393 protein-coding genes, 1 tRNA gene and 3 pseudogenes are annotated in these 457817 nt (G+C 67.0%); 266 read left to right on the top strand and 131 right to left on the bottom strand.

Features of this window, described 5'->3' with window-relative positions; translation table 11 throughout:
• The first annotated feature begins 153 nt into the window (after window positions 1-153).
• The 17 genes from mraZ to FFI97_RS33700 all read left to right on the top strand — a co-directional run bounded on the left by mraZ (window position 154) and on the right by FFI97_RS33700 (window position 19757).
• Window positions 154-582, top strand: coding sequence for a division/cell wall cluster transcriptional repressor MraZ (gene mraZ, locus FFI97_RS26875; RefSeq protein WP_056576192.1), 429 nt, complete (start codon window positions 154-156; stop codon window positions 580-582).
• Between the two features lie 8 nt (window positions 583-590).
• Window positions 591-1514: a 16S rRNA (cytosine(1402)-N(4))-methyltransferase RsmH gene (rsmH, locus tag FFI97_RS26870; RefSeq protein ID WP_062474238.1), complete on the top strand. Its 924-nt coding sequence runs from the start codon at window positions 591-593 to the stop codon at window positions 1512-1514.
• A 2-nt stretch (window positions 1515-1516) separates the two neighbouring features.
• Window positions 1517-1858: a cell division protein FtsL gene (gene ftsL, locus FFI97_RS26865; RefSeq protein ID WP_062474236.1), complete on the top strand. Its 342-nt coding sequence runs from the start codon at window positions 1517-1519 to the stop codon at window positions 1856-1858.
• Window positions 1855-3609, top strand: a complete 1755-nt coding sequence (locus FFI97_RS26860) for a peptidoglycan D,D-transpeptidase FtsI family protein (RefSeq protein ID WP_062474234.1) — start codon at window positions 1855-1857, stop codon at window positions 3607-3609. The genes ftsL and FFI97_RS26860 overlap by 4 nt, the downstream gene beginning before the upstream one ends.
• A gap of 1 nt (window position 3610) precedes the next feature.
• Window positions 3611-5167, top strand: a complete 1557-nt coding sequence (locus FFI97_RS26855) for a UDP-N-acetylmuramoyl-L-alanyl-D-glutamate--2,6-diaminopimelate ligase (RefSeq protein WP_139702998.1) — start codon at window positions 3611-3613, stop codon at window positions 5165-5167.
• 5 nt (window positions 5168-5172) lie between these two features.
• Window positions 5173-6612 carry a UDP-N-acetylmuramoyl-tripeptide--D-alanyl-D-alanine ligase gene (murF, locus tag FFI97_RS26850; RefSeq protein ID WP_139703042.1) on the top strand — a complete coding sequence of 480 codons (1440 nt, stop codon included), beginning with the start codon at window positions 5173-5175 and terminating at the stop codon, window positions 6610-6612.
• 15 nt (window positions 6613-6627) lie between these two features.
• Window positions 6628-7806, top strand: a complete 1179-nt coding sequence (gene mraY, locus FFI97_RS26845; RefSeq protein ID WP_070060130.1) for a phospho-N-acetylmuramoyl-pentapeptide-transferase — start codon at window positions 6628-6630, stop codon at window positions 7804-7806.
• 10 nt (window positions 7807-7816) lie between these two features.
• The gene (gene murD / locus FFI97_RS26840) at window positions 7817-10096 is read left to right on the top strand and encodes a UDP-N-acetylmuramoyl-L-alanine--D-glutamate ligase (protein ID WP_139702999.1); all 2280 of its coding nucleotides are present in this window, start codon (window positions 7817-7819) and stop codon (window positions 10094-10096) included.
• On the top strand, window positions 10093-11388 hold the full coding sequence (gene ftsW, locus FFI97_RS26835) for a putative lipid II flippase FtsW (protein ID WP_062474228.1): 1296 nt from the start codon (window positions 10093-10095) through the stop codon (window positions 11386-11388). The genes murD and ftsW overlap by 4 nt, the downstream gene beginning before the upstream one ends.
• Entirely contained in the window at window positions 11385-12446 is a 1062-nt protein-coding gene (murG, locus tag FFI97_RS26830) for an undecaprenyldiphospho-muramoylpentapeptide beta-N-acetylglucosaminyltransferase (protein ID WP_139703000.1), read from the top strand. The genes ftsW and murG overlap by 4 nt, the downstream gene beginning before the upstream one ends.
• Window positions 12443-13906, top strand: coding sequence for a UDP-N-acetylmuramate--L-alanine ligase (murC, locus tag FFI97_RS26825; protein ID WP_139703001.1), 1464 nt, complete (start codon window positions 12443-12445; stop codon window positions 13904-13906). The genes murG and murC overlap by 4 nt, the downstream gene beginning before the upstream one ends.
• Window positions 13903-14874 carry a D-alanine--D-alanine ligase gene (locus FFI97_RS26820; protein WP_139703002.1) on the top strand — a complete coding sequence of 324 codons (972 nt, stop codon included), beginning with the start codon at window positions 13903-13905 and terminating at the stop codon, window positions 14872-14874. The genes murC and FFI97_RS26820 overlap by 4 nt, the downstream gene beginning before the upstream one ends.
• 3 nt (window positions 14875-14877) lie before the next feature.
• Window positions 14878-15666 (top strand): cell division protein FtsQ/DivIB, encoded by a 789-nt coding sequence (locus FFI97_RS26815; RefSeq protein WP_139703003.1) that lies wholly within the window; start codon window positions 14878-14880, stop codon window positions 15664-15666.
• Window positions 15667-15686: 20 nt separating this feature from the next.
• A complete protein-coding gene (gene ftsA / locus FFI97_RS26810; protein ID WP_056575685.1) occupies window positions 15687-16916 on the top strand; it encodes a cell division protein FtsA in 1230 nt (409 codons plus the stop codon).
• Between the two features lie 170 nt (window positions 16917-17086).
• Window positions 17087-18301, top strand: a complete 1215-nt coding sequence (gene ftsZ / locus FFI97_RS26805) for a cell division protein FtsZ (RefSeq protein ID WP_062474218.1) — start codon at window positions 17087-17089, stop codon at window positions 18299-18301.
• A gap of 330 nt (window positions 18302-18631) precedes the next feature.
• Window positions 18632-19555 (top strand): UDP-3-O-acyl-N-acetylglucosamine deacetylase, encoded by a 924-nt coding sequence (gene lpxC, locus FFI97_RS26800; RefSeq protein WP_056575680.1) that lies wholly within the window; start codon window positions 18632-18634, stop codon window positions 19553-19555.
• 25 nt (window positions 19556-19580) lie between these two features.
• Window positions 19581-19757 carry a hypothetical protein gene (locus FFI97_RS33700; protein ID WP_167394968.1) on the top strand — a complete coding sequence of 59 codons (177 nt, stop codon included), beginning with the start codon at window positions 19581-19583 and terminating at the stop codon, window positions 19755-19757.
• A 10-nt stretch (window positions 19758-19767) separates the two neighbouring features.
• Here the strand turns inward: FFI97_RS33700 and FFI97_RS26795 are convergent, their stop codons facing one another.
• Window positions 19768-20664, bottom strand: coding sequence for a LysR family transcriptional regulator (locus tag FFI97_RS26795; RefSeq protein ID WP_260685197.1), 897 nt, complete (start codon window positions 20662-20664; stop codon window positions 19768-19770).
• A gap of 159 nt (window positions 20665-20823) precedes the next feature.
• On the opposite strand from FFI97_RS26795, the gene glyA reads away from it, so the two are divergent.
• Window positions 20824-22146 (top strand): serine hydroxymethyltransferase, encoded by a 1323-nt coding sequence (gene glyA / locus FFI97_RS26790; protein WP_139703005.1) that lies wholly within the window; start codon window positions 20824-20826, stop codon window positions 22144-22146.
• Window positions 22147-22150: 4 nt separating this feature from the next.
• On the opposite strand, the gene ruvC is transcribed toward glyA, so the two are convergent.
• On the bottom strand, window positions 22151-22699 hold the full coding sequence (gene ruvC, locus FFI97_RS26785) for a crossover junction endodeoxyribonuclease RuvC (protein ID WP_062474210.1): 549 nt from the start codon (window positions 22697-22699) through the stop codon (window positions 22151-22153).
• Window positions 22700-22847: 148 nt separating this feature from the next.
• Here ruvC and FFI97_RS26780 point away from each other — a divergent pair, with 148 nt between their 5' ends.
• Window positions 22848-24932, top strand: coding sequence for a hypothetical protein (locus FFI97_RS26780; protein ID WP_139703006.1), 2085 nt, complete (start codon window positions 22848-22850; stop codon window positions 24930-24932).
• Between the two features lie 19 nt (window positions 24933-24951).
• Here the strand turns inward: FFI97_RS26780 and FFI97_RS26775 are convergent, their stop codons facing one another.
• Both FFI97_RS26775 and FFI97_RS26770 read right to left on the bottom strand, forming a co-directional pair.
• A complete protein-coding gene (locus FFI97_RS26775) occupies window positions 24952-25941 on the bottom strand; it encodes a phosphatidate cytidylyltransferase (protein WP_095948182.1) in 990 nt (329 codons plus the stop codon).
• A 4-nt stretch (window positions 25942-25945) separates the two neighbouring features.
• A complete protein-coding gene (locus tag FFI97_RS26770; protein ID WP_139703007.1) occupies window positions 25946-26815 on the bottom strand; it encodes a lysophospholipid acyltransferase family protein in 870 nt (289 codons plus the stop codon).
• A 9-nt stretch (window positions 26816-26824) separates the two neighbouring features.
• Here FFI97_RS26770 and FFI97_RS26765 point away from each other — a divergent pair, with 9 nt between their 5' ends.
• A complete protein-coding gene (locus tag FFI97_RS26765; RefSeq protein WP_139703008.1) occupies window positions 26825-27262 on the top strand; it encodes a DUF2809 domain-containing protein in 438 nt (145 codons plus the stop codon).
• Here FFI97_RS26765 and mtgA read toward each other — a convergent pair.
• Genes mtgA through FFI97_RS26740 form a run of 5 tightly spaced genes read right to left on the bottom strand, consistent with a single transcriptional unit; the run spans window position 27207 to window position 32455 of the window.
• On the bottom strand, window positions 27207-27950 hold the full coding sequence (mtgA, locus tag FFI97_RS26760) for a monofunctional biosynthetic peptidoglycan transglycosylase (protein WP_139703009.1): 744 nt from the start codon (window positions 27948-27950) through the stop codon (window positions 27207-27209). The two genes, FFI97_RS26765 and mtgA, sit on opposite strands and share 56 nt — an antisense overlap.
• On the bottom strand, window positions 27947-28804 hold the full coding sequence (gene aroE, locus FFI97_RS26755) for a shikimate dehydrogenase (protein ID WP_139703010.1): 858 nt from the start codon (window positions 28802-28804) through the stop codon (window positions 27947-27949). Before aroE ends, mtgA begins: the two co-directional genes overlap by 4 nt.
• A 34-nt stretch (window positions 28805-28838) precedes the next feature.
• Window positions 28839-29690: an energy transducer TonB gene (locus tag FFI97_RS26750; protein WP_139703011.1), complete on the bottom strand. Its 852-nt coding sequence runs from the start codon at window positions 29688-29690 to the stop codon at window positions 28839-28841.
• Between the two features lie 49 nt (window positions 29691-29739).
• Entirely contained in the window at window positions 29740-31809 is a 2070-nt protein-coding gene (locus tag FFI97_RS26745; protein ID WP_139703012.1) for a ribonuclease catalytic domain-containing protein, read from the bottom strand.
• A 52-nt stretch (window positions 31810-31861) separates the two neighbouring features.
• Window positions 31862-32455 carry a YqiA/YcfP family alpha/beta fold hydrolase gene (locus FFI97_RS26740; RefSeq protein WP_095743618.1) on the bottom strand — a complete coding sequence of 198 codons (594 nt, stop codon included), beginning with the start codon at window positions 32453-32455 and terminating at the stop codon, window positions 31862-31864.
• 290 nt (window positions 32456-32745) lie between these two features.
• On the opposite strand from FFI97_RS26740, the gene FFI97_RS26735 reads away from it, so the two are divergent.
• The 6 genes from FFI97_RS26735 (at window position 32746) to FFI97_RS26710 (ending at window position 40006) form a co-directional block, all read left to right on the top strand.
• Window positions 32746-33489 carry a response regulator transcription factor gene (locus tag FFI97_RS26735; protein ID WP_139703013.1) on the top strand — a complete coding sequence of 248 codons (744 nt, stop codon included), beginning with the start codon at window positions 32746-32748 and terminating at the stop codon, window positions 33487-33489.
• Between the two features lie 6 nt (window positions 33490-33495).
• A complete protein-coding gene (locus FFI97_RS26730) occupies window positions 33496-35331 on the top strand; it encodes an ATP-binding protein (RefSeq protein WP_139703014.1) in 1836 nt (611 codons plus the stop codon).
• 35 nt (window positions 35332-35366) lie between these two features.
• A complete protein-coding gene (gene rodA, locus FFI97_RS26725; protein ID WP_139703015.1) occupies window positions 35367-36521 on the top strand; it encodes a rod shape-determining protein RodA in 1155 nt (384 codons plus the stop codon).
• Between the two features lie 48 nt (window positions 36522-36569).
• A complete protein-coding gene (gene tldD / locus FFI97_RS26720) occupies window positions 36570-38030 on the top strand; it encodes a metalloprotease TldD (RefSeq protein WP_139703016.1) in 1461 nt (486 codons plus the stop codon).
• A gap of 82 nt (window positions 38031-38112) precedes the next feature.
• A complete protein-coding gene (locus FFI97_RS26715; RefSeq protein WP_139703017.1) occupies window positions 38113-38652 on the top strand; it encodes a hypothetical protein in 540 nt (179 codons plus the stop codon).
• Window positions 38653-38887: 235 nt separating this feature from the next.
• Window positions 38888-40006, top strand: a complete 1119-nt coding sequence (locus FFI97_RS26710) for a 3-deoxy-7-phosphoheptulonate synthase (protein ID WP_095948192.1) — start codon at window positions 38888-38890, stop codon at window positions 40004-40006.
• Window positions 40007-40017: 11 nt separating this feature from the next.
• Here FFI97_RS26710 and FFI97_RS26705 read toward each other — a convergent pair whose 3' ends face one another.
• Both FFI97_RS26705 and mpl read right to left on the bottom strand, forming a co-directional pair.
• Window positions 40018-40527, bottom strand: coding sequence for a cupin domain-containing protein (locus tag FFI97_RS26705; protein WP_139703018.1), 510 nt, complete (start codon window positions 40525-40527; stop codon window positions 40018-40020).
• Entirely contained in the window at window positions 40527-41936 is a 1410-nt protein-coding gene (mpl, locus tag FFI97_RS26700; protein WP_139703019.1) for a UDP-N-acetylmuramate:L-alanyl-gamma-D-glutamyl-meso-diaminopimelate ligase, read from the bottom strand. The genes FFI97_RS26705 and mpl overlap by 1 nt, the downstream gene beginning before the upstream one ends.
• Window positions 41937-42037: 101 nt before the next feature.
• Here mpl and FFI97_RS26695 point away from each other — a divergent pair, with 101 nt between their 5' ends.
• The 7 genes from FFI97_RS26695 to FFI97_RS26665 all read left to right on the top strand — a co-directional run bounded on the left by FFI97_RS26695 (window position 42038) and on the right by FFI97_RS26665 (window position 48452).
• Entirely contained in the window at window positions 42038-42634 is a 597-nt protein-coding gene (locus FFI97_RS26695; protein ID WP_062481235.1) for a hypothetical protein, read from the top strand.
• A complete protein-coding gene (locus tag FFI97_RS26690) occupies window positions 42634-43194 on the top strand; it encodes a TlpA family protein disulfide reductase (RefSeq protein ID WP_139703020.1) in 561 nt (186 codons plus the stop codon). Before FFI97_RS26695 ends, FFI97_RS26690 begins: the two co-directional genes overlap by 1 nt.
• A 101-nt stretch (window positions 43195-43295) precedes the next feature.
• Window positions 43296-43757, top strand: coding sequence for an acetyl-CoA carboxylase biotin carboxyl carrier protein (gene accB / locus FFI97_RS26685; RefSeq protein ID WP_139703021.1), 462 nt, complete (start codon window positions 43296-43298; stop codon window positions 43755-43757).
• Window positions 43758-43759: 2 nt separating this feature from the next.
• Window positions 43760-45109, top strand: coding sequence for an acetyl-CoA carboxylase biotin carboxylase subunit (gene accC / locus FFI97_RS26680; RefSeq protein WP_062480332.1), 1350 nt, complete (start codon window positions 43760-43762; stop codon window positions 45107-45109).
• Between the two features lie 20 nt (window positions 45110-45129).
• A complete protein-coding gene (gene prmA, locus FFI97_RS26675; protein WP_139703022.1) occupies window positions 45130-46020 on the top strand; it encodes a 50S ribosomal protein L11 methyltransferase in 891 nt (296 codons plus the stop codon).
• A gap of 82 nt (window positions 46021-46102) precedes the next feature.
• Window positions 46103-47491, top strand: a complete 1389-nt coding sequence (locus tag FFI97_RS26670; protein ID WP_139703023.1) for a zinc-ribbon and DUF3426 domain-containing protein — start codon at window positions 46103-46105, stop codon at window positions 47489-47491.
• A gap of 58 nt (window positions 47492-47549) precedes the next feature.
• Window positions 47550-48452, top strand: coding sequence for a carbohydrate kinase family protein (locus FFI97_RS26665; RefSeq protein WP_070060110.1), 903 nt, complete (start codon window positions 47550-47552; stop codon window positions 48450-48452).
• Window positions 48453-48569: 117 nt separating this feature from the next.
• Here the strand turns inward: FFI97_RS26665 and FFI97_RS26660 are convergent, their stop codons facing one another.
• The 8 genes from FFI97_RS26660 to FFI97_RS26625 all read right to left on the bottom strand — a co-directional run bounded on the left by FFI97_RS26660 (window position 48570) and on the right by FFI97_RS26625 (window position 58915).
• Complete coding sequence (locus FFI97_RS26660; RefSeq protein ID WP_056575601.1) at window positions 48570-49130, bottom strand: histone H1-like DNA-binding protein; 561 nt, start codon at window positions 49128-49130, stop codon at window positions 48570-48572.
• A gap of 199 nt (window positions 49131-49329) precedes the next feature.
• The gene (locus FFI97_RS26655) at window positions 49330-50520 is read right to left on the bottom strand and encodes a ribonucleotide-diphosphate reductase subunit beta (RefSeq protein ID WP_062480340.1); all 1191 of its coding nucleotides are present in this window, start codon (window positions 50518-50520) and stop codon (window positions 49330-49332) included.
• 212 nt (window positions 50521-50732) lie between these two features.
• Window positions 50733-53645 carry a ribonucleoside-diphosphate reductase subunit alpha gene (locus FFI97_RS26650; protein ID WP_062480342.1) on the bottom strand — a complete coding sequence of 971 codons (2913 nt, stop codon included), beginning with the start codon at window positions 53643-53645 and terminating at the stop codon, window positions 50733-50735.
• A 349-nt stretch (window positions 53646-53994) separates the two neighbouring features.
• Window positions 53995-54612: a 1,6-anhydro-N-acetylmuramyl-L-alanine amidase AmpD gene (gene ampD, locus FFI97_RS26645; RefSeq protein WP_139703024.1), complete on the bottom strand. Its 618-nt coding sequence runs from the start codon at window positions 54610-54612 to the stop codon at window positions 53995-53997.
• Complete coding sequence (locus tag FFI97_RS26640; protein WP_139703025.1) at window positions 54599-56149, bottom strand: sigma-54-dependent transcriptional regulator; 1551 nt, start codon at window positions 56147-56149, stop codon at window positions 54599-54601. The genes ampD and FFI97_RS26640 overlap by 14 nt, the downstream gene beginning before the upstream one ends.
• 5 nt (window positions 56150-56154) lie before the next feature.
• Window positions 56155-57852: a two-component system sensor histidine kinase NtrB gene (locus tag FFI97_RS26635; RefSeq protein ID WP_139703026.1), complete on the bottom strand. Its 1698-nt coding sequence runs from the start codon at window positions 57850-57852 to the stop codon at window positions 56155-56157.
• Entirely contained in the window at window positions 57849-58106 is a 258-nt protein-coding gene (locus tag FFI97_RS26630; RefSeq protein ID WP_139703027.1) for a PP0621 family protein, read from the bottom strand. The genes FFI97_RS26635 and FFI97_RS26630 overlap by 4 nt, the downstream gene beginning before the upstream one ends.
• Complete coding sequence (locus tag FFI97_RS26625) at window positions 58103-58915, bottom strand: inner membrane protein YpjD (RefSeq protein WP_056575582.1); 813 nt, start codon at window positions 58913-58915, stop codon at window positions 58103-58105. The genes FFI97_RS26630 and FFI97_RS26625 overlap by 4 nt, the downstream gene beginning before the upstream one ends.
• Window positions 58916-59076: 161 nt before the next feature.
• Between FFI97_RS26625 and ffh the strand changes: the two genes are divergently transcribed.
• Together ffh and FFI97_RS26615 are read left to right on the top strand one after the other, a co-directional pair.
• Window positions 59077-60471, top strand: a complete 1395-nt coding sequence (gene ffh / locus FFI97_RS26620; RefSeq protein ID WP_095743629.1) for a signal recognition particle protein — start codon at window positions 59077-59079, stop codon at window positions 60469-60471.
• Between the two features lie 47 nt (window positions 60472-60518).
• Entirely contained in the window at window positions 60519-60854 is a 336-nt protein-coding gene (locus FFI97_RS26615) for an ankyrin repeat domain-containing protein (protein WP_139703028.1), read from the top strand.
• 90 nt (window positions 60855-60944) lie between these two features.
• Here FFI97_RS26615 and mdoH read toward each other — a convergent pair whose 3' ends face one another.
• From mdoH to FFI97_RS26580, 7 genes are all read right to left on the bottom strand, one after another.
• The gene (gene mdoH / locus FFI97_RS26610) at window positions 60945-62963 is read right to left on the bottom strand and encodes a glucans biosynthesis glucosyltransferase MdoH (RefSeq protein WP_139703029.1); all 2019 of its coding nucleotides are present in this window, start codon (window positions 62961-62963) and stop codon (window positions 60945-60947) included.
• An 8-nt stretch (window positions 62964-62971) separates the two neighbouring features.
• Window positions 62972-63172, bottom strand: a complete 201-nt coding sequence (locus FFI97_RS33800) for a hypothetical protein (protein ID WP_082818265.1) — start codon at window positions 63170-63172, stop codon at window positions 62972-62974.
• Between the two features lie 193 nt (window positions 63173-63365).
• Entirely contained in the window at window positions 63366-64754 is a 1389-nt protein-coding gene (locus tag FFI97_RS26600) for a sigma 54-interacting transcriptional regulator (protein WP_139703030.1), read from the bottom strand.
• Window positions 64751-65359 (bottom strand): hypothetical protein, encoded by a 609-nt coding sequence (locus FFI97_RS26595; RefSeq protein ID WP_260685196.1) that lies wholly within the window; start codon window positions 65357-65359, stop codon window positions 64751-64753. The genes FFI97_RS26600 and FFI97_RS26595 overlap by 4 nt, the downstream gene beginning before the upstream one ends.
• An 84-nt stretch (window positions 65360-65443) precedes the next feature.
• The gene (locus FFI97_RS26590) at window positions 65444-66871 is read right to left on the bottom strand and encodes a sensor histidine kinase (protein ID WP_095743632.1); all 1428 of its coding nucleotides are present in this window, start codon (window positions 66869-66871) and stop codon (window positions 65444-65446) included.
• Window positions 66871-68229 carry a tRNA (N6-isopentenyl adenosine(37)-C2)-methylthiotransferase MiaB gene (miaB, locus tag FFI97_RS26585; RefSeq protein ID WP_139703032.1) on the bottom strand — a complete coding sequence of 453 codons (1359 nt, stop codon included), beginning with the start codon at window positions 68227-68229 and terminating at the stop codon, window positions 66871-66873. The genes FFI97_RS26590 and miaB overlap by 1 nt, the downstream gene beginning before the upstream one ends.
• Before the next feature lie 89 nt (window positions 68230-68318).
• Entirely contained in the window at window positions 68319-68777 is a 459-nt protein-coding gene (locus FFI97_RS26580; protein ID WP_070060097.1) for a hypothetical protein, read from the bottom strand.
• Window positions 68778-69030: 253 nt separating this feature from the next.
• Between FFI97_RS26580 and FFI97_RS26575 the strand changes: the two genes are divergently transcribed.
• Together FFI97_RS26575 and FFI97_RS26570 are read left to right on the top strand one after the other, a co-directional pair.
• The gene (locus FFI97_RS26575) at window positions 69031-70176 is read left to right on the top strand and encodes an efflux RND transporter periplasmic adaptor subunit (RefSeq protein ID WP_139703043.1); all 1146 of its coding nucleotides are present in this window, start codon (window positions 69031-69033) and stop codon (window positions 70174-70176) included.
• Window positions 70173-73334, top strand: a complete 3162-nt coding sequence (locus FFI97_RS26570) for an efflux RND transporter permease subunit (RefSeq protein WP_139703033.1) — start codon at window positions 70173-70175, stop codon at window positions 73332-73334. The genes FFI97_RS26575 and FFI97_RS26570 overlap by 4 nt, the downstream gene beginning before the upstream one ends.
• 240 nt (window positions 73335-73574) lie before the next feature.
• Here the strand turns inward: FFI97_RS26570 and FFI97_RS26565 are convergent, their stop codons facing one another.
• From FFI97_RS26565 to FFI97_RS26540, 6 genes are read right to left on the bottom strand one after another with little or no spacing between them, the layout of a single operon-like run.
• A complete protein-coding gene (locus FFI97_RS26565) occupies window positions 73575-74267 on the bottom strand; it encodes a Crp/Fnr family transcriptional regulator (protein WP_139703034.1) in 693 nt (230 codons plus the stop codon).
• A 45-nt stretch (window positions 74268-74312) separates the two neighbouring features.
• The gene (locus FFI97_RS26560; protein WP_139703035.1) at window positions 74313-74963 is read right to left on the bottom strand and encodes a histidine phosphatase family protein; all 651 of its coding nucleotides are present in this window, start codon (window positions 74961-74963) and stop codon (window positions 74313-74315) included.
• A gap of 22 nt (window positions 74964-74985) precedes the next feature.
• Window positions 74986-75609, bottom strand: a complete 624-nt coding sequence (locus FFI97_RS26555; protein ID WP_139703036.1) for a DUF4136 domain-containing protein — start codon at window positions 75607-75609, stop codon at window positions 74986-74988.
• A gap of 47 nt (window positions 75610-75656) precedes the next feature.
• Complete coding sequence (gene ttcA / locus FFI97_RS26550) at window positions 75657-76586, bottom strand: tRNA 2-thiocytidine(32) synthetase TtcA (protein ID WP_062477895.1); 930 nt, start codon at window positions 76584-76586, stop codon at window positions 75657-75659.
• Window positions 76587-76638: 52 nt separating this feature from the next.
• The gene (locus FFI97_RS26545) at window positions 76639-77016 is read right to left on the bottom strand and encodes a dihydroneopterin aldolase (RefSeq protein WP_056576172.1); all 378 of its coding nucleotides are present in this window, start codon (window positions 77014-77016) and stop codon (window positions 76639-76641) included.
• 14 nt (window positions 77017-77030) lie between these two features.
• Complete coding sequence (locus FFI97_RS26540; RefSeq protein WP_139703037.1) at window positions 77031-77816, bottom strand: SDR family oxidoreductase; 786 nt, start codon at window positions 77814-77816, stop codon at window positions 77031-77033.
• 42 nt (window positions 77817-77858) lie between these two features.
• Between FFI97_RS26540 and FFI97_RS26535 the strand changes: the two genes are divergently transcribed.
• From FFI97_RS26535 to FFI97_RS26495, 8 genes are all read left to right on the top strand, one after another.
• Window positions 77859-78971, top strand: a complete 1113-nt coding sequence (locus tag FFI97_RS26535) for a class I SAM-dependent methyltransferase (RefSeq protein ID WP_139703038.1) — start codon at window positions 77859-77861, stop codon at window positions 78969-78971.
• A 357-nt stretch (window positions 78972-79328) separates the two neighbouring features.
• Window positions 79329-80228, top strand: coding sequence for a TauD/TfdA dioxygenase family protein (locus FFI97_RS26525; protein ID WP_139705288.1), 900 nt, complete (start codon window positions 79329-79331; stop codon window positions 80226-80228).
• A gap of 31 nt (window positions 80229-80259) precedes the next feature.
• Window positions 80260-81270, top strand: coding sequence for an ABC transporter substrate-binding protein (locus FFI97_RS26520; RefSeq protein ID WP_139705290.1), 1011 nt, complete (start codon window positions 80260-80262; stop codon window positions 81268-81270).
• A gap of 106 nt (window positions 81271-81376) precedes the next feature.
• The gene (locus tag FFI97_RS26515) at window positions 81377-82174 is read left to right on the top strand and encodes an ABC transporter ATP-binding protein (protein ID WP_139705370.1); all 798 of its coding nucleotides are present in this window, start codon (window positions 81377-81379) and stop codon (window positions 82172-82174) included.
• Window positions 82171-83040 (top strand): ABC transporter permease, encoded by an 870-nt coding sequence (locus FFI97_RS26510; RefSeq protein WP_070060079.1) that lies wholly within the window; start codon window positions 82171-82173, stop codon window positions 83038-83040. Before FFI97_RS26515 ends, FFI97_RS26510 begins: the two co-directional genes overlap by 4 nt.
• A gap of 99 nt (window positions 83041-83139) precedes the next feature.
• Complete coding sequence (hisN, locus tag FFI97_RS26505; protein WP_139705293.1) at window positions 83140-83916, top strand: histidinol-phosphatase; 777 nt, start codon at window positions 83140-83142, stop codon at window positions 83914-83916.
• A gap of 9 nt (window positions 83917-83925) precedes the next feature.
• Window positions 83926-84120, top strand: coding sequence for a DUF2905 domain-containing protein (locus FFI97_RS26500; protein WP_056575522.1), 195 nt, complete (start codon window positions 83926-83928; stop codon window positions 84118-84120).
• Between the two features lie 40 nt (window positions 84121-84160).
• Window positions 84161-85087, top strand: a complete 927-nt coding sequence (locus tag FFI97_RS26495; RefSeq protein WP_062477915.1) for an ROK family protein — start codon at window positions 84161-84163, stop codon at window positions 85085-85087.
• Here the strand turns inward: FFI97_RS26495 and FFI97_RS26490 are convergent.
• Complete coding sequence (locus FFI97_RS26490) at window positions 85060-86574, bottom strand: PLP-dependent aminotransferase family protein (protein WP_062477918.1); 1515 nt, start codon at window positions 86572-86574, stop codon at window positions 85060-85062. The genes FFI97_RS26495 and FFI97_RS26490 overlap by 28 nt on opposite strands.
• A gap of 172 nt (window positions 86575-86746) precedes the next feature.
• Between FFI97_RS26490 and FFI97_RS26485 the strand changes: the two genes are divergently transcribed.
• Window positions 86747-87082 (top strand): hypothetical protein, encoded by a 336-nt coding sequence (locus FFI97_RS26485; protein WP_139705296.1) that lies wholly within the window; start codon window positions 86747-86749, stop codon window positions 87080-87082.
• A 46-nt stretch (window positions 87083-87128) separates the two neighbouring features.
• On the opposite strand, the gene glmU is transcribed toward FFI97_RS26485, so the two are convergent.
• Window positions 87129-88559, bottom strand: a complete 1431-nt coding sequence (gene glmU / locus FFI97_RS26480; RefSeq protein ID WP_139705299.1) for a bifunctional UDP-N-acetylglucosamine diphosphorylase/glucosamine-1-phosphate N-acetyltransferase GlmU — start codon at window positions 88557-88559, stop codon at window positions 87129-87131.
• On the opposite strand from glmU, the gene FFI97_RS26475 reads away from it, so the two are divergent.
• Window positions 88558-89457 carry a DUF6279 family lipoprotein gene (locus FFI97_RS26475; RefSeq protein ID WP_260685195.1) on the top strand — a complete coding sequence of 300 codons (900 nt, stop codon included), beginning with the start codon at window positions 88558-88560 and terminating at the stop codon, window positions 89455-89457. The genes glmU and FFI97_RS26475 overlap by 2 nt on opposite strands.
• Before the next feature lie 14 nt (window positions 89458-89471).
• Here the strand turns inward: FFI97_RS26475 and FFI97_RS26470 are convergent, their stop codons facing one another.
• On the bottom strand, window positions 89472-90242 hold the full coding sequence (locus tag FFI97_RS26470) for a Crp/Fnr family transcriptional regulator (RefSeq protein ID WP_139705300.1): 771 nt from the start codon (window positions 90240-90242) through the stop codon (window positions 89472-89474).
• Window positions 90243-90334: 92 nt separating this feature from the next.
• Between FFI97_RS26470 and FFI97_RS26465 the strand changes: the two genes are divergently transcribed.
• A complete protein-coding gene (locus tag FFI97_RS26465) occupies window positions 90335-90751 on the top strand; it encodes a BLUF domain-containing protein (RefSeq protein WP_139705304.1) in 417 nt (138 codons plus the stop codon).
• Between the two features lie 98 nt (window positions 90752-90849).
• Here FFI97_RS26465 and FFI97_RS26460 read toward each other — a convergent pair whose 3' ends face one another.
• On the bottom strand, window positions 90850-91167 hold the full coding sequence (locus FFI97_RS26460; protein WP_062477930.1) for a DUF2917 domain-containing protein: 318 nt from the start codon (window positions 91165-91167) through the stop codon (window positions 90850-90852).
• A gap of 175 nt (window positions 91168-91342) precedes the next feature.
• On the opposite strand from FFI97_RS26460, the gene FFI97_RS26455 reads away from it, so the two are divergent.
• Window positions 91343-92326 (top strand): LysR substrate-binding domain-containing protein, encoded by a 984-nt coding sequence (locus FFI97_RS26455; protein ID WP_062477933.1) that lies wholly within the window; start codon window positions 91343-91345, stop codon window positions 92324-92326.
• A gap of 6 nt (window positions 92327-92332) precedes the next feature.
• Here FFI97_RS26455 and FFI97_RS26450 read toward each other — a convergent pair whose 3' ends face one another.
• Complete coding sequence (locus FFI97_RS26450; protein WP_095743648.1) at window positions 92333-92950, bottom strand: 5-formyltetrahydrofolate cyclo-ligase; 618 nt, start codon at window positions 92948-92950, stop codon at window positions 92333-92335.
• A gap of 9 nt (window positions 92951-92959) precedes the next feature.
• Between FFI97_RS26450 and FFI97_RS26445 the strand changes: the two genes are divergently transcribed.
• The 3 genes from FFI97_RS26445 (at window position 92960) to FFI97_RS26435 (ending at window position 96345) form a co-directional block, all read left to right on the top strand.
• Window positions 92960-94990: a lytic transglycosylase domain-containing protein gene (locus tag FFI97_RS26445; protein WP_139705306.1), complete on the top strand. Its 2031-nt coding sequence runs from the start codon at window positions 92960-92962 to the stop codon at window positions 94988-94990.
• Between the two features lies 1 nt (window position 94991).
• Window positions 94992-95549, top strand: a complete 558-nt coding sequence (locus FFI97_RS26440) for an MgtC/SapB family protein (RefSeq protein WP_139705309.1) — start codon at window positions 94992-94994, stop codon at window positions 95547-95549.
• A gap of 109 nt (window positions 95550-95658) precedes the next feature.
• Entirely contained in the window at window positions 95659-96345 is a 687-nt protein-coding gene (locus FFI97_RS26435; protein WP_139705311.1) for a glutathione S-transferase family protein, read from the top strand.
• Window positions 96346-96361: 16 nt separating this feature from the next.
• On the opposite strand, the gene FFI97_RS26430 is transcribed toward FFI97_RS26435, so the two are convergent.
• Window positions 96362-97099 (bottom strand): OmpW/AlkL family protein, encoded by a 738-nt coding sequence (locus FFI97_RS26430; RefSeq protein ID WP_062477953.1) that lies wholly within the window; start codon window positions 97097-97099, stop codon window positions 96362-96364.
• Between the two features lie 165 nt (window positions 97100-97264).
• Here FFI97_RS26430 and FFI97_RS26425 point away from each other — a divergent pair, with 165 nt between their 5' ends.
• The 4 genes from FFI97_RS26425 (at window position 97265) to otsA (ending at window position 102702) form a co-directional block, all read left to right on the top strand.
• Window positions 97265-98536 (top strand): multifunctional CCA addition/repair protein, encoded by a 1272-nt coding sequence (locus FFI97_RS26425; RefSeq protein ID WP_139705314.1) that lies wholly within the window; start codon window positions 97265-97267, stop codon window positions 98534-98536.
• Between the two features lie 73 nt (window positions 98537-98609).
• Complete coding sequence (gene otsB / locus FFI97_RS26420) at window positions 98610-99401, top strand: trehalose-phosphatase (protein ID WP_139705317.1); 792 nt, start codon at window positions 98610-98612, stop codon at window positions 99399-99401.
• Window positions 99398-101320: a glycoside hydrolase family 15 protein gene (locus FFI97_RS26415; RefSeq protein ID WP_139705319.1), complete on the top strand. Its 1923-nt coding sequence runs from the start codon at window positions 99398-99400 to the stop codon at window positions 101318-101320. Before otsB ends, FFI97_RS26415 begins: the two co-directional genes overlap by 4 nt.
• On the top strand, window positions 101317-102702 hold the full coding sequence (otsA, locus tag FFI97_RS26410; RefSeq protein WP_062481194.1) for an alpha,alpha-trehalose-phosphate synthase (UDP-forming): 1386 nt from the start codon (window positions 101317-101319) through the stop codon (window positions 102700-102702). The genes FFI97_RS26415 and otsA overlap by 4 nt, the downstream gene beginning before the upstream one ends.
• 18 nt (window positions 102703-102720) lie before the next feature.
• Here the strand turns inward: otsA and FFI97_RS26405 are convergent, their stop codons facing one another.
• On the bottom strand, window positions 102721-103203 hold the full coding sequence (locus FFI97_RS26405) for an Lrp/AsnC family transcriptional regulator (protein WP_139705322.1): 483 nt from the start codon (window positions 103201-103203) through the stop codon (window positions 102721-102723).
• A gap of 141 nt (window positions 103204-103344) precedes the next feature.
• Here FFI97_RS26405 and glmS point away from each other — a divergent pair, with 141 nt between their 5' ends.
• The 6 genes from glmS (at window position 103345) to FFI97_RS26375 (ending at window position 110828) form a co-directional block, all read left to right on the top strand.
• Window positions 103345-105225, top strand: coding sequence for a glutamine--fructose-6-phosphate transaminase (isomerizing) (glmS, locus tag FFI97_RS26400; protein WP_070060065.1), 1881 nt, complete (start codon window positions 103345-103347; stop codon window positions 105223-105225).
• A 310-nt stretch (window positions 105226-105535) separates the two neighbouring features.
• Window positions 105536-106372 (top strand): alpha/beta fold hydrolase, encoded by an 837-nt coding sequence (locus FFI97_RS26395; RefSeq protein WP_139705325.1) that lies wholly within the window; start codon window positions 105536-105538, stop codon window positions 106370-106372.
• A gap of 230 nt (window positions 106373-106602) precedes the next feature.
• Entirely contained in the window at window positions 106603-107286 is a 684-nt protein-coding gene (locus tag FFI97_RS26390; protein WP_062481198.1) for a response regulator transcription factor, read from the top strand.
• Entirely contained in the window at window positions 107283-108656 is a 1374-nt protein-coding gene (locus FFI97_RS26385) for an ATP-binding protein (protein WP_139705326.1), read from the top strand. Before FFI97_RS26390 ends, FFI97_RS26385 begins: the two co-directional genes overlap by 4 nt.
• 138 nt (window positions 108657-108794) lie before the next feature.
• On the top strand, window positions 108795-109283 hold the full coding sequence (locus tag FFI97_RS26380) for a tripartite tricarboxylate transporter TctB family protein (protein ID WP_139705330.1): 489 nt from the start codon (window positions 108795-108797) through the stop codon (window positions 109281-109283).
• 33 nt (window positions 109284-109316) lie between these two features.
• Window positions 109317-110828, top strand: coding sequence for a tripartite tricarboxylate transporter permease (locus FFI97_RS26375; protein WP_070060062.1), 1512 nt, complete (start codon window positions 109317-109319; stop codon window positions 110826-110828).
• A gap of 9 nt (window positions 110829-110837) precedes the next feature.
• On the opposite strand, the gene FFI97_RS26370 is transcribed toward FFI97_RS26375, so the two are convergent.
• Window positions 110838-111350 (bottom strand): bacteriohemerythrin, encoded by a 513-nt coding sequence (locus FFI97_RS26370; protein WP_139705331.1) that lies wholly within the window; start codon window positions 111348-111350, stop codon window positions 110838-110840.
• Window positions 111351-111468: 118 nt separating this feature from the next.
• Between FFI97_RS26370 and FFI97_RS26365 the strand changes: the two genes are divergently transcribed.
• Entirely contained in the window at window positions 111469-111900 is a 432-nt protein-coding gene (locus tag FFI97_RS26365; RefSeq protein ID WP_409574651.1) for a YbaN family protein, read from the top strand.
• Here FFI97_RS26365 and FFI97_RS26360 read toward each other — a convergent pair whose 3' ends face one another.
• Window positions 111901-112308, bottom strand: coding sequence for an outer membrane protein assembly factor BamE (locus FFI97_RS26360; protein WP_260685193.1), 408 nt, complete (start codon window positions 112306-112308; stop codon window positions 111901-111903).
• Between the two features lie 53 nt (window positions 112309-112361).
• Window positions 112362-113831 (bottom strand): YadA family autotransporter adhesin, encoded by a 1470-nt coding sequence (locus tag FFI97_RS26355; RefSeq protein WP_144004533.1) that lies wholly within the window; start codon window positions 113829-113831, stop codon window positions 112362-112364.
• 166 nt (window positions 113832-113997) lie between these two features.
• Here FFI97_RS26355 and FFI97_RS26350 point away from each other — a divergent pair, with 166 nt between their 5' ends.
• Entirely contained in the window at window positions 113998-114390 is a 393-nt protein-coding gene (locus FFI97_RS26350; RefSeq protein ID WP_062481171.1) for a carboxymuconolactone decarboxylase family protein, read from the top strand.
• Between the two features lie 6 nt (window positions 114391-114396).
• On the opposite strand, the gene putA is transcribed toward FFI97_RS26350, so the two are convergent.
• The gene (gene putA, locus FFI97_RS26345; RefSeq protein WP_144004532.1) at window positions 114397-118137 is read right to left on the bottom strand and encodes a trifunctional transcriptional regulator/proline dehydrogenase/L-glutamate gamma-semialdehyde dehydrogenase; all 3741 of its coding nucleotides are present in this window, start codon (window positions 118135-118137) and stop codon (window positions 114397-114399) included.
• A 159-nt stretch (window positions 118138-118296) separates the two neighbouring features.
• Between putA and FFI97_RS26340 the strand changes: the two genes are divergently transcribed.
• Genes FFI97_RS26340 through FFI97_RS26330 form a run of 3 tightly spaced genes read left to right on the top strand, consistent with a single transcriptional unit; the run spans window position 118297 to window position 119868 of the window.
• Window positions 118297-118902: a helix-turn-helix domain-containing protein gene (locus FFI97_RS26340; protein WP_139700845.1), complete on the top strand. Its 606-nt coding sequence runs from the start codon at window positions 118297-118299 to the stop codon at window positions 118900-118902.
• Window positions 118899-119438: a GNAT family N-acetyltransferase gene (locus FFI97_RS26335; RefSeq protein WP_139700847.1), complete on the top strand. Its 540-nt coding sequence runs from the start codon at window positions 118899-118901 to the stop codon at window positions 119436-119438. Before FFI97_RS26340 ends, FFI97_RS26335 begins: the two co-directional genes overlap by 4 nt.
• Before the next feature lie 46 nt (window positions 119439-119484).
• Entirely contained in the window at window positions 119485-119868 is a 384-nt protein-coding gene (locus FFI97_RS26330) for a PaaI family thioesterase (RefSeq protein ID WP_095743667.1), read from the top strand.
• A gap of 7 nt (window positions 119869-119875) precedes the next feature.
• On the opposite strand, the gene FFI97_RS26325 is transcribed toward FFI97_RS26330, so the two are convergent.
• Window positions 119876-120850: a DMT family transporter gene (locus tag FFI97_RS26325; RefSeq protein ID WP_139700849.1), complete on the bottom strand. Its 975-nt coding sequence runs from the start codon at window positions 120848-120850 to the stop codon at window positions 119876-119878.
• A 143-nt stretch (window positions 120851-120993) separates the two neighbouring features.
• On the opposite strand from FFI97_RS26325, the gene FFI97_RS26320 reads away from it, so the two are divergent.
• From FFI97_RS26320 to FFI97_RS26305, 4 genes are all read left to right on the top strand, one after another.
• Window positions 120994-121872, top strand: coding sequence for a LysR family transcriptional regulator (locus FFI97_RS26320; RefSeq protein WP_139700850.1), 879 nt, complete (start codon window positions 120994-120996; stop codon window positions 121870-121872).
• Window positions 121873-121941: 69 nt separating this feature from the next.
• Window positions 121942-126729 carry a CapA family protein gene (locus FFI97_RS26315; RefSeq protein WP_139700852.1) on the top strand — a complete coding sequence of 1596 codons (4788 nt, stop codon included), beginning with the start codon at window positions 121942-121944 and terminating at the stop codon, window positions 126727-126729.
• On the top strand, window positions 126726-127676 hold the full coding sequence (locus tag FFI97_RS26310; protein WP_139700854.1) for an alpha/beta hydrolase family protein: 951 nt from the start codon (window positions 126726-126728) through the stop codon (window positions 127674-127676). The genes FFI97_RS26315 and FFI97_RS26310 overlap by 4 nt, the downstream gene beginning before the upstream one ends.
• Window positions 127673-128725: an aldose epimerase family protein gene (locus FFI97_RS26305; protein WP_139700857.1), complete on the top strand. Its 1053-nt coding sequence runs from the start codon at window positions 127673-127675 to the stop codon at window positions 128723-128725. The genes FFI97_RS26310 and FFI97_RS26305 overlap by 4 nt, the downstream gene beginning before the upstream one ends.
• A 7-nt stretch (window positions 128726-128732) precedes the next feature.
• Here the strand turns inward: FFI97_RS26305 and FFI97_RS26300 are convergent, their stop codons facing one another.
• Window positions 128733-128978 carry a DUF2798 domain-containing protein gene (locus tag FFI97_RS26300; RefSeq protein WP_185993724.1) on the bottom strand — a complete coding sequence of 82 codons (246 nt, stop codon included), beginning with the start codon at window positions 128976-128978 and terminating at the stop codon, window positions 128733-128735.
• Window positions 128975-129097, bottom strand: a complete 123-nt coding sequence (locus FFI97_RS34145; protein WP_260685189.1) for a hypothetical protein — start codon at window positions 129095-129097, stop codon at window positions 128975-128977. The genes FFI97_RS26300 and FFI97_RS34145 overlap by 4 nt, the downstream gene beginning before the upstream one ends.
• A 128-nt stretch (window positions 129098-129225) precedes the next feature.
• Between FFI97_RS34145 and FFI97_RS26295 the strand changes: the two genes are divergently transcribed.
• Window positions 129226-130131 (top strand): LysR family transcriptional regulator, encoded by a 906-nt coding sequence (locus FFI97_RS26295; RefSeq protein ID WP_139700859.1) that lies wholly within the window; start codon window positions 129226-129228, stop codon window positions 130129-130131.
• On the opposite strand, the gene FFI97_RS26290 is transcribed toward FFI97_RS26295, so the two are convergent.
• On the bottom strand, window positions 130128-131072 hold the full coding sequence (locus FFI97_RS26290; RefSeq protein ID WP_139700861.1) for an SMP-30/gluconolactonase/LRE family protein: 945 nt from the start codon (window positions 131070-131072) through the stop codon (window positions 130128-130130). The genes FFI97_RS26295 and FFI97_RS26290 overlap by 4 nt on opposite strands.
• Window positions 131073-131206: 134 nt before the next feature.
• Between FFI97_RS26290 and FFI97_RS26285 the strand changes: the two genes are divergently transcribed.
• Window positions 131207-131980, top strand: a complete 774-nt coding sequence (locus tag FFI97_RS26285; RefSeq protein WP_409574650.1) for an SDR family NAD(P)-dependent oxidoreductase — start codon at window positions 131207-131209, stop codon at window positions 131978-131980.
• Here the strand turns inward: FFI97_RS26285 and FFI97_RS26280 are convergent, their stop codons facing one another.
• Window positions 131981-132940, bottom strand: coding sequence for a LysR family transcriptional regulator (locus FFI97_RS26280; protein WP_062480583.1), 960 nt, complete (start codon window positions 132938-132940; stop codon window positions 131981-131983).
• A gap of 147 nt (window positions 132941-133087) precedes the next feature.
• Between FFI97_RS26280 and FFI97_RS26275 the strand changes: the two genes are divergently transcribed.
• From FFI97_RS26275 to FFI97_RS26230, 10 genes are read left to right on the top strand one after another with little or no spacing between them, the layout of a single operon-like run.
• A complete protein-coding gene (locus tag FFI97_RS26275) occupies window positions 133088-134542 on the top strand; it encodes an aldehyde dehydrogenase family protein (RefSeq protein ID WP_139700865.1) in 1455 nt (484 codons plus the stop codon).
• Between the two features lie 37 nt (window positions 134543-134579).
• Window positions 134580-135545, top strand: a complete 966-nt coding sequence (locus FFI97_RS26270) for an ABC transporter substrate-binding protein (RefSeq protein ID WP_139700867.1) — start codon at window positions 134580-134582, stop codon at window positions 135543-135545.
• Window positions 135546-135557: 12 nt separating this feature from the next.
• Window positions 135558-136628 carry a multiple monosaccharide ABC transporter substrate-binding protein gene (chvE, locus tag FFI97_RS26265; RefSeq protein WP_139700870.1) on the top strand — a complete coding sequence of 357 codons (1071 nt, stop codon included), beginning with the start codon at window positions 135558-135560 and terminating at the stop codon, window positions 136626-136628.
• 32 nt (window positions 136629-136660) lie between these two features.
• Entirely contained in the window at window positions 136661-138187 is a 1527-nt protein-coding gene (gene mmsA, locus FFI97_RS26260) for a multiple monosaccharide ABC transporter ATP-binding protein (RefSeq protein ID WP_139701147.1), read from the top strand.
• On the top strand, window positions 138174-139382 hold the full coding sequence (mmsB, locus tag FFI97_RS26255; RefSeq protein ID WP_139700872.1) for a multiple monosaccharide ABC transporter permease: 1209 nt from the start codon (window positions 138174-138176) through the stop codon (window positions 139380-139382). The genes mmsA and mmsB overlap by 14 nt, the downstream gene beginning before the upstream one ends.
• Window positions 139383-139386: 4 nt before the next feature.
• A complete protein-coding gene (locus FFI97_RS26250; protein ID WP_139700874.1) occupies window positions 139387-140907 on the top strand; it encodes a sugar ABC transporter ATP-binding protein in 1521 nt (506 codons plus the stop codon).
• Window positions 140904-141938 carry an ABC transporter permease gene (locus FFI97_RS26245; protein WP_139700875.1) on the top strand — a complete coding sequence of 345 codons (1035 nt, stop codon included), beginning with the start codon at window positions 140904-140906 and terminating at the stop codon, window positions 141936-141938. Before FFI97_RS26250 ends, FFI97_RS26245 begins: the two co-directional genes overlap by 4 nt.
• The gene (gene yjfF, locus FFI97_RS26240; protein ID WP_139700877.1) at window positions 141935-142957 is read left to right on the top strand and encodes a galactofuranose ABC transporter, permease protein YjfF; all 1023 of its coding nucleotides are present in this window, start codon (window positions 141935-141937) and stop codon (window positions 142955-142957) included. The genes FFI97_RS26245 and yjfF overlap by 4 nt, the downstream gene beginning before the upstream one ends.
• Before the next feature lie 10 nt (window positions 142958-142967).
• Window positions 142968-144704 carry an IlvD/Edd family dehydratase gene (locus tag FFI97_RS26235; protein ID WP_139700879.1) on the top strand — a complete coding sequence of 579 codons (1737 nt, stop codon included), beginning with the start codon at window positions 142968-142970 and terminating at the stop codon, window positions 144702-144704.
• Between the two features lie 7 nt (window positions 144705-144711).
• On the top strand, window positions 144712-145629 hold the full coding sequence (locus tag FFI97_RS26230) for a dihydrodipicolinate synthase family protein (RefSeq protein ID WP_139700881.1): 918 nt from the start codon (window positions 144712-144714) through the stop codon (window positions 145627-145629).
• 48 nt (window positions 145630-145677) lie between these two features.
• Here the strand turns inward: FFI97_RS26230 and FFI97_RS26225 are convergent, their stop codons facing one another.
• From FFI97_RS26225 to cphA (FFI97_RS26205), 5 genes are all read right to left on the bottom strand, one after another.
• The gene (locus tag FFI97_RS26225; protein WP_062480564.1) at window positions 145678-145947 is read right to left on the bottom strand and encodes a hypothetical protein; all 270 of its coding nucleotides are present in this window, start codon (window positions 145945-145947) and stop codon (window positions 145678-145680) included.
• A gap of 148 nt (window positions 145948-146095) precedes the next feature.
• Window positions 146096-146587, bottom strand: coding sequence for a hypothetical protein (locus tag FFI97_RS26220; protein ID WP_095747442.1), 492 nt, complete (start codon window positions 146585-146587; stop codon window positions 146096-146098).
• A 47-nt stretch (window positions 146588-146634) separates the two neighbouring features.
• Window positions 146635-147051 carry a hypothetical protein gene (locus FFI97_RS26215; protein WP_139700883.1) on the bottom strand — a complete coding sequence of 139 codons (417 nt, stop codon included), beginning with the start codon at window positions 147049-147051 and terminating at the stop codon, window positions 146635-146637.
• A 207-nt stretch (window positions 147052-147258) separates the two neighbouring features.
• Window positions 147259-149826 (bottom strand): cyanophycin synthetase, encoded by a 2568-nt coding sequence (cphA, locus tag FFI97_RS26210; protein WP_139700885.1) that lies wholly within the window; start codon window positions 149824-149826, stop codon window positions 147259-147261.
• A 119-nt stretch (window positions 149827-149945) separates the two neighbouring features.
• On the bottom strand, window positions 149946-152189 hold the full coding sequence (gene cphA, locus FFI97_RS26205) for a cyanophycin synthetase (protein ID WP_260685188.1): 2244 nt from the start codon (window positions 152187-152189) through the stop codon (window positions 149946-149948).
• A 139-nt stretch (window positions 152190-152328) separates the two neighbouring features.
• Here cphA (FFI97_RS26205) and FFI97_RS26200 point away from each other — a divergent pair, with 139 nt between their 5' ends.
• The 3 genes from FFI97_RS26200 (at window position 152329) to queC (ending at window position 155893) form a co-directional block, all read left to right on the top strand.
• Complete coding sequence (locus tag FFI97_RS26200) at window positions 152329-154617, top strand: ABC transporter ATP-binding protein (RefSeq protein ID WP_139700889.1); 2289 nt, start codon at window positions 152329-152331, stop codon at window positions 154615-154617.
• Complete coding sequence (locus tag FFI97_RS26195) at window positions 154617-155102, top strand: DUF1854 domain-containing protein (RefSeq protein WP_175497053.1); 486 nt, start codon at window positions 154617-154619, stop codon at window positions 155100-155102. The genes FFI97_RS26200 and FFI97_RS26195 overlap by 1 nt, the downstream gene beginning before the upstream one ends.
• Before the next feature lie 86 nt (window positions 155103-155188).
• A complete protein-coding gene (gene queC / locus FFI97_RS26190) occupies window positions 155189-155893 on the top strand; it encodes a 7-cyano-7-deazaguanine synthase QueC (RefSeq protein WP_062481313.1) in 705 nt (234 codons plus the stop codon).
• Here the strand turns inward: queC and FFI97_RS26185 are convergent.
• Window positions 155875-157686, bottom strand: coding sequence for an ABC transporter ATP-binding protein/permease (locus tag FFI97_RS26185; protein ID WP_144004531.1), 1812 nt, complete (start codon window positions 157684-157686; stop codon window positions 155875-155877). The genes queC and FFI97_RS26185 overlap by 19 nt on opposite strands.
• 113 nt (window positions 157687-157799) lie before the next feature.
• Complete coding sequence (locus FFI97_RS26180) at window positions 157800-158360, bottom strand: phosphonate degradation HD-domain oxygenase (RefSeq protein ID WP_062481317.1); 561 nt, start codon at window positions 158358-158360, stop codon at window positions 157800-157802.
• A gap of 206 nt (window positions 158361-158566) precedes the next feature.
• Here FFI97_RS26180 and FFI97_RS26175 point away from each other — a divergent pair, with 206 nt between their 5' ends.
• From FFI97_RS26175 to FFI97_RS33695, 6 genes are all read left to right on the top strand, one after another.
• Entirely contained in the window at window positions 158567-159601 is a 1035-nt protein-coding gene (locus FFI97_RS26175) for a putative 2-aminoethylphosphonate ABC transporter substrate-binding protein (protein WP_062481319.1), read from the top strand.
• A gap of 22 nt (window positions 159602-159623) precedes the next feature.
• Complete coding sequence (locus FFI97_RS26170; protein ID WP_139700893.1) at window positions 159624-160697, top strand: ABC transporter ATP-binding protein; 1074 nt, start codon at window positions 159624-159626, stop codon at window positions 160695-160697.
• A gap of 324 nt (window positions 160698-161021) precedes the next feature.
• Window positions 161022-162731, top strand: coding sequence for a putative 2-aminoethylphosphonate ABC transporter permease subunit (locus FFI97_RS26165; protein WP_139700895.1), 1710 nt, complete (start codon window positions 161022-161024; stop codon window positions 162729-162731).
• Window positions 162731-163864: a TIGR03364 family FAD-dependent oxidoreductase gene (locus tag FFI97_RS26160; RefSeq protein ID WP_260685187.1), complete on the top strand. Its 1134-nt coding sequence runs from the start codon at window positions 162731-162733 to the stop codon at window positions 163862-163864. Before FFI97_RS26165 ends, FFI97_RS26160 begins: the two co-directional genes overlap by 1 nt.
• 41 nt (window positions 163865-163905) lie before the next feature.
• Window positions 163906-164736 carry a phosphonoacetaldehyde hydrolase gene (phnX, locus tag FFI97_RS26155; protein WP_139700897.1) on the top strand — a complete coding sequence of 277 codons (831 nt, stop codon included), beginning with the start codon at window positions 163906-163908 and terminating at the stop codon, window positions 164734-164736.
• 87 nt (window positions 164737-164823) lie between these two features.
• Window positions 164824-164979 carry a hypothetical protein gene (locus FFI97_RS33695; protein ID WP_185993742.1) on the top strand — a complete coding sequence of 52 codons (156 nt, stop codon included), beginning with the start codon at window positions 164824-164826 and terminating at the stop codon, window positions 164977-164979.
• Between the two features lie 40 nt (window positions 164980-165019).
• Here the strand turns inward: FFI97_RS33695 and FFI97_RS26150 are convergent, their stop codons facing one another.
• Entirely contained in the window at window positions 165020-165472 is a 453-nt protein-coding gene (locus FFI97_RS26150; RefSeq protein WP_139700900.1) for a GNAT family N-acetyltransferase, read from the bottom strand.
• Window positions 165473-165570: 98 nt separating this feature from the next.
• On the opposite strand from FFI97_RS26150, the gene FFI97_RS26145 reads away from it, so the two are divergent.
• Window positions 165571-166842: an MFS transporter gene (locus FFI97_RS26145; RefSeq protein WP_139700902.1), complete on the top strand. Its 1272-nt coding sequence runs from the start codon at window positions 165571-165573 to the stop codon at window positions 166840-166842.
• Between the two features lie 21 nt (window positions 166843-166863).
• On the opposite strand, the gene FFI97_RS26140 is transcribed toward FFI97_RS26145, so the two are convergent.
• Window positions 166864-167247, bottom strand: a complete 384-nt coding sequence (locus tag FFI97_RS26140; RefSeq protein ID WP_139700903.1) for an Imm1 family immunity protein — start codon at window positions 167245-167247, stop codon at window positions 166864-166866.
• A 28-nt stretch (window positions 167248-167275) separates the two neighbouring features.
• A complete protein-coding gene (locus tag FFI97_RS26135; protein ID WP_139700905.1) occupies window positions 167276-167665 on the bottom strand; it encodes an energy transducer TonB in 390 nt (129 codons plus the stop codon).
• Between the two features lie 225 nt (window positions 167666-167890).
• Here FFI97_RS26135 and FFI97_RS26130 point away from each other — a divergent pair, with 225 nt between their 5' ends.
• Together FFI97_RS26130 and FFI97_RS26125 are read left to right on the top strand one after the other, a co-directional pair.
• Window positions 167891-168313, top strand: a complete 423-nt coding sequence (locus tag FFI97_RS26130) for a tripartite tricarboxylate transporter TctB family protein (RefSeq protein WP_354345540.1) — start codon at window positions 167891-167893, stop codon at window positions 168311-168313.
• Between the two features lie 10 nt (window positions 168314-168323).
• Window positions 168324-169847 carry a tripartite tricarboxylate transporter permease gene (locus FFI97_RS26125; protein WP_139700907.1) on the top strand — a complete coding sequence of 508 codons (1524 nt, stop codon included), beginning with the start codon at window positions 168324-168326 and terminating at the stop codon, window positions 169845-169847.
• A 47-nt stretch (window positions 169848-169894) separates the two neighbouring features.
• Here the strand turns inward: FFI97_RS26125 and FFI97_RS26120 are convergent, their stop codons facing one another.
• Window positions 169895-171313: a PLP-dependent aminotransferase family protein gene (locus FFI97_RS26120; protein WP_139700909.1), complete on the bottom strand. Its 1419-nt coding sequence runs from the start codon at window positions 171311-171313 to the stop codon at window positions 169895-169897.
• A gap of 99 nt (window positions 171314-171412) precedes the next feature.
• On the opposite strand from FFI97_RS26120, the gene FFI97_RS26115 reads away from it, so the two are divergent.
• The 3 genes from FFI97_RS26115 to FFI97_RS26105 are packed head-to-tail and all read left to right on the top strand — an operon-like array spanning window position 171413 to window position 173632.
• The gene (locus FFI97_RS26115) at window positions 171413-171601 is read left to right on the top strand and encodes a DUF2970 domain-containing protein (protein WP_056573062.1); all 189 of its coding nucleotides are present in this window, start codon (window positions 171413-171415) and stop codon (window positions 171599-171601) included.
• A complete protein-coding gene (locus FFI97_RS26110) occupies window positions 171601-172326 on the top strand; it encodes a c-type cytochrome (RefSeq protein ID WP_139700911.1) in 726 nt (241 codons plus the stop codon). The genes FFI97_RS26115 and FFI97_RS26110 overlap by 1 nt, the downstream gene beginning before the upstream one ends.
• Window positions 172327-172333: 7 nt before the next feature.
• Window positions 172334-173632, top strand: a complete 1299-nt coding sequence (locus FFI97_RS26105) for a c-type cytochrome (RefSeq protein ID WP_139700912.1) — start codon at window positions 172334-172336, stop codon at window positions 173630-173632.
• 21 nt (window positions 173633-173653) lie between these two features.
• Here the strand turns inward: FFI97_RS26105 and FFI97_RS26100 are convergent, their stop codons facing one another.
• The 19 genes from FFI97_RS26100 to gspG all read right to left on the bottom strand — a co-directional run bounded on the left by FFI97_RS26100 (window position 173654) and on the right by gspG (window position 196501).
• Window positions 173654-175090 carry an 8-oxoguanine deaminase gene (locus FFI97_RS26100; RefSeq protein WP_139700914.1) on the bottom strand — a complete coding sequence of 479 codons (1437 nt, stop codon included), beginning with the start codon at window positions 175088-175090 and terminating at the stop codon, window positions 173654-173656.
• Window positions 175087-176502 carry a nucleobase:cation symporter-2 family protein gene (locus FFI97_RS26095; RefSeq protein ID WP_139700916.1) on the bottom strand — a complete coding sequence of 472 codons (1416 nt, stop codon included), beginning with the start codon at window positions 176500-176502 and terminating at the stop codon, window positions 175087-175089. Before FFI97_RS26095 ends, FFI97_RS26100 begins: the two co-directional genes overlap by 4 nt.
• Before the next feature lie 118 nt (window positions 176503-176620).
• Entirely contained in the window at window positions 176621-177523 is a 903-nt protein-coding gene (locus FFI97_RS26090; RefSeq protein WP_139700918.1) for a LysR substrate-binding domain-containing protein, read from the bottom strand.
• Between the two features lie 48 nt (window positions 177524-177571).
• Complete coding sequence (locus FFI97_RS26085) at window positions 177572-179815, bottom strand: phosphocholine-specific phospholipase C (protein ID WP_139700920.1); 2244 nt, start codon at window positions 179813-179815, stop codon at window positions 177572-177574.
• Between the two features lie 15 nt (window positions 179816-179830).
• Window positions 179831-182050 (bottom strand): phosphocholine-specific phospholipase C, encoded by a 2220-nt coding sequence (locus FFI97_RS26080; RefSeq protein ID WP_139701149.1) that lies wholly within the window; start codon window positions 182048-182050, stop codon window positions 179831-179833.
• Window positions 182051-182082: 32 nt separating this feature from the next.
• Window positions 182083-182259, bottom strand: a complete 177-nt coding sequence (locus FFI97_RS33690) for a hypothetical protein (protein WP_185993741.1) — start codon at window positions 182257-182259, stop codon at window positions 182083-182085.
• Between the two features lie 50 nt (window positions 182260-182309).
• Complete coding sequence (locus FFI97_RS26075; protein ID WP_139700922.1) at window positions 182310-184367, bottom strand: LamG-like jellyroll fold domain-containing protein; 2058 nt, start codon at window positions 184365-184367, stop codon at window positions 182310-182312.
• Between the two features lie 467 nt (window positions 184368-184834).
• Window positions 184835-185734 (bottom strand): 5'-nucleotidase, encoded by a 900-nt coding sequence (locus FFI97_RS26070; protein WP_070060017.1) that lies wholly within the window; start codon window positions 185732-185734, stop codon window positions 184835-184837.
• Between the two features lie 22 nt (window positions 185735-185756).
• Window positions 185757-187001, bottom strand: coding sequence for a type II secretion system inner membrane protein GspF (gene gspF, locus FFI97_RS26065; RefSeq protein WP_144004530.1), 1245 nt, complete (start codon window positions 186999-187001; stop codon window positions 185757-185759).
• A 9-nt stretch (window positions 187002-187010) separates the two neighbouring features.
• A complete protein-coding gene (locus tag FFI97_RS26060) occupies window positions 187011-188402 on the bottom strand; it encodes a GspE/PulE family protein (RefSeq protein ID WP_139700924.1) in 1392 nt (463 codons plus the stop codon).
• A 27-nt stretch (window positions 188403-188429) separates the two neighbouring features.
• Complete coding sequence (gene gspD / locus FFI97_RS26055) at window positions 188430-190763, bottom strand: type II secretion system secretin GspD (protein ID WP_139700926.1); 2334 nt, start codon at window positions 190761-190763, stop codon at window positions 188430-188432.
• A gap of 7 nt (window positions 190764-190770) precedes the next feature.
• Entirely contained in the window at window positions 190771-191574 is an 804-nt protein-coding gene (gspN, locus tag FFI97_RS26050) for a type II secretion system protein N (RefSeq protein WP_062472613.1), read from the bottom strand.
• A gap of 23 nt (window positions 191575-191597) precedes the next feature.
• Complete coding sequence (gene gspM, locus FFI97_RS26045) at window positions 191598-192149, bottom strand: type II secretion system protein GspM (RefSeq protein WP_062472615.1); 552 nt, start codon at window positions 192147-192149, stop codon at window positions 191598-191600.
• Entirely contained in the window at window positions 192146-193357 is a 1212-nt protein-coding gene (gene gspL / locus FFI97_RS26040; RefSeq protein ID WP_139700928.1) for a type II secretion system protein GspL, read from the bottom strand. Before gspL ends, gspM begins: the two co-directional genes overlap by 4 nt.
• Before the next feature lie 131 nt (window positions 193358-193488).
• Window positions 193489-194526, bottom strand: a complete 1038-nt coding sequence (gene gspK, locus FFI97_RS26035) for a type II secretion system minor pseudopilin GspK (protein ID WP_139700930.1) — start codon at window positions 194524-194526, stop codon at window positions 193489-193491.
• Window positions 194523-195203: a type II secretion system protein J gene (locus FFI97_RS26030; RefSeq protein ID WP_139700932.1), complete on the bottom strand. Its 681-nt coding sequence runs from the start codon at window positions 195201-195203 to the stop codon at window positions 194523-194525. Before FFI97_RS26030 ends, gspK begins: the two co-directional genes overlap by 4 nt.
• Window positions 195203-195583 carry a type II secretion system minor pseudopilin GspI gene (gene gspI, locus FFI97_RS26025; RefSeq protein ID WP_070060011.1) on the bottom strand — a complete coding sequence of 127 codons (381 nt, stop codon included), beginning with the start codon at window positions 195581-195583 and terminating at the stop codon, window positions 195203-195205. Before gspI ends, FFI97_RS26030 begins: the two co-directional genes overlap by 1 nt.
• Window positions 195580-196086, bottom strand: coding sequence for a prepilin-type N-terminal cleavage/methylation domain-containing protein (locus FFI97_RS26020; RefSeq protein ID WP_139700934.1), 507 nt, complete (start codon window positions 196084-196086; stop codon window positions 195580-195582). The genes gspI and FFI97_RS26020 overlap by 4 nt, the downstream gene beginning before the upstream one ends.
• Window positions 196061-196501 carry a type II secretion system major pseudopilin GspG gene (gene gspG / locus FFI97_RS26015; protein WP_056573020.1) on the bottom strand — a complete coding sequence of 147 codons (441 nt, stop codon included), beginning with the start codon at window positions 196499-196501 and terminating at the stop codon, window positions 196061-196063. Before gspG ends, FFI97_RS26020 begins: the two co-directional genes overlap by 26 nt.
• Before the next feature lie 50 nt (window positions 196502-196551).
• Here gspG and FFI97_RS26010 point away from each other — a divergent pair, with 50 nt between their 5' ends.
• On the top strand, window positions 196552-197184 hold the full coding sequence (locus tag FFI97_RS26010; protein ID WP_139700936.1) for a type II secretion system protein N: 633 nt from the start codon (window positions 196552-196554) through the stop codon (window positions 197182-197184).
• 40 nt (window positions 197185-197224) lie between these two features.
• Here FFI97_RS26010 and ilvA read toward each other — a convergent pair whose 3' ends face one another.
• Window positions 197225-198790: a threonine ammonia-lyase, biosynthetic gene (ilvA, locus tag FFI97_RS26005; protein WP_240531311.1), complete on the bottom strand. Its 1566-nt coding sequence runs from the start codon at window positions 198788-198790 to the stop codon at window positions 197225-197227.
• Window positions 198791-198863: 73 nt separating this feature from the next.
• Between ilvA and FFI97_RS26000 the strand changes: the two genes are divergently transcribed.
• On the top strand, window positions 198864-199994 hold the full coding sequence (locus tag FFI97_RS26000; protein WP_139700938.1) for a hypothetical protein: 1131 nt from the start codon (window positions 198864-198866) through the stop codon (window positions 199992-199994).
• 94 nt (window positions 199995-200088) lie between these two features.
• Here FFI97_RS26000 and FFI97_RS25995 read toward each other — a convergent pair whose 3' ends face one another.
• The gene (locus tag FFI97_RS25995) at window positions 200089-201369 is read right to left on the bottom strand and encodes a porin (protein WP_260685211.1); all 1281 of its coding nucleotides are present in this window, start codon (window positions 201367-201369) and stop codon (window positions 200089-200091) included.
• Between the two features lie 272 nt (window positions 201370-201641).
• On the opposite strand from FFI97_RS25995, the gene FFI97_RS25990 reads away from it, so the two are divergent.
• Window positions 201642-202091, top strand: coding sequence for an OsmC family protein (locus FFI97_RS25990; protein WP_012746235.1), 450 nt, complete (start codon window positions 201642-201644; stop codon window positions 202089-202091).
• Window positions 202092-202119: 28 nt separating this feature from the next.
• Here FFI97_RS25990 and coq7 read toward each other — a convergent pair whose 3' ends face one another.
• On the bottom strand, window positions 202120-202749 hold the full coding sequence (gene coq7 / locus FFI97_RS25985; protein WP_139700940.1) for a 2-polyprenyl-3-methyl-6-methoxy-1,4-benzoquinone monooxygenase: 630 nt from the start codon (window positions 202747-202749) through the stop codon (window positions 202120-202122).
• 282 nt (window positions 202750-203031) lie between these two features.
• Between coq7 and FFI97_RS25980 the strand changes: the two genes are divergently transcribed.
• The 9 genes from FFI97_RS25980 (at window position 203032) to ygiD (ending at window position 214423) form a co-directional block, all read left to right on the top strand.
• Window positions 203032-204255, top strand: coding sequence for a porin (locus FFI97_RS25980; protein WP_070094987.1), 1224 nt, complete (start codon window positions 203032-203034; stop codon window positions 204253-204255).
• 184 nt (window positions 204256-204439) lie between these two features.
• A complete protein-coding gene (locus tag FFI97_RS25975) occupies window positions 204440-205420 on the top strand; it encodes an ABC transporter permease (RefSeq protein ID WP_056573001.1) in 981 nt (326 codons plus the stop codon).
• Between the two features lies 1 nt (window position 205421).
• Window positions 205422-206696 (top strand): M20 aminoacylase family protein, encoded by a 1275-nt coding sequence (locus tag FFI97_RS25970; protein WP_139700942.1) that lies wholly within the window; start codon window positions 205422-205424, stop codon window positions 206694-206696.
• A gap of 31 nt (window positions 206697-206727) precedes the next feature.
• The gene (locus FFI97_RS25965; protein ID WP_070060000.1) at window positions 206728-208308 is read left to right on the top strand and encodes an ABC transporter substrate-binding protein; all 1581 of its coding nucleotides are present in this window, start codon (window positions 206728-206730) and stop codon (window positions 208306-208308) included.
• Between the two features lie 104 nt (window positions 208309-208412).
• A complete protein-coding gene (locus FFI97_RS25960; RefSeq protein ID WP_095948286.1) occupies window positions 208413-209324 on the top strand; it encodes an ABC transporter permease in 912 nt (303 codons plus the stop codon).
• 21 nt (window positions 209325-209345) lie between these two features.
• Window positions 209346-210416, top strand: a complete 1071-nt coding sequence (locus FFI97_RS25955; protein ID WP_139700943.1) for an ABC transporter ATP-binding protein — start codon at window positions 209346-209348, stop codon at window positions 210414-210416.
• On the top strand, window positions 210413-211459 hold the full coding sequence (locus tag FFI97_RS25950) for an ABC transporter ATP-binding protein (protein ID WP_139700945.1): 1047 nt from the start codon (window positions 210413-210415) through the stop codon (window positions 211457-211459). Before FFI97_RS25955 ends, FFI97_RS25950 begins: the two co-directional genes overlap by 4 nt.
• Window positions 211456-213417: a glycosyltransferase family 2 protein gene (locus tag FFI97_RS25945; protein WP_139700947.1), complete on the top strand. Its 1962-nt coding sequence runs from the start codon at window positions 211456-211458 to the stop codon at window positions 213415-213417. The genes FFI97_RS25950 and FFI97_RS25945 overlap by 4 nt, the downstream gene beginning before the upstream one ends.
• 100 nt (window positions 213418-213517) lie before the next feature.
• Entirely contained in the window at window positions 213518-214423 is a 906-nt protein-coding gene (ygiD, locus tag FFI97_RS25940) for a 4,5-DOPA dioxygenase extradiol (protein ID WP_139700949.1), read from the top strand.
• Between the two features lie 22 nt (window positions 214424-214445).
• On the opposite strand, the gene zwf is transcribed toward ygiD, so the two are convergent.
• Window positions 214446-215918, bottom strand: coding sequence for a glucose-6-phosphate dehydrogenase (gene zwf / locus FFI97_RS25935; RefSeq protein WP_062472648.1), 1473 nt, complete (start codon window positions 215916-215918; stop codon window positions 214446-214448).
• Window positions 215919-216061: 143 nt separating this feature from the next.
• Between zwf and FFI97_RS25930 the strand changes: the two genes are divergently transcribed.
• From FFI97_RS25930 to FFI97_RS25915, 4 genes are read left to right on the top strand one after another with little or no spacing between them, the layout of a single operon-like run.
• Complete coding sequence (locus FFI97_RS25930) at window positions 216062-217072, top strand: ABC transporter substrate-binding protein (RefSeq protein ID WP_062472650.1); 1011 nt, start codon at window positions 216062-216064, stop codon at window positions 217070-217072.
• The gene (locus tag FFI97_RS25925; RefSeq protein WP_144004529.1) at window positions 217073-219346 is read left to right on the top strand and encodes an ABC transporter permease; all 2274 of its coding nucleotides are present in this window, start codon (window positions 217073-217075) and stop codon (window positions 219344-219346) included.
• Window positions 219343-220383, top strand: a complete 1041-nt coding sequence (locus FFI97_RS25920) for an ABC transporter ATP-binding protein (protein WP_139700951.1) — start codon at window positions 219343-219345, stop codon at window positions 220381-220383. The genes FFI97_RS25925 and FFI97_RS25920 overlap by 4 nt, the downstream gene beginning before the upstream one ends.
• Before the next feature lie 12 nt (window positions 220384-220395).
• The gene (locus FFI97_RS25915) at window positions 220396-221058 is read left to right on the top strand and encodes an HAD family hydrolase (protein WP_070059991.1); all 663 of its coding nucleotides are present in this window, start codon (window positions 220396-220398) and stop codon (window positions 221056-221058) included.
• On the opposite strand, the gene FFI97_RS25910 is transcribed toward FFI97_RS25915, so the two are convergent.
• Window positions 221004-221675, bottom strand: a complete 672-nt coding sequence (locus FFI97_RS25910) for a lipocalin family protein (RefSeq protein ID WP_139700953.1) — start codon at window positions 221673-221675, stop codon at window positions 221004-221006. The genes FFI97_RS25915 and FFI97_RS25910 overlap by 55 nt on opposite strands.
• A 242-nt stretch (window positions 221676-221917) precedes the next feature.
• On the opposite strand from FFI97_RS25910, the gene tal reads away from it, so the two are divergent.
• The 3 genes from tal to FFI97_RS25895 all read left to right on the top strand — a co-directional run bounded on the left by tal (window position 221918) and on the right by FFI97_RS25895 (window position 224936).
• Complete coding sequence (gene tal / locus FFI97_RS25905; RefSeq protein WP_139700955.1) at window positions 221918-222874, top strand: transaldolase; 957 nt, start codon at window positions 221918-221920, stop codon at window positions 222872-222874.
• Between the two features lie 2 nt (window positions 222875-222876).
• A complete protein-coding gene (pgi, locus tag FFI97_RS25900) occupies window positions 222877-224430 on the top strand; it encodes a glucose-6-phosphate isomerase (protein WP_139700956.1) in 1554 nt (517 codons plus the stop codon).
• A 173-nt stretch (window positions 224431-224603) separates the two neighbouring features.
• The gene (locus FFI97_RS25895; RefSeq protein WP_139700958.1) at window positions 224604-224936 is read left to right on the top strand and encodes a DUF805 domain-containing protein; all 333 of its coding nucleotides are present in this window, start codon (window positions 224604-224606) and stop codon (window positions 224934-224936) included.
• A 58-nt stretch (window positions 224937-224994) separates the two neighbouring features.
• Here FFI97_RS25895 and FFI97_RS25890 read toward each other — a convergent pair whose 3' ends face one another.
• Complete coding sequence (locus FFI97_RS25890; RefSeq protein ID WP_139700961.1) at window positions 224995-226059, bottom strand: 4-hydroxythreonine-4-phosphate dehydrogenase PdxA; 1065 nt, start codon at window positions 226057-226059, stop codon at window positions 224995-224997.
• 42 nt (window positions 226060-226101) lie between these two features.
• Window positions 226102-227082 (bottom strand): Bug family tripartite tricarboxylate transporter substrate binding protein, encoded by a 981-nt coding sequence (locus FFI97_RS25885; RefSeq protein WP_139700962.1) that lies wholly within the window; start codon window positions 227080-227082, stop codon window positions 226102-226104.
• Between the two features lie 93 nt (window positions 227083-227175).
• Between FFI97_RS25885 and FFI97_RS25880 the strand changes: the two genes are divergently transcribed.
• The 11 genes from FFI97_RS25880 to xylB all read left to right on the top strand — a co-directional run bounded on the left by FFI97_RS25880 (window position 227176) and on the right by xylB (window position 238823).
• Window positions 227176-228111 carry a LysR family transcriptional regulator gene (locus tag FFI97_RS25880; RefSeq protein WP_185993723.1) on the top strand — a complete coding sequence of 312 codons (936 nt, stop codon included), beginning with the start codon at window positions 227176-227178 and terminating at the stop codon, window positions 228109-228111.
• 183 nt (window positions 228112-228294) lie between these two features.
• Window positions 228295-229605, top strand: coding sequence for an ABC transporter substrate-binding protein (locus tag FFI97_RS25875; protein WP_062472668.1), 1311 nt, complete (start codon window positions 228295-228297; stop codon window positions 229603-229605).
• 58 nt (window positions 229606-229663) lie between these two features.
• The gene (locus FFI97_RS25870; protein WP_070059984.1) at window positions 229664-230521 is read left to right on the top strand and encodes a carbohydrate ABC transporter permease; all 858 of its coding nucleotides are present in this window, start codon (window positions 229664-229666) and stop codon (window positions 230519-230521) included.
• A 10-nt stretch (window positions 230522-230531) separates the two neighbouring features.
• Window positions 230532-231356, top strand: coding sequence for a carbohydrate ABC transporter permease (locus tag FFI97_RS25865; RefSeq protein ID WP_139700965.1), 825 nt, complete (start codon window positions 230532-230534; stop codon window positions 231354-231356).
• A gap of 17 nt (window positions 231357-231373) precedes the next feature.
• Entirely contained in the window at window positions 231374-232411 is a 1038-nt protein-coding gene (locus tag FFI97_RS25860) for an ABC transporter ATP-binding protein (RefSeq protein ID WP_139700967.1), read from the top strand.
• A 90-nt stretch (window positions 232412-232501) separates the two neighbouring features.
• On the top strand, window positions 232502-233881 hold the full coding sequence (gene dalD / locus FFI97_RS25855) for a D-arabinitol 4-dehydrogenase (protein WP_139701152.1): 1380 nt from the start codon (window positions 232502-232504) through the stop codon (window positions 233879-233881).
• Window positions 233878-234666, top strand: coding sequence for an L-iditol 2-dehydrogenase (locus FFI97_RS25850; protein WP_139700969.1), 789 nt, complete (start codon window positions 233878-233880; stop codon window positions 234664-234666). The genes dalD and FFI97_RS25850 overlap by 4 nt, the downstream gene beginning before the upstream one ends.
• 17 nt (window positions 234667-234683) lie before the next feature.
• On the top strand, window positions 234684-235355 hold the full coding sequence (locus tag FFI97_RS25845) for a transaldolase family protein (RefSeq protein WP_139700971.1): 672 nt from the start codon (window positions 234684-234686) through the stop codon (window positions 235353-235355).
• Between the two features lie 23 nt (window positions 235356-235378).
• Window positions 235379-236347 (top strand): carbohydrate kinase family protein, encoded by a 969-nt coding sequence (locus FFI97_RS25840; RefSeq protein ID WP_144004528.1) that lies wholly within the window; start codon window positions 235379-235381, stop codon window positions 236345-236347.
• Window positions 236348-236362: 15 nt separating this feature from the next.
• Window positions 236363-237304, top strand: a complete 942-nt coding sequence (locus FFI97_RS25835; RefSeq protein WP_062471853.1) for an AraC family transcriptional regulator — start codon at window positions 236363-236365, stop codon at window positions 237302-237304.
• Window positions 237305-237356: 52 nt separating this feature from the next.
• Window positions 237357-238823, top strand: coding sequence for a xylulokinase (gene xylB / locus FFI97_RS25830; protein WP_139700973.1), 1467 nt, complete (start codon window positions 237357-237359; stop codon window positions 238821-238823).
• 71 nt (window positions 238824-238894) lie between these two features.
• Here the strand turns inward: xylB and groL are convergent, their stop codons facing one another.
• The gene (groL, locus tag FFI97_RS25825; protein ID WP_042579049.1) at window positions 238895-240550 is read right to left on the bottom strand and encodes a chaperonin GroEL; all 1656 of its coding nucleotides are present in this window, start codon (window positions 240548-240550) and stop codon (window positions 238895-238897) included.
• Window positions 240551-240605: 55 nt separating this feature from the next.
• On the bottom strand, window positions 240606-240896 hold the full coding sequence (locus tag FFI97_RS25820; protein ID WP_056572926.1) for a co-chaperone GroES: 291 nt from the start codon (window positions 240894-240896) through the stop codon (window positions 240606-240608).
• 377 nt (window positions 240897-241273) lie between these two features.
• On the opposite strand from FFI97_RS25820, the gene FFI97_RS25815 reads away from it, so the two are divergent.
• Both FFI97_RS25815 and FFI97_RS25810 read left to right on the top strand, forming a co-directional pair.
• A complete protein-coding gene (locus FFI97_RS25815; protein WP_095743735.1) occupies window positions 241274-241765 on the top strand; it encodes a plastocyanin/azurin family copper-binding protein in 492 nt (163 codons plus the stop codon).
• Between the two features lie 155 nt (window positions 241766-241920).
• Complete coding sequence (locus tag FFI97_RS25810; protein WP_139700975.1) at window positions 241921-244143, top strand: copper-transporting P-type ATPase; 2223 nt, start codon at window positions 241921-241923, stop codon at window positions 244141-244143.
• Here FFI97_RS25810 and FFI97_RS25805 read toward each other — a convergent pair.
• A complete protein-coding gene (locus FFI97_RS25805; protein WP_139700977.1) occupies window positions 244124-245059 on the bottom strand; it encodes a LysR substrate-binding domain-containing protein in 936 nt (311 codons plus the stop codon). The two genes, FFI97_RS25810 and FFI97_RS25805, sit on opposite strands and share 20 nt — an antisense overlap.
• 97 nt (window positions 245060-245156) lie before the next feature.
• Here FFI97_RS25805 and FFI97_RS25800 point away from each other — a divergent pair, with 97 nt between their 5' ends.
• From FFI97_RS25800 to FFI97_RS25780, 5 genes are read left to right on the top strand one after another with little or no spacing between them, the layout of a single operon-like run.
• On the top strand, window positions 245157-245609 hold the full coding sequence (locus tag FFI97_RS25800) for a hypothetical protein (protein ID WP_139700979.1): 453 nt from the start codon (window positions 245157-245159) through the stop codon (window positions 245607-245609).
• Window positions 245610-245617: 8 nt separating this feature from the next.
• Window positions 245618-246790, top strand: a complete 1173-nt coding sequence (locus tag FFI97_RS25795) for a trans-sulfuration enzyme family protein (RefSeq protein WP_139700981.1) — start codon at window positions 245618-245620, stop codon at window positions 246788-246790.
• Between the two features lie 22 nt (window positions 246791-246812).
• A complete protein-coding gene (locus FFI97_RS25790) occupies window positions 246813-247739 on the top strand; it encodes a transporter substrate-binding domain-containing protein (RefSeq protein WP_139700983.1) in 927 nt (308 codons plus the stop codon).
• A gap of 55 nt (window positions 247740-247794) precedes the next feature.
• Window positions 247795-248532 carry an amino acid ABC transporter permease gene (locus FFI97_RS25785; protein WP_062471835.1) on the top strand — a complete coding sequence of 246 codons (738 nt, stop codon included), beginning with the start codon at window positions 247795-247797 and terminating at the stop codon, window positions 248530-248532.
• Window positions 248532-249221: an amino acid ABC transporter permease gene (locus FFI97_RS25780; protein WP_139700985.1), complete on the top strand. Its 690-nt coding sequence runs from the start codon at window positions 248532-248534 to the stop codon at window positions 249219-249221. The genes FFI97_RS25785 and FFI97_RS25780 overlap by 1 nt, the downstream gene beginning before the upstream one ends.
• A 7-nt stretch (window positions 249222-249228) precedes the next feature.
• On the opposite strand, the gene FFI97_RS25775 is transcribed toward FFI97_RS25780, so the two are convergent.
• Together FFI97_RS25775 and FFI97_RS25770 are read right to left on the bottom strand one after the other, a co-directional pair.
• Window positions 249229-251307 (bottom strand): TonB-dependent siderophore receptor, encoded by a 2079-nt coding sequence (locus FFI97_RS25775; RefSeq protein WP_260685210.1) that lies wholly within the window; start codon window positions 251305-251307, stop codon window positions 249229-249231.
• Between the two features lie 373 nt (window positions 251308-251680).
• Window positions 251681-253273: a phospholipase D family protein gene (locus FFI97_RS25770; RefSeq protein WP_070059963.1), complete on the bottom strand. Its 1593-nt coding sequence runs from the start codon at window positions 253271-253273 to the stop codon at window positions 251681-251683.
• A 174-nt stretch (window positions 253274-253447) separates the two neighbouring features.
• Between FFI97_RS25770 and FFI97_RS25765 the strand changes: the two genes are divergently transcribed.
• From FFI97_RS25765 to FFI97_RS25750, 4 genes are read left to right on the top strand one after another with little or no spacing between them, the layout of a single operon-like run.
• A complete protein-coding gene (locus tag FFI97_RS25765) occupies window positions 253448-255544 on the top strand; it encodes a TonB-dependent siderophore receptor (protein ID WP_139700987.1) in 2097 nt (698 codons plus the stop codon).
• Window positions 255545-255574: 30 nt separating this feature from the next.
• On the top strand, window positions 255575-256777 hold the full coding sequence (locus FFI97_RS25760) for a PepSY-associated TM helix domain-containing protein (protein WP_139700989.1): 1203 nt from the start codon (window positions 255575-255577) through the stop codon (window positions 256775-256777).
• Complete coding sequence (locus tag FFI97_RS25755) at window positions 256774-256986, top strand: hypothetical protein (protein WP_139700991.1); 213 nt, start codon at window positions 256774-256776, stop codon at window positions 256984-256986. Before FFI97_RS25760 ends, FFI97_RS25755 begins: the two co-directional genes overlap by 4 nt.
• A gap of 37 nt (window positions 256987-257023) precedes the next feature.
• A complete protein-coding gene (locus FFI97_RS25750; RefSeq protein WP_139700993.1) occupies window positions 257024-259150 on the top strand; it encodes a TonB-dependent receptor in 2127 nt (708 codons plus the stop codon).
• Window positions 259151-259225: 75 nt separating this feature from the next.
• Here FFI97_RS25750 and metK read toward each other — a convergent pair whose 3' ends face one another.
• Window positions 259226-260410, bottom strand: a complete 1185-nt coding sequence (metK, locus tag FFI97_RS25745) for a methionine adenosyltransferase (RefSeq protein WP_139700995.1) — start codon at window positions 260408-260410, stop codon at window positions 259226-259228.
• A gap of 232 nt (window positions 260411-260642) precedes the next feature.
• Here metK and FFI97_RS25740 point away from each other — a divergent pair, with 232 nt between their 5' ends.
• Window positions 260643-261542: a lysophospholipid acyltransferase family protein gene (locus tag FFI97_RS25740; protein ID WP_139700997.1), complete on the top strand. Its 900-nt coding sequence runs from the start codon at window positions 260643-260645 to the stop codon at window positions 261540-261542.
• Window positions 261539-262423 (top strand): lipid A biosynthesis acyltransferase, encoded by an 885-nt coding sequence (locus FFI97_RS25735; RefSeq protein WP_139700999.1) that lies wholly within the window; start codon window positions 261539-261541, stop codon window positions 262421-262423. Before FFI97_RS25740 ends, FFI97_RS25735 begins: the two co-directional genes overlap by 4 nt.
• Here FFI97_RS25735 and FFI97_RS25730 read toward each other — a convergent pair.
• On the bottom strand, window positions 262417-263331 hold the full coding sequence (locus FFI97_RS25730; protein ID WP_139701001.1) for an alpha/beta fold hydrolase: 915 nt from the start codon (window positions 263329-263331) through the stop codon (window positions 262417-262419). The genes FFI97_RS25735 and FFI97_RS25730 overlap by 7 nt on opposite strands.
• A 90-nt stretch (window positions 263332-263421) precedes the next feature.
• Entirely contained in the window at window positions 263422-264159 is a 738-nt protein-coding gene (yihA, locus tag FFI97_RS25725) for a ribosome biogenesis GTP-binding protein YihA/YsxC (RefSeq protein ID WP_139701003.1), read from the bottom strand.
• Window positions 264160-264230: 71 nt separating this feature from the next.
• On the opposite strand from yihA, the gene FFI97_RS25720 reads away from it, so the two are divergent.
• The 5 genes from FFI97_RS25720 (at window position 264231) to FFI97_RS25700 (ending at window position 270335) form a co-directional block, all read left to right on the top strand.
• Window positions 264231-264902 carry a c-type cytochrome gene (locus tag FFI97_RS25720; RefSeq protein WP_095743749.1) on the top strand — a complete coding sequence of 224 codons (672 nt, stop codon included), beginning with the start codon at window positions 264231-264233 and terminating at the stop codon, window positions 264900-264902.
• 121 nt (window positions 264903-265023) lie between these two features.
• Window positions 265024-267204: a cytochrome c biogenesis protein ResB gene (locus tag FFI97_RS25715; RefSeq protein WP_139701004.1), complete on the top strand. Its 2181-nt coding sequence runs from the start codon at window positions 265024-265026 to the stop codon at window positions 267202-267204.
• Window positions 267201-268520: a c-type cytochrome biogenesis protein CcsB gene (ccsB, locus tag FFI97_RS25710; protein ID WP_062471791.1), complete on the top strand. Its 1320-nt coding sequence runs from the start codon at window positions 267201-267203 to the stop codon at window positions 268518-268520. The genes FFI97_RS25715 and ccsB overlap by 4 nt, the downstream gene beginning before the upstream one ends.
• Before the next feature lie 116 nt (window positions 268521-268636).
• Window positions 268637-269650, top strand: a complete 1014-nt coding sequence (msrP, locus tag FFI97_RS25705) for a protein-methionine-sulfoxide reductase catalytic subunit MsrP (protein WP_062471788.1) — start codon at window positions 268637-268639, stop codon at window positions 269648-269650.
• Between the two features lie 31 nt (window positions 269651-269681).
• The gene (locus FFI97_RS25700) at window positions 269682-270335 is read left to right on the top strand and encodes a sulfite oxidase heme-binding subunit YedZ (RefSeq protein ID WP_062471862.1); all 654 of its coding nucleotides are present in this window, start codon (window positions 269682-269684) and stop codon (window positions 270333-270335) included.
• 7 nt (window positions 270336-270342) lie between these two features.
• On the opposite strand, the gene lysA is transcribed toward FFI97_RS25700, so the two are convergent.
• Entirely contained in the window at window positions 270343-271620 is a 1278-nt protein-coding gene (lysA, locus tag FFI97_RS25695; RefSeq protein ID WP_139701006.1) for a diaminopimelate decarboxylase, read from the bottom strand.
• A complete protein-coding gene (lptM, locus tag FFI97_RS25690; RefSeq protein WP_062471782.1) occupies window positions 271617-271868 on the bottom strand; it encodes an LPS translocon maturation chaperone LptM in 252 nt (83 codons plus the stop codon). The genes lysA and lptM overlap by 4 nt, the downstream gene beginning before the upstream one ends.
• A gap of 12 nt (window positions 271869-271880) precedes the next feature.
• On the opposite strand from lptM, the gene cyaY reads away from it, so the two are divergent.
• Window positions 271881-272213 (top strand): iron donor protein CyaY, encoded by a 333-nt coding sequence (gene cyaY, locus FFI97_RS25685; RefSeq protein ID WP_062471779.1) that lies wholly within the window; start codon window positions 271881-271883, stop codon window positions 272211-272213.
• Window positions 272214-272235: 22 nt separating this feature from the next.
• Here cyaY and FFI97_RS25680 read toward each other — a convergent pair whose 3' ends face one another.
• Complete coding sequence (locus FFI97_RS25680) at window positions 272236-274647, bottom strand: penicillin-binding protein 1A (RefSeq protein WP_169805026.1); 2412 nt, start codon at window positions 274645-274647, stop codon at window positions 272236-272238.
• Window positions 274648-274898: 251 nt separating this feature from the next.
• On the opposite strand from FFI97_RS25680, the gene FFI97_RS25675 reads away from it, so the two are divergent.
• The 20 genes from FFI97_RS25675 (at window position 274899) to FFI97_RS25580 (ending at window position 296872) form a co-directional block, all read left to right on the top strand.
• Complete coding sequence (locus FFI97_RS25675) at window positions 274899-275978, top strand: pilus assembly protein PilM (protein WP_062471776.1); 1080 nt, start codon at window positions 274899-274901, stop codon at window positions 275976-275978.
• Window positions 275975-276595: a PilN domain-containing protein gene (locus tag FFI97_RS25670; protein WP_070059948.1), complete on the top strand. Its 621-nt coding sequence runs from the start codon at window positions 275975-275977 to the stop codon at window positions 276593-276595. The genes FFI97_RS25675 and FFI97_RS25670 overlap by 4 nt, the downstream gene beginning before the upstream one ends.
• Before the next feature lie 6 nt (window positions 276596-276601).
• Entirely contained in the window at window positions 276602-277282 is a 681-nt protein-coding gene (locus FFI97_RS25665) for a type 4a pilus biogenesis protein PilO (RefSeq protein WP_070059947.1), read from the top strand.
• Complete coding sequence (locus FFI97_RS25660; protein ID WP_139701008.1) at window positions 277279-277821, top strand: pilus assembly protein PilP; 543 nt, start codon at window positions 277279-277281, stop codon at window positions 277819-277821. Before FFI97_RS25665 ends, FFI97_RS25660 begins: the two co-directional genes overlap by 4 nt.
• Entirely contained in the window at window positions 277818-279962 is a 2145-nt protein-coding gene (pilQ, locus tag FFI97_RS25655; RefSeq protein ID WP_139701010.1) for a type IV pilus secretin PilQ, read from the top strand. Before FFI97_RS25660 ends, pilQ begins: the two co-directional genes overlap by 4 nt.
• A gap of 23 nt (window positions 279963-279985) precedes the next feature.
• Complete coding sequence (locus tag FFI97_RS34140; RefSeq protein ID WP_119554249.1) at window positions 279986-280534, top strand: shikimate kinase; 549 nt, start codon at window positions 279986-279988, stop codon at window positions 280532-280534.
• Between the two features lie 33 nt (window positions 280535-280567).
• Window positions 280568-281692 (top strand): 3-dehydroquinate synthase, encoded by a 1125-nt coding sequence (gene aroB, locus FFI97_RS25645; protein WP_139701012.1) that lies wholly within the window; start codon window positions 280568-280570, stop codon window positions 281690-281692.
• Window positions 281693-281720: 28 nt separating this feature from the next.
• A complete protein-coding gene (locus FFI97_RS25640) occupies window positions 281721-282857 on the top strand; it encodes a deoxyguanosinetriphosphate triphosphohydrolase (protein WP_139701014.1) in 1137 nt (378 codons plus the stop codon).
• Window positions 282854-284134 (top strand): CynX/NimT family MFS transporter, encoded by a 1281-nt coding sequence (locus tag FFI97_RS25635; RefSeq protein ID WP_139701016.1) that lies wholly within the window; start codon window positions 282854-282856, stop codon window positions 284132-284134. The genes FFI97_RS25640 and FFI97_RS25635 overlap by 4 nt, the downstream gene beginning before the upstream one ends.
• Window positions 284131-284706 (top strand): DUF1415 domain-containing protein, encoded by a 576-nt coding sequence (locus FFI97_RS25630; protein WP_139701017.1) that lies wholly within the window; start codon window positions 284131-284133, stop codon window positions 284704-284706. Before FFI97_RS25635 ends, FFI97_RS25630 begins: the two co-directional genes overlap by 4 nt.
• A gap of 14 nt (window positions 284707-284720) precedes the next feature.
• Entirely contained in the window at window positions 284721-285602 is an 882-nt protein-coding gene (locus tag FFI97_RS25625; protein WP_139701154.1) for a class I SAM-dependent methyltransferase, read from the top strand.
• Between the two features lie 28 nt (window positions 285603-285630).
• Window positions 285631-286332, top strand: coding sequence for a transposase (locus tag FFI97_RS25620; protein ID WP_139701020.1), 702 nt, complete (start codon window positions 285631-285633; stop codon window positions 286330-286332).
• 178 nt (window positions 286333-286510) lie between these two features.
• Window positions 286511-291256, top strand: a complete 4746-nt coding sequence (locus FFI97_RS25615; protein ID WP_139701023.1) for a glutamate synthase-related protein — start codon at window positions 286511-286513, stop codon at window positions 291254-291256.
• Window positions 291257-291291: 35 nt separating this feature from the next.
• Complete coding sequence (locus tag FFI97_RS25610) at window positions 291292-292770, top strand: glutamate synthase subunit beta (protein ID WP_139701025.1); 1479 nt, start codon at window positions 291292-291294, stop codon at window positions 292768-292770.
• 66 nt (window positions 292771-292836) lie between these two features.
• Complete coding sequence (locus tag FFI97_RS25605; protein ID WP_139701027.1) at window positions 292837-293700, top strand: ABC transporter ATP-binding protein; 864 nt, start codon at window positions 292837-292839, stop codon at window positions 293698-293700.
• Window positions 293697-294479 (top strand): lipid asymmetry maintenance ABC transporter permease subunit MlaE, encoded by a 783-nt coding sequence (gene mlaE, locus FFI97_RS25600; protein ID WP_062471733.1) that lies wholly within the window; start codon window positions 293697-293699, stop codon window positions 294477-294479. Before FFI97_RS25605 ends, mlaE begins: the two co-directional genes overlap by 4 nt.
• 41 nt (window positions 294480-294520) lie before the next feature.
• A complete protein-coding gene (gene mlaD, locus FFI97_RS25595; protein WP_062471729.1) occupies window positions 294521-295009 on the top strand; it encodes an outer membrane lipid asymmetry maintenance protein MlaD in 489 nt (162 codons plus the stop codon).
• On the top strand, window positions 295006-295755 hold the full coding sequence (locus FFI97_RS25590) for a VacJ family lipoprotein (protein ID WP_070059937.1): 750 nt from the start codon (window positions 295006-295008) through the stop codon (window positions 295753-295755). Before mlaD ends, FFI97_RS25590 begins: the two co-directional genes overlap by 4 nt.
• Before the next feature lie 166 nt (window positions 295756-295921).
• Window positions 295922-296584 carry a phospholipid-binding protein MlaC gene (locus FFI97_RS25585; protein ID WP_070059936.1) on the top strand — a complete coding sequence of 221 codons (663 nt, stop codon included), beginning with the start codon at window positions 295922-295924 and terminating at the stop codon, window positions 296582-296584.
• 12 nt (window positions 296585-296596) lie between these two features.
• A complete protein-coding gene (locus FFI97_RS25580) occupies window positions 296597-296872 on the top strand; it encodes a lipid asymmetry maintenance protein MlaB (RefSeq protein WP_119554261.1) in 276 nt (91 codons plus the stop codon).
• A gap of 4 nt (window positions 296873-296876) precedes the next feature.
• Here FFI97_RS25580 and FFI97_RS25575 read toward each other — a convergent pair whose 3' ends face one another.
• Entirely contained in the window at window positions 296877-298487 is a 1611-nt protein-coding gene (locus tag FFI97_RS25575; RefSeq protein ID WP_139701029.1) for a serine hydrolase domain-containing protein, read from the bottom strand.
• A 152-nt stretch (window positions 298488-298639) separates the two neighbouring features.
• Here FFI97_RS25575 and FFI97_RS25570 point away from each other — a divergent pair, with 152 nt between their 5' ends.
• The 13 genes from FFI97_RS25570 to FFI97_RS25510 all read left to right on the top strand — a co-directional run bounded on the left by FFI97_RS25570 (window position 298640) and on the right by FFI97_RS25510 (window position 309568).
• Window positions 298640-299587, top strand: a complete 948-nt coding sequence (locus tag FFI97_RS25570) for an ABC transporter ATP-binding protein (RefSeq protein ID WP_070059934.1) — start codon at window positions 298640-298642, stop codon at window positions 299585-299587.
• The gene (locus tag FFI97_RS25565) at window positions 299584-300348 is read left to right on the top strand and encodes an ABC transporter permease (protein WP_070059933.1); all 765 of its coding nucleotides are present in this window, start codon (window positions 299584-299586) and stop codon (window positions 300346-300348) included. Before FFI97_RS25570 ends, FFI97_RS25565 begins: the two co-directional genes overlap by 4 nt.
• 19 nt (window positions 300349-300367) lie before the next feature.
• On the top strand, window positions 300368-300610 hold the full coding sequence (locus tag FFI97_RS25560) for a BolA family protein (protein ID WP_062471708.1): 243 nt from the start codon (window positions 300368-300370) through the stop codon (window positions 300608-300610).
• Between the two features lie 42 nt (window positions 300611-300652).
• Window positions 300653-301942 (top strand): UDP-N-acetylglucosamine 1-carboxyvinyltransferase, encoded by a 1290-nt coding sequence (gene murA, locus FFI97_RS25555; RefSeq protein WP_139701032.1) that lies wholly within the window; start codon window positions 300653-300655, stop codon window positions 301940-301942.
• Window positions 301939-302580 (top strand): ATP phosphoribosyltransferase, encoded by a 642-nt coding sequence (gene hisG, locus FFI97_RS25550; RefSeq protein ID WP_139701034.1) that lies wholly within the window; start codon window positions 301939-301941, stop codon window positions 302578-302580. The genes murA and hisG overlap by 4 nt, the downstream gene beginning before the upstream one ends.
• A gap of 11 nt (window positions 302581-302591) precedes the next feature.
• Window positions 302592-303914 (top strand): histidinol dehydrogenase, encoded by a 1323-nt coding sequence (gene hisD / locus FFI97_RS25545; RefSeq protein WP_139701035.1) that lies wholly within the window; start codon window positions 302592-302594, stop codon window positions 303912-303914.
• 37 nt (window positions 303915-303951) lie between these two features.
• Entirely contained in the window at window positions 303952-304782 is an 831-nt protein-coding gene (locus FFI97_RS25540) for a hypothetical protein (protein ID WP_139701037.1), read from the top strand.
• Window positions 304783-304794: 12 nt separating this feature from the next.
• Entirely contained in the window at window positions 304795-305175 is a 381-nt protein-coding gene (locus tag FFI97_RS25535) for a hypothetical protein (RefSeq protein ID WP_139701039.1), read from the top strand.
• A complete protein-coding gene (gene hisC, locus FFI97_RS25530) occupies window positions 305172-306275 on the top strand; it encodes a histidinol-phosphate transaminase (protein WP_139701041.1) in 1104 nt (367 codons plus the stop codon). The genes FFI97_RS25535 and hisC overlap by 4 nt, the downstream gene beginning before the upstream one ends.
• Window positions 306272-306889, top strand: a complete 618-nt coding sequence (hisB, locus tag FFI97_RS25525; protein WP_062471688.1) for an imidazoleglycerol-phosphate dehydratase HisB — start codon at window positions 306272-306274, stop codon at window positions 306887-306889. Before hisC ends, hisB begins: the two co-directional genes overlap by 4 nt.
• A gap of 19 nt (window positions 306890-306908) precedes the next feature.
• Window positions 306909-307568: an imidazole glycerol phosphate synthase subunit HisH gene (gene hisH, locus FFI97_RS25520; RefSeq protein WP_139701043.1), complete on the top strand. Its 660-nt coding sequence runs from the start codon at window positions 306909-306911 to the stop codon at window positions 307566-307568.
• Between the two features lie 63 nt (window positions 307569-307631).
• Window positions 307632-308375, top strand: coding sequence for a 1-(5-phosphoribosyl)-5-[(5-phosphoribosylamino)methylideneamino]imidazole-4-carboxamide isomerase (hisA, locus tag FFI97_RS25515; RefSeq protein ID WP_062471681.1), 744 nt, complete (start codon window positions 307632-307634; stop codon window positions 308373-308375).
• A 20-nt stretch (window positions 308376-308395) separates the two neighbouring features.
• Window positions 308396-309568, top strand: a complete 1173-nt coding sequence (locus FFI97_RS25510; protein ID WP_139701045.1) for an AAA family ATPase — start codon at window positions 308396-308398, stop codon at window positions 309566-309568.
• A 16-nt stretch (window positions 309569-309584) separates the two neighbouring features.
• Here the strand turns inward: FFI97_RS25510 and FFI97_RS25505 are convergent, their stop codons facing one another.
• Window positions 309585-310499, bottom strand: coding sequence for an amino acid ABC transporter substrate-binding protein (locus FFI97_RS25505; RefSeq protein ID WP_139701047.1), 915 nt, complete (start codon window positions 310497-310499; stop codon window positions 309585-309587).
• An 11-nt stretch (window positions 310500-310510) separates the two neighbouring features.
• A complete protein-coding gene (locus FFI97_RS25500) occupies window positions 310511-311818 on the bottom strand; it encodes a dicarboxylate/amino acid:cation symporter (RefSeq protein ID WP_062471672.1) in 1308 nt (435 codons plus the stop codon).
• A gap of 132 nt (window positions 311819-311950) precedes the next feature.
• Between FFI97_RS25500 and FFI97_RS25495 the strand changes: the two genes are divergently transcribed.
• The 12 genes from FFI97_RS25495 to FFI97_RS25440 all read left to right on the top strand — a co-directional run bounded on the left by FFI97_RS25495 (window position 311951) and on the right by FFI97_RS25440 (window position 328397).
• Complete coding sequence (locus tag FFI97_RS25495; RefSeq protein ID WP_139701049.1) at window positions 311951-312784, top strand: D-hexose-6-phosphate mutarotase; 834 nt, start codon at window positions 311951-311953, stop codon at window positions 312782-312784.
• Between the two features lie 29 nt (window positions 312785-312813).
• Window positions 312814-313599, top strand: coding sequence for an imidazole glycerol phosphate synthase subunit HisF (gene hisF / locus FFI97_RS25490; RefSeq protein ID WP_095743770.1), 786 nt, complete (start codon window positions 312814-312816; stop codon window positions 313597-313599).
• A 42-nt stretch (window positions 313600-313641) separates the two neighbouring features.
• A complete protein-coding gene (hisI, locus tag FFI97_RS25485; RefSeq protein WP_095743771.1) occupies window positions 313642-314031 on the top strand; it encodes a phosphoribosyl-AMP cyclohydrolase in 390 nt (129 codons plus the stop codon).
• Window positions 314028-314417 carry a phosphoribosyl-ATP diphosphatase gene (locus FFI97_RS25480; protein ID WP_139701050.1) on the top strand — a complete coding sequence of 130 codons (390 nt, stop codon included), beginning with the start codon at window positions 314028-314030 and terminating at the stop codon, window positions 314415-314417. Before hisI ends, FFI97_RS25480 begins: the two co-directional genes overlap by 4 nt.
• Window positions 314418-314442: 25 nt before the next feature.
• On the top strand, window positions 314443-314832 hold the full coding sequence (locus FFI97_RS25475; RefSeq protein WP_056572726.1) for a DUF4870 family protein: 390 nt from the start codon (window positions 314443-314445) through the stop codon (window positions 314830-314832).
• A complete protein-coding gene (locus FFI97_RS25470; RefSeq protein ID WP_062471658.1) occupies window positions 314822-315181 on the top strand; it encodes a histidine triad nucleotide-binding protein in 360 nt (119 codons plus the stop codon). Before FFI97_RS25475 ends, FFI97_RS25470 begins: the two co-directional genes overlap by 11 nt.
• A gap of 65 nt (window positions 315182-315246) precedes the next feature.
• Window positions 315247-315495 carry a Sec-independent protein translocase subunit TatA gene (tatA, locus tag FFI97_RS25465; RefSeq protein WP_070059921.1) on the top strand — a complete coding sequence of 83 codons (249 nt, stop codon included), beginning with the start codon at window positions 315247-315249 and terminating at the stop codon, window positions 315493-315495.
• A 19-nt stretch (window positions 315496-315514) separates the two neighbouring features.
• Complete coding sequence (gene tatB, locus FFI97_RS25460) at window positions 315515-315976, top strand: Sec-independent protein translocase protein TatB (protein ID WP_062471652.1); 462 nt, start codon at window positions 315515-315517, stop codon at window positions 315974-315976.
• Window positions 315977-316049: 73 nt separating this feature from the next.
• Window positions 316050-316868, top strand: a complete 819-nt coding sequence (gene tatC, locus FFI97_RS25455) for a twin-arginine translocase subunit TatC (RefSeq protein WP_062471649.1) — start codon at window positions 316050-316052, stop codon at window positions 316866-316868.
• A gap of 387 nt (window positions 316869-317255) precedes the next feature.
• Entirely contained in the window at window positions 317256-325283 is an 8028-nt protein-coding gene (locus tag FFI97_RS25450; protein WP_313906295.1) for a VCBS domain-containing protein, read from the top strand.
• Between the two features lie 52 nt (window positions 325284-325335).
• A complete protein-coding gene (locus FFI97_RS25445; RefSeq protein ID WP_139701055.1) occupies window positions 325336-327048 on the top strand; it encodes a type I secretion system permease/ATPase in 1713 nt (570 codons plus the stop codon).
• Window positions 327045-328397, top strand: a complete 1353-nt coding sequence (locus tag FFI97_RS25440) for an HlyD family type I secretion periplasmic adaptor subunit (protein ID WP_235944236.1) — start codon at window positions 327045-327047, stop codon at window positions 328395-328397. The genes FFI97_RS25445 and FFI97_RS25440 overlap by 4 nt, the downstream gene beginning before the upstream one ends.
• A gap of 81 nt (window positions 328398-328478) precedes the next feature.
• Here the strand turns inward: FFI97_RS25440 and FFI97_RS25435 are convergent, their stop codons facing one another.
• The gene (locus FFI97_RS25435) at window positions 328479-329639 is read right to left on the bottom strand and encodes a S1C family serine protease (protein WP_062473641.1); all 1161 of its coding nucleotides are present in this window, start codon (window positions 329637-329639) and stop codon (window positions 328479-328481) included.
• A gap of 291 nt (window positions 329640-329930) precedes the next feature.
• On the opposite strand from FFI97_RS25435, the gene FFI97_RS25430 reads away from it, so the two are divergent.
• From FFI97_RS25430 to pdxA, 3 genes are read left to right on the top strand one after another with little or no spacing between them, the layout of a single operon-like run.
• The gene (locus FFI97_RS25430; RefSeq protein WP_070059916.1) at window positions 329931-331283 is read left to right on the top strand and encodes an MFS transporter; all 1353 of its coding nucleotides are present in this window, start codon (window positions 329931-329933) and stop codon (window positions 331281-331283) included.
• Complete coding sequence (locus tag FFI97_RS25425; RefSeq protein ID WP_062473645.1) at window positions 331280-332053, top strand: Nif3-like dinuclear metal center hexameric protein; 774 nt, start codon at window positions 331280-331282, stop codon at window positions 332051-332053. Before FFI97_RS25430 ends, FFI97_RS25425 begins: the two co-directional genes overlap by 4 nt.
• Complete coding sequence (pdxA, locus tag FFI97_RS25420) at window positions 332050-333090, top strand: 4-hydroxythreonine-4-phosphate dehydrogenase PdxA (RefSeq protein WP_139701057.1); 1041 nt, start codon at window positions 332050-332052, stop codon at window positions 333088-333090. The genes FFI97_RS25425 and pdxA overlap by 4 nt, the downstream gene beginning before the upstream one ends.
• Before the next feature lie 22 nt (window positions 333091-333112).
• On the opposite strand, the gene mscL is transcribed toward pdxA, so the two are convergent.
• Window positions 333113-333544 (bottom strand): large conductance mechanosensitive channel protein MscL, encoded by a 432-nt coding sequence (gene mscL / locus FFI97_RS25415; RefSeq protein WP_139701059.1) that lies wholly within the window; start codon window positions 333542-333544, stop codon window positions 333113-333115.
• A 753-nt stretch (window positions 333545-334297) separates the two neighbouring features.
• Between mscL and FFI97_RS25410 the strand changes: the two genes are divergently transcribed.
• The 14 genes from FFI97_RS25410 to FFI97_RS25345 all read left to right on the top strand — a co-directional run bounded on the left by FFI97_RS25410 (window position 334298) and on the right by FFI97_RS25345 (window position 348804).
• Entirely contained in the window at window positions 334298-335371 is a 1074-nt protein-coding gene (locus FFI97_RS25410) for a polysaccharide biosynthesis/export family protein (protein ID WP_139701061.1), read from the top strand.
• A 140-nt stretch (window positions 335372-335511) separates the two neighbouring features.
• Window positions 335512-336795: a Vi polysaccharide biosynthesis UDP-N-acetylglucosamine C-6 dehydrogenase TviB gene (tviB, locus tag FFI97_RS25405; RefSeq protein WP_139701063.1), complete on the top strand. Its 1284-nt coding sequence runs from the start codon at window positions 335512-335514 to the stop codon at window positions 336793-336795.
• 11 nt (window positions 336796-336806) lie between these two features.
• Window positions 336807-337973, top strand: a complete 1167-nt coding sequence (locus tag FFI97_RS25400; protein ID WP_139701065.1) for an NAD-dependent epimerase/dehydratase family protein — start codon at window positions 336807-336809, stop codon at window positions 337971-337973.
• Between the two features lie 491 nt (window positions 337974-338464).
• The gene (locus tag FFI97_RS25395) at window positions 338465-339880 is read left to right on the top strand and encodes a lipopolysaccharide biosynthesis protein (protein ID WP_139701067.1); all 1416 of its coding nucleotides are present in this window, start codon (window positions 338465-338467) and stop codon (window positions 339878-339880) included.
• Window positions 339873-340403 (top strand): acyltransferase, encoded by a 531-nt coding sequence (locus FFI97_RS25390; protein WP_139701069.1) that lies wholly within the window; start codon window positions 339873-339875, stop codon window positions 340401-340403. The genes FFI97_RS25395 and FFI97_RS25390 overlap by 8 nt, the downstream gene beginning before the upstream one ends.
• On the top strand, window positions 340400-341302 hold the full coding sequence (locus tag FFI97_RS25385) for a glycosyltransferase (RefSeq protein ID WP_185993722.1): 903 nt from the start codon (window positions 340400-340402) through the stop codon (window positions 341300-341302). Before FFI97_RS25390 ends, FFI97_RS25385 begins: the two co-directional genes overlap by 4 nt.
• A 143-nt stretch (window positions 341303-341445) precedes the next feature.
• Window positions 341446-342666, top strand: a complete 1221-nt coding sequence (locus FFI97_RS25380; RefSeq protein ID WP_139701075.1) for an O-antigen polymerase — start codon at window positions 341446-341448, stop codon at window positions 342664-342666.
• A gap of 7 nt (window positions 342667-342673) precedes the next feature.
• Window positions 342674-343597 carry a glycosyltransferase family 2 protein gene (locus FFI97_RS25375; RefSeq protein ID WP_139701076.1) on the top strand — a complete coding sequence of 308 codons (924 nt, stop codon included), beginning with the start codon at window positions 342674-342676 and terminating at the stop codon, window positions 343595-343597.
• 5 nt (window positions 343598-343602) lie between these two features.
• A complete protein-coding gene (locus FFI97_RS25370; protein WP_139701156.1) occupies window positions 343603-344688 on the top strand; it encodes a glycosyltransferase family 4 protein in 1086 nt (361 codons plus the stop codon).
• Window positions 344689-344765: 77 nt separating this feature from the next.
• The gene (locus FFI97_RS25365; RefSeq protein WP_139701077.1) at window positions 344766-345884 is read left to right on the top strand and encodes a glycosyltransferase family 4 protein; all 1119 of its coding nucleotides are present in this window, start codon (window positions 344766-344768) and stop codon (window positions 345882-345884) included.
• Window positions 345885-345968: 84 nt separating this feature from the next.
• Window positions 345969-346574 carry a sugar transferase gene (locus tag FFI97_RS25360; RefSeq protein WP_139701078.1) on the top strand — a complete coding sequence of 202 codons (606 nt, stop codon included), beginning with the start codon at window positions 345969-345971 and terminating at the stop codon, window positions 346572-346574.
• Window positions 346571-347233 carry a NeuD/PglB/VioB family sugar acetyltransferase gene (locus FFI97_RS25355; protein WP_139701079.1) on the top strand — a complete coding sequence of 221 codons (663 nt, stop codon included), beginning with the start codon at window positions 346571-346573 and terminating at the stop codon, window positions 347231-347233. The genes FFI97_RS25360 and FFI97_RS25355 overlap by 4 nt, the downstream gene beginning before the upstream one ends.
• Window positions 347234-347239: 6 nt before the next feature.
• Window positions 347240-348427 carry a DegT/DnrJ/EryC1/StrS family aminotransferase gene (locus FFI97_RS25350; RefSeq protein WP_139701080.1) on the top strand — a complete coding sequence of 396 codons (1188 nt, stop codon included), beginning with the start codon at window positions 347240-347242 and terminating at the stop codon, window positions 348425-348427.
• 47 nt (window positions 348428-348474) lie between these two features.
• On the top strand, window positions 348475-348804 hold the full coding sequence (locus FFI97_RS25345; RefSeq protein ID WP_260685181.1) for a VanZ family protein: 330 nt from the start codon (window positions 348475-348477) through the stop codon (window positions 348802-348804).
• Window positions 348805-348923: 119 nt separating this feature from the next.
• Here FFI97_RS25345 and FFI97_RS25340 read toward each other — a convergent pair whose 3' ends face one another.
• Both FFI97_RS25340 and FFI97_RS25335 read right to left on the bottom strand, forming a co-directional pair.
• Window positions 348924-351179: a polysaccharide biosynthesis tyrosine autokinase gene (locus FFI97_RS25340; protein WP_139701081.1), complete on the bottom strand. Its 2256-nt coding sequence runs from the start codon at window positions 351177-351179 to the stop codon at window positions 348924-348926.
• Complete coding sequence (locus FFI97_RS25335) at window positions 351176-351610, bottom strand: low molecular weight protein-tyrosine-phosphatase (RefSeq protein ID WP_139701082.1); 435 nt, start codon at window positions 351608-351610, stop codon at window positions 351176-351178. The genes FFI97_RS25340 and FFI97_RS25335 overlap by 4 nt, the downstream gene beginning before the upstream one ends.
• 452 nt (window positions 351611-352062) lie before the next feature.
• Here FFI97_RS25335 and FFI97_RS25330 point away from each other — a divergent pair, with 452 nt between their 5' ends.
• A complete protein-coding gene (locus tag FFI97_RS25330; protein WP_139701083.1) occupies window positions 352063-354066 on the top strand; it encodes a polysaccharide biosynthesis protein in 2004 nt (667 codons plus the stop codon).
• A 101-nt stretch (window positions 354067-354167) separates the two neighbouring features.
• On the opposite strand, the gene FFI97_RS25325 is transcribed toward FFI97_RS25330, so the two are convergent.
• Both FFI97_RS25325 and FFI97_RS25320 read right to left on the bottom strand, forming a co-directional pair.
• Window positions 354168-357224 (bottom strand): YjbH domain-containing protein, encoded by a 3057-nt coding sequence (locus tag FFI97_RS25325; protein WP_139701084.1) that lies wholly within the window; start codon window positions 357222-357224, stop codon window positions 354168-354170.
• A complete protein-coding gene (locus FFI97_RS25320) occupies window positions 357221-357838 on the bottom strand; it encodes a YjbF family lipoprotein (RefSeq protein WP_185993720.1) in 618 nt (205 codons plus the stop codon). The genes FFI97_RS25325 and FFI97_RS25320 overlap by 4 nt, the downstream gene beginning before the upstream one ends.
• 924 nt (window positions 357839-358762) lie before the next feature.
• On the opposite strand from FFI97_RS25320, the gene FFI97_RS34130 reads away from it, so the two are divergent.
• The 9 genes from FFI97_RS34130 to FFI97_RS25280 all read left to right on the top strand — a co-directional run bounded on the left by FFI97_RS34130 (window position 358763) and on the right by FFI97_RS25280 (window position 364663).
• Window positions 358763-359248 carry a response regulator gene (locus FFI97_RS34130; RefSeq protein WP_260685179.1) on the top strand — a complete coding sequence of 162 codons (486 nt, stop codon included), beginning with the start codon at window positions 358763-358765 and terminating at the stop codon, window positions 359246-359248.
• On the top strand, window positions 359212-359523 hold the full coding sequence (locus tag FFI97_RS34125; protein ID WP_260685178.1) for a response regulator transcription factor: 312 nt from the start codon (window positions 359212-359214) through the stop codon (window positions 359521-359523). Before FFI97_RS34130 ends, FFI97_RS34125 begins: the two co-directional genes overlap by 37 nt.
• A gap of 160 nt (window positions 359524-359683) precedes the next feature.
• Window positions 359684-360301 carry a ubiquinol-cytochrome c reductase iron-sulfur subunit gene (gene petA / locus FFI97_RS25310; RefSeq protein ID WP_139701087.1) on the top strand — a complete coding sequence of 206 codons (618 nt, stop codon included), beginning with the start codon at window positions 359684-359686 and terminating at the stop codon, window positions 360299-360301.
• A 14-nt stretch (window positions 360302-360315) separates the two neighbouring features.
• Complete coding sequence (locus FFI97_RS25305; protein WP_062473679.1) at window positions 360316-361752, top strand: cytochrome b; 1437 nt, start codon at window positions 360316-360318, stop codon at window positions 361750-361752.
• A gap of 37 nt (window positions 361753-361789) precedes the next feature.
• Window positions 361790-362566, top strand: coding sequence for a cytochrome c1 (locus FFI97_RS25300; RefSeq protein ID WP_062473681.1), 777 nt, complete (start codon window positions 361790-361792; stop codon window positions 362564-362566).
• Window positions 362567-362661: 95 nt separating this feature from the next.
• The gene (locus tag FFI97_RS25295) at window positions 362662-363273 is read left to right on the top strand and encodes a glutathione S-transferase N-terminal domain-containing protein (RefSeq protein WP_139701088.1); all 612 of its coding nucleotides are present in this window, start codon (window positions 362662-362664) and stop codon (window positions 363271-363273) included.
• 41 nt (window positions 363274-363314) lie between these two features.
• Window positions 363315-363893 carry a ClpXP protease specificity-enhancing factor gene (locus tag FFI97_RS25290; RefSeq protein WP_139701089.1) on the top strand — a complete coding sequence of 193 codons (579 nt, stop codon included), beginning with the start codon at window positions 363315-363317 and terminating at the stop codon, window positions 363891-363893.
• 59 nt (window positions 363894-363952) lie between these two features.
• Window positions 363953-364028: transfer RNA gene (locus tag FFI97_RS25285), tRNA-Thr, on the top strand.
• 203 nt (window positions 364029-364231) lie between these two features.
• Window positions 364232-364663 carry a transposase gene (locus FFI97_RS25280; RefSeq protein WP_139701090.1) on the top strand — a complete coding sequence of 144 codons (432 nt, stop codon included), beginning with the start codon at window positions 364232-364234 and terminating at the stop codon, window positions 364661-364663.
• A 185-nt stretch (window positions 364664-364848) separates the two neighbouring features.
• On the opposite strand, the gene FFI97_RS25275 is transcribed toward FFI97_RS25280, so the two are convergent.
• From FFI97_RS25275 to FFI97_RS25265, 3 genes are all read right to left on the bottom strand, one after another.
• On the bottom strand, window positions 364849-365478 hold the full coding sequence (locus FFI97_RS25275; RefSeq protein WP_139701091.1) for a hypothetical protein: 630 nt from the start codon (window positions 365476-365478) through the stop codon (window positions 364849-364851).
• 609 nt (window positions 365479-366087) lie between these two features.
• The gene (locus FFI97_RS25270) at window positions 366088-367269 is read right to left on the bottom strand and encodes an inovirus-type Gp2 protein (protein WP_139701092.1); all 1182 of its coding nucleotides are present in this window, start codon (window positions 367267-367269) and stop codon (window positions 366088-366090) included.
• 69 nt (window positions 367270-367338) lie between these two features.
• Entirely contained in the window at window positions 367339-368796 is a 1458-nt protein-coding gene (locus FFI97_RS25265; protein WP_221937720.1) for a DUF3987 domain-containing protein, read from the bottom strand.
• A 594-nt stretch (window positions 368797-369390) separates the two neighbouring features.
• On the opposite strand from FFI97_RS25265, the gene FFI97_RS25260 reads away from it, so the two are divergent.
• The 10 genes from FFI97_RS25260 (at window position 369391) to FFI97_RS25210 (ending at window position 375459) form a co-directional block, all read left to right on the top strand.
• The gene (locus FFI97_RS25260; RefSeq protein ID WP_260685177.1) at window positions 369391-369744 is read left to right on the top strand and encodes a hypothetical protein; all 354 of its coding nucleotides are present in this window, start codon (window positions 369391-369393) and stop codon (window positions 369742-369744) included.
• Window positions 369745-369965: 221 nt separating this feature from the next.
• Window positions 369966-370985, top strand: a complete 1020-nt coding sequence (locus tag FFI97_RS25255; RefSeq protein WP_139701094.1) for a DUF932 domain-containing protein — start codon at window positions 369966-369968, stop codon at window positions 370983-370985.
• Between the two features lie 123 nt (window positions 370986-371108).
• Window positions 371109-371834 (top strand): YqaJ viral recombinase family protein, encoded by a 726-nt coding sequence (locus FFI97_RS25250; protein WP_139701095.1) that lies wholly within the window; start codon window positions 371109-371111, stop codon window positions 371832-371834.
• A gap of 140 nt (window positions 371835-371974) precedes the next feature.
• On the top strand, window positions 371975-372388 hold the full coding sequence (locus tag FFI97_RS25245) for a hypothetical protein (protein WP_260685176.1): 414 nt from the start codon (window positions 371975-371977) through the stop codon (window positions 372386-372388).
• A complete protein-coding gene (locus FFI97_RS25240; protein ID WP_139701097.1) occupies window positions 372385-372645 on the top strand; it encodes a hypothetical protein in 261 nt (86 codons plus the stop codon). The genes FFI97_RS25245 and FFI97_RS25240 overlap by 4 nt, the downstream gene beginning before the upstream one ends.
• Window positions 372642-373118: a hypothetical protein gene (locus tag FFI97_RS25235; protein ID WP_139701098.1), complete on the top strand. Its 477-nt coding sequence runs from the start codon at window positions 372642-372644 to the stop codon at window positions 373116-373118. Before FFI97_RS25240 ends, FFI97_RS25235 begins: the two co-directional genes overlap by 4 nt.
• A gap of 8 nt (window positions 373119-373126) precedes the next feature.
• Window positions 373127-373390 carry a hypothetical protein gene (locus FFI97_RS25230; protein ID WP_260685175.1) on the top strand — a complete coding sequence of 88 codons (264 nt, stop codon included), beginning with the start codon at window positions 373127-373129 and terminating at the stop codon, window positions 373388-373390.
• A 98-nt stretch (window positions 373391-373488) separates the two neighbouring features.
• Window positions 373489-374355, top strand: a complete 867-nt coding sequence (locus FFI97_RS25225) for a hypothetical protein (protein ID WP_260685174.1) — start codon at window positions 373489-373491, stop codon at window positions 374353-374355.
• Window positions 374352-374573, top strand: coding sequence for a hypothetical protein (locus tag FFI97_RS25220; RefSeq protein WP_139701100.1), 222 nt, complete (start codon window positions 374352-374354; stop codon window positions 374571-374573). Before FFI97_RS25225 ends, FFI97_RS25220 begins: the two co-directional genes overlap by 4 nt.
• Window positions 374574-375123: 550 nt before the next feature.
• A complete protein-coding gene (locus tag FFI97_RS25210) occupies window positions 375124-375459 on the top strand; it encodes a hypothetical protein (protein ID WP_139701102.1) in 336 nt (111 codons plus the stop codon).
• 26 nt (window positions 375460-375485) lie between these two features.
• On the opposite strand, the gene FFI97_RS25205 is transcribed toward FFI97_RS25210, so the two are convergent.
• On the bottom strand, window positions 375486-375839 hold the full coding sequence (locus FFI97_RS25205) for a helix-turn-helix domain-containing protein (RefSeq protein ID WP_139701103.1): 354 nt from the start codon (window positions 375837-375839) through the stop codon (window positions 375486-375488).
• Window positions 375840-375973: 134 nt separating this feature from the next.
• Here FFI97_RS25205 and FFI97_RS25200 point away from each other — a divergent pair, with 134 nt between their 5' ends.
• The 5 genes from FFI97_RS25200 to FFI97_RS25180 all read left to right on the top strand — a co-directional run bounded on the left by FFI97_RS25200 (window position 375974) and on the right by FFI97_RS25180 (window position 382692).
• On the top strand, window positions 375974-376306 hold the full coding sequence (locus FFI97_RS25200) for a hypothetical protein (RefSeq protein ID WP_139701104.1): 333 nt from the start codon (window positions 375974-375976) through the stop codon (window positions 376304-376306).
• Window positions 376307-376399: 93 nt separating this feature from the next.
• Complete coding sequence (locus FFI97_RS25195; protein WP_260685173.1) at window positions 376400-377752, top strand: hypothetical protein; 1353 nt, start codon at window positions 376400-376402, stop codon at window positions 377750-377752.
• A gap of 968 nt (window positions 377753-378720) precedes the next feature.
• The gene (locus FFI97_RS25190; RefSeq protein WP_139701105.1) at window positions 378721-379074 is read left to right on the top strand and encodes an H-NS family nucleoid-associated regulatory protein; all 354 of its coding nucleotides are present in this window, start codon (window positions 378721-378723) and stop codon (window positions 379072-379074) included.
• A 1035-nt stretch (window positions 379075-380109) separates the two neighbouring features.
• On the top strand, window positions 380110-381243 hold the full coding sequence (locus tag FFI97_RS25185) for a hypothetical protein (protein WP_260685172.1): 1134 nt from the start codon (window positions 380110-380112) through the stop codon (window positions 381241-381243).
• Between the two features lie 408 nt (window positions 381244-381651).
• Window positions 381652-382692, top strand: coding sequence for an AraC family transcriptional regulator (locus FFI97_RS25180; protein ID WP_260685171.1), 1041 nt, complete (start codon window positions 381652-381654; stop codon window positions 382690-382692).
• Between the two features lie 330 nt (window positions 382693-383022).
• Here FFI97_RS25180 and FFI97_RS25175 read toward each other — a convergent pair whose 3' ends face one another.
• The 8 genes from FFI97_RS25175 to FFI97_RS25140 all read right to left on the bottom strand — a co-directional run bounded on the left by FFI97_RS25175 (window position 383023) and on the right by FFI97_RS25140 (window position 392386).
• Window positions 383023-384798, bottom strand: coding sequence for an integrin (locus FFI97_RS25175; protein ID WP_185993719.1), 1776 nt, complete (start codon window positions 384796-384798; stop codon window positions 383023-383025).
• A gap of 380 nt (window positions 384799-385178) precedes the next feature.
• Window positions 385179-386339 carry an acyl-CoA dehydrogenase family protein gene (locus FFI97_RS25170; protein WP_139701108.1) on the bottom strand — a complete coding sequence of 387 codons (1161 nt, stop codon included), beginning with the start codon at window positions 386337-386339 and terminating at the stop codon, window positions 385179-385181.
• A gap of 133 nt (window positions 386340-386472) precedes the next feature.
• Window positions 386473-387840, bottom strand: coding sequence for an MmgE/PrpD family protein (locus FFI97_RS25165; protein ID WP_139701109.1), 1368 nt, complete (start codon window positions 387838-387840; stop codon window positions 386473-386475).
• Entirely contained in the window at window positions 387837-388772 is a 936-nt protein-coding gene (locus FFI97_RS25160) for a polysaccharide deacetylase family protein (protein WP_139701110.1), read from the bottom strand. The genes FFI97_RS25165 and FFI97_RS25160 overlap by 4 nt, the downstream gene beginning before the upstream one ends.
• A gap of 33 nt (window positions 388773-388805) precedes the next feature.
• Window positions 388806-389594 carry an enoyl-CoA hydratase gene (locus FFI97_RS25155; RefSeq protein WP_139701111.1) on the bottom strand — a complete coding sequence of 263 codons (789 nt, stop codon included), beginning with the start codon at window positions 389592-389594 and terminating at the stop codon, window positions 388806-388808.
• Window positions 389591-390787: a CaiB/BaiF CoA transferase family protein gene (locus FFI97_RS25150; protein WP_139701112.1), complete on the bottom strand. Its 1197-nt coding sequence runs from the start codon at window positions 390785-390787 to the stop codon at window positions 389591-389593. Before FFI97_RS25150 ends, FFI97_RS25155 begins: the two co-directional genes overlap by 4 nt.
• A 17-nt stretch (window positions 390788-390804) precedes the next feature.
• Window positions 390805-392199, bottom strand: coding sequence for an amidase (locus FFI97_RS25145; RefSeq protein WP_139701113.1), 1395 nt, complete (start codon window positions 392197-392199; stop codon window positions 390805-390807).
• Window positions 392192-392386, bottom strand: coding sequence for a hypothetical protein (locus tag FFI97_RS25140; protein WP_070061249.1), 195 nt, complete (start codon window positions 392384-392386; stop codon window positions 392192-392194). The genes FFI97_RS25145 and FFI97_RS25140 overlap by 8 nt, the downstream gene beginning before the upstream one ends.
• Before the next feature lie 126 nt (window positions 392387-392512).
• On the opposite strand from FFI97_RS25140, the gene FFI97_RS25135 reads away from it, so the two are divergent.
• A complete protein-coding gene (locus tag FFI97_RS25135; protein ID WP_062469590.1) occupies window positions 392513-393172 on the top strand; it encodes a GntR family transcriptional regulator in 660 nt (219 codons plus the stop codon).
• Here the strand turns inward: FFI97_RS25135 and FFI97_RS25130 are convergent.
• Together FFI97_RS25130 and FFI97_RS25125 are read right to left on the bottom strand one after the other, a co-directional pair.
• Complete coding sequence (locus FFI97_RS25130) at window positions 393138-394058, bottom strand: LysR family transcriptional regulator (RefSeq protein ID WP_139701114.1); 921 nt, start codon at window positions 394056-394058, stop codon at window positions 393138-393140. The two genes, FFI97_RS25135 and FFI97_RS25130, sit on opposite strands and share 35 nt — an antisense overlap.
• Window positions 394059-394107: 49 nt before the next feature.
• Window positions 394108-395112 (bottom strand): cyclase family protein, encoded by a 1005-nt coding sequence (locus FFI97_RS25125; protein ID WP_062469584.1) that lies wholly within the window; start codon window positions 395110-395112, stop codon window positions 394108-394110.
• A 337-nt stretch (window positions 395113-395449) separates the two neighbouring features.
• On the opposite strand from FFI97_RS25125, the gene FFI97_RS25120 reads away from it, so the two are divergent.
• Window positions 395450-396700, top strand: a complete 1251-nt coding sequence (locus tag FFI97_RS25120; RefSeq protein ID WP_139701115.1) for an MFS transporter — start codon at window positions 395450-395452, stop codon at window positions 396698-396700.
• A 54-nt stretch (window positions 396701-396754) separates the two neighbouring features.
• Here FFI97_RS25120 and FFI97_RS25115 read toward each other — a convergent pair whose 3' ends face one another.
• A complete protein-coding gene (locus FFI97_RS25115; RefSeq protein WP_185993718.1) occupies window positions 396755-397693 on the bottom strand; it encodes a LysR family transcriptional regulator in 939 nt (312 codons plus the stop codon).
• Window positions 397694-397818: 125 nt separating this feature from the next.
• On the opposite strand from FFI97_RS25115, the gene FFI97_RS25110 reads away from it, so the two are divergent.
• The 5 genes from FFI97_RS25110 (at window position 397819) to FFI97_RS25090 (ending at window position 402876) form a co-directional block, all read left to right on the top strand.
• Complete coding sequence (locus tag FFI97_RS25110; RefSeq protein WP_139701117.1) at window positions 397819-398793, top strand: Bug family tripartite tricarboxylate transporter substrate binding protein; 975 nt, start codon at window positions 397819-397821, stop codon at window positions 398791-398793.
• Window positions 398794-398812: 19 nt separating this feature from the next.
• Window positions 398813-399121: a muconolactone Delta-isomerase gene (locus FFI97_RS25105; protein ID WP_139701118.1), complete on the top strand. Its 309-nt coding sequence runs from the start codon at window positions 398813-398815 to the stop codon at window positions 399119-399121.
• Window positions 399118-399768 carry an isochorismatase family protein gene (locus FFI97_RS25100; RefSeq protein ID WP_139701119.1) on the top strand — a complete coding sequence of 217 codons (651 nt, stop codon included), beginning with the start codon at window positions 399118-399120 and terminating at the stop codon, window positions 399766-399768. The genes FFI97_RS25105 and FFI97_RS25100 overlap by 4 nt, the downstream gene beginning before the upstream one ends.
• A gap of 225 nt (window positions 399769-399993) precedes the next feature.
• Window positions 399994-401124 carry a helix-turn-helix domain-containing protein gene (locus tag FFI97_RS25095; RefSeq protein WP_185993717.1) on the top strand — a complete coding sequence of 377 codons (1131 nt, stop codon included), beginning with the start codon at window positions 399994-399996 and terminating at the stop codon, window positions 401122-401124.
• A 279-nt stretch (window positions 401125-401403) separates the two neighbouring features.
• Entirely contained in the window at window positions 401404-402876 is a 1473-nt protein-coding gene (locus FFI97_RS25090; RefSeq protein WP_139701121.1) for an NHL repeat-containing protein, read from the top strand.
• Window positions 402877-402937: 61 nt separating this feature from the next.
• Here FFI97_RS25090 and FFI97_RS34120 read toward each other — a convergent pair.
• Window positions 402938-403039: pseudogene (locus FFI97_RS34120) on the bottom strand (IS5/IS1182 family transposase); the annotation flags it as partial.
• Between the two features lie 1068 nt (window positions 403040-404107).
• Between FFI97_RS34120 and FFI97_RS25080 the strand changes: the two are divergent.
• From FFI97_RS25080 to FFI97_RS25060, 5 genes are all read left to right on the top strand, one after another.
• A complete protein-coding gene (locus FFI97_RS25080; protein WP_139701123.1) occupies window positions 404108-406201 on the top strand; it encodes a hypothetical protein in 2094 nt (697 codons plus the stop codon).
• A gap of 326 nt (window positions 406202-406527) precedes the next feature.
• Window positions 406528-408615: a hypothetical protein gene (locus FFI97_RS25075; protein ID WP_139701124.1), complete on the top strand. Its 2088-nt coding sequence runs from the start codon at window positions 406528-406530 to the stop codon at window positions 408613-408615.
• 51 nt (window positions 408616-408666) lie between these two features.
• A complete protein-coding gene (locus FFI97_RS25070; protein WP_221937719.1) occupies window positions 408667-410124 on the top strand; it encodes an NHL repeat-containing protein in 1458 nt (485 codons plus the stop codon).
• Window positions 410125-410187: 63 nt separating this feature from the next.
• Window positions 410188-410718: a hypothetical protein gene (locus tag FFI97_RS25065; protein WP_139701125.1), complete on the top strand. Its 531-nt coding sequence runs from the start codon at window positions 410188-410190 to the stop codon at window positions 410716-410718.
• Complete coding sequence (locus tag FFI97_RS25060; protein WP_260685170.1) at window positions 410711-412081, top strand: GAF domain-containing protein; 1371 nt, start codon at window positions 410711-410713, stop codon at window positions 412079-412081. Before FFI97_RS25065 ends, FFI97_RS25060 begins: the two co-directional genes overlap by 8 nt.
• Before the next feature lie 54 nt (window positions 412082-412135).
• Here FFI97_RS25060 and FFI97_RS25055 read toward each other — a convergent pair whose 3' ends face one another.
• Complete coding sequence (locus FFI97_RS25055) at window positions 412136-415807, bottom strand: glycosyltransferase (RefSeq protein WP_185993716.1); 3672 nt, start codon at window positions 415805-415807, stop codon at window positions 412136-412138.
• Between the two features lie 239 nt (window positions 415808-416046).
• Here FFI97_RS25055 and FFI97_RS25050 point away from each other — a divergent pair, with 239 nt between their 5' ends.
• The 4 genes and pseudogenes from FFI97_RS25050 to FFI97_RS25035 all read left to right on the top strand — a co-directional run.
• Window positions 416047-416751 (top strand): hypothetical protein, encoded by a 705-nt coding sequence (locus tag FFI97_RS25050; RefSeq protein WP_139701128.1) that lies wholly within the window; start codon window positions 416047-416049, stop codon window positions 416749-416751.
• Window positions 416748-417410, top strand: a complete 663-nt coding sequence (locus FFI97_RS34465) for a GNAT family N-acetyltransferase (protein ID WP_139701129.1) — start codon at window positions 416748-416750, stop codon at window positions 417408-417410. Before FFI97_RS25050 ends, FFI97_RS34465 begins: the two co-directional genes overlap by 4 nt.
• A gap of 499 nt (window positions 417411-417909) precedes the next feature.
• Window positions 417910-418143: a tautomerase family protein gene (locus tag FFI97_RS25040; protein ID WP_139701130.1), complete on the top strand. Its 234-nt coding sequence runs from the start codon at window positions 417910-417912 to the stop codon at window positions 418141-418143.
• Window positions 418144-418356: 213 nt separating this feature from the next.
• Window positions 418357-418614: pseudogene (locus tag FFI97_RS25035) on the top strand (helix-turn-helix domain-containing protein); the annotation flags it as partial.
• Window positions 418615-418875: 261 nt separating this feature from the next.
• Here FFI97_RS25035 and FFI97_RS25030 read toward each other — a convergent pair.
• Both FFI97_RS25030 and FFI97_RS25025 read right to left on the bottom strand, forming a co-directional pair.
• Window positions 418876-420372: a PLP-dependent aminotransferase family protein gene (locus tag FFI97_RS25030; RefSeq protein ID WP_139701131.1), complete on the bottom strand. Its 1497-nt coding sequence runs from the start codon at window positions 420370-420372 to the stop codon at window positions 418876-418878.
• A gap of 72 nt (window positions 420373-420444) precedes the next feature.
• Window positions 420445-420903: a GNAT family N-acetyltransferase gene (locus FFI97_RS25025; RefSeq protein WP_139701132.1), complete on the bottom strand. Its 459-nt coding sequence runs from the start codon at window positions 420901-420903 to the stop codon at window positions 420445-420447.
• Window positions 420904-421703: 800 nt separating this feature from the next.
• Between FFI97_RS25025 and FFI97_RS34355 the strand changes: the two genes are divergently transcribed.
• A complete protein-coding gene (locus FFI97_RS34355; protein ID WP_313906294.1) occupies window positions 421704-424475 on the top strand; it encodes an adhesin in 2772 nt (923 codons plus the stop codon).
• 56 nt (window positions 424476-424531) lie between these two features.
• On the opposite strand, the gene FFI97_RS25010 is transcribed toward FFI97_RS34355, so the two are convergent.
• Both FFI97_RS25010 and FFI97_RS25005 read right to left on the bottom strand, forming a co-directional pair.
• Complete coding sequence (locus FFI97_RS25010; protein WP_139701134.1) at window positions 424532-425347, bottom strand: class I SAM-dependent methyltransferase; 816 nt, start codon at window positions 425345-425347, stop codon at window positions 424532-424534.
• On the bottom strand, window positions 425344-425733 hold the full coding sequence (locus tag FFI97_RS25005) for a cupin domain-containing protein (protein WP_139701135.1): 390 nt from the start codon (window positions 425731-425733) through the stop codon (window positions 425344-425346). The genes FFI97_RS25010 and FFI97_RS25005 overlap by 4 nt, the downstream gene beginning before the upstream one ends.
• Window positions 425734-425874: 141 nt before the next feature.
• Here FFI97_RS25005 and FFI97_RS25000 point away from each other — a divergent pair, with 141 nt between their 5' ends.
• A complete protein-coding gene (locus tag FFI97_RS25000; RefSeq protein WP_139701136.1) occupies window positions 425875-429024 on the top strand; it encodes an ATP-binding protein in 3150 nt (1049 codons plus the stop codon).
• 67 nt (window positions 429025-429091) lie between these two features.
• On the opposite strand, the gene FFI97_RS24995 is transcribed toward FFI97_RS25000, so the two are convergent.
• The 4 genes from FFI97_RS24995 to FFI97_RS24980 all read right to left on the bottom strand — a co-directional run bounded on the left by FFI97_RS24995 (window position 429092) and on the right by FFI97_RS24980 (window position 432867).
• Complete coding sequence (locus FFI97_RS24995) at window positions 429092-429439, bottom strand: zinc ribbon domain-containing protein YjdM (protein WP_139701137.1); 348 nt, start codon at window positions 429437-429439, stop codon at window positions 429092-429094.
• An 89-nt stretch (window positions 429440-429528) separates the two neighbouring features.
• On the bottom strand, window positions 429529-430122 hold the full coding sequence (locus FFI97_RS24990; protein ID WP_062473695.1) for a hypothetical protein: 594 nt from the start codon (window positions 430120-430122) through the stop codon (window positions 429529-429531).
• A gap of 49 nt (window positions 430123-430171) precedes the next feature.
• Window positions 430172-431893 (bottom strand): single-stranded-DNA-specific exonuclease RecJ, encoded by a 1722-nt coding sequence (gene recJ / locus FFI97_RS24985; protein ID WP_062473697.1) that lies wholly within the window; start codon window positions 431891-431893, stop codon window positions 430172-430174.
• Window positions 431890-432867: a hypothetical protein gene (locus FFI97_RS24980; protein ID WP_139701138.1), complete on the bottom strand. Its 978-nt coding sequence runs from the start codon at window positions 432865-432867 to the stop codon at window positions 431890-431892. The genes recJ and FFI97_RS24980 overlap by 4 nt, the downstream gene beginning before the upstream one ends.
• Before the next feature lie 123 nt (window positions 432868-432990).
• On the opposite strand from FFI97_RS24980, the gene FFI97_RS24975 reads away from it, so the two are divergent.
• From FFI97_RS24975 to FFI97_RS24940, 8 genes are all read left to right on the top strand, one after another.
• Window positions 432991-434247, top strand: coding sequence for a lipoprotein-releasing ABC transporter permease subunit (locus tag FFI97_RS24975; RefSeq protein ID WP_062473701.1), 1257 nt, complete (start codon window positions 432991-432993; stop codon window positions 434245-434247).
• A complete protein-coding gene (lolD, locus tag FFI97_RS24970; protein ID WP_139701139.1) occupies window positions 434240-434917 on the top strand; it encodes a lipoprotein-releasing ABC transporter ATP-binding protein LolD in 678 nt (225 codons plus the stop codon). Before FFI97_RS24975 ends, lolD begins: the two co-directional genes overlap by 8 nt.
• Before the next feature lie 235 nt (window positions 434918-435152).
• Entirely contained in the window at window positions 435153-435911 is a 759-nt protein-coding gene (locus FFI97_RS24965; protein WP_139701140.1) for a TonB-dependent outer membrane receptor, read from the top strand.
• Window positions 435912-435918: 7 nt separating this feature from the next.
• Window positions 435919-436437 (top strand): RNA polymerase sigma factor, encoded by a 519-nt coding sequence (locus FFI97_RS24960; protein WP_139701141.1) that lies wholly within the window; start codon window positions 435919-435921, stop codon window positions 436435-436437.
• A 99-nt stretch (window positions 436438-436536) separates the two neighbouring features.
• Window positions 436537-437556, top strand: a complete 1020-nt coding sequence (locus tag FFI97_RS24955) for a FecR family protein (RefSeq protein WP_139701142.1) — start codon at window positions 436537-436539, stop codon at window positions 437554-437556.
• A 100-nt stretch (window positions 437557-437656) separates the two neighbouring features.
• Window positions 437657-449110 carry a filamentous haemagglutinin family protein gene (locus FFI97_RS24950; protein WP_139701143.1) on the top strand — a complete coding sequence of 3818 codons (11454 nt, stop codon included), beginning with the start codon at window positions 437657-437659 and terminating at the stop codon, window positions 449108-449110.
• Between the two features lie 20 nt (window positions 449111-449130).
• Entirely contained in the window at window positions 449131-449763 is a 633-nt protein-coding gene (locus tag FFI97_RS24945; RefSeq protein ID WP_139701144.1) for a sigma-70 family RNA polymerase sigma factor, read from the top strand.
• A gap of 107 nt (window positions 449764-449870) precedes the next feature.
• The gene (locus tag FFI97_RS24940) at window positions 449871-450491 is read left to right on the top strand and encodes an ATP-dependent Clp protease proteolytic subunit (protein ID WP_070059889.1); all 621 of its coding nucleotides are present in this window, start codon (window positions 449871-449873) and stop codon (window positions 450489-450491) included.
• Here the strand turns inward: FFI97_RS24940 and FFI97_RS24935 are convergent, their stop codons facing one another.
• A complete protein-coding gene (locus tag FFI97_RS24935; RefSeq protein WP_062473709.1) occupies window positions 450492-450881 on the bottom strand; it encodes a RidA family protein in 390 nt (129 codons plus the stop codon).
• 193 nt (window positions 450882-451074) lie between these two features.
• On the opposite strand from FFI97_RS24935, the gene FFI97_RS24930 reads away from it, so the two are divergent.
• From FFI97_RS24930 to FFI97_RS24905, 6 genes and pseudogenes are all read left to right on the top strand, one after another.
• On the top strand, window positions 451075-452649 hold the full coding sequence (locus FFI97_RS24930; RefSeq protein ID WP_139701145.1) for an ABC transporter substrate-binding protein: 1575 nt from the start codon (window positions 451075-451077) through the stop codon (window positions 452647-452649).
• A gap of 16 nt (window positions 452650-452665) precedes the next feature.
• Window positions 452666-453936 (top strand): annotated as a pseudogene (locus FFI97_RS24925) (lactonase family protein).
• A complete protein-coding gene (locus FFI97_RS24920; RefSeq protein WP_095743846.1) occupies window positions 453933-454889 on the top strand; it encodes an ABC transporter permease in 957 nt (318 codons plus the stop codon). Before FFI97_RS24925 ends, FFI97_RS24920 begins: the two are co-directional and overlap by 4 nt.
• A gap of 3 nt (window positions 454890-454892) precedes the next feature.
• Window positions 454893-455732 carry an ABC transporter permease gene (locus FFI97_RS24915; RefSeq protein WP_095951032.1) on the top strand — a complete coding sequence of 280 codons (840 nt, stop codon included), beginning with the start codon at window positions 454893-454895 and terminating at the stop codon, window positions 455730-455732.
• Window positions 455732-456769, top strand: coding sequence for an ABC transporter ATP-binding protein (locus FFI97_RS24910; RefSeq protein ID WP_139699995.1), 1038 nt, complete (start codon window positions 455732-455734; stop codon window positions 456767-456769). The genes FFI97_RS24915 and FFI97_RS24910 overlap by 1 nt, the downstream gene beginning before the upstream one ends.
• On the top strand, window positions 456769-457764 hold the full coding sequence (locus tag FFI97_RS24905) for an ABC transporter ATP-binding protein (RefSeq protein WP_144004526.1): 996 nt from the start codon (window positions 456769-456771) through the stop codon (window positions 457762-457764). The genes FFI97_RS24910 and FFI97_RS24905 overlap by 1 nt, the downstream gene beginning before the upstream one ends.
• Window positions 457765-457817: the final 53 nt, after the last annotated feature.

Genomic DNA, 457817 nt, shown 5'->3' with positions numbered 1-457817 from the left:
TCGTTGATTCCATTACAAAAAATACCCCCGAGCCCCAGTTGCGTCGCAAGTGTTTCCTGCTACAGTGGAAAAAAGTGCAGTTAAGTGGGAAAAAGTGCGGGCAACGCCCCTTCCGGGTGTCGCGGCACCTCCCACCACAGGGGTTTCGTGGTCGTGTTTCAAGGCGCTTCATCGCTCAGTCTGGATGCCAAGGGGCGGCTCTCCGTGCCGACCCGGCATCGCGACGTCCTGAGCGCCACGGCAGGCGGCCAGCTCACGATCACCAAGCATCCGCACGGATGCCTGATGGTGTTCCCCCGTCCCGAATGGGAAAAATTCCGCGAACGCATTGCTGCGCTGCCGATGTCGGCGCAGTGGTGGAAGCGCGTCTTCCTCGGTAACGCGATGGACGTCGAGATGGACGGCACCGGCCGCGTGCTGGTGTCGCCCGAGCTGCGCGCCGCCACCGGCATCAACCGCGAGACGCTGCTGCTGGGCATGGGCAACCACTTCGAACTCTGGGACAAGGCGACCTACGAGGCCAAGGAGGCCGAGGCCACCCAGGGCGAGATGCCGGATGTGTTTCAGGACTTCGCGTTCTGAGGAGCCCCGTGAACACCCCCCTGACCCACACGACCGTCTTGTTGAACGAGGCGGTGGAAGCCCTTCTTTCCGGCAGCGCGGCAGCCACGGGCACGTACGTGGACGCCACCTTCGGCCGCGGAGGACATGCGCGCGCCATCCTCGCGCGGCTGGCGCCGGAAGGCAGGCTCATCGCATTCGACAAGGATGCAGAAGCGGTGGCCGAAGCAGCGCGCATCTCGGATGCGCGTTTTTCTATCCGCCACCAGGGATTCCGCTCGCTGGGCGAATTGCCCGATGCCAGCGTCAACGGCTTGCTGATGGACCTGGGCGTGAGTTCGCCGCAGATCGACAACCCGGTGCGCGGTTTCAGTTTCCGTTTCGACGGTCCGCTCGACATGCGCATGGACACCACGCGCGGCGAGAGCGTGGCCGAATGGCTGGCAACGGCCGAACTTCAACAAATTGCAGAGGTGATCCGTGACTATGGCGAAGAACGGTTTGCTGTTCAGATTGCAAAGGCGATTGTTGCTCGCAGACAAGAACGGGGCGCAATTTCAACCACCACCGAACTGGCCGAGCTCGTGGCTGGCACGGTCAAAACCCGCGAGCAGGGCCAGAACCCTGCAACGCGCACATTTCAGGCTTTTCGGATTTTCATCAACGCCGAGCTTGAGGAGCTGCAACAAGCGCTAGAAGCCAGCCTGTCGGTGCTCGCGCCCGGCGGCCGGCTCGCGGTGATCAGCTTCCATTCGCTCGAAGACCGCATCGTCAAGCAGTTCATCGCCAAGCACTCGAAGGAGGTCTACGACCGCCGCGCACCCTTCGCCGCGCCCAAGGTGATGAAGCTGCACGCGCTGGAGCGCATCAAGCCGTCCGAAGAAGAAGTGCGCGGCAACCCGCGCTCGCGCAGCGCCATCCTTCGGGTGGCCGAACGCACGGAGGCCGGGTAGCCATGGCGCGCATCAACCTGCTTCTTCTGCTGGCCGTCATTGCGACGGCTTTGTACCTTGTGCACACCCAGTACCAGTCGCGCCAGCTCTACACGGAGTTCGACCGCGCGCTGCAGGAGACGCGCAAGCTCGAAACCGAGCATGACCGCCTGCAGGTCGAGAAGCGCGCCCAGGCCACGCCGCTGCGCGTGGAGAAGCTCGCCAAGGAACAGCTGCAGATGCGCACGGCCTCGCCGGCCATCACGCAGTACGTGCGCCCCGACGGCTCGGTGATCCCGGCCGTCGCGCCGCTGCCGCCGACCACGCCGCCCAAGCCCGGCACCACCGCGAGGCCCGCCCGATGAGCCGCGGCAACCGCAGCGTGCGCTACACCACCAGCCCCTTGCTCGCGAGCAAGACGCCGGTGTGGCGCAGCAAGTTCATCGTCGCCGGCATCGCCTTCGGCTTCGTCATGCTGGCGGGGCGGGCTGCGTACGTGCAGGTCTTCAACAACAGCTTCTTCCAGCGCCAGGGCGAGGTGCGCTTCGCCCGCACGCTGGAGCTGCCGGCCAACCGCGGCCGCATCCTCGACCGCAACGGGCTCATCCTGGCCTCGAGCGTGGTGGCGCCCAGCATCTGGGCCATTCCCGAGGACGTGGAGCGCGACGACCCCGAGGTGCGCGCCAAGCTCAAGCAGGTGGCCAAGCTGCTCGGCATGCCGCAGAAGGACTTCGACAAGAAGCTCGAAGACGAAGACAAGACCTTCGTCTGGATCAAGCGCCAGGTCGACGAGCCCATCGCCAAGCAGATCGCCGCGCTCAACCTCAAGGGCATCTACCAGCGCAAGGAATACAAGCGCCAGTACCCCGAGGGCGAGGCGGCCGCGCACGTGGTGGGCTTCACCAACGTGGAAGACAACGGCCAGGAAGGCATCGAGCTGGCGTTCAACAAGGAACTGGCCGGCAAGGCCGGTTCGCGCCGCGTCATCAAGGACCGGCTGGGCCGCGTGGTCGAGGGCGTGGGCGAGCAGGTGCCGCCGGTCGAGGGCCGCGACATCCAGCTCAGCGTCGACAGCAAGGTGCAGTTCTTCGCCTACCAGAAGCTGCGCGACGCCGTCACCGCACGCCGCGCCAAGGCCGGCAGTGTGGTGGTGCTCGACAGCACCACCGGCGAGGTGCTGGCGCTGGCCAACTACCCGAGCTACGTGCCCGATAAGCGCCAGAACCTTACCGGCGAGCAGCTGCGCAACCGCGCGCTCACCGACACCTTCGAGCCCGGCTCGACCATGAAGCCCATCACCGTGGCGATGGCGCTGGAGGCCGGCCGCGTGAAGCCCTCCACCATCATCGACACCGCGCCCGGGCGCTACCAGCTGGGCGGCTTCACCATCAGCGACACCCACAACTACGGGGCGCTGACGGTGGAGGGCGTGATCCAGAAATCGAGCAACGTGGGCGCGCTCAAGATCGCCCAGAAGATGACGCCCCACGAGATGTGGGACACCTACACCGCGCTGGGCTACGGCCAGAAGCCGCAGATCCAGTTCCCCGGCGCCGTGACGGGCCGGCTGCGTCCGTGGAAGACCTGGAAGCCGGTCGAGCAGGCCACCATGGCCTACGGCTACGGCCTGTCGGCCTCGCTGTTCCAGATGGCGCATTCGTACACCTCGTTCGCGCACGACGGCTCCATCATTCCGGTCACCATCCTGAAGAACACCGAGCCGCCGGTCGGCGTGCGGGTGTTTTCGCCGTCCAACGCGCTCGCGGTGCGCAAGATGCTGCAGATGGCCGCCGGCCCGGGCGGCACCGGCACGCGCGCGCAGACGGTGGGCTACTCGGTCGGCGGCAAGTCGGGCACGGCCCACAAGCAGGTCGGCAAGGGCTACGCCAGCAACAAGTACCGCGCCTGGTTCACCGGCATGGCGCCCATCGAGAAGCCGCGCATCATCGTCGCGGTGATGATCGACGAGCCGACCGACGGCCAGTATTTCGGCGGCCTCGCCGCGGCGCCGGTGTTCAGCGAAGTCGTGCAGCAGACCCTGCGCATGATGAACGTCCCGCCCGATCTGGCGGTCAAACCCCTCGTGCAGACGCAAGACGTCCCCGAGAGCTTCTGACATGCTGACACTCACTTCCCCCACCACCGCCGCGTTCTGGCTCAAGGAGCGCGTGCAGGGCGCGCTGCTCGCCGACAGCCGCGCGGTCGGCCCGGGCGATGCCTTCATCGCCTGGCCCGGTGCCGCCACCGACGGCCGCCAGCACGTGGCGGCCGCACTGGCGCAGGGCGCCGTGGCCTGCCTGGTCGAGCACGAGGGCGTGGACGCCTTCGGTTTCGACGGCGACGAGCGCATCGTGAGCTACCCCGGCCTGAAGGCCGCCACCGGCCCGATCGCCGCCGCCTTCTACGACAACCCCTCGGCCCAGCTCGACCTGCTGGCCGTGACCGGCACCAACGGCAAGACCTCCACCGCGTGGTGGCTGGCCCAATCGCTGTCCACGCTGCGCGCGGCCGGCGGCGTGCGCGCCATGCGCCCCGACGGCACCACCGAGCGCGGCGCCCCGTCGCCCTGCGCCGTGGTGGGTACCCTGGGCATCGGCGTGCCGCCCGAGCTCACCTACACCGGCCTGACCACGCCCGACCCCGTGATGCTGCAGCGCGCGCTGCGCGGCTTCGTCACCGAAGGCTTCGGCGCCTGCGCCATCGAGGCCTCGTCGATCGGCATTGCCGAGCGCCGGCTCGACGGTTGTCGCATCGCGGTCGCCGTGTTCACCAATTTCACGCAGGACCACCTCGACTACCACGGCAGCATGGACGCCTACTGGCAGGCCAAGGCCGAGCTGTTCCGCTGGCCCGGCCTGCGCGCTGCGGTGATCAACATCGACGACATGCACGGCGCCAGCCTGTGCGCCAACCTGCTGGACGCCGGCATCGGCGCGCTCGACGTCTGGACCGTCTCCGCCGCCAGCAAGCCCGCGCGGCTGGTGGCGCGCGACATCGGCTACGACGCGCAGGGCCTGCAGTTCACCGTGGCCGAGCACGGCAGCACGGCGCCGGCCGAACGGCTCGCGACCGGGCTCATCGGCCAGTACAACGTCGCCAACCTGCTCGGCGTGCTCGGCACCCTGCGCGCGCTGGGCCTGACGCTCGCCCAGGCCGTGGCCGCCTGCGCCCACCTCAGCAGCGTGCCGGGCCGCATGGACCGCGTGCAGCCGACCGAGGGCGCACCGCTGGCCGTGGTCGACTACGCCCACACGCCCGACGCGCTCGACAAGGCCCTCGCGGGCCTGCGCCCGCTGGCCAAGCAACGCGGCGGCGCGCTGTGGTGCGTGTTCGGCTGCGGCGGCAACCGCGACCCGATCAAGCGCCCGCTGATGGCCGCCGTCGCCGAGCGGCAGGCCGACCATGTGGTGCTCACCAGCGACAACCCGCGCAACGAGAACCCCGACGCGATCATCAGCCAGGCGCTGCGCGGCTTCACGCGCGTCGAGGCGGCCCGCGTGCAGGTCGACCGTGCGCGCGCCATCGCCGAAACCATCGCCCAGGCGGCACCGCAAGACGTGGTGCTGATCGCCGGCAAGGGCCACGAAGAGTGGCAGGAGATCGCCGGCCAGCGCCTGCCGTTCTCCGACAAGACCCACGCGCTCGACGCGCTCGCAAAGCGGGGTGCCGCATGACCGCCATGGCCACGCCCGTCTCTACACCGCTCAACCTCACGCTGGCACAGGCGCAGCAATGGGTGCCGGGTGCGCGCCTCGTGGGCGACCCGGCCACCGTGATCGCGCGCGTCCACACCGACACCCGCACCCTGGCCGCCGGCGACCTGTTCGTTGCGCTCAAGGGTGAGCGTTTCGACGCCAACGATTTCCTGGCTGACGCCAAGAGGCAGGGCGCCGTGGCCGCCATCGCCCACGGCGGCCTCGAAGCCGCGGGGCTCGCCGGCCTCGAGGTGCCCGATTCGCTCATCGCGCTCGGTGCGCTGGGTGCCGGCTGGCGCGCGCAGTTCAGCCTGCCGCTGATCGCCGTCACCGGCAGCAACGGCAAGACCACGGTCACGCAGATGATCGCGGCCGTGCTCGCCGCCTTCCGCGCCGACCGTGCGCTGGCCACGGCCGGCAACTTCAACAACGAGATCGGCGTGCCGCTCACGCTGATGCGCCTGCGCGCGCAGCACCAGCTGGCGGTGCTCGAACTGGGCATGAACCACCCGGGCGAGATCGCGCGGCTGGCCGCCATGTCGCGCCCGACCATCGCGCTGGTCAACAACGCGCAGCGCGAGCACCAGGAGTTCATGGCCAGCGTCGAGGCGGTCGCCATCGAGAACGCCGCCGTGTTCGCCGAACTGCCCGACGACGGCACGGCCGTGTTCCCCTACGGCGACACCTTCACCTCGCTGTGGACCGACCTGGCGCGCCAGAGCGGTTCGCGCCGCTGTCTGACCTTCGGCGAGCACGCCGATGCCGACATCTCGCTCGACAGCGCCGAATGGCAGCAGGGCGCCTGGCGCGTGCGCGTGCGCACGCCGCTGGGCGCCTTCGACGCGCGCCTGCACATCGCGGGCCGCCACAACGTGGGCAACGCGCTCGCCGCCACCGCCTGCGCGCTGGCGGCCGGCGTGTCGCTCGACACCATCGCCGCGGGCCTGTCGGCCTTCGAACCGGTCAAGGGCCGTTCGCGCGCCAGCGAGGTCGTGCTGCCCGGCGGGCACGCGCTCACGCTGGTCGACGACAGCTACAACGCCAACCCCGACTCGGTGATTGCCGCCATCGACGTGCTCACCGGCCTGCCTGCCCCGCGCCTGCTGGTGCTCGGCGAGATGGGCGAGGTCGGCGACCGCTCGCCGGAATTCCACGCCGAGGTCGGCGCCTGGGCGCGCCAACGCGGCCTCGACGCCGTCTACACGCTGGGCGGCGAGACCGTGCATGCGGCGACGGCTTTCAACAACAACGATGGTGTCGATGGACGCCATTTCGACGATTTCGACACGCTCCGCGCGGCCGTGCTCGCCCGCCTGCCGCAGCTGGGCAGCGTGCTGGTCAAGGGGTCGCGCTTCATGAAGATGGAGCGCGTGGTGCAGGCGATCGAAGCACAACAACAAAAGGAGGCCGGTCATGACGCATGAGCCGCGCAACACACCATGCTGATGTCCCTGGCCCAATGGCTGCAGACGCTGTCGCCCGAGTTCGGGTTCTTGCGCGTTTTCAACTACCTCACGTTCCGCGCCCTGATGGCCGCGCTGACCGCGCTCGTGGTCGGCCTGGTGGCCGGCCCGTACGTCATTCGCCGCCTTGCCGCGCTCAAGATCGGCCAGCCGATCCGCGGCTACGGCATGGAAACGCACCTGACCAAGAGCGGCACGCCCACCATGGGCGGCGTGCTGGTGTTGTTCGCCATCGCCTTCGCTACCTTGCTGTGGTTCGATCTCTCGAACCGCTTCGTGTGGATCGTGCTGTGGGTCACGATGGGCTTCGGCGCCATCGGCTGGGTGGACGACTGGCGCAAGGTGGTGCGCAAGGACCCCGAAGGCATGCGCTCGCGCGAAAAGTACTTCTGGCAATCGCTGGTCGGCCTACTCGCCGGCTTCTACCTGCTGTTCAGCATTTCCGAGAGCTCCAACTGGCGCGTGCTCGAGCTGTTCTACGCCTGGGTGCGCTCGGGCTTCGACCTCGACTTTCCGCCCAAGATCAACCTGCTGGTGCCTTTCTTCAAGGAAGTGAGCTACCCGCTGGGCGGCATCGGCTTCGTCATCCTCACGTACCTCGTGATCGTGGGCGCCAGCAACGCCGTCAACCTGACCGACGGCCTCGACGGCCTGGCGATCATGCCGGTGGTGATGGTGGGCTCGGCGCTGGGCGTGTTCGCCTACGTCACGGGCAGCGCGGTGTACTCCAAGTACCTGCTGTTCCCCAACATCCCCGGCTCGGGCGAGCTGCTGGTGTTCTGCTCGGCCATGGCCGGCGCGGGGCTCGCGTTCCTCTGGTTCAACACCCATCCGGCGCAGGTCTTCATGGGCGACGTGGGCGCGCTGGCGCTCGGCGGCGCGCTGGGCACCATCGCGGTCATCGTGCGCCAGGAGATCGTGTTCTTCATCATGGGCGGCATCTTCGTGGTCGAGGCGATCTCGGTGATGGCGCAGGTCATGTACTTCAAGTACACGAAGAAGCGCTACGGCGAGGGGCGCCGCGTGCTCAAGATGGCGCCGCTGCACCACCACTTCGAGAAGAGCGGCTGGCGCGAGACGCAGGTCGTGGTGCGCTTCTGGATCATCACGATGCTGCTGTGCCTCATCGGCCTGTCGACGCTGAAGCTGCGGTAACAACACAACCATGCGGCACCTGAAAGACCTCCCCGTTCTCATCCTCGGCCTCGGCGCGTCCGGGCTGGCGATGGCGCGCTGGTGCGCGCGCCACGGCGCGGTCGTGACCGTGGCCGACACGCGCGAGGCGCCGGCCTCGCTCGCGACGCTGCAGGCCGAGCTGCCCGACGCCACCTTCATCGGCGGGCCGTTCACGGCCGCGTTGGTCGAAGGCACGCCGATCCGCGCCGTGTACCGCTCGCCGGGCCTGTCGCCCGCGACGCTGGCGCCGGTCGTCGACGCCGCCAAGGCCGTGGGCCTCGTGGTCGGCGGCGAGCTGGACCTGTTCGCGCGCGCGCTGCTCGATCTGCAGACGGTCGAGGTGCCGGCGGTGGAAGCCGAAGCTGAAGTGCCGGTCGAAACCGCCGTGGCCGAGCCTGTCGTTGAAACGCCGGCCCAGGCCGAGCTGGCCTTGAGCGAAGAAGCCCCCGTGGCGGAGGCTGCGGTGGTCGAGACGCCGGAAGTGCCTGCGCCGGAGGCTGCTGCGGTTGTCGAAGGCGAGCCCGAAGCGGCCGCGCCCGTCGAAGCTGTTGAGGCGACCGAGGCGGTTGCACCCACGGAGGCCGTGGCCGCTGAGTCGACCGAAGCCGCACTGCCAGTCGATGCGCCTGCCGCAGAAGCCGAGCCTGTTCCCGTCGAACCGACCGAAGCCGCTGAAGCCACACCGCCCGCCATGGCCGAAGCCATGCCGCGCGATGCATCGCTGAGTGTGCCGGTGACGCCGCCCACCGAAGACGTCGTCGCCGAAGGCGCCACGACGGAAGACGCCACCACGGAAGACGCCGCAGCGCCAGCCGCCGCCGAAACGCCTGCCGTGTCGCCCGCACCCGCCGCCACCATCTCCCGCCTCCCGACCCCCGGCAAGCCCTACGTGCCCACCGCGGCGCGCGAGGCCGCCGAGTTCGTCGCCAAGATCGCCGAGCTGTCCGCCACCAACCCGGCGTCGGCCGCGGTCGAGGAAGAGGCCACGCCGCAGCTCGAACTCGTGCCCGAACCCGAGCCCGAAGCGCCCAAGGGCTACACGCCCGCCGTGCTCGCCATCACCGGCACCAACGGCAAGACCACCGTCACCTCGCTCACCGGCCAGTTGGTCGAGCGCGCGGGCAAGACCGTGGCCGTGGCCGGCAACATCGGCCCGACGCTGCTCGACACGCTGGCCGGGCACCTCGACGCCGGCACGCTGCCCGACGTGTGGGTGCTCGAACTCTCGAGCTTCCAGCTTGACGGCGTGCAGGGCTTCGAGCCCACGGCCGCGACCGTGCTCAACCTCACGCAGGATCACCTCGACTGGCATGGCGACATGCCGGCCTACGCGGCCGCCAAGGCGCGCATCTTCGGCGCCAAGGGCCTGATGATCCTGAACCGCGACGACGCCGGCGTGATGGCCATGCTGCCGCCGCCGGTCAAGGTGCGGCTGCAGCGTCCGCAGATCCGCACCCACGTCACCTTCGGCGGCGCGATGCCGCTGCGCCCCGGCGACTACGGCATCGAGCGCATCAACGGCGTGGCCTGGCTGGTGCGCGCGCTGGAAGCCGACGAAACGCAGAAGCGCAAGCGCGGCGCGGTGGTGGAAGAAGAGCTCTTCTTCCAGCGCCTCATGCCCGCCGACGCACTGCGCATCCGCGGCCGCCACAACGCCATGAACGCGCTGGCGGCGCTTGCGCTCGCCAGCGCCGCCGACTGCCCGCTGGGCCCGATGCTCTACGGCCTGCGCGAGTACCGCGGCGAGCCGCACCGCGTCGAGCCGATCGCCATCGTGGACGAGGTCGAGTTCTTCGACGACAGCAAGGGCACCAACGTCGGCGCCACCGTGGCCGCACTGAGCGGCCTCGGCGAGGAGCGCCGCGTGGTCGTGATCCTCGGCGGCGAAGGCAAGGGCCAGGACTTCGAGCCGCTGGCCGACCCGGTGCGCCAGTACGCGCGCGCCGTCGTGCTCATCGGCCGCGACGCCCCGTTGATCGAGGCCGCGCTGGCTTCCACCGGCGTCTCGCTGAAGCACGCGGGCTCGATGGAAGAGGCCGTGAAGTTCGCCGCCGCACGCGCCCACCCCGGCGATGCCGTGCTGTTGTCACCGGCCTGTGCGAGCTTCGACATGTTCAAGGACTACGCGCACCGCGCCGAGGTGTTCTGCGAGGCCGTCGAGGCCTACGCCGACAGCCCGCGCGAGGCCGTCGGTGGCGACGACGCGGTGGTGTCGTACGTGCCTGGCGCGTCGCTGTCCACCGCCGGATCGATGGAGGACCCGATTTGAACTCCGCAGCCGCAGGCCAGGAAACCAGCACCGGCAGCCGTTTCGGCGGCTGGTTCCGGCGCGCCCGCAGCGGCATGGATTCGCTGCCCGTGCACCTGCCCGTGCGGCTGGGCGGCGCCGGCGTCGCGCAGACCAAGGCCACGCCGATGCGCGTGCTGGGCTTCGACCAGGCGCTGGTCTGGGTCACGGTCGCGCTGATGACCTGGGGCCTGATCATGGTGTATTCGGCCTCGATCGCGCTGCCCGACAACCCGCGCTTTGCACGCGCCGGCTACAGCGCCTCGTACTTCCTCACGCGGCATGCGGCCTCGCTGGTCATCGCCTTCATCGCCGCGCTGCTGACCTTCCAGGTCCCGATGAAGACCTGGGAGCGCGCCGCGCCCTGGCTCTTCGTGGCCTCGCTGCTGCTGCTGGTGGCGGTGCTCATTCCGCACATCGGCATCAACGTGAACGGCGCGCGCCGCTGGCTGCCGATGGGCTTCATGCGCTTCCAGCCGTCGGAGCTGGCCAAGTTCGCGATGGTGCTCTATGCCGCCAGCTACATGGTGCGCAAGATGGAGATCAAGGAGCGGTTCTTCCGCGCCGTGCTGCCGATGGGCATCGCGGTGGTGGTGGTCGGCATGCTGGTGATGGCCGAGCCCGACATGGGCGCCTTCATGGTGATCGCCGTGATCGCCATGGGCATCCTGTTCCTGGGCGGCGTGAACGCGCGCATGTTCTTCGTGATCGCGACGCTGGTGGTGGTGGCATTCGGCTCCATCGTGGCGAGCAGCCCGTGGCGCCGCGAGCGCATCTTTGCGTACCTCGATCCGTGGAGCGAAGAGCACGCGCTGGGCAAGGGCTACCAGCTGTCGCACTCGCTGATCGCGATCGGGCGCGGCGAGGTCTTCGGCGTGGGCCTGGGCGGCAGCGTCGAGAAGCTGCACTGGCTGCCCGAGGCGCACACCGACTTCCTGCTGGCCGTGATCGGCGAGGAGTTCGGCCTCATCGGCGTGTTGCTGATCATCGGCCTGTTCCTGTGGCTCACGCGCCGCATCATGCACATCGGCCGCCAGGCGATCGCGCTGGACCGCGTGTTCTCGGGCCTCGTGGCCCAGGGCGTGGGCGTGTGGATCGGCTTCCAGGCCTTCATCAACATGGGCGTGAACCTGGGCGCACTGCCGACCAAGGGCCTGACCTTGCCGCTGATGAGCTTCGGTGGCTCGGCGATCCTGATGAACCTCGTGGCGTTGGCGGTGGTGCTGCGCATCGACTACGAGAACCGCGTGCTCATGCGGGGAGGTCGCGTATGACGCGCACTGCGCTGGTCATGGCAGGCGGCACGGGCGGCCACATCTTTCCGGGCCTGGCCGTGGCCGAGGCCCTGCGCGAGCGCGGCTGGCGCGTGCACTGGCTGGGCGCGCCCGGCAGCATGGAAGAAAAGCTCGTGCCCCCGCGTGGCTTCGCCTTCGAGCCGGTGCAGTTCGGCGGCGTGCGCGGCAAGGGCCCGCTCACCTTGTTCCTGCTGCCGCTGAAGCTGCTGCGTGCCTTCTGGCAGAGCCTGGCCGTGGTGCGCCGCGTGAAGCCCGACGTGCTGGTGGGCCTGGGCGGCTACATCACCTTCCCGGGCGGGATGATGGGCGTGCTGATGGGCAAGCCGCTGGTGCTGCACGAGCAGAACTCGGTCGCCGGCCTCGCCAACAAGGTGCTGGCGGGTGTGGCCGACCGCGTGTTCACGGCCTTCCCGAACGTGCTGAAGAAGGCGCAGTGGGTGGGCAATCCGCTGCGCGCGGCGTTCACGTCGCAGCCCGATCCGGCCACGCGCTTCGCGGGCCGCACGGGGCCGCTCAAGTTGCTGGTGGTCGGTGGCAGCCTGGGCGCGCGTGCGCTCAATGCCGTCGTGCCGCAGGCGCTGGCGCGCATCGCGCCCGACGCCCGCCCGCAGGTGCTGCACCAGAGCGGCACCAAGCAGATCGACGAGCTGCGCGCCAACTATGCGGCGGCCGGCGTCGAGGGCGAACTCACGCCCTTCATCGACGACACCGCGCAGGCGTACGCCGAGGCCGACCTCATCGTTGCGCGCGCGGGTGCCAGCACCGTCACCGAAATCGCGGCCGTCGGCGCAGCAGCGCTGTTCGTGCCTTTCCCCTCGGCGGTCGACGACCACCAGACCACCAACGCGCGCTTCCTCGTGGACGCGGGCGGCGGCTGGCTGGTGCAACAGACCGACCTCACCCCTGAATTGCTGGCTGATTTGCTACAGAAAACCGAACGCGCGACCTTGATCGACAAGGCCACCAAGGCCAAGACCCTGCAGAAGACCGAAGCAGTGGACGCGGTCGTCCGCGCCTGCGAGGAGCTTGCGAAATGAAGCACGCGATCCGTCACATCCACTTCGTCGGCGTCGGCGGCTCGGGCATGAGCGGCATCGCCGAGGTGCTGCTGAACCTGGGCTACAGGATCACCGGCTCCGACCTGTCCGACAGCGCCACGCTGCGCCGCCTCGCGGGCCTGGGCATCGGCACCTTCGTGGGCCATGCCGCCGCGCACATCGACGGCGCCGACGCAGTCGTCACCTCCACCGCCGTGCAGTCGGACAACCCCGAGGTGCTGGCCGCGCGCGAAAAGCGCATTCCGGTCGTGCCGCGCGCGCTCATGCTCGCGGAGCTGATGCGCCTGAAGCAGGGCATCGCCATCGCCGGCACGCACGGCAAGACCACCACCACCAGCCTGGCCGCCAGCGTGCTCGAAGCCGCCGGGCTCGACCCGACCTTCGTGATCGGCGGGCGCCTGAACAGCGCCGGCGCCAACGCGCAGCTGGGCAGCGGCGACTACATCGTGGTCGAGGCCGACGAGTCGGACGCCTCGTTCCTGAACCTGCTGCCCGTGATGGCGGTGGTCACGAACATCGACGCCGACCACATGGAGACCTACGGGCACGACTTCGCCAAGCTGAAGAAGGCCTTTGTCGATTTCCTGCACCGCATGCCGTTCTACGGCGTGGCCATCCTGTGCACCGACGATCCGGCGGTGCGCGAGATCGTGGCCGACGTGACCTGCCCGGTCACCAGCTACGGCTTCGGCGAGGACGCCCAGGTGCGCGCCATCGACGTGCGCGCCGTCGGCGGCCAGATGCATTTCACCGCGCAGCGCCGCAACGGCGTGACGCTGCCCGACCTGCCCATCGTGCTGAACCTGCCGGGCGAGCACAACGTGCGCAACGCGCTGTCGGTGATCGCCATGGCGGTCGAGCTCGGCATTGCCGACGAAGCGGTGCAGCGCGGCCTGGCCGGTTTCAAGGGCGTGGGCCGCCGCTTCCAGAGCTACGGCGACGTGGCCGTGCCGAACGACACGGCCGGCGGCACCTTCACCGTCATCGACGACTACGGGCATCACCCGGTCGAGATGGCGGCCACCATTTCCGCCGCGCGTGGCGCCTTCCCGGGGCGCCGGCTGGTGCTGGCCTTCCAGCCGCACCGCTACACCCGCACGCGCGACTGCTTCGAGGACTTCGTGAAGGTCATCGGCACGGCCGATTCGGTGCTGCTGGGCGAGGTCTATGCCGCGGGCGAGGCGCCCATCGTGGCCGCCGACGGCCGCACGCTGGCGCGCGCGCTGCGCGTGGCCGGCAAGGTCGAGCCGGTGTTCGTGGACGACATCGTCGCCATGCCGCAGGCCATCCTGGACAACGCCCGCGCGGGCGACGTGGTGCTGTGCATGGGCGCGGGCTCCATCGGCGCGGTGCCGGGCAAGGTGGTCGAACTCGGCACGCCGCCCGCACCCTCATCAACAACTTCAGAGCGCACTGCGCGCAAGGGGAGGGCCGCGTGAGCCTTCAGGATCCACAACTTTTCGGCAAGGTGGCCGTGCTGTTCGGCGGCAGTTCCGCCGAACGCGAGGTGTCGCTGATGTCCGGCGCCGGCGTGCTGCAGGCCCTGCGTTCGCGCGGCGTCGACGCGCATGCCTTCGACCCGTCGGAGCGCGAGCTGACCGACCTCAAGCGCGAAGGCTTCGCGCGCTGCTTCGTCGCGCTGCATGGCCGCCACGGCGAAGACGGCACCGTGCAGGGCGCGCTCGAGCTGCTCGGCATTCCCTACACCGGCTCGGGCGTGATGGCCTCGAGCGTGGCCATGGACAAGGTCATGACCAAGCGCATCTGGCAGGCCGACGGCCTGCCCACGCCCAAGTACGTGCGCCTGGCCTTCGACCAGCAAAGCCGCGAGCAGATCATGGTGGTGCCCGACGTGCTCGGCCTGCCGTTGATCGTGAAGCCGCCGCGCGAGGGCTCGTCCATCGGCGTGACCAAGGTCGAGGGCTACTCGCAGATGCAGGACGCGGTCGCGCTGTCGGCGAAGTTCGACGCCGACGTGCTGTGCGAGGAGTTCATCGACGGCGAGGAAGTCACCTGCGCCGTGCTCGGCCAGGGTCTCGATGCGCGCGCGCTGCCGGTGGTGCGCATCGCCGCGCCCGAGGGCGCCTACGACTACCAGAACAAGTACTTCACCGACGACGTGAAATACCAGTGCCCGAGCGGCCTGCCCGAGGCCGAGGAACGCGAGATCCAGCGCATCACGCTGGCGGCGTACCACACGCTCGGCTGCCGCGGCTGGGGCCGCGCCGACGTGATGATCCGCGCCAGCGACCGCAAGCCCTTCCTGCTCGAGATGAACACCTCGCCCGGCATGACCAGCCATTCGCTGGTGCCGATGTCGGCGCGCGCGGCGGGCATTCCCTACGAAGAGCTGTGCGTGCGCGTGCTGGCTTCGGCCGCACTCGATGCCAAGGGAGGCGCGAACTAAGCCATGGCCGACAGCATCCCCGCTCCCTTCGACGTCAAGCTGATGAACATCGTCGCGAACGTTGCGTTCGTGCTGGTGGCGCTCATGCTGCTGGCGGCGAGCGCGTGGTGGGTGCTGCGCCAGCCTTTCTTCCCGATCTCGGGCATCAAGGTGGACGGCGAGGTCACGCACAACAACGCGGTCACGCTGCGTGCCAACGTGGCGCCGCAGCTCAAGGGCAACTTCTTCACCATCGACCTGGCGCGTGCGCGCACCGCCTTCGAGACGGTGCCGTGGGTGCGCAGCGCGGTGGTGCGGCGCGAGTTCCCGAACAAGCTGCGCGTGACGCTGACCGAACAGGTGCCGGTGGCGGTGTGGGGCGACGAGGCCGGCTCCAAGCTGATCAATGGCTTCGGCGACGTGTTCGAGGCCAACGTGGCCGAGGTCGACGCCGACCTGCCGCGCCTGGACGGCCCGATCGAGCAGGCCGGGCAGGTGCTGGGCATGTACCGCGTGCTCGCGCCGATGTTCGAGCCCTACGACTTCGACATCGCCGAGCTGCGGCTGTCCAGCCGCGGCAGCTGGAAAGTGCTGCTCGACAACGGCGCCGAGATCGAACTCGGCCGCGGCCAGAGCGACGAGGTGTCGGCGCGCCTGCAGCGGTTCCTGAAGACCGTGACGCAGGTCGCGGGCCAGTACCGCCGCACGGTGGCCGACGTCGAACGCGCCGATCTGCGCCACAACGACGCGTATGCCCTGCGGCTGCGCGGCGTCACCACGGTCTCGCCCGAGGCCCCAAGAAAAATCAAGTAGCGAATACCGAGGACATCTACATGCCCAAAGAATACAAAGACCTGGTCGTAGGCCTGGACATCGGAACCGCCAAGGTGATGGTGGTCGTGGCCGAGGTGCTGCAAGGCGGCGAGCTCAAGCTGGCCGGCCTGGGCATCGCGCCCAGCAACGGCCTCAAGCGCGGCGTCGTGGTGAACATCGACGCCACCGTGCAGAGCATCCAGCAGGCGCTGAAAGAAGCCGAGCTGATGGCCGACTGCAAGATCAGCCGCGTCTACACCGGCATCACCGGCAGCCACATCCGCGGCATCAATTCGAGCGGCATGGTGGCGGTGAAGGACAAGGAAGTCACGCCCGCCGACGTGGCCCGCGTGGTCGAGACGGCGCGCGCCATCAACATCTCGAGCGACCAGCGCCTGCTGCTGGTGGAGCCGCAGGAGTTCGTGATCGACGGCCAGGACGTGAAGGAGCCGATCGGCATGAGCGGCATGCGCCTGGAGGCCAAGGTGCACATCGTGACTGGCGCGCAGAGCGCGGCCGAGAACATCATCAAGTGCGTGCGCCGCTGCGGCCTGGAGGTCGACCAGCTGATGCTGAACCCGCTGGCCTCCAGCCAGGCGGTGCTCACCGAAGACGAGCGCGAACTGGGCGTGGTGCTGGTCGACATCGGCGCGGGCACCACCGACGTGGCGATCTTCACCAACGGCGCGATCCGCCACACGGCTGTGATCCCGATCGCGGGCGACCTCATCACGAGCGACATCGCGATGGCCCTGCGCACGCCTACCAAGGACGCGGAGGACATCAAGGTCGAGCACGGCTACGCCAAGCAGCTGCTGGCCGACCCTGAATCGCAGGTCGAAGTCCCCGGCCTTGGCGATCGCGGCCCGCGCATGTTGAGCAAGCAGGCGCTCGCCGGCGTGATCGAGCCGCGCATCGAAGAAATCTTCTCGCTGGTGCAGCAGGTGGTGCGCGAGTCGGGCTACGAGGAAGTGCTGTCGTCGGGCGTGGTGCTCACGGGCGGCAGCGCCGTCATGCCCGGCATGGTCGAGCTGGGCGAAGACATCTTCCTCAAGCCCGTGCGCCGCGGCATCCCGAAGTACTCGAGCGCGCTCTCGGATATGGTGGCGCAGCCGCGCGCGGCCACCGTGATGGGCCTGCTCGAGGAGGCACGTTTTGCACGCATGCGTGGCTTCAAGGTCGCACAGAAGAACGGGTCCGTAAAGACTGCGTTCGGACGTTTCAAGGACTTCATCGTGGGGAACTTCTGACCATGAACCACTCCCCACTCTGGCTCGCACGCGCGGGCCCTCCGCTGCATTTCAACGAGCGATGGCGACGCACCGGTCCACCATCGCGACGGCGATCCCGTTGATCACGTCACGGCAAAAGAAATATTCATAGACACATAACGGCAACTGCAATATTCAAGGAGTTAGAAATGACCATCGAAATGATCGAAGTCGAAGAATTCAACCAGGGCACGCAGATCAAGGTGATCGGTGTCGGCGGCGGCGGTGGCAATGCGGTCGCCCACATGATGGAGCGTGGTGTGCAAGGCGTGCAGTTCGTTTGCGCCAACACCGACGCGCAAGCCCTGCAACGCAGCAACGCGCACAAGAACATCCAGCTGGGCATCAGCGGCCTGGGCGCCGGCAGCAAGCCCGAGAAGGGCCGTGACGCGGCCGAAGCCGCGGTGGACGACATCCGCGCCGCCATCGACGGCGCGCACATGCTGTTCATCACGGCCGGCATGGGCGGCGGCACCGGCACCGGCGCGGCGCCCGTGATCGCGCGCGTGGCCAAGGAAATGGGCATCCTGACGGTGGGCGTGGTGACCAAGCCCTTCGACTGGGAAGGCGGCCGTCGCATGACCAACGCCGACGCCGGCCTGGCCGAACTCGAAGCCAACGTCGACTCGCTGATCGTGGTGCTCAACGAGAAGCTGCTGGACGTGCTCGGTGAAGACATCACCCAGGACGAAGCCTTCGCGCACGCCAACGACGTGCTGAAGAACGCCGTGGGCGGCATCTCGGAAATCATCAACGAGTACGGCGGCGTGAACGTCGACTTCGAAGACGTGCGCACCGTGATGGGCGAACCCGGCAAGGCCATGATGGGCACGGCCGCGGCTGCAGGCCCGGATCGCGCGCGCATCGCCGCCGAACAGGCCGTGGCCTGCCCGCTGCTCGAAGGCATCGACCTCTCGGGTGCCAAGGGCGTGCTGGTGCTGGTGACGGCGTCGAAGGGTTCGCTGAAGCTGAACGAGTCGAAGCTCGCGATGAACACCATCCGCGCCTACGCCTCGCCGGACGCGCACGTGATCTACGGCGCCGCCTACGACGAAAGCCTGGGCGACCAGATGCGCGTCACGGTGGTGGCCACGGGTCTGTCGCGCGCCGACGCACGCCGCCAGGCCCCGACGCTCGAAGTGATCCGCACTGGCACCGACAACATCCCGTTCACCGTGCCGACGCTCGGCGGCGTGGGCCACGCGGGTGGTGGTTCGGGCAGCCAGCCCAACTACGACGGCATGGCCGTGCCCAGCGTGTGGCGCACCAACCGCACGATGGCCGCCGCCAAGGTCGATGCACTGTCGTCGGGTGGCATGGACGACTTCGAGATCCCCGCATTCCTGCGTCGTCAAGCCGACTAAATAGGCTCGCCCCCAGGCTACGCGCACTTCGTGTCGCTTCTCCAACCCCCTACCGGGGGCAACACCTGCGGCCCGGCAAAGCCGGTTCCGCGGTGTTTCGCGAAGTGACACGCCACCGAACGCAGAGGGCACGAGGGTTCGCAAGGGGACGGGGAAGACCTGAAAGGGACTGCCCCCCGGCTCTAGGCGCTGCGTCCACCTCGTGCCCCTTGCGTCCATCGCCGGGGGCTCCCGGCTTTTTGTTTTTTCTTGTCTGACCGGTCCATGTCTATCGCGGCCATAGCGAAGGGAATAGGGCGTCACGGTCGCCGCCCGCCTAAAATCTCGGGCGTGCTGCAACAACGAACCCTCAAGTCGATCAGCCGCGCCGTGGGCGTGGGGCTTCACAGCGGCCAGCGCGTGGAGCTGACCCTGCGACCGGCCCCGGCCGACACGGGCATCGTGTTCCGCCGCGTCGACCTGCCCGAGCCGGTCGAGATCCGCATGACCGCCGAATCGGTCACCGATACGCGCCTGGCGTCCACCGTCTCCACGGGCGGCGCCAAGGTGCAGACCGTCGAACACATCATGTCCGCCTGCGCGGGCCTGGGCATCGACAACCTCTACATCGACATCACGGCCGACGAAGTGCCGATCCTCGACGGGTCGGCCTCGTCCTTCGTGTTCCTGCTGCAAAGCGCGGGCATCGAACTTCAGAAGGCGCCGCGCCGCTTCATCCGCGTGCTGCGCAAGGTCGAGGTGCGCGAAGGCGAGGGCGCCAACGAGAAGTGGGCAAGCCTGGAGCCGTACCACGGCTTCAAGCTGAGCTTCGAGATCGACTTCGACCACCGCGTCGTCAACTCCACCGGCCAGCGGGTGGAGTTCGACCTGGGCACCGACTCGTACAGCCGCGACATCGCACGCGCACGCACCTTCGGCTTCACGAAAGAAGTCGAGTACATGCGCAGCAAGGGCCTGGCGCTCGGCGGTGGCCTGGACAACGCCATCGTCATGGACGACACCAAGGTGCTCAATGCCGGCGGCCTGCGCTACGACGACGAGTTCGTGAAGCACAAGATCCTCGACGCCATGGGCGACCTGTACATCATCGGCAAGCCGCTGCTGGCCGCGTACACCGCGTTCCGCTCGGGCCATGCGCTCAACAACAAGCTGCTGCGCGAGCTGCTCTCGCACAGCGACGCCTACGAGGTCGTGACCTTCGAGGACGAGAAGCGCGCACCGCGCGGCTTCGGCGAAGTGGCGCGGGCCTGGTAAGCCCGGCGCACGCCTTTTCTTTCCGATGCTTCTCTTTCGCTGGGCCATCCTGCTGCTTCTGCTGGTGGCGGGCGTGTCCTTCGCGTTCTATGCGGGGACGGGGCAGGTCAAGTACCGCCGCTTCGGGTGGATCGTGTTCAAGTGGACGGTGCTGGCGGCGCTCGGCTTCTTCGCCGTGCTGATCGCCGAGCGCGTCGCGTAGAGCCAGCCGTTCAGTCGACGAGGGCCTGCAAGGCCTGCACCTGCTGCGCAAGCAGCGGCCCCTTGCGGTGCGCGGGCACCAGCAGCATCAGCGTGTCTCCCAGCGCCTTCGGCCGTCCCCAGGGCGCGTCCAGTCGGCCTTTCTCGAGCAGCGGTGCCACCAGCCGCTCGCGACCCATCAGCACCCCTTCGCCGTCGAGCGCGGCCTGCAGTGCGAGGCTGTAGAGCGAGAAATCCGGGCCAGCGGCCAGCGCATCGGCCTCGGCTGCCGTGGTGTCGGGGCGCACGGCCTGCAGCCAGCGCGACCAGTCGTCGCGCCACACCGTGTCGTGCAGGCCGCCGCAGCGCGCGAGCACGTCGATAAGGTCGTCGAGCGGGCGCGGGCGTGCGCTCTCCAGTGATGCGCGCACGCGCGGGCTGCACACGGGCACGAGGCGGTCGCGTGCGAGCGCAATGCCCGTGGCGCCGACGGCAGCTTCGGCGCCGTAGAACAGCCCGAGGTCGAAGGGCTCGCGCCGGAAGTTCGGTGGCTGCTCCAGCGCCGTCACCGACACCTGCACGCCGGGCAGCGCGGCCTTCAGCCGCGAGAGCCGTGGCGACAGCCACAGCTGCGCCATGGCCGGCAGGGCCGCCACCTGCAGCGTGCTGCGGCGCGCGGCGGTCTGCGTTTCCTGGCGCAGCGCTTGCACCGCGAGGCCGAGCTGGTCGACCGCTGCACTGAGCGCAGGCAGTGCGCGCCGGCCGTGCGCGCTGAGCCGGATGCCCTGGCTGTGCCGCTCGAACAGCGCACCGCCGGCCCAGGTCTCGAGTGCCTTGATCTGCTGCGCGACGGCGGCGGGCGTCACGAACAGCTCCTCGGCCGCGCGTGCGAAGCTGCCGTGGCGCGCCGCGGCCTCGAAGGCACGCACGGCCGTGTGCGGCGGAAGGCGAGGGCGGGGTGGAGCAAGGGACATGCGCTGGAGGCCAAGTTTTTCTAGGGCTCAGACCCAGTTTATCCGTGTTGCCGGCGCAGGCGCAGGGCGCGACTATGCGGTCATTCCCTTCCACCACTCCCAGCGAGACACCGCATGCCCGCAGCCCTTCACCGCCGTTCCTGGGTTCCCGCCGCCAGCGAGGACCACGTGCTTGCCATCGCTGCCGACGCCGCCGCGCGCGACGCGGCGGGCGTGACCGCCGAGATCGAACGCCTCGTGGCCGACAGCCACCGCATCCACGACGTCGACGGGCTGAACCTCAACCCGGCCACCAACGTGATGAACCCCGCCGCCGAGGCGCTGCTCTCGCGTGGGCTGGGCTCGCGTCCGTCGCTGGGCTATCCGGGCGACAAGTACGAGATGGGGCTGGACGCCATCGAGCGCATCGAGGTCGTCGCCGCTGAGCTCGCGGCCGAGGTGTTCGGTGCGCGCTTCGCCGAGGTGCGCGTGAGCTCCGGCGCACTGTCGAACCTCTACGTGTTCATGGCGACCTGCCAGCCCGGCGACACGATCATCGCGCCGCCGCCCGCCATCGGCGGCCACGTGACGCACCACGCGGCGGGCGCGGCCGGGCTCTACGGCCTGAAGACCGTGCCGGCGCCGGTCGATGCCGACGGCTACTCGGTCGACGTCGTGGCGCTGGCCAAGCTGGCGCGCGAGGTGAAGCCGAAGCTCATCACCGTCGGCGGCAGCCTGAACCTGTTCCCGCACCCGGTGTCCGCCATCCGCGAGGTGGCCGACAGCGTGGGCGCGAAGCTGCTCTTCGATGCTGCGCACCTCTCGGGCATGGTGGCCGGCAAGGCCTGGCCGCAGCCGCTCGAAGAGGGCGCGCACGCGATCACCATGAGCACCTACAAGAGCCTGGGTGGCCCGGCCGGCGGGCTGATCGTGTCGAACGATGCGGCGCTGATGGAGCGCATCGACGCCATCGCCTACCCGGGGCTCACGGCCAACTCGGATGCGGGCCGCACGGCCGCGCTGGCCCGTGGACTGCTCGACTGGAAGGTGCATGGCGTGGCCTACGCGGCGGCGATGCGCGACACCGCGCAGGCGCTCGCACGCGCGCTCGATGCCGAAGGCCTGCCCGTGTTCGCCAAGGCGCGCGGCTTCACGCAGTCGCACCAGTTCGCGCTCGAGGCCGCGCGCTGGGGTGGCGGGCAACGTGCCGCGAAGCAGCTGGCCCAAGGCGGGTTGCTGGCCTGCGGCATCGGCCTGCCGATCGCGCCGGTCGACGGCGACATCAACGGCCTGCGCCTGGGCGTGCCCGAGATCGTGCGGCTGGGCTTCACGCCCGAGGACATGCCGCAGCTGGCCGGCTGGATCGCGCGGGCGCTGGCTGGCGACGCGGTGTCGGTGGCTGCCGAGGTGCGCGAGCGCCGCCGGCGCCTGGGCGACCTGCGCTACATCGTGCGCTGAAGCCTCAGCGCGAACGCCCTTGCCGGTAGGTGCCGGCGTGGGTCTTCGACAGCTCGGCCGCCTCCGCGAGCCGCGCCATCGAACGGCCGACCTGCGCGTGCGTGATCGCGATGCCCAGCGCGTCCGCCGCGTCGGCGCCCGGCAGGCCGGGCAGGTCGAGCAGGCGTTTCACCATCTCCTGCACCTGCGCCTTCGCGGCCTGGCCGTGGCCGGCCACGGCCTTCTTCATCTGCAGCGCCGTGTACTCGGCCACCGAGAGGTTGTGGCTCACCAGCGCCGTCACGCAGGCGCCGCGCGCCTGGCCCAGCAGCAGCGTTGACTGCGGGTTGACGTTGACGAAGATGATTTCGACCGCCGACGCCTCGGGTTGGTAGCGCGCCGTGATCTCGCCGATGCCGTCGAACAGCACCTTCAGGCGCGCCGGCAGGTTGCCGCTGCCCAGGTGCCGGGTGCTGATGGTGCCGCTGGCCACGTAGCGCAGCGCATGGCCGTCCGCATCGACCACGCCGAAGCCGGTGGTCTGCAAACCGGGGTCGATGCCGAGGATCCGCATGAAAAGGAAGCGTAAAGGCCTAAGCCTGGGTGAGGAAGATTGAAGAAGGTGCGAATTCGCGCGCGATGCGTGGGGGATCGCGGGCAGAATCCGCCGTTCTTGCATTCCGCCCCGCTCCGCGCGGGGCGCGCCACACAAGGAAGCGAAGGTGAATGTAGTCGAGTCCTCCGCGCAGCAGCAACCGAAGCCATCGAACGACGCCCCGGCCCTGCCCGCGCACCTGCAGCAATCTCCCGCCGAACGCGCCGCCGCGAGCTTCCGCCAGGCGGAGCTGCTCAGCGACCTCGGCCGCCGCCGCGAGGCGATCGCCGCCTGCAGCCGGCTGATCGCCGAGTTCGGCGCGCTGCCCGACGCCGCCGTGGTCGTGCCTTGTTGCCAGGCGCTGCGGCTGCTCGCGCACGTGCTGCGCCAGCTGCACCGCCCGGCCGACGCGCTGGCCACACTCGACCGCCTGGTGGCCGCGCACGGCGGGCGCAGCGAGCCCGAGATCCGCGCACACATCGCCCACGCGCTGTACCAGCGCACTTGGCTCATCGACGACGCGGCGGCGCGCTGCGAGGCCTGCGACTTCATGAGCGAGCAGCTCGACGCACAGGCCGATGCCGCGCTCGATGCATGGCGGCTCGACGCGCGCCTGCTGAAGGCCGAGATCGAACACCACCGCGGCCTGCCGCAGGACGCGTTGGCCACGCTCGAAGCGGCCATCGAACGCTTCGAGGGCGGCGCCGACGCCGGCGTGGTCCTGCGCGTGGCGCGGGCCCGGCTGGCCGCGGTGCTCAACCTGCGCGAGCTGGCGCAGCACACGCAGGCGCAGGTGCTGTGCCTGCAGGTGGCCGACCAGATCGAGACCGGCCTGGCCGAGGCTGCGCTCGAGCTGCGGCTGGAAGGCGTGCGCGCGCTGGCCCTGTTCTTCGACGGCCTCGGGCTCGACGAGGTCGCGCGCCGCGCCGAGCTGGTCGGCTGGCTGCTCGACCGCTACGGCCACGACGCCTCCGCGCAGGTGCGCCGCCTCGCGGCCGTGCGCGCCCACGAATGGGCCGTGGGGCTGCGCGACCAGGGCGACGGCGAGGCCGCGCTGGCTGCCTGCGAGCGCCTGCTCGGCACCTTCGCGCGCGACGGCGACGCCGTGGTGCAGCGCACCGTGGCCACCACCTTGCTGCACAAGGGCTTCGTGCTGCTCGATCTGCTGGGGCGGCCCGAGGCGGCGCTTGCGGTGTACGAGCCACTCGTGGCGGCGTCGCGCGACGGCGCCACGCCCGAACTGCGCGAGCTGCGCGTGAAGGCCATGGCCGGGCGCGAGGCCTGCCTGAAGCGGCTGCGCAAGACCGGCGGCCTCGAGGCCGGCGAGTTGCCGGCCGAGCTCTTCGATGCGGCGTGCGACACCGTTCGCGAAGGCCGCAAGCTCGGTGACGCGGGCGCATCGCGCGAGGCCATCGCGCTCTTCGACGAGGTGCTCGCGGCGCATGCCGCGTCGCCGCACCCGCTCATGCGCCGCCAGTGCGCCCGCGCTCTGTCGCACAAGACCTTCTGCCTGCTGGCGCTCGAGCACTTCGCCGAGGTCGTCGAGGCCGCCGACGCGATGGACGCGCGCTACGGCGCCGATGCCTCCACCGAGATGCAGTCGCAGGTGGCGCTGTGCCTGCAATACAAGAGCACCGCGCTCGACCGCCTCGCGCGGCCCGCGGACGAGATGCGCGTGCACGACGAAATCGTTGCGCGCTGGGGCAATTCCGAGCTGCCCGACCTGCGCGCGCGCGTGGCCGGTGCGCTGTTCCGCAAGGGCGCCGTGCTGCGCCGCGCGGGCCGCTTCGCCGAGGCCGTGGCCAGCTACGACGAGGTGATCGCGCGCACGGCGATGGCGCGGGACAGCGCCCTGCAGCTGTGGGCCGCCAAGTCGCTGATCAACAAGGCCAAGGCCTTCGACAAGATGGACGACCTGCCGGGCCAGGCCAAGGCCTACCGCGTGCTCATCGCGCGCTTCGGCGAGTCGGGCGACGCGGCCTTGCGCGAGCGCGTGGCCAATGCCTGCGAATGGCTGGCCGAGGCTGAAGGGCGGCAGGGTCGGGTGGCGGCGCAGCGCGAGGCGCTGGAGCTGGCACTCGGGCGTTTCGGCACAGCGCTCTCGGCCGAGCAGCGCACGCGGCTCAAGCGCGAGCTTCAGGCGCTGAAGACGAGGGCTCTAGGACGGCGCGCGAAGCAGGCCTTCGATCGGGTGGTGCGGCGCAAGGTCTGATCGCCCGCCGTCCGGTGCTTCAGACGTTGAAGTACCAGCGGATCGAGTGGAAGAAGATCGGCGCCGCGAAGCACAGCGCGTCGACGCGGTCGAGCAGGCCGTTGGCGCCGGTCACGCCCACGCCTTTCTGCCCCCAGTTCGGAATGCCGCGGTCGCGCTTGAGCGCCTTCATCACGAGGTGGCCCATCGAGCCCGCGACGCAGGCAATGATCGACACCGCGAGCGCCTGCCCGAACTTGAACGGCGTGATGAACGAGAACAGCGCGCCCACCAGGCTGGCCACGACGATGCCGACGCCCCAGCTGGTCCAGTTGAAGCTGCGGCTCACGTTCGGCGCGAACGGCGTGCGCTGCATGCGCCGCGAGATCAGGTGCTGCACCAGCACCGAGGTCTGCACCACGAACACCAGGAAGAACACGAGGAACGCGCTCTTGCCTTCGTAGCCGGGGAAGGTCAGCAGCAGCAGCGCGGGCACGTGGCTCATGCCGTAGACGCAGACCATGATGCCCCACTGCAGCTTGGCGTTGCGCTCGAGGAAATGGCTGGGGTCGTTCGCCAGCGCGCTCGCCACCGGAATGGCGAGGAAGACGTAGACCGGGATGAACACCGTGAACAGGTCGAAGCGCGCCGTGGCCACCAACCAGAACTGGATCGGCAGCACCACAAAGAACGCGAGGATCAGGCTGCGGTGGTCGCCGCGCCGCGTCGGCGAGAGCGTGATGAATTCGCGCAGCGCAAAAAACGCGATCAGCGCGAACAGCACCGTGGCCACCGTTTCGCCCAGCGCCCAGCCGATCCAGAACACGATCACCATGAACCAGGTGGTGCCCAGCAGCGCGCGGAAATGCGCCAGCTCGGCCTGCCACGACTCGTCGTGCACCGGGTTGCGCCGCTCCTTGAAGCTCAGGAAGAAGACGGCGGTGCTCACGATGAAGAGCAAGCCGAAGACGATCAGGAAAAGGGCCGCGACCTGCTGGGTCGGGCTGAGGCTGCGCAGGAACTGGTTCATACCTTCAGACGTCGCGCAATGCGATCACGGCGGCACGCGCACGGTCGAGGAAAGGGCGGCGCTCTTCGCCTGCTTCGACGCGGATCGGCGCGCCGAAGGTGACGGAGCACAGGATGGGCACGGGCACGATCTCGCCCTTGGGCATCACGCGCTGCACGTTGTCGATCCAGGCCGGCACGAGGACCACGTCGGGGAACATCGTCGCCAGCGCGTACAGGCCCGACTTGAATTTCTGCGGCTCGCCGGTGTGGCCGCGCGTGCCTTCGGGAAAGATGATGATCGAGTCGCCGCTGCGCAGCGCGTCGATGAGTGGCGCGAGCGGGTCGGCGGCGGGCGGCTCGAGCGCGGCGGCCGGTGCTTCGGGTTCGATGACCGGCGGCGGTGCGACCGGTGGTGGGGGCGGTGGGGGCGCGGGCAGGTCGAGCTGTCCCTGAATCTCCTGCGGGCCTTCGGCGGCCGGTGCGTGAGACACAGTTTCGATCGGCAGCAGCGGCTCCATCGACGGCTCGATGCGCTCGGCCGGGGCGATGGGCGCCGCGCGTGGCGGTGCCTGAGGCGGTGTTTCCGGCGGCGGCGCCACCGGTGCAGCCCCCGTGGCCGCCCGCTCCACATACACCGCGTTGAACACCTCCGTCGTGATCCAGCGCTTGACCGGCGTGTTGGCCCAGTAGTCGCGCGCCGCGATCGGCCGCGTGATGCTGCGCAGCTCTTCGGGCAGCGCGGCCCAGATCATCACGAGGTCCGCGTGGCTCTGGTGATTCGCGAAGTAGATGCGCTGCTCGGCCTTCGGTGGACAGCCGTACCAGCGCGCCTGCGCGCCGGTGAGCAATCGGACGATTCCCAGCAGCAACCAACCTGTGAGCTTTGCCAGCATATGGAGGCGATGATACGGGCCATGCGATGGCGATTCGATCTTCTTTCCCTGGCGTGGGCGGTGGCCCTCTTTGTGTTGCTCGTGCTGCTGGCCACCGTCGGCGCGCGCTGGGGCTGGGTGCGAAGCTTCTTCGGCGACGTGCTGGCCGTGGCGTGGGTGTACCTCGTGTTCAAGACCTTCGTCGCCGCGCGCGTGCTGCCGCTCGCACTGGCGGCCTTCGGCGTGGGGCTGCTGGTGGAGCTGGGGCAGTTCCTTGCGTCGACGTGGCACCTGCACATTCCGAACCGCGCGCTGCGCATCGTGCTCGGTGCCACCGCCGACTGGTGGGACGTGCTGGCCTACGCGATCGGCTTCGTCGCCGTGCTGGCGGTGGAAGGCGCGGTGCGCAAGCTCAGGGCAGGTCGACCGCCGGCATCCGCGCCACGATCGTCGATGCCCGTCCGTTGATGTACGACGAATTGGGCCGCCGCTCGAAGAACTTCGGGCTCGGCAGCATCACGGCCAGGCGCGCGGCCTCGTAGGAACTCAGGCGCGCGGCGGGCTTCCTGAAGTAGTACTGCGCCGCGGCCTCGGCGCCGAACACGCCTTCGCCCCATTCGACGTTGTTCAGGTAGATCTCGAGGATGCGCCGCTTGTCGAGCAGCACCTCGAGCAGCGTGGCGAGCACCAGCTCCTGGCCCTTGCGCAGCATGGTGCGTTCGCCCGACAGCAGCAGGTTCTTCGCGAGCTGCTGCGTGATGGTGGAGCCGCCGCGCAGCGGGGCCGGTTGCGCCGGCTTGCCGCGTGCCGCCGCGCGCGCCATGCGCTTGGCGGCCAGCTGTTCGGCGCGGGCGTTGCGCTGGCGCGCACGCTCGATGGCTTCCCACTCGACGCCGTTGTGGTCGACGAAGCCGGCGTCTTCGCTGGCGATCACGGCGCGCTTGAGGGTGTCGTTGATCTGCGAGTAGGGCACCCAGTCCTGGCGCCATCCTCCGTCGCGGCCCTGCGAGAGGGCGACGCGCCAGGCCTCGGAGCGCTGGAAGGCCGTGCTCTGCGGATCGATCACCGCCATGGCCGCGATGCGCACCACGAAGAACAGTTCGAGCGCCAGGCCCGCCACCACGAGGCAGGCGATCAGGCGCAGCAGGCCCTTCATGCGCCGGCGGCGAGCGAGGCGCGCAGCTCGGCCAGCACCTGCGCCGACGGCGGGCGCACGCCGCGCCAGAATTCGAAGGCCTCGGCGGCCTGTTCCACCAGCATGCCGAGGCCGTCGCGCGCGACCGCACCGTGCGCTTCGGCCCAGGCCATGAAGCCTGCGGCGGCGGGGCCGTACATCATGTCGACGGCCAGCGCGCCGGGACGCAGCACCTGCGCGCGCACGGGCACCGCGTCGCCCGCGAGGCTGGAGGCGGTGGCGTTGACCACCACGTCGAAGTCGCCCGGCACGTCGTCGAGCGCCCAGGCCTCGAGCGTGGCGCCGTGGCGCAGCGCGAGCGCGGCATGGCGCTGCACCAGCGCGATGGCCTTGTCGAGCGTGCGGTTGGCCACCACGACGTGCGCGGCGCCCGCGTCGAGCAGCGGCCCGAGCACGCCCGCCGCGGCGCCGCCGGCGCCGATCAGTAGCAGCGACCGGCCCGCCAGCGGCACGCCGGCGTTGCGCACGATGTCGTTGACCAGGCCGATGCCGTCGGTGTTGTCGGCATGGATGCTGCCGTCGGCCTCGAAGCGCAGCGTGTTCACCGCCTGCGCCAGCGTGGCGCGCTCGCTGGTGTGCTGCGCAAGCGCGGCGGCGTCGAACTTGAAGGGCACGGTGACGTTGCAGCCGCGTGCCGCATCGCCCTGCGCGGCCGCTTCGCTGCGGAAGGCGGCGATGCCTTCTGCGAAGGCGCCGATCGGCACCAGGCGCCGGCCGTAGGCCATGGGCTGGCCGCAGAGTTCGGCAAAGCGCGCGTGGATGCGGGGCGAGCGGCTGTGCTCGACGGGGTTGCCCATGACGCAGTACTGATCCATGGCCGATGCTCCGTGTTCTGCTGGGGTGCTGTTGCTATTGGGACGACAGCTCGATGGTCTCGTCGCGCGTGAACTTGAAGCGCGACTGCAGCACGATCTGGTCGGTCTGCTTGCGCATCGCGTCGGTGAATTTGCCGAAGTTGCCGACGCTGCGCACGATGGCCTGGGCACGGCGGTCCAGCGTGGTGTTCCCCGAGCTTTCGTCGACCACGGCGTCGAGCACGCGCCCGTCGTGGTTGATGGTGACGGTCATCTTGAGTTCGCCATAGAGCTTTTTGCCGGCCGCGGTCGGGAAGTTCTCGGTGCCCTTGACCTCGATGCGGCGGCGCAGCGTGTCGACGTACAGCGCGTAGGCGGCCTCGCGCGTGGCGGGGCTCAGGTAGCGCTTCTTGGGGCGCGCGTTTTCCTCGTTCACGCGGCGCTCGATCTCGGCGAGCAGCGCGACCATCTGGCGGCGCTTTTCCTCGCGCGCGGCGGCCTCGGTCGGGTCGCCGGCCTGGCGCGGATCGGGCACGGGCATGGCGGCCAGCTCGCGCTTGAGCTGCGCCAGCATCTGCATCTGCTGGGCCTGCATGGCCTCGACCTGGCGGCGCGACTCTTCGAACGAGTCGCCCATGGTGGTGAAGCTCGACGGCGGCAGCGGGCTGGTGGCCCGGCCCTTGTCGAGGTCGCCGCCGCCCGCGAGCGTGGTCTGCGCCATCACGCGGGCCGCGGGGTCGGGCTTGTCGTTGGTCTTGCTGTTGACCAGGATCACCTCGAGCGGGGTTTCGCTGAAGACCCGGTTGAGCGATTCGGGATCGACGAAGCGCACCGCGAGCAACGCGGCATGCGCGATGACCGACACGCCCAGAGCGATCTGCAGCGTGCTGAGGTCCTTGAGATTCATTCTCGAAACTCCTCCAGGGGTCGCGTGTCTCCGGTCGTTCGACCGGGGGTCATGCAGGCGTGGTCGTCGCCGGGTCGGGTGCGGCCTCGGTGTCGCTCAGGTCGACCGCGATGGCGATCGGGCCGGCGACTTCTTCCTCGTCGTCCTCGCCGCCGTCAGCGGCTGCGGCATCGGCCTGCGGCACGTCGAAGCGTTCGAGCACGGTGCCGCTCACGTCGAGCGCGATCTCATCGATCTCGCCGAGCTTCACGCGCACGCGCGCGCCGCGCTCCTGCTGGCCGGCCACCGGGAACACCAGCGGCAGCGTGTCGGCGCGCACCAGCGCACCGTTGGGAATGTCCTTGATGACCGTGGCCTCGAGCTCGGTGATGCCCTGCTGCTGCAGGTACTTCAGCGTCCAGAAGCGCTCCATGCCGCCCTGGTAGGCGTTGTACGTGGCGTAGGCCGCATCGAAGCCCGACAGGATCGAGAACAGGTCGGCGTCCTTCGGCTTGAAGGGCGCGGCCAGCGCGGCGGTCTTGCCGTGGCGCGCGGCCGCGATGATCTGCCACTGGTTCACGAGGTCGGTGTAGCGGCGCAGCGGCGAGGTGCTCCAGGCGTAGCTCTTCACGCCCAGGCCCGCGTGCGGCAGCGCGCGCGTGCCCATGCGCACCTTGATGCCGGGCGCCAGGCTGGCCTGGCTGCGGTACAGGCCCGGCACGCCGAGCTCGCCCAGCCAGCCGCCCCAGCTGCTGTTGGCCAGGATCATGGCCTCGGACACGATCAGGTCGAGTGGCGCGCCGCGCTGGCGCGTGCTGATCTGCACCTGCTCGTTGCCGGTAGGCTCCGCGCCGTCGTTGCCGACGAGGCGGAAGTTGTAGTCGGGCCGGCTGAAGTTCTCGGGCTTGCCGCGCACCACTTCGCGCTGCGCCTTCAGGTGCTTGGCCAGGCGGAACAGGAGGGAGAGCGGCGCGCGCAGCTTCGCGGCGGCGTCGGGGGTGTTGTCGGAGTTGAAGGTGGCGTCTTCGAGCCAGGGCTGCGTGACGACAGCGTCGAGCTGGTCGTGGCGCAGGTTGGCGACGATCGGCACGCGTTCGAGTTTCGTCTCGGTGCCCTGCAGCTCGAGCGTGGCTTCGTCGAAGCGCGCATAGAGCGACACGGCCGGGCGGTCGCCGCCTTCGAGCAGCGTGTAGGTGTCGACCACCTCGTCGGGCAGCATGGTGATCTTGTAGCCCGGCATGTACACGGTGGACATGCGCGCACGCGCCACGGCGTCGATGGCGCTGCCCGGCGTCAGCGCCAGGCCCGGTGCGGCGATGTGGATGCCGACCGTGATGGTGCCGCTGCCCATGCCCTGCACCGACAGCGCGTCGTCGATTTCGGTGGTCTGCGAGTCGTCGATCGAGAAGGCCCGCACGCCGTCGGCCAGCGGCAGGTCGTCGGCGACGGCCGGCGCCGCGAGCGCGGGAAAGCCGGTGCCCTTGGGGAAGTTCTCGAACAGGAAGCGCCGCCAGTGGAACTGGTAGGGCGAATCGATGGCGCCGGCGCGCTCCAGCAGGTCGAGCGGCGGGCGCTGCGTGGCGCGCGCGGCGTCGACCACGGCCTTGTACTCGGGCGCGTTCTTGTCGGGCTTGAACAGGATCTTGTAGAGCTGCTCGCGGATCGGCGGCGGGCACACGCCCTCGGCCAGCTGGCCCGCCCATTCGACGATCTGCGCCTGGATGGCCTTCTTCTTCTCGATGGCGGCCAGCGCCTGCTGCACGATCTCGGCCGGCGCCTTCTTGAAGCGCCCCTTGCCCGCGCGGCGGAAGTAGTGCGGCGCCTCGAACAGCGCGAACAGCGCGGCGGCCTGCTGGGCGAGCGAGGGCTTGTCGCTGAAATAGTCGGCGGCCAGGTCGGCAAAGCCGAACTCGCCTTCGGCTGCGAATTCCCAGGCGAGGTCGAGGTCCATGGCGGCGGCGAGCGTGCGCGCCTCGGCCATCAGCTCGGCCGGGGACGGCTTTTCGAAACGCAGAACGATGTTGGCGCCCTTGACCTTGACGCGCTTGCCGGTCTCGAGCTCGACCTGTGCCGAGGCTTCGGCTTCCGACAGGATGCGGCCGCCGAGGTATTTGCCGGCTTCTTCAAACAATACAAACATCCGGCGATTCTCCCACGCGGGATCGGACGCCCTTCCGGGCCCGGGGCGGACGCTAGACGGGGTTGATGAACGCCATCACGTCGTCGAGGTGCGCTTTTTCGAAATCGGACAGCGCATGGTCGCCGCCCTCGAGCAGCTTGATGCGGCTGTCGGGGTAGCGCGCCGACATCTCGTGCCAGTCGAGCGCCTCGTCGCCCTTGGCGATGATTGCGAACAGGCGCTCGGGCCGCGTGAGCGCGCCGATTTCCATGGCGCGCAGCTCCTGGATGAATTCGGGCTGGAAATAGAAGTGCTCGGCCGGATCGTGCCAGGCGGTCTGGCTGCCGATGTAGCGCGTGAGGTCGCGCGCCGGGTGCACCGCGGGGTTGAGCAGCACGGCGCGGCAGCGCGTCATGCCGGCGACGTAGGTGGCGTAGAAACCGCCCAGCGACGAACCGATCACCGCCATCGACTTGCGCGGCCAGTGCGCGATGCCCTTCATCACCATGTCGATCGCATCGTGCGGCGACGGCGGCAGCTGCGGGCACCACCACTCCAGGTTCGGGTGCTCGCGCGCCACGTGCTTCGCCACCAGCCGCGCCTTGGTCGAGCGGGGCGACGAACGGAAGCCGTGCAGATACAACAGATGGGTGGTTTGCGGTTCCATGGGAGGAGGTGACTGGGGTGCGCTGGTCGCGCCCCGTGGCCGGATTCAGACAATTTTGCATGAGGTCCGCACCGCTCACGGCGCGGTGACCCCACAAATCCCTGCGAATCGGCCCATGAGAAGGCCGCGAGGGCGTGGCTGGAATTCGAAAGTATTCACGGTGCGGCCGCGCAGGGGGCGGCGGTGCGGCGCAAGGGCGGAAAGAAGAGACAAGTTTCGTGACGCATCTGGCAGGGGGCATCCCATGAACGAGGGAGGCAGGCCCCGCGTGGCGGTGGGTGCCCAGGCTTATGCTTCATCCCATGAACACCGAGGTACAGGATGACGGGATGCCACGCCGCTGGGGCGTGCTCGTGGTCGAGGACGACAGCCGCGCACGCGCCTTCTTCGAGGCCAGCGTGCAGCGCAGCCCGCGCCTGTTCTGGCTGGGCAGCGCCGGCACCGTGCAGGAAGCGCGCAGCTGGCTGGCCGCAACCGCGACCATCCCCGACGTGCTGCTGGTCGACCTCGGCATGCCCGACGGCACCGGCCTGGACGTGATCCGCGATGCCGTCGCGCGCTTTCCCGGCTGCGAGCCGCTCGTGGTGTCGGTCTTCGGCGACGAGGAGAACGTGCTGGCCAGCATCGAGGCCGGCGCCGTCGGCTACATCCACAAGGACGCCGCACCGGAAGACATCGCGCAGACCATCGTCGAGATGAAGGCCGGCGCCTCGCCGATCTCGCCCATGATCGCGCGCCGCGTGCTCGCCAAGTACCGCAGCCTGCAGGCGGCCGTGCCGGGCACCACTGGCGCGGCGCTGGCGGAGACGGCGCTCGACGAGGCCGACCGCGGCCTGCTCTCGGCGCGCGAGCACGAGGTGCTGACGCTGATCGCGCGCGGCTTCTCGTACGCCGAGATCGCGCGCCTCAAGGGCCTGAGCGTGCACACGGTGCAGACCCACATCAAGAACCTCTACGGCAAGCTCGCGGTGCATTCCAAGAGCGAAGCGGTGTTCGAGGCCACGCGCCTCGGCCTGCTGTCCCACCCGGGCTGAGGGCGGATGCTGCGGCGGCTGGCGTTCCTGTGCCTGCTCGGGCTGGCGGCGCTGCTTGCCGCGGGGGGCGCCGCCGCAGGGGAGACGCAGGGTCCGATCGAGCTGCGCCACGCCAGGGTGACCACCACCATCGACGGTGTCGTGCAGACCGAAGCGGTCGACCTGTCCTACCACTGGGACCGCCGGCACCGCGGCCGCACCGGCTTCGCGAGCTTCGAGCTGCCGTTCCGGGTCGAGACCCTGCCCGAGGTGCCCTGGGGCGTCTTCATTCCCCGCGCCGGCAGCGTCTTCGAGGTGCAGCTCAACGGCGCGCTGCTGCAGTCCTATGGTGACCTCGGCCAGGGCAACCGCGCCGACTACGCCAAGGCCCCCGTCTACGTGCCGGTGCCCGGGCTGCTGCTGAAAGAGGGCGAGAACCTGCTGCAGATCCGCATCCGCGCCGACAGCGAACGGCGCGCCGGCCTGTCGCGCGTCACCATCGGGCCGGCGACGCCGGTGCGCACCGCGTTGTTCGAAGGCGCCTACGCCTGGCGCTTCACGGGGTCGGTGCTGCTGACGGCGTTCAGCCTGATCGTCGGCAGCATCGCGCTGGCGCTGTGGTTCACCCAGGTCGACACCGGCGCGACCGGCCGCCGCCAGCGCGACGCGCTCTACTTCTGGGCCGCGGTCGCCGAGTTCTGCTGGGCGCTGCGCGTGGCCGACGCCATGATTCCCGAGCCGCCGCTGCCGTGGCAGCTGTGGGGCGTGCTGATGGCCGGTTGCTACGCGGGCTGGGCCGCGTCCGCCATGATGTTCTGCTACCACCTTGCGGACTGGGCGCAGAGCCCGCGCACGCGCTGGGTGCGCTGGCCGACGGCGGCCGTGGTGGCCGGCACCGTGGTGTTCACCTGGCTGGCGCTGAACCGCGAGGAGCCGCGCTGGCTCACGGCCTGGCTGGCGGTCGAGATCACGATCGTCCTCGGCTTCGTGGCCGCCTTTGCCGTCGCCACGGTGCGCCGGCCCAGCGTCGAGCGGCTGCTGGTGGCCGGCGCTGCGCTGGTCACGGTGGCCTTCGGCACGCGCGACTGGCTGGTGATCCGCCTGAGCGACGCCTACGGCGAGACCACCTGGGTGCGCTATTCCTCGGTGATGTTCGGCGTGGCGCTGCTGCTCATCGTGCTGCGGCGCTTCCACTTCGCGAGCGTGCAGGCGCGCGGCTGGGTCAAGACGCTGGCCGACCGGGTGGCGCAGCGCGAACGCGAACTCGCTTCCACCTACGCCGAGCTGGAGGAGGTGGCCCGCGACCAGGCGCGCACCCACGAGCGCGAGCGCATCCTGCGCGACATGCACGACGGCGTGGGCTCGCACATCAGCTCGGCGATCCGCCAGCTGCAGTCGGGCCAGACCAGCCCCGAGGAACTGCTGCGCACCCTGCGCGACTCGCTCGACCAGCTCAAGCTGTCGATCGACTCCATCCACCTGCCGCCCGGCGACATCGGCGCGCTGCTGGCGGCGCTGCGCTACCGGCTGGAGCCTCGGCTGGCCGCCGCGGACATCGCCTTCGAGTGGGGCGTGGACGAGCTGCCCCCGGTGACGCAGCTTGACGCCCACGCCACGCGGCAGCTGCAGTTCCTGCTGTTCGAGGCCATCTCGAACGTGCTGCAGCATGCCCACGCCAGCGCGCTGCGCATCGAGGCCGACGCGCGCGACGGCGCCGTGCGCCTGCGGGTGATCGACAACGGCGTGGGCTTCGACGCCGCCGAGGTGCCGGAGGCGCTGTCCAAGCGCGCCGCCGCCATCGGAGCCCGGCTGGCGATCGAAAGCCGACCGGGGCGCACGGTCGTTCAGCTCGTTTTCGACTGAAGGGTCGGGCGGGGCGGGGATAATCCGCCCCCATCATGTCTGCCGTGTTCAACCAGCCCTCCCTGGCGCGTCGCATTGCGCCCATCTTCCAGGGCTTCGACGGCTTCCTGGCCTTTGCCGTGATGCTGCTCGCCTTTGCCGGGCTGCTCACCATGTATTCCTCCGGCTACGACCATGGCACGCGCTTTCTCGACCATGGCCGCAACATGCTGCTGGCCGGCGGCATCATGTTCGTGGTGGCGCAGGTGCCGCCGCAGCGGCTCATGGCGTTCGCCGTGCCGCTCTATGCGGCGGGGGTGGCGCTGCTGATTGCGGTGGCGCTGTTCGGCATCACCAAGAAGGGCGCCCAGCGCTGGATCAACGTGGGCGTGGTGATCCAGCCCAGCGAAATCCTCAAGATCGCCATGCCGCTGATGCTGGCCTGGTGGTTCCAGCGCCGCGAAGGCCAGTTGCGTCCGCTCGACTTCGTGGTGGCGACGCTGCTGCTGGCGGTGCCGGTCGGGCTCATCATGAAGCAGCCCGACCTGGGCACCTCGCTGCTGGTGCTGGCGGCCGGGCTGGCGGTGATCTTCTTTGCCGGGCTGCCGTGGAAGCTGATCGTGCCGCCAGTGGTGCTCGGCGCGGTGGCCATCACGCTGATCGTGGGTTTCGAGTCGCAGCTGTGCGTCGACGGCGTCGATTGGCGCGTGCTGCACGACTACCAGAAGCAGCGCGTGTGCACGCTGCTCGACCCCAGCAAGGACCCGCTGGGCAAGGGCTTCCACATCATCCAGGGGATGATCGCCATCGGCTCGGGCGGCGTGGGCGGCAAGGGCTTCATGCAGGGCACGCAGACGCACCTCGAATTCATTCCCGAGCGCACCACCGACTTCATCTTCGCGGCGTACTCCGAGGAATTCGGCCTGATCGGCAACCTGGCGCTGATCGCGGCCTTCATCCTGCTGATCTTCCGCGGGCTGACTATCGCGCTGAACGCGACCACGCTGTTCTCGCGCCTGCTGGCCGGGGCGGTGACCATGATCTTCTTCACCTACGCCTTCGTGAACATGGGCATGGTCAGCGGCATCCTGCCGGTGGTGGGCGTGCCGCTGCCGTTCATCAGCTACGGCGGCACCGCCATGGTCACGCTGGGGCTGGGGCTGGGCATCCTGATGTCGATCGCGCGGGCCCGCAAACTCGCCCAGAACTAGAGTCCCCCGGGGCGGCACGGACGGGGGCGGCTGCCTAGAATGACAGTCATGATCTCCCGCGAACCCACCATCGAGCGCCTCGCCACGGCGCAACAGCTCCTGCTCACGCCGTTCGGCTTGGACGAATCGCACCTGAGCAAGGCCCTGGCCGAGATCACCGCGCACCGCGTGGACGATGCCGACCTGTACTTCCAGTACACCCGCAGCGAGGGCTGGAGCCTCGAGGAAGGCATCGTCAAGACCGGCAGCTTCAGCATCGACCAGGGCGTCGGCGTGCGTGCCGTGAGCGGCGAGAAAACCGCCTTTGCCTATTCGGACGACATCTCCGAGGCCTCGCTGCTCGACGCGGCGCGCACGGTCCGCTCCATTTCCTCCGCCGGTCGCACCGCGCGCGTGAAGACCGTGCCGCGCAAGATCGCCTCCAGCCGCTCGCTCTACGGCGGCATCGACCCCATCGCCACGCTCGACAGCACGGCCAAGGTGAAGCTGCTCGAGAAGGTCGAGCAGCTCGCCCGCTCGCGCGACCCGCGCGTGGCGCAGGTCATGGCCGGCCTGGCCAGCGAATACGACGTGGTGATGGTGGCGCGCGCCGACGGCACGCTGGCGGCCGACGTGCGGCCGCTGGTGCGGCTGTCGGTCACCGTGATCGCCGAGCAGAACGGGCGCCGCGAGGTCGGCTCGGGCGGCGGCGGCGGGCGTTTCGGCCTGGCCTACTTCACCGACGAACAGATCGCCGAGTACGTCGACCACGCCGTGAAGGCCGCGCTGACCAACCTCGACGCCCGTCCGGCCCCGGCCGGCGAGATGACGGTGGTGCTCGGTTCGGGCTGGCCCGGCATCCTGCTGCACGAAGCCATCGGCCACGGCCTGGAGGGCGACTTCAACCGCAAGGGCTCGAGCGCGTTCTCGGGCCGCATCGGCCAGCGCGTGGCGGCCAAGGGCGTCACGGTGCTCGACGACGGCACCATCGCCGACCGCCGCGGCTCGCTCAACGTGGACGACGAAGGCCACGCCAGCCAGCGCAACGTGCTGATCGAGGACGGCATCCTCAAGGGCTACATCCAGGACTCGATGAACGCCCGCCTCATGAAGGTCAAGCCCACGGGCAACGGCCGCCGCGAGAGCTACGCCCACGTGCCGATGCCGCGCATGACCAACACCTACATGCTCGGCGGCGACAAGGACCCGCAGGAAATCGTCGCCAGCATCAAGAAGGGCCTGTACGCCACCAACTTCGGCGGTGGGCAGGTCGACATCACGAGCGGCAAGTTCGTGTTCTCGGCCAGCGAGGCCTTCTGGGTCGAGAACGGCAAGATCCAGTACCCGGTGAAGGGCGCGACCATCGTGGGCAACGGCCCCGACGCGCTCACCCGCGTGACCATGATCGGCAACGACATGGCGCTCGATTCGGGCGTCGGCACCTGCGGCAAGGAAGGCCAGAGCGTGCCCGTGGGCGTCGGCCAGCCGACCCTTCGCATCGACGGCCTGACGGTAGGTGGAACGGCTTAGGACTTTCGGCACTTGCCGGCCGTTTCATTCGGTTGCTAAGCTGCGCTCCTTTTTTGCGAACGACGAATCAAGGAGCATTTCAATGGGGAACAGGATCAATTCGCCCGCCGTGCTGTGGGCCGTGACCGCCGTGGTCGCGCTGGCCACAGCCGGTTGCGCATCGCGCGGCGGTTCGGGCAGCCAGCCCGCCGCCGCACCGGCACCCGCCCCGGCCGCTGCCGCGCCCGCGGCGCCCAGCGGCTCGAAGGCCGGTTTGGACGCACGCGGCAACGTGGTCGATTCCTCCAAGGTCGAGGCCGGCAGCGGCCGCACGGTCAAGGGCCTGAACGGTTTCGAGGGCGAGATCACCGGCAACCCGGCGCGCAACAGCAAGTTCACGCGCCTGCAGATCGGCATGAGCACCAAGCAGGTCACCGACCTCGCCGGCCAGCCCACCGACCAGGGCGCCTACATCACCGGCAAGGCCTGGATTCCGTTCTACTTCGGCAGCGATCGCCACCGCTTCGAGATGACCTACAAGGGCCAGGGCCGCCTGATCTTCGCGGGCGGCGGCATGGGCGATTTCAGCAGCGGCAACCTGATCTGGATCATCCATAACGCCAACGAATCCGGCTACAGGTAAAAACAACACCGACCCGGCCGCCTGGCCGGGTTTTTGTTTTCCGTGCTACATTCCGCCCACATGTCCGCCCTCCGCGCTTACTTTTTTGCCTACTTTTGGTTCCCGGTTTCCGGCGGACGAGAGGCGAGCGCGTAAAGCAAACGAACACCCTCCCAGAACCGCCGGTGGCTTCCAGCCCCCGGCGGTTTTTTTATGCCCTGACGATTTTTCATTCACACCAACAAGGAAGAGAACCATGAGCACGAACACCCCTCCCGCCGGCGACAGCTGGTATGCGAGCGTCGAAAAAACCAGCAAGACCGACGACGAACGCATCAAGGACATCAACGTGCTCCCCCCTCCCGAACATCTGATCCGCTTCTTCCCGATCCGCGGCACGCCGATCGAAACGCTGATCACCGGCACCCGCCGCGGCATCCACAACATCATGGCCGGCAAGGACGACCGGCTGCTGGTGATCATGGGCCCGTGTTCGATCCACGACCCGGCCGCGGCCCTCGAGTACGCCCGCCGCCTCAAGGCCGAGCGCGACAAGTACGCCGGCACGCTGGAGATCGTGATGCGCGTGTACTTCGAGAAGCCGCGCACCACGGTCGGCTGGAAGGGGCTCATCAACGACCCGTACCTGGACGAGAGCTACCGCATCGACGAAGGCCTGCGCATCGCGCGCCAGCTCTTGATCGACATCAACCGCCTGGGCCTGCCGGCGGGCAGCGAGTTCCTCGACGTGATCTCGCCGCAGTACATCGGTGACCTGATCGCCTGGGGCGCCATCGGCGCGCGCACCACCGAAAGCCAGGTGCACCGCGAGCTGGCCTCGGGCCTGTCGGCACCCATCGGCTTCAAGAACGGCACCGACGGCAACATCCGCATCGCCACCGACGCCATCCAGGCGGCGGCGCGCGGCCACCACTTCCTGTCGGTGCACAAGAACGGCCAGGTCGCGATCGTGCAGACCAACGGCAACCGCGACTGCCATGTGATCCTGCGCGGCGGCAAGACGCCGAACTACGACGCCGCCAGCGTCGAAGCGGCCTGCAAGGACCTCGAAGCCGCCAAGCTGCCGCCCACGCTCATGGTCGACTGCAGCCACGCCAACAGCTCCAAGCAGCACCAGAAGCAGATCGACGTGGCCAAGGACATCGCCGGCCAGATCGCCGGCGGTTCGAAGCGCGTGTTCGGCGTGATGATCGAAAGCCACCTGCAGCCGGGCGCCCAGAAGTTCACGCCGGGCAAGGACCAGCTCTCGGGCCTGGAGTACGGCAAGAGCATCACCGATGCGTGCATCGGCTGGGACGATTCGGTGCAGGTGCTCGAGACGCTGTCTCAAGCCGTCAAGCAGCGCCGGGGCTGAAGCGCTATCAGTTAGAGCATGCTGGCCAGGTCGGGCCAGTGGTGCCGCATCGACGCCGCCTCGTCGCTGCCCTGCGGCACCAGCGAGAAGTCCGCGAAGTCGAAGCCCGGCCCGACCATGCAGGCGACCAGCGTGTAGTCGCCGCTCGCGTGGCCCTGGATCGGGCGCGCGGCCTGCCACTGGCCGGCAGGCACCACGTGCTGCGGCCGGGTGCCGTGCACATCGACCGGGCCCAGCTTCACGTGGGCCGGCGCGGTCCGCATCGCAGCGTCGCAGGTCCACAGCGCCAGCGGCACGCCTTCCAGGTGCACCCAGACTTCGTCCGACAGCACCCGGTGCCAGCGCGAATGCTGGTGGGCTTCGAGCAGGAAATAGATGCTGGTCAGCGCGCTGCGCGGGGCGCGGCCGTCGGCGGGCGTCACGCTCGCGGCCGACCGGAACACCTCGCTGTACCAGCCGCCCTCGGGGTGGGGCTGGAGCTTCAGGGTGTCGATCAGTTCACGCGCGCGCATGCCGTTCATCATCCGTGGGCGGCGCGCAGGGCGTCCAGCAGTTTCTCGTGCACGCCGCCGAAGCCGCCGTTGCTCATGCAGACGATGTGATCGCCGGGCCGCGCCGCGGCCACGACCTGCTGCACCAGCGGCTCGATCGCGCCGGCGACCTGGGCGCGTGCGCCCATCGGTGCCAGCGCGGCGGCCGCGTCCCAGTCGAGGCCGGCCGTGTGGCAGAACGACAGGTCGGCCGATTCCAGGCTCCACGGCAGTTGCGCGGCCATCACGCCCAGCTTCATCGTGTTGCTGCGCGGCTCGAAGGCCGCGAGGATGCGCTCACTTTGCTTGCCGGCGTCGTCGAGCTTCTTGCGCAGCCCGTCGAGCGTGGTGCGGATCGCGGTGGGGTGGTGGGCGAAGTCGTCGTAGACGGTGATCGCGCCGCCTTGGCCCTCGACCGTGCCGCGCAATTCCATGCGGCGGCGCACGTTGCGAAAGCGCCCGAGTGCGCGGGCCGCATCGGCCGGCGGCACGCCCACGTGGTCGGCCGCCGCGATGGCGGCCAGCGCGTTCATCTGGTTGTGCAGGCCCGAGAGTTCCCACTCGACCCGGCCGACCACTTCGCCCCGGTGCAGCACGTCGAAGGCGTCGTGCGTGCCGCGCGCCTGCCATTCCGTGGCCGGGCCGCCGTCGCCGAAGCGGGCGAGTTCGCTCCAGCAGCCCTGGGCCAGCACGCGCTGCAGGCTCTCTTCGGTGGCGTTCACCACCAGGCGCCCGGTGCCGGGCACGGTGCGCACGAGGTGATGGAACTGGCGCTCGATGGCGGCCAGATCGTCGAAGATGTCGGCGTGATCGAACTCCAGGTTGTTCAGCACGGCGGTGCGCGGCCGGTAGTGAACGAACTTGCTGCGCTTGTCGAAGAAGGCGGTGTCGTACTCGTCGGCCTCGATCACGAAGGCCGGGCCGTCGCCGAGCCGGGCCGACACGCCGAAGTCCAGCGGCACGCCGCCGACCAGGAAGCCGGGCGCCTTGCCGCCCTGTTCGAGCACCCAGGCCAGCATCGAGGTGGTGGTCGTCTTGCCGTGCGTGCCGGCCACGGCCAGCACATGGCGGCCCTGCAGCACGTGTTCGGCCAGCCACTGCGGGCCGCTGGTGTAGGGCTTGCCGGCGTCGAGGATGGCTTCCATCAACGGAAACTTGGGGCTGCCGTCGGGCAGCCGGGCGCGCGAGACCACGTTGCCGACCACGAACATGTCGGGGGCGAGGGCCAGCTGGTCGGCGCCGAAGCCTTCGATGAGATCGATGCCGAGCGCGCGCAACTGGTCGCTCATCGGGGGGTACACGCCGGCGTCGCAGCCCGTGACCCGGTGGCCTGCTTCGCGTGCGAGGGCGGCCACACCACCCATGAACGTGCCGCAGATACCCAGAATATGAATGTGCATCGGCCAATTCTAGGGAGGCGCTGCGGGTGCCCCGGCGGCTTCGCCCCGGGCGCCGTACTGATGTTCATGTGAGGGACGTCCGCAGCGGGCAAAATGCCCCGATGGACACGTCCAAGCGTGAAATCGCCGCCGTTGCCGCCCGACTCGTCGTCGAGGAGGGGCTCGAGTACGGCCCGGCCAAGCGCCGGGCGCTGCGCGAACTCGGCCTCCCGACGCGCACCGCGCTGCCCAACAACGACGAGGTCGAGGCCGAGGTGCGCGACTACATCGCGGTCTTCTGCGCCGACACCCAGCCCCAGGAACTGCACGCACTGCGTCTGCTCGCGCTCGAGTGGATGGAGCGCATGGCCGTGTTCCGGCCGCATGTGGGCGGCGCCGTCTGGCACGGCACGGCCACACGTTTGTCAGACATTTATATTCAATTGTTCTGCGATGATTCCAAGTCGGCCGAAATCGCCCTGATCGATCACCACGTGGACTACGAGCCGCGCATGGTGACCGGCTTCCATGGCGAGCAGGTCGAAGCCCTCAGCGTCCACGCGCCGAGCCGGGCGCTGGGCGAGGAAATCGGGGTCCACCTGCTGGTGTACGACCTCGACGACCTGCGCGGCGCCCTCAAGCCCGACGCCCAGGGGCGCGCGCCGCGCGGCGACCTGAACGCGCTGCGCCGACGCATTGAACAAGAAAAGGACCAGTAATGACTTCAACGCCCACACGACGCGGCATGCTGTATGCCGGCGTGGCGGCAGTCGCTGCCGCGGCCGGCATTGCCGGCGCCTGGTGGCGTGAGCGCAATGACAGCGGCGTCGCGGCCACCGGCGGCGAAAAGCTCGATGCCGCCATGTTCTGGGACCAGCGCTTCGAGCGCCCCGAGGGCGGCGAGCTGGCCCTGTCGAGCCTGCGCGGCAAGCCCGTGCTGCTCAACTTCTGGGCCACGTGGTGCCCGCCCTGCGTCGAAGAAATGCCGATGATCGACGCCTTTTTCCGCGAACACAGCGCCAACGGCTGGCAAGTGGTGGGATTGGCCATCGACCAACCCAGTGCCGTGCGCAAGTTCCTGCAGCGCACGCCGGTCACCTACCCGACCGCGCTGGCCGGCTTGCAGGGCATGGAATTGGTGAAGAATCTGGGCAACACGGGGGGCGGCCTGCCGTTCACCTTGGTGCTCCATGCCGACGGTTCGGTGCTGGCTCGTAAAATGGGCAAGCTCGAAACGACCGACCTGGACGCTTGGCGACGCCAACTTGTTCACGGTTAGAATTTAAATACACAAGCTGGCGTTAGACGCCAAACGCCGAAAATCGACGGTTTTCGGTCAAGTTCTTTCCTAAAGACCGGCAAAGCTGGCACTGGAGTCCCATGGATCTGCGCAAACTCAAGACACTGATCGATCTGGTGTCCGAATCGAATATTTCCGAACTGGAAATCACCGAGACCGAAGGCAAGGTCCGCATCGTCAAGGGTGGCGGTGCCGCCCCCGTGCAGTACGTGCAGACCCTGGCCGCCGCGCCCGCCGTGGCAGCGCCCGCCGTGGCCGGTGCTGTTGCCCCGGCCGCCGCAGCCCCTGCCGTCGAAGCCGCACCGAGCGGCCATGCCGTGAAGTCGCCGATGGTCGGCACCTTCTACCGTTCGTCCAGCCCGGGCGCCGCGGCCTTCGTCGAAGTCGGCAGCAAGGTGAACGAGGGCGACACGCTCTGCATCATCGAGGCGATGAAGATCCTCAACGAAATCGAGGCCGACAAGGCCGGCACGGTCACGCAGATCCTCGGCGAAAACGGCCAGGCGGTCGAATACGGCCAGCCGCTGTTCATCATCGAGTAAGCATGTTCAAGAAGATTCTGGTTGCAAACCGGGGGGAGATCGCCCTTCGGATCCAGCGCGCTTGCAGCGAAATGGGCATCAAGGCCGTGATGGTCTATTCCGAAGCCGATCGCGAAGCCAAGTACGTCAAGCTGGCGCAGGAAGCCGTGTGCATCGGCCCGGCGCCTTCGGGCCTGAGCTACCTCAACATGCCGGCCATCATCTCGGCCGCCGAGGTGACCGACGCCGAAGCCATCCACCCCGGCTACGGTTTCCTGAGCGAGAACGCCAATTTCGCCGAACGCGTGGAGCAAAGCGGCTTCCAGTTCATCGGCCCGACGCCCGACAACATCCGCACGATGGGTGACAAGGTCTCGGCCAAGCAGGCCATGATCAAGGCCGGCGTGCCCTGCGTGCCCGGCTCGGAAGGCGAACTGTCGGACGACGCCGCCACCAACAAGCGCATCGCCCGTGCGATCGGCTACCCGGTGATCATCAAGGCGGCAGGCGGTGGCGGTGGCCGCGGCATGCGCGTGGTGCACACCGAGGCGGCGCTGGTCAACGCGATCCAGATGACCAAGGCGGAAGCCGCCGCGGCCTTCAACAATCCGGCCGTGTACATGGAGAAGTTTCTCCAGAACCCGCGCCACATCGAAATCCAGATCCTCGCGGACAAGCACAAGAACGCGGTCTACCTGGGCGAGCGCGACTGCTCCATGCAGCGCCGCCACCAGAAGGTGATCGAGGAATCGCCGGCCCCCGGCATTCCGCGCAAGCTGATCGAGAAGATCGGCGAGCGTTGCGCCACCGCCTGCAAGAAGATCGGCTACCGCGGTGCCGGCACCTTCGAGTTCCTGTACGAGAACGGCGAGTTCTACTTCATCGAGATGAACACGCGCGTGCAGGTGGAGCATCCGGTCACGGAGTTCACCACCGGCATCGACATCGTGAAGACGCAGATCATGGTCGCCGCCGGCGAGAAGCTGCCGTTCACGCAGCGCCAGATCGAGATGCGCGGCCACGCCATCGAGGTGCGCATCAACGCCGAAGACCCGTGGAAGTTCACGCCGTCGCCGGGCCGCATCACCATGTGGCACCCGCCGGGCGGCCCGGGCGTTCGCGTCGACTCGCACGTGTACACCAACTACTTCGTGCCCCCGAACTACGACTCGATGATCGGCAAGATCATCGTGTACGGCGACACCCGCGAACAGGCCATGGCGCGCATGCGCACGGCCCTGAACGAGACGGTGATCGAAGGCATCCAGACCAACATGCCGCTGCACCGCGAGCTGATGGTCGACGCCAAGTTCATGAGCGGCGGCACGAACATTCATTACCTCGAAGAGTGGCTCGCAGCGCACAAGCGCTGAGTCCACGCGCAACGCCCTGTATGTTTGAACTCCGCCTCATGGCGCCGGAAGACCGGGTCGAAATGCTCGGCGATGCGCTCGACGCCCTCGATGCGCTGAGCGTGTCGGTCGAAGACGCCGATGCGCAGACCGATGCCGAGCAGGCCCTGTTCGGCGAGCCCGGCATGCCGCCGCCCAAGGAGGGCTGGCAGCGCTCGCGCGTGATTGCGCTGTTCCCCGATGAGGATGCCGCCAACGAGGCCGCCTCGGTGCTCGCGTTGCAGGACTTCTTCGACGGCTGCGCGGTGCTCGGCGTGGCGCCGGTGCCTGATCAGGACTGGGTGCGGCTCACGCAATCGCAGTTCGCACCGGTCGAGATCACGCCCGAGTTCTGGATCGTGCCGACCTGGCACGAGCCGCCCGCGCAAGCCAGGCAGGTGATCCGGCTCGACCCGGGCCTGGCTTTCGGCACCGGCACGCACCCGACCACGCGCATGTGCCTGCGCTGGATCGCGACGCAAGGCGAGGGCGCTTTTGCCGACCAGCGCGTGCTCGACTACGGCTGCGGCTCCGGCATCCTGGCCATCGGCGCGGCCAAGTTCGGTGCGCGCAACATCGACGCCGTCGACATCGACGAAGCCGCGGTCTCCTCGACCCGGCTCAACGCCGAGGCCAACGGTGTGCAGCTGAACGCGGGCCTGCCCGAAGCAGCGAAGGGCGAGTACCAGACGGTGCTTGCCAACATCCTCGCGACGCCGCTCAAGGTGCTGGCGCCGCTGCTGCGCAGCCATGTGGCCGCCGGCGGCTCGCTGGTGCTGGCCGGCATCCTCGAGCGCCAGGCCGACGAGCTCAAGGCGGCCTACGCGCCGTACGCCGCGCTCGAAGTCAGCGACACCGAGGACGGCTGGATCCTCATGACCGCGCGCTGCTGAAGCGCGCGGCCGGGCGCTCGCACCGCGGGCGCCCCGGGCACCTGCCTGCACGGCGAGGGCCCAACCCTACAATCGCCCGGTCATGAGCCTCGTCACGCGTTGCCCCGCCTGCACCACCACCTTCAAGGTGGTGCGCGACCAGCTTCGCATCTCGGACGGCTGGGTGCGCTGCGGCCGCTGCAGCCACGTGTTCGATGCCACGCTCGACCTTCAGGAGGCGCCCGATGGTGCGGTGTCCGCGCCTGCCGCGCCGGCACCTGCACCCACGCCGGCAGCTTCGCCGATGTCGTCGATGGCCGCACTGGTGGCGTCTTTCGACGACGCGCGCCTCGACTTGGCGGCCGTGCGGCCGGCGGTCGAGGAGGCGGACTTTCTCGACGACGAGTCCGAGCCGCAGGCGCCACCGCCTGCCCCGCAAGACGAAGCCGGACTGTCGACCGCTGCCACCAACGTCGCGCCGGCTGCGTCCCCGCTGCCTTTCGAGCTGACGCTGCCCGCGCACGGCCTCGCCGCGGATGAGCCCTGGTCCGACCTCGACGCCACCGAGCCCGCATGGCGTCCGCCCGCGAGTTCGCTGCCGCCGTTTCCGAACATCGACCTGAACCTCGGCGCGCCGCCGCCCGCATCGCCGCCGCCTGCGCCGCCCTTGCCCGACCTGCCGCGCAGCTCAGCGCTGCGCGGGCTGGTTGCAGCGACCGGTGAGAACGACGACGGCGCGGCCGCGGAGCGCGAGCAGGAAGAGAAGGACCACGACCAGCTCCTGATCCAGAAGGCGCTGCGCCGTGCGCGCGCCAAGTCGGCCAAGATCGCGAACGCCAAGGCGCGTGACGCGCAGCACGAAGAGGCCGCCGCGCCGCTGCCGGGCCCCGGCGTGCGGGCCGAAGGCGAGCCGGATTTCTCGCTCTCCGCGACCTTCGAGGCGCCTGAAGACCATCCCTTCGCCGAAGAAGACGAGCCGGCTGACAAGTCTCCTGGCTTCTGGCAACGCAAGGGCATGCGTCGCCTGCTCGTGCTGCTGGCCGTGCTCGCAGCGTTGGTCCTCATCGTGCAGATCGTTCGCCACGAGCGCGACGGCATCGTGGCGCGCCAGCCGAACCTGCGGCCCGCCCTGTCGGCGCTGTGCCAATACACCGGTTGCGAGCTCGCGGCGCTGCGCCAGATCGGCGACATCGTGATCGAAGGCGCGGCCTTCGCGCGCGAGAAGAGCGGCGGCAACGACTACCGGCTGAGCTTCACCTTGCGCAATGCGGCGACCGTGCCGCTCGCCATGCCGGCCATCGAACTGTCGCTGCTCGACACGCAGGAACAAGCCGTCGTGCGGCGCGTGCTGACGCCGGCCGACTACGGCGCGCCGGGCGTGCTGGCCGCGCGTGCCGACCGCGAGGCCTCGCTGCCGCTGACCCTGTCGGTCAGCGAGGCGGCGGCACTGCCGCCGATCGCGGGCTACCGCGTCGAAGCTTTCTATCCCTGAGCGGAGCGCCGACACGCGCGCCGCTCGTTCCCTTTCTCATCCAACCTACGGTCCACCCATGGCAGCAGTGATTTGCGGTTCCCTCGCGTTCGACACCATCATGACTTTCGAAGGCCGGTTCGCCGACCAGATACTGCCGGACCAGCTGCACATCCTGAATGTGTCGTTCCTGGTGCCGGGCCTGCGCCGTGACTTCGGCGGCTGCGCCGGCAACATCGCCTACAGCCTCAACGCCCTGGGCGGCACGGCGCTGCCGATGGCCACGCTGGGCAGTGACGGCGCCGACTACGCCGAGCGCATGCGCACGCTGGGCATCAGCACGGAGTTCGTGCGTCAGCTCGACGACACCTTCACCGCGCAGGCGATGATCATGAACGACACGGACAACAACCAGATCACGGCGTTCCATCCCGGCGCGATGCAGCAGGCGCACATCACGAAGGTGGTGGCGCGCGAGGACATCAAGCTCGGCATCATCGCGCCCGACGGCCGCGAGGCGATGCTGCAGCACGCCGAGCAGTTCGCCGCCGCCGGCATTCCCTTCGTGTTCGATCCGGGCCAGGGCCTGCCGATGTTCGACGGCGACGCGCTGCGCCACTTCATCGAGCTCGCGAGCTGGGTGGTGGTCAACGACTACGAAGGCAAGATGCTGTCGCAGCGCACGGGCTGGAGCCTGGCCGAGATCTCGCAGCGCGTGCGTGGCCTCGTGGTCACGCTGGCGGCCGAGGGCTGCGAGGTGTGGACCGGTGGCGAGCGCGAGCACGTGCCTGGCGTGACGCCCACGGCCGTGGTCGAGCCCACGGGCTGCGGCGACGCGTGGCGCGGCGGCCTGCTGTACGGCCTGGAAAAGGAATGGCCGCTGGCGCGCTGCGCAGCGCTCGGCAACCGCATCGGTGCGCTCAAGATCGCGCAGCGCGGACCGCAGAACTACCAGATCGACCGCGCGACGCTCGACCTGTGATTCGCTGACGACCCGCCCGCATCGCTTCGGCGATTCAGCGGCGGCGGGCGCCCATGAAAAAAGCCCGGCACCTTGCGGTGCCGGGCTTCGTGCCTTTCAAGGCCGCTGAGAATTCACTCAGGGCTTGCTGGCCGTCGGAAACGGCCAGGCTGCCTGGGGATTCAGCGTCGTTTGCGCCGCAGGGGCAGGCGCTACGGCAGCCTTCGCAGGTGCGGCGGCCTTCTTGGCAGCAGGCTTCTTGGCAGCAGCGGCAGGCTTGGCAGCGGGCTTTTTCGCGGCTTTCTTGGCCGCGGCCTTCTTGGCAGGGGCCTTCTTGGCGGCAGCCTTCTTCGCAGGGGCCTTCTTGGCAGCAGCCTTCTTGGCAGGCGCCTTCTTCGCTACGGCCTTCTTGGCAGGCGCCTTCTTGGCGGCGGCCTTCTTTGCCGGAGCCTTCTTGGCAGCGGCCTTCTTCGCCGGTGCAGCCTTCTTCGCTACGACCTTCTTGGCTGCAACCTTCTTGGCCGCGACCTTCTTTGCCGGAGCCTTCTTCGCTACGACCTTCTTGGCGACAGCCTTCTTAGCCGGAGCCTTCTTGGCCGCGACCTTCTTGGCCGGAGCCTTCTTCGCGGCGACAGCCTTCTTAGCCGGAGCCTTCTTTGCAGCGGCCTTCTTGGCCGGCGCTTTCTTTGCAGTTGCCATTTCTATTTCTCCTTGATCAAGTTGAAAAAATCAACCTATTGAAGCACTCCACGCGCGTTGGGAGCGTGAAGCGATTCATGGCGTTGGAATCTGAGCCCCAGCACCATGAACACCTGAGCCCTCGTCCATGCCGCGCTCTTTGGCGCAGTCGGTGGCAAGGGCAATTCTTGAATTCATGAATTGTTGTGTATCGAAAAATTCAATCCCAGGAGAGCGCACCACCCGACTGGTACTCGATCACGCGGGTTTCGAAAAAGTTGCGCTCTTTCTTCAGGTCAATCATTTCGCTCATCCAGGGGAACGGGTTTTCCTCGTTCGGGAAGAGCGTTTCGAGGCCGATCTGCTGCGCGCGCCGGTTGGCGATGTAGCGCAGGTAGCCCTTGAACATGGAGGCGTTCATGCCGAGCACGCCACGCGGCATGGTGTCTTCGGCGTATTTGTATTCGAGCTCGACGGCCTTCATGAAGAGGTCCTTGATCTCGGCCTTGAACTCTGCGGTCCACAGGCCGGGATTCTCGAGCTTGAGCTGGTTGATCAGGTCGATGCCGAAATTGCAGTGCATCGACTCGTCGCGCAGGATGTACTGGTACTGCTCGGCGGCGCCGGTCATCTTGTTCTGGCGGCCCAGCGCAAGGATCTGCGTGAAGCCGACGTAGAAGAAGAGACCCTCCATCAGGCAGGCGAACACGATGAGCGACTTGAGCAGCGTCTGGTCGGTCTCGTGCGTGCCGGTCTTGAAGTTCGGGTCGCTGATGGCGTCGATGAACGGGATCAGGAACTGGTCCTTCTCGCGGATCGATGGCACTTCGTTGTAGGCGTTGAAGATCTCGCTCTCGTCCAGGCCGAGCGACTCGACGATGTACTGGTACGCGTGCGTGTGGATCGCTTCCTCGAAGGCCTGGCGCAGCAGGAACTGGCGGCACTCGGGAGCCGTGATGTGGCGGTAGGTGCCCAGCACGATGTTGTTGGCGGCCAGCGAGTCGGCGGTCACGAAGAAGCCGAGGTTGCGCTTGACGATGCGGCGCTCGTCTTCGGTCAGGCCGTTCGGGTCCTTCCACAACGCGATGTCGCGCGTCATGTTCACCTCTTGCGGCATCCAGTGGTTGGCGCAGGTGGCGAGGTACTTTTCCCAGGCCCACTTGTACTTGAACGGCACCAGCTGGTTGACGTCGGTCTGGCCGTTGATGATCCGCTTGTCGGAAGCCTTGACGCGCTGGCCTGCAGCGGCGGCCACCGGTGCGGTGGCAGTGGCGGGTTGTGCAAGCGACGAAGTCGGAGCGGCGACCGCGCGGCCAGCGGAAAGACCGCCGGTCGATGCGTGGTGCTGCTGCAATCCTTGTTGCATATCCTTTGGTAAGGAGGGCTTGACTTCTTCGTCCCAGGTCAACATAGAAAAATCCAATGCGCAATTATCGGAGCAACGATGTGAGTTGCAAAGTGCTCGTTCACATCGTGCGCCATTTATGGGGTTGTTATGTTGCTCGCATGCATCGCGCGACGTCAGTCAATGCCTTGATTGATTGAACGTCGCGCGCTTTTCACTTGTGCGAGCACCTCGCTGATCGATCGAAGCGTCTTGTGTGTTGACGCTTCACTTGCACATCACTGGCAGGCTTCGCAGGTCGGATCGTCGACACCGCAGAACGCGATGTCGGTGGCGGGCATTGCGCTCATCTGTGCCTTCGCTGCAGCAGCGGCGGCTTCGAGTGCGCTCATGCCCGAGGGTGCGTCGTTGCCCGACGACACCGCGTTGAGACGGCCCGATTGCACCGTCGACTTTTCAGCGTGCGTCGCGCTCTGCGTGCGCAGGTAGTAGGTGGTCTTCAGGCCGCGCAGCCAGGCGAGCTTGTAGGTGTCGTCGAGCTTCTTGCCCGAGGCGCCGGCCATGTAGATGTTCAGCGACTGCGCCTGGTCGATCCACTTCTGGCGACGCGCGGCGGCTTCCACCAGCCACGTCGTCTCGACTTCGAACGCGGTGGCGTACAGCGCCTTCACGTCCTGCGGCACGCGGTCGATGGGACGCAGCGAACCGTCGAAGTGCTTCAGGTCCATGACCATCACGTCGTCCCACAGGCCCAGGCGCTTCAGGTCGCGCACCAGGTAGTGGTTGATCACGGTGAACTCGCCCGAAAGGTTCGACTTGACCGACAGGTTGCCGAAGCAGGGTTCGATCGAGGCGTCCACGCCGATGATGTTCGAGATGGTCGCCGTGGGGGCGATGGCCACGCAGTTCGAATTGCGCATGCCGTCGGCCTTGATCTTGGCGCGCAGCGAATCCCAGTCGAGGGTGGCCGAGCGGTCCACTTCGACGTAGCCGCCGCGGGCCTTCTCGAGCAGGTCGAGCGAGTCGATCGGCAGGATGCCCTTGTCCCACAGCGAGCCCTTGTAGCTGGAGTACTTGCCGCGTTCCTTGGCCAGCTCGGTCGAGGCCCAGTAGGCGTGGTAGCAGATGGCTTCCATCGATTCGTCGGCGAACTGCACCGCTTCCTGCGAGGCGTAGGGAATACGCAGTTCGTACAGCGCGTCCTGGAAGCCCATCAGGCCCAGGCCGACCGGGCGGTGGCGCAGGTTCGAGTCGCGCGCCTTCTTCACGGCGTAGTAGTTGATGTCGATCACGTTGTCGAGCATGCGCATCGCGGTCGAGATGGTGCGCTTGAGCTTTTCCTGGTCGACCTTGCCGTCCTTCAGGTGCTGCAGCAGGTTCACGGAACCCAGGTTGCACACGGCGGTTTCGGTGTCGCTGGTGTTCAGCGTGATCTCGGTGCACAGGTTCGACGAGTGCACGACGCCGGCGTGCTGCTGCGGCGAGCGCACGTTGCAGGCGTCCTTGAACGTGATCCAGGGGTGGCCGGTCTCGAACAGCATCGTGAGCATCTTGCGCCACAGGTCCGAGGCCTGGAGGGTGCGCGCGGGCTTGATCTCGCCGCGGGCGGCCTTTTCTTCGTAGGCGACGTAGGCCTTCTCGAAGTCGGCGCCGAACAGGTCGTGCAGGTCAGGCACGTTGGAGGGCGAGAACAGCGTCCAGGTGCCCTTTTCCATCACGCGGCGCATGAACAGGTCGGGGATCCAGTTGGCGGTGTTCATGTCGTGCGTGCGGCGGCGGTCGTCGCCGGTGTTCTTGCGCAGCTCCAGGAACTCCTCGATGTCGAGGTGCCAGGTTTCCAGGTACGTGCAGACGGCGCCCTTGCGCTTGCCGCCCTGGTTCACGGCCACGGCCGTGTCGTTCACCACCTTCAGGAAGGGCACCACGCCCTGCGATTCGCCGTTGGTGCCCTTGATGTGGCTGCCCAGTGCGCGCACGCGGGTCCAGTCGTTGCCCAGGCCGCCGGCGAACTTCGACAGCAGCGCGTTTTCCTTGATCGACTCGTAGATGCCGTCCAGGTCGTCGGGCACGGTGGTCAGGTAGCAGCTGGACAGCTGCGAGCGCAGCGTGCCGGCGTTGAACAGGGTGGGCGTGCTCGACATGAAGTCGAACGACGACAGCACTTCGTAGAACTCGATGGCGCGGGCTTCGCGGTCGATTTCGTTCAGCGACAGGCCCATGGCCACGCGCATGAAGAACGCCTGCGGCAGCTCGATGCGGGTCTTGCGCACGTGCAGGAAGTAGCGGTCGTACAGCGTCTGCAGGCCCAGGTAGTCGAACTGGTTGTCGCGCTCGGCCTTCAGGGCGGCGCCCAGACGGGGCAGGTCGTACTGCAGCAGCTTCTCGTCGAGCAGCTCGTTCTCGACGCCCTTCTTGATGAACTGCGGGAAGTAGTCGGCGTAGGCGGTGGCGCGCTCGACCGGCATCACTTCGCGGCCGATGATTTCCTTGAAGATCGTGTGCAGCAGCAGGCGCGCGGTGGCGAAGGTGTAGTCGGGGTCCTTCTCGATCAGCGTGCGGGCGGCCAGGATGGAGGCCTTGTAGACCTCGTCCAGCGGCACGCCGTCGTACAGGTTGCGCATCGTCTCGGCGACGATGGGGGCGGCGGTGATGCTGTCGCCCAGGCCCTGGCAGGCCGATTCGATCAGGCCCTTGAGCTCGTTCAGGTCCAGGGCCACGCGCTCGCCGTTGTCGAGCACGTGCAGCGCCGGTGCGGCGGGCACGTCCTGCTCGCCCTGCTTGGAGCGTTCCTGGGTGCGGCGTTCGCGGTACAGCACGTAGGCGCGCGCGATTTCATGGTGGCCGCCGCGCATCAGGCCGAGCTCGACCTGGTCCTGCACGTCTTCGATGTGGAAGGTGCCGCCGCCCGGACGCGAGCGCACCATGGCGCGGATCACGCCTTGCGTCAGCGTGTCGACGGTTTCGCGCACGCTGGCGGAAGCCGCGCCCTGGGTGCCGTGCACCGCCAGGAAGGCCTTCATCATCGCGATGGCGATCTTGTTCGGTTCGAAGGGAACGACGGCGCCGTTGCGGCGGATGATCTGGTAGTGCGCGAGGTTCTGACCGGTGGGCGAGCCCGCAGTGTCTTGTTGCTGCTGCGGCGTCGCGGGGACGGCGCGGGGGGTCGACGGGGTGTTCAGTGCAGTTTGCATTCGCTTCCTCTCGGTTGTGCAATTCTTGTTGGTTGGCAAGGCCTCGCGGGCCTTGCGTCGGCGTTGTTGCCGAACGGGAAGACACTATATCTAGGGTGTCTGTGCCCTACAAGCCACTACAGGTAGTGTTTTCCTATGGACGCAACCCTTGCAGGAATTGCGCCGCATCCAGCGCATCGCCAGCGATGCCGCGTGAATACTGGCCCATGGTGGCGCAACCCGCACGGGGCGCGGCTTGCAAGGCGATTTGGGCCTGCAGGCCGCATGGTTGCTACGTCGCGTGCCTGCGCTTGCGAGATTGCTGCGCTGCGAGAGCGGCGCATCGCGGGCCACGGAGCGATTGAAAAAATTAGCGCGCGACCACCTGCTCGGGAAACATCTGTGGATTCCAGCCGAGCTGTTCGCGCAGCAGGCGCCAGTCGAAACCGGCGCCGGGGTCCTGCTTGCGGCCGGGCGCGATGTGCTCGTGGCCGGCGATGTGGGCGATGGCGTAGTGCTGCGCGAGCGCGGCGCACAGGCTGGCCAGCGTCTCGTACTGCGCCTCCTCGAAGCGCTCGCCCTCGAGGCCTTCGAGCTCGATGCCGACGGAGTCGTCGTTGCAGTTGGTGCGTCCGCGCCACGACGACACGCCGGCATGCCAGGCGCGGTCCTCGCAGCTCACGAACTGCCAGAGCTCGCCGTTGCGTCGCACATAGAAATGCGACGACACCTCGAGCCCGCGGATCGACTGGAAGTACGGGTGCGCGTCCCAGTCGAGCCGGTTGGTGAAGAGCTGCTGCACCGCGTCGCTGCCGTACTCGCCCGGCGGCAGGCTGATCGAGTGCAGCACGATCAGGTCGGTCTGCGCGCCGACGGGGCGCGGGCCGAAGTTGGGCGAGGGCAGGGCCTTGGCGAAGCGGTACCAGCCGGCGCGCCAGAGTCCGTCGTCACCGGCCGGTGGGGTGGTGAGGTCGTCAGTCGTCGGCATGCGCGGTGGCGCCGTCGTCGCCGTTGGGCGTGGAGATGCCCAGGCGCGCGATGCGGTAGCGGATCTGGCGCAGGCTCATGCCCAGCCGCGCGGCGGCGGCCGTGCGGTTGAAGCCGCTTTCGTGCAGCGCGCGCACGAGGATCTCGCGCTCCTGCTGGTCGAGCCAGGCTTGCAGGTCGGAGGGCAGTGGCGGCGGCGCGGGCTTGGGTTCGACCGCCGGTGTGGGGGGCGCAGCCACCGCAACGGCGGCTGGCGCTTCAGCGGATTCGCTGCGCGGCGCGGCCGGCATCGGCGTCATCGCGCCCATCAGGTCGATGTGCAGTTCGTCGCCGTCGTTCAGCGCCACGGCGCGGTGCAGCAGGTTCTCGAGCTCGCGCACGTTGCCGTCGAGCGGGTGCTGGGCCAGGCGCTGCAGCAGCGCGTCGGACAGGCGCGGCACGGGCAGGCCGCCATCTTGCGCGATGCGCGCGAGCAGCGCGGTGCACAGCGCGGGCAGGTCTTCGCGGCGCTCGCGCAGCGCGGGCACGGCGATCTCGATCACGTTGAGGCGGTAGAACAGGTCCTGCCGGAAGCGGCCGGCCAGCACCTCGGCGTGCAGGTCTTTATGGGTGGCGCTCACGATGCGCACGTCGACCGCGTCTTCCTGCGTCGAGCCGATGGCGCGCACGCTGCGCTCTTGAATAGCGCGCAGCAGCTTCGACTGCATGGCCAGCGGCAGGTCGCCGATTTCGTCCAGGAACAGCGTGCCGTCGCGCGCCGCCTGGAAGTAGCCGTCGCGGTCCTGCGAGGAGCCCGTGTACGAGCCCTTCTTGGCGCCGAAGAACTCGGCCTCGAGCAGGTTCTCGGGGATCGCGCCGCAGTTCACCGCGACGAAGGGGCCTTCGCTGCGCTGGCTGCAGCCGTGCACGGCGCGCGCGACGAGTTCCTTGCCGGTGCCCGATTCGCCGCGCACCAGCACCGGTGCCATGCCGCGCGCCACCTTGGCGATGCGCGACTTCACGAGGCGCATCGGGTCGGAGTCGCCGACCAGCCGGTCGAGCGCGGTGGCGCCGCTGCGCGTCACGGCCAGCACATCGGGGCGTTCGCCGCCGTGGCCGGCGGCCTGCGGTGCCGGCTTCTGCGGCACGACCACCGCGGCGCGGTTGGCCTGCACGGCCGACGCCACCACGGCGCGGAACTGCTTCAGGTCGACGGGTTTCGTGAGGTAGTCGAAGGCGCCGGCCTTCAGCGCCTCGACCGCGTTCTCGGCCGAGCCGTAGGCGGTCATGACCACGCAGCGCTCGCTGCGCTGGTCTTTCTGGATGCGGTGGATGATCTCCATGCCTTCGCCGTCGGGCAGCCGCATGTCGGTGATCACGGCGTCGAAGCGGCCGGCCTCCAGGTGCTGCCAGGCTTCGGACACGCTGCCCGCGGCTTCCACCCGGTAGCCTTCACGCAGCAGCGTGAGTTCGTACAGCGTGCGCAGGTCGGGTTCGTCGTCGATGACGAGGATCTGCGCGGGGCGCGGGGCGGCGGCGGAAGGCGGGAGGGAGCTCACGGCCGCTATTGTGTCAGCCGGTTTTCGCTCGGTGCGAAGCTGACGAAGAATTCATTGCCCTCGGGCCCGCCCGGCACCAGTGCGCGCCGTTCGTAGCCGATGGTGGCGCCGTGGCGCCGGCATAGCTCGCGGCACAGGAACAGGCCCAGGCCGCTGGAGCGGCTCTCGGACGAGAAGAAGGGTTCGAACAGGTGGCGCTGAACCGCCGGTTCCAGCGGCGCACCGTCGCTCCACACCAGCAGCGCGGGGCGCTGCACGCCGGCCCGCTGCAAGGTGGTGATGACCTGGATCGCGCCCTCGCGCTGGCTGGCGTAGCGCGCCGCGTTGTCCAGCAGGTTCACCAGCAGGCGGCGCAGGTGCTCGGCCTCGAAGCGCACCTCGCTGCCCGGCGCGTCGAGCGCCACGCGCACGCCCTTGCGTTGGGTCTGGCGTATCCATTCCTCGGCCAGGATCTGCGCGGCCGGGTCGAGCACCAGCTGTTCGCCCAGCGACAGCACGCGCTGCTGGCGCGCGCGCGAGACGTCGAGCACGTCGTCCACGATGCGTGCCAGGCGCTGCGCGTTGTGCTGCACCATGTCGGTCAGCTTGCGGTGTGCCGGGTCGGTCAGGTCTTCGCTGAGCAGCGCGCTGGCCTGCGCGATGGCGGCCAGCGGGTTGCGGATTTCATGCGCCACCGCGGCCGACATGCGGCCCATGGCAGCGAGCTTTTCGGTGCGGATGCGGGCTTCGAGCTCGCGCAGGTCCTGCAGGAACATCACGCACAGGCTGTCGGCACGGCGGTCGTCGGTGGGCGTGAGCCGGGTGCGCACGCGCACCTCGCGCGCCGCGCCGCGGGCCTGTGCCACCGGGATCTCTTCGGTCTGCGGCGCGCGGCGCGCGAAGGTCTGGCGCGCGAGCGCGGCCAGCGCGTGCCAGGCCGGCTGGGTGTGCAGCGGGAACGGCAACGCCAGTTGCGCCAGGCCCTGGCCGAGGATCGCGTCGGCCGCCGGGTTGGCTGCGTGCACCAGGCCGTCGGCGTCGATCACCAGCACGCCTTCGCTGAGGGTTTCGATCACCAGGTCGTTGACCTGCGCCTGCATCTGCGCGTGGCTGCGGCTGCGCTGCGCCACCGCTTCTTCGCGTGCCAGCCGGCGCGCGAGTTCGTGCGCGAGCAGCGCCACCACGAACAGGCCGGTGCCGGTGAGGGCGGCCTGCACGAAGCGCGCCGAAGGATCGCCGGGTTGCTGCAGCCAGTGCCAGCCGGCGTCGGCCAGCAGCAGCAGCGTCACGGTGGCCGTGGTGCCCAGGCCCACGAGCAGCGTGCCGAGCACCGCGCTCATCAGCACGGGCAGCGCGAACAGCGGCGTGTAGTTGACGCTGCCGCCCTGCAGCACCTGCAGGGCGCTGAAGATGCCCAGGTCGACCCCGATGGTCAGCAGCCAGAGGGTGGAGAAGCCGCGGATCGGTGGTTCGAAGTGCGCGTAGCGCATCTCCAGCCAGGCCAGCACGAGGTAGCCGCCCGACAGCACGATCGGCAGCGGTTGCACGGCCTGCCCGATGGCGAAGGCCACGCCCTGCAGCAGCACCAGCACCACCGCCACGAAGCAGCGCGCCGCCATGAAGCCGCGCCACAGCCGCAGCAGCGCGGTGCTGTCGCCGGCGCCCAGGTCGAGCACGTCCCAGTCGGTGGCCGGCTCGCCGCGCGACCGGCGCAACGAACTCATGAGGCGGTGCCGGCCTGGCGGTGCGCGGCGCTGCAGTACACCGCGCCGTCCGGCCCGGGGAGTGCGTCGGCCGCGGGCAGGTGCAGCCCGCAGTGGGCGCAGCGCACCATCGCCTGCGGCGGGCCGACGGCCGGCGTGCGTTGCTGTGCCTTCTTGGCGCGTTCCTGTTGCGCGTCGCGCATCTCTTCGCGCCGGTTCTTGCGCCAGAGCCAGATCGCGACCCACACCACCGCGAGGACGAGCAGGTACTTCATGCGGGCAGGCGGGTCAGCACGACTTCGAGCACGAAGCGCGAGCCTACGTAGGCCAGCAGCAGCAGCGCCGCGCCCGCGTAGAGCACGCGCCGCGCCGTGCGTCCGCGCCAACCGAAGCGCGCGCGGCCGGTCAGCAGGACCGCGAAGCTGAGCCAGGCGAGCACCGAGAAGATGGTCTTGTGGTCCCACTTCCAGGCGCGGCCGGCGGCGCCGTAGAGCTGTTCGCTGAACAGCAGGCCGGCCAGCAGCGTGGCCGACAGCAGCACGAAGCCCGCCGTGACGAAGCGGAAGGTGAGCCGTTCCAGCGTGAGCAGCGGCACGCCGGCCTGTGCATCGGCACTGGCCAGGCGGATCTGTTTTTCGGCCCGCGTGATCAGCCAGGCGTGCACCACGGCGGCGCCGAACAGGCCGTACGAGGCGATGCCCAGCGCCAGGTGCAGCGGCAGCCAGGGCGAGGCGCTGACATGCAGCGGCGTGCCCGGGAACAGCAGCGCCAGCAGCACGGCGGCCGCGCCCAGCCAGGCCAGCGCACGGCGTGCCTTCAGTTGCGGGTACAGGCGGCTTTCGACCGCGTAGACCGTGAGCACCAGCCACGCCGTGACCGACAGCGCCGGCGCAAAACCGAAGCGAGGGTCGCCGCCGATCAGCCCGTGGCCGAGCACCGCAGCGTGCAGCAGCCATGCGATGCCGAGCGCCCATTGGGTGGTCTGGCGGCTGAGCCGCGCACCGGCGGCAGCGGCAAAACCGTAGGCTGCCGCGGTGGCGATGCCCAGCGCCACGCCGAGTGGGGAGGGGATCGCTAAAATCATCGGTGGAGTGTATAGGCTCGCCCCCCGGCTTCGCGCACGTCGCGTCGCTTCGCCCACCCCCGCCGGGGGCCACCCCCGCGAGAGAGCGGGCCCACGTACCGCTTCCAGGTTTTCACGACTTTCCATCGGTCCGCTGCCGCGGACAACAAGGTATTTCCTTCATGGCCACCGCCCTCACCGAAAAGTTCTCCCGCCTCGTCAAGACGATGAGCGGCCAGGCGCGCATCACCGAAAGCAACGTGCAGGACATGCTGCGCGAGGTGCGCATGGCGCTGCTGGAGGCCGACGTGGCGTTGCCCGTGGTGCGCGACTTCGTCGCCCGCGTGAAGGAGAAGGCGCTCGGCCAGGAAGTGCTGGGCTCGCTCAAGCCGGGCCAGGCGCTGGTGGGCATCGTCAATCGCGAGCTCGCCGCCACCATGGGCGAGGGCGTGTCGGACATCAACCTCGCGGCCCAGCCGCCGGCGGTGATCCTCATGGCCGGCCTGCAGGGCGCCGGCAAGACCACCACCACCGCCAAGCTGGCCAAGCACCTGATCGAGAAGCGCAAGAAGAAGGTGCTCACCGTGTCGGGCGACGTGTACCGCCCGGCCGCCATCGAGCAGCTCAAGACCGTCACCAAGCAGGCCGGCGCCGAGTGGTTCCCGAGCACGCCCGACCAGAAGCCGCTGGACATCGCGCGCGCCGCGCTCGACCACGCCAGGCGCCACTACTTCGACGTGCTGCTGGTCGACACGGCCGGCCGCCTCGCGATCGACGAAGTGCTGATGACCGAAATCAAGCAGCTGCACGCCGAGCTCGACCCGGTCGAGACCCTGTTCGTGGTCGATGCCATGCAGGGCCAGGACGCGATCAACACCGCCAAGGCCTTCAAGGAAGCGCTGCCCCTCACCGGCATCATCCTGACCAAGACCGACGGCGATTCGCGCGGCGGTGCGGCGCTGTCGGTGCGCCAGGTGACGGGCGTGCCGATCAAGTTCGCCGGCGTGAGCGAGAAGATCGACGGCCTCGAGGTGTTCGACGCCGAGCGTCATGCGGGCCGCATCCTGGGCATGGGCGACATCGTCGCGCTGGTCGAGCAGGTCACGGCCGGCGTCGACGTGGCGGCGGCGCAGAAGCTGGCCGCCAAGGTCAAGAGCGGTGCGGGCTTCGACCTGAACGACTTCCTCGGCCAGCTGCAGCAGATGAAGCAGATGGGCGGCCTCTCCAGCCTGATGGACAAGCTGCCGCAGCAGATGGCCGCCAAGGCCACCGAGGCCGACATGACCCGCGCGGAGCGCGACATCCGCCGCAAGGAAGGCATCATCCAGAGCATGACGCCGCTGGAGCGCCGCAAGCCCGAGCTGCTCAAGGCCACGCGCAAGCGCCGCATCGCGGCCGGCGCCGGCGTGCAGGTTCAGGAAGTGAACCGCCTGCTCAACGAGTTCGAGCAGATGCAGGGCATGATGAAGAAGATGAAGGGCGGCGGCCTCATGAAGATGATGAAGAAGATGGGCGGCATGAAGGGCATGGGCGGGATGCCCGGCATGGGCGGAGGCGGCGGCAAGCTGCCGTTCTGACCCGGCCGCTCGACGCATACATATATAGAGAGGCGCGCAGCCCCGCGATGTCCGCAGGCGACTGGAAAGAGCTCTACCAGGGCGCACTGACCGGCGACCTCGAGCTGGTGCGCTATCACATCGGTGCGGGCGTGAATCCGAACTACCAGCACCCCGAGATCCTGTGCACGCCGCTGGTGGCCAGCTTGGTCCAGGGGCACGGCGAGATCGCCAGCTACCTGTTGGACCACGGCGCCGATCCGAACCTGCTGTCTGAATTCGACGGGCTCACGCCGCTGCAGGCCGCCCGCAAGCACGGCCGCGAGGCGCTCGTCGCGGCGCTGGTGGCGCGCGGCGCCCGCGCACCCCGTCCGCCGTTCTGGCGCCGCTGGCTGCCCTTCTGACATATCGATGCGCATCGCGCACCGCCCAGCAAAAAGCCCGCCGAAGCGGGCTTTTTCTTTGGAGCGATCAGCCGCAGGGCGGTGATCGCATCAGGCCGTGGCCAGCGCCGCCGGGCGCGCCAGGCGCAGCGCATGCATCCAGGCGCGGCGCAGCACGGCGGGCGAACGCGATTCCTCGGGAATCAGCAGGAAGCCGCGGTCGCGCAGCGTGGTGCCCAGCGCGATCTGGCTGGTCAGCACGGTCAGCGGAATCGCCAGCAGCAGCGGCAGGCCGACGGGCATGAGCCAGATCAGCGCGCTCGGGTCGATCATGGCGACGCCGACGGCCAGCATGGCGATCACCAGCGTCATGGGGGCCAGCTGCGAGGCAGCGACCTTCCACGGCACGGCGGCGGCTTCACGCGGGGGCGACTTCCAGTCGAGCTTGATGCCGGTGAGGGCGACGAGCACGAACAGCGAGTGGGCCAGCATGCGCACCGGGGCTTGCACGATGGCCAGGCCGGCTTCGAGCACCGAGCTCTTCACCAGGCCCCACACACCGCCGTACTGGCGTTGCTCGCCGCGCATCAGCACGGCAGCGATGCCCAGCACGCGCGGCAGGAACAGCAGGCACAGGGTCCAGACCCACAGGCCGGCCAGTTCGGCGGGCAGCACGTTCCAGCTCGACACGAGGCTCGAGCCGCTCAGCCACAGGGCGGTGCCCAGCGTCAGGAATGCGAGCCACAGCGGGGCCGACACATAAGCCATGGTGCCGGTCACGAACATCGCGCGGTGCACCGGGTGGATGCCGGGCTCGGCCATCAGGCGGGCGTTCTGCAGGTTGCCCTGGCACCAGCGGCGGTCGCGTTGCAGCTCGGCCAGCAGGTCCGGCGGTTGCTGTTCGTAGCTGCCGACCAGGTCGGACACCAGCCACACGTGGTAGCCGGCGCGGCGCATCAGCGCGGCTTCGACGAAGTCGTGCGACATGATGCCGCCCGACATGCCGCCGGTGCCCTTGATGGGGGCCAGCGCGCAGTGCTTCATGAAGGCTTCGACGCGGATGATCGCGTTGTGGCCCCAGTAGTGCGACTCGCCGAGCTGCCAGAACTGCATGCCCAGCGTGAACAGGCGACCGGTGACGCGCGAGGCGAATTGCTGGGCGCGGGCGTGCAGCGTGACGTGGCCGATGGCCTGCGTCGCGGTCTGGATGATGCCGGCGGTGGGGTTGGCTTCCATCAGCTTGACCATCGAGGCCAGGCAGTCGCCGCTCATCACGGAGTCGGCGTCGAGCACGACCATGTAGCGGTAGTCCTTGCCCCAGCGGCGGCAGAAGTCGGCCACGTTGCCGGCCTTGCGGTGCGTGCGGCGGGTGCGCAGGCGGTAGTACACCTCGACCTGCGGCTGGTTGGGGCTCTCGGCCAGCGCGGCGCGCAGGTCTTCCCAGGCGGCGCGCTCGGCGGCGGCGGTCTCGGGGTTGTAGCTGTCGGACAGCACGAACACGTCGAACTGCTTGGCGTGGCCCGTGGAGGCAACCGATTCGCAGGTGGCGCGCAGGCCGGCGAACACGGTGGCCACGTCCTCGTTGCAGATCGGCATGATGATCGCGGTGCGTGCCTCGGGGTTCATCGGGTGGTGGGCCACCTGTTTCGCCGAGAGGGCGTGCTTGTCACCGCGCACGGACACATAGAAGCCCATGAGCGCGGTCACGAAACCGGTGACGACCCAGCCCGAGAGCAGGCCGTACAGGCCGATCTGGCCGTATTCGAGCCAGACGTTGTCGTAGTCGGGTTGCACGCTGGCGAACAGCGACGACGCGATCACGGTGCTCAGCAGCGTGAGCAGCATGAAGGCGAGGCGGCGCTGGCCGGCGGCGCGTTCCCAGGCCTGCGGGGCCGGGGCGGCTTGCTTGGCGGCGGGGGCGCTGTCGGCATTGCGGCCGGCGCCCAGGCGCACGAGCAGCGCGGTGCCGAGGCTGTTCCAGAAACCACGCCAGGGGCGCGGTGCCATGGAACCGCGGTTCAGCGGCGGTGCGGTCACGGCGTTGGGGTGGCGTTCCTCGCGCAGCGCGCTGCGGCGTGCGAAATCGGATTCGGCGAGGACGTTGAGGTGGGAGAAGTCGTTCGGCTTCATCGGTTCATTCACCAACGTTGCTTGTCGAGGGGGGTGTCGCCAATGGCCGGAAGGCGCTTGAAGACGCAGTCCGTGGCGGCGCCGCCGACGCCGGAGAGCGCGGTCAGCGAATGGCCCGCGGCACGGGGCCGCGAGGAGGAAAACTGCTTTTGACGCAGGCCGTCGCGCTGCGGACGCAGTGCGAAAGATGGGCTGGTAAGTGCTGTCATGCCAGTACAGGGGCAAACCCTGTGCCAGCCTGGAAAAACGCTTTCAAATCAACGACTTGGCGCGATTCGAAACCGTTTTCCGTGGGGGAGGGGCCTGCCGGGCCCTCGAAACCCCCGTTTTTGTCGCCGAATCCCGACAAGCCGGGGAGGCCCTCGGGAAACAGCCTTTCAAATCAACGACTTAGGCCTGTCGCTACTCGGCGACAGGGTCGCCGCCGGGAGCGACAACGTCGGCCTTGAAGTTGCCCGGCGTGAGCTCGTGCTTCTGCAGCAGGCGGTAGAACTCGGTGCGGTTGCGGTCGGCCAGGCGGGCGGCGTCGGCCACATTGCCGTCGGTCAGCTTGAGCAGGCCGACGAGGTAGTCGCGCTCGAAACGCTGCTTGGCCTCGGCATAGGTGAGCACCTCCACGCTCGGCACGCGCAGCGCGCGCTGCACCAGCGCCAGCGGGATCAGCGGCGAGCCCGACAGCGCGCAGACCTGCTCCACCACGTTGTAGAGCTGGCGCACGTTGCCCGGCCACGCGGCGGTGGTGAGCGCCTTCAGCGCCTCGGGCGCGAAGCCCGACAGCCGCTTGCCGTACTTGGTCGACAGCTTCTGCAGGAAGTGGTTGGCCAAAAGCGGAATGTCCTCGCGCCGCGCCGACAGCGGCGGCAGCGTGAGCGTCACCACGTTCAGACGGTAATAGAGGTCTTCGCGGAACTGGCCGGCTTCCATCGCGGCGTCGAGGTCGCGGTGGGTGGCCGAGACGATGCGCACGTCGACCTCGATCGACTGGCTCGCGCCCAGCGGGCGCACCGCGCGCTCCTGCAGCACGCGCAGCAGCTTGACCTGCAGCGCGGGCGGCATGTCCCCGATTTCGTCGAGCAGCAGCGTGCCGCCGTCGGCCTGCTGGAACAGGCCCTTGTGGTTGGCGTGGGCGTCGGTGAAGGCGCCCTTCATGTGGCCGAACAGCTCGGACTCGAGCAGCGCCTCGGGAATGGCGCCGCAGTTGACCGCCACGAAGGGCTTGTCGGCGCGTGCGCTGGCCTTGTGGATGGCGCGCGCCAGCAGTTCCTTGCCGGCGCCGGAGTCGCCGCGCAGCAGCACGGAGGCGTCCGACTTGGCGACCATGCGCGCCTCGGCCAGCAGCTCGGCCATGCGGTTGCTGCGGCTCACGATTTCCGAACGCCAGCTGTCGTCGCCGGTCTTGCTCGGCGTGGCCGCCGGGGCACCGAGCGCCAATGCCTGCGCGATCTTTTCGAGCAGCTCGCGCGCGTCGTAGGGCTTGGTGAGGTAGGTGAACACGCCCCGCGCCGTGGCTTCGACCGCGTCGGGGATGGTGCCGTGCGCGGTCAGCAGGATCACCGGCAGCGTCGGGTGGCGCTTGCGGATCTCGTCGAACAGCTGCAGGCCGTCGCGCCCGGGCAGGCGCACGTCGCTGAGCACCAGCTGCGGGTGCTCGATCTCGAGCTGCGTGAGCGCGGTCTCGGCCGAGGTGACGGCCGTGACCTGGTAGCCCGCCGACACCAGCCGCATCGAGAGCAGCCGCAGCATGTCCGGGTCGTCGTCGACCACGAGGAGGCGGGCACCAGCTGTACTCATGGGTTGGATCTGCTTCCGTTGGAGGGCGTGGGGGCCGGCGTGTTCGGCCGGGCGAAGCTGCGCTCGATGGCGCGCAGCGCCTCGATGCGCTCGTTGAGCTGGTCGATGCGGCGCTGGCTGTCGCGCAGCTGCTGCACCTGCTTGTCGCGGTCGTCTTCGACGCGGCGCTGCTCCACATAGCGCGCCGCCAGCGCCCGCGCGAGCGGATGCAGCGGCTGCGCCTCGGGCGCCGGGTTGGCGATCACGCGCTGCAACAGGCCCAGCGCGCGCGCCAGGTCGGCCGGCACGCGCGTCTGCGCGAGCAGGAGCGCCAGCTGCATCTGCGCGGCGGGCGTTTCGCCCTGTTCGCCGACGCGCGCGATTTCCGCGCTCAGGTCGGCGCCGCCCAGCGGGCGCACCTTGTCGGCATAGGCCAGCATGGTCGAAACGGGGCCTTGAGTGAGCTGCGTGAAGAGCGAGGCCGGCTGCGTGGCCGGCGCGCGGGGCTCGGCTTCGACCGGCACCACGCGGGGGGCGGCCACGGGCGGCGGCAGCGCGTCGGCTTCGGCCGGCGGCTTGGGCTGGGAGGCGCAGGCCGCCAGCAGCAGGGCGCATGGCACGGCCATGGCCCCGGCGAAGGTGGATCTGCGGACGAACGAAAGGAACATGGGTCGAAAAGGCGCGGGGCGGTGTGGGTGGGGTGTCCGGGGTCAGGTCGTGCGCGGCAGTTCGATGCGAAAGCGTGCACCGGGGCCATCCGGCAGCAGGGCGATGCGGCCCCCATGGGCTGCAATGTACTCCTGCACGATGGAAAGTCCGATGCCGGTGCCTTTCACCGTGTGCTCGGGCTGGCGCTCGCCGCGGAAGAAGGGTTCGAAGATGCGGTCGCGGTCGTTCACGGCAATGCCGGGGCCGGCGTCGCACACGTCGATGTGCACCGCCTCGGGCGTGCCCGACACGGCCAGCGTGATCACGCCGCCGGCGGCCGAGAAGCGGATCGCGTTCGACAGCAGGTTGGCGATGGCGGTGCCGAGCTTGGTGCGATCGACCGTGAGGGCGATCGGCTCGCCCTCGGCGCGCACGCGCAGGCCATGCGCCTGCCACTGCAGGCGTTGGGCCTCGATCTGCTCCTCGATCAGCGGCAGCAGCTCGGTGCGCTCGCGGCGCAGCTCGCGCGCCTCGAAGGCGGCGGCGTTGAAGCGCAGCAGCGCCTCGATCTGGTTCTGCAGCGACACGGTGTTCTGCTGCAGGATCTGCGCGACCTCGAGCTGCGCCGGGTTCAGCGGACCGGTCACGCCGTCCTCGAGCAGCGACACGCCCTCGCGCAGCGCCGCCAGCGGCGTCTTCAGTTCGTGCGACACGTGGCGCAAAAAGCGCGCCTTGTCGGCGTCGAGTTCGGTCAGGCGCAGGCGCAGCCATTCGAGCTGCTGCGACACGCGCCGCACGTCGGCCGGGCCGCGGATGTCGATCGGTTCGTCGAGCCGGTTCTGGCCCAGGCCGACGATGGCGTTTTCGAGCCGCTTGAAGGGGCGCGCCAGCCAGATGCCGAAGGCCAGCGCCAGCGACACGGCCAGCACGCTGGCGGCCACCACCTCGCGCATCAGCCGGCGGCGCGCGTTCTCGATGCGCTTGGCCAGCGCGTCGTTCTGCGTTTCGATCAGGAACTGCGCCTGCTGGGCGATGTTGGTGTTCAGCGCGTCGAGTTCGCGAAACTGCATCGCCATCGTGCTTTCGCGCGCCAAGGCGCTGTCGGGGCTGCCGCCGAGCAGCCCTTCGATCACGCCGAGCTGGCTGCGCCACATGTCGATGCCGGCGGCCGGCAGGCCGTTGCGTTCCAGGCGCTCCAGCACCTGGTGGGCTTCGCGCGCCGCCTCGTCGAAGCGGCGGCGCAGCACGGCGTCATTGAGCACCAGCGACTGGCGCCCCGCGCGTTCCATGGCCGCGCTGCGCTCGGCCAGCGACTGCGAGGCGCCCGACAGGCGCAGCGCGCGCGCGGCGGCGTCGCGGCTTTGGGTGACGAGCGCGTCGTACTGCAGCACCGAGCGCAGCGCCACGCCCACCAGCAGCGCGGTGATCAGCAGGAAGGCAAACAGCAGGAGCTGCTGGAACGAGCCCCGGACGGACGGTCGCTTCGCCATCAGTGGGCGAGCGCCGTGCCGGCAGCCGGGGCCGATTCGCGCGTGACCACCTCGCCGCGCAGCGTGTAGGCCAGCGAGCGGGTGATGCGCAGGTCGGCCATCTGGCCCACGAGGCGGGCGTCGCCTTCGAAGTTGACGACGCGGTTGCAGGCGGTGCGGCCCATGAGTTCGTTCGCGTCCTTGCGCGAGGCGCCCTCGACCAGCACGCGCTGCGTGCTGCCCACCAGCGCATCGCCGAAGCGGCGCACGTTGCCGTCGATCACGCGCTGCAGCGTCTGCAGGCGCGCCAGCTTCACCTCGTGCGGCGTGTCGTCCTGCAGCGCGGCGGCGGGCGTGCCGGGGCGCGGGCTGAAGATGAAGCTGAAGCTGTTGTCGAACTGGCAGTCGTCGATGAGCTTCATCATCTTGTCGAAGTCGGCATCGGTCTCGCCGGGGAAGCCGACGATGAAGTCGCTGGACAGGGCCAGGTCAGGGCGGATGGCGCGCAGCTTGCGCACCGTGCTCTTGTATTCCATGGCCGTGTAGCCGCGCTTCATCGCCATGAGGATGCGGTCGCTGCCGTGCTGCACTGGCAGGTGCAAATGCGAGACGAGCTGCGGCACTTTGGCGTAGGCCTCGATGAGCCGGGGCGTGAACTCGTTCGGGTGGCTGGTGGTGTAGCGGATGCGCTCGATGCCGGGGATCTCGGCCACGTACTCGATGAGCAGCGCGAAGTCGGCGATTTCGGCCGTGTCGCCCATCTTGCCGCGGTAGGCGTTCACGTTCTGGCCCAGCAGCGTGATCTCGCGCACGCCCTGGTCGGCCAGGCCGGCGATCTCGACCAGCACGTCGTCCAGGGGGCGGTTCACTTCCTCGCCGCGGGTGTAGGGCACCACGCAGTAGCTGCAGTACTTGGAGCAGCCTTCCATGATCGACACGAAGGCCGTGGCGCCTTCGACGCGCGCGGGCGGCAGGTGGTCGAACTTCTCGATCTCGGGGAAGCTGATGTCCACCTGCGGGCGGTCCAGCCGCTCGCGGTCGTTCAGCATCTCGGGCAGGCGGTGTAGCGTCTGCGGGCCGAACACGATGTCGACGTACGGTGCGCGCGCGATGATGGCCTGGCCTTCCTGGCTCGCCACGCAGCCGCCCACGCCGATCTTCACGCCCTTGGCCTTCAGGTGCTTCACGCGGCCGAGGTCGGAGAACACCTTCTCCTGTGCCTTCTCGCGCACCGAGCAGGTGTTGAACAGGATGAGGTCGGCCTCGTCCACGTTCTGCGTGGGCTCGTAGCCCTGCGCGGCGTGGAGCACGTCGGCCATCTTGTCCGAGTCGTACTCGTTCATCTGGCAGCCGAAGGTCTTGATGAATACTTTTTTCATGGGGAGCTCTCTGTGCCCTTCGCAAAGAGGAAGGGCTGCGAGGCGCGCGTGGCGCCCGCGGATTTTTGCTTGCTTGCGGCCCGGCCGCGTTACTGCGTGTTCAGCGTGTCGTTCGAGACGAACGGCCAGATGTTCAGGAACGGCTTGTTCAGCGATTCGCGGCTGGCCATGGCCTCGTCGGGCGTCAGGATCCAGACCTCGCGCAGCAGCCCGGCGGCGTCGCGCGTGTAGTTCACGAGGTACTTCTGGCCGATGATGGCGCCGGGCATCACCAGCATGTTCTGCGGGCTGCGGATGCGCGCGCCGGCGCCCAGGCGGTCGGCCCGGCCGTCGAGCTCGACGTCGGGGGCGCTGGTCACCATGAACTTGCCGCGCAGCGTGCCGATGGGGAAGTTGCGCCCGCCGTTGAGCGACTCGTTCTGGGTCTGCGGACGGGGCACCTCGTCCTGGGCGCTGGCCTGGAGGGAGAAAAGACCGGCGGCGCCGGCAAGGGCGGCGCAGAAGGCAAGGGAAGTGAGCGTTTTCGTGGGTGTCTTGCAGCGGTTCATGGGGTATATCCAGAGGCTGTGGACCGGCGATTTTAGCGAGGGGGTGTTTTCCCTCATACCGGGTGCAGCGGGTGGTGCGGGGGCTTTGCGTCGGCCTGCTTTACATTTCTTTACGGCGCCCGTGAACACCGTGCGTCGGCCACTGCTCCAATAGCTGCTGTCAGCCCAAAGTGCACAAGAACCCATGAAGAAATCTGCCGCCTTCGCCCTCGCGGGCGTGTTGATCGTAGCCGTCGCAGGCGGCTGGTGGCGCATGTCGGGCGATCGGCCGACCGCGAAGGATGCCAAGTCCGCGAACGCCGGGCCTCCCGCCGCGCTGGTCACGCTGGCCACGGCCGAGAAGCAGGACGTGCCGGTCACGGTGCAGGTCAACGGCAGCGTGGTTTCGCTCAACAGCGTCGACCTGCGTCCGCAGGTCACCAACACCGTGAGCGCGGTGCACGTCAAGGAAGGCCAGTTCGTGAAAGCAGGGCAGCTGCTCTTCACGCTCGACGACCGCAACGACCAGGCCAACCTGGCCCGCGCCCGGGCCCAGCAGCAGAAGGACGAGGCCACCATGGCCGACCTGGAGCGCCAGTACAAGCGCAGCCAGGACCTGGTGGCACAGAACTTCATTGCCAAGAGCGCGGCCGACGCCACGCTGTCGCAACTCCAGGCGCAGCGCGCCGCCGTCGCGGCCGACCGCGCCGCCGTGCAGTCGGCGCAGGTGGCGCTGGGCTACGCCACGCTGCGCGCGCCCATCGCGGGGCGCATCGGCGCCGTCAACATCTACCCGGGCACGCTGGTGCAGCCTACGCTGTCGCTGGTCACCATCACCCAGCTCGACCCCATCGCCGTGAGCTTCCCCGTGCCCGAAGGCAACCTGCAGGACCTGCTGGCCGCGGCGCGCACGCGCGCCAAGGTCGAGGCGCTGGTCACGGGCCGCCGCGAGCCGCTGTTCGGCACGCTCGACTTCGTCGACAACACGGTCGACCCGCAGATCGGCACCGTGCGCGCCAAGGCCGTATTCGCCAACGCCGACCAGAGCCTGTGGCCCGGCCAGTTCGTCAACACGCGCATCACGGTGCGCATGCTCGACGGCGTCACCGTGGTGCCGGCCGCGGCGCTCATGATGCTGTCCGACGGCGCCACGCTGTACGTGGTCGATGCCGAGCGCAACGCGGCGCGCCGCCAGGTCAAGGTGCTGCACACCTTCGGCACCAAGGTGGCCGTGAGCGGCGTGACGCCCGGCGAGCAGGTCGTGATCGAAGGCAGCCAGAACGTGCGCCCGGGAGGCAAGGTGCGCATCGACGTGAAGGCGCCGGCCGGGCCGGGTGGTGCCCCCGCCAACGGCACCACGGGCGTCACGCCCGGCAGCGCGGCTTCGTCGGATGTTCAGCCGGCACGAGAACGCGCATGAACATTTCAGAGCTCTGCATCCGCCGTCCGGCGATGACGGTGCTGCTGTCGGCGGCCGTCGTGGTCATCGGCATCTTTGCGTACTTCAGCATCCCGGTCGCGGCGCTGCCGAGCTACAACACGCCGGTCATCAACGTCAACGCGCAGCTGCCGGGCGCCAGCCCCGACACCATGGCGAGTTCGGTCGCGCTGCCGCTCGAAAAGCAGTTCTCGACCATCCCCGGCCTGCAGACCATCAGCTCGGTGAACACCCAGGGCGTGAGCTCGCTCACGCTCGAATTCGTCAGCAGCCGCGACATCGACGCCGCCGCGGTCGACGTGCAGGCCGCGCTGCTGCGCGCCCAGCGCCAGCTGCCGCAAGAGCTGACGCAGCTGCCTTCGTACCGCAAGGTGAACCCGGCCGACGCGCCGGTGCTGTTCATCGCGCTGATCTCGCCGTCGATGAACCCGTCGGAGCTCAACGACTACGCCGAGAACCTCATTTCGCCCACGCTCTCGACCATCGACGGCGTGGCGCAGGTGGGCGTGTACGGGCGCAAGGCCTTCGCGGTGCGCATCAAGGCCAACGCCGACCTGCTCAACGCGCGCAACATCACGCTCGACGAGCTGGCCAAGGCGGTGAACTCGGCCAACGCCAACACGCCGGTCGGCACGCTCGACGGCCCGCGCCAGACGCTCACCATCCAGGCCAACCGCCAGCTCATGAAGGCGGCCGACTTCGCCAAGCTGATCATCGCGCAGCGCAACGGCGCGCCGGTGCGGCTGGACGAAGTGGCCACGCTCGAAGACAGCTTCGAGTCGGTCAAGACCGCCAGCAGCTTCAACGGGCAAGACTCCATCTCGCTGGCCGTGCAGCGCCAGCCCAATGCCAACACCGTGCAGGTGGTGGACGCGGTGCGCGCGCTCATCCCGCGCTTCAAGGCCGAGCTGCCGCAGTCGGTCGAGATCCAGATGGTCAATGACCGCTCGATCTCCATCCGCGAGGCGGTGCACGACGTGCAGCTCACGCTGCTGGGCACCATCGCGCTGGTGGTGCTGGTGATCTTCCTGTTCCTGCACCGGCTGGTGGCCACGCTGATCCCGGCGGCCACCATCCCGATCTCGCTGATCGGCGCCGTGGCGCTGCTGTACGCCTTCGGCTACAGCCTGGACAACGTCTCGCTGCTGGGCATCACGCTGGCCGTGGGCCTGGTGGTGGACGACGCCATCGTGGTGCTCGAAAACATCATGCGCTACGTCGAGAAGGGCATGGAGCCGATGGCCGCCGCCCTGCGCGGCGCGCGCGAGGTGGGCTTCACCATCGTGTCGATTTCCATCTCGCTGGTGGCCGTGTTCATCCCGATCTTCTTCATGCCGGGCGTGATCGGCCTCTTGTTCCACGAGTTCGCCGTGGTGGTGGCGCTGGCGGTGCTGGTGTCGGCCGTGGTGTCGCTCACGCTCGTGCCCATGCTCGCGAGCCGGCTGCTCAGGCACGTGCCGCGCAAGGCCGGCGCGCTCGACCACGAAGAGGAACACCCCGAGCCCGGCACGGCGATCGGCCGTGCCTTCGAGCGCGGCTACCGCGCCGTGCACGGCGGCTACATGCGCACGCTCGACTGGACGCTCGGGCACCGCGCGCTGATGCTGGTCATGGCGGGGCTGACCTTCGTGGTCACGGCCTGGCTCTTCGTCAGCATTCCCAAGGGCTTCTTCCCCGAGGAAGACATCGGCCAGATCCAGATCACCACCGAGGCGGCCGAAGACATCTCGTTCACCGCCATGAAGGCGCTGCAGGACCGCGTGGCCGCCGCGCTCAAGGCCGATCCGAGCGTGGACTACGTGAGCTCCTTCGTCGGCGTGGGCGGCCCGACCGCCACGCAGAACTCGGGCCGGCTGTTCGCGGTGCTCAAGCCGCGCAGCGAGCGCCCCAAGATGGCCAAGGTGCTCGAGTCGCTGCGCCAGCGCTTCCGCGAGATCCCGGGCATTGCCGTCTACATGCAGCCGGTGCAGAACCTGCGCCTGGGCGGGCGCCAGAGCAAGGCGCGCTTCCAGTACACGCTGCAGAGCGTGAACGCCGGCGAGATGGTGCCGTGGTCGACCAAACTCATGGAGCGCATGCGCGCCGACCCCGACTTCCGCGACGTGACCAGCGACTCGCAGAACCGCGGCCTGCAGGCCACGCTGGAGATCGACCGCGACAAGGCCGGCGTGCTCGGCGTGGCCGTGGGCGACCTGCGCACTGCGCTGTACAACGCGTACGGCGACCGCCAGATCGGCAGCATCTACGGCGCCAGCAACACCTACCAGGTCATCCTGTCGGCGGCCGACAGCGACCGCCAGTTCGAGGAAGACGTGGCGCGCTTGTCGGTGCGCAGCACCACCGGCAAGCTGGTGCCGCTGTCGGCCTTCTCGACCGTCAAGCGCACCGTGGGGCCGACCTCGGTCAACCACCAGGGCCAGCTGCAGGCGGTGACGGTGTCGTTCAACCTCGGCCCCGACGTGCCGCTGGGCAACGCGACCGCGAAGATCGACCGCTTCAAGGACGAGCTGAAGATGCCGCAGTCGATCATCACGACCTACGGCGGCGACGCGGCGGTGTTCCAGAGCTCGCAGGGCAGCCAGGCCGTGCTGCTGGTGCTCGCGGTGCTGGTCATCTACGTGCTGCTGGGCGTGCTGTACGAGAGCTACATCCACCCCCTCACCATCCTGGCGGGCCTGCCTTCGGCGGCGGTGGGGGCGCTCATCTCGCTGAAGCTCTTCGGCTTCGACCTCACGCTGATCGCGACCATCGGCATCCTGCTGCTGATCGGCATCGTGAAGAAGAACGCGATCATGATGATCGACTTCGCGCTCGACGCGCAGCGCACCGAGGGCATGAAGCCGGTCGATGCGATCCGCGAAGCCTGCCGGCTGCGCTTCCGCCCGATCCTGATGACCACGCTGGCTGCGCTGATGGGCGCGCTGCCGCTCGCGCTGGGCCTGGGCGCCGGCGCCGAACTGCGCCAGCCGCTGGGCGTGGCGGTGGTGGGCGGGCTGATCTTCTCGCAGGTGATCACGCTGTACATCACGCCCGCGATCTACCTGGCGCTCGACCGCTACAGCGGCAGCGGGCCGATGGTGGAGCTGCCGGGCGAGGCGAAGGCCGAGGCTGCGGCGGGGCACGCGGCCTCGCACGCCTGACGGCGATTCAAAAGATGCCGGATGGCCATGAGCGTGAGCCACCCGGCCAGGAAGGACTTGTGCAGTCCCGCGTTACGCCACACCCGGACCATCGCCCATTGAAGGCGCTCCGGCCTCTCTCCTCAACGGCTCTCTCCATTCCCTCCGCCGCTGCTCTTCCCATGTGTGTGACGGGATGAATGATCGCGAGGGGGTGAGGGTGTCGACGGTATCCAGCGATACAGGACGTGGGCTTTTTCCTTACGGTGTTGCATCACGGAAACAACGCAAGGCCGGCGCATCCGGGATGGTGACCTGCCGGGCCCGCGTTTCAATGAGCCCTTCTCTCGCCAGCGCATTCAACGTGCGCGTGACCGTGACGCGGCTCAAGGCCGTCATGGCGCCGATCTGCTCGTGCGTCAGATCCACGGTGAGTTGTTTCGGTGCCTGCGCCGATGGCGGGCGCGCCACCCGCAGCAGCAGGTCGATGACCCGCTCCTTGGGCGCCGCCGAGGCCACCCCGGCCAGCTTGGCGACGATCATGTGGTTCTTGAAGCCGAGCAGCTGGATCAACGAGGTCGCGAGTTCGGGCAGCGCCGAAAACTGCTGCGCGACATCCGCCGGTCGATAGCGGCTGAGAAGGGCCGGCGCGACCGCCCGGGTCGTCGTGGGCCGGGGGCTGTCGGCAAACGCCGGGCCTTCGCCAAAGATCGCGCCCGGCCCGAAGATCTCGAGCAGGAACTCCGCGCCGTTGCTTCGGTGGATCGTGGAATGCACGAAGCCCGATCGCAAGAGATAGAAGTAATCGTGCCGTTCGCCTTCGCGCGCAATGGTGTCGCCGGCCTCCAGGGTGACGAAACTTCCCAGGTGCGTGGCGTCGATCCACGGCGCGGACAGCGACTGGGAGGCATCCCAGCTGGCGTAGGCCGAAGGCGTGGGGTTCGTTCTTTTCATGGGAGCGTCTTGCCCGGGGCGAAGAGAGGCAAGCGGCCCATCGTGCTAGGTCGTGGTCTCGTCCAGCGGCGTGTCCGTCGCCAGGTGCGCGATGTCGCTCCAGCCGACGAGGCTGAAGCCCTCGGGCGTCCACAGCATGCGGTTGATGGCCGCGTTGCCGAGCTGCCAGGTGCGCGGCGCCTGCAGTTCCTGGCGCGTGGCGGCGCGGTAGAGCACGTCCATCACGCCGCCGTGGGCCACCAGCACCACCAGCTGGCCCGGGTGGCGCGCGGCGATGGCCGAGGCCGTGCCGGTCACGCGGTCGCGAAAGGTCAGCAGGCTCTCGCCGCCGCCTTCGGGCTCGAACTCGGGATCGCGCTCGCGCCAGCGGCGGGCGTCCTCGGGCAGCGTGGCTTCGATCTCGGCGAAGCTCATGCCCTCGAAGCGGCCGAAGGCGCGCTCGCGCAGGCCCAGGTCGGGCTGCACCTCGAGGCCGTGGGGCTCGGCGATGGCCTGGGCGGTCTGCCAGGCGCGCGAGAGGTCGCTGGCGTAGACCGCCGCGATCGGCTCGTCGGCCAGCGCCTGCCCGGCGCGCTGCGCCTGCCAGAGGCCGGTGGCATTGAGGCCGATGTCGAGGTGGCCCTGGATGCGGGTGTCGACGTTCCAGGCGGTTTCGCCGTGGCGCACGGCGATCAGGCGGGTGAGATTGGCTTCCATCCGTCCGAATTCTAGAAGTGCGTCATTTCTTGGCGGCCGGCGTGAGCTCGATGTTCACGCGGCGCTCGCCGGGCGGCGGGTTCGGAAAGCCCTGCAATGCGGCCTCGAACATCACCGGCAGGATCGCCGCGCTCGCGCTGTAGGGGCCGTCGTTGCGCGCGCGGGTCTCGTACACCACGCGGTGGCTGCCGCCCGCCTCGCGCAGCACGAGGCTCACCTCGCGCTGGTACCAGGGGTTGGCCGGCGGCGTGAACATCGGGCCGCCGTACCAGCCGCTGCCATACCAGCGGTGGCCGTAGTAGCCGCCGTAGCCGTAGCCCCACGGGCCGGGGCCGTACAGCCACGGATCGGCCCAGGGCGATAGCGCCGCCGTGACGCGCGCGCCGATCTGCGCCGTGTACTGCGGCCTTGCGTCGTCGCGGCGCAGGCCGACCTTGTCGAGCGCGGCCGCGGCCATGGCCTCCAGGCCTTCCTGGCGCGCCGTGTCGGCCTGCTGCGAAGGCAGGCGCTCGAAGCGGTAGGTGGCGCCGGGCGGCACGGTCGTGCCCGGCGTGGCAAAGCTCTTGACGTTGCTGTCGACCACCCAGGAGGTGGCGCAACCGCTCAGGGTTGCTACCAAAAATAGAGCTGAAAATGCACGATACATAAGGGTCTCCGGGCCTGCGGCCCTCAAAGTCCCCTGGGTTGCCCGAGTCAGCCTTGAACGATGCGCAAGGCGGAGGGTGCCTGGGAGAGCAGGTCGAAAGCGGGCGTGTCGAAGGCCTTGTCGCCGTTCTCGTCGGCCACGCCCGTCGCCTTCAGACCCTGGAAGTCGTGCAGCGTTCCGTCCAGCAGGTGCGAAGGCACGACGTTCTGCAGCGCGGTGAACATGTTTTCCACGCGGCCGGGGTACTTCTTGTCCCACTCGCGCAGCATCTCGCCGACCTGCTTGCGCTGCAGGTTTTCCTGGCTGCCGCACAGCGTGCAGGGAATGATCGGGAACTCGCGGTGCTGCGCCCAGCGCACCGTGTCCTTTTCGGCCACGTAGGCCAGCGGGCGGATCACGATGTGCTTGCCGTCGTCGCTCACCAGCTTGGGCGGCATGCTCTTGAGCTTGCCGCCGAAGAACATGTTGAGGAAGAAGGTCTGCAGCATGTCGTCGCGGTGGTGGCCCAGCGCGACCTTGGTGGCGCCCAGCTCGTCGGCCACGCGGTACAGGATGCCGCGGCGCAGCCGGCTGCACAGGCCGCAGGTGGTCTTGCCCTCGGGGATCACGCGCTTGACGATGCTGTAGGTGTCCTGGTTCTCGATGTGGAAGGCCACGCCGAGCTCGCTCAGGTACTTGGGCAGCACCTCTTCGGGGAAGCCGGGCTGCTTCTGGTCGAGGTTGACCGCGACAATGTCGAAGTGGATGGGCGCGCGCGCCTTCATCTTGAGCAGGATGTCGAGCAGCGCGTAGCTGTCCTTGCCGCCCGAGACGCACACCATGACCTTGTCGCCCTCTTCGATCATGTTGTAGTCGACGATGGCCTGGCCGACCTGGCGGCACAGGCGCTTCTCGAGCTTGTGCGTCTCGCGTTCGATCTTCAGCGAGTTGGAGGGCGCACCGGCTTCGGGCGTATCGTCGATCCAGACGGCGTTCATTGGGGGGCTACTTCGGGCAAATCGGGGGAAAGACCCCCGATTTTGCCTTGGATCACCATTCCCCGGCTTCGATGCGGATGGCGACTTCGCAGTCGTCGAAGATTTCGAGCTTGGCGATCTTCACGCGCACGCCCCGCACGCCGGGCAGTTGCAGCAGGCGCTGCGCGAGCTTGCCGATCAGGCTTTCGAGCAGGTTGACGTGCTCGGCGGTGCACTCGTCGATGATGATGCGGCGCACCTTGCGGTAGTCCAGCACGTGGAAGATGTCGTCGTCCTGCGGCAGCAGCGGCTGCGGGCCGAGGTTGAGTTCGGCGTCCACCAGGATCGGCTGCGGCGCGGTCTTTTCCTGCTCGAGGATGCCCAGGTTGGCGTCGAAGCGCAGGCCCTGGAGGGTGAGTGTCTGGTGGCCGTGCGGTGTGTTCGTGGACATGGTGGTGGTGCTCGTCACATGAGCGAGAAGTCGCGCTCGAATTTCATGAGGTGCTGGCCGCCGTCGACGAGCAGCGTGGTGCCGGTGATCGAGCTGTTCTCCAGCGCGAACTTCACGGTGGCGGCGACGTCTTCCGATGTGGACGAGCGGCCCAGCGGCGACAGCTTGTGCAGCTGCGCGAACTTGTCGTCATCGAGCATGTGGCTCGCCAGCGTGAGGCCGGGTGCCACGCCCACCACGCGCACGCGCGGCGCGAGCGCCAGCGCGAGCATGGGGGTGGCGGCTTCGAGCGCGGCCTTGGAGAGCGTGTAGCTCAGGAAGTCGGGGTTCGGGTTCCACAGCTTCTGGTCGAGCAGGTGCACCACGGCGCCGCCCTGCGCATCGCGCCGGGCCAGGTGGTCGTGCAGCGCCTGCGCCAGCAGGATGGCCGCGCCGGTGTTGCTGCGCGCGTGGCGCTCCATGAGCGCGTAGCTGAAGCTGGCGGCGTCGTCGTGCTCGAAGAGGGCGGCGCTGTGCACAACCGCGTCGACGGCACGAAAGCGCGCCGCCACGCGCGGCAGCAGGGCGCGGGTGGCCTGCTCATCGGCGAGGTCGGCCTCGAACAGCGCGGAGTCGCCCGAGCGCGCGGCGCAGTCGGCCACGGTCTGCTCGGCCTCGGCGCGCGAGCTGCGGTAGTGCACCGCCACCTGCCAGCCGCCCGCCGCGAGCGCCAGCGCGATCTCGCGGCCCAGCCGGCGGCCCGCGCCCGTGACGAGGACGGTGCGGCGGCGATCGGGGGAGGAGGGTGGGATGGCGCTCATTCGGAGGAGGAAGACAGAAGACAGGAAGAGGACAATGGCGCCGTGACGACGCCAACGACAAACAGTTTACCCATCGCCCTCGACCATCTGATTGCCCGCTCCGTCGAGCGCGCGGGCGGATGGATCGGCTTCGACCGCTTCATGGCCCTGGCCCTGTATGCGCCGGGGCTGGGCTACTACGCCAACACCTCGGCCAAGTTCGGCCACATGCCCTCGTCCGGCAGCGACTTCGTGACTGCGCCCGAGCTGACGCCGATGTTCGGCCACACGCTCGCGGTGCAGGTGCTCGAAGCGCTGGAGAAGACCGGCACCGACACGGTGTGGGAGTTCGGTGCGGGCTCGGGGGCGCTGGCGGTGCAGCTGCTGCATGCGTTGGGCGAGATGGGGCGCAGCGATGTGCGCTATCGCATCGTCGACCTGTCGGGCACCTTGCGTGAGCGGCAGCAGCAGGCGCTGGCGGGGTATGCGGGGCGGGTCGAATGGCTTGGGGAGCTGCCTGAATCCATGGCGGGCGTGGTGGTCGGCAATGAAGTGCTCGATGCGATGCCGGTGCAGTTGCTGGCGCGGGTGAAGGGGGCCTGGTTCGAGCGGGGGGTGGTGCGCAATCCGGCGGGGGATGGGTGGACGTGGGCGGACCGGGCTACCGAGTTGCGGCCGCCGGTCGAGGTGCCGGGGGTGCATGACTACCTCACGGAGGTGCATCCGCAGGCGCAGGCGTTCATTGCGACGCTGGCGGATCGGCTCGGGAAGGGGGCGGCTTTTCTCATCGACTACGGGTTTCCCGAGGGCGAGTACTACCACCCGCAACGGCACATGGGGACGGTGATGTGCCATCGGGGGCATCAGGCGGATGGCGATCCTCTGTCGGAGGTGGGGTACAAGGACATCACGGCGCATGTGGACTTCACGGGGATTGCTGTGGCGGGGCAGGAGGCGGGGCTTGCTGTTCTCGGCTATACGAGCCAGGCGAGGTTTCTTTTGAATTGCGGGATGTTGGGGTTGATGGAGCAAGGGACCGTGGCGCAGCGGGGGATGGCGGCTCGGTTGATTCATGAGCATGAGATGGGGGAGTTGTTCAAGGTGGTGGGGTTTGCTGTGGGTGAGCCTTGGGACGCTGTGGGTTTCTCTGAAGGGGATCGGAGTCACACCCTCTGAGGGTTTGCTTCCCGGGGCCGGGAGTTCCGCCCGGCGGCGGACTCACTTTCTTTTGCTTCGCCAAAAGAAAGTAAGCAAAGAAAAGGCGACCCCACTGTCTGCGTCCCTCCGCTTCGCTGCGGGCAACCTGCGGTGCTCGCGTTTCGCGGGGTCTCGCCCAAACTCGCTTCGCTCAAACAAGGGCGAGCCCTGATCCGCGAAACGCTGCGCTCCTCGGCGCAGCCAGAGGGGCTTGGATGCCGGGCGGGCCGTCGCTTCGCTCGGCCCGGGGCTTGTGCTTTCAACGAAAAGACTTGGTCATAAGCAAGCAACAAAGACTTCGTTGGGGAATGGAGGGCGCGCTTCTACATTCGCGGCATGACTGCCGTTCTTTCCCGCGCTACCCCTGCCGCAGAGGCGCCCGCGCAGCACTTCGAGGTGCGGCCTTTCGATGCGCCTGTCGGTGCGGAGGTCGTCGGGCTCGACATCGCTGAGCCGATCAACGCCGCCGACTTCCAACGCATCCACCGCGCGCACCTGGACCACCACGTGCTGGTCTTTCGCGACCAGCGCATCACGCCCGCAGAGCACATCGACTTCAGCCGCCGCTTCGGGCCGCTCGAGATCCACGTGCTGCACCAGTTCCAGCTGAAGAACCACCCCGAGATCCTGATCGTCTCGAACATCAAGGAGAACGGCGAACCGATCGGTCTTGGCGATGCGGGCGTGTACTGGCACTCCGACATTTCGTACAAGCCCACGCCCAGCCTGGGCTCGCTGCTGCACGCGCAAGAGCTGCCGAGTGAAGGCGGCGACACGCTGTTTGCCGACCAGCACCTGGCATGGGAGGCGCTGCCTGTCGAGCTGCAGCAGCGCATCCTGCCGCTGAAGGCGGAGCACAGCTACCTCGCGAAGTACGAGGAGCTGCGTGCGAAGAATCCATGGCGCCCCAAGCTTTCACAGGCGCAGATCGATCAGGTCGCACCCGCCGTGCAACCCGTGGTGCGCACGCACCCGGAGACGGGGCGCAAGGCGCTGTTCGTCAGCGAGCACTTCACGACGCGCATCGTCGGCCTGCCGCAAGGCGAGAGCGACGCGCTGCTGGCCGAGCTCTTCGCGCACAGCACGCGGCCGGAGTTCGTGTATCGCCACGCGTGGGCGCCGCACGACCTGGTGTTCTGGGACAACCGCTCGCTGATGCACCTCGCGGCAGGCACGCCCGACCACCTGCGCCGCCGGCTCAACCGCACCACCATCGTGGGCGACACGCCGTTCTGATTTCTTTTCTTTCTCTTTTCCGGACTTTCCAATGAACCGCTTCACCCGCCGCGCCGCCGCGCTCGTCACCGGCCTCGGCCTTCTCGCCGGCAGCCTGGCCGCGCACGCCGAAGGGCAGATCCGCATCGCCGAGCAGTTCGGCATCGTCTACCTGCTGCTCAACGTGGCGCAGGAACAGAAGCTGATCGAGAAGCACGCGAAGGCCGCGGGGGTCGATGCGAAGGTGGAGTGGGTCAAGCTCTCGGGCGGCTCGGCGGTGAACGACGCGCTGCTGTCGGGGAACATCGAGATCGCGGGTGCGGGCGTGGGGCCGCTGCTCACGCTGTGGGACCGCACCAAGGGCAAGCAGAACGTGAAGGGCGTGGCCTCGCTGGGCAACTTCCCGTACTACCTGGTGAGCAACAACCCGAACGTGAAGTCGATCGCCGACTTCACGGACAAGGACCGCATCGCGTTGCCCGCCGTGGGCGTGTCGGTGCAGTCGCGGGTGCTGCAGATCGCGTCGGCCAAGCTGTGGGGCGACAAGGAATTCAACCGGCTCGACAAGATCAGCGTGGCGCTGCCGCACCCCGACGCGGCGGCGGCGATCATCAAGGGCGGCACGGAGATCACGGGGCACTTCGGCAATCCGCCGTTCCAGGAGCAGGAACTCGCGGGCAATCCGAACGCGCGCATCGTGCTCAATTCGTACCAGGTGCTGGGCGGGCCGTCGTCGGCCACGGTGCTGTACGCCACGGAGAAATTCCGCAACGAGAACCCCAAGACCTACAAGGCCTTCGTCGACGCGCTCGACGAGGCGGCGAAGTTCGTCACGGCCAACCCCGAGAAGGCGGCCGACATCTACCTGAAGGTGAGCAACGCCAAGCTCGACCGCGAGCTGCTGCTGAAGATCATCAAGAACCCCGAGGTGCAGTTCAAGACCGCGCCGCAGAACACCTACGTGTTCGCGGAGTTCATGCACCGCGTGGGCGCGATCAAGAACAAGCCGGCGTCGGTGAAGGACTATTTCTTCGACGACGCACACACGGCCTCGGGGAACTGACGCGATGCTGTCCCGCCTCGAGCGCCTGGCAGGGCCGCCCGCCGCGGCCTTCCTTGGCGGCGCGGTGGCGCCGCAGCGGCCGGCCCGGCGGCGCGGCGTGGTGGCCATGGGCGACGCGGCACCGCCGTACGTGCACGAGGCGCTGTTGCAGGTCGACGGCGTCAGCCTCGAGTACCGCACGCCCGAGCGCGTGGTGCGCGCCACGCACCGCGTGAGCTTCGACGTGCATGCCGCCGACCGCTTCGTGCTGCTCGGGCCTTCGGGCTGCGGCAAGTCCACGCTGCTCAAGGCCGTGGCCGGGTTCATTCCGCCGGTCGAGGGCGAGATCCGGCTCGATGGCCGGCGCGTGACGCAGCCGGGCCCCGACCGCATCGTCGTGTTCCAGGAGTTCGACCAGCTGCCGCCGTGGAAGACGGTGAAGCAGAACGTGATGTTCCCGCTGCTCGCCTCGCGCACGCTGGGGCGCAAGGAAGCGGCCGAGCGCGCGCTGCATTACCTCAACAAGGTGGGCCTCTCGAAATTCGCCGACGTGCACCCGCACCAGCTCTCGGGCGGCATGAAGCAGCGCGTGGCGATCGCGCGGGCGCTGGCGATGCAGCCGCGCGTGCTGCTGATGGACGAGCCCTTCGCCGCGCTCGACGCGCTCACGCGCCGCCGCATGCAGCAGGAGCTGCTCGAGCTGTGGGACGAGGTGCGTTTCACGCTGCTGTTCGTCACGCACTCGATCGAGGAGGCGCTGGTCGTGGGCAACCGCGTGGCGCTGCTGTCACCGCATCCGGGGCGCATGCGCGCCGAACTCAACAGCCACGGTTACTCGCTGGACAGCCTGGGCGGTGCGGACTTCCAGGCGACTGCGCGGCGCATCCACGACATGCTCTTCGAGGAAGAACAGGGCACCCCATGAGCACCCTGACGCCACCCATCCGCCCCGAGTACGAACGCACGCTCGAGCCCTTCACCGAAGTGCCGGTGGAGCGCGCGCTGCCGCTGGCCACGCGCCTTGCCTCGCACACCTGGCTGCGCAAGGGCCTGATCCTTGCCGTCATCGCCGTGCTGTGGGAGCTGGCGGCGCGCTGGCAGGACAACGACCTGCTGCTGCCCACCTTCACCGCCACCGCCCGTGCATTGATCGAAGGGCTGGCCAGCGGCGAGCTGGTCGAGAAGGTGCGCATCTCGCTGGCCGTGCTGTTGCAGGGCTACCTCGCGGGCGTGCTGCTGGCTTTCGGGCTCACCACGCTGGCCGTGTCCACGCGCATCGGGCGCGACCTGCTGGACACGCTGACCTCGATGTTCAACCCGCTGCCCGCGATCGCGCTGCTGCCGCTGGCGCTGCTGTGGTTCGGGCTGGGCCGCGGCAGCCTGGTGTTCGTGCTGATCCATTCGGTGCTGTGGCCGCTGGCGCTCAACACCTATGCGGGCTTCCAGGGCGTGCCCGAGACGCTGCGCATGGCGGGGCGCAACTACGGGCTGAAGGGGCTGCGCTACGTGCTGCAGATCCTGGTGCCGGCCGCGCTGCCGTCGATCCTGTCGGGGCTGAAGATCGGCTGGGCCTTTGCGTGGCGCACGCTGATCGCGGCGGAGCTGGTGTTCGGCGCCTCGTCGGGCAAGGGCGGGCTGGGCTGGTACATCTTCCAGAACCGCAACGAGCTGTACACCGACCGCGTGTTCGCGGGCCTCGCGCTGGTGGTGCTGATCGGCCTGCTGGTGGAAAGCCTGGGCTTTCGCACGCTGGAGCGGCTCACGGTGCGGCGCTGGGGCCAGCAGCGCTAGCCTGCAGGTGAAGGAGCTGGGCGGACGAATGCCCCGGCGATGGCGCAAGGGCTGCGGGCTCGGGTCTAATCGCAGCTTTTGGCACGCGTTCTCCTTCCCATGAGCTCTTCCGCCCCCGACCTTTCCGCGATCGCCGGTGCGCTGGCCGATGCCGCCGCCGCCCAGTCGATGCGCTACTTCCGCACGCCGCTGGACATCATCACCAAGGCCGACGAAAGCCCGGTCACGCTGGCCGACCGCGCCGCCGAAACCGCCATGCGCGAGATCCTCGGCGCACGCGTGCCCACCGACGGCATCTTCGGCGAAGAGCACGGCCCCGAGCGGCTCGACGCCGACCGCATCTGGGTGCTCGACCCGATCGACGGCACGCGCAGCTTCATCACCGGCTCGCCGCTGTGGGGCACGCTCATCGGCGTGCTGCAGGGCGGTCGCGTGGTGTTCGGCATGGTCGACATGCCGGTGCTCAAGGAACGTTGGGTCGGCGAGGCCGGCAAGGGCGCGACCCGCGACGGCCAGCCCGTGCGCGTGAGCGGCTGCACCGAGATCGCCAAGGCCCGCATCGTGACCACCTCGCCCGACATCTTCTCGCCGGCCGACTGGAGCGCCTTCGACCGCCTGAGCCGCCAGTGCGCGATGCGCCGTTTCGGCGGCGACTGCTACGGCTACGCCCAGCTGGCGGGCGGCACCATCGACCTCGTGGTCGAGACCGGCCTGCAGCCCTACGACTTCCTGGGCCCGGCGGGCCTGATCGAAGCCGCGGGCGGTGTCGTCACCGACTGGGAAGGCCGGCCGCTGGGGCTGAACCCCGACCAGCGCGTGATCGCGGCGGCCACACCCGAACTTCACCGACAAGCCCTGGCCGTGCTCGCGGCCTAGACTGTCTGCATGTTCCGCTGGCTGATCGTCGTCGTCCTGGCGCTGGTGCTCATGAGCGGCCTGACCGCCTGGCTGCGCCGCTTCGGCTTCGGACGGCTGCCCGGCGATTTCGAGTTTCGCGCCTTCGGCCGCGACTGGCAGCTGCCGATCGCGAGCACGGTGGTGCTCAGCATGATCGCGGCGCTGGTCGCGCGGCTGCTCTGAGCACGGCGCGGCGACGACTGAGAAAGAAGAGAACCCCGCAATGAGAGCCTGCGTAGACATCGGCGGCACCAAGGTCGCCGTGAGCCTTTCCGCTTCGAGCGACGCGCCGCTGATCGGCCGCCGCAGCGAGCCCACCGCCAAGACCGGCAGCAACGACGCCGTGGCGGTGCAGATCCTGCGGCTCATCGACGAGGTGTGCGCGGAGCAGGGCATCGACCCGGCCAGCATCGACCGCGTGGGCGTGTCGTCGACCGGGCCCTTCGAGCTGCACGACGGCATGGTCGAGCTGGCCACGCCCAACATCTGCGGCGGCATCGCCGGCCCCTCGCGCGGGCTGCCCAACAACTGGATGACGGCCATCGTCGAGGCGCCGCTGGCGCGCCGCTTCGCCCGCGTGCGCGTCGAGAACGACGCCGTGGCCGCGCTCGAGGCCGAGCGCCACTGGGGCGCGCTGAAGGGGCTCGACAACTGTGCCTACGCCACCTGGAGCACGGGCGTGGGCGTGGGCCTGTGCGTGGACGGCAAGGCGCTGCGTGGCAAGAACGGCAACGCCGGCCATGCGGGCCACAGCTTCGTGGTCGACGACGACAGCGGCGCGCTGTGCGGCTGCGGCAACCTGGGCGACGTGGAAGCGCTGGCCGGCGGCAATTCGATCGCGCACCGCTTCGGCCAACCCGCGGCCGATCTGTTCACGGCCGCCGCGGCCGGTGACGCCGCCGCCCTCGAGAAGGCCGACGCGCTGTGCCGCGTGATCGGCCGCATGCTCTACAACCTGGTCATCACGCTCGACCTGCAGCGCATCAGCCTGGGCGGCAGCGTGTTCTGGCACCACCGCGACTTCGTGCTGCCGCGGCTGCAGGCGCAGGTCGACGGCAAGCTGCCGCCGCTCACGCGCGGCGTGTTGCTGGTGCCCGCCGGACTCGGCGACAAGGTGGGCGACTACGCGGCCCTGGCGCTGCTGGACTGAGCCGCGGCGCGCGGCGATCGCACCAGCGCGGCTGGCTGGTTCTTCTGCGCCGCGCAGCCTTCTTCGACGATCCGCCCGAGCCGGCGCAGCCCCGCGTCGACCGCTTCGCTGAAGGGCCAGCCGCAGTTGATGCGCAGGTAGTGGTCGAAGCGCGAGGCGTTCGAGAACTGCGCGCCCGGCGCCACCAGCATGTGCTCGCGCAGGGCCGCCTCGAACACCGCCACCGACGACAGCCGATCGGGCAGCTCCACCCACAGCTGGAAGCCGCCGCGCGGCAGGTTCAGCCGCGTGCCGGCCGGGAAGTAGCGGGCGATGGCGTCGGCCGTCTGGTCGCGCTGCGTGTGCAGGCGTTCGCGCAGCCGTCGCAGGTGGCGGTCGTAGCCGCCGCTGGCAATGATCTCGCCCGCGGCGATCTGCGCCAGTGCCTCGTTGTTGCGCGTCTGCGCGTACTTGAGCATCTCGACCTGCGCGTGCCAGCGCCCGGCCGTGATCCAGCCCAGCCGCAGGCCCGGCGCCAGCACCTTGTGCAGCGAGGCGCAGTACACCACGTTGCCCGTGCGGTCCCAGGACTTGATGGCGCGCGGCGGCACCTCGGTTTCCACCAGGTCGCTGTAGGTGTCGTCCTCGACCAGCGCGATGCCGTGGCTTTCGCACAGCTGCACCAGCCGCTGCTTGTGGGCGTCGGGCATCACGCTGCCGATGGGGTTCTGCAGGTGCGGCACCACCACCACGGCCTTGATGTCGTCGTAGGTGTGGATGGCCAGGTCGAGCGCCTCCAGCGAGATGCCGGTCTGCGGGCTGGTGGGAATCTCCAGCCCGCGCAGGCCCAGGCTCTCGAGCACCTGCAGCAGGCCGTAGAAGGTGGGCGATTCGACGGCCACGGTGTCGCCGGGCTTGGCGATGGCGCGCAGCGCGAGGTTCAGCGCCTCGATGCAGCCGTTGGTGACCAGCACGTCGTCGGGCGCCACCGTCATGCCCACGCGCAGGTTGCGCTGGGCCACCACCTGGCGGAACTGCTCGTGGCCTTTTTGCGAAGAGGCCGTGGTCAGCAGTTCGGGGCGCTGGCGCAGCGCGCGCGTCATCGCGTTGCGCAGCGCCTCGGCCGGGTAGAGCTCGGGGGCGGCGCGCGAGATCGCGAAGTTGAGCTTCACGTCGTTGAGGCGCCCGCGCGCCATGAAGTTGGCCATGCGCGTGCGCATGTTGACGAACTGCGCCGGGTCGGGCGGCAGGCCGGACACGGGCTCTTCCATCGCCGCGATGGCCAGCCGCTGCGGGCGGCGCACGAAGTAGCCGGAGCGGTCGCGCGCCTCGACCCAGCCTTCGCTTTCCATGGCGCGGCACACCTGCAGCGCGGTCGAGAGGCTGATGTCGTGCAGCCGCATCAGGCTGCGCAGCGAGGGGAGCTTGTCGCCGGCCTTGAGCGAACCGGCGTGGATCGCGTCGACGTAGTGCGCCGCGAGCTGGCGGTAGAGCGGTAGCGAGTCCATGGGTCGATGTTCCCCGCATCGGGCATCCGAAAACAGATGCAGTTGACTGGGAAAAAGACCATAACAGATGGCGCGACGGCCCGGCTGTTCCGGTCGCAATAGCCATCGGGTGTGCCTGTTTTTCGGGCGACGGAATTCCTACGATGAAGCCCACATCCACCCGAGGTCCGCCATGATCACCACCCTGTCCGAAGCCCCCGATTCCATCGTCCTCGAACCCGGCCAGTCGCTGCGCACCGCCGTCGATGCGGGCGCCTGGCTTCAGCTGACCGAGGGCCGCGCCCGCGTGGTGTCGCCGCCGGGCTGGCTGGGCGAGACGGTGTTCATGACCGAGACGCTGCTCGGCGAGGGCGACATGCACTGCGTGCCGCAGGGCGGGTGGATCGAGGTGTCGGCGGTGACGGCGGTGCACCTGCGGGTGCATGCTCCCCAGCGCACGGCCCGGGCCACGGCGCCGGTGGCGGCGCGGCCGGTGATGCGCTTCGTGCGCCTGCTGACGGGCTGGTGAGGTCCGGGGCAGGGCGCCTGCCCCGAACCAGAGCCCAAAGCCGCCGTCAGTTCTTCGGCAACTTCTGCGGCCGCTTCCAGTTCGCGAAGCTGACCTGCTTGCCCCGCGCCACGGTCAGCGCGCCGGGCTCGGTCGACTTGTTCACCGTCGAGCCGCCGCCGATGGTGCCGCCCGCGCCGATGGTCACGGGCGCCACGAGCACGCAGTTGCTGCCCACGTGCACGTCGGCCTCGATCACGGTGCGGTGCTTGTTGGCGCCGTCGTAGTTGGCCGTGATGCTGCCCGCGCCGTAGTTCACGCGCTCGCCCACCGTGGCGTCGCCCAGGTAGGCCAGGTGGTTGGCCTTGGCGCCCGCGGCCAGCGTGGAGTTCTTGACCTCGACGAAGTTGCCGATGTGCACCTCGGCGCCCAGCTGGGCACCGGGACGCAGCCGCGCAAAGGGCCCGACCAGTGCGCCCGCGCCCACCGTCACGCCGGCCTTCTCACCGTCGATGTGGGTGAAGGGGTGGATCACCGCGCCCGCCTCGATGCGCACGTTGGCAATGACGCAGTTGGCGCCGATGCGCACGCCTTCGCCCAGCGACACCGTGCCTTCGAACACGCAGTTGACGTCGATGTCGACGTCGGCGCCGCAGCTCAGCGTGCCGCGCAGGTCGAAGCGCGCCGGATCGGCCAGGCGCACGCCCTGTTCCATCAGCGCGTTGGCCTGGCGCAGCTGCCAGGCGCGCTCCAGCGCCGCGAGCTGGGCCGGGCTGTTGATGCCCGCCACCTGCAGCGCGTCGGTCGTGACATGCGCCACCACCGGCACGCGGTCGTCGGCCGCGAACTTCACGATGTCGGTCAGGTAGTACTCGCCCTGGGTGTTCTTGTTGTCCAGCCGCGCCAGCCAGCCCTTGAGCAGCCGTGCGGGCGCGGCCATCACGCCGCTGTTGATCTCGCGCACGGCGCGCTGCGCCTCGGTGGCGTCCTTGTGCTCGACGATGGCCGTCACTTCACCGCCCGCCGTGGTGCGGATGATGCGGCCGTAGCCCGTGGGGTCGTCAAGCTCGATGGTCAGCAGCGCGAGCCGCTCGCCGCCGCTGGCAGCGATGAGGGTGCGCAGCGTGTCTTCGGCGATCAGGGGCACGTCGCCCGACAGGATCACCACGGTGCCGTCGTCCGGCAGCTGCGGCGTGGCCTGCTGCACGGCGTGGCCGGTGCCCAGCTGGGGCTCCTGGCGCGCGAAACCGAGGGCGGCGGCGTTCACGGCGGTGGCCTTGATCGCGGTCTCGACCTGCTCGGCGCCGTGGCCCGTGACGACCACGACATGGCGCGCGCCGATGCGCGCGGCGGTGTCGGTCACGTGGGCCAGCAAGGCGCGGCCGGCCAAACGATGCAACACTTTGGGCAGCTTGCTCTTCATGCGCGTGCCCTTGCCGGCCGCCATGATGACGACGTCGACCGGTCCCTGGTTGCTCTGCTGCGGAGTCTGATTCATGCGCTTTTCTTCCCGGATTCGTTGTGCTGGACTGGCCCGAATTATCGGTGTGCTGCTGCTGGCCGCTGCCCTGGGGGCTTGCAGCGCGGTCAAGCTCGCCTACAACAACCTGCCCGAGCTGAGCTACTGGTGGCTCGACGGCTACTTCGACTTCGACGGCGCCCAGACCCCCAAGGTGCGCGACGAGCTCGCCCAGCTGCTGGCCTGGCACCGCCAGAACGAGCTGCCGCGCATCATCGGCCTGCTGCAGGAGGCCCAGGGCCTGGCGAGCGCCGAGGTGACGCCGGCCCAGGCCTGCCAGCTGGCCGATCGCGTCCGCGAGCGCCTGCTCGCCGTCACCGAGCGCGCCGAGGCCGCCAGCGCCGAGCTTGCGCTGAGCCTGAGCGACGCGCAGCTGCAGCAGCTCGAACGCAAGTACGCGAAGAACAACACCGAGTACCGCAAGGACTGGCTCGATCGCAGCCCCGCGCAGGTGCAAGAAAAGCGCTACGACCAGTTCCTCGAGCGCCAGGAAGACTTCTACGGCCGCCTCACGACCGAGCAGCGCGCGCTGCTGCGCCAGCAGGTGGCGCAGTCGGTGTTCAGCCCGAAGCTGGCGTACGAGGAGCGGCGCCAGCGCCAGCAGGAGGCGCTGGTGCTGCTGCGCGGCTTCCAGGGCAGCAACGGCGGCCCGCGCGCTTCGCCGGCCGAGGCTCGCGCCGCGCTGCATGCCTACATCCAGCGCATCGCCGATCCGCCGCCCGGCCCCTGGCGCGACCAGCAGCAGGCGCTGCTGCAGGAAGGCTGCCGCAACCTGGCGGCGCTGCACAACACCACCAGCGCCACGCAGCGCGAGCAGGCGGTGCGGCGGCTGCAGGCCTACCAGGGCGACCTGCGGCAGCTGGTGGCCGCGCGCTGAGGCGGGCGGCGCCTTCAGATCATCGGCACCGGCCGCAAGGGGCGCTCGAAGTAGTCGCCCAGCGTTTCGAGCGCATGCGGCTCCAGGATGCGCAGCCAGCCGCCGTCGAGCTTGTACAGGCCCAGGCGCTGCAGCCGCCGCATCGTCTTGTTGGTGTGCACCAGCGACAGCCCCAGCGCGTCGGCGATGTGCTGCTGGTTGAACGGAAACTCCACCCAGCCGTCGCGCACCATGCCCACGCGCTGGGCGCGCCGGTACAGGTGCATGAGCAGCATGGCCACGCGCTCGCCCGCGTTGCGGCGCCCGGCGGTGACGAGGTGGTCGTCCACCAGCTTTTCCTCGCGCGCGGCCAGCCAGGTGATGTCGTAACCGAGCCGGGGCTGGGTCTGGAACAGCGCCCACAGCCGTTCGCGCGCGAAGGCGCACAGCGTGGCGTCGGTCACGGCCTCGACGCCGTGGGTCTGGCCGTCGGCAAACTCGTCCTGCAGGCCGATGAAGTCGCCGGGCAGCAGAAAACCCAGGATCTGCCGCCGGCCGTCGCTCAAGGTCTTGTAGCGGAAGGCCCAGCCCGCGTAGAGCGTGAAAAGCTGCGGGCTGGCGCGGTGCTCGTCGACGATGGCGCCGTCCGCCTCGACGCGCCGGGTGCCGGTGCGAAAGGACTGGATCGCCTGCAGCTGCTGCGCCGTGACGGGCAGGAAGGCCTCGAGTCGGCGCAGCGCGCAGTTTTCGCAGGGGTTCGTGCCCTGCGGGGGAGAGGCGGCGACGGGGTAGTCCTCGAATTTCACGCCGCACTATAGGCCCGCGTTGCTATGTCTTTTGACATTTCGGGGCGTGCGGCGGGCCTCTAGACTCGAAGCGACTTCCCCTTTCGCACCGCATGACACAAGAACAAGCACCCGCAGAACCGTTGCACGAATTCCTCTATTGCAGCCTGCTCGCCCCCGACCTGCCGCCCGCCACCGTGGGCGCGATCGTCACCCAGGCCCGCGCGCGCAACGCCGAGGACGGCATTTCCGGCCTGCTGGTGTTCGACGGCCAGTGCTTCTGCCAGCATTTCGAGGGGCCGCGCGAGGCGGTACAGGGGCTGATGGCGCGGCTGCAGCGCGATCCGCGCCACGTGGCGCTCGTGGTGGTCCACGAAGGCCCGCTGGCCGCCCGGCGCTACACCGGTTTTGCCATGGGCCTGGCCGAATGCGAGGGGCCCGACCCGATCTCGGCCCTGCAGGCCCTGCGCGGGGAGGCCGCGCTGGCGCACTTCCTGGCATTGCGCGCCAGCTTCGACATCAGCGGCTGAACCCCGGGGCCCCGGCGGCGGGGCACGAAAACGACGGGCAAAGAAAAAGGCGGCCGAAGCCGCCTTTTTTCAGAAGAGCCGGGAGTGCAGGCGGTCGATCAGACCGGGTCCCACACGTAGGTGGCACCGTAGCCATCCCAGGCTTCCATGACGATGCGCTGGCCGGCGGCCACGGTGAGCGACTCGCCCGGGGCCAGCACGATGTCTTCGCTGGGGCCGTGGGCGGTGGCGTCGGGCGTGACCCACACGCGGCCCTGCTTGACGCGCAGCACGCTCGCCGACCGCGCCTTCAGGCTCATCGCCTCGCCGGGCGCAATCTGCCAGGCGCCACGGCGCACGGCCGGCGGAATGGCCGCGGTGCGGGTGGAACGGGACAGGGAAGCGAGCGATTCGTTGGTGCAGACGGCGGTGGACATGATGAGGACTCCTTGGCTGATCCGAAGCGCCTTTGACAGACAGAGAGGTTGGCGCAGTTCGGGAATGAATGATCGTTTTTGCGACCTTGGAGGTCCAATGAAAACGAGGTAGCCTACTGATGCGATTCCCGCATCAATCAACTGGGCGCCGGGAACGCACACCAAAGTCATACCCATGCAACATTCGCAAACCCACCTGCGCTCCCGGCCCATCTCGGCGGGGCACCTGCGGGCCTTCGAGGCGGTCGCGCGGCACCTCAATTTCCGCGCCGCGGCCGAGGAAATGGCGCTCACCCAGTCGGCCGTGAGCCGGCAGATCCAGTCGCTCGAGGAAGAGGTGGGCGTGTCGCTGTTCCTGCGCCACACGCGGGCCGTGGAGTTGACCAGCGCTGGGGCGCAGCTGCTGCTGTCGGTGCAGCAGGCGCTGCCGCGCATCGACATGGCGGTGCGGCAGATTCGCCAGAGCGCGGGGCGCAAGAGCGTGGCGCTCACCACGTTTGCCTCGTTCGCCTCGATGTGGCTGATTCCGCGGCTGGAGGCCTTCCAGCGCGACAACCCCGAGATCGACATCCGCATCGACGCCAGCGACATCGCGGTCGACCTCGACGTGGCCGACGTGGACATCGCGCTGCGCTACGGCCCGCCCGAAGGCATGCCGCCCGGCGCCGTGCGGCTGTTCGGCGAAACACTGACGCCGGTGGCGAGCCCGTGGCTCATCAAGAGCAACCCGCCGATCAAGACGCCGGCCGACATCGCCCGCTTCACGCTCATCGAGGCGGGCGATGCGCACCGCACGCACCTGGAATGGCTCACGTGGCGGCGCTGGTTCGAGGTCAATGGGCTGGAGCGCGCGCAGCCCAAGCGCTGGCTCTATTTCAACTATGCGTACCAGATGGTGCAGGCCGCGCTCACGGGCCAGGGCCTGGTGCTGGCGCGCAGTTCGCTCATTGCCGAAAGCCTGGCCAACGGCGACCTGATCGAGGTGCTGCCGCAGCACCGGCTGGATTCGCCGATGGCCTACTGGCTCATCTCGGGGCCGCGCAATGCGCTGCGGCCCGAGATCAAGGCCTTTTCCGACTGGCTGGAGGCGCAGGCCGTCACCACGCGCCAGACCATCGGCGAGGTGCCCGACCCCGACACGGTGGACAACCTCGACTGAGCCGGCTCAGGAGGTCGGCCAGACCACGCCGTTGTCGTTCAGGATGGCGTCCAGGGGCAGGTCGTGCGCCTCGGGCTCGAAGTCTTCCAGGAAACCGTTCGTGAAGCCCAGCCCCACGGTGAACGGCCGCGGCTCGAGCGCCGCCAGCGTGCGGTCGTAGAAGCCGCCGCCGTAGCCCAGCCGGTAGCCGCCGGCGCTGTAGCCCACGCAGGGCACGAACAGCAGGGTCGGCACGATCAGCTCGGTGTCCTTGGGCTTGGGAATGCCGTAGGCGTCTTCTTCCATCTGGCAGCCCGGGTACCAGGCATGGAAGGTGAGCGTCTTGTGAACTTTGTCGATCACCGGCAGTCCGATGCGGCGGCGCTGCGTTTCTTCCATGAGCTCGCCGTCTTCCTTCCAGCGATGCAGTGCGGGCAGCGGGTCGAACTCGCCCTTGATCGGCCAGTAGGCGCCGATCACGGTGTCGGGCCGGCCGACCAGCCAGATCCGCATCACCCGCTGCAACAGGTCGGCCCGCGCGAGGCGGTCGGGCAGCGCCAGACGCTGCTCGATGAGTGCCTTTCGCAGTTGACCCTTCAGAAAACTCGCCGTGGCCGAGGTGTCGGCATCCTTTGACTTGTCCATAATCCCCCGATGCAGTTCCCAAGCATTTTGGCATCCGCGCGCGCTCGTCAGCGTCGCGGCGCGCCCGCCCTGGTTTTTTCCGCCGTTCTCGCACTCGCCGCGCTGCTGTCGCAACAGCTCGCTGCCGCGCAGAACAACACCAACGACGACGTGCTGGTCCAGATGAAGCAGGCCTTCCAGCGCGGCGACAAGGCCCGTCTCACGGCCTTGCTGCCGCAGGCCCGCGGCCACGCGCTCGAACCCTGGGCCGCCTACTGGGAGCTCAAGGCCCGCCTGCAGGAGGCCGCGCCCAACGAGGTGCAGGACTTCTACGCGCGCTACCCCAACACCTACCAGGAAGACCGCCTGCGCAACGACTGGCTGCTGCTGCTCGGCCAGCGCCGCGACTGGGACGGCTTCGCCGCCAACATCGCCGGCTTCCGCATGGGCGACGACGCCCAGGTGCGCTGCTACGCGGTGCTGGTCGACACGCTGCGCACCGGCACGGCCACGCAGGCGCAGGCCGACGAGGTGCGCCGCAACTGGTTCGCGCAAAAGGACAGCGACGACGGCTGCCTCACCGCCGCCGACCGCATGGTCGCGGCCCGCCTGATGACGACCAACGACGCCTGGAAGAAGGCGCGCCTGGCCATCGAGGCCAACCGGCCCGCCGCCGCGCGCGGCGCCGTCACCATCGCCGCGCCCGATGCGCTGCCGCTGTTCGAAGAGGTCAACGCCAGCGCCGCCAAGTTCCTCACCGGCCGCGCCTTCGTGGCCGCCAAGTCGCGCAAGGAACTGGTGGTGCTCGCGCTCATCAAGATCGCGGTGGCCGACCCCGACCAGGGCGCCGCGCAGCTCGACGGCAAATGGGGCCCGATGCTCTCCGCCGAAGAGCGCAACTGGGTCTGGGGCACCATCGGCCGCGCGGCCGCGAACAAGCTCTCGCCGATGGCCGTGAGCTATTTCGGCAACGTCACGAAGAACAGCGACCTGTCCGACGACATGCTCGGCTGGCGCGTGCGCGCCGCATTGCGCGCCAGCCAGTGGAAGGACGTCGCGCCCGCCATCAATGCCATGAGCGACGCCGCCCAGCAAGACCCGACCTGGGTCTACTGGAAGGCCCGCGCGCTCAGCAGCGCCGGCGGCGACGAGCGCCGCGCCCAGGCCCGCGAGCTGTACACCAGCATCGCCGGCACGCGCGGCTTCTATGAAATGCTGGCGCTCGAAGAGCTGGGCCAGCGCGTCGTGGCGGCCACGCGGCCCGCGCCGCTCACGTCCGAAGAAAAGAACGCCGCGCGCACCAACCCGGGCTTGCAGCGCGGCCTGCAGGCCATCGGCATGGGCCTGCGCTCCGAAGGCACGCGCGAGTGGAACTACGCCACCAACCTGCACGACAAGGGCGGCATGGACGACCGCGCCCTGCTGGCCGCCGCCGACCTGGCCTGCCAGCGCGAGGTGTGGGACCGCTGCATCAACACCAGCGAGCGCACCAAGGGCGTGATCGACGTCGAGCAGCGCTTTCCCATGCCCTTCCACGACACGGTGCTGCGCAAGAGCCAGGACATCGGCCTGGACCCGGCCTACGTCTACGGCCTGATCCGCCAGGAAAGCCGCTTCATCATGGACGCGCGCTCGGGCGTCGGCGCCTCGGGCCTGATGCAGGTCATGCCCGCCACGGCGCGCTGGACCGCCCGCAAGATCGGCCTGACCGACTTCACGCCCGGCCAGATCAACGACCGCGAGACCAACATCACCATCGGCACCAACTACCTGAAGCTCGCGCTCGACGACTTCGACGGTTCGATGGCGCTGGCCGCCGCGGCCTACAACGCCGGCCCGGGCCGCCCGCGCAACTGGCGCAACGGCCCGGTGATCGACGCGGCCATCTGGGCCGAGAACGTGCCCTTCAACGAGACGCGCGACTACGTGAAGAAGGTGCTGGCCAACACCACCAACTACGCCGCCATCATCAGCGGCAAGCCGCAGTCGCTGAAGGAGCGCCTGGGCCGCGTGGGCCCGCGCAACGCCAACGAGCCCGAGCCCAACAAGGACCTCCCCTGACATGAGCTGGCGCGACGAGGTGCTCGACACCGTCGCGTCCGAATTCTCGGACGCGGGCGATGTCGCGCAACTCACGCGCATCTCGGTGCGGCTGCTCTTGGCGGCCGTGCTGGGTTTCCTGCTCGGCTTCGAGCGCGAGCAGCAGGGCAAGGCGGCCGGCGTGCGCACGCACATGCTGGTGGCGATCGGCTCGGCGCTCTTCGTGCTGATCCCGCAGCAGACCGGCATCGTGCCGGCCGACATGAGCCGCGTGATCCAGGGGCTGGTGGCCGGCGTCGGCTTCCTGTGCGCCGGCACCATCCTCAAGCAGGGCCGCGACGAATCCCACGTGCAGGGCCTCACCACCGCCGCGGGGCTGTGGATGACGGCCGCCATCGGCATGGCCTGCGGGCTCGGCCGCGAGGTCACGGCCGTGTTCAGCGCGCTGCTGGCGCTCGCTGTGCTGTCGCTGGTGCCGCGCCTCGTGGGCCTGATCGAACGCGTCGTGAAGCCATCCACGGACGCCTCCGGCCCGCGCGTGATCGTCCCGCCCGAATCCCGCCAGGACGGCGACCGCTGAAGCGGCCTGCATCAATTCGCGCCGCCTTCGTCATCAATCGCAGCCCGCCGCCCGGCTAGCATCGACGGCTTTGCCCCGCATTCCCGCACTGACCCGGAGACCCTGACAGATGTCCAAGCTCTACATCGGCAACAAGAATTACTCGTCGTGGTCCATGCGCCCCTGGGTGCTCATGACGCAGGCCGGCATTCCCTTCGAGGAGGTGATGGTGCGCTTCGATTCGTTCGACGCTACCTCGCAGTTCAAGCACGTGATCGGCGCCATCAACCCCGTGGCCAAGGTGCCGGTGCTGGTCGACGGTGACCTCGCCGTGTGGGACACGCTGGCCATTGCCGAGTACCTGGCCGAGCGCTTCCCCGAGAAGCAGCTGTGGCCCCAGGGCGTGGCCGAGCGGGCCCGCGCGCGCAGCATCTGCGCCGAAATGCACTCGGGTTTCACCAACCTGCGCGGCAACTGCCCGATGAACATCGAGGCCTCACTGCCCGAGGTGGGGGCGCGGCTCCTGGCCGAGCAGCCCGGCGTGCAGGAAGACCTCGACCGCATCGTGCAGATGTGGACCGAGCTGCTCGACCGCCACGGCGGCCCGATGCTGTTCGGCGCCTTCACCATCGCCGACGCCTTCTTCGCGCCGGTGGGCATGCGCATCCGCGGCTACGGCCTGCCGGTGCCGCCGGCCATCGACGCGTACATCGCGCGCGTGGCGGCCCTGCCGGGTGTCGCCGCGTGGATCGACGGCGCCCTGGCTGAAAAGACCTTCGTGGCTTTCGACGAGCCCTATCGCACTTCACGCGACTGAGGCCCGTCGGACTTCGTCAGAACCGGTACGTCGCCGCCAGGTAGGTGACGATCGGGTTCAGCTTCAGGCTCGCCTCGCTGCGCGCCACCGGCAGGCCGGTGATGCTGGTCGTGGTGAGCTTGGCCTTGGTCTTCAGCGGGATGTAGGACACCGAGAACGACACGCCCCAGTGCTTGTCGAACTGGTAGGCCACGCCGGCGTTGAGCACGGGCGCGAACGAGCTGTCGAGCTTGGCGGTGGTGTTCACCGAAGACGGACGCACGTGGAACTGGCTGGCCAGCGCGCCCTGCAGGTTCGACGTGAGCTTCACGTCGCTGTACCAGACGTAGGTGGCGCCCAGGCCCACGAACGGACGGAAGGCGTCGTTGCCTTCGTTGAAGTAGTACTTGGCCAGCACGGTCGGGCTCCACTGGCGGGCCTGGCCGAGTTCGCCCACGCGCGCCAGCGTGCCGCTGCCGTTGAGCTTGAACTTGGGCGGCACGCCGAGCACGCCCTCGACGGCCCAGTGGGGGTCGATGAAATACGCGACGTTCAGGCCCAGCGTGTCCGAGTTGGTGACGCTGGCGCCCGAGCCGGCCAGCACGCTGTGCACGGGCGAGGTCACGGTCAGCGGCTTGCTCGAATCCTGCGGCGACAGGTGGAACCAGCCGGTGCCGACGACCCAGTCGCCCGCGTTCTGCGCCAGGGCGCTGCCCGATGCCAGGACCCCGAGTGCCGCCAATGCCAACGATGCTGTTGTTGTGAGTTTCTTCATAGCTGTGAATGCTCCTTGGGTGTTGAAAACAGCCCCGCGCACGGGGGCACCGGCCAGCGACCGGTGCTTCGCGCGACACGAATTTGCGAACGGTCGTTCGCATCGCTCGGCGATTATCGAACGACCGTTCTTTTTGTGCAGGGAGAGTATCCCTACACTGCACTCATGAACATTTTTCTCGTCGGCGGTGCACTGCGCGACCGGCTGCTGGGCCGCCCCGTGTCCGACCATGACTGGCTGGTGGTGGGCGCCACGCCCGAGGCCATGGTGGCGCGCGGCTACCTGCCCGTGGGGCGCGACTTCCCCGTGTTTCTGCATCCGCGCACGCGCGAGGAATACGCGCTGGCCCGCACCGAGCGCAAGAGCGCGCCGGGCTACCGCGGCTTCGTCGTGCATGCGGCGCCCGACGTCACGCTGGAGCAGGACCTGGCCCGGCGCGACCTGACCGTCAACGCCATCGCGCTGCCCGCCGAGCACGTGGGCGCCGACGGCAGCTTCGAGGCGCGCCCCGAGACCCTGGCCGACCCCTTCCACGGCCAGCGCGACCTGCGCGACAAGGTGCTGCGCCACGTCACCGACGCCTTCCGCGAAGACCCGGTGCGCATCCTGCGCGTGGCGCGCTTTGCCGCGCGCTTCGACGACTTCACCGTCGCGCCCGAAACCATGGCGCTCATGCGCGAGATGGTCGCCGCCGGCGAGGTCGATGCGCTGGTGCCCGAGCGCGTGTGGCAGGAGCTCGCGCGCGGCCTGATGGAAACGCGCCCCTCGCGCATGTTCGAGGTGCTGCGCGACTGCGGCGCGCTCGCCGTGCTGCTGCCCGAGGTCGACCGGCTGTGGGGCGTGCCGCAGCCGGCGCAGCACCACCCCGAGATCGACACCGGCGTGCACCTGATGATGGTGCTCGACACCAGCGCGCGGCTGGGCGCCACGCTGCCCGTGCGATTCGCCTGCCTGATGCACGACCTCGGCAAGGGCACCACGCCCGCCGACATGCTGCCGCGCCACATCAACCACGAGCTGCGCAGCGTCGACCTGCTGCAGGCCGTGTGCGAACGCTGGCGCGTGCCGGTGGAGCTGCGCGAGCTGGCCGAGGTGGTGGCGCGCGAGCACGGCAACATCCACCGCAGCGGCGCGCTCGACGCGACGCCGCTGGTGCGCCTGCTGGAGCGCTGCGACGCCTTCCGCAAGCCGGCGCGCTTCGCCGAGGCGCTGCTGGCCTGCGAATGCGACGCGCGCGGCCGGCTCGGCTTCGAAGACACCGCCTACCCGCAGCGCCCACGCCTGCTCGCGGTGCTCGCGGCGGCCCAGGCCGTGGCCACCGACGTGGTGGCGCGCGAGGCGCAGCAGGCCGGTGCCGCGGGGCCGCGCATCGGCGAGGCGATCCACCGTGCGCGCATCGCGGCGGTGAAGGCCTCGTTGCCGGCCACGGCCGACTGAATCCTCGCCATCGGCGCACGCCGGGACTTTGGCCGACACGCGCCGCGTGCGAGCCGTGCTATGGTTTTTCCCAATGCCAAAGTCCTCCAGCAGCAACGCCCAGTTGCCACCTCCGCCGGGCCGGGACGCCGCCCTTTTTCTCGACTTCGACGGCACGCTGGTCGGCCTCGCCGCCACGCCTGAAGCCATCGAGGTGCCGCCCGCCCTCGTGCCCCTGCTGAGCGACCTGCGCGACCTGCTCGGTGGCGCGCTCGCCGTGGTGTCGGGCCGCCAGATCGATGCCATCGACCGCTTTCTCGCGCCGCTGCGGTTGCCCGCGGCCGGCGAGCACGGCGTGCAGCGCCGCGATGCCAAAGGCGGCATGCAGGAGCAGCGCCCGCCCGATCTCGTGCCCATCCTGGACGTGGCCAACGAGCTCGCGCGCATCCACGAAGGCCTGCTGGTCGAGCGCAAGCACGGCGCCATCGCGCTGCACTACCGGCTCGCGCCGCAGCTGGAGGCCGTGTGTCGCGACGCGATGGCGCGCGCCATCGAAGGCCGTCCGCAGCTCGAGCTCATGCACGGCAAGTTCGTGTTCGAGGTCAAGCCTTCGGGCGTCAACAAGGGCCTCGCGATCGAAGCCTTCATGACCGAAGCGCCGTTCGCGGGCCGCACGCCGGTCTTCGCGGGCGACGACACCACCGACGAGAGCGGCTTCGCCGTCGTGCAGCCGCGCGGCGGCGTCGCGATCAAGGTGGGCGCCGGGCCGAGCCTGGCGCTGCACCGGCTCGAATCGCCGCGCGCGGTCTACGAATGGCTGGTGCAGGCACGCGACCTGCTGGCCGCACCCGCTCCCCAGACACCATCACCGAGGAAGCCCGCATGAGCGAACACCAACTGCCGAAGGCTCCGGAGGACCGCGCGGGCAACGCCCTGGCCGGCGCGGCAGGCCCCGACGACCAGGCGCCCGTCGACGCCGCGAAGGTGGCTGCGGCCCCGCCGCGCGGCTTCGCGCCGCCGGCCGAGCCCTCGCTCAATGTCGGCGTGATCGGCAACTGCGCCTACAGCGCGCTCATCGATGCGCGCGCCCGCGCCGTCTGGTGCTGCCTGCCGCGTTTCGACGGCGACCCTGTGTTCAACGCGCTGCTGCACCCCGGCGAGGAGGCCGGCGCCTGGGCCATCGAGATCGAGGACTTCGCCTCCAGCAAGCAGTGGTACGAGCCCAACACCGCCGTGCTGCGCACGCAGCTGTTCGACAGCGCGGGGCAGGGCATCGAGATCACCGACTTCGCGCCACGCTTTCACAGCCGCTCGCGCTACTTCCGTCCGCTCATGATGGTGCGCCGCGTGCGCCCGATTGCCGGCGCGCCGCGCATCCGCGTGTCGCTCGACCCGCGCTTCCAGTGGGGTGCCTCGGCGCCGACCGAGGTCACGCGCGGCAGCAACCACATCCGCTATGTCGGGCCCGACGTGACCTTGCGGCTGAACACCGACGCGTCGATCTCGCACATCCTGTCGCGCCAGCCCTTCGTGATCTCGCGCGAGTACAACTTCATGTTCGGCGTGGACGAGACGCTGCTCGAAGGCATCGCCGACACCGCGCGCAAGTTCGAGCAGGAAACCATCGCCTACTGGCGCACCTGGAGCAAGCGCCTGGCCATTCCCTTCGAGTACCAGGACGCGGTGATCCGCGCGGCCATCACGCTCAAGCTCTCGCTGTACGAGGACACCGGCGCCATCGTCGCCGCCATGACCACAAGCATCCCCGAGGCGCCGGGCAGCCAGCGCAACTGGGACTACCGCTACTGCTGGTTGCGCGACGCCTTCTTCGTGGTGCGCGCGCTCAACTCGCTGAGCGAGGTGGGCACGATGGAAGACTATCTGCGCTGGCTCGGCAACGTGGTGATCGGCTCGCACGGCGAGCACATCCAGCCGCTGTACGGCATCGGGCTGGAGCGCGAGCTGCCCGAGTCCTTCGTCGAGGGCCTTCCGGGCTACCGCGGCATGGGCCCGGTGCGCGTGGGTAACCAGGCGCAGGAGCACTTCCAGCACGACGTGTACGGCAACATCGTGCTCGGCGCGGCGCAGGCTTTTCATGACCACCGGCTGCTGAGCCGCGCGGGCGTGGCGGAGTTTCCGCACCTGGAAGCCGTGGGAGAGCAGGCGGTGCGCGTGTACGGCACGCCCGACGCCGGCATGTGGGAGCTGCGCACGCGCGCCCGCGTGCACACCAGCTCGGCGCTCATGAGCTGGGCCGCTTGCGACCGGCTCGCCAAGATCGCGCGCACGCTGGAGCTGCCCGAACGCGCGGCCTACTGGCACGGCCATGCGGCACGCATGAAGGAAGAAATCCTGGCCAAGTCCTGGTGCGAAGAGCGCCAGGCCTTTGCCGAAAGCTTCGGCGGGCACGAGCTCGACGCGAGCATCCTGCTGATGGTCGAGGTGGGCCTGATCGACGCGCGCGACCCGCGCTTCATCTCCACCGTCGACGCGATGGAGAAGTCGCTGTGCGACGGCCCCTACATGCGCCGCTACGAAGCGGCCGACGACTTCGGCAAGCCCGAGACCGCCTTCAACATCTGCACCTTCTGGCGCATCGACGCGCTGGCCAAGATCGGCCGCAAGGCCGAGGCGCGGCAGATTTTTGAAACCATGCTCGCCGCGCGCAACCCGCTGGGCCTGCTGTCGGAAGACACGCACCCGGTCACGGGCGAGATGTGGGGCAACTTTCCGCAGACCTATTCGATGGTCGGCATCATCAATGCGGCCGTGCGCCTGTCCGCTCCCTGGGATTCGTGCATATGAGTCGTCTCGTCGTTGTTTCGAACCGCGTGGCCGATCCACGCAAGCCCGCCGCCGGCGGCCTGGCCGTGGCCCTGGGCGAGAGCCTGCAGCAAAGCGGCGGCCTGTGGTTCGGCTGGAGCGGGCAGATCGTCGAGGGCGGGCCCACGGGCGAAGGCGAGCTGCACAAGCAGCAGGCCGGCAAGGTGACGCTCGCCACGCTCGACCTGAGCCGCGACGACCACGACAGCTACTACCTGGGCTACAGCAACGACGTGCTCTGGCCGGTGTTTCACAACCGCCTGGACCTGGCGCATTTCGATGCTGGCTTCATCGGTGGCTACCGCCGCGTGAACCAGCTGTTCGCGCGCAAGCTGATGCCGCTGCTGAAGGACGACGACATCATCTGGATCCACGACTACCACCTGATGCCGCTGGCCGCCGAGCTGCGCGCCATGGGCTGCAAGCAGCGCATCGGTTTCTTTCTGCACATTCCGCTGCCGCCGCAGATCATCATCGCGGCCATTCCGCAGCACGAATGGCTGATGCGCTCGCTGTTCTCGTACGACCTGATCGGCTTCCAGGCGCAGCAGGACGTGCAGCACTTCGAGCACTACGTGCGCAACGAGGCCCACGGCGAGTACCTGGGCAACGACATGTACCGCGCCTACGGGCAAACGGTGCGCTGCAACGCCTTCCCCATCGGCATCGACGTGGACGAGTTCGCGGCGCTCACGCACGCCAAGGAATCGCGCGACATGTACGAGACCATGAAGCGCGAGTACTCGAGCCGCCGGCTGCTTCTGGGCATCGACCGGCTCGACTATTCGAAGGGCATCCCCCAGCGCGTGCGCTCGTTCCGCGAGCTGCTGGCCAACTACCCCGAGAACCGCCGCAGCGCCACGCTGATCCAGATCGCCTCGCCCACGCGCGAGACGGTCGATGCCTACGCCGACATCCGCAAGGAACTCGAATCGCTGTGCGGCGCCATCAACGGCGACTACGGCGAGCTCGACTGGATGCCGGTGCGCTACATCCACCGCATGGTGGCGCGCCGCCGCGTGCCCGGCCTGTGCCGCGCGGCGGCCGTGGGGTTGGTGACGCCACTGCGCGACGGCATGAACCTCGTGGCCAAGGAATACATCGCGGCACAGGACCCGGCCGACCCCGGCGTGCTGGTGCTGTCGCGCTTCGCCGGCGCGGCCGAGCAGCTGAAGGAAGCGCTGCTGGTGAATCCGTACGACACGCACGGCACGGCAGAGACGGTGCAGCAGGCGCTGCAGATGCCGCTGGAAGAGCGGCGTGAGCGGCACCAGAAGCTGCTGTCGCGCATCCGGGCGCAGGACATCCACTGGTGGCGGCGCACGTTCCTCGAAGCGTTGCGCGAGGCGGCGAGCGAGCGCTGATCGGGTCGGGAACCCGCATCAGCCCAGCGGCACGCGGGCCCCGAACTTTGCGCGCTTGAGGCTGAAGAACGCCTTCACGTTGCGCACGTTGGCGTCGGCCGTGAACAGCCGCTGCGTCAGCGCGCCGTAGCCGGGCATGTCGCGCGCCACCACCACCAGCACGAAATCGGGCCCCGGCGACACGCGCCAGCACTGCTGCACCGCGTCGTCCGCGATCACGCGGGCCTCGAAGGCGTCGAGCGCGGCGGCGTCCTGCCGGTCGAGCGAAATCTCCACCACCGCCTGCAGGCCGTGGCCCAGCACCGTGGCGAGGCGGTCGGGCGAGAGCAGGGCGACCTGGCGCTCGATGAGCCCTTCCTGGCGCAGCCGCTGCACGCGGCGCAGGCAGGTCGGCGGAGAGATGCCCACCTCGGCGGCCAGGCGCTGGTTGGTCTGCGAGGCGTCGTTCTGGAGCGCGTCGAGCAGCTTGAGGTCGATGGCGTCGAGGGAGATTGATTCCATATGAGTTGAAATTATGGAATAAAACTCCATCTATGGGTTTCGGTGAAATAAAAGTCCGAAACTGAGGAAATTTAGACGCCATATTTCTTGGGCGTCTCCCTACCATCGAGCCCTTCTGTTCTTCAAGACAAGGTACACCCCATGTGCGGCATCGTCGGCGCAGCCTCCCATCGCGACATCGTTCCGGTCCTGGTCCAGGGCCTTCAGCGGCTCGAATACCGCGGCTATGACTCCTGCGGCGTCGCGGTGCATGCCGGCGGCCTGAGCCGCGCACGCACCACCTCGCGCGTGGCCGACCTGCTGACGCAGGTGCGCGACGACAAGGTCGAAGGCCTCACCGGCATCGCCCACACGCGCTGGGCCACCCACGGCGCACCGGCCGTGCACAACGCCCACCCCCACTTCAGCCACGGCGTCGGCGCCGACGCGCCCGCCGCGCGCCCGGGCCGCATCGCGCTCGTGCACAACGGCATCATCGAGAACCACGAACCGCTGCGCGCCGCGCTCGAGGCCAAGGGCTACGTGTTCGAGAGCCAGACCGACACCGAGGTCATCGCCCACCTCGTCGACAGCCTCTACAACGGCGACCTGTTCGAAGCCGTCAAGGCCGCCGTGCTGCAGTTGCACGGCGCCTACGCCATCGCCGTCATCTGCCGCGACGAACCGCAGCGCGTGATCGGCGCGCGCGCCGGCTCGCCGCTGATCCTGGGCGCCGGCAAGGACGGCACCGAGAACTTCCTGGCCAGTGACGCGATGGCGCTGGCCGGCGTGACCGACCAGATCGTGTACCTCGAAGAAGGCGACGTGGTCGACCTGCAGCCCGGCAAGTACTGGATCGTCGACAAGAACCACAAGCCCGTCACCCGCACCGTGCGCACCGTGCACGCCCACAGCGGCGCGGCCGAGCTGGGCCCGTACCGCCACTACATGCAGAAGGAAATCTTCGAGCAGCCGCGCGCCATTGGCGACACGCTCGAAGGCGTCGAGGGCATCGTGCCCGAGCTGTTCGACGGCATCGGCCAGGACGGCGCCACCGGCGCGAGCGCGCACCGCGTGTTCCAGGACATCGACAAGATCCTCATCCTGGCCTGCGGCACCAGCTACTACAGCGGCTGCACCGCCAAGTACTGGCTCGAGAGCATCGCGAAGATCTCCACCCAGGTCGAGATCGCCAGCGAGTACCGCTACCGCGACTCCGTGCCCGACCCCAAGACGCTGGTCGTCACCATCAGCCAGTCGGGCGAAACCGCCGACACGCTGGCCGCACTCAAGCACGCGCGCTCGCTGGGCATGGAACAGACGCTGACCATCTGCAACGTCGCCACCAGCGCCATGGTGCGCGAGTGCAAGCTGGCCTACATCACGCGCGCCGGCGTCGAAATCGGCGTGGCCTCGACCAAGGCCTTCACCACCCAGCTCGCGGGCCTGTTCCTGCTCACGCTGGCCATCGCGCAGTCCAAGGACCGCCTGAGCGCGCTCGACGAAGCGCGCTACCTGAAGGAAATGCGCCACCTGCCCGTCGCGCTGCAGTCGGTGCTCGCGCTCGAGCCGCAGATCATCGGCTGGGCCGAAGACTTCGCGCGCAAGGACAACGCCCTGTTCCTGGGCCGCGGCCTGCACTACCCGATCGCGCTCGAAGGCGCGCTCAAGCTCAAGGAAGTGACCTACATCCACGCCGAGGCCTACGCCGCCGGCGAACTCAAGCACGGCCCGCTCGCGCTCGTCACCAGCGAAATGCCCGTGGTGGCCGTGGCGCCGAACGATGCGCTGCTCGAAAAGCTCAAGAGCAACCTGCAGGAAGTGCGCGCCCGCGGCGGCGTGCTCTACGTGCTGGCCGACGGCGACACGCAGATCGCCAGCGGCGAAGGCCTGCATGTGATCCGCATGCCCGAGCACTACGGCGCGCTGTCGCCGCTGCTGCACGTGGTGCCGCTGCAGCTGCTGGCGTATCACACGGCGTGTGCGCGCGGGACGGACGTGGACAAGCCGCGGAATCTGGCGAAGAGCGTGACGGTGGAGTGAGGGGGCGAGGGCTGCTCTTCGCCATCGGCTTCGCGCGCAGAGCACGCACCATGGTTGCTGACGACCGTGCCCGCGCGAAAACGGAGTGCCTTCTGTCTGCGCCCGGTCGCTGCCCCTGACGGCGCAAGGCGTATTGACACTGAAGCCCGGTTCAATCTTAAAGTCTGCTCCGAGCCGAGGGGCGTTCCCGCGAGGGGGTGCTCGGCCTCTCTCGCCGTCGGTGCCGCTGCCCCGTGCATCGCGGCCGACTTCACAGGGGGCGCGGCTCAAGCCCGTTCAACCTGCCATTGCACAGCAAGGAGTCAAGACCATGGCCTATGTGACGACCGAGGATGGGGTTCAGATCTTCTACAAGGATTGGGGGCCCCAGAGTGCGCAGCCTCTTGTCTTCCATCACGGCTGGCCCCTGAGCGCAGACGATTGGGACGCACAGCTGCTGTTTTTCCTGGCCCAGGGCTACCGCGTCGTCGCTCACGACCGCCGCGGGCATGGACGCTCGTCGCAGGTCAGCGATGGACACGACATGGACCACTACGCGGCGGATGCCTCCGCGGTGGTCGAGCATCTGGATCTGAAGAACGCCGTCCATATCGGTCATTCGACCGGCGGTGGCCAGGTGGCGCGCTACGTCGCCAGGCATGGCCAGCCGCAGGGCCGCGTCGCCAAGGCCGTCCTGATCAGTGCCGTCCCGCCGCTCATGGTGAAGACGGAGAGCCATCCGGGCGGCACCCCGGTCGAGGTGTTCGATGGCTTTCGCAAGGCGCTGGCCGACAACCGGGCGCAGTTCTTCCTCGACGTGCCTTCGGGACCGTTCTATGGCTACAACCGGCCCGGAGCGAGTGTTTCCCAGGGCGTCATCCAGAACTGGTGGCGCCAGGGAATGATGGGCAGCGCCAAGGCCCATTACGAAGGCATCAAGGCGTTCTCGCAGACCGACCAGACGGAAGACCTGAAAGCCATCAAGGTGCCGACGCTCATCATGGCGGGAGACGACGACCAGATCGTTCCCTACAAGGCGGGCGCGCTGCGTCAGGCCGAGCTGATCGAGAACAGCGAGCTCAAGGTCTATCCCGGCTTCTCGCACGGCATGTGCACCGTGAATGCGGAAGTCATCAACGCCGACTTGCTCGCGTTCATTCGCGCGTGATCTGAGCCGTTGGGTTGAGGAGGGGCCGCAGCGCCCTTCGCCCACGCGCGCCCACGCGCCTTACATGGACAAACGGTAATGAAGCGCAGGCTTTTCCCGCTTCCACCTGGGCTAGCATTTGCGTTGCAGGCCCCCGCATCCCAGGGGGCGCAACGTGAGCACAACCGCACCGCCATCCATGGGTATTTCTCGCAGTGGCCGCACCGACTGACGTGCTCGGCCCCACCGTCATCTGGAACTGCCTCATCGTCGAGGACGATGCCGACAACGCGCGCTACATCGCCGAAGGCTTCCGTTCGCTCGGCCATGTGGCGGTGATCAGCCGCGACGGCGCGGATGCGTTCGCGCGCGCGACGGGCGAGACGTGGGACCTCGTCATCCTCGACCGCATGCTGCCCAACGACGTGGACGGCCTGTCGATCCTCACCACGATGCGCGCCCTCGGCAAGAAGACGCCGGTGCTGGTGCTCAGCGCATTGAGCGCGCTCGACGAGCGCGTGCGCGGGCTCAAGGCCGGCGGCGACGACTACCTGGCCAAGCCCTTCGCCTTCTCCGAACTCGCGGCGCGCGCCGAGGCGCTGGTGCGCCGCTCGCGCACCGGGCCCGAGATCCGCACGCTGCAGCTGGCCGACCTCACGCTCGACCTGGCGCGCCGCCACGTGGAGCGCGGCGGCCGGCCGATCGCGCTGCAGCCGCGCGAGTTCAGGCTGCTGGCCTACCTCATGATGCATCCGGGCCAGGTGGTCACGCGCACCATGCTGCTCGAGGCCGTGTGGGACTACCAGTTCGACCCGCAGACCAACGTGATCGACGTGCAGGTGAGCCGCCTGCGCGGCAAGCTCGATGCGGGCGGCGCGCCGACGCTGATCCACACCGTGCGCGGCGTGGGCTACACGCTGGCCGCGCCGCAATGACCCGGGCCCTGCGCCAGCTGTGGCGCTCGGTCGGCTTCCGCCTGGCCTTCTACTACGGCCTGCTCGTGGCCATCACGATGCTGGCCGCGCTGGCCATCGTCTACATGCAGACCGTGGGCGTGCTGCAGCAGCGCATGGTGCGGCAGGTGGCCGCCAGCATGCAGCAGCTGGTGGTGCGCTACGAAGCGCGCGGCGTCGAGGGCGTGGCGGGCGAGATCGCCCATGCGCTCTCCGACGGCCGCAATTCCGACAACGAGATCTACCTGCTCACCGACCGCGACGGAAACAAGCGCGCGGGCAACCTCGACCAGATGCCCTCGCTGGCGCCCGATGCGGGCGACGGCGTGCACCGCCGCGTGGTGCGCGCGGGCCAGACCGTCATCGCCTACCTCGTGATGCGCCCGCTGCCCGACGGCGGCATGCTCGTGGTGGGGCACGACCTGCGCGACCAGGAGTCGATCGAATCGCTGGTGGCCAGCGCCAGCGCGGCGGCGGGCATCGTGGCGGTGCTGCTGCTCATCGGCGGCACCTTCGTCTTCCGCCAGGAGCTGGAGCGCAGCGTGGGCGCGGTGCGGCGCACGGCCGCGCGCATCGCGGCGGGCGAGCTGCAGGAGCGCGTGGCGCCTTCGGGCCAGGAGGACGAGTTCGCGCTGCTGGAGGGCGACATCAACGCGATGCTCGACCGCATCCAGTCGCTGATGGACGGCGTGCGCCATGTGTCCAACACCATCGCGCACGACCTGCGCACGCCGCTCACGCGCGTGCTGGTGCGCCTGCGTGCGGTGGAAGCGGGGCTCGGCGATGCCCACCATCCGCAGCGCGAGCCCGTGGCCACCGCCATCCGCGAGCTCGAGGAGCTGGCGGTGATGTTCGAGAAACTGCTGCAGATCGCCGAGGTCGAGGCCGGCGCGCGGCGCCAGCAGTTCGCGCCGGTGGCGCTGCATGTCATTGCCGACGACGTGGCGGAGCTGTACGAGGCGGTGGCCGAGGTGCGGGGCATCGCGCTGCTGCGCGAGCCGGCCGACCGCGCCATCGCGCTCGGTGACCGCGACCTGCTCGCGGGCGCGGCGGCCAACCTGCTCGACAACGCGCTGAAGTACGGCGGGGCCGGCGCCACCGTGCGCATCGGCACGCACACGGTCGACGGGCGTGCGCAGCTGTTCGTGCAGGACGACGGCCCCGGCATTCCGAGCGCCGAGTACGAGCGCCTGGGCGTGCGCTTCCATCGGCTGGACCACAGCACGCCGGGCCACGGCCTGGGGCTCGCGAGCGTGCAGGCGGTGGTGGCGCTGCATGGCGGTCGCCTGCAGTTCGGCGATGCCCGCCCGGGCCTGCGCGCCTGCATCGACCTGCCGGCGGCGGACGCCTGAGCGGCGCCTTCTTCGTCTCCTCGCGCCTCGAACATTGCCGAATGGCAATGCTTTGTTCATACACACCGCCGCGCTGAATTCCTAGGATCGCTGACGCACATCCTGTGCCGATCAACGCAGTTCCAGGAGACATCAACGGTGAGAATCAAGAGTCAGAGAGACTTCTGCTCGGGCGTGCTTTTCAGCGCCTTCGGCGTGGCCTTCGCATGGGGCGCCACGACCTACAACGTGGGCACCGGCGCCCGCATGGGCCCCGGCTACTTCCCGCTCATCGTGGGCATCCTCATCGCCTTCATGGGCGTGCTGATCACGTTCAAGGCCCTCACGGTCGAGACCGACGACGGCGAGCCCGTGGGCCGCATCGCATGGAAGCCGCTGCTGTTCATCATCGGCGCCAACCTGATCTTCGGCGTGCTGCTCGGCGGCCTGCCGAGCATCGGCCTGCCGTCGATGGGACTCATCGTCGCGATCTATGCGCTGACCTTCATCGCGAGCCTGGCGGGCGACAGCTTCGGTTGGAAGGGCGTGACCCTGCTGGCGACCGTGCTCGCGCTCGGCAGCTACCTGGCCTTCGTGGTGGCGCTGAAGCTGCAGTTCCAGGTGTGGCCCACCTTCATCGCCGGCTGACCCGCGCAGAACAACAAGAAATCCAAGAGAACAATGGACCTGATTACCAACCTCTCGATCGGCTTCGGCGTGGCCTTCACCGCGCAGAACCTTGTCTATGCTTTTGTCGGCTGCCTGCTGGGCACGCTGATCGGCGTGCTTCCGGGCATCGGCCCCGTGGCCACCATCGCGATGCTGCTGCCCGCCACCTACGCGTTGCCGCCCGTGTCGGCGCTGATCATGCTGGCCGGCATCTACTACGGCGCGCAGTACGGCGGCTCGACCACGGCCATTCTGGTCAACCTGCCAGGCGAATCGTCGTCGGTGGTGACCGTGATCGACGGCTACCAGATGGCGCGCAAGGGGAGGGCCGGGCCGGCGCTCGCTGCGGCGGGCCTGGGCTCGTTCTTTGCAGGCTGCGTCGGCACGCTCATCCTGGCCGCCTTCGCACCGCCGCTGACCGAGCTGGCCTTCAAGTTCGGCCCCGCCGAATACTTCTCGCTGATGATCCTGGGCCTGATCGGCGCCGTGGTGCTGGCCTCGGGCTCGTTGCTCAAGGCCATCACGATGATCCTGCTCGGGCTGGCGCTGGGCCTCGTGGGCACCGACGTCAACTCGGGCGTGGCGCGCTACAGCTTCGACATTCCCGAGCTGACCGACGGCATCGGCTTCATCGCGATTGCGATGGGCGTGTTCGGCTACGGCGAGATCATCGCCAACCTGGCCGTGCCCGAGCATGAGCGCGAGGTGTTCACCGCCAAGGTCAAGGGCCTGTGGCCCACCAAGGAAGACTTCCGACGCATGACGCCCGCCGTGCTGCGTGGCACGGCACTCGGTTCCGCACTGGGCATCCTGCCGGGCGGCGGCGCGCTGCTGTCGGCCTTCGCGGCCTACACCATCGAGAAGCGCATCAAGCTCAAGCAGGGCGAGGTGCCCTTCGGCAAGGGCAACATCCGCGGCGTGGCGGGGCCGGAGTCGGCCAACAACGCCGGCGCGCAGACCTCGTTCATTCCGCTGCTGACGCTGGGCATTCCGCCCAACGCCGTGATGGCGCTGATGGTGGGGGCGATGACGATCCACAACATCCAGCCGGGCCCGCAGGTGATGACCAGCAACCCCGAACTCTTCTGGGGCCTGATCGCCTCGATGTGGATCGGCAACCTGATGCTCATCGTGCTGAACCTGCCGATGATCGGCATCTGGATCAAGCTGCTGACCATTCCCTACAAGTGGCTCTTTCCGTCGATCGTGCTGTTCTGCGCGGTGGGCGTGTACTCCGAGAACAACAACACCTTCGACGTGTGGATGGTCGCGATCTTCGGCATCGTGGGCTACCTGTTCCTCAAGCTCAAGTGCGAGCCCGCGCCGCTGCTGCTGGGCTTCATCCTCGGGCCGATGATGGAAGAGAACCTGCGCCGCGCGCTGCTGCTGTCGCGCGGCGACTGGAGCGTGTTCGTCATGCGCCCGCTGTCGGCGGGGCTGCTGGCCGCCGCGGCGCTGCTGCTCATCGTGGTGCTGCTGCCTTCGGTGAAGGCCAAGCGCGAAGAAGCCTTCGTCGAGGAGTGACGCGGCGCGTCACCCGCCGAACAGCCGCCGCATCCAGCCCATCTTGACCTGCCCTGCGGCGCCGCCTTGCTGCACCGTTTTGCGCACCTGCGCATGCACCAACACCTCCGCCGACGAATCGGTCGTGTGCAGATGCGCTTTCACGGTCGGCACGTACGCGCCGTCTTCGTGGCGGATGTGATTGAACAGCCAGCGCGAGAGCATGTCGTGCAGCTCGGCCAGCACCTCTTCGCCGTGCTCGAAGCGCGTGCGGAATTCGGTGACGCGGCGCACGAAGATCTCGTGCACCTTCCGGTGCGGGCCGGTGAAGGGGTAGCCCGCGTCCTCGATCATGGCCTCCTCGAACGCGAAGTGCGAGGCGGTGTAGTCGATGGTCTCTTCGATGATCCGGCCCACGGCCTGGCGGTCGTTGGTGCGCCGGGCATCGTCCAGCGCATTGATGTACTGCACGATGCGCTGGTGCTGCGTGTCGATCTCATGGATCCCCGTATTGAGCTCGGTCTTCCATACAAGGTGGGCCATGGTCTTCAGAACTTTGCAGGTGGATGTAAAAGTCCAGTATCGGCAGCCGAAAGCGGCGCGCGGTTGATCTGAATCAAGCGCGTCGGTGCGGTGAAAGAGAAAGAAAGACAATCGGCCCGTGACGCCCGCCGAAGACCCCCCACAGAACCCGCCTGCTGTCGTGGAGCCCCGGCCGTTGCCGCTCGTCGTGCGCTGGCTGCTGATGGTCTTTGCCGGGCTGTGCCTGGTGCTGGCCGCCATCGGCGTGGTCGCGCCGGGCATGCCGACCACGGTCTTCGTGCTGATGGCCGCGTGGGCCGCGGCGCGCAGCTCGCCGCGGCTGCACCGCTGGCTGCTCAACCACCGGCTCTTCGGCCCGCTGCTGCGCAACTGGGAAAACGGCCGCACCGTGAGCCGCCGCGCCAAGTGGAGCGCCACCGCGGCGATGGCGTTCTGCGCGGTCGTCATCGGGTTCACCGCGCACAAGCCGTGGCTCGCGGGCATCGCCATCGGCTCGATGGCGGTCGTGCTGGCGTGGCTGTGGCGGCGGCCGGAGCCGCAGGGCGGCTGATCAGCCCTTGGCCAGCTCGGCGCAGATCGCCGGGTTCCAGTGGAAGCTGCGCGCCTTGTAGGCCGTGTCGAAGATCACCTTGTAGCGGCAGCTCGTCGCACCGCCGCCCGAGCGGAAGTGAAAGACGTAGTCCCACTCGCGCACGGCCGCCATGCCTTCGTCGAAGTGCGGGCGGCCGATCAGGGCGTACAGCTGGTCCTTGGTGGCGCCGGGGCCGATGGCGCGCAGGTTCTCGCGGTTCGGAAAGCTGCCTTCGGTCTGCCAGGTCTGCTGCTGGTCGGCGCCGGGCCAGACGAGTTCGGTGGCCTTGCCGTCGCTGTCGAGGCCGCGGCTCACGTACGAGGTGCAGCCGGCGAGGGTGAGCAGGGCCAGCAGCGCGGCGGTGGGCAGAAAAAAGGTGCGTGTCATGACGGGGGAATGCGTGGGGCCTGGAGCGATGGCGGTTCTGGGGTTCATGCGGCTCACCACTGGTAGCCCGCGCCGGCCGAGACGCCGACGTTGCCGCGCGAGTTGGCCGAGCCGGTGAACTTCATCACCCACTTGCCGTTGTCCGAGATGCTCGAGAAGCCGACCGCGAGCGCGCTCTGGCCCTCGTAGCCGGCGATGCCGGCCGCGATCATGTTCTTGCCCGGCATGTAGGCCTGCGGCATGCCGGCCATGGCCATCGCACCGGCGGTGCCGGCGTTGGCGTCGCGCTGGTTCACGCGGATGGCGTCGCGCCACTGCGCACTCTGTGCGTTCAGTTGGTTGACGTTCACGGCGTCGGTGCCGGCCACGCCGGGCGCCACGTTGGACACGGTGGTGCCGTTGGGCGCCTGTCCGTTGCCCAGCACGATCTGGTTGTGGTTCACGCTGCCATCGACGTTGGTCACGTAGTTGACCGCGCCGGCCTGCACGGCCTGCAGCTGGCGCACGTTGACCGCGTCGGTCGCCTGCGTGCCGCCCGCCACGTTCGTGATCTGCCGTTCGCCGCCCGCGCTGCCGACCGAGACCGCGCCCTGCGTGGAGCCCACGGCGACGCTCGAGAAGCGCTCTTGCTGGCCGTTCATGCCCGCGCGGTCGGCGGTGGCGCCGGCGCCCAGCGCCACGCCGTTGATGGCGCTCGCCGTCGCGCCCGTGCCGATGGCGACGGCCGAGGCGGCCGAGGCCGTGCTCTGGCGGCCCATGGCCACGGCCGATTCGGCGCCCGCGGTGGCGCGGTCGCCCACGGCCACGGCGCTGTCGGCCAGCGCCTGCGTGTTCGCGCCCAGCGCGGCGGCGTTGATGCCGTCGGCGATCGCCTTGTCGCCGGCCGCCAGGCTGCTCTTCTTGCGTGCCTGCGTGTTGGCGCCGAGCGCGGTCGAATTGATGTCGCTCGCGGTGGCGCGGTCGCCCACTGCGACGCTGCTGGTGGCCACGGCCGTGCTGTTGGCGCCGATGGCGGTGGCGTTGGTGCCGAAGGCCTGGGCCACGTTGCCCACGGCCGTGCTGCTGACGCCCGCGGCCACGGTGGTGGAACCGATGGCGGTGGCGTAGGTTTCGGTGGCGCGCGCGTCGGAGCCCGCCGCCACGCTGCCGAAGCCGGTGGCCTTGGCGGCCGTGCCGCCGAGCAGCAGCGCGTCGCCGCCAAGGTTGCCGCTCACCATGCCTTGCAAGGCCGCGGCATCGGGGCCGCCGTTCACGGGGTCGGTCGGCACGCCGGTGATGAGCGCGAAGCCGCCGCTGCCGTTGGGCACCTGGCAGGCCCATGTGGGACCGGCGCCGCCCGAGCTGCAGACCGCGCCCGAGCCGGTGGTGTAGCTGGTGCCGCCCAGGCTCACATCGGCCCAGGCCGACGGGCCTGCGAGGCCGGCGGCCAGTGCGAGCACGGCGCCCGCGATGCCTCGGGTTTTCTTCTTGCAGACGAATGCGGCGCGCGCACCGCCCCCCACGTGCTGTGTGACGTGTTCCATGGTTCTCTCTTCTCCCTGAGATGGCGCCTGATGGCGCGCTTGATGTGTGACGCTTCGACTGTATGAACCGCAGGGCGCGTGAACCTAGGACCTAATTCACAATAAATGTGAAGGTACCGAAAGCAAATGTTGCTTTCCATCGCGCATTCACACTTCAGGAGATCGCATGAAACCCCAGCCCATCGAGCACGCCGCCGCTTCCGACGAGGTCCGCGCGGTGTTCGACGACATCAAGGCGTCGCGCAACGTGCCCGACGTCAACAATTTCTGGAAGTACCTGGCCAACGACCCGGCCACGCTCAAGCGCACCTGGGCCAGCCTCAAGGAGGTGATGGCGCCGGGCGCGCTCGACCCGGTGGTCAAGGAAATGATCTACCTCGCGGTGAGCGTCACCAACAACTGCGGCTACTGCATCGCGAGCCACCACGCGGGCGCGGAAAAGGCCGGCATGACGCCGGCCATGTTCGCCGAGCTGATGGCCGTGGTCGGCATGGCGAACGAGACGAACCGGCTGGTGAACGGCTATCGCGTGCCGATCGACCCGGCGTTCGACAAATAAGCCTGCTCAACCGATCGTCATCAGGCTCGCATTGCCGCCGGCCGCGGCCGTGTTGACGCTCAGCGCGCGCTCCAGCACCAGGCTTTCGAGCGGGATGCCGGTGTCGCCCGGCGCGAAGCCGCGCACGCCGACGATGGGGCCGGGCCGCGCCGCCACCTGCTGCAGCACGCCGGCAAGGTGGCCGGCGTCGCCATGGTGCAGCACGGCATCGAAGACCACGGTGGGCGCGCGCCAGTCGTTGGCGAGCACGACCGCGTGGCGTGCCTCGTCGGGCAGCGCGGCCAGCAGTGCGTGCGCGCCGGGCGCATCGGCGGGCCAGATGGCGGTGCTGCCGACCGACAGCACGGCCGCCAGTTGCACGAGCCGGTCGGCTTGCGCATCGGCGAGGCACAGCACGGCCTCGCGCGGCTGCAGCGTGTAGACGTTGCGCTCGCCGGTCGGGCCGGCCAGCGTGCGTGCGCGGCCGACGTGGGCCAGGCCCGCGAAGCGGCGGCATTGCGCGGCCAGCGCGTCGCGGCCCGTGTCGCGCGCCCAGCCTTCGAGCGCCGCGAGGCCGGTCGACGGGGAGACGGGTGCGTCGTCCGCCACGGCGCGCGCCAGCACGTCGTCGGGCCGCGCCGACAGCAGGCGCGCCATGTACAGCGGCCCGCCGGCCTTCGGCCCCGTGCCCGACAGCCCTTCGCCGCCGAAGGGCTGCACGCCCACTACCGCGCCGACCATGTTGCGGTTCACGTAGACGTTGCCGGCCCGCGCCTGCGCCACCACCTGCGCAATGGTCTCGTCGATGCGCGTGTGCACGCCCAGCGTGAGGCCGTAGCCGCTGCCGTTGATCTGGCCGATGAGCGCGCCCAGGTCGCGGCGGCGGTAGCGCAGCAGGTGCAGCACGGGGCCGAACACCTCGCGCTGCAGCTCGCCCAGGTGTTCCAGCTCGACCAGCGTGGGCAGCACGAAGGTGCCGTGGCGCGTGTCGTGGCCGAACTCGCGGCCCTGGCGGAACACGCGCCGGCCGCGCCCGCGCATGCCGGCGATGTGGCGCTCGATGCCGTCGCGCGCCTCGTCGTCGATGACGGGGCCCACGTCCACCGCGAGCCGCGCGGGGTTGCCGATGCAGCTCTCGGCCATCGCGCCCTGCAGCATCGCCACGAGGCGGTCGGCCGCTTCTTCCTGCACGCACAGCACGCGCAGCGCCGAGCAGCGCTGGCCGGCGCTGTCGAAGGCCGAGGCCATCACGTCGGCCACCACCTGCTCCACGAGCGCGGACGAGTCGACGATCATCGCGTTCTGCCCGCCGGTCTCGGCGATCAGCGGCACCGGCGCACCGTGCGCACCGAGGCGCATCGACAACGTCTTCTGCAGCAGGCGCGCGACCTCGGTCGAGCCCGTGAACATCACGCCCTGCACGCGCGCGTCGCCGACCAGCGCGGCGCCGACGGTCTCGCCGCGCCCCGGCAGCAGCTGCACCGCCGCGCGCGGCACGCCGGCCTCCCACAGCACGCGCACCGCTTCGGCGGCGACCAGCGGCGTCTGCTCGGCCGGCTTGGCCAGCACCGGGTTGCCGGCCGCGAGCGCGGCGGCCACCTGGCCGGTGAAGATCGCCAGCGGAAAGTTCCACGGGCTGATGCACACCACCGGCCCGAGCGGGCGGTGCGTGGCGTTGGCGAAGTCGGTGCGCGCCTGCGCCGCGTAGTAGCGCAGGAAGTCGACCGCCTCGCGCACCTCGGCGATGGCGTTGGCGCCGCTCTTGCCGGCCTCGCGCATCAAGAGGCCGAGCAGGCGCGGCTGCTGCGCTTCGAGCGATGCGGCGGCGCGATCGAGGGCGGCGGCGCGCTCGGCGGGTGGCGTGGCGGCCCACGCCGCGGCGACGGCTTCGGCCTGCGCGATGGCCGAGGCCACGTCGCCCGGCACCGCGTCCTGCACCTGGCCGACGAGGTCGCGGCGGTCGGCGGGGTTGCGCACGTCGGCCCAGGTGCGACTGGCTTCGTCTTCGGCGCGTGGCGCAGCGAGCATCGGCGTCGCGCGCCACGGCTCGCTCGCGCTGGCCTGCAGCGTGGCGGCGAGCGCATGCAGCGTGGCTTCGCTCGCGAGGTCCAGGCCCTGCGAGTTCGCGCGCTGCGCGCCATAGAGTGCGGCCGGCAACGGAATGGCCGCGTGCGGCAGGCCCATCGCGCCTTCCTGCGCAGCCATGCGCTCGACGGTCGCGACCGGGTCTTCCACCAGCGTGTCGAGCGGAATCGACGCGTCGGCGATGCGGTTCACGAACGAGGTGTTGGCGCCGTTCTCCAGCAGCCGCCGCACCAGGTAGGCCAGCAGCGTCTCGTGCGTGCCCACCGGCGCGTAGATGCGGCAGGGCCGACCGAGCGGACCCACCACCTGCTCGTAAAGCGGCTCGCCCATGCCGTGCAGGCACTGGAACTCGTACTGGCCCGGCGTGTAGCGCGACGGGTCGGCCATCGTGTAGATCGCGGCCAGCGTGTGGGCGTTGTGTGTGGCGAACTGCGGGTACACCGCGTCGGGCGCGTCGAGCAGCCGGCGCGCGCAGGCCAGGTACGACACGTCGGTGTAAGCCTTGCGCGTGTAGACCGGATAGCCCGCCAGCCCGTCGAGCTGCGCGCGCTTGATCTCGCTGTCCCAGTAGGCGCCCTTCACGAGCCGCACCATGAGCCGGTGGCCGCTGCGGCGCGCGAGGTCGATCACCCAGTCGATCACCAAGGGGCAGCGCTTCTGGTAGCCCTGCACCACGAAGCCGATGCCCTGCCAGCCCGCCAGCGCGGGCTCGAAACACAGGCGCTCCAGCAGGTCGAGCGAGAGTTCGAGCCGGTCGGCTTCTTCCGCGTCGATGTTCAGGCCGATGTCGTAGTGCAGCGCCAGCAGCGCCAGGTCGCGCAGCACCGGGTACAGCTCGGCCATCACGCGCGTGTACTGCGCGCGGCTGTAGCGCGGGTGCAGCGCCGACAGCTTGATCGAGATGCCCGGCCCGCCGTACACGCCGCGCCCGCTCGAAGCGCGGCCGATGGCGTGGATGGCGTCTTCGTAGGCTGCGCGGTAGCGGCGCGCGTCGTCGGCCGTGAGCGCGGCCTCGCCCAGCATGTCGTACGAATAGCGAAAGCCCTGCGCCTCGAGCGTGCGCGCATGCGCCAGCGCCTGGGCGATGGTTTCGCCGGTGACGAACTGCTCGCCCATCATGCGCATCGCCATGTCCACGCCCTTGCGGATCAGCGGCTCGCCGCCCTTGCCGATCAGCCGCGTGAGCGTGGCCGACAGGCCCGTCTCGCTGTGCGTGGCCACCAGCCTGCCGGTGAGCAGCAGACCCCAGGTGGCGGCGTTGACGAACACCGACGGGCTGTGCCCCGCATGCGCCTGCCACTGGCCCTGCGCGATCTTGTCGCGGATGAGCGCGTCGCGCGTGTCGGCGTCGGGAATGCGCAGCAGCGCCTCGGCCAGGCACATCAGCGCCACGCCTTCCTGCGACGACAGCGCGTACTCCTGCAGCAGGCCCTGCACCAGGCCCGAACGGCCGCCGCCATTTTTGCGCTGGCGCAGCTGGTGGGCGATGCGGTGGGCGAGGGCGTGGGCTTCGGCGGCCTGGTCGGCCGGCAGCCGGGCCTGCGTGAGCAGCGGTGCCAGCGCCTCCGACTCGGGCGGCCGGCAGGCGGCCGTGATGCGGGTGCGCAGCGCGGACGGCGCGGCGGGGCCGTCGGCGAAGGTGGCAAACGTCGAGGGAAGGGGGGCGGGATCGTTGGCGCTCATGGTGCGTCGGTGGTGGTGATGTGTTGGATGATTTCAGCGAATGGCATGAATATTTCTCCAAAAAACAGTCACTTCGACGAGTAAGTCTCTGCGGACTGGACGATCAGCTTTCAGCCCGGGGTTGACTGAATTTCTATTTCATTGGATATTTCATCCAATATGAAAGAAGAATCAGCTTCGCCTCCCAGCCTCAACGACCGCATCGCCCAGCGCGTGCGCGCCCTGCGCGCCGCGCGCGATCTCTCGCTCGACGCCCTGGCCACGCACTGCGGCGTCAGCCGCTCCATGATCTCTCTGATCGAGCGCGGCGAGAGCAGTCCGACGGCCGTGCTGCTCGAAAAACTCGCGACCGGCCTGGGCGTGCCGCTGGCCTCGCTGTTCGAGTCCGACGCGCCGGCCGCCAGCCCGGTGTCGCGCCGCGCCGACCAGCTCGAATGGCGCGATCCGCATTCGGGTTACCTGCGCCGCAACGTCTCGGCCGGCGGCGACGCCTCGCCGATCCAGATCGTCGAGGTGCTGTTTCCGCCCGGCGCGCGCGTGGCCTACGAAACCGGCGCGCGCGAGCCGCGCATCCACCAGCAGGTGTGGGTGCTCGAAGGCTGCATCGAACTCGCGGTCGGCGACCAGCAGCACCGGCTCGAGGCCGGCGACTGCCTGGCGCTCGTGCTCGACCAGCCCACGAGCTACTTCAACCCCACCCGCGAGACGGCGCGCTATGCGGTCGTCATCACCAGCGCGCCCGCCCACGCATCCAACCGGAAATGACCATGACTGCTGCCGCCACCACCTCGCGCCTGCGCGCCCTTTCTTCCGTCACCGAGGCCGAGCTGAACGCTTTGGCCGACGTGCTCATCGACTGCGTCGACGGCGGCGCCTCGGTGAGCTTCATGCCGCCGCTCACGCCCGAGCGCGCACGGGCCTTCTGGCGCCACGTGGCCGACGGCGTGGCGCGCGGCGAGCGCGAGCTGCTCGTGGCCGAGGACAACGAGGGCATCGTCGGCACCGTGCAGCTGGTGCTGGCGCAGCCCGAGAACCAGCCGCACCGCGGCGAGGTCGCGAAGATGCTGGTGCACCGCCGCGCGCGGCGCCACGGCCTCGGCGCGCTGCTGATGAAGGGCGCCGAACAGCGCGCGCGCGACCACGGCAAGACCCTGCTGGTGCTCGACACCTCCAGCCCCGAGGCCGAGCGGCTGTACACCCGCTGCGGCTGGCTGCGCGTGGGCACCATCCCCGGCTACGCACTGCTGCCCGACGGCACGCCGTGCGGCACCACCTACTTCTACCGCGCGCTCGGCGACTGACGGCCGTGCGGTCTACAGTCGGCCGGTCCGTTCATTTCCCGTCGCCATGAAACACCCCTTCGCCGAACTGATCGACCTGCACTGCGAGCAAGCCACCGCCGGCGCCAGCACCATGACGCTGGTCGTCGCGCCGCAGCACCTGAACCCGCACGAGGTGGTGCACGGCGCCGTGCTGTATGCGCTGGCCGACACGGGCATGGGCACGGCGCTGTACCCCACGCTCGAGGCGGGCGAGATCTGCGCCACCATCGAGATCAAGATGAACTACTTCAAGCCCGTGTTCGAAGGCCAGGTCGTCTGCAGGACCACGCTGCTCAACCGCGGGCGCACTGTCGCCAACCTGGAGTCGCGGCTGTACGTGGGCGAGGTGCTCGTGGGGATGGCGAACGGGAACTACGCGATCTTCCGGCGCAGCCGCGCCGAGGGCTGAGCGCTGTTCATGGCGTGACGCCGCAGGTGCGCTGGCCTGGCGCCGGCACGCGAACCGGGGCCACCGGCGTCGCCGCCCGCTTCGCTGCCGCCACATGCAGCAGCAGCGCCACCACCACCATCGCCACGCCGGCGATCTCGTGCGTCGCGGGCGGCTTGCCCAGCGCCACGCCCATCAGCAAGGCCGACACCGGCACGAAGTTCAGGAGGGCCGTGCCCGTGACCGCGCCGAGCGCGCGCACGCCGTGGTTGAAGGCCAGCACCGCGAGTGCTGACGGCACCAGCCCCACGTACAGCAGCACCTGCCACGACAGGCGCAGCCCCTGCGCGTCGGGCGCGGGCGAGGCGCCCAGCGCGGTCATGCCCACCGCCACGGCCAGCAGCAGCGGCCACGAGGCCAGCACCGTGAGCGCGGTGTAGTCCACCGTGTCCAGTGTCGGAAAGCGCGCCGCGCCGCGTGTGTAGACGACCCAGCCCAGCGTGCCGACGAAGGCGATGGCATCGCCCAGCAGCGTGTCGTGCGACAGGCCTGCGCCGCCAGGCGACAGCAGCCCGGCCACCGTGGCCACGCCGGCCAGCGCCAGCGCGGCGGTCAGCAAGGTCGTGCGCGTCGGGCGCACGCCGTCGAGCCACCAGCGCAGCAGCTGCGTGGTGATCGGCGTGGTGGCGATCAGCACCGCGCCGTGCGAGGGCACCGAGTGCGAGAGCCCGACGAACAGCAGGATGCTGAACACGCCGAAGCCCGCAAAGCCATGCAGCGCCAGCGGCACCGCGTGCTGCCGCAGCTTGTGCCAGCCGCCGCTGCCGCGCAGGCCCAGCAGCGCGGCGAACACCAGCGCCGACAGGGTGTAGCGGATGAGCGTGAGCCACACCGGCGCCACGTGCTGCAGCACGCCCTTGCCGACGAGGAACAGGCTGCCCCAGCTGGCGGTGGCGAAGAGCAGGGCCGCAATGCCCGGCAGGCGTGAGGAAGGGGAGGACACGGGAAGGCCTTTCAAGAAAAAAGAGGGAGCGCGTGGCCTGAAGGATGGGGACGGGCCGCCGCGAAGGCCATTCGTTTCTTTGGACAGGGGCTTCCGAAAAAGCGAACGGACGACTGCGCCGCACGCGCTCACAATCCGCGGTCATGGAGCTGTACCAACTGAAGACCTTCGTCGCCATCGCGAAGGAGGGCAACCTGACCCGCGCCGCCGAACGCGTGTTCACCAGCGCCCCGGCCGCCAGCGCGCAGCTCAAGGCGCTCGAAGACGAACTCGGCGTGCGCCTGTTCGAGCGCACGCCGCGCGGCATGTCGCCCACCGCGGCCGGCCGGCGCCTGCTCGAGGAGGCCGAGCGCACGCTGGCCTCGGCGATGCGCATGCAGTCGGCCGCCGACCAGCTGCGCGGCGCGGCGCAGGGCGTGGTGCGCTTCGGCACGGTGGTCGATCCGGTGGCGCTGCGCCTGGGCAGCGTGCTGGTCACGCTGGCGCAGCAGCACCCGCAGGTCACGCTGCAGCTCAAGCAGGGGCTGTCGTACGAAACCCTGGCGGCCGTGCAGCGCGGCGAACTCGACTGCGCTTACGTGCTCAGCGATGCCGAGCGGCTCGAAGGCTTCGAGCTGCGGCGCCTGGGCGTGGTCGACCTGGCCGTGGGCCTGCCGCTGGCGGTGGCGCAGGCGCACCCCGATCTCACGCTCGAACAGCTCACCGACCTGACTTGGGTCGGCACGCCGCCCTCGTGCATCCTGCGCGCGCACCTCGAAAAGCTCTTCGCTTCGGCCGGGCGCGACTACCGCCAAGGCGTCACCGCCGACGGCGAGAGCGCCATCCGCAGCATGGTCGCCAGCGGCATGGGCGCGGGCCTGATGCGGCTGGACCAGGCCGAGCAAGGCGAGCGCCAGGGCGAACTGAAGATATGGAACGGTTGGCGCTCACACACGTGGCTGTGCTGGGTCGCGCCGGCCGGCGGCCAGCGCTCGGCGGCGGTCGAGGCCGTGCGCGGCGCGGTGTTCGACGCCTGGGCCTGACCCGGACCTGGTGCGCCCCGGATTTCCGCAGTGGCAGGCCGCGCCCTGGCCTGTCATCATTCGCGGCGCATGACTCACCAAGCTCCCGTCCCCCTCGCCGATCTGTTGAACCGCGCCAGGCAGGCCCTGGCCACCCCGGACGGGGCGCTGCCCCCGGCCCCGCCCGCCAACGACGAGGCCGGCTGCGTGGTGTTCCTCGCGATGGGCGAGGGCGAAAGCCGCGCCCGCGTCGTCATGGGCCGCGGCCCCGACACCGAGGCCGCGTGGCAGGCCGCCGCCGAGGCGCTGGCCGTGAAAGCGAAGCGCGCCGAACGACCGGCGCAGCGGCTGCGCGCGGAGATCGTCGAGCGCACCACGCCGATGACCTGGGGCGAACTGAAGGCGCGGCTGGCGCAGACCAAGCGCAACTACTTCAACGAAGGCATCGCGCTCGACGCGCGCTTCGAGACCGCGCTGCTCGCGCAGGAGATGCACGGCAGTGCCGTGCTCTACAACGGCACGGTCGACCACGCGGAGCCCAACAACGGCAACCTGCGCACGCACACCAAGCGCCGCTTCGGCGACGAGCGCGACTTTCCCACCGACGACGCCGCGCCCGTGTGGTGCTTCACCACGCGCGCCGTGTACGTCGATGCCGACGGCGCCTGGCCGCTCACGGCCGAAGGACAGGCCGCGGGCTTTCGCACGCTCACCGACTGGAACGCGGCGCAGGTGCGCGCGCTGGTCGATTCGGCGAGCGACTACCTGGCCGAGCAGGTCAAGCCCACGGGCGAGTTCCACTACGGCTGGTTCCCCTGCTTCGACCGCGCGATTCCCACCTACAACACGCTGCGCCACGCCAGCTCCACCTACGCCATGCTCGAAGGCTGGGAGCTCACGCGCAGCGACGTGCAGAAGGCCGCCATCGACCGCGCGCTGGCCTTCCTGAGCCAGCGGCTGATCCGCCGCGCCACGCTGGCCGACGGCACGCAGGCCGCGTTCCTGGTCGACATCGGCAACGAGATCAAGCTCGGCGGCAACGCCGTGTGCCTGCTGGCGCTGGTGAAGTACACCGAGCTCACCGGCGATGCGCAGTACCAGCCGCTGATGGAGCAGCTGGCGCTGGGCATCCGCTCCATGCAGGACCCCGAGACCGGGCGCTTCGTGCACGTGCTCAACCACCCGGGGCTTGATGTGAAGGAGCCCTACCGCGTCATCTACTACGACGGCGAGGCGGCCTTCGGGCTGATGCGGCTGTACGGCCTCACGCGCGACGCGCGCTGGCTCGCGGTGGTCGAGAAGGCCTTCGAGCACTTCATTGCCGCGGGCCACTGGCGCGCGCACGACCATTGGCTGAGCTACTGCGTCAACGAACTCACGCGCTTCAAGCCCGAGACGCGCTACTACCAGTTCGGCCTGCAGAACATGGCGGGCCACCTGGACTTCGTGCTGGAGCGCATCACCACCTTCCCCACGCTGCTCGAGTTGATGATGGCCGCGCGCGAGATGGTGTTGCGGCTGGAAGCCGACCCGGCGCTGCGCCCGCTGCTCGCAGGGCTCGATCGCCACAAGTTCGACCGCGCGTTGGAGCACCGCGCGCGCTACCTCGCCAACGGCCACTTCTGGCCCGAGCTGGCGATGTTCTTCCGCCACCCCGACCGCATCGCGGGCTCGTTCTTCATCAAGCACCACAGCTTCCGCGTGCGCATCGACGACGTGGAGCACTACCTGTCGGGCTACGTGGCCTACCACCGGCTGCTCGAGGCGCGCGAGGCGCAGCAGCAGAGCGCGCAGCTCACGCAGGCCACGGCCGAACCGGCTGCACCGCGCGGTGCCGAGGGCATCGTGCTGTGGGGCGGCGACGTCAACCTGGGCCGGCGCCAGCACTACCGCATGCACGACCTCGGCGGCCCGGCCCGCATGCTGGGCGACATCCCCGCGCTGCGCGAGGCCGACCTGCGCATCGTGAACCTCGAATGCGTGGTCGCCACCACGGGCGAGCAGGGCGTCGAGAAGGACGAGGGCTGCCCCTACTACTACCGCGCGCGGCCCGAGATGCTCGCGGCGCTGACCGAGGCCGGCATCGACATGGTCGCGACGGCCAACAACCACAGCGGCGACTACGGCCCCGAGGCGCTGCTGGAGCAGCACGGGTTGCTGAACGCCGCCGCCATCGCGTTCGCTGGCACCGGGCCTGATCTCGACTCTGCACTGAGCCCCGCCTTCCGCCAGGCCGGTGGGCTGCGCGTGGCGCTGTTCTCGCTCGACGCCACGCAGCCGCGCTTTGCCGCCACCGCGAAGCTTCCTGGCGCCGCCTGGCTGTCGCTCGACGACCCCGACGCCTGGCGCGCCACGCTCGCGCCGCGCATCGCCGCCGCACGCCACGAAGCCGACGTGGTGCTGGTGGCCGTGCACTGGGGCGAGAACCTGGAGACCGCGCCGTCGCGCGCCGAGATCGCCGTCGGCCATGCCATCGTCGAAGCCGGCGCCGACGCGGTGCTCGGCACCTCGGCCCACGTGCTGCAGGGCATCGAGGTCCACCAGGGCCGGCCGATCCTGCACGACGCGGGCGACCTGCTGTTCGATGCCGTCCGCAACGACCTCGCGGACTCCGGCGTGTTCTCGCTGCGCCTCGGGCCGCACGGCGTCGAAGAGGTGGTGTTCACGCCGGTGGGCGTGGGTTTCGGTTTCTCGCAGCAGCTCGCGGGCGAGGCGGCGCAGGCCGCGAGCGCGCGTTTTGCCGAGCTGTGCCGCGCGCTCGGCACCGAGATGACGGCGCGGCCCGACGGGCGCTGCGCGCTGCAGCTGTCGCCGCCCGAACGCACCGCGCCGGCCGGCCGTCCACCGCTGGCGCCGCTGTCGGCCTCGCGCCCGCCCGCGCTGGTCGGCCCCGTGCTCGCGCCCCGGCCCGAGTGGTCGGTCGATGCCGTGCCCGAGGACGCCAGGATTCGCCCGCTGCAGTTCGGCCCGCTGCGCCTCGTGGGCATCCGCCTCGCGCCGACGCAGATCATCGGGCGGCGCCTGCTGTGGGTCGAGTCGTTCTGGACCGCCGATGCGCCCGTGAGCGCCGACCTGCGCGTGCAGTTCCGCGCGTTGCCGATGCGCAGCACCACCATGCCGCCCTGGGGCGAGGCCATGGACCACGACCCGTGCGACTGGATGTGGCCCACCAGCCGCTGGACGCCGGGGCGCATCTACCGCGACCGCTACGGCCTGCGCGCGCCGCGCCTGGGCCTGCTCGAGAACGACGTGCTGCAGATCGAGGTGCGCGTGCGCGGCAGCATGCCCGACCTGCCGGGCGCGCGCCGGCTGCCCGTGTGGTGCGGCCTGCGCGTGCCGAAGTTTCCGACGCCGCTGCCCGAGCGCCCCGCGCCCGTGCTCGCGGCGCTGCGCCCCGGTGCCCCGCCGCAGCCGTCGCCCGTGTGGACCGCCGACGAGCTGCAGCGCGTCACCGGCGGGCAGTGGCTGGTGCCGCCGCCGCCGGGCTGGTTCGTCAACGCGGTGGTGCGCGGACCGACGCACATGGCGCGGCTGCCGAAGCCGGCGCTGTTCATCGCGTCCGACTACCGCACGCTCGCCAGGCACGAGAACTACAGCAAGCCGCGCGCCGACAACCCCGACCGCCACGAAGACGTGCCCGTGCTGCAGCACGCGCTCGCGGGCGCCGTGGTCGCGCACCCGGTGGACGGTCTCGACCCGTCGTTCCCGCTGCTGCAGGTGGACGACCCGATCCGCGCCATGATCGACCTGGGCGTGGCCGCGCGTGCGCGTTTCAAGGGGCGCGTGGTGGGCGTGACCGGCACGGTGGGCAAGTCGTCCACCATCGCCATGCTGCGCGACCTGCTGCCCGAGGCGGCGCGCGTGCACACCACCATCGACAACTACAACTCGCGTGTCGGCGTGCCGGCGATGCTGGCCAACCTCGCGGCCGACGCCGACGTCTGCGTGCTCGAGATGGCGCAGAGCGCGCTGTGGATGGACCGCGGCCCGATCTCGCTCGTGGCGCGCCCGCACGTGGCCATCCTCACCGAGATCGGCCTGTCGCAGACCCGCCAGACCGCCACGCTCGAGCAGACGGCCGAGTTCAAGTCACGCATCTTCCTGGGCCTGGAGCCCGGCGGCGTGGCCATCGTGCCCGACCACATCCCCTGCCTGATGCAGGTGGTGCGGGCGGCCGCGCGCACGGCGGGCGCCATCTGGGTGGTGGGCAGCAGCCCCGACGCCAACATCCGCATCGTCGACACGCGGCCCGAGCCCGACGGCGGCTGCCGCGTGCGCATCGCGCTGCCGGGGCGCACGGTCGAGTACCTGTTCCCGATCGCGAGCGCCGGGCTGGTGCGCAATTCGGCGCTGGCCTTTGCGGCGCTGCTGGCGCTGGGCTTCGATGCCGAGGCCGCGTGCGCGCGCATGCCCTTCGTGCGCCTGCCGGCCTCGGTGATGCAGCTGCGCCCGCTGCGCACGCAGGGCGGCGTGCAGGCGACGCTGATCGACGACAGCTGGAACGCCGAGGTCATGTCGATGCGCAACGCGATGGAGTTCGTGCGCACCTGCCAGCATGCGGCGCACGGGCCGGTGACGCGCAAGATCGGCGTGCTCGGGCGCATCATCAACCTCGACAAGGAAGCCGAAGCGATGCACCGCAGCCTCGCCGCGCCGCTGCTGGCCTCGGGCATCCAGCACCTCGTGACGCACGGCGCCGAGATGCGCTGGCTGCGCGAGGAGGTGCCGGCCGAACTGCTCGGCCCGCACTTCGAAGACGCCGCGCAGCTCACCGGCTACCTCGGCGACTTCTTGCGCGACGGCGACCTGGTGCTGGTGAAGGGCGACCGTCAGCAGTCCGACTTTGGCCTCATCTCCGAACTGCTGCAGAAGCTATGACCCCGCGCGCGCGCCTGGCCTGTGTGCTCCTTGCCCTCGTGCAGACGGCCTGCGCGCAACGTGCCGATGCGCCGAAGGCCGCAGCGCCGCGCGAGCCGGGGGCCTCCGCGTCGGCCGAGGGCGCGCTGCTGCACTGGAACCAGCCCGCCGTGCGCGCCAACTGCCCCGACCGCCCGGGCTTTCTCTGGGTGCAGGCGGTCGAGGGGCCGTCGTGCATCCGCTACTTCGCGAGCCGCGACATCGACGACGCGCGCATCGCCATCGTGCAGTTCTCGGGCGACCGCGACAGCGTGATGAACCTGTCGCCCACGCGCATCCCCGGCAACACCGAACCGCTGCGCACGCTCGACGCGCAGGCCGCGAGCGACCGCGCGGGCATGCCGTGGATCTTCATGGCGCGCCCCGGCACCTACGGCTCGTCAGGCGACCACCGCCAGCGGCGCGAGGCGGTGGAGTTCCATGCGCTCGACGCGGCGCTGGAGGCGCTGATGCAGCGCCACCGGCTGCAGCGCGTGGTGCTCTTCGGCCACAGCGGCGGCGCCACGGCCGGCGCCGCGCTGCTCACGCTCGGGCGCACGCGCGTGGCCTGCGCGGTGCTCACCTCGGGCGCCTTCGACCTGCTGGAGCGCGCGCGGCTGCTCGGCCGCTCGAAGAATGGGCGCACCGACACCACGGGCAGCGCGCAGGTCTACGACCCGCTGGACCATGTGGCCGGCATCCCGCGCGACCCGCAGCGGCGCATCGTGCTCATCGGCAATCCCGGCGACCGCAACACGCCGTTCGCGCTGCAGCAGCGCTTTGCCGACGCGGTGGGCAAGGCGGGCCACCGCGTCGAGGTGATGACGCACGACGCCGAGCCTCCGACCTTCCACGACCTGAAAGACCGCATCGGCCTGCGCACCGCATCGCAGTGCGCGCGCGAGGCGCTGCAGTCGCAAGCCCGATGATCGAACCCCTCACTTCGCGCCCCTTCGGCGCCATGCCCGACGGCCGGCCCGTCACCGAATACACGCTCGACAACGGCCACGGCCTGCGCCTGAGCGCCATCAACCTCGGCGGCATCGTCACCGCGCTGCACGTGCCCGACCGGCAGGGGCGCAGCGCCAACGTGGTGCTTGGGTTGCCCTCGCTCGATGACTACCTGAAGCCGCACCCGCACTTCGGCACCATCGTCGGCCGCTACGCGAACCGCATCGCGGCGGGCCGCTTCACGCTCGATGGCACCGCTCACCAGCTGGGCCTGAACGACGGCTTGAACACGCTGCATGGCGGCGCCACGGGCTTCGGCAAGCGCTACTGGGAGATCGTGCCGGTGCCGCATGAACTCGCGCTCGAGCTGCGCTACACCAGCGCCGACGGCGAAGAGGGCTACCCCGGCGAGGTGCAGCTGACGGTGCGCTACACCTTGAGTGCCACCGCCAACACCTGGCGCATCGACTACCGCGCCACCACCGACCGGGCCACGGTGATCAACCTGAGCCACCACGACTACTTCAACCTCGCCGGCAGCGGCTCGGTGATGGACCATGTGCTGACGCTGCCCGCGAGCCGCTACTGCCCGGTGGATGCCACGCTCATTCCGCTCGGGCTGGGCGAGGTGGCCGGCACGCCTTTCGATTTCCGCACGCCGACGCGCATCGGCGCGCGCATCCGCGAAGGGCACGAGCAGCTGCTGCGCGCGCATGGCTACGACCACAACTGGGTGCTCGATCGCAGCGGCACGGGCCTGGCGTTTGCGGCGCGCCTCGCCCACGAGGCCTCGGGCCGCGTGATGGACGTGCACACCACCGAGCCCGGCGTGCAGTTCTATTCGGGCAACTTCCTCGACGGCAGCCTGCTCGGCAGCGCGGGTGCGAGCCTGCGCCAGGGCGACGGCCTGTGCCTGGAGACGCAGCACTTTCCCGATGCGCCGAACCAGCCGGCGTTTGCGTCGACCGTGCTGCGCCCCGGCGAGGTGTTCGCCAGCACGACCGAGCACCGCTTCGGCATCGGCTGACCACGGATCAGCGCTGTGGGCTCTGCACCGTCGCCGCGACGATCCGGCGCACCACCGGCAGCACCACGAGCAGCGAGGGAAACGCGGCCAGCCACGACACGCCCCATGCGGTCATCCACATCTGGAAGAGGCCCGAGGCCAGCCCCACGCTCTTGAGCGTGGAGATGCCCGCCACGATGCACGACATGAAGATCGACAGCAGGAAGGGCATGGCGATGCCCGCATAACGGGCCGGCAGTTTTCGGGTGGTCATGATGGGGCAAGCTCCTGGATGTGGTTGTTCAAGGTGCGCGGACGAGGTTGCAGCCCACCTGCGCCGTCGGCACCGTCGGCGCCGACCACCCGCACGGTGGGTCTGTGTCGTTGTTTCATGGAATGATTCCTTCGCTTCGTTTGTGGCCATGCGGCCTGCGACCGCGAGGCCTCGAAGATACGAACGGCAGGCGCCATCGGGAAGCCATGCGCGCCGCCATAGACCTTCATCCAGACCGAGAGAATCCATGGACCAGATTCAGGACATCCGGGCCTTCGTGGCCATCGTCGACCACGGCAGCCAGAGCGCGGCGGCCCGGCACCTGGGGCGCTCGGTGCAGTCGATCAGCCGCTCGCTGAGCGTGCTCGAGCGCAGCCTCGGCGTGCAGCTCCTTCGCCGCACCACGCGGCAGTCGTCGGTCACCGAGGTGGGGCTGGCCTACCACCGCCGCGTGCAGGCCGCGCTGGCGGAGTTCGATGCGGCGGCCGTCGAGGCCAGCAGCCAGCTCGCCTCGCCGCGGGGCCTGCTGCGCGTGGCCGCGCCGGTGCAGTTCGCGCCGGCCTTCGTGGTGCCGCTGATCGGCGCGTTCATGCAGCGCTACCCGGACATGGAGGTCGAGCTCACGGCCTCCGACCGTTTCGTGGACCTGATCGAAGGCGAGCTGGACCTGGCCATCCGCATCGGCGAGCTGCCCGATTCCGAACTGGCGGCCAAGCCGCTCGGCGAGCTGCGGCTGGTGGTGTTCGGCTCGCCGGCGTACTTCGCGCGGCACGGGCGGCCGCAGCGGCCCGAAGACCTGGCCGACCACCAGTGCGTGGTGCGCACCACGCACGGCAGCGACGCGCACTGGCCCTTCACGGTCGACGGCACGCTGCAGCGCGTCAAGGTGGCGGGGCGCTTCCGGGCCGACAACACCGCCGCGATCTATGCGGCCGTGCTGAGCGGGCTGGGCCTGTTCTTCACGCCGCTGTGGCAGATCCGCGACCTGCTCGACAGCGGGCAGGCCGAACTGGTGCTGACCGAGTTCGAGTCGCCGAGGATTCCGGTCCACGCGGTGTGGCCCTCATCCCGTGGCAGCTTCGCGCGGGCCCGGCTGTTCGCCGATTTTGCGGCGGCGCACCTGCCGTCGCTGCAGCCGCGCGAGGGGGCCTAGCCCGCGAACAGCGTCGCCGGCACGCCCGGGCTGTCGATGCGCACCGAGAAGAGCCCACCGGCCAGCGGCTCGCTCTGCAGCTGTGCTTCGGTGCGGCCGTTGCGCGCCGTCGTGATGTAGAGCGTCTGCATGTCTGCACCGCCGAAGGCGCAGTCGGTCACGTTGCTCGCGGGCAGCGCGATGCGGCACAGCTCGGCGGCGCTCACCGGGTCGTGGCAGGTGACGCAGGCGCCGTCCCAGTGCGCGATCCACAGGCGGCCGGCCGCGTCGGTGGTCATGCCGTCGGGCAGGCCGTCGCCCTTCGGGAAGCGGTGCCACACGCGCTTGTTCGACACCGCGCCGGCGTCCATGTCGAAGTCGTAGGCGTACAGCTTGTTGATCGCCGTGTTGTTGAAGTACATGGTGCGGCCGTCGCCCGACCATGTCGGCCCATTGGTCACCTCGAAGCCGTCGTCGTGCCGCGTGCAGTGGCCGTCGGCGTCGAAGCGGTAGAGCGCGCCGGTGGGCGCCTTGCAGTCGAAGTCCATGCTGCCGGCCCAGAAGCGGCCGCGGCTGTCGCACTTGCCGTCGTTGAAGCGGTTGCCGGTGCGCTCGGGCTCGGGCTGGTGCAGGTAGCGCGGCTTCGTGGTGTCGCCGGGCGCGGTGGTGTCGAACAGCGCGAAGCCGCGGCGCAGCGTGAGGAACAGGCCCGGCGCCGACGCGCGCTCGGCGATGGCGGTGATCTCTTCGTCGAAGTGCCAGGTGCGCTGCGCGCCCGTGGCCGGGTCGTAGCGGAACAGGCGCGGCTGCAGGATGTCGATCCAGTACAGCGCCTGCTCGCGCACCGACCACAGCGTGCCTTCGCCGAGGTCGGCGGCTGCCGGCCAGAGGCATTCGGGCGTGCCGAGCACGCGGGGCGCTGCGAGCGGCGAAGAAGGGGCGCTTGTCTCTTGCATGTTCATTTGTTCTTTCTGAATGTCATGTCGCCTTGACGCGGCGGATCGTATCAAGGCATATTGATAATAGAAATTGAAAATAACTGCATCGATTGATATGTATTTTGCAATGTCATGAGATGCCCCTGGAGACCTTGTCCTTGAATTCCCCCCAGCTTTCCCTCCATCCCAGCCTGAAGGGCCGCACCGTGTTCGTCACCGGCGGCGGCAGCGGCATCGGTGCGGCCATCGTCGCCGCGTTCGCGGCGCAGGGTGCGCGCGTGGCCTTCGTTGATATCGCAGAAGGTGCCAGCGCAGCGCTCGCCGCGCAGATCGCCGGGGCCGGCCACGCCGCGCCGTGGTGGCGCGCCTGCGACGTGCGCGACATCGGCGCGCTGCAGCAGGCCATGGCCGACGCGGCCGCCGAGCTCGGCGACTTCGCGGTGCTGGTCAACAACGTGGCCAGCGACGACCGCCACACGCTCGCATCGGTCACGCCCGACTACTACGACAACCGCATGGCCATCAACGAACGGCCCGCGCTGTTCGCGATCCAGTCGGTGGTGCCGGGCATGAAGCGCCTGGGCTTCGGCTCGGTGATCAACCTCGGCTCCACGGGCTGGCAGACCAAGGGCTCGGGCTACCCCTGCTACGCGATCGCCAAGTCGTCGGTGAACGGCCTCACGCGCGGGCTCGCGGTGGAGCTGGGCCGCGATCGCATCCGCATCAACACCGTCTCGCCCGGCTGGGTGATGACCGAGCGGCAGGTGGCGCTGTGGCTCGACGAGGAGGGCGAGAAGGCGCTGCACCGCAACCAGTGCCTGCCCGACAAGCTGATGCCGGAAGACATCGCGCGCATGGTGCTGTTCCTCGCATCGGACGACGCGAAGATGTGCACCGCGCAGGAGTTCACCGTGGACGCGGGCTGGACCTGATCAGTCCATCTCGAGTTTGCGTCCGTAGACGCTCATGCTCGCCGTCTTCAGCGCCTTCATCATCACCTTCGCGGCGGGCGACAGCAGCCGGTCGGTGCGCGTGATGATGCCGAAGGCGTCCATGTGGCAGGGCATGTCCAGCGGCAGCAGCGACACGATGCCGTGCGCCGCGTAGTAGCGCGCCACGTCGGTCGCCAGCACCGCGACCATGTCGCTCTGCTGCAGCATGCGCGTGATGAACAGCAGCGCCGGGCTCTCGATGATGTTGCCCGGCGGCGCCAGGCCTTCCTCCTGGAACATCAGCTCGAAGCGGTGGCGCAGCACGCTGCCCGCGGGCGGCACGATCCAGCCGGCGCCCACCACGTCGCGCAGCGTGAGGCCGCTCACGCCCAGCAGCGGATGGCCGGGGCGCACCAGCGCGCACACGGGCTCCTCGGTGAGCGCCTCGTAGCGCAGCTGCGACTTGTCGTGCTCGGCGAACAGCCGCGCCACGAGGATGTCGAGCTTGCCCTGTTCGAGCCGCTCGAGCAGCACCGGGCTGGTCTCGATCTCCAGTGACACGCGCAGGTCGGGCTGCTCGCGCTTGACCATCGCCACGGCCGGCGGCATCAGCGTGAGGCCCGGCGCGGTGATGGCGCCCACGTTCACCTGGCCGAGGCGCCCGGCCTTCAGCGCGGTGAGCTCGTCGTGCGCCTGGTTCAGGCTGGCCAGTGCCACGCGGGCGTGGCGGATCATGGTCTCGCCGTACCAGGTGGGGCGCATGCCGCGCGGCAGCCGCTCGAACAGCGGCACCTCCAGCACGTCTTCCAGGTCCTTCAGCAATTTCGACGCGGCGGGCTGCGTCATGTTGAGCACCTGCGCCGCGCGGTGGATGTTGCCTTCCTCGGCCAGCGCCACCAGCAACAGCAGCTGGCGGGTCTTGAGGCGGGCGCGGATGAACCAGTGGTTGTAGGTGTTCATGAAGAGGCTGCGAACGAAGGTCTGACGGGGTTTTCCAGAATCCACCGATTGATATGCATTTTGTCTAAAAAACGATTGGATCGATATCGAAATCATTCCTAGACTTCCGCCCCAGTCCCATAACAACAGAGACAAGGCAACGCCACGGTGATCCACGGCGAGCTTCGGCAAAGCGTGCGCCAGTACATCAACGGCCGCTGGGAAACCAGCGCGACCACCGGTGTCAGCGTCAATCCATCGGACACCAGCGAAGTGGTGGCCGAGTACGCACGTGCCGACCGGCGCCAGGTCGAGCTGGCGATTCGCGCGGCCAGCGAAGCCTTCGTGCACTGGAGCCACAGCACGCCGCAGCGGCGCGCCGACGTGCTCGACCGCATCGGCGCCGAGCTGCTGGCCCGCAAGGACGAGCTGGGCCTGCTGCTGGCGCGCGAGGTCGGCAAGACGCTGCCCGAGGCCGTGGCCGAGGTGGCGCGCGCGGGCCAGATCTTCAAGTTCTTCGCGGGCGAGGCCCTGCGCGGCGGCGGTGGCGAGAACGTGGCCTCGGTGCGCGCCGGCGTGCAGGTCGACGTGACGCGCGAGCCGGTCGGCGTGGTGGGCCTCATCACGCCGTGGAACACGCCCTTCGCGGTGCCGGCCTCCAAGATCGCCGCGGCGCTGGCGCACGGCAACAGCGTGGTCTTCAAGCCGGCCGAGCTGGTGCCGGCCTGCGGCTGGGCGCTCACAGACATCATCGGCCGCGCCACGCTGCCGGCCGGCGTGTTCAACCTCGTGATGGGCAGCGGCCGCGAAGCGGGCCAGGCGCTGGTCGACAGCCCGCTGGTCGATGCGCTGAGCTTCACCGGCTCGGCCGCCAACGGTGAACGCGTGCTGCAGGCCGCCGCCGCACGGCGCGCCAAGGTGCAGCTGGAGATGGGCGGCAAGAACGCGCTCGTGGTGCTGGCCGATGCGGACCTCGACCGCGCCGTCGACTGCGCGGTGCAGGGCGCCTACTTTTCCAACGGCCAGCGCTGCACCGCATCGAGCCGCCTCATCGTCGAGGCCGCCGTGCACGACGCCTTCGTGGCGCAACTGCGCCAGCGCCTGAAGACGCTGAAGATCGGCCACGCGCTGGAACGCGGCATCGACATCGGCCCCGTGGCCGACGAAGAGCGGCTGGCGCAGAACCTCGCGTGGATCGACATCGCGCGCGAAGAGGGCGCGGAGCACGTGTGGGGCGGCGAAGCACTGCAGCGCGCCACCGCCGGCCACTACATGAGCCCCGCGCTCTTCCTGGCCCAACCCGGGCACCGCATCGCGCGCGAAGAGATCTTCGGGCCGCTGGCCTGCGTGTTGCGCGCCGCCGATTACGACGAAGCGCTCGCGCTGTGCAACGACACGCCCTTCGGCCTGTGCGCGGGCATCTGCACCAACTCGCTCAAGCACGCGATGCACTTCAGGCGCCATGCCGTGGTCGGCATGACGATGGTCAATCTGCCGACCGCGGGGGTGGACTTTCACGTGCCCTTCGGCGGCCGCAAGGGGTCGGGCTACGGGCCGCGCGAACAAGGGCGCCACGCCGCGGAGTTCTACACGACGGTGAAGACCGGCTACATGCTGGCCTGACCGAACACATCACAGACGCATCAAGAAGGAGACAACCATGACCATGAATCGCCGCACCCTCAACACCGCGCTCGCCGCCGCAGCCCTGGGCAGCATGCTGCCCATGTCCGCCCTCGCGCAGAAGAAACTCGTGCTCGGCTTCGCGCAGGTGGGCGCCGAGAGCGAATGGCGCACCGCCAACACCGAGTCGATCAAGTCCTCGGCCAAGGAGGCGGGCATCGAACTGAAGTTCTCCGATGCGCAGCAGAAGCAGGAAAACCAGATCAAGGCCATCCGCTCGTACATCGCGCAGAAGGTCGACGTGATCGCGTTCTCGCCCGTGGTCGAGTCGGGCTGGGAAACCGTGCTGCGCGAAGCCAAGGCCGCCAAGATCCCGGTGGTGCTGACCGACCGCTCCGTGAACACCAAGGACGACTCGCTCTACGTGACCTTCATGGGCTCCGACTTCACCGAGGAAGGCCGCAAGGCCGGCCGCTGGCTGGTCGAGAAGATGAAGGACCAGAAGGGCGAGGTGAACATCGTCGAGCTGCAGGGCACCGTGGGCTCGGCCCCGGCCATCGACCGCAAGAAGGGCTTCGAGGAAATCATCAAGGCCGACCCGAAGTTCAAGATCACCCGTTCGCAGACCGGCGACTTCACGCGCGCCAAGGGCAAGGAGGTGATGGAAGCCTTCCTCAAGGCCGAGGGCAAGAAGATCAACGTGCTCTACGCGCACAACGACGACATGGCCATCGGCGCCATCCAGGCGATCGAAGAGGCCGGCATGAAGCCCGCGAAGGACATCACCATCATCTCGATCGACGGGGTGAAGGGCGCCTTCGAAGCCATGATCGCCGGCAAGCTCAACGTGTCGGTGGAATGCAGCCCGCTGCTCGGGCCGCAGCTCATGAGCGCGGTGAAGGACATCAAGGCCGGCAAGACGCTGCCCAAGCGCATCGTGACCGAAGAAGGCATCTTCCCGATGGAAGTGGCTGCCAAAGAGTTTCCCAATCGCAAGTACTGAGGGCCGACCGACATGAAACGCAACTTCCTCAAGGCCTCGCTCGCGGGCCTGGCCCTCGCCGTCGTCGGCTTCACGCCGCTGGCCCACGCGCAGGACAAGGGCCTCATCGCCATCTCGATGCCCACCAAGTCGTCGGCGCGCTGGATCGCCGACGGCGCGAACATGGTCAAGTACTTCAAGGACAAGGGCTACAAGACCGACCTGCAGTACGCGGACGACGACATTCCCAATCAGCTTGCGCAGATCGAGAACATGGTGACGAAGGGCTCGAAGGTCTTGGTCATTGCCGCCATCGACGGCACCACGCTCTCCGACGTGCTGCAGAAGGCCGCTGACAAGGGCGTGAAGGTCATCGCCTACGACCGGCTCATCAAGGGCTCGAAGAACGTCGACTACTACGCCACCTTCGACAACTTCCAGGTCGGCGTGCTGCAGGCGCAGTCGATCGAGGCGGCGCTGGGCCTGAAGAGCGGCAAGGGCCCGTTCAACATCGAGCTGTTCGGCGGCTCGCCCGACGACAACAACGCCTTCTTCTTCTACAACGGCGCGATGTCGGTGCTCGATCCGTACATCAAGAGCGGCAAGCTCGTGGTGCGCAGCAAGCAGATGGGCATGGACAAGGTCGGCACGCTGCGCTGGGACGGCGCGGTGGCGCAGGCGCGCATGGACAACCTGCTGTCGGCCTTCTACACGAAGGACCGCGTCGATGCGGTGCTGTCGCCGTACGACGGCCTGTCGATCGGCATCCTGTCGTCGCTCAAGGGCGTGGGCTACGGCTCGGGTTCGCAGCCGATGCCGGTGGTGTCGGGGCAGGACGCGGAGATTCCCTCGGTCAAGTCGATCCTGCGCAAGGAGCAAAGCTCCACCGTGTTCAAGGACACGCGCGAGCTGGCGAAGGTGACGGTGGCGATGGTCGACGCCATGCTCTCGGGCAAGGCGCCCGAGGTGAACGACACCAAGACCTACAACAACGGCATCAAGGTCGTGCCCTCGTACCTGCTCAAGCCGGTGAGCGTGGACGGCTCCAACTGGAAGCAGGTGCTGGTGGACAGCGGCTACTACAAGGAAAGCCAGGTCAAGTGAGCCCGACCGGCGAAGCGCGCACGATCCTCGCGATGCGCGGGATCACCAAGACGTTCCCGGGCGTGAAGGCCCTGAGCAACGTCAACCTCGCCGTGCGCGCGGGGGAGATCCACGCGGTGGTCGGCGAGAACGGCGCGGGCAAGTCGACGCTCATGAAGGTGCTGAGCGGCGTCTACCCGTGCGACTCGTACACCGGCGAGATCCATTTCGAGGGCGAGCTGCGCCGCTTCAAGGGCATTGCCGACAGCGAGAAGCTGGGCATCATCATCATCCACCAGGAGCTGGCGCTGGTGCCGCTGCTCTCGATTGCCGAGAACATCTTCCTGGGCAACGAGATCGCGAGCGGCGGCGTGATCGACTGGTTCGCCGCCTATGCGAAGACGCGCGAGCTGCTGGCCAAGGTGGGCCTGAAGGAGCCGCCCACCACGCTGGTGACCGACCTGGGCGTGGGCAAGCAGCAGCTGGTGGAGATCGCCAAGGCGCTGGCGAAAGAGGTGAAGCTGCTGATCCTCGACGAGCCCACCGCGAGCCTGAACGAGAACGACAGCGATGCGCTGCTCGCGCTGCTGCTCGAACTGAAGCGCCAGGGCATCGCGTCGATCCTCATCTCGCACAAGCTCAACGAGATCGCCAAGGTGGCCGATTCGATCACCGTGCTGCGCGATGGCGCGACGGTGGAGACGATGGACTGCCGCAGCGCGCCGATCAGCGAAGACCGCATCATTCGCGGCATGGTGGGCCGCGACATGGAGCACCGCTACCCGCAGCGCTCGCCCAAGATCGGCGAGACGGTGCTGGAGGTGCGCGACTGGCGCGTGCACCACGCGCTGCATGCCGACCGCGAACAGATCAAGGGCGTGAACCTGCAGGTGCGCCAGGGCGAGATCGTGGGCATCGCGGGCCTCATGGGCGCGGGTCGCACCGAGCTCGCGATGAGCGTGTTCGGCAAGTCGTACGGCCAGCGCATCAGCGGCTCGGTGCTGATGCACGGCAAGCCGGTGGACGTGGGCACGGTGCGCAAGGCCATCGACCACGGCATCGCCTACGTCACCGAAGACCGCAAGGGCCTGGGGCTGGTGCTGGAGGAAGGCATCCGCAAGAACATCAGTCTCGCGAACCTCGATGCGATTTCCGAACGCGCGGTGATCGACGACGGCCGCGAGTTCAAGGTGGCCAATGACTTCAAGAAGGCATTGAACATCCGTTGCTCGGGCGTCGAGCAGCTGGTGGTCAATTTGTCGGGCGGCAACCAGCAGAAGGTGGTGCTTAGCAAGTGGCTCTTCACCAAGCCCGAGCTGCTGATATTGGACGAGCCCACGCGCGGCATCGACGTGGGCGCCAAGTACGAGATCTACACCATCATCGACCAGCTCGCGAGCGAGGGCAAAGGCATTCTCATGATTTCTTCCGAACTGCCCGAGCTGCTGGGCATGTGCGACCGCATCTACGTGATGAACGAGGGCCGCTTCGTGGCCGAGTTCACGGCGGCCGAGGCGTCGCAGGAACGCATCATGCATGCGATCGTGAGCGCAGGGAGTTCCGTTCATGTCCCTGCCTGAAGCCAACGCGGTGCAGGGCGCCGCACCTGCCGTCACCCCGAAGCTCCATGTAGGCTTCCTGAAGAACAACCTGCGCGAATACGGCATGCTGATCTCGCTGGTCGCGATCATGGTGCTGTTCCAGGTGCTGACCGACGGCACGCTGCTGCGCCCGCTCAACCTCACCAACCTGCTGCTGCAGAACAGCTACGTCGTCATCATGGCGCTGGGCATGCTGCTGGTGATCGTGGCGGGGCACATCGACCTGTCGGTGGGCTCGGTCTGCGGTTTCATCGGCGCGCTCGCGGCGGTGCTGATGGTGGAGTACGAATGGCACTTCGTGCCGACCGCGATCATCAGCATCGCGGCGGGTGCCGTCATCGGTGCGGCCCAAGGCTGGTTCGTCGCGTTCCGCAAGATCCCCTCGTTCATCGTCACGCTCGCGGGCATGCTGGTGTTCAAGGGGCTCACGCTGGCGCTGCTCGCGGGACAGTCGGTGGGGCCGTTTCCGGTCGAGTTCCAGCGCCTGAGTTCGGGCTTCATTCCCGATCCACTCGGCGGCGACACGGTGCGCACCACCTCGCTGATCGTGGGCGCGCTGGCGGCCGCGGCGCTGGTGTTCTTCAAGCTGCGCGGGCGCGCCAAGCTCAAGGCGCACGGCATGGAGCAGGAGCCCTACGCCTTCTTCCTCGTGAAGAACCTGTTCTTCGCGGCGATCATTCTTTTCTTCAGCTACCTGCTCTCGACCTACAAGGGCCTGCCCAACGTGCTGGTGGTGATGGCGGTGCTGATCGTGGTGTACGACTTCGTCACCAACCGCACCACCATCGGCCGGCGCATCTATGCGCTGGGCGGCAACGAGAAGGCCGCGCGGCTGTCGGGCGTGAAGACGCAGCGGCTCGCGTTCCTCACCTTCGTGAACATGGGCGCGCTGGCGGCGCTCGCGGGCCTCGTGTTCGCGGCGCGGCTCAACACGGCCACACCCAAGGCGGGCCTGGGCTTCGAACTCGACGTGATCGCGGCCTGCTTCATCGGCGGCGCCTCGGCCTCGGGTGGCGTGGGCCGGGTGATGGGCGCGGTGATCGGCGCCTTCATCATGGGCGTGATGAACAACGGCATGTCGATCCTCGGCATCGGCATCGACTACCAGCAGGTCATCAAGGGGCTGGTGCTGCTGGCGGCGGTGTTCATCGACGTCTACAACAAGAACAAGTGAAGGCATGACCGACAGCGGCGTCCCCCCCGTGCTGGAGTTGCGGGGCATCCACAAGCAGTTCGCCGGCATCCCGGTGCTCAACGGCGTGCAGCTCAAGCTCTACCCGGGCGAGATCCATGCGCTCATGGGGCAGAACGGCGCGGGCAAGTCCACGCTCATCAAGGTGCTCACGGGCGTGCTGCCTTCGAGCGGCGGCGAGATGTTCCTGGGTGGCGAGGCCATCCGTCCGGGCTCGCCGCTGGAGGCGCAGAAGCTGGGCATCAGCACGGTCTACCAGGAAGTGAACCTGTGCCCGAACCTCTCGGTGGCGGAGAACGTGTTCGCGGGGCGCTATCCGCGCTGCGGCGCGCTGCAGGGCTTTCGCATCGACTGGGCGGCGGTGAACCGCCGGGCCGCGGAGCTGCTGGCGCGCATCGGGCTCGACATCGACGTGACGCGGCTCCTGTCGAGCTATTCGGTCGCGGTGCAGCAGATGGTGGCGATCGCGCGGGCGCTCGGCGTGTCGTCGAAGGTGCTGATCCTCGATGAGCCGACATCGAGCCTCGATGACGACGAAGTGGAAAAGCTGTTCGAGGTGCTGCGGCGCTTGCGCGGCGAGGGCCTGGCCATCGTCTTCGTGACGCACTTCCTCAACCAGATGTACGCGGTGTCCGACCGCATCACCGTGCTGCGCAACGGCAACTGGGTGGGCGAGTGGAAGGCGGCGGACCTCGGCCCGCAAGCCTTGATCGCGGCGATGCTGGGTCGCGAGTTGGCTGCGCAGTCGGCACGACCTGCCGCGCTGCCCGCGTTCGACGAAGCAGCGCCCGCGCTGCTGCAATCCGAAGGGTTGGGGCAGGCCGGGCAGTTGCAGGCGACCGATCTGCGCGTGCGTGCCGGCGAGGTCGTCGGCATCGCCGGCCTGCTCGGCGCGGGCCGCACCGAATTGGCGCGCCTGCTGTTCGGCCTCGAATCGCCCGACCGTGGCGTGCTGAAGATCGACGGCCGCTCTGTCAGCTTTTCGAATCCGGCCGATGCAATCCGCGAAGGCCTCGCGCTGTGCCCCGAAGAGCGCAAGACCGATGGCATCGTGGCCGAGCTGTCGGTGCGCGAGAACATCGCGCTCGCGCTGCAGGCCCGGCTCGGCACGCGGAAATTTCTCTCGCACGCGGAGCAGACTGCGATGGCCGAGCGTTTCGTCGCCTCGCTGGGCATCAAGACCGCGAGTGTCGAGACCCCCATCGGCCTGCTCTCGGGCGGCAACCAGCAGAAGGCCATGATCGCGCGCTGGCTCGCGACCGAGCCGCGCCTGCTGATCCTGGACGAGCCCACGCGCGGCATCGACGTGGCGGCCAAGCAGGAAATCATGGAAGAGATCCTGCGGCTCGCGCGCGCGGGCATGGCGGTGATCTTCATCTCGTCGGAGATGAGCGAGGTGGTGCGCGTGGCGCACCGCATCGTGGTGCTGCGCGACCGGCAGAAGGTGGGAGAGCTGCCGGGCGGCTCCACGGAGGACGAGGTCTACGAAATGATCGCTGCCGCATGAACCGCCTCTCGTCCCTCATGAGCCACCGGCTCGCCTGGCCCGTCATCACGCTGCTGTTGCTGCTCGCGATCAACACCGCGTTCAACGCGAGCTTCCTGCACCTCGAATGGCGCGAGGGCCATCTCTACGGCAGCCTGATCGACATCGTGAACCGCGCGGCGCCGCTGGTGCTGGTCTCGCTCGGCATGACGCTGGTGATCGCCACGCGCGGCATCGACATCTCGGTGGGCGCGGTGGTGGCCATTGCGGCGGCGGTCGCGGCCTGGATGATCGGCGGCTCGGTGTCCAGCGACGTGAGCCGCTTCCCGATGCCGCTCGCGATCCTCGCGGCGCTCGGTGTCGCGCTGCTGTGTGGCCTGTGGAACGGGTTGCTGGTCGCCAAGGTCGGCATGCAGCCGATCATCGCGACGCTGATCCTCATGGTGGCGGGGCGCGGCATCGCGCAGCTGGTCGCGGACGGGCAGATCATCACGATCTACTACAAGCCCTTCTTCTTCCTCGGCAGCGGCTACCTGCTCGGGCTGCCGTTCTCGCTGTTCATCGTGGCGGCGGTGTTCGCGCTGCTGTACCTGGCGATCACGCGCACGGCGCTCGGCCTGTTCATCCAGGCGGTGGGCATCAACCCGACGGCCGCGCGCGTGGCGGGCATCCAGGCGCGGCGGCTGGTCGTCGGCGCGTATGCGTTCTGCGGCGTGTGCGCGGGCGTGGCGGGGTTGCTGATCAGCTCGAACGTGAAGAGCGCGGACGGCAACAACGCCGGCCAGCTGCTGGAGCTCGATGCGATCCTCGCGGTCACGCTCGGCGGCACGGCGCTCACGGGCGGGCGCTTCAGCCTCATGGGCAGCGTGATCGGCGCGCTCATCATCCAGACGCTGACCTACGCGATCTACTCGCTGGGCGTGCCGCCGGAGATCAACCTCGTGGTGAAGGCGGTGGTGGTGTTCGTGGTGATGCTGATGCAGTCGCCGGAGTTCAGGGCGGAGGTTCGCACGCTGGTGCAGCGGCCGGTGCATGACGGGAGCAGGGCATGAGCGCGGTGATCGAGGCGGCGCCCTCGGCCCCACCCGCTCCCGCGCGCGGGAGCAAGGCAAGGCTCAATCCGAAGTACCTGCCGCTCACCGCGACCATCTCGCTGTTCGTGCTGATGGCGACGCTGGGCTCGGTGTTCTACGACGGCTTCTTCTCGGCGCAGGTTTTCCTCAACCTGCTGATCGACAACGCCTTTCTCATCGTCGTCGCGGTCGGCATGACCTTCGTGATTCTCTCGGGTGGCATCGACCTCTCGGTGGGCTCGGTGATCGCGCTCACGACGATGGTGTCGGCCTCGCTGGTCGAGAAGCACGGGTGGAGCCCAGCCATCGTGATCCCGCTGGTGCTGGCGATGGGCACGGCCTTCGGCGCGTTCATGGGGCTGCTCATCGAGCGCTTCCGGCTGCAGCCCTTCATCGTCACGCTCGCGGGCATGTTCCTCGCGCGCGGGCTGTGCTACCTCATCAGCATCGACTCGATCAGCATCACCAACGATTTCTATTCGGAGGTCTCGCAGATCCGAATTCCCATCTGGGGCGAGGCCTCGGTGTCGGTCAGCGCGGTGATCGCCATCGCCGTACTGCTGGCCGCGGTGTTCATCGCGCATTGCACGCCGTTCGGGCGCGCGGTGTACGCCATCGGCGGCAGCGAGCATTCGGCGATGCTCATGGGCCTGCCGGTGCGCCGCACGCTCGTGGGCGTGTACACGCTCTCGGGTTTCTGCTCGGCGCTGGCCGGCGTGATCTTCACCTTCTACATGCTCTCGGGCTACGGCCTGCATGCGCTCGGGCTGGAGCTCGACGCCATCGCGGCGGTGGTGATCGGCGGCACGCTGCTCACGGGCGGCGTGGGCTACGTGGCGGGCACGCTCTTCGGCGTGCTGATGCTCGGGATCATCCAGACGCTGATTTCCTTCGACGGCACGCTGAGTTCGTGGTGGACGCGCATCGTGGTCGGTGCGCTGCTCTTCGTGTTCTGCCTGCTCCAACGTTTCTTCACCTCGCGCGCCCCGCGCCGCTGACCATTTCCCCATGACAAAGAAACTGCGCTCGACCGAATGGTTCGGCTCCGCCGACAAGAACGGCTTCATGTACCGCAGCTGGATGAAGAACCAGGGCATCCCCGACCACGAGTTCGACGGCCGCCCCATCGTCGGCATCTGCAACACCTGGTCGGAACTCACGCCCTGCAACGCGCACTTCCGCAAGATCGCCGAGCATGTGAAGCGCGGCATCTCGGAGGCGGGCGGTTTCCCGGTCGAGTTCCCGGTGTTCTCGAACGGCGAATCGAACCTGCGGCCCACCGCGATGCTCACGCGCAACCTCGCGAGCATGGACGTGGAAGAAGCCATTCGCGGCAACCCGGTCGATGCGGTGGTGCTGCTCACGGGCTGCGACAAGACCACGCCCGCGCTGCTGATGGGCGCGGCCAGCTGCGACATCCCGGCCATCGTGGTCACGGGCGGGCCGATGCTCAACGGCAAGCTCGACGGCAAGGACATCGGCTCGGGCACAGCCGTGTGGCAGCTGCACGAATCGCTGAAGGCGGGCGAGATCAACCTGCACCAGTTCCTCTCGGCCGAGGGCGGCATGTCGCGCTCGGCGGGCACCTGCAACACGATGGGCACGGCCTCCACCATGGCCTGCATGGCCGAGGCGCTGGGCACCTCGCTGCCGCACAACGCGGCGATTCCGGCGGTCGATGCGCGGCGCTACGTGCTGGCGCAGATGTCGGGTGCGCGCGCGGTGCAGATGGCCAAGGACGGGCTCACGCTGTCGAAGATCCTCACGCGCGAGGCCTTCGAGAACGCGATCCGCGTGAACGCGGCCATCGGCGGATCGACCAATGCGGTGATCCACCTGAAGGCGATCGCGGGGCGCATCGGCGTCGAGCTCGAACTGGAAGACTGGACGCGCATCGGCAGCCACACGCCGACCATCGTCGACCTCATGCCCTCGGGGCGCTTCCTCATGGAAGAGTTCTACTACGCGGGCGGCCTGCCCGCCGTGCTGCGCCGCCTCGGCGAGAACGGACTGCTGCCGCACCCCGGCGCGCTCACCGTGAACGGCCAGTCGCTCTGGGACAACGTGCGCGAGGCGCCGAGCCTCAACGACGAGGTGATCCGCCCGCTCGACAACCCGCTCATCGCCGACGGCGGCATCCGTATCCTGCGCGGCAACCTGTCGCCGCGCGGCGCGGTGCTCAAGCCCTCGGCGGCCACGCCCGAGCTGCTCAAGCACCGGGGCCGTGCCGTCGTGTTCGAGAACCTGGAGCACTACAAGGCGCGCATCGTCGATGAAGACCTCGACATCGACGCGAGCTGCGTGATGGTGCTGAAGAACTGCGGCCCCAAGGGCTACCCCGGCATGGCCGAGGTGGGCAACATGGGGCTGCCGCCGAAGCTGCTGCGCCAGGGCGTGAAGGACATGGTGCGCATCTCCGACGCGCGCATGAGCGGCACGGCGTATGGCACGGTGGTGCTGCATGTCGCGCCTGAAGCGGCCGACGGCGGGCCGCTCGCGGCGGTGCGCGATGGCGACTGGATCGAGCTCGACTGCGATGCGGGGCGGCTGCACCTCGACATCAGCGACGAGGAACTCGCGTCGCGCCTCGCGTCGTTGTCCGCCTCCGATGCGCAGCCGATGAGCACGCGCGGCGGCGGCTACCAGAAGCTCTACGTGAACCACGTGCTGCAGGCCGACGAAGGCTGCGACTTCGATTTCCTGGTCGGCTGCAGAGGCTCGGCCGTTCCCCGTCACTCCCACTGATCTCACCATGACCCCCCGATACCGCGGCATCTTCCCGGTGGTGCCCACCACCTTCACCGAACAGGGCGCGCTCGATCTCGAAAGCCAGAAGCGCTGCGTCGATTTCATGATCGACGCGGGCTCCGACGGGCTGTGCATCCTCGCGAATTTCTCCGAGCAGTTCGTGCTGTCCGATGACGAGCGCGAAGTGCTCACGCGCACGATCCTCGACCACGTGAAGGGCCGCGTGCCGGTGATCGTGACGACCACGCACTACAGCACCCAGGTCTGCGCCGAGCGCAGCCGCCGCGCGCAGGCGATGGGCGCGGCGATGCTGATGGTGATGCCGCCGTACCACGGCGCGACCTTCCGCGTGCCCGAGCCGCAGATCCACGAGTTCTACGCGCGGCTCTCGGATGCGGTCGCGATTCCGATCATGGTCCAGGACGCACCCGCCAGCGGCACGGTGCTGTCGGCGCCGTTCCTCGCGCGCATGGCGAAAGAGATCGAGCAGGTCGCGTACTTCAAGATCGAGACCGCCGGTGCCGCGTCGAAGCTGCGCGAGCTGATCCGTTTGGGGGGCGATGCCATCGAAGGCCCGTGGGATGGCGAAGAGGCCATCACGCTGATGTCCGACCTCGATGCCGGCGCGACCGGTGCGATGACCGGCGGCGGTTATCCGGACGGCATCCGCCCGATCATCGAGGCGCACCGTTCAGGCGACCGCGACCAGGCCTTCGCGCTGTACCAGCGGTGGCTGCCGCTCATCAACTGCGAGAACCGCCAGGCGGGCCTGCTGGCCTGCAAGGCGCTCATGAAGGAAGGCGGCGTGATCGCCTGCGAGGCGCCGCGGCATCCGCTGCCCGCGCTGCATCCCGAGACGCGCGCCGGCCTCATCGAGACCGCGCGGCGGCTCGATCCGTTGGTGTTGCGCTGGGGGAAATGAAAAAGGCGGGCCCGGGTACGCCAGGTACCGGACCGCCATGGGACGGGCTCAGGACGCGGCGCTGTTGCCCGCTTCGAGCTCGGTGACTTGCAGCGAGAGATCGAACAGCTTGGACTTGCTGGCGTAGTAGCGGTCCAGGCGCCACTCCTTCAGGATGTCCATCGCAAGCTGGAAGCTCTTGTAGTCGAGGCTGTAGAGCGTGATCAACTCGAAGCTGCGTTCGGCTTCGAGCGCCAGCACGAGTTGGGCAAGGATCTTGGCCGATTCGTTGGCCGGGTCCGTTTCAATGAATCGGCGAGCGACCTTGATGGCATTCATGGGAAAGTGTTCCTCGGTTGGCAGGGACCGGGAACTATAGCTAGCACATGCCTGTATTTTGTGACGATTTGATGACAAACGAGGGCATCGCCCGCGAACGTGTCGTCGGTGTTATCACCGAGGCGCATTCCGGGCGATGCGCACCGGGTCACTGCACCGGCACGGGGCGCGGCATGGGCATCGGCATCGGTTCCGCAGGCATCGGTGCCGGCATCGGCGCGGCCATCGGCGGCGGCAGCGTGGCGGCCGGTATGTTCACCACGCGGGTCGAGACTGATTCGCGGATCACGCCGCCACCCATCACGCTGCCATCGACATTGCTGCGGATGTTGCCCGCGCTGCCCAGCACGCGGGCTTCGCAGTCGGCACGTTCGGCCGGCGGCTGCAGGCCGCAGCGGGCCACGGCGTTGGCGCGGTAGTCGGGCGCGGAGGTGAGGCCGCCGCGCGCCGCGGCCTGGCGCGCGGCGCCGGCTTCGCGGATGCAGGCGGCACGGTCCTGCTGGTTGTGGCCGCAGACCGCAATCTCCTGCTGGTAGGTGCTGCCGCCGCCGTCGCCACGGGCGGCCGTGGCGATGGTGGTGGTGGCCAGCCCGCTGAGTGCGAGCAGTGCAAAGATCATCGAACGCGCATTGTTTGGCATGGTGTGCTCCTTGTTGGCGTATCGGGGTGAAAGCCGGCCTCGCGCGATCAGCGCACCGGCTGCACGGGCTGCGGCGGCAGCGGCGTGACGGTTTCGCGGATCACGCCGCCGCCCATCACGCTGCCTTCGGTCGAGGTGCGCGCACCACCGCGGATGCGGGCTTCGCAGTCCGGACGGTCGGCGACGGGTTGCTCGCGGCAGCGTGCGAGCGCGTTGGCGTCTTCGCGTCCCGCGCTCGGCGTGGTCAGGCCTTGGCGTCCCGCTTCCTGGCGCGCGGCGCCGGCTTCGCGCAGGCAGGCCGCGCGGTCCTGTTGCACGCCGTCGCAGGTGGCGCGCTCCTTCTGCATGCGGGCGTCGCTGCCGGGCGCCTGGGCCGAGGCCAGCGGCGCGCCGGCCATGAAGAAGCCACCGACGGCCACGAGGGCAGCGGTTGAAAGCGTGGAACGGAAGGTGTGGGTCGTCATCGGGGCTCCTGAAGGGGCGCGCCGTGCGAACAGAAAACAGAAAACAAAAGAACGCAGGGCGCGACCGGTGACCCAGTGTGGGCCGGCCGGTGGCGCGGGGCTGTGGGACAAGCCGCACGCCGTGGAGCGGGCCGGACGCGCCCCTGCGTGTGGGACACGTCCGTCAGCGCCAGGAGGGCGGGCCTCCTGCGCTGCGGGGCGGGCGGATCAGCCCTGCGCGATGCGCTGCGCGAGGTGGGCCAGCGCCTCTTCGACCTGGTCGACGAGGATGAGCGACAGGTCGCCCGGCTGCAGCCGCGCCAGCGCCGTGTCGATGGCGACGAACTCGCCGCGGATCTCGTCGATCTGGCGCGTGCGCGACGCGCCCTGCAGGCCCTGGCGCAGCAGCGCCATGACTTCGCCGTCGGCCCGGCCGCGCTGCGCCGCGTCCTGGTACAGGATCACGTCGTCGAAGGCCTGGCCGAGGATCGCGGTCTGGTCGCGGATGTCGGAGTCGCGCCGGTCGCCCGCGCCGCTGATGACCACCGAACGCTTGTTGGCGGGCATGGTGTCCACGGCAGACACCAGCGCCTTCATGGCGTCGGTGTTGTGGCCGTAGTCGGCGATCACGGTGGCGCCGCGGTAGTCCATGACGTTGAAGCGCCCGGGCACGCCGGCCGCGTCGTTCATGAAGCTCGACAGGCCGCTGCGGATGGTGTCCCAATCGAGGCCCACGGCCCACGCGGCGGCCACCGAGGCCATCACGTTGTCGACCTGGAAGCCGATGGTGCCGCCGCGCGTGATCGGCACGTCGCGCAGTGCGATGCGTTCGCGCCACGAGCCTTCGGCGGCCACCAGCGTGTCCTGGTCGACGTACACGGTGCGCTTGCCCTGCGCGCGGTGCGTGGCCATCACCGGGTGCATGCGGTCGGCGGTGAAGAAGATCACGTTGCCGGGGCAGCCGGCCGCCATGGCGGCGACGTTCACGTCGGCCGCGTTGAGCACCGCGTAGCCGTCGGCGGCCACGTTGCGCACGATCACGCGCTTGAGCACCGCCAGGTCTTCCACCGTGGTGATGTAGTTCAGGCCCAGGTGGTCGCCGCTGCCGATGTTGGTGACCACGGCCACTTCGCAGCGGTCGAAGCCCAGGCCTTCGCGCAGCACGCCGCCGCGGGCCACTTCGAACACGGCCGCGTCGACGTCGGGGTGCATCAGCACGTTGCGCGCGCTCTTGGGGCCGCTGCAGTCGCCGCTGTCGGTCTGGCGGCCGTTGACGTACACGCCGTCGGTGTTCGTCATGCCGGTGCGCAGGCCGCTGGAGGCAATGATGTGGTTGATCAGGCGCGCGGTGGTGGTCTTGCCGTTGGTGCCGGTGACGGCCACCACGGGAATGCGGCCGTCGTCGCCGGGCGCGAACAGCGTGTCCATCACGGCTTCGCCGACCGCGCGGCCGCGGCCGAACGAGGGCGAGATGTGCATGCGCAGGCCGGGCGCGGCGTTCACTTCGACCACGCCGCCGTGTTGTTCTTCGAGCGGGCGCAGCACGTTCTCGCAGACCATGTCGACGCCGCAGATGTGCAGGCCGACCATCTGCGCCGCATCGACGGCGCGCGCGGCCACTTCGGGGTGCACGGTGTCGGTGACGTCGGTGGCGGTGCCGCCGGTCGAGAGGTTGGCGTTGTTGCGCAGCACGACGCGCTGGCCCAGCTCGGGCACGCTCTCGGGCGTGAGGCCCTGCGACTCGAGCCGGCCGATGGCGATGTCGTCCAGGCGGATCTTGGTGAGCGAGGTGGCGTGGCCCTCGCCGCGGCGCGGGTCGAGGTTCACGGTGTCGACCAGCTGGCGCACGGTGGAGCTGCCGTCGCCGATGACCTGCGGCGGGTCGCGCCGCGCGGCGGCCACGAGGCGGTCGCCCACCACCAGCAGGCGGAAGTCGAAGCCGGGCAGGAATTTCTCGACCATCACCTCGCCGTACACGGCGGCCGAGTCGTAGGCCGAGGTCAGCTGCTCGCGCGTGGTGATGTTCACCGTGACGCCCTTGCCCTGGTTGCCGTCCTGCGGCTTGACCACGACCGGCAGGCCGATTTCTTCGGCGGCGGCCCAGCCGTCGTCGGCGCTGCTCACGGGGCGGCCCAGCGGCACCGGCACGCCGGCGGCGTTGAGCAGCTGCTTGGTGAGTTCCTTGTCCTGCGCGATCGATTCGGCCACGCCGCTGGTGCTGTCGATCTCGGCGGCCTGGATGCGGCGCTGCTTGGAGCCCCAGCCGAACTGCACCAGGCTGCCGCTGGTGAGGCGGCGGTACGGAATGCCGCGCGCCACGGCGGCGTCGACGATGGAGCCGGTGCTCGGGCCCAGGCGCTCCGATTCGTCGAGGTCGCGCAGCTCGGTGATGGCGGCGTCGGCGTCGAAGGCGGTGTCGGCCAGCGCGGCCTGGATCAGCGCTTCGGCCAGCGCGAGGGCGCGGCGGCCCACGTCTTCCTCGGTGTACTGCACGGTGACCTGGTAGACGCCTTCTTCGGTCGTGGGCGCGGTGTTGCCGAAGTTGACGGCGCAGCCGGCCTGGGCCTGCAGCGCCACGGCGGCGTTCTCGAGCACGTGGGCCAGCGCCAGCGGCTGGCCGAGCACCATCGGATGCAGCTCGCCGATGGTCGGGAAGCGGGCGCGCAGGCGGGCTTCGAACCCGTCGAGCTTGCCGACGGCGTTCTCGTCGCCTTCGCAGGCCACGACGGCCTCGATGGTGGTGTGGCGGCTCCAGAGATTGGGGCCGCGCAGGGCGCGGATGCGGGTGACTTTCATGGCACGAAGTTCTTATTCAAGGAACGCCGTGGAACCGGCTTTGCCGGGCCACTGGTGTTGCCCCCGGGAGGGGGTTGGCGAAGCGACACGAAGTGCGCGGAGCCTGGGGGCGGGCATTGTTAGGCCAGTTGTAGTTGGGGCGAAAGGGGCGAGGCCTGCGACAGCTGCAGCGAGGCCAGGGCCGCCTGCAGGTCGGCTTCGAAGGCCTCGACGCCGGCGCCGATCAGGTTGAGCGGAATGCCCATGGCCCAGGCGGCGGCCACGGCGGCCAGCAGGCTTTCGAGGCTCACGCCGACGTGGGTCGCGCGCCAGATGGTCAGTCGGCCCAGGCCGGGCAGGAACGATTCGCTCGTGCCGTTGGCCAGCACCACGCGGTCCTGGCGCACCAGCACGGCCTTGCCGCCCTCGGCCTGGTGCGCGGCGAGCGCGGCGGCCTGCGGGTCGGCCGCATAGAGGATGACGGCGCCATCGCACAGCGGCGCCAGCGCGGCGATGCGCGGCTCGTCGGCGTTCAGCACGGCCGTGCCTTCGCCCAGCACCACGTCGACCTGGGTGCGCAGCACCTTGACCATCTGGTCGCTCTCGGTGATGTCGTAGTCGGCCAGGGCTTCGCAGCCTTCGAGGTCGGTCACGATGCCGACCTCGCAGCGGTCGTAGGCCAGGCCGTCGCGCAGGATGGTCTCGGCGCCGTTCTCGATCACCACGGCCTCGACGGCGCGGTTCACGAGCAGGCGGTGGCCGGCGTCCCAGTTGGCGCTGTCGCGTGCGTCGACGCGGCGGCGTTCCAGGAACAGGCCGTCGCGGCAGGCCAGGCCGGTGTGGCGCCCGCCGAGGTTGATGAGCCAGGCCACCAGCCGCGCGAGCACGGCGGTGTCGCGCGAACCGGCCACGCCCACCACGGGGATGCGGCCGGGTGCGTCGTTCGGGAACAGGTGGTCGCAGATGGCGCGGCCCACGGGGCGCGGCGAGCCGATGGCCGGCTTCAGGTGCATCAGCAGGCCGGGGCCGGCGTTCACCTCGACGATCGCGCCGCCCTGCGGGCCCAGCGGCTTGGAAATGTCTTGCGCGACCATGTCGATGCCCGCGATGTCCAGGCCGACCACGCGGGCGGCGAGCACGGCGGCATGCGCCACCTCGGGGTGCACGAGGTCGGTGCAGTCGTAGGCCATGTTGCCGTTGCGCTGGATCGTGACCACGCGGCCGGCGGCGGGCACCGAGTTGCCGTCCAGTTCCTGGCGCTTGAGCTCCAGCTGCAGCTTGGCGTCGGTGGCCAGCACGATCACGTCGAGCGGGAATTCTTCTTCGGCGCCGCGGCGCGGGTCGCTGTTGAGTTGCTTGTCGATCAGCCCGGCCACGGTGCTGGTGCCGTCGCCGGTCACGGTGATGATCTCGCCGCGTGCGGCCGCCACCACCTCGCCGCCCACCACCAGCAGGCGGTGTTCGTGGCCGCGGATGAAGCGCTCGACCATCACGTCGCTGCCTTCGGGCTCGGCGACCGCGAAGGCGGCCATGACTTCCTCGCGCGTGGTCAGCTCGAGCGACACGCCGCGGCCATGGTTGGCGTCCGACGGCTTCACGACCACGGGCAGGCCGATGTCTTCGGCGGCTTCCCAGGCTTCTTCGGGCGACTCGACCACCTGGCCGTGCGGCACGGGCACGCCGCAGCTGGCGAGCAGCGACTTGGTCAGTTCCTTGTCGCTGGCGATCGATTCGCCGATGGCGCTGGTGTAGTCGGTTTCCGCGGTCCAGATGCGCTGCTGGTTGGCGCCGTAGCCCAGCTGCACCAGGTTGCCGCTGTTCAGTCGCATGTGCGGAATGCCGCGGTCGGTGGCGGCGGACACGATGGCCGCGGTGCTCGGGCCGAGGTAGCAGTCCTCGACCTTGGCCTTGACGGCCTCGACGGCGGTCTGCACGTCGGCGGCGGTGAACGGGTCGTTGTTGATGGCCGCCATCAGCAGGCGGTGGCCTTCGGTGAGTGCCACGCGGGCGACCTGCTCGTCACGCGCGCGGAACACCATGCGGTACACGCCATGCTCCGAGGTGCTGCGGGTTTGCCCGAAGCCGGTCGGCATGCCGGCCAGGTTCAGCAGTTCGATCACGACGTGTTCCAGCACGTGGCCCGACCAGGTGCCTTCGGTGAGGCGCTGGATGAACCCGCCGCGCTCGCCCACGCCGCAGTGGTGCTCGATGAGCGCCGGCAGCAGGGTGGTCAGCCGGTCGGTGAACCCGTCGATCTTGTTGGAGGGAAAGTCTTCCAGTTGGCCCAGGTCGAGCCAGACTTCGAGCACCGGACGGTAGGTCCAGAGGTTGGGACCGCGCAAATAGTTGATGCGCAGCAATTGGATGTCGTCGAAACGGGTCATGCAAACGTTCGATGTGCTTTGGCCGAGCACCACGGCGCCTTCAAGCGCACCCATGGCGATCGGTCAGAATCGGCGCCCGACCAAGGACGCCATGACGCGGTCCCAGCGGCCCGCGACGGGCAAGAGTCAAATAAACACAATGCAACATCACGATCCAGTCGGCGCCCAGGCGGGCGAAACGGAGGCGGTCTCAGGCGTGCTGAAAAGCCGACTCGCAGGCGCTGAAAACGTTTCGGTAACACTTGCGGTTGACCTCGACGACCAACTTCGCTTCGCCACGGGCCTCGTCGCCCTGACCGACCAGCGGCTCATCGCCCTGGAATCCGGTGGCGAGTGGTGTGAGTGGCCACTCACCGATCAGGCCTTGGAAATGCGTCTTTCCGACCACGCAGGCGTCGGAACCCTCGACCTCATCGGCCCTGCCGGACAGCTCGCCCGCTGGCGCTACACCCTGGCCGGCCAGCCGGCGGCGCTGAAGCTGCTCAAGCTGTTCGGCCAGCGCGCCGCGCCGGCTGTCGCGAAGGCGACAGAGGAGGTGCCCGAACTTCTCGACGTGGACGGCACCGACACCGAGCTGCAGACCCCGCCCTCGACCTGGGTGCTGCTGCGCCTGGGCCGCTTTGCCGGGCCGTACCGCAAGCAGCTGATCCTCGGGTTTGTCCTGACCCTGATTTCCACGGCCGCCACGCTGGTCCCGCCGTACCTGACCATCCCGCTGATGGACGACATCCTGATCCCGTTCCAGAACGGGCAGAAGATCGATTCCGGCCGGGTCGGCCTGTACCTGGGCGGCCTGCTGATCGCGGCGCTGGTCGGCTGGGGGCTGGGCTGGGCGCGCACCTACCTCTTGGCGCTGGTCTCGGAACGCATCGGCGCCGACCTGCGCACCACCACCTACGAGCACCTGCTGACCCTGCCGCTGGACTACTTCGGCGGCAAGCGCACCGGCGACCTCATGGCGCGCATCGGCTCGGAAACCGACCGCATCAACGTCTTCCTGTCGCTGCACGCGCTCGATTTCGCCAACGACGTGCTGATGATCGTCATGACGGCGGCCATCCTCATCTCGATCAACCCGCTGCTGGCCGTGGTCACGCTGGTGCCGCTGCCCTTCATCGCCTGGATGATCCACGTCGTGCGCGACCGCCTGCGCACAGGCTTCGAGAAGATCGACCGCGTCTGGTCCGAAGTGACCAACGTACTGGCCGACACCATCCCCGGCATCCGCGTGGTGAAGGCCTTTGCGCAGGAGCGCCGCGAGGCCGAGCGCTTCCGCGTTGCCAACGCCTACAACCTGCAGGTCAACGACAAGCTCAACCGCACCTGGTCGCTGTTCACGCCGACCGTGTCGCTGCTCACCGAAATCGGCCTGCTCGTGGTCTGGGCCTTCGGCATCTGGCAGGTGGCGCGCGGCAGCATCACGGTGGGTGTGCTCACCGCCTTCATCGCCTACATCGGCCGCTTCTACACGCGGCTCGACTCGATGAGCCGCATCGTCTCGGTCACGCAGAAGGCCGCCGCCGGCGCCAAGCGCATCTTCGACATCCTGGACCACGTGAGCAACGTGCCCGAGCCGGCCAATCCGGTGAAGGTGGAGCGCGTGCAGGGCCGCATCGAGATGAGCGGCCTCGGTTTCCGCTACGGCTCGCGCGCCGTGATCCACGACCTCGACCTGACCATCGAGCCCGGCGAGATGATCGGCCTCGTGGGCCACAGCGGCTCGGGCAAGAGCACGCTGGTCAACCTGATCTGCCGCTTCTACGACGTGACCGACGGCGCCATCAAGGTCGACGGCACCGACATCCGCCGCTTCGCCGTGGCCGACTACCGCCGCCACGTCGGGCTGGTGCTGCAGGAGCCGTTCCTGTTCTTCGGCACCATCGCGCAGAACATCGCCTACGGCAAGCCCGACGCCACGCGCGAAGAAGTCGTTGCGGCGGCCCGCGCGGCCCACGCGCACGACTTCATCCTGCGCCTGCCGCACGGCTACGACTCGCTGGTGGGCGAGCGCGGCCAGGGCCTATCGGGCGGCGAGCGCCAGCGCATCAGCATCGCGCGCGCACTGCTCATCGACCCGCGCATCCTGATCCTCGACGAGGCCACGTCGGCCGTGGACACCGAGACCGAAAAGGAAATCCAGAAGGCGCTCGACAACCTCGTGCAGGGCCGCACCACCATCGCCATCGCCCACCGTTTGTCTACGCTGCGCAAGGCCGACCGCCTCGTGGTCATGGACCGCGGCGAGGTGGTCGAGGTCGGGCCGCACGACGCGCTCATGGCCAAGCAGGGCGCCTACTGGCGCCTCTACCAGGCGCAGCTGCGCCAGGGCGACGAAGACGACGTGAGCGAGGGCGCCGCCGACGAGCGCGCCAACGCCCAGGCGCCGCTGGCCGTGAGCCACGCCGCCCATCCGGCAGGGGACGTGTGATGAGCAGCACCAATACCAACAACATGAGCTTTGAACTCGCCCGCGACACCTTCGGGCGCCTCGTGCTGACCGACGCACAGGGCGAGCACCACGTGGGCGTGACGCCCGTGCGCGCCTTTCCGCTGAGCGCGCCCAACGAGGGCGTGTCGCTCGTCGGCAGCGAAGGCCGCGAACTCGTGTGGGTCGACCGCGTCGACCAGCTGCCCGCGCCCACCCAGGCGCTGCTGACCGAAGAGCTCGCGGTGCGCGACTTCGCGCCCACCTTGCTGAAGCTGCACGGCGTGTCCAGCTTCGGCGTGCCCAGCACCTGGACCGTGAGCACCGACCGCGGCGACACCAGCTTCGTGCTCAAGGCCGAGGAAGACATCCGCCGGCTCGAGGGCGGCGCGCTGCTCATCGCGAGCGCGCACGGCGTGCAGTTCCGCATTCCCGACGCGAAGGCGCTGGATCGCGCGTCGCGCAAGCTGCTGGAGCGCTTTCTCTAGAAGCAGCGCAGAACAGGGCGGCCCGCAGCATCGATCGGCTGCGAAAATCGCGCATTTGCACTACAACGGCCCCGCCGTTGACGGACATGCCCCTGCACACCACCGCCCTAGTTCTCTTCTCCGGCGGCCAGGACTCGGCCACCTGCCTGGCCGAGGCCCTGTCCAAGTACCAGCGCGTCGAAACCCTGGGCTTCGACTACGGCCAGCGCCACCGCGTCGAACTCGACGTGCGCGGCACCGTGCTCGCCAAGATCCGCGAGCGCTTTCCCGAATGGGCGCCGCGCCTGGGCGAAGACCACGTGCTCACGCTGGCCGCGCTGGCGCAGCTCGGCGGCTCGTCGCTCACCGAAGAAGTCGCTTTCGCCATGCAGGCCGACGGCCTGCCCAACACCTTCGTGCCGGGGCGCAACCTGCTGTTCCTCACGCTGGCGGGCGCGCTGGCCTACCGGCGCGGGCTGCAGGTGATCGTCACCGGCGTGTGCGAAACCGACTTCTCGGGCTACCCCGACTGCCGCGACGACACCATGAAGGCCATGCAGCTGGCGCTGTCGCTCGGCCTGGAGCGCCGCCTCGTCATCGAGACGCCGCTCATGTGGATCGACAAGGCCGAGACCTGGGCGCTGGCCCACCGCCTTGGCGGCCAGCCGCTGGTCGACCTGATCGTGGAAGAAACCCACACCTGCTACCTCGGCGACCGCGAACACCGCCAGGCCTGGGGCTACGGCTGCGGCGAATGCCCGGCCTGCGATCTGCGCAAGAAGGGCTGGGAGCGTTACGTCGCTGCGGCCTGAGCCGCTGTAGAGGTATCGAGCCGGTAGCGCGCGCCGCCGGCTGCGCTTTCGTCCTGCGGCACCAGCGTCCACCGCTGGCCGTGGAAATCGCCCACCGCCGGCCGGTGCGCAATCGACACCATCGCACCGCCGCCCGCGCGCACCGTGTCGGCCAGCCGCTGGTAGAGCACGGCTTCGGCCGGTGCATCGAGCGCGCTGGTCACCTCGTCGGCGAAGAGCCACGCCGGCTTCTTCAACAACACCCGTGCGATCGCCAGCCGCTGCTGCTCGCCGCCCGAGAGCTTCTGGCTCCAGGCGTCGCTGTCGTCGAGCCGGTTCACCAGGTCGGGCAGCAGCGCATCGACCAGCGCCTGGCGCAGTTGGTCGTCGCTGAAGCCGGCGGCCGGGTGCGGGTAGGTCAGCGCCTCGCGCAGCTTGCCGTCGGGCAGATAGGGGCGTTGCGGCATGAAGACCGCGTCGGCCGGGGCCTGCACCTTGCCGCGTGCAAACGGCCAGATGCCCGCGAAGGCGCGGAACAGCGTCGACTTGCCGCTGCCCGAAGGGCCTTGCAGCAGCACGCTGTCGCCGGGGCGCACCGCCAGCGCGGCACCGGCCAGCAGCTGCGTGCCATTGGGCAGCGCGAGCGTGAGGTCGCTGGTGCCCAGCGCGGCGGCGCCTTCTTCGCGCTGCAGGGCGTCTTCGCGCGCGGCGTGGGCGCGCATCGCGTCGTCGAAGCTGATCAGGCGGTCGGTGGTGGCGCGCCAGACGGCCACGCGGTCGTAGTTGGCGACGAACCAGCTCAGCGACTCCTGCACCTTGTCGAAGGCCGATGAAATCTGGATCAGCGCGCCCAGCTGGATGGCGCCGCTGAAGAAACGCGGCGCCGACACGATGAACGGAAAGATCACCGACGCCTGCCCGAACATCGCGGTGAAGGTGACCAGGTTCTTCTGCTTCTTGATCAGCTGCAGGTAGTTGCGCAGCACGGCGCCGAAGCGCGTGTCGAGCTGGCCGCGCTCCACCGTCTCGCCGCGGTCGAGCGCGATGGCTTCGCTGTACTCGCGCACGCGCACCAGGTGGTGGCGAAAGTCGGCCTCGAAGCGCTGCTGGCGGAAGTTCAGGCCGATCAGCGGCCGGCCGATGAAGTGCGTGATGACCGTGCCGACCACGCAATAGACCAGCGCCAGCCACACCATCGAGCCGGCGACCTGGTAGGTGCTGCCGCCCAGCGACAGGTCGAAGGTGCCCGACAGGCCCCACAGGATGCCGATGAAGCTCAGCAGCGTGACCACCGCGTTCAGGATCTCCATCGACAGCGTCATGGTGGCATTGGTGAACATCTGCATGTCCTCCTGGATGCGCTGGTCGGGGTTGTCGGGCGTGGTGCCGTCGGCCTGCGCGTAGCGCGCCAGCTCCAGGTGATAGAAGGTGCGGTCGGCCATCCAGCGGCCGAGGTAGTGGCGGGTCATCCACGAGCGCCAGCGCAGCTGCAGCAGCTGCGTCAGGTAGAACTTCGCCACCTGGATCGCGATGTTGAAGAAGGCCAGCCAGGCGAACACGCGGATCTCGCGCCAGAAGACCACCGCGTCCTTGTTCTGCAGCCCGTCATAGAAGCGCCCGTACCACTGGTTGAAGAGCACCAGCGCGTACACGTACGCCAGGTTCAGTGCCACGATGCCCGCGAACATGAGGCGCGCCCGCCATTTTTCTTCGTCCGAACTGAAGTAGGGTGCCGCGAGCCGCAGCACGCGGCGCAGGACCTGGACGAACGCGCCGGCACGCGCCGCGATGGTGGGAGATGGAGCAGATGACATGCGGATTTCCTCGCAGGCGCAGGGGCGCCGGACCTCGTGAGGAAACCATCGTAGACAAATGTTTCTTAAACGGGGCTGAAAGTCGGCCCGCCGTCCCTTCGTCCCGCCGGCCCTCAGCGCAGCATCACGCGCGCCGCCGTCGCCAGGAAATGCGCGAGCGGCGGCGTTCGCAGCCCCTCGGCCTTGGCCGCTTCGTCCCACAGCCGCAGCCGCACCGCGTCGCCCGACCACGGCAGGCCGGCAAAGCGCTGCGCCGCGTCGTCGTCCATCACGCCGCCCTGCAGCGCCAGGCTGCGCACCGAATCGGGCGAGAGCATCGACACGTAGCCCGGGCGCGTCGCGCACAGGTAGCGCTTGGCGTCCACGTGCAGGCGGATCGGTTCGCGCACCGCCACGTCGAAGGCGCCGCGCAGCAGCGGCAGCGCGATGTACTGGTGGCGGTCGTCAATGCCCAGTTCGGTGGGCGAGAGCGACAGCGTCTGGTGCTCGGCGATCAGCAGGTGCCCCAGGTCGTGCAGCAATGCGGCCGTCACGAGCGTGTCGCCGGCGCCGGCCTGTTCGGCCAGCCAGGCGCATTGCAACGCGTGTTCGAGCTGCGACACCGGCTCGCCCGCGTACGCCAGCCCGCCGCGTTCGGCGAACAGGCGAGCGATCTCGGCGAGGTCGAGTGTCATGGAATTGCAAAAGAACGGGTGCGACAGCCTGTACAGGCTCGCGTCGCTCGATGACAGCCGTGTGACGAAAGTGCAAACGCCGCAGCGCGGGTACGGCCGTGTGACAAACCTTTGTCACATAGCGCTGCGAGCATCGCTGCGTTCACGGCCCCGGCCGTGTTTTCTTTTTGCGTACACCGCCTGTTCTTACCTCGAGGGAATCTCCCATGCTGCATCGTCGTCTGATGTGGGCCGCCGTGCCCGCCGCCTTGTTCTCGCTGGCTTTCGCCGCCTCGGCCCAGGGCCGCACCGAGCTGCTGGTCTACACCGCGCTCGAGGCCGACCAGGTGCAGGCCTACAAGGCCGCCTTCGAAAAGGAGAACCCGGCCATCGAGCTGAAGTTCGTGCGCGACTCCACCGGCATCGTCACCGCCAAGCTGCTGGCCGAAAAGGCCAACCCGCAGGCCGACGTGGTGTGGGGCCTGGCCGCCACCTCGCTGATGCTGCTGGACAAGGAAGGCATGCTCCAGCCCTACGCCCCCAAGGGCCTGGACGCCATCAAGCCCACCATGCGCGACACCGCCAACCCGCCCAAGTGGGTCGGCATGGACGTGTGGTCGTCGGCCATCTGCTTCAACACCGCCGAAGCCACGAAGAAGAACCTGCCCAAGCCCACCAGCTGGGCCGACCTGACCAACCCGGTCTACAAGGGCCAGATCACCATGCCCAACCCGGCGGCATCGGGCACCGGCTACCTCATGGTGTCGGGCTGGATCCAGATGATGGGCGAGGACAAGGCCTGGAAGTACATGGACGCGCTGCACCAGAACATCGGCGTGTACAGCCTCTCGGGCAGCAAGCCCTGCCGCCAGGCCGGCGCCGGCGAGTTCGCGCTCGGCATGTCGTTCGAATACCGCGCCAACAAGACCAAGCGCGACGGCGCCCCCATCGACATCGTGCTGCCCAAGGAAGGCCTGGGCTGGGACATGGAAGCCACCGGCATCATCAAGACCAGCAAGAAGCAGGACGCCGCCAAGGCCCTGGCCGACTGGGCCGTGACCAAGCAGGCCAACGAGCTGTACGCGAAGAACTTCGCCGTGCTCGCGCTGCCGGGCATCCAGGAAAAGCTCGAGTTCGTGCCGGGCGACGTCGAGAAGCTGCTGGCCAAGAACGACTTCAACTGGGCCGCTGCCAACCGCGACCGCATCTTGACGGAATGGTCGAAGCGCTACGACGCCAAGGCCGAGAAAAAGCCAATGTGATCGGGGTTCCGGGCAGCCGCACATGACCAGTTTTCTTTCTCTTCGCGGCATCGGCAAGTCCTTTGGCGCCACGCGCGTGCTCGACGGCATCGACCTTGACATCGAGCCCGGCGAGTTCGTCTGCCTGCTCGGTCCTTCGGGCTGCGGCAAGACCACGCTGCTGCGCATCGTGTGCGGCATCGAGCGCGCCGACAGCGGGCAAATCCTGCTCGGCGGCCAGGACATCGCGGGCCTGCCGCCCGCGGCGCGCGGCTTCGGCGTGGTGTTCCAGTCGTATGCGCTGTTCCCCAACCTCACGGCGGCGCAGAACATCGCCTACGGCCTGCACCCCACGGGCGCCCTGGCACGCGAGATGGCCAAGCGCTCGCGCGAGATGCTCGACCTCGTCGGGCTCACCGCGCATGCCGACAAGTACCCCGTGCAACTCTCGGGCGGCCAGCAGCAGCGCATCGCGCTGGCGCGCGCCCTGGCGCCCAACCCGCGCTTGCTGCTGCTCGACGAGCCGCTCTCCGCGCTCGACGCGCAGGTGCGCGCCACGCTGCGCAGCGAAATCCGCGCGCTGCAAAAGCGCCTGGGCATCGTCACCATCATGGTCACGCACGACCAGGAAGAAGCGCTCTCGATGGCCGACCGCGTGGTGCTGATGCACAACGGCCGCATCGAGCAGGCCGGCACGCCCGACGAGCTGTACCGCCAGCCGCGCACCCGCTTCGTGGCGGGCTTCGTGGGCCGCATGAACATGCTGCCCGCCACCGTGCTGGCCGACGGCAAGGTGCGCGTGCGCGACAGCGAACTGTTCTGCGCACCGGGCAACCTCAGCGTCGGTTCGCAAGCCACCGTGGGCATCCGGCCCGAGCATGTGGTGGTGAAGCGCTTCGGTTCCGAACTCGGCACCAACAGCTTCGCCGCGCGCCTGCTCGACACCGAGTTCTTCGGCAACCGCACCTCGGCCCGCCTGGCCTGCGAGCCGCTGGGCATCGAGATCGAGGCCGAGCTGCCCGCCGATGCGCGCAGCGGCGGCGAAGAGCCGCTGGTGCCCAGCAGCATGGTGCACATCCAGCTTCCCTTGAACGCGCTGTCGGTCCTGGCGCAATGACATGACGTCGCGTGTGCGAGGTCCTTGTCGCGTGGTGTGCTGCCATCCAGGGCGCGCTCCCGCCGACGGGGTACCTTGCTCCGCGAATGTCCCCCGCCCTTCGGGCTCCTCCTTGATTTCGCTGCGCAAGGCACCCCGTCGACGCGAGCGTTGTCAGCAGCGGTCGTTGATCGGCCGCGAATGCAGAGCGTGCCCTGGTGCGCAGGGCACTGGGTGCTCCCCGCAGCGAAATCAAGGAGGAGGCCGCAGGCCGGGGGACATTCGCGGAGGGGAGTACCCGGTGTCCTGTGCACGCGCCCCGAACAACGAAACAAGAAGAACAACATGAGCACTCCCTCCGAAGCCCTCGCCCCGATCACAATACCGCGCACGATGCACTTCGACCGCGAACGCTGGCTCACCGGCGCCGCCGTGCTGCTCGTCGTGCTGCTGCTCGTCGTGATCGTCGCGCTCCCCGTCGGCGCGCTCGTCGGCCAGAGCTTCTACGACCGCGCAGGCAGCTTCGTCGGCCTGACCAACTTCGCGCGCTACCTCGAGAGCCCCGCACTCGTGCAGTCGGCCTTCAACAGCGTGCTGCTCGCGGTGATCAGCGCCGTGCTGTGCACCGCCATCGCCTACGTGTACGCCTACGGCCTCACGCTCTCATGCATGCCCGCCAAGGGCCTGCTGCGCGCCGTGGCGCTCATGCCGCTGCTCGCGCCCTCGCTGCTGCCGGCCATCAGCCTGATCTACCTGTTCGGCAACCAGGGCCTGTTCAAGGGGCTGCTGGGCGACCTGTCGATCTACGGCCCGCTGGGCATCGTGCTCGGCTCGGTGTTCTGGACGCTGCCGCACGCGCTGCTGATCCTCACCACCGCCATGGCCACGTCCGACGGGCGTTTGTACGAAGCCGCGCAGACCCTGGGCGCCTCGCGCTGGCGCATCTTCCGCACCGTCACGTTGCCGTCGTCGCGCTACGGCCTCATCGTGGCCGCGATGGTCGTGTTCGTGCTGGTCATCACCGACTTCGGCGTGCCCAAGGTCGTGGGCGGCCAGACCGGCGTGCTCGCGACCGACATCTACAAGCAGGTGGTCGGCCAGCAGAACTTCCAGATGGGCGCGGTGGTCGGCCTCGTGCTGCTGATTCCGGCCGTGCTGTCGTTCCTCGTCGAGCGGCGCGTGCGCCGCAAGCAGGCCGCGGCGCTGTCGGCGCGCGCCACGCCCTACCAGCCCGAGCCGGTGAAATCGCGCGACCGCGCACTGCTCGTGTTCTGCACGCTCACCGCCATCGCCATCGTCGTGATGATCGGCATGGCCGTGTTCGCCTCGCTCGCCAGCTACTGGCCCTACAAGCTCACACCCTCGCTGAAGAACTACGATTTCAGCAACATGGACGGCGGCGGCTGGGGCAGCTACGGCAACTCGCTGCGCCTGGCGCTGTGCGCGGCCGTGGCAGGCGCGCTCGCCACCTTCGTGTCGGCCTACTTCGTGGAGAAGCCGCGCCACTTCGGCCTGCTGCGCGAGCTGCTGAACCTGCTGGCCAACCTGCCGCTCGCCGTGCCGGGGCTCGTGCTCGGCGTGGGCTACATCTTCTTCTTCAACTCGGCGGCGAACCCGCTGCACGGCCTGTACGGCGGCATGGCGATCCTCGTGATCTGTACCGTGGCGCACTTCTTCTCGGTGGCGCACCTCACCTCGCTCACCGCGCTGCGCCAGCTCGACCGCGAGTACGAGCTGGTGTCCGAGTCGATGGGCGTGCCGTTCTGGCGCACGCTGTGGCGCGTGCACCTGCCGGTGGCGCTGCCCACGGTGCTCAACGTGGCCGGCTACTTCTTCGTCAACGCGATGACCACCGTGTCGGCCGTCGTGTTCCTCTACTCGCCGCAGACCACGCTGGCCGCCATCGCCGTGCTCAACATGGACGATGCCGGCGACGTGGCACCTGCCGCCGCCATGGCCTCGCTCATCATGCTCACGGCCGCCGTCGGCCGCGGCCTGTTCGCGCTGGCCGGGTACTGGGCGCTGAAGCGCACGCAAGCCTGGAGACAACGTTGATGAACCCCAGCATGTCCGTCGACAGCTTCGATGTGATCGTGGTCGGCGCCGGCATCGTCGGCCTGGCCCATGCCTACACCGCCGCGCAGCGCGGCCTGCGCGTGTGCGTGGTCGAACGCGATGCTGCGTGCCTGGGCGCCTCGATCCGCAACTTCGGCTTCATCACCGTCACCGGCCAGGCGCCGGGCGACATGTGGCGCCGCGCCATGCATTCACGCGACGTGTGGCAGGCCATCGCGCCGCAGGCCGGCATCGACATCGTGCACCGCCACCTCTGGCTCGCGGCGTACCGGCCCGAGGCGCATGCCGTGCTCGAAGCCTTCCTGCGCACGCCGATGGCCGAGGCCTGCGCGCTCATCGACGCCGCCGACGCGCAGGAGCGCGCGCCCGGCCTCAACCTGGCGCAGGCGCGCTCGGTGCTGTTCAGCCCGCACGAGTTGCGCGTCGAGTCGCGCACCGCCGTCGGTCTGCTCGCGCGCTGGCTGGCCGAGGTGCACGGTGTCGTGTTCCGCTTCGGCGAAACCGTGCACGAGGTCGAAACCCCGCGCGTGCGCACCTCGCGCGGCACCCTGCGCGGCGAGCGCGTGGTGGTCTGCACCAACACCGAGCTGCACGGCTTGTTCGCCGGCCGCATCGCCGCGCACGACCTCACGCTGTGCCGCCTGCAGATGCTGCGCGTGCAGCCCGAGGCGGGTTTTCGCCTGCCAGGCGCGGTCATGACCGACCTGAGCCTGGTCCGCTACGAGGGCTACAGCAGCTTGCCCGAAGCGGTGGCGCTGCGCGAGCGGCTGATGCAGGAAGAGCGCGCCTCGCTCGACCACGGCATCCACCTCATCGTGGTGCAGAGCGCCGACGGCTCGCTGGTGGTCGGGGATTCGCACCACTACGGCGACGCGCCCGAACCCTTCGCCATCGAGGCGGTCGACCAGCTCATCCTGCGCCACCTGCACAGCACGCTCGACCTCGAGACCGCGCAGGTCACCGAACGCTGGACCGGCGTGTACCCGTCGTCCAAGACCACGCCCTGCGTGATCGACGCGCCCGACGACGCCACGCGCGTGGTGCTGGTCACCAGCGGCAGCGGCGCGAGCACGGGCTTTGGCATTGCCGCCGACGTGTTCGACGCGTGGTGAGCGTCGCCCCTTTTCTTCATCCTTTTTCTTTTTCCCTCGCCATGAACGCCCACTCCCATGCCAGGCTGCAGGCCGTCGTCTTCGACTGGGCCGGCACCATCCTCGACTTCGGTTCCTGCGCGCCCATGGGCGCCTTCGTGAAGCTGTTCGCACAGTTCGGCATCGACATCACCATCGACGAGGCGCGCGCCCCGATGGGCATGGCCAAGTGGGACCACATCAAGGCCCTGGGCACGCAGCCGCGCATCGCCGCGCAGTGGGCAGCGAAGCACGGCCATGCCTTCAGCGACGCCGACGTCGACCGCCTGTACGAGGTGTTCACGCCCATGAACGCGGCCAGCGTGCGCGACCACACCGACTTCATTCCGGGCGCGATCGAGGCCGTCAACGCGGCGCGCGAGCGCGGCCTGAAGATCGGCTCCACCACCGGCTACAACCGCCCGATCATGGACGTCGTGACGCCCATCGCCGCGGCCGGCGGCTATGCGCCCGACAACCTCGTGTGCGCGGGCGACCTCGCGGCGGGGCGTCCGTCGCCGCTCATGATGTACCGCTGCTTCGCCGACCTCGGCGTGTGGCCGCCGCACGCCGTCGTCAAGGTCGACGACACCGGCGTGGGCCTGCAGGAAGGCCTCAACGCCGGCACCTGGGCCGTCGGCGTGTCGGTCAGCGGCAACGTCAACGGCTTGACGCTGGCCGAGTGGCAGGCGCTCGACGCCGACAGCCAGCAGGCCCGCCGCGCCCGCGCCACCGCCGAGCTGCAGGCCGCCGGCGCGCACTACGTGATCGACAGCGTGGCCGACCTGCCGAACGTGCTGGAAGACATCGAGCGCCGCCTGCAGGCCGGCGAGCGGCCGGCGGCCGTGCGCTGACGAAGAAAAAAGTCCGCTTCACCGACGCCGGCTGGCGCCGCCGTCCGACTTGACGCACCGGGGTGCAGGCCTAGGATGCCTTGCATCATGCGAAGTCGCGTCGTGATCCTTCTTCTCTGCCTGGGCACGGCACTGCTGGCCGCGGGCTGCGACGGCAAGCGCAAGCCGGGTGGCATTCCGATGCCCAAGGCTGCCTGGTCGTCGAGCGTCGTGGTGACGGCACCTGCGCCGTTCGTGGGCTGAGGCTGCCGGCGCGTCCAGCGCACCGGCCGCGGCGAACGTCTCAGGACGGGACGTACGCCAGCACTTCATCGCCCGCCGCATCGAATTCGCCCGTGGGCTTCCAGCCCAGGTGCCGGTAGAACCCGTGCGAGCGCACCTGCGGGTCGGGCGAACAGCCCAGGAAGAGCCGCTGGAAGCCCAACCCCTTGAACTCTTCGACCATCAGTGCGAGCAACGCCTTGCCGATGCCCTGGCCTTCGTACGCAGGCAGCAGCGCCAGCACGCTGATCTCGCCGGTGTCGCGCTCGCCGAAGCAATAGCCCGCCAGCTCGCCGTCGACGAGCGCAACGTAGCCGGGCAGGGAGCCGTCGGCGATGCCGGCTTGCCAGCTCTCCAGGGTGATGCCGAGCGCCTCGAGCTCGGCGACGGAGAAGGCGTTCTCTCGCGTGCGGCCGCGCAGGTCGAGGCACGCGGGCGTGTCTTCGGGAATGGCTTGTCTGTAGGTGATGGGCATGCGTCGGGTGCTCGAGGGCACGCGCAGCAGGGGGCGCGGCCTTCCGCGAGAATGACACACGACGTGCGCCACCCGATGCACGCGTGGAGACAAGAAGAATGAAGACGACCCCAGAGACAACCATCGTCCACCAGCCCGACTCGCGCTACGCCATGGTGCGCCTGGCGCTCACGCTGCTGGTCATGACGGTCGGCAGCAGCGGCATGTACGTGGTGTCGGTCATGCTGCCCGCCGTGCAGGCCGAGTTCGGCGTGGCGCGCGCCGATGCCTCCATGCCCTACACGCTGCTCATGCTGGGCTTCGGTTTCGGCGGCGTGCTCATGGGCAAGCTGGCCGACCGCATCGGCGTGATGAAGCCGTTGCTGATGGGCTCGGTCTTCCTGGCCGCCGGCTACATCGCCACGGGCCTGTCGGAAGGCATCGTGTCCTTCACCGTGGCGCAGGCGCTGCTGGTCGGCCTGCTCGGCAGCTCGGTGGCCTTTGCGCCGCTGGTGGCCGACACCTCGCTGTGGTTCGTCAAGCGGCGCGGCATCGCGGTGGCGGTGTGCGCCAGCGGCAACTACCTCGCAGGCGCGGTGTGGCCGCCCATCGCGCAGCACTTCGTCGAGCAGGTGGGCTGGCGCCAGACCTACATCGGCATGGGCATCTTCTGCGGCGTGACGATGGCGCTGCTGGCGCTGTTCTTTCGCGCGCGCCCGCCGGCACTGGCCGAAGTGGCGCCGGTGTCGCACGCCTCGGGCGGCAGCACCCTGGTGCGCGACATGACGCGGCCCTTCGGCCTGAGCATGGGCACGGCGCAGGGCCTGCTGTGCGTGGCGGGCGTGGCCTGCTGCGTGGCGATGGCGATGCCGCAGGTGCACATCGTGGCCTACTGCGGCGACCTGGGCTACGGCCCGGCGCAGGGCGCGATGATGCTGTCGCTGATGCTGGGCTTCGGCATCGTGAGCCGGCTGGTGTCGGGCGCCATCTGCGACCGCATCGGCGGGCTGCGCACGCTGATGCTGGGCGGCGTGCTGCAGTGCGTGGCGCTGCTGCTGTTTTTGCCCTTCGACGGGCTGGTGCCGCTGTACGTGATCTCGGCGTTGTTCGGCCTGTTCCAGGGCGGCATCGTGCCCTCGTACGCGATCATCGTGCGCGAGCACTTCCCGCCCAAGGAAGCCGGCGCGCGCGTGGGCACGGTGCTGATGTTCACGCTGTTCGGCATGGCGCTGGGCGGCTGGATGTCAGGCAAGGTGTTCGACCTGACGGGCAGCTACCACGCGGCCTTCCTGAACGGCATCGGCTGGAACCTGGTGAACGTGAGCATCGCGGCGTTCCTGCTGTTCAGGGTGCGCCGGATGCGACGGGGTGGGGTGGCGGTGGCGGCCTGAGGCCGTGAAAGATCGCGCCGCCTAGCTTTCGCACCACGTGATCGATTCGGGCCGCGCGCCGTTGCGGTCGCGGAAATCGACGAGGGCCTGAAGGCACTGTGCAAGATCGATGCACCACGCGCGCGGGTACTCGTCGACCTGTCCGTTGCCCAGCGTGAAGACTTCCACGCCCGGCCGGTGCGTGTCGCCCACCGACCTGAAGCCGCTGTCGCCCGGTTCCCGCAGGTACATGAGCCAGGCGCTCTCGCCGTTGCGCAGCATGCACATCGAAGGGCCGTCCGGCACGCTGACCCACAACTCGAACCGGGAGGTCGACTGCATCAGATCGAGCGCACGGGCCCACGGGCCCGGCGCCGAAATGTCCAGCAAACGATCGTCGAGCGTCATCTGAATCACGTGCGGCATCTCGTGTCTTGCGTCCGGACGGGCGTTCCTAATTCATCGTCGGCTGCTGCGGCGGCGACGTGATGAAGAACCGGATCGGCACCTCGCGCCACACCACCGTGCCGTCATCCGGCGTCGGCTTGAAGCGCCATGTGCGGACGGTCTCGACGGCCGAGCGGTCCAGCCGTGCGTGGCCGCTCGATTCCTTCACCTCGACGCTCGCGGGCAGGCCGGCCGGCGTGGTGCGCACGCGAAGCAGCACCATGCCTTGCTCCCCGTTCATCCGCGATTCGGCGGGGTAGGGCGCGTTCGGGTTGGGGGGCTGCGGCGACCATTCGCCGGGCGCCGGCGGCGGCGGTGCCGCGCAGGCGGCGAGCAGCGCGGCGGTGGTGGCGCCCGCCAGGAGCGCGTGTCGGGGAGCGTGGCGTGGTGTCTTCATCGGTGTTCCGCAATCCTTCGAAAGGAGGCCCCGCGCATTGTGACCCGGGCGCGTTCGCCGCCTTCGCGCCCGGTACGTAGTTCCCCTCGCGCCCGCGTCAGATTCCGATCAGCTTGCAAAAAGAGCATCGATCCGTCCGGAACTTCCCTCCGGACGGAGACACGCCCGCACCGGTTTTGCTCGGTCGCGGGCGCATTCGAATCACATCACTCCGTGAGCGTATGAATGAAAAATAGAAACCTTGTCAGAGGTCTGTTCCTCATGGCGATCGCGCTGGCCTTCGGCCTGACCGCGCTGCGCTATCCCATCGGCGATTTCAGCCGGGCGGGGCCGGGCCTGTTCCCCGTGATGGTGAGCAGCCTGCTGCTGCTGATCGGCGTGGCCACGGTGGTCCGGTCGTTCGTGGTGGCGCCGGTGACGCTGGACCTGAACTTCAAGAACATCGGACTCATCCTGTCGAGCCTGTGCGGGTTCGCGCTGATCTCGATGTACGTGAACATGATCGCGGGCATCGTCTTCATGGTGTTCTGTTCGGCCTTCGCGGGCAGTTCCAACTCGTGGCTGCGCAACGTGAAGATCTCGGCGGGCCTGATCGCCATGGCGCTGGCGCTGCAGAAGCTGCTCGGTCTGAACCTGCCGCTTTTCTGAGGCCACGACCATGACGGAAGTTTTGAACAACCTGGCGTTCGGTTTCTCGCACGCCCTGACACTGCACAACCTGATGTACTGCGCCATCGGCTGCACGGTGGGCACGCTGGTCGGCCTGCTGCCGGGCCTGGGGCCGCTGGCCACCATCAGCCTGCTGCTGCCGCTGACGTACTCGATTCCCACCACCGGCGCGCTGATCATGCTGGCCGGCATCTACTACGGTGCGCAGTACGGCGACAGCGTGAGCGCGATCACGATGAAGATCCCGCACGCCAGCAGCATCGTGGCCTGCATCGACGGCTACGCGATGACGCTCAAGGGCAAGACGGGCCTGGCGCTGTTCACGGCGGGCTTCTCCAGCTTCATCGGCGGCACGGTCGCGATCCTGGTGCTGTCGTTCCTGGCGCCGACGCTGGGCGAGGTGGCCTTCCTGTTCGGCCCGGCCGACTACGTCGCGATGATGCTGGTGGGCTTCGTGTGCGTGAGCTTCGTGACCACGGGCAGCCTGCTGAACGGGCTGGCGATGTGCATGATCGGCGTGCTGCTGGGCACCATCGGCACCGACGTGAACAGCGGCATGGCGCGCTTCACGATGGACATGCCGTTCCTGACCGACGGCGTGGGCATCGTGAGCATTGCGTTGGGCTGCTTCGGCATCGCCGAGATCACCAAGAACCTCGACTCGCGCGAGGAGCGCTCGCCCTTCAACGGCAAGATCAACCTCATCCCGACCTGGGCGGAGTTCAAGCGGATCATTCCGAGCGCCTTGCGCGGCAGCGTGGTCGGCTCCATCCTGGGCATCCTGCCCGGCGGCGGCCCGACCATTGCGCAGTTCGCGGCGTACGCGCTGGACAAGAAGGTCAGCAAGTACAAGCACGAGATCGGCACCGGCTGCATCGAGGGCGTGGCCGGCCAGGCGGCGGCCGACGAAGCGGCGGCGCGCACGAGCTTCATTCCGCTCATGAGCATCGGCATTCCCGAGAACGCGGTCATGGCGCTGATGCTGGCGGCCTTCATCATCAAGGGCATCCAGCCGGGCCCGAACATGATCGCCAGCCACCCCGAGCTGTTCTGGGGCCTGGTGGCCAGCATGTGGATCGGCAACGTGTTCCTGCTGGTGCTGAACGTGCCGCTGGTGCGCTACTGGCTCTCGGTGTTCAAGATCCCGTACAGCGTGCTGTTCCCGTCGATTTTGTTCTTCTGCTGCATCGGCACCTACAGCGTGAACAACAACCTGCAGGACGTGTTCATCACCGCCGCGTTCGGCTTCATGGGCTACATGTTCATGCGGCTGGAGCTCGACGCCGCACCGCTCATGCTGGGCTTCATCCTCGGGCCGATGCTCGAGGAGAACTTCCGCCGCGCGATGCTGCTGAGTCGTGGCGGCTTCGGCACCTTCGTGTCGCGGCCCATCAGCGGCACGCTGCTGGGGCTGATCGCGGTCTTCGTGGTGTGGCAGCTGGTGGCGTTCGTGCTGCAGGCGCGCAAGAAGAACGGGGCGCCGGCGCCGGTCGCGCTGGAACCGCAGGAGTAGCTCGACAGGCCCGAACAACGCCCGCCCCTTCGGCGGGCGTTGTCGTTTCAGCTCGCTTGTGCCACCAGCCGTCCGAGCGTCTGCAAGGCCTGCTCGCTGTGCGCGTCCCACGCGTGGCCGTAGTTCAGCCGCAAGCAGTTCGAGAACGCGCGCGTGGCCGAGAAGATCGGCCCGGGCGCCACGCTGATGCCACGCTCCAGCGCCTGGCGATGGATCTCCAGCGCATCCACCTGCGGCGGCAGCTCGACCCACAGGAAGTACCCGCCCAGCGGCCGCGTGGCGCGCGTGCCCACCGGGAAGTAGTGCCCCACGGCCTGCGTGAAGCTGGCCTGCTGCATCGCCAGCGTCTGGCGCAGCTTGCGCAGGTGCTTGTCGAAGCCGCCCTTCTCGAGGTAGTCGGCCAGCGCCAGTTGCGCGGGCACCGAGGTGCTGAGCGTGGTCGTGAGCTTCTGGCGCGCCACCTTGCGCGCGAAGCGCCCGGCCGAGGCCCAGCCGATGCGGTAGCCGGGTGCGAGGCTTTTCGAGAACGACGAGCAGTGCAGCACCAGCCCCTGCGTGTCGAAGGCCTTGGCCGGCGGCGGGCGGCGCTCGCCGAAGTAGAGCTCGGCGTACACGTCGTCCTCGATCAGCGGCAGTTCGTGCCGCGCGAGCAGTTCGACCAGCGCCTTCTTCTTCGCGTCGGGCATGAGGCTGCCCAGCGGGTTCTGGAAAGTGGTCATGAGCCAGCAGGCGGTGGGCTTGTGCGCGGCGATGGCCTGCGCCAGCGCGTCGAGGTCGATGCCTTCGCCCGGGTGCGTCGGCACCTCGATGGCGCGCAGGCCCATGCGTTCGAGTGCCTGCAGCGCGGCATAGAAGGTGGGCGACTCGACGATCACCGCGTCGCCCGGCCGCGTGACGGCCGAGAGGCACAGGTTGAGCGCTTCGAGCGCGCCGTTGGTGACGACGATCTCCTCGGCCGGCACCGGCAGGCCGTCGGCCAGGTAGCGCAGCGCGATCTGCCGGCGCAGCGCCGCGCTGCCGGGCGTGAGGTCGTCCACGGTGCGCCACGGGTCGAGCGCCTTGGCGCTGGCCGCCATGAACTGGCCCAGCCGCGCCAGCGGAAACAGCAGCGGGCTCGGAAAGGCCGAGCCGAAGGGCACGACCTGGCGCGACATGCTGGCTTCGAGGATGTCGAACACCTGGTCGCTCACCTCGAGCGCGCGCGGGCCTTCGGCGGGGCGCGAGGTGAGGGTGGTCTCGGGCGGCGCGTCGCGCAGGCCGCCGCCGGCCACGTAGTAGCCCGAGCGGTCGCGCGCGCGCACCAGCCCGCGCGCCTCCAGCAGGTAGTAGGCTTGGAACACGGTGGAGGCGCTCACGCCGCGGCTGCTGCCCGTGTGGCGCACGGAGGGCAGGCGGTCGCCGGTCTTGAGGGTGCCGTTGCGGATCGAGGCCTCGATGTCCGAGGCCAGGGCTTCATAACGCTTCATCGATGGGCCGTTGTCATTCGCGGGGACTCTAATCTGATATGGTGAATCGAGCTGGATCTGCATCTGTTTTTTTTGACCCGTTTGCGCGACAGTGGACCCATGTTCAATCTGATGCGCGCGGTGCGCGCCGTACTCTGGAGCTTCATCGGGCTGGGCGGCCGCCGGGCCGACGCCGACAAGCGGACCGCCCAGCTGGGCATCCTGCCGCTGATCGGCGTGGGGCTGTGCATGGCCCTGCTGCTGATCGCGGGCCTGCTGGCCCTGGCGCATTTCGCGGCAGGCACGTGATGAAGGCCGTGCTCCAACGGGCCGCGCTGGCCCTGGCGCTGCTGTTGCCGCTTGCCCCGGTTGCGGCGCAGGCCGCCACCACCACCGTGCCCGACACCATCGAGCAGCGCGTGGCCGCCTGCATCGCCTGCCATGGGCGCGAGGGCGCCACCACCAACGCCGGTTTCTTCCCGCGCCTGGCGGGCAAGCCGGCGGGCTACCTGTTCAACCAGCTCGTGAGTTTTCGCGACGGGCGCCGCTTCAACAGCGACATGACCTACATGGTCCAGCACCTGTCGGACGACTACCTGCGCGAGATGGCCGAGTACTTCGCCAACCTGTCGCTGCCGTACGCGGCGGTCTCGCCGCAGAGCGACGCTTCGCCCGAGCAGCTGCGCCGTGGCCGCCAGCTGGCGCTCGAGGGCGATGCCGCGCGCCAGATCCCGGCCTGCGTGCAGTGCCACGGCGCCGCGCTCACGGGCGTGCAGCCGGCCATTCCGGGCCTGCTGGGCCTGCCGCGGCTGTATGTGTCGTCGCAGCTGGGCGCCTGGCTCACCAAGGAGCGCCATGCGCCCGCGCCCGACTGCATGGCGCAGATCGGCCAGCGCATGACCACCGCCGACATCAACGCCGTGGCCAGCTGGCTGGCCGTGCAGCCGATGCCGGCCGACACCCGCCCGGTGGCCTCGCTGCCCGCGCCGCTGCCCGTCACCTGCGGCGGCATGCCCACCGCGGCGAAACCCTGAGAACCCGATGACCGCGCGATTGAGACATTTCGGCTGGGCCCTGCTGGGCCTGGTCACCCTGGCGGCCGTGTTGGCCGGCGTCGTGCTGGCGCTGAACCTGCGCGGCGAAGACCCGCTGCCCGAAGGCGCCGAAGCCTTCGAGGCCACGCCGCAGCTGGTCGAGCGCGGGCGCTACCTCGCGCTGGCGGGCAACTGCGCCGGCTGCCACACCACGCGTGGCGGCCAGCCCTATGCGGGCGGCGTGCCGCTCGAAACGCCGTTCGGCACCATCTACGCGACCAACCTCACACCCGATGCGACGCACGGCATCGGCGGCTGGAGCAGCGCGCATTTCTGGCGCGCCATGCACAACGGCCGCAGCAAGGACGGGCGCCTGCTGTACCCGGCCTTCCCGTACCCGAACTTCACGCAGGTCACGCGCGAAGACTCCGACGCCCTGTACGCCTACCTGCGCAGCGTGGCGCCCGCCGCCACGGAAAACAAGGCGCACCGCCTGCGCTTCCCGTACGACACGCAGGCCGCGCTCGCGGTGTGGCGCGCGCTCTCGTTCAAGCCGCAGCCTTTCGTGGCGAACGCGAACAAGCCGGCCGAATGGAACCGCGGTGCCTACCTCGTGGGTGGGCTGGGCCACTGCATCGCCTGCCACGGCAGCCGCAACTCGCTGGGCGCGACCGAAACCAAGCTCGGGCTCTCGGGCGGCCTGATCGCGGTGGAGAACTGGTATGCGCCCTCGCTGGCCGATCCGCACGAAGCTGGCGTGGCCGACTGGCCCGCGGCCGATGTCGTGGCGCTGCTCAAGTCGGGCACCTCCCCGCGGGGCTCGGTGATGGGCCCGATGGCCGACGTCGTGTTCCGCAGCACGCAGTACCTGAGCGACGCCGACCTGGGCGCGATGGCGATCTACCTGAAGGACCTGCCCGAGGCCGTGAAGAAGGACGCACCCGAAGCAACCAAGGCCCCGGCCGCGCCGGTGCGGCGCGACGCCGGCGCGATGGTGCGCGGCGCGAAGATCTACGACCAGCGCTGCGCCTACTGCCACGGCGACCAGGGCCAGGGCGCGGCCGGCGCCTACCCGCCGCTCGCGGGCAACCGCGCGGTGACGATGGCGCGGCCCACCAACCTGATCCAGGTGGTTGCGCACGGCGGCTTCCTGCCCGCGACGGCCGGCAACCCGCGCCCCTACGGCATGCCGCCGTTCGGGCACGCGCTCGACGCCACCGAGGTGGCCGAGGTGCTCACCTACATCCGCGGGTCGTGGGGCAACAACGCCGCGCCGGTCACGCAGCTGGACACCATGCGTCGCTGACGCGCACGGCGCACCGCTTTTTCAGGCGGTGTGTGGATGCCGCGCGCTGTCGTACAGCGTGCGCGCCAGGTCGCGGTGCGTGGCCAGCAGCGGCGCCAGCTCGAAGCCCGTGAAGCGCCCGTCGCGGATGCGGACCACGCCGTCGATCACGCTCAGCGCCGCCGCCACCGGTGTGCAGAACACCAGCGCCGCGACCGGGTCGTGCCAGGCGCCCGCGTGGTCCACGCCGCGCATGTCGAAGGCCACGAGGTCGGCCGACATGCCCGGCGCCAGCGCGCCGATGTCGTCGCGCCCGAGCACGCGCGCGCCACCGACCGTGGCGATCTCCAGCGCCTCGCGCGCCGTCATGGCGGCGGGGCCGTAGCCCACGCGCTGCAGCAGCATGGCCTGGCGTGCCTCGCCCAGCATGTGCGCGCCGTCGTTCGACGCGCTGCCGTCCACGCCCAGGCCCACGGGCACGCCCGCGCGCCGCATGGCCCCGATGGGCGCGATGCCCGAGGCCAGCCGCATGTTCGAGCACGGGCAGTGCGCCACGCCGGTGCCGGTGCGCCCGAAGAGCGCGATGCCGGCGTCGTCGAGCTTCACGCAGTGCGCGTGCCACACGTCGTGGCCGACCCAGCCCAGGTCTTCGGCGTACTCGGCCGGCGTCATGCCGAACTTCTCGCGCGAGTAGGCCACGTCGTTGTCGTTCTCGGCCAGGTGCGTGTGCAGCGACACGCCGCGTTCGCGCGCCAGCTCGGCCGACAGCCGCATCAGGTCGCGCGACACCGAGAACGGCGAGCAGGGCGCCAGCACGATGCGGCGCATCGAATGGCGCGCGGGGTTGTGCCAGCGGTCGATGAGCCGTTCGCTGTCGCGCAGGATCGCGGCCTCGGTCTCCACCACCTCGTCGGGCGGCAGGCCGCCGGCGCTGCGGCCCACGCTCATGCTGCCGCGCGCCGCATGAAAGCGCATGCCCATGGCGTCGGCCGCCTCGATCGAGTCGTCGAGCCGCGAGCCGTTGGGGAACAGGTAGAGGTGGTCGCTGGTGGTGGTGCAGCCCGAGCGCATCAGCTCGGTCATGGCGGTCTGCGTCGACACGCGGATCATCTCGGGCGTGAGCCGCGCCCACAGCAGGTACAGGTTGGTGAGCCAGCCGAAAAGCTCGGCGTCCTGCGCCTCGGGCACGGCGCGCGTGAGGCTCTGGTACATGTGGTGGTGCGTGTTCACCAGCCCGGGCATCACGACATGGCCGTGCATGTCCATGGCCTCGGCCTGGCCGCTGCGCAGCGCGTCGAGGTAGGGCGCCGGCAGCTCGGCCGTGGCGCCCACCCAGGCGACGGCGGGGCCGTCCATCACCACGGCGCCGTCGGCGATCTCGCGCCGGGCGGCGTCCATGGTGACGAGCACGTCGGCGTGGCGCACGATCAGCAGCGGCGGGCGCTGCGGTGAAGAGGACGAAGGGTTCTGGAAAGTCATTCGGTACCGTGCGAAGTGCGCGCCGCCATCGCGAAGGAGCGTTCCTTCGACAGCACGCCGTTGTAGAAAAGATTGAGCAGCACCGCGGCCAGCGTGCCCAGCACGATGCCGCTGTGCGTCAGCGGATGGGTCCAGGCGGGGAAGTGCTGGAAGAAGTTCGGCGACAGCGTGGGCACCAGGCCCAGCCCGATGGAGATGGCGATCACGTACAGCGCGTGGCGGTTCTGCGCATAGTCGATCGCGCCCAGGATGCGCACGCCCGTGGCCGCCACCATGCCGAACATCACGATGCCCGCGCCGCCGAGCACGAACTGCGGCACCGAGGCCACGATGTGCGCGATCTTCGGAAAGAGTGCGAGCGCGATCAGCATCAGGCCACCGCCCGCCGCTACGTAGCGCGAGCGCACGCCCGTCACCGTGACCAGCCCCACGTTCTGCGAGAACGAGGTGTACGGAAAGGTGTTGAACACGCCGCCGATGACGGTGCCCAGCCCGTCGGCGCGCAGCCCGCGCGTGAGCGCGTCGGTCGTCACCTTGCGGCCGGTGATCTCGCCCAGCGCGAGGAACATGCCGGTCGATTCGACCAGCGTGATGAGCATCACGATGCACATCGAGGCGATGGCCGTGAGCTCGAAGCGCGGCATGCCGAAGTGGAAGGGCGTGGTCACGGCCATCCAGCTGGCTTCCTCGAGCCCGTCGAAGTGCATGCGCCCGAGCGCCAGCGACAGGCCCACGCCGAACACGATGCCCAGCAGCACCGCGATGTTGGCGATGAGGCCCTTGCCGAAGCGCGTGATCGCGATGATCACCGCCAGCACCGCCGCGGCAATCGCCAGGTTCACCGGCTCGCCGTAGGCCGGGTTGGCCACCGCGTGCGCCACGCCGTCGACCATGCGGGTCGCGGTGGGCTGGCCGCCCGCGGCCCAGTTGATGGCCACGCCCATGAGCGACACGCCGATCAGCGTGATGACCGTGCCCGTGACCAGCGGCGGAAACACGCCCAGCACGCGCCCCATGAGCGGCGCGACGAGCATGCCGAACACGCCCGCCACGATGGTCGCGCCGTAGATGGCGGGCAGCCCGAGCGAGGGGTCCATGCCGATGGCGATCATCGGCCCGACGGCCGCGAAGGTCACGCCCATCATCACCGGCATGCGGATGCCGAAGCGCCAGAAGCCGATGGCCTGCACCAGCGTGGCGATGCCGGCGGCAAACAGGTCGGCGTTGATGAGGAAGGCGATGTCGGCCTTCGAGAGGCCGAGCGCGCCGCCCACGATGAGCGGCACGGCCACCGTGCCCGCGTACATCACGAGCACGTGCTGCAGGCTCAGTGCGCCGCAGCGGGCGAGCGGAAGCTTCTGGTCGACCCCTTCGCCGTCTCCTGCGGGGGTCTTTTTATCGTTCGAGAACATGGGAACCTTTCCTGCCGATGAACCGGCGCGGCAGTCTAGGAGCGATGTCTTTGCACATGCAAAGTCAATAAATGACGTGCCCTGTGCACAAAAAGTGGACGGTCATCCAGGGTGCATGTCAGGGCGCCAGCAGGTCGTCCAGGCAGGCCACGACATGGTTCGCGAACAGCTCGGCCGCGGCGCTCGGCGCCTGCGCGGCGCGGGTCTCGAGCGTGAGCGTCTGGGCGCGCAGCGTGGTGTCGCGCAGCGGCACGAAGACGAGGGTGCCGTCGTTGCGCTCCTCGTCCACGTCCAGGCGATTGAGCAGCGTGATGCCGCCGCCGTCGCGCACCAGCCGGCGCATCAGCGCGGTGGACGTGGTCTCGACCACCGGCGACACGCGGATGGCCGAGCGCTCGAAGGCGGCGTCGAGGATCGGTCGGATCGACAGCGAAGGCGCGGGCAGGATCAGCGGGTAGCCCACGCACTCGGCCAGCAGCGCGGTCGCATGCGCCGTGAGCGGATGGCCCGGCGGCACCACCGCGCCGATCGGCCACTCGCTGCTGAACAGCGTGCGAAAGCCGGCCGTGCCGGGCACGTCGTAGGCCAGCGCCAGGTCGGCATCGCCTTCGGCCACGCTGCGCAGCACGGCCGCGATGGGCAGGCCCAGCAGTTTCAGCTGGATGCCCGGGTGCGCGGCGCGAAAGCGCTGCACCACGGCCGGCAGGAAGGCGTCGGCCAGGCCGGCGGTGGTGGCCAGCGTGACCTCGCCCTGGCGCAGGCCGCGCACGTCCTCGATGCGCTGGCGCACCAGGTCGAACTCGCGCAGCGTGCCGCGCGCATGCGCCAGCACGATCTCGCCCACGGGCGTGAGCTTGAGCGTGTTGTGGATGCGCTCGAACAGCGGCGCGCCCAGTTCTTCCTCGAGGTTGAGGATCTGGCGGTTGACGGCCGTGGGCACCACGTGCAGCTGCTCGGCCGCCTTGCGGATCGAGCCCGCGCGAACCACTTCGACGAAGTACCGGATGACCTTGGCGTGCATGAATTCCCCCGCGCCGCTGGCGGGCGCGGGGGGATCATGCCTACGTCTTCAGAGGTCGGGCAAGCCCATCGCCGGATCGCTGACCGTGTGCTTGCCGGTTTCCACGCGGCCGGCGAAGCGGCGGTAGAAGGCCGGGTCGCTGTCGCAGGTGACGGCGAAGTCGTACCACTGGCCGCTGGCGGCGAGTTCCCAGTGCTGCTCGGCCTGGGCCCCGCCATTCACCGTCGCGTTCCACGGGCCGTCGTCGCGGTAGGCCTTGGCGCGCACCGTGAACTTGCACCGGGCCTTGCCGTCGTTGCGCATCTGCAGGTAGACGTTGCCGTTGGCGATGTCGTAGCAGACACGCACCTCGGGCGCGGCCACGCCGCCGGCGCGCAGGCGGTTGAGGTCGCCCTTGAAGTGGCGGTGGTAGCCGTTGGGGCCGAGCACCCACAGGTCGTAGAAGCCGCTGTTGTCGATCGCAGCGGTCCAGCTGTCGTCGAGCGTCTTGCCGGCCTCGACCATGTAGCGACGCGGCAGGCGGTCGAGATTGAGCTTGTCGTACACGTGGAACACGGCCGCGGCCTTGCCGGTGTTCGAGAAGATCAGCTTCACAGTGCCGGCGAGGGTGTCGGCCTTGGCGCTCGTGTGCAGCTCGTAGGGCAGGGCGCGCGATGGGCGCGTGCCGGTGGCCTGGCGCGGCAGCTGCGGATCGGTCGGCAGCGGCACCAGCGGCAACGCCTGCTGGTCGTTGCGCACCTTGTCGGCGTCCGTCCTGCTCAGTTTGCCCGCGAGAGTGGGCAGGGCCTCGGTGTTCGGCGTGGCGAAGTTGAAGGCGCTCGTGAGGTCGCCGCACACCGCGCGTCGGAACGGCGAGATGTTGGGCTCCTTCACGCCGAAGCGCGTTTCGAGGAAGCGCAGCACCGAGGTGTGGTCGAAGGCCTGCGAGCTGACCCAGCCGCCGCGGCTCCAGGGCGAGATCACGTACAGCGGCACGCGCGGGCCGGGGCCGAAGACGCGGTTGTCGGGCTTCGGCTGCGAGGTGCTGCCGTCGGGTGCCGGCTGCGTGAAGTACTCGGGCTTCAGGGCGTCGGCGGCGAGCGTGGTCTTGCCGGCCGGCGTCTTGTCGGGATTGAGCGAGGGCGCCGACGGCGAGGGCATGTGGTCGAAGTAGCCGTCGTTCTCGTCGAAGTTGACCAGCAGCACGGTCTTGCTCCAGACCTCGGGCACGGCGGTGAGCGCATCGAGGATTTCCTGGAGGAACCATGCGCCCTGCACCGGGCTGGACGGGCCCGGGTGCTCGCAGTAGGCCGAGGGCGCGTTGATCCAGCTCACCTGCGGCAGGCGGCCGGCTTTGATGTCGCGCCGGAACGCGTCCAGGTAGTCCTCGGGCTTGTCGCCGGGCAGCGTGTTGGCGATGCCCTTGTACAGCGGGTTGCCCGGGTTGTCGCTGGCCGCGTCGTAGGCGTGGAAGGGAAGCTTCTGGCCCGTGTCGGAAAACGGCGCCTTGTAGTAGCCGCTGGTCACCGGGTAGGGCGACGCGCGGTTGGCGCGGCGGAACTGGCGGAACGCGCCCAGCATGTTGTCGCCCCATTCGTCGGGCATGTTCTGGTAGCAGATCCAGCTCACGCCGGCGTCTTCGAGGCGCTCGGCGTAGGTCTTCCACGTGTAGCCGGTGTCGACCTTGCTGGGGGTGGCGTCCAGCCAGTCCCACTCGTTGCTGACGAAGGCCACGTTCTGCGCGGTCGGGCCGTTGGTGCCGGTGATGTGGAACGAGCGGTTCGCGTCGGTGCCGGTGTGCATCGCGCAGTGGTACGCGTCGCACAGCGTGAAGGCATCGGCCAGCGCGAACTGGAACGGGATCTCGGCCTGCTTGTGGTAGCCCATGGCCTTGGGCGTCTTGTAGCGCGCCCATTCGTTCATGCGGCCGCCGCCCCAGGCCTGCTGGCTGTCGTCCCAGTCGTGCGGCGTGCCGCCGTCGCGCTGCGCGTTGCCCTTGCGGCTGTCGAAGTGGTACGGCAGCACCACGTTGCCGTTGGCATCGCTTTGCTGCCACACGTTGAGGCCCTTGGGCAGCGGAATGGGGAAGCGGTCGCCGAAGCCACGCACGCCGGCGAGCGTGCCGAAGTAGTGGTCGAACGAACGGTTCTCCTGCATCAGGATCACGACGTGCTCGACGTCCTTGATCGTGCCGGTCTTGTTGTTGGCCGGAATGGCCAGTGCGCGCCGGATGCTCGGCGGGAAGGCCGAGAGCGCGAGCGCGGCGGCACCGGTGGTGGCGGTGCCGGTGAGGAAGTGGCGGCGGGAGGTCATGGTGTCACCCTGGCCTCAGGCGGCGGCCGTGCCCATGGCCGGGTCGCTCACCGAATGCCGGCCGGTTTCCACGCGGCCCGCGAAGCGCCGGTAGTAGCTGGTGTCGGCGTCGCAGGTCACTTCGAAGTCGTACCAGGCGCCGCTCGCGGCCAGGTCCCAGTGCTGCTCGGCCGAGGTGCCGCCGGCCACGGTCGCGGTCCACGGGCCGTCGGTGCGGTAGGCTCGGGGGCGCACGGTGAACTTGCAGGCGTTGCGACCGCCGTTGAGCATCTGCAGGTAGACATTGCCGTTGGCGATGTCGTAGCACACGCGCACTTCGGGGTTGGGCGCATCGCCGGCGCGCAGGCTGTTCAGGTCACCGCGGAAATGGCGGTGGAAGCCGTTGGGGCCGAGCACCCACAGGTCGTAGAAGCCCGTGTTGTCGAGCATCGCGTTCCAGGTGTCGTCCAGCGTCTTGCCGGCCTCGACCATGTAGCGGCGCGGCAGGCGTTCCAGGTTGAGCTTGTCGTACACATGGAACACGGCGGCGGCCTTGCCGGTGTTGGCGAACAGCAGCCGCACCTTGCCGCTGGTGGCGTCGTTGCGCGCGCTCACGTGCAGTTCGTAGGGCAGGGCGCGCGAAGGGCGCGTGCCGGCGGCCTGGCGCGGCAGCTGCGGTGTGGAGGGCATCGGGACCTGCGCCTGGGCTTCCTGCGCCGCGCGCTTGTCGTTCGCCTGCGTGCGACTCGTGCGGCCGGCCAGCGTCGGCAGCACTTCGTTGTTGGGCGTGGCGAAGTTGAAGGCGCTCGTCAGGTCGCCGCACACCGCGCGACGGAACGGCGAGATGTTCGGCTCCTTCACGCCGAAGCGCGCCTCGATGAAGCGGATCACCGAGGTGTGGTCGAAGGCCTGCGAGTTCACCCAGCCGCCGCGGCTCCAGGGCGAGATCACGTACATCGGCACGCGCACGCCGGGGCCGTAGACGCGGCCGTCGGGCGCGGGCTGCTTGGTGGTGCCCGGCGGCTTGGGGTGCGTGAAGCGTTCGAAGGCGATGTCGGCCTCGGGCAGCGTCGTCTTGCCGGCGGGCGAGCCGTCGGGGTTGAGCGAGGGCGCGGCGGGCGACGGGTAGTGGTCGAAGTAGCCGTCGTTCTCGTCGAAGTTGATGAGCAGCACGGTCTTGCTCCACACCTCGGGCACGGCGGTGAGGGCATCGAGCGTTTCCTGGATGTACCAGCCGCCTTCCACCGGGCTCGACGGTCCGGGGTGCTCCGAGTAGGTGGCGGGCGCGATGATCCACGACACCTGCGGCAGCTTGCCGTTCTTCACGTCGTTGCGGAAGGCGTTCAGGTACTCGTCCACGTTGGCCCCGGGCATCGTGTTGGCGATGCCCTTGTACAGCGGGTTGCCGGCGTCGTCGCTGGCCGGGTCGTAGGCCGGCACCGGGCCGGTGTTCTTGATCGGCTTGCCCGAGGCCTCGCTGGCCTGGCGGTACTGCTTGAAGCCGACCAGCGGGTTGTCGCCGAAGTTGTCGCGCATGTTTTCATACACGATCCAGCTGACGCCGGCGGCCTGCAGGCGCTCGGGGAAGGTCTTCCACTCGTAGCCGGTGGTCGAGGGCGGCGTGTAGCTGTCGTCCCACTCGTTGGTGACCGAGGCCACGTTCGCACCCGTGGGGCCGTTGGTGCCGGTCCAGTGGAACATGCGGTTCGAGTTGGTGCCCGTGTGCATGCTGCAGTGGTAGCCGTCGCACAGCGTGAAGGCGTTGGCCAGCGCGAACTGGTACGGCAGCTCGGCCTGCTCGAGGTAGCCCATGGCCTGGGTGTACGGCGCGGTGCCGGTCTTCTTGTACCTGACCCACTGGTACGCACGGCCGCCGTCCCAGGCGTTCTGGCCGTCGTTCCAGTCGTGCGGCGTGCCGGCCACGCGCTGCGCGTTGCCCTTGGTCTGGTCCAGGTGGTAGGGCAGCACGGGCGCGCCCGTCTCGTCGGCCTGCTGCCACACGTTGCGACCGCCCGGCAGCGGAATGGTGAAGCGATCGCCGAAACCACGCACGCCCATGAGCGTGCCGAAGTAGTGGTCGAACGAACGGTTTTCCTGCATCAGGATGACGATGTGCTCGACGTCCTTGATGGTGCCGGTCTTGTTGTTGGCGGGAATGGCCAGTGCGCGGCGGATGCTCGGCGGGAAGGCCGAGAGGGCGAGGGCGGCCGCGCCGGTGGTGGCGGTGCCCGTGAGGAATTTGCGGCGTGAATTCATGGTCTTGTCGTGGGATGTCATGACGTCGCGGGTCACGGTGCGCAGCGCATTTCGGGCTTCACGCCGGGCTCGGGTTGGGGCTGCGGTTGCGGCGTGATGACGGGCGGAATGCCGCCGCCGCCGTTGTCGCTGCCGCCGCAGGCGGACAGCGTGCAGGCCAGGAGGAAGGCGGCCAGCAGGCGCGCGGGGAGGGAAGCTTGAAGCAGCATGGGGTGATCCTCTCTTGGTGATGTCGTGGAGATCGGGGTGATCGGAGTAATCAAGGCGCCAGTGCCGACAGCGGCTGGCCCGAGGTGTAGATGGCCGTGAGTTCTTCGGCGGTGAGCGCGCGGTTCCAGATCGCGAAGTCGTTGAAGTCCATCGCGCCGCGTGGCGAAGCCGACCAGCGCTGGTAGTACAGGCCGGTGGCGTCTTCGTTCAGGGCGATGCCCTTGCCCAGGCCGCCGAGTGCGGCGACCAGCGCATTCGAGAGCGCGACGCTGCCGGTCTGCGTGCCCTTCACGGGGTCGAACACATAGCCGCTCATGTTCTTGCCGGCCTTGTCGACGACCATCGCGACGTAGGCCCAGCGGCCCGCGCTCAGGAAGTGCTTGCCCTTGATCTCGCCGCGGCCGCTGCCGGTGCCGGTGTTGAAGCGCAGCTCGCAGTTGCTGAACAGGCCGAGCGCCAGGCCGGCGTTGTCGCCGGTGTCGTAGTTCTTGTTGGCGATGACCGAGGCGCCGTTGCTCACGCCCTGGCTGCAGGTGGCGTCGGTGCGCAGCCAGAAGCCGAAGGTGAAGGCGGCCACGGCGGGCGACGTGGTCACGTCGCGCGTCTGCAGCAGCTTGTAGCCGGCCATGCCGCTCGCGTTCTTGATGCGGCTGTCCACGCGCAGCGCCTGCACGCGGTAGGGCGGCAGGAAGTTGTCGTCGGCCACGAGCGAACCGCCATCGGCATCCGCGGCCATGGGCACGAGCGTCGCGGTCGCGTTGAGGTCCAGCGCGGGCAGCGCGTCGAGCGGGAAGAGGTTGACCAGGCCCACCTTCACGTAGGCGATCTGCGCGGAGACCGAGACGTTGGCGCCACCGGCCGCGACCGTGTACTGGAACGCGTAGAGGCCGTCGGTCGCGGCCTTGACGGGGTCGGTGTAGCGTGTGGCACCGGCCGGCAGCGTGGCGATGGGCTTGCCGTCGCGCAGCACCTGCACCGGGCCGCCGAGGTCGCCCGCGAGCGTCCACGAGAGTTCGATGCTGCTGCGGTCGGCGCTGGTGCGGGCCGCGAGCTGCTGCACGGCGGTGGTGGCCTGCAGGGCCTGGCCGTTGAGGTTGTAGGCCGCGGTCGCGGGCAGTGCGCCAAGGTGGCGCAGCACCGTGGGCGCGATGTCGGTCGCGGCGGCCGACTGGCGCAGCGCGGTGTCGTCGGCCGGCGAGGTGGCGCCGACGGCGGGCAGCGCGGGCAGGGTCTTGTTGCTGGCGATGAAGACGGTCTTGTTGTCGACGTCCTTCAGGCTGGTGACGCCGCCGAAGGCATCGAGGCCGTGGCCGGTCGTGAGGATCACGAGCCAGTCTTCCTTCGCGTCGTTGGCCGTGCGTTGCGCGATGCGCGCGAGCAGCTGGCCGACGGCCGTTGCGGTGTCGGAGACGGCGCGCTGGTAGCTGTCGCTGCGCAGGCCGTTGGCGGCCGCGGCGGCGGGCGCGCTGTACTGCGCCACGAGCAGGTCGTAGCCTGCGCCGATGAGGCGCGTGGTGTTGGCGGTCACGCAGGCGTCGGCGCCGGCGCAGTCGACGGCGGTGTCGAGCGTGCCGGTCTCTGCGAGCAGCAGGTTCGGATAGAGCGCGTTGGCGGTGACCGATGCAGTCAGGTAGCCCGCGTCCTTCTTCTGCTTCGCAAAGGCGAAGACCGAGGGCGCGAGCTTGGCGTCGATGCGCTGGTCCGCGGTGTCGGCGCGCACCGCATGGCGCGGCACCCAGGTGCCGGTCAGCAGCGTGGCCCAGCCGGGGCCGTCGGTGGCGGGCTGCTCGCTGAGTGCGCCGTCGGTGCCGCCGGTCCATGCGGGAGCCAGCTGCAGCGATTGCAGCGCGGCCGGCACCTTCTTCTGCGCGATGGCGTCGCGCAGGACGGCATGCGTGAGGCCGTCGATCTCGACGATCAGTGCCTTCGGGCCGCTCTTGCCTTCGTTGGGCGTGCTGCTCGGGGGCGGCGTCGGGGTGCCGCTGATCGGGGGAAAGGCAACGCCACCGCCGCCTCCACCGCCGCAGGCCGCGAGCGCGGCGGAAATCGCAAGGGGCAACAGCCAGCGCGTGAGAGGCGCGGCGTTCGTGAGGGGGTTCGGACGCATCGGAAAAGCCGTTCGGTTCTTGTTGTCTGTCGAAGGAGGTGAAAGGCCGGCGCGAAAAAAAAGTGCCACGAAGGCACTGCGCACCGGACAGGCGACAAGACTAGGGAGAACCCGTTACTTGGCAGTGAACGAGCGATGACAGTGGGACGAAACGCGTGTGACAACGCGCTGGTCTGCGGCTTCGTGGAGACCGCGAAAGAGGGGCTGGGGCGCGTGCACAGGACACCGGGTACTCCCCTCCGCGAATGTCCCCCGGGGCTGCGCCCCTCCTCCTTGATTTCGCTGCGGGGAGCACCCAGTGCCCTGCGCACGAGGCACGTTGCTGGTGTGCGGCCGATCAACGACTGCACTGCCCATCGATCACGTCGATGGGGTGCCTTGCGCAGCGAAATAAAGGGGGAGCCCGAAGGGCGGAGGACATTCGCGGAGCAAGGTGCCCCGTCGGCGTGATCGCGCCCTGAACGGCGTCAGGGCTCGTTGCTGATGCCGCTCGATACATGCCCCGCAGGCACATGCCGCGAGGCTGCGTCGACGTGACCGGTCTGGTCGTCGAAGAAGAAGTCGGGCTCGAACTCGCGCAGGAACTCGCCCTTGGGCAGGCCGCCGAGGAACATCGCTTCGTCGACGCGGATGTTCCACTTCATGAGCGTGCGGATCGCGCGCTCGTGTGCCGGCGCGCTGCGCGCCGTGACCAGTGCGGTGCGGATGCGCATCTGCGCATTGCCCGCCATCTGCAGACGGTGCAAGGCCATCAGCAGCGGCTTGAACGGGCCTTCGGGCAGGGGCAGGTCGGCCTTGCTGAGTTCGTGGGCCTGGAAGGCGTCGAGGCCCTCGGCCTGGAACACGCGCTCGGCCTCGTCGCTGAACAGCACGGCATCACCGTCGAAGGCGATGCGCACTTCGTTCGGCCACGCGTCGCTGGCTTTCACCGATTCGACCAGCACGCGCGCGGCGGGAAAGCCTGCGGCGAGCGCTTCGCGCACGTCTTGCGCGTTGACCGACAGGAACAGGTGCGCGCGCAGCGGGCGCAGGTAACCGAAGGGCGGGCGACCTTGGGTGAACACGCCGCGCTGCAGCTTGATGTCGGCCGCGGCGCTCGACTTGAAGATGCGCATGCCCGACACCGGGTCGTTGCGCGAAAGAATGACCACCTCGACGCGCTGCACGCCGTCTTCGTTGAAGCGCAGCAGCTTGCGGATCAGCGACGACGCGATGCCGGGCGCGGCCGGTTCATCGATGCGGTCGAGCTGCAGCTTCATGTAGCCCTCGTTGTCGCCGGCCTCGAAGATCTTGTTTTCTTCTTCGAGGTTGAACAGGGCCCGCGAGGAGATCGCGACCACGAGTTTGTCTTCGAGCGTTACGGGCATGTGAGGGGCTCCCCGTCCGTCGTCACTTGACGAACTGATTGAGCTGGATGATAGGCAGCATGACGGCCAGCACGATGAGCATGACCACGCCGCCCATGGCGACGATGAGCAGCGGCTCCAGGATGGTGGCCAGGTGCATGGCGCGGCGCTGCACTTCGGCGCCGAGCTGGTTGGCGGCGCGTTGCAGCATCACGGGCAGCGTGCCGGTCTGCTCGCCCAGGCGCGCGAACATCGACACCAGCCCCGGGAAGCGTTTCTTCTGCGCCAGCGCAGAGGCCAGCGGCGCGCCCTCGCGCACCAGCACCAGCGCGTCGAGCGCGTCGGCGCGCATGGCGCGGTTGCCCAGTGTTTCGGAGGCGGCCTGTAGCGCGCGCAGGATCGGCACGCCGGCCGTGGCCAGCATGGCGAGCGTGCTGGCGAAGCGCGCCGCGTTGTAGCCGCGCGCGAGCTTGCCGACCAGCGGCAGCTTGAGCCAGGCGGCGTCGAACTTGAGGCGGAAGGCTTCCTGTGCCAGCGCGACACGCACGCCGATGGCTGCGATCACGATGGCACCCAGCATCCACCAGCCGTAGTTGCGCACGGCCGCGCTCAGCGACAGCATCACGGTCGTGAGGAAGGGCAGCGAGCGCTTGGTGCCCGCGAACACCTGCGCCACCTGGGGCACCACGTAGCTCACGAGGAAGATCACGATCACGATCGCCACCAGCGTGACGATGGCCGGGTACAGCGCGGCGCCGATCAGCTTCTGCTGCAACACCTGGCGCTCTTCGAGGTCGTCGGCCAGGCGCTCGAGCACGAGCCCGAGGTTGCCGCTTTGCTCGCCGGCGCCGATCACGGCGGTGTAGATGGGCGAGAACTCGCGCGGGTGCGCCGACAGCGCGCGCGCGAAGGGCGAGCCCGCGTTGACCTCGGCGCGCAGCGAGGCGACGAGGTTGCGCTGCGGTTCCGATTCGGCTTCGTCGGTGAGGGCCGTGAGCGCGCGTTCCAGCGGCAGGCCGGCCGAGATGAGGCCGGCGAGCTGGCGTGTCCACACGGCGAGGTTCGTCGAATTGAAGACCCGCTTGCCGCCGCCAAGCCAGCGCGTGAGCGTGCTGCCGGCGCTGCCGCCACCGCCGGCCGCATCGCCGCCGCCGACCGGCTTGACCGACAGCGGAATGAGCGCCTGTGCCCGCAGCAGGCCGCGTGCGGCGCGCGCGGTGTCGGCCTCGAGCACGCCCTCGCGCGACTGGCCGCTGGCATCGATGGCTTCGAAGGAATAGGCGGGCATCGCGGGTCGCTACTCGCGGGTGACGCGCAGCAGTTCGGCGCGCGAGGTGATGCCGGCCTGCACCAGCCGTTCGCCGTCTTCGCGCATGGAGCGCAGGCCGCCGCGCGCGCCGGCCTCGAACAGCGCGCTCTCGGCGGCCTTGCCGTGGATGAGGGCCTGCACTTCGTCGTCGGCCACGAGCAGCTCGAAGATGCCGGTGCGGCCCTGGTAGCCGGTCTGGCCGCAGGCCTCGCAGCCCGGGCCGCCGCAGGCGGTGCAGACCTTGCGCACGAGGCGCTGCGCCAGCACGCCGAGCAGCGACGAGCTCAGCAGGAAGGGCTCCACGCCCATGTCGGTCAGGCGCGTGACGGCGCTCACCGAATCGTTGGTGTGCAGCGTGGCCAGCACGAGGTGGCCGGTGAGCGAGGCCTGGATGGCGATCTGCGCGGTTTCGAAGTCGCGGATTTCGCCGATCATGATCACGTCGGGGTCTTGCCGCAGGATGGCGCGCAGGGCCTTGGCGAAGGTGAGTTCGATCTTGGCGTTGATCTGCGTCTGGCCCACGCCCGGCAGCTCGTACTCGATGGGGTCTTCCACCGTCATGATGTTGCTGCGGCTCGCATCGAGCCGGGCCAGCGCGGCATACAGCGTGGTGGTCTTGCCCGAGCCGGTAGGGCCGGTCACGAGGATGATGCCGTGCGGCTGCGCAATGAGCTTTTCGAAGCGCGCCAGCGAGTCGCCCTGCATGCCGACCGATTCGAGCGTGAGCTTCGATTCGCTCTTGTCCAGGAGGCGCAGCACGGCGCGTTCGCCATGCGCGCTGGGCAGCGTCGACACCCGCACGTCGACCGCGCGCGTGCCGATGCGCAAGGAGATGCGCCCGTCCTGCGGCAGCCGCTTCTCGGAGATGTCGAGGTCGGCCATGATCTTCAGGCGCGAGATCAGCGCGGCGTGCAGTGCGCGGTTGGGTTGCACCACCTCGCGCAGCGTGCCGTCGATGCGAAAGCGCACCGACGACGTGCGCTCGTAGGGCTCGATGTGGATGTCGCTGGCGCCGTCGCGCGCGGCCTGCGTGAGCAGCGCGTTGAGCATGCGGATGATGGGCGCGTCGCCGGCGCTGGCCAGCAGGTCTTCGACCGCCGGCAGCTCCTGCATCATGCGCGAGAGGTCGGCGTCGTTCTGCACTTCGCTGACCACCGCGGCGGCGCTCGATTCGCCCTGCGCGTAGGCGGCGCTGATGCGCTGCGCGAGCGGGCCGTCGTCGAGCACCTCGAAGGCCTGCACGCCGTACTTGCGGGTCACTTCACCGACCGCGCTGCGTGCCGGGTGGGAAGACATCCACAACGTGTGGCGGCCGTCGTCCGTGGCTTCGAGCAGCAGTTGCTGGCTGCGTGCGAACGCGTAAGGCAGGGGATAGCGCATGGGTGGCGGGCGTGTGCGAAACGGGGCTCAGGGCAGCTCGCGCGAGCTGGTCGGGTCGGCGGTGGGCGGCAGCGCGCCGCGCAGCGGGCTGGGCGCGAGCCGGCGGTTGTCGGTGGCGGGGCGCGGCGGCGGGATCAGCTGCGTGCCTTCCATGCGGGTCTCGCTGTTCTTCTTGCCGCTGTCGTTGCTGTTGAGGCGGTTGATGCGCACCAGCGGCGCCTCGGGCAGCACGGGCGCCGAGTCGACACCGCGCAGCATGATGTTGTCGGTGTTGGGCTGCGTGCGCTGCTGCATGCCGCGGATCTCGTCGTAGCGGTCGTAGGCGAAGGCTTCGGTGGAGGCACCATCGCGCATCACGGCGGGGCGCAGGAACATCATGAGGTTGCTTTTGTCGCGCGTGCGCACCTCGTTCTTGAACAGGTTGCCGAGCACGGGGATGTCGCCGGCCACGGGCACCTTCTCGACGGTGTTGCCGTAGTTGTCCGACAGCAGGCCGCCGAGCATCACGAGGCCGCCGTCTTCCACCAGCACGCTGGACTCGATGGAGCGCTTGTTGGTGGTCGGACCGTTGGGGTCCTTGGCCGTGTTCTGGTCGACCGTGGAGGTCTCCTGGAAGATGGTCATCTTCACGGTGCCGTTCTCGTTGATGGTCGGTCGCACGCGCAGCGTGAGGCCCACGTCCTTGCGCTCCACCGTGGTGAACGGGTTGATGCCGACCGAGCCCGAGGTGCTGGCGTACTGGCCGGTCACGAAGGGCACGTTCTGGCCGATGACGATCTTGGCTTCTTCGTTGTCCAGCGTCAGCAGGTTGGGCGTGGACAGCACGTTGGCGTCGCCGTCGCTGTTGAAGAAGTTGGCGATGGCGCCCAGGATGTACTGGCCGCCGATCTTGCCGGCGATGCCCAGGTTCAGGCCGGTGGAGGGCCGCACGTTGGCCACGTCGCGCGTGGCCAGGGCCTGCGTCAGCGCCAGGATGTTGGCGCTGGCCAGGCTGGAGTTGGTGCCGATGACGGCGTTGTTGCCCAGCGCGCTCTGCCACTGCACGCCGAAGTTGGCGGCCTTCTTGGCGCTGACCTCGACGATGAGCGCCTCGATCATCACCTGCGCGCGGCGCCCGTCGAGCTTGTCGATCACGGCGCGCATCTGGCGGTACTGCGGCTCGGGCGCGGTGATGATGAGCGAGTTGGTGCTCGGGTCGGCCTGGATCTGGCCGCCGGTGGAGGGCTGGTTGGCGTTGTTCAGCGGCGCGTTGGCCGCGGCCGAACCGCCGCCCTGGCTGTTGTTGCCGCCGAAGCTGGCCTGCGTCATCGGCATGCTGGCCGGCGGCACCGACGAACCGGCGCTGCCCGCGGCGCCGGGCGCGCCCGGCACCTGCGACTGCTGCTGGCTCGCGGCCATGGCGGCGCGCAGCGTGGCGGCCAGGCGCACCGCGTCGGCGTTCTTCAGGTAGACCACGTAGATGTTGCCGGCCGCGCCGTTGCTGCTTTCGGCCGGTGCGCGGTCGAGCTTCTCGACCAGCGTGCGCACGAGCTGCGCGCGCGCGGGGTTGGCGGCGCGAAGGATCAGCGAGTTGCTGCGCGGGTCAGCCATCAGCGTGGTGCGGAACGACGCGTCGGCCCCGCCCGGTGCGGCGGCGCCCGGCGCACCCGCACCGCCGCCTTCGACCAGCCGCGTGACCAGCGGCACCATGTCGGTGGCCACCGAATGCTTGAGCTGGATGACTTCGATGTCGGACGCGTTGGGCACGTCGAGCGACGCGATGATGCGCGCCAGCCGGCGCATGTTGTCGGCGTAGTCGGTGATCACGAGCGAGTTGTTGCCCGGGTTCACGTTGATGGTGTTGTTCGGCGGGATCAGCGGGCGCAGCACCGGCAGCAGGCTGTTGGCCGACTCGTAGTTCAGGCGGAAGATCTGCGTGACGATCTGGTTGCCCGCGGCCGCGCTGGCGCCGCCGATGGAGGTGTTGACGGTGCTGGTCTGCAGCTTGGCGTCGGCCTCGGGCACCACCTTGTACAGGCCGTCGGCTTCCACCACCGCGAAGCCCTGCAGGCGCAGCGCGGCGGCAAACTGGTTGAAGGCGGCGGCCGGCGCCAGCGGGCGGTCGGTGACCAGGTTCATGGTGCCCTTGACGCGCGGGTCGACCACCACGTCGCGCCCCGTGACCACGGCCATGGTGCGGGCCACGGCCTCGATGTCGGCGGCGGCGAAGTTCAGCGTGATCGGTTCGCCGCGCCGCGGGGCGTCGCCGGTCTGCGCGTAGGCGGGCGGCAGCACCGGCACGAACGACGCCGCGATCAGCAGGCGTACCGCGAGCGCGACGAGGCCGGGGCGGGCGCCGGACGAGGACAGAGGCTTCTTCATGGTCGGATCAACCCAGGGTGATGATCGAGCGCGCACCGTCGCGCCGCCCGATGATGTTCAACAAATTGGAAAGTGCGTCTTCGCGGCCCGGTGCCGCGCTGGCTTCGCCGTTGAAGCGCAACGCGGTGCCGCTCCAGTCGCCGCTGCCGTTCAGTTCGAGGCTGCCTTCGCGCGTGCTCAGCAGCAGCGTGGGGCGCGTGCCGCCTTCGAGCGACAGGCGGTAGCTGCCCATCGGCCGCAAGGTCGACAGGGCGGATGACACATCGGTGGCGTCGAGCGTGGCCTGGCCTTCGATGCGCAAGGCGGGGCCGTCCCACTGCATGGCGAAGGCGCGGGTGTTGAGGTCGAGCGCGCCTTCGAGCTTGAGCGTGTTCCAGGGCGCGCCCAGGCCGGTGAGCAGCGTGGCGGGCCAGCGCGAGCGGGCGTCCTGCCAGGTGAGTTGCAGGCCGTTGGCGCGCGGGCTGGCCTGCAGGCCGAGGGGCTGCGCCGCGCAGCAGGACAGATCGAGGCGTGCCGAGAGGCCGCGCCAGTTCGGCCACATGCGCCAGTTCAGCAGGCCGGGCAGCGAGACGGCCTGCGTGCCGCCGGCGCCGCTGGCGAACACGACGGCAGCGGTGCCGTTCCAGACCGTGCCGCGCGGGTTGACCAGCAGCAGGCGGCCTTGTGTCCAGCCCGAGAGCGCCGAGGCGAGCCAGCGCGCCGGTGCGAACAGCACAACCGCGACCAGCATGCCGGTGGCGGCGCCGAGCACGGCCCAGCGCCAGCTGCCGCGGCGCGGCTGGAGGTCGGGGACCGGGGGACGTCTCGCCATGCCGTGTGGTGCGTGGGGCTGCTTCAGCGCGGGGCGGGCAGCGCCATCACGAGCGTGCCGTCCCAGCGGGGTTGCGGAGGTTGGTCAGGCGTGGCGGGCGCGGGCTTGGCGCCTGGCGGCGGCGGTGCGATGGGCGCGCGCGTCAGGTGCACTTCGCGCGGCACGGCGTGGGCATTGCCGCGCGCCTGTGCGAGCCATTGCGCCAGGTTCTGGGCGGGCGCGCCGCGCAACGTGACGGTGGCGGCGCCATCGCCACCGGCCGTCATGAGCTGGGCGTTCGTGACGCCCAGGCCGTCGCGCACCGAGCTTTCGAGCGCGCGCAGGGCGTCGTCGCGTGCCAGGCGCGGTTGCGACTGCAGCGCCTTCGCGCGGTTCTGCAAGGTGGCCATCTGCTGGAGCTGGGCGTCGAGCCGCGCGTGTTCGGCCGGGGCCGCGGCCAGCGTGCGCAGCGCGGGGGCGAGCGCGATCCACCAGAGCAAGGCCAGTGCCACCAGCGCGACGGCGCCGATGACGAGGCGGCGCTCGCGCATCCCGAGGACGGCCCAGCGGGCCTTGAGTTGTTCGCTGAAGTTCATCGGTTGGCCTCGGCCTGCACCAGCAGCAGGTCGCCTTCGGTGCGCACCTGGTAGCCGCGCGGCGACAGCGCGGCGGTGATCTGCGTGACCTCCTGCGGCTGCAGCCCGAGGCCACGCAGGCGCAGCTGGCCGGCGCTGAAATCGATCGCGCTCGGGGAGCGGCCGGACGGCAGGGCGGCGGCGATGGCGCCGACCATGGGTTCGAAATCGCTCGGTGCCACGTCGCCCACGGCCTGCTGCAGCGCGGCGACCTCGCGGCCCATCTGCAGCGGCGCGTCGACCACGATCTTCACCGAGGGAAAGGTCTGCGTCAGGATGGCGCGCGTGGCCTGGCGCTTGGACTCGAGCGCGTTGCGCTCCTTCCAGGCCCAGGCGTTCAGGCCGATCAATTGCGTCAGCAACAGCACCGCGACGCCCCAGCGTGCGGCGCGCCATTCGGGCGCGAAGCGAAGTGTTTGAAGCACCGACGCGAACTTCTTGCCGGCGCGCGCGCGGCCCGTCACGGCGAGGTCGAACTGCGCGAGCTCCCAGGGCGTGCGCGTGGCGTGCAGCCAGCGCTGCGGCGCCTGCACGATCGGCACGCGGCGCTGCAGCAGGTGCTCGGCGGCTTCGGCCACGGCGGGTTCGGTGGTGATGACGGCGGTGTCCAGCGGCAGGCCGTTCGACAGGGCCAGGCCCGCGCCGGCCAGTGGCAGCGAGACCACGCCGTCGCCGTCGCACACCGTGAGTTGCGCCGCCTCGGGCTCGCCCGTGACCTGCAGCAGCGGCGGCGCGTCGACCGGCTGCGGCGTGAATTCGGGAACGATGCGCACCACGCGCCGGCCGGCCGCTTCGAGCCCCTGCACGACGCTGCGCAGCCAGATGCGGTTGCAGGCCGCGACCCACACCGGCTCGCCGGCCTTGGCGTCGGGCGCGAGCGCGAAGTGCAGGGCTTCCGGGTCGTCGAGCAGGTGCTCTTCGAGCAGGCCGTCGAGCACGGCGCGCAGCTTCGAGGTGCTGCCCATGCTGCCTTTGGGCAGCGTGACGCGGTGCCACGACAGCGCCGCGGACGGGATGCCGAGCGTGACCTCGGGGCCCGACGGCAACAGCGTCAGCAGCGCGCGGCCCTGGTCGCGCAGGGCGATGCCGTCCTCACCGGCCTGGGCCCAGTCGTACTCGCCCGCGGCATCGGCCGGAGGGAGGGGGGCAAGGAGCAGCAGCGGGGTCATGTCGGGGGGTGTCGGAAAAGCCGGTGATTGTAGGAGGGTGGCTTACAAGTTGTTGCTATTGTTTGAATAGCATATCTTGCAGAGACTACGTGCGTTTGACGGTGTTTTGATCAGAGAAAAGGAAACCGGCCTCAGGGTTTTGCCGGGGGCATGGTGGCGCCCGCGCCACGGGTGCGCCAGACGGTGGTCACGGCCAGGCCCTTGCGAAAGAGCAGCGAGTGCTCCTCGACCCAGGTGCGGTCCAGCCGCAGCCGGCCGTACACCTCGAAATACTGGGTGCCCACGCCGTGCTGGGCCGCGTTGAAGCGGGAGCCGCCGCTGGGCAGGCCGGCATTGGCTTCCTCGATGTTCTTGAAGAAGGAGCGGGTGCGCCGCTCCACCAGCTGGCGTGCGCTGGCGATGCCCAGCGATTCGACGCTCGCGCTGATGGCCTCGGCGCTGGCCGTGTTGAGGTTGAGCGTGGTGCGCTCCGGCAGGATCGTCACGTAAGGCTCGAGCGCGGCGGCGGTGGCGGGCGAGAGGCCGAGCCACACCAGTTGCGCGACTTCCTGCGGCATCAGCGGGGCGGCGCCGGTGTCGGCGCTGGCATCGCCACCGCCGCTGCTGCCGCTACCGCCTGAGGCGGCGTCGGTGCTGCCGGTGTGCAGCGCGCTCGCGAGCCGCGCGGTCATCTGGGTCAGCTCGCCGGCCGGCAGGCCCAGCAGGTTGAAGAGGCGCGTGAAGGTGGCAACGCTGGCCGGCACCGGCTTGCCGGCGTCCACCAGCGACAGCACGTTCAGCTTGGACTGCGCATCGATGATGCGGCCCGACAGGAACGCGTCGGGCAGGCCTTCGAGGTTGTCGCTGGCCACGTTCTTTTCGGCCGACAGGAAGCTGGTGAGGCGGGCTTCCTCGAGCGGCACGGCCCACGGCTCGCCGAGGTGGTCGGGGCCGCCGGCGCGGCCGTCTTCGCCGAGGATCAGGCGCGACCAGTCGAGCGCGCCGATCAGCACCCAGGCCGCCTGCACGCGCGCGCGCTCGGCGCCTTCGACCTCGGCCGAGCGCCACTGCTGCCAGAGCGCGGCGGCGGAGAAGGTGGCGACCAGCATCACGGTCAGCATGGCGGCGAGCAGCGCGGCGCCGTGCTGGCGGCGTGTGCTGGCCACGCGATGGCGTTGCGGCGCGGTCATGAGCGCGGCCCCCCGAGCGTCGGTCGCACCCAATCGCGCGTGAGCGTGCCCGAGAGCCCGTCGCCGGGTGGCAGGGTCAGCACCAGCCGCACGCCGTCGGGCATGGCGATGAGCGCGCCGGCCGGGTTGGACGGGTTCGCCGCCGCCACGGGCAGCGGTTCCGCCGGCACCCAGGCGTTGTTGCGGAAGTACGCGAGCTGCCAGCTGTTGACCGGCATCAGCGCCACGTCGGTGGCGCCGCCGGTGGGCGCGGCGCCGTCCTGCGCCCACGCGGCCGCGAGGTTCCAGGCCTGCACCCATTCGCCGCGCGTGGCGAAGGGCGCCGACTGCCAGCGCCGCCAGCGCGTGCCGTCGGCGCCGGGGCGCAGCGTCCAGGCGACGACCTGCACGGTCGGCGTGCTGGTGTCGCTGCCGCGGCGCGTCATGCGCAGCACGCGGCCGTCCCAGTCGATCGGGCGGGTCTGCGCGAGCAGGGTGATGGCGTCGAGGTCGGCGCTCCACTGCGCGAGCGTGGCCTGCAGCGTGAGCACCGCGTCGGCGCGCTGCTGGTTCTGCGTGGTGGCGCGCGACATGCTGTCCAGGCCGCGCCAGCTCACGAGGGCGAGCAGCGCCATCACCGCGATGGCGACCAGCAGCTCGATCAACGTGAAGCCGTGTGCGCGCGAAGGCTTCGTCATCAGACGCGCCCCACCACGGTCGACACGCGCAGCAGCGGTGCGCTGCCTTCGTCGCGCACCTGCACGTCGACGCGCCGGAAATTCGGGTTGAGCGTGGGCACGGTCGTTGTCGTCACCAGGAAGGTGAGGCCGGCCTGCAGGCAGATCGAGCCCGAGTCGCCGACGGCCGGCATCTGCCGCGACAGGCGCGCCTTGGCGAGTTCGTTTTCGGCGCACAGGCCGGCCAGCACGAGGTCGGACTGGCGCTGCGCATTGCGCGTGAGCGACATCGTGGCCTGCGAGCCGGCCGCCAGCGCGAGTGCGACGATGCCCAGCGCGATCAGCACCTCGACCAGCGTGAAGCCGTGGCTGGAGCCGGCGCGCCGCAGCCGTTGCGTCATGGCACGGCGAACACGGTGAAGGGCCGCAGCCCGTCGGTTGCGACGCGCAGCACGCGCGCGGGCGGGCCGTCGCTGTGCAACATGACCTGCTGCGCCGGAATGATGGGGTCGGGCCCGAGCTGCAGCGCCGCCACCGGCGTGTCGCCGCCCAGCATGGGCTGGGCCGTGATGCCTGCGTGGGTCCAGCCGGTGGGCAGTGCGTCGGCGGGCAGGCCGTCGAAGACGAAGCCGCCGCCTTCGACGAGGCGCCAGCGCACCATGACGCCGCTGGCGCGCGACTGGGCACGCGCCGATTCGAGCAGGGCGGCGAGGCGGTCGGCTTCGCGGTCGAGCGCGGCGGCGTTGGTGTCGCGCATCGCGAAGCTCACGCTGGCGGTCGCGATGGCGATGATCGCGATCACCACGATCAGCTCCAGCAGCGTGAAGCCACGCGCTGCGCGAGGCGGTGGCAGCACCACGCGGCCGCGGGCGATGCGCTTACTGCCAGCTGCCGATGTCGGCATTCTTGCCCTCGCCGCCGCTCTGTCCGTCGGCGCCGAAGGAGAGCACGTCGATTTCGCCCTTGATGCCGGGGTTCATGTACTGGTACGGATGGCCCCAGGGGTCGTTGGGCAGCTTCTCGACGTAGGGCTTCCAGTTGGGCGCGGCCGGGCCCGCGGTGGGGCGGGTCAGCAGCGACTGCAGGCCCTGCTCGGCGGTCGGGTAGCGCTGGTTGTCGAGGCGGTAGAGCTTGAGCGCCTGCATCAGGTTGTTGATGTCGGTGCGGGCGGCGGTGACGCGGGCGTCGTCGGCGCGCTCGATCACGTTCGGCACGATCAGCGCAGCGAGCACGCCGATGATGACAAGCACCACCATGAGTTCGATCAGCGTGAAGCCGCGTTGTGCGGTGCGGGAGACGGAACGAAGGAGTTTGTTCATAGCTTGCGGGGACATGAGGCGGTAAGCGCGCTGCATGATAATCCGCGGCCATGACAAGTCCTTACTCCGCAGCCCGCTGGCATGCCCCACTTGCAACGACGGGGCTTTGGGCGTTGGCCGCGGGCGCCGCGGTGTTCTGGGCGCTGCGGCTGGCCTCGCCGGCCGACGCCGTGGCCGCTGCGGCCACGATGCCGCGCGCACCGGTCGCGGCCGATGCCGAGGCGGTGGCCCGGTTGCTGGGCGTGGTCACGGTGACCTCGAACGCCCCCGTGGCGCCGGAGGCCGCGAGCCGCTTCGCGCTGTCGGGCGTGGTGGCAGACCCGTCGAACCAGGGGGCGGCGCTGATCTCGATCGACGGCAAGCCGCCGCGCCCATTCCGCGTGGGTTCGAAGGTCGGCGAGAGCTATGTGCTGCAGTCGGTGGGCGTGCGCGCGGCGACGCTCGGTGCCCAGCGTGACGGGCCGGCGGCGTTCACGCTGCAGCTGCCGGTGCGTGCGCCGCTGAGCATGGGGCTTCCGACGCCGCCTGCCGGTCTGTCGTCGGTGCAGTCACCTGCGCCAGCCGGACCGTTGCCGGCCACGATGCCGACGATGGTGATGCCGCCGCCGCAGCAACAGCAACTTCCCGCCACGGCGGGCGCCGCGATGGAGCCGCCACCGCAGGCGCAGACCCCTGCGCAGTAAGCGCAGCGGTCTTTTTCTTTCTCTTTTCTTCTTCTTTTCTTCAGGCCTGGAGGAACAGGCGGTAGGCCGGGTTGGCCGTTTCCTCGACGCAGGGATAGCCCAGCGTTTCGAGGAAGCTGTCGAAAGCGGCCGACTCCTCGGCCGGCACCTGCAGGCCCACGAGGATGCGCCCGTAATCGGCGCCTTGGTTGCGGTAGTGGAACAGGCTGATGTTCCAGTTCGGCCGCATCAGGCTCAGGAACTTGAGCAGCGCACCGGGACGTTCGGGGAACACGAAACGCAGCAGGCGCTCGTCGTGCGCCAGCCCCGTGCGGCCACCCACCAGGTGGCGCAGGTGCTCCTTGGCGAGCTCGTCGTGCGTGAGGTCGAGCGCGTCGAAGCCGTGTTCGATGAAGACCTTCGCGATGGTGGCCGACTCGCCACGCGCCGAGGTCGTGAGGCCGACGAACACGTGGGCCTTGGCGGCATCGCTGATGCGGTAGTTGAACTCGGTCACGTTGCGCGGCGCGCCGCCGGCAGGCAGTTGGCTGATGAGTTCGCAAAAGCGACGGAAGCTGCCGCGCTCTTCGGGGATGGTCACGGCGAACAGCGCCTCGCGTTCCTCGCCGACCTCGGCCCGCTCGGCCACGAAGCGCAGCCGGTCGAAGTTCATGTTGGCGCCGCACAGGATCGCCGCGTAGGTCTCGCCTTGCCGGCCGTGCTCGGCCGCGTACTGCTTGATCGCCGCCACGGCCAGCGCGCCGGCCGGCTCGACGATGCTGCGCGTGTCGACGAACACGTCCTTGATGGCGGCGCACACGGCGTCGGTGTCGACCGAGATGTAGCCGTCGACCAGGTTCTGCGCGATGCGGAAGGTTTCTTCGCCGACCAGCTTGACGGCCGTGCCATCGGAGAACAGGCCGACGTCGGGCAGGTTCACGCGCTGGTGCGCGGCGACCGATTGCATCATCGCGTCGGAGTCGTTCATCTGGACGCCGATCACCTTGATCTCGGGCCGCACAGCCTTGATGTAGTTGGCCACGCCGGAGATGAGGCCGCCGCCGCCGATCGCCACGAACACCGCGTCGAGCGGACCTTGGTGCTGGCGCAGGATTTCCATCGCGATGGTGCCCTGGCCCGCGATGACGTCGGGATCGTCGAAGGGGTGGACGAAGGTCAGGTTCTGCTGCGTCTGCAATTCGAGCGCATGCAGGTAGGCGTCGGAATAGCTGTCGCCATGCAGCACGATCTCGCCGCCGAAACCACGCACTGCATCGATCTTCAATTGCGGCGTGGTCACGGGCATCACGATCACGGCGCGCGTGCCGAGCTTGCGCGCACCGAGCGCAACGCCTTGCGCGTGATTGCCGGCCGATGCGCAAATCACACCGCTCGCCAATTGCGCTTTGCTCAGGTGCGCCATCTTGTTATAGGCGCCGCGCAGTTTGAAACTGAATACGGGTTGCTGGTCCTCGCGCTTGAGCAACACGGTATTGCCAAGTCGCTCGCTGAGCGCGCGCGCCTTCTCCAACGCAGACTCGACGGCCACGTCGTAGACCCGCGCATTGAGGATTTTTCTGAGATAGTCGGCGGGCGTTAACGCCGCAGTAACGGGTGCATTGCGCAAGATCTTTTCCAGGGAGTTTTCATTTGCTAACCATCAATCATAAGAGGCATCGGTATTGCATGCGGGGAATGGCATGGACACAAATGTCATAAACCTATTCCGCAAGGCTCCTGCTGCAAATGATTCCGGTTTTTTTGCGCGCACCTATCCCGCGATTCATGCGCCCGCTAATTCACTAACAGTTGGGCAGAATTTGTTATCAGTTTCTGTCAGCGACCTTTCGAAGGGACTGATGCAGGCCGAGGCCGCGCGCGTGCAACGCGGCGAAATCGGACGGCCCACATGGCAGGTCATGGGCAACAGATTGCGTGCGCACATCGTTCCGTTGCTGGGCGATGTGCCGGTGGCTGTGTTCGCGACCGCAGACGTGCAGCGCCTGATCGATCACCTCGGCGAACAAGGCTTTACGAGCACGACGATCGCGCAGTACCTCGTGTTGCTGCGCAAGGTGGTCATGCATGGCGTGCACGGTGGTGCATTGCGCGAGGCCCCCGTGTTTCCGAAGGTCAAGGTGCGCAGCCAGCCGCGCGGCAGCTTCAGCGTGGCGGAGTACCGTGCGCTGATCGCGGCGGCGCGCAGCTTGCGCGGCCATTCGCACCCGGTGCTGGACCGGTTGACGGCCGGCGAACGTTTCTGGATTGCTCGCGAATTGCTCGTCATGCCCGACGAGCTGCCGTGGCTGATCCGCTGGATGGTCAACACCTTCGTGCGCCCCAGCGACATCAAGCTCATGAAGCACAAGCACATCGAGGTGGTGCGAGGCAAGCATGTCTATCTGCGGATGAACCTGCCGGAGACCAAGCGGCACAGCCAGCCCATCGTGAGCCTGCGACCTGCCGTTCGTGTCTATGAATGTCTGCTCGCGTACCGCGAGACGCATGGCTTCGGCGGGGCGGAAGACTACATCTTCATGCCGCACCTGAAGAACCGCGAGCACGCGCTGGCGGTTCTCAATTTCTTCTTTCACTGGGTGCTCGAAAAGACCGGTCTCGAGAAAGGACCGCTGGGTCAGTCGAGGACGCTGTATTGCTTGCGCCATACGGCCATCACGTTGCGGCTCTTGTATGGGCAGGGGATCGACATGCTGACGCTGGCGCGCAACGCGCGAACGAGTGTCAACATGGTCGAGCGTTTCTACGCATCGGTGCTGAGCGGAGAAATGAATGTGGGGCTGCTGCAGAGCAGGCGTGGCCGGATGAATTGAGAAAGGACAAAAAGCCGCCCGGCTTGAACCGGGCGGCTTGAGCGTTTGCAGATTCAAACTGGCGTGGGCCAGCATGTGAATCGACAGCGAACGATCAGAAGGCGTGACGGATGCCGAAGTCGTAGCCCGTCGAGGTCTTCGGCGTGAAACCGTTGCCGGTGCCTTGGAAGCTCGGGCCACCGACGGTCAGCGATGCGCCGTTCTTGTTGCTCACGCGAGCAACGGTGGCGTACAGGGCCGTGCGCTTCGACAGGTTGTGCACGTAGCCGATCGCCAGCTTGTTGGCCTTCTTGTCGGCGGGCAGCACTTCCCACGGGTTGCGGGCAACCAGGTTCTCGTCGTACTTGACGCTCGAGTACGAAGCGCGGATCAGGCCAGCACCGACCGGCACGGTCACACCCAGCAGGTAGCCGGTCAGGTCGATGTCGGGACGGCCGCCGAGGTACGGTTCGACTTCGTAGTCAACCTTGTTCTTGGCGCGCGACAGTTCACCGAACAGCTTCACGGGACCGAAGTCGTACGAAGCGCCCAGGTTCAGTGTGTTGACCTTGGTGGTCGTGCCGACGTAGAACTGATCGCCCACGGTGCTGCTGCCATAAGCCAGCGCCACGTCCAGGGGGCCGTTGGCGTAGCCGAAGCGACCGCCGACATAACGACCGGTGCGCGAGGCGTTTTCCGCGAGGGGCGTTGCGGTGCCGGGGCTGTACTTGGTCTTCTCGTGGAAGCCGTACATCACCTGGCCGTAGAAGCCGCCCAGGTTCGGCGGCAGGAAGTAGCCGATGCTGTTGCCGGCGCGAACGTAGTTGCTGCCACCGGCATCGGGGAGCTGTGGAACGTTCTTGAGGGCATCGGGAAGCTTCTTGCCGTCGGCATAGCCGGTGAAGCCGCCGAATGCGCCATTGGCTGTGTTGACCAGGTTGGAGCCGACGCCATTGGTGCCGAACGGGTCGAACACGGTGTCGTTCCAGAACGTCGGGGTGTAGTCGCGGCCGAGGCGGACTTCACCGAACCCGCCCGACAGGCTCACGGTCGAACGGCGCGTGAATGTCGAGACGCCCGTCTGGCCATCGTCGTTGCTGATCGGGGCTTCGAGCCAGAAGCTGGCGGCCAGGCCACCACCGAGGTCTTCCGTGCCACGGAAGCCCAGGCGGCTGGAGTTGTAGCCCGAGTGGGCCAGTTCGCGGCGGCTCGCCTTGATGCTGCCGCGGTTCAGGTAGAACGGGTTGTAGATGGGGAAGCCGAGCCTGTCGTACGTGACGCCATTGCCCAGGTCACGCGAGGTGGACGAGTAGCCGCTGATCGACGCGTCGACCACACCAAACAGCGTGACGGACGACTGAGCCGAGGCAACACCGGCAACAGCCAGGGCAGCCAGAGCAGCTGCCCTTCCGGGGCCGATGGCTAGAGTGGCGCGGCCATCGGGGCGCACAAAGAAAAAAGCCCCGAGTCTTGCGACTCGAGGCTAAATCCACCAATTGGAAGGGTGGAGGAGACAACTGGGTGCACACCATGAAGTGCGCAGCAATGAAATAGAGTATACCCACCCTTTGTTGCGATGCAACAAGCAGGCGATGCTTTTCCCACACACAAGTTGATGTTTGGTGCGCATTTTTCCGCACGAATTCATCCCAATTGGAGCTGAACACCATGGAATGCACAGTAAGTTGGACCGGTGACGCAGGCACCCGATCGGCCATGGGCTTCGTGGCCGAGACCGGCAGCGGCCATGTCCTGATGATGGACGGCGCCCCGGATGCGGCCAAGCCCGAGAACGGCGGCCAGAACCTGGCGGCGCGGCCGATGGAAACCGTGCTCGCGGGCACGGGCGGTTGCACCGCCTACGACGTGGTGCTCATATTGAAGAGAGGGCGCCATCGCGTCGAGCGCTGCAGCGTCAAGCTGACCAGCGAGCGCGCCGAGAAGGATCCCAAGGTCTTCACGAAGATCCACATGCACTTCACCGTGGCGGGCAAGGGCATTCCGGCCGCCGCCGTGGAGCGGGCGATCGCCCTCAGCCACGAAACCTACTGCTCCGCCAGCATCATGTTGGCGAAGACGGCGGAAATCACGACCAGCTTCGATCTGATCGAGACCTGAAAACCCCGTTGGATGGCGACCGAACGCCCTAGATTCGGTGGGCGACGGTCGTCATGACCCGCGATGCCAGGCGCATCAGGGCCTTGGCCGGGGCCGGCAGTTCCGCTGCGCCCGCGTCGACGGCCTGCGTGGCGTGGCGGGCCTCGTCGACTTTCATTTGCTCGACCACGGCGCGGGACGCGTGATCGGTCGGTGGCAGCCGGTCCAGGTGGCTTTCGAGGTGTGCCTCCACCTGCCGTTCGGTTTCGGCAACAAAGCCGAGGCTCAAGGGATCGCCCAGGCGTCCGGCAATCAGGCCGAGACCGAAGGCGCCTGCATACCAGAGTGGATTCAGCAGGGACGGGCGGGCGCCCAGGTCGTCCAGCCGTTGCCGGGTCCAGGCCAGGTGATCGGTTTCTTCATGCGCGGCTTCCAGGAAGTGCGCGCGCAACGCCGGGTCCCGCGCCACGGCGGCCTGGGCGGTGTACAGCGCCTGGGCACAGACTTCGCCGACATGGTTCACGCGCATCAGCGCACCGGCCTCGCGGCGCTCCGATTCGCTCAATTCACCTTGCGGCTGGATCGCGGGCGGAAGCGCCCGGGTGGCGTGAGATCGGGCAAAAAGCGTGCGCAAAGCCGCATCGGCGGCTGTGAGTGCGGGGTCGAGCAGGGCGGTCATGGGTCTATTTGAACGCACCTGTCCGGCGATGCAAGGACAGCACATTTCGTTTCATATCGTGGCAAAACCACCTGTCTAAGTCCTTTGTTGCACGACTGCAACGAAACACGCGGGGCTTCCAAGATTTAGGGCGATTTGTTTTGCCCTGCCGCAGCGGCTCTGGTGCAATAGCATCAACTTCCCAAAAGGAGGTTGGCCCGGGGTCCGGTGGGAGCACAAAAGTGCCAGTCACGGTGAGCCCTTCGCACCGGAGCCCTATGTTTAACCTTGGAGAAACTTGCAATGAAAAAATCTCTAGTTGCTCTGGCTGCCCTGGCTGTTGCCGGTGTTGCCTCGGCTCAGTCGTCCGTCACGCTGTTTGGTGTGGTCGACGCGTCGATCAGCGGCTACTCGTCCACCTCGCGTGACCTGAACGGCGCCACCTTCCTGAACCCGTTCTACCTGAACCGTGGCAGCGTCAAGGTCAGCCGCACGGCTCTGGCTAACTCGGGTTACAACTCCAGCCGTCTGGGCTTCCGTGGTACGGAAGACCTGGGTGGTGGCCTGGCAGCCAGCTTCTGGCTCGAAGCCCCGATCACCAACGACGACGGCGCAACTGGCGTTTCGACGTTCGCTCGTCGCTCGACCGTGAGCCTGTCGGGTGGTTTCGGTGAAGTTCGTCTGGGCCGTGATTACACCCCGACGTTCTGGAACGACACCGTGTTCGATCCGTTCGGCACCAACGGCGTTGGCACCAACCTGATCTCGACGGCCAGCGGTTTCAACACCACCGGCGGTTCGGGTGGCTTTGGTGGCAACCCGAACTACGTTCGCGCCAGCAACACCATCGGCTACTTCCTGCCCCCGAACCTGGGCGGCTTCTACGGCCAAGTGCAGTACGGCTTCCACGAGAAGGACAAGTTCAGCCCTGGTACCGCTACGCCTAACGTCGCGAACAACTCGCGCACCGGCCGTTACGTCGGTGGCCGCTTCGGCTACGCCAACGGTCCTCTGGACGTTGCGCTGGCCTATGGCAGCAGCACCTCGGGTGACCAGTTCTACGCTGGCGTGACCAACAAGGTCAACACGCTGAACCTGGGCGCTTCGTACGACTTCGGTCCCGTGAAGCTGTTCGGTGAAGTGTCGCGCGTCAAGAACAAGGTCGACTACGAAGTCACCCCCTTCGTCGGCGCTACGCCTGACACCGACCTGACCGGCTACCTGCTCGGCGTGACCGTGCCCGTCGGTGCTGGCCTGATCCGCGCTTCGTACTCGAGCGTCAAGTACGACCTGAACCAGCCGCAAGTGCTGTTCCAGCCGCGTATCGCTGACCCGAAGGCCAACAAGCTGGCTATCGGCTACGTGCACAACCTGTCGAAGCGCACGGCTCTGTACGCTACCGTTGCTCGCGTGAGCAACAAGAACGGTGCAGCCCTGACCGTTGGCGGCCCGGCCTTCATCAACAGCGGTGTCTTCACCCCGAAGAACTCGACCGGCTACGACTTCGGTATCCGTCACGCTTTCTAATTTGATGCTGGCGCAAGCCAGCTTCGAATCGAAAGACTGAAAGCCACCCGGCGCAAGCCGGGTGGCTTTTTCTTTTGGCGCGCACCTGTTCTCACTCGTAAAAATTGCGCCTCCACCCCCGGGGAACCCCCGTGCGGGCACGCTGCTTGCACTGCTAGCATGCCGCGATCACTCTTGTTGCTGAATGACTGCCTTTGTACTGCGCCGCCTGATCCAGGCCGTGATCGTGATGATCGCGGTTGCGTTCATTGCCTTCCTCCTCTTTCAATATGTCGGCGACCCGGTCGTGTTCCTGCTGGGGCAGGATGCCAAGCCCGACCAGATCCGTGAAATGCGCGCCGCATTGGGGCTCGACCGACCCTTCTTCGTGCAGTTCTGGCACTTCCTCGTCAACGCCGCGCAAGGCGAATTCGGACTGAGCCTGCGCCAGGGCGCCAAGGTGTCGCGCCTGATCGGCGAGCGCTTCCCGGCCACGCTCGAACTCGCGCTCGTGGCCGCGGCCCTGGCGTTGTTCGTCGGCATTCCGATGGGCGTGTACACCGCCCTGCGCCGTGGCACCTTCATGAGCCAGGTGTTCATGACCGTGTCGCTGCTCGGTGTGTCGCTGCCCACTTTCCTGATCGGCATCCTGCTGATCCTCGTCTTCGCCGTGACGCTGGGCTGGTTCCCGAGCTTCGGGCGTGGCGACACCGTGCAGTTCGGCTGGTGGACCAGCGGGCTCTTCAAGGCCGACGGCTGGCACCACATCATCCTGCCGGCGGTGACGCTGGCGATCTTCCAGCTCACGCTGATCATGCGGCTGGTGCGCGCCGAGATGCTCGAGGTGCTGCGCACCGACTACATCAAGTTCGCGCGCGCACGGGGCCTGTCGAACCGCGCGATCCATTTCGGCCACGCGCTCAAGAACACGCTGGTACCGGTCATGACCATCACCGGCCTGCAGCTCGGTGGCCTGATCGCCTTTGCCATCATCACGGAGTCGGTGTTCCAGTGGCCCGGCATGGGGCTGCTCTTCATCCAGGCCGTGACCTTCGCGGACATTCCGGTGATGGCCGCCTACCTGTGCCTGATCGCACTGATCTTCGTGGTGATCAACCTCGTGGTCGACCTGTTGTACTTCGTGGTCGATCCCCGGCTGCGCGTGGGCAAGGCGGGAGGCCATTGAGGTGAGTGTCGCAACCGCTGCCGCAACGCCGCGCCTGCAGGCCTCCGGCCGGGCCTTCGCGCACATCGCCAGCTTCTACCCCGAGATCACGGCCTTTCGCCGCGACCTGCATGCCCACCCCGAGCTCGGCTTCGAAGAGGTCTACACGGCGGGCCGCGTGCGCGAGGCGCTGCGCGCCTGTGGCGTGGACGAGATCCACGAGGGCATCGGCAAGACCGGTGTCGTCGGTGTCATCCGCGGCAAGTCGACCGCCAGCGGCCGCATGATCGGCCTGCGTGCCGACATGGACGCGCTGCCCATGCGCGAGGACAACGACTTCGGCTGGCGCTCTGCCAACGACGGTCTGATGCACGGCTGCGGCCACGACGGCCACACCGCCATGCTCGTCGGCGCCGCGCGCTACCTGGCCGAGACGCGCGACTTCGACGGCACCGCCGTGCTGATCTTCCAGCCCGGCGAAGAAGGCTTGGCCGGTGCGCGCGTGATGATCGAAGACGGCCTGTTCGACCGCTTCCCGGTGAACGCTGTCTATGCGATGCACAACTGGCCCGCGATGCCGGCCGGCACCGTCGGCATCAACCGCGGCGCGATGATGGCCGCGGCCGATCGCGTGACGATCGAGATCAAGGGCAAGGGCGGCCACGGCGCGCATGCCTACCAGACCATCGACCCCGTCGTGGTGGCTGCGCACATCATCACCGCGGCGCAGACCATCGTGTCGCGCAGCGTGCGCCCCATCGACGCGGCCGTCGTCAGCATCTGCGCCGTGCAGGCCGGCGACCTCGGCGCGATGAGCGTGATCCCGGGCGAGGCCACGCTGGTCGGCACCGTGCGCACCTTCAGCGCACGCGTGCAGGCGCAGGTCGAGCAGCGACTGAGCGAGCTGTGCACGGCCATTGCCACCGGCTTTGGCGCGACCGCGACGATCAAGTACGAACGCATCTACCCGGCCACCATCAACACCGCGCCCGAAGCGATGTTCGCGGCCGACGTGGCCGAATCGCTGGTCGGTGCGAAGAACGTCGACCGCAACATGGAGCCCAGCATGGGCGCCGAAGATTTTTCCTTCATGCTGCAGAAGAAGGCCGGTGCCTATCTGCGCATCGGCCAGGACGCCCGCAGCGGCGCCTTCCTGCACAACAGCCGCTACGACTTCAACGACGAGATCCTGCCGCTGGGCGCCGCATTGCATGCGGGCCTGATCGAGCAGGGCATGCCGCTTGCTGCTACCCGCAGCACGCAGCCAGGGAAAGCCGCCGCCACCGCGGCGCCGTGATGTGTCCGATTTCAACCCGAGGAGTGTTCCCATGAGTTTCAAGAAGCAAGCGGCTGCGGTCGCTGTCCTGTGCGCCCTGGGCGCCGTCAGCATGGTCGCCAGCGCGCAGACCATCCGCATCGCGAACCAGGGCGATGCCCTGTCGCTCGACCCGCACTCGCTCAACGAGTCGCTGCAGCTGAGCGTCACCGCCAACGTCTATGAAACTCTCGTGGGCCGCAACAAGGACCTGAGCCTGGCACCGCTGCTGGCCACGAGCTGGAAGCAGACCTCGCCGAACGTGTGGCGCTTCGAACTGCGCAAGGGCGTGGTGTTCCATGACGGCACGCCGTTCAGCGCCGACGACGTCGTGTTCAGCTTCGCGCGTGCGCAGGGCGACGGCTCCGACATGAAGGCCACGCTCAGCGAGATCAAGGCCGTGCGCAAGGTCGGCGACCTCGCCGTCGAAATCGAAACCAACGGCCCGTTCCCGATCCTGCCCGACGTGATCTCGCTCACCATGATCATGAGCAAGAAGTGGTGCGAGGAAAACCAGGCCACCAAGCCCGTCGACCGCCGCAAGGGCATCGAGAACACCGCCTCGTTCAAGGCCAACGGCACCGGCCCGTTCCGCGTGCGCGAGCGCCAGCCCAACGTGCGCACGGTGTTCACGCGCAACGGTACCTACTGGGGCAAGATCGACGGCAACGCGCAGGAGATCGTGTTCACGCCCATCGCCAACCCCGCGACCCGCGTGGCCGCGCTGGTCTCCGGCGAAGTCGACGTGATGGAGCCCGTGCCCGTGCAGGACATCGCGCGCATCAACGCCGCGCCCAACGCCCGCGTCATCACCGGCCCCGAGATGCGCACCATCTTCCTGGGCATGGACCAGAAGCGCGACGAGCTGCAGTACTCGAACGTGAAGGGCAAGAACCCCTTCAAGGACAAGCGCGTGCGCCAGGCCTTCTACCAGGCCATCGACATCGCCGGCATCCAGCGCACCGTGATGCGCGGCGCCTCCAAGCCCACCGCGCTGCTCGTCGGCCCGGGCATCAACGGCTGGACCGCCGACCAGGACAAACGCTTGCCTTTCGACGTCGATGCCGCCAAGAAGCTGCTGACCGAAGCCGGCTACCCCAACGGCTTCGAAGTCTCGATGAACTGCCCGAACGACCGCTACGTCAACGACGGCCAGATCTGTCAGAGCGTGGCCGCCAACCTGGCCAAGATCGGCGTCAAGATCAACCTCGTGGCCGAGACCAAGGGCACCTACTTCCCGAAGATCCTGCGCCGCGACACCAGCTTCTACATGCTGGGCTGGACCCCGACCACTTACGACTCGCACAACGCGCTGAGCTCGCTCACCTCGTGCCCCGACGACAAGGGCACGGGCCAGTTCAACCTGGGCGCCTACTGCAACCCGAAGCTGGACGAGCTGACCAAGAAGATCCAGTCCGAGTCGGACAAGGCCAAGCGCAACGAGATGATCAAGGAAGCCTTCAAGGTCCACACCGACGACATCGGCCACCTGCCGCTGCATCAGCAGTCGCTGGCCTGGGGCGTGAGCAAGAAGGTCGAGCTGGTGCAACTGGCCGACAACTTCATGTACTTCAAGTGGATGAGCATCAAGTAAGTCGACCGTGGGCCGCTGCCTGAGCGGCCCGACCATGGGCCCGCTTCTTGCGGGCCCATTCTTTTTTGCCTCACGATGAAAAATAACCCCCACGCGGCCCGGCGATGAAAAAAACCCTTGCTCGCTGGCTCGACAGCGATGTCGGCTACAGCTTCCGCACCTCGCCGGTGGCGATCGCCGCCGCCGTCATTGCGCTGGTGTGCGTCTTCTGTTCGGTGTTCGCCGGATGGGTGTCGCCGCACAACCCTTTCGACCTCGCCACCCTCGAACTTGGTGACGCCCGCCTGCCACCGGCGTGGAGCGCCGAAGGCTCCACCAAATACATCCTCGGCACCGACGACCAGGGCCGCGACATTCTTTCGGCCGTGATCTACGGCGCGCGCATCTCGCTGATCGTCGGCGTGGTGTCGGTGGTGCTGTCGGTGGTCGTCGGCGTGGTGCTCGGCCTGCTGGCCGGCTTCTTCGGCGGCTGGCTCGACTCCTTCCTCATGCGCGTGTGCGACGTGATGCTGTCGTTCCCGCCGATCCTCGTGGCGCTGCTCATCGCCGGCGTCGGCCGCGCGCTCTTTCCGGGCGCGCACGAGTCGCTGGCCTTCGGCGTGCTGATCATCTCGATCTCGCTCACGGGCTGGGTGCAGTACGCGCGCACCGTGCGCGGCTCCACGCTGGTGGAGCGCAACAAGGAATACGTGCAGGCCGCGCGCGTCACTGGCGTGGCGCCGCTGCGCATCATGCTGCGCCACGTGCTGCCCAACGTGATGGGGCCGGTGATGGTGCTGGCCACCATCCAGGTCGCGACCGCGATCATCACCGAGGCCACGCTCTCGTTCCTGGGCGTCGGCGTGCCGCCGACCTCGCCTTCGCTGGGCACGCTCATCAGCATTGGCAACCAGTACCTGTTCTCGGGTGAATGGTGGATCACGGTGTTCCCGGGCCTGATGCTGGTGCTCATCGCCCTCAGCGTGAACCTGCTCGGCGACTGGCTGCGCGACGCGCTCAATCCGCGCTTGCGCTGAACAGAAAAGGAGAACGCCCCCATGACGCTGCTCCAGGTCAAAGACCTCGTCGTCGAATTTCCGAACCGCCGCGGCACGCTGCGCGCGCTCGACCGCATTTCCTTCGACATCGCGCCCGGGGAAATCCTCGGCGTGGTGGGTGAGTCGGGTGCGGGCAAGTCGCTCACCGGCGCGGCCATCATCGGCCTGCTCGAACCGCCGGGCCGCGTGGCCAGCGGCGAGATCCTGCTCGAGGGCCAGCGCATCGACAACCTCGGTTTCGATGCGATGCGCCCCATCCGCGGCCGCAAGATCGGCGCGATCTTCCAAGATCCGCTGACCTCGCTGAACCCGCTGTACACGGTGGGCCGCCAGCTCATCGAGACCATCCGCACCCACTTGCCCGTGACCGAATCGGAAGCGCGCAAGCGCGCCATCGGCCTGCTGCAGGACACCGGCATTCCCGCCGCCGAACAGCGCATCGACCACTTCCCGCACCAGTTCTCGGGCGGCATGCGCCAGCGCGTGGTGATTGCCCTGGCGCTCGCGGCCGAGCCCAAGCTCATCGTGGCCGACGAGCCGACCACCGCGCTCGACGTGTCGATCCAGGCGCAGATCATCCAGCTGCTCAAGCAGGTCTGCAAGGAACGCGGCGCGGCGGTGATGCTCATCACGCACGACATGGGCGTGATCGCCGAAACCTGCGACCGCGTGGCCGTGATGTATGCGGGCCGCATCGCCGAGATCGGCCCGGTGCACGAGGTGATCCACCGGCCCGCGCACCCCTACACCTCGGGCCTGATGGCGTCGATCCCCGACATGACGAGCGACCGCGAACGGCTCAACCAGATCGACGGCGCCATGCCGCGGCTCAATGCCATCCCCACCGGCTGCGCCTACAACCCGCGCTGCCCGCGCACCTTCGCACGTTGCCTGACCGAACGGCCCGAGCTGATGCACGCGGGCGCCACGCGCGCCTCCTGCTGGCTGCACGACGCCACCGACCCGCACGCGGGCCAAGCCGAGATCGCCGCGCAGCACCACGACGCCCTGGCGGCCGGCGAGCGCGCCACGCCCGAGGCGGCCGAACCCCTGGCAGAGGTGACCCGATGAGCGCCGTGATCGAACCCCGCAAGGACGCCGCAGCGGCAAAGACCAAGACCGGTGAGCCGCTTGTGGTCGCGCACGACCTCGCGCGCACCTTCGACGTCTCGCCGCCCTGGCTCAACCGCGTGCTCGAACGCAAGCCGCGCGTGCTGCTGCATGCGGTCGACGGCGTGAGCTTTTCCATCGAGCGCGGCAAGACGCTCGCGCTGGTCGGCGAATCGGGCTGCGGCAAGAGCACCGTGGCGCGCCTGCTGGTGGGCCTGTATGCGCCCACGCGCGGCGGCCTGCAGTTCGACGGGCAGGACGCGCACGCCGCGTTCAAGACGCCCGAAGGCCGGCAGCTGCGCCGCCGCATCCAGATGATCTTCCAGGACCCCTACGCGAGCCTCAACCCGCGCTGGATCGTCGAGGACATCATCGGCGAGCCGCTGCGCGAGCACGGCATCCTGAGCGACAAGGACGCGCTGCGCCAGCGCGTGGGCGAGCTGCTGCAGTCGGTCGGCCTCTCGCCGCTGGACATGAGCAAGTACCCGCACCAGTTCTCGGGCGGCCAGCGCCAGCGCATCTCCATCGCGCGCGCGCTCGCCACGCAGCCCGAGTTCCTCGTGTGCGACGAGCCCACCTCGGCGCTCGACGTGAGCGTGCAGGCGCAGGTGCTCAACATCATGAAGGACCTGCAGCGCGAGCAGGGCCTGACCTACCTCTTCATCTCGCACAACCTCGCGGTGGTGCGTCACGTGGCCGACCAGGTCGGCGTGATGTACCTGGGCCGGCTGGTCGAGGTGGCCGACAAGCAGAAGCTCTTTGCCGAGCCGCAGCATCCGTACACCCGCATGCTGCTCGACGCGATCCCGCAGATGAAGCACACCGGTCGCGCGCGTACGCCGGTGCAGGGCGAAGTGCCGAACCCGCTGAACCCGCCGACCGGTTGTGCTTTTCATCCGCGCTGCCCGCATGCGAATGCGCGGTGTTCGACGGAGCGGCCGTCGCTGTTGAGTCTCAAGGGCGTGCAGGTGGCCTGCCATGCGGTGGAGGAAGGCCGTTTGTGAGTGAAGGCGGCAGCCCGCAGGGCTGGCCGGCGGACTTTCCGTACCGGCCGCACCTGCGCTTCTGCTCGCTGGGCAACGAGAACGTGCGGGAGGTGATGGAGGGCTTTCGCCTCGCCTGCGAACGCCTCGGCTACACCACGAGCATCGCGCCGGGCCCGGGTGTCGACAACGACGACATCAACCTCTTCTTCTTCGCGATGGGCCTGAGCCTGCCCTCGGACGACGAGCTGCCGCCGAACGCGATCGTCGTCAACTTCGAGCCGGCCCTGCCCGCGTTGCTCGCACAGATGCCCGGCTACCAACGGCTGCTGCAGCGCGCTCACGTGTGGGAGTACAGCCTCGAGAACATGGTACACCACCCGGCGCTGGGCATCTACCGGTCGGACTACGTGGGTCCGGGCTTCGAGCCGATGGCCACGCCGCTGCTGCCGGCGTCCGCGGTGCTGGACGACGCGCAGCAGGACATCGACGTCATCTTCTTCGGCGAGACGACGCCCCGGCGGCTGCAGGTGCTGGAGGCGCTGACGGCCGCGGGGCTGCGGGTGGCCTATCCCTTCGGCACCGCCTGGACGCCGGCGCAGCGTGACGCCTTGCTGCCGCGCGCCAAGGTCGGGCTGAACATGCGCAAGGCCGACCACTCCAGCACGGTGGAGCTGCCGCGCCTGTCGATCCTGCTGCGGCATCGCAAGGCCGTGGTGTCGGAGCTGTATCCGCATTCCGAGATTCCGCAGGTGCTGCGCGATGCGGTCGAAGGGTGCACGAAGGACGAGCTGGTCGACCGCGTGCGCGCGCTGGTGGCCGATGCGCCGCGGCGGCGCGCGCTGGAAATCGCCGGGCCGCGGGCGTTGCAATCCTTGCCGTCCCAGCATGAGGTGCTGGCGGGGGCGATGCAGCGCTACCTTGCGGCGGCCCGGCAGCGATGGGTGGGGCAGCAGGCACGGAATACGGCTGAGCTTGCCTCGCACGTGTCCGTCCTGATGGTGACTCGCGACGACGAGGCGAACATCGCGGAGGCTTTGGCATCGATCGCCGAGCAGAGCCTCGCACCGCACCAGATCATCGTGGTGGACGACGGCTCCACCGACGCCACCGTCGCCGTGGTTCGCGCGCGCATGGCCGCCGATCCGCGTCTGGCCGGGCTGCTGCTGTTGCAGGCGCCCGTCCCGATGGGCTGGGCGGCGGCCGCGCAATGGGGGTTGATGCAGGCGCGCGGCGACGCGCTGGCGCTGTGGGCACCGACCGTGCGCTGTGCGCCCGAGCGCCTGCAGGTGCAGTCCGCGTTCCTGCGCGCGTCGCCGGAGATCGGCGCGGTCGGTGCCTGGTTCGCCCGCGATGGCGACGCGGAACCACCGATGCAGCGCCTGCCGGAGATGCACGACCAGATCCTGGCCGCGTTGCTGGCGCATCTGCCGCACGAACAACCGCTGCTGATGGGCGGCCTGATGCTGTCGCTGCCGCGCATCCAGCAACGCGGGCTCGGCTTCGACGCCACGCTCGGCCGGTTCGCATGGCTCGGCCTGCTGCTGGAACTGGTGCGCGGCGGTGTGCGGCTCGCCAACCTCGGCATGAACCTGAGCCACCTGACGCGCCGCCACGCCGCGGGCCTCACGGAAACCGATGTGACGGCGCTGACCCGTGTGCGCGAACGCCTCCTGCCGCTGGTCTTCCCCGACATGCCGTCCGCCGATGCCCTGCGGCTGGCCCGGCTCTACGGCCAGCAGTGGGCGCCCGATGCCGACGATGCCACGGCGCTGCTGCGCGACATGGCGAGTGCCTGCGAGCGGCAGGGCAACGTCCACGCGACCACGGCGCTGCGCGGCGAGAGCCTGCGCGTGTTGGCGGTGTATGCGGAGAACGGTCGACTGGCCCCGGGCTACTTGGACACGCTGATGCGCGAGCCCTTGCTGCGCGATTTCCTGGCGCCGCTGGGCGAGCGCCTGCGTGCATTCGTGCCGTGAACCATGGCCCTTGCGCCGGGCGGTGTGCGTAAACGCACTGTCCCAGCTCCCACTTTGCTGCACAGTCCCGGGTTGGCCCCGAATCCACACCCCTGACACGATGACCTCCACCCCGATGACCCGCCTGCTCGGCCGCCGTGGCTTTCTCATGGGCTCGGCGCTGGGCGCGACCGCCGCGCTCGCGTCGATGACCGAGATCGCGCACGCGGCCGGCGCAGCACCGGCGCGCCGCATGCCGGTCATCTTCATCGGCCACGGCTCGCCGATGAATGCGCTGGCGGACAACGCCTTCACACGCCGCCTCGCCGCCTGGGGCCGCGAGCTGCCGCGCCCCACGGCGATCCTCAGCGTGTCGGCGCACTGGCTCAGCCGGGGCGCGACGGGGGTCACGGTGCAGACGCGGCCCAAGACGATCCACGACTTCGGCGGCTTTCCGCAGGCGCTGTTCGACATCGAGTACCCCGCGGCCGGTCATCCCGCACTGGCGCGCGAAACGATCGGCGCTGTCAAGCAGGCGCCGGTGATCGCCACCGAGCAGTGGGGGCTGGACCACGGCACCTGGACCGTGCTGAAGCACCTGTACCCGAAGGCCGACGTGCCGGTCTTCCAGCTCAGCATCGACTACGACAAGCCGGCGGCGTTCCACCATGCGGTGGGGCGCGACCTGGCGGCCTTGCGCGACCAGGGCGTGCTCGTGATGGGCAGCGGCAACGTGGTGCACAACCTGCGCGCCACCGACCGTGGCACGCCCGATGGGCTCAAGGCGAGCCGCCCGTGGGCGCAGTCGTTCGACGAGGCGGTCAAGGCCGCGTTGGCCGGCCGGGACGACCGCGCGCTGATCGGCTACGAAAAACTCGAAGGGGCGTCGACCGCCGTGGCCACGCCGGACCACTACTTTCCCTTCCTGTATGCCCTGGGCGCTGCGGCGCCGGGCGAGCGTGCGAAGACGGTCTACGAAGGCTTCCAGTCGGGCACGCTCAGCATGCGCTGCCTTCAGTTCGGCTGAAGGCGCGGCGCATTCGGCGGCTTTACTGCTCCTCGCCCCAGGCGAAGCCGTCGCGCGCGATCATGGCGCTCGACGCGCTGGGGCCCCAGGTGCCGGCCGCATAGGGGCGCGGACCGCCGTCGGACTCCCAGGAGTCGATGAGCGGCTCGACCCAGCGCCAGGCTTCTTCCTGCTCGTCGCTGCGCACGAACAGGTTGAGGCGCCCGTCGATCACGTCTAGCAGCAGGCGTTCGTAGGCACCCACGCGCTCGGCGCCGAAGCGCTTGTCGAAGTCGAGGTCGAGCTGCACCGGCGCCAGTTGCGCGGCGCTGGCGTGGCCGTTGCCGCCGCGCTGGCGGTTGTCCTGCGCCTGCGCGAGCATGTGCAGTTCCAGGCCGTCTTTCGGTTGCAGGTTGATCACCAGCTTGTTCACGTTGCCTGCGGGTGCGCGGTAGATGGCGTGCGGCGTGGGGCGGAAGTTGACCTCGATGCGTGCGTCGCGCGAGGCCAGCCGCTTGCCGGTGCGGATGTAGAAGGGCACGCCGGCCCAGCGCCAGTTGGCGATTTCAGTGCGTAGCGCCACGAAGGTTTCGGTGCGGCTGTCGGGGTTCACGCCCGGCTCGTCGCGGTAGCCCTGCACCCGCTCGCCGTAGGCCGTGCCGGCCGTGTACTGGCCGCGCACCGCGTGCAGGCCCAGGCTCTCGGGCGTCCAGGGCTTGAGGGCGCGCAGCACCTTGAGCTTTTCGTCGCGGATGGCGTCGGCGTGCGCGTTGATGGGCGGCTCCATGGCCACGGCGCACAGCAGCTGCAGCGCGTGGTTCTGCACCATGTCGCGCAGCGCGCCGGTCTGGTCGTAGAAGGCGCCGCGCTTTTCCACGCCCAGGTCCTCGGCCATGGTGATCTGGATGTTGGCGATGTGCTCGCGGCGCCAGATGGGCTCGAACAGGGCATTGCCGAAGCGCATCGCGAACAGGTTCTGCACCGAGGGCTTGCCCAGGTAGTGGTCGATGCGAAAGACCTGCTTCTCTTCGAGCACCTTGCCCACCGCGGCGTTGATGGCGCGGTTGGAGGCCAGGTCGTGGCCCAGCGGCTTCTCGAGCACGACGCGGGTGCGCGGGCCGTTGAGCCCGGCGGCGGCGATCTGCTCGACCACCTGCGTGAAGAGCGCGGGCGCCGTGGCCACGTACATCACGACCGTCTTGGCGTCGCGCTGCTTGAGCAGGTCGGCCAGGCTGGCGTAGTCGGCGGGTTTGGACAGGTCCATGCGCAGGTAGTGCAGCATGGACGCGAACTTCTTGAACTCCTCGGGGGAGGGGCGCTTGGCGCCTTCGACGGCGCTGAAGCGCGACTGGATCAGCTCGCGGTACTGGTCGTCCGACAGGTCGTCGCGTGCCACGCCGACGATGCGCCCGTCCTGCGGCAGGCTGCCGTGCCTGAAGGCCTGGAACAGCGCGGGCATCAGCTTGCGCCACGCAAGGTCGCCAGTACCGCCGAACAGAACGAGATCGAAGCTCATGAGAAAACTTTCCTTTGTCTGAATGCCGAGCAGGCAACGTGCCAGTCGCGATGGTACTTGTACCGATTCGGCACACCTGTACTAAAGCTACGCTGTCCCATGGCCGCGAGGCCTTTTTTTATTGCCGAGGCAGGGGAATACCAATGAAGAAGCTTTTCACGGCAGCCGCGCTGCTGGGTCTGTCGGCCGCCGCGTCGGCGCAGACCGTCAACGTCATCTGCTCGGTGCAGGCCGAGTGGTGCAACGTGATCTCCACCGTCTACGCCCGCACCACGGGCGTGCGCATCAACATGGCGCTCAAGGGTTCGGGCGAGGCGCTGGCCCAGCTCATCGCCGAGAAGGACAACCCCAAGACCGACGTCTGGTTCGGCGGCACGGGCGACCCGCACCTGCAGGCGGCCGAGCAGGGGCTCACGCTCGAATACAAGTCGCCCACGCTCACGCAGCTGCATCCCTGGGCCCAGCAGCAGGCCAAGCAGTCGGGCTACAAGACCGTGGGCATCTACTCGGGCCCGCTGGGCTTCGGCTACAACCCCGAGCTGCTGGCCAAGAAGAAGCTGCCCGTGCCCAAGACCTGGGCCGACCTGCTCAAGCCCGAGTACAAGGGCGACATCCAGGTGGCCAACCCCGCATCGAGCGGCACGGCCTACACCATGATCGCCACGCTGGTGCAGCTCATGGGCGAGGACAAGGCCTTCGACTACCTCAAGGCGCTGCACAAGAACGTGGGCCAGTACACGCGCTCGGGCACCGGCCCGATCAAGGCGGTGGCGCGCGGCGAAACCGCGATCTCCATCAGCTTCGTGCACGACGGCCCCGGCGAGAAGATGCAGGGCTTCCCCGTCGAAACCATCACGCCCAGCGACGGCACCGGCGCCGAGATCGGCTCCATGAGCGTCATCAAGGGCGCGCGCAACCTCGATGCGGCCAAGAAGTTCTACGAATGGGCGCTCACGCCCGCCGCGCAGGAGCTGGGCGCCGCCAACAAGCAGTTCCAGCTGCCCAGCAATGCGAGCGCCAAGCTCGATCCGCGCATTCCTGATTTCAAGAAGATCAAGTTCATCAACTACGACTACGCCAAGTACGGCGCCAGCGCCGAGCGTCGCCGCCTGATCGCGCGCTGGGAAAAAGACGTCAACTCGCTGCCGCGCTAAGTGCAGGCGCGTTCCAACGAAGGCGCGCCGGCCAACCCGGCGTCCCTGGCCGCCGCCCGGCGCGCGCGGCGATGGATCTGGGCCTGGGTCGCGCTGGGCCTGGCGGCCTACCTCGTGCTGCCCTGGTATGCGATCCAGGATGCGACCTGGTACGAAGCCGTTCCGCAGGTCTTCGGGCAGGCAGAGGGCGCCAACGGCCTGATGCAGGCCGCGACGCAGGGCCGCAGCTGGCTCTTCATCGGGCTGGCCGGGCTGCTGCTGTGCGCCGTCGGCGCGGCCTTGCCGGCCGGCAAGGCGCAGGGGCGCTGGCTGCTGGCGGGCGGCGCGATCGGCGCCATCGGCTTGGCCGTGGCGGGCTTCACCATCGGCGCGCGCGGCTGGAGCGTCGCGGCACTCAACACCCAGTTCGGCGAACTGGCGGTCAACCAGTTCGGCATCGGCGCGGGCGGCTTCGTGGCGCTCACGGCGCTGGTGCTGCTGGCGGCCTTCGGCATGGCGCGGCTCGGCCTGTTCAAGGGCGATCTGTTCGTCTCTGCCTCGGTGGTCGGCTGCGGCGTGCTGATGGCGCTGTTCATCGCCTACCCGGTGAGCCGGGCGCTGTCGGGCGCCTTCTTCAACGAAGACGGGCAGTGGTCGATCACGGCCTTCGCGGCGCGCGTGTTCACCGAGCGCATCTGGGGCCTGGGTTGCCTGGCGGGCGGCGTGCGCTGCGGCGTGGCCTGGAACACGCTGGTGCTGGCGCTGCTCACCGCGGCCGGCACCACCTTCCTGGGCACGCTGATGGCGCTGATGGCCGAGCGCGGCAGCCGGCGCGGGCAGGGCGCATTGCGCGTGCTGGCGCTGCTGCCGATCATCACGCCGCCGTTCGTGGTCGGCCTGGGCCTGATCCTGCTGTTCGGCCGTGCGGGCATCGTCAACCAGGTGCTGGAGAACGTGTTCGGCATCGAGCCCACGCGCTGGTTCTACGGCATGCCGGGCGTGCTGGTGGCGCAGCTGTTCGCCTTCACGCCCATCGCCTTCATGATCATGCGCGGCGTGGTGCAGGGCATCGCGCCGAGCCTGGAAGAGGCCGCGCAGATGCTGCGCGCCGACCGGCGCCGCGCGTTTTTCACCGTGACGCTGCCGCTGCTCAAGCCCGGGCTGGCCAACGCCTTCCTGGTCGGCTTCATCGAGAGCATTGCCGACTTCGGCAACCCGGTGGTGGTGGGCGGGCAGTTCTCGGTGCTGTCGACCGACATCTTCTTTGCCATCGTCGGCGCGCAGTACGACCAGGGCCGCGCCGCGTCGCTGGCCTGGGTGCTCACGCTGTTCGCGCTCGGCGTGTTCGCGCTGCAGCGCGGCCTGCTCGGCAAGCAGAACTACACGACCGTGAGCGGCAAGGGCGACGCCGGCATCGCGATGGCGCTGCCCGACGGCGTGCGCCGCACCATCCAGTGCATCGCGCTGCCGTGGATCGCCTTCACCGGCGTGGTCTACCTGTTCGCCTTCGCGGGCGGCTTCGTGCAGACCTGGGGACGCGACTACAGCTTCACGCTCAACCACTTCAAGAGCGCCTTCGCGCTGGAGTGGGGCCAGTTCGGGCTGGTGTGGGCCGGCACCGCGTGGAACTCGCTGATCACCACGCTGAAACTGGCCGGCATCTCGGCGCCGATCACCGCGGCGCTGGGCCTGCTGATCGCCTGGCTGCTGGCGCGCAACGAGTTCAAGGGGCAGGGCGCCTTCGAGTTCGGCGCGCTGCTGGCCTTTGCGATCCCGGGCACGGTGCTCGGCGTGAGCTACATCCTGGCCTTCAACGTGCCGCCGTTCGAGCTCACGGGCACCGGGCTCATCATCGTGCTGTGCTTCATGTTCCGCAATCTGCCGGTGGGCGTGCGCGCCGGCACGGCGGCCTTCAAGCAGCTCGACCGCTCGCTCGACGAGGCCTCACTGATGCTGCGCGCGTCCACCTCGCAGACGCTGTTCAAGGTGGTGCTGCCGCTGCTCAAGCCGGCGCTGGTGGCCGCGCTGGTCTATAGCTTCGTGCGCGCCATGACGACGGTGAGCGCCGTGATCTTCCTGGTCACGGCCGAGAACGAACTGGCCACCACCTACATCATCGGCCGCGTCGGCAATGGCGACTACGGCATCGCGCTCGCCTACTGCACGGTGCTCATGGTGCTGATGTCGCTGGCCATTGCGCTGGTGCAGTTCGTGGTCGGAGAGCGCAAGTTGGGAAGACGCGGGGCCACGCCCAATCACCAAGGGCATCACAAAATGGAAAGCCTCTCCGTATGAACGGTATCGAATTCCGCAACGTCACCAAGCGCTACGGCACGGACAAGAACGGCCCGATGGCCGTCAAGGGCATCAGCTTCGAGGTGCCCGTGGGCACGCTCACCACCATCCTCGGCCCCTCGGGCTGCGGCAAGACGACCACGCTGCGCATGATCGCGGGGCTCGAATCGCCGACCTCGGGCTCGATCTTCATGGGCGGGCGCGACGTCACCACGCTCGGGCCGGGCGAGCGCAACGTGAGCATGATGTTCCAGAGCTACGCGCTGTTCCCGCACATGAACGTGATCGAGAACGTGGGCTACGGCCTGCGCATGAGCGGCGTGAAGAGGGACGAGGCCACGGCGCGGGCGCGCGAGGCGCTCAGGGGCGTGGGCCTCGTCGGCTTCGACGAGCGCCTGCCCAGCGAGCTGTCGGGCGGCCAGCAGCAGCGCGTGGCCCTGGCGCGCGCGCTGGTGCTCGAACCGGCGGTGCTGCTGTTCGACGAGCCGCTGTCCAATCTCGATGCCCGCCTGCGGCGCGAGATGCGCGAGGAAATCCGCTCATTGCAGCAGCGCCTGAAGCTCACCGTGGCCTACGTGACGCACGACCAGAGCGAGGCGCTGGCCGTGAGCGACCAGATCATCGTCATGGACCACGGCGTGATCGCCCAGCGCGGCACGCCCGAGCAGCTCTACGGCCGGCCCGAGAGCGAGTTCGTCGCCGGCTTCATGGGCGAGGCGATGGTGTTCCCGGCCGTGGCGCAGGCCGACGGCAGCGTCACGCTCGGCCCGCTGCGGCTGCAGCCGCGCTACGCGGTGGCGCCCGGCACGGTGAAGGTGGCGGTGCGGCCCGAGGCCTGGGACATCGGCGCGCTCGACGGCCTGCCCGCCACGCTGCGCAAGTCGGCGTACCTGGGCAGCTTCTACGAATACGGCTTCGACACCCCGCTGGGGCCGGTCTTCGTGGTCTCGACCGACCTGTCGCGCCCGCTGGCGGCCGGCACGCAGACCACCCTGTCGCTCGGAACCCATGGCGTGAGCGTGGTGCCCGGCGCATGAAACAATGGCGCCATGAACGTGGTTTTCGATCTTGGCGCCGTGCTGTTCGCCTGGGAGCCGGCACGGCTGGTCCAGGCCCATCTCCCCTCTCACGCCCCCACTGACGCCGCCGCCGCGGCCCTGGGCCGGGCCCTTTTCCATCACGACGACTGGACCGGCTTCGACTGCGGCACCCGCACGCTGGACGATGCCATCGCCCGCATGTCGGCACGGCTGGCGCTGCCCGCCGAGTCGCTGCACGCCATGCTCGACGGGCTCGGGGAGCGGCTGGCGCCGATCGACGTCACGGTCGCGATGCTCGAAGAGCTGCTCGTGCAGCGCGATGCCGGCGAGCCGCTGCGGCTGTACTACCTGTCGAACATGCCCGTGCCGTTCGCCCGCGCCCTCGAGCGCCGGCACGCCTTCATGCGCCGCTTCGACGGCGGCGTGTTCTCGGGCGACGTGAAGTTTCTCAAGCCCGAGCGCGAGATCTACGAGCTGCTGGCCATGCGCCACGGCCTCGACCCCGAGCAGACGGTGTTCATCGACGACTCGGCCGCCAACGTCGAGATGGCGCGCGCCTTCGGCTGGCACGCCATCCACTGCACCGCGCCCGACAAGCTGCCGGCGCAACTGCAGCGCTACCTGCCGGTGAGCACCACCCTGTCGGTGTCGAACCCCAGGCTGCGGGCGTAGTCCAGCTCGGCCTGCAGCGCGTCGTCTTCGAGGCGCGGCGCGCGCGACAGCACCCAAAGGTACTCACGGTCGGGCGTGCCGACCAGCGCCACCTGGTAGTCGCGGTCGAGCTTCAGGATCCAGTAGTCGCCCCACACCAGCGGCAGCCAGCCCATCCAGGCGGGGGCGAAGCGCACCTGCAGCCGTCCCGCGCCGGGCTGGCCGGCCACGGGCACCACGCGCGCACTGCCGATGGCCTCGTCGAAGTTGCCGTCGTCGCGCACGCAGCGGTTGCGCACCTGCACGGTGCCGTCGGGCTGCGGGATGTACTCGGCGCTCACCGGGCCGGCGCACTGTTTCTGGAACCGGTTGGGCAGCCGCGCCTGTTCGTGCCAGACACCGGCGTAGCGGTGCAGGTCGACCGGCGCCACCACCTGCAGCGGCGCGCGCATCAGCGGGGCACCGTCGGCCGGGCCGGCGGGCCGGGCACGGGCCGTGCGTGCGGCGCCCAGCGCGTACCAGGTGGCCACGCCGCCCACGACGAACGCGGTGGCCATGGTGCCGATCGCGTGGCTGGTGCGGCGGTCGTCGAAGGCGCGGCCTGCGGCGGTCGCGGGGCGTGGGGGGCGAGGGGTCATGAGGGCTCCTGGGGAAAGTCGTTCTCGGCGTGGATGCCGCGTCCCGTTCAGGGTGCCCCGGGCCGCGGCCGGCTGCCGTCAGCCGGGGACCACAGCCCCTGTAGGGCAGGGCGGCCGACAACCCTTCGCGCTGCAGGCCGATGGAGCTTCGCGAAAACCCGTGCTACGGTTCGCATGAAAACATCGACCGCCGCGCAACTGCGTGCAGGACTTGTCACACCCCTCCCCGGATAATTGATTTCATGAACCAACTCGATGCACTCCGCCAGTGGACCACCGTGGTTGCCGACACCGGCGACTTCAAGCAGCTCAGCATTTCCAAGCCGCAGGACGCGACCACCAACCCGTCGCTGATCCTCAAGGCCGTGCAGAAGGCCGAGTACCGGCCGCTGCTCGACGCGACCGTGAAGGCCCACGCCGGCAAGCCGCTCGACGAGGTCATCGACCGCCTGCTGGTGCGCTTCGGCACCGAAATCCTCTCCATCATCCCGGGCCGCGTGTCCACCGAAGTCGACGCACGCCTCTCGTTCGACACCGCCGCCACCGTGGCCCGCGGCGAGCGCATCGTGGCGCTGTACAAGGCCGAAGGCATCGACACCGAGAAGCGCCTGCTGATCAAGGTCGCCTCCACCTGGGAAGGCATCGAGGCCGCGCGCCTGCTCGAGCAGAAGGGCATCCGCACCAACCTCACGCTGCTGTTCTCGTTCGCGCAGGCCGTGGCCTGCGGCGCGGCCGGCGTGCAGCTCATCTCGCCCTTCGTGGGCCGCATCTACGACTGGTACAAGAAGTCGGCCGGTGCGAAGTGGGACGAAGCCGCCAGCGCGGGCGCCAACGACCCCGGCGTGAAGTCGGTGCGTGAAATCTTCAACTACTACAAGCAGCAGGGCATCAAGACCGAGGTCATGGGCGCGAGCTTCCGCAACGTGGGGCAGATCCAGGCGCTCGCCGGCTGCGACCTGCTGACCATCAGCCCCGAGCTGCTGGCCGAACTGGCCGCGAGCAACGAGCCGCTCACGCACGCGCTCGACGCCAAGGCTGCCGCGAGTGGCACGGCCGAGAAGGTGCACTACGACGAAGCCGGCTTCCGCTTCGCGCTCAACGAAGACGCCATGGCCACCGAGAAGCTCGCCGAGGGCATCCGCGCCTTCGCGGCTGACGCCGTGAAGCTCGAAAAGCTCATGCAGGAAAGCGGCAAGTAAACATGACCATGACCCTGCGCTGTGACCGCGCGCCGGCCTGGGCGCAACTGCAGTCCAGCTTCGACACGGCCGGTCGCCAGTTCGACCTTCGCCATGCCTTCGTGGAGGACGCCGGGCGCTTCGCGCGCTTCAGCCAGGAGGCGCCGCACGTTTTCGCCGACCTGTCGAAGAACCTCATCGACGCGCGCACCGAGGCGCTGCTGTTCACGCTGGCGCGCGAATGCGGCCTCGAAGCCCACCGCGACGCCATGTTCGCGGGCGCGCACATCAACAACACCGAAGACCGCGCCGTGCTGCACACGCTGCTGCGCGCGCCGGCCGACGCGGCCACCGGCCGCCAGACGGCCCACGAGCTGCGCGAAGTGCACGCCACGCTCGACGCCATGCTGGCCTACGCCGAGAAGGTGCGCAGCGACCACACGATCACCGACGTGGTCAACATCGGCATCGGCGGCTCCGACCTCGGCCCGCAAATGGCGGTGCTGGCGCTCGCGGAGTTCGTGGCGCCGGGCAAGCGCTTTCACTTCGTCTCGAACGTCGACGGCCACGAACTGGCGGGCGTGCTCAAGGGCCTGGCGCCCGAGCACACGCTGTTCCTGGTCGCCTCCAAGACCTTCACCACGGCCGAGACGATGACGAACGCGCTCTCGGCCAAGCGCTGGTACGAGCAGTCGGGCGGCACCGACATCGCCGGCCATTTCGCCGCACTTACCACCAACGTCGAGGCCGCGAAGCAGTTCGGCATCGACACCACCTTCGGCTTCTGGGACTGGGTGGGCGGGCGTTACTCGCTGTGGTCGGCCATCGGCCTGCCGATCGCGCTGGCCATCGGCGCCGACGGCTTTCGCCGGCTGCTGGCGGGCGCGCACGCGATGGACGAGCACTTCCGAACCGCGCCGCTCGAGCAGAACCTGCCCGTGCGCCTGGGCCTGCTCGACGTCTGGTACCGCAACTTTCACCGCTTCACGAGCCGCAGCATCGCGCCGTACCACAGCGCCCTGAAGCGCGTGCCGGCCTACCTGCAGCAGCTCGAGATGGAGAGCAACGGCAAGCAGGTCGACGCGAGCGGCGCGCCGCTGGCCTTCGGCACTTCGCCCGTGCTCTGGGGCGAGCCCGGCACCAACGGCCAGCACGCCTACTTCCAGATGCTGCACCAGGGCACCGACGTGATCCCTCTCGAGTTCATGGCGGTGCGCGACGCCTCGCACGACCTCGACGGCCACCACCCCAAGCTGCTGGCCAACGCGCTCGCGCAGGCGCAGGCGCTGATGGTCGGCAAGCTCGACGAGGGCGGCCACAAGAACTTCCCGGGCAACCGGCCGAGCACCTTCTTCGTGTTCGAGAAACTCACGCCCGAAGCGCTGGGCGCCTTCCTCGCGATGTACGAGCACCGCGTGTTCACCAGCGGCGCGCTGTGGGGCATCAACAGCTTCGACCAGTGGGGCGTGGAGCTCGGCAAGGTGCTGGCGCGCGACATCGAACCGCGCCTGGCCTCGGGCGATGTCTCGGGGCTCGATGCCTCGACGGCCGGCCTGCTGCAGCGGCTGAGCACCTGACGGCACACGTCACCGCAAGGCTTGCGAGCCTTGGCCAAAGGCTCTATCCACTAGGCCTTTAGGCCATTGGTTTGCAGCGCGGTGGCCGGTTTGGCCGAGTTTGTCGTTGCACAGTGCGCCGATATGATGGCCCCGGGGAAATTTCCCTGGGATTCATCAAGAGGAGCGAGTCAATGGACTTTCAAACAGCGGTCAAGACGTGCATCGCCAAGTACACCGACTTCAGCGGTCGTGCGTCGCGTTCGGAGTTCTGGTGGTTTTTTCTGGCCCAGTTCGGGGTGCTCATCATCACCGGCCTGATCCATCAATACGTGTACGTCATCGCAGCGCTGGGCCTGCTTCTGCCCGCACTCGCCGTGGGCGCGCGCCGCCTGCACGACATCGGCAAGAGCGGCTGGTTCTTGCTGCTGTCGATCGTCCCGCTGATCAATCTCGTGCTGATCTATTTCTTCGTTCAGCCGACGCAGCCGGAGAGCAACGCCTACGGCGAACCGCCGAGCGCCTGAGCTTTTTTCCTTCGAAGGGCCGCACACGCGGCCCTTTTTCTTTGGGGCGCCAGGTGGCTCAGGCCAGCGCCGCCTCGATGGACGCAGGTGCAGCAGGCGCACCGCTTGCCATCCGCACGCACAGGTCGAAAGCCTGCTGCAGCCCTTCGATCTGCGCCACGCCCTGGCCGGCGATGTCGAAGGCGCTGCCGCTGGCCGAGGTGGCCACGGGCACGGGCAGGCCGCCGTGCAAGGTCACGCCCTGCTCGAAGCCCATGAGCTTCATCGCGATCTGGCCCTGGTCGTGGTACATCGACACCACCGCATCGACGTCGCCGCGCCGCGCGCCGATGAACACGGTGTCGGGCGAGAACGGGCCGCGCGCGTCGTGGCCTTCGGCGCGCAGTTGCTCGATGGCGGGCGCGATGATCTCGATCTCTTCCATGCCGATCGAGCCGCCGTCGCCCGCGTGCGGATTGAGCCCGGTCACGGCGATGCGCGGTTGCGCCACGCCGGCGCGGCGCAGTGCCGACGCGATGATCTTCACGGCGTCGCGCACGCCCTCCACTGTGATGTGCCGCGCCACGTCCTTCAGCGGAATGTGCGAGGTCACGCGCGAGGTCCACAGCGACCCGGTGAGGTTGAACTCGCAGACGAAGCCGGTGACCGCGAAGCGTTCCTGCATGTAGCGCAGCTCGTCCTCGTGCACGAGGCCGCCCAGGCGCAGCGAATGCTTGTTGAGCGGCGCGAAGAGGATCGCGTCGGCCTGGCCGTTCCGCACGGCCTGCGTCGCCAGCTCCAGCGCTTCGAACGAGGCCCGGCCCGAGCGCTCGTTCGATTCGCCGAGCACCGGCTCCTCGCCCGCCATCCAGTCGCGCACGAGGAGGCTCGGGCGGCCGTCCTCGAAGCGCAGGTCGTCCAGGGTGTTCACCTGCAAAGGGGCCAGCTTCGCGCCCGCCACGCGCTCGCCCGCGGCCAGCACGACGGGGTCGGCGATCAGCAGCACGCGCGCGGCGTCGAGGTTGCGCTGGCGCGCGAGCAGCTTCACGGCCATCTCGGGGCCGACGCCGCTGGGGTCGCCGAGCAACACGGCGATGCGGGGTTTGGCGGAGGTCACGCGCGGGGTTGTCGAGGGGGTAGACATGGTCGGCAATGGAGGTGGGGAAAAGAGAAAGAAGGGACGGCCTCACTCGGCCTTGACGCGCGCATCGCGCACGAGCCGGCCGTAGTGGTCGAACTCCTGCCGGTTCATCGCCGCGAAGGGTTCGCCGGTCAGCGTGCCGGGCTCGCCGCCCAGGGCCTTGATGCGCGACTGCACGTCCGCCAGGCCCATCGTGCGCGTGAGTTCGGCGCTCAGCCGTTCGACCACCGGGCGCGGCGTGCCGGCCGTCACGTACAGGCCGTACCAGGTCGACACGTCGGCGCCCTTGACGCCTTGCTCGGCGAGCGTCGGCACGTCGGGCAGCTCGGGCGAGCGCTGCGGCGCGCTCACGGCCAGCGCGCGGAACTTGCCGGCGCGGATCTGGCCCATGGCCGAGGAGGTGCTGTCGAACATCATCTCGACCTCGCCCGAGATGATGTCGATGTGCGCCTGCGAGCTGCCCTTGTAGGGCACGTGGATCGAGCTCATGCCCGTGGCCAGGTTGAAGGCTTCGCCGCCCACGTGCTGCGTGCTGCCGATGCCCGACGACGCGTACTTGAAGCCGCCGGGCTTCGCGGCCATCGCGGCCAGCAGGTCCTTCACCGACTTGTAGGGCGAGCTGGCCGACACCACCAGCACGTTGGGCATCACGGCCACGAGGCCGATGGGTTGCAGGTCTTTCAGCGGGTCGTACTTGAGCTTGAGGATGTGCGGCGCCACGGCCTGCGCCGTGTTGGTGGCCAGCAGCAGCGTGGCGCCGTCGGCCGGCGCGCGGGCCGTGAGTTCGCCGGCGATGGTGTTCGATGCGCCGGGGCGGTTCTCCACCGTCACGGGCTGCTTGAGCGCGGGCGCGAACTTGTCGGCCAGCACGCGCGCGAGGATGTCGGTGCCGCCGCCGGGCGAGGCGCCGACCAGGATGCGCAGCGGCTTGTCGGGGTAGGCCGGCTGCGCACCCGCGTTCAGGCAGGCGGCCAGCGCCAGCAGCGCCACCAGGCCGGCACCGCGGGCCAGGGGAAAGAGGGTCATCGCGTCGTCTCCTGCTTGTTGTGGGCCCGAGCCTACGGAGCTTCTGGCGCGCGATCCAATCGAAAAAGGCCGAAGCTCCATATACTTTTGTGCATGAAACCCGGCCTCACCGACGCCTCGCTGATGCTGCATGTGAGGCCGCGCCAGCTGCTGTTGCTGGCCCGGCTCGATGCGCACCGCCATCTTGGCCGAGCGGCCGAGGCCATGAACATCAGCCAGCCCGCGGCCACCAAGCTGCTGCAGCAGCTGGAGGAGTCGCTGGGCGAACAGCTCTTCGAGCGCCTGGCGCGCGGCATGGCCCCCACGCCCTACGGCGAGATCCTGATCCGCTACGCCCACCGCGTGCTCAGCGACTTCGGCACCGCGCGCGAGGAAATGCTCGCGCTGCGTTCCGGCCTGAGCGGCGCGCTGCGCGTGGGCAGCGTGCCGGGTGCGGTGCCCGAGCTGCTGGCGCCGGCGCTGGTCGCCTACCATCTGCGCCATCCGCAGGTGGCCGTGTCGGTGGTGGTCGAGACCAGCGACCTGATGCAGGCGCAGCTGGAGCAGGGCGACGTCGACCTCGTGCTGGGCCGCCTCACCGACGGCCACGACGAGGCCAAGTACGCGAGCGTGCCGCTGCTGGGCGAGTCGCAGGTGGTCGTGGTGCGCGCGGCGCACCCGGTGTTCGAGCGCGCGGCCACGGTCACGCTGGCCGAGATGGCGAGCTGGTCGTGGGTGCTGCAGCCGCCGGGCTCGCCGCAGCGCGGGCGCTTCGAGGCGGCGATGCGCGAGGCGGGCATCCAGGCGCGGCTGGACATCATCGAAACGGCATCGCCCATTGCCATCACGGCGCTGCTGGAGAACTCCGACATGGCCGCCGTCATGCCTGCCTCTCAGGCCAACCATTACGGCCGGCTGGGCGTGCTGCGCACCGTGCCGGTCGAGCTGCCGGTGCGCGTGCCGCCGATCTGCCTCATCACCCGCGAGGACCGCCCGCTGTCGCCGGCGGCGGCGCAGTTCCGGCGCCAGCTGCTGGGCGGGCACGCGTGACGGGCGAGAACTTCAGTCGGACGTTTTTCCATCCTGAATTGCGTTAACTAGGGATTTCACTAGCCAACTGGTGCAAGAGAGTACTGGTTGGGCCGCTCGAAATACCAAAATCGCAAGCGCGTTTCTCCAGAATCCGGGCACGGCGACCACGATACCGAGGCGTCGCTCACCCAAGGAGACACCATGAAGCGCTTTCTGAAAGCGGGCCTCGCCCTCGCACTCATCGGCACGGGCCTTGTGTCCCACGCCGCCACCGAACTCGTGATCGCGACCGTCAACAACGGCCACATGATCGAGATGCAGAAGCTCACGCCCTTCTTCGAAAAGGCCAACCCCGACATCAAGCTCAAGTGGGTCACGCTCGAGGAAGGCACGCTGCGCCAGCGCGTGACCACCGACATCGCCACCAAGGGCGGCCAGTTCGACGTGATGACCATCGGCCTGTACGAAGCGCCGATCTGGTCGAAGAAGGGCTGGCTGCAGCCCATCGCCACCGATGCCGCCTACGACGCCGACGACCTGCTGCCCGCCATCCGCGCCGGCCTGTCGCACGAAGGCAAGCTGTACGCGGCGCCCTTCTATGGCGAGAGCTCGATGCTCATGTACCGCAAGGACTTGGCCGACAAGGTCGGCTTCAAGATGCCCGAGCAGCCCACCTGGGCGCAGGTGAAGGAGCTGGCCGGCAAGATCCATGACCCCAAGGGCGGCCTGTACGGCATGTGCCTGCGCGGCAAGCCGGGCTGGGGCGACAACATGGCCTTCCTGACCACGCTGGTCAACACCAACGGCGGCCAGTGGTTCGACATGCAGTGGAAGCCGCAGATCGACACCAAGCCCTGGAAGGACGCGATCGGCTTCTACGTCGACCTGATGAAGGCCTACGGCCCGCCGGGCGCCTCGGCCAACAGCTTCAACGAGAACCTGGCGCTCTTCAACGAAGGCAAGTGCGGCATGTGGGTCGACGCGACCATCGCGGCCTCGTTCATCAGCGATCCCAAGCAGTCGAAGGTGGCCGACAAGGTGGCCTTCGCGCAAGCACCCGTCGCCGTGACGCCGAAGGGCGCGAACTGGCTGTGGACCTGGAACCTGGCCATTCCCGCCAGCTCGACCAAGGGCGCCGCCGCGCAGACCTTCGTGAAGTGGGCGACCTCCAAGGAGTACGTCAACCTCGTCGCCAAGGAACACGGCTGGGGCACGGTGCCCACCGGCACGCGCAAGTCGACCTACGCGAACCCCGAGTTCCAGAAGGTCGCCAAGTTTGCCGCCGCCGAGAAGAAGGCCATCGACAGCGCCAACCTCAGCGACAGCACCTTGCCCAAGTCGCCGTACGTCGGCGTGCAGTACGCGGCCATTCCCGAGTTCCAGGCCATCGGCGTGGCGGTGGGCCAGCAGATGAGCGCGGCGCTGTCGGGCAAGGTCACGGTCGACCAGGCGCTGAAGACTTCGCAGCTCGCAGCCGAGCGCGAGATGAAGAAAGCGGGCTACTACAAGTAAGCCGCGCTTCTTCCCCTCTCCCCGCGGGGAGAGGGCCGCAGCCTGAGAGGAACAGACCATGAAAAGACTCCTGCCCCGCGCCCTCATGGCGCCCGCCGTGCTCACGCTCTTCCTGTGGATGATCGTGCCGCTGCTGATGACGTTGTACTTCTCGTTCGTGAACTACAACCTCATGCAGCCCGGCGAACGCACGTTCGCGGGCATCGAGAACTTTCACTACTTCGTCACCGACCCCGACTTCTGGCCGGCCACGTGGAACACGCTGTTGCTCATCGGGAGCGTCATCGTCATCACCGTGGTGTTCGGCGTGCTGCTTGCGCTCCTGGTGAACGAGCCCTTCCCGGGCCGCGGCATCGTGCGCGTGCTGCTGATCTCGCCCTTCTTCGTCATGCCCGCAGTGAACGCGCTGCTGTGGAAGCACATGATGATGAACCCCATCTACGGCATCCTGGCCGACGTGTGGCGCTTCTTCGGCGCGCAGCCGGTCGACTGGCTCACCGACGTGCCGCTGTTCTCCGTGATCATCATGGTGGCCTGGCAATGGCTGCCCTTCGCCTGCCTGATCTTCATCACCTCGCTGCAGTCGCTGGACCGCGAACAGATGGAAGCCGCGCGCATGGACGGCGCGAGTTCGTTCCAGCGCTTCTTCTATCTCACCATTCCGCACCTGGGCCGCCCGATGGCCGTGGTGATCATGATCGAGATGATCTTCCTGCTCAGCGTGTTCGCCGAGATCGCCATCACCACCAATGGCGGCCCGGGCAACGAGAGCACGAACATGACCTACATGATCTTCAAGCAGTCGCTCATGAACTTCGACGTGGGCGTGGCGTCGGCCGGTGCGCTGTTCGCGGTGGTGCTGGCCAACATCGTCGCGGTGTTCCTGATCCGCATCATCGGCAAGAACCTGGACTGAAGGAACGACCATGCAACCCAGCAACTTCCTTCCCCAGCTGCTGCGCACCGTCGGTGCGTGGGCCGTGGCACTGCTTCTGTTCTTCCCGCTCGGCTGGCTGTTCCTCACGGCCTTCAAGACGGAGCTGCAGGCGATCCACGTGCCGCCGCTGTTCGTCTTCGAGCCCACGCTCGACAACTTCGGCGAAGTGCAGCGCCGCAGCGACTACCTGCTGTACGCACGCAACTCGCTCATCACGAGCCTGGGCTCGACCATCCTGGGCCTCTTGATCGCCGCGCCCGCCGCGTACTCGATGGCGTTCTTTCGCACGAAGAAGACGCGCGACATCCTCATGTGGATGCTCTCCACCAAGATGATGCCGGCCGTCGGTGCGCTGGTGCCGATCTACGTGCTCGCGCAGACCGCCGGCATGCTGGACTCGCTCACCGCGCTCACCATCGTGTTCACGCTGTCGAACCTGCCGATCATGGTGTGGATGCTCTACAGCGCCTACAAGGACATTCCGAACGAGATCCTCGAGGCCGCGCGCATGGACGGCGCGAGCCTGTGGACCGAGTTCCGCCATGTCGTGATGCCGCTGTCGGTCGGTGGGCTCGCATCGACCGGCCTCCTGTGCCTGGTGCTGAGCTGGAACGAAGCCTTCTGGGCGCTGAACCTCACCTCTGCCAAGGCCGGCACGCTGGCCACGCTCATCGCCTCGTACTCCAGCCCCGAGGGCCTGTTCTGGGCCAAGTTGTCGGCCGCCTCGCTGATGGCCATCGCGCCCATCGTCGTGTTCGGCTGGTTCAGCCAGAAGCAACTGGTGCAAGGCCTGACCTTCGGCGCCGTCAAGTAAAGAAAGGGAGACATCTCATGGCCTACCTCGAACTCAAGAACATCAAGAAGAGCTTTGGCGACGTCCACATCATCAAGGGCGTCGACCTCGAAATCCAGAAGGGCGAGTTCATCGTCTTCGTCGGGCCTTCGGGCTGCGGCAAGTCGACGCTGCTGCGGCTGATCGCGGGGCTCGAACCGATCACCAGCGGCAACCTGCTGCTCGACAGCAAGGACATCACCTGGACGCCGTCGGGCAAGCGCGACCTGGCGATGGTGTTCCAGAGCTACGCGCTGTACCCGCACATGAGCGTGTACGACAACATGTCCTTCGCGCTGAAGCTCGCGGGCGTGGCCAAGGACGAGATCAGGACCAAGGTCGAGTACGCGGCCAAGACGCTCAACCTCACGCAGTACCTGGACCGCACGCCGAAGGATTTGTCGGGTGGCCAGCGCCAGCGCGTGGCCATCGGGCGCGCGATCGTGCGTGCGCCCAAGGTGTTCCTCTTCGACGAGCCGCTGTCGAACCTCGATGCGGCGCTGCGCGGCAACACGCGCGTCGAGATCCACAAGCTGCACCGCGCGCTCGGCGCCACCACCATCTACGTCACGCACGACCAGGTCGAGGCCATGACGCTGGCCGACCGCGTGGTGGTGCTGAAAGACGGGCTCATCGAACAGGTCGGCACGCCGCTGGAGCTGTACGACCGCCCCGCCAACCAGTTCGTCGCGCAGTTCATCGGCATGCCGTCGATGAACATGGTGGCGGCGAGTGCCATTCCGAGTTTTTCCGCCGCCACCGGCGGGCGCCTGCCGAGCGACGGCTTCCTGGGCGTGCGCCCCGAAGGCCTGCGCGTGCATCCGAAGCAGGGCGCGGCCGCCGGCGTGCCGGGCCGTGTCGAGCTCATCGAGGCGCTGGGCGCCGACACGCTGATCCACGTGGACGTGGGCGGCGTGCCGCTCATCGCGCGCCAGAACGAACGCACGCCGCTGCAGGCCGGCGACGACGTGGCGGTCGAGCTCGACCCGTCCGTGCTGCACCTGTTCAGCCGCGAAGGCCGCGCCGTCGCCGCCTGATCCGACGACCCTTACTTTCAACGGACCTTCCCCGTGACCCTCGCAGCAGCGGGCCTCGTGCCCACCCCACCGGCGCCTTCGGAATTCACGGTGCTTCACCTCGGCCTCGGCTCGTTCCATCGCGCCCATCAGGCCGTCTACCTGCAGCGGCTGATCGATGCGGGCGACACCCGCTGGTCGCTGTCGGGCGCCAACATCCGGCCCGACATGGCCGAGGTGGTCGCGGCGTTGCAGGCCCAGGGCGGGCGCTACACGCTCGAGACGGTGTCGCCCGCGGGCGAGTACCGCTACGAGCAGATCGAGGGGATCCGCGAGGTGCTGCCCTACGAGCCCTCGCTGGCCCCGGTGATCGCACGCGGCGCCGCGCCGTCCACGCGCATCGTCTCCTTCACCGTGACCGAGGCCGGCTACTACCTCGACACCAAGGGCAAGCTCGACCTGTCGTTCGCCGATCTCGCGGCCGACATCGAACGCGCGCGGCGCGGCGAGGCCGGCGAGACGATCTACGGCGCGGTCTGCGCGATCCTGCGGGCACGGCGCGCCGCGCAGGCGGGCCCCGTGACGCTGCTGAACTGCGACAACCTGCGCCACAACGGCGACCGCTTTCGCGCGGGCCTGCTCGAGTTCATCGCGCTCGTCGGCGACGCGCCGCTGCAGGCCTGGGTCGATGCCAACACCCGCTGCCCGAACGCGATGGTCGACCGCATCACGCCGCGCCCGCCGCCCGAGCTGCGCGCGCGCGTGCGCGCCGCCACGGGCCGCGACGACGGCGCGGCGGTCACGGGCGAGAGCTTCATCCAGTGGGTGATCGAAGACGACTTCATCGCCGGCCGGCCCGACTGGGGGCGCGTGGGCGTCGAGCTGGTCGAGTCGGTGCAGCCTTACGAAGAGGCCAAGATCCGCATCCTCAACGCCACGCACAGCTGCATCGCCTGGGCCGGCACGCTGGCGGGGCTGGGCTTCATCCACGAAGGCACGCACGACGCGGCCATCCGCCGCATGGCCTTCGACTACGTGACCGACGACGTCATCCCGTGCCTGAGCCCCAGCCCCATCGACCTGGCGGCCTACCGCGACGTGGTGCTCGACCGCTTCGGCAACCCGGCGATCCGCGACACCAACCAGCGCGTGGCGGCCGACGGCTTCTCGAAGATCCCGGGCTTCATCGCGCCGACCGTGCGCGAGCGGCTGGCGGCCGGGCAGGGCATCGACAGCGTGGCGATGCTGCCCGCGCTGTTCCTGGCCTTCCTGCAGCGCTGGCACCGGGGCACGCTGCCCTATGCCTACCAGGACCAGAGCATGGACGACGCCGCCGCGCATGCCATCTGCGACGCGGCCGATCCGGTGGCGGCACTGTGCGCCGATGCCGGGCTGTGGGGCAGCCTCGCGGGCGACGCGCGGCTGGTCGATGCGGTGCGCCGTGCCGGTGCGCGCGTGGCGCGCTTCATCGAAGCGAAGGGCGCCTCATGAGCGGCCGCCTGCAAGACCGCCATGTGCTACTGACCGGTGCTGGCGGCGGCATCGGCCTGGCGGTCGCCGAGGCCTGCATCGCCGAGGGCGCGCGCTGCAGCGTGATCGACCGCGCGACCGCCGCGCCCGAGGCCGTGCGCGCGCTGCAGCAAGCCCACCCCGACACGCTCGCCTACATCGCGGCCGACGTGACCGACACGCAGGCCATCGCGCACATGCTGGCCGAGGCGCAGGTCGCCTTCGGTCCCGTCCACACGCTGTTCAACAACGCCGCCGTGTTCGACCTCGCGCCGCTGCTCGACAGCGACGAGGCCTCGTTCGACCGGCTCTTCGCGGTCAACGTGAAGGGCATGTTCTTCGTGATGCAGGCCGTGCTGCGCCACATGGTCGAGGCCGGCACGCCGGGCGCGTCGGTCATCAACATGGCCTCGCAGGCCGGGCGCCGCGGCGAGGCGCTGGTGTCGCACTACTGCGCGACCAAGGCGGCCGTCATCAGCTACACGCAGAGCGCCGCGCTGGCCATGGCGCCGCACGGCATCCGCGTCAACGGCATCGCCCCCGGTGTGGTCGACACGCCGATGTGGGACCATGTCGACAGCCTGTTCGCCAAGGCCGAAGGGCTGGCGCCGGGCGAGAAGAAGCGGCGTGTCGGCCTCGCCGTGCCGCTCGGGCGCATGGGCGTGCCGGGCGACATCGCCGGGGCGGCGGTGTTTCTCGCCAGCGACGAGGCGCGCTACATCACTGCGCAGACCCTCAATGTCGACGGCGGCAATGTCATGAGCTGAACCCACCTTCCTTTCGCATGAACGACGACTTCCACCTGTACCTCGACAGCGCCGACCTGGCCGAGCTGCAGGCCTGCCTGCCGCACCCGGTGGTGCACGGCGTGACGACCAACCCGACGCTGCTGCAACGCGCCGGCGTGGGGCGCGCCGATGTGCCCGGTCTGCTGAAGCGTTGCATCGACCTGGGCGCGCGCCAGGTGCAGGCCCAGGTGCATTCGAGCGAGGTCGACGGCATGCTGGAAGACGCCGCCGTCCTGCTGCCGCAGTTCGACCCCGGCCAGCTCGTCATCAAGATTCCCGCCACGCGCCAGGGCCTGGACGCCGGCGCGCGACTCATCGCCCAGGGCGTGCCTGTGACGTGGACCGCCGTGTACGCGCCCGAGCAGGCGCACTTCGCCGCGCAGCTGGGCGCGGCCTATGCGGCGCCGTACCTCGGGAGGCTCGAAGACGCCGGCATCGACGGGCTGGCGCTCATCGCGCAGATGCAGTCGCTGGTGGCGCAACGGCCTTCTTCGGGCACGCGGCTGCTGGTGGCGAGCATCCGTTCGCGCGCGGCCTACCTGGCGCTGCTGGGGCTGGGCGTGGGCGCCATCACCATCCCGCCGCGCCTCTTTGCCGAGCTGCTCGACCATCCCGCCACCCTGGCTGCCGAAGCGGGTTTCCTGGCCGACGCCCGCGCCTTGCCCTGACAGAAGAAGAAAATCCAAGCACCATGCGCATTGCACTCACGGGCGAGGCCCTGATCGATTTCACCGCCGCCGAAGGTGGCACCTTGGCGTTCCTCGGCCATGAAGGCGGCTCGCCGCTGAACACGGCCGTGGCCTGCGCGCGGCTGGGGCAGCCGACCGGCTTTCTCACGCAGCTGTCGACCGACCTGTTCGGCGAGCGGCTGGTGGCTTTTCTCGAACGCAACGGCGTCGACACCCGGCTCATCCTGCGCAGCGACGCGCCGTCGACGCTGGCCTTTGTCGAGCGCACGCCGCAAACCAACCGCTACGCCTTCTACACACGCGGCAGTGCCGACGCCACCTGGGCGCCCGAGCCGCTGCCGCAGCTGCCGGCGGAATGCCGCTTCCTGCACTTCGGCTCGATCTCGCTGCTGCAGGAGCCGGCGTCGTCGCGCATCGCCGACCTCGTGGCCGCCCACACGAGGCGCTGCGTGATCGTGTTCGATCCCAACGTGCGGCCCAGCCTGATCCCGGACATGGCCGCCTACCGCGCCCGCGTCAGCGAGTGGTTCGCCATGGCCGACCTGGTCAAGCTCAGTGACGAAGACGCCGCGCTGCTCGCCCCCGGACGGCCGGTCGATGCGCTCGCGGCCGAGTGCCTCACGGCCGGCGCGCGCGCCGTGATCGTCACGCGCGGCGGTGCCGGCGCCACGCTGTGGCGCACCGGCAGCGCGCCGCTCACCGTGGCCGCGCCGCGCGTCGAGGTGGTCGACACCATCGGTGCGGGCGACACCTTCACCGCCGGGCTGTCCGTGGCGCTGCTGGCGCATGGCGTCGAGCATCCGGCGCAACTGGCCGAACTCGGCGACGACGCCTGGCGCGCCGTGATGCGCTTTGCCGCCACCGCCGCGGCCCTGAACTGCACCCGCGAGGGCGCCGATCCACCGACGCTGGAAGCCGTTCGCACGGCGCTTTCGCAGGAAGACAACGAGGCCGTCGCTTCCCGGCCCTGATCGATCCGTGCCGCCATGACCACGACCACCCGCAAACGCGCGATCCCTCGTCAACGCCAACCCGAGCTGGAGCGCGATTTCGCGCGCTCCCCGTCGCTGGGCTACGAGGCCCCGGAAGAAACCGGCCTGGTGCGCTGCCTCGCGCACGGCTTTCCGAGCCCGCTGGTGCGATGGCACTTCCATGAAGACTATGAGCTGCACCTGATCACCGAGACCTCGGGCAAGGCCTTCATCGGCGACTGGATCGGCCCGTTCCAGCCCGGGCATCTCGTGCTGTGCGGGCCGCGCCTGCCGCACAACTGGATCTCGCTCGATGTGCCCGAGGAAGGCGCCGCCGGGCGCGACCGCGTGATCCAGTTCCGCCACGAGCCCATCGAGCGCGCGGCGGCCGAGATTCCCGAGCTGCGCGACGTGATGCCGCTGCTCGACCGCGCGCGCCACGGCATCGAGTTCTTCGGCATGTCGGCGCAGGCGCTGGCGCACTGGGACGCCATCAAGGCCGCGCGTGGCGTGCGCCGCCTGGGCCTGTTCTGCGAGTTCATGGCCGACCTGGCGCAGTGCACCGACTACCGGCTGCTGTCGAGCGTGCAGATGCAGGGCGTGCAGGGCAGCGACGGCGATGCGCAGGTCGACCAGATCAACGACATCGTGAACCGCATCACGAACAACATGACCGACTCGATCTCGATGTCGGACGTCGCCGCCGAGCTGGGCATGAGCGAGAGCCGCTTCAGCCGCTTCTTCCGCCGCTCGACCGGCAACAGCTTCACCGACTTCGTGAACCGCGTGCGCATCAACAGCGCCTGCCACCTGCTGATGCAGACCGACCACTACGTGACCGACATCTGCTACCAGGTGGGCTTCAACAACGTGGCGAACTTCAACCGGCGCTTTCTCGAAATCAAGGGCATGACGCCGAGCGAGTTCAGGCGCCAGGCCGACACGCGCTTCGGCTGACTTCTTTCAAGGCGAACGCGCCCGCTCCGAAGGCGCCATCAGGGAGACCATCTTGTATCTGGGACTCGACCTCGGCACGTCCGAGCTCAAGGCATTGCTGCTCGCGGACGATCACCGCATCGTCGGCGTGGCACGCGCGCCGCTCACGGTCGACCGGCCGCAGCCGCTGTGGTCCGAGCAGGCGCCCGCCCAATGGTGGCAGGCGCTCGAGGCGGTCATGGCCGAGCTGCGCACCACGCACGCCGAGGCGCTGCCGCAGGTGCGCGCCATCGGCTTGTCGGGCCAGATGCACGGCGCCACGCTGCTCGACGCGGTGGGCGAGGTGCTGCGCCCGGCCATCCTCTGGAACGACGGCCGCAGCGGTGCGCAGTGCGAGGCGCTCACGCGCGCCGTGCCGCGCCTGGGCGAGATCGCGGGCAACCTCGCGATGCCCGGCTTCACCGCGCCCAAGCTGCTGTGGGTGCGCGAGCACGAGCCCGAGGTCTTCGCCCGCATGGCGCGCGTGCTGCTGCCGAAGGACTGGCTGCGCTTCATGCTCAGCGGCGAGGCGGTCAGCGAGATGTCGGACGCGGCGGGCACGCTGTGGCTCGACGTGGGCGCGCGCGACTGGTCCGACGAACTGCTCGCCGCCACGGGGCTCACGCGCGCTCACATGCCGCGGCTGGTCGAAGGCAGTGAAGTCTCCGCGCTGCTCAAGCCGAAACTGGCGGCGCGCTGGGGGCTGCGCGAGGGCGTGAAGATCGCCGGCGGCGCGGGCGACAACGCCGCCAGCGCGGTCGGCATGGGGCTCGTGGAGCCGGGGCAGGGCTTCGTCTCGCTCGGCACCTCGGGCGTGGTGTTCGTCTCGACCGACCGCTTTTTGCCGAACCCCGCGCAGGCGATGCATGCCTTCTGCCATGCGCTGCCCAAGCGCTGGCACCAGATGTCGGTGATGCTCTCGGCCGCGAGTGCAGTGAGCTGGGCAGCGAAGACCTTCAAGTTCGTGGACGAGGCGGCGCTGCTCGAAGCCGCGGCCTCGGTTGCGCTGGCGGACCGGGGGCGTTGCCCGCTGTTCCTGCCGTACCTGTCGGGCGAGCGCTCGCCGCACAACAACCCGAATGCGCAAGGGGTGCTGTTCGGCCTGACGCATGCGCACGGCCCCGCGGAGATTGCCTACGCCGTGGTCGAGGGCGTGAGCTTCGGGCTGCGCGATGGCTTCGACACGCTGCGCCTGCCGGTCGACATGCCGCTGCGCGAAGTCGCGCTGGTGGGCGGCGGTGCGCGCAGCATCTGGTGGGGCCAGTTGCTGGCCGACATCTTCCAGGTGCCGTTGACGCTGTATGCGGGCAGCGAGACCGGCGGTGCGCTCGGTGCGGCGCGGTTGGCGTGGCTGGCCGATGGAGGTGCTGTGGCAGAGGTGTGCACGCTGCCGCCGGTGAAGCAGACGCTGACGCCTTCCTCCGAAGGCGCTGGCGCACACAAGACGCGTCATGCGCGATTCCAGGTGCTCTACATGGCGCTGCGCGACCAGTTCCGCTGAACCTTCCGCACAAAGAAAAAGGGCCGCTTTCGCGGCCCTTTTTACTTTGGTGAGCAGAGCTCAGCCGGGCATTACATGCCCATGCCGCCCATGCCGCCCATGCCACCCATGTCGGGCATGCCACCGCCGCCGGCGCCGGACTCGTCCTTGGGTGCGTCAGCAACCATGGCTTCGGTCGTCAGCAGCAGCGAGGACACCGAAGCGGCGTTCTGCAGTGCGGTGCGGGTGACCTTCGTCGGGTCCAGGATGCCCAGCTCGAGCATGTCGCCGTACGTGTCGTTCGCAGCGTTGAAGCCGTAGTTGCCCTTGCCGGCCAGCACAGCGTTCACCACCACCGAGGCTTCGCCGCCGGCGTTGTTCACGATTTCGCGCAGGGGCGCTTCGATGGCCTTCAGCACCAGCTTGATGCCGGCTTCTTGATCAGCGTTGTCGCCCTTGACCGACTCGCCCACGGCTTGCTTGGCACGCAGCAGAGCCACGCCGCCACCAGCCACAACGCCTTCTTCCACTGCAGCGCGGGTGGCGTGCAGGGCGTCTTCGACGCGAGCCTTCTTTTCCTTCATTTCGACTTCGGTGGCAGCGCCAACCTTGATCACTGCCACGCCGCCGGCCAGCTTGGCCACGCGCTCTTGCAGCTTTTCACGGTCGTAGTCGCTGGTCGCTTCTTCGATCTGAACGCGAACTTGCTTCACGCGGGCTTCGATGTCACCAGCAGCGCCAGCGCCGTCGATGATGATCGTGTTTTCCTTGCCCACTTCGATGCGCTTGGCTTGACCCAGGTCGGCCAGCGTCACCTTTTCGAGCGTCAGGCCCACTTCTTCAGCGATGACCTTGCCGCCCGTCAGGATGGCGATGTCTTCCAGCATGGCCTTGCGGCGGTCGCCGAAGCCAGGGGCCTTCACAGCCACGACCTTCAGGATGCCGCGGATCGTGTTCACGACCAAGGTAGCCAGGGCTTCGCCTTCGACTTCTTCGGCAATGATCAGCAGCGGACGGCCAGCCTTGGCGACTTGCTCCAGCACCGGCAGCAGGTCACGGATGTTGCTGATCTTCTTGTCGAACAGCAGCACGAAGGGGTTGTCCAACAGCGCCGATTGCTTCTCGGGGTTGTTGATGAAGTAGGGCGACAGGTAGCCGCGGTCGAACTGCATGCCTTCGACGACGTCGAGTTCGCTGTCCAGCGACTTGCCGTCTTCCACGGTGATCACGCCTTCCTTGCCGACCTTGTCCATCGCGTCAGCGATGAGCTTGCCGATGGTTTCGTCGCTGTTGGCCGAGATGGAGCCGACTTGCGCGATTTCCTTGGAGGTGGTGGTGGGCTTGGAAGCCTTCTTCAGCTCGGCGACCAGGGCCGTGACAGCCTTGTCGATGCCGCGCTTCAGGTCCATCGGGTTCATGCCGGCAGCCACCAGCTTGAAACCTTCGCGAACGATGGCTTGGGCCAGGACCGTGGCGGTCGTGGTGCCGTCACCAGCGTTGTCGCTGGTCTTGGAGGCCACTTCCTTCACGAGCTGGGCGCCCATGTTCTGCAGCTTGTCCTTGAGTTCGATTTCCTTGGCCACGGACACACCGTCCTTGGTCACGGTGGGGGCGCCGAACGAACGCTCGAGCACCACGTTGCGGCCCTTGGGGCCCAGGGTCACTTTGACTGCGTTGGCCAGGATGTTGACACCCTCGACCATGCGTGCGCGGGCTTCGCCGCCGAAGACTACGTCTTTTGCTGCCATGATGAATTAACTCCGAATGGATTGGATTGGATGGGATCGAAAGGGAGGAGAAGAATTACTTCTCGACGACTGCGAACAGGTCGTCTTCCTTCATCACGAGCAGTTCGTCGCCATCGACCTTGACGGTCTGGCCGCTGTACTTGCCGAACAGGACGCGGTCGCCGACCTTGACGGTCAGTGCGGCCAGTTCGCCCTTGTCGTTGCGCTTGCCCGGGCCCACGGCCAGGACTTCACCCTGATCGGGCTTTTCGGCGGCTGCGTCGGGGATGACGATGCCAGAGGCGGTCTTGGTTTCGCTGTCAACACGCTTGACGATCACGCGATCGGCCAAAGGACGAAGTTTCATTGCATCTCCTGGAAGGGTAAGAAACGGGTTTGTTTGTGGTCGGGCGCCGGAGAAACCGGCGACCTGTCGACTGGATGGGAGGGCTGTTAGCACTCGTCAGCAGCGAGTGCTAATCATAAGGGCATTCGATGACCTTTCAAGGGCGGCGCCCTTGCCGCCGTTTGGCACCGCCGTGCTTTTCCGGAGAAACACCGGGTGGCCGGGTGCCTTCGGCCGGGACGCTTTGGGATATTTTGCCCGGGCAAAATAAGGCGATGCCCATGTCGCCGACGCACGGAGGTCGCGCGCGCAGATTGCTTTTTTGTAATCCGGGTGATCGGTGGTGGACGGGCTTGGCTTCCTAGAGTCGCGGCATCCCGGCAACCTCCAAGGACACCATGACACACACCTTCCGCAACACCGTTTTCGCCGCAGGAGCCGCACTGGCCGCTGCCGGCGCCTTTGCCTCGGGCACCCATGCCGGTGGCCACGGCCACGATGCCGAAGCCGCCGTCGGCAAGCCCGGCGTGGCCGCCAAGGTGACGCGCACGGTCCAGGTCGACATGACGGACTCGATGCGCTTCACCCCGGCGGACATCAAGGTCAAGCAGGGGGAGACGGTGCGCTTCGTCGTCAAGAACTCCGGCGTCCTGAAGCACGAGCTCGTGCTCGGGACCGAGAAGGCGCTGCTGGCGCACTACGAGGCCATGAAGAAGAATCCCGAGATGGAGCACGCCGATCCGAACATGGTCACGCTGGCCGCGGGCAAGACCGGCGAGATCGTCTGGCAGTTCACCCAGGCCGGCAAGGTCGACTTCGGCTGCCTGCAGCCGGGCCACTACGACGCCGGAATGAAGGGCGCGGTGCTGGTGGGCAAGGCCGGCAAGTGAGCGCCATGCGTGCGCGTCTTTCACGCGCCGGCCGCCATGCCGGCGCTTTTTCTTCAAGGGTATCGCGCGACAGGGCTTGACCTTCACATCGTGTCAACCTGGACACTGATCGCTTCCCCCTCAAGGGCTTCCCCCTTTCCTGTCGGAGAACGCGAATGAACGACACGTCCACCAGGCACGCAGGACACCCCCACGGTCATCACGACCACCACGATCACCACGCATCGCACGGGCATGCGCCCGCGGGCCCTGCGCAGCCCGCTGCGGAGGGCACGGTCTACACCTGCCCCATGCACCCGGAGATCCGGCAGGGCCACCCGGGCAACTGCCCCAAGTGCGGCATGACGCTGGAGCCCGAGATGCCGACCCTCGACGAGGGCGAAGATCCCGAGCTGAAAGACTTCAAGCGGCGCTTCTTCTGGACGCTGCCGCTCAGCGTCGCCGTCACCGTGCTCGCCATGGCCGGCCACCGCCTGCAGTGGTTCGAGATGGGCACGCAAAGCTGGATCGAGCTCGTGCTCACTGTTCCCATCGTGCTGTGGGCCGGGTGGCCGTTCTTTGTGCGCGCGGTGCAGTCGGTGGCGAACCGCAGCCCGAACATGTGGACCCTGATCGGCCTGGGCACGGCCGCCGCCTTTGCCTACAGCGTCGTGGCCACGGTGGCGCCCGGCGTGTTCCCCGCGTCGTTCGTGTCGATGGGGCGCGTGTCGGTGTACTTCGAAGCGGCCGCGGTGATCATTTCGCTCACCTTGCTGGGCCAGATCCTCGAACTCAAGGCGCGCTCGCAAACCTCCGCGGCGATCAAGTCGCTGCTGGGGCTCGCGCCCAAGACGGCACGCCGGATCGGCGCCGACGGCACCGAGGAAGACGTGCCCATCGGCCACGTGCATGTCGGCGACAAGCTGCGCGTGCGCCCCGGAGAGAAGGTGCCGGTGGACGGTGTGGTGATCGAAGGCGGCAGTGCGGTCGACGAGTCGATGCTCACCGGCGAGCCCTTGCCCGTGACCAAGCGCGTAGGCGACAAGCTCATCGGTGCGACGCTCAACACCAACGGCGCCCTCGTCATGCAATCGGAAAAGGTCGGCTCGCAGACCGTGCTCGCGAGCATCGTGCAGATGGTCGCGCAGGCCCAGCGCTCGCGCGCGCCGATGCAGCGAATGGCCGACCAGGTCGCCGGCTACTTCGTGATGACGGTGATCGCCATCGCGGTGCTGACCTTTTTCGCCTGGGGCTTCTTCGGGCCGCAGCCCAGCTGGGTCTACGGCCTCATCAATGCCGTGGCGGTGCTCATCATTGCCTGCCCCTGTGCGCTCGGCCTCGCGACGCCGATGTCGATCATGGTCGCCACGGGCAAGGCGGCCACGCAGGGCGTGCTGTTCCGCGATGCCGCCGCGATCGAGAACTTCCGCAAGGTCGACACGCTCATCGTCGACAAGACAGGCACCCTGACCGAAGGCCGGCCGCAGTTCGAGCGCGCGGTGCCTGCGCCCGGCTTCACCGTCGACGAGGTGCTGCGCCTGGCCGCCAGCCTGGACCAGGGCAGCGAGCACCCGCTGGCCGACGCCATCGTGCGGGCGGCGCGCGAGCGCCAGCTGGTGCTGGACACGCCCGAGGGTTTCGAATCCAGCAGCGGCATCGGCGTGAGCGGCGGCGTTGACGGCCGGAAGCTGGCGCTGGGCAACACGGCGCTCATGGAGCAGCTGCGCGTGCAGGTCGAAGCGCTCAAGCCGCAGGCCGAGGCCCTGCGGGCCGAGGGCGCGAGTGTCATGTTCCTGGCGGTGGACGGCCAGGCCGCCGGCCTGCTCGCGGTGTCGGACCCGATCAAGCCCACCACGCTGGAGGCGCTGGCCGCGCTCAAGGCTTCGGGCCTGCGCGTCATCATGGCCACCGGCGACGGGCTGACCACCGCCCGCGCCGTCGCCGCGAAGCTGGGCATCGACGAGGTGCACGGCGAAGTGAAGCCGGCCGACAAGCTCGCGCTGGTCGACAAACTGCAGCGCGAGGGCCGCATCGTCGCGATGGCCGGCGACGGCATCAACGACGCGCCCGCGCTCGCCAAGGCCGACGTCGGCGTGGCGATGGGCACCGGCACCGATGTCGCGATGAACAGCGCCCAGGTGACGCTGGTCAAGGGCGACCTGCGCGGCATTGCACAGGCGCGCGTGATTTCCGAGCAGACCATCGCCAACATGAAGCAGAACCTGGGCTTCGCCTTCCTCTACAACGCGTTGGGCGTGCCGCTGGCCGCGGGCGTGCTGTTCCCGTTCACCGGCTGGCTGCTGTCGCCGATGATCGCGGCGCTGGCGATGAGCCTGAGCTCGGCGTCGGTGATCACCAATGCCTTGCGCCTGCGCGGCGCTACCTGGCGCGAGGCTTGAGAAGGCCCGCCAGGGCCTTCTGGTCTTCGGCCAGCTGGATGCGCATGAGCTGGAGCACGCGCACCGCCAGGCCGGACAGCGGCTGTCCCGGCGGCAGCACCAGCAGGCCCGCGAAGGACACCTCCAGCGACAGCGGGCGCACGGCCAGGCCGCGCTGCGCGTACTCCAGCGCGGTGACCGGGTTGACGACGCCGATGCCCATGCCGCTCAGGGCCATCTCGCACACGCTGGCCGCGTACGGGGTCTCGACCAGCACGCTCAAGGCGACGTTGCAGTCCGCCAGGGCCCGCTCCAGGCGCCGCCGGGACGCGTCTTCCGGGTTGAGCGCGAGGAAGGGCTCTTCGGCGAGTTGATGCGGCTGGATGGTCCTGGCGCGGGCCAGCCGGTGCTTCGCATGCATCACCACCACGCCCGGAAAGCGCGCGAATTCGGAGTGCTCCAGGCCGGTCGTCGGCATTTCGTCGGCCATCAGCCCGAAGTCGACCTGGCGCCCCAGCACGGCCTCGTGCACCTCCCGCGAACTGAGCACCTGCAGCGAAATCTGCGGACGGGCGTCGGCGTCGCCGCGCTCGGCCACCAGCCGCGACAGCACCCGCGGCACGAAGCTCAGGCCGAAGGCCGGGTACACCGCCATGCGCAGCGTGTTGACGCCGAAGCGCTTGAGGCTGCGCATGCGGTGCTCGATGCTGCTCAGGCCCACGAAGACGCGCTCGACCTCGGTCAGCAGCGCCTGCGCTTCGGGCGTGGGGTGCAGGCGGCCGCGCAGCCGGCGGAACAGGGGAAAGCCCGCGGCTTCCTCGAGCCTGCGCAGCGACTGGCTGATGGCCGGCTGCGTTACGCCCAGCAGCGCAGCCGCCTTGCTCGCGGAGCCCACGGACATCACGGAACGGAACACCTCGATCTCTCGGAGCAACATATAACAACCGCTTATGGAGAAAGAATTTCGGGCGCGATCCGGATTATCTCCAGCGTCCTAGAGTTGGTGTCTTCAGCCACTTCCCGAAAGACGCGAGATGAACCTTCGAACAGCGCTTGCAGTGACGGTCCTGGCGTGTGCGGCGCCCGCATGGGCGCACGACTTTTCCAGCGACGTCGCCAGGTTCCAGACCCTTGCGGCCACCCGCAAGCCCGACAGCCCGCAGGCGGTGGCCGCCAGGCTGGCGCTGGAGCGGGCGCAGGGCGAGATGGAACAGTCGGACGTGAAGATGCTGCTGCGCATCCGTTCGATGACCAACGCCGGCCTGCGTGCCCTCGGCGAACAGCCGGCCCTGCTCACCAGCGAGTACAAGCGCCTCGAGGCGGCACTGGCCAACCCCAAGACCCAGGACCCGGCCCGGATCGCCACCGCCCGCGAAACCTTCTCCCGCCTGGGCGTGGAGATGAAGGTCTACACCGATCTCGAAACCATGGCCGTCGAGCAGATGAAGCATGCGCTGCAGCTCATCGAATCGGCCCCCGCGAACTGACTTCCATCGTGAACCCATCCATTTCCCATCCCGGCACGTCCCCTGCGGACGCCGCCTTCGCCAGCCTGGCGCCGCCGGTGTGGCGCGCCTCCACGGTCGTCTTCGACTCGCTCGACGATTTCGTGCACCGCCGCACCCGCCTGCCGGACGGCTTCAGCTACGGCACGACGGGCACGCCGACGCAGCGCGCCCTCGAGGCGCGCATCGCCGAGTTGGACGGCGCCGCGCACGGCATCGTCTTTCCTTCCGGACAGGCGGCCATCTGCGGCGTGCTGCTCGCGCTGCTCCAGAAGGGCGACCACCTGTTGATGACCGATGCCGCCTACGGCCTGGCCAAGTCCTTCGCCGTCGAACGGCTGCAGGCGCTGGGCATCGAGGTCGAGTTCTATGCGCCGCGCATCGGCGCGGGCATCGAGCGCCTCGTGCGCCCGAACACGCGGCTCATCTGGCTGGAGTCGCCCGGCACGGTGACGATGGAAGTCGAGGACGTGCCGGCGATCACCGCCGTGGCGCGCGCCCGTGGCGTGCTGACCGCCATCGACAACACCTGGGCCAGCCCGCTGGGCTTTGCCGCGCTGGCGCACGGCGTCGACCTGTGCGTTCACGCATGCACCAAGTACATGGGCGGCCATTCGGACGTGCTGATGGGCAGCGTCACCACCCAGGACGAAGGCCTGTACCGGTCCTTGCGCGGCCTGCAGTCGCTGATGGGGCTGGCCGTGAGCCCGGAGGACTGCTTCCTGGTGGCCCGGGGCCTGGACACGATGCAGGTGCGCATGGAGCGCCAGGCCACCAGCGCGCGCCTGATCGCGGGGCAACTTGCGGCGCACCGCCTCGTGCGCCGGATGCTCTTTCCGGCGCTGCCCGGCGCGCCGGACCATGCGCTGTGGGCGCGCGATTTCGCGCAGCCCGGTTGCGTGATGTCGCTGCAGCTCGTGGACTGTCCCTACGACGCCTACCGGGCGCTGTTCGCCGGCCTGAAGCGCTTTGCCATCGGCGCCAGCTGGGGCGGCGTGCGCAGCATCGCGGCCTTCTACCCGGCGGAGGAACTCGCCAGGCGCAATTTCTGCGACGTCGAAGGTCCGGTCATCCGCCTGTCGATCGGCCTGGACGACCCCCAGGCCCTGCGCGACGAGCTGCTGGGCGCGCTGGACGCCTGCGCCACGCGTTTCGATCTCTGACCCCCGACACCTGGAGCCTGCGATGACTTTCAAGCCGACCCTTCACGCCGCGTTGATCCGTTCCTTCCTCGCCATGGCCGGCCTCGCGCTGTGCGCCGGCGTTGCCGCGCAGACCGCATCGCCGCTGGACGGCACGCTCAAGAAGATCAAGGACACCGGGGCGATCACCGTGGCCACGCGCGGCGCCTCGATCCCGTTCAACTACCTGGACGACCACAACAAGCAGGCCGGCTTCGCCTGGGAAATTTCGCAGCGCGTGGTCGCCCAGGTGAAGAAGGACCTGCAGCTCGCCCGGCTGGAGGTCAAGACCCTGGAAGTCACGCCGCAGACGCGCATTCCGCTGGTGGCCAACCAGACGGTCGACCTGGAGTGCAGCTCGACCACCAACAACGCCGAGCGGCAGAACCAGGTGTCGTTCTCGACGACCTTCTTCGTCGTGGGCGCGCGGCTGCTGGTGCGCAAGAACTCCGGCATCAAGCACTGGGCTGACCTCGTGGGCAAGAACGTCGTGGTCAGCGCGGGCACCACGGCGGAGCGCATGCTGCGGCAGCTCAACGAGAAGAACAAGTGGGGCATCCAGATCATCCTGGCCAAGGACATCAACGAGAACTTCCTGACCGTGGAGACGGGGCGCGCGGTGGCCGCGACGCAGGACGACATCATTCTGTTCAGCAACATCGCCCGCGCCAGGAACCCGGCGGACTGGGAGGTGGTCGGCGTGCCGCAGCAGAAGGAGGCCTATGGCTGCATGCTGCGCAAGGGCGACGCGGCGTTCAAGAAACTTGTCGACGGCGTGATCACCGGGATGATGCGATCGGGCGAGTTCACCGCGCTGTACGAGAAGTACTTCCTCAAGCCCATCGCGGTGAAGGGCAGCGTGACGGTCAACTTCCCGATGTCGCCCGACATGCAGGAGCTCGTGCGCCATCCGAGCGACCAGCCGCTGTAAGGCACGGGCGCGGCGACCCCTTCACGAACCGAACCGCCTGCCGGCACCTTTCGCGATGCACTACACCTGGGATTGGTTGATCTTCTTCAAACCCTCGGTCACGGGGGAGGGCCTGTACGGCCTGATGCTGGTGCGCGGGTTGCTGTGGACGGTCGCGCTGTCGCTGCTGGCCTGGACGCTGGCATTGGGCCTGGGCCTGATCGCCGGCGTGGCACGGACGCTGCCCCACCGGACGGCGCGCACGCTGTCGGCGGTGTACATCCACTGCTTTCGCAACACGCCGCTGCTGGTGCAGCTGTTTCTCTGGTACTTCGTGGTGCCCGAGCTGTTGCCGACCGCCTGGGGCCATGCGATCAAGCAGATGAACCCGACCGCGAACCAGTTCCTCACCGTGCTGGTGGGCCTCACGCTCTACACGGCGGCGAAGGCGGCCGAGCAGGTGCGCGCGGGCATCGAGTCGGTGCCGCGCAGCCAGAAGCAGGCGGCCATGGCGATGGGCCTGGGAACCGTGGCGGCTTACCGGTACGTGATCCTGCCGCAGGCCCTGCGCATCGTCATCCCGCCGCTGACCTCGGACTTCCTGAACGTGTTCAAGAACTCGGCCGTCGCGCTGACGATCGGGCTCATGGAGCTCACCGGGCAGACGCGCCAGCTCAGCGAGTTCAGCGCCCATCCCTTCGAGGCCTTCATCGTGGCGACGCTCATCTACATGGCGATCACCTACGGCGTGATCGTGCTGATGCGCCGCATCGAGCATCGGGTGCGCGTGCCCGGGCTGCTGGGCGCCGCGTGATGGGCTACGACTTCGATTGGGTCGCCCTGCAGCGCGCCTGGCCGTACCTGCTGCAGGGCCTGCAGATGACCGCCCTGCTGGTGGCGGCCTCCATGGCCGCCGGCATCGGCCTGGGGACCCTGCTGGCGATCACGCGGATCTTCGCGCCGCGGCCGGTGGCGGCGCTCGTGGCGGGGTACGTGAACCTGTTCCGCTCGATCCCGCTGATCCTCACGATCCTGTGGATCTACTTCCTGATGCCGGTGGTGCTGCGCGCCGTGACCGGCGACCCGAACCTCGGCGTCGGGCCGATCTACGCCGCGCTCGTGGCGTTCGTGCTCGCGGAGTCCGCGTACTACTGCGAGATCATCCGCGCCGGCATCGGCAGCGTGCGCGCCGGCCAGATGCAGGCGGCGCAGTCGCTGGGGATGTCGCCGGGGCAGGCCCTGCGGCACGTGATCCTGCCGCAGGCGTTTCGCAACATGACGCCCTCGCTCATCAACCAGACCATCGCGCTGCTCAAGGACACCTCGCTGGTCTACGTGATCAGCCTGAACGACTTTCTCGGCGCCGCCAGCAAGGTGGGACAACGCGACGGGCGCGTGGTCGAGGTCTACATCCTGGTCGCCGTCGTCTACCTGGTGCTGTGCACGGCGGGCGCCTGGTGGGTCACCTGGCTGCAGCGGCGCCGCACGGCGGCGGCGACCTGAGGCCTTCTCAGAACTTGGCGCGCAGCGTCAGCTGCACCTCGCGCCCCGGTCCCGGCAGGATCAGGTTGTCCACGCTGCCGTGGGCCGACACGTAGTACTTGCGGTTCGCGATGTTCTTCAGGTTCAGCGCGATCTCGTAGCGCTCGGTCTTGTAGTTGGCCGCGAGGTCGGCGGTCAGGTACGAGGGCAGCGTGACGAGGTTGCTCAGCGAGGCATAGCGCGCGCTGACGTAGTTCAGGCCGCCGCCGGCGCTGAAGCCGTGGCCCAGGTCCTTCATGGCCCACACGAAGGCCGAGTGGCGCGGCGTGAGCGCGGCGGTCTTGCCCTGCACCGGGATCGCGGCGCCCACGGGCAGCTGCAGCGAGCTCACGGTGGCGAGCGACTTGGTCATCTTCGCGTCGAGGTAGGCATAGCCCGCGCTCACGTCCCAGCGGCCCGGCAGGCGGCCGTTGAGCGCGAGCTCCAGGCCGTTGGTGCGCTGCGTGCCGACGTTGATCTGGCGGCGCGGGTTGTTCGGGTCGGTGTTCTTGATGCCCGAGCGTTCCAGGTTGAACAGCGCGGTCGTGAGGTTCAGGCCGCCGTCGAGCAGGTCGAACTTGGCGCCGATTTCCTTGTTGACGGTGATCTCGGGCGCGTTGTCGATGTTGCCGGTGGACAGCGCGAAGTTCTCGCCCGAGGGCTGGAACGAGCGGCTGTACGACACGTAGTACGACTGCACCGTGTCGGGCTGCCACACCACGCCGGCGCGCGGGCTGAACTTGCGGTCGGTGCGTTCCAGCGGCGCGAGCTTGCGCTCGAAGCTGGTGTCCTGCTTGAACACGTCGTAGCGTCCGCCGATCAGCGCCTTCCAGTGCGGTGCCAGCGTGATCTGGTCCTGGACGTACACGGCCGCGGTCTTGAACTCGCTGTTGCTCGGGATCGCGCCGTCGGCGAGGTAGGTGGCCAGCGGGATCGGCAGCGGGTCCGCCACCGGGCTGAACAGGTTCACGCGCTGCGCTCCTGTGGCGGAAGACACGCTGAAGAGGCGCTTGCGCTGCACGCCGAACTCGGCGCCGACCAGCCACTCCTGCTTGAAGCCGCCCAGGTCGTTGCGCCAGGTCAGGTCGGTCTGGTTGAACCAGCCGCTCTCGTCGCGGTCGACGATGCCGCGCGTGCGGCCCACCGTCAGGCGCACCGGGTCGGTAGTGCCGCTGGGCAGGGTGTTGTTGCGGTCCAGGTGGTAGCTCGAATAGCGCGTGGTGTTGCGCAGGCTCAGCGCGTCGCTGAAGCGGTGGTTCAGCGTGGCGGTGAAGGTCTGCACCTTGCTGGTCACGGTGTCGTCGCGCTTGCCGTGCGCCGAGCCGTAGTAGGCGCCGATGGGCACGTCGACCGGGCGGCCGTTGAGCGCCGGAATGCCGAAGTCGGTGAGGCGCTGGTCGCGCAGGTTGGTGTACTGCAGCAGCAGGTCGGTCTGCGGGCTGAACTTGATCGCCAGCGAGGGCGCGATGTTGTGGCGGTCGGTGAACTGCTGGTCGCGGTAGCTGTCCGACTGCTCGCCCGCCACGTTCAGGCGGAAGGCCATGTTCTCGCCGATGGGCGTGTTCAGGTCGATCGTGCTGCGCGTGTAGTGGTGGCTGCCCAGGCCCAGCGAGACCTCTCCGAAGCGGCGCTCGAACACGGGCTTCTTGGTCACGCGGTTGATCAGGCCGCCCGAGGAGCCGCGGCCGTAGAGCACGGCGGCCGGGCCCTTGAGCACCTCAATGCGCTCGGTGTCCGAGAGGTCGCGAAAGTACAGCGCGTCGTCGCGCACGCCATCGACGAACCAGTCGGAGATGCCGCTGAAGCCGCGGATCACGACCTGGTCGCGCTGGCCGTCGCCGTGGTTGAAGCTCACGCCCGGCACGTTGCGCAGGGCGTCCTGCATCGACACGGCGCCCTGGTCGCGCAGCAGCTGCTCCGGCAGCACGTTCACGGCCTGCGGCACGTCGCGCAGCGGCGCGCTGCCCTTGGTGGCGGTGCTGGTGGCGGCGGGGGCGTAGCCCTTGTCGTCCTCGGCGCTGACGGTGACTTCCTTCAGCGTCGTGGCGGCGGTCTGTGCCAGCGCCATGCCCGACAGCGACGCGAGGGCGGCGCCGGCCAGCAGCGAAAGGGGCCACAGCGGGCGCGAGGGGGTGGCGGTGCGGGTGGCTGTGCGGGAAGAGGGCTTCATGTTGTCCGGTTGTGCTTGTTCTTGGAGGGCGGCGCCGCGCAGGGGCAGCCGTACGCGACAACGCCCTTCGTCGCGAGAGACGAAGGGCGTTGTCGTGCCCTGCCTTGAACTGGAAATGTCTGGGTGAGGCAATGGTGCAGCGCGGACGGAAGAAGCTCCGTGGCGGGACGCCATGACGGCCGCTGGACGCGGCGGGCTGAATTCTAAAGAGCTAAATGCGAGGCGTTTGCATTTGTGGCAAGGATGCGACGCGGGGCCGCCCGCTCGCGGCTCACAGCTGGTCGGTCGGCACGAACCACGAGAACAGCAGCAGCTGCAGGCGCGTGAGCATGCTGGAGTCGGGCTCGCTGTCGAGCACCTCGTTGTGCACGTCGCCGGTGCCGATCCATTGCACGTTCTGGCCGTCGGGCTTGAGCACGACGCGGTACACGCCTTCCATGTCGTCCAGCTGGTAGGCGAAGAGCAGCGCCTGCGTCAGCTCGAAGCTGCGCACCCGCACGCCGAACTCGGTGTTCAGCAGGGCCGAGCGCGGGTCGAGGTTCATCGAGCCCAGCAGCACCCACTGGCGGTCGACCAGCGCCAGCTTGGCGTGCAGGCGCCCGCGCGCCTTCTTGAGCAGGCTGCGGAACTGGCCGCTGCGCTTGAGCTGCTGCGTGCTCACCTCGTACAGGTTCACGCCCAGCTTGAGCATGTCGACGCGGTAGCGGTTGTAGTTGATGTTCACCAGCGGCTCGTCGCTGTCGGCGAGCGAGTTGGTGACCACGGTGATGCTCAGGCCGTGGTCGCGGCCCATGCGGATGCGCTCCATGCCCTCGTCGCCGGGAATGAAGTAGGGCGAGATCACCACCACGTTCGACTTCGCGGCGCCCAGCATCTCGTGGAAGCGCTGCGCCAGCGACTCCTGCGGGCGCGCCATCGTGCCCAGGGCCTTGTTCGGGCTGTCGGCGGTGGCGGCGGCCTCGGCGCGGATCCAGCGCGTCTCGCCGATGTTGTCCAGCTGCGCGCCCAGCGGCAGGTCGCCCAACAGGTCGGTGGCGGCCAGCGGGTCGGGCAGGGGCGCAAAGGCGGGCGAGGTCGCGGCGTCGAAGGCGGCCTTGAGCTCGTCGGGCGTGAGCGTCGTGCCGGCCATGCGCTGCAGCGGGTAGACCACGTCGCTGTTCCAGTAGGTGTCGAAGATCCCGGCCGACTGCGGCACCACCGGGCCGGCCAGCAACAGCTCGAAGTCGATGAAGTTGGCGCTCTCGCTGCGCAAAAAATACTCGTCCGCCAAGTTGCGTCCGCCGGCGATGGCCATGGCGCCGTCGGCGATGAACAGCTTGTTGTGCATGCGGTGGTTGAGCCGCCGGAAATCGCCGAAGAACTCCAGCCAGCGCAGCGACGAATGGTCGCGCGCGTTCACGAAGGGGTTGAACAGTCGCACCTGGGCATTGGGCTCGGCGGCCAGCCCGAGCAGCAGGCGGTCCATGCCGGCGGTGTAGAAGTCGTCGAGCAGCAGGCGCACGCGCACGCCGCGCCGGGCGGCGTCGCGCAGTTCGCGCAGCAGCAGGCGGCCGGTCTTGTCGTTGCCGAGCTGGTAGGTCTGCACGTCGAGCGAGGCCCGGGCGCGGCGGATGAGCTCCAGCCGCGCATCGAGCGCGAACGAGGCCTCGATCAGCGGCCGCATGCTCGACAGCCCGTCGGGCGGCGAATCGAGGCTGGCGGCGGCATGGCCGAGCGGGGTGGCGGCCGAAGCGGGAATGGCGATCGAGGGCGGCCCATCGGGCAGGCGCGGCGGCAGGCCGGCGCAGCCGGTGAGCACCAGCACGACCAGCGCCAGCGCCGGGCCGCGCAGCGCGGGAAACAACGAGGCGAGGAGCTTGAGCATGGGGCCTGTCAGCGCACGCAAGGGCGTGCGGGCGGCATCGTAGCCCGGCGCGCGGCGGCGACCGCGGCGGTTTTGCAACGCTTCGCCCCCGTGTGCTGGAAAACCCGTGGACCGCGACTTTCTTGACAATAGAATGCGAATTGTTATCAATAGTGTTCAATGGGCAATAAAAACATGGCAAGAATGAGGGCGCGGCGCAGGGCCGCTTCGGTGCTGGTGGGCTGTCTGGCGATCTACGCGCAACAGCACGTTCTGGCGCAAACGGGCGGTACGGGCTCGCTGCCTGAAGTGCGCGTCGATGCGAACGCCGAAGCCGAGACCGCCACCTCGCCCGTGATCGGCTACCGCGCGAAGAACGCCGTCACCGCCACCAAGACCGACACGCCGCTGTCGGAAACGCCGCAGTCCGTCACCGTGATCACGCGCGACCAGATGGTCGACCAGGGCGCCAACAACCTGCAGGACGCCCTCAACTACGCGGCGGGCGTGCGCTCCGACGCCTACGGTGTCGATTCGCGCACCGACTCGATCCGCGTGCGCGGCGCCTACCCCGACATCTACCTCGATGGCCTGCGCCAGGCCTACGGCTACTACACCAGCACCACGCGCACCGAGCCCTACACGCTGGAGCGTCTCGAAGTGCTGCGCGGCCCCTCGGGCATGCTGTTCGGCGCGGGCACCGCGGCGGGCGTGGTCAACATGGTCAGCAAGCGGCCGCTGCAGGAGGCCCAGCGCGAGGTGGGCGTGCAGTTCGGCAGCTTCGGCCGCAAGCAGGTGCAGGCCGACCTGACCGGTCCGCTGAATGCCGACGGCTCGCTGTCGTACCGGCTGATCGCATTGCAGCGCAAGTCCGATTCGCAAGTGGACAACGTGCCCGACGACCGCAGCGTGATCGCGCCCTCGCTCACCTGGCGGCCCAACGCGGCGACCTCGCTGACGCTGCAGGGCCTGTGGCAGAAGGACAAGAGCGGCAGCAGCTCGCAGTTCCTGCCGTGGGAAGGCACCTTGCTGCCGAACCCGAACGGCCGCGTACCGGCCAGCCGCTTCATCGGCGAGGCCGGCGACTACTACAACAGCGAGCGCCAGACCTTCGGCTGGCAGTTCGAGCACAAGTTCAACGACAGCTGGACCGTGCGCCAGAACTTCCGCTACGCGAAGAACGAAAACGACAACCGCTACCACTACGGCGGCGCGTTCAGCGGCTTCGACAGCTGGTCGACCGACCCGATCTTCAAGCGCGTGTTCCCCCGCTACTTCGACAGCCAGCTGACCCGCAACCGCACGCAGACGCTGGACAACCACGTCGAGGGCCACTTCCAGACCGGCGCGCTCCAGCACACGCTGCTCGTGGGCGCGGACTTCGCGCGCCAGCGCGAGAACGTCTGGGGCGGCACAACGGCCGACACCATCGACATTTACGCGCCGGTGTACGGCCACGTGGACGAACCCGAGCGCGTGGCGCGACCGCGCACCCGCCAGCGCCAGACCGGCCTGTACCTGCAGGACCAGATCAAGCTCGACCACTGGATCTTCGTGGCCGGCCTGCGCCATGACCGCGCCGTGTCCAGCGCCGCCGGCAGCGACGAGCAAAAGAGCAGCGCCACCACCAAGCGCCTGGGCGTGATGTACGCCCATCCCTCGGGCTGGTCGCCGTACCTGAGCTACAGCGAGTCGTTCACGCCGCAGTCGCCGCGCGAAGGCCGCATCTTCTCGCCGCTGCGCGGCGAGCAGTGGGAAGTGGGCCTGAAGTACGAGCCGAAGAACCGCGCCATGGCCTTCAGCGCCGCGGTGTACGACCTGCGCGAGAAGAACCAGATCGTCGAAGAGCAGCCGAAGGTGTTCTCGCAGCGCGGCCTGACCAAGACCAAGGGTGTGGAGCTCGAAGCCAAGGGCTCGGTGGGCGCCAACCTCGACCTGATCGCCCACTACAACTACACCGACGCCGACGCGCAGATCGAAGGCCTGCCCAAGCACCAGGCCAGCTTCTGGGCCAAGTACAGGTTCTCGGTGGCCGGCATGAGCGGCTTCTCGGCCGGCGCCGGCGTGCGCGTGATGAGTTCGTTCCGCGACACCCAGTTCGGCACCGGCCCGCGCATCCCCGGTGTGGCGCTGGCCGACCTGGTGTTTGCTTACGATACGGCCCAGTGGCGCTATGCGCTCAACATCAACAACGTGACGGACAAGGTGTACTTCAGCACCTGCCTCTCGCGCGGCGACTGCTGGTACGGTGCGCGACGCAACATCGTGGCGAGCGCCACCTACCGCTTCTAGCCTTTTCCCCACCCAACGACGCACGACGACATGGACAGCCGAAAGATCAAGACCTGGGCCTGGGTGCACAAGTGGAGCAGCCTTGTCTGCACGGTGTTCATGCTGCTGCTGTGCATCACCGGCCTGCCGCTGATCTTCCACCACGAGATCGGCCACCTGCTGGGCACCGAGGTCGAGGCGCCGAAGATGCCGGCGAACACGCCGCGCATCAGCCTGGACAAGGTGGTCGAGATCGGCCGCGCCAAGCACCCCGACCGCGTGGTGCAGTTCGTCTCGCAGCCCGAGGACGACGACGGCCTGTGGTTCGTCACGCTCACGCCCACGCCCGAACCCACCGAAGACTTCAAGTCGGTGGCGGTCGATGCGCGCACCGGCGTCGTGCTGGCGCAGCCCGAGTTCAGCCAGGGCTTCATGTACATCATGTTCAAGCTGCACGTCGACCTGTTCGCCGGGCTGCCGGGCAAGCTGTTCCTGGGCTTCATGGGACTGCTGCTGCTGGTGGCCATCGTCTCGGGCGTGGTGCTGTATTCGCCGTTCATGCGCAAGCTCGACTTCGGTACCGTGCGGCGCGAGAAGCGTCCGCGCCTGAAGTGGCTCGACCTGCACAACCTGCTGGGCATCGTCACGCTGGTGTGGCTGTTCGTGGTGGGCTCTACCGGCATGATCAACACCTGGGCCGACCTGATCATCAAGTACTGGCAGTACGACCAGCTGAGCACGCTGCTCGCGCCCTACAAGAACGAGCCGGTGGTGCCGGTGGCCGAGCGCGGCTCGCTGCAGCGCTCGATGGAAGGCGCGATGCAGAAGGCGCCGGGCATGAAGCTGTCGTTCATCGCGTTCCCGGGCACCTCGTTCTCGAGCCCGCACCACACGACCTTCTTCCTGCGCGGCAACGAGCCCTTCACCTCGAAGCTGCTGCAGCCGGTGCTGGTCGATGCCAAGACAGCGGAGGTGACGGCGGCGCCGAAGATGCCGTGGTACCTCACGGGCCTGCTGGTGTCGCAGCCGCTGCACTTCGGCGACTACGGCGGCATGCCGATGCAGATCCTGTGGGCGCTGCTGGACATTGCGACCATCATCGTGCTGGGCAGCGGGCTGTACCTGTGGCTCAAGCGTGGCAACACCGTGTCGGCACGGACTGCCACGACTGCGGCGCCCGCCACGGAGCGCGCGCCGCCCTCGGCATCGGGCCCGCAGCCTGACCCGGCACCGGCCATGAAGGTGCAGGCATGACGACGCACCACAAGGCACCGCACCAGTCCTTCTGGCGCATGTGGGGCTGGCCCATCGCGCTGGGCGTGATGACCACGGTCGGCCTCATCACCGCGCTGTTCAGCGACGGCGGCCTCGGCGACATGGTGGCCTGGGTGGGCCTGGGCGTTCCGGTGCTTGTGTGCGCCTGGTACGGCTGGCGCCGCTCGCCGCGCACGGGTTCCCGCTAGGCGCAAGGGGCAGGGCACCGACGCAGAATCGGTGCCGATGAATGCCGCACTCTCCTACCCGCTTCGCCTGCTGATCCTGGGCGCTCCGCTGGCCGTGCATGGCCAGCAGCCCGCCACGTCGCCGGCCGGCACGCTGCGCGATGTCACCGTTTCCACGCCGCGCGGCACGCTGTCTCCGTTTCTCGTGCCCGGCTCGGTCGACCGCGTCGATGGCGACGAGATGCGCGACAGCCGGATGCAGGTCAACCTGTCCGAGAGCCTGGGCGCCGTGCCCGGCCTGCAGGTGCAGAACCGCATGAACTACGCGCAGGACCTGCAGCTGTCGGTGCGCGGCTTCGGCGCGCGCTCGACCTTCGGCGTGCGCGGCGTGCGCCTGTATGTCGACGGCATCCCGGCGACCTTGCCTGACGGGCAGGGGCAGACCTCGAACATCGACATCGGCTCGGTCGACCGCGTCGAGGTGCTGCGCGGGCCGTTCTCGGCGCTGTACGGCAACTCGTCGGGCGGCGTGGTGCAGGCGTTCACGGCCTCGGGGGAGGGCGCGCCGCGCCTGTCGTACTCGCTGGCGGGCGGCAGCTTCGGCAGCTGGCGCCAGTCGCTGCAGCTGAGCGGCTCGCAGGGCGCGGTCGACTACCTGCTCGGCGCGAGCCACTTTCGCACCGACGACTGGCGCGAGCAGAGTGCCGCGCGGCGCAACATCGCGAACGGCAAGCTGGGCATCGCGCTCGACAACGGCGACAAGCTCACGCTGGTGCTCAACAGCGTGCGCATCGAGGCGCAGGACCCGCTGGGCCTGACGGCCGAGCAGGTCGCGCAGGCACCGCACAAGGCGCCGCTCGCGCTGCAGTACGACACGCGCAAGACGGTCGAGCAGACGCAGGTCGGCCTGCGCTACGAGCGGCGCCTGAATGCCGAGCAGGCGCTGCAGTTCATGGTCTATGGCGGCGAGCGCAAGACCGTGCAGTTCCAGTCGATCCCGCCGTCGGCGCAGCAGAGTCCGCTGCATGCGGGCGGCGTGATCGACCTCACGCGCCAGTACGGCGGCGTCGACCTGCGCTGGACCGCCGCGCTGCAGCTGGCCGACCGGCCTTTCGACCTCGTGGCGGGCCTGGGTTACGACAGCCTGCGCGAGCGCCGCCGCGGCTACGAGAACTACCAGGGCCCGGTGGCCGCGCCCCTGCTGGGCGTGCAGGGGCGGCTGCGCCGCAACGAGCGCAACGAGGTCTGGAACCTCGACCCCTATGCGCAGGCCGCCTGGCGCTTCGCCGAGCGCTGGACGCTCGAGGCCGGCGTGCGCCGCAGCCGCGTGCACTTCGATTCGCACGACCTGTACATAGCCGGTGCCAACCGCAACGACAGCGGCAGCGCGAGCTACAGCAAGACCCTGCCCGTGGCCTCGCTGCGCTACCAGGCCACGCCCGATCTCGCGGTGTACGGCTCGGTGGGCCGGGGCTTCGAGACACCGACGCTCAACGAGCTGTCGTACCGCCCGGGCGGCGCCAGCGGGCTCAATTTCGGGCTGCGGCCTTCGGTGAACGACAGCCTCGAGGTGGGCGCGAAGGCGCGGCTGGGCGGCGGTCTGCTGACGGCGGCGCTGTTCCACACCCGCACGCGCGACGAGATCGTCACCGCCACCAACAGCGGCGGCCGCGCCACCTTCCAGAACGCGGGGCGCACGCGGCGCAACGGCTTCGAGCTTGGCTGGCAGCACGAGACGGCCGACCACTGGCGCACGCAGGTCGCCTACACGTGGCTGGACGCGACCTACCGCGATGCGTTCTGCTCGCCGTCGCCCTGCGCGGGCAGCAATGCCGTGAACGCGGGCAACCGCATCCCGGGCATCGCGCGCCAGTCGCTGTTCGCCTCGCTCGGCTGGGTGCCGCCCGAGGGCTGGCGCGCCGGCGTCGAGATGCGCGCGCTGAGCCGCATCCAGGCCAACGACCTGAACACCGCGAGCGCGCACGGCTACGCCGTGGCGGCGCTGTATGCCGGCTACCTGAAGAAGTGGGAGCGCTGGGACTTCAACGCCTTCGCGCGCGTCGACAACCTGTTCGACCGGCGCTACATGGGCTCGGTCATCGTCAACGAAGGCAATGCGCGCTTCTACGAGCCCGCGCCGGGCCGCAACTGGACGGTGGGCCTGAGCGGCGCGTATCGCTTCTGACTGAAGGCGCCATGAAAGGAAAAGGCCCGCCGCCCCGAGGGGACGGCGGGCCTTGAGACCCGGTATTCGCAGTGCTTACTTGAGGCCGGCTGCAGCGCGCAGTGCGGCCGCTTGCGTCGTGGCTTCCCAGGTGAACTCGGGCTCTTCGCGGCCGAAGTGGCCGTAGGCGGCGGTCTTCTGGTAGATCGGGCGCAGCAGATCGAGCATCTGGATGATGCCCTTCGGGCGCAGGTCGAAGTGCTCGCGCACGAGTTCGGCGATCTTCTCGTCGGGGATCATGCCGGTGCCTTCGGTGTAGACCGTGATGTTCATCGGCTGGGCCACGCCGATGGCGTACGCCACCTGGATCTGGCACTGGCGCGCCAGGCCGGCGGCCACGATGTTCTTGGCCACGTAGCGCGCGGCGTAGGCGGCCGAGCGGTCGACCTTCGACGGGTCCTTGCCGGAGAACGCGCCGCCGCCGTGCGGGCAGGCGCCGCCGTAGGTGTCGACGATGATCTTGCGGCCGGTGAGGCCGCAGTCGCCCTGCGGGCCGCCGATGACGAAGCGCCCGGTCGGGTTGATCAGGTAGCGCGTGTTCTGCAGCCATTCCTTGGGCAGCACGGGCTTGATGATCTCTTCGATGATGGCTTCGTTGAACGAGGCCTTCATCTTGGTCGGCGTTTCGCTCTGGTCGGGGCTGTGCTGCGTGGAGAGCACCACGGTGTCGATGCTGTGGGGCTTGCCGTCCACGTAGCGCATCGTGACCTGGCTCTTGGCATCAGGGCGCAGGAAGGGCAGGCGGCCGTCCTTGCGCAGCTGGGCCTGGCGCTCCACGAGGCGGTGCGCGTAGTAGATCGGCGCGGGCATCAGCTCGGGCGTCTCGTCGCAGGCGTAGCCGAACATCAGGCCCTGGTCGCCGGCGCCGGTGTTCAGGTGGTCGTCGGAGGCGTGGTCGACGCCCTGGGCGATGTCGTTGGACTGCTTGTCGTAGCAGACCATCACGGCGCAGCCCTTGTAGTCGATGCCGTACTCGGTGTTGTCGTAGCCGATGCGCTTGATGGTGTCGCGCGCGACCTGGATGTAGTCGACGTGCGCGTTGGTCGTGATCTCGCCGGCAAGCACCACGAGGCCGGTGTTGGTCAGCGTTTCGGCGGCGACGCGGCTGCGGGGGTCTTGTTCGAAGATCGCGTCGAGGATTGCGTCCGAGATCTGGTCCGCGACCTTGTCGGGATGGCCTTCGGAAACCGATTCGGAAGTAAAGAGAAAGTCGTTCGCCACTGTGGTCACTCCTTGAAGTTCAATTGGCGCGTTGCCAACTCTGCGGAGCCCTGGCGAACGCTTTAGCAGATGTCGATGAATCGACGGGACACAATCGCATTCGCGCTTGTGGGTGTCGCCCTGCAAGTTGTTCCGTAACTCGGCGACAATTTGCATTCTATTCGAGCCACGCAATACCATGCGCGCGCGTCCGCCTTTTGACCCTCCCTGACTCTCTCCCCCTCCCCATTCAATGATCACCCTGTTCCGCCTGCTTGCCCGTGTGCCGATGCCGCTGATGCATCGGCTCGGCGCCTTGCTGGGATGGTTGGTCTGGTGGTGCGCGCCGGACTACCGCCGCCGCTTCAAGGCCAACGCCGAGAGCGCCGGCTTCTCGCCCGCGCAGTACCGTCCCGCCATCGCCGCCGCCGGCCACATGGCGTCCGAGCTGCCCTGGCTGTGGCTGCGCCCGCAGGGCGAGAGCGTGCTGACGCGCGTGGTGCGCTGGGAAGGCGTCGAGGCCTTCGAGGCCGCGATGCGCGCGAAAAAGGGCGTGATCCTCGTGGCGCCGCACCTGGGCAGCTGGGAGATGTGCGGTCAGGCCATCGGCGAGCGCTTTCTCGCGGACTTCGGGCCGATCACCGCGCTGTTCCGTCCGGCGCGCAAGAAATGGATGGCCGACCTGATCGCCGCGGGTTCGCGCGACCGGCCCGGCCTGCAGACCCTGCCGACCAACAACACCGGCGTGCGCGGCCTGATCCGCACGCTGCGCAGCGGCGGCTACACCGGCATCCTGCCCGACCAGGTGCCGCCGCTGGGGCAGGGCGTGTGGGCGCCTTTCCTCGGCCGCCCCGCCTACACCATGACCCTGCTTCCCCGTTTGGCCCAACAGACCGGCGCCGCCTGCTTCCTCAGCGTGTGCGAGCGCCTGCCGCACGGCGCGGGCTACGTGATCCGCTTCGAGCCGATCGTCGGCACCGCGCTCACCGACCCCGATGCCTCCATCGAGGACGCCGCCGCCGCCATGAACGACGGCATCGGCCGCCTGATCCACAGCCTGCCCGGTCAGTACGTCTGGGACTACGCGCGCTACAAGGAGCCGCGCGGCGAACCGGCCGTGGTGGCCAACGCCGCTGGAGGGGCTGCGCCATGAGCCTCAGTTCCCGACTCGGCATCGGCTTCATGCGGGTGCTGGCCCCGCTGCCCCTGCCGCTGGTGCGCGGCTTCAGCAGGGTCCTCGGCCGCCTGCTGCACACCATCGCCGTGCCGCGGCGGCGCGTGGTCGACCGGAATCTGGCCCTGTGCTTCCCCGGGAAATCGGAGGCCGAGCGCCGCGCCATCGCGCGCGAGACCTTCGTCTTCGTCGCGCAGTCGTGGCTGGACCGCAGCTGGCTGTGGCATGCGCCCGAACAGGTGGTGAAGAGCCGGCTGAAGATCGTGGGCGCGGCCTCGGAAATCCGCGAGATCGCCGAGGGCGACGCGCCGATGATCCTGTTTGCGCCGCACTTCTACGGCCTTGACGCCGCGGCCACCGCGCTCACCATGCACACGGCACGCCCGTCGGCCACGATCTACACGACCCAGCGCGACCCGATGGTCGATGCCTGGATCCGCGAAGGCCGCACACGCTTCGGCGACGTGGCGGCGCTCAACCGGGTGGACGGCATCAAGCCCATCCTCGCGGGGCTGCGCAAGGGCGGCCTGCTGTACCTGCTGCCCGACATGGATTTCGGGCGCGACCAGACCATCTTCGTGCCCTTCTACGGCGTGCAGGCGGCCACCGTGCCGTCGCTCTCGCGCTTCGCGCGGCTGGGCAAGGCCAAGGTGGTGCCGGTGGTGGCGAAGCTCACGCCCGGTGGTTACGAGATCCAGGTGCTGTCGGCGTGGCAGAACTTCCCGACCGACGACGTCGAGGCCGACACGGCGCTCATGAACGAGCGCCTGCAGGGCTACATCGACACGATGCCGTCCCAGTACTACTGGGTGCATCGCAGGTTCAAGACCCGCCCCGAGGGCGAGCCGCCGATTTACTGATTGCGGGCCAGGAAGCCCTCGATCTCGCGCGCGACCAGCTGCGGCTGCTCGTGCACGATCCAGTGGGTGGCGTTCGGCACCTTCTTGACCTCGAGCTGGGGCACGTACTCTTCCAGCCCTTCGAGCAGGCCCGGCAGCAGCGCGGCGTCGTCGAGTGCCCAGAACACGAAGGTCGGCATGGTCACCGTGAGGCGTTCGCGCGGCAGCACCGGAATGCTGTCGATCGACTGGCCCGGCAGTGGCGGCTTCATCGGCGTCACGCGGTACAGGTTGCAGGCGCCCGTGAGGCCCGCGCTCCAGACTTCGCGGTACTGCTGCTTCACTTCTTCGGTGAGCCAGCCGAAGCCGTCCGGGCCGGCCTTCATCAAGAGGAAGAAGGGCCACATGCGCTTGAAGTCGTCGGCCGCGAGCAGGGCTTCGGCATCGGGGCGCGCCAGGAAGTGCATGTAGGCGCTGGCCTGCTGCTGCGCCGGGTTGTTGCGCAGCTCGCGCGTGAAGGTGCCCGGGTGCGGCGAATTGATGATGACCAGCTTGCCGACCTGCTGCGGGAAGGCGTTGGCGTAGCCCCAGGCGAAGGCGCCGCCCCAGTCGTGGGCCACCAGCGCGGCCATGGTGCCGTCGGCGCTCTCGGTGGCCACGAGCTGCTGGATGTCCTGGATCAGCAGGTGGGCCTTGTAGTCGGCCACTTCCGTGGGCGCGCTGGACTTCTCGAAGCCGCGCAGGTTCGGCGCCACGCAGCGGTAGCCGCCGTGGGCCGGGTCCGAGAAGTAGGCGAGCAGTTCGTCCCAGATGAACGCGGCTTCGGGGAAGCCGTGCAGGAACACCATCAGCGGCTGGCCCGGCTTGCCGGCGGCGCGGCAGCTCAGGGTGGTGCTGTTGGGCAGGCTGCGTTGGAAGGTCTCGATCATGCTTCGTGTCTCCTTGGGTTGACTGTCGCTATTGTTTTGATAGTGAACTTCGCAGGTGGGACGCTCGATGCAGCCGGTTCCTTTAGCGCATCAGGCGTCTTCGGCCGGTGGCGGCGTGGGCGTTGGCGCGGCGTCGTCGGGGTGCACCCAGCGCCACAGCAGCTCAGCCGCTTCGCCGACCCCTTGCTTCTTCAGGGCCGAGAACAGTTTGACCTCGCCGCCGCCGGCGTTCAGTCGCGTAATCGACAGCACCTTGGCGGCTTCGGTGCGGGTGAGCTTGTCGGACTTGGTCAGCAGCACGAGGAATTTGAGGCCTTGCTCGACGCGCGGGCGGATCACGTCGAGCAGGATCTCGTCGAGCTCGGTCATGCCGTGGCGCGGATCGCACATCAGGACAACCCCGCGCAGACTTTCGCGCGTCATGAGGTAGTTGCCCATCACGCGCTGCCAGCGCAGCTTGGCTTCCTTCGGCACGGCCGCGTAGCCGTAGCCGGGCAGGTCGGCCAGCACGGCGTCGTCGACCTTCTGCTTGCCGATGCCGAACAGGTTGATGTGCTGCGTGCGGCCGGGCGTCTTCGAGGCAAAAGCCAGGCGCGTCTGCTGCGTCAGGGTGTTGATGGCGGTCGATTTGCCGGCGTTCGAACGGCCGACAAAAGCGATCTCGGGCAGGTCGACCGGGGGCAGGTGCTCGAGTTGCGGAGCGCTGGTCAGGAAGTGGGCGGTGTGCAGCCAACCGAGGGCCACGCGCTCGCGTTCAGCGACCTGCGGGTCCACGGCAGGGGCCGCGCGGGGAGGATAAGCGGCGGACTTGGCGCGCGGGGAGGTCATCAATGGGCTTTCGGAACGGGGCGCCATTGTAGAATCGCGGGGTTTTGCGCCATAAATTCGAAGCCCCCGATATGAAGTTGTTTGCCAATATTCTGCTTGCAGCCCTCATGGGCGTCGCAGCCAGCGCGAGTTTTGCAGCCGATGAGCATGCAGCTGCCCCCGCAGCGGCAGCCGCCAAGCCGGCCAAGCCCGATCCCGCCAAGGGCGACACGCTGTTCAATGCGACGCCGGCCAACAGCCAAAGCTGCGCTTCGTGCCACAACGCGGACGGCAACTCGGCCATCGCAGCCAATCCCAAGCTGGCGCAACAACACCCCGAATACATCCTCAAGCAGCTGCAGGACTTCAAGTCCGGCAAGCGCAAGAGCGCCATCATGAAGCCGCTGGCCTCGGCGCTGTCCGAAGAAGACATGCGCAACATCGCCTGGTTCGTCGGCTCCAAGAAGATCAAGCCGGGCTTCTCGAAGGAGAAGGACACGGTCGCCCTCGGCGAGAAGATCTACCGCGGCGGCATCGGCGATCGCCAGATCCCCGCCTGCGCCGGCTGCCACAGCCCGAACGGTGCCGGCCTGCCGGCCCAGTACCCGCGCCTGGGCGGCCAGCACGCCGACTACACCGTGGCCCAGCTCGTGGCCTTCCGCGACAACGTCCGCCTGAACAGCTCGCCCATGAACGGCGTGGCCGCCAAGCTCAACGACCGCGAAATCAAGGCCGTGGCCGACTACATCGCCGGCCTGCGCTGATTTCCGCTGTCGCGCTGTCCAGCGTGAACTAACCGCCGATAAAAATCCCAAACAAAGGGCGGGCCGATCCAGGAGGATGGCCCGCCCTTTTGTTTTTTTCCTCTTTCCTGGTTTCCCTCCGATGACCGTTTCCACCCATGGCCTTCGCGTGCATCGCGGCCCGCAGCTGCTTCGCGCCGCGGTGGAACTGCTGTCGTCGATGCGCTTCGCGATCGCGCTGCTCACGGTCATCTGCATCGCCTCGATCATCGGCACCGTGCTCAAGCAGCATGAGCCGATCAACAACTACATCAACCAGTTCGGGCCTTTCTGGGCCGAGCTGTTCCGCACGGCGCGGCTCGACTCGGTCTACAGCGCCTGGTGGTTTCTGCTGATCCTGCTGTTCCTGGTGATCAGCACGTCGCTGTGCGTCGCGCGCAACACGCCGCGCATCCTGATCGACCTGCGCACCTTCAAGGAAGACATCCGCGCGCAGAGCCTGAAGGCCTTCGGCCAGCGCGCCGAGAACCGGCTGGCTGAAACGCCCGACATGGCGGCCAACCGCATCGGCCAGCTGCTCGTGAGCGGCGGCTGGAAGGTCAAGCTGCAGCAGCGCAACGCCAGCGCCGACGGCAAGGCCTCGGCCGGCTGGATGGTCGCGGCGCGCGCCGGCGGCGCCCACAAGCTGGGCTACATCGCCGCGCACAGCGCCATCGTGCTGGTGTGCATCGGCGGCCTGCTCGACGGCGACCTGGTGGTGCGCGCCCAGACCTGGTTCAACGGCAAGAGCGTGTTCACCGGCGGCGGCATGATCGCCGACGTGGCGCCCGAGCACCGCCTGTCGACCGCCAACCCGACCTTCCGCGGCAACATCCTCGTGCCCGAGGGCGGGCGGGGCAACGTGGCCATCCTGAACCAGGCCGACGGCGTGCTGCTGCAGGAGCTGCCGTTCACCATCGAGCTGAAGAAGTTCATCGTCGACTACTACTCGACCGGCATGCCCAAGCTGTTCGCCAGCGAGGTGGTGCTGCACGACCGCGAGAGCGGCGAGCAGGTGCCCGCGCGCATCGAGGTGAACCACCCGGCCAGCTACAAGGGCGTGGAGATCTACCAGTCGAGCTTCGACGACGGCGGCTCCACGGTGAAGCTCAAGGCGGTGCCGATGGCGGCCGCGGCCAAGCCCTTCGAGGTCGAGGGCATCATCGGCGGCCCGAGCACCGAGATCACCAACGGCACCGACAAGCTCACGCTCGAGTACGCCGCGCTGCGCGTGATCAACGTCGAGAACTTCGCCGACGGCGGCGCGATGGGCAGCGGCGCCGACGTGCGCAAGGTCGACCTGCGCCACGGCATCGAGTCGCGCCTGGGCGCCGCCAACAAGACCAACAAGCCCAAGGTGCTGCGCAACATCGGCCCCAGCATCGGCTACAAGCTGCGTGACGCGGCCGGCCAGGCGCGCGAGTACCAGAACTACATGGTGCCGGTCGACGCCGGCGACGGCCAGCCGGTGTTCCTGCTGGGCATGCGCGAGAAGCCCGAGGAGCCGTTCCGCTACCTGCGCGTGCCAGCCGACGAGCAGGGCTCGATGGACGGCTTCGTGCGCATGCGCACCGCGCTGGGCGACCCCGCCACGCGCGAGCGCGCCATCCAGCGCTACATCGCCAAGGCGACTGACCCCAAGCGCCCCGAAATGGCCGAGCAGCTGCGCGTGTCGGCCGCCCGCGCGCTGGCGCTGTTCTCGGGCGCCGAGCGCGCCAAGGCCGACGCCGCGTCGCAGGGCGGCTGGCAGGCGATTGCCGAATTCATGGAAGCCAACGTGCCCGAGGCCGAGCGCGAGCGCGCCGGCACGGTGCTGGTGCGCATCCTCAACGACGTGCTGTTCGAAGTGCTCAACCTGAGCCGCGAAGGCGCCGGCCTGGCCGCGCTGCCGAACGACGAGAAGTCGCAGGGCTACCTGACGCAGGCCGTGCTGGCCCTGAGCGACGCGCACTTCTATCCGGCGCCCGTCGCGATGATGATGACCGACTTCACCCAGGTGCAGGCCAGCGTGTTCCAGGTGGCGCGCGCCCCTGGCAAGAACATCGTCTATCTGGGGTGTCTGTTGCTGATCGTCGGTATTTTTGCCATGCTGTACGTGCGCGAGCGCCGCCTGTGGGTGTGGCTGACACCCGGCGGCGGCGCCTCTGGAGACAACGACGGCCGCGAAACGGTCGCCACGATGGCGTTCTCGGTCAACCGCAAGACCCTGGACAGCGATCGCGAATTCGAGCACCTGAAGTACAGGTTGCTCGCCCTGAAGAAAGAAGAACCGGCGTCACCATGAACACCACGACCCTCACGCTCCACGAAAGCTGGCTCTCCCGCCGCAACCTGTTCGACTGGGTGTTCGCGGCGCTGGTGCTGGCCGGCGGCGCGTTCGCCTTCATGCGCCACGCCGGCTCGATGGACAGCTACGAAAAGCCGATCCTCGTGGCGGCGCTGGTCTCGGTCATCGGCATCTGCTGGTTCTGGCGCCCGCTGCGGGTGCTGACGCTGGTGGTGGCCGCAGCCTCGCTGCTGGCCATCAGCTCCTACCAGGGCGACCTGGCGCGCGCCGACTCGGTGTTCTGGCTCAAGTACTTCCTGTCGAGCCAGTCGGCCATCCTCTGGATGAGCGTGCTGTTCTTCATGAGCACGCTGTTCTACTGGATCGGCTTCGCCGCCGGCAAGCAGCAGGCCGACACCTTCGACCTGATCGGCTCCCGCCTGGCCTGGGCGGCCGTGACGATGGCGCTGATCGGCACCATGGTGCGCTGGTACGAAAGCCATCAGCTCGGCCCGGACATCGGCCACATCCCGGTGAGCAACCTGTACGAAGTGTTCGTGCTGTTCTGCTGGCTGACGGCCGCGTTCTACCTGTACTTCGAAGAGCGCTACAACACGCGCGCACTGGGCGCCTTCGTGATGCTGGTGGTCAGCGCCGCGGTGGGCTTTTTGCTCTGGTACACGATTGTGCGCGAGGCGCATGAAATCCAGCCGCTGGTGCCTGCGCTGCAGAGCTGGTGGATGAAGCTGCACGTGCCCGCCAACTTCATCGGCTACGGCACCTTCGCGCTCGCGGCCATGGTGGCCTTCGCCTACCTCATCAAGGAACAGGCGAGCGAGACCCGCTGGTACAAGCTCACGCCGATCTGGTTGCTGGGCGTGGCGCTGTGCTTCGTGCCGGTGGCCTTCCGCCAGCGCGTGCAGGAAGCCGGCGGCAGCTACTGGGTGATCTACGCGGGCATCTCGGCGCTGATCGCCGCGGGCATCCTGCTGGGACGCAAGCGCATCGCGGCGCGCCTGCCGGCCAACGAGGTGCTCGACGACGTCATGTACAAGTCGATCACCGTCGGCTTCGCCTTCTTCACCATCGCGACCGTGCTCGGCGCCTTGTGGGCGGCCGACGCCTGGGGCGGCTACTGGAGCTGGGACCCGAAGGAAACCTGGGCGCTGATCGTCTGGCTCAACTACGCGGCCTGGCTGCACATGCGCCTCGTGAAGGGTCTGCGCGGCACCGTGGCGGCCTGGTGGGCGCTGGCCGGCCTGGCCGTGACCACCTTCGCCTTCCTGGGCGTGAACATGTTCCTGAGCGGGCTGCACAGCTACGGCACGCTGTAAGCGCAGGCCTGGCGCCTTTTGCGAAGAATTGAAACCACGCGCCGCCATGGCGCGTAACCAAACCGGGGCATGTCACGAACTACCCTGAGCACAACGATTCACGCGAAAGGCCTGCCATGTCGTTCCCTTCCCGTTCGCACCGTCGCGACACCCACGGTTTCAACCATCCGCTGTCGAGCGAGATCACGCCGCGCGCCGCCTACGAAGGCCGGCGCGACCTGCTCAAGCTGATGGCCGGCGGTGCCGCGGGTGCGGCGCTCGCCACCTTCGCCGGGCGCGAGGCCTTCGCCCAGGCGACCGGCCCGCACAAGCTGGCCCTGCTGCCGGGCGCCAAGTCGGCCGTGCCGGGCGCGCAGACGATGGAAAAGCTCACCGACTACAAGGACGCGAGCAGCTACAACAACTACTACGAGTTCGGCGTCGACAAGGGCGATCCGGTGAAGAACGCCGGCACGCTCAAGACGCGGCCGTGGACCGTGGAGGTCGAGGGGCTGGTCAAGAAGCCGGGCAAGTACGGCATCGAGGACCTGCTCAAGCTCAGCGCGCAGGAAGAGCGCATCTACCGCCTGCGCTGCGTCGAGGGCTGGTCGATGGTGATCCCGTGGGTGGGCTATTCGCTGGCCGAGCTCATCAAGAAGGTCGAGCCGCAGGGCAACGCCAAGTTCGTCGAGTTCGTGACGCTGGCTGACCCGAAGACCATGCCCTTCGTCGGCTCGCGCGTGCTCGACTGGCCCTACACCGAGGGCCTGCGCATGGACGAGGCGATGCACCCGCTCACGCTGCTGGCCTTCGGCATGTACGGCGAGGTGCTGCCCAACCAGAACGGCGCGCCGGTGCGGCTCGTGGTGCCATGGAAGTACGGTTTCAAGTCGGCCAAGTCGATCGTCAAGATCCGCTTCGTCGAGAAGGAGCCGAGCACGGCCTGGAACAAGGCGGCGGCGCAGGAGTACGGCTTCTATTCGAACGTGAACCCGAACGTCGACCACCCGCGCTGGAGCCAGGCGACCGAGCGCCGCATCGGCGACGGCGGCGGCCTGTTCGCGAAGCGGCGCAAGACCGAGATGTTCAACGGCTACGAGGCACAGGTCGGCCAGCTCTACGCCGGCATGGACCTGAAGAAGAACTACTGAGCGGGCGCGCCCGACCGGTCGTTGCGCCATGCTGAACAAGCTGCTCATGCACCCGGCGACCAAGCCGGTCGTCTTCCTGCTGTGCCTGCTGCCGTTCGCGCGGCTGGCCTTCGGTGCCTTCACCGACGGGCTGGGCGCGAACCCGGCCGAGTTCCTGATACGCGCGACGGGCGATTGGACCTTGCGCTTCATCTGCATCGTGCTGGCGGTGACGCCGCTGCGCGTGATTGCCAAGCTCAACGCGCTGGCGCGGCTGCGCCGCATGCTGGGCCTGTTCGCGTACTTCTACGTGGTGCTGCACCTGCTGTGCTACAGCTGGTTCGACATGGGCTTCGAGTGGGGCGAGATCGCCAAGGACATCGCCAAGCGGCCGTTCATCCTGGTGGGCTTCTCGGCCTTCGTGCTGCTGACGCCGCTGGCGGCCACGTCGTTCAATCGCGCGATCAAGGCGATGGGCGCCAAGCGCTGGCAGCTGCTGCACAAGCTGGTTTATGTGATCGCGGGGCTCGGGCTGCTGCACTTCTTCTGGATGCGCGCGGGCAAGAACAACTTCGCCGAAGTGTTCGTCTACGCCGCGATCGTCGGGGTGCTGCTGGCGTGGCGCGTCTGGAATTTCGCGCGCAAGCGCCAGGCCAGGCCCGCAGTGGCCGTGCGCGGCAGCGAGAAGCCGCTGCGCACCGGCTGAGACCGGATCAGCCGTCGATCTCGGCGCGCAGCTGGTCTTCCATCGTCTCGCGGCGGCGGATCAGCTTGGCGCTGGCGCCGCTCACCAGGACCTCGGCCGCACGGCCGCGCGTGTTGTAGTTGCTGGCCATGCTCATGCAGTACGCACCGGCCGACAGCACGGCCAGCAGGTCGCCGGCCACCACGTTGAGCGCACGGTCGCGGCCGATCCAGTCGCCGCTTTCGCAGACCGGGCCCACCACGTCGTAGGTCGGCGCGTCGCCGGCGCGCTCGCGCAGCGGCACGATCTTGTGGAAGGCCTGGTACATCGCGGGGCGCGGCAGGTCGTTCATGGCCGCGTCGACGATGCAGAAGTTCTTGTCTTCGCCGGGCTTGGTGTAGAGCACCTCGGTCACGCAGACGCCGGCATTGCCGACCAGTGAGCGGCCGGGTTCGATCACCAGCTTGCGCTGGCCGAAGCCGCGCGCGTCGAGCTTGGCGAGCAGCTGTTGCCACAGCGCATCGGCCTTGGGCGGCACTTCGCCGTTGTAGTCGATGCCCAGGCCGCCGCCGAAGTCCAGGTGATGGATCGGCACGCCGGCCGCCTCGATGGCCTCCACCAGGTCGAGCACGCGGTCGCAGGCGTCCAGGTAGGGCGAGGCTTCGGTGATCTGCGAGCCGATGTGGCAGTCGATGCCGACCACCTCGAGGCCCGGCAGCCGGGCGGCGTGCTGGTAGGCCTGCACCGCGCGGTCGTGCGCGATGCCGAACTTGTTGCCCTTCAGGCCGGTGGAAATGTACGGGTGCGTCTTCGGGTCGACGTTCGGATTGATGCGGATGCTGATCGGTGCGCGCACCTTCTCGGCCAGCGCCACCTCGTTGAGCACGTCGAGCTCGGCTTCGCTCTCGACGTTGAAGCAGGCGATGCCGGCCGCCAGGGCCTGGCGCATCTCGGCGCGCGTCTTGCCGACGCCCGAGAAGATGATCTTCTTCGGATCGGCGCCCACCGCCAGCACGCGCGACAGTTCGCCGCCTGAGACGATGTCGAAACCGCAGCCGGCCTCGGCGAACACGCGCAGCACGCCGAGGGAGGAATTGGCCTTCATCGCGTAGCAGATCAGCGCGTCGCGGCCCTCGAAGCCGCACTGGTAGGCGGCCAGGGCGTCGAGCATCCACTGCTTCGAATAGACGAACAGCGGCGTGCCGTGCACGCGCGCCAGCGCGTCGAGCGCGACACCCTCGACGTGCAGGGCGCCGTCGCGATGGGCGATGTGGGGGTGGCCGGGCAGGGGGGTGTTCGTCGTCATTTCTGGGGGGAGGCGGGGGCGCTGCTGGCTGCGGCGGGCTTGGGGGCCGCTTCGTTGTCGGAGGCTTTGGAGCCGCCGGGGGTGAGCAATTGGGGCAAGGTGGCGCGCTGGGCAGCCGCCGGATCGGTCGGCAGGTAGAGCGCGCCGCGCTGTCCGCACGCCGCAAGACCGGCCGCGCTGGCGGCAAGGCAGACCATGAGCGCGGTGCGGGCGCGAGCGCTCACTAGAATTTGGCGAACATTCAACATGCTGAAATTGTAATGACCGACACCGAGTACATGGACCGCGCCGAGGCGGCGCTTGCTGCCATCGAGCAGGGCTGCGACCGCATCAACGACGCGACCGACGCTGACATCGACAACCAGCGGGTCGGCGGGATGATCACGATGTCGTTTCGCAATGGCAGCCAGCTGATCGTGAACCTGCAGAAGCCGCTGCAGGAAATCTGGCTGGCGGCGCGCTCCGGCGGCTACCACTACCGGCACGACGGCCGGGTGTGGGTGGACACCAAGACCGGGGAAGAATTCTTCGGCAACCTGTCGCGCGAGGCGACCCTGCAGGCGGGGCAGCCGCTGGTGTTCGCGGCGGCCTGAGCCGCCGCTCCGTCTTTCTCGATCAGTTCCTGAACAGGTCGAGGATGCGGTTGCGCTCCTCGGGCGGTGCGGGCGCGCTGATCGCCGGGCCGCTCAGGGCTTCGGCGGGGGCCACCGGCGCGGAGGATTCCACGCCCAGGCTCGACACGCCGCGGCCCGGCGCGTAGTCGTCGTAGTACCACTCGCCGCCGACGCTCACGATGCCCGAAGGCGGCGTGGTCGACAGGTCGGTCACGGGCACGCCCTTGAGGGCGGTTTCCATGTAGTTGATCCAGATCGGCAGGCTCAGGCCGCCGCCGGTTTCGCGGTCGCCCAGGTTGCGCGGCGTGTCGTAGCCGATCCACGAGATCGCCGTCATGGTGGGCTGGAAGCCCGCGAACCAGGCGTCGAGCGAGTCGTTGGTGGTGCCGGTCTTGCCGTAGAGGTCGGGGCGCTTGAGCATCGCCTGCGCCTTCGCGGCCGTGCCGGCGCGCGTGATGGACTGCAGCAGCGTGTCCATGATGAAGGCGTTGCGCTGCGGGATGGCGCGCGAGGCTTCATTGAGCAATGGCGGCTGGACGTCGACCAGCACGCGGTCCTTGTGGTCGGTGACGCGGGTCACGAGGTACGGATTCACGCGGTAGCCGCCGTTGGCGAACACCGAATAGCCCACCGCCATCTGCATCGGCGTGACGGCACCGGCACCGAGCGCCATCGGGAGGTAGGCGGGGTGCTTGTCCTTGTCGAAGCCGAAGTTGGTGATCCAGTCTTGCGCGTAGCGCGTGCCGATGGATTGCAGGATGCGGATCGACACGAGGTTGCGCGACTTCATCAGCGCGGTGCGCATCGACATCGGGCCGTCGAAGCCGCCGCCGTAGTTCTTGGGCTCCCAGGGCTGGCCGCCAGTGGTGCCAGCGTCGAAGAACAGCGGGCCGTCGTTGATGACCGTGGCGGGGGTGAAGCCCTTTTCGAGCGCCGCCGAGTAGATGAAGGGCTTGAAGCTCGAGCCCGGCTGGCGCCACGCCTGCGTGACGTGGTTGAACTTGTTCTTGCCGAAGTCGAAGCCGCCGACCAGCGCCTTGATGGCGCCGTCGCGCGGGTCCATGGCCACGAACGCGCCCTCCACCTCGGGCAGCTGGGTGATTTCCCAGGTGTTCTTGGGCGTCTTCGCGACGCGAATCACGGCGCCGCGGCGGATCTTGATGTTGGGCGGTGCCTTGTCCGACAGGCCGGACTGCGCAGGCTTGAGGCCGTCGCCCGTGATCTGCACGGCGTCGCCGTTGGCCCGGATGGCCTGGATTTCCTTGGGCGTGGCCTTGAGCACCACGGCCGCCATCACATCGCCGTTGTCGGGGTGGTCGTTCAGCACGTCGTCCACCGCCTCGTCGAGTTCCTTGGGGTCGTTCGGCAGGTCGATGAACTTCTCGGGGCCGCGGTACACCTGACGGCGCTCGTAATCCATGATGCCCTTGCGCAGGGCCTTGTAGGCCGCGGCCTGGTCGGCGGCGACCAGCGAGGTGTAGACCTTGAGGCCGCGCGTGTAGGTGCTGTCGCCGTATTGGGCGTACATCAGCTGGCGCACGGTTTCGGCCACGTACTCGGCGTGCAGGCGGTTCGGGTCGGCGGCGTCGCGCAGATGCAGCTCTTCCTTCTTGGCCTCGGCCGCCTGCTCGGCGGTGATGAAGCCGGCCTCCTGCATGCGATCGATCACGTAGAACTGGCGCCCGCGTGCGCGCTGCGGGTTGTTGACCGGATTGTTCGCGCCGGGCGCCTTCGGCAGGCCGGCGAGCATGGCGGCCTGCGCGATCGTCATCTCGGACAGCGGCTTGCCGAAATAAGCCTCGGAAGCGGCCGCGAAGCCGTAGGCGCGGTTGCCCAGGTAGATCTGGTTCAGGTAGATCTCGAAGATCTGGTCCTTCGTGAGCAGGTGCTCCAGCTTGAAGGTCAGCAACACCTCGTAGATCTTGCGGGTCAGCGTCTTCTCGGAGCTCAGGTAGACGTTGCGGGCCACCTGCATCGTGATGGTGGAGGCGCCCTGGCTCTTCACGCGGTTCAGGTTGGCGAGGCCGGCGCGCACCAGCCCCTTGTAGTCGACGCCGCCGTGGTCATAGAAGCGCGCGTCTTCGGCGGCCAGGACGGCGTCCTTCACGACCTTGGGGATCGCGGCGATGGGGGTGAGGTTGCGCCGCTCTTCCCCGAACTCGCCGATCTGCGTTCCTTCGGCGGAGAACACGCGCAGTGGCAGCTTGGGTCGGTAGTCGGAGAGTTCCGAGATGTCCGGCAGGTTGGGATAGGCCACTGCCAGGGCCACGGCCACCACGCACAGGATGGAAAGCAGGCCCGCCGCAGCGATGCCCGCCCCCCAGAACACGAAACGCAACAGCCATTTCAGCCAGAAGGGGCGTTCGGGTGGAGGAGTCTTGGCGCGCCCTTTCGGGCTGGAAGTTTCTTGCATGGGGGCCCGGAGAGTCACCGGACATTATAAAAAGCCGCCCCCTCGGCGCCTCCGGATCTTTGTTACCTCGCGCATTCCCTCTCCAGGGGCTAAGCAGAAAGTTACAGAATGCGGCTTTGACGTCACGTTTTGACAACGGTTGTCGGTTCCGGGCTTTCTGCACGCTTGGTGGGCGCTGTGCCTGCTGCTAGCATGCAACCGAACGCATATTTTTCCATTGGTTACAAATAACAGGGGGAGAGGGACCTAACTTGGCTGCTCTTGGATCATTGTTTCGTCGTCAGAACGCCCCCCTGCTGGGACTGGACGTCAGTTCGTCCAGCGTGAAGCTGGTGGAGCTCGGCCGTGAGGCCAGCGGCAAGCTGGTTCTGGAGCGCTGCGCCATCGAACCGCTCGAACGCGGCTGGATCACCGACGGCAACGTCGAGAAATTCGACGAAGTCGCCGAAGCCGTGCGCCGCGTCGTGCGCAAGAGCGGCACCAAGACCCGCAACGTGGCGCTGGCGCTGCCGCCCTCGGCGGTCATCACCAAGAAGATCATTCTCCCGGGCGGCATGAGCGAGCAGGAGCTCGAGATCCAGGTCGAATCCGAAGCCAACCAGTACATCCCGTTCTCGCTCGATGAAGTGAGCCTCGACTTCTGCGTGACGGGACCGAGCACGACCTCCGTCGGCGACGTGGAAGTGCTGATCGCCGCCTCCCGCAAGGAGAAGGTGCAGGACCGCGAAGGCCTGGCGGAAGCCGCGGGCCTGAAGGCCATGATTCTCGACGTCGAGTCGTATGCCTCGCGCCTCGCAACCGCGCGCCTGATCGAGCAACTGCCGGGCAAGGGCGTGGACGCCATCGTGGCGCTGTTCGAAGTCGGCGCCTTCACGACCAGCATGCAGGTGCTGCGCAACCAGGAAGTGCTGTACGACCGCGACCAGGCCTTCGGCGGCGCTCAATTGAGCCAGCTGATCGTGCGCCAGTACGGTTTTTCCGCCGAGGAAGCCGAAGCCAAGAAGCGCAGCGGCGACCTGCCCGACGACTACGGCTCGGGCGTGCTCAAGCCCTTCGTCGAAAGCATCGCGCAGGAAATCGCGCGGGCGCTGCAGTTCTTCTTCACCAGCACGCCGCACAACCGCGTCGACTACGTGCTGCTGGCGGGCGGATCGTCGTCGCTGCCGGGGCTGACCAATGCCGTGACCCGCCAGACCTCTTTTGCCTGCTCGCTCGTGAATCCGTTCGACGGCATGGACTTCGGCCCCAGCATTCGCGAGAAGAAGGTCCGCCGTGAAGCGCCTTCCTATCTGACCTCCTGCGGCCTGGCCATGCGGAGGTTCCTGCAGTGATCCTGATCAATCTGCTTCCGCACCGCGAAGCCGCGCGCAAGCGCCGCCGCGAGGCTTTCTACGGCACCCTGGGTGGTGCCGCGCTGCTGGGCGCCCTGATCGCCGGCCTCGGTTACCTGTGGTTCGAGGCCCAGATTTCGGCTCAGCAATCGAAGAACGGTTTCCTTCAGGCCGAGATCAAGAAGCTCGAAGTCGAGATCAAGGAAATCTCGACACTGCAGGAAGAAATCGCAGCCTTGCGCGCGCGCCAGCTGGCCGTGGAAGACCTGCAAGGCGACCGCAACCTGCCCGTGCACCTGCTCAACGAACTCGTCCGGCAACTGCCCGACGGCGTCTATCTCACCAGCATGAAGCAGGAGAACCAGACCGTGACCCTGCAAGGCATGGCGCAGTCGAACGAGCGCGTGTCGGAGCTGCTGCGCAACCTCGGCAACAACAGCCCCTGGCTGGTGAAGCCCGAGTTGGTCGAAATCACCTCGGCCAATGTGAACCTGAGCCAGCGCGACCAGCGCCGCGTGGCGAACTTCACGATGCGCATCGGCCTCAAGCGGCCCACCGACGCCCAGAAGGCGGAGGCCGAGAAGGCCCTGGCCGCCAAGGCGCAGGCGAAGGGGTAATCGATCATGGCCATCAGCAACCGATCCCTCCCCAAAGTCGACGTCGCCACCGCACTGCGGAACTTCGGCGACCAGTTCCGCGGACTGAATCCGAACGATCCTTCCATGTGGCCGGCGGTGCCGCGCTACGCGCTGTGCCTGGCAGTGTCCGCGCTGGTGCTGGCGGGCCTGTGGTTTGTCTGGCTCACGAACTCCAACGACGAACTCGAAGCCGAGCGCGCCAAGGAAGTCACGCTCCGGACCGACTACCAGAAGAAAGTGGCGCAAGCCGCCAACCTCGACCTGCTGAAGAAGCAGCGCGAGCAGGTCCAGCAGTACGTGATCCTTCTCGAGAAGCAACTGCCCAGCAAGGCGGAAATGGACGCGCTTCTCTCGGACATCAACCAGGCCGGCCTCGGCCGCAGCCTGCAGTTCGAACTGTTCCGTCCGGGGCAGGTGTCGGTCAAGGATTACTACGCAGAGCTGCCGATCGCCGTGCGCGTCACGGGCCGCTACCACGACATGGGTGCCTTCGCGGCCGACGTGGCCAGCCTGTCGCGCATCGTGACGCTCAACAACGTGACCGTCACACCGCAGAAGGACAAGGACGTGCTGACGATGGACGCCACCGCGCGCACCTACCGCTACCTCGACGAAGACGAGCGGGCCGCCCAGAAACGCGCCACGGCGCCGAAGGCGAAGAAATGAAGCCGGTCGCCAAAGTCCTGTGGCTGGCATTGGCCACGCTGGGCCTGAGCGCCTGCGGCGATTCCGACCAGGAAGACCTGCAGCGCTGGATGGTCGAGCAGCGCGCCCAGATCAAGCCCTCGGTGCCGCCGATCTCCGAACCCAAGAAGTTCACGCCGCAGGCCTACACCGAGGCGTCGTCGTTCGAGCCCTTCAACATGCTGAAGCTGACCCAGGCGCTGCGCCGGGAGTCGAACCAGCCGAGCACCTCCGAGCTGATCGCGCCGGAACTGGCGCGCCGCAAGGAAGCCCTTGAGGCGTTCCCGCTCGACACGATGGCGATGGTCGGCAGCATGAACCGCAACGGCCAGCCGGTGGCGCTCGTGCGTGTGGACAAGCTGCTCTACAAGGTGCGCGTCGGCGAATACCTGGGGCTCAACTACGGGCGCATCACCCGTATCAACGAAACCGAAGTTGCCCTGCGCGAGGTCGTGCAGGACGCCGCGGGCGAATGGATCGAACGCGTAGCCACGCTGCAGTTGCAAGAGAGTGCGAAATGAACCATAAAAAATCAACGATGGCACAGTGGCTGCGCGCCGCCGGGCTGGGTCTGCTGGCTTTCGGTGCCCTGGCCGTCGCCCATGCGCAAAACGCGATCGAGTCGGTGACGAGCTCGACCCAGTCGGGCGCGGAAGTGATCCGCATCGACCTGGCGCAGCCGCTCACCGCCGTGCCCGCCGGGTTCTCGGTGCAGACGCCGGCGCGCATCGCGCTGGACTTCCCGGGTGTGACGAACGCCATCGGGCGTTCGGCCATCGAGGTGAACCAGGGCAACCTGCGCTCGGTCAATGTGGTGCAGGCCGGTGACCGCAGCCGCGTGGTGCTGAACCTGAAGCAGGCCACGGCGTACAAGGCCGAGATCCAGGGCAAGTCGCTGCTGGTGGTGCTCGAGCCGGTGGCTGGCACGGCACTCGCCGCTTCCGCGGCGACCACTTTCGCCGAGAACCGCAACCGCGACACGCTGCCGTTGCGCGACGTCGATTTCCGCCTGGGCGCCGACAACACCGGCCGCGTGCTGGTCGACCTGCCGAACAACCAGGTGGGCGTCGATGTGAAGCAGCAGGGCAAGAGCCTCGTGGTGGAGTTCACCAAGTCGACGCTGCCCGAGGGCCTGCGCCGCCGCCTCGACGTGGCCGACTTCGGCACGCCGGTGCAGCTGATCACCTCGCAGCAATCGGGCGACCGCGTGCGCATGACGATCGATGCCAAGGGCGACTGGGAGCACAGCGCCTACCAGAGCGAGAACCAGTTCGTGGTGGAAGTGCGCGCGCGCAAGGTCGATCCGAGCAAGCTCACACAAGGCGTCGGCTACAACGGCGAGAAGCTGTCGCTCAACTTCCAGAACATCGAGATCCGCTCGCTGCTGCAGGTGATCGCCGACTTCACGAACTTCAACATCGTGACCTCCGATTCGGTCAGCGGCGCACTGACGCTGCGGCTGAAGGACGTGCCCTGGGACCAGGCGCTCGACATCATCATGCAGGCGAAGAACCTGGGCATGCGCAAGAACGGCAGCGTGCTGTGGATCGCGCCCAAGGACGAGATCAACGCCAAGGAAAAGCTCGAGTTCGAAGCCAAGGCGGCGATCGAGAACCTGGAGCCGCTGCGCACGCAGTCGTTCCAGCTGAACTACACGAAGGCCATTGCCATTGCGCAGGGGCTGACGGGAACGGGTGCCTCCGCTGGCGGCGGTGGTGGCAGCGGTACCACCACACGCATCCTGAGCCCCCGCGGCAGCGTGATCGCCGAATCGCGGACCAACCAGCTGTTCGTGTCCGACATTCCCTCGCGCCTGGCCCAGGTCACCGACCTGATCCAGAAGCTGGACATTCCCGTGCGCCAGGTGCTGATCGAAGCGCGGATCGTGGAAGCCTCGGACACCTTCGGCAAGTCGCTCGGCGTGCGGATGGGTGGCGGTATCTCCCGCGAACGCGTCGCGTCGGCCAACGGCAATCCGGCCTACGGCACCTTCGGCGTCATGCCTGCCACCACCAACGCCGGCGGCGTCGGCGGCGCAGCAGCCACCTGGACCAACTCCAACTTCATCAACCTGCCCGCCGGCGACGCTGGCGGCACCGGCAACGCCGCAGGCACCTTCGCGATCTCGCTGTTCAACTCGAGCCTGTCGCGCATGCTGAACCTCGAAATCTCGGCCCTCGAAGCCGATGGCAAGGGCAAGCTGGTCTCCAGCCCCCGCGTCATCACGGCCGACCAGACCAAGGCGCTGATCGAGCAGGGCGAGGAAATCCCGTACCAGCAGGCCACCTCCAGCGGTGCGACCTCGATCTCGTTCCGCAAGGCGGTGCTGAAGCTCGAAGTCACGCCGCAGATCACGCCCGAGGGCAACATCATCCTGACGCTGGACGTGAGCAAGGACGCCCGCGGCGTCAACACCTCGGCAGGCCCGGCCATCAACACCAAGCACGTGCAGACCGAGGTGCTGGTCGAGAACGGCGGCACGGTCGTCATCGGTGGTATCTTCGAGCTCACCGAAACCAATGACGAATCGCGCGTGCCGGTGCTGGGTGAAATCCCCTACATGGGGGCATTGTTCCGCAAGCGCGAACGCGTTGCCAACAAGACCGAAATGCTCGTCTTTATCACCCCGAAGATGATTACCGACCGCAACGCCGCGCGCTGACGCGCGGGCGTAGCAGCCACCGCGTGGCGGTCGCACTTGTCGGGTTGCCCGGCGCCGGAAAGTCCGCAGTGGGCCGGCGGCTGGGCGCTCGGCTGAACACTCCCTTCATCGACACCGATCATGTGATCGAGCAGCGCATCGGCTGCACGATCCGTGATTTCTTCGACCGCGAGGGCGAAGCCGCCTTCCGCGACATCGAGCAGGCGGTCATCGCCGACCTGGCCGCCCACCCCCACGGCGTGCTGGCGACCGGCGGTGGCGCCGTGCTGCGCGAGGCCAACCGCCAGCAACTACGCGGCCATTTCCACGTCATCTACCTGCGTTCCTCGCCCGAAGACCTGTTCCGGCGCCTGCGTCACGACGTCAAGCGCCCGCTCCTGCAGGTGGCCGACCCGCTGGGCCGGCTGCGCGAACTGCACGACGCGCGCGACCCGTTCTACCGGGAAACGGCCCATGACGTGGTCGACACCGGCCGGCCGTCGATCGCGGTGCTGGTCAACCTCATCGTGATGCAGCTCGAACTGGCGGGCGTGGTCGAACCCGGCGCCCATCCGGAAGAGCCCTCGGACTGACCCCGGCAGGCCCGAGCGCCTAAACTCGCGGCCATGTCCCTGTCTGTTTCGCCTGCACTTTCCGCACCGCCAAAGCCCGAACGCGTCGAGATCCAGCTCGGTGAGCGCAGCTACCCGATCCTGATCGGCGGCGGCCTGCTGGAAGACCCTGCCAGCTTCGGTGTCGTTCCCGCGGCCGCGAGCGCGCTGATCGTCAGCAACACCACCGTGGCGCCGCTCTACGCGCAAGCCTTGCGGACCGTGCTGGCCAAGCGCTTTCGCACGGTTCACCTGCTCGAGTTGCCCGACGGCGAGGCATACAAGAACCTCGAGACCCTCAACCTGATCTTCGACGCCCTGCTGGGCCACGGCAGTGACCGCAAGACGGTGCTGTTCGCGCTCGGCGGCGGGGTGGTGGGCGACATGACCGGCTTCGCGGCCGCCAGCTACATGCGCGGCGTGCCTTTCGTGCAGGTGCCGACCACGCTGCTGGCGCAGGTCGACTCCTCGGTGGGTGGCAAGACGGCCATCAACCACCCGCTGGGCAAGAACATGATCGGCGCGTTCTACCAGCCGCAGCTCGTGCTGTGCGACCTGGACACGCTGCAGACGCTGCCCCCGCGCGAACTGAGTGCCGGCCTGGCCGAAGTCATCAAGTATGGCCCGATCTACGACATGGCTTTCTTCGACTGGATCGAGTCGAACATCGAAGCGCTGGTGGCGCGCGACCCGGCCGCGCTGGCCCATGCCGTGAAGCGCAGCTGCGAGATCAAGGCGCTGGTGGTCGGCCAGGACGAGCGCGAGACCGGCCTGCGCGCCATCCTCAATTTCGGCCACACCTTCGGCCATGCCATCGAGTCGGGCCTGGGCTACGGCGAATGGCTGCACGGCGAAGCAGTCGGCTGCGGCATGGTCATGGCGGCGCAGCTGTCGCAGCGGCTCGGCGGCGTCGACGCGGCCTTCGTCGCGCGGCTCACCCGCCTGATCGAGCGCGCCGGCCTGCCCACCGTGGGGCCGGCACTGGGGGCCGAGCGCTACCTCGAGCTGATGCGCGTCGACAAGAAATCGGAAGCCGGCGAGATCCGCTTCGTCGTGATCGACCGACCCGGCTCCGCCGTCGTGCGCAGCGCGCCCGACGCGATGGTGCGCGACGTGCTCGCGCAGTGCTGCGTGGCATGAGCGCAGCGCGACACGCGGAGATCCGGCCGTGAGCCTTGCGGCGTACGCCTGCCACCCCGCGCGCTCGCGCGGACGGCGCCACGCGGAGCCGCCCGCGCCCACGCGCGACGCCTTCCAGCGCGACCGCGACCGCATCGTCCATTCCACCGCCTTCCGCCGGCTGGTCTACAAGACCCAGGTGTTCCTGAACCACGAGGGCGACCTGTTCCGCACGCGGCTCACGCATTCGCTCGAAGTCGCGCAGCTGGGCCGTTCCATCGCGCGTGCGTTGCGCCTCAACGAAGACCTGGTCGAGGCGATCGCGCTGGCCCATGACCTGGGCCACACGCCCTTCGGCCACGCGGGCCAGGACGCGCTCAATGCCTGCATGGCCGAACACGGTGGCTTCGAACACAACCTGCAGAGCCTGCGCGTGGTCGATGCGCTGGAGCACCGTTACCCGCAGTACGACGGCCTGAACCTCAGCTTCGAGACCCGCGAGGGCATCCTCAAGCACTGCTCGCGCGCCAACGCCGAACGCCTCGAGGCGGCCGAGCCGCAGGGCGTGGCCCGCCGTTTTCTCGACCGCACGCAGCCGGGGCTGGAGGCACAGCTGTGCAACCTGGCCGACGCCATCGCCTACAACGCGCACGACATCGACGACGGTGTGCGCTCGGGCCTCATCAGCGTCGAGCAGCTGGCCGATGTGGAACTGTTCGAACGCTACCGCCGCGAAGCGCTGGCCGAGCATCCGCACCTGCAGGGCCAGGGCCGGCGCGTGCTCTATGAAACCATCCGCCGCATGCTCAGCGCGCAGGTCTACGACGTGATCGACACGACGCGCGCGGCCATCGAGGCGCTGGCGCCCGTGGATGCCGACGCCGTGCGCCAGGCGCCGCCGCTGGTGGCCTTCAGCGGCGTCATGCAGGCGCAGTCGGAGGCGCTCAAGCAGTTCCTGTTCCGCAACCTCTATCGCCACCCGCAGGTCACGCAGACCACCGACCAGGCGAGCGAGGTCGTGCGCGGGCTGTTCGGCGCCTACCTGGCGCGCGGCACCGAGATGCCCGCTTCGTACGCCGAGCGCCGCGATCGGCACCGCGCCGTGGCCGACTACATCGCCGGCATGACCGACCGCTTCGCCATGCGCGAGCACGAGCGGCTGACCGGCCGCCGGGGCATCGCATGACGGCGGCCGTGCGCTCGAGCAGTGCGTCGGCCCGCGTGCCGGCCGCGGCTTTCGCCGTCGTGTTGGGCGGCGTCAGCGCCGCGCTGCACCTGGGCAAGCTGCCGCCCGCCGTGCCGGCGCTGCAGGCGTCGCTCGGCATCGACCTGGTCGAGGCCGGCTTCCTTCTTTCGCTGGTCCAAGTCGCGAGCATGACGCTCGGGCTGCTGGCCGGGCTCGCGGCCGATTCCATCGGCCTGCGGCGCAGCATGCTGGTCGGGCTGGCGGTGCTGACGACGGCCAGCCTGCTCGGAGGTGCCGTCGGCGCCGGCCTGCTGGGCGGCTCGCATGCGGTGCTGTGGCTGTTCGTGCTGCGCGCGGCCGAAGGCATCGGCTTCCTGATGGCGGTGATGCCCGGCCCGGGACTCATCCGCGCACTGACACCGGCGGGCGCCGACAAGGCCGCGCTGGGCCTGTGGGGCGCTTACATGCCGCTCGGCGTGGCGCTGGCGCTGCTCATCGGCCCGGCCCTGATCGGTTGGGGCGGATGGGCCGACTGGTGGTGGACGCTGTCGCTGGTGTCGGCGGGAGCGGCACTCTGGGTGTGGCTGGCGGTGCCGCGCGACCGGCCCCGCGTCGTCGGCGCGAGCTTGCATCCCGCATCGTCCGGTTGGGCGTCGCGGCTGCGCGAGACGGTCGGCGCGCGCGCGCCGTGGCTGGTCGCGTTGACCTTCGCCGTGTACTCGTCTCAGTGGATGGCCGTGATCGGTTTCCTGCCCGCGATCTATGCCGACGCCAAGGTGCCGGCCGCCTGGAGCGCAGTGCTGACCGCGCTGGCCGCGGCGATGAACATCGTCGGCAACCTCATGGGCGGCCGCTGGCTACAGCGCGGCGTGGCTCCCGAGCGCCTGCTGCAATGGGGTTTCCTGACCATGGCGCTGGGTGGCGTCGCCGCCTTCGCACAGGTGGGGCAGGGGGCCGAGGCGCTGGGCCTGCCGCCCGCGATGCGCTATGCCGCGATCTGTGCCTTTTCGCTCGGCGGCGGCATGGTGCCGGCCACGCTGTTCCTGCTGGGCGTACGGCTGGCGCCGGGGCCGAGCACCGTGTCGACCACCGTCGGCCTGATGCAGCAGGCGTCGTCGCTCGGCCAGTTCCTGGCGCCGCCAGCGGTGGCCTGGCTCGCGCACCGCGTCGGCGGCTGGCACTGGACCTGGACCGCCACGCTGGCCTGTTCGCTTGCCGGCATGGCGGTCGCTGCGCGCCTCGGGCGCATTCGCCGACTGACGGAGGCCACGGCATGAGCGACCCGACGGTCACCGACGCCGCGCAGGCCGAAGCCGACACCCGGCGCTGGCTCGAGCGCGCCGTGATCGGCCTCAACCTGTGCCCCTTCGCCAAGGCGGTGCATGTGAAGGGCCAGATCCACTACGTCATCTACCTCGACACCCACGAAGGCCGTCTCATCGACGCGCTGCTGGCCGAGGCCCGCGCGCTCGTGGCGCTCGATGCCGAGGTGCGCGACACCACCTTGTTGATCGTCCCCCACGCGCTGGCGGACTTTCTCGACTTCAACGATTTCACCGAACGCGCCGAGCGCAAGCTCGCCCGCGCGGGCTTCGACGGCGTGCTGCAACTCGCCAGCTTCCATCCGCATTTCCAGTTCGCCGGCACCGAGGCCGACGACATCACCAACGCCACCAACCGCGCGCCGTACCCCACGCTGCACCTGCTGCGCGAAGACAGCGTGGACCGCGCGGTCGAGGCTTTTCCCGAGGCCGAGGCGATCTTCGAGCGCAACATCGAGACGCTCGAAGCCCTGGGCCCGGCCGGCTGGACCGCGCTCGATGTCGGCCCGGGAAGCGCCACGCCATGAACAACAAGAACACCATGCCCCGTCCCGCGAAAGCCCACCCCACCAACAAGGCTGCGAAGGCCGAGGCCGAGCTGGCCGAAGTCCTGCGGCCGGGCCAGTCCGTTGAGCTGCTCAAGGAGCTGCACATCCTCACGCGCGAAGGCCGGCTCAACCAGGATTCGCGGCGCAAGCTCAAGCAGGTCTATCACCTGTTCCAGTTCATCGAGCAGCTGCTGCGCGAGCTGCCGGGCGAGGGCTCCGAGGCCACGCTGGCCGACCACGGGGCGGGCAAGTCGTACCTCGGTTTCATCATCTACGACCTGTTCTTCCGCGCGCGGCAGGGCGGGCATGTCTACGGCATCGAGACGCGCAGCGAACTGGTCGAGCGCTCCCGCGCGCTGGCGCAGCAGCTGGGCTTCGGACGCATGTCGTTCCTGAACCTCACCGTGGCCGAGTCGGCGCAGGCGAGCGAGCTGCCGGCGCAGATCGACGTGGTCACCGCGCTGCACGCCTGCGACACCGCCACCGACGACGCCATCGCCTTCGGCCTGGCCAAGAAGGCGCGCTGCATGGTGCTCGTGCCCTGCTGCCAGGCCGAAGTGGCGGCCTGCCTGCGCGAGACCAAGGCGCTGGCCCTGTCGCGCACGCCGCTGGCCGAGCTGTGGCGCCATCCGCTGCACACGCGCGAGATCGGCAGCCAGCTCACCAACGTGCTGCGCTGCCTGTACCTGGAAGCCAACGGCTACAGCGTGACGGTCACCGAGCTGGTCGGCTGGGAGCACAGCATGAAGAACGAGCTGATCCTGGCGCGCTACACCGGCCAGCGCAAGGCGAGTGCGGCGACGCGGCTGCGCGAGCTGCTGGCGCAGTTCGGGCTCGACACGCTGGGCGACACGCGCTTCCGCCTGACAGACTGAGTATTCGGACGGCGTCGTCCACGTCCCCATGGCCCGTCTCCCCCGTCTCACGCTGGCCGGCATGCCGCACCACGTGATCCAGCGCGGTAACAACCGCCAGTCGATCTTCGTGGACCGTGCCGACCACGAGAAGCTGCTCGGCCTGCTGGCCGAGAATGCCGCGCGCTTCGGCATCGCGCTGCATGCCTACGTGCTGATGGACAACCATTTCCACCTGCTGGCCACGCCCGATAGCGCCACGGGCCTGCCGCAGTTCATGCAGTCGGTCGGGCGCAGCTACGTGCGCTACTTCAACGACCGCCATGGCCGCAGCGGCACCTTGTGGGAAGGGCGCTACAGATCGACCCTGATCCAGACCGAGCGCTACCTGCTGACCTGCATGGCCTACATCGACCTGAATCCGGTGCGCGCCGGCATGGTCACCGAAGCGCGCGACTTCCCGTGGTCCAGCCACGGCCACTACGCCGGCCTGCGGCAGGACCGGCTGCTGACGCCGCACCCGCTGTACTGGGAGCTCGGCAACACGCCCTTCGCGCGGGAGGCGGCGTATGCCGAACTGGTGCGTGGCGGGGTTCGCGCGGCCGATCAGCAGACCCTGACCGAGGCCACCTTGCGCGGCTGGGCGGCCGGCGACGACGGTTTTCTGGACACGTTGCAGAAGTCCACCGAGCGCCGCGTGATCAAGTCCAAGGCCGGCCGGCCGCCCGCGCCCGCCAAAGATTCGGACTGAAAGCGGCCAAAGGCCGCGCCCTTATTGGGTGTTGTGCTACTGTTTTCAATATGTCCCTAATTTAATTCTGACAAGAAAACTCAAGATTTAATAGGAATCTGACCCCCATTAAAGTGTTTGGCATTCTTTGTGCATCGCAATATGCTCCCTTTCCCTGCGAAAACTGAAGGAGCGCGCCATGACGACGGCTGCCGAGATTCAACACCTCCAAGAACACGGTCTGTATTCCGGTGCCGATGAGCACGACGCCTGCGGCGTCGGCTTCGTCGCCCACATCAAGGGCGAGAAGAGCCACGCCATCGTGCTGCAGGGCCTGAAGATCCTCGAGAACCTCGACCACCGCGGCGCCGTCGGCGCTGACAAGCTGATGGGCGACGGCGCCGGCATCCTGATCCAGCTGCCCGACCTGCTGTACCGCGAAGAAATGGCCAAGCAGGGCGTCACGCTGCCCCCGCCCGGCGAATACGGCGTCGGCATGATCTTCCTGCCGAAGGAACACGCCTCGCGTGAAGCCTGCGAACAGGAGATGGAACGCGCCATCAAGGCCGAAGGCCAGGTGCTGCTGGGTTGGCGCGATGTGCCGGTCAACCGCGACATGCCGATGTCGCCCACCGTGCGCGAAAAAGAACCGCTGCTGCGCCAGATCTTCATCGGCCGCGGCAACGACGTGATCGTGCAGGACGCGCTGGAGCGCAAGCTGTACGTGATCCGCAAGACCGCCAGCGCCAACATCCAGCGCCTGAAGCTCAAGCACAGCAAGGAATACTACGTTCCGAGCATGTCCAGCCGCACCGTGGTCTACAAGGGCCTGTTGCTGGCCGACCAGGTCGGTACCTACTACCTCGACCTGCAGGACAAGCGCTGCGTCTCGGCCCTGGGCCTGGTGCACCAGCGCTTCTCGACCAACACCTTCCCCGAATGGCCGCTGGCCCACCCGTACCGCTACGTCGCCCACAACGGCGAAATCAACACGGTCAAGGGCAACTACAACTGGATGAAGGCGCGCGAAGGCGTGATGTCGTCGCCCGTGCTCGGCGCCGACCTGCAGAAGCTCTACCCGATCAGCTTCGCCGGCCAGTCCGACACCGCCACCTTCGACAACTGCCTCGAGCTGCTGACGATGGCCGGCTACCCGATCAGCCAGGCCGTGATGATGATGATTCCCGAGCCCTGGGAACAGCACGCCACCATGGACACGCGCCGCCGCGCGTTCTATGAGTACCACGCAGCCATGCTCGAGCCGTGGGACGGCCCGGCCTCCATCGTGTTCACCGACGGCCGCCAGATCGGCGCCACGCTCGACCGCAACGGCCTGCGCCCCTCGCGCTACTGCGTGACCGACGACGACCTGGTCATCATGGCCTCCGAGTCGGGCGTGCTGCCCGTGCCCGAGCAGAAGATCGTTCGCAAGTGGCGCCTGCAGCCCGGCAAGATGTTCCTGATCGACCTGGAGCAGGGCCGCATGATCGACGACGAGGAGGTCAAGGCCACCCTCGCCAACAGCAAGCCCTACAAGCAGTGGATCGAGAACCTGCGCATCAAGCTCGACAGCGTCAAGGCCGAACCGGCCGCGATTCCCGTGAGCCAGGTCGCGCTGCTCGACCGCCAGCAGGCCTTCGGCTACACCCAGGAAGACATCAAGTTCCTGATGAGCCCGATGGCGCAGGCCGGCGAAGAAGGCATCGGCTCCATGGGCAACGACAGCCCGCTGGCCGTGCTCTCCAGCAAGAACAAGCCGCTGTACAACTACTTCAAGCAGCTGTTCGCGCAGGTGACCAACCCGCCGATCGACCCGATCCGCGAAGCGATCGTGATGTCGCTCGTGTCCTTCATCGGCCCCAAGCCGAACCTGCTGGACATCAACCAGGTCAACCCGCCGATGCGGCTCGAAGTGAGCCAGCCCATTCTCGACTTCGCCGACATGGCGAAGCTGCGCGACATCGGCCGCTACACGCAAGGCAAGTTCAAGAGCTACGTGCTCGACATCACCTACCCGCTGGGCTGGGGCGATGAAGGCGTCGAAGCCAAGCTGGCCTCGCTGTGCGCCGAAGCGGTCGATGCCATCAAGGGCGGCCACAACATCCTGATCGTGAGTGACCGCGGCGTGAGCCCCACGCAAGTGGCGATTCCCGCCGTGCTGGCCCTCTCGGCCGTGCATCAGTACCTGGTCCGTGAAGGCTTGCGCACCACCGCCGGCCTCGTGGTCGAAACCGGCTCGGCGCGCGAAGTGCATCACTTCGGCGTGCTCGCCGGCTACGGCGCGGAAGCCGTGCATCCGTACCTCGCGATGGAAACCCTGGCGGCCATGCACGCCGACCTGCCGGGCGACCTGAGCGCCGACAAGGCGGTCTACAACTACGTCAAGGCCATTGGCAAGGGCCTGTCGAAGATCATGTCGAAGATGGGTGTCAGCACCTACATGAGCTACTGCGGCGCGCAGCTCTTCGAAGCCATCGGCCTGAACACCGAGACGGTGAACAAGTACTTCACCGGCACGGCCAGCCGCGTGGAAGGCATCGGCGTCTTCGAGATCGCCGAGGAAGCCATCCGCATGCACAAGGCCGCGTTCAGCGACGACCCGGTGCTCGCCAACATGCTGGACGCCGGCGGCGAATACGCCTGGCGCACGCGCGGCGAAGAGCACATGTGGACGCCCGACGCCATCGCCAAGCTGCAGCACAGCACGCGCTCCAACAACTGGAACACGTACAAGGAATACGCGCAGCTCATCAACGACCAGAACCGCCGCCACCTCACGCTGCGCGGCCTGTTCGAGTTCAAGATCGATCCGGCCAAGGCCATTCCGGTGGACGAGGTCGAAGCGGCCGCCGACATCGTCAAGCGCTTCGCCACCGGTGCGATGTCGCTCGGCTCGATCAGCACCGAGGCGCACGCCACGCTCGCCATTGCCATGAACCGCATCGGCGGCAAGAGCAACACAGGCGAAGGTGGCGAAGACCCGGCGCGCTACCGCAACGAGCTCAAGGGCATCCCGATCAAGCAAGGCGACACGCTCAAGAGCGTGATCGGTGCGGCCAACGTCGAGGTCGACCTGCCGCTCAACGATGGCGACTCGCTGCGTTCGCGCATCAAGCAGGTCGCGTCGGGCCGCTTCGGCGTCACCGCCGAGTACCTGCACTCGGCCGACCAGATCCAGATCAAGATGGCGCAGGGCGCCAAGCCGGGCGAGGGCGGCCAGCTCCCGGGCGGCAAGGTCACCGAGTACATCGGCAAGCAGCGCTATGCGGTGCCGGGCGTGGGCCTCATCTCGCCGCCGCCGCACCACGACATCTACTCGATCGAAGACCTCGCGCAGCTCATCCACGACCTGAAGAACACCGCGCCGCACGCGAGCATCAGCGTGAAGCTGGTGAGCGAAATCGGTGTCGGCACCATCGCCGCGGGCGTGGCCAAGTGCAAGAGCGACCACGTCGTGATCGCCGGCCATGACGGCGGCACGGGCGCTTCACCCTGGTCGTCGATCAAGCACGCGGGCAGCCCGTGGGAAATCGGCCTGGCCGAAACGCAGCAGACGCTGGTGCTCAACCGCCTGCGCAGCCGCATCCGCGTGCAGGCCGACGGCCAGATGAAGACCGGCCGCGACGTCGCCATCGGCGCGCTGCTGGGCGCGGACGAGTTCGGCTTCGCCACCGCGCCGCTGGTGGTCGAAGGCTGCATCATGATGCGCAAGTGCCACCTGAACACCTGCCCGGTGGGCGTGGCCACGCAAGACCCGATCCTGCGCAAGAAGTTCTCGGGCAAGCCCGAGCACGTCGTCAACTACTTCTTCTTCGTTGCGGAAGAAGTGCGCCAGATCATGGCCCAGCTGGGCATCCGCAAGTTCGACGACCTGATCGGCCGCGCCGACCTGCTCGACATGCGCAAGGGCATCGAGCACTGGAAGGCCTCGGGCCTGGACTTCAGCCGCCTGTTCGCGCTGCCGACCGTGCCGGCCGACGTGCCGCGTTTCCATGTCGAGAACCAGGACCACGGCCTCGAGCGCGCGCTCGACGTGAAGCTCATCGAGAAGTCGCGTCCCGCCATCGACAAGGGCGAGAAGGTGCAGTTCATCGAAGTGGCACGCAACGTCAACCGTTCGGTGGGTGCGATGCTCTCGGGCGCGCTGACCAAGGTGCATCCTCAGGGCTTGCCCGACGACTCGATCCGCATCCAGCTCGAAGGCACGGGCGGCCAGTCGTTCGGCGCCTTCCTGGCACGCGGCATCACGCTGTACCTGATCGGCGACGCCAACGACTACACCGGCAAGGGCCTCTCGGGCGGCCGCGTGGTGGTGCGCCCCAGCCTGGACTTCCGCGGTGAAGCCGCGCGTAACACCATCGTCGGCAACACCGCGCTGTACGGCGCAACCACCGGCGAGGCCTACCTGTGCGGCGTGGCCGGCGAACGCTTCGCGGTGCGCCTGTCGGGCGCCACGGCGGTCATCGAAGGCACCGGCGACCACGGTTGCGAATACATGACCGGCGGCACGGTCGCCGTGCTCGGCAAGACGGGCCGCAACTTCGCGGCCGGCATGAGCGGCGGCGTCGCCTTCGTCTACGACGAAGACGGCCAGTTCGCCTCGCGCTGCAACCTCTCGATGGTGTCGCTCGACAAGGTGCTCACCTCGGCCGAGCAGACCGCCAGCGTGCATCGCAAGATCTGGCACGGCGGCGAGACCGACGAAGCGCAGCTGAAGAAGCTGCTCGAAGAGCACCACCGCTGGACCGGCAGCAAGCGCGCGCGCGAGCTGCTCGACAACTGGGCCGAGTCGCGCACCAAGTTCGTCAAGGTGTTCCCGAACGAGTACAAGCGCGCGCTGGCCGAACTGCACGACCGCCAGGTCGAGCTGGCCAGCAGCGGCAACAACGCCCACGTCGGCCTCGAGCCGCACGCACTGGCCGCGCCCGCCACGGCCGCTGTCTGAGCGCGCCATAGATACGAAGAACAGAGGAAAGCACGATGGGAAAAATCACCGGCTTCATGGAGCATGAGCGCATCGAAGAGGGCTACAAGCCTGTCGAAGAGCGCGTCAAGCACTACAAGGAATTCGTCGTCGGACTGAACACCGACCAGGCCAAGGTGCAGGGCGCACGTTGTATGGACTGCGGCACGCCGTTCTGCAACAGCGGCTGCCCGGTCAACAACATCATTCCGGACTTCAACGACCTCGTGTACCGCGACGACTGGCAGAACGCCTTCGCGGTGCTCGACTCGACCAACAACTTCCCCGAGTTCACCGGCCGCATCTGCCCCGCGCCCTGCGAGGCCGCCTGCGTGCTCAACGTGAACGACGACGCGGTCGGCATCAAGTCGCTGGAGCACGCGATCATCGACCGCGCCTGGGACGAAGGCTGGGTGGCGCCGCGCGTCGCCAAGCACAAGACCGGCAAGAAGGTCGCCGTGGTGGGCTCCGGCCCGGCCGGCATGGCCGCCGCGCAGCAACTGGCGCGCGCCGGCCACGACGTCACGCTGTTCGAGAAGAACGACCGTGTCGGCGGCCTGCTGCGCTACGGCATTCCCGACTTCAAGATGGAGAAGTCGCACATCGACCGCCGCGTCGAGCAGATGAAAGCCGAGGGCGTGACCTTCCGCACCGGCGTGATGGTCGGTGCCGCCAAAGACCCGCTGGGCAAGGGCTCCAAGGTCACCAACCTGGCCAAGGAAACCGTCACGCCCGAGCAGCTGCAGAAGGACTTCGACGCCGTGGTGCTCACCGGCGGCGCCGAGCAGTCGCGCGACCTGCCCGTGCCGGGCCGCGACCTCGACGGCATCCACTTCGCGATGGAGTTCCTGCCGCAGCAGAACCGCGTCAACGCGGGCGACAAGGTCAAGGGCCAGCTGCGCGCCGACGGCAAGCACGTCATCGTGATCGGCGGCGGCGACACCGGCTCCGACTGCGTGGGCACCAGCAACCGCCACGGCGCCGTGAACGTCACGCAGTTCGAACTGATGCCGCAGCCGCCGGAAGAAGAGAACCGTCCGCTGACCTGGCCCTACTGGCCGATCAAGCTGCGCACCAGCTCCAGCCACGAAGAAGGCTGCGAGCGCGAGTTCGCCATCTCGACCAAGGAATTCATCGGCGAGAAGGGCAAGGTCACCGGCCTGAAGACCGTGCGCGTCGAGTGGAAGGACGGCAAGATGCAGGAAGTGCCCGGCAGCGAGCAGGTCCTCAAGGCCGACCTGGTGCTGCTGGCCATGGGCTTCATCAGCCCCGTGGCCACCGTGCTCGACGCCTTCGGTGTCGAGAAGGACGCCCGCGGCAACGCGCGCGCCACGGTCGACTTCATCGGCGGCTATGCCACCAATGTGCCCAAGGTGTTCGCCGCAGGTGACATTCGCCGCGGCCAATCGCTGGTGGTGTGGGCAATTCGCGAGGGCCGTCAAGCGGCGCGTTCGGTCGACGAATTTTTGATGGGATTCAGCGACTTACCGCGCTGATTTTTGTTTCATTTGAAGCGGCGCCGTTCGCGGCCCCGTTATCATCCGCGGAAACCGCATGCCGGGATGCCTGAGAAGGCGCCCGGCTTTTTTATTGAGATGGACCCAGCCACACCCACGTCTTCCTCCTTCGTCGAATTCCGCGATGTCACGTTCGGCTACGGCGCGCGCGCGATCCTCGACGGCGTGTCGTTTTCCGTGCCACGCGGCAAGGTGACGGCGTTGATGGGGGCATCGGGTGGCGGCAAGACCACCGTGCTGCGCCTCATCGGCGGCCAGCAGCGCGCCCAGCGCGGCGAGGTGCTGTTCGACGGGAAGGATGTCGGTCACTTCGATGTCGCGACGCTGTATGCGGCGCGGCGCCGCATGGGCATGCTGTTCCAGTTCGGGGCGCTGTTCACCGACATCAGCGTGTTCGACAACGTGGCCTTTCCGTTGCGCGAGCACACGCAGCTGTCGGAAGCGCTGGTGCGCGACATCGTGCTCATGAAGCTGGACGCCGTCGGCCTGCGCGGCGCGCGCGACCTGATGCCCAGCGAGGTGTCGGGCGGCATGGCGCGGCGCGTGGCGCTGGCCCGCGCGATCGCGCTCGACCCCGACCTCGTGATGTACGACGAACCCTTCGCGGGGCTCGACCCGATCTCGCTCGGAACGGCCGCGCGGCTGATCCGCCAGCTCAACGACGCGCTCGGCCTCACCAGCATCATCGTGTCGCACGACCTCGAGGAAACCTTCCGCATCGCGGACCACGTGATCATCCTAGCCAACGGCGGCATCGCCGCGCAGGGGCGGCCCGATGAGGTGCGCGAGAGCGTCGATCCGCTGGTGCATCAGTTCGTCAATGCACTGCCTGACGGGCCGGTGCACTTCCATTACCCGGGCGTCAGCATCGAAGACGACTTCGGCAATGGCGAAGGAGGGCGCTCATGACCTGGTGGAAGCCCGCCGACGTCGGCTTTGCCGTGCGCAGCCAACTGGCCGACATGGGCCACGCGGCCAAGCTGTTCCTGCGCCTGCTCGGCCCGGGCGCGCAGATCATGCGCCGCTTCGGGCTGGTGCGTGACCAGATCCATTTCCTGGGCAACTACTCGCTCGCCATCATCGGCGTGTCGGGTCTGTTCGTGGGCTTCGTGCTCGGGCTGCAGATGTACTACGCGCTGCAGCGCTACGGCTCGTCCGAAGCGCTCGGCCTGCTGGTGGCGCTGAGCCTCGTGCGCGAACTCGGTCCCGTGGTGGCGGCCCTGCTGTTCACCGGCCGGGCCGGCACCTCGCTGACGGCCGAGATCGGCCTCATGAAAGCCAACGAGCAGTTGAGCGCCATGGAAATGATGGCGGTCGATCCGGTGCAGCGCATCCTCGCGCCGCGCTTCTGGGCCGGCGTCATCACCATGCCGCTGCTGGCGGCCGTGTTCAGTGCGGTCGGCATCATGGGCGGCTATGTCGTGGGCGTGCTGATGCTGGGCGTCGACCCGGGCGCGTTCTGGGGCCAGATGCAGGGCGGCGTCGATGTCTGGCGCGACGTCGGCAACGGCGTCATCAAGAGCATCGTGTTCGGTTTCACCGTGACCTTCGTCGCGCTGCTGCAGGGCTTCGAGGCCCAGCCGACGCCCGAGGGCGTGTCGCGCGCCACCACGCGCACCGTGGTGATGGCGTCGCTGGCGGTCTTGGGGCTCGATTTCTTGCTCACCGCCATGATGTTCAGTATCTAAAGGGGCCCCGGCTCCATCGTTCTAGACAGAGAGTGCAAACCATGCAACGTTCCACCAACGACATCTGGGTCGGCCTGTTCGTGCTGATCGGCGGCGCCGCCTTGCTGTTCCTGGCGCTGCAGTCGGCCAACCTGCTGAGCCTGAACTTCCAGAAGACCTACACGGTCACCGCGCGTTTCGACAACATCGGCGGGCTCAAGCCCCAGACCGCGGTCAAGAGCGCTGGCGTGGTGGTCGGTCGTGTGGAATCCATCGCGTTCAACGACAAGGCCTTTCAGGCCGATGTGACGCTGGCGCTGCAAAACCGTTACAGTTTTCCCAAGGACAGCTCGCTCAAGATCCTGACCAGTGGCCTGCTCGGCGAGCAGTACATCGGCATCGAGGCGGGCGCCGAGGAAAAGAACCTGCAAGCCGGCGACACCATCACCGCGACCCAATCGGCCGTGGTGCTGGAGAACCTGATCAGCCAGTTCCTGTACAGCAAGGCAGCCGAGGGGAATACGGCGCCGGGAACAGCCAACAAGAAATGACCACACGACTTTTTTCGTCGACTGCTATTAAAAGTGTAGCTAGCTCCGCCCGTTGGGCCACCGCCACCGTCGGTTTCGCCCTCGTGGCCGGATGCGCCACCGGATCCGGCGCAAGCCCGACCGACCCCTTCGAGCCGTACAACCGCGGCATGACACGCTTCAACGACACCGTCGACGAGGCCGTGCTGGAGCCCGTGGCCACTGCCTACCAGAACGTGGTGCCCTCGCTGGTGCGCCAGGGCGTGACCAACTTCTTCAGCAACCTCGGTGACATCTGGAGCCTGGCCAACAACGTGGCCCAGCTCAAGCTACAGAACAGCGCCGAGACCTTCATGCGGCTGAACGTCAACACCTTCTTCGGCCTGGGCGGCCTGCTCGACGTCGCTTCCGAGGCGCGCCTGCCGCGCCACGAGGAAGACTTCGGCCAGACGCTGGGCTACTGGGGCGTGGGCGCCGGTCCGTACGTCGTGCTGCCGTTGCTCGGCCCCTCGACGCTGCGCGACACGATCGCCCGGCCGCTCGACATGTACGGCGACGCGCAGGGCCATATCCACGACATCGCCTGGCGCAATTCGCTGGCAGGCCTGCGTGTCGTGGACACCCGCTCGCGCTACCTGGGTGCCACCCGCCTGCTCGACGAAGCCGCGCTCGACAAGTACTCGTTCACGCGCGATGCGTTCCTGCAGCGCCGCCGCAACCAGGTCTACGACGGCAACCCGCCGGACGACGACAACGCCGGCAAGTGACGGCAAAAGGGGGCGGACGGGGTGGTCCTGCTTGCATCCGGTTGCAAGGCTTCACCTCCGCTTCAGGAACCCGGTCGGCCTGGCGCCTGTCGAAACCGTTCCTGTCTCAGCACGGGGCCATTGGCTGCACCGTGCAGGGAAGACAATTCAACCTGAGGGACTCACCATGAACAACAAGATCTTGCTGCAACGACGCGACATGGGCCGCCTGGCATTGGCCGGCGCGCTGCTGTTCGGCGCTGCCACCGCCTTCGTGCATCAGAGCGCATTCGCGGCCGACGAAGCCCCCGACGCGCTCGTCAAGCGCCTGTCGACCGACGTGCTCGAGACCATCAAGGCCGATTCGTCGATCAAGGCCGGTGACATCAACAAGATCATGCTGCTGGTCGACAGCAAGATCATGCCCAACGTCAACTTCCAGCGCATGACCGCCTCGGCCGTCGGCCCGGCCTGGCGCCAAGCCACGCCCGAGCAGCAAAAGCGCCTGCAGGACGAGTTCAAGACCCTGCTCGTGCGCACCTACGCCGGCGCGCTCGACCAGGTGAGTGACCAGACCGTCACCATCCGCCCGTTCCGCGGCGCGCCCACCGACACCGACGTGCTCGTGCGCACCGAGGTCAAGGGCCGCGGCGATCCGGTGCAGCTGGACTACCGCCTCGAAAAGACGCCGGGGCAGGGCGCCGGCTGGAAGGTCTACAACCTGAATGTGCTGGGCGTGTGGCTGGTCGACACCTACCGCACCCAGTTCGCGCAGGAAATCAACAAGAGTGGCATCGATGGCCTGATTGCCGCGCTGGCCGCGCGCAACAAGGGCAACGGCAAGGGCTGACGGGCACACGCCATGCTGGTCCTTCCCTCCCGACTCACCCACGACGAGGCTCCTGCCTGCATGCGCATGCTGCAGCAGGGGCTCAAGGGCCAGACCGACTCGACCTCCACCGTGGTCGACGCCACGGCGCTGGCCCAGTTCGATTCCTCCGCGCTGGCGGTGCTGCTCGAGTGCCGGCGCGAATCCAGCGCGCTGGGCCGGGGGTTCTCGGTCAAGGGCCTGTCGCCGCGCCTGCGCGAGCTGGCCGCGCTGTACGGCATCGCGGGCCTTCTGCCCGCTGCGCCCTGACCCCCTAGCGCGTGCGTGGCACCGCTGCGGTCAGCAGCGAGAGCGCCTTGTTCAGGGTCGAGGTCGCGAATCGCTCTCCCTTGGAGTGGCCGATGCGCACGACCACAAGATCGTGCGACGGAATCACGAGCACGAACTGGCCCCCTGCGCCGAGCATGTAGTAGGCCGTCGTCGGCACCGCCAGCGCTCCCGTCCCATTGATCCAGAAGAATCCCCCGTAGATGGGGCGCTGGTCTGCGGCCCAGGCCGGTGCGGCCGTGCTCACGAAATTGACGAACCCCTCGGGAAGAATGCGCTCCCCGTTCCACACGCCGTCCTGCAGGTAGAGATTGGCCAGCCGGGCCCAATCGCGGGCCGACATGAAGTCGTAGCCTTGCGTGAGGAAGTTGCCGTAGGGATCGGTCTCGATCACCATGGAGCGGATGCCGATCTTGTCGAAGATGGCGCGCTGCGGGAACGAGAGGTACTCTTCGCCGCGCTTCTCGACCCCAAGGCGGACCAGGTAGTTGGCAAGCACCGGATCGGTGTTGCGGTAGCGGCCCACCGTGTTGGGCGGCCATTGCTGCGGTCGGGTCGCGGCGTAGTTGAAGGCGTTGATCCGGCCTGTGTAGTAGTAGATGTGATCGGGGTAGGTGCTGTTGGGGTCGAAGTCCGGATCGTCCGGGGCCTTGATGCGCAGCCCGCTGGACATGCGCAGGATGTCGGCAATGCGGATCTGCTGGCGGCCGTCGCCGGCACCTTGCCATTCGGGAATCGGTGCGGGCTGGTCGAGCTTGTACACACCCTGCTTGATCAGCACGCCCATCATCGTGGCCACGACGCTCTTGCCCATCGACCATGATTCGAGCGGCGTTGTCGCGCTGATGCCGCTCATGTAGCGCTCGCCGATGAGCCGCCCCTTGTGCGTGACCACGAAGGCCGCGGTGTAGGCCTCCGTGGTTTCGAAGGCGGCGCCGATGGCCTGGTTCACCTTGGCCATGTCGACGTCGGCGGGCGGCGGGTCGTTCGGCAGCACATCGCCCATGGGCCAGGGCACGGTCGTGGGGTCGGCCAGCGCGCTCTTGACATTGACGGGGGTGAAGAGAACGTCGTCCTTGCCGGGCGGCAGCGTGATGCAACCCTGCGAGCCGAAGTGGCGGGCCACCAGCGTCGGACCGCCGTTGGGCATCGTGATGCGGACCTCCTTCTTGGTGCGGTCGACCACCGGCGCTCCCACCTTCTTGCGCTGTTCGTACGGCCCCGTGAAGTACCCGATGGTTTCGGCGGCGACTGCAGGATCGAGTCCGGTGATGAAGACCGCCGAGCACATGGCCTTGGCATAGCCGGACGTGTTGTGCTCCAGCACATCGCCGGGTGGTGGCACGTAGGGCGTGTCCAGCTCCAGGCACTTGGCGCGCGCAATGAGTGCATCGCGGGCTGGCAGCTGGGCCGAACCGGCAGATGAAGTGCAAGGTTGGGCGGTGCCACCCCCTGCGCCAGCGCCTGCGCCGCCACCAACAAGGGCGATGCCGCCACCTCCGCCGCCACCTCCACCTCCTCCCCCGCAAGCAGTCAGCACCATCGCCAGGAGCAGGGCGGCAACGGTTGGGAAGGGGCTGCGGGTCAAACACTTCATTGGCGTTCCTCGCGATGGGCGGTTGCGGTGCGCAGAATCGGCACCGGCGGGATTGTGGGTGAACTTCGGGCCGATGCCTAGCGCGGCCGGCTTCCCGCGTTCACCCCTGGGCAGCGCCGAAAAACCCATCGCCCGTAAAATCGCGGGCTCCCATGCCCGCGATCTCATTCCAGTCGGTCTCCAAGACCTACCCTCCCTCCCGTCAGCAACGCGCCCAAGGCAAGCAGGGGCTGCGTGCGGTCGACGAGGTTTCCTTCCAGATCGAGCCGGGCGAGTTCTTCGGCCTGCTCGGGCCCAACGGCGCGGGCAAGACGACTCTCATCAGCATGCTGGCGGGCCTGTCGCGGCCCACGGCGGGGGCGATCAGCGTGCACGGTTTCGACGTGCAGCGCGACTACGCCGAAGCCCGGCGCCAGCTCGGCATCGTGCCGCAGGAGCTGGTGTTCGACCCCTTCTTCAACGTGCGCGAGTCGCTGCGCATCCAGTCGGGCTACTTCGGCATCAAGAACAACGAAGCCTGGATCGACGAGCTGCTGCAGAGCCTGGGCCTGGCCGACAAGGCCACGGCCAACATGCGCCAGCTCTCGGGCGGCATGAAGCGCCGTGTGCTGGTGGCACAGGCGCTGGTGCACAAGCCGCCGGTCATCGTGCTCGACGAGCCCACGGCCGGCGTCGACGTCGAGCTGCGCCAGACGCTCTGGCAGTTCGTGGCCAAGCTCAACAAGCAGGGCAGCACCGTGCTGCTGACCACCCATTACCTCGAAGAGGCCGAGGCCCTGTGCAGCCGCATCGCGATGCTCAAGCTCGGCAAGGTGATCGCCCTGGACCGCACCAGCGAGCTGCTGAAGTCGGCCGCGAGCAATGTGCTGCGCTTCAAGACCGATGCCATGCTGCCCTGGGCCATCGCCCAGCACGCGCGCATCACCGGGCGCATCGTGCAGCTGCCGGCGCAGAACGCGCATGAAGTCGAACAACTGCTGGCCGCGATCCGCGAAGCCGGCGTCGCGGTGGAAGACGTGGAAATGCGCAAGGCCGACCTGGAAGACGTGTTCATCGACCTGATGGCGGGCGAGCAGACGCCGCTGGAGGTGTCGCGATGATGGCTGTTACGGGCTGGCGCGCGCTTCTGTACAAGGAAACGCTGCGCTTCTGGAAGGTCGGCTTCCAGACCGTCGGCGCGCCGGTGCTTACCGCGCTGCTGTACCTCATGGTGTTCGGCCATGTGCTCGAAGGCCGCGTGACGGTCTACGGCACCGTGGGCTACACCGCTTTCCTGATCCCCGGCCTCGTGATGATGAGCGTGCTGCAGAACGCGTTCGCGAACAGCTCGTCCTCGATCATCCAGAGCAAGATCATGGGCAACCTCGTGTTCGTGCTGCTCACGCCGCTGTCGCACTGGGGCTGGTTCTTCGCCTACGTGGGCTCCTCGGTGATCCGCGGGCTGGCGGTGGGCGTGGGCGTGTTCGCCGTGACCGTCTTCTTCGCCGTGCCGAGCTTCGTGGCGCCGGTGTGGATACTGGTGTTCGCGCTGCTGGGCTCGGCCATGCTGGGCACGCTCGGCCTCATCGCCGGGCTCTGGGCCGAGAAGTTCGACCAGATGGCCGTGTTCCAGAATTTCCTGATCATGCCCATGACCTTCCTGTCGGGCGTGTTCTATTCGATCGGCTCGCTGCCGCCGTTCTGGCAGAGCGTGAGCCACCTGAACCCCTTCTTCTACATGATCGACGGCTTCCGCTACGGTTTCTTCGGGGTGAGCGACGCTTCGCCCTGGCTGAGCTTCGGCATCGTCGGTTCCGCCTGGCTGGTGGTGAGCGCCATCGCTGTTCACCTCCTGCGCATCGGCTACAAAATCCGCGGCTGACCGCGACTTCCAAGACCCCATGACCGCTGACGAACTCCAAGCCATCATCGCTGCCCATCTGCCGTGCGAGCACATCACGCTCGAGGGCGACGGCCGACATTGGTACGCGACCATCGTCTCGGCCGAATTCGAGGGCAAGCGCGCCATCCAGCGCCACCAGCGGGTCTACGCCACCCTCGGTGCGAAAATGCACACCGACGAGGTGCATGCGCTCTCGATGAAGACCTACACGCCGGCCGAATGGGCCGCCGTGGACAAATGACTTTCCGGCCCCTGCGGGCCTCCTGATTTCGCTGGATCCTTCATGGACAAACTTCTGATTCGCGGCGGGCGTGAGCTTCGCGGCGAAGTGCTCATTTCCGGCGCCAAGAACGCCGCGCTGCCCGAGCTGTGCGCGGCGCTGCTGACCGACCAGCCCGTGGTGCTGCACAACGTGCCGCGCCTGCAGGACGTGTCGACCATGCTCAAGCTGGTGCGCAACATGGGCGTGACGGCCGAGGCCGACGACAACGGCACCGTGCGCCTGAACGCCGGCGAGCTCGGCAACCCCGAGGCCCCCTACGAACTCGTGAAGACCATGCGCGCCTCGGTGCTGGCGCTGGGCCCGCTGCTGGCGCGCTTCGGCCACGCCAAGGTGTCGCTGCCGGGCGGCTGCGCCATCGGTTCGCGGCCGGTCGACCAGCACATCAAGGGCCTGCAGGCGATGGGCGCCGAAATCGTGGTCGAGCACGGCTACATGGTCGCGCGCCTGCCCGAGGGCCGCACGCGGCTGAAGGGCGCGCGCATCCTGACCGACATGGTCACCGTCACCGGCACCGAGAACTTCCTCATGGCCGCCGCGCTGGCCGAGGGCGAGACGCTGCTCGAGAACGCCGCGCAGGAGCCCGAGATCGTCGACCTGGCCGAGATGCTGATCCGCATGGGCGCGAAGATCGAAGGCCACGGCACCAGCCACATCCGCATCCAGGGCGTCGAGACGCTGCACGGCTGCGAACACGCCGTGGTGGCCGACCGCATCGAGGCCGGCACCTTCCTGTGCGCCGTGGCGGCCACCGGCGGCGAGGCCTTCCTGCGCCACGCGCGCGGCGACCACCTCGACGCCGTGATCGACAAGCTGCGCGACGCCGGCTGCTCCGTTGTGACGGAGCCCGACGGCATCCGCATCGGCTCGCAGGGCCCGGCCTACGACCACCTGAAGGCGCAGAGCTTCAGCACCACCGAATACCCCGGCTTCCCGACCGACATGCAGGCCCAGTTCATGGCCCTGAACGTGATCGCGCGCGGCGCCTCGATGGTCACCGAGACCATCTTCGAGAACCGCTTCATGCACGTGAACGAGATGGTGCGCCTGGGCGCGCGCATCCACGTCGAGGGCAAGGTCGCGATGGTCGAGGGCGTGCAGCAGCTCTCGGGCGCCACCGTGATGGCCACCGACCTGCGCGCGTCCGCCAGCCTCGTCATCGCCGGCCTCGTGGCCGAGGGCGAGACGCTGGTCGACCGCATCTACCACCTCGACCGGGGCTACGACCGCATGGAATCGAAACTGCGCGGCCTGGGCGCCGACATTGAACGCGTGACGGGAGCCGCCGCATGATCACCCTGGCTCTTTCCAAAGGCCGCATCTTCGAAGAGACGATGCCCCTGCTGGCCGCCGCCGGCATCGAGGTCACCGAAGACCCCGAGAAATCGCGCAAGCTCATCCTCGACACCACCCGCCCCGACGTGCGCGTGGTGCTGGTGCGCGCCTCCGACGTGCCCACCTACGTGCAGTACGGCGGCGCCGACCTCGGTGTGACCGGCCTGGACGTGCTGCTCGAGCACGGCAACCAGGGCCTGTACCAGCCGCTGGACCTGCGCATCGCCGCCTGCCGCCTCAGCGTGGCCGTGCGCGCCGACTACGACTACGCTTCGGCCGTGAAGCAGGGCTCGCGCCTGCGCGTGGCCACCAAGTACGTGGGCCTGGCGCGCGACTTCTTCTCCAGCAAGGGCGTGCACGTCGACCTGATCAAGCTCTACGGCAGCATGGAACTGGCACCGCTCACGGGCCTGGCCGACGCCATCGTCGACCTGGTCTCGACCGGCAACACGCTCAAGGCCAACCACCTCGTCGAGGTGGAGCGCATCATGGACATCAGCGCCCGGCTGGTCGTCAACCAGGCCGCGCTCAAGCTCAAGCGCGAACCCATCCGCCGCATCATCGACGCCTTCGCGTCCGCCATTCCCTCCGCCTGAACCTCAAACCCATGACTCTGCAAGCAGCCCCCGCCCGACTGTCCACGAACTCAGCCAGCTTCGACGCTGAATTCAAGGCGCGGCTGCATTGGTCCGCGGACGACGACGCGGCCATCGAGAAGGTGGTGGCCGACATCCTCGCCGACGTGCAAAAGCGCGGCGACGAGGCGGTGCTGGAATACACCAACCGCTTCGACAAGCTCGACGCCAAGACGCTGCCCGAGCTCGAACTCACGCAGGCCGAGCTGAAGGCCGCCTTCGAGGCGCTCCCCGCCGCGCAGCGCGACGCGCTCGAAGCCGCCGCGCGCCGCGTGCGCAGCTACCACGAGGCGCAGAAGAAGGCCTCCGGCGAAAGCTGGAGCTACCGCGACGCCGACGGCACGCTGCTCGGCCAGAAGGTCACGCCACTCGATCGCGTGGGCATCTACGTACCGGGCGGCAAGGCCGCGTACCCGTCGAGCGTGCTGATGAACGCCATTCCCGCGCACGTCGCGGGCGTGGGCGAGATCATCATGGTCGTGCCCACGCCGAAGGGCGAGAAGAACCAGCTCGTGCTCGCCGCCGCCTACGTGGCCGGCGTGACGCGCGGCTTCACCGTCGGCGGTGCGCAGGCCGTGGCCGCGCTGGCCTACGGCACGGCCACCATCCCGGCCTGCGACAAGATCACCGGCCCCGGCAACGCCTACGTGGCCGCCGCCAAGCGCCGCGTGTTCGGCACCGTGGGCATCGACATGATCGCGGGCCCGAGCGAAATCCTGGTGCTGGCCGACGGCTCCACGCCGCCCGACTGGGTGGCCATGGACCTGTTCAGCCAGGCCGAGCACGACGAGCTGGCCCAGAGCATCCTGCTGTGCCCCGACGCCGCCTACATCGACCGTGTGCAGGCCGAGATCGACCGCCTGCTGCCGACCATGCCGCGCGCCGAGATCATCGCCGCCTCGCTCAACGGCCGCGGCGCGCTGATCCACACGAAGAGCATGGAAGAGGCCTGCGAGATCAGCAACCGCATCGCGCCCGAACACTTGGAAGTCAGCAGCAGCGAGCCGCACCGCTGGGAACCGCTGCTGCGCCACGCCGGCGCGATCTTCCTGGGCAACTTCACCAGCGAGAGCCTGGGCGATTACTGCGCCGGCCCGAACCACGTGCTGCCGACCAGCGGCACGGCGCGCTTCTCGAGCCCGCTGGGTGTGTACGACTTCCAGAAGCGCTCCAGCCTCATCGAGGTGAGCGAGGCCGGCGCGCAGGTGCTGGGCCCGATCGCGGTCACGCTGGCCGAAGGCGAGGGCCTGCAGGCGCACGCCGAAGCCGCGCGCATGCGCCTGCGTAAGATCTGAGGCTCCAACAACCCCGCTTCAGGGAGGAGCACGCCAGATGATTCAACGCCTCTATCGCTCGCGATTTTTCCGTTTCGCCACCGGCCTCGTTGCCGGTGCCGCCTTGCTGGCCGCCTGCACCCAGATGCCGCAGAACCGCGCCGAGACGACCGCGATGGCGGCCACGTCCAGTGCTGCAAAGCCCGCACCGGCGCCGGCCCAGCTCGGCACGCAATGGGGCGAGGGCATCGAGTCGAAGACCCGCACCGTCGCCGCCAAGCGCCTGTCCGACCAGCCCGACGACGTGGCCTCGATCGGCTACAACGACGCGGCCAGCGTGCGCCGCGATGCGGGCAGCAACCCCGAGCGCCGGCTGAACCTGCAGCTGGCCCAGGGCGACATCGAATGGTCGGTGCTCGACGAGAACGACCGCCCGCTGCCGCTGCAGCGCGCACGCCGCAGCCACAGCGACGACCTGTTCCGCCTCGCCGGCGTCGAAGGTGCGCGCTACACGCTGCGCTTTCGCAACCTCAGCGACCGCAGCTACGAGGTGATCGCCACCGTCGACGGCCTGGACGTGCTCAACGGCAAGCCCGGCAGCCTGCGCAACGGCGGCTACGTGCTGCGCCCGCAGCAGACGCTCAACATCGAGGGCTTCCGCAAGAGCCAGAGCGAAGTGGCCGCCTTCCGTTTCGCCACGCCGGGCCGTGCCTACGCCGCGAACACCGAGGCCGGCGACGTGCGCAACATCGGCGTGATCGGCGCCGCGCTGTTCGAGCTCGAAGAGCCGAACGCCCCGCGCCGCACCCGCCGCGACGCCTCGCCGTCGCAGCCCAGCGCCTTCCCGGCCGACGGCGCGTACGCGCCGCCGCCGCGCTACCGCAAGTAAACCGGCGAGGCCATGCAACGCGCCGCCGTCCTGCTGTTGCCGCGCCTGCCGGCGCTGCTGCTCGCCCTGGCGACCGGTGCGATCGGTGCCGGCGCGCAGGCGATGAGCATCCGCGAGCTGCGCACGCTCGAAGCCAACGAGAAGGACGGCAAGGCCTACGCCAGCTACTACCTCGTCGGCGTGCTTGAAGGCCTGCGCGAGGGCGTCGAGTCGTCGCAGCGCAACGGCCAGGTGCCGCCGTTCTGCATCGAGGGCCGCCGCCTCGAACCCTCGATGGCCCGCTCGCTCTACCAGACCGAGCTGAGCCGCAACGCCGACAGCTACGAAGCCGACATGCCCGTGCAACTGGTCATGGCCGGCGCCCTCCGCAACAGCTACCGCTGCACCCGATGACCGTTTCCGATTCTTCCGCCTCCGACAACCGTCTGCCGCTCGCGCGCATCCGCGCCGATGTGCGCGCCATGCACGCCTACGCGGTGCAGGACGCGCGCGGCTTCCTCAAGCTCGACGCGATGGAGAACCCCTACGGCCTGCCGCCCGCGCTGCAGGCCGAGCTCGGTGCGCGCCTGGGCGCGCTGGCGCTCAACCGCTACCCCGGCGACCGCGGCGCCGACCTGCAGCGCGCGCTGGCCGTCCATGCGGGCCTGCCCGAAGGCTTCGGGCTGATGCTGGGCAACGGCTCGGACGAACTGATCTCGCTGCTGGGCATCGCCTGCGACCAGCCCGGCGCCGCCGTGCTGGCGCCCGTGCCCGGCTTCGTCATGTACGCGATGAGCGCCCAGCTGCAGGGCCTGCGCTTCGCGGGCGTGCCGCTCACGGCCGATTTCGAGCTCGACGAGGCCGCCATGCTGGCCGCCATCGCGCGCGAGAAGCCCGCCATCGTCTACCTCGCCTACCCGAACAACCCGACCGCCAACCTCTGGGACGACGCCGTCATCGAGAAGATCGTGCAGGCCCAGGGCGCGCAGGGCGGCCTGGTGGTGATCGACGAGGCCTACCAGCCCTTTGCCGCCCGCAGCTACATCGATCGGCTCGCGAACCACCGCCACGTGCTGCTGATGCGCACCCTGAGCAAGTTCGGCCTGGCCGGCATCCGCCTGGGCTACCTCATGGGCCCCGCCGCGCTGGTCGCCGAAATCGACAAGGTGCGCCCGCCGTACAACATCAGCGTGCTCAACTGCGAGGCTGCGCTGTTCGCGCTGGAGCACGCGGCCGTGTTCGAGGCCCAGGCGCGTCAGATCCGCGAAGGGCGCGACCAGCTCATGGCCGCGCTGGCCCGGCTGCCGGGCGTGAAGACCTGGCCCAGCGATGCCAACATGATCCTGCTGCGCGTGCCCGATGCCACCCGTACCTTCGAGGGCATGAAGGCCCGCGGGGTGCTGGTGAAGAACGTTTCTAAAATGCATGAACTGCTCGCCAACTGCCTGCGCCTCACCGTCGGAACGGCCGACGAGAACGCGCAGATGCTGGCGGCGCTCGAAGCCTCACTATGACCACCCCCACGACCCCGGGCAGCACCGATCGCATCGCGACGGTCACCCGCCACACCGCCGAGACGAAGATCACGGTCAGCGTCAACCTCGACGGCACCGGCAAGGCCAAGCTCTCCACGGGCATCGGCTTTTTCGATCACATGCTCGACCAGATCGCCCGCCACGGGCTGATCGACCTGGACATCGACTGCGAGGGCGACCTGCACATCGACGGCCACCACACGGTGGAAGACGTGGGCATCACGCTCGGCCAGGCCGTGGCCAAGGCCATCGGCGACAAAAAGGGCATCCGACGCTACGGCCATGCCTACGTGCCGCTCGACGAGGCATTGAGCCGCGTCGTCATCGATTTCTCGGGCCGCCCGGGCCTCGTGATGCACGTGCCCTTCACCAGCGGCATGATCGGCACCTTCGACAGCCAGCTCACCTACGAGTTCTTCCAGGGCTTCGTGAATCACGCCTTCGTCACGCTGCACATCGACAACCTGAAGGGCGTGAACGCGCACCACCAGTGCGAGACCGTGTTCAAGGCCTTCGCGCGCGCCATGCGCGGCGCGCTGGAGCTCGATCCGCGGTCCGTCGGCGTCATTCCCTCGACCAAAGGTTCGCTCTGAAACTCCCCGGCGAACAGCTATGAAATCTGTAGCAAAAAATTCCGTCGCGGTCGTCGACTACGGCATGGGCAACCTGCACTCCGTGTCGCAGGCCGTGCGCCATGCGGCCGACCAGGTGGGCGTGGAGGTGTTCGTCACCTCCGACCCGGACGTGGTGCGCCAGGCCACCCGCGTGGTGCTGCCGGGGCAGGGCGCCATGCCCGACTGCATGCGCGAGCTGCGCGACTCGGGCCTGCTCGAATCGGTGCTCGAGGCCGCGGCCAGCAAGCCGCTCTTCGGCGTGTGCGTGGGCATGCAGATGCTGCTGTCGCGCAGCGACGAGGGCCCGACCGACGGCCTGGGGCTCATTCCCGGCGAGGTCGTCAAGTTCGACCTGGCCGGTCGCCTGCAGCCCGACGGCAGCCGCTTCAAGGTGCCGCAGATGGGCTGGAACCAGGTGCGCCAGGCCCAGCCGCACGCGGTGTGGACGGGCATTCCCGACCAGAGCTACTTCTATTTCGTGCACAGCTTCTACGCGTGTCCGGCCGATGCCCGGCACAGCGTGGGCGAGGCCGATTACGGGGCATGCTTTACCGCGGCCATCGCACGCGATAACATTTTTGCCACCCAGTTCCACCCGGAGAAGAGTGCGGACCATGGGCTGCAGCTGTATCGCAACTTCCTCCATTGGAACCCCTGACCTTATATTCCCGCCCGGGCCGCACCGTTCGCGGCCCGGCTTTCGCACACTCGCGTCACTTCCATGCTCCTCATTCCCGCCATTGATCTCAAAGACGGCCACTGCGTTCGCCTCAAGCAGGGCGACATGGACCAGTCCACCATCTTCAGCGAAGACCCCGCCGCCATGGCCCGCAAATGGGTCGAGGCCGGCGCCCGTCGGCTGCACCTGGTCGATCTGAATGGCGCCTTCGCCGGCAAGCCGCAGAACCACGCGGCGATCAAGGCGATCCTGAAGGAAGTCGGCGACGACATCCCGGTGCAGTTGGGTGGCGGCATCCGCGACCTGGACACCATCGAGCGCTACATCGACGACGGCCTGCGCTACGTGATCATCGGCACCGCCGCGGTCAAGAACCCCGGCTTCCTGAAGGACGCCTGCAGCGCCTTCGGCGGCCACATCATCGTGGGCCTGGACGCCAAGGACGGCAAGGTCGCCACCGACGGCTGGAGCAAGCTCACGGGCCACGAGGTGGCCGACTTGGGCAAGAAGTTCGAGGACTACGGCGTCGAATCGATCATCTACACCGACATCGGCCGCGACGGCATGCTCTCGGGCATCAACATCGACGCCACCGTCAAGCTCGCGCAGGCGCTGACCATCCCGGTGATCGCCTCGGGCGGCCTGTCGAACATGGCCGACATCGACCAGCTCTGCGCGGTCGAGTCCGAAGGCGTCGAGGGCGTGATCTGCGGCCGCGCCATCTATTCGGGCGACCTCGACTTCGCCGCCGCCCAGGCGCGCGCGGACGAGCTGGCCGGCGCCTGACGCCTTTGCTGTAGCGGCGCGTGCTCTCCGCGCTCGCCATTGCCAACTACCGCTCGCTGCGCCAGCTGACGGTGCCGCTGGGCCGCCTCACGGTGGTCACGGGCGCCAACGGCAGCGGCAAGTCGAGCGTGTACCGCGCGATGCGGCTGCTGGCCGACATCGCCAACGGCGGCGTGATCCGCTCGCTGGTGCGCGAAGGCGGGCTGTCTTCCACGCTGTGGGCCGGGCCCGAGCGCTTTTCGGCGGCCATGCTGCGCGGCGAACAGCCGGTGCAGGGCACCACGCGCAGCGAGCCGGTGGCGCTGAAGCTGGGCTTCGCCGGCGCCGAGGCCGAGGATTTCGGCTACGCCATCGACATCGGCCTGCCGCCGCCGATCCCGTCCTCGGCCTTCTCGCACGACCCGCAGATCAAGCACGAGGCGATCTGGAGCGGCCCGCTGCTGCGCCCCTCCACGCACCTGGTCGACCGCAAGGGCGCCGCGCTGCGCCTGCGTGACGGCAAGGGCTGGCAGGCCGTCGGCCGGCCGATCCCGGCCTTCGCCAGCATGATGACCGAGCACGCCGACCCGCGTGACGCGCCCGAGATGCTCACGCTGCGCGAGCAGATGCGCTCCTGGCGCTTCTACGACCACTTCCGCTCGGACGCCGACGCCCCCGCGCGCCAGCCGCAGCTGGGCACCTACACGCCCGTGCTGGCGAACGATGGGGCCGATCTGGCCGCGGCCCTGCAGACCGTCCGCGAGATCGGCGACGGCGAGGCGCTCGACAGCGCCGTGGACGACGCCTTCCCGGGCGCCCGCATCGAGGTGCACGCGAACGGCGACCGCTTCGAGACGCTGATGCACCAGCACGGCCTGCTGCGGCCCCTGACGGCCGCCGAACTGTCGGATGGCACCCTGCGCTACCTGCTGTGGATCGCGGCGCTGCTGACGCCCCGTCCGCCCGCGCTGCTGGTGCTCAACGAGCCCGAGACCAGCCTGCACCCCGACCTGCTGCCCGCGCTGGGCCGCCTCATCGCGCAGGCCGCGCGGTCGTCGCAGGTGATCGTGGTGTCGCACGCGGCGCGCCTGATCGCCGCCCTGGACGACAGTGAGGGCCTGCAGCCGGTGGTGCTCGAAAAGCGCTTCGGCGAGACCCGCGTCGCGAACCTCGACATGAGCGAGATTCCGCGCTGGGAGTGGCCGGCGCGGTAGAGAAGGGCAGGCGGGCCTATTCGGCCTTCACCGCCATCGTCTGGATGATCGTTTCCAGCTGCGCGCTCATCGGCAAATTGAGGCTTTCCCCCGAAGGCAGCTTGCGCATGAACCAGCGCTTGTACTGCCGGTGGATCTCGCCGTCTTCCGCCAGCACCTGGAAGGTGTCGACCACCACCTTGTTGAGCTGCGGGTCGCCCTTGCGGTACATGACCGCGTACGGGTCGTAGGAGAGGAAGTCGCCCACCACCTCGTACTGCGCCTTGGCGGCGTCGCGGGCGATCAGGCCGTAGAGCAGCACGTCGTCGGTGGCGAAGGCGTCGGCCTGGCCTTCTTTCACGAGTGCGAACGACTCGGCATGGTCGCGCGCCACCTTCAGTTCGATGTTCAGCTTGAACTTCTGCGACAGGTCGCGCAGCGTCTTCTCGTTGGTGGTGCCGGCCGTCACCGCCACCTTCTTGCCGGCCAGGTCGCGAAACGACTGGATCGGCGCGCCCTTCTTCACCAGCACCTTGGTGCCCGAGACGAACATCGTCGGCGAGAAGGCCACGCGCTTCTGGCGCTCCAGGTTGCTGGTGGTGGAGCCGCACTCGAGGTCGACCTGGCCGCTGACGACCGCGTCGATGCGCGAGTCGGAGGTGACGGGCACCCACTTGATCGTGAGGCTCTTGTTGACCGTGTCCTCGATGGCCGTGACGAGCGCGCGGCACAGCTCGATGGAATAGCCGATCGGCTCCTTGCGCGCATTGAGGTACGAAAAGGGCACCGAGGCCTCGCGGTGGCCGATGGCGATGGTGCCGCTCTCGCGCACCTTGGCCAGCGTGCCGGTGAGGAGCTCCTGCGCCTGTGCCGGGCCGGCCGACAAGGCGAGGGCCACGCCCGCCAGCAGCCATGCGGCGACGGCGGAGGGCAGCGTGGCGATGCGCGTCATGGCGTGGCGCCTCACGCGTGCGCCGGGTGGGCGAGGGTGGCGGCGGCTTCCTCGTCGAGCACCTTGGCATTGGCCTCGGCATCGCTCTCGGACAGCAGCTCGCCCTCCCATTTGGCGACCACGGCCGTGGCGATGGAGTTGCCCACCGCGTTGGTGGCCGAGCGGCCCATGTCCAGGAAGGTGTCCACGCCCAGGATCAGCAGCAGGCCGGCCTCGGGAATGTCGAAGTGGTTCAGCGTGGCGGCGATCACCACCAGCGAGGCGCGCGGCACGCCGGCCATGCCCTTGGAGGTGAGCATCAGGATCAGCAGCATGGTGATCTGCGTGCTGATCGGCATGTGGATGTCGTAGGCCTGCGCGATGAACAGCACGGCGAAGGTGCAGTACATCATCGAGCCGTCGAGGTTGAACGAGTAGCCCATCGGCATCACGAAGCTGGAGATCTTGCGCTTCACGCCGAAACGGTCGAGCGCCTGCAGGATCTTCGGGTAGGCGGCTTCGGAGCTCGCGGTGGCGAACGACAGCAGGAACGCCTCCTTGATGAGCACCAGCAGCTTGAACACGCGCGGCCCCAGGAACAGCAGGCCGGCCATGATCAGCACGCCCCACAGCACGAACAGGCCCAGGTAGAAGTCGCGCATGAACACGGCGAACTTGATCAGGATGCCGAGGCCATTCACGGCCACGGTGGCGGCCATGGCGGCCAGCACCGCCAGCGGCGCGAGCTTCATGACGTAGCCCGTGATCTTGAGCATGGCGTGCGACAACTCCTCGATGGCGGCCACCAGCGTCTTGGCCTTGTCGCCGAGCGAGGCCAGCGCCACGCCGAAGAACATCGAGAACACCACGATCTGCAGGATCTCGTTGTTGGCCATCGCCTCCACGAACGACTTGGGCACCGTGTGGCTCACGAAGTCCTTGAAGGTGAACTTGTTGGTCGCCAGGTTGGCCGAGGCGCCGATGTCGGGCAGCGGCAGGCCCAGGTTCTCGCCGGGCTTGAGCAGGTTGGCCATGACGAGGCCGATCACCAGCGAGATCAGCGAGGCGGTGAGGAACCAGCCGATGGCCTTGCCGAACACGCGGCCCACCGACTTGGCGTCGCCCATGTGCGCGATGCCCACCACCAGCGTGGAGAACACCAGCGGGCCGATCAGCATCTTGATCAGGCGCAGGAAGACGTCGGAGACGATGGAGACGTAGTCCGCGATCTCCTTGGCGGCCTTCTTGTCGGGAAAGCTCGTGAAGATCATGTAACCGACGATGATGCCGAGCACCATGGCGATCAGGATCCAGGCGGCCATGGGCAGCTTTTTCTTCATGCGTATCCCCTTTGTCGTGTGAGAGTGGTTCTTTTCGAGTGCACGGGACCGACCCGGCACAGGGTATCCAAGAAAGGCGGATGCACGCAATGGCCTGCTGCCAGGATGCGGCGGCTGCCTACAATTCCTCACATGGATATCCGCTCGATCGAGTTTCGAGGCCAGCCGGCGTTGCACGCCGTGGCGGCCGATGGCAGCACGCTGACGGTGGCGCTGCATGGCGCCCAGGTGCTTTCCTGGGCCCCGGCCCGCGGTGGGGAGCGACTGTATCTGAGTCCGAAGGCCGTTTTTGACGGCCAAACCGCCATCCGCGGCGGCATTCCCCTGTGCTGCCCCCAGTTCAACCAGCGCGGCATGCTCCCCAAGCATGGCTTCATGCGCAATCTGCCTTGGATTCGCGAGGAATCGGGCGCGCCCGACACGCTGCGGCTGGTGCTGCGCGACGACGACGCCACCCGCCGGCTCTGGCCACATGCCTTCGAGGCGCGGATGGACGCCACGCTCGCCGCTGGCCGGCTGCGCACCGCGCTCACCCTGACCAACACCGGCGACGCACCCTGGCCGTTTTCGGCCGCGCTGCACACCTACCTGCGCGTGGACGACATCGCCGCCGTGCGCCTCGAAGGCCTGCAGGGCGCCGCCCGCTGGGACGCGGTGCGCGACGTGCGCCAGACCGAATCGGCCGCCGCGCTGCAGTTCGACGCCGAGTTCGACAGCGTCTACACCGCCCCGGCGCAGCCGCTGCGGCTGGTGCAGCCCGGCGGCACGCTCGAAATCACCCAGAGCGAAACCTGCACCGAAACCGTGGTCTGGAACCCCGGCGCCGCGCTCGGTGCGACACTCGCGGACATGCCCCCAGAGGGCTTCCGCCACATGCTCTGCGTCGAGGCGGCCCGCATCGACGAACCCGTCGTGCTGGCGCCCGGCGCCCAATGGCAGGGCTGGCAACAGCTTTGCGTTCTCTGACCGACTGATTTCTCCTGGTTCACCACCCCATGCTTGCCAAACGCATCATTCCCTGCCTCGACGTCACCGGCGGCCGCGTCGTCAAGGGCGTCAACTTCCTCGAGCTGCGCGATGCCGGCGACCCGGTCGAGATCGCGGCGCGCTACAACGCACAGGGCGCCGACGAACTCACCTTCCTGGACATCACGGCCACCAGCGACGGCCGCGACCTGATCCTGCCGATCATCGAGGCGGTGGCCTCGCAGGTCTTCATTCCGCTGACCGTGGGCGGCGGCGTGCGCACCGTGGCCGACGTGCGCCGGCTGCTCAACGCGGGCGCCGACAAGACCAGCTTCAACTCGGCCGCCATCGCCGACCCGCAGGTGATCAGCGACGCGGCCCAGAAGTACGGCTCGCAGTGCATCGTGGTCGCCATCGACGCCAAGCGCCGCAGCCCCGAAGACGCCGCCACGCGTGGCGCGGGCTGGGACGTCTACAGCCACGGCGGGCGCAAGAACACCGGCCTGGACGTGGTGCAGTGGGCGACCGAGATGGCGCGCCGCGGCGCGGGCGAGATCCTGCTCACCAGCATGGACCGCGACGGCACCAAGAGCGGCTTCGACCTGGCCCTGACGCGCGCCGTGAGCGACGCGGTCAACGTGCCCGTCATCGCCTCGGGCGGCGTCGGCAGCCTCGACGACCTGGCCGACGGCATCCAGAAGGGCGGCGCCGACGCGGTGCTGGCCGCGAGCATCTTCCACTACGGCGAGCACACCGTGGGCGAGGCCAAGGCGCGCATGGCCGAGCGCGGGATTCCCGTGCGCATCGACGCCTGAGCGGGACCGGAAGGGTCTTTTCCTATCCTCGACAATATCCCCATGAATTGGCTCGATGAAGTGAAGTGGGACGCGAACGGGTTGGTGCCCGTGATCGCCCAGGAACAAGGCACGAACGACGTGCTCATGTTCGCGTGGATGAACCGCGAGGCGCTCGAAAAGACCGCCGAGTTGGGCCGCGCGGTGTATTTCAGCCGCTCGCGCAGCAAGCTGTGGTTCAAGGGCGAGGAGTCGGGCCACGTGCAGACCGTGCACGAGATCCGCCTGGACTGCGACAACGACGTCGTGCTGCTCAAGGTGACGCAGCTCGGCCACGAGCCCGGCATCGCCTGCCACACCGGCCGTCACAGCTGCTTCTTCAGCAAGTACGAGAAGGGCCAGTGGACCGTGGTCGAACCGGTCTTGAAAGACCCGGAGTCGATCTACAAATGAGCGCCACAGTGAACGATTCGAACACCTCCGACGCGCTCGCCCGCCTGGCCGCGGTGCTCGAGAGCCGCCTGCCCGCGAACGGCGGCGACCCCGAGAAAAGCTACGTCGCCCGGCTGCTGCACAAGGGCCCCGACGCCTTCCTCAAGAAGATCGGCGAGGAAGCCACGGAGGTCGTGATGGCTGCCAAGGATGCCGATCACGGCGGCGACCGCTCGAAAATAGTGAACGAAGTGGCCGACCTGTGGTTCCACACCATGGTGGCACTGGCCCACTACGGTTTCTCGCCAGCCGACGTCGTCGCGGAGCTCGAGCGCCGCGAAGGCACCAGCGGCATCGAGGAAAAAGCCCTGCGCAAGGTGCAGGCCCGCGAAGCTTCCAACGACTGACTGATCGATTGAAAGGGCATCGACCATGGCCAATGACATCGTGAACGTGGAACCCGACGACTCCCTCAAGACCTGGGGCTGGGTCAGCTACGTGCTGCACCTGATCGTGGCCATCGGCGCGGTCGTGCCGGGCGCGCAGGCCTCCGTGCTGCTGCTGCTCATCGCCCTGCTGATCGATTTCGTGAAGCGCGACGACGCGGCCGGCACCTGGCAGGCCTCGCACTTCAGCTGGCGCATCCGCTCGGTGCTGTGGGCCGGCCTGCTGTACATCGTCACCTCGTGGCTCTGGCTGCTGCTGTTCGTGCCGGGCTGGATCGCCTGGAGCCTGATTTCGCTGTGGTTCCTCTACCGGATCGTGAAAGGCATGATCCGGATGAACGACGGCCGTCCCATGGAACCCAAAGATGTCATCTGATCCGAACTGCGTCTTCTGCAAAATCATCGAAGGCAAGATCCCCTCGCGCAAGGTCTACGAAGACGACGACCTGTTCGGTTTCCACGACATCGCCCCCTGGGCGCCGGTGCATTTCATGCTGGTGCCCAAGAAGCACATCGCCTCGATGGCGCAGCTCACGCCCGAGGATTCGGCGCTCATGGGCAAGATCATGACCCTGGCCCCCCAGCTGGCGCTGGAGCAGGGCTGCCGGCCCTATCCGGACGGCGGCTACCGGGTCGTCGTGAACACCGGCGCCGAGGGCGGGCAGGAGGTTCACCATCTCCATGTGCACGTCATGGGCGGCCCCCGGCCCTGGCTTCGCGGCTGAGCAGGGTTAAGCCAAACTGTCACATTCCCCCCGACTAAAATCGGACACATTCTTAGGAGTTCTCCATGGGTTCTTTTTCCATCTGGCACTGGCTGATCGTGCTGCTCGTCGTGGTCATGATCTTCGGCACCAAGAAGCTGCGGAACATGGGTTCGGATCTCGGTGGCGCCGTCAAGGGCTTCAAGGACGGCATGAAGGACGGCTCGGCCTCCCCTGACGCCTCCGCTGCACCGGCCCCCACGCAGCAAGTGACCGGCCAGCCGGCCAACAGCGACAAGTCGACGATCGACGTCGAAGCGCGCCAGAAGTCCTGAGCACCGCAGGCACACATCCGTGATCGACCTCGGCATTGAGAAGCTGGCGCTCATCGGCGTCGTGGCGCTGATCGTGATCGGGCCGGAGAAGCTGCCGCGCGTTGCACGCACGGTGGGCGCCCTGCTCGGCAAGGCGCAGCGCTATGTGAACGACGTCAAGGCCGAAGTCAACCGTTCGATGGAGCTCGACGAGCTCCGCAAGATGAAGACCACGGTCGAGGACGCGGCGCGCGACGTGGAGCACAGCATCCACACTGGCGCCAGCGAGTTCGAGAAGCAGTTTTCCGGCGCGTCCGGCGACACCCTGTCGGCACTGGCCGAGCCCGAGCAGGCGGTGCCCGAATACAGGCACCCCCGCAAGAACTGGCGCCTGAAGCAGGGCGCCACGCCGAATTGGTACAAGGCGCGCAACGGCGTGCGCACCAAGGCGCTGTCGGGCGCGGCGCGGGTCGCCCGCTTCCGCCCCCACAAGATCAACTGACGCACGCGCACGCCCCGCGGCGTTCCCGGGCGCCCAGTGCGCCTGTGTCTTCTCCCACGCTTTCTCCCCTCCCATGGCCGATTCCGACAACAAGAACAAAGAAGAAGACGAGCTGGCGGGCACCGAGCAGCCGTTCGTGCAGCACCTGGTCGAGCTTCGGGACCGGCTGCTGTACTGCGTCTACGGCCTGGTGGTCGCGGGCGTGCTGCTGGCGATCTGGCCCGGTCCGAGCGGGCTCATGGACATCATCGCCATGCCGATCCGCGCGCACATGCCGCCGGACGCCAAGCTGATCGCCATCGGCGTGTTCTCGCCGTTCTTCGTGCCGCTCAAGGTGCTGATGATGGCGGCCGTGCTGCTGGCGCTGCCCTGGCTCATGTACCAGGCCTGGATGTTCGTCGCGCCGGGCCTGTACAGCCACGAGAAGCGCTTTGCCCTGCCGCTGATCTTCTTCGGCAGCGTGCTGGCCTACGGCGGCATCGCCTTCGTGCAGCTGTTCGTGCTGGACAAGATGTTCGGCTTCATCCAGAAGTTCACGCCCGCGGCGGTGGCGGCCACGCCCGACATCTCGTCGTACGTCGAGGCCATCCTGTCGCTGTACATCGCCTTCGGCGTGGCCTTCCAGGTGCCGATCGTGGTGATGCTGCTGGTGCGCTTCGAGATGGTCACCATCGAGAAGCTGCGCTCGTTCCGCGGCTACTTCATCGTGATCGCCTTCGTGGTGGCCGCGGTGCTCACGCCGCCCGACGTGGTGTCGCAGCTGGCGCTGGCGGTGCCGATGTGCCTGCTGTACGAGGTGGGGATCATCGGGGCGCGCTACTTCGCAGGAACGGGCAAGGCGCCCGAGGGTGAGGAAGAGAGCGCGGGTTCGGGGTCTTCCGGCAGTTCCTGATCCCCCCGGATCGGTCGGCCTCGCACCAGCGGCGGGCCCAAAACGAAAGCGGCCCTCGGGCCGCTTTTTTGTTGCTGTCGGACCTGTCTGGCTGATGCACAGGACATTCCTCAATCAACGCAATCATTGAGCTCGCTTCGGCGAGCTCTTTTTTATCCGGCCGACGAAATAGGGGCCATGCCCGCGCGTGCGGAGGCTCAGACAGGACAGAAGTACCAGGCTTTTTCAGATCGTCCCGGTACTTATCGCTCAGGAAGGAAAGGGCATTTCTTCCATGTGCCCGCGTCGCTGGCGCGATCTAATTTGCAAACAAGAACAAAAACAAGAACACGAACTGCAGCGTGGGACAGGCATGCGCCGGCCTTTCGGCGCTCACCAAGGACGCACATGACCGCGATCACCGGCTCCAACGGCAACGACCTTCTCACCGGCACGGCCGGCAGCGACACCATCAACAGCGGCAACGGGGACGACAGCGTCTACGGCGGAGCCGGGAACGATTCATTGAATGGTGGCGCGGGAGACGACACGCTCGATGGCGGCAGCGGCAGCGACCAGCTCAACGGGGGATCGGGGAACGACACCCTGATCTACAACGTCAGCGAAAACATCGCGGCGGGCACCAAAGACGTGTACACGGGCGGGGCGGGTGTCGATACGCTCCAGCTCCTGTTCACGAGGGCGCAGTGGCTGGAGTCTTCCACCCAGACGCAGATCGCCGCCTACCTGGCCCATCTTGCGGCAGTGACCAACGCCAGGACCGGTGAGGTGTCCAACGGCTCGGCCAGCGATTTCGTTTTCAGCTTCGGGTCGTCCACGCTGACCGTCCAGATGACCGAAACCTTGAGAATCCTCGTGGACGGGGTCGAGGTGAATCCGGCCAACGAGGCGGTCAAGGCGTTGGGCGATGCGGTCGCGACGACCGAAGACGGCCCGGGGATCCAGATCCACGTACTGCAGAACGATCTGGTCCCCGACCTGGTCAAGAGCCTGGCGCTGGCCTCGGCGCCGGCCCACGGGACGGCGACGCTCGTTCAGCCGGCGATGGGCGATCCGTCGACCTGGTATTTCCAGTACCAGCCCCATGCAGCCGCTTTCCAGTACCTGGCAGCGGGCGAGAGCGCCACCGACACCTTCAGCTACGAGGTGAAGGACGCCGATGGCGGGACGGGCCTGGCCACGGTGACCATCACCATCACCGGCAGCAACGATGGTCCGGTGATCACAGCCCAGGACCTGGCGGGCGCGGTGAGCGAGCAGGCCGCGCCGGCGGGCACGCTGAGCGACAGCGGCATCATCGGCTTCAGCGACCTGGACCTGAGCGACGTGCACCTGGTGAGCGCCACCGGCACGCCGGTCGGCAGCGTGCTGGGCAGCTTGACGGCGGTCAAGAACGCCGACACCACGGGGACCGGCACGGGCGGCCAGCTCACCTGGACCTACACCGTGAACGCCACGGCCGTCGAATACCTGGCCGCGGGCCAGACCCGGGTCGAGAGCTTCACCATCACCGTGAACGACCAGCACGGCGGCATCGTCACCCGGCAGATCGACGTGACCATCACCGGCACCAACGATGCGCCGACGATCGGCGCGGCCGATGCCGCTGCGGCGGTGACCGAGGACGCGGCGACGCCGACCCTGAGCGACAGCGGCACGATCACCTTCGACGACGTGGACCTGAGCGATGCGCACGGCGTCAGCGTGGCTGCTGGTCCAGGCAACACCCTGGGCGGGGTGTTGACGGCGGGTGTCAGCGATGCGGCCACGGGCGCGGGCGACGGCACGGTGAGCTGGAACTACAGCGTCGCCAACGCGGCCACGCAGCATCTGGCCCAGGGCCAGACGGCGACGGAGACTTTTACCGTCAGCATCAACGATGGCCACGGCGGCACGGTCAATCAGCAGATCACTGTGACGGTGACCGGGACCAACGATGTGCCGGTGATCGGCGGTGTGGCCAGCGGTGCGGTGAGCGAGGATGCCTCGACGCCGAACCTGAGCACCAGTGGTGCGCTGACGATCGCTGATGTGGATGCGGGCCAGTCGAACTTCGCGCCTCAAGCCAGCACTGCTGGCAGCAATGGCCACGGCAGCTTCACGCTGGCGGCCAATGGCAACTGGAGCTACACGGCCAGCAATGGCCAGACGGCGATCCAACAGCTGGGCGCGGGTCAGTCGATCAGCGATAGCTTCACCGCTGTGTCTTCCGACGGGACAGCCAGCCAGGTGGTGACCGTGACGATTACCGGGACCAACGACGTGCCGGTGATTGGTGGCGTGGCCAGTGGTGCGGTGAGTGAGGATGCCTCGACGCCGAATTTGAGCACCAGTGGTGCGCTGACGATTGCTGATGTGGATGCGGGTCAGTCGAACTTCGCGCCTCAAGCCAGCACGGCAGGCAGCAATGGCCACGGCAGTTTCACGCTGGCGGCCAATGGCGCCTGGACCTACACGGCCAACAACAGCCAGGCGGCGATCCAGCAGCTGGGCGCGGGTCAGTCGCTCAGTGACAGCTTCACTGCAGTCTCGTCCGACGGGACCGCCAGCCAGGTGGTGACCGTGACCATCACCGGGACCAACGACGTGCCGGTGATTGGCGGCGTCGCCAGCGGCGCGGTGACCGAGGATGCCTCGACACCGAACCTGAGCACCAGCGGCGCGCTGACGATTGCCGATGTCGACACAGGCCAGTCCAGCTTCACGGCCCAGGCCGGCACCGCCGGCAGCAACGGCTACGGCAGCTTCGCGCTGGCGGCCAATGGCAACTGGACCTACACGGCCAACAACAGCCAGGCGGCGATCCAACAGCTGGCTGCGGGTCAATCGATCAACGACAGCTTCACGGCAGTGTCGTCCGACGGGACCGCCTGCCAGCTGGTGACGGTGACCATCACCGGGACCAACGATGTTCCGGTGATTGATGGTGCGGCCAGCGGCACGGTCAGCGAGGATGCCTCGACGCCGAACTTGAGCACCAGTGGTGCGCTGACGATCGCCGATGTGGATGCAGGACAGTCCAGCTTCACGGCCCAGCCCGGCACCGCCGGTAGCAACGGCCACGGCAACTTCACGCTGGCAGCCGACGGCAGCTGGAGCTACACGGCCAACAACAGCCAGGCGGCGATCCAGCAACTGGGTGCCGGTCAATCGATCAGCGATAGCTTCACCGCAGTTTCCTCCGACGGCACGGCCAGCCAGCTCGTGACGGTGACCATTACCGGGACCAACGATGTGCCCCTGATCGGTGGCGTGGCCAGCGGTGCGGTGCAAGAAGATCTTGCGGTGGCTGCTGGCAACCTTGCGACTGGTGGTGCGCTGACGATTGCCGATGTCGATGCAGGACAGTCCAGCTTCACAGCCCAGGCCGGCACCGCCGGCAGCAACGGCTACGGCAGCTTCACGCTCGCAGTCGATGGGAATTGGACCTACACCGCTGACAACAGCCAGAGCGCGATCCAGCAACTGGGTGCAGGTCAATCGATCATCGACAGCTTCACCGCCGTGTCCTCCGACGGCACGGCCAGCCAACTCGTGACCGTGACCATCACCGGGACCAACGATGTGCCAGTGATTGGCGGCGTCGCCACCGGCGCGGTGACCGAGGATGCCTCGACCCCGAACCTGAGCACTGGCGGTGCGCTGACGATCGCCGATGTCGACCAGGGCCAGTCGAATTTCGCACCACAGGCGAGCACCGGCGGCACCAACGGCTACGGCAACTTCACGCTGGCAGCCGATGGCACTTGGGCCTATACGGCCGACAACAGCCAAAGCGCGATCCAGCAGCTGGGCGCGGGCCAGTCGCTCAGCGACAGCTTTACTGCAGTCTCGTCCGACGGTACGGCCAGTCAGCTCGTGACGGTGACGATCACTGGCACCAACGACGTTCCGGTGATCGGCGGCATCGCTACCGGCGCGGTCAGCGAGGATGCCTCGACGCCGAACCTGAGCGCCAGTGGTGCGTTGACGATCGCCGATGTGGATGCGGGCCAGTCGAACTTTGTGCCGCAGGCGAGCACTGCCGGCAGCAACGGCCACGGCAACTTCACGCTGGCAGCCGACGGCAGCTGGACCTACATGACCAACAACGGCCAGGCGGCAATCCAACAGCTGGGCGCAGGCCAGTCGATCAGCGACAGCTTCACCGCCGTGTCGTCCGACGGCACGGCCAGCCAGATGGTGACCGTGACGATTACCGGAACCAACGACGTGCCGGTGATTGGTGGTGTGGCCAGCGGCGCGCTGAGCGAGGATGCTTCGACATCGAACCTGAGCACCGGCGGTGCGCTGACGATTGCTGATGTCGACCAAGGCCAGTCGAACTTCGCGCCTCAAGCGAGCACTGCCGGCAGCAATGGCTACGGCAGCTTCAGCTTGCTGGCCGATGGCAGCTGGAGCTACACGGCCGACAATGGCCAGGCGGCGATCCAACAGTTGGGCGCCGGCGAGTCGATCAGCGACAGCTTCACTGCTGTGTCTTCCGACGGGACAGCCAGCCAGGCGGTGACCGTGACTATTACCGGGACAAACGATATACCGGTGATCGGTGGCGTCGCTAGCGGTGCGGTGAGCGAGGACGCCTCGACACCCAACCTGAGTACCAGCGGTGCGCTGACGATTGCCGATGTTGACCAAGGCCAGTCGAACTTCGCGCCTCAAGCGAGCACTGCCGGCAGCAATGGCTACGGCAGCTTCAACTTGCTGGCCGACGGCAGCTGGAGCTACACGGCCGACAACAGCCAGGCAGCGATCCAGCAACTGGGCGCTGGGGAGTCGATCAGCGATAGCTTCACCGCTGTGTCGTCGGATGGCACCGCCAGCCAGGTGGTGACAGTGACGATCACAGGCACCAATGACGTTCCGGTGATTGGCGGCGTGGCCAGCGGCGCGGTGAGCGAGGATGTCTCGACCCCGAACCTGAGCACCGGCGGTGCACTGACGATTGCCGATGTTGACCAAGGCCAGTCGAACTTCGCGCCACAGGCGAGCACCGGCGGCAGCAATGGCTACGGCAACTTCAACTTGCTGGCTGATGGCAGCTGGAGCTACACGGCCGACAACAGCCAAAGCGCGATCCAGCAGCTGGGCGCCGGCGAGTCGATCAGCGACAGTTTCACGGCAGTGTCATCCGATGGGACGGCCAGCCAAGTGGTGACGGTGACCATTACCGGGACCAACGATGTGCCGGTCATCGGCGGCGTCGCCAGCGGCGCGGCGCAAGAAGATATTGCGGTGGCGGGGGGCAGCCTCGCGGCCAGCGGTGCGCTGACGATCGCGGATGTCGACCAAGGCCAGTCGAACTTCGCGCCACAGGCGAGCACCGGCGGCACCAACGGCTACGGCAACTTCACGCTGGCAGCCGACGGCAGCTGGAGCTACACGGCCAACAACAGCCAGGCGGCGATCCAGCAACTGGGCGCGGGGCAATCGATCAACGACAGCTTCACGGCCGTGTCGTCCGACGGAACGGCCAGCCAGGTGGTGACGGTAACGATCACTGGCACCAATGACGTGCCGGTGATCGGTGGTGTGGCCACCGGCGCGGTCAGCGAGGATGCCTCGACCCCGAACCTGAGCACCAGCGGTGCATTGACGATCGCCGATGTGGATGCGGGTCAGTCGAGCTTCGCGCCTCAAGCAAGCACCGGCGGTAGCAACGGCTACGGCAACTTCACGCTGGCAGCCAATGGCACCTGGACCTACACGGCCAACAACAGCCAGGCGGCGATCCAGCAACTGGGCGCTGGTCAATCAATCATCGACAGCTTCACCGCCGTGTCCTCCGACGGCACGGCCAGCCAGCTCGTGACGGTGACGATCACCGGTACCAATGACGTGCCGGTCATCGGCGGCGCCGCCAGCGGCGCGGCGCAAGAAGACGTTGCAGTGTCCGGTGGCAACCTCGCAACCAGCGGGACGCTGACGATCGCCGATGTGGATGCGGGTCAGTCGAACTTCGCGCCTCAAGCCAGCACTGCCGGCGGCAATGGCTACGGCAGCTTCACGCTGGCGGCCAATGGCGCCTGGACCTACACGGCCAACAACAGCCAGGCGGCGATCCAGCAGCTGGGCGCAGGTCAATCGATCAGCGACAGCTTCACGGCAGTCTCGTCCGACGGGACAGCCAGCCAGCTGGTGACCGTGACCATCACCGGGACCAACGACGTGCCGGTGATTGCTGGCGTCGCCAGCGGCGCGGTGACCGAAGATGCCTCGACACCGAACTTGAGCACAAGTGGTGCGCTGACGATCGTCGATGTCGATGCTGGACAGTCCAGCTTCACAGCCCAGGCCGGCACCGCCGGCAGCAACGGCTACGGCAGCTTCACGCTGGCGGCCAATGGCAACTGGACCTACACGGCCAACAACGGCCAGGCAGAGATCCAGCAGCTGGCCGCAGGTCAATCGATCAGCGACAGCTTCACGGCAGTCTCGTCCGACGGGACTGCCAGCCGGGTGGTGACCGTGACCATCGCCGGCACCAACGATGCACCCGTTCTGAGTGCTGCCGCGACACCCGCTCTGGCGTCGGTCAACGAGGATGCCGGCGCGCCGGTCGGGGCCGTCGGGACGCTCGTATCGAGCCTGGTGAATCTGAATCCGCCGGCCGGCGGTCTCGACAACGTGACCGATGCGGACAACGGCGCCATCACCGGCATCGCGTTGACGGGTGTGAATGCCACCAACGGAAGCTGGTGGTATTCCACCAACGGCGGCGCCAACTGGGCGGCGGTGGGTGCGGTGTCGGGCGCGTCCGCACTGCTGCTGGCCGCGGACGCGAACACGCGTGTCTACTTTCAGGCGAATTCAAACTTCAGCGGGACCGTCAGCGATGGCATCACCTTCCGCGCCTGGGATCAGACGAGCGGCGCGGCGGGCGCCACGGTGAGCACAGTCACGAACGGGAACAGCTCCGCGTTCTCGAGCGCGACCGACACGGCGAGCATCACCGTCATCGCGGTGAACGACAACCCGGTCGCCGTGGCCGACAGGATCATTGTGTCGAACAGCACGCTCGTCACGCTGTCGGTGAGCTCGCTGCTCGGCAACGACACCGACATCGACGGTCTCGCCTTGACGATCACCAGCGTCGGCGGCGCGGTCGGGATTTCCGGCCTGACCCTGGACGCCACCAACGGCACGATTAGCTTCACCAGCGGCAGCACGGCGGGCGCCACGGCCGGCAGCTTCCAGTACACCGTGTCGGACGGCGCCGGGGGCACGACCACGGCGACGGCGACGATCGACATCAGGGCCGTGTCCGGCGGCAACGGCGCCGACACGATCGATCTCGGCGCGACCGGCGCCTACCAGGCCTCCTTCATCGACGGCCGCGGCGGCGCCGACGACCTGACCGGCGGTGTGGGCGGCGACGTCTTCATCGGAGGAAGCGGCAACGGGGCCGACACGCTGCTCGGCGCTTCCGGCAACGACCTCCTGATCGGCGGCGACGGCAACGACACACTGTCGGGCGGCGCCGGCAACGATGTGTTGCGAGGCGGCCTGGGCAGCAACGACTCGATGGATGGCGGCGACGGCAGCGAGGACCTGCTCGACTTCTCGGATGGGTCGGTGGCGGTCAATTTCACGTTGGTCCAGAGTGCCGCACCGACCAGCATCGTCAACGGCACCGCCGGGCTCGGCAACAACGACACCTACCAGAACATCGAAGGCGTGATCGGAACGGGCCTGGCCGACACCCTCACCGGCAGCGCCTCGAACGACATCATCCGCGGCGGCGCCGGCAACGACACGCTCGATGGCGCAGGAGGCACCGGTGACCTGCTCGACTTCTCCGACGGCACGGCCGGGCTCACGTTCACGTTGACGCAGAGCAGCAGCACGACAAGCTTCAATGCCAGCGCCGCCGGGCTCGGCATCGACGGCTACAAGAACTTCGAGGGCGTCATCGGCACGGCCTTCGGCGACACGATCACCGGTTCGGCGTCGAACGACCAATTGCGCGGCGGCGGCGGCAACGATGTGATCAACGGCCTTGCGGGCGACGACCGCATCGTCGGCGGGACCGGCGCCGACCTGCTCACCGGCGGTGCGGACAACGACACCTTCGTTTTCGACTCGGCGCCCAACGCGGTGGATTCGGTCACCGACTTCAATGCTTCGGGATCGGCGGCGAGCGGCGACCTGATCGAGCTGTCGCGCGGCACGTTCACGGCCCTCACGACCGCGAGCGGCAGCACGCTGTCGGCGGCCGAGTTCGCGTCCTTGAACGGCGGCGGTGCCGGAGACACGGTGGGGGCGGGCGTGCATGTGATCTACGACAGTGCGACGGGCAACCTGTACTACGACGCCGACGGCCTCGGCGCCGCCAACCGCACGCTGGTGGCGACGTTGACGCTGAGCAACCCGGCCGACACCTTCGACAGCAACGACATCAAGGCCGGCGTGTGAGATCCCGCTTGCCGCCCGCGCAGGCGGGTGGCGGCACACGAGAGAAATCGACATGAAGCCTCTTCTGCAGCTTCTCGAGCGACCGCTTCTTTTTGTCGCGGGCTTCTCGTTCTTCGTGAACTTGCTGCTGCTCGCCCCCGCGCTCTTCATGCTGCAGGTCTTCGACCGCGTGCTGACGAGCCAGAGCCGGGAGACGCTGCTGGTGCTGCTGCTCGGCGTCGCCGTGGCGCTCGGCCTGATGCTGGTGCTGGACTACCTGCGCAGCCGGCTGCAGGGCGTCGCGGGCAACCTGATCGCCGATCAGCTGTCGCCGGTGGTGGCCAAGGTCATGCTGGCCCGCACGGCGCGCCGCGCCGAGCGCGCGCCCTGCGAAGGCTTGCGCGACGTCGCGGCGCTGCGCAACCTGTTTTCCTCCCAGGGGCTGCTGGCCCTGTTCGATGTGCCATGGACATTCGTCTATGTCGCGGTCATCTGGCTGGCGCATCCGATGCTGGGCATGGCCGCGGCCATCGCGTCGGTGCTGATGCTCGTTCTTGCCGTGGTGAACGACCGCATCACGCGCCGCGATATCGAAGCCCTGCAGAAGGAAGCCGCCAGGGCCACGCGCTACCTCGAAGCCTCGATGCAGAACGCGGAGCTGGCGCAGTCGCTCGGAATGGGAGAGGCGGTGATCGGGCGCTGGCGGAATCTCAACGCCGGCGTCGCCGCGCTGCAGGGGCCGACTGCGCGCAAGTCGGTGGCGATGGCTGCGCTCACGCGCACCACGCGCCAGGCGGTGCAGGTCCTGTTGCAGGCACTGGGCGCCTACCTCGTCATCACGGGCGAAGGCACGCCGGGCATCCTGGTGGCCTGCACCATCCTGCTCGGCCGGGCGCTGGCGCCGGTCGAACAGGTGGTGGGGAGCTGGCGCGTGCTGGCCGAGGGGCGCCTGGCCTTCGCGCGCCTGTCCGAAGTGCTGGGCGCCGCCGAGCGCCAGCCGCAACGCATGGCGCTGCCGGCGCCGAGCGGCCGGCTGTACGCGGAGAGCCTCGTGTTCCGGCCTGCGCAGGGCGAACGGATGATTCTTGCCGGCGTCTCGCTGAGCCTGGAGCCCGGCGAGTCGCTGGCCATCACCGGCCCCAGCGGTGCCGGCAAGTCGACCCTGGTGCGCCTGCTGACCGGCCTGTGGCGGCCCCACGCAGGTGTCGTGCGGCTGGACGACGTCGACCTCGCGCAATGGCCGCGCGAAGAACTTGGCCCCTGGCTCGGCTATGTGCCGCAGGATGTCGAGCTGTTCGCCGGCACCGTCGCCGACAACATCGCGCGGCTGGGCGAGGTCGACCCGGACAAGGTCGTGCAAGCGGCGCAGCGTGCCGGCGTGCATGCGCTGATCCTGACACTGCCCGAGGGCTACGACACCGTCGTCGACAACATGGGCGTGATGCTGTCGCCGGGCCAGCGCCAGCGCATCGCGCTGGCACGCGCGCTCTATGGCAACCCGAAGCTGCTGGTGCTGGACGAGCCCAACTCCAACCTGGACGGGGCGGGCGAACTGGCGCTGGGCGAGGCCTTGAGGGCGCTGCGCGGGCAGGTCACGGTGGTCGTCGTCACGCACCGCAGCGCGTTGGTGCAGCACATGGACAAGCTGCTGGTGCTGGAGGCCGGCCGTGTCAAGCAGTACGGACCGGTGGAGGAAGTGATGCAGACGATCCGGCGCTCGGGCCAGAACACGGGCGGCGCCCAGGTGGTGATGATGCCGCCGCGCCCTGCGGAGAAGGTGTCATGAATCCAGGTGCCATGAACCACGCGGCACACGCGATCGCGGCCAACGACCCGCTGGCGCTCCATGTGCGCGAAATGCGCCGCCTGACGCACTGGGGCCTGGCCGTGCTGGTCTGCGGACTGCTGCCGGCCGCTGCGTGGCTGAGCTTCGCGCCGCTGTCGTCCGCCGTGGTGGCGCAGGCCCACGTGAAGGTGGACCTGAACCGGCGCCCGGTGCAGCATGCCGAGGGCGGCATCGTGCGCGAGGTCCTGGTGCGCGACGGCCAGCATGTGCGGCAGGGGGAGCCCTTGCTGGTGCTGGGCGACGTCTCGGTCGATGCCGACAGCAACCGGCTGGACCACCGCGTCAAGACCGAGCGCGCCAGCCTCGCGCGGCTCGATGCGGAGCAGACCATGGCGCGCGCGATCGCCTTTCCTCCCGACGTGGTCGAGACCGCGGCAGCCGACCCGCGCCTGGCAGCGCAGCTGGACAAGGAGCGCGCACTGTTCGAGGCGCGGCGCGATGCGCTGGTGGGGCAGGTGCGGCTTTTGCGTTCGCAGCGCGAGAAGGTGGCGGAGGAAATCGTCGCGCTGCGCGCCCAGATCATGCGGGCGAGCGAGTCGATGAAGTTCCAGAAGAACGATCTGGAGACCAACCGCAAGCTGCTCAACGACGGCTTCGTCTCGGCCACGCGCATCGCGCAGCTCGAAGGCACCGTGGCCGACTACGGCGTGAAGATCGAGGAGCGGCGCGCGGAGTTGGCGCGCGCCGAGCAGCGCACGGTCGATGCCGATCTGCGCATCCGCTCGCTGGAGAGCGACTACCGCCAGCAGGCGAGCGACCAGCTCAAGGTCACGGCGGCCCGGCTGGCCGAGATCGAGCAGGAGCGGCGCAAGTCGGCCGACGCCTCGGCGCGCCAGGTGATCACGGCGCCGGCCAGCGGCGAGATCATCGATCTGAAGTATTCGACGCCCGGCGCAGTGATCCCGCCTCGCGAAACCATCGCCGACGTCGTGCCGGACGACAGCCGCCTGGTGACCGATGCGCGCGTGCGTCCCGAGGACATCGGCCGGATCCGGCGCGGGCAGCTGGCCGACATCCGCTTCACGGCATTCAAGTACCGCACCACGCAGCTGGTGCACGGCAAGGTGATCTATGTGTCGGGCGACCGCCTGATCGACCGTGCGACCAACGCGCCCTACTACTCGGTGCTGGTCGAGGCCGACAGGGCTGCGCTCGCGACCGCGGGAGACCTGAAGCTGCTTGCCGGCATGCCCGCCGAGATCTATCTGCAGGGGGAGGAGCGCACCGCACTCCAGTACCTGGTGGAGCCGATCACCCAGGTGCTGCGCCGCGCCGCGCGCGAGCGTTGATGCGCCGCGAGCGCTCAGCCGGGCCTGCCGTCCGCTTGCTGTCTGAGGTCTGCGGCCGGAGCCGCTTCCGGCGTCTCTCGCCTACTCGTTGTTGGGCAACTGCTGCCGGATCGGGCTCTTCGGCCGCAGTCCCGGCGTCACGTCCAGTTCCATCTTGTCGGTGCCGCGCTGCAGCGCGAAGCGTGCGGTGTCGCCCGGCTTGAGGCCGGCCACGGCGGTCAGCAGGGCCTGCACGCTGTCGGTCTTCTTCTCGCCCACCGAGGTGATCACGTCGCCCGGGCGGATGCCGGCCTTGGCGGCGGGGCCGTTCTGCAGCACGCCGGTGATGATCACGCCCGCGTCGGCCTTCACGCCGAAGGTCTCGGCCAGTTCGGGCGACAGGTCGCTCGGCTCGACGCCGATCCAGCCGCGGCGTACCTGGCCTTCCTTCACGATGCCCTCGAGCACGATCTTGGCCATCGACACCGGAATGGCGAAGCCGATGCCCATGCTGCCGCCCGAGCGCGAGTAGATCGCGGTGTTGATGCCCTGCAGGTTGCCGTTGACGTCGATCAGCGCGCCGCCCGAGTTGCCGGGGTTGATGGCCGCGTCGGTCTGGATGAAGTTCTCGAACTGGTTGATGCCCAGCTGGTTGCGGCCCAGCGCCGAGACGATGCCGCTGGTCACGGTCTGGCCCACGCCGAAGGGGTTGCCGATGGCCAGCACCTGGTCGCCCACCAGCAGCTCGTCGGAGTTGCCCAGCACGATCACCGGCAGCTTGTCGAGCTCGATCTTGAGCACGGCCAGGTCGGTGTCGGGGTCGGTGCCGATCACCTTGCCGCGCGCGTGGCGGCTGTCGTTCAGGGTGACTTCGATTTCGTCGGCGCCCTCGACCACGTGGTTGTTGGTGAGGATGTAGCCGTCGGTGCTCACGATCACGCCGCTGCCCAGGCCCACCTGGGGCTGGTCGGCCTGGTCGCCGAAGAAGAAGCGGAACCAGGGGTCGTTGCTGCGCGGGTGGCGCTGCGCGGCCTTGCTGGTGTTGATGCTCACGACCGCCGGCGAGGCCTTCTTGGCCGCCGCGCTCAGGCTGCCCGCGGCGGGCACGGCCGGCGCGCCGCTGGGCGCTTCCACGATCGACACCACGCCGCCCAGCGAGGTCGAGCGCTTGTGTATCCACTCGGGCTTGAGCGTCGCGACGACGAAGTAGGCCGCCAGCAGGACGGTCACGGCTTGGGCAAAGAGCAGCCAGGTGCGTTTCATGAAAGCTTGAAGAAAGAGCGTTGGAAAAGCGCTGAAAGACGGCGCCGGTTGCAATTGTCCCTCAACCGGCCTGGCGCCATAGACCGCGCGGCAGGGTCGAGATTGCGCGGCCTGCGGGGCGTGAATACGGGCTAACCCTTAGTATCGGCAGGCGATCCGACCCGGATCGCCCCCTCAGGCCTTCCGCGCCGCCCACCCGGCGGGCGTGGCCAGGCGATTCTTTCGTCGGCGTGCCACGCCCTGCCCCTATCCGGTTCAAGGCAGGCGAGCGGCCACGATACCCCTGCTGCCATGACCTCAGAAGCTACCTACACGGACGGCGCCACGCCCGCTCCGGCGCGCACGCTCGATGCGCGCGACTACAAGACCCTGGCCCTGTCCGCCCTCGGCGGCACGCTCGAGTTCTACGACTTCGTCATCTACGTCTTCTTCGCGACCGTGCTGGGCGCGCTGTTCTTCCCCGCCGACATGCCCGACTGGCTGCGCCAGCTGCAGACCTTCGGCATCTTCGCGGCGGGCTACCTCGCGCGGCCCGTGGGCGGCATCGTCATCGCGCACTTCGGCGACCTGCTGGGGCGCAAGCGCATGTTCACGCTGTCGATCTTCCTGATGGCGGCGCCCACGCTGGTGATCGGCCTCTTGCCCACCTACGCGAGCATCGGCGTCGCGGCGCCCCTGCTGCTGCTGGCCATGCGCGTGCTGCAGGGCGCGGCCATCGGCGGCGAGATGCCCGGCGCCTGGGTGTTCGTGGGCGAGCACGTGCCGGCCAAGCGCTACGGCTTCGGCATCGGCACGCTGACCTCGGGCATCACCGGCGGCATCCTGCTGGGCTCGCTGGTGGCCGTGGCCATCAACCGCCACTACTCGCCGGAGCAGGTGAACGACTTCGCCTGGCGCATTCCCTTCATCCTGGGCGGTGTGTTCGGGCTGTTCTCGGTCTACCTGCGCCGCTTTTTGCACGAGACGCCGGTCTTCAAGGAGCTGGCCGGTCGCAAGACGGTCGCCCGCGAGCTGCCGCTGCGCACCGTGCTGCGCGAACACCGCCTGGCGAGCGTGTACGTGGGGCTGCAGACCTGGGTGCTGTCGGCCGCCATCGTCGTGGTGGTGCTGTACACGCCCACCTACCTGCAGAAGGTGCACCACATTCCGGCGGCGCTGGCGCTCGAGGCCAACGCGCTCGCCACGCTGACCCTGACCATCGGCTGCGTGATCGTCGGCTGGGCCAGCGACCGCATCGGCACGCGTGCCGTGATGCTTATCGGCTGGGGCGGCCTCTTTGCCACCGCCTACCTGTTCTACACCGGGCTGCCCGGCACGCCGGCCACGCTGTTCTGGCACTACGGGCTGGTGGGTCTCTTCGTGGGCACCATCGCCACGGTGCCGATCGCGGGCGTGCGCGCCTTTCCGGCGCCGGTGCGCTTCACGGGGCTTTCGTTCGCCTACAACATGTCTTATGCCGTCTTCGGCGGCCTGACGCCGGTGATCCTCACGCTCTGGCTGCAGCACGACACCATGGCGCCGGCGCACTACGTCGCCGCGCTGGCGGCGCTGGGCTTCCTGCTGGCCCTGTGGCCCCTGGCCGCACGCGGCCACCCGATGCGCGATGGCGCGCCGGCCGCAGGGAGCGCGACAATGTCGCGATGAGCACCACACGCCACGAACTGCTTCACGCATTCGACCTGCTGCTGGCCCCCGGGCGCTTCAAGGACTACGGACCCAACGGCCTGCAGGTCGAGGGGCGCACCGTGGTCCGCAAGATCGTCTCGGGCGTGACCGCCAGCCGCGCGCTGATCGAGGCCGCGATCCACGCCGAGGCGGATGCCATCTTCGTCCACCACGGCCTGTTCTGGCGCGGCCAGGACGGCTGCGTCACCGGCTGGATGAAGCAGCGCCTGGGCCTGCTGCTGGGCGACGACGTCAACCTCTTCGCCTACCACCTGCCGCTCGACGCGCACCCCGAGCTGGGCAACAACGCGCAACTCGGCCTGCAGCTGGGGCTCGTGGCGCACCCGGGATCGGCCGGCCGTTTCGGCGAGCAGGAGCTGGGCTTCCTGGGCGCGCGCGAGAACGGCGAAAACTTCGCGAGCGCCAAGGCCCTGGCGACCCATGTCGAGAAGGTGCTGAAGCGGCCCGTCACGCTGGTCGACACGGCCCACCGCCCGATCAAGAACATCGCATGGTGCACGGGCGGCGCTCAGGGCTACTTCGAGGCTGCCATTGCGGCCGGCGCCGACGCCTTCATCACCGGCGAGATTTCCGAGCCGCAGGCGCACTACGCCCGCGAACTGGGCGTGGCCTTCCTGGCCTGCGGCCACCACGCCACCGAGCGCTACGGCGCGCAGGCCGTGGCCGCCCACGTGGCGGCCCAGCTCGGGCTGAAGCACGAATTCATCGACATCGACAACCCCGCATGAAGGCGCCGATCGCGATCACGCTCGGCGACCCGGCGGGCATCGGCCCCGAGATCATTGCCAAGGCCTTCCGCGACGCGCCCGACGCCGTGCGCGGGGCGTTCGTGGCCGGCGACGTCGGCACGCTGCGCCGTGCGTCGCAGGCGCTCGCGGCGCCGGGGCGACTGGCGTGGCCTGTCGTGGAGATCGCCAGCGTCGCTGAGGCGGCCACCGTGCCGCCGGGGTGCATCCCGGTGCTGCAGGTGATCGCGCCGCCGAAAGGCATCGTGCAGGGGCGCATCAGCGCCGAGGCCGGGCGCGCCGCTGGCGACTGCGTGGTGTGGGCCGCGCGTGCCGCGTTGCGCGGCGAGATCTCGGCCCTCGTCACCGCACCGCTGCACAAGGAGGCGCTGGCCGCGGCCGGCTTTCCGTACCCCGGCCACACCGAGCTGCTGCAGGCCGAGGCCGCCGCCCACCTGGGCCGCACCGTGGCCGACGTGCCCGTGCGCATGATGCTGGCCAACGACGAGTTGCGCACCGTGCTCGTGAGCATCCACATGTCGCTGCGCGACGCCATCGAGGCCGTGCGCTTCGACGGCGTGCTGGACACGCTGCGCATCACCCATCGCGCGCTGACCCACGCGCTCGGCCGGCCGCCGCGCATCGGCGTGGCGGGGCTCAACCCGCACGCGGGCGAGGGCGGCCTGTTCGGTTCGGAAGAGCGCACCGTCATCGCGCCGGCCATCGAGGCCGCACGCGCTGAGGGCATCGACGCCCAGGGGCCCCATGCGCCCGACACCGTCTTCATGCGCGCGCGCGCCAAGGCCGGCGTGCCGTCCAGCGGCGAGTTCGACGTGGTGATCGCGATGTACCACGACCAGGGCCTGATCCCGGTCAAGTACCTCGGGGTGGAGAAGGGCGTGAACGTGACGCTCGGGCTGCCGCTGGTGCGCACCAGCCCGGATCACGGCACGGCGTTCGACATCGCGGGCCAGGGCGTGGCCGATGCGTCGAGCCTTGTCGAGGCGTTGCGCATGGCGCGAACGCTGGCCGGCGCCTGAGCGCGCGGCCAGCAAGAAAAGCTCAGGGGCGCTTCAGGCTGTCGCGGATTTCGCGCAGCAGCGTGATGTCTTCCGGCGTGGCGGCCGGCGCTGCGGGGGCGGCCTCTTCGGTCTTGCGCAGCTTGTTGATCTGCTTGACCATGATGAAGATGATGAAGGCGAGGATCACGAAATTGACAGCAATCGTGATGAAGTTGCCATACGCCAGCACCGGCACGCCGGCCTTCTTCAGCTCCGCCAGCGTGTTCGCCACGCCCGGCGGCACCGTGCCCAGGATTACATAGAGGTTCGAGAAGTCGAGCTTCCCGAACACCATGCCCACGAGCGGCATGATGATGTCGGCCACGAGCGAGTCGACGATCTTGCCGAACGCCGCCCCGATGATCACGCCGACGGCGAGGTCGATGACGTTGCCCTTGACGGCAAACTCCTTGAATTCGCTGAGGATGCTCATGATTCAGAAAGGGTGCTGAAGACCTGCTGTTGAAAGGGGTGCCAGTATGCCTGTGGAAGCGGGGGGCCAAGACGGGCGGCGCGGCGGGTGATGCGGGGCCGCAACTCAGGAATGACCGCTGGCGGTTCCCTGCCTGGAACGGACGGAGGGTACCCAGTCTCCGTAGCTAACCGTTGCCGACTACGCTTTGGAACGTCTTGTTTCCAATTTCGCGGGATGGGTAGAACCGGTCGGATACGCCGTGTTTTGCTCTCGAAAAGAAGGCAAAACGGCGCCGTACGAGCATTCCGGAAGCATCCTGGAACGCAGGCAAAGCCCCATTGACAGTGCACTGCACTGGTACGATGAGAGGGGAGCAGTGGGGAGCGGCCGCGCGAAATCGACCTTCAAGACTTCTGTCTGTCGGAGCGCATTCGCCCTGGGTGCACCAGATTCTTGCGTGACCCCGCGATGAATTCTGCACCTTTGTTGCCTGAATTTGCCAGTTTCAGCGCGACTTTAGCTGTTCAAATTTTTACATAAATGGTGCCGCGTAGTGGCGGCGATCACAAGTGTTTGAAAAAGAAGCGCGATACAAGAGAGCGGATGTGCGAGCCTCGCATGCCTCCGGGAATTGCTGTTCTTTCGCCGCTTCGTTGTTGATACGACTGACTGACTTTCAAGGGACCTGAATTGAGAAGAGATGCGAAAGCCCTCGCGTGGGTAGCGCTTGCCGGCGCGGTATTGCTCCAAGGCTGTGCCGTGGTGCCCGGCATGGGTTCGGTGGAGCCTTACGAAGCGGGTGGCGAGCTGCCGTCACAGTTCCGCTACCTTCCCGATGAAGCGCCTGAAGGCGAAATCACGCCTATCTCGCTGGCGTTGGTGCGTACGCTGGCAGAGGTGTCGCCGAAGGGCGTGCCGCCTGAGGTGCAAGCGCTGTTTGGCAAGGGGGCTCGCTACACCATCGGGTCGGGTGACGTCGTGGGCGTCATCGTGTACGACCACCCTGAGCTGCTGCCCAATGCGGGTGCTGTGATTTCGCAGTCGGCCGACCCGACTGGTGTGCAGGTGGCGCCAGGCTTCATCGTCGATGCGGATGGTGAGATTGCCTTTCCCTACATAGGTCGCGTGCGCGTGGCAGGGCTGAGCGAAGGCGACGCTTCTGACCTGATCGGAAAGCTTCTGCGGCCGCACATTCGCGATCCCCAAGTGACGGTGCGCATCCAGTCCTTCCGAAGCCGCCGCGCCTATATTGAAGGTGAAATACGCAATCCGGGATCGCAGATCTTCACCGACGTGCCCATGACGCTGAACGAGGCGATAAACCGCGCCGGCGGCATGACGGCCAATGCCAATCGCTCGGCCGTCACCCTCATTCGCGATGGTCGGTCGGTCCCGATCGATATGACCCAGTTGCGTGAGGCCGGTTACGACGGGAACAACATTCCCCTGAAGAACGGTGACACCGTCCGCGTGGCGCACCGGGAAGACTCCAAGGTTTTCGTGATGGGCGAAATCATGGCGCCCGTTGCTCTGTCCATGCGCAGCAATGGCCGTTTGAGCTTGAGCGAGGCTCTGGGCGAGGCGGGTGGTCCGATGACGACCACTTCCAATGCCGGCCAGATCTATGTGATTCGCCAAGGCGTGACCGGCGCACCGGCCATCTTCCATCTGAACGCCAAGAATCCGGCGACGTTGGCGTTGGCAAGCCAGTTCCGGTTGCAGTCGCATGACGTCGTGTACGTCGATCCGGTGCCGCTGGTCAAGTGGAACCGTGTGGTCAGCTTGATCCTGCCGTCGGCACAGGTGGTCAACAACGCCAGCGAGGTTTACATCAGGCATCGCTAATCGAGTCTGGACCCGGACCGAGTTCTTGAGGTTCGCGTGACGGGTCTGACTGCTTTTGAAGTCAGCAGCCGCGAATGCGGTGTGGCGGCATGGCTCTTGACTGAGTCTGTCGCCAATTTTTCGTCTCCAGTGCTTTCAACATGCAAGTCATTCAATCAACTCAACCTATCGCGATCATCGGCCTCGGCTACGTGGGCCTTCCCCTCGCCGTGGAATTTGGCAAGAAGCGGCGGGTGGTCGGCTTCGACATCAATGCAAAACGCATCACAGAGCTGCAGGGTGGACACGATCACACACTCGAAACCACTAGCGAAGAGTTGAAGGCGGCGACCCAACTTGTGTTCACGTCGCATGCCGATGACTTGCGCGACTGTGCGGTCTTCATCGTGACTGTGCCTACCCCGATCGACAACGCGAACCGTCCCGATCTGACGCCGCTGGTCAAGGCCAGCGAAACCGTCGGCAAGGTCATGTCGAAGGGTGCAATCGTCATCTTCGAATCGACGGTCTATCCCGGTGCGACGGAAGAAGTGTGTGTGCCCGTGCTGGAAAAATTCAGCGGCAAGAAATTCAATGTTGATTTCTTCTGCGGCTACAGCCCGGAGCGAATCAACCCTGGCGATAAGGAGCACCGCCTGCCTAACATCAAGAAGGTGACCAGCGGCAGCACGCCGGAAGTCGCCGAGGTCGTCGACCAGTTGTATCGCCAGATCATCGTTGCTGGTACCCACAAGGCCAGCAGCATCAAAGTGGCTGAAGCTGCCAAGGTGATCGAAAACACGCAGCGCGATGTGAACATTGCGCTTATGAATGAGCTCAGTCTCATCTTTCATCGGCTCGGCATCGACACTCTTGAAGTGCTGCAAGCCGCGGGCACCAAGTGGAACTTCCTGCCTTTTCGCCCGGGACTTGTGGGCGGCCACTGCATTGGTGTGGATCCTTATTATCTGACGCACAAGGCGGTGGAAGTGGGTTATCACCCCGAGGTGATCCTGGCCGGGCGGCGCATCAACGACAACATGGCTTCGCATGTTGCCGATGAAGTCGTCAAGCTCATGCTGCGCAAGAATCTGCCCGTGCTGAACAGCAAGGTGCTAGTACTGGGGCTGACCTTCAAGGAAAACTGCCCCGATGTGCGCAACACCAAGGTGGTGGATATCGTGCGCACCTTGAAGGGCTACAACACGCAGGTCGATGTCTTTGACCCGTGGATCGACGTGGCGGAGGCTGAGCATGAATATGGGCTGCGGTGCTTGACGGAAATGCCCGCTATCGGCCAGTACGCTGCCATCGTATTGGCAGTGGGCCACCATCAATTCGTAGCCATGGGTGAAGCCGGCATCAAGGCGCTTGGTCAACCCGATGCTGTACTGTTCGATGTGAAGAGTCTGTTGCCTCTCGGCGCTGCAGACGGCCGGCTGTAAGCGTGGTCCTAATGAACCAACCAATGCCCAAGCCGGCGGCCTACGACAAGCTTCGCGCCCATTTGCGTATCGAACCCCACACGTGGCTCGTCACCGGCGTAGCAGGCTTCATCGGCAGCAATTTGTTGGAGGCCCTGCTAAAGCTCAATCAACGCGTGGTTGGCCTTGACAGTTTTGCCACCGGTCACTTGCGCAACTTGACCGAGGTCCGAGCCTTGGTAACGCCTGAGCAGTGGACTAACTTTCATTTCATTGAGGGCGATATCCGCGATGCCGATGTTTGCCAACGTGCCATGGTCTTTCCCCTCTCAGATGTCCCGTCGGGCGGTAGCGAAAGGCGCAATGAACCTGTGGAATACATCCTTCATCAAGCCGCTCTTGGCAGTGTTCCCCGTAGCTTGGCAGACCCTGTCAAAACCAATGACGTAAATATCGCCGGTTTCTTGAACATGCTAGTGGCTGCGCGCGATGCTGGTGTTAAAAGCTTTACGTATGCAGCAAGTAGCAGCACCTATGGGGACCATCCTGGGTTACCCAAAGTCGAGCACGTAATTGGTAAGCCCCTAAGTCCATACGCCGTAACAAAATACGTAAACGAACTGTATGCAGACGTGTTTTCTCGGTGCTATAGCTTTAATACGATTGGCTTGCGCTATTTCAACGTGTTTGGCCCGCGGCAGGACCCTGAAGGAGCCTACGCCGCCGTTATTCCCAAATGGATTGCAGGCTTGCTACAAGGCAAACCCGTTTACATTAACGGCGACGGGGAAACCAGCCGCGACTTCTGCTTTATCGCTAACGTAGTGCAAGCAAATTTGTTGGCTGCCACCGTGGTTGACTTCCCGTTGGTAGTAGAGCAATCCACACCTTCTCGAGTTCAAGGGGAAGCACATGAAGACTTCTCCCCCGTCAATCAGGTTTACAACATCGCCGTCGGAGATCGTACCACTCTAAACGATCTCTACGTTGAATTGCATCGCAATCTATCGCTGCGATATCCCCGCCTGCAGAATGTAACGCCTGTATATCGTGATTTTCGTTCGGGTGACGTGCGGCACAGCCTCGCCGATATAGGCAAGGCCGAGCGCATGTTGGGCTATACGCCCACTCACCGAATAAAAGAGGGATTAGAGCTAGCGATGCCTTGGTATATTGAGCAAGCTGAGCTAGGTCAGTAGTAATCTACAAATTAGCCGAGGCTTGTAAAGCGTATTGTCATGCTGGGTTGAATTTTTTTGGAAAGCTCTGCATGAGACCAAGTGGAATAGCACAGCACGCATACGACGGATCGATTCCGGCGGAGCATTGCATTATGTTATGACCTCTCCGTTCGCGCTAGAGGTATCAGGATTTAATCCTGCTCGAATCGAAACGCATTGTGAACTATTTCATCACGTTATTGATCGGGATTTCGGCAGAGGCAAGTGGCTTGTATCTACCTGGCCTTTGCCATGTGGTCCTGGTCCCCAATTCATCGCGTTATAAGTAGTCTGCCGCCTTGTGAATGTATGGAAGTATAAGGACGGCCGCCGTCATATCGACAAACAATCCATCGTGGTAATCCCTGAGGTATGTGTCTGAGTTAGATCCCTAGCTCAAGAAAACCAACACCTTAAAAATTACTTGTGAGAAAGAATTGAGCATAAAAGCCGTCTCCTTTCAAATTTTCGTGACATTGTTTGCTTTGGTAAAAGGCATTCTAAGCCTAAAGTTAATGACAAAATTGGGGCACGAAAATTACGCGATGCTTGCCCAATTTATGGTTTTTGCAACATTTGGCGTACAGCTCGCGGTCCTCAGTTTTGATGCCCCGCTCGTTTCTTCAATTGCGACAAAGAACAACCAGAAAATCGCCCGCATGTCTTTTTTGCTTTTGCTGGCTATAAATATTTCTTTATTGATATTGGCGGGGAGCTTTTTCTCGAAAGAGATTTCTTTGTCTGTATGGGGAGATGGAGGTTATGCTGAGTACGTTCGATATTTGATAATCTACATTTTTGCACTGACGCTTAATCATTTCTTCCTGGTAAATTATCAAGGGCAAAAGAGATTCAAGGCATATGGCACTGTGCAAATAACGCAGCAGTTGATGCAACTTTCAGCGATATCTATTGGCGTGGTGATGGGTAGTCCGATTGTGCTGATGGTGTCGCTCATAGTGGTGGAATTTGCACTTTGGGTGGTGCTGTGGTTCTTTTACGAAGGCCCATTTCTGACGCGGGTGAGTGTTAAGGAGCTAATGATTTGGCTCTCACGCAGCGCAAAAATTGCGACACCCTTGTTTGTTGCCTTTTTGCTGATATGGGCATTGACAAATGGGGCTAGATTGGCGTTGGTCCATTTTGGTGGGCTGGAAAAATTAGCGCCATTTGCTGCCACCTTTTCTCTTTGCGTACTGGCTGGCGTTGTAATAAATCCTATTTGCGCGATTTTTTTTCCGTATTTTAGCAAGCCAAGCGGTGAGTCAAAAAAAAATAAAGACGCACTAGTTTCTGCGCAGCTTGCATTGGCGTTTTTGACCACACTATCATCAATTTTCATCATAGTGGTGTGCGAAAAATTTCTGTCTTTTCTCGTGGGGGAAAAATTATATGCAGGAGATTTCTTTGTCTTTTGTATTTGCGGAGCGCAGGTGGCTTACGCACAAGCAAGAATCGCAATGCTATATCTTTCTGTGAACGACAAACCAAAACGAGGGGTGCTGTACTTTTTCATCGGAGTAGTCGTAATGCTTGGCATAGATTGGCTCGGAACTAAAAAATACGGAGTGAATGGGGTGGCACTTGGATATTTCGTTGGATGTTTGACGATCGCATTTCTATTTTTTAGAGATGCTTATTTTGACAATGAAAAAATTGGTGTCCTAAGCAGTATGCGAAAGTTGACATTCTTCTTTCTGATTGGCTTTGGGGTAATGATTGCGTGCGCTTCTGTCGCAATTGATTCATGGAAAAAAATGCTTGTGGCGCTGCTCATCTCTTTCTCTTTGTATTTGACTCTTTCCTTTTGGAATTTCTCTCGTGAAATATTCTTGCTCAAACTAAAAAGCAGAATAATTTCTCTTATAAGTGCTAAATATGCTTAAAATACTCGGGAAAATAATTTCAAGAATTAAAAAAATATCTAACGAAAGCAAGTTTTATCGATATAGATCTTTGCGAATAGGCGCTGGTACGCAGTTCGCTTTAGATAATCTTGACGGAATTGCGCCGCAGCTTATAAAAATAGGCCGGGACTGTGTACTGGCGCCAAAGTGTGTTGTGCTAACACATGATGCATGCTTGCTGCCAACCACTGGCAAATACATCTTTGATGGTGTGGAGATCGGTGATCGGGTGTTTGTCGGTTACGGGGCGGTGATTATGCCGGGGGTTAAAATCGGCGACGATGTAATAGTCGGGAGCAATGCGGTTGTCACCAAAGACATTCCTAATGGAGCTGTTGTGGTAGGTGCGCCGGCAAGAATTGTCGGAACCACGGCGGAGTTGGCTGTGGCCCGGGCCGGCAAATTACAGGAGCCGGTGTTCGACTGGCGCAAGGAAATTACACCCGAATGCATTGTGCGCCAGCAGGATGCTCTTCTAAAGCAATTTCAGCTAAACAGATGAATCCACGCGTAAGCATACTAGTTGCAGCATGGAACGCTGCTGCGTATATTGCGGAAACCATCCAGAGCGTTCAATCACAGAGCTTCGCGTCGTGGGAATTAATTCTAGTAGACGACGGATCTACAGACGAGACTGCCGAGATATCAAGAAAATACGCGACCTCCGATCAAAGAATAAAAATATACCAGCAGCCGAACCAAGGCGCGCATATTGCCAGAAATTACGCGTTTTCGAAAAGTAGTGGCGATTACGTCGTGATATTGGACGCGGATGACCGCATACTTCCAAAAAAAATTGAAACCCAAGTGAAAATATTGGATTCCAATTTGAATTACGATGTAGTGTATGGCGACACCTGGCATTGTGATCAGTTCATGAATAGGGTAGTGCTCGAGTCAAAAAAATATCCGGCGCAGCATATTTCAGGTGACATTTTCGACGAAATCATACTGGGAAATCGTTTCGCGGTTCATGCGGGAATGGTACGACGAGTCGTATTAGAGGACGTAGGATTGCATGATCCCAACCCTAATTTAATTGCTGATTGGGATTTCTGGGTGCGGGTGGCTGAAAAGTATAGATTCTTCTACGATAACCAAGTGGTCGCGGAATATAGAATCCACCCTGGTATGTCGGCGAATATTGATTCGGGAAAGAAACAATTTCATCAGCGCATGAACACTGTGGCGAATATCGAGAGATTGAGTCGGTACGCTTTAGTCTCTCGCTCAATCAAAAATAACATCATGTTTGCAAACGCTAGATTTGCTCAAAAATATGGACTGCATGCAGAGGCAATCGAGATTGCAAAAAAAATGATATTCGATCAGCCGTTGCGAATTAGAAATTATCTTTTATATGGGTATTCCTTGCTGAATAAATGCGGCGGCCGGGCCTGATTCGGCAACTTGCGGCACATTGCTTGGGTCGGCAAATCTCTTGAATGTGGCAGAAAATGCTATTTCAATTGCCATTTTGAAAAATGGAGCTTGAATAAAAGAGAAATTGCATAGCTATATCGCTTTTTGAGCTTGAGTTATGGATGCATATGCATGAGATTTTATTGGTCATAACGCTTGGGGGACTGATTTTGTCCTCGACGGGGCGCCTGGGGCTGGCAAATCCATTTCAAATTTACTTTTCCGTTTGGTCTTTTGTTTTTCTGGGGTATTATTTCTTCAGAGAAACATTTATTGATGTATCGGCGATTTTTTTGGCCACCATTGCCGTGGCGCAACTCAGCGCATTTGTGCTGTTGCTGGTGATTCACGGATCGACGAAGAGGAAAGAAATTAGGATCAATAAAGAACCAATCACTGTTAAGAATGGCGGATATGTCTTACTGGCACAGGTTGTCACCGTTTTGGTTATTCCGCTGGTCTACCTTAAGGCTGTTTCTTTGGCCGGCGGCGTTGATATTTTCTCTCCCGACGGTTATATGCGATTGCGCAGCGCAATGACGGAAGATGGGATGGGTTTTGGTGTATTGACTTATTTTTCCATCTTGTCTTATGTAGTGACATCGGTGTCGGTGTTTATGTATTTAAGTCAACAGATGGGAATTCGCCGCTTGCTGGCTTCAATCGGTCCTGGTTTGTTTTATGCATATATCGGTACTGCCCGGACAGGCGTGCTGTTGTTACTCATCTTGATCTCGGTTCCGCTGATTTTGAGGGGCACCTTAAAAATAAAAGGTCTTTTAGTAGTTTCGTCATTCATGCTGTTGATTTTCATGTTCATCGCTGCGATGACCTCTAAAGGCGTGTCCGTTGACGCAGGTTTTCTTGAAAATATTATTTCGTTTTCCAATAATATAAGAAGTTACACTATTGCGCCATTTTTGGCATTTTTTAAGCTGTTTGAAACAGGGTCTCCATTGGATTGGGGGCAGAATTCGTTTCGGATAATTTTCGCCATAGGGAATTTCTTCGGCCTCGATGCCAGCCCAACGAGTTCACTGGAAAGAGCGTATGCGTATGTGCCCGATCAAACCAATGTTTTCACGGTATATGAGGTCTATTTCAGAGATTTTTCATATATAGGACTGATTGCCCCGACCTTTTTTTTGACGATCCACTGGTGGCTCTATAAGAGGGCAAATAAGTTTGGCGGGATTTGGATTTTTTTATATGCAGCGTCTGTCTACCCTCTGGTGATGCAGTTTTTCCAAGATCAATATTTTTCATTGATTTCGATGTGGATCCAAATCGCCTTTTGGCTTTGGATCTTTTTTCGATCAAGGAAGTTTGCCATTTCTCGATAGGAAGAAAATGCTGGATGTAGTAGTGGTTAATTGGAATGCAGGTCCGCAACTGCGTGAATGTGTTGCCTCCATTGACAAGTACGGAGCTGGATTTGTCAAAAAAACTATCGTTGTTGATAATGGCTCTCAGGACGGCTCTGATGGGAGTCTAGATGACTTCGCAAATGTCACTGTAATTCGAGCAGGGTCTAACCTTGGATTCGGTAAAGCATGCAATTTGGGAGCGCGACATGCAACCAGCGAATATTTATTGTTTCTCAATCCTGACGCGGCCTTGTATCCAGATACTCTTTTCAAAGTCTTGGCTTATATGCAAGACCCTGAAAATTCCAAGACTGGCATTTGCGGGGTCCAGTTACTCGACGAGACAGGCCATATCGCTCGCAGTTGTGCACGTTTCCCTTCATTGACCGCTTCCTTGGCTCACTCAGCGGGGTTGGTTCGGTTTTTCCCTCGCCTCGGCTACGCAATGACGGAGTGGGACCATGGGCAAACGCGTAAAGTGGATCAGGTGATTGGCGCCTTTTTCTTGGTCCGACGAAAATTGTTTGAAACGCTAAACGGTTTTGATGAGCGGTTTTTTGTCTATTTTGAAGAGGTCGACTTTTCGTATCGCGCCCGTCAAGCTGATTGGGTAAGCGTCTATTTGGCTGATGCCCAAGCCTTTCATGCTGGAGGGGGTACCTCTAACCAGGTAAAGGCACATCGACTTTTTTATTCACTGCGCAGCCGTGTGTTGTACGCATTTAAGCACTTCTCGCTTTTGAGTGCGATTGGAGTGCTGTTGACTACTCTGCTAATAGAGCCGTTGTCGCGATCGGCACTTGCATTATTGCGTCGTTCTTTATCGAACTTGAAAGAAACCTGGGCTGCTTATAGGATGCTGTGGCACTGGTTGCCGCAGTGGGTATTGAAAGGAGTTACGCGTTGAGCGCGGTGAAGGTACTTGCGCTAACCAAGTACGGCCGCTTGGGGGCGTCGTCTCGGATGCGCTCTCTGCAATATGTGCCGACGCTTGAGCAGGCTGGATGCCAAATTACTGTTGAACCGTTACTTTCAGACGAATTGCTTCAGGCTCGCTATAAGCGAGGCGGCTATGGTATTTCGCTGTTGCGAGCTTATGGTCGCCGTGTACGAGCCTTAAAAGGTCGACGGAAATTTGATGTAGTCTGGATTGAAAAGGAAGCCTTGCCTTGGTGGCCTTTATGGTTGGAATTGTTTATGCTTCGCGGCGTGCCTTATGTATTGGACTACGACGATGCGATTTTCCATAATTACGACCAGCATGCTAGCTCTTGGGTTCGGCGTTTTTTTGGTTCTCGGCTCGATAAGCTGATGGCTAAATCAGCCTTAGTGATAGCTGGGAATCAGTATTTGGCGCAAAGAGCAATTAATGCAGGTGCTCGTTGGGTAGAGGTAGTTCCCACGGTAGTTGACCTAACCCGATATCCATATCCAACTTTTGAAACCCATAGTGAAAAGTCGCCCGCGATCGATAATTTACCTCGTATTGTTTGGATTGGCTCACCCTCCACGGTGCATTACCTTCAATTGCTTCGCAAGCCGTTGCAGGAGTTGGCTGCGCGGCAGCCCTTTGTGCTACGTGTGATTGGCGGAGGCCCATTGGATTTACCAGGCGTCCAAGTGGAAATTATCCCTTGGACCGAAGCCACGGAGGGCGAAAATATCAGAACCTGTCACATAGGAGTGATGCCGCTGCTCGATTCTCTTTGGGAACGTGGTAAATGCGGCTACAAACTAATCCAATACATGGCATGCGGACTGCCCGTTGTGGCATCTGGCGTCGGAGCCAATATTGAAATCGTGCGCCATCACAAGAACGGTTTTTTGGCTAATACCGCGAACGACTGGGTGGCTTCGCTGAGCAAGCTTTTGCAGTCGCCTTCTTTGCGCGAGCAAATGGGCGCGGCTGGACGGATCACAGTTGAGGAAAAATACTCCATTCAGAAGACAAGTCCTCAGATTTCGAATTTTCTTAAGTCAATTGCCGGAAAGCATTAGGCGAGCATGGGAGCTCTAAAAATTTGTTCAAAGGTTAATCTGATGCATTCAAGTGCTGAAGTCGGAGGGGGCGAGTAATGAAGTTTCTGCTGATTGCCGGCTTGGCAGATTCGCTCTTGAATTTTCGCGGCCCATTGATTGCCGCTTTGCAAGCACGCGGATTACAGGTGCATGTTGCTGCCCCGGACTTGATTGTGGATCATCCCATGCGCCGGCAAATGGAGTCACTGGGCTGGACTGTGCATACGGTCTCCATGCGACGCACCGGTACTAATCCGATTGCAGATTTGCGGACGCTTTGTGCTTTGTGGCGTGTTATGCGTCGGGTACGGCCCGAGTACATGATGGGTTACACGATCAAGCCCGTCATTTACGGTTCGCTTGCTGCTTGGCTTGCTGGCGTGCCCAGACGCTTTGCTTTAATCACTGGATTGGGTTACGCCTTTCAAGGTGAAGGCCAGCGTGGGCGATTGCAGGCATTCGTGCAACGTCTTTATGCAGTTGCACTGTCGCGGGTGGAAAAGGTTTTTTTTCAGAATCCGGATGATGAGGCGCTTTTTCGAGCACGCACCATTCTGACGATGAGTACTGCGTCTTGTGTGGTTAATGGTTCTGGAGTTGACGTGAGTAGTTTTAACTTTGCGCCGCTCCCGCCGGGGCCGCCGCGCTTTTTGCTTATAGCGCGCTTGTTGGGCGATAAGGGTGTACGTGAATACGTACAGGCGGCGCGGCGGATTCGGAAGATGCACCCCGATGTGCGTTGCACCTTAGTAGGCTGGATCGATACGAACCCCGACGCTATTACTCAGGCCGAGCTGGACGCATGGGTAAATGAGGGTAGTATCCAATTCGGCGGTCGGCTGTTAGATGTCCGTCCTGCTATAGCCGAAAGCAGTGTCTATGTGCTGCCGTCATATCGAGAGGGTACGCCGCGTACAGTACTTGAAGCTATGGCTATGGGTCGCGCCGTCATTACTACTGATGCACCCGGCTGTCGCGAAACAGTGACGGACGGTTACAACGGTTTTTTAGTGCCAGTTAGGTCGGTTGACATGCTGCAGCAGGCGATGCTGAAGTTCGTCAACGATCGTACTTTAGCTGAACGTATGGGCCGTTGCGCACGAAAGGTAGCTGAGGAAAAATACGACGTGCATAAGGTCAACGCGGTGATGTTGCAGGAAATGGGAATTCAATGAAGCACCGTGTTCTTGCATTTGAATTGGTTTTCATCATGTTTTTTTCCGCATTTGGCATTTCCTCGCAGTTATTTTTGAAGTCAGATGAAGCGTTTTTTTGACATCGTCGCTGCATCTGTTGGTTTGCTATTGCTATGTCTTCCGCTTGCTGTATTAACCTTCATGGTCCGCAGCAAATTGGGTCGTCCTGCACTTTTCCGTCAGCTGCGCCCCGGATTGTGGGGCAAACCGTTTGAAATAATAAAATTCCGCACCATGACGGATGCGCGGGCACCGGATGGTCAGTTGTTACCCGATGCCGAACGGCTTACGGCATTTGGGCGGTTCCTGCGAGCTAGCAGCTTGGACGAGTTGCCTGGGCTCTGGAGCGTCCTTAAGGGCGACATGAGCTTGGTCGGCCCACGTCCGTTGCTGATGGACTACTTGCCGCTGTACTCCGCCGAGCAATCCCGTCGCCATGAGGTGCGCCCGGGTATCACGGGCTGGGCGCAAATCAATGGGCGCAATGCGTTGAGCTGGGACGAGAAGTTCAAGCTCGATGTCTGGTACGTCGACAACCGTTCGCTCTGGCTCGACATCAAGATCTTGTGGCTGACGGTGCGCAAGGTGCTGGTGCGTGATGGCATCAACGCGGCGGGCGAGGCAACGATGCCCCGCTTTACCGGCTCGCGAATGGAGCACGAGCAATGACGTTGCCGCTCTTTGCCGTGTACGGCGCCAGTGGTTGTGGCCGCGGCGTGATGCCGTTGGCTCGCGCACAGCTGGCGCTCGAAGGTATTCCGGCGGCCCAGTTGGTGTTCATGGACGATCAGCCCGAAGCCGCAGAGGTCAACGGACATCGCGTGCTACGTTACGCGGAGTTCCTGTGTGCCGAGGCGAGCACAAGGCACGTCGTGATTGCCATTTCGAACAGCGCAGTCCGCCAGGTGCTGGCCGATCGTTGCGTGGCCGATGGCGTGCAGCCCTGGACAGTCCAGGCTGCCAATACAGTGGTCATGGACGATGTCTCGCTGGGCGAGGGTGCGGCCCTCAGTCCGTTCGTCACGCTTACCTCCAACATCCGTATTGGCAGGCATTTTCACGCCAACCTGTACAGCTATGTCGAACACGATTCCGTGATCGGAGACTTCGTCACCTTCGCACCCGGTGCCAAGTGCAATGGCAATGTGCACATCGAAGACCACGCCTACATCGGCGCTGGCGCTGTCATCAAGCAAGGCAAGCCGGGCAAGCCTCTGGTGATCGGTCGTGGCGCCGTGGTCGGCATGGGCGCGGTGGTCACGCGCGACGTGCCGCCTGGCATCACCGTGGTTGGAAACCCCGCTAAAGCATTTATCAAGAAAGGTTGAACTGTTGTGTTGAACACCCCCTTTTCCCCTTGGCCCAGCTTCACTGCCGAAGAAGCTGATGCCGTGCAACGCGTGCTCCTGTCCAACAAGGTCAATTATTGGACAGGGCAGGAATGCCGCCTGTTCGAAAAGGAATTCGCTGCGTGGGCAGGTACCGCGCATGCGCTCGCGCTGGCCAACGGCACGCTGGCGCTAGACGTGATCCTCCAGGGCATGAGCATCGGACCGGGTGACGAAGTCATCGTCACGCCACGCACCTTCATTGCGAGCGTGTCGTGCGTGGTGAATGCGGGGGCGACGCCTGTGTTTGCAGATGTCGATGCAGAAAGCGGCAACCTGTCGGCCGAGACCATTGCGCGGGTCGTCACACCGCGCACCAAGGCCGTCATCTGCGTGCATCTGGGGGGGTGGCCGTGTGACATGGATCCGATCATGGCACTTGCGACCAAGCATGATTTCAAGGTAATCGAAGACTGCGCTCAGGCGCATGGTGCCCGCTACAAGGGGCAATCCGTCGGCTCCATCGGTCATGCTGGCGCCTGGTCGTTTTGCCAGGACAAGATCATGACCACGGGCGGGGAGGGCGGCATGGTCACGACCAACGATGAAGCGTTGTGGCGCACCATGTGGCAGTACAAAGATCACGGGAAGAGCTACGAAGCCGTCTACGAGCGCGAGCATCCGCCGGGCTTTCGTTGGGTGCATGAAAGTTTCGGCACCAACTGGCGAATGCTGGAGTTGCAAGCGGTCATCGGCCGGGTCCAACTGCGGCGGATGAGCGACTGGACTTCTGCGCGTACGCGCCATGCACAGGCCCTGTGGAAGGCTGCCAGTCCTCACACGGCAGTGCGTGTGCCCACCTTTGTGGAGCAAGGTGCGGCGGGTAGTGCTCATGCGCACTACAAGTGCTACGTCTACGTGCAGCCGGAAAAGTTGGCGACAGGCTGGAGCCGCGATCGGATCATCGAGGCGATTCAGGCACACGGCATGCCCTGCTATCAGGGGTCCTGTTCCGAGGTTTACTTGGAGCGAGCGTTCGATGATACGGGCTGGCGACCGACTGAGCGCTTGCCCGTTGCGCGCGCACTGGGGGAAACAAGCCTGATGTTTCTTGTGCATCCGACACTCACCTCGATCGAGATGGACAAGAGCTGCCAGGTCATCGGGCAGGTGCTAGCAGAGGCGTCGGCTTGAGTGTGTTGTGGGCTCGCCTCGCGGCTCATGTGATCTTGTGGCGCTGGATGCTAGTCATCGCCATGCTGGCGTTGTTGGTGCTCAGCTTGATGCCTGCTTCTCTTCCGGTGCCGAGTACGGGCTGGGACAAGAGCAATCACGCGCTAGGCTTTGCGGTCCTGGCATTCCTCGCGTATTGGGCGTGGCCGGGGCACATCCACATCCCACTATCTCTATTGGGACTACTCGGCTACGGGGCCCTGATTGAAGTGCTGCAGTCGCTTACGCCTGATCGCATGGCTGAATGGAGCGATCTATGGGCAGATGGCATTGGCCTGCTGGTCGGCACTGTCGTTGCTTTGATGTTGCAGCGGTTGGCGATGATTCGACAGGTCTAAGACGACAGGCTCATCCTGGTTGCAGCCTTGGCAACTGCGAGACCGGTTTCGTCGAGGTTCGGCGCGAGGAGGAGGTGCTTTGACGCCCTCACCCCTCCGAATTGGCTCATTGCGAACGCTCAAGCCTCTTTGTATTTGTACTCGGTATATCGGTAGCCGCCGTATTTATAGCCGTAGCTGCCATAGTGCCGGCGAGAGAGGTCCATGCCGTTGAAGACCACCCCGTTGACTTGCTGGCCCGCATGCGCGAGGCGCTTGACGCTCTCGTTCAGCTCGCCGAGTTGGGTGAGGTTGTCACGAGCAACCAGCAGGACGGCGCCTGCGTGTGCTGCAACCGCCGCAGCGTCGGCAGCCACCAGCACCGGCGGGCTGTCGATCACAACGAGGTCGTAGCGCTCTGAGAAGTCGTTCAGCAGCTCGCCCAGCTTTGACGAAAGCATCATGTTGGCAGGATTGAATGGATAGTTTCCGGTCGTCAAAACATCTAGGTTGGGGATCACTTGCCCATGAATGGCCTGCTCGGGAGGCATATCACCTGCCAAGACGTCGGCTAAACCACCTTTGCGTGGAAGGCCAAATGCCTTTTGGAGGTGACCCTTGCGCAAGTCGGCGTCGATCAACAGCACGCGCTTGCCCGCTTGCGCCATGATGACGGCGAAGTTGCCCGAGACGAAGCTCTTGCCCACCCCAGGTGTGGCGCCTGTGATGAGCACGCGGTTGTTGCCACTCTCCATCAACGTCAGCTGCAAAGACACCCGCAGGTTACGCAGGCTCTCGATGGCAAGGCTTTCGGGAGAGGTGACGGCCAGCAGTTGCACGCCCTTCGCGCCGCCAGCAATGTGTTCCAGAATCGTTTCTTGCTCGAGTGCCAATGGAACGACGGAGTAGACGTTAAGGCCAAGCCGGTCTTCGATCTCTTGAGGATTGCGGATACCGCTCGACAACTTGGTGCGCAGGATTGCCAGCGCCACGCCTGCGAGAAGGCCGAGCACCAGCGAGAGCGCAACGATCAGAGGCTTTTGAGGTTTGACCGCGCTCTTGGGTTCGATGGCCGTGTCGAGCAGACGCACATTGCCGATCTTGCCTTCCTTGACTAGACGCAGTTGCAAAGAGCTATTGAGCAGCGACTTGTAGAGTTCGCCGTTGACGCGAACATCTCGCTCCAACCGCAAGGCGTCTCGCTGTATGGCGGGCATGGCACTCACTCGAGTTTCCAGGCCATTGATCTCATGGTTAATGGCCGCAATCTGGCCATCCACCATGCGGACCTTCGGGTTGGTTTCGGTAAAGCGCGCAAGCAGTTCGCGCCGCTGTTGCTGGGTCTCTAGCAGCTTGGTCTGCAGCTGCACCGACATTCCCAATACAGCCTTGGCTTCTTCGTCGAAGGCGACCGTACCGTTCTTGTTGCGGAAGCGGGCATAAATGTCTTCCGAATCTTCGAGTTGCCGTTTGAATTCGGGCAACTGTTGGTCGAGGAACTCAATGGTCTTCTCTGCCTCTGCAGCTTTGCGCTCGACGTTTTGGCGAACATACTGAGCGCCGATTTCGTTAAGCGTGCGCCGCAGCCGGCCACGGTCACTGCCTTCGAGGGTGACATTGATTACGTTCGATTGCTTACCTTGCTCGCTGAGTTGCACGCGTTTTTGCAAGCTCTCAGTCGTGGCGAGGGACGACGCCCGCGAGACAAGAAATTCGGCGCCGGGTTTCCCGTCGATTCGCGAAACCATCAGAGTGATGGTGCCGCCAGGCACCTGCTGACTGAGCATCTTGCCAGCGCTGCCTGTCAGCGGTTCAGGGAGGTCGGGGTGCGAGAGCGTGTATTGGCCGCCGGCCTGCGCAATGATCGTGAAAGGCTGCTGATCTTCGAGTGCAGAGGGCACATCGAACTTGGCAATATCGATAGCCTCATTGCCGGAAACGTAGCCACCCATGCCCAGAAAGCCGGGGTCCGAAAGTTCCTTTGAACGCCGCGAAAGCCACTCGCCAATGACGGGGGCATAGCGCGGCTGAGCGTTGATATACAGGCGCATGGCTTCCACCGCGCCCCCGATGACCATTCGTGAGCGAATAATCTGGATTTCGCCGGTGGCAGGGGTCTTAACATCGAAGAGGTTGGCCGTATCACCAAGAAAATTCTTGGAATCTGGCGCCGAGTCTTCCACCTGGATCAAGAGATTGGACTCATAGATTGGGGTGGCCAGAAGCGCATAGGCAACTCCAAGCCCAAGGGCCACTGCCGTGATACTTGCCACCAGCCATTTGCGGTCAAGCAGGATGTCGAAGTACTCGGACAAATTGATGACGTGGTCGTCATCGTCGCGTGGTCGTATCGTGTTGGATGCCAAGGGGGCCGATGTAGAGGCGGAAGGGGTCATGAGAGTTTGCGGATGCGTTCGGCCCAAGCGTGGGCACCGTCAGCAATGAGCTGCAGGGCGTGTTCGAAAGCGGGAAGGCCCAGGCGGTAGGGGTCGGGAATGTCGACACGTGCAACTTCGCCCAGGCGGAACAATTTGCCACGGGTCAGCGGATGACGTTGACCGATGTGGATTCGTTGCGCTTCGTCCATCGCAAGAATGAGATCGGCCTGCTGGCACATCTGTCCTGTGAGTTGGCGCGCGCGGTGAGCCTCGATGTCGATGCCGCGTGCGGCCATCAACTTGCGTGCGATCGGATCTGCGGGGTGGCCGACCAGAGCGCCCGTCCCGGCGGACGTGACTTGAACCTGCGGCAATGCTGCAGCGATCAGTGCTTCCCCCATGGGGCTGCGACAGATGTTGCCAATGCATACCACCAGAACGGATTTCATGAGACTTGGCTCCCTGCGTAGGCTTGTGCCTCTGTTGTCAGATTCAACGTATTGCGTGCCGTGTGCTTCATATCCAGCATGAATCACCTGTCATACAGAAATGCCCTCACCATTTGTTCTTCGTTAAGCGATTGGATCGCGCCATCTGAACCAGGGAGCCGAAGGATGGCTGGGCACGCCCTTGGCATTGTAGTCAGGGCCTTGGTGCCACTGCCTTGAGGATGTGGTCGAGCAACTGGCTTTTCTGGGCTCGGATCGGCCATGGCTACCAAGGGACAGCTGATCGTAGGAGTTGATCAACGGCGCTATGACCAAAGTCATGTCGATGCAAAAGATACAAAAAATGACATTGTTAGTGTCGCGAATCCCCTGAATTGGGGGGGAGGGGTGGGTACCCTTCACGGACAATTGTTGCAGCGCGGCGCACTCCAAACGCCGCAGGAGTTTTCAGTGTGATCAATCGTTTGGCTGCGCCCTTGCTTGCCTTGCCGCGCCCCGTGAAGCGCATGCTGGCTCTAGGGGTCGATGCAATGCTCTGCATCCTGTGTGTCTGGTTGGCATTCAGCTTTCGCTTCGAGCAATGGATGGCGCCGCGTGGCGTTCAGTGGTCAGCCGTCGCGGTGGCCGTTGCCCTTGCGCTTCCACTCTTTGTGGTTTTCGGGCTCTACAGAGCCATCTTTCGATATGCCGGAACCGCTGCAGTCATAGCCATCGTGCGCGCTTGCGTGCTCTTTGGCCTCGGCTATACGCTGATCTTTGCGGTGGTCGGTGTGCGAGGAGTGCCGCGCACGGTGGGTTTGCTGGTGCCGTTGCTCTTGTTCTTGGCCATCGCCGGTTCGCGCATGTTTGCGCGCTATTGGCTGGGCGGCCTCTACATGAGCGCTCTGCAGCGTAAGCAACTGCCTCAGGTTGTGATCTACGGTGCCGGTAGCGCGGGTTTGCAACTGGCTGCAGCGTTGGCCCAAAGTCGGGACATGGTCGTCCGCGCTTTCGTTGACGATGATTCGCATCTCCAAGGCAACACGATCAATGGTCTGCGCATTCAGTCCTCGGATTGGCTCAGCAGCAACGCCGCCAGTTTGGGAGTCACGGATGTGCTGTTGGCGATGCCTTCGGCTAGCCGCGGGCGCCGCGTCGAAATTCTGAACCAATTGTTGCCTTTGCATCTGCATGTACGCATGCTGCCGGGACTGCTAGATCTGGCCAACGGCAAGGTCCAAGTCAATGATCTGGTCGAAGTCGACATCGAAGACTTGCTAGGGCGTGATCCGGTGGAGCCGGTGGCAGATCTGCTGCAGAAGCACGTCCGTGGCCAGGTGGTGCTTGTCACTGGTGCTGGAGGCTCGATCGGTAGCGAGCTGTGCCGGCAGATCGTTCAGCTGTCGCCTTCCACGCTGCTGCTCGTGGAGTTGAGCGAGTACGCGCTCTATAGCATCCACCAGGAACTGGAGCAGTTGGCGCCGAGCGTACGTGTTGTCCCGCTGCTCGCTTCGGTGTGCGATGCGGCGCGGCTGCGCGAAGTGATGCGCGCTTGGCGTCCTGACACGGTCTACCACGCGGCGGCATACAAGCATGTGCCGCTCGTCGAGCACAACCCGGCAGAGGGCGTGCGAAACAACGCGATGGGCACGCTCACGACGGCGCGGATCGCCATGGAGTGCAAGGTCCCCAACTTTGTCCTGATCAGTACAGACAAAGCCGTGCGACCGACGAACATCATGGGGGCCAGCAAGCGGGTCGCCGAAATGGCGTTGCAGGGGCTGGCGCAGCAGAGCTCGGACACCTGCTTCTCGATGGTCCGCTTTGGTAACGTGCTGGGTTCCAGTGGCTCGGTGGTGCCGTTGTTTCGTAAGCAGATTGAGGCGGGTGGCCCGATCACGCTCACACATGCGGACATCACGCGCTATTTCATGACCATTCCTGAGGCCGCCCAGTTGGTGATTCAGGCGGGCGCGATGGCGCAGGGCGGTGACGTCTTTGTGCTCGACATGGGGGAGCCGGTGCGGATCATTGATCTCGCCCGCCGGCTGGTGGAGCTTTCAGGGCGCACGGTTCGCGACGAACATTCGCCGGATGGTGATATCGAGCTCCAGGTGACTGGGTTGCGGCCCGGCGAGAAGCTTTACGAAGAGCTTCTGATTGGTGACAGCGCGATGCCTACGGCCCATCCTCGTGTCATGAAGGCGCACGATCCCTGTCTGCCTTGGAACGAGCTCTGGCGTCAGTTTGAGACGCTGAATGCGGCACTCGAAAGCAGCGATGTGCCGATGCTGAAGCGGACGTTGACGCAGATGCTTCCCGGCTATCGGCCTCATGCCGAGGTTGTGGATTGGGTGCATATGGAGCGTCACCGTGTGCGTGACCGGGCTCTGCCGCTCGTAGCCGCAGTCGGTGCTGCGCAGGTGGGCGAGGCCGAACAGCCATCCGCGCCGAATCAGATTGCCGTGGCAATCTGATTCGATAGAACTGCTTCATTCATTTTCCCGCCCTGGCTCAGCGGGATGCTGCTGAGACCAAGAGCCCCGATCGGGGCTCTTTTGCCGCCCGCTGGCGTCGCCTACTGCGCCCGCTTGAAGTCGAGGATGTTGTCCCCCGCCTTGGGTGCTTTGTCATCGGGCGGCGAGAAGCTGAAAGCCTTCGGATCCCGTATCGACGTCATCTCGAACAGTGGGTTGATCCGTCCCAGCTTGGCGCCACCATCCCGTACCAGCGGAGCCCAGGCAAAGTTCGCAGTGAACTTGCTCGAGCGCGGCAGCAATGCATCGAAGGGAATGGAAACGTAGATGCCCTTGTCGAAGCTGCCTTCGCCGAACTGTGCGGCGGACACGTTGGTCTTGGTGGCCCACGCGCCGATCGTCACGCCGTTGTCGAAGCGGCGGCTGATGTCGAGGGTGACACCGCGATCACCCGCCAAGTATTGACCCGCGCTGATCCTGGCCTGGACCCCGTTCCAGCCGGTGTCCCAATAGAGCGTGGCGTGGCCGGTGTTGACCTTGTAGTCGCGCAGACCGAGGTCTTGGGCAAAGTCGCGCTGGCGTACGTGGTTGATGTCGATGCCGAACGCGAACCTGCTGCGCCACGGGCGGTAGAGCCATTCGGCACCCACGCCGGCGAACATCGATTCGAGCGCACCGCCGTAGACGCTGTAGTACTGGTCTTCGTTCAGGCGGCCCACGTGGGTTAGCTGAAACACCGGCATGGTCAGCCGCTTGGTCGTTGCGTACTCGCGCTGGTAGGTTCGCACGCGGGGAAGGTTGCTGGGCGCGGTGTAGGTGAACTTATCGAAGTTGTCGAGCAAGCGCCAGTTCAGCGCGGCGTTCACCCAGGTGCTGGGTGTGAAGCGGTACTCCGCAGTGGCTGAGACGCCGAGTTGGTAGAGGAGGAAGGCATCGGGGCCGCCTAGGATCTGCGAGAAGCTCGGAGTCAGGCCGAAGGTGAGTCTTTCCGTGCGCCGTTCCCATGGCGTCATGGTCGGCGTCTCGCCGGGCGATGCTATGGCGGCGGTTGTTGCCTCGGTGGGTGTGCGCTGCGGCGATGCCGGCACGTAGAGCCCGTCTTCGGTCCGGCCGCGCGGCGGGGCGTAGTCGCGCTGGTCTGTGGCGCGCAGTTCTGCGGGCGTCTGTGCCTGGTAGTGCGCAGTCACCCACTCGCTGCGATCGACAACCTGCGTGTGCAGTGCCAGTCCACGCTCGTTGTAATGGAGGACGAAGTGCTTGATCGATGCCGGAGCATCGCGATGCATGACGGCAATGACCTGCTGTACCCGGGCCTCGCGGTACACGGTGTGGCTTTCGGTGATCCAGACGTGCGCGCTGTCGCCCTGCGGTGCGATGCGCTGCACGGTCCATTCGGTGCGTGCCTGGATCTCCGCAGCAGTGGCGGCCCAGCCGGGTGGATTGGCCGGCGCCTCCGGCGTGAAGCGGGGCGGCGGCGGATCTGCGGGCTTGCTGGACCGCATGTTCGCCATGTTGGTGGACAGGGTCAGCCCCACCATCACTTTGTTGCCGCGCTCCAGACCGGCGGTGAAGGCGACGCCGGGTGAGTAGCGATATTCCAGGCCAACGTTGAAGGGCGAGCGCCGTACCTGGTTGTTCTGCTGGGGCTCGTTCTTGTAGTTGTTGCCTTCGTACTCGAGCTTGACTGTCAGCGGATCCCAGGGCGTGCGCCACTCGACGCCGCCGAACAAGGAGGCTGGACCTCGGAAGAAGGCTTTGAAGTTCGCTTCACCGCCCGTTGCGGAGCTCACCGTGCGCGTTCTGAAGCGATTGCTCAGGGCCAGCAAGGGATTGCGGATGTTTCCGCTGTTGCCCAAGTATCCCCATCCGATGCCGAGGCTGAAGTCGAGGTCGCCGTAGCGCTTGTTGGCGACCAAGTATTCGGCCGAAAAGAGGCCAGTACCGCCAAGGTCGCGAAAGCCCAGTGCAACCTGAGGCACATAGGCGGATTCGCGCAGCAGCCGCAGCTTCACGTCGATGCTCTTGTCCTTGTTGCTCTGGCCTGTGGTGCTGGCGGCGTACGCGCGGTTGCTGATGGAGGTGTAGCGAAAGCCCGCCTCCAGCCAGTCCAGTGGCTGGAACATCACGTTCAGTCGTGTATAGGGCGACACGTGGCTGATCGACGTGCGGAAATCACCGGCCTCGCCCATGCGTGCCGTCGGCGTCTGGAGCAGGCCGGTTTCGCCCCAGTCGTTGCTGCTTGTGCGAGGTGCTTTGTATTGCGGGGCCGATGCGTCGGGGCGCACGGAGATGACGCTTTCCGGCGGCACTGATGGCGGGATGGATGCATTGATCACCGCGGCCGGCTTGGCCACTGCAAGCGCGGCAGTGGTGGTGCCCAGCGCCGCTGCCTGAGGCGAAGGGCCCTGGGTCGCCAGGAACTTGATGATGCCTTCCGATGCGTCGACCAGTTCGGTCATGCCGCGCGGCGCTGCCCAGATCCATGCGCCGGGCGCCGGCTCATCGGAGGGGTGGCCATTCCAGGGGGCGATGCCTACGCGGGACGTCCGACCATCGGGTTGCGCCACCCATGCCCAATCGTGAGTCGTGTTGGGGGCGCAGGCGATGACGTAGTCCCAGGCGGTCCGGCCGGCTTCGTGCGCCACGTGACACAACTCGCCATTGGGGCGGACAACCGCGATGGTTTTCAATTGCGGGGAGGGCGCAACGAGCTGCTGGCCGGCCGACAGCACAGGGTCTTGGTCCGGGTGTGCCTGCAGCCAGCGGGGGTCCACGATGCCCAGCGCCACGCGGCCGGTGACCGGCAGGTTCTGCAGCCACGTGATGAGCTTCAGTCGATCGAGTTGCTCGGAGCGCGGTGCGCGCCTGCTGGCCGCCTCGAGGCGCACGAGCAGGGTGTTCTTCAGGAACTGCTGGGCCAGTCGCTCCTGCGGCACGCGCCATGCCAGCCCGGGCGCTGCAGTGCCTTCTGGCTGACGCAGCAACCAAGTGCTCAGTCGTTCGCCGGGTCGCACCTCGGCATCGCTTGCAGGTTCAACTGTCGCCGCGTTCTGCGACGGCTCCGCCGCGGCGCCAAGGCTTGCCATCAACGCGCAGGCAAGGGCCGTTCGACGGGGCCAATGCGGGGGGCTGATGGCGCGCAGGAAGAGGGGGCTCATGTACCAGCGCGCGCCGCGGTGCCGGCTGCTGGTGCGGGGGGTGTCCACTGTTCGAAGCTCATGCAGAGGTCGCGGGAAATACATTGCTCCGAATACACGACCTGAGGGGCGTCAGAAGCAAATGAAACGCCGAAGCGGGCGGGAGGAACAGAGGCTGTCGCAGGGCGGGACACGCTGCGTTCTTCATACCAGCGCAAGGCGCTTGCGGGCACGCCGGCGAGAGCGCTGTCAGTGGGCGGCGCGATCGATGTGCGCGCGATGTCGTCGCGAATGCCGAAGCGATAGCCCGGCATCAGGTCGCGTTCGCGCGCGTAGGTCTGCGTGGTGTTGGCAGTGTGGGCTTGCCAGGCGGGTGGGTTGGCGAGCCGAACGTCGCGCCAGTCGATGGACAGCCCGGTCGTGCCGACCAGTTGACCATTCAGAAGTCGGACGACTTCGCCCGTGCCGCTGTACCAGACCTCAACCGGCCCTTCGGCGCGCTGATCGATATAGCCGAGCACCATGTACAGGACGCGCCCATCGACGGTGGCCCGCAGGTACCGATAGCTGGGATTGAAATTGGGCTGGGTTGCTGCAGACTCGCCGCGATAGAGCAGTCGAGCTGAATCCAGCATGGCCGAAGTTCCGGAGGAGCAACCGCCAACGCCCAAGAAAAACGTTGCCCAAAGGCAACGTTCTAAGAGTCGCGTGGCGGAAGCAACGCGCGGACTTTTCAGCGAATGCCCTCCTTTCAGGAGGGCAACCAGCATTAACGCGTGCCGGTGGTGCCCGTGCCGGTGGTGCCCGTGCCAGGGACGAAGAAGCCGCCGCCGCCGTTGCCGTTGTTGCTGCTGCCGAGGGCCAGCATCAGAGCGCCGGTGCCTCCAACAGCGCCCCATTGAGCGGGGGTCAGGCCGCCAAGGCCACCAGCGGTTGCGGCCGGAGCGCCAGCAGGGCCCGGTGCAAATGCGCGATTGTTGTTGCTTGCAGGCGCAGGGGTAACCTGCGTTTGGGCAAAAGCCGACGAGATTGCCAGGGTGGCAAGGGCGACGGTAGCAACCAGTTTGTTCGTCTTCACAGTGATCCTCTCAAAGGGTTTTTATGCTCTTGACTTGAGGTTAGCAGCATCAGAAGTGTGCCGCAACTAATTTGGCCTGGAGGATGGGGCGTTTGCCACGGCCTCCTTGTAACCGTGTATTGCCTCGATTTTTGTGGAGGAGTGTGACGGGTGCATGTGTATCTCAATGCTACGTAACGTTCCGCCTGCGACGACCGTAACGGCGACGACTGGTGCGTACCTCTTATCCGCGGGGCAGCCGGTGTTGCCTCCGCATTTCTTCAATGAAATCAACGCACTCACCGAGCCATTGTTGTGATGGGCCGCCTGGCCGACTCCCAGGCATCGTTCCTGCAGTACCCCGAAACGAAAGTTGACATTCAAGATAGGCCGCGGGGCACAACAAGGGGATATGCGTGGTTCGATTGTCTGAAGGTGGGGTCGCGAAGGGTTTGCGAGTGCGCGGGCCCGTGGTCGGCGGCGTGATCGGAGGCGTCTGCTCATGATGAATCAGCTGTCTGCCAGCAGCGCACACTCGGCGCCGGCACTCACCGGCCGGTACGCCGCCTTGGGCTGTGCCTTCTTCGGTGCCCTGATCGTCGAGGGCGACCTGGCCCTGGCCGACCGCATGCGACGCCTTCTCTGCGATCTGGCTCCGGGTCGCCGCGTCGTGATCGCCTCCACGCACACGGAAGCGATCCGTCTGCTGGCCGCGTTGCCCTACGACTTGGTGCTGGTCGACATGCACCTAACTGATAACGGCGGCGTCGTGCTCCTGTCGCACCTGCGGCGTACCTACCCGCAGATCGACGCCATCGCCATGTCGAGGGGCGACGACCGCCTGCTGGTCGAAGCCGCGATCTCGTCAAGAGCCTCCGGCTATCTGCTGACGAGCGCCGACGATGCTGAACTTTTTTTTTGCTGCGCTCGATCGAGCGCGGCGGTTCGCCGATGGACGCGCGCGTCGCGCGCCGCGTCCTCGGCCTGATTGCTGCGTCCGCGAAACCGGAGGGTGTCGAGTCCGCGCTGCGCGACGGCGACACGGTCTCGCCCACGATGCCTGCTCCCGGGCTGCTGTCACCTCGGGAGCTCAATGTGCTGCGCCTGATCGCGCAAGGCTGGAGCAATCGGCAGATTGCCGAAGCGATCTGCCTCTCGATCAACACGGTCGAGTTCCACGCCAAGCGGATCTACCGCAAGCTGGCCGTCAAGTCGCGAACCCAGGCCGTCCGGCAGGCGACCCAGTACGGGCTGCTGAGCTGAGCGCCGAGGGCCGTCGCGTGCTGTCGCGCACGTGCTGCGGCGCCGTGCGCACGCGCGGCAATCATTGAAAAACCCTTTTGCGCCCCGCTACAATCTCGGGTTGACCTTGCTGTGGCAAAGGTCAGCCCCTGCTCCAGCGAAGAAGACTTAGAGGATCCCCATGAGTGACATGACCTCCGGCTCGCCCCGGATCGACACAAGCAAGCGGACGTGGTTGATCGCATCCAGCTGTGCCGGCGTAGCGGGCGGCGTGGCCACCGCAATCCCTTTTGTGAGCACATTCCAGCCGTCCGAAAAGGCCAAGGCCGCGGGCGCCGCGGTCGAAGTGGACATCTCGACCCTCAAGGTCGGCGAAAAGATCACCGTCGAATGGCGCGGCAAGCCGGTCTGGATCCTCAAGCGCAGCCCTGACCAGGTCGCCGAACTCGCCAAGCTCGATGGCCAGCTCGCCGATCCGCTCTCCAAGCGTCACCCCGACGAATTCACGCCCAAGTACGCACAGAACGGCCATCGTTCGATCAAGCCCGACGTGCTGGTCGTGGTCGGCATCTGCACCCACCTCGGCTGCTCGCCGGTTGATCGCCTGCAGGCCGGCCCGCAACCCTCGCTGCCGAACGACTGGGAAGGCGGCTTCCTCTGCCCTTGCCACGGTTCCACGTTCGACCTCGCCGGTCGCGTCTTCAAGAACAAGCCCGCGCCTGACAACCTCCCTGTGCCTCCGCACATGTACCTGTCCGACACGCGCCTGCTCATCGGCGACGACAGCAAGAAGGCCTGAGGGAGACCACGAACATGGCTGAATTTCACGAAGTTTCCCCCAACGCTCCCGCCGGCGAGAAGCTGCTCAACTGGGTCGACAACCGCTTCCCGCTGACCAAGCTCTGGAACGACCAGTGGGGCAAGTACTACGCGCCGAAGAATTTCAACTTCTGGTACATCTTCGGCTCGCTCGCGATGCTGGTCCTCGTGATCCAGATCGTGACCGGCATCTTCCTCGTCATGCACTACAAGCCCGACGCGAACCAGGCGTTCGCATCGGTCGAGTACATCATGCGCGACGTGCCCTGGGGCTGGCTCATCCGCTACATCCACTCGACGGGCGCCTCGGCGTTCTTCATCGTGGTGTACCTGCACATGTTCCGCGGCCTCATGTACGGCAGCTACCGCAAGCCGCGCGAGCTGATCTGGGTGTTCGGCTGCGCGATCTTCCTGTGCCTCATGGCCGAAGCCTTCATGGGCTACCTGCTGCCCTGGGGCCAGATGTCCTATTGGGGCGCCCAGGTGATCGTGAACCTGTTCGCCGCCATCCCGTTCATCGGCCCTGACCTGGCCCTGCTGATCCGCGGCGACTACGTCGTGAGCGACGCCACGCTGAACCGCTTCTTCAGCTTCCACGTCATCGCCGTGCCGCTGGTGCTGCTCGGCCTCGTGGTGGCCCACCTGATCGCGCTGCACGAAGTGGGTTCGAACAACCCCGACGGCATCGAGATCAAGGCCAAGCGCGGTCCTGACGGCCATCCGCTCGACGGCATCCCGTCGCACCCGTACTACACGGTGCACGACATCTTCGGCGTGGTGGTGTTCCTCACGATCTTCTCGGCCGTGATCTTCTTCGCGCCTGAAGCCGGTGGGTACTTCCTGGAGTACAACAACTTCATCCCGGCCGACTCGCTGAAGACGCCGAACCACATCGCTCCGGTCTGGTACTTCACGCCGTTCTATTCGATGCTGCGCGCCACCACCGACGACATGGTCAACGTGTTCGCGCTGATCATCGCGGCCGCTGCCGTTTGGAACTTCATCAAGGGCAAGTCGGGCATGGGTCTGAAGGTTGCCGCCGTGGTAGTGGCCGCCGTCGTTATCTTCCTGCTCAAGACCTTCGACGCCAAGTTCTGGGGCGTGGTCATCATGGGCGGCTCGGTCATCATCCTGTTCTTCCTGCCGTGGCTCGACCACAGCGAAGTCAAGTCGATCCGCTACCGTCCGAGCTGGCACAAGTATGTCTACGGCGTGTTCGTGTTCTTCTTCCTGATCCTGGGCTACCTGGGCATCCAGGCGCCTGGCGTCTGGGGCAACCTGGTCATCGGCTCGTTCGCCCTGGACATCGCCCAGACCATCTCGCAGATCGGCACGCTCTTCTACTTCGGCTTCTTCCTGCTGATGCCGTGGTGGAGCCGCAAGGGCGAATTCAAGACCGTGCCCGAGCGCGTGGTCTTCGCCGCCCATTGATGCGCGCACAAGTGCAAGAGAGCTTGAGAGAAACACGATGAAGAAAAGAATTTCCGGCTGGCTCGCTGTCATGGGTCTGGCACTGGGCCTGACCTTCTCCGCGGCCGCATCCGCCGAATCGGGCGGTCTGGCGTGGGACAAGTCGCCCAACAAGACCACCGACGTAGCGGCCCTGCAGAACGGCGCCAAGCTGTTCGTCAACTACTGCCTGAACTGCCACTCGGCCGCCTTCATGCGCTACAACCGCCTGCAGGACATCGGCATCAGCGAGCAGCAGATCAAGGACAACCTTCTGTTCACGACCGACAAGGTCGGCGAGACCATGAAGGCCAACATCGACGCGCGCCAGGCCAAGGAATGGTTCGGCACCACGCCGCCCGACCTGACGCTGGTCGCACGTTCGCGCGCCGGCCACGGCGGCACGGGCCCCGACTACCTGTACACCTTCCTGCGCAGCTTCTACCGCGACGACACCAAGGCCACCGGCTGGAACAACCTGCTGTTCCCGAGCGTCGCCATGCCGAACCCGCTGTGGGAGCTGCAGGGCGAGCGCCTGCCGGTGCACGCCAAGGTCGAGCAGCACGGTCATGCCACCGACGTGTTCACGGGCAAGTGGGAGCAAGTGACCCCCGGCACGCTGACCCCGGTGCAGTTCGACAGCGCAGTGGGCGACCTCGTCGGCTACCTGCAGTGGATGGCCGAGCCGGCACAGAACACCCGCGTGCGCATCGGCGTCTGGGTGCTGCTGTTTCTGGCCATGTCGGTGGTTTTCGTATGGCGACTGAACGCCTCGTACTGGAAAGACGTCAAGTAATTCCGTTCACGCCGACCGGGCGCCTCGTGCGTCCGGTCCCACAGAGTGGGTTGCCCAGGCGACCCACTCTTTTTGATTTTTAGGAGTCTCTCGCCATGATGGTCTTGTATTCAGGAACGACCTGCCCCTTCTCCCACCGCTGCCGCTTCGTGTTGTTCGAAAAGGGCATGGACTTCGAGATCCGCGACGTCGATCTCTACAACAAGCCCGAAGACATCAGCGTGATGAACCCGTACGGCCAGGTGCCGATCCTGGTCGAGCGCGACCTGATCCTGTACGAGTCGAACATCATCAATGAGTACATCGACGAGCGCTTCCCGCATCCGCAACTGATGCCCGGCGACCCGGTCGACCGCGCCCGCGTGCGTCTGTTCCTGCTCAACTTCGAGAAGGAACTGTTCGTGCACGTCGCCACGCTTGAAAATCGGAACACCAAAGGCAACGATAAGGCGCTCGAAAAGGCCCGTTCGCACATCCGTGACCGCCTCACGCAGCTCGCCCCCGTGTTCCTCAAGAACAAGTACATGCTGGGCGACAACTTCTCGATGCTCGACGTGGCCATCGCACCGCTGCTGTGGCGTCTCGACTACTACGGCATCGATCTCAGCAAGAACGCGGCACCGCTGCTGAAGTACGCCGAACGCATCTTCTCGCGTCCGGCCTACATCGAAGCACTGACGCCTTCCGAAAAGGTCATGCGAAAGTAAGTAAGCTGCGTGCTTGCTTCCTTCGTTTTTCGCCGTCCTTCATGATCAACGCGCTCGAGTCTTCTTCCACCCGCCCGTACCTTATCCGGGCGCTGTACGAGTGGTGCACCGACAACGGGTTCACGCCCTATGTCGCGGTGCTGGTCGACGACACCGTCCAGGTGCCGCGCGAGTACGTGAAGAACGGCGAGATCGTGCTGAACATCAGCTTCGACGCGACCAGCTCGCTGAAGCTGGGCAACGACTTCATCGAGTTCAAGGCCCGCTTCGCCGGCACGGCGCGCGAAATCAGCGTGCCGGTTGGCCGCGTGATCGCGATCTATGCGCGTGAAAACGGGCAGGGCATGGCGTTTCCGGCACCCGTGCCGGCGGCCACGTCGGGCGAGGGTGACGATGACGCTGCAACGGCCGCTTCTTCGCCGAACAGCGCGCCGCGCATGCCGCTGCGTGATGCCTCGCGCGGTACCGAAGGCGATGCCAGCAAGGTGTTCCACCTGGTGACGGGCGAAGACGGTGACGAGACGGTCGATGCCAGCTCAGAGCCTGCCGATCCGACCGACGAGCCGCCGCGCCCGCCGGCTGGTGGCGGCACCCGGCCCTCGCTCAAGCGTGTCAAGTGACGACGTGGTCGGTCCCAAAACCGGCCGCTTACAATCACCTTCAGCACTGCTTTCTTTCAGCCGCTTTAGCTCAATTGGTAGAGCACCCGCCTTGTAAGCGGAAGGTCGTCAGTTCGATTCCGACAAGCGGCACCAAAACAAAGCCCGGTAACGTCCAAGGACGGCCGGGCTTTTTCTTTTTTCGCTCGAAGGAGCCTCGTCTTGCCCGCTATGAATGCTCGAAGTCGTCCGAAAAAGTGTGCCTGAATCCGACGCATGTGGGGGCATGTTTGGGGGAGCGGAGTAAAAAAGTGGGCACAACGGGGGGGCGGACAAAAACTTGGACTGCCAGGAGGTTCATGTACTCATACGAAGACAGAATTCGAGCGGTTGAGCTGTACATCAAGCTCGGCAAACGCATCGGCGAGACCATTCGTCAATTGGGGTACCCGACCAAGAATGCATTGAAGGGATGGCGCCGTGAGTACGAGCGGCGGTTCGATCGACCAAAGAGCTATGCGCGTTCGACGCCAAAGTATTCTCTGGAGCAGAAGGGGGGAACTGTCAGGCACTTTCCGCGGGCAGGGCTTTACTGGATTCAAGCTATTGCGCCAATCGATCCGACAAAGAACCACGCCTTCATGGTCGAAATCCATTTCGTATCGAGTACTTGGCTCACGTCAACAAAGAGCGATGGCATCGACGCCTCATTACTGGCGGCCTATCTTCCAGTTCAGCACCTCCCCCGCTCTCGGCACCCGCACACGGTCGCACCTCGACACCTGTGCTGAGAGGCGAGACTGACTACGCCGATGGCTGTTTTTAGGCAGCCGCAGTAAATTGTCAAAAACCAATGAAATCTGTCTGCCCGCAAGGGGCAGGCAGATTCACTTATTTTTTGAAAACACGACTTGGTTGCGCACTGACTGAATCGACAGTGAGGCTGATGTCAACTGATCAGCCGTGGGGATATGCCTTAACGAAGGCGGTCAAAAAATCTCATGCCAAAGAGCTTGTCGTCCTCTGTCCGATTTCGCGGTACTTGGTTTGCCTTAGCCATGTAATTGGCGATGAACGCCTGCAACGACTCTCTCTTCGAGTTGTCATGGCGGTTGACTTGCCCTATGCCGACGCCCCAGCGTTTCAGTTTTTCTTTGTTGGCATTGGTATTCCAGTAGTCACCCCATCCGCGTGTCACCTCATTGACCCAATGCTCGCCAATCTCTTGGGCAACTATCACGTCAGACTTGCGTTGCGCCGAATAAAAGATTAAGAGGTGCAAATGCAATCCAGAGCGATCTCCTTCTTCTAATTTCCAGATGATTCCTCGAACCATCTGCAGCAAAGCAGTGGGGTACTCCTTTATGTGACGAAGAAACAGGTCTCGGTGATTTTGTATTGTACTAAGCGTCACGCCATTTCGATATTTTCTCTGATAGCTCGTGGTAATGTGCAATATCAGATGGCGAGAGCTGTTGATGAACATCTCTTCCTCGAAGCCCAGTCCACTGTGTCTATTTCTCCGCATCCTTGCTTGAGTTGTCCTGCGGCTCCTTAATTCATCGTCGTACTGTGAGTTTTCAGGGTATCCATTTTTATCGAACATGCTTGATCTCGTTGGTTATGCCAACGAATCAGTGGCCCAGATATTTTTTAATGAATGTGAATCTCAAATGCACTTCCATTGACCTTTGGTATCTGGTATGAGTTGAATCCTGTTCGTTGGCCGTCTTCTTATCTATTTCATAAGAAGCAATATAAGAGGTTGCTGAAATCATGTCGCACAAGACGAAAACCCCGACGACCTTCGATGTCGGTGTTGATAATTTTTGTCTTTCTTTAAGGGATTTTATGTCGCTGCTGCAAGAGATGATGCGCTAGGGTGCGTGGGAGATTCAAGCCGTAAATATCCGCCGAAGGCCAGCCCATCCTCTCCACTGATCGCCACTTAAATTTCCCAACCTGGACAATGCGATGGTTGCTGCCCAATTTGTGCTGCAACGCTGGTGGTTCCGTTCCCTTAGCGCGAGCAACACTGAGTCGTGAAACGCCTCCTGACTCTCCTGGCTACGCATGAGAAGTGCTAGAGCAAACGGAAAAATGCACATCCAAAATGGTTCTCATTCATTGAGAACCATTTTGGATGTGAAAAATTTTTCATGAACCTTAGATTTTTATGCCGTTGGTATCAACTTGTGCCCCATCGGGCGGGCATTCACGCCCTGGTACGCGGCCGCCCAGGGCGTCCAAACAACGGTCCCGGCAAATGCCCTGTCATGAAGGTCTTGGATTTCGGTGATGCCTTCACGCGAACGAACTGATCTTTCTTCGCCAAACACATCAGTTCGTGCATCAGATCGCGGCGCTTTTCTATGTCGTGATGGCTTATCAGGCCGGTCCCTGGGAACTTGGAGGCGTGGCGATTGCAGTTGTGGTAATAGCCACGTCCGCCTGTTAGCTCTACCCAGTATCCCCCGATCAATTCGCCAAGCCATTCATGCTGCATGATCTCTGAGCCGTCAAAGATCAATGCTGCATGCAAGTAGTGCCCTCCTGTGCTGGAGAATTCGACGGAGCAGGCGTAGCCGGCCAAGTTCCGGAATAGTGATGGCTTGCCACGCATATTGTCTTTGAGGTGACGCCAGTCTTCCGTCGCAGTAATAATATCTACGCGTGGTAAATCATCGCCGTAATCATCAAGCGCCTCTTCTTGGGATAACGCTGTACGCTCTCGAATATTTCGATCTCGAAGTATCGCGTTCCATTCCTTCGCCTGTACGATGTCCCGGCATGCCGCTTGTCGATATCTTAGGTCAAGGCGAATTACCGTCAGGTGCGCATAGCGATCATGCAAGGTATTGATATAAACTTTCAGCCGCTTGGAGTTTTCGCTGGAATTACGTCGCCAACTTTGCATCAAACGCTTGACGCCGCTACGCTTTCCCTCCGCTCGCAGCGCCACCACGAAGTCGTTGAAGATTTCTGCAGCCCCTCTGCCAATCAATTGCTCATATGCAGCACGAAATTGGCCGATGGCATGCATGGAGTAGACACGATGAAATAAGTCTAGGTCTGGTGACAAAGCCAAACCGTCAAAGACCAGCCGTTCGAATGCGGGTAGCAATTCTGCATACCTAGCCATTTCGCCTTCCACGATATCTATCGTGTCGTCGATATTACGCCTGATCTCGAAAGGCAGTTGATCTGTCTCGATCACGCACTGCATGAACTTGATTTGGAGAATGAGCATATTGACGCCTGCCCCGATCCGATAGGCTTTGCCGTTGAGGCCATAGGCAATGCCCATGTTTCGCTCTAGATTCCTCACTATTCCGCGAATTTCATCACTGCCATCGCTAATCAGGTCGAGGTCTTCATTATTTTTTCTGTTCACCATGGGTCATCTGCTCAAGGCTAGAAGAGAAATTGATTATTTTTTTAGAGTCGTCTTGCTCAATGAGCCCTCTCAATGTATGCCGCCACGGCTCAGGACATTGTCCAGTGCGTCAAACGGAGGGAGCACTTCGATGAAGTGCGTGCCCTTTATCGTCAAGAAACGAGCACGATCCTGGTTGAACAACTCCCCGATTGCGCTGCGTAGGCGGGGCTGCGTCATTCCCAATCTAATTGCAATCTCGTTGCGGTGCCGATAGTTGAATTGCCGTAGACCAATTCTCTGCAGCCACTGCGCCAGGGCGGCTGCATCACGCTCGCGCTGCAACTCTTGGTCAAGGGGGTTGTGAGTCCACTGATACGCTTCAAAGTGATACCAGCAAATTTGCTCCGCGCTTTCGATCAACTCGACCGATATATCTCCGTCACGTCCCAGGAACACGTGGTTCTTGGCAGCCATGCGGGCAATATGTCCTGTCATCTTCGCCAGAAAGTCACGGCAATGCGCAAGTTCGGGGTGCGACATCAAATCAAGATTCCGATCTTGAAGGTGACGCAGGCTTGTCTTCGCATTGCGGCCAAACGCAACGGAAGGAATTTCTTTCTTGCCGGAACGAATGCGGGTATTCAGGTCGTTCAACATCGCGGTCACGCGCTCGCCGTACTCGGCATGCGCGCGACCGATGAAGGCATCTTCCTGATGTTCCGAGCCGATCCATTCGTCGAGGACGATGTGGTACAGGAAACGAGCATCTAGGCCACTGGCCTTCAGTTCGTCGCCGCGCTTTTTGCAGAACGATTTAAAAAGCCCAGGCTGAACCATGAACAACATGGTCAGATAGCCTTGGATTTCCTTGCGCGGTTCGTCGACACGGCTGTGCCGGATCACCTTGCCGCCAAAGAGATTTGCCAGAGTTGGGAAGTCCTTGGTACGGAGCATGTTCAGCGCGATCATGCCTTCATCGACAATCCAGCCGGACACAGGCCAATGCTCCAGGCTGCGCAGTACCGCTTGCATGGAGGCATCGTCCTGCAGAAGAGTCGGAATAACAGCAGGACGAGGTTCCTGTTCCAGCATCTTGGCGAGCAGCGCTTCGATCTCGTCCGTTCCTTCGTCATTCACCAAGCGTTTTTGAATGTCCTTGTCGAACATTGCCACGCGCTTCTGCCACACCCGATGTGCGGCCTTCTGCTGGTATTGAGCTATGGGGGTCTGCTCAGAGTGCTTTGCGCACCATTGAGATATGGCCTCGGTTAGCGGCTCATGATGAAAACTTTTGCCCGCGCCCGAAGACGCCAGCAAGATGCCGAACGAAGTCAGTGGCGCGGTGCCGCCTCCTGGCTTGTCATAGACCGCCAGCCCCGATGAAACCAAGGAACTGACGGCTTCGAGTATGGACGCGCCGATGGCATCATCTTTGGGCGTCTTTGATCGTTCTTGCAGCACGCTGCCCAACAAGCCGGGCAAAGCCGTGTAAGGAAAATCCGGAACTTCCGAGGCATTTCCGATGGAGCCTTTCCCGTTTCTCATGTGATTTCTTTGGGCAAGTGACGACATGCATGTGCGTTTTTCACGGGGGCCTCCTCCTCGCTCTTTGCGGTGAATAAGATGGTTGAAAAAAGGGATTTGAGATATGGGGTACGCGTATCAGCGGAAGTTCGAGCACCCCGGTGCGCCACTTGCCGCACTGACGCCGCTGCCGACATGACATCGTTTGGCAATGCTTGCACGGCACCAAACCAGATCGACTTTTCCTTGGGCCGTACATCGCTTCTTTGAGGCGCCGCAGTGCACGCCAGGCTGGCGATTGTCGAGCCTTGGCCTTTATGGCAGTTCACGCCTCGACGGCCGGCGTGTCATATCCGCGGGTGTAGACCCATCAGAGAGTGCAGGGGGGCCTGCAATCGACAGTCGGCAAAATTTGGAAGCTTTACCTCGATGGGGCTGTGCCCATCGGTGCGCAAGTACGCGTGCCACGACAACTCCACGGCGTTGGCTCGGGCTGGTGCCCGGATTGAATGAGTTTCCAGAAATTTTCAGCGATATATGACATAGCTGAACAAACACCTGAATGTGTCCTTTTTGCATTTCTGTGCGACTTGGGGCACGGGTTGTCTGTTTTGCATGTTCATCACTGATTTTTCGATTCGACGAAAGGAATTCTCAACCATGTCCAAATGCCCTCAATGCCGGTCCGAGCGGATCGTGCAGCGTGACCTTGGAAAAAAAGTAGGTGCTGCACTGGGCACCGCAACCGGCGTGGCCCTGGGCGCCACATCTGCGCTGCGCGGTGCGCAAGGTGGTGCATTGGTCGGCGCTGTCTTAGGACCGGCGGGCGCCTTGCTGGGGGCCATTGCCGGCGCTGCGCTGGCGGGGTTGGTCAGCGGGGTGGCGGTCGGTGAGGCCGTGGACGTCAATATCCTGGACAACCACGAGTGCCTCGAGTGCGGCCATATCTTTGGCGCCAGGGCGCTTTGACGTGTCGGTTTCCGGCCTGCTGGTCTTTCGCGTAATTTCTGCCGCGAACTGAAACGCTCCCGCGTCTGCGGTCTTCGCGTTCACGCTTTCCCTTCCCCGCTCGCTCGTTTCACGGTTGCTCGCATAGGGCTGTTGCTGCTGCCTTGTCGCAGCGGCTTGACCGTGCGCGTCTGCAATCTACCGCTTCACTCAGCCGTCTATCCCTTCACAAGGAATCTCCCATGGCACACCTCATCGAACAAATGGCTTACGCAGGCGAAACACCCTGGCATCTGTTGGGCAACCCCCTGCCGCCCAAGCAACCCCTGGAGGTCTGGGCGCGCAAGGCCGGCATGGACTGGACCATTCGCGAAACCCCCGTGCGCTACATGGCACAGGACCTCCAGGCGCCCGAGGCCATTCAACCTTTTGAAAGCCTGGAGTCGTTTCGCGACCAGAAGGTGCTGTATCGCAGCGACACGCGTTTGCCCCTGTCCGTCGTGAGCCGCCGCTACCAGGTGGTCCAGCCCCGCGACGTTCTCGAGTTCTACCGGGATCTGACCGAGGTCTCGGGCTACGAGATGGAGACGGCCGGCGTTCTCAAGGCGGGCCGGAAATTCTGGGCCCTGGCGCGCACCGGCAAGCAGGCTGTGCTCAAGGGCACGGACGTCGTCAACGGCTATCTGCTGCTGGCCACCTCCTGCGACGGCACGCTGGCGACCACCGTCACGCCCACCACGGTGCGGGTGGTCTGCAACAACACCTTGTCCATCGCGCTGGACGGTGCGAGCGATGCTATCCGGGTGCCGCACCGCAGCAGCTTTGATGCCGACGCGGTCAAACGCCAACTGGGCATTGCGGTGTCGCAGTGGGATGGTTTCATGTACCGCATGAAGCTCTTGTCCGAGCGCAAGGTCAAGAACAAGGAGGCCGCGGATTATTTCCTCCAGGTGCTGTGCGGACCGACCGCCAGTGGGCGCGAGGGCAAGCAGGGGTTCGCCACTGTCATCCCCGAGATCAAGGTGCTGCCTCACGAGCGTGCGCTCAAGAAAATCCAATCTCTCTACGAGGGCCATGGCCGCGGCGCCGAGCTCGCTGCAGCCAAGGGAACGGCGTGGGGGCTGCTCAGCGCCATGACCGAATTCGTCGATCACGAGCGCCGAGCCCTCAGCCGCGAGTCCCGGCTCGACAGTGCCTGGTTCGGCCAAGGCGCGGCCTTGAAGCAACGAGCGCTGGACCGTGCGCTGGAGCTTGTGTCCTGAAGCCTCGCCCCACCTTACTCACCTTCCACCTCGCCCCAAGAAGCCCTGTCTCTCCATCAGGAGGACGGGGCTTTTTGCTGGGCACCAATGAACCTTCCATCAACCTTCCAAGGAGAACCAAACATGGTGAACACACGTGCAGAGCGGTTGCGCACGGTGCGAGCTTCGTCGAGAAGCCGCGCATCGCTGCAATTGGTAAAGCCGGCAGCGACGGTCGCTGCGATCGACGATCGACGCTTCGAGCGTCTTGCCTCGAGCGATACGGGCATCGCCAGTGCCGAAGCGGCCGCTGCCGTCGGCATGGATCCCTTCAAGTCGCCCGTGCGCCTGTGGATGGAAAAGACCGGCCGACAGGATCTGCTGCACCCGACGCAAGTGCGCGACGACAGGCTCACTGACTGGGGCCGGCAGCTCGAGCCGCTCATGGCGGCGCACTATGTCCGAAGGACCGGGCGCAGGGTCTTGCACCCGCCCGCAGCAATACCTGCAGTGCTGCAGCACCCGCACCACCCCTGGATGCTCGCGCCCGCCGGACGAGAAGTCGTCGGCGCAAGCGACGTCCAACTCCTCGAATGCGTGTCCGTCGGGATCCCTACCGTCCAGTTGTGGGACGGCGGCATCCCGACGTACCTGCGCCTGCAGGTGCTGCATCGGCTGGCCGTCACGGGCGCGCGAGCGGCCGATGTGGTGGTGCTGATGTGCGGCCACGAACTGCAGGTCTATCGCATCGAACGAGATGAAACGCTCATTGCCCGACTCATCGAGCAGGAGCGGGCGTTCTGGCGTTGCGTGGAACTGGACCAGGCGCCGCCCGCAGATGGTCGGCCGCTGGACGATGCGCTGTGCTGAGTTGACTAGACACAGGGCACCGCTCGATCAGTCGACCACCCGGCGTCACGAGCTTACTTGGCCATCCCCTCCGGCCGTCCTTGTTCCTTACCTCATCGCACCTTCTTCCCTTCCTCTTTTCTTCTTTTCTTCTGCTTCCCATGACCACTCACCCAGCCCGCTTCGTGCGGGCTTTTTTACGTCTGTTCAACCCGGCGCATCACGGTGTCGCCACCTCAGGAGGCTCATCCATGAACCCTCACATCAAAACCGGTGTCCGGCTGCACACCACCTTGCCCGCCTACACGCGCAACCCGTTGTCCAAGGACATGCTCAAGTGGTCGGCGCAGTTCGACGTCCCGCAGATTGGCCAGGACATCTTCATCCATATCAACGCCATCGGCCGCGCCAAGGTGGTCGGCTACGGCGCATTGGACGGCTACCTGGGTGTGATGACCGTGCCATCCGACCCGCCCGGCTGGTGGATTCGGCAGAACGGGCTGCCCGGCGCTGACAACGCCGCGCTGGCGTTCGGCGCGGAGATCTCGCTGGCTCCTGCAGGGGAGGGCGTATGAAAGAGCTGACTCGTGCGACGCTGGTGTTCACGGCCGAGATCACGGTGTACGACGAAGAGGCACTGCGTCGGGCGGCCCTCGCCCGTGCGCAGGAGGACGGCTTGAGCGAGCTGGAATGGGCGGCCATACGTCAGAACCCTGGTCAGAGCCAAGGCCAGGCGGTAGCCCACGACCTGGTGATGCTGCTGGACCCCGGCTTGATCGATGGCGCGGGCTTCGAGATCCTGCACTCCCAGTGCGAGGCGGTCGAACCATGAACGCGATCGTCGTTCCCGAGGCCGAGTACGCCTGGCTGCAAGCAGTGCACGGCGTGGATCTGCAGGAGGCCCGCGTTGTCATTCTCCATGGCAGCCAATTTACCCCCGAGAAGATCGAAGTGTTTGCGCACGACAGCCACCGTGCCAAGCCCATGCGGGTGTACTTCCCCGCAGCCTGCCCCGAGTACACGGTCACCGTCAGCCATCTGGGCCAGGTGTACCGAGGATCGAAGCGGCAGGAGGCCCTTCGGGCATTTCATCACTTCAGGTCGCGAGCGATCGCAAGGCGGTGTTCCCAGGACGAGGCGCAGAGCGAGAAGGGCGGCGCCGCCGGCGTCTGCGATCGCTCGGGCGACGGGCCGGTCACCTTGATGCGCGATCACGAGATCGAGCGTGCCTACAGGCCTGGACCCAGGGAGCCCAGGTCGACAAACGTTCCGTTAACCGGGACCGGACACAGGGGGGCCTCATGAGGGCACCCGTGAATCCACGCACGAACATCGAGTTCGTGAGCGACCTGATGACGTACTCGGCGCACGGCGCGTTGATCCAGGCGTTCGTGTTGCAGGCGCTGGAGCAGTACGCCAGGCGCGTGGCTGAAACGGATCCCGAAGCACTGGACACCCCCATGGTCAGTGGTCGTGCCTGGCATGGCTGCGCCGTGGAGGTGAGGGACAAGCTGGCGAGACGGCTTGGTCGCAACGAAGCAGGCCCAACTGCAGCTTCGCCCACGCAAGGGCATTGACTCTCGACGACCGCTGACTGCCTGCAGTGGCACCAACGTACCGCGCACAACCCACCGCCCCTGGTCTCTCTGGCCTGAGGCGTGGTGGATGCGTGCGCGTGGGTCTGGCCAGCCCTTCGGGACCGGCACTTCATGACGCTGCCGGCGACGGCGGCATTCACAACACAGAGGCTTCGACTTTGTCCATCTCAATCATGGCGCGGGCCCAAGCTCGCCCGAACCCCAACTGGTCGCTTCAACAGCGTCCGATTCACGCACTCGGAACTCACCCCGAGCAGGACGTCTGCACCTATCACCTGGTGCGCGTCAGCCGCAACCGCAAGACGGGGCCCATACCGGTGACGACCACGAGTGCGAACTCGTGTCCACCGACCTGTGGCTTCAAGGGCAACGGCTGCTACGCGCAAAGCGGACCCTTGGCGATTCATTGGAAGTGCGTCTCTGAGGGACGCCGAGGCTACTCCTTCGATGAACTGCTGCTGGAGATCTCCACACTGCGGCGCCATGCCTTGTGGCGTCACAACCAGGCGGGCGACCTGACGCCCGAGGCACCCGGCGTCATCGACGGTCGCAAGCTCACGAGGCTGGCCATGGCGAACCGGGGGCGTCGTGGATTCACGTACACCCACTACTTGCCGACGCCCGCCAATCGGATCGCGATCCGTCAGGCGAACCGGCTCGGTTTCACGGTGAACCTCAGCGCCGAGTCGCTTCGACAGGCCGATGAGTACTTGGATCACGGCGTGGCACCGGTCGTCGTCGTGCTGCCACCTAGCGCCGTGAAGGCCACGCGCACGCCAGCAGGACGTCACGTCATCGTGTGTCCGGCCAGTACCGGCAATGCCGACTGCTTGAACTGCGGTATCTGTCAGCAACGCGATCGCACGTCGATCGTGGGCTTCCCCGCCCACGGAAGCGGCGCCAAACGTGTCGAGGCGATCTTCTTCAAGGAGGTGCGCCCATGACAGCCGCGTGCAAGGGCATGTCCGCCGAAGGGCAGGGCGCCTCGATTGAGCTCGATGAGGCCTTCTTTCGGCGCGTGGACCACGCGGACCTGGCCCGCAAACAAGGCGACCCCTACCGTTTGGAGCAGGTGCATCGGGCGCTCGAGGAAGAGGCCTACCTGGCGAGCGTCAATGGCGCGATGTACCTGGATCGACCGCCCAGGCGAGATCCATTTTGACGAACGCCCCGTGCATCGAGGGACCCCGACTCACTCAACACCTTCATCTGACCGACATGACTCACCCTTCTGCTTGCCCCCGATGCAACTCTACCGAGATCGACGCTCACAACTACGCCCGCAAGATAGGCAGCACTGTAGGCACTGCCGCCGGGGCTGCCGGTAGTGCTGCTGCTGCACTCGGGGGCGCTGAAGCCGGTGCCGCCCTTGGCATGGTCGCCGGCCCAGCCGGTTCCCTCCTTGGCGGGTTGGCTGGCGCCCTCATGGGTGCCTTGTTCGGGGGCGCGGCCGGCTGTGCCGCCGGAGCCGCGGTTGGCGAAGCCATCGACACCAATGTGCTCGACAACTACGAGTGCCAAGCGTGCGGCCACAGCTTCGGCAGGCCAGGACGATCGCCCGACCTCTAGCCACCACGAGTTGGTCCTTCCTGCCGCAACACGTCAGAGAACCCCAAAGCAATCGCGATTTGCGCGACGCACATCTGCTGCTTTCTTCATCAATCCCCGCCCGGCAGCCTTTGGCTGGCCGGGCTTTCTTTTGGAGATTTCTCATGCCGCATTCCACCGTCGAACCCGAACGTTCCGCGCCGCGTCTTCAACTCGGCAAGGTAGTCATCACCGATGCCGCCTTGGCCGCCCTGGAAAGAGTCGGAACAGAGGGCGTCCTCTTGCTCGCCCGCCATCTGCATGGCAATTGGGGCGATGTCACCGAGCAGGACGCACTGCAAAACGAGTTGGCCTTGTTGCTGGGCCTGCGTGTGCTGTCCCGCTACGTCATCGCCGACAACGTTGTGATCTGGATCATGACCGAGCCCGGTCGGGCAAGCACCACGATCATGCTGGCGGATGGACACCCGAAGCGGGCAAGTGACCCGCCCGCCGACTAGAGCTGCGATGGCTGCGCGCTGGCGTATCAGGGGCGGCGTTGTTCCAGCCGGTGGGCCAACGTCTCGACGATGTCCACCACCATTGTTCGATCCGTGCTGCCGAGCTTGGACAACAGCCGCGCCAAGTGGCTCGCTTGGTCGGTGGCTCGCGAGCTGGTTTCCGTCAGCAGCTCGGCGATGTTGCACTCGAAGATCTCGGCCAACTCGCTCAGCCGGAGCACGGTAGGCAAGGCGACACCGCGCTCGATGCGCGACATCGCTTCCACGCCGATCCCCAGGCGCTCGGCCACCCGCTCTTGCGTGAGCTCGCTGGCGATGCGTCGCTTCGCGATGGCCCGGCCTACGGCAGTGGCCAATCGCTTCTCTTCCTCTTGCGGCATACGCCCTCCATTTCCAACTGGAATGGTTGGGTATCGCCCTACTAAGAGGAAGGACTTTTAAGGTCTGCAGTCAACCTAAAAGGTTGTTTATAGTCTCGGTTACATCCACCAACACTTTGACCCAGGAGAAAACGTTGAAACACCCATTCCGACAGCTTGCCTTGGCTGGCGCCATCGCCGTCGCCACTGCCGCTACCTCTCATGCAAGCGAAACCCCTTTTCAAGTTTCCGTCCAAGTCGTTCAAGGCGTCTCGGTCGTTCAACTCGAATCCGTAGCCAATCACGTCGTCCTCAAGGGCTTCGATGTGAATCGCGGCAACTGCAAGACCAAGTTGGGCGGCATCGACCCCTTGCCGTTGACGTTCAAGTTCGGCAACGGCGTCAAGCTCTTTGCCTACTCGTGCAGCGTGAAGGAAGTTTCCGTTGCCACCAACCAGGGCACGTTCACCTATTCCTTTGGCCGATAGGCCGGCCCCATGTCAAGAGCATGCGCAGTGCGCTGCTCCTGCATCTTTTCGCTTCCGGCTGCGCCCGGAATCAGTTTGGAAAAACGTCAATCAATGAAAAATCTCAAGAACACTATTCGAATGGCAGCAGCGTCTGCCGTGATTCCGGCTCTGGCCGCGTGCGGTGGCGGCGGTGGATCTGGTGGGGGTTCCGGTTTCCCGGTCGGGATAGTTCCCCCCACGACCACTCCTGAGCCAGCCGTGATATCCAGCGGCACCGCCGCTGTCGGCCTGCCAATCGTCGGTGGTCAGGTCACCATGAAATGCGCTTCCGGCACCACCACGACGGCGGTCACGGAAAACACCGGGGCCTGGCAGACGTCCGCCCGCAACAGCGACTACCCTTGTGTCATCCAGGTATCCGGCGGCATGGCCGGCGGCGTCGAACGCACGACGTCGCTGTACTCGGTCGCCAGCGGTCCTGGCGTTTCCAACATCACGCCGCTGACCGACCTGATCGTGGCCGCTCTGAGCGGGCAAGAGCCTGGGGCCTGGTTTGCCAGTGCCAGCAAAGGCGCGTTGAGTGGCGCAATCACGCCGGCAGGGCTCTCGGATGCGCTCGGCAAGATCAAGTCGGTCATCGCGACTTTGCCGGGCAAGCTGAGCCTGCCTGACGGGTTCGACCCGATCACCACCGGCTTCAACGCCACCAAGGGCGATGCAGTCGACGGTCTTCTCGAGGTCTACGGCGTTGCTCTGACGACAGCAGGGGTCACGCAAGCTGATGCAGGCAAGGCGGCTGCATCCGGTACCGCGCTGACGAAAGAAGCGTTCTCATTGACGGCGTACACCACGCCGAATTTGACCGCGATCAAGATGGGCACTTCCAAGAATCTGGATGACACCTTCGGCATCTCGATTCCCGATTTGAACCGAGGCAGCTACACAGCGAAGGCCAGTATCGATTCAGATGGCAATCTGAGTGCGTTGGGTGCGGGCAGTCCATTCAACGGGTATGTGTCGCTTCTGGGCAATCGGATCGGTCAGTTGTGTACGGCCAACAAGGGCGGCATGAATCCAAAAATGGCCAGCCAATACGTGTATGTGTCCTCGGAACTGACAGAAGTCACCGATGCCACTGAACTGTTCGGCAAGAACTTTGTGGAATACGAAGACTGCGCTTCCTACGGCACTTCGAAGATCCGAGCAGATGGCGCCTTCATCTTCACTGAAACCGCATCGGGAGACAGCAATGAGCCCGACTTGAGTTTTGCTCAAGCACTGACCGGCAATGGCCGTGTTGATGCGGCAAACGGCTCAGTGATTCGTGGCAAGGTTTACAAGTACGCCGTTGGCGGAGTCACCACGTATGTCTATCTGATCGTCAGCACCAAGCAAGGGACTTCAACACCTGTGCTGAACGGCGAGACTGACTATGTGGTGATGGGCGTCTCTCTGCAGCCTTGATGAAACGATGACCAACAAGACCATCTCCCCTTTGCGGGTCGGTGGATTTGTTGTCTCGTGAGTCGTTCAAACCACGGGCTTGATCGCCTGGCACACCGATCTGGCTCCCGAGACAATCCGGTGCGCAGGATCCATTTCGCTAGACAAAGAGCGCGCGTAGCGTGATCCACTTTCCGCCGGTGGTGCAGAGCAATTCTCCCAGAGTGGAGGATTGCTCTGAACGCCCCAAGCCCCGTCTATTTTTCTTTGTTCGACAAGGATTCATCAGCTGTCGTTGAGGTTGATGGCCCACTCTTGCGCCTTGGAGCGTTCCCGCTTCATTCGACTGAATTCCGGTCGTGCTCGGATCGTTGTCACGCCTCGGTGGATGCCGTTGAGCGATCTCGGTGCTTGACGGAGTGACCCGTTTCCGACGAGAACCCGTCCGTGCCAAATGAGGTTCCTCATACTTGGCCCCATGCATCAACTCCCCGTAGTTGATCGCCACCAACCATAAGAGCTAGACGCGGTGTTTCGCAAGACACGCGTCATCCGACGGCTCGAAGTGCAGCCAAGTGCTCACTTGAACATCAGCAGCTTTGCCTTGCTGATGATGCGACCCAAACAAAATTCATCAGTAACCGCATGACGCCGACTAGGGATCCAAATGCAGCTTCGTTTGGCTCGTCAAGCATCCCGTCAGGGTATCGGGTAGCTAAATTTCGCGACCTATCGCGCGACTTGCCCGCAGTCAGTCGAATCAGCAACATGGGCCATGTTCTTCAGACTTCGTGCCCGATCGCGGTGGCGAAATCGGCCGAATGGCAGTTCATGTCCCATGTGCCGTTGACCTGAGACGAGTGAGCAGGGCCGCGGCGGCAATTGGTGATTGCTTGACCCCACGGTTCCTGGATTTGTCGATGTGCGCTGACATGATCCAATGCACTTCGCATATATGCTCGCGCTTCTCTTTAATTTGAGGCGAACTTATGGCAAAGACCTTCCTGCAAGTGAAAAAACAGATCGAACAGTTGCAACGCGAGGCCGAACAACTGCGCAAGAAGGAGGCTGATGGCGTGCTCCTCCGCATCAAGGAGGCCATTGCTGTGTACGGCTTCACGGCTGCTGATCTCGGCGTTGGAGCGGCGGCGGGGCGTGCGTCGGTGGCTGTGAAGCGGGGGGGCAAGAAGATTCGTATGGGCAAGAAGCAGAACAGCGATGCGACCGCGCCGAAGTTCAAGGACGGCCAAGGGAATGTCTGGAGCGGACGCGGTCCACGTCCGGCATGGTTCAAGGCCGCACTTGAGGCGGGTAAGTCTGCCGACGAACTGCTCGCCAAGTAGCAAGACTGCTACGGACCCTGGAGGGGGCGAATATCGAGTCGTGCGCACTGCACGGCGATGCCGTCGGTGTGGCGGTTTCGGAGACCGTGATCGAGAAGGCCGAGACGTCGAGGTCGGTCGGTAAGTCCACAGTGGCGCTCATTGCTCCGATCCTTTCCCGTCAGGATCTGGAGCGTACTTCTCGTAGGCGACCAAGAGCGACGCGCAAACCCATGTCCCTGCGAGCAAGGCAAACGCAACTGCAGCGCCTCGGGCGTCTTCGAGCCAGTCGAGTCCCGGGACCGCTAGCATCAAGGGTGCTACGCAGGTACCCACAACCGCTAAGACCAGCAGGAAAAACACCAACCAACGCATCACCGAATCTCCGCGGCTTCGGACTTGTCGGTCGCGCCTGAGGTGTCGCCGTGATCGGCTTCGGGCTGGGCGAGGGGACTGCAGTTCTCTTGCTGCGCGGATCTCTGGCGTGACCAAGGCGCCAAGCGGGATGCCGGTGTATAAGGGCTGTGACGAGCAGGTCCAGGACAGATGCACGCATTGAGCGCGGAAGGTAAGCCCCGAGACCAAGGTGGTGATTGTTGAACGAGCAGGAGCTGGAGCACGTGGATCTTTGCTTCAGAAAAGCAGAGAAGAATAGGTGTGAACCGGGCACTCGGAATGCCTCTTGCGGGCATCATGAACGCCAAGCTCGAACTTCGAGCGTCAGGGCTGCGGCAGCGTTTGCTGCTTTAGAAAAATGGCGACCGAGAGGCCGCCATTTGCGTAGTTCAGTACTGGCGAGATGGCGCGAGCTTGCGAAGAATCGATGCCTGCCACAGCTCTCGGGAGGCATCGCCCACCGTCATGACGGGCAGGCCACGTCGCTTGCTGCCGTTCTCGGCCTGGTGCGGCGCAGCATTTCACACCCTCGGGAGTGATAGCCAGATGTTCGTAATTTCGCGGCATCCATCTCGGCTTGCTAGACGTGCTGATACGTTGCCAGTCAGTCACCCAAAACCACTGAGACCAATTAATCTTGTAATCTCAGGCTCCCTTGCTATGAACAGAGTAAAACGAGGGCAAGCCATCGACAAGGAGGCCATGGTTCCGCAACTTCCCGCGCACGCACGTACGGTTGTCGCCAAGCAGCAACTCTGGCACGAGCTGGATATGCTGTGCCGGCTCGGCGTGGGCCTTGCCCCAATTGCACCGGAAGTATGTGGCGCGCTGCGCACGCTCGTCGGCGCCGATGCGGCCGCGCTGTTCTGGATGGACGAGCAAGGCCTTCCCGCGGGTTTTTTTCATGAGGATTCGCCCGCATCGACGCAGAACCTGTTTCTCAACGAGTTCGAACGTTTGTTCGTCGGTGCACGGGAAACGAACGTGTTTGCTCTTGCCCGGCCCGACGGCCCGCGCGTGGGCCGTTTGCTCACGCCCGATGCGAGCTACTTTCGTTCCAATAGTTATAACTTGCTGGTTCGCGCCAGTGGTCACCACCACGTACTGGACATGCGGGTGGAGGTGCTTGGCCGCACGCGTGCTGTGGTCAGCCTGTTCCGGGCGCCGGGCGCGCGTGGCTTTGATGCAGACAATGCCGCTGTACTCGAACGCACCACGGCCCACCTTGCCCGCGCCTTTGCACGCGCACCCACACCCCCTTGGAACGATAGCATCGACAGTTTGGTGGGGCACGTCCTGCTCGATGCCGCCGACCGACGCCCCGTTCTGGTCGATGTACCCGCAAGACTGCTGCTGCAAACCGCCAACCTGCGGGGGGTGGGTCTCAAGGGCGGCTCGGATGCACCACTGCCCTCCGATATTGCCAGCCACTTGGGGTTGCGGTCGGATCTGACAGACCAGCCCATCCGCATTCCTGTACCTCACGGCGTGCTGGTCGTGAAAGCACACCTAATGCATCCGCCAACAGGTACGGCGGGCAGTTCCGCACAGCTGTTGCTCACTCTCCAACTGCAGCGCATGCGTCAGATCGACGTGGTGCGCCGAATACGGGAACTGCCTCTCAGTCCCCTTCAGCGCGAAATCGCGGCTTTGGCCGGGTTGGGGCACGCGCGCGCCGACTGCACCGCACTCACCGGGGTGGGCCAGGCGGCGCTCAAGAAGCATCTGCGCGTCATCCTTGACGTTGCGGGCGCGACCGATTGGGACAGCTTGGCCCGGGCTTTGCGCGCGTAAGGCGCGTACGTTCGCGAGATCGCTCTCATCGTACCCCTTGGGGGAATGGCGCGCGGCAGCGCTGAGTCCAACAATGCCGCCACGCATAGCTGCTCCTGTAGCTATCTCGACTCCGTCATTTTCCCCTCTCGACGACGTTGCCTTTGCTGTACGACTGCGCTCGTCGCGTGGCGCAGATCAAGGCATTGCCGTCGACGAGCGGTAGTCCTTGGCCCCTTCATGTTGGAGATCTGTCCGTGCCATCTTCCCTGTCTCACGTCCAATGGGACCTGTTGACTTCATCGCGTCCCAAATACTGGGGCTGGACCTGGCGATGGCACCTGCCTGTCAAACTTATATGTGGATGGCCTGCCGTGGTGGGCCGCGCCCATGGCCCCACATGCACCTCCGACCAGGGAGCTGGTACCCATGCATGAATGGCACTCGGACTTTCAGCTGATTGAAAGGCCAACGGGGCGACATGATGCCTTCGTCGGATGCTCCGCACAGGCGGCGACCACGGTGCTCAAGAGGCCCGCATCGCCCTCTGCGGAGGGGGTCCGAGAAACCATGGTCCAGAGCCTTCGCTTCGAGCCATTTCTCAACTTCCAGATTCGTTTTGGTCGTTCTTTCTGCGTGCACATCGACAGTCGCCGACGCGCACCAATCTATGTGATTGGTGGAGATGACTGCTGGCTGCAATTCGGCAATGAATCCGCCGTGGCGTTGAAGCACGGCGATGTCGTCTTCCTGCCGCGCGGTGGCAAGCACCGCGTTTTCTCCGATCCGGCTGCACCGCCTTCCAGCTTCGAGGATCTGATGGCGTGTCGACCGACGCGGCGCGGGTCGACGTATGACCTGCAAGTGGCCGGCAACGACAGTGTTTGGAGCGGGAGCTTCTACTGGAGTGCCAATCTGGCCTCTCATCCACTGGTAGCGTCCTTACCGTCGGTGCTGCATCTGCGTGCAGCGGACGCCACTTCCTGGCTGCCGTTCATGACTGACCTGGTGCGCTGGATGGCTGATGGGCACACAGGCGGAAAAGGCGTAGGCATGACAGAGACGGTCGGGGTTCTGATGCGGCACATGGTGCTGGACTGGCTGCGACGTACGGATACAGGCCAGTACGCCGACGGGTCATTGGCCGCGGACCTGGAGGACCCGCGGTTGCTCTCGGCGCTTGGAGCCATCCATGCTCAACCTGCGCATCCGTGGACTGCGGAGTCACTGGCTGAGCTCTGCCATATGAGCCGCAGCACGTTTTCCACTCGGTTCCAGGCGCAAATGCATCAATCACCCATGCGCTACCTCGCATGCTGGCGCATCCACCTGGCCGCTCGCCTGCTGCGCGAACAGCGAATTTCGCTCGACCAGGTGGCCGAGCGTGTGGGCTATTCGACTGGAGCTATCCTCGCTCGAGCCTACAAGCGTGTACTTGGAATTTCTCCACGAGGCAGTGAACGCAAATAGACCGACGCGTGTGCCTTTTCCCGGGCGCACGAAGTACATCGTGCAGCATGCGCTCCGATCCCACTGAAAGTGGACCTTTTTTCACGCTCGATCGAAGCAGCCAATCGTGATGGCGCTGTAAGACTCCCGAGTTCGTGGTGCTCAGCAAGCCCTGATTCAGCTCGTCGATGCTCGCGATGTGCCTGCAGAATCGATACAGTGATGGGGGCCCCCATGGGGGCTTTGAGGGCGGCGGCGATCCTAGATGCTTCGCACAAGTTGCTAGAGGATGGAACTTGCGTGCGGAGTGTACGTCGCCTACGAGTCCCATTGAATCCTCACGCCCGGCGTTCAATATACATAGACGCTGCCCGAACGATAAGCCGAATCGTTTGCAGCATCACCATTGATGCCTGTTGCGTTGCTGGCCTCTCCCAAGGCGCCTACGACCAGGTTTGCGCCGTCTTTCGTCACGGCCAGTGAGATGCCAAAACCGTCGTACTTTCCAGTATTTGTAGCTTTCACATAGGTCTGCTGCTTCCAGGATCCCCCCTTCTCGCGCGCGTACAAGTAGACAGCTCCTGCGTCATACATGGTCCCGGCAACTTGGTTGCCATTGAGGCCGATTTCACTGTTGGTCTCGTAGGGCGCACCGACCGCCATGAAGCGCCCATCCAGGGTTAGGGAAATAGATGCGCCGAAGGAGTGAGACGCACCTGTGTTCGAGGCTTTTATATAAGCCTGCTGTTCCCACGCTCCATCCGTACGGGAAAAGACGTAAACCGCACCGGAATATGCCGCGCTGTTGTCAAGTTGGTTTCCGTTGACACCCGTTGCACTACTGCTCTCTCCATTGGCTCCGACAGCCAGCGTATCTCCGTTCGCCGATAACGCGACGCTCAAGCCGAACTGGTCCGAACCATCAGTATTGGAAGCCTTCACATAGGCTTGCTGCGCCCATGCGGTATCGGTGTTCCGGGCGTACACATAGACAGCGCCTGCGCGGGTTGCACTGTTGTTTTTTTGGTCGCCATTGATGCCGGTAGCGTTGCTTCCTTCATTGATTGCACCCACTGCAAGCGTAAGTCCGTTTGCCGACAGTGCCAGGCTCGAACCGAACGAATCCGAGTCTTGGCTATTGGACGCTTTCACGTAGGTGTTCTGCAGCCAACTTTCCGCAGTTTTTTCGAACACATAGACCGCACCAGCAGAAGTGGCGCTGTTGTCGGCTTGATTGCCGTTGATGCCGGTGGCATTGCTATCCTCTCGCTCGGCAGACACGGCCAGAACGGTACCATCGCTTGACAGCGCTACCCTCGAGCCGAAGAGGTCGGAAGCGTCGGTATTCGAAGCCTTTACGTAAGCCTTCTGTGTCCATACGCCGTCCTGGCGAGAGAAGACATACACCGCACCGGAGTTTGGCGAAGCGCTGTTGGATTGGTCGCCCCCAACACCTGTTGCATTGCTCGACTCACCTTGAGCGCCAACAGCCATCGTGTTCCCGTTTCCAGACAACGCGACGCTATAGCCAAACTGACTGTACATTCTCGTGTTGGACGCTTTGACATACGCCTGTTGGACCCATTTCCCATCCAATCGCGTGAAGACATACACCGCGCCAGCTGCGTACGCGCTCCCGTCCGCCTGATCGCCGTTGATGCCGACGGCGTTGCTGTTCTCGAAGCTTGCCCCCACGGCCAGAGTTTCTCCATCGGCTGACAAGGCAACGGCTGCGCCGAAGGAGTCATATTCGAATGTGTTGGAGGCTTTGAAATAGCCGATGGCCTTGACTAGATCGGGGGTGACCGATTCGGAACTGGGGCCGCAACCTGCGCTGTTGCAGGCCCGCACTGCGTAAACGGCATTCACACGCGAATGCAGCGACACAAGGTATTTGTATTCGGTGCTGCTGGCTTGGCCCTCGAGTGGCACAGGTGCTGCAGGGCCGGCGCCGTCGAGGTCTTCCAGAATTTCATAGTGGGTCGCGCCCTCTACGGGCTCCCAGCGAAAGTCATAGCGTTGAGGAGCGTAGTTCAGGCTCAGGTTGGCGGGAGACGCCGCTGGCGCATCAACCGGTGCCCGATCGTCGCCACCTGAGGACGGTGGCGGGCCTTGAAAGAACGGCATTCCATTTCCTCCTCCGCTGCCGCCGCCGCAACCACTCGCAAGAGAAATCAGAAGTCCGCTAGCGAGTATGGATGCGAAGTGGCGAAAGCCAGCGAGGGGGCGTCCTTTGTTGCGCAGGGTTGAGAATGGGAGCATGTTGGGTCGCTTTCGATGAGTAAGTGCAATGCGAAAGCGGCGCAGGATAGATGCGGTGAGGTTGGTTCTGAGTCCAGCTTTGGTGCTTAGAGTCGCCTGACAGCGAGATCGAGCGGTTGAGCTGTCCGCTGTCGCGATCTGAGTCAGCCGGAGCTGGATCTCCAAAAGTCCATGGATGGAAATGCAATCCTTCTGGATGCCAACGAATTCCATCCTTTGCCTGTTCGATGGCCAATCTGGTTGTTTCAGAAGGAGCGTGGCAGGTCGAGCAAGTGTTCCGCGACGTAAGCGAGGATCAGGTTGGTCGAGATCGGCGCCACCTGGTAGAGCCGGGTCTCCCGGAATTTGCGTTCGACGTCGTACTCGTTGGCAAAGCCGAAACCGCCATGAAACTGCAGGCACGCATTGGCGGCCTCCCAGCTGGCTTTGGCGGCCAGGTACTTCGCCATGTTCGCTTCCGCGCCGCAAGGCTGCCGGGCGTCGAAAAGCTCGCAGGCACGCCAGCGCATGAGGTCGGCGGCTTCCACCTCGATGTGGCTCTCGGCAATCGGAAACTGCACACCCTGGTTCTGACCGATCGGGCGGCCGAACACGACACGGTCCTTCACATACCCGGTCACGCGGTCAATGAACCACTTGCCGTCGCCGATGCATTCCGCGGCAATCAGTGTGCGCTCTGCGTTAAGACCGTCGAGGATGTAGCGGAAGCCCTGGCCTTCCTCGCCGATCAGGTGGTCTGCCGGAATCTCCAGGTTTTCGATGAACAGCTCATTGGTCTCGTGGTTCACCATGTTCGCGATCGGCTGTACGGTCAGGCCGTTGCCGATGGCCTGGTGCAGGTCGACCAGAAAGATCGACATGCCTTCGGATTTCTTCTTCACCTCGGCCAGCGGCGTGGTGCGCGCCAAGAGGATCATCAGGTCGGAGTGCTGCACGCGCGAGATCCACACCTTCTGCCCGTTGACGACATAGGTGTCGCCCTTGCGCACGGCGGTGGTCTTGATCTTCGTGGTGTCGGTGCCGGTGGTGGGCTCGGTCACGCCCATCGACTGAAGCCGCAGCTCGCCGCTGGCGATCCTTGGCAGGTAGCGGCTTTTCTGCGCCTCGCTGCCGTGGCGCAGCAGCGTGCCCATGTTGTACATCTGGCCGTGGCAGGCGCCGGAGTTGCCGCCGCAGCGGTTGATCTCCTCCATGATCACCGAGGCTTCCGCGAGCCCGAGGCCGGAGCCGCCGTAGGACTGCGGGATCAGTGCTGCCAGCCAGCCCGCGGCAGTCAGTGCATCGACAAAGGCTTCGGGGTAAGCGCGTTGCTCGTCGATCTTGCGGTGGTATTCGTCGGGAAACTCGGCGCACAGCGCGCGCACGGCGTCACGGATGTCCTGGTAGTTGTCGGAAGAACGGTTCATGGTGTATCTCGCTGGCAGGGTGAGTGGGGCATCGGCCGCGCGAGCGCGCGCATTCCTTGCGGCCACGAGGGCGCAATGAACGATCGATGCAGGGAACGGAAAGAAGCGAAGGGGGCCGGGCGGCCCCGGGGTGTCAGGCGGGCGCCGTCATCAGTGGGATGAGTTCGCGCACGTCAGGCAGCTCCTCGAGCCGGCGCAGTGCCGAATCCAGTGTTTCGGCCTGTGACGGCGGCAGCCGCGGCTTGATCGAGGCGCAGCAGGCCATGAACTTGGCCTGCTGATCCGGCGCGGGCAGCGGCCGGCCAGGGCTGCCGAGAAAGTGCGGCACGGCCAGCCGCAGCGTGTCGCCCCGTTTGAGCACCACTTCGACCACTTGCGGACCCAGGGCGTTCGGGTTGGGGTTGCCGTCGTCCAGCACCTCGACCCGGCGTGCCAGTTCGAAGGTGCGCGCGTCGTTCAACGCGGGCGGGTCGAAGGCCTCGATGCCCACCCGACCCTTGCGCAGCGCCGTGGCCACCACGTAGCCCATGCTGAGCTTGGCGCTGGCAGAGTCCATGCCAGGCTGCGCCGGCCGCCCCACGAGCCGTGCGATCAGCGCCGAGGCATGCACGCGCACGGTTTCCACGTCGTCCGCTCCGAAGCCATGCGCGGCCATGAGATCGACGACCGCATCGACGCCCGCGTGGGTCGCGCGGCCGGTGGGGTAGGGCTTGTGGCTCATGCGCGCGATCTGGAAGACCTGGCCGACGTCGTTCGCCACGTCGGCCCAGCGCGACTGGCCGAAGTCATAGAGCGCGAAGTAGCCGAACGGGCCCTCCAGGATGTCTCGCGGTCCCGGGAAGCCGGCACGCGCCAGTTCGAAGGCGGTGACGGCTGCGCGTGCGTTCAGGCCCACCTGCAGGCCGACCGCGGGCGAGCCCTCGGCATGGGCCTGCATGGTGCCGGAGAGGTGGCTGTACATGAGGCCGAGTGCGTTGTGCATCGTGTCGGCGTCCATGCCGGCGAGCTTGCACAGTGCGGCCGTGGCGCCGAGGCCGCCGCACATGGCAGGGCGGAAGAAGCGCATCGGCGCACGCTGCGCCAGCGCGACGTAGATGGCCACGTCGAGTCCCAGCGTCACGGCCGTGATCAACGCCTTGCCCGAGACGCCGCCTTCGCGTTGTGCATAGCCGAATGCGGCCGGCACGATGCAGGCGAAGGCGTGGACCACGGCGACGTCGTGCACCGCATCGAATTCCTGGTTGAACACCTGGTAGGCGTTGAGCATCACGGCCGACGGGAATGGCAGCTTCTCGCCGCTGCCCCAGACCGTGACGGCGTCGCCGTCGCCCAGGGACTGCGCTGCCTGCTTGAGTGCCGGCATGCGCGGATGGCGCGAGCCGGAGATGCCGACGCCGATGGTGTCGTAGATGAACATCCGCGCCGCATTCACCGCTTCGGGTGGCAGGGAGCCGAAATCGCGCGAGCGCACGTGGGCGATGAGGGTGTCGATGGCGTTCATTGAGGCATCGGGACAAAGGGGACGTCGCCGGACCGGGCAACGAGCGGCGCCGGCGCGGGGACCTGCGCGGCGTACCAGTCATGGAGGGACGAACCCGTGACCACCCGCACCATCGGGTGCGCGAGCAGCAGGTCCAGCATGGCTTCGAAATCGCCGAAGCGGTGGGGCACGCCCATCAGGTGCGGATGCAGCCCGATGGCCAGCACCCGGGGTTGGCCCAGGCGGGCGACTTCGCGCGCAAAGACCTCCAGGGTGCGTTCGAGCCGCAGCTTCATTTCGGGCGAGGAGTGCTTCTCGACCGCATAGATCACCGAATCATTGACCTCCAGCATGTAGGGCAGAGCCATCAGCGGACGGTGCTCGGTTTGCATCCAGCACGGCAAGTCGTCCAGGCACCAGTCGAACACATGATCGATGCCGGCGGCGGCGAGGATGTCGGGTGTGTCCGCCGCTTCGCGCAGGCCGGGCGAGAGCCAGCCGCGCGGACGAACGCCGGTGAAGGCGGCGATGCGGTCGAGCGACTTCACGATGGCTTCCGCCTGGGCGTGCCCGTCGAGTTGCGCCAGCGATTGCTGCTGCACCCCGTGGCCGATGAATTCCCAGCCGGCCTCCAGGATGGCCTGCGCGGCGCTCGGGTGAGAGTCGATCACCGAGGCGTTGAGGCTGGCGGACGCGCGCAAGCCGCGACTGCGCAGCGCCTCGATCATGCGTGGCAGCCCGCAGCGCAGGCCGTACTCGGCCCAGCTGAAGTTCGGCACGTCGGGCACCGTCTCCTTGCCGTGCGGCGGCGTCAGCAGCGTGCGCGGCATGGGGCGGTCGAAAGGCCAGTGCTCCACGTTCACGACGATGTGCGCGAGGATGTGGCCGCCGTCCAGCGGCATCAACGGCGGGCGCTCGGACGAGAGTTGAAAGGGGACGCGTGGATTGCTCATGAGGGGTTCTCTTGCAGGGTGGCGGTCATCGGTTCAGCTCCCTTCGAAACGCGGCGCGCGCCGCTCGGCAAATGCAGCCTGGCCCTCGGCGTAGTCCCGGCTGGCGAAGCATTGGCGCACCATCGCGTCGATCGCTTCCCGGGCCTGCGCTGTCGGGGGCTCCAGCGTAGCGAGAATCGCGGCCTTTGCGGCCCGCAAGGCCAGCGGCGCGTTCTGGGCGATCAGTGCCGCGCGTGACGTCACTTCGGCGTCGAAGATCTCGGCGTCGATGCAGTCGTTGACCAGGCCCAGGCGCATCGCCTCGGGGGCGTGGAGGCTGCGCGCCGTGTAGAACAGGTCGAAGGTGGCCGGTGCGCCCAGCAATCTCACCAGCCGCTGCATGCCCTCGAACGCGTAGCCCAGGCCGATGCGCGCGGCCGGCATGCGAAAGCGCGCGTTGGATGCGGCGAAGCGAAGGTCGCAGGCGAGGGCGATGCCCATGCCGCCGCCCATGCAGATGCCCTGGATGCGCGCCACTGTCGGCTTGGCGCATTCGGCCAGCACGCGCTGAGCGGTCGCCACCGCGTGGTCGTAGGCGGTCACGGCGTCGGTGCCGCTGCGCTGTTGCGCAAACTCGCTGATGTCGGCGCCCGAGACGAAAGCGGCGTCGCCTTCACCGGTGACGACAATCACGCGCACGGCGCGGTCGTCGGCCAGCGCCTGTACGGCTTCGGCGAGTTGCTGCCACATGGCCAGCGTCATCGCGTTGTGTTTGCGCGCATGGCTGATCACCAGGGTTCCGACCCCCGCTGCGGTCTCGGTCCGGATGTGTCCTTCGCTCATACCGCGGCCTTCGCTTGCAGCTGTTCGATGTCGGAGGGCGTGTAGCCGATCTCGGTCAGCATCTCGGTGGTGTGCTCGCCCCAGGCCGGGGCGGCGTGCGCGATGCGCGCTGGCGTGCGCGCCAGCGTGATGGGCTGCGACACCAGCCGGTAGCGCCGGCCATTGCCCGCTTCCACATCCTGCGCGATGCCCAGATGGTTCACCTGGGCGTCCTCGAAGACTTGTGGAATCGAATAGACAGGGCCCGCGGGCACGCCGGCGCGGTTCAGCAGTTCGACCCAGTGAGCAACCGTCTGGCTCTTGAAGACCTCGGCCAGGGCCTCGTTGAGTGCCAGCCGGTGTTCGACTCGCAGCTTCTCGGTGGCGAATTCGGGCACCGCCCTCAACTGCGGCGTCTGCAGGCATTCGCACAACCGCACCCAGTTGCCTTCGCCGGACGCGCCGAGATTGAACACACCGTCGCTGGCCTGGAAGAGGCCCATCGGGCTGCTCGTCGGGTGGTCGTTGCCTGCCTGGGCGGGCACGTCGCCGTCGTTGAGATAGCGCGCGGCCTGGAAGTCCATCAGCGCCACCTGCGTGTGCAGCAGCGAGCCGTGCACCCATTGCCCCTGCCCGGAACGCTCGCGCTCCAGCAGCGCGATCAGGATGCCCGCTGCCGCATAGACGCCGGTGCCCGAATCGGCCACCGCGAGGCCGGCGCGCACGGGGCCCTGTGCCGGGAAGCCCGTGACCGACATCAACCCGCCCATGCCCTGGATGATCTGGTCGAAGCCCGGGCGCCAGGCATAGGGACCGTCCTGGCCGAAGCCCGAGATGCTCGCGAGGATGATCCGGGGATTGACCGCGCGCAGCGCCTCGTAGTCGATGCCCAGTCGCGCCTTGACGTCGGGGCGCCAGTTTTCCACCACCACGTCGGCTGTTTCCACTAGCCGCATGAACGCCTCGAGCCCTTCCGGCTTCTTGAGGTTCAGCGTCATCGATCGCTTGTTGCGGTTGAGGTTCTGGAAGTCGCCGCCCCAGCGGTCGGCTGCGAACATCGCCTCGTTCGGGTCGACACCCGCCGGGGGCTCGATGCGGATCACGTCGGCGCCGAAATCCGCAAGGATGCGCACGCACGTGGGGCCGGCGCGAACGCGGGACAGGTCGAGCACGCGAAAGCGTGCGAGGGCAGGGGAGGCGTTGATCTTGGGCATGGTTTCTCCGAGGGAAGTCAATGAAGCGGGGTGCTGGCGCGCTGGGCGGTGCGCGCCGCGGGAACGGAAGGAGCGCCCGTCGGCGCGGCGAACTGGTGCCCGAAGGCCAGCAGCTCGGCCTCGGCGCCCGGCGCACCGATGGCCTGGATGCAAACCGGCCGGCCGCGCGCATCGGTGCCGATCGGGAACGACAACGAAGGGAGCCCGAGGTAGTTCACAAAGGCGTGGTACCGGTGCAGTGCGACCAGTTCGCGCGGGTCGAAGCGGTCGGAGGTGGTGGTCACCGTTTGCGCGTCGGGCACGCCGCGCGGCAGCGAAGGCAACAGCAGCACGTCGGCTTGCGCAAGGTGCCTGGTGACGAAGGCGTCTCGCCAGTCCGCGCGGGCTTCGCAGGCGTGTCGGTACCAGGCGGCCGGGACGGCCCAGCCCGGCAGGAGGATCGACTGCGTGATCGGCGCCAGCGAGCCGAGTGCGTGGCGCACGCTGTGCGCATGCGTGGCCGCGGCCTCGACGTGCAGCACGATCTGGGCAAGACACGACAGTTCGTCGAGCCCGTGCAAGGGCGCGCGGTGCCATGCCACCGCGTGCGAGGTGGCGCGAGATTCGAATGCCCCGAGCCGGCTTGCAACGTCGTCGCGCAGGTCGGGCTGGTCCAGTGCCGACGCCACGCGCCAGCGGCGGTGGCGCGACAGGTCTTCCTCGATGCCTTCCAGGCTGAGCAGACGCTGCGCCATCGGCGCTTCGTCGGGCAGCAGCGCCGCGAACACATGGGCCGCATCCGACACCGAGCGCGCCACCACGCCGACGGTGTCCAGCGACGGCGCCAGCTGCGACACGCCACCCGCGTCGATCACGTCGGCGCCGGGCTTGAATCCGACCACGCCGCAGGTGGATGCGGGAATGCGCACCGACCCCGCGGTGTCCGTCCCCAGCGAGGCCCGGCACAAGCCGGCAGCCACCGCCACGGCCGAGCCGCTGGACGACCCGCCGACCGCCGCCGCCGGGTCCAGCGGATTCAGCGGTGCGGGAAAGTGCGGGTTCTCCGCGGTGGCGCCGCAAGCGTACTCCGCCATCACAAGGGCGCCGAGGTAGGTCGCGCCATGCTCGGAGAGGCGTCGCAAGGGGGCAGAGGGAGTGCTGATCAACGCATCGGTCGCAGCGCCTTCCGGTCGTCCTTGCCCTGCGGCGCGCAGCCCTGTGCCGAACACGTCCTTGTGCGCCATCGCGATGCCGGAGAGCGGCGCATGCGCGACCGGCCGGCTGTCCGTAGCGCGCTCGACCACGCAGCGATGGACCGCAGCGCCGCGCTCGAAGGCGTCGCGCTGCAAGGCCAGCGCTTCGTCGGCCGAGCTGGCACCCGTGGCAATCGACCGGCGCAGCGCGGCGATGGAGGGCGTGCCCGCATCACTCATGCGCGTGCTCCACGGGGCGGATGTCGAACGGCGGTGTGGTGCCGGCGGCCAGACGGCTCGCCATGGGCGCCAGCCGTGCCAGCGTGCGCGCCGCGCGGACCTGAAGTCCGGGTGCGGCATCGATGCCATGCAACTGCAGGCTCAGCGTGACCCATGTCTTCCATGGCTCGAGGGTGGGGTCGGTCAAAGCGGTCTCCTGGCACCGTGCGCGCTCTCTGGAGCAGGTAAAATTAAAAGATGGATGAGGTCTATAAATATATTTATAACTCACAAAAATGTTTTATTCAATCGTTGTTTTACGGGAGCTCGCCCCATGAAAACCGCTGAACGCATCCGCCTTGCGGTCGAGGAGTCCATCCGCGACGGCACGCTCTTGCCCGGAGACACGGTGGACGAACAGGCGCTGATGACGGCCTACGAGGTTTCGCGCACGCCGGTGCGCGAGGCGCTGCTTCAGCTGCAGGCCCAGGGCCTGGTGGAAAGCCTGCCGCGTGGCGGCATGGTCGTCGCGAAGATGGACATGACCCAGCTGCTGGCCATGTGGGAGCTGCTGGCTGAGCTCGAGGGCCTGTGCGTGCGGCTGGCCTGTGAGCGCATGACACCCGAAGAGCGGCTGGATCTCGCCAAGTCGCACGAGCGCGCCGCCGCCGCGGTCAAGAAAGAAGACGTCAAGGCCTGGCAGGAGCACAACCGGCGCTTCCACGAGGCGCTCTACCAGGGGGCACGCAACCCCTACCTGCGCCAGGAAATCCTGCGGATGCGTTCGCAGACCGGCGCCTACAGGCGCCACGCCTTTGCCGCGTTCGGGCGCCTCAAGTCGTCATGGGAGCAGCATTCCAAGCTGCTCGACGCGATTCAGCGGCGCGATGCCAGGGCGGCGGCCGAACTGATGGTCGAGCACATGAGCCCCGGCCAGGGCTCGACCAACTTCGCATCGTTCATGGCGGCGCTGCCGAAGGAACTGATGGGGTGAGCGGCGGCAACTGCTGCTTCAGGAAGGTGACCAGCGCGTGCACCTTCAGCATCAGGTGGTCGCGCGTCGGGTAGACCGCAAAGAGGCGCCGAGGCGGCGCCACGTAGGCGTCGAGCGCGGTCTGCAACGAGCCATCGGCCAGTGCATCCTTCACCATCACCGACGGCACCAGGCCCAGCCCGACGCCCCGGCGCATCGCGTCGATCAGCAGCAGGCTGTTGTCGGCGCGGAACGTGCCGCTGACCCGCACACGCGCGCGCCCGTCCGGTCCGTCGAACACCCATTCATCGCGGTCGTCGCCCAACAGGTACTGCAGGCAGTTGTGGCCCGACAGGTCGGCGGGTGTCGAGGGCCGGCCGTGGCGCTCCCAATAGGCGGGTGCGGCGCACACCACGCGGGCCAGGTCCATCAGCGGCATCGCGACCAGGCTCGAGTCTTCCAGCCGTGCCTGGCCGCGCAGCGCGACGTCGATGCCTTCGCGCACCAGATCGACCGGCCGGTCGTTCAGCCGCATCTCGAGTTCGATGCCCGGGTGTTGCGCCTGGAACGCATGCAGATGCACGTGCAGATGCGACAGCGTGAGCGACACCGGCGCCGCCACGACCAGCCGCCCGGTCAACCCGCGGCTCACCGAGCGGACATCGGTCAGCGTGCGCTCGGTGTCTGCCAGCGTTCGCTGGCAGAAGCTGTAGAAGCGTTCGCCGGCTTCGGTGAGCTGCATGCTGCGCGTGGTTCGCGCGAGCAGGCGGCAATCGGTCCAGGCTTCCAGCGACTGGATGGCCTTCGTGACGACCGAGTTCGAGAGGTTCAGCGCGCGGGCGCCGGCGGCCAGGCTGCCCTGCTCGACGACGCGGCAAAAGTACTGCATGGCAGCGTAGCGATCCATGGCGCCGAGCGTACCAGCCGACGAGGCCAACGCAGCACGCGCGAGCGTCTCAGCGCCGCAGCGGGATGGCGATGGGGCGCATCGGTGCGGCGTCGCCGCCACGCAGCTTGAGCGACGCACCGATGAACGCGAACTCGTAGACGCGGTCCTTGGCGAGCGCTTCCAGGTTGACCAGCTCGATGATCGGCGCGCCCTGCTGCGCGAGCAGGTAGGTGTGCACCGGCACGTAGTTGTCGTCGGCGTCGGGCGGGAAAGTCTCGAAGCTCAGGTTGTCGGCACCCACGACCATCGCGCCACCCGACTCCACGAGAAAGCGCGCGGCATCCACGCTCATGCCCGGCGGCGAATCCATGTAGGCGTCGGCCTTGTCGTAGAGCTTCATGCGGCCGGTGCGGATCAGGACCACGTCGCCTGTCTCCAGCTTCACGCGCTGCTTGTCGAGCGTCTCCTGCAGATCGGCCCGGGTGACGCGGTAGCCGGGCGCCAGCATCTCGACGCCCTTGGCGGCCGCAACGTCGATCAGGACGCCGCGGGCCACGATCGGCGGGATGGTCTCGGCGCCGGTCTTCTTCCAGCCGCGGTCGCCCAGGTGTTCGCGCGCCTCGAAGCCGTTCCAGATCTTGCCGTCGAGGCCGAAATGGTTGAGCGCGTCGATGTGCGTGCCCATGTGGGTGTACATCGAGATGGCTGCGCCGGTGTAGCTCACGTGCTTGTTCTGCGTGTGGCCGACGCCCATCGGGTCATCGACCACGGTGCCGTGCGGCGTGTGCGTCATCCAGATCTGGTAGCGCGGATCGCCGATGCCGTGCCAGCTCGGCATGCCGACGAAGTACTCGACCGACAGGTCGTACACACGCGCACCGTCCGCGCGGGAAAGCACCTGGGCCTTGGTGCTCGCGGTCATGAGGTTGAGTCGGCCGAGTTCGTCGTTCGGGCCCCACGGGCTCTTGCCCACGACGGGGGCTGCGAAGGCGAGGGTGACGCTCATTGCGCCCCACACAGACGCCGCGGCGCCGATCCTGCGTATCCATTGCGACATTGAAAACTGCTCCATTTCGTTCGGTTGCTTGGTTGGCTTGGCACGCACTGCGCAGTGCCAGGTGCTGACCTTAGGAGGAACGAAGTCGCGCGGAAACCGTGCCGACGGCAAAGGTCCTTTCTCGATCCGAGAACGATGAAATCGGCGGAGGAAGCCCACGGAGGGTAACTACTAATGTGCATAGACTCATCTATAAATATATTTATAGACATTATGCGTACATCATGAAAGACTGGCGCATTCCTGAAGTTCTGTCATTGAAGGAAAAAAGGAAACTGCTGTGGACGCTACCTCTGTCTCATCCCTTGCGCGGCCTTTGGCCGACGCCCATGTCCCCTCGGACCACGACCGCATGCACCGCAAGATCGCCTGGCGGCTGGTGCCGTTCCTGGTGTTCTTGTTCCTGCTGGCGTGGATCGACCGCGTCAACGTGGGCTTCGCCAAGTTGCAGATGCTGCAAGACCTTCAGTTCAGCGAGGCGGTCTACGGGCTGGGCGCCGGCATCTTCTTCATCGGCTACTTCCTGTTCGAGGTGCCGAGCAACCTGCTGCTGCAGAAGATCGGCGCGCGCAAGACGCTCGCGCGCATCACGATCCTCTGGGGCCTCACGTCGATGGCGATGATCTACGTGGAAACGCCCACGTCCTTCTATGTGCTGCGCTTCCTGCTCGGCGCATTCGAGGCCGGATTTTTCCCGGGCGTGATGCTGTACCTGACGTACTGGGTGCCGGCGCATCGTCGCGGCAAGATCAACGGGCTCTTCATGACCTCGTTCGCCATCGCGGGCGTTGTCGGCGGGCCGCTCGCGGGGCTGATCATGAGCGGCATGGAAGGGGTCGCGCCGTTTCGAAACTGGCAATGGCTCTTTCTGCTCGAAGGCTCTCCTTCCGTGCTCGCCGGCTTCGCGGTGCTGGCCTGGTTGCCGGATCGCCCACAAACCGCACGCTGGCTGACCGAGACCGAGAAGCACGCGCTGGTTACCGAGCTGCAAAAGGAGAACATCGATGCTCCCAAGCAATCGAACTTCGGCCTGGCATTACGCAACCCCATGCTGTGGCTGTGCACTGCCGCCTACTTCTGCATCGTGAGCGGCAACGCCACCATTGCGTTCTGGACACCCTCGATCGTCAAGGAACTGGGCGTGAAGGGCACGTTGAACATCGGCCTGCTGTCGGCCATTCCGTTCATTCTCGGAACGGTCGCGATGGTGCTCAATGGCATGCATTCGGACGCCACCGGTGAGCGCCGCCGGCACTGCGCCTATGCGACGCTGATTGCCGGAATCGGTCTTGCAGCAACGGGTGTGTTGATCAAGCAACCCGTGCTCGCCATGGCTGCGCTGAGTTTCGCGACCATCGGCATCCTCGCTGCTTTTCCTGTGTTTTGGTCGATCCCGGCTTCTTTCCTCACGGGCACTGCGGCAGCCGGCGGCATCGCTTTCATCAACTCGGTTGGCAACCTGGCGGGTTTCGCCGCACCCTTCACGATGGGGTGGTTCAAGACGTCAACGGGCAGTGTGGCCGCTGGCCTCTACGCCGTTGCGGGACTCGAAATCATCGCGACGCTTGTGCTGCTGTATGCCATGCGAAACCGCGCGCGCTAGATGTTCTCGGGGGCATCGAATTCCCGATGATGGTGCCCACGCCTCTGCGATGCGCTACGCATGGCCCCGGCTCTCCCAGGTGCCACAGAGGGCTCGCACGAAGTCGATGAAGGCGTTCGCGGCGGGCGAGATGTAGTGACGGTGGGGAACGATGGCGTACACCCCACCTGGGTTCGCCCGATACGGTCGAAGCACTTCCACCAGCCTACCGGCTTCCAGGTCTTTGGCGACATGGAATGTGTAGAACCCTCCCAGTCCCAGACCTTCGAGGCAGCAGAAGCGCAATGCATCGCCGTTGTCCGAGGCAAACGCCTTGCGGATCGGATAGCGTTTGATCTGGCGCCCCATCAGGAACGGCCACTCTTCGGCGTAGGGTGAGCCGTGGCCCAGCAACCCCGCGTGGCGCTTCAGATCCGCGGGCGATTCCGGGATGCCGTGTCGATCGAGGTAGGCCGGGGAAGCACACACGACGCAGTTGTTGCGTGCAAGCTTGATCGACGGCGCCTTGTTTCTTTGAGGCAATTCAAGCGTCATCCAGATATCGACACCCTCGCGAATCAGGTCCACGTGCGCGGAGCCCACGCGAAGGTCGATCGCAAGCTGAGGGTGGGTGGCCATGAACGTTGGCAACGCGGGCAGGAGAACGCTCGCAGTAAAGGACGGCGAGGCGACGACGCGGAGTTCGCCTTTGAGGGTGGTCAAAGGCTCCGCGAGGAGGCTTGCCTGATCCACTTCTTGAAGGATCGCCTTGCAGCGCTCATAGAAGCGGTTGCCGGACTGCGTGACTTCGAGGCGGCGTGTGGTGCGATGAATCAATGCCACTCGCAACCCACTCTCCAACGCACCAATGTGCTTGCTCATCGTCGAAGAGGCGAGCCCCAGTTGCTTGGCCGCAGGAGAGAAGCCGCCGCACTCGACGACCGCGGCAAAACTTCGCAGAACCGCGATGCTTGCGAAATCCAGTGAATGAGCTTTGTTCATGGTGATGGCCAAGACATTCCGTCCAAGATGGAACAAGTGTCCTTCATTCATGCCCCATTGTGAAATTTAGACGGCAAGCAAAGAATTCGCCTCACCGGACGCAGCCCGCTTCCGGGTCCAAAAAAAGGAGTCTTTCCATGCCCAGAGTTTCCGAACATCGACTGATGCGTAGTGCACTGGGTCTGTTGCTAGGCATTGGCGCCACTTTGGCGCAGGCCGAAGTTTTTCCAAGCAAGGCTGTTCGCATCATCATTCCGGCCGCGCCCGGTGGGAGCGCCGACAAGAACGCCAGAGCCATTGCGGACAAGCTCAGTGAGCTGTGGAAGCAACCGGTCATCGTCGACCTCAAACCAGGCGCGAACACGCTGATCGGTACGGACTACGTCGCGAAGAGCGCCCCGGACGGCTATACGCTGCTCATGAATTCAGCGGCGATCGTTGTCAATCCCAGCGTGTACGCCAAGCTGCCCTACGACACGCTCAACGACCTGGTTCCTGTCGCATTGGTCAGTACCGCACCTTTCGCGGTCGTGGTTCATCCTTCGGTACCTGCCAGATCGATCAAGGAGTTCATTGCGCTTGCCCGCACCAACCCCCAGCTGCTTTCCTTTGGGACGGCAGAGTCGAGGGCAATGCTCGCAGGACATCAATTCAACCTGCTGGCCAGGACGCAGCTCCAGAGCATTCCCTACAAGGGGGCGGGGCCGTTGATGAACGATCTGGTGGCGGGTCATGTGCCCGTCTCTTTCTCTGCATTGAGCTCGGTGCAGGCACAGGTTCAAGCGGGCCGCCTGAGGCTTCTGGGCGTGGCGTCGAGCCAGCGTTCGAGCCTGTCACCAGAGGCCGAGCCCATCGCGGCGAACGAGTTGCCGGGGTTTGAAGCGGCCTCATGGTTCGGGCTCTTTGCACCCAAGGGAACGCCCAAGTCGTTGGCCAGCAAGATCCATCAGGATGTGGCCGAGGTACTGAGAGACCCGGTCGTGGCAAAGCGGTTTGCAGATATGGGCGCGCAGCCGAGCGGCGAGGGACCGGAGCCGTTCGCCCTGCGGATGCGTGCCGAGGTCGAGAGCTCTGCCAAGGTTGCCAGGGCCGCCAATATCCAACCCGAGTGAAGCAACGCGAGCACCAGCCATGCAATTCATGCTGAACATCGACCTGACGCTGCCCTCGAATTTCACCAAGGAAGACGCTGCGGAATTGAGAGCGCGAGAGAACGCGCACGCGCTTGCACTCATGGAGCGAAAGATCTTGCTGGGCATATGGCGTGTGGTGGGGCGAACCTCCAACTTCAGTCTGTGGGAAGCGTCCACCCTGGAGCAACTCCATGCCACGTTGTCCGACCTGCCGATGTTTCCCTTCATGAAAATTCAGGTAACACCTTTGATCGAGCACCCGGTAGCCGCAGCTTTTGCACAACGCGAAGATCGGGAACACACGTGACACCCTCGGAAGAATTCGCTGAACTGGAACAACGTGGCTTCGGTCGTCGTGTGGGCTTCGGCCGCTCCCCGGCGTTGCTCGTCGTCGACTTTCTGCAAGCCTTCACTGACCCGGAATCAGCACTCGGTGCTGCGGTGGACAACGAGATATCGGCGGTCAATCGCCTGTTGGATTCCGCTCACCAGGCCTCGGTGCCCGTGTTCTTCTCGAGCATCAGCTACAGCGAAGTCGACCTCGGCGACGCGGGCGTCTGGTTGCGAAAAATTGGCGGACTTGCCGCGCTGCGTGAGAACACGCCGGAAGTCGCGCAGGACCCCCGATTGCATGTGAACGCCGGCGACGGGCTGATCGTCAAGAAGTATGCGAGCTGCTTCTTCGGAACCGATCTGCAGTCGCGCCTGCAGTTTCGCCGTATCGACACCCTGGTGGTCGCCGGCTGCTCCACCAGCGGATGTGTGCGCGCGACCGTGGTGGATGCGTGCCAGCTGGGGTTGCATGCCATCGTTGCACGCGAGGCCGTGGCCGACCGATCGGACCGGGCCCATCGACAAAGCCTCATCGACATCGAGATGAAGTACGGCGATGTGCGTTCCGTAGCGCAGATCGCGGCGTACTTCGCGCAAGGAAGCCAGCGAATTTCAGAATGAGAAGCGCCAAAAAAACGGGGAGGCGCTGTGCGTTTGCACCATCGAGGCGGGACGGGCCTTTTCGAGAAATCTAAGGTGTTCTTAAGATTTGAGTAGGCTCTTCTTAGCAATCCTCATTGCGCACTTTTCCTAGACTGGCACTGAACTTTGAGTCGCTCGATCCGGGGCGAAAAAGTCCAATGAACTTTGGCTGGCGCTGCATGCGCTGTTGGAATGGGATCTGCGATGAGCTCTGACGTTTTGAATGGCGAATCGGTATCGAGAAAAGATTCGTGGCGGCTGCCGATGGCCCCTTCTGAATTCCATAAGGGAGTTCGAAAGGCGCTGTGCGCGCTGATGACCGACGCGCTCCTCTCGCTGGGCCGCATGGATGAAAACGAGAGGGAAGAAGTCGCTCAGAGCTGTCAGCGTGTCGAGGAGTTGCTGGATTTCTGTGCGGCATGCGCGGCGAACGAAGGCCTGTTTCCGCTGGCCTCCACCGCGGCCTCCAGCTACGAGCGGCGCACGCAAGACATCGCACGGTTGCGGGCGCTGAATCGATCTCTGCGCGATGCAGTGGAAGATCTGCGCGCAAAGGCTGCGGTCGACCTGTACCGTCAGATGTCTCTTTTCATCGCGGACTACGTCATGTGCATGCATGACCATGGCTCGGCGTGCAAGCCGCTGGGAACCAACGATGCATCAGCCGTAAGCCATGTGAGTCTGGCGCAGTCCATCGCGCCCGAGGCACTGACGTACATCTTGCGCCGGTTGGTGCCGTTCATGAATCCGGTGGAGCGCTTGGCCGTCATGGTGGGCGTTCGTTCGAGCGCACCCGTTCAGGTGTTCGATGCCGCGCTGGAGATGGTGCGCGCCCGCTTGAGTTGTACCGAATGGAGCAAGTTGGTGAAGGGGCTGAAATTGCATGAAGGGCATGAAGCCGGCCAGGAGCGAAGGGAGAGGGCAGTGGCCCCGTCGCTGCTGATGCTCGACGCTCGCATCCACACCGCCATTCAGGCGATCCATGCGAGCCCGGAGCAGGCGTGGTCCGTGTCCTCGTTGGCGGCACTCAGCCATCTGAGTCGGGCTGCCTTCACGACCCGCTTTCGTCAACAGACGATGCGCTCCCCCATGGACTATCTTGCGAACTGCCGGGTTGCGCTCGCTGCCAGATTCATCCGGGAAGAGAAGCTCTCGCTGGACCAGGTGGCGGCACGAGTCGGCTACTCCAGTGGGGCGATTCTGGCGCGGGCGTACAAGCGAATCCTGGGCAAGTCCCCGCGGGAGACTCCTGGTGTCCCTCGGGCAATCGGAGCGGGCTTCCCTCGCTTGCCGTCGAACAAGACCCAGGGCGCATCCCTGCGAATGTGGCAATAGCGCCGGTCGCCGGTCGGGCTCTTCCTCGGTGTCCGTTTCCAGTTCAAGCAGTTTCGTGGAGTGACGATTCGAGCCGACGCTGGAGAGCCTCGGGTGACTGTAGCGTTCCACTGGCACCGTCTCCCGATGCAGGCACTCGTTGCCGGCGTCCCGAGCCTCGTCTGACATGACGGGCCGGCCCCTGCTGCTCGGTTTCGGGTGTTCGTCCTGTACGAGGCCAATGCTCGCCTTTCAAGAGGGCAGGGCAGCCCTTTGTTTCATGTATCTCGTGAGAAGCCTATGAAAATCTACTTTCTCAAATCTGACAATATTCACTGCAAAAGGTCCCTGGTGCCGCCATTTTTCTCAAGCAGGCCAGTGCGTCCGTGGGCATCCTTGCTCCAGCGCATCGCAGGTAGCACTTTCTTGGGAGGCATCGTGATCGTCTTGGCTTCCTGCGGCGGTGGCGGGTCAGGCGGAGGGGCCGCTCTTCCGAGCTTCCCAGTTGCCTCGCAGCAGCAGCAGCAGGCGCCTGCAAACTACAAGATCAGCGGTGTTGTGAGCGGGCTGGATGGAGAAAGTATCGTTCTGAAGAATAGCGGCGGGGACGATTTGGTCGTTGCTTCCGACGGGCGCTTCAGTTTCAACACTCCGATCGTCGAAGGCGGTGACTACGCCGTGTCCGTGGGTGCTCGTCCATTGTGGAAGCTCTGCGCTGTGAGCAATGCCGTCGGGAAGGCTGTATCGGAGGTGAGCAATGTGGCGATCACATGCTCGGTGGCGTTGGCACAAGTCACGACACTGGCAGGCACTGGAGGGCCGGGCTCAGGCAATGGGAACGGCGCCTCCGCATCGTTCAAATTTCCATACGGGGTGGCGTTCGATTCGGGTGGAAATCTCTATGTAAGCGACTTGGGAAACAGCTTGATTCGAAAGATCACGCCAGATAGAGATGTCACGACATTCGCGGGGTCTGGCCAAAGAGGTGCAGACAATGGTCCAAGTCCTTTGGCAACGTTCAGCAACCCGTATAGCACCGCTGTAGACAGCGTCGGCAATGTCTATGTTGCCGACTACTACAACCATCAGATCCGGAAGATATCGCCTGCGAATGACGTTACAACGTTGGCCGGCTCGATGGTGGCAGGATCGACCGACGGGAAGGGAAGTGCAGCTTCTTTCCGTTACCCAACAGGAGTGGCAGTGGATGCGAAAGACAACGTCTATGTAGCCGACTACGAGAACAACCTGGTCCGAAAGATCACTTCGGCGGGCGAAGTCACAACGCTGGCTGGGTCCGGTGCAATGGGGTCGAAGGATGGGGTGGGGAAAGACGCGACGTTCAACCGCCCCGTCAGCGTGGCAGTAGATGTCGGTGGCAATGTCTATGTGGGTGACTACGACAACTACATGATTCGAAAGATCACGCCAACAGGCTCTGTGACGACGTTGGCCGGTTCCGGAACACCTGGATCGGCCGATGGGATTGGCCGTTCGGCTTCGTTCAGCAATCCGGCTGGGGTGACGGTAGATGCCAATGGAAGCGTCTATGTGGCAGATTCGGACAATCAACTGATCCGCAGGATTGGGCCGACGGGCGTCGTCACGACTTTGGCGGGCTCCGTGGGAAAGTATGGCGCTGTGGATGGCATCGGGGGCGTCGCCCTATTCAAAACACCGTTCTCTCTGGCGATTGACGGAAGTGGAACAATCTATGTGGCTGATACGTTCAATCATCTGATCCGAAAGATCACACCGATGCCGACGCCTTAGGGTTGAAGGTTGAGAAATCGCAGAGGAAAACGCTTGCGACGCAGCGAAGCGCAATCGACGGCTTCGCTCGCTTGTGCATGCTCTGATAGCCCGAGTTGCCGAAGGCCGCATGCGCCTCGCCGTGCAGCAGCGCGCCAGCTGCATGGATGTCGCTCAGATCGGCGAAATAGTCCCCTCGAGGCCGGTGATGAAAGTAGGGTGGTTCGTGGCGTGACGTCTGTAACGTGTTGAGGCAGAGCGAGCGTCACGCGCCACGCACGGCCGTTGCAGTGAACAGTGACTGTGCGCTGGTTGATCCGAACGATTTCTCCCACCTGAGGCTACAGGCTTGGGTCGGTGATCTGCTCTTGCGGGGAGAGCCGTTGGCGGCATTGGCAGCGCGATCGTGTTGGTGCTGCTCAGAATCAAAAACCACCGCTTCAGCGCTGTCAGGTCGCCTGGCTGGATGGTCTACCTCCCTCCTCGGTACCGCAGGTAGAGCTCCATCACGCGTTCATCAAGGTTGGTCAACCTGGTTCGACGCCTTGCCATCCAAGCCAGGAGATCTCCGATCACATTGAGGCAGCGCCAAGTGCCCTGGCCTGCGAGCCTGACTTCGAGAAGAGGTGTCACGAAAAGCGCGACGAGCTCTCCGTGAACGCCGCTCTTGAGGCGCCGGAACAGCCGGCTCACGTTGCACTTGCTGGATTACATGGCCGGCCGGCGCTCATCCGCTGCAGGCCGTTGGCGCGCAGGTGAAGTTGCGCTTTCCATCGGCAATCTTCCCATCGCGCACCGCGAAATCGAAACGGATTGGGCTGTGTGTCGGAGCTTGGAGAGTTCGTGGACCTTTGCCTTCTTGACGGCTGGTTGCCTGGTTGCCTGCTGCTCGCGGCGATGCTGACGGCGCGTAGGAAACTCTGGAACGCGCATAGCAGAAGGGCGAGGCCTAGCGGGCGGCCTAGCCCTTCCCGACCGCCCGCGCTATAGCGGGGATGGCCCTAGCTTGTCCGCGAATCCCCTTCTCCGACGTACAGGACAAGAGAGCGGTGCGTTCCAGCTCCGGGGTGGTCTGGCCGCACTGACGGGGGTCCCCTGCAGGCTGCGCGCACCACGGCGCGGACGTCTGGCTGCGTTTTTGAGCGCATCGGCTCTGGCTTGCGCCAAGAGTCCCGCGAAGAATTGCCCACTCTCGCTTGCCGGCATTGAAGACCGCGAGTGACGGGTCATTTTTCTATTCCAACGGAGTCTTATGCAAGTGCTTTGTAGTTTGCGGCGGCATGGGTTCGCCGCGTTTCTGGGCATTGCCTTGGCCCTGGGAGGCTGCGGCGGCGGAGGTGGTGGCGGCGCAGGCTCCGTGTTCGGGTGGAACCCTGTAGGGGGTGGGCAGGAGCCGCCGCCGGCCGAAGAAGTGGTCGACAGCGATGCGCGTTTCGCGGCGATGGACCGCGTGGACCTGCAGTTCGAGAAGATCACCGGCGGCAGGCAAACCGCGACGTCCGCTGAATGGGAGCAGCTGCGCGACTGGGCACGGGCACAGCCCGAATTCGCCGACGCCGGCGTGGGCGACGCCAGCTTCTGGGCGCGCTTCAAAGACGGGCGCCACTACCTCTTGACGGACAACTGGCGCGTGCCGGCGGGGGTGGTGCCTGAATCCTTGCCTGAGTCACCGAAGAAGAAAGCGGGTCTCGCGAACACCGCCCTCGACGAGCCCACGGGATCGGTCATCAAGTCCGTGCCCGCCAGCGCGAAGGCAGCCCTTTTCATTCACTCCGGTCCGCCCGCCCCCCAAGACAACGAGTTCGAGCTCGGCGCCCCTGTGCTGCGCTATATGAAGGATGCACTCACCGAGCGCGGCTATACAGTGACCCGGAATGCCTTGAATGTGGAGAACCTCAAGCAGATGGGAGAGGTAGGTTTCCTCTACTTCAACTCGCACTCGGCGATGTACGGGCCGGACGACAACGTCAAGGAGTTCGCGGTCATGCTCGACGACCTCGCCACCCCGTACAACGATGTGATCTACGGCGACGATCTGAAGGCGGGAAACCTCATCTACCACCGCAAGCGAACCCTGGCGCAGACCCATGGCTTCGGCAACCCGCCCAAGCTGGCCTTTACCTCGAAGTTCGTCACGCAGTACCTGAAATTTGCGCAGAACTCCTTGGTCATCACGTTCTCGTGCAACAGCGGCAACGCACAGTCGACGGTGTTTCGCGGGGCCCTGAAGGCAAAGGGTGCCGGCACCATCGTGGGCTGGGACGGCTTGTCCAGCCCCAATGGATATCCGGCTATTGAACTTCTTGTGGATCGAATGGCCGGCGTCAACAAGTTTGAGCCGGTCGCCATGCCGAATCGCTCGTTTGTTTTTGCCGACGTGATGAAGTACCTTGGGCAGCGCGGCCTGCTGACCTCGCCCGGCGTCGCGGACGATCACGGCCACATCACTCCGAATGCGTTCCTCCGGACAGATGGGAGCGGCTTTACTAAGCTGGCGCCGGTGATCACCCACCTGGAAATGAAAGCAGACAACATGCTCGCGGTGCATGGTGATTTCGGTGACGAGCCGGGCGAAGTCAGCGTGGGCGGTGTGCCGGTCAATGCGGTGTGGGGCCCGACGGAGGTCAAGGCCCTGCTTGCCAACGCAACCCACGGCGACGTGGTGGTCACCGCCAGAAATCTTAAGAGCAATCCGCGGCAGCTCGGCTCCTGGCAGGGGCGGGTCACGTACCAGAGCAAGCGCGTGGACCCGAGCTGCGCCGGCGCGACGTTCATCGCCGACGTGGATGTGGATCTGCACCTGCGCGCCGACATGCAGGCTCGGCGCACGGAAGTTGATGGGCCCCTGAAGAACAACCACTCGGTCATCGTCCCCGCCAACGACACCAAGGGCCAATGGGCCGCGAGCGGCAAATGCATTGAGGGCGGCAGGGTCGTGCAAGGGCACTCCGGCTCGGGAGCGCTGTCCCTGCTGCCCTTCGTCGACTACAAGGACGTGGCACCGTTCTCGGACATCGTCTACGCCCGCCTGAATGCCGTCGAGAAGCGGTTCCATGTGGGGAGCACATTCGGCAAGTCCCAGATGACACTCCAGACAGACGACACGTCCGTGCTGGCGCGGTTGCAGATCTGGTACCAGCTCTCCGACTACTTCTACGACGGCAGCCCCAGCTGGCCTCAGGATGAGCGCTTTCCCCATGCGTTCTACCTGCCGCTCGATGCCAAGTTGAATGCCGGGCAAGGCCAGACCGACAACCAGGATCCTTCGAGCAGCGGCATGAGCTTGAAGTTCCAGTGGGGCGCCATGCAGGTCTCGCCCGAACTCAAGGACACGGTCGGGCACTGAGCGCCCGAGAGTGGGCCTGGACGTGCGTCAGTGCGTCCGCCCACCCGCCGGTCCCTGCAGGAAGGCGGGTCCCCGAAGGCGCACCGGGGGCTGATCGGTTGGCGGCGTTACCGCTTCATTGCGACATCGTCCGGGCCGCGACCTACGGTCGGATTGTGATGAATCGATCCTTTTCCTGAAGGATCGGCGGCCGCCACTTGGCGGCGCTGCACCTGCGGCATCCCATGCCGCTAATCCGACATCGGTGATCACGTATCGAACCGCGAGGCATGGCCGATCTCGCGTTGCAAGGACGGGGCTTTTGGCTACCCCTCAGAGGACAACACATGGAATTTCAGAAAAAGACAAGGCGCTCGTTCATGGCGCTGTCGGTCGCCGCCTTAACTGCTTGCGGCGGCGGAAGTGGAGGGGGAGGTTTGGGCTTCGGTGGTCTTGGCGGGCATGACCCGCAAGGTGGAGATGGCGACGGGCAAACGTCGGCATTCACGGCGCAAGAGCGCTCTGAGGCCACATTGCGTATTCACGACAAGTACGAGGAGCTACTCTTGGCAAAGGTGTCTGAGCCCTTCGAAGCGTTGAAGGCGTGGGCCTTGACCCAGCCGGAGTACGACGACGCGGGAACGGGCGACCTGACCTTGTGGACGCGTTTCAAGGACGGGCGGTACTTCGTCTACACCGACAACCGCGAACAGTTGAACTTGCCGGAGCCGACGCGCGCTGCGCTCAGTCTTCGCGCCGACGAAAGAGTTGCGAGCCTGGGTGCTTCGGGAAAGCCGGAGATCGCCGAAAGCGACCTGGCAGTCATCCTCTGTGCGGATGATTCGGGCAAATTCGTATGGACGAACAACTCGCAGCAACGCGTCGCAAAGACTTTGAAGGACAGCGGATGGAATATCCATCCGCAAAGGTCTTTCACGATCGATGCACTCATGGGATTGCAAGGAAAGAGCATCGGGCTGCTCTACATCGCGTCTCATGGGGCCATCCTCGGCCCCACGGGGAGAAAGCAATACGGACTCTTTTCGGAGACCCGGGCGACTGAGGAGAACGAGAAGAAATACAAGGCGGAGTTCGATGACGGCGTGCTCATCTACCACCGCGATCGCGATCGCACAAAGGAGCAGCGCGGCGAGCAGTTGCCCCCGGTGTACGGCGTGACTGCGCAATTCGCATTCAAGTACCTCCAGTTCTCGGACGCTTCTCTCGTCGTCATGTTGGCCTGCATGTCGGGATCTCCGGAAGCCCTGGTCTTTCGAGATGCCTTGCAGCTGAGACAGGCCGGAACGATCGTCGCATGGGCTGGCAACAGCAACGACCACGGCGCCGAGTCGATGGAGTACATGTTCGACAGGCTCGCCGGTGCCAACAAAGTCGATCCTGGAACGCCCAACAACCGGGCCTTCAACATGGACGCCGTCTGGGAGTACATGGGCACAAAATCCACCGCCGAAATCAAGCCCAACCTTCTGGTCACACCGGCAGTCGAAGACGACAAGGCCGACGCATTCATCAAGCGATTCGGCAACGGGTTCGATCTGAGCAACCCCGTGATCTCGGAGCTGGAAGTGGATTGGAAGGACAAGCTGATCGTTCACGGCAACTTTGGTACCGAGGCCGGAGAGGTCACGGTCGGAGGTGCCAAGGTCGACGTTTCGTCCTGGGCTGACGACAAGCTCGAGCTGACGCTTCCGACCGACAAGGCGGATCCCCCGGGTTCCTTCGGCGAGGTTCGTGTGACGGCGCGCAAGCGCAAGAGCAATCCGCGCGTGCTGACCTCGTGGCGCGGAACGGTGGAATACACGTTCGAAACGCTGCCTCAACCTGGAAGCACGGGCATGCTGTCCAACGTCATCACCGTGGACCTGCATGTGCGTGGCGATGCCCACGAACTGCGGCGAAAGGTGGACGGCTCGCTCGTGCGCAGCACGCGCCCGCTCGTGCCGGCCTCCGATACAGAGGTCAAGTACGAGGCCAAGGGGAAGAACGACGCGGGCCTGCTCAAGACAGCGTGGAGCGGAAGTGGATCGCTGCCGTTCACGGGTAACGGATTCGAAGGCGGGAACTCGCTCGTGATGTTCGCGAGTCTCGACACCGTCGAGCGCGTCCTCAAGCTCAGCCCCGCCGTAGTGAGCCAGGACGTGGTGACCGTCACGACCACCACGTCGACGGGCGTGCCGACGACCAGGAAGTCATCGCTCAGCCTCTGGACGAACGCCCTGGGATTCACGGACCCGTATGGCGGCGATCTGGTGTCATTCGGAACGGCGCTGCCTTTCGGTTTCGGCAGGCCGGACGTGGCGCCCTACGACAAGCAGTTGCCCGTGCCGACGCTGCCCGCCAATTCTGGCTGGATGCGAGTGAAGACGACCGGTCTCACGGCATCACCACCGTTCGACGACACGATCGGCCGCTGACGAATTCAAGCGGAATGCGCAGTAGCTCGCTGCCGCGTGGCGGACGGTGAGTTGCTGCCGATCTCCCTACAAAAGAAAAAAAGGAAAAAGATATTCATGAAACAAGATTCAAGCGGTCGCGCTGGAGCCATCGGGTTCGCGCGCAAGGGATGCATCGCGGCCTTCACCGGCCTGGTTGCCTTGCTGGCTTCCTGTGGGGGCGGCGGCTCCGGCGGTGGGAGCGTCTTCCCGATAGGCCAGTTGCAGCAGCAGACACCGCCGCCGCCACCACCGCCCAACTACAAGGTCGGCGGCACCGTGACGGGCCTGGCCGGCAAGCTGATCCTTCAGAACAACGCAGACAACGAGCTCGCCGTCAACGAAGATGGAAGCTTCACCTTTGCGTCGCCTGTGGCGGAAGGTGCGGACTATGCCGTCACGATCCGCGCCCAACCGCTGTGGCAGTTCTGCTCCGTGAGCAACGGCAGCGGCAAAGCCACTTCCGAGGTCATCTCCGTGACGGTCGCGTGTTCGGCGGCGCTTGCAAAGGTCACGACGTTTGCGGGCTCCGGACAACCCGGATCCGGCAACGGCACTGGCGCCGCGGCATCCTTCGATCTGCCGTTCGGATTGACCATCGATGCCGAAAACAATCTCTATGTCGGGGACCTGAGGAACAATTTGATCCGGAAGGTGACACCGGCGAGTGATGTCAGCACGCTGGCAGGCTCTGGCCATTCAGGCTCGTCCAATGGAACTGGCACTGCCGCATCGTTCCGTGGCCCCTATGGTGTGGCGGCAGATGTCCATGGCAACCTGCATGTCGCCGATTTTGAAAACAACCTGATCCGCAAGGTCACGCCCGCCGGTGTGGTCTCGACAACGGCAGGTTCCGGCGCGAGAGGTTCTGCCGATGGCACCGGTGCAGCCGCAACCTTCTACAAACCAGCGGGCGCTGCCGTCGACGGCAGCGGCAACATCTATGTCGCTGACTTCGAGAACCACCTGATCCGCAAGATCACGCCGACGGGAGAGGTGACCACACTGGCTGGTTCCGGGGTGGCCGGATCAGCTGACGGCACCGGCACTTCCGCATCGTTCAATGCCCCCCTCGCAGTGGCGCTGGATCTGCAAGGCAACATCTACGTGAGCGACTTTCGCAACAACCTGATCCGCAAGATCACGCCCACAGGCGTTGTTACGACACTGGCGGGCTCCGGGGAAATGGGGGCCGAGGATGGCACGGGATCGGCAGCATCTTTCAGGTACGTCGGTGGATTGGTCGTTGATGGCAGCGGTAACGTCTTTGTGGCTGACAGTGGGAACCATCTGATCCGGAAGATCACGTCAACGGGTGTCGTGACCACGTTGGCTGGCTCGCGGGGAGAGCCGGGCACCGATGACGGGGTGGGTGCCGCAGCGTCGTTCGCCGATCCTTATGGCATCGCGGTAGACGCTGCAGGCCATCTCTACGTGGCGGACACCAGCAACCATCTGATTCGCAAGATCACCCCGATACCCGCGAACTGAATCGTTGCATCCGGCGTACAGCAAGGTCCGGCACCCGAAGACCGGATATATGAAGGCTCGGAAATGAACAATGATCCTCCTGTGCCCGGTCCGCGAGGCGCTTCAATCCCGGGCGATCTGCGCGCCCTGATGGAAAAGGGTGTTTCCGCGATCGTCAGCAGCAGCGGGCTCGCACTGTTGCCCAGTGTCATGCGCGCCGTTGCGACGGCGCTGTGCGCCGACGGTGTCACCGTCTACCTGTCACGCCCGCAGTCGATGCAGCTGCTGCAGGACATCTCCAGCACGGGTCGCATCGCCGTGGTGTTCTCTGAGCCGATCTCTCATCGCACCGTGCAAGTCAAGGGAGCGGATGCGCGCATCCGGTCCATCCGCCCGGGCGACCTGAAAAAAATTGAGCGCTATCTCGCCTCGATGGAGATCGAAATACAGCAGGTCGGGTTTGATTCAGCATTCACTCATGCGATGCTCGCGCATCGGATGGATGACCTGGTTGCGGTCGCTTTTGTACCAACGCAGGCGTTCGACCAGACACCCGGCGCCAAAGCCGGGGCTTCGTTTTCATCGATCGAAGAACGGGAGGCGCGGGGTGCCTAGATCTTCTCGCCCATCGCTTGCCGACATTCGTCCTTGCTTGGAGGGCGCCATACCGGCCGCTATGGCAACGTGCGGTGTGGATGGCACGCCCAACGTCACCTTCATCTCACAGGTGTTCTATGTGGATGAGCGCCACGTGGCGCTGTCCTTTCAGTTCTTCAACAAGACACGCCAGAACATCCTGTCCAATCCTCACGCGACGGCGGTGGTCTTGCATCCTTCGACTGCAGAGTCCTACCGGCTCCAGCTTCGCTACTTGAGAACCGAGACGCAGGGCGCCATCTACGAGGGAATGAAGGCGCAGCTCGCGGGCATTGCATCTCACAGCGGCATGACGGAGGTGTTCGCGCTGCGCGGCTCCGACATCTACTGCGTGGAAGCTATCGAGAGCATCGAGAGTGTCGGCTCGCGTGCATCGATGGCTCCGCCACGCACCAGTCCGCTCAGTGCCGTGCGCCGCGGCGGCGAGCGGCTGTCGCGTTGCACCGGGTTGGCGGATGCATTGAATGCAACGCTGTCGACCCTCAATGAATTTCTCGGTGTCCGCTACGCGATCGTCCTGCTGCTGGACCGTCAGATGGGGCGCCTGTACACCGTCGCCACCTGCGGCTACGTGGCCTCTGGAGTCGGCTCCGAGATCGCGATCGGCGAGGGCGTGATCGGAGTGGCCGCGAGGGAATGCACACCGGTTCGCATCGTTCACATGAGCCTGGCCTACAGCTACCACCATGCCATTCGAACCAGTCTGCTACCCGGCAGTCCGGTGCCGGCACATGAGATAGAAACCATCCCCTTTCCCGGCCTGGTGGAGCCGCACAGCCAGATGGCAGCGCCCATCATGTCAGGGGGCGTGTTGCTGGGCGTGCTGTTCGCCGAAAGTCCGGTCGATGCGCGATTCGATTATCAGGACGAAGATGCGCTGGTGGCACTGGCATCGCACCTGGGCACTGCGATCGATCTCGCACAGTGCACGGCCGACGCCGGCGAACATTCTGTGTCGAATGCCTCGTCTGCTGCACTGCGATTGAATCAAAGGCCGGTGCTGAAAGTTAGGCATTTCCATGCCAACGACAGCATTTTTCTGGATGACGCCTACCTGATCAAAGGTGTCGCCGGCGCCATCTTCTGGAAATTGGTCCGCGATTTCCGTGATGCAGGCCGCACGGAATTCACTAACCGTGAATTGCGCCTGGACCCGAGCCTTGGACTGCCAGACGTGACTGACAACCTGGAAGCCCGATTGCTGATGCTACAGCGACGTTTGGATGAACACGGCACCGACGTGCGCGTCGAGAAGACGGGGAGGGGGCGCTTTCGTCTGGTAGTCCAGCGACCCCTGGAACTGCTGAACATGGCGCACTGAGGTTGAGCAGGTCGTTCGCCTCCCCGCTGACTAGTCGCTCTCCCTCGAACGCGCTCAAGCGATTCGCATCTGACTGTTCTGCGACTCGATGTCCTCGACGTCCACACAAGCGCTCCGAGGTGCCTCCCCGGCATTCTGAGGAGAAGCCGATGGCTTGAAAGATCTCGGGTACAAGACCGAAACGGTGCGCTGATTGGGCAGTTCCACTCCCGATGTCCCGCCGCGATGCGCTGTTACAACCCTCTCCAGAAGCTGCTTCAGCTCGACGGCTTGCGCGCGGTAGTCTCGAATTCCTCGGGTGACCGTATGTGAAGGTGCGCCATGCTTGTCAGGGTCGCTCAGTGCCTGAAGAACAGCATCTCGAAATGCGTTCTGATCGTTGCTACCGACGATTCGTCCATTGACGCCGTCGACAATGTCCTCGACCACGCCACCTGAGGCGGTCGCGATCACCCAAATACCGCGCGCGAGGGCTTCGCGGACCGAAAGACCAAAGCTCTCTTTTGCTTGCGAAGGGACGAGCAGTACATCGACCGTATCGAAAAAATCGTCCATTTCCGTCTGTTTGTATGGCGGAAGAACTTCGATTTGCCCATTGACGTTCCACTCGCTCGCCTGGATGGACGGCGGTCCCATCTGCATGGCAATGTCGGGAATCTTGAGGACATAGCCATCTTCCGGCAAGGACTCGAAGAGATCCTTGAGCCAGAAGTATCCCTTATGGGCTGCACGCCCGCCCAGGTAGGCGAAGCGAACGCGTGCGTTCGGGGCGCGGGCAGGGCGAGGTCGGTCGGGGAGGAGCACGCCGTTCTTGTTGACGACGACGCGGTGCGGTGCCAAGCCGTTGGCGATATAAAGCTGGCGCTGGAACTCGCTGGGTGCAAGCAGCAGCGCAGCGCCTTCGAGCGATTTGCGCAAGTGAAAGCTGCGCTTGAAAGCGTGGCCACTGTCGGCGACGCACTTCGAGCAGGTCCCCAGGTCGACGGTCTTTTGACCGCAGTACCGGCCATCTTCACGCACCATGAACTGCCGTTCGCACAACCACCAAGCGTCATGCAGCGTGATTGCATAGGGAATGTTCTCCTGCGCGCATGCCTCGATCAAGGACGAACTCAGCATCTGGATGGAATGCAGGTGCACGACATTGGGCTTCACCGCACGGATCGCCTGCACGAAGATTTCTTTCATTGCGGGATCGTTGTATTCCAGTGTTGGATCCCCATTGTTGGGAAGTTGAACCGCAATGACCGGCAGGCCTAACGCCTCGTAGCGAACGACTTGGTAGTTCGGGAGATGCGATGCTGTGATGCCTGTGAACACAGAAATTCCGCAACCGTCGGCGGCGAGCTGGCGCGCCAGTTGTTCGGCCACAATCGTCGCGCCACCAAAGCTGTGAGGCGAGAAAAGCACGTTGGCGATTAGAACCTTCAGGCCTTGCGGTTTCGGCGATGGACGCAGATGGTCGAGGATTGGTTGTAAAGGACCTGCAGCCATCGCCGTGGGGCGGTATCGGCTCATGGCTGAGCGGTACGCTTCGTTTCCCATCCGATGACGAAGCGGTCTGTCCGTGATGAGCAGCGTCAAGGCCTGCTCCCACTCCTCGGAGTTTCGGGCCAGCATACCGTTCAGCCCATGTGTGATTACCGCACTGAACGGACCCGTTGCAGAGCAGATGCTTGGGATTCGGAATGCAGCAGCTTCGATAAACTTGATGTTGCTCTTGGCGTGATTGAAGGTGGTGTTCTCGAGTGGAGCGATGCTGATATGCCATGACGACAGTGCGAGCAGGTAGTCATCTGCTTCGAGAAACGGAACGCTGAAAATTCGATCTGCGTGCTGAGCGAGCGAAGGGGGGACCTTCAACGGACCGTGCACAACCAGACGCACGTTTGCATGCCGTTGCATGACTCTGGCCAATGCGTCGGCTGCGACGATAAAGTCCGCATCATGTGTTCGTGAGCCGCTTCCATAGCCAATCGTGACAACATCGATGGATGTTGCTTCGGAAGAAGGTGCTGCCCTCTCTGCTATCCGCAAGATTTGATCGTCGAGACCGTTCTCGAGAATATGGACTTCGCCCGCAACATGCCCTTTCATATGGCGCGCGATGGTCGGCGTGCTTGCGATGCCGTGAAGGCAGAGGCGAAGCATCTCGCGATACTGGCGTGCGCCGTCAAGAGCGGCCTCTCTCATTTCCGATGGCAAGCCCAATGCCTCGAGGTTCTCTCGGTACTCATCGACCTCAAAAACAAGATCATCCACATCAAAGAAGGTCGGGACGAGAAGTCGTCGCGCTTCTTCGGCGAGTTTCACGGTTTCCGTAGAGGCCGGAACACGATAGAAGATGACGAGACCATGGAACTGCATCGCCCTCATGCATCTAGCATGGTCGCGCCAATCTATAGCGCTCGCTTCGTATCCAACGATATTGAACATCGCGAGCTTTTGATCCACGCGATATCGCTTGCAAGCCGGTAGCGAGAGCTCGGCGACGATCAATATCCGTTGCCCCCGGCTTTCTCGGCTGACCGTCGTCAGCCCATGCTGCCAAGGAAAAGAGGAATTCGGGGCGCCTAGGCGATTTGTAGAACCCTGGAGCTTGGTGGACGCATGGCGTGTCGGTCTATGCCTTGGCTTCGCGTCCACGTGCATGAAGAGGTCTCGATGCTTTTCATAGAGGAGGCCCCGCCGGGTTCCCAATGGAAACCAGCGCGCGCGCAGTCTCCAGTAGCGCTGCACGAATGCCCAGCCCACGCTCTCGTGGATTGTGGAAAGCTCAGTAGTCTGCCGTGAGATAGTAGATAGAAGCTCGTTGAGGTGAGATTTGTTTTGCGCAATATCTCTGTTGAGGGCGCGGACATCTTCTTCCAGCTGACTTACGACCGCGTCCCGGTTACGTAGTTCTAGTTCCCAGTGTCGGTTGCGCTCATGCGACGCCCCGAGCTTGTGCGAGAGCTGCTCTTCGATAGACGTCGAAACAAGCAATCTCTCGCGAATTTTCTGGTGTTCCAGGACGGACTGTGCCAAGGCGAGTCGCAGATCTGTCGTCCGAAGCTTCTCGCTGAGGCGGGAGCCCAGTGCAGAAAAGGTGAGTTTGAGGGCCTTCGAGTCCTCGTCGCGAGAGTCCCAGAAGGCGTTGAGAACTTCCGGTGGTTCGGAGCCAACAAGCAATACGCCAAGCCCGCTGTCATGATGGAACTGAAAGCAGCAAAACTTGGTACGGAGTAGTGCCCAAGCATGGCGATCTTCATTCCCGAGATCGGCGGATTCGATGCCGCGAACGATGATGAGGCCGGACCGGCTCATTTTCGGGTGCCAATGCCGAATCTGGTCTTCTAGACGTATGAGTGGATGGCTTGCGTCGATGTGAAGGATGTCGATGCTTCCGAGGTCGAAGGACTGCGAGGCATCCGCCGGCGTTGTCGGGATCAGAGCAGAAAAGTGGCCGTACAGCGGATCGTGATGTTGCCGAAGAGCGGCAATCCCCGAGGCATCCGTTCGTGTGTCTGGATCAAAAATCGCCATGGCAAAGCACTGCGTGGAGAGCTCGAGACTCGCTACCGTCTGGCAACTGGCGAGATAGACATTCCCGCCGCGGGTGCCCAACTCGACCAATCGCTGGGGTCGTACTGCGCTGACGAGCCACATCGCGAATGGAACGTGCTCGATCGAAGCGTCGGCGGAGAGGAGGCGATCAGGGTTGGAGAGGCAGACCGGATGGTCCATCGGGTTCAGGGCAGGAGGCATCGAGGAATTGTTCCGTTCGCAGCGTTCCCCGTACACAGCCCAATGACGCGATCTGACAGCCCTGTGGCTTCATCTCAGTTCTCAGTGGTCGATGAAGTTCAAAGGGATGAAAAAACTTTCGTTCCAAAACGTTCGGCTGTGCCTGCAAGTGTTTTGACTGTGGTCTGTTGGCAAGGGAAGGTGAACACTCGAGATTTTGAGAATGGAATCGATTGTTCATGCCTAACGTTGTGAAACCCCCGCGTTTCGACCTCTACGGAGGAATTCACAAGGCGTTGCGTGCGCTGATGACGGATACCCTGATCTCCCTCGGGCGAATGGATGGTGACGATCCGGATGAATATGCCGAGATGACGCAACGTGTCTTGACACTGCTGGAGTTCTGCCGTTCACACGCAGACCACGAGAGCCGGTTTATTCATGCCGCGTTGGAGGCTCGCGCAGAAGGATCGACCCGATTTGTCGAGGAAGACCATGAAGCCCATGAGCGAGAGATCGAGAAGCTGGTTGAGGCCACAATCAAGCTGCAGAAATGCGCTCCTGAGCACCGCTCTGCTGATACGAATGTTCTCTACAGATCGCTAGCCTTGTTCATTGCTCGAAACTTCGAGCACCTTCACATCGAGGAAGTCGTTCACAACGCGATACTGTGGAAGCACTACTCAGACGTCGAAATTGGCGCAATGCACGACGCCATTCTCCGCTCCCTCACTCCTCAAGAGGCTGGTTTCATCCTCCGTTGGTTGATTCCATTCTTGAGTCCTTCGGAGCGCTCACTGGCGATGTCGAAGATGAAATCAACTTCACCTCCCGCTGCGTTCGTCGCCGCACTGGAGGCCGTGAAGCCACATCTGGGAGAGCGGGAATGGTTGAAGCTTTTGACCAGCTTGGAGATGCTCGACGAGGAATATGAGCGGGCATGAGCGACGGCACTTTTCCTCGGCGCTATCCGACCGAGTTTATTGAGATATGGAAACTTCGGAACGGGTCTCGTTTTCTTTTACGTCCCGTGCTTCCGCAAGACGAAACCTTGATCGCTGAGATGGTGAGGAGGCTCTCGCCTACTGCTCGTGGTTATCGATTTCACGGTGGATTGCGGGAGCTCTCGCAGGCGCAGTGTAGAAAAATGAGCTGCGTGGATTTTGAGAGCCATGTCGCTGTCGTGGTGACTTGTCGGGATCAGGGTGGAGAGATAGTTGTCGCTGAGGCTAGGTATGCGGTCAACAGGGATGCCGGTGACCGCTCAGCCGAATTTGCGCTTGTGGTGGAGGACTACTGGCAACGTCGTGGCCTGGGATTTCTGATCATGAATACGCTAATCCTCAGCGCTAGAAATTCAGGCCTGCAATGGCTATATGGCGACGTCCTGGTGAGAAATGAGCCCATGCTCAAACTGATGCGGCGCTGTGGGTTCTGCTGTTCTCCCGATCGTGAAGACCCATACCTGGTTCGAGCCGAGCTCGCTCTTGCTGGTGCGGGAACGTGGACCCGCCACAACAGTGGATTTCCTTCACATTGGAGGAGGTGGTGGCGACGGCTGTTCTGCGTGTCAAAAGTTGGGGACAGGTATCGCACAAGGTAGCGGCATATGAAAAATCAGCCCAGAGAGGATGAAATGAAACCACATCGGTCGACCTCGATTGAGGACGCTGAGATTCGGTCTGCCCTGCGCGCAATCGCTGTAGTCACGCGCATGCATCTTTGCTTGCGAGAGATCAGTGAAGAACTGCTTGCACTTTTCCCCGATGTCCTTCCCCCGGACTCATCCGAGATGTCTCGCCAGGATTGCACCGCAAAAGATAGTAGACCGTGAATCCCTCCGCGTAGTGCTGACGCCGTCGGCATACAACTCGACCTCAGCCCGCACGAAACATCATGGACATCCCAAGTGCAAGAGTGAAAGATCCCTCTCAAAAAGGACTCGCAACAGTGAGGAGCCGCGCGATTCCTCTAGCTCCTCACTGTAGAGGGCGTGCCGACCGAGTTTTCCGCACAACCAGGCGCATGAGAGTGCACCGCTGATTTGCTCGGCTATTCGAGAAAAAAATGTCAGACGGCCAGCTCAAGGACGATTCTTTCGCATGCCCTTAGTAACCATTTGCCTCGCGCGTCGTGAACCAGCGACCTCGAAAGAACAAAAGGCCGCGCTGATCGCTGGCGCTACTAAGCTGTTGCACGACGTGCTGGGCAAGCGGCCGGAAGACGTGACTGTTCTGATCGAAGAGGTCGATCCAGACAACTGGGGCCAGGGCGGGGAAAGCGCGGCGGCATTGCGGCGGCGCAGACATTCGGTCGGGGAACAATCGAGTTCCTAGCATGCACGACGCATCGTCCAATCCCACGCGAAGTTTCAGTCGGTGCCAGAGCGGCCAACGCCCATCAATGACAATCGGCCAACTTGTACCCCTTCCAGAATGGGCTGTGTTGATTGCCGCCGAAAATTGACCCTCTAAAGCCAGTAATTTCCGTCTAAGACTGACCCACGTAAAACTCTACCCTGCTCATTCTTAAAGCAGGGGATCCTAGGAGTGATAGACGTGGCGACATTGAGTGTCATCAGACGCTGGGCCCTGCGCGAGCAGATGTCCATTCGCGAGATAGCCAGGCGTACAGGCCTGTCTCGCAACACCGTAAAGAAGTACCTGCGAGCCGGCGATGAAGAGCCGCGCTACGCCAAGCGGATGAGTTCAAGCAAGCTCGATCCCTATGCCGAGAAGCTCGGGACCTGGCTCGCGATCGAGGCCACCAAATCGCGGAAACAGCGGCGCAATCTGCGGCAGATCCACACACACCAAGCACTTATCCACACCGTGAAGCCTTCAGGCTCACAAAGCGGGTGGGTCAGTATTCGATGGAAATCTAGGGTCAGAGATCGGCGGAATCCAACAGTCGGCGGGTTGCAGTCGTGGAGTGGTTCGGCTCACGCGGGGCGCTCCTTCTCTTCTCGATGGAATGGCATGGAAGAGGGCGAGCTTAGGCTTCAGCCGGACTGCCTATTCAGTCCAATTTCTTCTCTACGGGCAGACCACATTCCCGAAGTCTCGCGTCTATGCAAGCGCCTCGGCCAGCCGCTGGATGGCTGTCTCGATCTCATGCGGCGTGAGCGCCGCGAACCCCAGCAACCACCCGCCTCTGCTTGGCGGCCTGGCATACAGGCGGCTGAGCCCGGGCAGTTCGATGCCGACTCGCGCGGCCTGCCTGATCGTGTCCAGCTCCGACCGGCCTTCGGTCAGCAGGCAAGGCATCTGCAAGCCGCCTGGAGGAAGATGCGCCGTCACGATGCCTGAAAGGTGCCGCTGCACGGCGTGGGCCATCGCCTCCCGACGCGCTGCATAGATCTTGCGCATCGACCGGATGTGCGCGCCGAAGTGGCCAGCCTCCATGAAGCGGGCCAGCGTCAGCTGGGCGATTTGCGGGGTGTGGCCGTCGAGGATGCTGCGCGCATGGCTCATGGGTTTGACCAGCTCGTGCGGCAGCACCATGTAACCCATCCGCAAACCGGGATACAGCGACTTGCTGAAGGTCCCGAGGTAGATGGTCCGCTGGAAGGTGTCCAGGCCCTGCACGCAGGCCGTGGGCAGGCCTTCGTAGTGGAACTGGCTGTCGTAGTCGTCCTCGATGATCCAGCCCTGGCGCTGCGCCGCCCAGGCCGTCAGTTCAAGGCGCCGCTCCAGGGCCATCGTGACGCCCGTGGGATATTGGTGCGAGGGTGTGACGTAGATGGTGTTGGCGCCGCTCCTGTCCACGCGCAGCCGGTCGGTGCGCACACCTTTTTCGTCTACGGGGACCGGCACGATCTGGAGTTGGGCCATCTCGAAGGCCTTGCGTGCACCGAAGTAACCCGGGTCTTCCATCAGGATCGGCTGGCCGGCATCGACGAGGACTTGGGCGCACATGAAGAGCGCCTGCCGGGTGCTGGTCAGCACCAGCACCTGATCGGCCGTCGCCTTGGCTCCGCGCTCCAGATTCAGGTAGTCCGCAATGGCCTGCCTCAAGGGCTCGGCGCCTTGCGGGTCGCCGTGCAGCAACACGCTGGCGCGATGGTCCTTCGAGGCTTGGCGCTGCAGGCGCTCCCAGACGGCCATGGGGAAGGTGCGCGTTTCGGGAAGCCCGGTCGCGAAGGCCTTGACGACCTGCTGGTCGCAGACGCCGCCACCGGCGAGGAGGTCGGCGCCCCTCGAACTCAGTGCCGCCGGGGCGCGGGCCCGCGGCCGCAACGGTGCCGCCGGCAGGTTGCTTTTTCTGCCGCGCGTTCCGAGAAGGCTCGGTCCTATCTTGTCGGAGACAAAACTGCCCGAGCCTTTGCGCCGTTGGATGTAGCCGTCGAGTTGCAACTGGGCGTAGGCCGTTTCCACCGTGTCGCGCGACAGGCCCAACGACTGCGAGAGCGTACGCGTGGCGGGCAGCCGATAGCCCGGTGCCAGCATGCCATCCAGGATCAGCTGGCGCAGTGCGCGCTGCACACGGACCCGCAACTCCAGCGATGCCAACCTGGGATCGGCGATGTGGATCTTGAGCGTGTCCAGCGCGAGATTGCGTGCCATGTGGTCTGTCGACAGCCGGAGGCTGCGAGTTTCGAACAGTCCATTTTGCGCGACGGTGTCCGCCGGTCTTGTCTACAGACTCATCCGGTACTCGATAAACCCCGAGTTCTGTGCAACCCAGTTGTACAGCTTCTGCGCGCGCTTATTGGTTTCATGCGTGTGCCAATAAAGCCGTGCACATTGACGCTGCTGCGCGAGGGCCTGCACCGACTCGATCAGCAGTTTCCCGATTCCACCACTCCGAACAGTAGGCGAAACATACAGGTCTTCGAGATAGCAGAAATCGGCCGTCGACCATGTGGAGTGGTGCACGACCGAATTCACGAAGCCGATCAAGCGATCGCCTTGCGTGGCGACGGTAGAGAACACAGGCTCGTCGGGATCCAAGAATCGATCGAAGGTGGTGCGCGTGACTTCTGCAGGCAGCTTCACTTCGTAGAAGGCCTGGTAGTCCAGCCAGAGCTGGCGCCATGCTTCGTAGTCGTTTTCTTCGATGGGCCGTGCGAGCGGTGGTGCTTGATTGCTGTTCATCTGATCCTGCGTTTCTGATGATTGAAGGGAGTGGGTGTTTCATCCTTCCCGGATTCGCCAAATGGTAGGCGCCCCGATCAGTCCGAACCCGACCAATTCGGGCCGCAAGAGCAGGCCAATTTCAAGGATTGACGCCCTGAACTGCTGAACGGACTTCGAGGCGAAGCACTTCGCCACTTCCCGCAAAGGGGCGCCATCTGACATGTTTCAGGCGCTGCTGGTATGGCGGCCACGACACGGCGTATCAGGCGTACCAGGAACTCCACGCTTCGGCGGGGTCGAGACCCAGCTCATCGACCGAGTGTCCGAGGATACGGGCGTACTGACGGGTGCCCAGGGACGGAACTGCGTACAGATCGCGAGGGAGTTTCGCTCTCTGAAAATCCCCTCGCTGCTGCAGCCCAGGACTTGATGGGAGTGGCGCCCCGCTGTTGGCAGGGCGTTCGGAAAACACGAATGGACTTGAGTCCGAGCGGTTTTGATTGGTGGAACGCCCCTTTGGGGAAGTGAGGCCGCATGCGGCACACCAAGGTCGCTGCCAAGAGGTAGCCCGCCCCTGGGAGGCGCCGAAGTGGACGATGTTGCCAAGCGGGTGCAGGTGTTCTGGCTCTCGGGCAACGGGGGGAGCACATCGTGCCCCTCGCCACTCCTCGGCGAGCGGCCACGACAGTAAATGGTTCGTGTGACTTGTTTACCTGTTTTAGGTGATTGTTTACAAAAGTTTCAATCACTACGATTGGTTAGATCGGGTGAATGAACTCGATTCAATTTCTTATCCAAGTCGCCCGCAGGAACCCCCCATGTCCAAAATCAGTCAACCTTTCGTCGCATCGGTCGTTGCCCAGAACGCCTTCTCTGACCAGAGAGGGCCGGAGAACGGCGGGGGCTGCGCTCGAGCAGCAAGTGTTGGCAGCCATGCAACTCACAGCAAGCACGAGGCGGGAATGCGGGTACACCGAGGGCTGGCACCGTCCTCGCTGACACGTGCGCTGCTGGCGGCGGGCTGCGTACTGGGCGCTGCGCTGGCTCCGGTGGGCGGCGTGGCTTGGGCGCAGGGCGTGCAGATCGGCAGCGGGGGGGATGGAGCAGCGGGTGGGCTGGGCTTCGCGGGCACAGCCGGCCAGGGTGGTGCGGTGGGCCAGTCAGGTGGCAATGGCAGCCAACCCTACCCGGGCACCGGCGGGACGCCGGGTGCAGGCGGTGGAGGTGGCGCGCTCGCAAATGGCGGCGGCGGCGGCGGCTCTACGGCTGCCAACGGCGCCGTCGCCATCGGCAGCGGCGCCAACGGTTCCAATCTGAATCCCTATTCCGTTCCGGCAGCCAACGGGCTGGGAACAGGAGGCTCCGGCGGTGGCGGTGCTTCGGCCAGCATTGCGGGCGCAACCGCCATCGGCGGCGGCGGCGGCGGAGGCTCGGGAAAGATCATGGGTGTTGGTGCTTATTCCGCCGGCGCAGGTGGCGCAGGAGCATCCGCCTCGAATACAGGCACTACCGCAATAGGCAGCGGTGGCAGCGGTGGCGCCGGTGGTGTTGAAGGCGGTGCTGGCGGCAACGGCGCCATCGCCAGCGGCATTGGCAGTACAGCCATCGGCAGCGGTGCTAAGGGAGGGGACAACCCCAACGGTAACGGCCAAGCCGGCGGCGCCGGCGCCGTAGCCAGTGGCAACTACACCACCGCCATCGGTGGCAGCAACGCCGGCATGCAAGCGGCCCAGGCCTTGGCCGACAACGCCACCGCCCTGGGCAACGGCGCGGTGGTCGGCAGCGGCGGCACCAACTCCGTTGCTCTGGGCCAAGGTTCGGTCGCCAACGCCGCCAATACCGTCTCCATCGGCGGCAACGGCACCACTCGAACCCTAACGAACCTGACTGCCGGCAGCATTGCTGTCGGCAGCACCGATGGCGTCAACGGCGGCCAGCTCTACACCGTCTCCACCAGTCTGAGCACCCTGACCACCAGCGTCAGCACCCTCTCGGGCAACCTGAGCACCGTGGCCGGCACTGTGAGCAGCCTGTCCACCGGCCTGAATACCACGAACGCCAACCTGGCCACCACCAACAGCAACCTCAGCACTCTGTCCACCAGCACCGCTGGACAAGTCAGCAGCCTGTCCACTGGCCTGAACACCACCAACACCAACCTGGCCGCTACCAACAGTAGCCTCAGCTCCCTGTCCGCCAGCACCGCCGGGCAAGTCAGCAGCCTGTCCACCGGCCTGAATACCACGAACGCCAACTTGGCCACCACCAACAGCAACCTCAGCACTCTGTCCACCAGCACCGCCGGGCAAGTCAGCAGCCTGTCCACTGGCCTGAACACCACGAACACCAACCTGGCCGCTACCAACAGCAGTCTCAGCTCCCTGTCCGCCAGCACCGCCGGGCAAGTCAGCAGCCTGTCCACCGGCCTGAATACCACGAACGCCAACCTGGCCACCACCAACAGCAACCTCAGCACTCTGTCCACCAGCACTGCCGGGCAAGTCAGCAGCCTGTCCACTGGTCTGAACACGACCAATGCCAATCTAGCCACAACAAACAACAACCTCAGTAGTCTGTCCAGCAGCACCGCCGGGCAGGTCAGCAGCCTGTCCACCGGCGTCTCCACCGCCCAGGGCACCGCCAACCAGGCGCTCACCATAGCTAACAACTCGGCCCAATACGCCAACAGCGGCCAGACCCTGCAACTCAACGGCAACGGCGGCCAAGGCACCACCATCGGCAACGTGGCCGCCGGGCAGGCCAGCACCGACGCGGTGAACGTGGGGCAATTGCAGCAGACGGCGCAGGGCACGCTGAGCAGCGCCAACGGCTTCACTACCCAGCAGGTGATGGCCCTGCAAACGCTGATGAACCAAGCCTTCCAGAACGGGCTGTGCAACTTCAGCGGCGGCAACGTCACCTGCGGCCCCGGCGCGACAGCGCAAGGCACCGGTGCCACCGCCCTGGGCCAGGGCGCCCAAGCCAATGGCGACAACACCACCGCGCTGGGTACCGGGGCGCAGGCCAACTACGCCGGCTCTGTGGCCATCGGCGCCGGCGCGCGCGCGTTGGCAGATCCGACCACGGCAGTGGGCAACAACGCCGTGGCCGCAGGCAACAACAGCGTGGCACTGGGCGCCAATACGCTGGCGACCGGTAGCAACTCGGTGGCCCTGGGCCAAGGCTCGGTGGCCGTCCGTGACAACATCGTCTCGGTCGGCAATGGCGCGGCCGGCCTGACGCGCCAGATTACCGACGTGGCCGCGGGCGTGATGCCCACCGACGCGGTGAACCTCTTCCAGATGCAGCAAGCGGTGGGCGCGGCGCAGAACACGGCCATCCAATACGCCTCGCGCGGGGTGGCCGCCGCCATGGCCATGCCGCAGATGCCCATGCTGTCGGCGGGCAAGCAGTGGGTGGGAGCGGCCGTGGGCAACTACGGCGGTGCCAGTGCGCTGGGCGTGGCTTGGGGCTATCAGGTCAACGAGAGTCTGAACCTGGGCGTGGGCCTGTCCAGCGCCACCAGCGGCGGGGGCGACAGCGGTGGGCGCAAACTTGGGGCGCGAGTGCAGGTGGGCTACGCTTGGTAGGGCGGGCGAAGCCTTCACGCCGCGGCTGACCGCAGAAGCCGACGGAACGCCGCGGATCAGCCCACCTCCACCGTCACCCGCAGGAACGTCGCAGCGATCAGGCAGGTGTTGGGGTACTGGCTCTGGTTCTGGCTCTGGAACAGCGTCAGCAGCTCCGTGCGCAGTTCGTCGGTGCGCCCCGCCTGGGCTGCCGCGTCGAATGCGTTCATGGTCGGGCCATAGAACTGCCGGAACGTGTCGACGAATTCCTCCGCTGAGCCTTTGAAGTCGAAGATGTAGCTGTCGCGTTCCCAGCTGATCGCCTCCGAGGCAATGCCCACCGCGCCAAAGCGCTCGAGGATGTTCGGGGTCGAGCCCCAGCCCATCGGGCTCACGAAACCCTCGGGCGGCGGGGGCGCATACGACGAACTGATCTTCAGGATCTGCGCCACCAGCGTCGGGTCGTTCGGGATCCAGTTGCCCATGAGGATGCGGCCGCCCGGGCGCGTGACACGCACCATCTCCCGTGCCACGTCGAAGGGCCTGGGCGCGAACATGGCGCCGAACATGCTGATGACGAGGTCGAAGGACTTGTTCTCGAGTCGCAGCTCGCAGGCGTCCCCTTCCTCGAACCTGCAGCTGGCCGACAGCCCGGCCTGGGCCGCCCGCCGGTTGCCCGCGGCGACCAGGTTGGCGGCGATGTCCACGCCCAGCACCTGCGCGCCGAGTTTCGCGGCCGGGATGGCGGTGTTGCCGTCGCCACAGCCGAGGTCCAGCACCTTCATGCCGGGCGTGATGCGGGCGTGCCGCACGACGTCTTCACCGCTCTCGCGCATGCTCTCGGCGATGCGGGTGAAGTCGCCTTTTTCCCAGAGGGCCTTGTTCGGGTTCATGACTTCACCTTCTCGATCATGTGGTCGATCACGTGCGTGTGCTCGTGTTGCGGGCTGAACATCACGATCTCCGCGTCGGCGTCGACCTTGACGTTGTGGCCAGGCGGCCAATAGAACAGGTCGTTGGTTTGGACGGTCTCCTGCTCCCCGGCGTCGTCGGTGGTGGTGATCTGGCCCTTGATCACGAACCCCCAGTGCGGGCACTGGCAGGAGTTGTGGTTGTTCAGGCCCTGGAAGAGCGGCGTCGTGTCGACGCCCGCCGACAGCGTGAAGTACTCGCCGCTGATCTTGCTGTAGCCGGTCGCGTCGCCGAAGTTCAAACGCTGCCGGATCAGGGCACCGGGAATTTCCATCTTCACGTCGACTTCGTCTTTTGCGATATGCATGAGGTACTCCTTGAGGGTCCGCGGGCGCGAGGGTGGTGCGTCTATTCGTTGCACCCGCCAGGTTCGATAGACGGCATACTCATCCTCCACGCTTGGCATTCCTGAAACGTTCCCGGCCCGTGCCGGGGGAAAGGAATCGCGATGTCGCCCCCACCGACTCTGCCGTCCGAAGCCGTGTCCATCCGGCTGCTGGGCCCGTTCCACCTGAGCGTGGCCGGCGACGACCCGCAGATTCCACCAGTGCCGCTGACCCGGCGCGCCGCCGAGCTGCTGCAGCTGCTGGCCCTGCAGCCCGGACGCAGCCTGGCGAACGAGCAGGTGGTGGACGCCCTGTGGCCGCACCTGGACCCCGACGCCGGCAGCGCCAACCTGCGCAAGGCCGCACACCACGCGCGCCAGTTCATCGGCCAGCCCGACGCCCTGGTGCTGCGAAGCGGCCGCGTTTTCCTGCTGCCCGACCGTGCGGTGGCGTGCGACGCCGAGCAGTTCGAGCGCGCAGCGGACGAGGCCCTGCGCAGCGGCGATCCGCAGACCTGCAAGGCGGCCGCACAGCTCTACGGTGGCGACCTCCTGCCGGACGCCCGCTACGAAGCCTGGACCGAGGCGCCGCGCCAGCGGTTGCGCGACAAGTTCCTGCGGTTGCTGCGCCAGACCGGCGACCTGGAACGGCTGGTGCGCGAAGACCCCACCGACGAGGCAGCCCATATCCAGCTGATGCGCGAGGAACTGGCGGCCGGGCGGCGCTCTTCGGCGCTGCGCTGGTACGGCCACCTGCGCGACCATCTGCAGCAGACCCTGGACATGCGTCCCGGCCCGTCGGCCGAAGCGCTGTACCGCGAATGCGTGGCGGGCCTGGAAGGCGCCGCGCCGCGTTTCGTCGGCCGTGCCATGGAACTGGTGCGTGTCCTGGGGTGGCTGCGCGCCAGCCTCGCGGGCCGTCCGGGGGGCGCGATGGTGCGCGCGCCGGCGGGAATGGGCAAGACCGCGTTCTGCCGCCGTGTCGCCGAAGAAGCGCGGGGCCTGGGTTGGCAGGTGCGCTCGTTGCAGGCCGGCGACTGGACCCGGCCCTACGGCATCGCGGCCGACCTAGTGGAGCCCCTGCTCGGCGAACTGCCCGACGCGGCGCAGGCCATCGGTGCGCACGCCCAGGCCGTGCTGGCGCAGATGACCGCCTCGGGCGACGTGAAACCGCTGGCCCTGCCGCTCGGGCGCCACCAGATGGTGGGCGCGGTGCGCCGGCTGCTGCTGGCCACGGCCGCGCACAAGCCGGTGCTGCTCATCGTCGACGATGCGCACGCGGCGGACGACGCGAGCGCCCAGGCGCTGACGCAGCTGGCGGCAAGCGGCCCCCCGGTGTTCGTGCTGCTCGCGTGCCGTCATGCGCTGCCGCCGCTGCTGGATCGGAACACTTCGCGCTTGCAGCGTGCCGGCCAGCTGGAGGCGCTTGAACTGGGGCCGCTGTCCGAGGAAGAAGCGGCGCTGCTCGCGGCCCGTTCGGCCGACGCACCGATGGCGGCCGAGGCCGCCACCGCCATCGCGCGTCGTGCCGAAGGCCTGCCGTTTGCCGTGGTCGAGCTCGCGCGCGGTGCGGCCACCTCAGACGGCGCCATGGCGGTGATGTCCCGCAGCCTGTCGTCGGCCCTGGCCGAACGCCTGTGCGACCTGGACCCCGGCGCGACGGAGGCCCTGCGCCGGTTGGCCCTGTCGGCCGAAGATTTCGACGTGGCCACGGCCGTGGCGCTGGCCGCCGATGAAGGCCACGACGCGTTGGCGCGGCTCGACCAGGCGTTGGCCGCGGGCGTGCTGGTGGTGGCCGATGGCCGCTACCGCTTCCGCCACGCCCTCGTGCGGGACGCGCTGGCCGAAGGCATCCCGCCGCATCGGCGTGTGCTGTGGCATCGCGACGTGGCGGCGCGGCTCGCGCAAGGCGGTGCGGCACCGGGCCTGGTGGGCCATCACTGGCTCGCCGCGGGCGACGCCGAGCAGGCGATGCCGTGTGCGCTGGCGGCTGCGCGCCAGGCCTTTCGCCTCGGCGCCTACGAGGACGTGTTGCGCCATGTCGAGCCGCTGCTCGCGCACCGGGCGACGCAGCCGGAAGCCCTGGCGCTGCGTGCCGAGTCCCTGGACGCCCTGGGCCGGCCGGGCACGCTGGCCGCCTACGATGCGGCCGCCGCCGTCGCGCCGGACGCGCTGTCCCACGAACTGCGCGCCAAGCGGGCCTTGGCGCAAGTGAAGATGAGCGACCCGCCCGGCGCCCTGCAGTATCTGAAGGATGTGCATCCCACCACGGTGGCGGGGCGCCTCGCCGAAGCGCTGGCCTACAGCGGCGCGGCGGCCCTGGGCTTCGGGGACCCCGCCGAAGGCACGCGCCGGTCGGCCGAAGTGCGTCGGATTGCCTTGGAGACCGGCGACGAAGGCACGCTCGTGATCGCCTCCTGGTCGCAGGCCGCGGCGGCGCACGCGCGCGGCGACCTGCATGGCAGCGTGTGGGCCGACCTCCAGGAGACGAGCCACCTGCCGCAGCTGGCGGTGCGCGTGTTCGACGGCCACCTGTGCATCACGCAGCGCTTCCTGTACGGCTCGCGGCCGTATGCCGAGGTCATCGCGTTCGCCGATGCGCTGGCCACGGAAGCGCAGCGTCTGGGCGCAGCGCGCGGGCATGCGTTCGCGGTCACGCTGCGCGGCGAGGCCTGGCTGCTCAGCGGCCAGCTCGACGCCGCCGAGCAGGACCTGGTGGCGGGCGGGCGCATGCACCGCGCGATCGGCGGCGCGACCGGCGAAGCGCTGTCGCTGCAGCGCCGCTCCGAACTGGCGATCTACCGCGGGCAGATGGACCGGGCGCGCGGCCTGCTCGATGAAGCGCTCGACGTCGCGCGCCAGTCCGACGTCGGCTTCCACCTGCTGGACCGCATCTACGGCACCCGCATCGCAATGGCCACGCAGCCCGATGCCGCGCTGGGCGTGCTGGAGGAGGCCGAGGCCAACGTGCGCGGCCCGCTGGAAAGCTGCCCCGGCTGCCGCATCACCTTCGCCATCCCGGCCACCATTGCGGCCGCGAGAGCGCACGAACTGGACCTGGCGGCCAGCCACCAGCAGCAGTCCGAATACCTGGCCAACGTGGTGATGAAACTGCCGGCCTGGTACGCGTCGCTGCACGAGGCGCAGGCCCACATCGAACGGGCCACCGGCCGTGTCGCTGCCGCACGCGAAGGCTTCGCCGCGGCGGCGCGGGAGTTCCATGCCTGCGGCCATGCGCTGGACGCCGCGCGCTGCCGGGAGTTGGCCAGCTAGGAAGTCCGCGCGGCACCGGCGTGACGAGCGGACAGCAAGACGCTGCGCCGCCTGCGCCAGGCCGGTCTCACGCCTTGCGCACGAATTCCGACTTCAGCTTCATCGCGCCAATGCCATCGATCTTGCAATCGATGTCGTGATCGCCCTCGATCAGGCGGATGTTCTTCGCCTTGGTGCCGACCTTCACGACCAGCGACGAGCCCTTGACCTTGAGGTCCTTGATGACGGTGACGGTGTCGCCGTCGTTCAGGACGTTGCCGACCGAATCCTTGATGACCCGGCCCTCATCGGCCGTGCTTTCGGCGGCAGCGCCCGAGGCGGACCATTCGTGAGCGCATTCGGGGCAGACAAGGTTAAGGCCGTCTTCGTAGGTGAATTCCGAATGGCATTGGGGGCAAGGGGGCAGGGTGCTCACGGCGGTAGGTAGGGTCCGTATCGGTTGAAGGACGTGGATACTAGCCTGCCCTCATGGACGCAGGTCCTGTTCCTGTTGGCCGCAGCGGCTCAATCCAAGGTGTCGAAGAGCCGGAAGATCCACGACAGCTGGTAAGCCAGCGTGCCCGCGACGAAGGCCGTGTGAAAGCGCGGGTTGGCCGACCGGGCTGCCGCGATGCACAGGCCCACGAGGATGGGCGTGCGGATGAGGTACTCCATCGCAAAGCGGGCGAAGTGCGCTTCGCCCTTGATCAGCGTGTCGACCACGTCGAGCAGGTAGGTGGCGGCCAGCAAGCCGAAGAACCACGCGCGGCGGGCGTAGAAGTAGTCGCGGTAGCTCGCGTAGTCCTGCATGCTGTCCGGAAAGAGCAGCGCGCACAGCAAGAAGAGCAGGATCGCGTAGCTGACGATGAAGGCGTAGGTGCCGAAGGTCCAGCTGTCGATCTGGTACAGGCCGAACTCCCACCACCAGAAATGCACCAGGGCCAGCAGCACCGAGGCGACCCAGGCCAGGTGCACGGCATAAAGCCGGTACTGCGTCGGGTGCTGCACGATGCGCGCCACGCCCGACAGCAGCCGGGTCACGCCCAGGCCGATGACCATGCCCATCACGACACGGATGTGCGGAAAGATGTCGTGGGCCGAGATGGCTTCTTGCTGCATTCGAGAGTGCCCGGTCGAATGGATGGGCCTCCAGTCTAGGCCGCCCGCGTCACACCTCCGCGCCTTCGACCAGAAAGCGCAACCGGCGCACCCCTTGCCACTCGTCCGCATCCAGCCGGAACGCCAGCTTCACGCGCGGCGGCAGCGGCTCGGTGTGGCTGAACCAGATCGCATCGATGGGCTGGCCCTGGTGCTTGAGCTTGAGCGCCAGGTGCTTCTCGCCCACCAGCCGCTGCGACACCACCTCGACCTCTTCGCTGAAGGTGGGCGGCGCAAAGCCCTGGCCCCAGACCTCGCGGTGCAGCGTGTCGACGAGGTCGATGCGCATGTACTCGCGCGCGATGGGCCCGTCGGTCTCGATCTGGCGCGTCAGCGCGGCCTCCGCCAGCCATTCGCCGGCCACCTGGGCCAGCGCGCGCTCGAAGACGGGAAAGTGCTCGCGCGCCACGGTGCAGCCCGCGGCCATCGCGTGGCCGCCGAAGCGCAGCAGCACGCCGGGGTGGCGCTTGGCCACGAGGTCGAGCGCATCGCGCAGGTGAAAGCCCGGAATCGATCGGCCCGAGCCCTTCAGCTCCTGCTCCTTGCCCGGCGCCGCGCTGGCCGCGAACACGAAGGTCGGGCGATGGAAGCGGTCCTTGATGCGCGAGGCCACGATGCCCACCACGCCTTCGTGGAAGTCCGCGCCGAACACGCTGATGGCCGGCGGCGGCGCTTCCACGCCTTCGCCATCGGCCGCGAACAGCGACTCGGCCAGCAGCAGCGCCTGGTCGCGCATGCCGCCCTCGATGTCGCGTCGCTCGCGGTTGATGCCGTCGAGCATGCGCGCGAGTTCGTCGGCGCGACCCGCGTCGTCGGTCAGCAGGCACTCGATGCCCAGCGTCATGTCGGCCAGCCGCCCGGCCGCGTTGATGCGCGGGCCGAGGGCAAAGCCGAAATCGAAGGTGGTCGCGGCCGAGGCGGTGCGCCCCGCCGCCTTGAACAGCGCCGCCACGCCGGCGGGCATCGCGCCCGCGCGGATGCGGCGCAGGCCCTGCGCCACGAGGCGGCGGTTGTTGGCGTCGAGCTTCACCACGTCGGCCACGGTGCCCAGCGCCACCAGCGGCAGCAGCGCATCGAGCTTGGGTTGCGTGGCGGTGTCGAACACGCCGCGCGTGCGCAGTTCGGAGCGCAACGCAAGCAGTACGTAGAACATCACGCCGACACCGGCGATGCTCTTGCTTTCGAACTCGCAGCCGGGCTGGTTCGGGTTCACCATCACGTCGGCCAGGGGCAGCTCGGGGCCGGGCAGGTGGTGGTCGGTCACCAGCACCTGCAGGCCGCGCGCCTTGGCGGCGGCCACGCCTTCGACGCTGGCGATGCCGTTGTCGACGGTGATCAGCATGTCAGCGCCGGCCGCGGCCACGCGCTCGGCAATCGGCGGCGTCAGGCCGTAGCCGTCCACCACGCGGTCGGGCACGAGGTAGCTCACGTGCTTGCCGCCCAGCAGGCGCAGGCCGCGCACGCCGACCGCGCAGGCGGTGGCGCCGTCGCAGTCGTAGTCGGCCACGATGCACAGGCGCTTGTCCTGTGCGATGGCATCGGCCAGCAGCACGGCGGCTTCGCGCGTGCCGCGCAGCGTGTCGGGCGGCAGCAGGCGCGCAAGGCCATCGTCGAGCTCGTCCTTGCCGCGCACGCCGCGCGCGGCAAAGAGGCGCGCCAGCAGCGGGTGCACGCCGGCCTGTTCCAGCGCCCAGACGGTGCGCGGCGGGATGTCCCGGGCAATGATCTTCATAGGGACTCCAGCACCTGCGTGGCGCGGTTGCGGTCGAACAGGCCCTTGGCCCAGCGGGTGAGGCCGCGCGGCTGCACGGTGAAAAGCTGTGCGCCCCGGTCGCCGCACAGCGAGAGCGCCACGTCGGCGCCGCGCGTGAGGTCGGCGAGCAGGCCGGCGACGGTGCCAGCGTCCAGCGCCTGCCAGGCGGCGGCCCAGGCCAGGCCGTCGTCGCGCAGCGCGGCGTCGCGCAGCGCGAGGTCGACGACCGGCGTGCGCGTGGCGGGTGGCGAGGGCAGGTCGCCGTCCTTCAGGACGCCGGTGCCGCTGAGCCAGAACGAATTGATCGGCGGCACGCCGCGCGCGGTGCGCTCGTCGTTCACGCGCTGCGTGTACAGCAGCATCTGCATCTCGTTCTGCAGCCGGCGCAGCGGCCGCGAGACATCGCCCAGCGGCGACCACTGCGAAATGGGGTACCCCACCGCGCGGTCGATGGAGGCCGTGGCCAGCCCGTCGAAGATGGGCGCGCGCGCGAGCCAGCGGCCTGGCGTGTCGGAGGGGTACAGCGCGATGCCGTCTTCCTCGAAGAACGGGTCTGCAACGGCCAGCAGGGCCATCGATTCGGCGGCGTCGATCTCGATGCCGCTCGGGTCGCCCAGCGCCACGTCGTCGATGCCGACCTGCCAGTTGCACAGCGTCACCAGGCCCCAGGCCTCGTGGTCGCCGGGCGCGGCCAGGCCGGTCTTGCGGGCTTCGAGCGCGGCCCAGGGAATGCAGCCGTCGTCGGCGGGAGGCAGGCCCAGCGCGCGGGCCAGGGCGCGTTCGTGCGGCGGGGAGCGGGTGCTGTCGTCCTGCGTGTCGGTGTCGGCGAGCGTCAGGCGCAGCAGCAGGGTTTCGAGGTTCGGCAGCCGCAGGGTCGCGAGCGCCGCGCGGCAAGCCGGGGAACCGCGGCCGGCAAAGGGAATCAACAGATGACGTGGGAGAGGTTCGGCCATTTCCCTATTGTCCGGGATGCCACAATTCCACCGTATGACCTACCCCCTCGCTCCTCACCCCGAGTATTTGCCGCCCCCCGCGGGTGCGCCCATGCCCCTTGAGGCCACGGGGCGAGGCCGCTGATGCGATTCCCCTACGAACTGCAGCTCGGCTGGCGCTACACGCGCGCAGGCCGTGCCACGCGACGCAACGGCTTCATCTCCTTCATCTCCGGCGTGTCGATGCTCGGCATCGCCCTGGGCGTGGCGGCGCTGATCATCGTGCTCAGTGTGATGAACGGCTTCCAGAAGGAAGTGCGCGACCGCATGCTCAGCGTGGTCTCGCACATCGAGATCTTCTCGCGCGACGGCCAGGCCCTGCAGGACATCGACGCCATCATGGCCGACGCCCGCAAGAACCCCGAGGTGATCGGCGCGGCGCCGTTCATCAACACGCAGGCGCTGATCGCGCGCGGCGAAGACATGAAGGGCGCGATCGTGCGCGGCATCGACCCCGCGCTCGAGCCCGAGGTCACCGACACCGGCGGCATCGCCAAGGGCGGCACCTTCGACAAGCTGGTGCCGGGCGAGTTCGGCATCGTGCTGGGCATCGAGCTGGCACGCTCCATGTTCGTGCAGCCCGGCGACCAGGTCACGCTGGTGGCGCCGGGCGGGCAGGTCACGCCGGCCGGCGTGGTGCCGCGCCTGAAGCAGTTCACCGTGGTCGGCGTGTTCGACTCGGGCCACTACGAGTACGACTCGGCGCTGGCGATGGTGCACGAGAAAGACGCCGCCAAGGTGTTCCGCCTCGAAGGCCCGACCGGCATCCGCCTCAAGCTGAAAGACCTGCACGAAGCGCGCGAGGTGGCCGACCAGCTCGCCGTCACGCTGCCGGGCCAGTTCCTCATCCGCGACTGGACGCGCCAGAACAAGACCTGGTTCGCGGCCGTGCAGGTCGAGAAACGCATGATGTTCATCATCCTCACGCTGATCGTCGCGGTGGCGGCGTTCAACCTCGTGTCGACGCTGGTGATGACCGTGACCGACAAGCGCGCCGACATCGCCATCCTGCGCACGCTGGGCAGCTCGCCGCGCAGCATCATGGCCATCTTCGTGGTGCAGGGCGCCATGGTGGGCGTGATCGGCACCGTGGGCGGCCTGCTGCTGGGCCTGGGCATCGCCTACAACATCGACGTGATCGTGCCCTTCCTCGAGCAGCTCTTCCACGCCAGCTTCCTGCCCAAGGACATCTACCTGATCAGCAAGATGCCGAGCGACCCGCAGCAAAGCGACATCATGCCGATCGCGATCATTTCCCTCATCCTGGCCTTCCTGGCCACGCTGTATCCGAGCTGGCGCGCCAGCCGCGTCAATCCTGCCGAGGCCCTGCGCTATGAGTGATGTCGTCCTGAAGGCCCGCGGCCTCACCAAGCGCTTCCATGAAGGCCGCATCGACCTCACCGTGCTGCACGGTGTCGACCTCGACGTGCACGCCGGCGAAACGCTGGCCATCGTCGGCGCGTCCGGCTCCGGCAAGAGCACGCTGCTGCACCTGATGGGCGGGCTCGACGCACCCACCGCGGGCAAGGTCGAACTGCTCGGCAAGGACATCGCGCATGCCGACCCCGCCGAGCAGGGCCGGCTGCGCAACCAGCACCTGGGCTTCGTCTACCAGTTCCATCACCTGCTGCCCGAGTTCAGCGCGCTCGACAACGTCGCGATGCCGCTGAAGATCCGCCGCGTCGAGGCCGGCGAAGCGTCGCAGGCCGCGGCCAAGATCCTCGCCAGCGTGGGCCTGGGCGAGCGCCTGCACCACCGGCCGGCCGAGCTGTCGGGCGGCGAGCGCCAGCGTGTGGCCATTGCGCGTGCGCTGGTCACGAAGCCCGCCTGCGTGCTGGCCGACGAGCCCACCGGCAACCTCGACCGCAGCACGGCCGACGCCGTGTTCGCGCTGATGCTCGACCTCGCGCACCGGCACCGCACGGCCTTCGTGATGGTCACGCACGACCAGGACCTGGCCAAGCGCTGCGACCGCGTGCTGCAGCTGGTGGCGGGGCGGCTGGCGGGCTGAGCGTCGGTCGGCCGCTCGAGGGGCGTCCTCGGGCTTCCTGCGGCACACGGGACGCGCGCCACGCGCTGGGGTGCAGGAAGGTCTGACGTTGCAACGAGACCGTCACACGCCGGTGACAGCATGCAAGTTTCCCGACTGGCGTGCGCTCCTTGCCGACTCGACTTTTCTCCCTGCCATGGCTTTCGCATCCTCACGGCGGGCGTGACGATGCGCGCGGCATCGTTGCGCCGCGAGGGTGAGCGAGGTGCACCCTGGGTTCGCGGGCTCGGCAGGCCGCAGCGTCGCACTCTGCGCGCTCGCGCTGTCGTGGCTGGCCGGCACGGCCTGGGCGAGCGATGGGCCTGCATCACCGCTGCGTGAGGGCGAGGCCCCGGCCGGCGCGGTTCCAGGCGCGGGTGACGCCGCACTGGCGTTCGACATTCCCTCGCTTCCCCTGGCCGATGCGCTCAAGCGCTATGCCGCCGTCACGCGGCAGCCTGCACTCTTTCGCAGCGAAATCCTGGCCGGGCTGATGTCCTCCGCGGTGCGCGGGCTTTACGCCCCCGACACCGCGCTTGAACTGTTGCTGGAAGGCACGGGCCTGGTGGCCGAAAAGGTCCGCACGGGTTCGGCCGTCACGCTCGCGCTGAGGCCGGCGCAGGCCCGGGTGGAGGCCCCGCGCGCGGCCAGCCTGGGAAGCCTGGCGGGCTACCCCAGCCTGCTGCAGGCGCAGGTCTGGGAGGCGTTGTGCGGCAATGTGCGCACGCGGCCGGGAACGTACCGGTCCTTGCTGCGCTTCGAGGTGGACGAGGGGGGCCAGCTTCGCCGGCCGCGCCTGCTCGGCCTGACCGGCGACGCGGCCCGCGACGCCGAGATGCTGGAGGTTCTGCGGGGCGTGCGCCTCGCGCATGCGCCGCCGCCGGACCTGCCGCAGCCCTTGACGCTGCTCATCCTGCCCACCGATGCGCGCGGCGGAACGCGCTGCCGCGCGGCGGCCGGCCGCTCGCCGTCCTGACCTGTCCATGGCCGAAGACGTCCGCCCCGTGCTCATGGACTACCTGTCCAGGCACTACGACGCCCTCAAGCGCCAGCTGGGCCGCGCGTTGCGCAATGCAGACCTGGCTGAGGACGCGCTGCACGACACCTGGCTGCGCGTGAACGACCAGGACGGAAGCGACGCAGGGCCGATCCAGCGGCCGGGCGGCTATCTCGTGCGCATGGCGTTCAACATTGCGCTGGACATCCAGCGTCGCCAGAGCCGCAACCTGCCTTTCGAAGAAATCGATGCGCTGATGGAACTGGCCGACACGGCGCCGGGACCCGCGCGGATCGCCGAGGCGCGTTCGCAGCTGGACGCCGTGATCAAGTTGCTGGACCGCATGCCGGCGCGGCGGCGCGAGGTCGTCGTGCTCGTGCACATGGAGGGACTGACGCAGCCCGAAGTGGCCCGGCGCCTGGGCATTTCCCTGCGCACCGTCGAATACGAACTCAAGCATGCGCACGATTACCTGAGTGCCCGGATGGCCCATGACAAAAAATAGTTGCGGGATCGGCGCGGCCCGTTCGTCGTACGGAGTGAAGAATCGAATCATCCTGGCGCTCGCAGCGGGCCGAGGCCCAGAAGAAGGGCGGCGGCCGTGATGCACGACCCCCTGACCGCACCGGTCGACGATCCCGCCCTCGCGGCCGACACGACGCGGCACGAGGCCTGGGAGTGGCTGCGGCTGCTTCATTCGGGTGCCGTCAAGCCGCAGGACGCCCAGCGCTTCAAGCACTGGCTGGCGCGCAGCCCGGCGCACGCGGCGGTCTTCAAGGAGGCCAGGGCGCAATGGGCCGTGCTCGGCCGGGCCTCTGCCGGCGTGCTTCGCACCAATGCCGATGCGGCGGCGTTTCATGCGCGCCACCGGCCCCGGCCGGTGCTCGCGCGCCGCGCTTTCCTCGGTGCGGCAGCGGGCGCGGCGGCCATGGCCGGTGTCGCGGGCGTGGCGGTGTTCCATCCGTCCGCGGGCTTGTGGCCCGCGCCGGCGGGATCGGGTGCCGACTACCGCACCGCCACCGGCGAGCAGCTGGAGGTGGGCCTCACCGACCGGGTGCAGGTCACCCTGAACACCCAGACCCGCATCCGGCGCCGCACGGTGGACGGCCGGACGACCGGCGTCGACCTGCTCGAGGGCGAGGCCGCGTTCGATCTGTCGTCGGCCAGTGGCGCACGGCCCTTCGGCGTCGTGGCCGGGGTCGGCCGCAGCCTGGCCGAGTCGGGGCGTTTCGAGGTCCGCTACCTGGACGCCAAGGTGTGCGTGACCTGCATCGAAGGCGCGGTGCGCGTGGAGCATCCCGCGGGCGCGCGTGAGCTGCGCGCGCGCCAGCAGACGGTGTACGACGGCACGTCGGTGAGCAGCGTGGCGCTGGTCGGCGCCGCCAACCTGTCGGCCTGGCGCAAGGGCGAGCTGGTGTTCACGCAGGCCCGGTTGTCCGACGTGCTCGACGAGATCAACCGCTACCGGCGCGGCCGTGTGGTGCTGATGAACTCGGCCGCGCGCAGCCGCCTGGTCACCGGGAGCTTCTACATCGCATCGCTCGACCTGGCGCTGGTGCAGCTGCAGCATGCCTTCGATCTCGACGCCCGTTCGTTGCCGGGCGGGTTGACCGTTCTCAGCTGAATCGGACGGCCGTGGTGCGCGGCCTGAAAAATAAGTTGCGGGGTCGTGGGGCGCCCGTTCGTCGTAGTGCATCGACTCAACTTTCCGGCGGAAACGACTCATGAGCACACGCGGGCCCCTCACACCGATCCACGCAACGAAGGCGCGCAACCGGCGGCAGGCGCGGCGCTTTCGCATGGCGCCGATCGCACGCGCCATTGCCATGACGCTGGCGGCCAACGGCGCCCTGGTGCTCGATGCCCAGGCCCAGCAGGCCTTCAGCGGCGCCTGGTTCGCCAACAAGAGCGCGGTGCAGAACACCGCCTCGGCGACGGGCCGCCTGCCCAACGGCATGCCGGCATCGATGCTGACCAACCCGCTGGAGCAGCGCAAGGCCGGCGAACAGTTGCAGCGCTCCATGGGCAACCTGAACATGGCGGCGCGTTCCATTGCCGCGCAACAGGCGGCGCAGGCGGCCGCACGCGAGGCCGCATCGAACGGGGGCTCGGACATCCCCGACGGCCTGGCCGACGGCGGGCTCAAGGTCGATACGAACAGCCTCACCGCAGGCTGGCTCAATGCCAGGGCGCCGGTGCAGACCGCGGCGGGCGGCCGCACCGTGGTCGGCATCGAGCAGACCGACGACAAGGCGATCCTGAACTGGGAGAGCTTCAACGTCGGGAAGCACACCACGGTGCAGTTCGACCAGAAGGGCGGCGCCAAGCCCGACGGCACCAACGCATGGATCGCGCTGAACCGCATCAACGACCCGAGCGGCCGACCCAGCCAGATCGCGGGGCAGATCAAGGCCGACGGCTCGGTGTACCTCATCAACCGCAACGGCATCGTCTTCACCGGCTCCAGCCAGGTGGACACGCGCTCGCTGGTCGCGTCCAGCCTTGCGCTGTCGGACAAGCAGTTCAAGCTGGGCATCAACAACCCGCAGGTGCTCTCCAACCAGGGCAACGATTTCCCGATTCCGCAGTTCGGCGAATTCACCTCCGCACGGCCCGAGATCTATGGCGACAACGGCTTCAAGGCCGGCACCGGCGGCGCGCCCGACCGCATGGGCAACGTGGACCGCTTCGATCCCGGCGCGGCACCCGGCGCGGTGCGGGTCGACGCCGGCGCGCAGCTGTCGGCGAGCAGCGGCGGCAAGGTCATGCTGTTCGCGCCCAAGGTGCAGAACGCGGGCCGCATCTCGGCGCCCGACGGCCAGGTCATCCTGGCGGCCGGCGAAAACATCTACCTGAAGACGCCGTCCGCGCAGGACCCGAACGCGCCCCGCGGCCTGGATGTGAGCGCGTCGGCCGTGCCCGGCTGGGCCTTCACCGGCGGCCAGGTGCTGGGCGCACTCAACCTGTCGCCGGTCTATGCCGACGCCAACTTCGTTGCCGGTCTGCGCGATGTCGTCATGCCCGAGATGGCCGCGCGCGCCAAGGCCGTCGGTTACGAGGTGGTCAACACCGGCACCGTGCAGGCTGAGCGCGGCAATATCACGCTGCAGGCGCAGGACGTGCGCCAGTCCGGCGTGCTGAACGCCACGACGGCGTTGAACAACCGCAATGGCTCGATCCTGATGCGCGCGTGGGGCCTGGGTACCCACATGTACGCGGACGGCGTGAACGATTTCATCAACTGGTCGGCCGGCACGCTGACGCTGGGCGAAGGCAGCATCTCGCAGGTCCTGCCCGACGCCTCGGACACCAGCGAGATCGAGGCCTCTGCGCTCGCCACGCGCTACCAGCCCGGCCGGGTGAGCCTGTACGGGCAACTGATCGACGTGCGGGCGAGGGCCGGCGTGCTGGTGCCGGCGGGAACGATCAAGGTCGAATCGGCGGTCAACCCGCTGTTCACGCAGCTTCAGTTTTACAAGCCCGGCAGCCGGGGCGACGCGAGCCGCATCTACGTGGACGGCGAGGCGTTCCTGAGCGTGGCCGGCCTGCAGGGCATGCGCGTGGACATGTCGCGCAACTTCATCGAGGCCGAGATGCGCATCAACGAACTGCGCGACTCGCCGCTGCAGCTCGACGCCTGGATTCGCGGCAAGAAAGTGATCGTCGACCGGCGCGTGAACGGCGTGTTCAGGGACGGTCCGATGGCGGGCGTGCAGTGGGTGCTCGGCCCCGACGGCGTCACCTACATTCCCGGCGCCTGGGTGGGAACGCCGCTGGGCGACGTGACCGGCTGGGTCGGCGTGGGCAAGACCGACCTGCGCGAACTCTCGGCCGACGCGGGCCGCATCGAACTGCGCGCCGGGGGCTCGGTGATCACGCGCGCCGGCTCGATGCTCGACGTGTCCGGCGGCTCGGTGCGCTACACCGACGGCATGAACACGGCGACCAAGCTCATGGGCGCCGACGGCCGCATCCACACGATGGACCGGGCTATGTCCGACACCGGCTACACCGGCATCGCCGGCGAGTTCACGAAAGAGCATCTGCGCTGGGGCGTGAAGACCACCTGGCGCACGCCGCTCATCGGCGCCGACTACAAGGAAGCAGGCTATACCGAAGGGCGTAAGGCCGGCGCGGTGCAGATCCATGCGGGCGACGCCATGGTGCTCGAGGGCGACATGCTGGGCGGCGTGGTGGTGGGCGAGCGCCAGTCGCAGAACCCGGGTGGGAACAAGGGCGGGCGACTGGAGTTGGGCGAGAACACGCCGGACGGCCGGCCTTGGTCGCCGGGCACCATCGTCGTCACGCACGACCCGAAGCGCCTCGCGCAGGACTTCGAAGCCAGGACCAAACTCGGCGACGACTTCTACGTGCAGCTCAAGCCCGACGAACAGAAGTCGCGCAAGCTCACTTTCCTTTCGGACGACATGCTCAGCGATTCGGGCATGGGCACCATCGTGCTGAACACCATCAACGGCGACTTCGAGCTGGCAGGCGGCGCCGCAGTCACCCTGTCGCCGGGCGCGTCGCTGTTCGTGGCGGGCACCGAAGGCTCGACGAACGACATCCGCATCCACGGCCAGATCCGCGCCCCCGGCGGGCAGATCAGCCTGTCCTCGGCCAACGGCTTGCTCGAAGTGGGCGAGCACGGCCGCCTGGACGCCAGCGGGCAGTGGATCAACACCTGGCGCGACGGCGCGTTGCGCGGCGCCTGGGCCGTGGATGGCGGTGCCATCACGGTCAATGTCGGAAAGATCTCGGCCCACAAGGCGGCCGTGTTCGATGTGTCGGGTGGCGGCCGTACGGACCTCGGCAAGAAGGGTTTGCCGACGCTGCGCGTGGGCGATGCGGGCGCGATCTCGCTGACCGGCGTGACACCCGACCTGGACCTGGGCGCGCTGAACCTGCGCGCCCACGCCGCGGGCTCGGCGGGCAGCCTGTCGCTGGCAACCGCTTCATCCGTGCAGGTCGGCGGCGTTGCGCCCGCAGTGCAGCCGGGCGATACCGCCGCATCAGCGGATGCAGCAGCAGCTGCTGCTGCTGTCGTGCTGCCCGCCACGCTCTTCGGAGAGCGCGGCTTCGGCAAGGTCTCGGTCTCGGTGCGCGGCGAAGGCAAGGGCATCACGCTGCCTGAGGACGCAGCGGTGTCGCAGCAGGCCACCAGCATTGACCTGGGCAGCTTCGCCTGGCGCGATCTGCCCAGCGGGCGCAACCTGGCCGACGTGGCGCCGCTGGTCGTGCTGCGACCCGAAGAGCGTGCGGCGCGAGACCCCGCATCGCTGCGGCTCGGCACGGAAAACGGTCCGATCCGGATGGCGCGCGGCGCCACGGTGCGCACCGACACCGGCGGCAGCCTGTCGCTCAGCGCCGGCGGCGACCTGGGCGTGCTCACGGTGGCGGGCCGACTCGACGCGCCGGCCGGGCGCATCGGCCTGAACGGCCGCACGGTCGCCCTCGAAGCCGGCGGCGAACTGCTGGCGCGCGGCGTGCCGCTGATCCACGTCGACAGCACCGGCCGCCGCGTGGGCGAGGTGCGTGACGGCGGCACGGTGACGGTCCAGGCGGGCGAACTGCGGCTCGAGAAAGACGGACTCATCGACGTCTCGGGCGCCACCGGCACGATCGACGATGTCGCCGATGCCGGCCCTTCGGGCACCCGCGTGCCCCGGCCCGCGCAGGCGATCCAGCTGGACAGCAACGGCGGCCTGATCGAGATCACGGGCGCAGGCCTGATCGAAAGCACGATGCGGGGCACGGCCGGCGGACCCGGCGGCATCGGCGGGCGCATCCGCCTGAACATGACCGCGTCGTCCGGCCTGAACGGCTCGCCGCTAGAGCAGCTCGCGCGCGCACTGCCCGACCCCGATTGCTACGGCTTCCGCGTGGACGGCGCGTGCAGCGACTGGAAGCAGGGCCTGGACTTCGACTGGGCGCCCGGCCTTCGCGAATGGGGCTACGACATCGCCGGCCCGATGGTGCTGCCGTCGTCGCTGGCCGCGGCGCTGGCGGACACCAAGGAACTGGTGGTGTCCGACCGGTTGCCATTGCCATTGCCCGGCCCCTCCAGCCCGCTCGATCCGGCGCAGTTCGGACTGTCCGCGCAAACGCTGGACAACTTCCGCGACATCTTCTTTTCGGGCGGCGAGCTGCTGCGCGACCTGCTCGACAAGCCCGGCCGCCAGTTCGCGCTGACGGTGCGTCCGCAGGCGTTCAAGGACGGCGGCTTTGCCGACCTCTCGCTGGTGAATGCAACGCAAGGTGCGATCCGGCTGGACAACGCGCACTTCGCGCTCGGTCGCTCGATCTCGCTGCAGGGGCCGATCGTCGGGCACGCGGCCTCGTCGTCGTCGCTGCGCGCGCCGCACATCGTGCTGTCGGCCGTGCCCGAGGCGTTGCGCGCTCCGTCGGCAGCATCCGCCGCGGCGACGGGCCAGCTCACCCTGGCCGGTTCGCTGATCGACATCACGACCTCGGAGAACGAGGGGCAGTTCCAGACCGGCGCCGTGCGCATCGGCGGCTTCGGCCGCACGGTGCTCGAAGCCGGCGAGATCCGCATCGGTGGCGCGCTGCCCACGCAGATCACCGAAGAAACGAAGCTGCAGGTCAACCTGGACGTCGACGGCCACCTCGTGCTGCGGGCCGGCCAGGTCTACCCGACGACCGCGATGGCCGGCGTGGTCCGCGCGGGCGATTCGATCACCGTCGAGCGCGAAGGCGATGCCGGCGGCGCGCCGTTGTCGGCCGGCGGCAGCCTGCGCCTGCAAGCGCCGGTGATCGCGCAGAACGGCGTGCTGCGCGCGCCCTTCGGCCAGATCGAACTGGATGCGGGCGAACGCCTGTCGCTGGGCGCGGGCAGCCTCACGTCGGTGTCGGGCGCCGGGGTCACCGTGCCCTTCGGCACGTTGTCCAACAACGAACATTGGCACGACCCGACCCAGGGCGTCGACGTCGCCAATCCGTCGCGCGGCTCCCTGGTTGCGCCGCCCGAGAAGCGCATCACCATGAAGTCGCCCGACGTGGCACTGGCACGCGGCGCGGTGGTGGACATCGCGGGCGGCGGCGACCTGCATGCCTCCGAATTCGTGCCGGGCCCGGGCGGCTCGCACGACGTGCTGGCCATGCCGGGCATGTACGCGATCCTGCCCGGCCAAGCCGGTGCGGCACCTGTGGCTGCCGGCGCGGGCGCTGGCGCGGCGGGGCAGCGCGTCTGGCTCGCCGGCGGCCCCGGGCTGGCGGCCGGCTGGTACCAGTTGTTGCCCGCGCGCTTTGCGCTGCTGCCCGGCGCCTTCGCGGTGCAGGCGACGGGCAAGGCATGGGGCGGCGCACGTGCGCCGGCCACCCGCGCGCCGGACGGCAGCCTGGTCATGCAGGGCCGGGCCGGCGACACCCATGGCGGCCGCCAGGACGCGCGGACCACGGCCTGGCGCGTGATGTCCGGCGGCACGCTGCGCCGCTATTCCGAATACAACGAGGCCACGGCCAACGACTTCTTTTCGTCCGAAGCCTTCAAGCTCACGCAGTACCGTCTCACTGGCCAGGACGTCGTCACGCCCCGCCTGCCGCGCGACGGCGGCGCGGTCGTGTTCGACGCGCAGCGACGCCTGGTGCTGGACGGCACGCTGCGCTCGGCACCCGATGCGGGCGGGCGCGGCGGGCTGGTCGACATCGCCGGCAAGAAAATTGCCATCGTCGGCAGCGGGCAGGACACCGCCAGCCTGCAGGCCGACGGCTACCTCGTCATCGATTCGGCGAGCCTGTCGAACTTCGGCGCGGGCAGCCTGCTGGTGGGCGGCAAGCGCCAGGGCAATGCGCTCGGCCTGGAGCTGGACGTGACCGCGACCGACATCGTCGTGCGCAACAACGAAGGCTCCGAACTCTTCGGTCCCGAAATCATCCTGGCGGCCAGCGATCAGGTCGCCATCGAGGGCGCAAGCCGCGTCAGCGCACGGGGCGCCGGCGGCCGGGGCTCGGGCAACCTGGTCATGAAGCCGAGAGTGGCGGCGGTCTACACCGACCCGGACGGCAACCTGGACGACAACTCCGACGGCGTGATCGACGCCAAGGACGCCGTGGACGATGTGCTTACCACGCCCGCCAAAGACTGGGGCGCGCTGGTCCGCGTGACCACCGGCGATGCGGCCAAGGTCATCCGCCAGGGCGTGGACACCTCGCGCGGCGGGCTGGTCTCGATCGGTGCCGGTGCCGTCGTCGACGGCGGCGCGGCCTTGCTCATCGACGCGACGCGCACGACGGAGCTGGCCGCCTCGGCGCAGATCGCCGGCACCGACCTGTCGGTGGCGGCCGGCCGCATCGGCTTCGGCGGCGGCACCGAAGGCATGGTGCTGGACAGCGGTGCGCTCGCGCAGCTGGCCCATTCGACGCGGCTGACGCTGCGCAGCTACACCGGCTTCGACTTCTACGGCTCGCTCGACCTGGGCGCGGCCGGCCTCAAGGCGCTGACCTTCGATGGCGCCGCGTTCGTCGGGCGAGGCGCGGGCGATGTGGTCATCAAGGGCGAGAGCATCGCGCTCATCAACAGCGGCGGCGGCGCGAACGTGCCGGCCGGCGCGGGTGCGGGTGGCTTCACCCTCGACGCCGCCACGCTCGTGCTGGGCGCGGGCCAGAAGACGTTCTCGGGCTTCGGCGCCGTGACGCTGGCCGGCCGCGATGCCATCGTCGGCGAAGGCGCGGGCGGCATCGACACCGGCGCCGCGCCGCTCACGCTGCGCACGCCGCTGCTCACCGGCCGCGGTGGCGCGGCGCAGTCCATTGCCACGGGCGGTGCCTTGCAGGTCATGGCATCGCCGGAAGGCACGGCCGCACCGTTCGACCTACAGGAAAGCCTGGGCCTGCGGCTGGACCTCACTGGCCGCAGCATCGCCTTCGGCGGCCGGGCGGTCGCGCGGGGCGGCAGCATCGACATGACGGCCACCGGCGGCAGCCTGGTCGTGACGCAGGGCGCGCTGATCGACGTGGGCGGCTCGGCCCAGCAGTTCTTCGACGTGGCCGAGCACGCGGATGCGGGGCGCATCACCTTGTCTGCGGCGGGCGGCGACGTGCGGCTGGACGCCGGCAGCCGGCTTCATCTGGCCGCGCACCCGGACGGCGGCGACGCCGGCACGCTGAGCCTGGCGGCATCGCAGGGCGGCACGGTGGTGCTCGACGGCCTGATCGCTGCGCAGGCCAGCCGCACCGGTGGCAAGGCCGGCAGTTTCTCGCTCGACATCGAGGCGCTGCCCGACTTCGCCGGCTTCAGCCAACGGCTGAACGACGCGGGCTTCAACGGGTCGCGCCAGTTCCGCATCCGCCAGGGCGACGTGGCGCTGGGCGGCTTCACGCAGGTGGAAGACTTCGGCCTCACGGCGGACCGGGGCCGCATCGACATCACCGGCACGGTGGATGCGCGCTCGGCCTACGGCGGCGCCATCCGCATCACGGCCGGCAACGGCGTGGCGATGCAGCCCGGCGCGCAGCTGCTCGCCGGTGCGACCGGCCGCCTCGGCAACGGCCGCGTCACGCTCGAAGCGGCCGGCGGGCAGCTGAACCTCGTGGGTGGCCTGATCGACGTGGCCGGCAACGAAGGCGGCAAGGTGCGCCTGCGCGCGCAACAGAACGCGGCGCATGACGACCTCGCGGTGACCGCACTGCGCACCACCGTCACCGGCGCGCGCTCGGCGGTGCTCGAGGGCGTCAGCACCTACGACGTGAAGGACTACGACGGTGCCACGGTCGATTCGGTCAAGGCCGACGCCATCGCGCATGCCGCGCGTTTTCGCGGTGCATCGGGCGCGGTGGCCGCACGGCTGGGCACGGCCCTGGACGTCATGCCGGGCATCGAGATCCGCAGCGCGGGCGATCTTGCGCTGAACAGCGACTGGAACCTGTACAGCGATTTCCCGAATGCGCGCGAAGGCACATTGACCTTGCGCGCGGGCGGCAACCTGGCCATCAACGGCCACCTGAGCGACGGCTTCGACGCGGCGGACCGCAGCGGCCTGTTGCAGGCGGGCCCTTCGTGGAACCTGCGGCTGGTGGCGGGCGGGGAGCTGGCCTCGGCCGATGCCATGGCGCTGCGGCCCCTCGTCGCGCAGACTACGGGCAAGGGCTCGATCACCGTGGGCACGGCCAACACCGCCGTCCCGACGGACGACGACCCGGCGCCCGACAACGGCGCAGGCAAGCTCGTGCGCACCGGCACGGGCGATCTCGAGGTGCGCGCGGGCCGCGACCTTCGCCTGGCGCACAAGGAATCGGTGATCTACACCGCCGGGCGCAAGGACACGACGATGTGGAGCGACTTCTCCACCGCCAACCGCAACGCGAGCTACGGCGTGGAAGGCGGCAACCTCGTCATCGGTGCACTGGGCAGCATCGAGGCCATGCCCTCGGGCCAGCATTTCACCGAATGGCTCAACCGCCAGGGCACGCTCAACGCCGAGCGCTTCTTCGGCGAGTACACCAACGGCGAGAACGCCATGCATCCGGACGGCACCTACGGCCCTGTCATCCACGCGCCGGAGCAATCGAGCTGGTGGATCGACTACGCGCGCTTCCAGCAGGGCGTGGGCGCGCTGGGCGGCGGCAACGTCACCGTGGACGCGGGCGGCGACCTGCGCAACCTGCTGGTCGCCTTGCCGACCCACATGCGCATGCGCGGCGGCCGTTCCGCCAGCGAGGCGATGACCATGGAAATGCGCAATGGCGGTGCCATGACGGTGCAGGCCGGCGGTGCGATCCGCGGCGGCCAGTACTACGTGGCGCGCGGCGCCGGCGACATCCGTGCCGGCGAGACGGCGGTCGGCCACACGGTCGTGCTGACCCGCGACGACAGTGCCGGCGGCTTCACGAAGACGAACTACACCGTGGCCCCGGTGCTCGCGCTGGGCGATGCCACGCTGAGCCTGCGCACGGCGGGCGACCTGCGCCTGCAGACCGTGATCGATCCGCTGCTGGTGACGTACGGCGAAGGCCTGCGCAACGACGGCCAGGTGCTGAACTACGGCGCCTACATGAGCGGCTACACCGATCGCAGCGCGCTGCGGCTGGTGTCGACCGGCGGCAACATCACCTTCGTGAACCGCGCGACGTTCATCTTCCGCGACCTGCTGCTCAACAGCTTCGACACCGACACGCTGGTGGGCTTCGGCGGCAACCGCTATCCGGCGCGGTTCTCGGCGGCCGCTTTGAACGGAGGCATCGCCATCGACGGGCCGCTGCACGTGCTGCCGGGCACCACCAACGACGTGAGGCTGGTGGCGAAGAGCGACATCCGCTTCGACGCGCCGCTGCTCATGGCCTATGCCACGCCCGCGATGATGCCCTCGGGCTACATGCCGGCCGGCGCGGGCTCGCCGGTCAGTCAGATGAACATGGAGGACATGCTCGACAACCTGATCGGCCCGGCCTCGTCCACCTTCATCAACACCGCATACCTGCGCAGCGTCCACAACCCCGAGGTGCTGCCGCTGGCCAACGACTTCGAGCCCAGCCGCATCTATGCATCGCGGGGCTCCATCGTCGGGCTCGACGTGAAGGCCAACGAGCAGACCTGGGTGCGCGCGGGCACCGACATCCGCGGCCTTCGCCTGGCCGGGCGCAACCTGCGCGGCTCCGACGTCACGCTGCTGGAAGCGGGCAACGACATCCTGGCGATGGAAGGCGTGCTGCGCCTGGACCGCGACAACGAATTCCCGGTCGGCCTGACGGGCAACATCGAACTGCAGGGCCCGGGTGCCCTGGTGCTCGCCGCCGGCCGCGACCTGTACGCGGACAACCTGCAGGTGCAGACGCTGGGCAACCAGCGCTACGACAGGGACAACCGCGCACGGCCCGAGTCGCAGGTCAAGGGGTTGCCGGCGCAGGGCGCCACGATCACCGCCATGGCCGGACTGAACCGCGCGGTGGGCTACGAGGCGTTCACGCGCGCCTACCTCGATCCCGCGGCCGTCGCGTCCATGCCCGACCACCTGAAGGCCCGCGGCGCCGACGGCACGGTGCTGCCCATCTACCTGACGGACCAGCTCGAAGCGCGCGAAGGTGGACAGGAAAAGACCGTGCGCCGGGGGCTGGTGTCGTACATGAAGGACATGACCGGCGAGACGCTGGCACCGCTGGACGCCTGGACGCGCTTCCAGCAATTGCCTGCACTCGCACAGCAGCAGTTCCTGCGGCAGATCTTCCTCATCGAACTGCGCGAAGCGGGGCGCGACCAGAACGAACCGGGCACCGGCGGGCTGCCGCGCAACGGCGGCTACAACCGCGGCTACGCGGCCATCAAGACGCTGTTCCCGGGCGATGACTGGAAGGGCGACGTGGCGGCCAACAAGCTCATGCTGCGCACGATGGCCGGCGGCGACATCGACGTGCTCACGCCCGGCGGGGGCCTGCAGGTGGCAGCGCTGGGCGCCACGGTGCCGGCCGGCTATGGCCTGGTGACGCTGGCCTCGGGGCACATCGGCATCTTCGCAAAGGACGACGTGACGGTGAACCAGTCGCGCATCCTGTCCTTCGTGCCCGAGGTCACCAAGGAGGGCAGCGACCAGATCATCTGGGCCACCGTTGGCGACATCGATGCGGGGCGCGGCGCCAAGACCCTGCGCGTGCCCTCGGCGCCCGAGGTGGCCACCGACCTGGACGGCGTGACGGTGATCCGCGAGAAGTCGGACATGAGCGGCAGCGGCATCGGCACCGTGGGCGACGGCGACGTCGACCTGGTCGCGCCGCGCGGCACCGTGAACGCCGGCGATGCGGGCTTGCGCGTGGCGGGCAACCTGAACATTGCGGCGCTGCAGGTGCTCAACGCGGACAACATTCAGGTCAAGGGCGAGACCAAGGGCCTGCCGGTGATCGCGTCGGTGAACATCGGCGCGCTCACCAACGCGAGCGCTGCCGCTGCGCAGGCGACGGCCGCGGCGCAGGACGCGGTGCAGCGCGAGCGCGCGGCCGCGCGGCAGGCGCTGGCGTCGGTCTTCACGGTGCGCGTGCTCGGCTTCGGCAACGAGCCCGCACAAGAGGGGCGCGACGCGCCGGCGCCGCGGTCGGGACTGCAATCCGGGGCGCAGGTCGACTACGACCCGCAGAACCCCGTGCAGGTGGTGGGCATGGGCCGCAAGATCGACCCCAGGCACTGGGCCGCCCTGAGCAGCGACGAGCGTCGTCGCCTGCAGCAGGACCGCTAGGCGGGCAGGAGCGGCATGTCATGGCACCCAGTGTCCTTTGCGAACAGGAAGCACCGGCGCGCGACGAGGCGGCCGATGCGCTGCGGGACGAAGCGCAGCGTCGCCTGGCGCTGCAGGTCTTTCTCTGCGCCAACTACGAAGGGTTGCGGCGCAAGCTGACCCGCCATCTCGGGTGCGCCGAGATGGCCAGCGAATGCCTGCACGACGCCTGGCTGCGGCTGGGCCACCTGCGGGTGGGCGCGCCCGTGGAGAACCCCAACGCCTACGTCTATCGCGTGGCCTGCAACCTGGCCATGGACCGGTTGCGCAGCGAGGGGGCATGGCGCTATGTGGACGACCCGCACACCGCCGTCGAGTCGGCCATCGACCACGCGCCCGGGCCCGAGGACATGGCCGAAGTGCGCGCCGAAGTCGGTTCGGTCGACCGCGCGATGCAGGGCCTGCCGCGGCGTCACCGGGCGGTGCTCGAGGCCTTGCGCATCGAGGAGAAGACGCGCCAGGAGGTGGCCTCCCACTACGGGCTGTCGCTGCGCAACGTGGATACCGTCCTGCGCCAGGCGCTGGACCATTGCGGCGCGATGACGGGCCGGCCGGTGCTGGCCGGCGTCGGTACACCCCGAAGGGCCGTGGTGTCGCCCCGGATGGCCGCCTGAGCGGCACGTGGCACCGCGGCACCACGGCGCAGCTTGCCACAGCAGGCGCAATGTCACGAAACTGTGGGCTTGTTCGTCAAGACAGTTCAACCACAGGAGCTTTCTTCATGCAGCCCATGTTTTCAACACTGGAAACCGACGACGACACCCCGCCCGCAGCGACGGCCGAGCCGCGCAATTCCTACCTCGAGGAAAAGGCGTTCAAGTCGCGCACGCTGCTGATCTTCGGCAGCATCACCGACAGCGTGGCCGCCGATGTCACGCGCCGGCTCATCGCGCTCGATGCCGACAGCGGCGACAAACCCATCGACATCCTCGTGAGCTCGCCCGGCGGGCACCTGGAGTCGGGCGACGCGATCCACGACGTGGTGCGTTTCATCAGCGCGCCGGTGCACATGATCGGCACCGGCTGGGTGGGCAGCGCCGCCACGCACCTGTTTTTGGCGGCGCCGCGCGAGCGCCGCGTGTGCCTGCCTAACACGCGCTTTTTGATCCACCAGCCCAGCGGCGGCGCGGGCGGCCAGGCGACCGACATCGCGATCCAGGCGCAGGAAATCATCAAGGCCCGCCAGCGCATCGCGCACGAGATCGCACGCGAAACCGGCAAACCGATCGACGTGGTGCTGGCCGACATCGAGCGCGACCGCTGGCTGTCGGCCACGGAGGCCGTGGAGTACGGGCTGGTCTCGCGCATCGTGCAGCGCAAGACCGAGTTGCGACCGGCCTGATCAGGCCTTGGGCTTGTAGGCGACGACGTCGATCTCGACCTTCGCATCGACCATGAGGCGCGCCTCGGTGGTCGAGCGCGCCGGCTTGTTTTCACCGAAGTAGCTCATGTAGACGCGGTTGAAGGCACCAAAGTCGCGCGCGTCGTGCAGCCAGACGGTGCTCTTGCACACGTCGTCGAGCGTGGCGCCGGCCAGCGCGAGCACGGTCTTCAGGTTCTCCATCACCTGGCGCGTCTGCACCTCGATGCCGCCGGCCACGATCTCGCCCTGCGCGTTGGCGGGCACCTGGCCCGACACGTAGACGAAATCGCCCGCGCGCACGGCGGGGGAGAAGGGGCGGGCCTGGCGGTCGGAAGCGATGGGCGGGGCGCCGAGGTATTCGAGGGGCATGGGAACTCCTGTGAGTGAGAGGGGTTGAGTGGGGCGGGTGAGGGCCGCAGTATCCGTCTGATTTGAAAGACTTTTTCAGAATAACCCCTCAACAAGGGTTAACGCGGATGATTTGGCATGAAGTCTGCTTCAGAGTTCGGCCTAGAAAGAAAATTTCTTTCATAAATCAGTCCGCCCCATGAAGGAGTTCTCCATGTCTCACGCCGGTCTTGTCCAGCGCCTGCCCCGCCTGTCGAAGCGCAGCCTGCTGGGAGCTTCCCTGCTCGCGATGCTGTGTGCCGCACTGCCTCACCCCAGCGCCCACGCGCAGGGCCCGCGCAACTTCGCCACGCTGGCGATGGTGGCCGAGCCGCAGACGCTCGACCCGATGGCCTCCACGGCCGATCTGGTCGGAACCATCATGCAGCACGTGTACGAGACGCTCTACACCTTCGACGCCAAGTGGAACGTGGTGCCGATGCTGGCCGAGACGATGCCCAAGATCTCCGCAGACGGCAAGACCTACGCCATCACGCTGCGCAAGGGCGTGGCGCTGCACAACGGGCGCGATCTCACGGCCGACGACGTGGTGGCCAGCCTGCAGCGCTGGATGGACCAGTCGCCGCGCGGCAAGGCCGTGGGCAAGGAAATCGAGAGCCTCAAGGCCAAGGGCCCGCTGGGCGTGGAGATCGTGCTGAAGGCGCCGTACGCGCCGCTGCTGTCGCAGCTCGCACTGCCCAGCGGCATGGCGGCCATCATGGCCAAGGACTCCATCGCCTCGCCGTTGAAGGACTTCGTCGGCACCGGCCCCTACAAGTTCAAGGAGCGCCGCCCCGACCAGTTCGTGCTGCTCACGCGCTTCGACAAGTACGCCGCGCGCAAGGAGCCCGCGAGCGGCTACGGCGGCAAGCGCGAAGCCGCCATCGAAGAGCTGCGCTTCGTGCCCGTGCCCAACGCCAGCACGCGCGTCGAGGGCGCGCTGGCCGGCCAGTACGACTTCGCCGACCTGCTGCCGGTGGAAGCGCTGCCGCGCCTGGAGAAGGCCGGTGGCAAGACGCTGCCGATCATGACGCCGTCGTTCGGCTTCCCCTACCTCGTGCTCAACACCAAGGAAGGCGTGGCCGCCAACCCGGCGGTGCGCCAGGCCGTGCAGACCGCGCTGGGCCAGGGCGAGATGCTCGCGGCCGGCTTCGGCGACACGCGCTTCTTCGTGGCCGAGGCCAACCACTTCCCCAAAGGCTCGCCGTTCTACTCGGCGGCCGGCGCCGACCACTACAACCAGCGCAACGCCACCAAGGCGAAGGACGCCGCGGCCAAGGCCGGCTACAAGGGCGAGCCGATCCGCGTGCTCACCAGCCGCCAATACGACTTTCACTACAACATGTCGCTGCTGATGGCCGAGCAGCTCAAGCGCGCCGGCTTCAAGGTCGACCTCAACGTGGTCGACTGGGCCACGCTGGTGCAACGGCGCAACGACCCGAAGCTGTGGGACATCTACGTGACCCACTCGGGCCAGTTCCCCGAGCCCATGCTCTCGCCGCCGCAACTGGGCGACGGCGCACCCGGCTGGTGGGATTCGCCCGCCAAGAAGGCCGCACTCAGCGCCTTCAACACCGAGAGCGACCCGGCCAAGCGCGGCGCGCTGTGGGGCAAGGTGCAGCAGGTGGTGTACGACGAGGTGCCGTACATCAACGTCGGCAAGTTCAACGGCCTCTCTGCCAAGAGCCCGGCGCTGGACAACTACCAGCCCGCGACCTGGCCGTTCTTCTGGAACGCGAAGATCAAGTAAGGCCGCAAGCACCGCCATGCCGTCGCGTCGTCAACTTCTGCAAGTCAGCGCACTGGCCTCCGGCCTGGGCGCCCTCGGACTCAAACCATCCATGGCCACTCCCGCTCAAGCCACCACTTCGGACCCCGTGTACGCCTACGTCGGCACCTACAGCGACGGCGGCAAGCCGTGGCGCGGCGGACGCGGGCTCGGCGTGCACCAGTTCGTGGTGGACGGCGCGACCGGCGCGCTCAAGCCCATCCCCGGTGCACCCCCGGCCGTGGCCAGCGCGGGCAGCGATGCCAAGCTGCGCAACCCCGCCTCGCTCGCACGCCACCCGACGCTGCCGATGCTCTACGCGGCCAACGAGTTCGAGGCCGGCTCCGTCTCGGCCTTTCGCATCGGCGCGAACGGCGCGTTGTCGTTCGTGGCCGAGATGCCCTGCGGCGGCAAGGACCCGGCGCACTGAGCGTGCACCCCGACGGCCGCTTCGTGTTCACCGCCAACTACGCCAGTGGCGACGTCAGCGTGATCGCGCTGCGCACCGACGGAAGCTTCGACACCGACCGCGCCGCCGTCGTCTACAAGGACGTCGCGGCCTGCGGCGCCGCCACGCCCTGCAAGCCCGGCGCCGACGTGGTGCCGCTGGCCGCGCGCTCGCACGAAGGCTTTGCCACCAGCGACCACGACGGCCCGCACGCCCACATGGTGCAGGCCGACCCGGCCGGTAACTTCGTGCTCGTGGCCGACCTGGGGCTCGACCGCGTCATCTCGTACCGCTTCGATCGCGCCACCGGCGTGCTGAGCCAGCCGAGCACGGTGGCCGTGTCCGAAAGCTCGGGCGCGCGCCACTTCGCCTTCCATCCGAACGGCAAGTGGGTCTACCTCGTGAACGAAGAGGCCTCGACCATCGCCTTCCTGCGCTACGACGGCGTCACCGGCGTGCTCACGCTGGTGAGCGAAACCTCGGCGCTGCCGGCCGGCTTCAAGGGCACCAGCTACGCCTCGGGCATCCGCATGCTGCCGGGCGGCACGCACTTCGTGTCGCTCAACCGGCTGCACGATTCGATCTCCATCTTCAAGATCGATGCGCGCACCGGCGCGCCCACGCTGGTGCGCGAGGAGTGGACGCGCGGCAACTACCCGCGCAGCTGCACGCTCGAGCCGAGCGGGCGCTTTCTCTACGTGTGCCACAACAAGCAGGGCGACAACGTGACCATCTTCCGCGTGAAGAAAAACGGCGACGTGCAGTTCACCGGCCAGTACGTGGCCGTCGGCAGCGCCGCCGCCATCGAGTTCTCGTCATGATCAAGAGCGCATCGCTTCGCTACATCGCCTCGCGCGCGGGCGGCATGCTCATCGTGCTGGCGCTGGTGGCCGTGCTGGTCTTCGTGCTCACCCGCGCGGCCTCGGGCGACCCCATCTCGGTGCTGCTGGGCGACCAGGCCACCGCTGCCGACATCGCCCGCGTGCAGAAGGACTACGGCCTGGACAAACCCCTGCCCGTGCAGTTCGGCTACTGGCTGCGCGAAGTGCTGCAGGGCAACCTGGGCACCTCGATCTTCCTGCAGCGCCCGGTCACGCAGGCACTGTGGGAGCGCGCCGAGCCCACCACCTTGCTCGCGCTGCTGGCCGTGGCCATCGCGGCGCTCATCGGCGTGCCCTGCGGCATCGTCTCTGCGGTGTTCCGCGGCCGCGTGGTCGACCAGTTCTTCACCGGCATCGCGATGCTGGGCGCCAGCATCCCCAGCTTCTGGCTGGGCATCGTGCTGATCCAGATCTTTGCGGTGTCCTTCGGCTGGTTCCCGGTCTCGGGGTACGGCGCACCCGATGCGCCGTTTGCCGAGAGATTGCACGCGCTGGTGCTGCCCGCCACCGTGCTGGGCCTGCTGAACTCCGCACTCATCATCCGTTTCACGCGCGCCTCGATGCTCGACGTGCTGGGCGAAGACTACGTGCGCACCGCGCGCTCCAAGGGCCTGAGCGAGAAGGTCGTCGTCTTGAAGCATGCGCTGCGCAATGCATTGGTGCCCATCGTCACTGTGATCGGCCTCACCGTCGCGCTGATGATCGGCGGCGCCGTCATCACCGAGACCGTGTTCGGCCTGCCCGGCGTGGGCAACCTCGTGGTCAACGCCGTGTTGCGGCGCGACTACCCCGTCATTCAAGGTGCGCTGCTCGTGATTGCCGCGATCTACGTGCTCATCAATTTCTCGATCGACCTGCTGTACGCGGTGGTCGATCCGCGCGTGAAGGTCTGAACGATGCGCATGCCTCGAATGCTCCGCCAGCTGATGCACCGCCGCATCGTGATGGTGTCCGCCCTGGTGCTGCTGGTGATCGCCGTGCTCGCTGTCGGTGCACCGCTGTTCGCGTCGGCCGACCCTAACGACACGGCCGTGCTGCAGCGCCTGAAGGCGCCCAGCGCCGAACACCTGCTCGGAACCGACGAACTCGGGCGCGACATGTATTCGCGCATCGTGCACGGCGCCCGTTACTCGCTCGCCATTGCGGCGCTCACGGCGCTGGGCGCGGTCATCGCCGGCACGGTGCTGGGTTTGATGGCCGGGTTCTTCCGCCGTCTCGATGCTCCCTTGATGCGCGTGGTCGACGCCATGATGTCCTTCCCCGACATCCTGCTGGCCATCGCGCTGGTGGCCATCCTGGGACCGTCGCTGATGAACACCGTGCTCGCACTGGTGCTGGTCTACACGCCGCGTGTCGCACGCGTGGTGCGGGCCTCGACCTTGGTGGTGCGCGAGCTGCTGTTCGTCGAAGCCGTGCGCGCTTTGGGTGTGCGCACCTCGCGCATCCTCTGGCGCCACATCCTGCCGAACCTGATGTCGCCGATCCTCGTGCAGGTGTCGTTCATCTTCGCCTACGCGATCCTGGCCGAAGCCGGCCTCTCGTTCCTCGGCGTGGGCGTGCCGCCCGAGATCCCCACCTGGGGCACCATGGTCGCGGGCAGCCAGCAGTACGCGCACCAGGCCTTCTGGGTGGTGCTGTTCCCGGGCCTGGCGATCATCTTCACGGCGCTGTCGCTGCAACTGCTCGGTGACGGCGTGCGCGACCTGCTGGACCCCAAGCTCAAGAAGACCTCGTGATGCAAAAAGTCAACCAGACCCCACGCCTCACGGTCACCAACCTGAGCACGAGCTTCCCCACTGAAGACGGATTGATCCGTTCAGTGGCCGACGTGAGCTTTGCCATCCAGCCCGGCAAGACCACCGCGCTCGTGGGCGAATCCGGCTCGGGCAAGTCGGTCACCAGCCTCACGCTGATGCGCCTGCTGCCCAAGACCGCCAACGCACAGGTCAGCGGATCGGCATCTTTCGTCACCCGCGAAGGCAAGACACTCGACCTGCTGCAGATCGGTGAACGCGAGATGCGCTCGCTGCGCGGCAACCAGCTGTCGATGATCTTCCAGGAGCCCATGACGAGCCTGAACCCGGTCTTCACCATCGGCGAGCAGATTGCCGAGAGCGTGCGCCTGCACAAGGGGCTCGACCGCAAGGCGGCATTGGCCCATGCGCTGCGCATGCTGGAGCTGGTGGAGATTCCGGCGGCCGCGCAACGCATCCACGAGTACCCGCACCAGCTGTCGGGCGGCATGCGCCAGCGCGTGATGATCGCGCTGGCCATGGCCTGCGACCCGACGCTGCTGATCGCCGATGAGCCCACCACCGCGCTGGACGTGACCATCCAGGCGCAGATCCTCGAACTCATGCGCCGGCTGCAGGCCGAGACGGGCATGAGCATCCTGTTCATCACGCACAACCTGGGCGTGGTGGCGCACCATGCCGACGACGTGGTGGTCATGTACTCGGGCCGCGTGGTCGAGCGTGCGCCCGTGCGGCCGTTGTTCGCGCAGCCCGAGCATCCGTACACGCAGGGCCTGCTGGCCTGCCTGCCGGGCAAGGCACGGATTCCTGGGCAACCCAAGCCCAAGCGCTTGTTCGCCATTCGCGGGCAGGTGTCGAGCCCATTGGCCCCGCCGCCGGGCTGCGCCTTCGAGCCGCGCTGCGACCAGGCGCTGGCGAGCTGCAAAGACGCGATGCCGCCGCTGATCGACATCCGCCAGGACCGCCAGGCGCGCTGCGTGCGCGTGCAGCCTGACCAACCGCTCGCGAGGGCTGCATGATGACCACCGCTGTTTCTTCCTCGCCCCTCATCGAAGTCCGCGGCCTCAAGAAGTACTTCGGCAGCAGCGAGCGCCCCGTGCGCGCGGTGGACGACGTGTCCTTCGCGATCCACCCCGGCGAGACCCTCGGCCTGGTCGGCGAATCGGGCTCGGGCAAGAGCACCATCGGGCGCACCGTGCTGCGCCTGGTCGAGCGCACCGAGGGCCAGGTGCTGTACCGGGGCGACGACATCGGCGGTCTCTCGGGCGAGCGCATGCGCAAGCTGCGCAGCAAGCTGCAGATCATCTTCCAGGACCCGTACGCCAGCCTGAACCCGAAGATGCGCATCAGCGCCATCCTGGGCGAGGCGCTGTCCACGCACGGCCTGCACAAGGGCGCAGCGGCACGCGACAAGCGCATCGCCGAGCTGCTGGAGACCGTGGGCCTGCGCCCCGAGCACGCCAGCCGCTTCCCGCACGAGTTCTCGGGCGGCCAGCGCCAGCGCATCGGCGTGGCCCGCGCGCTGGCCGTGGAGCCCGAGTTCATCGTGGCCGACGAGCCGCTGTCGGCGCTGGACGTGTCCATTCAATCGCAGGTCATCAATCTGCTGGCGGACCTGCGCGAGCGCCTGGGCCTGACGATGCTCTTCATCTCGCACGACCTCGACGTGGTCGAGTACCTGTGCGACCGCGTGGTGGTGCTGTACCTGGGCAAGGTGATGGAAGTGGCCACCACCGAGGAGCTGTTCGCGAACCCCTCGCACCCCTACACCCAGGCGCTGCTGGCCGCGAGCCCGAAGCCTGATCCCGAGCTGGCCACCGAGCGCATCGCACTGAAGGGCGACATTCCCAGCCCGATCTCGCCGCCCTCGGGCTGCGTGTTCCGCACGCGCTGCCCGCACGCCATCGAGGCCTGTGCGCAGACGGTGCCCAGCCTCGACGAGATTTCCCCCGCACACTACAGCGCCTGCATCCGCAAAGAACTGCTCCCCCACATCGCCGTTGCACGACCATGACCGACATTTCTTCCTCGACACACGATTTCATCGACCCGCTGCTGAGCGACCGT

The sequence above is a fragment of the Variovorax sp. KBS0712 genome (assembly GCF_006323185.2).
In the GTDB taxonomy this organism is placed as follows: Bacteria; Pseudomonadota; Gammaproteobacteria; order Burkholderiales; family Burkholderiaceae_C; genus Variovorax; species Variovorax boronicumulans.
Note: the sequence above shows the minus strand (reverse complement) of the source record. Positions and strands in the feature narration are given on the sequence as shown.

Excerpts from the sequence above, each read along its gene's own strand:
- cyaY (WP_062471779.1), top strand. The coding sequence starts at position 271,881 with ATGACCGACACCGAGTACATGGACCGCGCCGAGGCGGCGCTTGCTGCC.
- FFI97_RS26270 (WP_139700867.1), top strand. The coding sequence starts at position 134,580 with ATGACCATGAATCGCCGCACCCTCAACACCGCGCTCGCCGCCGCAGCC.
- FFI97_RS25930 (WP_062472650.1), top strand. The coding sequence starts at position 216,062 with ATGAAGAAGCTTTTCACGGCAGCCGCGCTGCTGGGTCTGTCGGCCGCC.
- FFI97_RS26775 (WP_095948182.1), bottom strand. The coding sequence starts at position 25,941 with ATGAACCAGTTCCTGCGCAGCCTCAGCCCGACCCAGCAGGTCGCGGCC.
- FFI97_RS26855 (WP_139702998.1), top strand. The coding sequence starts at position 3,611 with ATGCTGACACTCACTTCCCCCACCACCGCCGCGTTCTGGCTCAAGGAG.
- ttcA (WP_062477895.1), bottom strand. The coding sequence starts at position 76,586 with ATGAACGCCGTCTGGATCGACGATACGCCCGAAGCCGGTGCGCCCTCC.
- FFI97_RS26150 (WP_139700900.1), bottom strand. The coding sequence starts at position 165,472 with ATGCCCATCACCTACAGACAAGCCATTCCCGAAGACACGCCCGCGTGC.
- FFI97_RS25665 (WP_070059947.1), top strand. The coding sequence starts at position 276,602 with ATGGCCATCAGCAACCGATCCCTCCCCAAAGTCGACGTCGCCACCGCA.
- FFI97_RS25075 (WP_139701124.1), top strand. The coding sequence starts at position 406,528 with ATGGAATTTCAGAAAAAGACAAGGCGCTCGTTCATGGCGCTGTCGGTC.
- FFI97_RS25750 (WP_139700993.1), top strand. The coding sequence starts at position 257,024 with ATGAATGCCGCACTCTCCTACCCGCTTCGCCTGCTGATCCTGGGCGCT.
- glyA (WP_139703005.1), top strand. The coding sequence starts at position 20,824 with ATGCCCGCAGCCCTTCACCGCCGTTCCTGGGTTCCCGCCGCCAGCGAG.
- FFI97_RS25105 (WP_139701118.1), top strand. The coding sequence starts at position 398,813 with ATGCAATTCATGCTGAACATCGACCTGACGCTGCCCTCGAATTTCACC.
- hisF (WP_095743770.1), top strand. The coding sequence starts at position 312,814 with ATGCTTGCCAAACGCATCATTCCCTGCCTCGACGTCACCGGCGGCCGC.
- FFI97_RS26315 (WP_139700852.1), top strand. The coding sequence starts at position 121,942 with ATGACTCACCAAGCTCCCGTCCCCCTCGCCGATCTGTTGAACCGCGCC.
- FFI97_RS25810 (WP_139700975.1), top strand. The coding sequence starts at position 241,921 with ATGAACGACACGTCCACCAGGCACGCAGGACACCCCCACGGTCATCAC.
- tatA (WP_070059921.1), top strand. The coding sequence starts at position 315,247 with ATGGGTTCTTTTTCCATCTGGCACTGGCTGATCGTGCTGCTCGTCGTG.
- otsB (WP_139705317.1), top strand. The coding sequence starts at position 98,610 with ATGCCAAAGTCCTCCAGCAGCAACGCCCAGTTGCCACCTCCGCCGGGC.
- gspL (WP_139700928.1), bottom strand. The coding sequence starts at position 193,357 with ATGACCCCGCTGCTGCTCCTTGCCCCCCTCCCTCCGGCCGATGCCGCG.
- FFI97_RS25025 (WP_139701132.1), bottom strand. The coding sequence starts at position 420,903 with ATGAACAGCAATCAAGCACCACCGCTCGCACGGCCCATCGAAGAAAAC.
- FFI97_RS25120 (WP_139701115.1), top strand. The coding sequence starts at position 395,450 with ATGCACCGCAAGATCGCCTGGCGGCTGGTGCCGTTCCTGGTGTTCTTG.
- FFI97_RS26060 (WP_139700924.1), bottom strand. The coding sequence starts at position 188,402 with ATGCGCTATCCCCTGCCTTACGCGTTCGCACGCAGCCAGCAACTGCTG.
- gspF (WP_144004530.1), bottom strand. The coding sequence starts at position 187,001 with ATGCCCGCCTATTCCTTCGAAGCCATCGATGCCAGCGGCCAGTCGCGC.
- hisD (WP_139701035.1), top strand. The coding sequence starts at position 302,592 with ATGACTCTGCAAGCAGCCCCCGCCCGACTGTCCACGAACTCAGCCAGC.
- FFI97_RS25195 (WP_260685173.1), top strand. The coding sequence starts at position 376,400 with ATGAAAAATCTCAAGAACACTATTCGAATGGCAGCAGCGTCTGCCGTG.
- FFI97_RS24950 (WP_139701143.1), top strand. The coding sequence starts at position 437,657 with ATGAGCACACGCGGGCCCCTCACACCGATCCACGCAACGAAGGCGCGC.
- FFI97_RS26300 (WP_185993724.1), bottom strand. The coding sequence starts at position 128,978 with ATGACCACCCGAAAACTGCCGGCCCGTTATGCGGGCATCGCCATGCCC.
- FFI97_RS25275 (WP_139701091.1), bottom strand. The coding sequence starts at position 365,478 with ATGTTCGATAAAAATGGATACCCTGAAAACTCACAGTACGACGATGAA.
- FFI97_RS26740 (WP_095743618.1), bottom strand. The coding sequence starts at position 32,455 with ATGGAACCGCAAACCACCCATCTGTTGTATCTGCACGGCTTCCGTTCG.
- FFI97_RS26080 (WP_139701149.1), bottom strand. The coding sequence starts at position 182,050 with ATGAATTCACGCCGCAAATTCCTCACGGGCACCGCCACCACCGGCGCG.
- FFI97_RS25180 (WP_260685171.1), top strand. The coding sequence starts at position 381,652 with ATGCATGAATGGCACTCGGACTTTCAGCTGATTGAAAGGCCAACGGGG.
- ftsZ (WP_062474218.1), top strand. The coding sequence starts at position 17,087 with ATGACCATCGAAATGATCGAAGTCGAAGAATTCAACCAGGGCACGCAG.
- FFI97_RS25300 (WP_062473681.1), top strand. The coding sequence starts at position 361,790 with ATGAAGAAAAGAATTTCCGGCTGGCTCGCTGTCATGGGTCTGGCACTG.
- FFI97_RS26770 (WP_139703007.1), bottom strand. The coding sequence starts at position 26,815 with ATGCTGGCAAAGCTCACAGGTTGGTTGCTGCTGGGAATCGTCCGATTG.
- FFI97_RS25975 (WP_056573001.1), top strand. The coding sequence starts at position 204,440 with ATGACTGCCTTTGTACTGCGCCGCCTGATCCAGGCCGTGATCGTGATG.
- FFI97_RS25295 (WP_139701088.1), top strand. The coding sequence starts at position 362,662 with ATGATGGTCTTGTATTCAGGAACGACCTGCCCCTTCTCCCACCGCTGC.
- tviB (WP_139701063.1), top strand. The coding sequence starts at position 335,512 with ATGCAAGTCATTCAATCAACTCAACCTATCGCGATCATCGGCCTCGGC.
- FFI97_RS25135 (WP_062469590.1), top strand. The coding sequence starts at position 392,513 with ATGAAAACCGCTGAACGCATCCGCCTTGCGGTCGAGGAGTCCATCCGC.
- FFI97_RS26105 (WP_139700912.1), top strand. The coding sequence starts at position 172,334 with ATGACCGCGCGATTGAGACATTTCGGCTGGGCCCTGCTGGGCCTGGTC.
- gspD (WP_139700926.1), bottom strand. The coding sequence starts at position 190,763 with ATGAAGAAGCCTCTGTCCTCGTCCGGCGCCCGCCCCGGCCTCGTCGCG.
- FFI97_RS26145 (WP_139700902.1), top strand. The coding sequence starts at position 165,571 with ATGAAGACGACCCCAGAGACAACCATCGTCCACCAGCCCGACTCGCGC.
- FFI97_RS26635 (WP_139703026.1), bottom strand. The coding sequence starts at position 57,852 with ATGAGTTCGTTGCGCCGGTCGCGCGGCGAGCCGGCCACCGACTGGGAC.
- prmA (WP_139703022.1), top strand. The coding sequence starts at position 45,130 with ATGTTTGAACTCCGCCTCATGGCGCCGGAAGACCGGGTCGAAATGCTC.
- FFI97_RS26195 (WP_175497053.1), top strand. The coding sequence starts at position 154,617 with ATGAGCAGCACCAATACCAACAACATGAGCTTTGAACTCGCCCGCGAC.
- FFI97_RS25280 (WP_139701090.1), top strand. The coding sequence starts at position 364,232 with ATGTACTCATACGAAGACAGAATTCGAGCGGTTGAGCTGTACATCAAG.
- FFI97_RS25765 (WP_139700987.1), top strand. The coding sequence starts at position 253,448 with ATGGCAAGAATGAGGGCGCGGCGCAGGGCCGCTTCGGTGCTGGTGGGC.
- FFI97_RS24920 (WP_095743846.1), top strand. The coding sequence starts at position 453,933 with ATGATCAAGAGCGCATCGCTTCGCTACATCGCCTCGCGCGCGGGCGGC.
- FFI97_RS26125 (WP_139700907.1), top strand. The coding sequence starts at position 168,324 with ATGACGGAAGTTTTGAACAACCTGGCGTTCGGTTTCTCGCACGCCCTG.
- tatC (WP_062471649.1), top strand. The coding sequence starts at position 316,050 with ATGGCCGATTCCGACAACAAGAACAAAGAAGAAGACGAGCTGGCGGGC.
- FFI97_RS25715 (WP_139701004.1), top strand. The coding sequence starts at position 265,024 with ATGACCGTTTCCACCCATGGCCTTCGCGTGCATCGCGGCCCGCAGCTG.
- FFI97_RS26355 (WP_144004533.1), bottom strand. The coding sequence starts at position 113,831 with ATGGAACACGTCACACAGCACGTGGGGGGCGGTGCGCGCGCCGCATTC.
- FFI97_RS25090 (WP_139701121.1), top strand. The coding sequence starts at position 401,404 with ATGAAAATCTACTTTCTCAAATCTGACAATATTCACTGCAAAAGGTCC.
- FFI97_RS26160 (WP_260685187.1), top strand. The coding sequence starts at position 162,731 with ATGAACCCCAGCATGTCCGTCGACAGCTTCGATGTGATCGTGGTCGGC.
- FFI97_RS25740 (WP_139700997.1), top strand. The coding sequence starts at position 260,643 with ATGATCACCCTGTTCCGCCTGCTTGCCCGTGTGCCGATGCCGCTGATG.
- mmsA (WP_139701147.1), top strand. The coding sequence starts at position 136,661 with ATGCGCGGGATCACCAAGACGTTCCCGGGCGTGAAGGCCCTGAGCAAC.
- recJ (WP_062473697.1), bottom strand. The coding sequence starts at position 431,893 with ATGAAGATCATTGCCCGGGACATCCCGCCGCGCACCGTCTGGGCGCTG.
- FFI97_RS24990 (WP_062473695.1), bottom strand. The coding sequence starts at position 430,122 with ATGCAGCAAGAAGCCATCTCGGCCCACGACATCTTTCCGCACATCCGT.
- FFI97_RS25720 (WP_095743749.1), top strand. The coding sequence starts at position 264,231 with ATGAAGTTGTTTGCCAATATTCTGCTTGCAGCCCTCATGGGCGTCGCA.
- FFI97_RS26750 (WP_139703011.1), bottom strand. The coding sequence starts at position 29,690 with ATGAATCTCAAGGACCTCAGCACGCTGCAGATCGCTCTGGGCGTGTCG.
- FFI97_RS25030 (WP_139701131.1), bottom strand. The coding sequence starts at position 420,372 with ATGGCACGCAATCTCGCGCTGGACACGCTCAAGATCCACATCGCCGAT.
- lolD (WP_139701139.1), top strand. The coding sequence starts at position 434,240 with ATGAGTGATGTCGTCCTGAAGGCCCGCGGCCTCACCAAGCGCTTCCAT.
- FFI97_RS24940 (WP_070059889.1), top strand. The coding sequence starts at position 449,871 with ATGCAGCCCATGTTTTCAACACTGGAAACCGACGACGACACCCCGCCC.
- FFI97_RS25790 (WP_139700983.1), top strand. The coding sequence starts at position 246,813 with ATGACTTTCAAGCCGACCCTTCACGCCGCGTTGATCCGTTCCTTCCTC.
- FFI97_RS25240 (WP_139701097.1), top strand. The coding sequence starts at position 372,385 with ATGAAAGAGCTGACTCGTGCGACGCTGGTGTTCACGGCCGAGATCACG.
- FFI97_RS25155 (WP_139701111.1), bottom strand. The coding sequence starts at position 389,594 with ATGAGCGAAGGACACATCCGGACCGAGACCGCAGCGGGGGTCGGAACC.
- FFI97_RS25585 (WP_070059936.1), top strand. The coding sequence starts at position 295,922 with ATGAACAACAAGATCTTGCTGCAACGACGCGACATGGGCCGCCTGGCA.
- FFI97_RS25250 (WP_139701095.1), top strand. The coding sequence starts at position 371,109 with ATGGTGAACACACGTGCAGAGCGGTTGCGCACGGTGCGAGCTTCGTCG.
- FFI97_RS25425 (WP_062473645.1), top strand. The coding sequence starts at position 331,280 with ATGAGCACCACACGCCACGAACTGCTTCACGCATTCGACCTGCTGCTG.
- FFI97_RS34355 (WP_313906294.1), top strand. The coding sequence starts at position 421,704 with ATGTCCAAAATCAGTCAACCTTTCGTCGCATCGGTCGTTGCCCAGAAC.
- FFI97_RS26450 (WP_095743648.1), bottom strand. The coding sequence starts at position 92,950 with ATGGACAAGTCAAAGGATGCCGACACCTCGGCCACGGCGAGTTTTCTG.
- mlaD (WP_062471729.1), top strand. The coding sequence starts at position 294,521 with ATGCAACGTTCCACCAACGACATCTGGGTCGGCCTGTTCGTGCTGATC.
- hisA (WP_062471681.1), top strand. The coding sequence starts at position 307,632 with ATGCTCCTCATTCCCGCCATTGATCTCAAAGACGGCCACTGCGTTCGC.
- FFI97_RS25505 (WP_139701047.1), bottom strand. The coding sequence starts at position 310,499 with ATGACGCGCATCGCCACGCTGCCCTCCGCCGTCGCCGCATGGCTGCTG.
- murC (WP_139703001.1), top strand. The coding sequence starts at position 12,443 with ATGAAGCACGCGATCCGTCACATCCACTTCGTCGGCGTCGGCGGCTCG.
- FFI97_RS26460 (WP_062477930.1), bottom strand. The coding sequence starts at position 91,167 with ATGTCCACCGCCGTCTGCACCAACGAATCGCTCGCTTCCCTGTCCCGT.
- hisG (WP_139701034.1), top strand. The coding sequence starts at position 301,939 with ATGATCACCCTGGCTCTTTCCAAAGGCCGCATCTTCGAAGAGACGATG.
- FFI97_RS26660 (WP_056575601.1), bottom strand. The coding sequence starts at position 49,130 with ATGGCAACTGCAAAGAAAGCGCCGGCCAAGAAGGCCGCTGCAAAGAAG.
- FFI97_RS25340 (WP_139701081.1), bottom strand. The coding sequence starts at position 351,179 with ATGACCCCTTCCGCCTCTACATCGGCCCCCTTGGCATCCAACACGATA.
- FFI97_RS25775 (WP_260685210.1), bottom strand. The coding sequence starts at position 251,307 with ATGGCGCTGGCACAGACCGCCGCCACGACGCTGAAGGAAGTCACCGTC.
- FFI97_RS26455 (WP_062477933.1), top strand. The coding sequence starts at position 91,343 with ATGCAACATTCGCAAACCCACCTGCGCTCCCGGCCCATCTCGGCGGGG.
- FFI97_RS25950 (WP_139700945.1), top strand. The coding sequence starts at position 210,413 with ATGAGCGCCGTGATCGAACCCCGCAAGGACGCCGCAGCGGCAAAGACC.
- FFI97_RS25220 (WP_139701100.1), top strand. The coding sequence starts at position 374,352 with ATGACAGCCGCGTGCAAGGGCATGTCCGCCGAAGGGCAGGGCGCCTCG.
- FFI97_RS25760 (WP_139700989.1), top strand. The coding sequence starts at position 255,575 with ATGGACAGCCGAAAGATCAAGACCTGGGCCTGGGTGCACAAGTGGAGC.
- FFI97_RS25160 (WP_139701110.1), bottom strand. The coding sequence starts at position 388,772 with ATGAGCAATCCACGCGTCCCCTTTCAACTCTCGTCCGAGCGCCCGCCG.
- FFI97_RS25210 (WP_139701102.1), top strand. The coding sequence starts at position 375,124 with ATGCCGCATTCCACCGTCGAACCCGAACGTTCCGCGCCGCGTCTTCAA.
- FFI97_RS24945 (WP_139701144.1), top strand. The coding sequence starts at position 449,131 with ATGGCACCCAGTGTCCTTTGCGAACAGGAAGCACCGGCGCGCGACGAG.
- FFI97_RS25475 (WP_056572726.1), top strand. The coding sequence starts at position 314,443 with ATGGCCAATGACATCGTGAACGTGGAACCCGACGACTCCCTCAAGACC.
- FFI97_RS26440 (WP_139705309.1), top strand. The coding sequence starts at position 94,992 with ATGAGCTGGCGCGACGAGGTGCTCGACACCGTCGCGTCCGAATTCTCG.
- accC (WP_062480332.1), top strand. The coding sequence starts at position 43,760 with ATGTTCAAGAAGATTCTGGTTGCAAACCGGGGGGAGATCGCCCTTCGG.
- msrP (WP_062471788.1), top strand. The coding sequence starts at position 268,637 with ATGTCGTTCCCTTCCCGTTCGCACCGTCGCGACACCCACGGTTTCAAC.
- FFI97_RS25575 (WP_139701029.1), bottom strand. The coding sequence starts at position 298,487 with ATGAAGTGTTTGACCCGCAGCCCCTTCCCAACCGTTGCCGCCCTGCTC.
- FFI97_RS26375 (WP_070060062.1), top strand. The coding sequence starts at position 109,317 with ATGGACCTGATTACCAACCTCTCGATCGGCTTCGGCGTGGCCTTCACC.
- chvE (WP_139700870.1), top strand. The coding sequence starts at position 135,558 with ATGAAACGCAACTTCCTCAAGGCCTCGCTCGCGGGCCTGGCCCTCGCC.
- FFI97_RS25265 (WP_221937720.1), bottom strand. The coding sequence starts at position 368,796 with ATGAGAAACGGGAAAGGCTCCATCGGAAATGCCTCGGAAGTTCCGGAT.
- FFI97_RS26215 (WP_139700883.1), bottom strand. The coding sequence starts at position 147,051 with ATGACGACCCACACCTTCCGTTCCACGCTTTCAACCGCTGCCCTCGTG.
- FFI97_RS25890 (WP_139700961.1), bottom strand. The coding sequence starts at position 226,059 with ATGTCTACCCCCTCGACAACCCCGCGCGTGACCTCCGCCAAACCCCGC.
- FFI97_RS24905 (WP_144004526.1), top strand. The coding sequence starts at position 456,769 with ATGACCACCGCTGTTTCTTCCTCGCCCCTCATCGAAGTCCGCGGCCTC.
- FFI97_RS25260 (WP_260685177.1), top strand. The coding sequence starts at position 369,391 with ATGTTCATCACTGATTTTTCGATTCGACGAAAGGAATTCTCAACCATG.
- FFI97_RS25410 (WP_139701061.1), top strand. The coding sequence starts at position 334,298 with ATGGGTTCGGTGGAGCCTTACGAAGCGGGTGGCGAGCTGCCGTCACAG.
- FFI97_RS25660 (WP_139701008.1), top strand. The coding sequence starts at position 277,279 with ATGAAGCCGGTCGCCAAAGTCCTGTGGCTGGCATTGGCCACGCTGGGC.
- FFI97_RS26000 (WP_139700938.1), top strand. The coding sequence starts at position 198,864 with ATGGACACAAATGTCATAAACCTATTCCGCAAGGCTCCTGCTGCAAAT.
- FFI97_RS25345 (WP_260685181.1), top strand. The coding sequence starts at position 348,475 with ATGCTAGTCATCGCCATGCTGGCGTTGTTGGTGCTCAGCTTGATGCCT.
- FFI97_RS26090 (WP_139700918.1), bottom strand. The coding sequence starts at position 177,523 with ATGCACGCCAAGGTCATCCGGTACTTCGTCGAAGTGGTTCGCGCGGGC.
- FFI97_RS33800 (WP_082818265.1), bottom strand. The coding sequence starts at position 63,172 with ATGACAGCACTTACCAGCCCATCTTTCGCACTGCGTCCGCAGCGCGAC.
- FFI97_RS26715 (WP_139703017.1), top strand. The coding sequence starts at position 38,113 with ATGGGGAACAGGATCAATTCGCCCGCCGTGCTGTGGGCCGTGACCGCC.
- mraY (WP_070060130.1), top strand. The coding sequence starts at position 6,628 with ATGCTGATGTCCCTGGCCCAATGGCTGCAGACGCTGTCGCCCGAGTTC.
- murD (WP_139702999.1), top strand. The coding sequence starts at position 7,817 with ATGCGGCACCTGAAAGACCTCCCCGTTCTCATCCTCGGCCTCGGCGCG.
- FFI97_RS25835 (WP_062471853.1), top strand. The coding sequence starts at position 236,363 with ATGACCACGACCACCCGCAAACGCGCGATCCCTCGTCAACGCCAACCC.
- FFI97_RS25495 (WP_139701049.1), top strand. The coding sequence starts at position 311,951 with ATGGATATCCGCTCGATCGAGTTTCGAGGCCAGCCGGCGTTGCACGCC.
- FFI97_RS25960 (WP_095948286.1), top strand. The coding sequence starts at position 208,413 with ATGAAAAAAACCCTTGCTCGCTGGCTCGACAGCGATGTCGGCTACAGC.
- FFI97_RS26425 (WP_139705314.1), top strand. The coding sequence starts at position 97,265 with ATGAACATTTTTCTCGTCGGCGGTGCACTGCGCGACCGGCTGCTGGGC.
- FFI97_RS25175 (WP_185993719.1), bottom strand. The coding sequence starts at position 384,798 with ATGCCGTTCTTTCAAGGCCCGCCACCGTCCTCAGGTGGCGACGATCGG.
- FFI97_RS26475 (WP_260685195.1), top strand. The coding sequence starts at position 88,558 with ATGCGCTTTTCTTCCCGGATTCGTTGTGCTGGACTGGCCCGAATTATC.
- yihA (WP_139701003.1), bottom strand. The coding sequence starts at position 264,159 with ATGACCTCCCCGCGCGCCAAGTCCGCCGCTTATCCTCCCCGCGCGGCC.
- FFI97_RS26415 (WP_139705319.1), top strand. The coding sequence starts at position 99,398 with ATGAGCGAACACCAACTGCCGAAGGCTCCGGAGGACCGCGCGGGCAAC.
- FFI97_RS25800 (WP_139700979.1), top strand. The coding sequence starts at position 245,157 with ATGAACCTTCGAACAGCGCTTGCAGTGACGGTCCTGGCGTGTGCGGCG.
- FFI97_RS26175 (WP_062481319.1), top strand. The coding sequence starts at position 158,567 with ATGCTGCATCGTCGTCTGATGTGGGCCGCCGTGCCCGCCGCCTTGTTC.
- FFI97_RS25150 (WP_139701112.1), bottom strand. The coding sequence starts at position 390,787 with ATGCCCAAGATCAACGCCTCCCCTGCCCTCGCACGCTTTCGCGTGCTC.
- FFI97_RS26445 (WP_139705306.1), top strand. The coding sequence starts at position 92,960 with ATGCAGTTCCCAAGCATTTTGGCATCCGCGCGCGCTCGTCAGCGTCGC.
- accB (WP_139703021.1), top strand. The coding sequence starts at position 43,296 with ATGGATCTGCGCAAACTCAAGACACTGATCGATCTGGTGTCCGAATCG.
- FFI97_RS25880 (WP_185993723.1), top strand. The coding sequence starts at position 227,176 with ATGAAACCCGGCCTCACCGACGCCTCGCTGATGCTGCATGTGAGGCCG.
- FFI97_RS25630 (WP_139701017.1), top strand. The coding sequence starts at position 284,131 with ATGAGCGACCCGACGGTCACCGACGCCGCGCAGGCCGAAGCCGACACC.
- murG (WP_139703000.1), top strand. The coding sequence starts at position 11,385 with ATGACGCGCACTGCGCTGGTCATGGCAGGCGGCACGGGCGGCCACATC.
- FFI97_RS25875 (WP_062472668.1), top strand. The coding sequence starts at position 228,295 with ATGAAGCGCTTTCTGAAAGCGGGCCTCGCCCTCGCACTCATCGGCACG.
- FFI97_RS25110 (WP_139701117.1), top strand. The coding sequence starts at position 397,819 with ATGCCCAGAGTTTCCGAACATCGACTGATGCGTAGTGCACTGGGTCTG.
- FFI97_RS26690 (WP_139703020.1), top strand. The coding sequence starts at position 42,634 with ATGACTTCAACGCCCACACGACGCGGCATGCTGTATGCCGGCGTGGCG.
- FFI97_RS26555 (WP_139703036.1), bottom strand. The coding sequence starts at position 75,609 with ATGTATCGTGCATTTTCAGCTCTATTTTTGGTAGCAACCCTGAGCGGT.
- tal (WP_139700955.1), top strand. The coding sequence starts at position 221,918 with ATGAACCAACTCGATGCACTCCGCCAGTGGACCACCGTGGTTGCCGAC.
- FFI97_RS25580 (WP_119554261.1), top strand. The coding sequence starts at position 296,597 with ATGCTGGTCCTTCCCTCCCGACTCACCCACGACGAGGCTCCTGCCTGC.
- FFI97_RS34130 (WP_260685179.1), top strand. The coding sequence starts at position 358,763 with ATGATGAATCAGCTGTCTGCCAGCAGCGCACACTCGGCGCCGGCACTC.
- FFI97_RS25245 (WP_260685176.1), top strand. The coding sequence starts at position 371,975 with ATGACCACTCACCCAGCCCGCTTCGTGCGGGCTTTTTTACGTCTGTTC.
- FFI97_RS26130 (WP_354345540.1), top strand. The coding sequence starts at position 167,891 with ATGAAAAATAGAAACCTTGTCAGAGGTCTGTTCCTCATGGCGATCGCG.
- FFI97_RS24915 (WP_095951032.1), top strand. The coding sequence starts at position 454,893 with ATGCGCATGCCTCGAATGCTCCGCCAGCTGATGCACCGCCGCATCGTG.
- putA (WP_144004532.1), bottom strand. The coding sequence starts at position 118,137 with ATGAGCGCCAACGATCCCGCCCCCCTTCCCTCGACGTTTGCCACCTTC.
- FFI97_RS25270 (WP_139701092.1), bottom strand. The coding sequence starts at position 367,269 with ATGGTGAACAGAAAAAATAATGAAGACCTCGACCTGATTAGCGATGGC.
- FFI97_RS26235 (WP_139700879.1), top strand. The coding sequence starts at position 142,968 with ATGACAAAGAAACTGCGCTCGACCGAATGGTTCGGCTCCGCCGACAAG.
- FFI97_RS25805 (WP_139700977.1), bottom strand. The coding sequence starts at position 245,059 with ATGTTGCTCCGAGAGATCGAGGTGTTCCGTTCCGTGATGTCCGTGGGC.
- FFI97_RS26305 (WP_139700857.1), top strand. The coding sequence starts at position 127,673 with ATGATCGAACCCCTCACTTCGCGCCCCTTCGGCGCCATGCCCGACGGC.
- FFI97_RS24980 (WP_139701138.1), bottom strand. The coding sequence starts at position 432,867 with ATGGCCGAACCTCTCCCACGTCATCTGTTGATTCCCTTTGCCGGCCGC.
- FFI97_RS25320 (WP_185993720.1), bottom strand. The coding sequence starts at position 357,838 with ATGCTGGATTCAGCTCGACTGCTCTATCGCGGCGAGTCTGCAGCAACC.
- FFI97_RS26515 (WP_139705370.1), top strand. The coding sequence starts at position 81,377 with ATGGGCGACGCGGCACCGCCGTACGTGCACGAGGCGCTGTTGCAGGTC.
- FFI97_RS24955 (WP_139701142.1), top strand. The coding sequence starts at position 436,537 with ATGCACGACCCCCTGACCGCACCGGTCGACGATCCCGCCCTCGCGGCC.
- glmS (WP_070060065.1), top strand. The coding sequence starts at position 103,345 with ATGTGCGGCATCGTCGGCGCAGCCTCCCATCGCGACATCGTTCCGGTC.
- gspN (WP_062472613.1), bottom strand. The coding sequence starts at position 191,574 with ATGGCGAGACGTCCCCCGGTCCCCGACCTCCAGCCGCGCCGCGGCAGC.
- hisB (WP_062471688.1), top strand. The coding sequence starts at position 306,272 with ATGACCACCCCCACGACCCCGGGCAGCACCGATCGCATCGCGACGGTC.
- FFI97_RS26070 (WP_070060017.1), bottom strand. The coding sequence starts at position 185,734 with ATGCCCGTAACGCTCGAAGACAAACTCGTGGTCGCGATCTCCTCGCGG.
- lysA (WP_139701006.1), bottom strand. The coding sequence starts at position 271,620 with ATGACGACGAACACCCCCCTGCCCGGCCACCCCCACATCGCCCATCGC.
- FFI97_RS26230 (WP_139700881.1), top strand. The coding sequence starts at position 144,712 with ATGACCCCCCGATACCGCGGCATCTTCCCGGTGGTGCCCACCACCTTC.
- FFI97_RS25255 (WP_139701094.1), top strand. The coding sequence starts at position 369,966 with ATGGCACACCTCATCGAACAAATGGCTTACGCAGGCGAAACACCCTGG.
- FFI97_RS34465 (WP_139701129.1), top strand. The coding sequence starts at position 416,748 with ATGAGCGACGGCACTTTTCCTCGGCGCTATCCGACCGAGTTTATTGAG.
- mpl (WP_139703019.1), bottom strand. The coding sequence starts at position 41,936 with ATGCACATTCATATTCTGGGTATCTGCGGCACGTTCATGGGTGGTGTG.
- FFI97_RS25185 (WP_260685172.1), top strand. The coding sequence starts at position 380,110 with ATGAACAGAGTAAAACGAGGGCAAGCCATCGACAAGGAGGCCATGGTT.
- FFI97_RS25770 (WP_070059963.1), bottom strand. The coding sequence starts at position 253,273 with ATGCTCAAGCTCCTCGCCTCGTTGTTTCCCGCGCTGCGCGGCCCGGCG.
- FFI97_RS26020 (WP_139700934.1), bottom strand. The coding sequence starts at position 196,086 with ATGCCGACATCGGCAGCTGGCAGTAAGCGCATCGCCCGCGGCCGCGTG.
- FFI97_RS25375 (WP_139701076.1), top strand. The coding sequence starts at position 342,674 with ATGCTGGATGTAGTAGTGGTTAATTGGAATGCAGGTCCGCAACTGCGT.
- FFI97_RS24975 (WP_062473701.1), top strand. The coding sequence starts at position 432,991 with ATGCGATTCCCCTACGAACTGCAGCTCGGCTGGCGCTACACGCGCGCA.
- tldD (WP_139703016.1), top strand. The coding sequence starts at position 36,570 with ATGATCTCCCGCGAACCCACCATCGAGCGCCTCGCCACGGCGCAACAG.
- FFI97_RS26225 (WP_062480564.1), bottom strand. The coding sequence starts at position 145,947 with ATGAATGCCATCAAGGTCGCTCGCCGATTCATTGAAACGGACCCGGCC.
- FFI97_RS26510 (WP_070060079.1), top strand. The coding sequence starts at position 82,171 with ATGAGCACCCTGACGCCACCCATCCGCCCCGAGTACGAACGCACGCTC.
- FFI97_RS25000 (WP_139701136.1), top strand. The coding sequence starts at position 425,875 with ATGTCGCCCCCACCGACTCTGCCGTCCGAAGCCGTGTCCATCCGGCTG.
- hisH (WP_139701043.1), top strand. The coding sequence starts at position 306,909 with ATGAAATCTGTAGCAAAAAATTCCGTCGCGGTCGTCGACTACGGCATG.
- FFI97_RS25385 (WP_185993722.1), top strand. The coding sequence starts at position 340,400 with ATGAATCCACGCGTAAGCATACTAGTTGCAGCATGGAACGCTGCTGCG.
- otsA (WP_062481194.1), top strand. The coding sequence starts at position 101,317 with ATGAGTCGTCTCGTCGTTGTTTCGAACCGCGTGGCCGATCCACGCAAG.
- groL (WP_042579049.1), bottom strand. The coding sequence starts at position 240,550 with ATGGCAGCAAAAGACGTAGTCTTCGGCGGCGAAGCCCGCGCACGCATG.
- FFI97_RS26565 (WP_139703034.1), bottom strand. The coding sequence starts at position 74,267 with ATGAAAAGAACGAACCCCACGCCTTCGGCCTACGCCAGCTGGGATGCC.
- FFI97_RS25470 (WP_062471658.1), top strand. The coding sequence starts at position 314,822 with ATGTCATCTGATCCGAACTGCGTCTTCTGCAAAATCATCGAAGGCAAG.
- FFI97_RS26655 (WP_062480340.1), bottom strand. The coding sequence starts at position 50,520 with ATGTTGACCTGGGACGAAGAAGTCAAGCCCTCCTTACCAAAGGATATG.
- FFI97_RS25910 (WP_139700953.1), bottom strand. The coding sequence starts at position 221,675 with ATGACCCCTCGCCCCCCACGCCCCGCGACCGCCGCAGGCCGCGCCTTC.
- FFI97_RS26745 (WP_139703012.1), bottom strand. The coding sequence starts at position 31,809 with ATGTTTGTATTGTTTGAAGAAGCCGGCAAATACCTCGGCGGCCGCATC.
- miaB (WP_139703032.1), bottom strand. The coding sequence starts at position 68,229 with ATGAAAAAAGTATTCATCAAGACCTTCGGCTGCCAGATGAACGAGTAC.
- FFI97_RS25500 (WP_062471672.1), bottom strand. The coding sequence starts at position 311,818 with ATGAAGAAAAAGCTGCCCATGGCCGCCTGGATCCTGATCGCCATGGTG.
- FFI97_RS26600 (WP_139703030.1), bottom strand. The coding sequence starts at position 64,754 with ATGAGTACAGCTGGTGCCCGCCTCCTCGTGGTCGACGACGACCCGGAC.
- mtgA (WP_139703009.1), bottom strand. The coding sequence starts at position 27,950 with ATGAAGGGCCTGCTGCGCCTGATCGCCTGCCTCGTGGTGGCGGGCCTG.
- FFI97_RS25335 (WP_139701082.1), bottom strand. The coding sequence starts at position 351,610 with ATGAAATCCGTTCTGGTGGTATGCATTGGCAACATCTGTCGCAGCCCC.
- FFI97_RS25290 (WP_139701089.1), top strand. The coding sequence starts at position 363,315 with ATGATCAACGCGCTCGAGTCTTCTTCCACCCGCCCGTACCTTATCCGG.
- FFI97_RS26735 (WP_139703013.1), top strand. The coding sequence starts at position 32,746 with ATGCTTCATCCCATGAACACCGAGGTACAGGATGACGGGATGCCACGC.
- FFI97_RS26085 (WP_139700920.1), bottom strand. The coding sequence starts at position 179,815 with ATGACCTCCCGCCGCCACTTCCTCACCGGCACCGCCACCACCGGTGCC.
- FFI97_RS26385 (WP_139705326.1), top strand. The coding sequence starts at position 107,283 with ATGACCCGGGCCCTGCGCCAGCTGTGGCGCTCGGTCGGCTTCCGCCTG.
- ftsA (WP_056575685.1), top strand. The coding sequence starts at position 15,687 with ATGCCCAAAGAATACAAAGACCTGGTCGTAGGCCTGGACATCGGAACC.
- lptM (WP_062471782.1), bottom strand. The coding sequence starts at position 271,868 with ATGTTGAATGTTCGCCAAATTCTAGTGAGCGCTCGCGCCCGCACCGCG.
- FFI97_RS25190 (WP_139701105.1), top strand. The coding sequence starts at position 378,721 with ATGGCAAAGACCTTCCTGCAAGTGAAAAAACAGATCGAACAGTTGCAA.
- ffh (WP_095743629.1), top strand. The coding sequence starts at position 59,077 with ATGGCCACCGCCCTCACCGAAAAGTTCTCCCGCCTCGTCAAGACGATG.
- FFI97_RS33700 (WP_167394968.1), top strand. The coding sequence starts at position 19,581 with ATGCTTCTCTTTCGCTGGGCCATCCTGCTGCTTCTGCTGGTGGCGGGC.
- FFI97_RS25535 (WP_139701039.1), top strand. The coding sequence starts at position 304,795 with ATGCAACGCGCCGCCGTCCTGCTGTTGCCGCGCCTGCCGGCGCTGCTG.
- phnX (WP_139700897.1), top strand. The coding sequence starts at position 163,906 with ATGAACGCCCACTCCCATGCCAGGCTGCAGGCCGTCGTCTTCGACTGG.
- FFI97_RS25560 (WP_062471708.1), top strand. The coding sequence starts at position 300,368 with ATGACCGCTGACGAACTCCAAGCCATCATCGCTGCCCATCTGCCGTGC.
- gspG (WP_056573020.1), bottom strand. The coding sequence starts at position 196,501 with ATGAACAAACTCCTTCGTTCCGTCTCCCGCACCGCACAACGCGGCTTC.
- coq7 (WP_139700940.1), bottom strand. The coding sequence starts at position 202,749 with ATGACCGCCCTGCTCGACCCCGCACTCACAGCCGCCGATGCGGCTTTG.
- FFI97_RS26815 (WP_139703003.1), top strand. The coding sequence starts at position 14,878 with ATGGCCGACAGCATCCCCGCTCCCTTCGACGTCAAGCTGATGAACATC.
- FFI97_RS25820 (WP_056572926.1), bottom strand. The coding sequence starts at position 240,896 with ATGAAACTTCGTCCTTTGGCCGATCGCGTGATCGTCAAGCGTGTTGAC.
- petA (WP_139701087.1), top strand. The coding sequence starts at position 359,684 with ATGAGTGACATGACCTCCGGCTCGCCCCGGATCGACACAAGCAAGCGG.
- FFI97_RS25125 (WP_062469584.1), bottom strand. The coding sequence starts at position 395,112 with ATGGAGCAGTTTTCAATGTCGCAATGGATACGCAGGATCGGCGCCGCG.
- FFI97_RS25010 (WP_139701134.1), bottom strand. The coding sequence starts at position 425,347 with ATGAACCCGAACAAGGCCCTCTGGGAAAAAGGCGACTTCACCCGCATC.
- FFI97_RS25885 (WP_139700962.1), bottom strand. The coding sequence starts at position 227,082 with ATGACCCTCTTTCCCCTGGCCCGCGGTGCCGGCCTGGTGGCGCTGCTG.
- FFI97_RS26705 (WP_139703018.1), bottom strand. The coding sequence starts at position 40,527 with ATGAACGGCATGCGCGCGCGTGAACTGATCGACACCCTGAAGCTCCAG.
- FFI97_RS25570 (WP_070059934.1), top strand. The coding sequence starts at position 298,640 with ATGCCCGCGATCTCATTCCAGTCGGTCTCCAAGACCTACCCTCCCTCC.
- FFI97_RS25095 (WP_185993717.1), top strand. The coding sequence starts at position 399,994 with ATGAGCTCTGACGTTTTGAATGGCGAATCGGTATCGAGAAAAGATTCG.
- FFI97_RS26010 (WP_139700936.1), top strand. The coding sequence starts at position 196,552 with ATGACAAGTCCTTACTCCGCAGCCCGCTGGCATGCCCCACTTGCAACG.
- FFI97_RS25965 (WP_070060000.1), top strand. The coding sequence starts at position 206,728 with ATGAGTTTCAAGAAGCAAGCGGCTGCGGTCGCTGTCCTGTGCGCCCTG.
- FFI97_RS25380 (WP_139701075.1), top strand. The coding sequence starts at position 341,446 with ATGCATATGCATGAGATTTTATTGGTCATAACGCTTGGGGGACTGATT.
- FFI97_RS26580 (WP_070060097.1), bottom strand. The coding sequence starts at position 68,777 with ATGAACCGCTGCAAGACACCCACGAAAACGCTCACTTCCCTTGCCTTC.
- FFI97_RS25920 (WP_139700951.1), top strand. The coding sequence starts at position 219,343 with ATGAACGGTATCGAATTCCGCAACGTCACCAAGCGCTACGGCACGGAC.
- FFI97_RS26615 (WP_139703028.1), top strand. The coding sequence starts at position 60,519 with ATGTCCGCAGGCGACTGGAAAGAGCTCTACCAGGGCGCACTGACCGGC.
- FFI97_RS24935 (WP_062473709.1), bottom strand. The coding sequence starts at position 450,881 with ATGCCCCTCGAATACCTCGGCGCCCCGCCCATCGCTTCCGACCGCCAG.
- FFI97_RS25430 (WP_070059916.1), top strand. The coding sequence starts at position 329,931 with ATGACCTCAGAAGCTACCTACACGGACGGCGCCACGCCCGCTCCGGCG.
- FFI97_RS25365 (WP_139701077.1), top strand. The coding sequence starts at position 344,766 with ATGAAGTTTCTGCTGATTGCCGGCTTGGCAGATTCGCTCTTGAATTTT.
- FFI97_RS25170 (WP_139701108.1), bottom strand. The coding sequence starts at position 386,339 with ATGAACCGTTCTTCCGACAACTACCAGGACATCCGTGACGCCGTGCGC.
- ccsB (WP_062471791.1), top strand. The coding sequence starts at position 267,201 with ATGAACACCACGACCCTCACGCTCCACGAAAGCTGGCTCTCCCGCCGC.
- gspM (WP_062472615.1), bottom strand. The coding sequence starts at position 192,149 with ATGAACTTCAGCGAACAACTCAAGGCCCGCTGGGCCGTCCTCGGGATG.
- FFI97_RS25850 (WP_139700969.1), top strand. The coding sequence starts at position 233,878 with ATGAGCGGCCGCCTGCAAGACCGCCATGTGCTACTGACCGGTGCTGGC.
- FFI97_RS26185 (WP_144004531.1), bottom strand. The coding sequence starts at position 157,686 with ATGTCATCTGCTCCATCTCCCACCATCGCGGCGCGTGCCGGCGCGTTC.
- FFI97_RS25165 (WP_139701109.1), bottom strand. The coding sequence starts at position 387,840 with ATGAACGCCATCGACACCCTCATCGCCCACGTGCGCTCGCGCGATTTC.
- FFI97_RS26280 (WP_062480583.1), bottom strand. The coding sequence starts at position 132,940 with ATGAACACCTACAACCACTGGTTCATCCGCGCCCGCCTCAAGACCCGC.
- FFI97_RS26295 (WP_139700859.1), top strand. The coding sequence starts at position 129,226 with ATGGACCAGATTCAGGACATCCGGGCCTTCGTGGCCATCGTCGACCAC.
- FFI97_RS25610 (WP_139701025.1), top strand. The coding sequence starts at position 291,292 with ATGGGAAAAATCACCGGCTTCATGGAGCATGAGCGCATCGAAGAGGGC.
- FFI97_RS24960 (WP_139701141.1), top strand. The coding sequence starts at position 435,919 with ATGGCCGAAGACGTCCGCCCCGTGCTCATGGACTACCTGTCCAGGCAC.
- hisN (WP_139705293.1), top strand. The coding sequence starts at position 83,140 with ATGAGCTCTTCCGCCCCCGACCTTTCCGCGATCGCCGGTGCGCTGGCC.
- FFI97_RS26490 (WP_062477918.1), bottom strand. The coding sequence starts at position 86,574 with ATGGACTCGCTACCGCTCTACCGCCAGCTCGCGGCGCACTACGTCGAC.
- FFI97_RS26545 (WP_056576172.1), bottom strand. The coding sequence starts at position 77,016 with ATGTCCACGAACACACCGCACGGCCACCAGACACTCACCCTCCAGGGC.
- FFI97_RS26595 (WP_260685196.1), bottom strand. The coding sequence starts at position 65,359 with ATGGCCGTGCCATGCGCCCTGCTGCTGGCGGCCTGCGCCTCCCAGCCC.
- ampD (WP_139703024.1), bottom strand. The coding sequence starts at position 54,612 with ATGCCGACGACTGACGACCTCACCACCCCACCGGCCGGTGACGACGGA.
- ygiD (WP_139700949.1), top strand. The coding sequence starts at position 213,518 with ATGACCTCCACCCCGATGACCCGCCTGCTCGGCCGCCGTGGCTTTCTC.
- FFI97_RS25860 (WP_139700967.1), top strand. The coding sequence starts at position 231,374 with ATGGCCTACCTCGAACTCAAGAACATCAAGAAGAGCTTTGGCGACGTC.
- FFI97_RS25400 (WP_139701065.1), top strand. The coding sequence starts at position 336,807 with ATGAACCAACCAATGCCCAAGCCGGCGGCCTACGACAAGCTTCGCGCC.
- FFI97_RS34125 (WP_260685178.1), top strand. The coding sequence starts at position 359,212 with ATGGACGCGCGCGTCGCGCGCCGCGTCCTCGGCCTGATTGCTGCGTCC.
- FFI97_RS26075 (WP_139700922.1), bottom strand. The coding sequence starts at position 184,367 with ATGCGTCCGAACCCCCTCACGAACGCCGCGCCTCTCACGCGCTGGCTG.
- cphA (WP_139700885.1), bottom strand. The coding sequence starts at position 149,826 with ATGAAAGTCACCCGCATCCGCGCCCTGCGCGGCCCCAATCTCTGGAGC.
- FFI97_RS25080 (WP_139701123.1), top strand. The coding sequence starts at position 404,108 with ATGCAAGTGCTTTGTAGTTTGCGGCGGCATGGGTTCGCCGCGTTTCTG.
- FFI97_RS26465 (WP_139705304.1), top strand. The coding sequence starts at position 90,335 with ATGACACAAGAACAAGCACCCGCAGAACCGTTGCACGAATTCCTCTAT.
- ftsL (WP_062474236.1), top strand. The coding sequence starts at position 1,517 with ATGGCGCGCATCAACCTGCTTCTTCTGCTGGCCGTCATTGCGACGGCT.
- FFI97_RS26670 (WP_139703023.1), top strand. The coding sequence starts at position 46,103 with ATGAGCCTCGTCACGCGTTGCCCCGCCTGCACCACCACCTTCAAGGTG.
- pdxA (WP_139701057.1), top strand. The coding sequence starts at position 332,050 with ATGAAGGCGCCGATCGCGATCACGCTCGGCGACCCGGCGGGCATCGGC.
- FFI97_RS24910 (WP_139699995.1), top strand. The coding sequence starts at position 455,732 with ATGCAAAAAGTCAACCAGACCCCACGCCTCACGGTCACCAACCTGAGC.
- cphA (WP_260685188.1), bottom strand. The coding sequence starts at position 152,189 with ATGACCCGTTTCGACGACATCCAATTGCTGCGCATCAACTATTTGCGC.
- FFI97_RS25065 (WP_139701125.1), top strand. The coding sequence starts at position 410,188 with ATGAACAATGATCCTCCTGTGCCCGGTCCGCGAGGCGCTTCAATCCCG.
- FFI97_RS25480 (WP_139701050.1), top strand. The coding sequence starts at position 314,028 with ATGAGCGCCACAGTGAACGATTCGAACACCTCCGACGCGCTCGCCCGC.
- FFI97_RS26095 (WP_139700916.1), bottom strand. The coding sequence starts at position 176,502 with ATGTTCTCGAACGATAAAAAGACCCCCGCAGGAGACGGCGAAGGGGTC.
- FFI97_RS26030 (WP_139700932.1), bottom strand. The coding sequence starts at position 195,203 with ATGACGAAGCCTTCGCGCGCACACGGCTTCACGTTGATCGAGCTGCTG.
- FFI97_RS25145 (WP_139701113.1), bottom strand. The coding sequence starts at position 392,199 with ATGAGTGATGCGGGCACGCCCTCCATCGCCGCGCTGCGCCGGTCGATT.
- FFI97_RS26430 (WP_062477953.1), bottom strand. The coding sequence starts at position 97,099 with ATGAAGAAACTCACAACAACAGCATCGTTGGCATTGGCGGCACTCGGG.
- FFI97_RS25680 (WP_169805026.1), bottom strand. The coding sequence starts at position 274,647 with ATGCAAGAAACTTCCAGCCCGAAAGGGCGCGCCAAGACTCCTCCACCC.
- hisC (WP_139701041.1), top strand. The coding sequence starts at position 305,172 with ATGACCGTTTCCGATTCTTCCGCCTCCGACAACCGTCTGCCGCTCGCG.
- FFI97_RS25205 (WP_139701103.1), bottom strand. The coding sequence starts at position 375,839 with ATGCCGCAAGAGGAAGAGAAGCGATTGGCCACTGCCGTAGGCCGGGCC.
- mscL (WP_139701059.1), bottom strand. The coding sequence starts at position 333,544 with ATGAGCATCCTCAGCGAATTCAAGGAGTTTGCCGTCAAGGGCAACGTC.
- FFI97_RS25840 (WP_144004528.1), top strand. The coding sequence starts at position 235,379 with ATGCGCATTGCACTCACGGGCGAGGCCCTGATCGATTTCACCGCCGCC.
- FFI97_RS25050 (WP_139701128.1), top strand. The coding sequence starts at position 416,047 with ATGCCTAACGTTGTGAAACCCCCGCGTTTCGACCTCTACGGAGGAATT.
- FFI97_RS26165 (WP_139700895.1), top strand. The coding sequence starts at position 161,022 with ATGAGCACTCCCTCCGAAGCCCTCGCCCCGATCACAATACCGCGCACG.
- FFI97_RS26485 (WP_139705296.1), top strand. The coding sequence starts at position 86,747 with ATGATCACCACCCTGTCCGAAGCCCCCGATTCCATCGTCCTCGAACCC.
- FFI97_RS26575 (WP_139703043.1), top strand. The coding sequence starts at position 69,031 with ATGTCGGGCGATCGGCCGACCGCGAAGGATGCCAAGTCCGCGAACGCC.
- FFI97_RS25445 (WP_139701055.1), top strand. The coding sequence starts at position 325,336 with ATGAAGCCTCTTCTGCAGCTTCTCGAGCGACCGCTTCTTTTTGTCGCG.
- murA (WP_139701032.1), top strand. The coding sequence starts at position 300,653 with ATGGACAAACTTCTGATTCGCGGCGGGCGTGAGCTTCGCGGCGAAGTG.
- FFI97_RS26730 (WP_139703014.1), top strand. The coding sequence starts at position 33,496 with ATGCTGCGGCGGCTGGCGTTCCTGTGCCTGCTCGGGCTGGCGGCGCTG.
- FFI97_RS25130 (WP_139701114.1), bottom strand. The coding sequence starts at position 394,058 with ATGGATCGCTACGCTGCCATGCAGTACTTTTGCCGCGTCGTCGAGCAG.
- FFI97_RS26350 (WP_062481171.1), top strand. The coding sequence starts at position 113,998 with ATGAAACCCCAGCCCATCGAGCACGCCGCCGCTTCCGACGAGGTCCGC.
- zwf (WP_062472648.1), bottom strand. The coding sequence starts at position 215,918 with ATGAGCTTCGATCTCGTTCTGTTCGGCGGTACTGGCGACCTTGCGTGG.
- FFI97_RS26115 (WP_056573062.1), top strand. The coding sequence starts at position 171,413 with ATGTTCAATCTGATGCGCGCGGTGCGCGCCGTACTCTGGAGCTTCATC.
- FFI97_RS26560 (WP_139703035.1), bottom strand. The coding sequence starts at position 74,963 with ATGGAAGCCAATCTCACCCGCCTGATCGCCGTGCGCCACGGCGAAACC.
- rodA (WP_139703015.1), top strand. The coding sequence starts at position 35,367 with ATGTCTGCCGTGTTCAACCAGCCCTCCCTGGCGCGTCGCATTGCGCCC.
- FFI97_RS26435 (WP_139705311.1), top strand. The coding sequence starts at position 95,659 with ATGTCCAAGCTCTACATCGGCAACAAGAATTACTCGTCGTGGTCCATG.
- queC (WP_062481313.1), top strand. The coding sequence starts at position 155,189 with ATGCCCCTGCACACCACCGCCCTAGTTCTCTTCTCCGGCGGCCAGGAC.
- FFI97_RS25540 (WP_139701037.1), top strand. The coding sequence starts at position 303,952 with ATGATTCAACGCCTCTATCGCTCGCGATTTTTCCGTTTCGCCACCGGC.
- pilQ (WP_139701010.1), top strand. The coding sequence starts at position 277,818 with ATGAACCATAAAAAATCAACGATGGCACAGTGGCTGCGCGCCGCCGGG.
- FFI97_RS26135 (WP_139700905.1), bottom strand. The coding sequence starts at position 167,665 with ATGAAGACACCACGCCACGCTCCCCGACACGCGCTCCTGGCGGGCGCC.
- FFI97_RS26395 (WP_139705325.1), top strand. The coding sequence starts at position 105,536 with ATGGCCTATGTGACGACCGAGGATGGGGTTCAGATCTTCTACAAGGAT.
- FFI97_RS26625 (WP_056575582.1), bottom strand. The coding sequence starts at position 58,915 with ATGATTTTAGCGATCCCCTCCCCACTCGGCGTGGCGCTGGGCATCGCC.
- FFI97_RS25620 (WP_139701020.1), top strand. The coding sequence starts at position 285,631 with ATGGCCCGTCTCCCCCGTCTCACGCTGGCCGGCATGCCGCACCACGTG.
- FFI97_RS25565 (WP_070059933.1), top strand. The coding sequence starts at position 299,584 with ATGATGGCTGTTACGGGCTGGCGCGCGCTTCTGTACAAGGAAACGCTG.
- FFI97_RS26170 (WP_139700893.1), top strand. The coding sequence starts at position 159,624 with ATGACCAGTTTTCTTTCTCTTCGCGGCATCGGCAAGTCCTTTGGCGCC.
- FFI97_RS24930 (WP_139701145.1), top strand. The coding sequence starts at position 451,075 with ATGTCTCACGCCGGTCTTGTCCAGCGCCTGCCCCGCCTGTCGAAGCGC.
- hisI (WP_095743771.1), top strand. The coding sequence starts at position 313,642 with ATGAATTGGCTCGATGAAGTGAAGTGGGACGCGAACGGGTTGGTGCCC.
- FFI97_RS25895 (WP_139700958.1), top strand. The coding sequence starts at position 224,604 with ATGGACTTTCAAACAGCGGTCAAGACGTGCATCGCCAAGTACACCGAC.
- FFI97_RS26245 (WP_139700875.1), top strand. The coding sequence starts at position 140,904 with ATGAACCGCCTCTCGTCCCTCATGAGCCACCGGCTCGCCTGGCCCGTC.
- FFI97_RS26330 (WP_095743667.1), top strand. The coding sequence starts at position 119,485 with ATGAAACACCCCTTCGCCGAACTGATCGACCTGCACTGCGAGCAAGCC.
- gspI (WP_070060011.1), bottom strand. The coding sequence starts at position 195,583 with ATGACGCAACGGCTGCGGCGCGCCGGCTCCAGCCACGGCTTCACGCTG.
- FFI97_RS34145 (WP_260685189.1), bottom strand. The coding sequence starts at position 129,097 with ATGAAACAACGACACAGACCCACCGTGCGGGTGGTCGGCGCCGACGGT.
- FFI97_RS26695 (WP_062481235.1), top strand. The coding sequence starts at position 42,038 with ATGGACACGTCCAAGCGTGAAATCGCCGCCGTTGCCGCCCGACTCGTC.
- FFI97_RS26525 (WP_139705288.1), top strand. The coding sequence starts at position 79,329 with ATGACTGCCGTTCTTTCCCGCGCTACCCCTGCCGCAGAGGCGCCCGCG.
- mlaE (WP_062471733.1), top strand. The coding sequence starts at position 293,697 with ATGACCTGGTGGAAGCCCGCCGACGTCGGCTTTGCCGTGCGCAGCCAA.
- FFI97_RS25605 (WP_139701027.1), top strand. The coding sequence starts at position 292,837 with ATGCCTGAGAAGGCGCCCGGCTTTTTTATTGAGATGGACCCAGCCACA.
- FFI97_RS25865 (WP_139700965.1), top strand. The coding sequence starts at position 230,532 with ATGCAACCCAGCAACTTCCTTCCCCAGCTGCTGCGCACCGTCGGTGCG.
- FFI97_RS26710 (WP_095948192.1), top strand. The coding sequence starts at position 38,888 with ATGAGCACGAACACCCCTCCCGCCGGCGACAGCTGGTATGCGAGCGTC.
- FFI97_RS25635 (WP_139701016.1), top strand. The coding sequence starts at position 282,854 with ATGACGGCGGCCGTGCGCTCGAGCAGTGCGTCGGCCCGCGTGCCGGCC.
- FFI97_RS25055 (WP_185993716.1), bottom strand. The coding sequence starts at position 415,807 with ATGGACCATCCGGTCTGCCTCTCCAACCCTGATCGCCTCCTCTCCGCC.
- FFI97_RS25440 (WP_235944236.1), top strand. The coding sequence starts at position 327,045 with ATGAATCCAGGTGCCATGAACCACGCGGCACACGCGATCGCGGCCAAC.
- FFI97_RS25625 (WP_139701154.1), top strand. The coding sequence starts at position 284,721 with ATGCCCCGTCCCGCGAAAGCCCACCCCACCAACAAGGCTGCGAAGGCC.
- FFI97_RS26650 (WP_062480342.1), bottom strand. The coding sequence starts at position 53,645 with ATGCAAACTGCACTGAACACCCCGTCGACCCCCCGCGCCGTCCCCGCG.
- FFI97_RS26110 (WP_139700911.1), top strand. The coding sequence starts at position 171,601 with ATGAAGGCCGTGCTCCAACGGGCCGCGCTGGCCCTGGCGCTGCTGTTG.
- murF (WP_139703042.1), top strand. The coding sequence starts at position 5,173 with ATGGCCACGCCCGTCTCTACACCGCTCAACCTCACGCTGGCACAGGCG.
- FFI97_RS25360 (WP_139701078.1), top strand. The coding sequence starts at position 345,969 with ATGAAGCGTTTTTTTGACATCGTCGCTGCATCTGTTGGTTTGCTATTG.
- FFI97_RS25785 (WP_062471835.1), top strand. The coding sequence starts at position 247,795 with ATGCACTACACCTGGGATTGGTTGATCTTCTTCAAACCCTCGGTCACG.
- FFI97_RS26860 (WP_062474234.1), top strand. The coding sequence starts at position 1,855 with ATGAGCCGCGGCAACCGCAGCGTGCGCTACACCACCAGCCCCTTGCTC.
- FFI97_RS25980 (WP_070094987.1), top strand. The coding sequence starts at position 203,032 with ATGAAAAAATCTCTAGTTGCTCTGGCTGCCCTGGCTGTTGCCGGTGTT.
- FFI97_RS26405 (WP_139705322.1), bottom strand. The coding sequence starts at position 103,203 with ATGGAATCAATCTCCCTCGACGCCATCGACCTCAAGCTGCTCGACGCG.
- FFI97_RS26310 (WP_139700854.1), top strand. The coding sequence starts at position 126,726 with ATGACCCCGCGCGCGCGCCTGGCCTGTGTGCTCCTTGCCCTCGTGCAG.
- yjfF (WP_139700877.1), top strand. The coding sequence starts at position 141,935 with ATGAGCGCGGTGATCGAGGCGGCGCCCTCGGCCCCACCCGCTCCCGCG.
- FFI97_RS25780 (WP_139700985.1), top strand. The coding sequence starts at position 248,532 with ATGGGCTACGACTTCGATTGGGTCGCCCTGCAGCGCGCCTGGCCGTAC.
- FFI97_RS26335 (WP_139700847.1), top strand. The coding sequence starts at position 118,899 with ATGACCATGACTGCTGCCGCCACCACCTCGCGCCTGCGCGCCCTTTCT.
- FFI97_RS25815 (WP_095743735.1), top strand. The coding sequence starts at position 241,274 with ATGACACACACCTTCCGCAACACCGTTTTCGCCGCAGGAGCCGCACTG.
- FFI97_RS26320 (WP_139700850.1), top strand. The coding sequence starts at position 120,994 with ATGGAGCTGTACCAACTGAAGACCTTCGTCGCCATCGCGAAGGAGGGC.
- gspK (WP_139700930.1), bottom strand. The coding sequence starts at position 194,526 with ATGACCGCGCCGCAACGCCATCGCGTGGCCAGCACACGCCGCCAGCAC.
- FFI97_RS26540 (WP_139703037.1), bottom strand. The coding sequence starts at position 77,816 with ATGAGCGCCATCCCACCCTCCTCCCCCGATCGCCGCCGCACCGTCCTC.
- FFI97_RS26140 (WP_139700903.1), bottom strand. The coding sequence starts at position 167,247 with ATGCCGCACGTGATTCAGATGACGCTCGACGATCGTTTGCTGGACATT.
- mmsB (WP_139700872.1), top strand. The coding sequence starts at position 138,174 with ATGTCCCTGCCTGAAGCCAACGCGGTGCAGGGCGCCGCACCTGCCGTC.
- FFI97_RS25955 (WP_139700943.1), top strand. The coding sequence starts at position 209,346 with ATGACGCTGCTCCAGGTCAAAGACCTCGTCGTCGAATTTCCGAACCGC.
- pgi (WP_139700956.1), top strand. The coding sequence starts at position 222,877 with ATGACCATGACCCTGCGCTGTGACCGCGCGCCGGCCTGGGCGCAACTG.
- FFI97_RS25870 (WP_070059984.1), top strand. The coding sequence starts at position 229,664 with ATGAAAAGACTCCTGCCCCGCGCCCTCATGGCGCCCGCCGTGCTCACG.
- aroB (WP_139701012.1), top strand. The coding sequence starts at position 280,568 with ATGTCCCTGTCTGTTTCGCCTGCACTTTCCGCACCGCCAAAGCCCGAA.
- FFI97_RS26120 (WP_139700909.1), bottom strand. The coding sequence starts at position 171,313 with ATGAAGCGTTATGAAGCCCTGGCCTCGGACATCGAGGCCTCGATCCGC.
- FFI97_RS26220 (WP_095747442.1), bottom strand. The coding sequence starts at position 146,587 with ATGCCAAACAATGCGCGTTCGATGATCTTTGCACTGCTCGCACTCAGC.
- FFI97_RS26370 (WP_139705331.1), bottom strand. The coding sequence starts at position 111,350 with ATGGCCCACCTTGTATGGAAGACCGAGCTCAATACGGGGATCCATGAG.
- FFI97_RS26200 (WP_139700889.1), top strand. The coding sequence starts at position 152,329 with ATGCAACATCACGATCCAGTCGGCGCCCAGGCGGGCGAAACGGAGGCG.
- FFI97_RS26495 (WP_062477915.1), top strand. The coding sequence starts at position 84,161 with ATGAGAGCCTGCGTAGACATCGGCGGCACCAAGGTCGCCGTGAGCCTT.
- FFI97_RS25005 (WP_139701135.1), bottom strand. The coding sequence starts at position 425,733 with ATGCATATCGCAAAAGACGAAGTCGACGTGAAGATGGAAATTCCCGGT.
- FFI97_RS26290 (WP_139700861.1), bottom strand. The coding sequence starts at position 131,072 with ATGAACATGCAAGAGACAAGCGCCCCTTCTTCGCCGCTCGCAGCGCCC.
- FFI97_RS25735 (WP_139700999.1), top strand. The coding sequence starts at position 261,539 with ATGAGCCTCAGTTCCCGACTCGGCATCGGCTTCATGCGGGTGCTGGCC.
- FFI97_RS25305 (WP_062473679.1), top strand. The coding sequence starts at position 360,316 with ATGGCTGAATTTCACGAAGTTTCCCCCAACGCTCCCGCCGGCGAGAAG.
- FFI97_RS25235 (WP_139701098.1), top strand. The coding sequence starts at position 372,642 with ATGAACGCGATCGTCGTTCCCGAGGCCGAGTACGCCTGGCTGCAAGCA.
- FFI97_RS25915 (WP_070059991.1), top strand. The coding sequence starts at position 220,396 with ATGAACGTGGTTTTCGATCTTGGCGCCGTGCTGTTCGCCTGGGAGCCG.
- FFI97_RS26500 (WP_056575522.1), top strand. The coding sequence starts at position 83,926 with ATGTTCCGCTGGCTGATCGTCGTCGTCCTGGCGCTGGTGCTCATGAGC.
- FFI97_RS25325 (WP_139701084.1), bottom strand. The coding sequence starts at position 357,224 with ATGAGCCCCCTCTTCCTGCGCGCCATCAGCCCCCCGCATTGGCCCCGT.
- FFI97_RS26665 (WP_070060110.1), top strand. The coding sequence starts at position 47,550 with ATGGCAGCAGTGATTTGCGGTTCCCTCGCGTTCGACACCATCATGACT.
- FFI97_RS25845 (WP_139700971.1), top strand. The coding sequence starts at position 234,684 with ATGAACGACGACTTCCACCTGTACCTCGACAGCGCCGACCTGGCCGAG.
- FFI97_RS25990 (WP_012746235.1), top strand. The coding sequence starts at position 201,642 with ATGGAATGCACAGTAAGTTGGACCGGTGACGCAGGCACCCGATCGGCC.
- glmU (WP_139705299.1), bottom strand. The coding sequence starts at position 88,559 with ATGAATCAGACTCCGCAGCAGAGCAACCAGGGACCGGTCGACGTCGTC.
- FFI97_RS25355 (WP_139701079.1), top strand. The coding sequence starts at position 346,571 with ATGACGTTGCCGCTCTTTGCCGTGTACGGCGCCAGTGGTTGTGGCCGC.
- mdoH (WP_139703029.1), bottom strand. The coding sequence starts at position 62,963 with ATGAAGCCGAACGACTTCTCCCACCTCAACGTCCTCGCCGAATCCGAT.
- FFI97_RS26520 (WP_139705290.1), top strand. The coding sequence starts at position 80,260 with ATGAACCGCTTCACCCGCCGCGCCGCCGCGCTCGTCACCGGCCTCGGC.
- FFI97_RS26630 (WP_139703027.1), bottom strand. The coding sequence starts at position 58,106 with ATGAAGTACCTGCTCGTCCTCGCGGTGGTGTGGGTCGCGATCTGGCTC.
- FFI97_RS25615 (WP_139701023.1), top strand. The coding sequence starts at position 286,511 with ATGACGACGGCTGCCGAGATTCAACACCTCCAAGAACACGGTCTGTAT.
- FFI97_RS25730 (WP_139701001.1), bottom strand. The coding sequence starts at position 263,331 with ATGATCGAGACCTTCCAACGCAGCCTGCCCAACAGCACCACCCTGAGC.
- FFI97_RS26765 (WP_139703008.1), top strand. The coding sequence starts at position 26,825 with ATGATACGGGCCATGCGATGGCGATTCGATCTTCTTTCCCTGGCGTGG.
- FFI97_RS25755 (WP_139700991.1), top strand. The coding sequence starts at position 256,774 with ATGACGACGCACCACAAGGCACCGCACCAGTCCTTCTGGCGCATGTGG.
- FFI97_RS26180 (WP_062481317.1), bottom strand. The coding sequence starts at position 158,360 with ATGACACTCGACCTCGCCGAGATCGCTCGCCTGTTCGCCGAACGCGGC.
- FFI97_RS26340 (WP_139700845.1), top strand. The coding sequence starts at position 118,297 with ATGAAAGAAGAATCAGCTTCGCCTCCCAGCCTCAACGACCGCATCGCC.
- aroE (WP_139703010.1), bottom strand. The coding sequence starts at position 28,804 with ATGGATCAGTACTGCGTCATGGGCAACCCCGTCGAGCACAGCCGCTCG.
- FFI97_RS26250 (WP_139700874.1), top strand. The coding sequence starts at position 139,387 with ATGACCGACAGCGGCGTCCCCCCCGTGCTGGAGTTGCGGGGCATCCAC.
- ruvC (WP_062474210.1), bottom strand. The coding sequence starts at position 22,699 with ATGCGGATCCTCGGCATCGACCCCGGTTTGCAGACCACCGGCTTCGGC.
- FFI97_RS26360 (WP_260685193.1), bottom strand. The coding sequence starts at position 112,308 with ATGACACGCACCTTTTTTCTGCCCACCGCCGCGCTGCTGGCCCTGCTC.
- FFI97_RS25450 (WP_313906295.1), top strand. The coding sequence starts at position 317,256 with ATGACCGCGATCACCGGCTCCAACGGCAACGACCTTCTCACCGGCACG.
- FFI97_RS33690 (WP_185993741.1), bottom strand. The coding sequence starts at position 182,259 with ATGCTGCTTCAAGCTTCCCTCCCCGCGCGCCTGCTGGCCGCCTTCCTC.
- FFI97_RS26100 (WP_139700914.1), bottom strand. The coding sequence starts at position 175,090 with ATGACTTTCCAGAACCCTTCGTCCTCTTCACCGCAGCGCCCGCCGCTG.
- FFI97_RS25040 (WP_139701130.1), top strand. The coding sequence starts at position 417,910 with ATGCCCTTAGTAACCATTTGCCTCGCGCGTCGTGAACCAGCGACCTCG.
- FFI97_RS25435 (WP_062473641.1), bottom strand. The coding sequence starts at position 329,639 with ATGAAACGCACCTGGCTGCTCTTTGCCCAAGCCGTGACCGTCCTGCTG.
- FFI97_RS25590 (WP_070059937.1), top strand. The coding sequence starts at position 295,006 with ATGACCACACGACTTTTTTCGTCGACTGCTATTAAAAGTGTAGCTAGC.
- FFI97_RS26590 (WP_095743632.1), bottom strand. The coding sequence starts at position 66,871 with ATGGCGAAGCGACCGTCCGTCCGGGGCTCGTTCCAGCAGCTCCTGCTG.
- FFI97_RS26570 (WP_139703033.1), top strand. The coding sequence starts at position 70,173 with ATGAACATTTCAGAGCTCTGCATCCGCCGTCCGGCGATGACGGTGCTG.
- FFI97_RS33695 (WP_185993742.1), top strand. The coding sequence starts at position 164,824 with ATGCGAAGTCGCGTCGTGATCCTTCTTCTCTGCCTGGGCACGGCACTG.
- FFI97_RS25390 (WP_139701069.1), top strand. The coding sequence starts at position 339,873 with ATGCTTAAAATACTCGGGAAAATAATTTCAAGAATTAAAAAAATATCT.